407 protein-coding genes and 6 pseudogenes (2 of these 413 only partly in view) are annotated in these 457,463 nt (G+C 72.4%); 153 read left to right on the forward strand and 260 right to left on the reverse strand.

What is annotated here, in order from left to right:
* Both ACMCNO_RS26685 and ACMCNO_RS26690 read right to left on the reverse strand, forming a co-directional pair.
* Positions 1-426: the 5' portion of an AAA family ATPase gene (locus ACMCNO_RS26685; RefSeq protein WP_412752192.1), read on the reverse strand. Its footprint begins 318 nt before the window's first position; 426 of the gene's 744 nt are visible here — the first part of the coding sequence; it begins with the start codon at positions 424-426; the stop codon falls past the left edge of the window.
* Between the two features lie 300 nt (positions 427-726).
* On the reverse strand, positions 727-1,095 hold the full coding sequence (locus ACMCNO_RS26690; RefSeq protein WP_412752193.1) for a hypothetical protein: 369 nt from the start codon (positions 1,093-1,095) through the stop codon (positions 727-729).
* Positions 1,096-1,236: 141 nt separating this feature from the next.
* On the opposite strand from ACMCNO_RS26690, the gene ACMCNO_RS26695 reads away from it, so the two are divergent.
* The gene (locus ACMCNO_RS26695; RefSeq protein ID WP_412752194.1) at positions 1,237-2,451 is read left to right on the forward strand and encodes a helix-turn-helix transcriptional regulator; all 1,215 of its coding nucleotides are present in this window, start codon (positions 1,237-1,239) and stop codon (positions 2,449-2,451) included.
* Positions 2,452-2,455: 4 nt separating this feature from the next.
* On the opposite strand, the gene cutA is transcribed toward ACMCNO_RS26695, so the two are convergent.
* The 10 genes from cutA to ACMCNO_RS26745 all read right to left on the reverse strand — a co-directional run bounded on the left by cutA (position 2,456) and on the right by ACMCNO_RS26745 (position 12,954).
* Positions 2,456-2,776, reverse strand: a complete 321-nt coding sequence (cutA, locus tag ACMCNO_RS26700; protein ID WP_412752195.1) for a divalent-cation tolerance protein CutA — start codon at positions 2,774-2,776, stop codon at positions 2,456-2,458.
* A 78-nt stretch (positions 2,777-2,854) separates the two neighbouring features.
* Positions 2,855-3,970, reverse strand: a complete 1,116-nt coding sequence (locus ACMCNO_RS26705; protein ID WP_412752196.1) for a hypothetical protein — start codon at positions 3,968-3,970, stop codon at positions 2,855-2,857.
* Positions 3,967-4,317, reverse strand: a complete 351-nt coding sequence (locus ACMCNO_RS26710) for a PadR family transcriptional regulator (RefSeq protein ID WP_412752197.1) — start codon at positions 4,315-4,317, stop codon at positions 3,967-3,969. The genes ACMCNO_RS26705 and ACMCNO_RS26710 overlap by 4 nt, the downstream gene beginning before the upstream one ends.
* Before the next feature lie 23 nt (positions 4,318-4,340).
* Complete coding sequence (locus tag ACMCNO_RS26715; RefSeq protein ID WP_412752198.1) at positions 4,341-5,309, reverse strand: YihY/virulence factor BrkB family protein; 969 nt, start codon at positions 5,307-5,309, stop codon at positions 4,341-4,343.
* A gap of 28 nt (positions 5,310-5,337) precedes the next feature.
* A complete protein-coding gene (locus ACMCNO_RS26720; RefSeq protein WP_412752199.1) occupies positions 5,338-6,810 on the reverse strand; it encodes an alpha-amylase family glycosyl hydrolase in 1,473 nt (490 codons plus the stop codon).
* Positions 6,807-9,563 (reverse strand): MGH1-like glycoside hydrolase domain-containing protein, encoded by a 2,757-nt coding sequence (locus ACMCNO_RS26725; RefSeq protein ID WP_412752200.1) that lies wholly within the window; start codon positions 9,561-9,563, stop codon positions 6,807-6,809. Before ACMCNO_RS26725 ends, ACMCNO_RS26720 begins: the two co-directional genes overlap by 4 nt.
* A gap of 58 nt (positions 9,564-9,621) precedes the next feature.
* On the reverse strand, positions 9,622-11,352 hold the full coding sequence (locus ACMCNO_RS26730) for a SulP family inorganic anion transporter (protein WP_412752201.1): 1,731 nt from the start codon (positions 11,350-11,352) through the stop codon (positions 9,622-9,624).
* Between the two features lie 12 nt (positions 11,353-11,364).
* A complete protein-coding gene (locus tag ACMCNO_RS26735) occupies positions 11,365-11,847 on the reverse strand; it encodes a hypothetical protein (RefSeq protein WP_412752202.1) in 483 nt (160 codons plus the stop codon).
* Entirely contained in the window at positions 11,847-12,245 is a 399-nt protein-coding gene (locus ACMCNO_RS26740; protein WP_412752203.1) for a hypothetical protein, read from the reverse strand. Before ACMCNO_RS26740 ends, ACMCNO_RS26735 begins: the two co-directional genes overlap by 1 nt.
* 163 nt (positions 12,246-12,408) lie before the next feature.
* Complete coding sequence (locus ACMCNO_RS26745) at positions 12,409-12,954, reverse strand: DUF1269 domain-containing protein (RefSeq protein ID WP_412752204.1); 546 nt, start codon at positions 12,952-12,954, stop codon at positions 12,409-12,411.
* Positions 12,955-13,276: 322 nt separating this feature from the next.
* Here ACMCNO_RS26745 and ACMCNO_RS26750 point away from each other — a divergent pair, with 322 nt between their 5' ends.
* Genes ACMCNO_RS26750 through ACMCNO_RS26765 form a run of 4 tightly spaced genes read left to right on the forward strand, consistent with a single transcriptional unit; the run spans position 13,277 to position 16,220 of the window.
* Entirely contained in the window at positions 13,277-13,765 is a 489-nt protein-coding gene (locus ACMCNO_RS26750; protein WP_412752205.1) for a DUF6069 family protein, read from the forward strand.
* A gap of 18 nt (positions 13,766-13,783) precedes the next feature.
* A complete protein-coding gene (locus ACMCNO_RS26755; protein ID WP_412752206.1) occupies positions 13,784-14,233 on the forward strand; it encodes a hypothetical protein in 450 nt (149 codons plus the stop codon).
* Positions 14,230-15,693 (forward strand): hypothetical protein, encoded by a 1,464-nt coding sequence (locus tag ACMCNO_RS26760; RefSeq protein WP_412752207.1) that lies wholly within the window; start codon positions 14,230-14,232, stop codon positions 15,691-15,693. Before ACMCNO_RS26755 ends, ACMCNO_RS26760 begins: the two co-directional genes overlap by 4 nt.
* 14 nt (positions 15,694-15,707) lie before the next feature.
* Positions 15,708-16,220, forward strand: a complete 513-nt coding sequence (locus tag ACMCNO_RS26765; protein WP_412752208.1) for a hypothetical protein — start codon at positions 15,708-15,710, stop codon at positions 16,218-16,220.
* Positions 16,221-16,226: 6 nt separating this feature from the next.
* On the opposite strand, the gene ACMCNO_RS26770 is transcribed toward ACMCNO_RS26765, so the two are convergent.
* A complete protein-coding gene (locus ACMCNO_RS26770) occupies positions 16,227-18,959 on the reverse strand; it encodes a LuxR C-terminal-related transcriptional regulator (RefSeq protein WP_412752209.1) in 2,733 nt (910 codons plus the stop codon).
* 387 nt (positions 18,960-19,346) lie between these two features.
* Between ACMCNO_RS26770 and ACMCNO_RS26775 the strand changes: the two genes are divergently transcribed.
* The 4 genes from ACMCNO_RS26775 (at position 19,347) to ACMCNO_RS26790 (ending at position 21,600) form a co-directional block, all read left to right on the forward strand.
* Entirely contained in the window at positions 19,347-19,622 is a 276-nt protein-coding gene (locus tag ACMCNO_RS26775) for a hypothetical protein (protein WP_412752210.1), read from the forward strand.
* A gap of 95 nt (positions 19,623-19,717) precedes the next feature.
* The gene (locus tag ACMCNO_RS26780) at positions 19,718-20,266 is read left to right on the forward strand and encodes a hypothetical protein (RefSeq protein ID WP_412752211.1); all 549 of its coding nucleotides are present in this window, start codon (positions 19,718-19,720) and stop codon (positions 20,264-20,266) included.
* A gap of 210 nt (positions 20,267-20,476) precedes the next feature.
* Positions 20,477-21,145 (forward strand): hypothetical protein, encoded by a 669-nt coding sequence (locus tag ACMCNO_RS26785; protein WP_412752212.1) that lies wholly within the window; start codon positions 20,477-20,479, stop codon positions 21,143-21,145.
* On the forward strand, positions 21,142-21,600 hold the full coding sequence (locus ACMCNO_RS26790; RefSeq protein ID WP_412752213.1) for an RDD family protein: 459 nt from the start codon (positions 21,142-21,144) through the stop codon (positions 21,598-21,600). The genes ACMCNO_RS26785 and ACMCNO_RS26790 overlap by 4 nt, the downstream gene beginning before the upstream one ends.
* A 5-nt stretch (positions 21,601-21,605) precedes the next feature.
* Here ACMCNO_RS26790 and ACMCNO_RS26795 read toward each other — a convergent pair whose 3' ends face one another.
* Both ACMCNO_RS26795 and ACMCNO_RS26800 read right to left on the reverse strand, forming a co-directional pair.
* Positions 21,606-22,388, reverse strand: coding sequence for a metallophosphoesterase family protein (locus tag ACMCNO_RS26795; protein ID WP_412752214.1), 783 nt, complete (start codon positions 22,386-22,388; stop codon positions 21,606-21,608).
* A complete protein-coding gene (locus ACMCNO_RS26800; protein WP_412752215.1) occupies positions 22,385-23,728 on the reverse strand; it encodes a diacylglycerol/lipid kinase family protein in 1,344 nt (447 codons plus the stop codon). Before ACMCNO_RS26800 ends, ACMCNO_RS26795 begins: the two co-directional genes overlap by 4 nt.
* Positions 23,729-23,949: 221 nt before the next feature.
* Here ACMCNO_RS26800 and ACMCNO_RS26805 point away from each other — a divergent pair, with 221 nt between their 5' ends.
* On the forward strand, positions 23,950-24,807 hold the full coding sequence (locus ACMCNO_RS26805) for a M48 family metallopeptidase (RefSeq protein ID WP_412752216.1): 858 nt from the start codon (positions 23,950-23,952) through the stop codon (positions 24,805-24,807).
* A gap of 69 nt (positions 24,808-24,876) precedes the next feature.
* Here ACMCNO_RS26805 and ACMCNO_RS26810 read toward each other — a convergent pair whose 3' ends face one another.
* On the reverse strand, positions 24,877-25,713 hold the full coding sequence (locus ACMCNO_RS26810) for a class II glutamine amidotransferase (protein WP_412752217.1): 837 nt from the start codon (positions 25,711-25,713) through the stop codon (positions 24,877-24,879).
* Positions 25,714-25,807: 94 nt separating this feature from the next.
* Positions 25,808-27,226 carry a DUF2252 domain-containing protein gene (locus ACMCNO_RS26815; protein ID WP_412752218.1) on the reverse strand — a complete coding sequence of 473 codons (1,419 nt, stop codon included), beginning with the start codon at positions 27,224-27,226 and terminating at the stop codon, positions 25,808-25,810.
* A gap of 204 nt (positions 27,227-27,430) precedes the next feature.
* Between ACMCNO_RS26815 and ACMCNO_RS26820 the strand changes: the two genes are divergently transcribed.
* The 4 genes from ACMCNO_RS26820 to ACMCNO_RS26835 all read left to right on the forward strand — a co-directional run bounded on the left by ACMCNO_RS26820 (position 27,431) and on the right by ACMCNO_RS26835 (position 32,165).
* Positions 27,431-30,115, forward strand: coding sequence for a LuxR C-terminal-related transcriptional regulator (locus ACMCNO_RS26820; protein ID WP_412752219.1), 2,685 nt, complete (start codon positions 27,431-27,433; stop codon positions 30,113-30,115).
* A gap of 90 nt (positions 30,116-30,205) precedes the next feature.
* Entirely contained in the window at positions 30,206-31,081 is an 876-nt protein-coding gene (ppk2, locus tag ACMCNO_RS26825) for a polyphosphate kinase 2 (RefSeq protein WP_412752220.1), read from the forward strand.
* A gap of 31 nt (positions 31,082-31,112) precedes the next feature.
* Positions 31,113-31,355: a hypothetical protein gene (locus tag ACMCNO_RS26830; protein WP_412752221.1), complete on the forward strand. Its 243-nt coding sequence runs from the start codon at positions 31,113-31,115 to the stop codon at positions 31,353-31,355.
* Positions 31,356-31,373: 18 nt separating this feature from the next.
* Complete coding sequence (locus ACMCNO_RS26835) at positions 31,374-32,165, forward strand: potassium channel family protein (RefSeq protein WP_412752222.1); 792 nt, start codon at positions 31,374-31,376, stop codon at positions 32,163-32,165.
* On the opposite strand, the gene ACMCNO_RS26840 is transcribed toward ACMCNO_RS26835, so the two are convergent.
* Positions 32,093-34,258: a phage holin family protein gene (locus tag ACMCNO_RS26840; protein WP_412752223.1), complete on the reverse strand. Its 2,166-nt coding sequence runs from the start codon at positions 34,256-34,258 to the stop codon at positions 32,093-32,095. The genes ACMCNO_RS26835 and ACMCNO_RS26840 overlap by 73 nt on opposite strands.
* Positions 34,255-35,598, reverse strand: coding sequence for a cation:proton antiporter (locus tag ACMCNO_RS26845; RefSeq protein WP_412752224.1), 1,344 nt, complete (start codon positions 35,596-35,598; stop codon positions 34,255-34,257). The genes ACMCNO_RS26840 and ACMCNO_RS26845 overlap by 4 nt, the downstream gene beginning before the upstream one ends.
* A gap of 241 nt (positions 35,599-35,839) precedes the next feature.
* Here ACMCNO_RS26845 and ACMCNO_RS26850 point away from each other — a divergent pair, with 241 nt between their 5' ends.
* The 6 genes from ACMCNO_RS26850 (at position 35,840) to ppk2 (ACMCNO_RS26875) (ending at position 43,044) form a co-directional block, all read left to right on the forward strand.
* Positions 35,840-36,289: a hypothetical protein gene (locus ACMCNO_RS26850; RefSeq protein WP_412752225.1), complete on the forward strand. Its 450-nt coding sequence runs from the start codon at positions 35,840-35,842 to the stop codon at positions 36,287-36,289.
* A gap of 41 nt (positions 36,290-36,330) precedes the next feature.
* A complete protein-coding gene (locus ACMCNO_RS26855) occupies positions 36,331-37,530 on the forward strand; it encodes an AI-2E family transporter (RefSeq protein ID WP_412752226.1) in 1,200 nt (399 codons plus the stop codon).
* A 2-nt stretch (positions 37,531-37,532) separates the two neighbouring features.
* Positions 37,533-38,510, forward strand: coding sequence for a YhjD/YihY/BrkB family envelope integrity protein (locus ACMCNO_RS26860; RefSeq protein WP_412752227.1), 978 nt, complete (start codon positions 37,533-37,535; stop codon positions 38,508-38,510).
* Between the two features lie 135 nt (positions 38,511-38,645).
* Positions 38,646-39,218, forward strand: a complete 573-nt coding sequence (locus ACMCNO_RS26865; RefSeq protein WP_412752228.1) for an HdeD family acid-resistance protein — start codon at positions 38,646-38,648, stop codon at positions 39,216-39,218.
* Positions 39,219-39,330: 112 nt separating this feature from the next.
* Positions 39,331-42,147 (forward strand): cation-translocating P-type ATPase, encoded by a 2,817-nt coding sequence (locus ACMCNO_RS26870; protein ID WP_412752229.1) that lies wholly within the window; start codon positions 39,331-39,333, stop codon positions 42,145-42,147.
* A gap of 15 nt (positions 42,148-42,162) precedes the next feature.
* Positions 42,163-43,044: a polyphosphate kinase 2 gene (gene ppk2 / locus ACMCNO_RS26875; protein WP_412752230.1), complete on the forward strand. Its 882-nt coding sequence runs from the start codon at positions 42,163-42,165 to the stop codon at positions 43,042-43,044.
* Between the two features lie 3 nt (positions 43,045-43,047).
* Here ppk2 (ACMCNO_RS26875) and ACMCNO_RS26880 read toward each other — a convergent pair whose 3' ends face one another.
* Positions 43,048-43,536 (reverse strand): DUF1269 domain-containing protein, encoded by a 489-nt coding sequence (locus ACMCNO_RS26880; protein WP_412752231.1) that lies wholly within the window; start codon positions 43,534-43,536, stop codon positions 43,048-43,050.
* A gap of 212 nt (positions 43,537-43,748) precedes the next feature.
* Here ACMCNO_RS26880 and ACMCNO_RS26885 point away from each other — a divergent pair, with 212 nt between their 5' ends.
* Entirely contained in the window at positions 43,749-44,993 is a 1,245-nt protein-coding gene (locus tag ACMCNO_RS26885) for a threonine/serine ThrE exporter family protein (protein WP_412752232.1), read from the forward strand.
* Here the strand turns inward: ACMCNO_RS26885 and ACMCNO_RS26890 are convergent.
* From ACMCNO_RS26890 to ACMCNO_RS26900, 3 genes are all read right to left on the reverse strand, one after another.
* Positions 44,986-46,116: a M24 family metallopeptidase gene (locus tag ACMCNO_RS26890; RefSeq protein WP_412752233.1), complete on the reverse strand. Its 1,131-nt coding sequence runs from the start codon at positions 46,114-46,116 to the stop codon at positions 44,986-44,988. The genes ACMCNO_RS26885 and ACMCNO_RS26890 overlap by 8 nt on opposite strands.
* 91 nt (positions 46,117-46,207) lie before the next feature.
* The gene (locus tag ACMCNO_RS26895; RefSeq protein WP_412752234.1) at positions 46,208-46,453 is read right to left on the reverse strand and encodes a hypothetical protein; all 246 of its coding nucleotides are present in this window, start codon (positions 46,451-46,453) and stop codon (positions 46,208-46,210) included.
* A complete protein-coding gene (locus ACMCNO_RS26900) occupies positions 46,450-46,596 on the reverse strand; it encodes a hypothetical protein (RefSeq protein WP_412752235.1) in 147 nt (48 codons plus the stop codon). The genes ACMCNO_RS26895 and ACMCNO_RS26900 overlap by 4 nt, the downstream gene beginning before the upstream one ends.
* Before the next feature lie 124 nt (positions 46,597-46,720).
* Here ACMCNO_RS26900 and ACMCNO_RS26905 point away from each other — a divergent pair, with 124 nt between their 5' ends.
* From ACMCNO_RS26905 to ACMCNO_RS26920, 4 genes are all read left to right on the forward strand, one after another.
* Positions 46,721-47,011, forward strand: coding sequence for a hypothetical protein (locus ACMCNO_RS26905; RefSeq protein ID WP_412752236.1), 291 nt, complete (start codon positions 46,721-46,723; stop codon positions 47,009-47,011).
* Between the two features lie 12 nt (positions 47,012-47,023).
* Positions 47,024-47,542 (forward strand): DUF6879 family protein, encoded by a 519-nt coding sequence (locus ACMCNO_RS26910; RefSeq protein WP_412752237.1) that lies wholly within the window; start codon positions 47,024-47,026, stop codon positions 47,540-47,542.
* Complete coding sequence (locus tag ACMCNO_RS26915; protein ID WP_412752238.1) at positions 47,539-48,396, forward strand: helix-turn-helix domain-containing protein; 858 nt, start codon at positions 47,539-47,541, stop codon at positions 48,394-48,396. Before ACMCNO_RS26910 ends, ACMCNO_RS26915 begins: the two co-directional genes overlap by 4 nt.
* 97 nt (positions 48,397-48,493) lie before the next feature.
* Positions 48,494-48,700, forward strand: coding sequence for an Imm1 family immunity protein (locus tag ACMCNO_RS26920; RefSeq protein ID WP_412752239.1), 207 nt, complete (start codon positions 48,494-48,496; stop codon positions 48,698-48,700).
* An 87-nt stretch (positions 48,701-48,787) separates the two neighbouring features.
* On the opposite strand, the gene ACMCNO_RS26925 is transcribed toward ACMCNO_RS26920, so the two are convergent.
* The gene (locus tag ACMCNO_RS26925; RefSeq protein WP_412752240.1) at positions 48,788-49,633 is read right to left on the reverse strand and encodes an HAD family acid phosphatase; all 846 of its coding nucleotides are present in this window, start codon (positions 49,631-49,633) and stop codon (positions 48,788-48,790) included.
* A gap of 601 nt (positions 49,634-50,234) precedes the next feature.
* Between ACMCNO_RS26925 and ACMCNO_RS26930 the strand changes: the two genes are divergently transcribed.
* On the forward strand, positions 50,235-51,818 hold the full coding sequence (locus ACMCNO_RS26930) for a TROVE domain-containing protein (protein ID WP_412752241.1): 1,584 nt from the start codon (positions 50,235-50,237) through the stop codon (positions 51,816-51,818).
* Between the two features lie 71 nt (positions 51,819-51,889).
* Here ACMCNO_RS26930 and ACMCNO_RS26935 read toward each other — a convergent pair whose 3' ends face one another.
* Together ACMCNO_RS26935 and ACMCNO_RS26940 are read right to left on the reverse strand one after the other, a co-directional pair.
* Positions 51,890-52,672, reverse strand: coding sequence for an alpha/beta hydrolase family protein (locus tag ACMCNO_RS26935; protein WP_412752242.1), 783 nt, complete (start codon positions 52,670-52,672; stop codon positions 51,890-51,892).
* A gap of 29 nt (positions 52,673-52,701) precedes the next feature.
* Positions 52,702-53,067, reverse strand: a complete 366-nt coding sequence (locus ACMCNO_RS26940; protein ID WP_412752243.1) for an ArsC/Spx/MgsR family protein — start codon at positions 53,065-53,067, stop codon at positions 52,702-52,704.
* Positions 53,068-53,215: 148 nt separating this feature from the next.
* On the opposite strand from ACMCNO_RS26940, the gene ACMCNO_RS26945 reads away from it, so the two are divergent.
* The 4 genes from ACMCNO_RS26945 (at position 53,216) to ACMCNO_RS26960 (ending at position 60,271) form a co-directional block, all read left to right on the forward strand.
* Positions 53,216-54,172: a matrixin family metalloprotease gene (locus ACMCNO_RS26945; protein WP_412752244.1), complete on the forward strand. Its 957-nt coding sequence runs from the start codon at positions 53,216-53,218 to the stop codon at positions 54,170-54,172.
* 128 nt (positions 54,173-54,300) lie between these two features.
* Positions 54,301-58,635: a DUF4157 domain-containing protein gene (locus ACMCNO_RS26950; RefSeq protein WP_412752245.1), complete on the forward strand. Its 4,335-nt coding sequence runs from the start codon at positions 54,301-54,303 to the stop codon at positions 58,633-58,635.
* The gene (locus tag ACMCNO_RS26955; protein ID WP_412752246.1) at positions 58,632-59,144 is read left to right on the forward strand and encodes a hypothetical protein; all 513 of its coding nucleotides are present in this window, start codon (positions 58,632-58,634) and stop codon (positions 59,142-59,144) included. The genes ACMCNO_RS26950 and ACMCNO_RS26955 overlap by 4 nt, the downstream gene beginning before the upstream one ends.
* Before the next feature lie 122 nt (positions 59,145-59,266).
* Positions 59,267-60,271 (forward strand): SMP-30/gluconolactonase/LRE family protein, encoded by a 1,005-nt coding sequence (locus tag ACMCNO_RS26960; protein WP_412752247.1) that lies wholly within the window; start codon positions 59,267-59,269, stop codon positions 60,269-60,271.
* On the opposite strand, the gene ACMCNO_RS26965 is transcribed toward ACMCNO_RS26960, so the two are convergent.
* From ACMCNO_RS26965 to ACMCNO_RS26980, 4 genes are all read right to left on the reverse strand, one after another.
* The gene (locus tag ACMCNO_RS26965; RefSeq protein WP_412752248.1) at positions 60,158-61,522 is read right to left on the reverse strand and encodes an MFS transporter; all 1,365 of its coding nucleotides are present in this window, start codon (positions 61,520-61,522) and stop codon (positions 60,158-60,160) included. The two genes, ACMCNO_RS26960 and ACMCNO_RS26965, sit on opposite strands and share 114 nt — an antisense overlap.
* Positions 61,515-62,123, reverse strand: a complete 609-nt coding sequence (locus ACMCNO_RS26970; RefSeq protein WP_412752249.1) for a winged helix-turn-helix domain-containing protein — start codon at positions 62,121-62,123, stop codon at positions 61,515-61,517. The genes ACMCNO_RS26965 and ACMCNO_RS26970 overlap by 8 nt, the downstream gene beginning before the upstream one ends.
* A 148-nt stretch (positions 62,124-62,271) precedes the next feature.
* A complete protein-coding gene (locus ACMCNO_RS26975) occupies positions 62,272-63,573 on the reverse strand; it encodes a hypothetical protein (RefSeq protein WP_412752250.1) in 1,302 nt (433 codons plus the stop codon).
* Positions 63,570-64,673, reverse strand: coding sequence for a HesA/MoeB/ThiF family protein (locus tag ACMCNO_RS26980; protein WP_412752251.1), 1,104 nt, complete (start codon positions 64,671-64,673; stop codon positions 63,570-63,572). The genes ACMCNO_RS26975 and ACMCNO_RS26980 overlap by 4 nt, the downstream gene beginning before the upstream one ends.
* A gap of 466 nt (positions 64,674-65,139) precedes the next feature.
* Between ACMCNO_RS26980 and ACMCNO_RS26985 the strand changes: the two genes are divergently transcribed.
* The 4 genes from ACMCNO_RS26985 to ACMCNO_RS27000 all read left to right on the forward strand — a co-directional run bounded on the left by ACMCNO_RS26985 (position 65,140) and on the right by ACMCNO_RS27000 (position 69,002).
* Entirely contained in the window at positions 65,140-65,874 is a 735-nt protein-coding gene (locus ACMCNO_RS26985; protein WP_412752252.1) for a response regulator transcription factor, read from the forward strand.
* Entirely contained in the window at positions 65,871-67,346 is a 1,476-nt protein-coding gene (locus ACMCNO_RS26990) for an ATP-binding protein (protein ID WP_412752253.1), read from the forward strand. Before ACMCNO_RS26985 ends, ACMCNO_RS26990 begins: the two co-directional genes overlap by 4 nt.
* A gap of 60 nt (positions 67,347-67,406) precedes the next feature.
* Positions 67,407-68,300 carry a polyphosphate kinase 2 gene (gene ppk2, locus ACMCNO_RS26995; RefSeq protein WP_412753817.1) on the forward strand — a complete coding sequence of 298 codons (894 nt, stop codon included), beginning with the start codon at positions 67,407-67,409 and terminating at the stop codon, positions 68,298-68,300.
* Between the two features lie 144 nt (positions 68,301-68,444).
* Entirely contained in the window at positions 68,445-69,002 is a 558-nt protein-coding gene (locus tag ACMCNO_RS27000) for a hypothetical protein (RefSeq protein WP_412752254.1), read from the forward strand.
* Positions 69,003-69,048: 46 nt separating this feature from the next.
* Here ACMCNO_RS27000 and ACMCNO_RS27005 read toward each other — a convergent pair whose 3' ends face one another.
* The 3 genes from ACMCNO_RS27005 to ACMCNO_RS27015 all read right to left on the reverse strand — a co-directional run bounded on the left by ACMCNO_RS27005 (position 69,049) and on the right by ACMCNO_RS27015 (position 71,402).
* The gene (locus tag ACMCNO_RS27005) at positions 69,049-70,209 is read right to left on the reverse strand and encodes a hypothetical protein (RefSeq protein ID WP_412752255.1); all 1,161 of its coding nucleotides are present in this window, start codon (positions 70,207-70,209) and stop codon (positions 69,049-69,051) included.
* Positions 70,210-70,344: 135 nt separating this feature from the next.
* The gene (locus ACMCNO_RS27010; RefSeq protein ID WP_412752256.1) at positions 70,345-70,554 is read right to left on the reverse strand and encodes a DUF397 domain-containing protein; all 210 of its coding nucleotides are present in this window, start codon (positions 70,552-70,554) and stop codon (positions 70,345-70,347) included.
* Positions 70,551-71,402 carry a helix-turn-helix domain-containing protein gene (locus ACMCNO_RS27015; protein WP_412752257.1) on the reverse strand — a complete coding sequence of 284 codons (852 nt, stop codon included), beginning with the start codon at positions 71,400-71,402 and terminating at the stop codon, positions 70,551-70,553. The genes ACMCNO_RS27010 and ACMCNO_RS27015 overlap by 4 nt, the downstream gene beginning before the upstream one ends.
* A 202-nt stretch (positions 71,403-71,604) precedes the next feature.
* Between ACMCNO_RS27015 and ACMCNO_RS27020 the strand changes: the two genes are divergently transcribed.
* From ACMCNO_RS27020 to ACMCNO_RS27030, 3 genes are all read left to right on the forward strand, one after another.
* Positions 71,605-71,727: a hypothetical protein gene (locus ACMCNO_RS27020; RefSeq protein ID WP_412752258.1), complete on the forward strand. Its 123-nt coding sequence runs from the start codon at positions 71,605-71,607 to the stop codon at positions 71,725-71,727.
* Between the two features lie 37 nt (positions 71,728-71,764).
* Positions 71,765-72,013 carry a hypothetical protein gene (locus ACMCNO_RS27025; RefSeq protein WP_412752259.1) on the forward strand — a complete coding sequence of 83 codons (249 nt, stop codon included), beginning with the start codon at positions 71,765-71,767 and terminating at the stop codon, positions 72,011-72,013.
* 386 nt (positions 72,014-72,399) lie between these two features.
* Complete coding sequence (locus tag ACMCNO_RS27030) at positions 72,400-75,351, forward strand: glycosyl hydrolase (protein WP_412752260.1); 2,952 nt, start codon at positions 72,400-72,402, stop codon at positions 75,349-75,351.
* Between the two features lie 44 nt (positions 75,352-75,395).
* On the opposite strand, the gene ACMCNO_RS27035 is transcribed toward ACMCNO_RS27030, so the two are convergent.
* Together ACMCNO_RS27035 and ACMCNO_RS27040 are read right to left on the reverse strand one after the other, a co-directional pair.
* On the reverse strand, positions 75,396-75,824 hold the full coding sequence (locus tag ACMCNO_RS27035) for a DUF2992 family protein (RefSeq protein WP_412752261.1): 429 nt from the start codon (positions 75,822-75,824) through the stop codon (positions 75,396-75,398).
* 139 nt (positions 75,825-75,963) lie between these two features.
* Entirely contained in the window at positions 75,964-78,501 is a 2,538-nt protein-coding gene (locus ACMCNO_RS27040) for a S8 family serine peptidase (protein ID WP_412752262.1), read from the reverse strand.
* A 361-nt stretch (positions 78,502-78,862) separates the two neighbouring features.
* Here ACMCNO_RS27040 and ACMCNO_RS27045 point away from each other — a divergent pair, with 361 nt between their 5' ends.
* Positions 78,863-79,282, forward strand: a complete 420-nt coding sequence (locus ACMCNO_RS27045; protein WP_412752263.1) for a glycosyltransferase — start codon at positions 78,863-78,865, stop codon at positions 79,280-79,282.
* A 66-nt stretch (positions 79,283-79,348) separates the two neighbouring features.
* Here ACMCNO_RS27045 and ACMCNO_RS27050 read toward each other — a convergent pair whose 3' ends face one another.
* Entirely contained in the window at positions 79,349-79,858 is a 510-nt protein-coding gene (locus ACMCNO_RS27050) for a hypothetical protein (protein WP_412752264.1), read from the reverse strand.
* Between the two features lie 161 nt (positions 79,859-80,019).
* Here ACMCNO_RS27050 and ACMCNO_RS27055 point away from each other — a divergent pair, with 161 nt between their 5' ends.
* Positions 80,020-81,102, forward strand: a complete 1,083-nt coding sequence (locus tag ACMCNO_RS27055; RefSeq protein ID WP_412752265.1) for a DUF3616 domain-containing protein — start codon at positions 80,020-80,022, stop codon at positions 81,100-81,102.
* Between the two features lie 26 nt (positions 81,103-81,128).
* On the opposite strand, the gene ACMCNO_RS27060 is transcribed toward ACMCNO_RS27055, so the two are convergent.
* The 5 genes from ACMCNO_RS27060 to ACMCNO_RS27080 form a co-directional block, all read right to left on the reverse strand.
* Positions 81,129-82,103 (reverse strand): PHB depolymerase family esterase, encoded by a 975-nt coding sequence (locus tag ACMCNO_RS27060; protein ID WP_412752266.1) that lies wholly within the window; start codon positions 82,101-82,103, stop codon positions 81,129-81,131.
* Between the two features lie 104 nt (positions 82,104-82,207).
* On the reverse strand, positions 82,208-84,268 hold the full coding sequence (locus ACMCNO_RS27065) for a diguanylate cyclase (RefSeq protein ID WP_412752267.1): 2,061 nt from the start codon (positions 84,266-84,268) through the stop codon (positions 82,208-82,210).
* Positions 84,269-84,454: 186 nt separating this feature from the next.
* Positions 84,455-85,798 (reverse strand): L-serine ammonia-lyase, encoded by a 1,344-nt coding sequence (locus tag ACMCNO_RS27070; RefSeq protein ID WP_412752268.1) that lies wholly within the window; start codon positions 85,796-85,798, stop codon positions 84,455-84,457.
* A gap of 183 nt (positions 85,799-85,981) precedes the next feature.
* A complete protein-coding gene (locus tag ACMCNO_RS27075) occupies positions 85,982-86,875 on the reverse strand; it encodes a diacylglycerol/lipid kinase family protein (RefSeq protein ID WP_412752269.1) in 894 nt (297 codons plus the stop codon).
* Complete coding sequence (locus tag ACMCNO_RS27080; protein ID WP_412752270.1) at positions 86,872-88,440, reverse strand: FAD-binding oxidoreductase; 1,569 nt, start codon at positions 88,438-88,440, stop codon at positions 86,872-86,874. Before ACMCNO_RS27080 ends, ACMCNO_RS27075 begins: the two co-directional genes overlap by 4 nt.
* A gap of 17 nt (positions 88,441-88,457) precedes the next feature.
* Between ACMCNO_RS27080 and ACMCNO_RS27085 the strand changes: the two genes are divergently transcribed.
* Together ACMCNO_RS27085 and ACMCNO_RS27090 are read left to right on the forward strand one after the other, a co-directional pair.
* The gene (locus ACMCNO_RS27085) at positions 88,458-89,105 is read left to right on the forward strand and encodes a TetR/AcrR family transcriptional regulator (protein WP_412752271.1); all 648 of its coding nucleotides are present in this window, start codon (positions 88,458-88,460) and stop codon (positions 89,103-89,105) included.
* A 41-nt stretch (positions 89,106-89,146) separates the two neighbouring features.
* The gene (locus ACMCNO_RS27090) at positions 89,147-90,697 is read left to right on the forward strand and encodes a glycerol-3-phosphate dehydrogenase/oxidase (RefSeq protein WP_412753818.1); all 1,551 of its coding nucleotides are present in this window, start codon (positions 89,147-89,149) and stop codon (positions 90,695-90,697) included.
* 106 nt (positions 90,698-90,803) lie between these two features.
* Here the strand turns inward: ACMCNO_RS27090 and ACMCNO_RS27095 are convergent, their stop codons facing one another.
* The 11 genes and pseudogenes from ACMCNO_RS27095 to ACMCNO_RS27145 all read right to left on the reverse strand — a co-directional run bounded on the left by ACMCNO_RS27095 (position 90,804) and on the right by ACMCNO_RS27145 (position 102,575).
* Positions 90,804-91,982, reverse strand: coding sequence for a glycosyltransferase family 4 protein (locus ACMCNO_RS27095; protein WP_412753819.1), 1,179 nt, complete (start codon positions 91,980-91,982; stop codon positions 90,804-90,806).
* A 295-nt stretch (positions 91,983-92,277) separates the two neighbouring features.
* Positions 92,278-93,666 carry a tannase/feruloyl esterase family alpha/beta hydrolase gene (locus ACMCNO_RS27100; RefSeq protein WP_412752272.1) on the reverse strand — a complete coding sequence of 463 codons (1,389 nt, stop codon included), beginning with the start codon at positions 93,664-93,666 and terminating at the stop codon, positions 92,278-92,280.
* Between the two features lie 268 nt (positions 93,667-93,934).
* A complete protein-coding gene (locus ACMCNO_RS27105) occupies positions 93,935-95,863 on the reverse strand; it encodes a helix-turn-helix domain-containing protein (protein WP_412752273.1) in 1,929 nt (642 codons plus the stop codon).
* A complete protein-coding gene (locus ACMCNO_RS27110; protein WP_412752274.1) occupies positions 95,848-96,636 on the reverse strand; it encodes a 3-hydroxybutyrate dehydrogenase in 789 nt (262 codons plus the stop codon). Before ACMCNO_RS27110 ends, ACMCNO_RS27105 begins: the two co-directional genes overlap by 16 nt.
* Before the next feature lie 139 nt (positions 96,637-96,775).
* Positions 96,776-97,735, reverse strand: a pseudogene (locus tag ACMCNO_RS27115) (branched-chain amino acid ABC transporter permease); the annotation flags it as partial.
* A 5-nt stretch (positions 97,736-97,740) separates the two neighbouring features.
* Entirely contained in the window at positions 97,741-98,604 is an 864-nt protein-coding gene (locus ACMCNO_RS27120) for a branched-chain amino acid ABC transporter permease (RefSeq protein WP_412752275.1), read from the reverse strand.
* Between the two features lie 16 nt (positions 98,605-98,620).
* The gene (locus tag ACMCNO_RS27125) at positions 98,621-99,874 is read right to left on the reverse strand and encodes an ABC transporter substrate-binding protein (protein WP_412752276.1); all 1,254 of its coding nucleotides are present in this window, start codon (positions 99,872-99,874) and stop codon (positions 98,621-98,623) included.
* Between the two features lie 25 nt (positions 99,875-99,899).
* Entirely contained in the window at positions 99,900-100,595 is a 696-nt protein-coding gene (locus tag ACMCNO_RS27130; protein ID WP_412752277.1) for an ABC transporter ATP-binding protein, read from the reverse strand.
* Positions 100,582-101,358, reverse strand: coding sequence for an ABC transporter ATP-binding protein (locus ACMCNO_RS27135; protein ID WP_412752278.1), 777 nt, complete (start codon positions 101,356-101,358; stop codon positions 100,582-100,584). Before ACMCNO_RS27135 ends, ACMCNO_RS27130 begins: the two co-directional genes overlap by 14 nt.
* Positions 101,359-101,493: 135 nt before the next feature.
* Entirely contained in the window at positions 101,494-102,246 is a 753-nt protein-coding gene (lepB, locus tag ACMCNO_RS27140; RefSeq protein ID WP_412752279.1) for a signal peptidase I, read from the reverse strand.
* Positions 102,243-102,575: a PadR family transcriptional regulator gene (locus ACMCNO_RS27145; protein WP_412752280.1), complete on the reverse strand. Its 333-nt coding sequence runs from the start codon at positions 102,573-102,575 to the stop codon at positions 102,243-102,245. The genes lepB (ACMCNO_RS27140) and ACMCNO_RS27145 overlap by 4 nt, the downstream gene beginning before the upstream one ends.
* 168 nt (positions 102,576-102,743) lie before the next feature.
* On the opposite strand from ACMCNO_RS27145, the gene ACMCNO_RS27150 reads away from it, so the two are divergent.
* From ACMCNO_RS27150 to ACMCNO_RS27160, 3 genes are all read left to right on the forward strand, one after another.
* On the forward strand, positions 102,744-104,681 hold the full coding sequence (locus ACMCNO_RS27150) for a glycoside hydrolase family 15 protein (protein ID WP_412752281.1): 1,938 nt from the start codon (positions 102,744-102,746) through the stop codon (positions 104,679-104,681).
* Complete coding sequence (locus tag ACMCNO_RS27155; RefSeq protein WP_412752282.1) at positions 104,681-105,763, forward strand: Acg family FMN-binding oxidoreductase; 1,083 nt, start codon at positions 104,681-104,683, stop codon at positions 105,761-105,763. Before ACMCNO_RS27150 ends, ACMCNO_RS27155 begins: the two co-directional genes overlap by 1 nt.
* Positions 105,764-105,826: 63 nt before the next feature.
* Complete coding sequence (locus ACMCNO_RS27160) at positions 105,827-106,618, forward strand: hypothetical protein (RefSeq protein ID WP_412752283.1); 792 nt, start codon at positions 105,827-105,829, stop codon at positions 106,616-106,618.
* 5 nt (positions 106,619-106,623) lie between these two features.
* Here ACMCNO_RS27160 and ACMCNO_RS27165 read toward each other — a convergent pair whose 3' ends face one another.
* The 3 genes from ACMCNO_RS27165 to ACMCNO_RS27175 all read right to left on the reverse strand — a co-directional run bounded on the left by ACMCNO_RS27165 (position 106,624) and on the right by ACMCNO_RS27175 (position 108,850).
* Entirely contained in the window at positions 106,624-107,577 is a 954-nt protein-coding gene (locus ACMCNO_RS27165; protein WP_412752284.1) for an NAD(P)-dependent alcohol dehydrogenase, read from the reverse strand.
* Between the two features lie 165 nt (positions 107,578-107,742).
* Positions 107,743-107,952, reverse strand: coding sequence for a DUF397 domain-containing protein (locus tag ACMCNO_RS27170; protein ID WP_412752285.1), 210 nt, complete (start codon positions 107,950-107,952; stop codon positions 107,743-107,745).
* Positions 107,945-108,850 (reverse strand): helix-turn-helix domain-containing protein, encoded by a 906-nt coding sequence (locus ACMCNO_RS27175; RefSeq protein WP_412752286.1) that lies wholly within the window; start codon positions 108,848-108,850, stop codon positions 107,945-107,947. The genes ACMCNO_RS27170 and ACMCNO_RS27175 overlap by 8 nt, the downstream gene beginning before the upstream one ends.
* Positions 108,851-109,595: 745 nt before the next feature.
* Here ACMCNO_RS27175 and tgmA point away from each other — a divergent pair.
* From tgmA to tgmC, 3 genes are read left to right on the forward strand one after another with little or no spacing between them, the layout of a single operon-like run.
* Positions 109,596-109,817: a putative ATP-grasp-modified RiPP gene (tgmA, locus tag ACMCNO_RS27180; RefSeq protein WP_412752287.1), complete on the forward strand. Its 222-nt coding sequence runs from the start codon at positions 109,596-109,598 to the stop codon at positions 109,815-109,817.
* Positions 109,818-109,824: 7 nt separating this feature from the next.
* Positions 109,825-110,760 carry an ATP-grasp ribosomal peptide maturase gene (tgmB, locus tag ACMCNO_RS27185; RefSeq protein WP_412752288.1) on the forward strand — a complete coding sequence of 312 codons (936 nt, stop codon included), beginning with the start codon at positions 109,825-109,827 and terminating at the stop codon, positions 110,758-110,760.
* Positions 110,757-111,905 (forward strand): ATP-grasp peptide maturase system methyltransferase, encoded by a 1,149-nt coding sequence (gene tgmC / locus ACMCNO_RS27190; RefSeq protein ID WP_412752289.1) that lies wholly within the window; start codon positions 110,757-110,759, stop codon positions 111,903-111,905. Before tgmB ends, tgmC begins: the two co-directional genes overlap by 4 nt.
* A gap of 15 nt (positions 111,906-111,920) precedes the next feature.
* Here the strand turns inward: tgmC and ACMCNO_RS27195 are convergent, their stop codons facing one another.
* Positions 111,921-112,784, reverse strand: coding sequence for a P1 family peptidase (locus ACMCNO_RS27195; protein WP_412752290.1), 864 nt, complete (start codon positions 112,782-112,784; stop codon positions 111,921-111,923).
* 266 nt (positions 112,785-113,050) lie between these two features.
* Between ACMCNO_RS27195 and ACMCNO_RS27200 the strand changes: the two genes are divergently transcribed.
* On the forward strand, positions 113,051-115,294 hold the full coding sequence (locus tag ACMCNO_RS27200; protein ID WP_412752291.1) for an MMPL family transporter: 2,244 nt from the start codon (positions 113,051-113,053) through the stop codon (positions 115,292-115,294).
* A 96-nt stretch (positions 115,295-115,390) separates the two neighbouring features.
* On the opposite strand, the gene ACMCNO_RS27205 is transcribed toward ACMCNO_RS27200, so the two are convergent.
* The gene (locus ACMCNO_RS27205) at positions 115,391-116,644 is read right to left on the reverse strand and encodes a methyl-accepting chemotaxis protein (RefSeq protein ID WP_412752292.1); all 1,254 of its coding nucleotides are present in this window, start codon (positions 116,642-116,644) and stop codon (positions 115,391-115,393) included.
* 56 nt (positions 116,645-116,700) lie between these two features.
* Positions 116,701-118,605, reverse strand: coding sequence for a 4-alpha-glucanotransferase (malQ, locus tag ACMCNO_RS27210; RefSeq protein ID WP_412752293.1), 1,905 nt, complete (start codon positions 118,603-118,605; stop codon positions 116,701-116,703).
* 204 nt (positions 118,606-118,809) lie between these two features.
* On the opposite strand from malQ, the gene ACMCNO_RS27215 reads away from it, so the two are divergent.
* Genes ACMCNO_RS27215 through ACMCNO_RS27230 form a run of 4 tightly spaced genes read left to right on the forward strand, consistent with a single transcriptional unit; the run spans position 118,810 to position 124,466 of the window.
* On the forward strand, positions 118,810-120,144 hold the full coding sequence (locus ACMCNO_RS27215; protein WP_412752294.1) for a hypothetical protein: 1,335 nt from the start codon (positions 118,810-118,812) through the stop codon (positions 120,142-120,144).
* Between the two features lie 4 nt (positions 120,145-120,148).
* Positions 120,149-121,654, forward strand: coding sequence for a hypothetical protein (locus ACMCNO_RS27220; RefSeq protein WP_412752295.1), 1,506 nt, complete (start codon positions 120,149-120,151; stop codon positions 121,652-121,654).
* Entirely contained in the window at positions 121,651-123,057 is a 1,407-nt protein-coding gene (locus ACMCNO_RS27225; protein ID WP_412752296.1) for a CHAT domain-containing protein, read from the forward strand. Before ACMCNO_RS27220 ends, ACMCNO_RS27225 begins: the two co-directional genes overlap by 4 nt.
* Entirely contained in the window at positions 123,054-124,466 is a 1,413-nt protein-coding gene (locus tag ACMCNO_RS27230) for a hypothetical protein (RefSeq protein ID WP_412752297.1), read from the forward strand. Before ACMCNO_RS27225 ends, ACMCNO_RS27230 begins: the two co-directional genes overlap by 4 nt.
* A gap of 9 nt (positions 124,467-124,475) precedes the next feature.
* Here ACMCNO_RS27230 and ACMCNO_RS27235 read toward each other — a convergent pair whose 3' ends face one another.
* Entirely contained in the window at positions 124,476-125,078 is a 603-nt protein-coding gene (locus ACMCNO_RS27235) for a hypothetical protein (RefSeq protein ID WP_412752298.1), read from the reverse strand.
* Between the two features lie 61 nt (positions 125,079-125,139).
* On the opposite strand from ACMCNO_RS27235, the gene ACMCNO_RS27240 reads away from it, so the two are divergent.
* The 4 genes from ACMCNO_RS27240 (at position 125,140) to ACMCNO_RS27255 (ending at position 130,246) form a co-directional block, all read left to right on the forward strand.
* Positions 125,140-125,658 (forward strand): 2'-5' RNA ligase family protein, encoded by a 519-nt coding sequence (locus ACMCNO_RS27240; RefSeq protein WP_412752299.1) that lies wholly within the window; start codon positions 125,140-125,142, stop codon positions 125,656-125,658.
* Between the two features lie 173 nt (positions 125,659-125,831).
* Positions 125,832-127,754 (forward strand): M4 family metallopeptidase, encoded by a 1,923-nt coding sequence (locus tag ACMCNO_RS27245; RefSeq protein ID WP_412752300.1) that lies wholly within the window; start codon positions 125,832-125,834, stop codon positions 127,752-127,754.
* Between the two features lie 200 nt (positions 127,755-127,954).
* Complete coding sequence (locus tag ACMCNO_RS27250; RefSeq protein ID WP_412752301.1) at positions 127,955-129,880, forward strand: hypothetical protein; 1,926 nt, start codon at positions 127,955-127,957, stop codon at positions 129,878-129,880.
* 63 nt (positions 129,881-129,943) lie between these two features.
* Entirely contained in the window at positions 129,944-130,246 is a 303-nt protein-coding gene (locus ACMCNO_RS27255; RefSeq protein ID WP_412752302.1) for a DUF1905 domain-containing protein, read from the forward strand.
* 4 nt (positions 130,247-130,250) lie between these two features.
* Here ACMCNO_RS27255 and ACMCNO_RS27260 read toward each other — a convergent pair whose 3' ends face one another.
* From ACMCNO_RS27260 to ACMCNO_RS27275, 4 genes are all read right to left on the reverse strand, one after another.
* Positions 130,251-131,573 carry a TIGR04013 family B12-binding domain/radical SAM domain-containing protein gene (locus tag ACMCNO_RS27260; RefSeq protein ID WP_412752303.1) on the reverse strand — a complete coding sequence of 441 codons (1,323 nt, stop codon included), beginning with the start codon at positions 131,571-131,573 and terminating at the stop codon, positions 130,251-130,253.
* Positions 131,574-131,630: 57 nt separating this feature from the next.
* Positions 131,631-131,993 (reverse strand): hypothetical protein, encoded by a 363-nt coding sequence (locus ACMCNO_RS27265; RefSeq protein ID WP_412752304.1) that lies wholly within the window; start codon positions 131,991-131,993, stop codon positions 131,631-131,633.
* Positions 131,994-132,172: 179 nt separating this feature from the next.
* Positions 132,173-132,505 carry a hypothetical protein gene (locus ACMCNO_RS27270; protein WP_412752305.1) on the reverse strand — a complete coding sequence of 111 codons (333 nt, stop codon included), beginning with the start codon at positions 132,503-132,505 and terminating at the stop codon, positions 132,173-132,175.
* A gap of 112 nt (positions 132,506-132,617) precedes the next feature.
* The gene (locus tag ACMCNO_RS27275) at positions 132,618-134,276 is read right to left on the reverse strand and encodes a methyl-accepting chemotaxis protein (RefSeq protein WP_412752306.1); all 1,659 of its coding nucleotides are present in this window, start codon (positions 134,274-134,276) and stop codon (positions 132,618-132,620) included.
* Positions 134,277-134,323: 47 nt separating this feature from the next.
* On the opposite strand from ACMCNO_RS27275, the gene ACMCNO_RS27280 reads away from it, so the two are divergent.
* Positions 134,324-135,577, forward strand: a complete 1,254-nt coding sequence (locus ACMCNO_RS27280) for a saccharopine dehydrogenase family protein (protein WP_412752307.1) — start codon at positions 134,324-134,326, stop codon at positions 135,575-135,577.
* Between the two features lie 9 nt (positions 135,578-135,586).
* Here the strand turns inward: ACMCNO_RS27280 and ACMCNO_RS27285 are convergent, their stop codons facing one another.
* The 4 genes from ACMCNO_RS27285 to ACMCNO_RS27300 all read right to left on the reverse strand — a co-directional run bounded on the left by ACMCNO_RS27285 (position 135,587) and on the right by ACMCNO_RS27300 (position 140,511).
* Positions 135,587-136,024 (reverse strand): CBS domain-containing protein, encoded by a 438-nt coding sequence (locus ACMCNO_RS27285; protein ID WP_412752308.1) that lies wholly within the window; start codon positions 136,022-136,024, stop codon positions 135,587-135,589.
* Positions 136,025-136,280: 256 nt separating this feature from the next.
* Entirely contained in the window at positions 136,281-138,200 is a 1,920-nt protein-coding gene (locus ACMCNO_RS27290; RefSeq protein WP_412752309.1) for a hypothetical protein, read from the reverse strand.
* Positions 138,201-138,708: 508 nt separating this feature from the next.
* Positions 138,709-139,176: a hypothetical protein gene (locus ACMCNO_RS27295; RefSeq protein WP_412752310.1), complete on the reverse strand. Its 468-nt coding sequence runs from the start codon at positions 139,174-139,176 to the stop codon at positions 138,709-138,711.
* Positions 139,177-139,275: 99 nt separating this feature from the next.
* Positions 139,276-140,511: a hypothetical protein gene (locus ACMCNO_RS27300; RefSeq protein WP_412752311.1), complete on the reverse strand. Its 1,236-nt coding sequence runs from the start codon at positions 140,509-140,511 to the stop codon at positions 139,276-139,278.
* Positions 140,512-140,638: 127 nt separating this feature from the next.
* On the opposite strand from ACMCNO_RS27300, the gene ACMCNO_RS27305 reads away from it, so the two are divergent.
* The 3 genes from ACMCNO_RS27305 (at position 140,639) to ACMCNO_RS27315 (ending at position 143,679) form a co-directional block, all read left to right on the forward strand.
* Complete coding sequence (locus tag ACMCNO_RS27305) at positions 140,639-140,902, forward strand: hypothetical protein (RefSeq protein ID WP_412752312.1); 264 nt, start codon at positions 140,639-140,641, stop codon at positions 140,900-140,902.
* A 58-nt stretch (positions 140,903-140,960) separates the two neighbouring features.
* Positions 140,961-142,448, forward strand: coding sequence for a GGDEF domain-containing protein (locus ACMCNO_RS27310; RefSeq protein ID WP_412752313.1), 1,488 nt, complete (start codon positions 140,961-140,963; stop codon positions 142,446-142,448).
* A 70-nt stretch (positions 142,449-142,518) separates the two neighbouring features.
* Positions 142,519-143,679, forward strand: coding sequence for a hypothetical protein (locus ACMCNO_RS27315; protein ID WP_412753820.1), 1,161 nt, complete (start codon positions 142,519-142,521; stop codon positions 143,677-143,679).
* A gap of 93 nt (positions 143,680-143,772) precedes the next feature.
* Here the strand turns inward: ACMCNO_RS27315 and ACMCNO_RS27320 are convergent, their stop codons facing one another.
* The 5 genes from ACMCNO_RS27320 to ACMCNO_RS27340 form a co-directional block, all read right to left on the reverse strand.
* Positions 143,773-144,480 (reverse strand): SemiSWEET transporter, encoded by a 708-nt coding sequence (locus ACMCNO_RS27320; RefSeq protein WP_412752314.1) that lies wholly within the window; start codon positions 144,478-144,480, stop codon positions 143,773-143,775.
* A 159-nt stretch (positions 144,481-144,639) separates the two neighbouring features.
* A complete protein-coding gene (gene ligD / locus ACMCNO_RS27325) occupies positions 144,640-145,602 on the reverse strand; it encodes a non-homologous end-joining DNA ligase (protein ID WP_412752315.1) in 963 nt (320 codons plus the stop codon).
* A 27-nt stretch (positions 145,603-145,629) separates the two neighbouring features.
* The gene (locus tag ACMCNO_RS27330) at positions 145,630-147,747 is read right to left on the reverse strand and encodes an MMPL family transporter (protein WP_412752316.1); all 2,118 of its coding nucleotides are present in this window, start codon (positions 147,745-147,747) and stop codon (positions 145,630-145,632) included.
* 107 nt (positions 147,748-147,854) lie between these two features.
* On the reverse strand, positions 147,855-149,660 hold the full coding sequence (locus tag ACMCNO_RS27335) for a diguanylate cyclase domain-containing protein (protein ID WP_412752317.1): 1,806 nt from the start codon (positions 149,658-149,660) through the stop codon (positions 147,855-147,857).
* Positions 149,661-149,812: 152 nt separating this feature from the next.
* Positions 149,813-150,409, reverse strand: coding sequence for an antibiotic biosynthesis monooxygenase (locus ACMCNO_RS27340; RefSeq protein WP_412752318.1), 597 nt, complete (start codon positions 150,407-150,409; stop codon positions 149,813-149,815).
* 321 nt (positions 150,410-150,730) lie between these two features.
* Between ACMCNO_RS27340 and ACMCNO_RS27345 the strand changes: the two genes are divergently transcribed.
* The 4 genes from ACMCNO_RS27345 (at position 150,731) to ACMCNO_RS27360 (ending at position 154,749) form a co-directional block, all read left to right on the forward strand.
* Positions 150,731-151,690 carry a CDP-alcohol phosphatidyltransferase family protein gene (locus ACMCNO_RS27345; protein WP_412752319.1) on the forward strand — a complete coding sequence of 320 codons (960 nt, stop codon included), beginning with the start codon at positions 150,731-150,733 and terminating at the stop codon, positions 151,688-151,690.
* 93 nt (positions 151,691-151,783) lie between these two features.
* Complete coding sequence (locus ACMCNO_RS27350) at positions 151,784-153,487, forward strand: GMC oxidoreductase (protein WP_412752320.1); 1,704 nt, start codon at positions 151,784-151,786, stop codon at positions 153,485-153,487.
* A 297-nt stretch (positions 153,488-153,784) separates the two neighbouring features.
* On the forward strand, positions 153,785-154,234 hold the full coding sequence (locus ACMCNO_RS27355) for a helix-turn-helix domain-containing protein (protein ID WP_412752321.1): 450 nt from the start codon (positions 153,785-153,787) through the stop codon (positions 154,232-154,234).
* On the forward strand, positions 154,231-154,749 hold the full coding sequence (locus tag ACMCNO_RS27360) for a hypothetical protein (protein WP_412752322.1): 519 nt from the start codon (positions 154,231-154,233) through the stop codon (positions 154,747-154,749). Before ACMCNO_RS27355 ends, ACMCNO_RS27360 begins: the two co-directional genes overlap by 4 nt.
* A gap of 12 nt (positions 154,750-154,761) precedes the next feature.
* Here ACMCNO_RS27360 and ACMCNO_RS27365 read toward each other — a convergent pair whose 3' ends face one another.
* From ACMCNO_RS27365 to ACMCNO_RS27380, 4 genes are read right to left on the reverse strand one after another with little or no spacing between them, the layout of a single operon-like run.
* Positions 154,762-158,229 carry an aminotransferase class I/II-fold pyridoxal phosphate-dependent enzyme gene (locus ACMCNO_RS27365; protein ID WP_412752323.1) on the reverse strand — a complete coding sequence of 1,156 codons (3,468 nt, stop codon included), beginning with the start codon at positions 158,227-158,229 and terminating at the stop codon, positions 154,762-154,764.
* A 36-nt stretch (positions 158,230-158,265) separates the two neighbouring features.
* A complete protein-coding gene (locus tag ACMCNO_RS27370; protein ID WP_412752324.1) occupies positions 158,266-159,198 on the reverse strand; it encodes an NAD-dependent epimerase/dehydratase family protein in 933 nt (310 codons plus the stop codon).
* Positions 159,195-160,373 carry an MAB_1171c family putative transporter gene (locus ACMCNO_RS27375; RefSeq protein ID WP_412752325.1) on the reverse strand — a complete coding sequence of 393 codons (1,179 nt, stop codon included), beginning with the start codon at positions 160,371-160,373 and terminating at the stop codon, positions 159,195-159,197. The genes ACMCNO_RS27370 and ACMCNO_RS27375 overlap by 4 nt, the downstream gene beginning before the upstream one ends.
* Before the next feature lie 25 nt (positions 160,374-160,398).
* Positions 160,399-161,088, reverse strand: a complete 690-nt coding sequence (locus ACMCNO_RS27380) for a TetR/AcrR family transcriptional regulator (protein ID WP_412752326.1) — start codon at positions 161,086-161,088, stop codon at positions 160,399-160,401.
* A 550-nt stretch (positions 161,089-161,638) separates the two neighbouring features.
* Between ACMCNO_RS27380 and ACMCNO_RS27385 the strand changes: the two genes are divergently transcribed.
* Positions 161,639-161,989, forward strand: a complete 351-nt coding sequence (locus tag ACMCNO_RS27385) for a histone-like nucleoid-structuring protein Lsr2 (protein WP_412752327.1) — start codon at positions 161,639-161,641, stop codon at positions 161,987-161,989.
* Between the two features lie 70 nt (positions 161,990-162,059).
* A complete protein-coding gene (locus ACMCNO_RS27390; protein ID WP_412752328.1) occupies positions 162,060-162,812 on the forward strand; it encodes an SDR family NAD(P)-dependent oxidoreductase in 753 nt (250 codons plus the stop codon).
* 28 nt (positions 162,813-162,840) lie between these two features.
* On the opposite strand, the gene ACMCNO_RS27395 is transcribed toward ACMCNO_RS27390, so the two are convergent.
* Positions 162,841-165,909 carry an EAL domain-containing protein gene (locus ACMCNO_RS27395; RefSeq protein WP_412752329.1) on the reverse strand — a complete coding sequence of 1,023 codons (3,069 nt, stop codon included), beginning with the start codon at positions 165,907-165,909 and terminating at the stop codon, positions 162,841-162,843.
* An 85-nt stretch (positions 165,910-165,994) separates the two neighbouring features.
* On the opposite strand from ACMCNO_RS27395, the gene ACMCNO_RS27400 reads away from it, so the two are divergent.
* Positions 165,995-166,639 (forward strand): class I SAM-dependent methyltransferase, encoded by a 645-nt coding sequence (locus ACMCNO_RS27400; protein ID WP_412752330.1) that lies wholly within the window; start codon positions 165,995-165,997, stop codon positions 166,637-166,639.
* 6 nt (positions 166,640-166,645) lie between these two features.
* Here the strand turns inward: ACMCNO_RS27400 and ACMCNO_RS27405 are convergent, their stop codons facing one another.
* The 3 genes from ACMCNO_RS27405 to ACMCNO_RS27415 form a co-directional block, all read right to left on the reverse strand.
* On the reverse strand, positions 166,646-167,398 hold the full coding sequence (locus ACMCNO_RS27405) for an ROK family protein (RefSeq protein ID WP_412752331.1): 753 nt from the start codon (positions 167,396-167,398) through the stop codon (positions 166,646-166,648).
* A 40-nt stretch (positions 167,399-167,438) separates the two neighbouring features.
* Complete coding sequence (gene bioD, locus ACMCNO_RS27410; protein WP_412752332.1) at positions 167,439-168,227, reverse strand: dethiobiotin synthase; 789 nt, start codon at positions 168,225-168,227, stop codon at positions 167,439-167,441.
* Positions 168,228-168,430: 203 nt separating this feature from the next.
* A complete protein-coding gene (locus ACMCNO_RS27415; RefSeq protein WP_412752333.1) occupies positions 168,431-169,567 on the reverse strand; it encodes an 8-amino-7-oxononanoate synthase in 1,137 nt (378 codons plus the stop codon).
* A gap of 79 nt (positions 169,568-169,646) precedes the next feature.
* On the opposite strand from ACMCNO_RS27415, the gene bioB reads away from it, so the two are divergent.
* Entirely contained in the window at positions 169,647-170,642 is a 996-nt protein-coding gene (gene bioB / locus ACMCNO_RS27420; protein WP_412752334.1) for a biotin synthase BioB, read from the forward strand.
* Positions 170,639-170,836, forward strand: coding sequence for a hypothetical protein (locus tag ACMCNO_RS27425; protein ID WP_412752335.1), 198 nt, complete (start codon positions 170,639-170,641; stop codon positions 170,834-170,836). Before bioB ends, ACMCNO_RS27425 begins: the two co-directional genes overlap by 4 nt.
* Before the next feature lie 10 nt (positions 170,837-170,846).
* Here ACMCNO_RS27425 and ACMCNO_RS27430 read toward each other — a convergent pair whose 3' ends face one another.
* Positions 170,847-171,872 (reverse strand): GNAT family N-acetyltransferase, encoded by a 1,026-nt coding sequence (locus ACMCNO_RS27430; RefSeq protein ID WP_412752336.1) that lies wholly within the window; start codon positions 171,870-171,872, stop codon positions 170,847-170,849.
* Positions 171,873-171,963: 91 nt separating this feature from the next.
* On the reverse strand, positions 171,964-172,674 hold the full coding sequence (locus tag ACMCNO_RS27435; protein ID WP_412752337.1) for an amino acid-binding protein: 711 nt from the start codon (positions 172,672-172,674) through the stop codon (positions 171,964-171,966).
* A 358-nt stretch (positions 172,675-173,032) separates the two neighbouring features.
* Here ACMCNO_RS27435 and ACMCNO_RS27440 point away from each other — a divergent pair, with 358 nt between their 5' ends.
* Positions 173,033-173,782, forward strand: coding sequence for a pyrimidine reductase family protein (locus ACMCNO_RS27440; protein ID WP_412752338.1), 750 nt, complete (start codon positions 173,033-173,035; stop codon positions 173,780-173,782).
* Positions 173,783-174,234: 452 nt separating this feature from the next.
* On the opposite strand, the gene ACMCNO_RS27445 is transcribed toward ACMCNO_RS27440, so the two are convergent.
* The 10 genes and pseudogenes from ACMCNO_RS27445 to ACMCNO_RS27490 form a co-directional block, all read right to left on the reverse strand.
* The gene (locus ACMCNO_RS27445) at positions 174,235-175,677 is read right to left on the reverse strand and encodes a Pecanex-like protein 1 (protein WP_412752339.1); all 1,443 of its coding nucleotides are present in this window, start codon (positions 175,675-175,677) and stop codon (positions 174,235-174,237) included.
* 96 nt (positions 175,678-175,773) lie between these two features.
* A complete protein-coding gene (locus tag ACMCNO_RS27450) occupies positions 175,774-176,514 on the reverse strand; it encodes a DUF4142 domain-containing protein (RefSeq protein WP_412752340.1) in 741 nt (246 codons plus the stop codon).
* A gap of 288 nt (positions 176,515-176,802) precedes the next feature.
* Positions 176,803-177,564 carry a hypothetical protein gene (locus tag ACMCNO_RS27455; protein ID WP_412752341.1) on the reverse strand — a complete coding sequence of 254 codons (762 nt, stop codon included), beginning with the start codon at positions 177,562-177,564 and terminating at the stop codon, positions 176,803-176,805.
* A 179-nt stretch (positions 177,565-177,743) separates the two neighbouring features.
* Entirely contained in the window at positions 177,744-178,520 is a 777-nt protein-coding gene (locus ACMCNO_RS27460; RefSeq protein WP_412752342.1) for a zf-HC2 domain-containing protein, read from the reverse strand.
* Positions 178,517-179,197 carry a sigma-70 family RNA polymerase sigma factor gene (locus ACMCNO_RS27465; RefSeq protein WP_412752343.1) on the reverse strand — a complete coding sequence of 227 codons (681 nt, stop codon included), beginning with the start codon at positions 179,195-179,197 and terminating at the stop codon, positions 178,517-178,519. The genes ACMCNO_RS27460 and ACMCNO_RS27465 overlap by 4 nt, the downstream gene beginning before the upstream one ends.
* Before the next feature lie 384 nt (positions 179,198-179,581).
* A complete protein-coding gene (locus ACMCNO_RS27470) occupies positions 179,582-180,553 on the reverse strand; it encodes a hypothetical protein (RefSeq protein WP_412752344.1) in 972 nt (323 codons plus the stop codon).
* A pseudogene (locus ACMCNO_RS27475) lies at positions 180,550-181,381 on the reverse strand (SbcC/MukB-like Walker B domain-containing protein); the annotation flags it as partial. The pseudogene ACMCNO_RS27475 and the gene ACMCNO_RS27470, both read right to left, overlap by 4 nt.
* 1,211 nt (positions 181,382-182,592) lie before the next feature.
* Positions 182,593-183,222 (reverse strand): annotated as a pseudogene (locus ACMCNO_RS27480) (AAA family ATPase); the annotation flags it as partial.
* Positions 183,219-184,370, reverse strand: a complete 1,152-nt coding sequence (locus ACMCNO_RS27485) for an exonuclease SbcCD subunit D (RefSeq protein WP_412752345.1) — start codon at positions 184,368-184,370, stop codon at positions 183,219-183,221. The pseudogene ACMCNO_RS27480 and the gene ACMCNO_RS27485, both read right to left, overlap by 4 nt.
* Positions 184,371-184,379: 9 nt before the next feature.
* On the reverse strand, positions 184,380-186,137 hold the full coding sequence (locus ACMCNO_RS27490; protein ID WP_412752346.1) for an ATP-binding protein: 1,758 nt from the start codon (positions 186,135-186,137) through the stop codon (positions 184,380-184,382).
* Between the two features lie 133 nt (positions 186,138-186,270).
* On the opposite strand from ACMCNO_RS27490, the gene ACMCNO_RS27495 reads away from it, so the two are divergent.
* The 5 genes from ACMCNO_RS27495 (at position 186,271) to ACMCNO_RS27515 (ending at position 190,685) form a co-directional block, all read left to right on the forward strand.
* Positions 186,271-187,167: a DNA-3-methyladenine glycosylase family protein gene (locus ACMCNO_RS27495; protein ID WP_412753821.1), complete on the forward strand. Its 897-nt coding sequence runs from the start codon at positions 186,271-186,273 to the stop codon at positions 187,165-187,167.
* 120 nt (positions 187,168-187,287) lie between these two features.
* Positions 187,288-188,574, forward strand: a complete 1,287-nt coding sequence (locus tag ACMCNO_RS27500; RefSeq protein WP_412752347.1) for a hemolysin family protein — start codon at positions 187,288-187,290, stop codon at positions 188,572-188,574.
* 206 nt (positions 188,575-188,780) lie between these two features.
* Positions 188,781-189,359: a GAF domain-containing protein gene (locus tag ACMCNO_RS27505; RefSeq protein WP_412752348.1), complete on the forward strand. Its 579-nt coding sequence runs from the start codon at positions 188,781-188,783 to the stop codon at positions 189,357-189,359.
* A 571-nt stretch (positions 189,360-189,930) separates the two neighbouring features.
* Positions 189,931-190,212 (forward strand): hypothetical protein, encoded by a 282-nt coding sequence (locus ACMCNO_RS27510; RefSeq protein WP_412752349.1) that lies wholly within the window; start codon positions 189,931-189,933, stop codon positions 190,210-190,212.
* Positions 190,213-190,472: 260 nt separating this feature from the next.
* Positions 190,473-190,685: a hypothetical protein gene (locus ACMCNO_RS27515; RefSeq protein ID WP_412752350.1), complete on the forward strand. Its 213-nt coding sequence runs from the start codon at positions 190,473-190,475 to the stop codon at positions 190,683-190,685.
* A gap of 82 nt (positions 190,686-190,767) precedes the next feature.
* On the opposite strand, the gene ACMCNO_RS27520 is transcribed toward ACMCNO_RS27515, so the two are convergent.
* On the reverse strand, positions 190,768-191,886 hold the full coding sequence (locus ACMCNO_RS27520) for an MBL fold metallo-hydrolase (protein ID WP_412752351.1): 1,119 nt from the start codon (positions 191,884-191,886) through the stop codon (positions 190,768-190,770).
* Positions 191,887-192,023: 137 nt separating this feature from the next.
* Between ACMCNO_RS27520 and ACMCNO_RS27525 the strand changes: the two genes are divergently transcribed.
* The 6 genes from ACMCNO_RS27525 (at position 192,024) to ACMCNO_RS27550 (ending at position 198,087) form a co-directional block, all read left to right on the forward strand.
* On the forward strand, positions 192,024-193,514 hold the full coding sequence (locus ACMCNO_RS27525) for a deoxyguanosinetriphosphate triphosphohydrolase family protein (protein ID WP_412752352.1): 1,491 nt from the start codon (positions 192,024-192,026) through the stop codon (positions 193,512-193,514).
* A gap of 94 nt (positions 193,515-193,608) precedes the next feature.
* Positions 193,609-194,163, forward strand: coding sequence for a hypothetical protein (locus tag ACMCNO_RS27530; protein WP_412752353.1), 555 nt, complete (start codon positions 193,609-193,611; stop codon positions 194,161-194,163).
* Positions 194,164-194,204: 41 nt separating this feature from the next.
* Complete coding sequence (locus tag ACMCNO_RS27535; RefSeq protein WP_412753822.1) at positions 194,205-194,963, forward strand: HipA family kinase; 759 nt, start codon at positions 194,205-194,207, stop codon at positions 194,961-194,963.
* Positions 194,960-195,328 carry a DUF3037 domain-containing protein gene (locus ACMCNO_RS27540; protein ID WP_412752354.1) on the forward strand — a complete coding sequence of 123 codons (369 nt, stop codon included), beginning with the start codon at positions 194,960-194,962 and terminating at the stop codon, positions 195,326-195,328. Before ACMCNO_RS27535 ends, ACMCNO_RS27540 begins: the two co-directional genes overlap by 4 nt.
* Before the next feature lie 58 nt (positions 195,329-195,386).
* Positions 195,387-196,454, forward strand: a complete 1,068-nt coding sequence (locus ACMCNO_RS27545; RefSeq protein WP_412752355.1) for an ATP-dependent DNA ligase — start codon at positions 195,387-195,389, stop codon at positions 196,452-196,454.
* Positions 196,455-196,524: 70 nt separating this feature from the next.
* A complete protein-coding gene (locus ACMCNO_RS27550) occupies positions 196,525-198,087 on the forward strand; it encodes an alpha/beta hydrolase (protein ID WP_412752356.1) in 1,563 nt (520 codons plus the stop codon).
* On the opposite strand, the gene ACMCNO_RS27555 is transcribed toward ACMCNO_RS27550, so the two are convergent.
* Positions 198,038-198,514 (reverse strand): potassium channel family protein, encoded by a 477-nt coding sequence (locus tag ACMCNO_RS27555; protein WP_412752357.1) that lies wholly within the window; start codon positions 198,512-198,514, stop codon positions 198,038-198,040. The genes ACMCNO_RS27550 and ACMCNO_RS27555 overlap by 50 nt on opposite strands.
* Positions 198,515-198,588: 74 nt before the next feature.
* Here ACMCNO_RS27555 and ACMCNO_RS27560 point away from each other — a divergent pair, with 74 nt between their 5' ends.
* Positions 198,589-199,041, forward strand: coding sequence for an N-acetyltransferase family protein (locus tag ACMCNO_RS27560; RefSeq protein WP_412753823.1), 453 nt, complete (start codon positions 198,589-198,591; stop codon positions 199,039-199,041).
* A gap of 4 nt (positions 199,042-199,045) precedes the next feature.
* On the opposite strand, the gene ligD (ACMCNO_RS27565) is transcribed toward ACMCNO_RS27560, so the two are convergent.
* The 3 genes from ligD (ACMCNO_RS27565) to ACMCNO_RS27575 all read right to left on the reverse strand — a co-directional run bounded on the left by ligD (ACMCNO_RS27565) (position 199,046) and on the right by ACMCNO_RS27575 (position 201,241).
* Positions 199,046-200,077, reverse strand: a complete 1,032-nt coding sequence (ligD, locus tag ACMCNO_RS27565; RefSeq protein ID WP_412752358.1) for a non-homologous end-joining DNA ligase — start codon at positions 200,075-200,077, stop codon at positions 199,046-199,048.
* A 121-nt stretch (positions 200,078-200,198) separates the two neighbouring features.
* On the reverse strand, positions 200,199-200,636 hold the full coding sequence (locus ACMCNO_RS27570) for an LPXTG cell wall anchor domain-containing protein (protein WP_412752359.1): 438 nt from the start codon (positions 200,634-200,636) through the stop codon (positions 200,199-200,201).
* A 98-nt stretch (positions 200,637-200,734) separates the two neighbouring features.
* The gene (locus ACMCNO_RS27575) at positions 200,735-201,241 is read right to left on the reverse strand and encodes a PH domain-containing protein (protein WP_412752360.1); all 507 of its coding nucleotides are present in this window, start codon (positions 201,239-201,241) and stop codon (positions 200,735-200,737) included.
* A gap of 76 nt (positions 201,242-201,317) precedes the next feature.
* On the opposite strand from ACMCNO_RS27575, the gene msrB reads away from it, so the two are divergent.
* The gene (gene msrB / locus ACMCNO_RS27580) at positions 201,318-201,734 is read left to right on the forward strand and encodes a peptide-methionine (R)-S-oxide reductase MsrB (protein WP_412752361.1); all 417 of its coding nucleotides are present in this window, start codon (positions 201,318-201,320) and stop codon (positions 201,732-201,734) included.
* Between the two features lie 51 nt (positions 201,735-201,785).
* Here msrB and ACMCNO_RS27585 read toward each other — a convergent pair whose 3' ends face one another.
* The 4 genes from ACMCNO_RS27585 to ACMCNO_RS27600 all read right to left on the reverse strand — a co-directional run bounded on the left by ACMCNO_RS27585 (position 201,786) and on the right by ACMCNO_RS27600 (position 204,411).
* Positions 201,786-202,859, reverse strand: a complete 1,074-nt coding sequence (locus tag ACMCNO_RS27585) for a hypothetical protein (protein ID WP_412752362.1) — start codon at positions 202,857-202,859, stop codon at positions 201,786-201,788.
* 184 nt (positions 202,860-203,043) lie between these two features.
* Positions 203,044-203,352, reverse strand: coding sequence for a hypothetical protein (locus ACMCNO_RS27590; RefSeq protein ID WP_412752363.1), 309 nt, complete (start codon positions 203,350-203,352; stop codon positions 203,044-203,046).
* A gap of 105 nt (positions 203,353-203,457) precedes the next feature.
* Positions 203,458-204,063: an NAD(P)H:quinone oxidoreductase gene (wrbA, locus tag ACMCNO_RS27595; RefSeq protein ID WP_412752364.1), complete on the reverse strand. Its 606-nt coding sequence runs from the start codon at positions 204,061-204,063 to the stop codon at positions 203,458-203,460.
* A gap of 72 nt (positions 204,064-204,135) precedes the next feature.
* Positions 204,136-204,411, reverse strand: coding sequence for an isoamylase early set domain-containing protein (locus tag ACMCNO_RS27600; RefSeq protein ID WP_412752365.1), 276 nt, complete (start codon positions 204,409-204,411; stop codon positions 204,136-204,138).
* Between the two features lie 89 nt (positions 204,412-204,500).
* Between ACMCNO_RS27600 and ACMCNO_RS27605 the strand changes: the two genes are divergently transcribed.
* On the forward strand, positions 204,501-204,935 hold the full coding sequence (locus ACMCNO_RS27605; protein WP_412752366.1) for a GNAT family N-acetyltransferase: 435 nt from the start codon (positions 204,501-204,503) through the stop codon (positions 204,933-204,935).
* Positions 204,936-204,948: 13 nt separating this feature from the next.
* Here ACMCNO_RS27605 and hemQ read toward each other — a convergent pair whose 3' ends face one another.
* The 3 genes from hemQ to hemE all read right to left on the reverse strand — a co-directional run bounded on the left by hemQ (position 204,949) and on the right by hemE (position 208,199).
* Positions 204,949-205,650, reverse strand: coding sequence for a hydrogen peroxide-dependent heme synthase (gene hemQ, locus ACMCNO_RS27610; protein ID WP_412752367.1), 702 nt, complete (start codon positions 205,648-205,650; stop codon positions 204,949-204,951).
* A complete protein-coding gene (gene hemG / locus ACMCNO_RS27615; RefSeq protein WP_412752368.1) occupies positions 205,647-207,038 on the reverse strand; it encodes a protoporphyrinogen oxidase in 1,392 nt (463 codons plus the stop codon). The genes hemQ and hemG overlap by 4 nt, the downstream gene beginning before the upstream one ends.
* 105 nt (positions 207,039-207,143) lie before the next feature.
* Positions 207,144-208,199, reverse strand: a complete 1,056-nt coding sequence (gene hemE, locus ACMCNO_RS27620) for a uroporphyrinogen decarboxylase (protein ID WP_412753824.1) — start codon at positions 208,197-208,199, stop codon at positions 207,144-207,146.
* Positions 208,200-208,328: 129 nt separating this feature from the next.
* Between hemE and ACMCNO_RS27625 the strand changes: the two genes are divergently transcribed.
* Complete coding sequence (locus ACMCNO_RS27625) at positions 208,329-208,901, forward strand: DUF3000 domain-containing protein (protein ID WP_412752369.1); 573 nt, start codon at positions 208,329-208,331, stop codon at positions 208,899-208,901.
* Here ACMCNO_RS27625 and ACMCNO_RS27630 read toward each other — a convergent pair whose 3' ends face one another.
* Positions 208,902-210,038 (reverse strand): trypsin-like peptidase domain-containing protein, encoded by a 1,137-nt coding sequence (locus ACMCNO_RS27630; RefSeq protein WP_412752370.1) that lies wholly within the window; start codon positions 210,036-210,038, stop codon positions 208,902-208,904.
* A gap of 161 nt (positions 210,039-210,199) precedes the next feature.
* On the opposite strand from ACMCNO_RS27630, the gene ACMCNO_RS27635 reads away from it, so the two are divergent.
* The 6 genes from ACMCNO_RS27635 to ACMCNO_RS27660 all read left to right on the forward strand — a co-directional run bounded on the left by ACMCNO_RS27635 (position 210,200) and on the right by ACMCNO_RS27660 (position 218,360).
* The gene (locus ACMCNO_RS27635) at positions 210,200-211,540 is read left to right on the forward strand and encodes an HRDC domain-containing protein (protein WP_412752371.1); all 1,341 of its coding nucleotides are present in this window, start codon (positions 210,200-210,202) and stop codon (positions 211,538-211,540) included.
* 99 nt (positions 211,541-211,639) lie between these two features.
* The gene (locus tag ACMCNO_RS27640; protein WP_412752372.1) at positions 211,640-212,836 is read left to right on the forward strand and encodes a thiolase family protein; all 1,197 of its coding nucleotides are present in this window, start codon (positions 211,640-211,642) and stop codon (positions 212,834-212,836) included.
* 5 nt (positions 212,837-212,841) lie between these two features.
* Entirely contained in the window at positions 212,842-214,902 is a 2,061-nt protein-coding gene (locus ACMCNO_RS27645; RefSeq protein ID WP_412753825.1) for a 3-hydroxyacyl-CoA dehydrogenase NAD-binding domain-containing protein, read from the forward strand.
* A 112-nt stretch (positions 214,903-215,014) separates the two neighbouring features.
* A complete protein-coding gene (locus tag ACMCNO_RS27650) occupies positions 215,015-215,962 on the forward strand; it encodes a hypothetical protein (protein WP_412752373.1) in 948 nt (315 codons plus the stop codon).
* A 155-nt stretch (positions 215,963-216,117) separates the two neighbouring features.
* Complete coding sequence (locus ACMCNO_RS27655; protein WP_412752374.1) at positions 216,118-217,083, forward strand: hypothetical protein; 966 nt, start codon at positions 216,118-216,120, stop codon at positions 217,081-217,083.
* 155 nt (positions 217,084-217,238) lie between these two features.
* Entirely contained in the window at positions 217,239-218,360 is a 1,122-nt protein-coding gene (locus tag ACMCNO_RS27660) for a DUF2637 domain-containing protein (protein ID WP_412752375.1), read from the forward strand.
* A gap of 37 nt (positions 218,361-218,397) precedes the next feature.
* Here ACMCNO_RS27660 and ACMCNO_RS27665 read toward each other — a convergent pair whose 3' ends face one another.
* The 5 genes from ACMCNO_RS27665 to dxs form a co-directional block, all read right to left on the reverse strand.
* The gene (locus ACMCNO_RS27665; RefSeq protein ID WP_412753826.1) at positions 218,398-219,612 is read right to left on the reverse strand and encodes a sensor histidine kinase; all 1,215 of its coding nucleotides are present in this window, start codon (positions 219,610-219,612) and stop codon (positions 218,398-218,400) included.
* A gap of 29 nt (positions 219,613-219,641) precedes the next feature.
* Positions 219,642-220,334, reverse strand: a complete 693-nt coding sequence (locus ACMCNO_RS27670; protein ID WP_412745228.1) for a response regulator transcription factor — start codon at positions 220,332-220,334, stop codon at positions 219,642-219,644.
* Positions 220,335-220,464: 130 nt separating this feature from the next.
* Positions 220,465-221,805: a PQQ-binding-like beta-propeller repeat protein gene (locus tag ACMCNO_RS27675; RefSeq protein WP_412752376.1), complete on the reverse strand. Its 1,341-nt coding sequence runs from the start codon at positions 221,803-221,805 to the stop codon at positions 220,465-220,467.
* Positions 221,806-221,807: 2 nt separating this feature from the next.
* Positions 221,808-223,133 (reverse strand): PQQ-binding-like beta-propeller repeat protein, encoded by a 1,326-nt coding sequence (locus tag ACMCNO_RS27680; protein ID WP_412752377.1) that lies wholly within the window; start codon positions 223,131-223,133, stop codon positions 221,808-221,810.
* A 90-nt stretch (positions 223,134-223,223) separates the two neighbouring features.
* Positions 223,224-225,158, reverse strand: coding sequence for a 1-deoxy-D-xylulose-5-phosphate synthase (gene dxs, locus ACMCNO_RS27685; protein ID WP_412752378.1), 1,935 nt, complete (start codon positions 225,156-225,158; stop codon positions 223,224-223,226).
* A gap of 177 nt (positions 225,159-225,335) precedes the next feature.
* Between dxs and ACMCNO_RS27690 the strand changes: the two genes are divergently transcribed.
* Complete coding sequence (locus ACMCNO_RS27690; protein ID WP_412752379.1) at positions 225,336-226,754, forward strand: cation:dicarboxylate symporter family transporter; 1,419 nt, start codon at positions 225,336-225,338, stop codon at positions 226,752-226,754.
* Between the two features lie 33 nt (positions 226,755-226,787).
* Here the strand turns inward: ACMCNO_RS27690 and ACMCNO_RS27695 are convergent, their stop codons facing one another.
* On the reverse strand, positions 226,788-228,086 hold the full coding sequence (locus ACMCNO_RS27695; RefSeq protein ID WP_412753827.1) for a class I SAM-dependent RNA methyltransferase: 1,299 nt from the start codon (positions 228,084-228,086) through the stop codon (positions 226,788-226,790).
* Between the two features lie 107 nt (positions 228,087-228,193).
* Entirely contained in the window at positions 228,194-230,266 is a 2,073-nt protein-coding gene (locus ACMCNO_RS27700) for an APC family permease (protein WP_412752380.1), read from the reverse strand.
* A gap of 112 nt (positions 230,267-230,378) precedes the next feature.
* On the opposite strand from ACMCNO_RS27700, the gene ACMCNO_RS27705 reads away from it, so the two are divergent.
* Positions 230,379-231,044, forward strand: coding sequence for a potassium channel family protein (locus ACMCNO_RS27705; protein ID WP_412752381.1), 666 nt, complete (start codon positions 230,379-230,381; stop codon positions 231,042-231,044).
* Entirely contained in the window at positions 231,044-231,724 is a 681-nt protein-coding gene (locus ACMCNO_RS27710) for a potassium channel family protein (RefSeq protein ID WP_412752382.1), read from the forward strand. The genes ACMCNO_RS27705 and ACMCNO_RS27710 overlap by 1 nt, the downstream gene beginning before the upstream one ends.
* 4 nt (positions 231,725-231,728) lie before the next feature.
* Here the strand turns inward: ACMCNO_RS27710 and ACMCNO_RS27715 are convergent, their stop codons facing one another.
* The 4 genes from ACMCNO_RS27715 to dut form a co-directional block, all read right to left on the reverse strand.
* Positions 231,729-232,379, reverse strand: a complete 651-nt coding sequence (locus tag ACMCNO_RS27715) for a DUF3159 domain-containing protein (protein ID WP_412753828.1) — start codon at positions 232,377-232,379, stop codon at positions 231,729-231,731.
* Between the two features lie 227 nt (positions 232,380-232,606).
* On the reverse strand, positions 232,607-232,987 hold the full coding sequence (locus tag ACMCNO_RS27720; protein ID WP_412752383.1) for an OB-fold nucleic acid binding domain-containing protein: 381 nt from the start codon (positions 232,985-232,987) through the stop codon (positions 232,607-232,609).
* A 131-nt stretch (positions 232,988-233,118) separates the two neighbouring features.
* Positions 233,119-233,805, reverse strand: coding sequence for a DUF3710 domain-containing protein (locus ACMCNO_RS27725; protein WP_412752384.1), 687 nt, complete (start codon positions 233,803-233,805; stop codon positions 233,119-233,121).
* Positions 233,806-233,873: 68 nt separating this feature from the next.
* Positions 233,874-234,356, reverse strand: coding sequence for a dUTP diphosphatase (gene dut, locus ACMCNO_RS27730; RefSeq protein WP_412752385.1), 483 nt, complete (start codon positions 234,354-234,356; stop codon positions 233,874-233,876).
* A gap of 109 nt (positions 234,357-234,465) precedes the next feature.
* Here dut and ACMCNO_RS27735 point away from each other — a divergent pair, with 109 nt between their 5' ends.
* The gene (locus ACMCNO_RS27735; protein ID WP_412752386.1) at positions 234,466-234,960 is read left to right on the forward strand and encodes a DUF3093 domain-containing protein; all 495 of its coding nucleotides are present in this window, start codon (positions 234,466-234,468) and stop codon (positions 234,958-234,960) included.
* 12 nt (positions 234,961-234,972) lie between these two features.
* Here ACMCNO_RS27735 and ACMCNO_RS27740 read toward each other — a convergent pair whose 3' ends face one another.
* Complete coding sequence (locus ACMCNO_RS27740; protein WP_412752387.1) at positions 234,973-235,755, reverse strand: hypothetical protein; 783 nt, start codon at positions 235,753-235,755, stop codon at positions 234,973-234,975.
* Positions 235,756-235,825: 70 nt separating this feature from the next.
* The gene (locus tag ACMCNO_RS27745) at positions 235,826-236,122 is read right to left on the reverse strand and encodes a DUF4193 domain-containing protein (RefSeq protein WP_023561654.1); all 297 of its coding nucleotides are present in this window, start codon (positions 236,120-236,122) and stop codon (positions 235,826-235,828) included.
* Between the two features lie 395 nt (positions 236,123-236,517).
* Here ACMCNO_RS27745 and ACMCNO_RS27750 point away from each other — a divergent pair, with 395 nt between their 5' ends.
* Entirely contained in the window at positions 236,518-237,057 is a 540-nt protein-coding gene (locus tag ACMCNO_RS27750) for a LytR C-terminal domain-containing protein (protein WP_412752388.1), read from the forward strand.
* A 15-nt stretch (positions 237,058-237,072) separates the two neighbouring features.
* On the opposite strand, the gene ACMCNO_RS27755 is transcribed toward ACMCNO_RS27750, so the two are convergent.
* Positions 237,073-237,894, reverse strand: coding sequence for an inositol monophosphatase family protein (locus ACMCNO_RS27755; RefSeq protein WP_412752389.1), 822 nt, complete (start codon positions 237,892-237,894; stop codon positions 237,073-237,075).
* A 265-nt stretch (positions 237,895-238,159) separates the two neighbouring features.
* Between ACMCNO_RS27755 and ACMCNO_RS27760 the strand changes: the two genes are divergently transcribed.
* Positions 238,160-239,788 carry an RNA polymerase sigma factor gene (locus ACMCNO_RS27760; protein WP_412752390.1) on the forward strand — a complete coding sequence of 543 codons (1,629 nt, stop codon included), beginning with the start codon at positions 238,160-238,162 and terminating at the stop codon, positions 239,786-239,788.
* 242 nt (positions 239,789-240,030) lie between these two features.
* Complete coding sequence (locus ACMCNO_RS27765) at positions 240,031-240,270, forward strand: hypothetical protein (RefSeq protein ID WP_412752391.1); 240 nt, start codon at positions 240,031-240,033, stop codon at positions 240,268-240,270.
* 109 nt (positions 240,271-240,379) lie between these two features.
* Here ACMCNO_RS27765 and ACMCNO_RS27770 read toward each other — a convergent pair whose 3' ends face one another.
* The 3 genes from ACMCNO_RS27770 to ACMCNO_RS27780 all read right to left on the reverse strand — a co-directional run bounded on the left by ACMCNO_RS27770 (position 240,380) and on the right by ACMCNO_RS27780 (position 243,123).
* Positions 240,380-242,098 carry a DEAD/DEAH box helicase gene (locus ACMCNO_RS27770; RefSeq protein WP_412752392.1) on the reverse strand — a complete coding sequence of 573 codons (1,719 nt, stop codon included), beginning with the start codon at positions 242,096-242,098 and terminating at the stop codon, positions 240,380-240,382.
* A 154-nt stretch (positions 242,099-242,252) separates the two neighbouring features.
* Complete coding sequence (locus ACMCNO_RS27775; RefSeq protein ID WP_412752393.1) at positions 242,253-242,879, reverse strand: trimeric intracellular cation channel family protein; 627 nt, start codon at positions 242,877-242,879, stop codon at positions 242,253-242,255.
* 25 nt (positions 242,880-242,904) lie between these two features.
* Entirely contained in the window at positions 242,905-243,123 is a 219-nt protein-coding gene (locus ACMCNO_RS27780) for a DUF3039 domain-containing protein (protein WP_412752394.1), read from the reverse strand.
* A 152-nt stretch (positions 243,124-243,275) separates the two neighbouring features.
* Between ACMCNO_RS27780 and ACMCNO_RS27785 the strand changes: the two genes are divergently transcribed.
* Positions 243,276-244,223 carry a pseudouridine-5'-phosphate glycosidase gene (locus tag ACMCNO_RS27785; RefSeq protein ID WP_412752395.1) on the forward strand — a complete coding sequence of 316 codons (948 nt, stop codon included), beginning with the start codon at positions 243,276-243,278 and terminating at the stop codon, positions 244,221-244,223.
* Positions 244,220-245,143 (forward strand): carbohydrate kinase family protein, encoded by a 924-nt coding sequence (locus ACMCNO_RS27790; RefSeq protein WP_412752396.1) that lies wholly within the window; start codon positions 244,220-244,222, stop codon positions 245,141-245,143. Before ACMCNO_RS27785 ends, ACMCNO_RS27790 begins: the two co-directional genes overlap by 4 nt.
* Positions 245,144-245,259: 116 nt before the next feature.
* On the opposite strand, the gene ACMCNO_RS27795 is transcribed toward ACMCNO_RS27790, so the two are convergent.
* Both ACMCNO_RS27795 and ACMCNO_RS27800 read right to left on the reverse strand, forming a co-directional pair.
* Complete coding sequence (locus ACMCNO_RS27795) at positions 245,260-245,613, reverse strand: DUF3099 domain-containing protein (protein WP_412752397.1); 354 nt, start codon at positions 245,611-245,613, stop codon at positions 245,260-245,262.
* 67 nt (positions 245,614-245,680) lie between these two features.
* Positions 245,681-246,253, reverse strand: a complete 573-nt coding sequence (locus ACMCNO_RS27800) for an HhH-GPD-type base excision DNA repair protein (protein WP_412752398.1) — start codon at positions 246,251-246,253, stop codon at positions 245,681-245,683.
* Positions 246,254-246,491: 238 nt separating this feature from the next.
* Here ACMCNO_RS27800 and dtd point away from each other — a divergent pair, with 238 nt between their 5' ends.
* Entirely contained in the window at positions 246,492-246,914 is a 423-nt protein-coding gene (gene dtd, locus ACMCNO_RS27805) for a D-aminoacyl-tRNA deacylase (RefSeq protein WP_412752399.1), read from the forward strand.
* Positions 246,915-246,941: 27 nt separating this feature from the next.
* Here the strand turns inward: dtd and ACMCNO_RS27810 are convergent, their stop codons facing one another.
* Positions 246,942-247,730: a sporulation protein gene (locus ACMCNO_RS27810; protein WP_412752400.1), complete on the reverse strand. Its 789-nt coding sequence runs from the start codon at positions 247,728-247,730 to the stop codon at positions 246,942-246,944.
* Between the two features lie 299 nt (positions 247,731-248,029).
* Here ACMCNO_RS27810 and sigB point away from each other — a divergent pair, with 299 nt between their 5' ends.
* The gene (gene sigB / locus ACMCNO_RS27815; protein ID WP_412753829.1) at positions 248,030-248,986 is read left to right on the forward strand and encodes an RNA polymerase sigma factor SigB; all 957 of its coding nucleotides are present in this window, start codon (positions 248,030-248,032) and stop codon (positions 248,984-248,986) included.
* A gap of 10 nt (positions 248,987-248,996) precedes the next feature.
* Here the strand turns inward: sigB and ACMCNO_RS27820 are convergent, their stop codons facing one another.
* Both ACMCNO_RS27820 and ACMCNO_RS27825 read right to left on the reverse strand, forming a co-directional pair.
* Positions 248,997-251,540 (reverse strand): GNAT family N-acetyltransferase, encoded by a 2,544-nt coding sequence (locus ACMCNO_RS27820; protein WP_412752401.1) that lies wholly within the window; start codon positions 251,538-251,540, stop codon positions 248,997-248,999.
* Positions 251,541-251,545: 5 nt separating this feature from the next.
* Positions 251,546-252,733 carry an acetoin utilization protein AcuC gene (locus ACMCNO_RS27825; protein ID WP_412752402.1) on the reverse strand — a complete coding sequence of 396 codons (1,188 nt, stop codon included), beginning with the start codon at positions 252,731-252,733 and terminating at the stop codon, positions 251,546-251,548.
* A gap of 186 nt (positions 252,734-252,919) precedes the next feature.
* On the opposite strand from ACMCNO_RS27825, the gene ACMCNO_RS27830 reads away from it, so the two are divergent.
* Positions 252,920-253,612: a metal-dependent transcriptional regulator gene (locus ACMCNO_RS27830; RefSeq protein ID WP_412752403.1), complete on the forward strand. Its 693-nt coding sequence runs from the start codon at positions 252,920-252,922 to the stop codon at positions 253,610-253,612.
* A gap of 93 nt (positions 253,613-253,705) precedes the next feature.
* Here ACMCNO_RS27830 and ACMCNO_RS27835 read toward each other — a convergent pair whose 3' ends face one another.
* Together ACMCNO_RS27835 and ACMCNO_RS27840 are read right to left on the reverse strand one after the other, a co-directional pair.
* The gene (locus ACMCNO_RS27835) at positions 253,706-254,257 is read right to left on the reverse strand and encodes a hypothetical protein (RefSeq protein ID WP_412752404.1); all 552 of its coding nucleotides are present in this window, start codon (positions 254,255-254,257) and stop codon (positions 253,706-253,708) included.
* 66 nt (positions 254,258-254,323) lie between these two features.
* On the reverse strand, positions 254,324-254,569 hold the full coding sequence (locus ACMCNO_RS27840; RefSeq protein WP_412752405.1) for a DUF5522 domain-containing protein: 246 nt from the start codon (positions 254,567-254,569) through the stop codon (positions 254,324-254,326).
* 113 nt (positions 254,570-254,682) lie between these two features.
* Between ACMCNO_RS27840 and ACMCNO_RS27845 the strand changes: the two genes are divergently transcribed.
* Together ACMCNO_RS27845 and ACMCNO_RS27850 are read left to right on the forward strand one after the other, a co-directional pair.
* Positions 254,683-255,168 carry a hypothetical protein gene (locus ACMCNO_RS27845; protein ID WP_412752406.1) on the forward strand — a complete coding sequence of 162 codons (486 nt, stop codon included), beginning with the start codon at positions 254,683-254,685 and terminating at the stop codon, positions 255,166-255,168.
* On the forward strand, positions 255,158-256,072 hold the full coding sequence (locus ACMCNO_RS27850; RefSeq protein WP_412752407.1) for an alpha/beta fold hydrolase: 915 nt from the start codon (positions 255,158-255,160) through the stop codon (positions 256,070-256,072). Before ACMCNO_RS27845 ends, ACMCNO_RS27850 begins: the two co-directional genes overlap by 11 nt.
* A gap of 45 nt (positions 256,073-256,117) precedes the next feature.
* Here ACMCNO_RS27850 and ACMCNO_RS27855 read toward each other — a convergent pair whose 3' ends face one another.
* From ACMCNO_RS27855 to ACMCNO_RS27870, 4 genes are all read right to left on the reverse strand, one after another.
* A complete protein-coding gene (locus ACMCNO_RS27855; protein ID WP_412752408.1) occupies positions 256,118-257,317 on the reverse strand; it encodes an MFS transporter in 1,200 nt (399 codons plus the stop codon).
* A 209-nt stretch (positions 257,318-257,526) separates the two neighbouring features.
* The gene (locus ACMCNO_RS27860; RefSeq protein WP_412752409.1) at positions 257,527-260,403 is read right to left on the reverse strand and encodes a vitamin B12-dependent ribonucleotide reductase; all 2,877 of its coding nucleotides are present in this window, start codon (positions 260,401-260,403) and stop codon (positions 257,527-257,529) included.
* A gap of 103 nt (positions 260,404-260,506) precedes the next feature.
* Complete coding sequence (gene nrdR / locus ACMCNO_RS27865) at positions 260,507-261,046, reverse strand: transcriptional regulator NrdR (protein WP_412752410.1); 540 nt, start codon at positions 261,044-261,046, stop codon at positions 260,507-260,509.
* A gap of 295 nt (positions 261,047-261,341) precedes the next feature.
* Positions 261,342-261,659: a hypothetical protein gene (locus tag ACMCNO_RS27870; RefSeq protein WP_412752411.1), complete on the reverse strand. Its 318-nt coding sequence runs from the start codon at positions 261,657-261,659 to the stop codon at positions 261,342-261,344.
* A gap of 256 nt (positions 261,660-261,915) precedes the next feature.
* Between ACMCNO_RS27870 and lexA the strand changes: the two genes are divergently transcribed.
* Complete coding sequence (gene lexA, locus ACMCNO_RS27875; protein WP_412752412.1) at positions 261,916-262,707, forward strand: transcriptional repressor LexA; 792 nt, start codon at positions 261,916-261,918, stop codon at positions 262,705-262,707.
* Positions 262,708-262,737: 30 nt separating this feature from the next.
* On the opposite strand, the gene ACMCNO_RS27880 is transcribed toward lexA, so the two are convergent.
* Together ACMCNO_RS27880 and hflX are read right to left on the reverse strand one after the other, a co-directional pair.
* Positions 262,738-264,450 (reverse strand): hypothetical protein, encoded by a 1,713-nt coding sequence (locus ACMCNO_RS27880; protein ID WP_412752413.1) that lies wholly within the window; start codon positions 264,448-264,450, stop codon positions 262,738-262,740.
* A 91-nt stretch (positions 264,451-264,541) separates the two neighbouring features.
* A complete protein-coding gene (gene hflX, locus ACMCNO_RS27885) occupies positions 264,542-265,942 on the reverse strand; it encodes a GTPase HflX (protein WP_412752414.1) in 1,401 nt (466 codons plus the stop codon).
* A 173-nt stretch (positions 265,943-266,115) separates the two neighbouring features.
* Between hflX and ACMCNO_RS27890 the strand changes: the two genes are divergently transcribed.
* Together ACMCNO_RS27890 and ACMCNO_RS27895 are read left to right on the forward strand one after the other, a co-directional pair.
* Positions 266,116-267,576 (forward strand): NAD-dependent malic enzyme, encoded by a 1,461-nt coding sequence (locus ACMCNO_RS27890; RefSeq protein WP_412752415.1) that lies wholly within the window; start codon positions 266,116-266,118, stop codon positions 267,574-267,576.
* A 175-nt stretch (positions 267,577-267,751) separates the two neighbouring features.
* Positions 267,752-269,017, forward strand: coding sequence for an ATP-binding protein (locus tag ACMCNO_RS27895; RefSeq protein WP_412752416.1), 1,266 nt, complete (start codon positions 267,752-267,754; stop codon positions 269,015-269,017).
* A gap of 24 nt (positions 269,018-269,041) precedes the next feature.
* Here ACMCNO_RS27895 and ACMCNO_RS27900 read toward each other — a convergent pair whose 3' ends face one another.
* The 3 genes from ACMCNO_RS27900 to miaA are packed head-to-tail and all read right to left on the reverse strand — an operon-like array spanning position 269,042 to position 271,682.
* On the reverse strand, positions 269,042-269,815 hold the full coding sequence (locus tag ACMCNO_RS27900; protein WP_412752417.1) for a glycerophosphodiester phosphodiesterase: 774 nt from the start codon (positions 269,813-269,815) through the stop codon (positions 269,042-269,044).
* On the reverse strand, positions 269,815-270,729 hold the full coding sequence (gene dapF / locus ACMCNO_RS27905; RefSeq protein WP_412752418.1) for a diaminopimelate epimerase: 915 nt from the start codon (positions 270,727-270,729) through the stop codon (positions 269,815-269,817). The genes ACMCNO_RS27900 and dapF overlap by 1 nt, the downstream gene beginning before the upstream one ends.
* 8 nt (positions 270,730-270,737) lie before the next feature.
* Positions 270,738-271,682 (reverse strand): tRNA (adenosine(37)-N6)-dimethylallyltransferase MiaA, encoded by a 945-nt coding sequence (gene miaA, locus ACMCNO_RS27910; RefSeq protein WP_412752419.1) that lies wholly within the window; start codon positions 271,680-271,682, stop codon positions 270,738-270,740.
* Positions 271,683-271,840: 158 nt separating this feature from the next.
* Here miaA and ACMCNO_RS27915 point away from each other — a divergent pair, with 158 nt between their 5' ends.
* On the forward strand, positions 271,841-273,049 hold the full coding sequence (locus ACMCNO_RS27915) for a DUF349 domain-containing protein (RefSeq protein ID WP_412752420.1): 1,209 nt from the start codon (positions 271,841-271,843) through the stop codon (positions 273,047-273,049).
* A 24-nt stretch (positions 273,050-273,073) separates the two neighbouring features.
* Here ACMCNO_RS27915 and ACMCNO_RS27920 read toward each other — a convergent pair whose 3' ends face one another.
* From ACMCNO_RS27920 to ACMCNO_RS27930, 3 genes are read right to left on the reverse strand one after another with little or no spacing between them, the layout of a single operon-like run.
* Positions 273,074-274,522 carry a diguanylate cyclase domain-containing protein gene (locus tag ACMCNO_RS27920; protein WP_412752421.1) on the reverse strand — a complete coding sequence of 483 codons (1,449 nt, stop codon included), beginning with the start codon at positions 274,520-274,522 and terminating at the stop codon, positions 273,074-273,076.
* Between the two features lie 51 nt (positions 274,523-274,573).
* A complete protein-coding gene (gene miaB, locus ACMCNO_RS27925) occupies positions 274,574-276,070 on the reverse strand; it encodes a tRNA (N6-isopentenyl adenosine(37)-C2)-methylthiotransferase MiaB (RefSeq protein WP_412752422.1) in 1,497 nt (498 codons plus the stop codon).
* 50 nt (positions 276,071-276,120) lie between these two features.
* Entirely contained in the window at positions 276,121-276,609 is a 489-nt protein-coding gene (locus ACMCNO_RS27930) for a hypothetical protein (RefSeq protein WP_412752423.1), read from the reverse strand.
* 132 nt (positions 276,610-276,741) lie between these two features.
* On the opposite strand from ACMCNO_RS27930, the gene ACMCNO_RS27935 reads away from it, so the two are divergent.
* The 4 genes from ACMCNO_RS27935 to ACMCNO_RS27950 all read left to right on the forward strand — a co-directional run bounded on the left by ACMCNO_RS27935 (position 276,742) and on the right by ACMCNO_RS27950 (position 280,037).
* Positions 276,742-277,485, forward strand: coding sequence for an amino acid ABC transporter ATP-binding protein (locus tag ACMCNO_RS27935; protein ID WP_412752424.1), 744 nt, complete (start codon positions 276,742-276,744; stop codon positions 277,483-277,485).
* Between the two features lie 63 nt (positions 277,486-277,548).
* The gene (locus ACMCNO_RS27940; protein WP_412752425.1) at positions 277,549-278,397 is read left to right on the forward strand and encodes a glutamate ABC transporter substrate-binding protein; all 849 of its coding nucleotides are present in this window, start codon (positions 277,549-277,551) and stop codon (positions 278,395-278,397) included.
* 69 nt (positions 278,398-278,466) lie between these two features.
* Entirely contained in the window at positions 278,467-279,141 is a 675-nt protein-coding gene (locus ACMCNO_RS27945; RefSeq protein ID WP_412752426.1) for an amino acid ABC transporter permease, read from the forward strand.
* Positions 279,138-280,037 carry an amino acid ABC transporter permease gene (locus ACMCNO_RS27950; protein ID WP_412752427.1) on the forward strand — a complete coding sequence of 300 codons (900 nt, stop codon included), beginning with the start codon at positions 279,138-279,140 and terminating at the stop codon, positions 280,035-280,037. The genes ACMCNO_RS27945 and ACMCNO_RS27950 overlap by 4 nt, the downstream gene beginning before the upstream one ends.
* Positions 280,038-280,097: 60 nt before the next feature.
* On the opposite strand, the gene rny is transcribed toward ACMCNO_RS27950, so the two are convergent.
* The 8 genes from rny to ACMCNO_RS27990 form a co-directional block, all read right to left on the reverse strand.
* A complete protein-coding gene (gene rny, locus ACMCNO_RS27955; protein ID WP_412752428.1) occupies positions 280,098-281,858 on the reverse strand; it encodes a ribonuclease Y in 1,761 nt (586 codons plus the stop codon).
* 539 nt (positions 281,859-282,397) lie between these two features.
* The gene (locus tag ACMCNO_RS27960; protein WP_412752429.1) at positions 282,398-283,033 is read right to left on the reverse strand and encodes a hypothetical protein; all 636 of its coding nucleotides are present in this window, start codon (positions 283,031-283,033) and stop codon (positions 282,398-282,400) included.
* A 1,633-nt stretch (positions 283,034-284,666) separates the two neighbouring features.
* A complete protein-coding gene (locus tag ACMCNO_RS27965; RefSeq protein WP_412752430.1) occupies positions 284,667-285,419 on the reverse strand; it encodes a hypothetical protein in 753 nt (250 codons plus the stop codon).
* 366 nt (positions 285,420-285,785) lie between these two features.
* A complete protein-coding gene (locus ACMCNO_RS27970; protein ID WP_412752431.1) occupies positions 285,786-286,451 on the reverse strand; it encodes a regulatory protein RecX in 666 nt (221 codons plus the stop codon).
* Between the two features lie 48 nt (positions 286,452-286,499).
* The gene (recA, locus tag ACMCNO_RS27975) at positions 286,500-287,552 is read right to left on the reverse strand and encodes a recombinase RecA (RefSeq protein ID WP_412752432.1); all 1,053 of its coding nucleotides are present in this window, start codon (positions 287,550-287,552) and stop codon (positions 286,500-286,502) included.
* A gap of 242 nt (positions 287,553-287,794) precedes the next feature.
* The gene (locus tag ACMCNO_RS27980) at positions 287,795-287,995 is read right to left on the reverse strand and encodes a DUF3046 domain-containing protein (RefSeq protein WP_412752433.1); all 201 of its coding nucleotides are present in this window, start codon (positions 287,993-287,995) and stop codon (positions 287,795-287,797) included.
* 55 nt (positions 287,996-288,050) lie between these two features.
* Positions 288,051-288,731, reverse strand: coding sequence for a UdgX family uracil-DNA binding protein (locus ACMCNO_RS27985; protein WP_412752434.1), 681 nt, complete (start codon positions 288,729-288,731; stop codon positions 288,051-288,053).
* A 42-nt stretch (positions 288,732-288,773) separates the two neighbouring features.
* Positions 288,774-290,120, reverse strand: a complete 1,347-nt coding sequence (locus ACMCNO_RS27990) for an aminotransferase class I/II-fold pyridoxal phosphate-dependent enzyme (protein ID WP_412752435.1) — start codon at positions 290,118-290,120, stop codon at positions 288,774-288,776.
* A 52-nt stretch (positions 290,121-290,172) separates the two neighbouring features.
* On the opposite strand from ACMCNO_RS27990, the gene ACMCNO_RS27995 reads away from it, so the two are divergent.
* Entirely contained in the window at positions 290,173-291,414 is a 1,242-nt protein-coding gene (locus tag ACMCNO_RS27995; RefSeq protein ID WP_412752436.1) for a bifunctional pyridoxamine 5'-phosphate oxidase family protein/GNAT family N-acetyltransferase, read from the forward strand.
* Positions 291,415-291,470: 56 nt separating this feature from the next.
* Here ACMCNO_RS27995 and ACMCNO_RS28000 read toward each other — a convergent pair whose 3' ends face one another.
* Together ACMCNO_RS28000 and ACMCNO_RS28005 are read right to left on the reverse strand one after the other, a co-directional pair.
* Positions 291,471-292,982, reverse strand: a complete 1,512-nt coding sequence (locus ACMCNO_RS28000) for a M28 family peptidase (protein WP_412752437.1) — start codon at positions 292,980-292,982, stop codon at positions 291,471-291,473.
* Positions 292,983-293,097: 115 nt separating this feature from the next.
* Positions 293,098-295,410: a protein kinase domain-containing protein gene (locus ACMCNO_RS28005; RefSeq protein ID WP_412752438.1), complete on the reverse strand. Its 2,313-nt coding sequence runs from the start codon at positions 295,408-295,410 to the stop codon at positions 293,098-293,100.
* A 201-nt stretch (positions 295,411-295,611) separates the two neighbouring features.
* Between ACMCNO_RS28005 and ACMCNO_RS28010 the strand changes: the two genes are divergently transcribed.
* Positions 295,612-300,186, forward strand: coding sequence for an ATP-dependent helicase (locus ACMCNO_RS28010; protein WP_412752439.1), 4,575 nt, complete (start codon positions 295,612-295,614; stop codon positions 300,184-300,186).
* 66 nt (positions 300,187-300,252) lie between these two features.
* Here ACMCNO_RS28010 and ACMCNO_RS28015 read toward each other — a convergent pair whose 3' ends face one another.
* Entirely contained in the window at positions 300,253-300,465 is a 213-nt protein-coding gene (locus ACMCNO_RS28015; RefSeq protein WP_412752440.1) for a hypothetical protein, read from the reverse strand.
* Positions 300,466-300,749: 284 nt separating this feature from the next.
* On the opposite strand from ACMCNO_RS28015, the gene ACMCNO_RS28020 reads away from it, so the two are divergent.
* The gene (locus ACMCNO_RS28020; protein ID WP_412752441.1) at positions 300,750-301,535 is read left to right on the forward strand and encodes an S-adenosyl-l-methionine hydroxide adenosyltransferase family protein; all 786 of its coding nucleotides are present in this window, start codon (positions 300,750-300,752) and stop codon (positions 301,533-301,535) included.
* 123 nt (positions 301,536-301,658) lie between these two features.
* Positions 301,659-302,468 (forward strand): DNA-formamidopyrimidine glycosylase family protein, encoded by an 810-nt coding sequence (locus ACMCNO_RS28025; protein WP_412752442.1) that lies wholly within the window; start codon positions 301,659-301,661, stop codon positions 302,466-302,468.
* A gap of 59 nt (positions 302,469-302,527) precedes the next feature.
* On the opposite strand, the gene pspM is transcribed toward ACMCNO_RS28025, so the two are convergent.
* The 6 genes from pspM to rimO form a co-directional block, all read right to left on the reverse strand.
* The gene (pspM, locus tag ACMCNO_RS28030; RefSeq protein ID WP_412752443.1) at positions 302,528-303,289 is read right to left on the reverse strand and encodes a phage shock envelope stress response protein PspM; all 762 of its coding nucleotides are present in this window, start codon (positions 303,287-303,289) and stop codon (positions 302,528-302,530) included.
* A gap of 54 nt (positions 303,290-303,343) precedes the next feature.
* Positions 303,344-304,201: a PspA/IM30 family protein gene (locus tag ACMCNO_RS28035; protein WP_412752444.1), complete on the reverse strand. Its 858-nt coding sequence runs from the start codon at positions 304,199-304,201 to the stop codon at positions 303,344-303,346.
* A gap of 332 nt (positions 304,202-304,533) precedes the next feature.
* On the reverse strand, positions 304,534-304,968 hold the full coding sequence (locus ACMCNO_RS28040) for a helix-turn-helix domain-containing protein (RefSeq protein WP_412752445.1): 435 nt from the start codon (positions 304,966-304,968) through the stop codon (positions 304,534-304,536).
* A gap of 157 nt (positions 304,969-305,125) precedes the next feature.
* Positions 305,126-305,587 (reverse strand): CinA family protein, encoded by a 462-nt coding sequence (locus tag ACMCNO_RS28045; RefSeq protein ID WP_412753830.1) that lies wholly within the window; start codon positions 305,585-305,587, stop codon positions 305,126-305,128.
* 46 nt (positions 305,588-305,633) lie between these two features.
* The gene (pgsA, locus tag ACMCNO_RS28050; protein WP_412752446.1) at positions 305,634-306,248 is read right to left on the reverse strand and encodes a CDP-diacylglycerol--glycerol-3-phosphate 3-phosphatidyltransferase; all 615 of its coding nucleotides are present in this window, start codon (positions 306,246-306,248) and stop codon (positions 305,634-305,636) included.
* Positions 306,245-307,711, reverse strand: a complete 1,467-nt coding sequence (rimO, locus tag ACMCNO_RS28055) for a 30S ribosomal protein S12 methylthiotransferase RimO (RefSeq protein WP_412752447.1) — start codon at positions 307,709-307,711, stop codon at positions 306,245-306,247. Before rimO ends, pgsA begins: the two co-directional genes overlap by 4 nt.
* A gap of 166 nt (positions 307,712-307,877) precedes the next feature.
* Here rimO and ACMCNO_RS28060 point away from each other — a divergent pair, with 166 nt between their 5' ends.
* Positions 307,878-309,095 carry a hypothetical protein gene (locus ACMCNO_RS28060; RefSeq protein WP_412752448.1) on the forward strand — a complete coding sequence of 406 codons (1,218 nt, stop codon included), beginning with the start codon at positions 307,878-307,880 and terminating at the stop codon, positions 309,093-309,095.
* On the opposite strand, the gene ACMCNO_RS28065 is transcribed toward ACMCNO_RS28060, so the two are convergent.
* From ACMCNO_RS28065 to ACMCNO_RS28100, 8 genes are all read right to left on the reverse strand, one after another.
* Positions 309,081-311,633, reverse strand: a complete 2,553-nt coding sequence (locus tag ACMCNO_RS28065) for a DNA translocase FtsK 4TM domain-containing protein (RefSeq protein WP_412752449.1) — start codon at positions 311,631-311,633, stop codon at positions 309,081-309,083. The two genes, ACMCNO_RS28060 and ACMCNO_RS28065, sit on opposite strands and share 15 nt — an antisense overlap.
* Positions 311,634-311,675: 42 nt before the next feature.
* On the reverse strand, positions 311,676-312,092 hold the full coding sequence (locus ACMCNO_RS28070; RefSeq protein WP_412752450.1) for a DUF2784 domain-containing protein: 417 nt from the start codon (positions 312,090-312,092) through the stop codon (positions 311,676-311,678).
* A 169-nt stretch (positions 312,093-312,261) separates the two neighbouring features.
* A complete protein-coding gene (locus ACMCNO_RS28075; RefSeq protein WP_412752451.1) occupies positions 312,262-313,725 on the reverse strand; it encodes a S1 family peptidase in 1,464 nt (487 codons plus the stop codon).
* Positions 313,726-313,838: 113 nt separating this feature from the next.
* Positions 313,839-315,527 (reverse strand): ribonuclease J, encoded by a 1,689-nt coding sequence (locus ACMCNO_RS28080; protein ID WP_412752452.1) that lies wholly within the window; start codon positions 315,525-315,527, stop codon positions 313,839-313,841.
* Positions 315,524-316,447 (reverse strand): 4-hydroxy-tetrahydrodipicolinate synthase, encoded by a 924-nt coding sequence (dapA, locus tag ACMCNO_RS28085; RefSeq protein WP_412752453.1) that lies wholly within the window; start codon positions 316,445-316,447, stop codon positions 315,524-315,526. The genes ACMCNO_RS28080 and dapA overlap by 4 nt, the downstream gene beginning before the upstream one ends.
* A 149-nt stretch (positions 316,448-316,596) precedes the next feature.
* Complete coding sequence (gene thyX / locus ACMCNO_RS28090; protein ID WP_412753831.1) at positions 316,597-317,340, reverse strand: FAD-dependent thymidylate synthase; 744 nt, start codon at positions 317,338-317,340, stop codon at positions 316,597-316,599.
* Positions 317,341-317,527: 187 nt separating this feature from the next.
* Positions 317,528-318,067 (reverse strand): DUF2752 domain-containing protein, encoded by a 540-nt coding sequence (locus ACMCNO_RS28095; protein WP_412752454.1) that lies wholly within the window; start codon positions 318,065-318,067, stop codon positions 317,528-317,530.
* Positions 318,064-319,287 (reverse strand): winged helix-turn-helix domain-containing protein, encoded by a 1,224-nt coding sequence (locus tag ACMCNO_RS28100; protein ID WP_412752455.1) that lies wholly within the window; start codon positions 319,285-319,287, stop codon positions 318,064-318,066. Before ACMCNO_RS28100 ends, ACMCNO_RS28095 begins: the two co-directional genes overlap by 4 nt.
* Positions 319,288-319,360: 73 nt before the next feature.
* Here ACMCNO_RS28100 and ACMCNO_RS28105 point away from each other — a divergent pair, with 73 nt between their 5' ends.
* Entirely contained in the window at positions 319,361-319,882 is a 522-nt protein-coding gene (locus ACMCNO_RS28105; RefSeq protein ID WP_412752456.1) for an N-acetyltransferase family protein, read from the forward strand.
* A 17-nt stretch (positions 319,883-319,899) separates the two neighbouring features.
* Positions 319,900-320,457: an N-acetyltransferase family protein gene (locus ACMCNO_RS28110; protein WP_412752457.1), complete on the forward strand. Its 558-nt coding sequence runs from the start codon at positions 319,900-319,902 to the stop codon at positions 320,455-320,457.
* Between the two features lie 12 nt (positions 320,458-320,469).
* On the opposite strand, the gene dapB is transcribed toward ACMCNO_RS28110, so the two are convergent.
* The 16 genes from dapB to rimP form a co-directional block, all read right to left on the reverse strand.
* Complete coding sequence (gene dapB, locus ACMCNO_RS28115; protein WP_412752458.1) at positions 320,470-321,237, reverse strand: 4-hydroxy-tetrahydrodipicolinate reductase; 768 nt, start codon at positions 321,235-321,237, stop codon at positions 320,470-320,472.
* A gap of 15 nt (positions 321,238-321,252) precedes the next feature.
* Complete coding sequence (locus ACMCNO_RS28120) at positions 321,253-322,215, reverse strand: phosphatase PAP2 family protein (RefSeq protein ID WP_412752459.1); 963 nt, start codon at positions 322,213-322,215, stop codon at positions 321,253-321,255.
* Between the two features lie 11 nt (positions 322,216-322,226).
* Positions 322,227-323,564: a M16 family metallopeptidase gene (locus ACMCNO_RS28125; RefSeq protein ID WP_412752460.1), complete on the reverse strand. Its 1,338-nt coding sequence runs from the start codon at positions 323,562-323,564 to the stop codon at positions 322,227-322,229.
* Between the two features lie 7 nt (positions 323,565-323,571).
* The gene (locus tag ACMCNO_RS28130) at positions 323,572-325,911 is read right to left on the reverse strand and encodes a polyribonucleotide nucleotidyltransferase (protein WP_412752461.1); all 2,340 of its coding nucleotides are present in this window, start codon (positions 325,909-325,911) and stop codon (positions 323,572-323,574) included.
* Between the two features lie 213 nt (positions 325,912-326,124).
* Positions 326,125-326,394, reverse strand: a complete 270-nt coding sequence (gene rpsO, locus ACMCNO_RS28135) for a 30S ribosomal protein S15 (RefSeq protein ID WP_412752462.1) — start codon at positions 326,392-326,394, stop codon at positions 326,125-326,127.
* 134 nt (positions 326,395-326,528) lie between these two features.
* Positions 326,529-327,500, reverse strand: coding sequence for a bifunctional riboflavin kinase/FAD synthetase (locus tag ACMCNO_RS28140; protein ID WP_412752463.1), 972 nt, complete (start codon positions 327,498-327,500; stop codon positions 326,529-326,531).
* A 250-nt stretch (positions 327,501-327,750) separates the two neighbouring features.
* Entirely contained in the window at positions 327,751-328,638 is an 888-nt protein-coding gene (gene truB / locus ACMCNO_RS28145) for a tRNA pseudouridine(55) synthase TruB (RefSeq protein WP_412752464.1), read from the reverse strand.
* Positions 328,639-328,690: 52 nt separating this feature from the next.
* Positions 328,691-329,974, reverse strand: a complete 1,284-nt coding sequence (locus ACMCNO_RS28150) for an MATE family efflux transporter (protein WP_412753832.1) — start codon at positions 329,972-329,974, stop codon at positions 328,691-328,693.
* A 633-nt stretch (positions 329,975-330,607) separates the two neighbouring features.
* Positions 330,608-331,624 (reverse strand): DHH family phosphoesterase, encoded by a 1,017-nt coding sequence (locus ACMCNO_RS28155; protein ID WP_412753833.1) that lies wholly within the window; start codon positions 331,622-331,624, stop codon positions 330,608-330,610.
* A gap of 29 nt (positions 331,625-331,653) precedes the next feature.
* Entirely contained in the window at positions 331,654-332,106 is a 453-nt protein-coding gene (gene rbfA / locus ACMCNO_RS28160; protein ID WP_412752465.1) for a 30S ribosome-binding factor RbfA, read from the reverse strand.
* A gap of 247 nt (positions 332,107-332,353) precedes the next feature.
* Positions 332,354-332,647, reverse strand: coding sequence for a DUF503 domain-containing protein (locus ACMCNO_RS28165; protein ID WP_412752466.1), 294 nt, complete (start codon positions 332,645-332,647; stop codon positions 332,354-332,356).
* Positions 332,648-332,759: 112 nt separating this feature from the next.
* Positions 332,760-333,785, reverse strand: a complete 1,026-nt coding sequence (locus ACMCNO_RS28170) for a TRM11 family SAM-dependent methyltransferase (protein ID WP_412752467.1) — start codon at positions 333,783-333,785, stop codon at positions 332,760-332,762.
* A gap of 66 nt (positions 333,786-333,851) precedes the next feature.
* On the reverse strand, positions 333,852-336,899 hold the full coding sequence (gene infB / locus ACMCNO_RS28175; RefSeq protein ID WP_412752468.1) for a translation initiation factor IF-2: 3,048 nt from the start codon (positions 336,897-336,899) through the stop codon (positions 333,852-333,854).
* Positions 336,900-336,983: 84 nt separating this feature from the next.
* On the reverse strand, positions 336,984-337,424 hold the full coding sequence (locus ACMCNO_RS28180) for a YlxR family protein (protein ID WP_412752469.1): 441 nt from the start codon (positions 337,422-337,424) through the stop codon (positions 336,984-336,986).
* Entirely contained in the window at positions 337,402-338,418 is a 1,017-nt protein-coding gene (gene nusA / locus ACMCNO_RS28185) for a transcription termination factor NusA (protein WP_412752470.1), read from the reverse strand. Before nusA ends, ACMCNO_RS28180 begins: the two co-directional genes overlap by 23 nt.
* Entirely contained in the window at positions 338,415-339,062 is a 648-nt protein-coding gene (gene rimP / locus ACMCNO_RS28190; RefSeq protein WP_412752471.1) for a ribosome maturation factor RimP, read from the reverse strand. The genes nusA and rimP overlap by 4 nt, the downstream gene beginning before the upstream one ends.
* Before the next feature lie 230 nt (positions 339,063-339,292).
* Here rimP and ACMCNO_RS28195 point away from each other — a divergent pair, with 230 nt between their 5' ends.
* The 3 genes from ACMCNO_RS28195 to ACMCNO_RS28205 all read left to right on the forward strand — a co-directional run bounded on the left by ACMCNO_RS28195 (position 339,293) and on the right by ACMCNO_RS28205 (position 341,086).
* On the forward strand, positions 339,293-339,775 hold the full coding sequence (locus ACMCNO_RS28195) for a hypothetical protein (RefSeq protein WP_412752472.1): 483 nt from the start codon (positions 339,293-339,295) through the stop codon (positions 339,773-339,775).
* 19 nt (positions 339,776-339,794) lie between these two features.
* Complete coding sequence (locus ACMCNO_RS28200) at positions 339,795-340,223, forward strand: ferritin-like domain-containing protein (RefSeq protein WP_412752473.1); 429 nt, start codon at positions 339,795-339,797, stop codon at positions 340,221-340,223.
* A 152-nt stretch (positions 340,224-340,375) separates the two neighbouring features.
* Positions 340,376-341,086, forward strand: coding sequence for a nucleotidyltransferase domain-containing protein (locus ACMCNO_RS28205; protein WP_412752474.1), 711 nt, complete (start codon positions 340,376-340,378; stop codon positions 341,084-341,086).
* Between the two features lie 11 nt (positions 341,087-341,097).
* Here the strand turns inward: ACMCNO_RS28205 and ACMCNO_RS28210 are convergent, their stop codons facing one another.
* The 8 genes from ACMCNO_RS28210 to ACMCNO_RS28245 form a co-directional block, all read right to left on the reverse strand.
* Entirely contained in the window at positions 341,098-341,808 is a 711-nt protein-coding gene (locus tag ACMCNO_RS28210) for a VIT1/CCC1 transporter family protein (RefSeq protein ID WP_412752475.1), read from the reverse strand.
* A complete protein-coding gene (gene map / locus ACMCNO_RS28215; protein WP_412752476.1) occupies positions 341,805-342,662 on the reverse strand; it encodes a type I methionyl aminopeptidase in 858 nt (285 codons plus the stop codon). Before map ends, ACMCNO_RS28210 begins: the two co-directional genes overlap by 4 nt.
* 47 nt (positions 342,663-342,709) lie before the next feature.
* On the reverse strand, positions 342,710-343,465 hold the full coding sequence (locus ACMCNO_RS28220; protein ID WP_412752477.1) for a gamma-glutamyl-gamma-aminobutyrate hydrolase family protein: 756 nt from the start codon (positions 343,463-343,465) through the stop codon (positions 342,710-342,712).
* 58 nt (positions 343,466-343,523) lie between these two features.
* Positions 343,524-344,210, reverse strand: coding sequence for a gamma-glutamyl-gamma-aminobutyrate hydrolase family protein (locus tag ACMCNO_RS28225; RefSeq protein WP_412752478.1), 687 nt, complete (start codon positions 344,208-344,210; stop codon positions 343,524-343,526).
* Positions 344,211-344,283: 73 nt separating this feature from the next.
* Complete coding sequence (locus ACMCNO_RS28230; protein ID WP_412752479.1) at positions 344,284-345,048, reverse strand: 3-oxoacyl-ACP reductase; 765 nt, start codon at positions 345,046-345,048, stop codon at positions 344,284-344,286.
* Positions 345,049-345,080: 32 nt separating this feature from the next.
* Positions 345,081-346,433, reverse strand: a complete 1,353-nt coding sequence (locus ACMCNO_RS28235; RefSeq protein ID WP_412752480.1) for an aldehyde dehydrogenase family protein — start codon at positions 346,431-346,433, stop codon at positions 345,081-345,083.
* A 51-nt stretch (positions 346,434-346,484) separates the two neighbouring features.
* Positions 346,485-347,831: a glutamine synthetase family protein gene (locus ACMCNO_RS28240; protein WP_412752481.1), complete on the reverse strand. Its 1,347-nt coding sequence runs from the start codon at positions 347,829-347,831 to the stop codon at positions 346,485-346,487.
* 67 nt (positions 347,832-347,898) lie between these two features.
* Positions 347,899-349,422 carry an amino acid permease gene (locus ACMCNO_RS28245; protein ID WP_412752482.1) on the reverse strand — a complete coding sequence of 508 codons (1,524 nt, stop codon included), beginning with the start codon at positions 349,420-349,422 and terminating at the stop codon, positions 347,899-347,901.
* Positions 349,423-350,063: 641 nt separating this feature from the next.
* Here ACMCNO_RS28245 and ACMCNO_RS28250 point away from each other — a divergent pair.
* Positions 350,064-350,438 carry a MerR family transcriptional regulator gene (locus tag ACMCNO_RS28250; RefSeq protein WP_412752483.1) on the forward strand — a complete coding sequence of 125 codons (375 nt, stop codon included), beginning with the start codon at positions 350,064-350,066 and terminating at the stop codon, positions 350,436-350,438.
* Positions 350,439-350,444: 6 nt separating this feature from the next.
* Here the strand turns inward: ACMCNO_RS28250 and ACMCNO_RS28255 are convergent, their stop codons facing one another.
* The 3 genes from ACMCNO_RS28255 to ACMCNO_RS28265 are packed head-to-tail and all read right to left on the reverse strand — an operon-like array spanning position 350,445 to position 354,079.
* Positions 350,445-351,047, reverse strand: a complete 603-nt coding sequence (locus ACMCNO_RS28255) for a TetR/AcrR family transcriptional regulator (protein ID WP_412752484.1) — start codon at positions 351,045-351,047, stop codon at positions 350,445-350,447.
* Between the two features lie 6 nt (positions 351,048-351,053).
* Entirely contained in the window at positions 351,054-353,198 is a 2,145-nt protein-coding gene (locus ACMCNO_RS28260) for a YhgE/Pip family protein (protein WP_412752485.1), read from the reverse strand.
* Positions 353,195-354,079, reverse strand: a complete 885-nt coding sequence (locus tag ACMCNO_RS28265; RefSeq protein WP_412752486.1) for an ATP-binding cassette domain-containing protein — start codon at positions 354,077-354,079, stop codon at positions 353,195-353,197. The genes ACMCNO_RS28260 and ACMCNO_RS28265 overlap by 4 nt, the downstream gene beginning before the upstream one ends.
* 322 nt (positions 354,080-354,401) lie before the next feature.
* Here ACMCNO_RS28265 and ACMCNO_RS28270 point away from each other — a divergent pair, with 322 nt between their 5' ends.
* Positions 354,402-355,361 (forward strand): LLM class F420-dependent oxidoreductase, encoded by a 960-nt coding sequence (locus ACMCNO_RS28270; RefSeq protein ID WP_412753834.1) that lies wholly within the window; start codon positions 354,402-354,404, stop codon positions 355,359-355,361.
* 125 nt (positions 355,362-355,486) lie between these two features.
* On the opposite strand, the gene ACMCNO_RS28275 is transcribed toward ACMCNO_RS28270, so the two are convergent.
* Complete coding sequence (locus ACMCNO_RS28275) at positions 355,487-356,326, reverse strand: GNAT family N-acetyltransferase (protein WP_412752487.1); 840 nt, start codon at positions 356,324-356,326, stop codon at positions 355,487-355,489.
* A gap of 123 nt (positions 356,327-356,449) precedes the next feature.
* On the opposite strand from ACMCNO_RS28275, the gene ACMCNO_RS28280 reads away from it, so the two are divergent.
* The gene (locus ACMCNO_RS28280) at positions 356,450-357,016 is read left to right on the forward strand and encodes a PadR family transcriptional regulator (protein WP_412752488.1); all 567 of its coding nucleotides are present in this window, start codon (positions 356,450-356,452) and stop codon (positions 357,014-357,016) included.
* 57 nt (positions 357,017-357,073) lie between these two features.
* Here ACMCNO_RS28280 and ispG read toward each other — a convergent pair whose 3' ends face one another.
* From ispG to ACMCNO_RS28305, 5 genes are read right to left on the reverse strand one after another with little or no spacing between them, the layout of a single operon-like run.
* Positions 357,074-358,246 carry a flavodoxin-dependent (E)-4-hydroxy-3-methylbut-2-enyl-diphosphate synthase gene (ispG, locus tag ACMCNO_RS28285; RefSeq protein WP_412752489.1) on the reverse strand — a complete coding sequence of 391 codons (1,173 nt, stop codon included), beginning with the start codon at positions 358,244-358,246 and terminating at the stop codon, positions 357,074-357,076.
* An 8-nt stretch (positions 358,247-358,254) separates the two neighbouring features.
* A complete protein-coding gene (locus tag ACMCNO_RS28290; RefSeq protein ID WP_412752490.1) occupies positions 358,255-359,514 on the reverse strand; it encodes a M50 family metallopeptidase in 1,260 nt (419 codons plus the stop codon).
* A complete protein-coding gene (gene dxr / locus ACMCNO_RS28295; RefSeq protein ID WP_412752491.1) occupies positions 359,514-360,716 on the reverse strand; it encodes a 1-deoxy-D-xylulose-5-phosphate reductoisomerase in 1,203 nt (400 codons plus the stop codon). The genes ACMCNO_RS28290 and dxr overlap by 1 nt, the downstream gene beginning before the upstream one ends.
* A 37-nt stretch (positions 360,717-360,753) precedes the next feature.
* Positions 360,754-361,356, reverse strand: a complete 603-nt coding sequence (locus tag ACMCNO_RS28300) for a Uma2 family endonuclease (RefSeq protein WP_412752492.1) — start codon at positions 361,354-361,356, stop codon at positions 360,754-360,756.
* A gap of 32 nt (positions 361,357-361,388) precedes the next feature.
* The gene (locus ACMCNO_RS28305) at positions 361,389-363,614 is read right to left on the reverse strand and encodes an MMPL family transporter (RefSeq protein ID WP_412752493.1); all 2,226 of its coding nucleotides are present in this window, start codon (positions 363,612-363,614) and stop codon (positions 361,389-361,391) included.
* A gap of 104 nt (positions 363,615-363,718) precedes the next feature.
* Here ACMCNO_RS28305 and ACMCNO_RS28310 point away from each other — a divergent pair, with 104 nt between their 5' ends.
* Entirely contained in the window at positions 363,719-364,426 is a 708-nt protein-coding gene (locus ACMCNO_RS28310; RefSeq protein WP_412752494.1) for a TetR/AcrR family transcriptional regulator, read from the forward strand.
* Between the two features lie 11 nt (positions 364,427-364,437).
* Positions 364,438-366,048, forward strand: a complete 1,611-nt coding sequence (locus tag ACMCNO_RS28315) for a phytoene desaturase family protein (RefSeq protein WP_412752495.1) — start codon at positions 364,438-364,440, stop codon at positions 366,046-366,048.
* A gap of 102 nt (positions 366,049-366,150) precedes the next feature.
* Here the strand turns inward: ACMCNO_RS28315 and ACMCNO_RS28320 are convergent, their stop codons facing one another.
* Complete coding sequence (locus ACMCNO_RS28320; RefSeq protein ID WP_412753835.1) at positions 366,151-367,692, reverse strand: Rieske 2Fe-2S domain-containing protein; 1,542 nt, start codon at positions 367,690-367,692, stop codon at positions 366,151-366,153.
* A gap of 183 nt (positions 367,693-367,875) precedes the next feature.
* Here ACMCNO_RS28320 and ACMCNO_RS28325 point away from each other — a divergent pair, with 183 nt between their 5' ends.
* Positions 367,876-368,103, forward strand: coding sequence for a DUF2631 domain-containing protein (locus tag ACMCNO_RS28325; protein WP_412752496.1), 228 nt, complete (start codon positions 367,876-367,878; stop codon positions 368,101-368,103).
* A 55-nt stretch (positions 368,104-368,158) separates the two neighbouring features.
* Here the strand turns inward: ACMCNO_RS28325 and ACMCNO_RS28330 are convergent, their stop codons facing one another.
* From ACMCNO_RS28330 to ACMCNO_RS28365, 8 genes are all read right to left on the reverse strand, one after another.
* On the reverse strand, positions 368,159-369,193 hold the full coding sequence (locus ACMCNO_RS28330) for a DivIVA domain-containing protein (protein ID WP_412752497.1): 1,035 nt from the start codon (positions 369,191-369,193) through the stop codon (positions 368,159-368,161).
* 37 nt (positions 369,194-369,230) lie between these two features.
* Entirely contained in the window at positions 369,231-370,409 is a 1,179-nt protein-coding gene (rlmN, locus tag ACMCNO_RS28335) for a 23S rRNA (adenine(2503)-C(2))-methyltransferase RlmN (RefSeq protein ID WP_412752498.1), read from the reverse strand.
* Between the two features lie 44 nt (positions 370,410-370,453).
* Entirely contained in the window at positions 370,454-371,653 is a 1,200-nt protein-coding gene (locus ACMCNO_RS28340) for a phosphatidate cytidylyltransferase (RefSeq protein WP_412752499.1), read from the reverse strand.
* Positions 371,653-372,210 (reverse strand): ribosome recycling factor, encoded by a 558-nt coding sequence (frr, locus tag ACMCNO_RS28345; RefSeq protein WP_412752500.1) that lies wholly within the window; start codon positions 372,208-372,210, stop codon positions 371,653-371,655. The genes ACMCNO_RS28340 and frr overlap by 1 nt, the downstream gene beginning before the upstream one ends.
* 61 nt (positions 372,211-372,271) lie before the next feature.
* Positions 372,272-373,036, reverse strand: a complete 765-nt coding sequence (gene pyrH / locus ACMCNO_RS28350) for a UMP kinase (protein ID WP_412752501.1) — start codon at positions 373,034-373,036, stop codon at positions 372,272-372,274.
* Between the two features lie 103 nt (positions 373,037-373,139).
* On the reverse strand, positions 373,140-373,970 hold the full coding sequence (gene tsf / locus ACMCNO_RS28355) for a translation elongation factor Ts (protein WP_412752502.1): 831 nt from the start codon (positions 373,968-373,970) through the stop codon (positions 373,140-373,142).
* A gap of 66 nt (positions 373,971-374,036) precedes the next feature.
* Positions 374,037-374,960: a 30S ribosomal protein S2 gene (gene rpsB, locus ACMCNO_RS28360; RefSeq protein WP_412752503.1), complete on the reverse strand. Its 924-nt coding sequence runs from the start codon at positions 374,958-374,960 to the stop codon at positions 374,037-374,039.
* A gap of 449 nt (positions 374,961-375,409) precedes the next feature.
* Positions 375,410-376,426: a hypothetical protein gene (locus ACMCNO_RS28365; RefSeq protein WP_412752504.1), complete on the reverse strand. Its 1,017-nt coding sequence runs from the start codon at positions 376,424-376,426 to the stop codon at positions 375,410-375,412.
* 146 nt (positions 376,427-376,572) lie between these two features.
* Between ACMCNO_RS28365 and ACMCNO_RS28370 the strand changes: the two genes are divergently transcribed.
* From ACMCNO_RS28370 to ACMCNO_RS28380, 3 genes are all read left to right on the forward strand, one after another.
* The gene (locus tag ACMCNO_RS28370) at positions 376,573-376,932 is read left to right on the forward strand and encodes a YraN family protein (RefSeq protein ID WP_412752505.1); all 360 of its coding nucleotides are present in this window, start codon (positions 376,573-376,575) and stop codon (positions 376,930-376,932) included.
* An 8-nt stretch (positions 376,933-376,940) separates the two neighbouring features.
* Positions 376,941-378,524: a YifB family Mg chelatase-like AAA ATPase gene (locus tag ACMCNO_RS28375; RefSeq protein ID WP_412752506.1), complete on the forward strand. Its 1,584-nt coding sequence runs from the start codon at positions 376,941-376,943 to the stop codon at positions 378,522-378,524.
* A gap of 193 nt (positions 378,525-378,717) precedes the next feature.
* Positions 378,718-379,872, forward strand: a complete 1,155-nt coding sequence (locus ACMCNO_RS28380) for a DNA-processing protein DprA (protein ID WP_412752507.1) — start codon at positions 378,718-378,720, stop codon at positions 379,870-379,872.
* Between the two features lie 21 nt (positions 379,873-379,893).
* Here ACMCNO_RS28380 and ACMCNO_RS28385 read toward each other — a convergent pair whose 3' ends face one another.
* The gene (locus ACMCNO_RS28385) at positions 379,894-380,079 is read right to left on the reverse strand and encodes a DNA-binding protein (RefSeq protein ID WP_412747068.1); all 186 of its coding nucleotides are present in this window, start codon (positions 380,077-380,079) and stop codon (positions 379,894-379,896) included.
* Positions 380,080-380,659: 580 nt separating this feature from the next.
* Between ACMCNO_RS28385 and ACMCNO_RS28390 the strand changes: the two genes are divergently transcribed.
* Positions 380,660-380,932, forward strand: a complete 273-nt coding sequence (locus ACMCNO_RS28390; protein ID WP_412752508.1) for a hypothetical protein — start codon at positions 380,660-380,662, stop codon at positions 380,930-380,932.
* Positions 380,933-381,270: 338 nt separating this feature from the next.
* Complete coding sequence (locus tag ACMCNO_RS28395; protein WP_412752509.1) at positions 381,271-381,675, forward strand: winged helix-turn-helix domain-containing protein; 405 nt, start codon at positions 381,271-381,273, stop codon at positions 381,673-381,675.
* Between the two features lie 220 nt (positions 381,676-381,895).
* Here ACMCNO_RS28395 and ACMCNO_RS28400 read toward each other — a convergent pair whose 3' ends face one another.
* The gene (locus ACMCNO_RS28400; protein WP_412752510.1) at positions 381,896-382,255 is read right to left on the reverse strand and encodes a DUF6636 domain-containing protein; all 360 of its coding nucleotides are present in this window, start codon (positions 382,253-382,255) and stop codon (positions 381,896-381,898) included.
* A 403-nt stretch (positions 382,256-382,658) separates the two neighbouring features.
* On the opposite strand from ACMCNO_RS28400, the gene ACMCNO_RS28405 reads away from it, so the two are divergent.
* Together ACMCNO_RS28405 and ACMCNO_RS28410 are read left to right on the forward strand one after the other, a co-directional pair.
* Entirely contained in the window at positions 382,659-383,618 is a 960-nt protein-coding gene (locus ACMCNO_RS28405; protein ID WP_412752511.1) for a tyrosine recombinase XerC, read from the forward strand.
* A gap of 52 nt (positions 383,619-383,670) precedes the next feature.
* Positions 383,671-384,858, forward strand: a complete 1,188-nt coding sequence (locus tag ACMCNO_RS28410) for an aminotransferase class V-fold PLP-dependent enzyme (RefSeq protein ID WP_412752512.1) — start codon at positions 383,671-383,673, stop codon at positions 384,856-384,858.
* Here the strand turns inward: ACMCNO_RS28410 and ACMCNO_RS28415 are convergent.
* The 17 genes and pseudogenes from ACMCNO_RS28415 to ACMCNO_RS28495 form a co-directional block, all read right to left on the reverse strand.
* Positions 384,847-385,494, reverse strand: a pseudogene (locus tag ACMCNO_RS28415) (M23 family metallopeptidase); the annotation flags it as partial. The gene ACMCNO_RS28410 and the pseudogene ACMCNO_RS28415 overlap by 12 nt on opposite strands.
* Before the next feature lie 70 nt (positions 385,495-385,564).
* A complete protein-coding gene (locus tag ACMCNO_RS28420) occupies positions 385,565-385,888 on the reverse strand; it encodes a DUF2469 domain-containing protein (RefSeq protein WP_130508772.1) in 324 nt (107 codons plus the stop codon).
* The gene (locus ACMCNO_RS28425; RefSeq protein WP_412752513.1) at positions 385,885-386,715 is read right to left on the reverse strand and encodes a ribonuclease HII; all 831 of its coding nucleotides are present in this window, start codon (positions 386,713-386,715) and stop codon (positions 385,885-385,887) included. Before ACMCNO_RS28425 ends, ACMCNO_RS28420 begins: the two co-directional genes overlap by 4 nt.
* Entirely contained in the window at positions 386,715-387,203 is a 489-nt protein-coding gene (locus tag ACMCNO_RS28430; protein WP_412753836.1) for an NUDIX hydrolase, read from the reverse strand. Before ACMCNO_RS28430 ends, ACMCNO_RS28425 begins: the two co-directional genes overlap by 1 nt.
* A 46-nt stretch (positions 387,204-387,249) precedes the next feature.
* A complete protein-coding gene (gene lepB / locus ACMCNO_RS28435) occupies positions 387,250-387,903 on the reverse strand; it encodes a signal peptidase I (protein WP_412753837.1) in 654 nt (217 codons plus the stop codon).
* Entirely contained in the window at positions 387,903-388,778 is an 876-nt protein-coding gene (gene lepB, locus ACMCNO_RS28440) for a signal peptidase I (protein ID WP_412752514.1), read from the reverse strand. Before lepB (ACMCNO_RS28440) ends, lepB (ACMCNO_RS28435) begins: the two co-directional genes overlap by 1 nt.
* A gap of 228 nt (positions 388,779-389,006) precedes the next feature.
* Complete coding sequence (rplS, locus tag ACMCNO_RS28445; RefSeq protein ID WP_412737021.1) at positions 389,007-389,366, reverse strand: 50S ribosomal protein L19; 360 nt, start codon at positions 389,364-389,366, stop codon at positions 389,007-389,009.
* Between the two features lie 130 nt (positions 389,367-389,496).
* Positions 389,497-390,261, reverse strand: a complete 765-nt coding sequence (trmD, locus tag ACMCNO_RS28450; protein WP_412752515.1) for a tRNA (guanosine(37)-N1)-methyltransferase TrmD — start codon at positions 390,259-390,261, stop codon at positions 389,497-389,499.
* 70 nt (positions 390,262-390,331) lie between these two features.
* Positions 390,332-390,904 carry a ribosome maturation factor RimM gene (gene rimM / locus ACMCNO_RS28455; protein ID WP_412753838.1) on the reverse strand — a complete coding sequence of 191 codons (573 nt, stop codon included), beginning with the start codon at positions 390,902-390,904 and terminating at the stop codon, positions 390,332-390,334.
* A gap of 14 nt (positions 390,905-390,918) precedes the next feature.
* Positions 390,919-391,179: an RNA-binding protein gene (locus ACMCNO_RS28460; protein ID WP_130508779.1), complete on the reverse strand. Its 261-nt coding sequence runs from the start codon at positions 391,177-391,179 to the stop codon at positions 390,919-390,921.
* The gene (rpsP, locus tag ACMCNO_RS28465) at positions 391,154-391,669 is read right to left on the reverse strand and encodes a 30S ribosomal protein S16 (RefSeq protein WP_412752516.1); all 516 of its coding nucleotides are present in this window, start codon (positions 391,667-391,669) and stop codon (positions 391,154-391,156) included. The genes ACMCNO_RS28460 and rpsP overlap by 26 nt, the downstream gene beginning before the upstream one ends.
* A gap of 218 nt (positions 391,670-391,887) precedes the next feature.
* Positions 391,888-392,553, reverse strand: a complete 666-nt coding sequence (locus ACMCNO_RS28470; RefSeq protein WP_412752517.1) for a DUF402 domain-containing protein — start codon at positions 392,551-392,553, stop codon at positions 391,888-391,890.
* Positions 392,553-393,959, reverse strand: a complete 1,407-nt coding sequence (proS, locus tag ACMCNO_RS28475; protein WP_412752518.1) for a proline--tRNA ligase — start codon at positions 393,957-393,959, stop codon at positions 392,553-392,555. The genes ACMCNO_RS28470 and proS overlap by 1 nt, the downstream gene beginning before the upstream one ends.
* Before the next feature lie 94 nt (positions 393,960-394,053).
* A complete protein-coding gene (locus ACMCNO_RS28480) occupies positions 394,054-395,130 on the reverse strand; it encodes an amidohydrolase family protein (RefSeq protein ID WP_412752519.1) in 1,077 nt (358 codons plus the stop codon).
* A gap of 26 nt (positions 395,131-395,156) precedes the next feature.
* A complete protein-coding gene (locus tag ACMCNO_RS28485; protein WP_412752520.1) occupies positions 395,157-395,744 on the reverse strand; it encodes a Uma2 family endonuclease in 588 nt (195 codons plus the stop codon).
* Between the two features lie 121 nt (positions 395,745-395,865).
* A complete protein-coding gene (ffh, locus tag ACMCNO_RS28490) occupies positions 395,866-397,428 on the reverse strand; it encodes a signal recognition particle protein (RefSeq protein WP_412752521.1) in 1,563 nt (520 codons plus the stop codon).
* 64 nt (positions 397,429-397,492) lie between these two features.
* Entirely contained in the window at positions 397,493-397,732 is a 240-nt protein-coding gene (locus tag ACMCNO_RS28495; protein WP_412752522.1) for a hypothetical protein, read from the reverse strand.
* 321 nt (positions 397,733-398,053) lie between these two features.
* Between ACMCNO_RS28495 and ACMCNO_RS28500 the strand changes: the two genes are divergently transcribed.
* From ACMCNO_RS28500 to ACMCNO_RS28510, 3 genes are read left to right on the forward strand one after another with little or no spacing between them, the layout of a single operon-like run.
* Positions 398,054-399,883, forward strand: coding sequence for a stealth family protein (locus ACMCNO_RS28500; protein ID WP_412752523.1), 1,830 nt, complete (start codon positions 398,054-398,056; stop codon positions 399,881-399,883).
* Between the two features lie 37 nt (positions 399,884-399,920).
* Positions 399,921-401,183, forward strand: a complete 1,263-nt coding sequence (locus tag ACMCNO_RS28505; protein ID WP_412752524.1) for a nucleotide sugar dehydrogenase — start codon at positions 399,921-399,923, stop codon at positions 401,181-401,183.
* Complete coding sequence (locus ACMCNO_RS28510) at positions 401,180-403,279, forward strand: acyltransferase family protein (protein WP_412752525.1); 2,100 nt, start codon at positions 401,180-401,182, stop codon at positions 403,277-403,279. Before ACMCNO_RS28505 ends, ACMCNO_RS28510 begins: the two co-directional genes overlap by 4 nt.
* On the opposite strand, the gene ACMCNO_RS28515 is transcribed toward ACMCNO_RS28510, so the two are convergent.
* Positions 403,231-404,289: a glycosyltransferase family 2 protein gene (locus ACMCNO_RS28515; protein ID WP_412752526.1), complete on the reverse strand. Its 1,059-nt coding sequence runs from the start codon at positions 404,287-404,289 to the stop codon at positions 403,231-403,233. The two genes, ACMCNO_RS28510 and ACMCNO_RS28515, sit on opposite strands and share 49 nt — an antisense overlap.
* 37 nt (positions 404,290-404,326) lie before the next feature.
* Complete coding sequence (locus ACMCNO_RS28520) at positions 404,327-405,919, reverse strand: hypothetical protein (protein ID WP_412752527.1); 1,593 nt, start codon at positions 405,917-405,919, stop codon at positions 404,327-404,329.
* A 143-nt stretch (positions 405,920-406,062) separates the two neighbouring features.
* Between ACMCNO_RS28520 and ACMCNO_RS28525 the strand changes: the two genes are divergently transcribed.
* From ACMCNO_RS28525 to ACMCNO_RS28540, 4 genes are read left to right on the forward strand one after another with little or no spacing between them, the layout of a single operon-like run.
* The gene (locus tag ACMCNO_RS28525; RefSeq protein ID WP_412752528.1) at positions 406,063-407,148 is read left to right on the forward strand and encodes a class I SAM-dependent methyltransferase; all 1,086 of its coding nucleotides are present in this window, start codon (positions 406,063-406,065) and stop codon (positions 407,146-407,148) included.
* Positions 407,149-407,171: 23 nt separating this feature from the next.
* A complete protein-coding gene (gene wecB / locus ACMCNO_RS28530; RefSeq protein WP_412752529.1) occupies positions 407,172-408,281 on the forward strand; it encodes a non-hydrolyzing UDP-N-acetylglucosamine 2-epimerase in 1,110 nt (369 codons plus the stop codon).
* Between the two features lie 40 nt (positions 408,282-408,321).
* Positions 408,322-409,818 (forward strand): glycosyltransferase, encoded by a 1,497-nt coding sequence (locus ACMCNO_RS28535; RefSeq protein WP_412752530.1) that lies wholly within the window; start codon positions 408,322-408,324, stop codon positions 409,816-409,818.
* Between the two features lie 4 nt (positions 409,819-409,822).
* A complete protein-coding gene (locus ACMCNO_RS28540) occupies positions 409,823-411,946 on the forward strand; it encodes a glycosyltransferase family 1 protein (protein ID WP_412752531.1) in 2,124 nt (707 codons plus the stop codon).
* A gap of 20 nt (positions 411,947-411,966) precedes the next feature.
* Here ACMCNO_RS28540 and ACMCNO_RS28545 read toward each other — a convergent pair whose 3' ends face one another.
* Entirely contained in the window at positions 411,967-413,538 is a 1,572-nt protein-coding gene (locus tag ACMCNO_RS28545; protein WP_412752532.1) for a glycosyltransferase family 4 protein, read from the reverse strand.
* Positions 413,539-413,612: 74 nt separating this feature from the next.
* Positions 413,613-415,022 (reverse strand): D-glucuronyl C5-epimerase family protein, encoded by a 1,410-nt coding sequence (locus tag ACMCNO_RS28550; protein WP_412752533.1) that lies wholly within the window; start codon positions 415,020-415,022, stop codon positions 413,613-413,615.
* A 301-nt stretch (positions 415,023-415,323) separates the two neighbouring features.
* On the opposite strand from ACMCNO_RS28550, the gene ACMCNO_RS28555 reads away from it, so the two are divergent.
* Positions 415,324-415,884 (forward strand): acyltransferase, encoded by a 561-nt coding sequence (locus ACMCNO_RS28555; RefSeq protein WP_412752534.1) that lies wholly within the window; start codon positions 415,324-415,326, stop codon positions 415,882-415,884.
* An 84-nt stretch (positions 415,885-415,968) separates the two neighbouring features.
* Here ACMCNO_RS28555 and ACMCNO_RS28560 read toward each other — a convergent pair whose 3' ends face one another.
* From ACMCNO_RS28560 to ftsY, 9 genes are all read right to left on the reverse strand, one after another.
* On the reverse strand, positions 415,969-417,252 hold the full coding sequence (locus ACMCNO_RS28560) for a nucleotide sugar dehydrogenase (protein ID WP_412752535.1): 1,284 nt from the start codon (positions 417,250-417,252) through the stop codon (positions 415,969-415,971).
* Positions 417,249-418,325, reverse strand: coding sequence for a Gfo/Idh/MocA family protein (locus tag ACMCNO_RS28565; RefSeq protein ID WP_412752536.1), 1,077 nt, complete (start codon positions 418,323-418,325; stop codon positions 417,249-417,251). Before ACMCNO_RS28565 ends, ACMCNO_RS28560 begins: the two co-directional genes overlap by 4 nt.
* Positions 418,322-419,428, reverse strand: a complete 1,107-nt coding sequence (locus tag ACMCNO_RS28570) for a DegT/DnrJ/EryC1/StrS family aminotransferase (RefSeq protein ID WP_412752537.1) — start codon at positions 419,426-419,428, stop codon at positions 418,322-418,324. Before ACMCNO_RS28570 ends, ACMCNO_RS28565 begins: the two co-directional genes overlap by 4 nt.
* A 90-nt stretch (positions 419,429-419,518) precedes the next feature.
* Positions 419,519-422,044: a glycosyltransferase gene (locus ACMCNO_RS28575; RefSeq protein ID WP_412752538.1), complete on the reverse strand. Its 2,526-nt coding sequence runs from the start codon at positions 422,042-422,044 to the stop codon at positions 419,519-419,521.
* Between the two features lie 96 nt (positions 422,045-422,140).
* On the reverse strand, positions 422,141-424,450 hold the full coding sequence (locus ACMCNO_RS28580) for a [protein-PII] uridylyltransferase (protein ID WP_412752539.1): 2,310 nt from the start codon (positions 424,448-424,450) through the stop codon (positions 422,141-422,143).
* The gene (locus tag ACMCNO_RS28585; RefSeq protein WP_165449693.1) at positions 424,450-424,788 is read right to left on the reverse strand and encodes a P-II family nitrogen regulator; all 339 of its coding nucleotides are present in this window, start codon (positions 424,786-424,788) and stop codon (positions 424,450-424,452) included. Before ACMCNO_RS28585 ends, ACMCNO_RS28580 begins: the two co-directional genes overlap by 1 nt.
* A gap of 36 nt (positions 424,789-424,824) precedes the next feature.
* Positions 424,825-426,213: an ammonium transporter gene (locus ACMCNO_RS28590; protein ID WP_412752540.1), complete on the reverse strand. Its 1,389-nt coding sequence runs from the start codon at positions 426,211-426,213 to the stop codon at positions 424,825-424,827.
* A gap of 222 nt (positions 426,214-426,435) precedes the next feature.
* Positions 426,436-427,233 (reverse strand): phosphotransferase, encoded by a 798-nt coding sequence (locus ACMCNO_RS28595; protein WP_412752541.1) that lies wholly within the window; start codon positions 427,231-427,233, stop codon positions 426,436-426,438.
* A gap of 51 nt (positions 427,234-427,284) precedes the next feature.
* Positions 427,285-428,463, reverse strand: a complete 1,179-nt coding sequence (gene ftsY / locus ACMCNO_RS28600; protein ID WP_412752542.1) for a signal recognition particle-docking protein FtsY — start codon at positions 428,461-428,463, stop codon at positions 427,285-427,287.
* Positions 428,464-428,636: 173 nt separating this feature from the next.
* Here ftsY and ACMCNO_RS28605 point away from each other — a divergent pair, with 173 nt between their 5' ends.
* From ACMCNO_RS28605 to ACMCNO_RS28620, 4 genes are all read left to right on the forward strand, one after another.
* On the forward strand, positions 428,637-430,364 hold the full coding sequence (locus ACMCNO_RS28605) for an alkaline phosphatase D family protein (protein WP_412752543.1): 1,728 nt from the start codon (positions 428,637-428,639) through the stop codon (positions 430,362-430,364).
* A 117-nt stretch (positions 430,365-430,481) separates the two neighbouring features.
* A complete protein-coding gene (locus tag ACMCNO_RS28610; RefSeq protein WP_412752544.1) occupies positions 430,482-430,754 on the forward strand; it encodes a hypothetical protein in 273 nt (90 codons plus the stop codon).
* Entirely contained in the window at positions 430,754-431,185 is a 432-nt protein-coding gene (locus tag ACMCNO_RS28615) for a hypothetical protein (protein ID WP_412752545.1), read from the forward strand. The genes ACMCNO_RS28610 and ACMCNO_RS28615 overlap by 1 nt, the downstream gene beginning before the upstream one ends.
* A gap of 40 nt (positions 431,186-431,225) precedes the next feature.
* Complete coding sequence (locus ACMCNO_RS28620) at positions 431,226-431,747, forward strand: DinB family protein (protein ID WP_412752546.1); 522 nt, start codon at positions 431,226-431,228, stop codon at positions 431,745-431,747.
* A 28-nt stretch (positions 431,748-431,775) separates the two neighbouring features.
* Here the strand turns inward: ACMCNO_RS28620 and ACMCNO_RS28625 are convergent, their stop codons facing one another.
* The 7 genes from ACMCNO_RS28625 to ACMCNO_RS28655 form a co-directional block, all read right to left on the reverse strand.
* Positions 431,776-432,468, reverse strand: a complete 693-nt coding sequence (locus ACMCNO_RS28625; protein ID WP_412752547.1) for an adenosylcobinamide amidohydrolase — start codon at positions 432,466-432,468, stop codon at positions 431,776-431,778.
* 65 nt (positions 432,469-432,533) lie between these two features.
* The gene (locus tag ACMCNO_RS28630) at positions 432,534-433,295 is read right to left on the reverse strand and encodes a hypothetical protein (RefSeq protein WP_412752548.1); all 762 of its coding nucleotides are present in this window, start codon (positions 433,293-433,295) and stop codon (positions 432,534-432,536) included.
* Between the two features lie 37 nt (positions 433,296-433,332).
* Entirely contained in the window at positions 433,333-434,154 is an 822-nt protein-coding gene (locus ACMCNO_RS28635) for a hypothetical protein (protein ID WP_412752549.1), read from the reverse strand.
* A complete protein-coding gene (locus ACMCNO_RS28640) occupies positions 434,147-434,659 on the reverse strand; it encodes a sigma-70 family RNA polymerase sigma factor (RefSeq protein WP_412752550.1) in 513 nt (170 codons plus the stop codon). The genes ACMCNO_RS28635 and ACMCNO_RS28640 overlap by 8 nt, the downstream gene beginning before the upstream one ends.
* Before the next feature lie 152 nt (positions 434,660-434,811).
* Complete coding sequence (locus ACMCNO_RS28645) at positions 434,812-435,426, reverse strand: HAD family hydrolase (protein WP_412752551.1); 615 nt, start codon at positions 435,424-435,426, stop codon at positions 434,812-434,814.
* A 24-nt stretch (positions 435,427-435,450) separates the two neighbouring features.
* Positions 435,451-439,032 carry a chromosome segregation protein SMC gene (gene smc, locus ACMCNO_RS28650; RefSeq protein WP_412752552.1) on the reverse strand — a complete coding sequence of 1,194 codons (3,582 nt, stop codon included), beginning with the start codon at positions 439,030-439,032 and terminating at the stop codon, positions 435,451-435,453.
* A 301-nt stretch (positions 439,033-439,333) separates the two neighbouring features.
* A complete protein-coding gene (locus ACMCNO_RS28655; protein ID WP_412752553.1) occupies positions 439,334-439,528 on the reverse strand; it encodes a hypothetical protein in 195 nt (64 codons plus the stop codon).
* A 661-nt stretch (positions 439,529-440,189) separates the two neighbouring features.
* On the opposite strand from ACMCNO_RS28655, the gene ACMCNO_RS28660 reads away from it, so the two are divergent.
* Positions 440,190-441,686, forward strand: a complete 1,497-nt coding sequence (locus ACMCNO_RS28660) for a DUF3492 domain-containing protein (protein WP_412752554.1) — start codon at positions 440,190-440,192, stop codon at positions 441,684-441,686.
* A gap of 61 nt (positions 441,687-441,747) precedes the next feature.
* The gene (locus ACMCNO_RS28665) at positions 441,748-442,335 is read left to right on the forward strand and encodes a Spherulin-4 (RefSeq protein WP_412752555.1); all 588 of its coding nucleotides are present in this window, start codon (positions 441,748-441,750) and stop codon (positions 442,333-442,335) included.
* Here the strand turns inward: ACMCNO_RS28665 and mutM are convergent.
* The 9 genes and pseudogenes from mutM to rsmD form a co-directional block, all read right to left on the reverse strand.
* The gene (mutM, locus tag ACMCNO_RS28670) at positions 442,271-443,125 is read right to left on the reverse strand and encodes a bifunctional DNA-formamidopyrimidine glycosylase/DNA-(apurinic or apyrimidinic site) lyase (RefSeq protein WP_412752556.1); all 855 of its coding nucleotides are present in this window, start codon (positions 443,123-443,125) and stop codon (positions 442,271-442,273) included. The genes ACMCNO_RS28665 and mutM overlap by 65 nt on opposite strands.
* 16 nt (positions 443,126-443,141) lie before the next feature.
* Positions 443,142-444,350: a hypothetical protein gene (locus tag ACMCNO_RS28675; RefSeq protein ID WP_412752557.1), complete on the reverse strand. Its 1,209-nt coding sequence runs from the start codon at positions 444,348-444,350 to the stop codon at positions 443,142-443,144.
* Positions 444,351-444,574: 224 nt separating this feature from the next.
* Positions 444,575-445,318 (reverse strand): annotated as a pseudogene (gene rnc / locus ACMCNO_RS28680) (ribonuclease III); the annotation flags it as partial.
* Positions 445,308-446,336, reverse strand: a complete 1,029-nt coding sequence (locus ACMCNO_RS28685; RefSeq protein ID WP_412753839.1) for a phosphate acyltransferase PlsX — start codon at positions 446,334-446,336, stop codon at positions 445,308-445,310. The pseudogene rnc and the gene ACMCNO_RS28685, both read right to left, overlap by 11 nt.
* 133 nt (positions 446,337-446,469) lie before the next feature.
* Positions 446,470-446,643 (reverse strand): 50S ribosomal protein L32, encoded by a 174-nt coding sequence (gene rpmF, locus ACMCNO_RS28690; RefSeq protein WP_067685631.1) that lies wholly within the window; start codon positions 446,641-446,643, stop codon positions 446,470-446,472.
* 140 nt (positions 446,644-446,783) lie between these two features.
* A pseudogene (locus ACMCNO_RS28695) lies at positions 446,784-447,332 on the reverse strand (YceD family protein); the annotation flags it as partial.
* Positions 447,333-447,447: 115 nt separating this feature from the next.
* Positions 447,448-447,945: a hypothetical protein gene (locus ACMCNO_RS28700; RefSeq protein WP_412752558.1), complete on the reverse strand. Its 498-nt coding sequence runs from the start codon at positions 447,943-447,945 to the stop codon at positions 447,448-447,450.
* Between the two features lie 120 nt (positions 447,946-448,065).
* Positions 448,066-448,545, reverse strand: coding sequence for a pantetheine-phosphate adenylyltransferase (gene coaD, locus ACMCNO_RS28705; RefSeq protein ID WP_412752559.1), 480 nt, complete (start codon positions 448,543-448,545; stop codon positions 448,066-448,068).
* The gene (gene rsmD, locus ACMCNO_RS28710; protein ID WP_412752560.1) at positions 448,542-449,117 is read right to left on the reverse strand and encodes a 16S rRNA (guanine(966)-N(2))-methyltransferase RsmD; all 576 of its coding nucleotides are present in this window, start codon (positions 449,115-449,117) and stop codon (positions 448,542-448,544) included. Before rsmD ends, coaD begins: the two co-directional genes overlap by 4 nt.
* 651 nt (positions 449,118-449,768) lie before the next feature.
* On the opposite strand from rsmD, the gene ACMCNO_RS28715 reads away from it, so the two are divergent.
* On the forward strand, positions 449,769-450,668 hold the full coding sequence (locus tag ACMCNO_RS28715) for an LPXTG cell wall anchor domain-containing protein (RefSeq protein ID WP_412752561.1): 900 nt from the start codon (positions 449,769-449,771) through the stop codon (positions 450,666-450,668).
* Positions 450,669-450,991: 323 nt separating this feature from the next.
* The gene (locus tag ACMCNO_RS28720; protein ID WP_412752562.1) at positions 450,992-452,470 is read left to right on the forward strand and encodes an LPXTG cell wall anchor domain-containing protein; all 1,479 of its coding nucleotides are present in this window, start codon (positions 450,992-450,994) and stop codon (positions 452,468-452,470) included.
* Between the two features lie 206 nt (positions 452,471-452,676).
* Here the strand turns inward: ACMCNO_RS28720 and ACMCNO_RS28725 are convergent, their stop codons facing one another.
* From ACMCNO_RS28725 to ACMCNO_RS28735, 3 genes are read right to left on the reverse strand one after another with little or no spacing between them, the layout of a single operon-like run.
* Positions 452,677-453,021 (reverse strand): DUF952 domain-containing protein, encoded by a 345-nt coding sequence (locus ACMCNO_RS28725; protein ID WP_412752563.1) that lies wholly within the window; start codon positions 453,019-453,021, stop codon positions 452,677-452,679.
* A 2-nt stretch (positions 453,022-453,023) separates the two neighbouring features.
* Positions 453,024-455,228, reverse strand: coding sequence for an ATP-dependent DNA helicase RecG (gene recG, locus ACMCNO_RS28730; protein ID WP_412752564.1), 2,205 nt, complete (start codon positions 455,226-455,228; stop codon positions 453,024-453,026).
* On the reverse strand, positions 455,225-456,916 hold the full coding sequence (locus ACMCNO_RS28735) for a DAK2 domain-containing protein (protein ID WP_412752565.1): 1,692 nt from the start codon (positions 456,914-456,916) through the stop codon (positions 455,225-455,227). Before ACMCNO_RS28735 ends, recG begins: the two co-directional genes overlap by 4 nt.
* 194 nt (positions 456,917-457,110) lie before the next feature.
* Here ACMCNO_RS28735 and rpmB point away from each other — a divergent pair, with 194 nt between their 5' ends.
* Positions 457,111-457,302 carry a 50S ribosomal protein L28 gene (rpmB, locus tag ACMCNO_RS28740; protein ID WP_026207002.1) on the forward strand — a complete coding sequence of 64 codons (192 nt, stop codon included), beginning with the start codon at positions 457,111-457,113 and terminating at the stop codon, positions 457,300-457,302.
* A gap of 78 nt (positions 457,303-457,380) precedes the next feature.
* On the opposite strand, the gene ACMCNO_RS28745 is transcribed toward rpmB, so the two are convergent.
* Positions 457,381-457,463: the end of a GNAT family N-acetyltransferase gene (locus tag ACMCNO_RS28745; protein WP_412752566.1), read on the reverse strand. Its footprint extends 376 nt past the window's final position; 83 of the gene's 459 nt are visible here — the last part of the coding sequence; its start codon lies off the right edge, out of view; the stop codon is at positions 457,381-457,383.

Here is a 457,463-nt window from a genome sequence, read left to right on the forward strand (position 1 = left end):
TCGCTGGCGTTCGCTGTCGCTGCGCTTGGCCAGCTGGTGCCGGGCCTCCTCGACGCTGCGGTAGTTCTCGACCGGGTCGCCGGTCCGGCCGAGCACCCGCCGGGCCGCCACGACCGGGTCCGTGATGAGGTGCACCTTCAGCGCGTCGGCGAAGAAGTGCCAGGCCAGCCTGCTGTCGACCACGAGGCGCTCGCCGGAGACCGCGATGTCGTGCTGCAACTGGTCGATGTCATGGTCGATCTTGTCGTCCAGCTCCGAATGCAGGTTGAACTGCAACGCGCTCATGCCGTGGTCCGCAGCCATCCCCCGGTAGAGATCGCCGATGCTGACCCTGCGCACCCCCAGCCGTTGCGCCAGCATCATCGACACGGTCGACTTGCCACTGCCGAGATCGCCGTTGAAGACGACCGTCGCGGGTCGCATCATCGACCCACCATAGTATCTGTACGCCGTTGCTGCAGTCCCAGCTCAATCGGAGACGGCGCTGTTGCGACACGGACCTCACCGTTTCACCGCGGATGTGCCCAGCCTGCGCCATGTAGCCGTGTGGCTGAGGGGCACGTCACCCGGAGCAAGTGAGGTCCAGCGGTTCTGGGCCGAGACCGCCTGGGTGCCGATCGCCGAAACCGATTGGTTCGCGGACCTGGCGATCCACGGCGAGTTCAGCGGTTACCGCTGACCCGGGCGATCGCGCAAAGCCATACTCCGACGATGCGGCACCCGGTCCTACTGATCCTGGCGGGACGACCCTGGGCTCGCCGAATCCGGCTCGCCGGAGCGTGCTGAGTCCGCCTTTGCCACCTGCTGGGCTTTCAGCCTTCCTTGGATGACGTCACGCCAGTGGGTAGCGTCGACGACCAGGTCGTTGGCTCGGTCCAGGTCATCCCGACGAACCTCGCCGAGCTCAAACCAACCATGTGGGAAGAGCAGCAAATGCACCCCGTTGCCCTGGATGCTGAGGCAAGGCGCTTCGTCGTCCCGATTTCCCACGTCGAGCAGAATCGATGCTTGATCGCCAATCATGAGGACGATCTCCGCGCGCGTCTCCTCCGGACGGACAACACGGACTCGACAAGCCCCGCTGGTGGTCACCATATCCCTACCCCTCTACGCTGATTGGGCACGAGCGGGGAAGGATTCGGGTCGCCGCCCGCCCGTGCGTGTTGGCAGCATCGCAACATCGACCGCACAACTGAACGGTTCCCGCGTCTACGGCCGTCTACAGAAAGCGTCCACGTGGATAGCGAATTCGGCGACATCCTCCGAGCCCTACGGCTGCAGGCAGGACTGAGCCTGCAAGCGGTATCTAGAAAGATCCATTGGAGCAAGGCTGCCATCGGACACGCCGAGACCGGTGCGCGACCACCCTCGCCCGACCTGGCTGCAGCGCTCGACCGCGAACTCGGCGCCAATGGCCTTTTGATCGTTCTGGCTGCGGCAGAGCGAGGCTGCCGCCGTACCGTGAACGACATGGACCGTCGAGGACTGATCAAGGCGTTGGTTGCCGGTGGCTTGTCCTCGCTCACGCCTCCCATCCTCGAGCCGAGCCTTGAGGGCCGACGGATCGGTTCGACCGACATCGTGGCGCTTGTCGGCAGGATCGCCCAGCTTAGACATCTGGACAATTCGCTCGGCGGCGCGGACACGTTCACCCTCTACATGGCTGAAGTGGAGAGCACTGAGGCCCTACTCGCGACGTCCACATACAGCGGAGGTACTCGAAGAGCATTGCTTTCCGTACTGTCAGAGCAGACGCAGCTTGCTGGCTGGGCCGCCTTCGACGCTGGCTGGATCAATCGGTCGACAGGGCTGTACCGGAAGAGCTACGCGGCGGCAGTCGAGGCCGACGATCCCGCGCTCTTGGCAAATGCCCTTGCGCTCAAGGCTTATCAGAAGGCGTTCACAGGACGTCCGGACGCCGACCTGGCGCACGCATCCATCGAGGCGCTCGATGATCGCGTTCCAGTCCGAGTCCATGCGCTCATCCACGACCGCGCCTCTTGGTCCTTCGCACTCGCAGGTCGACCGACACAGGCGGAATTTTCCCTAGACGCAGCCACCCGCGCGTTGAGCGTCGCCGATGCCGCTGAACCGCCGCACTGGGCATCCTGGGTCGACACACAAGAACTCGAAATCATGACCGGGCGATGTTGGGCCGCACTTCGGCGTCCTCTGCGCGCCGTGCCCCCGCTTGAGAGTGCACTCCGCGCCTTCCCGAACGCCTACGCCCGCGACAAGGCGATCTATCTCCTGGCTCTGGCCGCGGCCTATCTGCACGGGCACGAGTTGGAACTCGCAGCCGCCTCAATCAAACAGGCACATCGATTGACGAAGGACGTCGCCTCAACGCGGCCGACCATACGGTTGCGGCAAACGCTGAGCCTCATGTCCGAAACCACGACAACCGGAGCGGCCCGCGACCTTCAGGCGGAACTCGACGCCAGCCGATAGAGGTCTACCGGGACACCGCCTGCCGTACCCACGCGACATAATCCGCCGATGCGACCACGACCGCGATGGCCGTGATCTGGGGGTTGTTCCACGGATGATTGGCGCGCAGGAATGCCTCCAGTTCCGGATAGCCCTCCCGGGTCGTCATCAACGTGGCGGTCCACTCGAGTCCTGTTCCGAACTCCCCGAGATGCCAGAATGCGGACTTCACCGGACCGCCGACCTGGGCCGAGGCGGCGAGTCGACGACGGACCGCCGCCTCGGCCAGTGCGGACGCGGCTTCCTCGTTCCCGGCCGCCGCTGTCACCTGAACGATGCCTGTCACGCGTCGAAGCCTAGCGATCGGTGCCGTCAGCGTGGGCTACGACGTGCGGCGACGTGATCGGTCCAGCGACGGTCGGGGTCACGCCACGGTCGGCGGGCCGTCCGGGGCTCGATACGGTCGGCGGGATCGCGTGCGGGACCCGCCAGACAGCGACAGGACCGCCGAGGCCAGGGAGACCACCGCGAGCACGGTGCCCGCCGGGACCAGATACTCCGGAAGCTGGTCGCTGAGGGTGTACATGACATACGGCTGAGTTGTGCTGTCGTACACCCAGACCTTGTAGAGGTCGCAGTAGAGATCGAGGGTGGGGGCGACCGCGGCCAGGACGGCCGTCACGCCGAGCACGGCCACTGCTGCCCGGTGGGCCCGGCCGGCCTGCCGGACCCGGGCGGTGAGCGCGGCCACGAACAGCCATCCGGCGAGCGCGCCCAGCAGCAGCCCGGCGACCGTCAAGGGCCGCACGGCGGGGGGCGCGAGAGCCCACACGTCGACGCGTGCGTCCGTGGTGTCGTTGGCCATGTACCGGTTTCCGTCGACGACGGTGGTGATGGTGCCGTCCAGAGTCAGCCCGTCCTTCGCGCCGGTGAAGTGGAGTTCCGTCTGCCCCACCGAGATCGCTCTGGCGTCGTCGAAGAAACCCGTGAACGAATCCCAGTCCTGCTCGCCGACGATTTGCCGCGTCGGTCGTGCGGTGAACGAGGTGAGCCGCCAGCCGTCGGCGGCGATTGCGGCTCGGACGCGGTCGGGCGAGTAGGGCGACATCACCGTCAAGACCCTGGCGACGGTGACCGGTCCGTGCATCTCCGTCTTTTCGGCCTGGACCGGCACCTGCCTCGGGTCACTGCCCAGCACGGCGCCCGTCAGGGCACGGACCTGGCCGTCGGAGGGAAAGGGGGCGGCCGTCTGCCAGCCCAGCCACGTACCGCCGAGGCCGGCGGCGCCGCCCAGCACGATCGCGGCCAGCACGGCGGCGAGAACGGCGAAGGGACGCCGCAGCGGCAGCCGGAACCGTTGCCGGATGCCGCAGGCCACCAGATGCAGCGTCTCGGCCGCGGTGGGTCCGCCGTACCCGGCCTCGGCCATGTCCAGCAGCGTCGTGATGATCTCGGCACCGTGCTGACGACGGTAGGGGCCCGGGTAGGCCCAGAGCAGCCGGCGGTAGCGGCGCTCGTGCCGCGTCAGGGATGCGGTCATCCGGTCATCCCGAACTGCGCGCCGCCGAGGGCGGGCCGTCCGGCGGGTCGCCGCAGCCGGGCCTCCGCCGCGTCGGCGTTGCGGCGCAGCCGGGCCGCCTGCGCGGCGAGGGCGGCGGCACCGCTGTCGGTGAGCCGGTAGTACCGGCGCAGCCGCCCGTCGATGGCCTCCTCCCGGTCGACCTCGATGAGACCCTGCTCGGCGAGGCGGTCCAGGGCGCCGTAGAGCGTGCCGGGACGCAGGACGACGTCACCGCCGGACAGCGTGTCGACGGCGCGGATCACGCCGTAGCCGTGCGTCGGCTCGGCCGCCAGGGCGGTGAGGATCAAGAACGTGGGTTCTTGCATGGGCCGGTACGCTACTGCCGCCGCTATATAACGTCAAACGGAGCATCGGAGTCGGCGCCGTCCCGGACCTGGATCCGGTCGGCGGGGTCGCGTTCCTGCTCGCGGGCCATCAGGGCCAGGGCGCGGGCGTCGGCCGCCGTGGGGTGGTCGCGGTCGAGAGCGCGCGGCCACAACCGTCCCTCCCGCACCGCCGCGACCTCGGCCGAGAACACCAGGGCCAGGCTCAGCACATAGAGCAGGGAGAACATGCCGGCGACCGCGGCGAAGCTGCCGTAGACCGCGCCCGCCCGGCGGACCAGCCCGGGCAGGACCGCGGCGCCCACGGTCAACACCAGGGTCAGCGCGGTCGCCCCGAGCGCGGCCCCCGGCCACAGCGCCCGCACCGGCGCCGGACGCGACAGCAGCACGCGGGCGGCCAGCAGCAGCACCCCGTACCCGATGAGCCAGGAGCCGACCACGCCGGCGGCCTGCGGCACCGCGCTGAGGCCGGGCACGACCGTGACCGCCACGGTGAGCGCGCCCACCGCCACCACCCCGGCCAGCACCACCACCAGCACCACCAGGACCCGCAGCAACCACGACACGATGCCGTGCCGCAGCCGGTGCGGGACCGCGGCGACATGGTTGAGCGTGTGGTACGCCGAGAAGACCACACCGGTGCCGGAGAACAGCAGACCGATGATGCCGATCGTCAGCGGCACAGCGGACGTCGGCATGGCCGCCGCCGCACTCTCCACACTGGACTGCAACGACGACGGCACGAACGCCGAGATCAGCCGATGCCGCAGGTCCGGGCGTGCGACCAGCACCCGCGACACGACGGTGACCCCGAGCAGCAGCACCGGAAAGATGCTCAGGAAGCCGTAGTACGTGATCAGCGCGGCTTCCCGGCCCCCGCCGTCGTCGAGGTACTTGCGCACCACGGCGTACCCGAACCCCAGCACCCCGTTGCGCTGTTGCAGGCGGTCCACCCGGCCGAGGACACCGCTCACGGCGCCGGCAGAGCCCGCCGGGCTCGGGTCATCCGGGCTCCACCGCGAGGACGTGACGACCCCAGGCGGGCAGGTCGACGAAGAGGCCGTCGGTGGCGAGTTCGTCGCCGTCGCGGTCGAAGACCCGCCCGTCCAGCAGATCCGTGAGCCGCCACGACCGAGCGCGCAGCTCCGGCCACGGCATCGCCACCCGGCCCTGGGCGGGTTGGCCGGACAGGTTCACCGCCACGACGTGGTGCGGCGTCCCGCGATGCCACGCCCAGGCCAGCACGTCGCGGTGGGTGGGGTTGTCCGGCCAGCCGCGCACGTCCAGCAGCGTCCAGTCCCCCTGCCGCAGCTCGGCGGCCGCCGCGACCAGCCGGTGGTAGAAGCGCTGTAGATCGTCGTCGGCCGGCTCGTCGGGGCGGCGGCCGAGGAACACCGGCAGGTCTACCCGGCGCCCCTCGAACTGGCCCTCGTGCCACAGCGTCGCGCCGGGCAGGGTGGCCACCGCGACCGCGGCGGCGCGGTCGCGCCCCGTGGGCAGTTCCGCCGCGGCGCGGGGCTCGTCGTGGTTCTCGATGAAGCGCATCAGCCGCCGCTGGTAGTCGTACCCGGCGGCCAGGTGGGTGCGCACCGCGGCGGCATCGTCGTGCACGAGCCGGTCGTAGAGGCGCTTGTCGTAGCAGAAGTCGAAGCCCTGCTGCTGCAGATCCCACTCCATGTCCCAGTACGCCTCGGCGATCAGCACCGCGTTGGGGTGGCGCAGCCGCAACGGGCCGAGCACGGCGGGCCAGAACTCCTCGGCGGGGGACGCACCCACGTGAGCGCCCCACGTCTTGCCGAACACGTCGTTGGTCACCAGCATCGCCATGTCGCACCGCACCCCGTCGCACTGCGCCAGGATCCGGTCGAGCACGTCGGTGGTGGCCTCCCGCAGCTCGGGGCGGAACGCGTTGAGCTGCACCACGTCCGGCCACGCCGGAAAGAACGGGTCCCGGCCGCGCGCCACGATGTGCCCGTTGATGTCGAGCCAGTCGTCGGGGGCGGTCGCCCGGTCGCGTGCCGTGCCGCGCACGAACCAGTCCGGGTGCTCCAGCAGCGCGGGGTGGTCGGGGGCGACGTGGTTCGGCACGAAGTCCAGGATCAGGCGCAGGCCGCGGCGGGCCAGTTCGGCGCGGGCCGCGGCCAGCCCGGCGGGGCCGCCCAGACGGTCGTCCACCACGTACTTGCGGACACAGTACGGCGAGCCGACGACGTCCTCGGGGGTCAGGTCGGACAGGGCGGCGCGGAACGCGTCCCGCAGGCCCGCGTTCTGCCGGGCCACGGCGAGCCCGGCCGGGCTGCGCTGCCACACCCCCATCAGCCACACCGCGTCCGTGCCGGGCAGCGCCAGCGCGTCCCAGGCGTCCGCGGGCACCTGCGCGAGGGTAACCGGGGCGCCGGTACGACGGCCCAGCTCGGCCAGCCAGGGCCAGGTGTCGACCTCATACACGACCGGGTGGGACGGCCAGCCGCTCATCGCCTCTCCTGTCGCGTTTGCCGGACGCTGATCATCCCACGCGTCAGCAGGTCGTGGCCCGTGAGGCCGGCGAACAGGTTGGGGAACACGGCGACCAGGCCGGTCCACCCGGTCTGGTGGCTGGCACCGAGACCCGCCCCGTTGTCCCCGTGGAAGTACTCGGCGAACGTCACGAGGTCCCGCCAGTGCTCGTCGGTAGCGAAGATCGTCTGGCCGCCGTAGCAGGGACGGCGGCCCTGCGCGTCCGGCAGGAAGATCCGGGTGAGCCGGTCGGAGATCTCCCGCGCCACCTCGAACAGGGTCAGCTGCTGCCCCGAGCCGGTGGGGCATTCCACGGTGAACTCGTCGCCGTAGCAGACGTACAGGTTGAGCAGGGCGCGGATCATCAGCGCGTTCATCGGGAACCAGATCGGGCCGCGCCAGTTGGAGTTGCCGCCGAACATCCCGGAGTCGGACTCGGCGGGCAGGTACGACACCTCGTGCCGGTGGCCGTCCACGTCCAGGCCGTACGGATGCTCGGCGTGGTGGCGCGACAGCGAGCGGATGCCGTACTCGCTGAGGAACTCCTCCTCATCCAGCAGCCGGGCCAGCACCCGGCGCAGCCGGTGCTGGTCGAACAGCGCCAGCATGTAGTGGCCGTGTTCGCCACGGAAGCGCCCGGGGGTGAGCACCGAGGCGACGCTGGGGTGGTGGGCCACGAAGTCCTGGGCTCCCGCCAGCAGCTCGGGGTGCCGGCCGGCCAGCTCGGGGCTGAGCACCGTGGCCGCGGCCAGCGGCAGCAACCCCACCATGGAACGGACCCGCATCCGGGTGGCGCTGCCGTCCGGCAGGCGCAGCAGGTCGTAGAAGAAGCCGTCCTGCTCGTCCCACATGCTCTCGGCCTTGCCGCCCGAACGGTTGACCGCCACCGCGATCAGCATGAAGTGCTGCAGGAACGTCTGCGCCTGCTCCAGGTAGACCGGCTCCTCGTCGGCCAGCTCCAGCGCGATCTGCAGCATGTTCTGGCAGTACAGGGCCATCCAGGCGGTGCCGTCGGCCTGATCCAGGTGACCGCCGGTGGGCAGCGGTGCGCTGCGGTCGAAGACGCCGATGTTGTCCAGGCCGAGGAACCCGCCCTGGAACACGTTGCGGCCGTCCACGTCCTTGCGGTTGATCCACCAGGTGAAGTTCTTGGCCAGTTTCAGGAACGCGTTCTTCAGCCAGGCGCGGTCGCCCCGGCCGGTGTTCGCCTTCTCCAGCTCGTACAGCAGGTAGGTGGCCCAGGCGTGCACGGGCGGGTTGACGTCGCCGAAGTTCCACTCGTACGCCGGGATCTGGCCGTTGGGGTGCTGGTAGCGCAGGCTCAGCAGCAGGTCGAGCTGGTGCTTGGCGAAGGTGACGTCGACCAGGCCGAGGGTGATCGCGTGGAAGGCGAGGTCCCACGCCGCGAACCACGGGTACTCCCACGTGTCCGGCATCGAGATGACGTCGTGGGCGACCAGGTGGAACCAGTCACCGTTGCGGACGCCGTCCGCGTCCAGCGGGTCGAGGCCGTGCTCGGTGAGCCACTGCTCGACGCCGTAGCCGAAGTACTGCTTGCTCCACAGCATCCCGGCCAGCGCCTGGCGGACCACGGGCCGTTCCGCCTCGGCCAGCTCGGGGTCGAGGATGTCGTCGTAGAACTCGTCGGCCTCGGCGCGGCGCCGCTCGACGACGTCGTCGAAGCCGGGCGCGGACAGGCGGGGGTCGTCGGGGACCGGCGGCGTGTCCGTGAGCCGCAGCCGCACCGTGGCGCTGCCGCCCGGCGGGAGCGTCAACGGCACGTCCACGGCGGCCTTGGTGCCGGTCAGGTCCGGGTTCACCGCGGCCTCGTCGCCGTGCACGACGTACCGATCGACGGCGTCCTTGACGTACGGGGTTTCGTTCGGGGTGCCGAACAGCCGTTCCGTGTTGGTGGCGTTCTCGGTGAACAGCAGGCGGCCGCCGTCCAGGGACAGCAGCCAGCGGTCGCCGAGGTGCGGGTGGGATATCGCGATCACGGACGCACCGGGCTCCGCGCGCAACTGCGGCCGGGGCGCGTCCGGCGCGGCGGACCAGATGTCGCGGAACCACACGGTCGGCAGCAGGCGCAGCTGCGCCTGCTCCGGACCCCGGTTGTGCACGGTGATCCGTAGCAGGACGTCCTCCGGGCCTTCCTTGGCGTACTCGACGGCCACGTCGAAGTAGCGGCTCTCGCCGAAGATGCCGGTGTCGAGCAGCTCGTATTCGAACTCCTCCCGGCCCCGGGAGCCGTTGGTGGCCACCAGATCCGTGTACGGGAACTCCGTCTGCGGGTACTTGTACAGCATCCGCTGATACGAGTGGGTGGGAGTGCAGTCCAGGTAAAACCAGTACTCCTTGACGTCCTCACCGTGGTTGCCCTCGGCGTTGGTCAGGCCGAACATGCGTTCCTTGAGGATGGGGTCGCGGCCGTTCCACATCGCCACCGCGAGGCAGAGGAACTGCTGATCGTCGCAGAACCCGGCGATGCCGTCCTCACCCCACCGGTACGCGCGCGAGCGCGCCTGGTCGTGGGTGAGGTACGCCCAGGCGTCGCCGTTCGCGCTGTAGTCCTCGCGGACCGTGCCCCATTGCCGCTCGCTCAGGTAGGGACCCCAGCGGCGCCATCCGACGCCGGCGGTGTCGGCTTCATCGAGGCGCCGCTGTTCGGCGCCGGTCTCGTGCGGGCGCTGCTGGTCAGCGCCGAAGGATCCGGGGGAGGGTGCGCTGCTCATGCCCGCCATGCTCCGGCGCAGGCCGCTGCGGCCGCGTCATCCGGGACGAATGACGGGCTCAGCCGCGCGGCTGACGGTCGCTGTCCGGGGCCGTCCACTGCGCACCGGTCAGCGCCTGGTACGCGGAGACCGCGTCCTCCAGCGTCGGGAAGAAGTGTTCCGGTTCGATCGCACGGGTCAGGTGGTACCGGTCGATCTTACGGCGGACCGGGTCCTTCACCTCGGCGAACACCAGGGAAATCCCGCGGGCGTTCAGCTCCTCGTCGAGGTCCTCCAGCATGTCCGAGGCGGTGGTGTCGACGTCCGTGATCGGCTCGGCCGCGATGACGATCCACCGTGGTGCCGGCTCGGCGGCGGCCAGCTCGCGGATCTGCTCCCGGAACACCCGCGCGTTCGCGAAGATCAGCGGCGCGTCGAAGCGGAACAGCACCATCCCGGGCATCCGCTCGGCCCGCGGGTACGAGGTCACGTCGTGGTAACCGGCCACGTCCGGGGTGCGGCCGAGTACCGCCTGGTAGGGCCACCACAGGCGGCGGAACACGTTCAGCACGGACAGCGCCACGGCCACCCCGATGCCGGGCAGCACGCCGAGCAGCGCGACGCCGAGGAACGCGGCCATCGCCACGGCGAACTCCGTGCGGCGGTGCCGCCACAGCCGGGCCGTACCCGGGATGTCCGCCAGCGACAGCGAGGCGGCGATGACCACCGCGCCCAGGGCGGGCTGGGGCAGGTCCTTCAGCAGCGCGGGAAAGAACACCAGCATCAGCAGGATCAGGCCCGCGCCGACCACCCCGGTCAGCTGCGAGCGGGCTCCGGACTGTTCCGCCACCGCGGTGCGCGAACCGCTCGTGCTGACCGGGAAACCCTGGAAGAACGACGCCGCGATGTTCGCCGCCCCGATACCGATCATCTCCTGGTTACCGCGCACCTCCTGGCCGGTGCGGGCCGCGAACGCCGAGGCGGTCGAGATCGTGTCGGTCAGCGACACCAGGGTGATGCCGAACGCTCCCGCCAGCAGCAGCCCCAGCTCCGACCAGGAGGCGTGCGGCAGGGTGAGCGGCGGGAAACCCTGCGGCAGGGCACCCACCAGCTTCACCCCGCGCTCCCCCAGGTCCAGCACCCAGGTCGCGGTGATCGCGGCGACCACCCCGACGAGTACGGCGGGAATCTTCGGCAGGAGGCGTTGCAGTCCCAGGATCACGGCCAGGGTGAACACGCCCACCCCGACGGCCGCCCCCACGGCCGCACCGTCGGCCACGCCGTGCACGAAGCCGACCGCCTCCCCGATCATCCCCTCGGCGTCCACGGAGAACCCGCACAGCTTCGGCAGCTGGCTGACCAGGATGGTCACGGCGAGACCGTTCATGTAGCCGATCTGGGTCGGCTTGGACAGCAGGTCGGCGATGAAGCCGAGCTTCATGATGCCGAGCACGGCCATGGTCACGCCGACCATCAGCGCCAGCATCGAGGCCAGGGCGATCGCCCTGGCCGGGTCGCCACCCGAGCCGACGATCGGAACGAGCACCGCGGCGATCATCGGGCCGAGCGAGGAGTCCGGCCCGAGCACCAGGATCCGCGACGGGCCGAACAGCGCATAGCCGAGCAGGCACAGGATCGAGGTGTACAGGCCGGTGATCGGTGGCAGGCCCGCCAGTTCCGCGTACGCCATGCCCTGCGGCACCAGCAGCGTCGACAGGACCAGCCCGGCCACCAGGTCCTTGACCAGCCATTCCCGGCGGTACGTCGGGACGGCCCGCAGACCCGGGACCCACTGGCCGATCGACGTCATCCCGCCCTCCCGTCACGCGTCGCCGTACGCGGAAGCCACCTCGCCCCCGTGCACCACCACCGCGTAGATCACCACGGTCGCCAATATCATCGCCGTGACCGACCACACCGGATAGACCCCGATGAAGGCGAAGTCCACCAGCACCGACAGACCGGCCAGCACGACCGCGCCGACGCGGGCCCATGTCAGGCCACGCATCAGTCCCACGCCGACCACCACCGCGGCGGCGCCCAGCAGCACCTGCGTCCAGGCGAGCGCGGTCAGGCCGATCGGCAGCAGCATGTCCGCCCGGCTGCCGTGCAGGATCTCCGGGCGCCACAACGCCACCAGCCCGGACCCGAGGTGGATCGCACCGAACAGCACCAGCAGGATCCCGCCGAACAGGACCCAGCCGACCCAGTCGGTCGCCTCGCTGTACTGCACCCTGCCGTACGGCGGGTCCGGGCCCGGCCAGGGCCGGCTCGGGCCGTAGGAAGCCGGCGTCACCATGCCCATCAGCAGGTCCCCGACATGCTGTCGCCGAGCTGCTGGAGGCTGGTGCCCAGACCCGCCACGGCCGTACGCACGTTGCCCAGGGTCGCGGCGCTCGGCGTGGTCTTCGCCGACGCGACGGTGGACCTGAGCTGGTCGGCGGCGGCCTGCACCGCGGTCACCTGGGCCGTGAACTGTGTCTTGGCGTCGGCCTTCAGCTGCTGCAGATCCGTCTGGAGCGCCTGCAGGTCCGTCTTGAGCTGCGTGAGCCCGTTCTCGGACACGTTCGCGTTCTTGACCTGATTGATCGAGTTCTGCACCTCGTCGAGGCTGTTGCAGACCGCGGGCGAGTCACTGCCACACGCGCCGGCGCCCAGCAGCACCAGTGCCGCACCGGCCGATACCCATGTCATCCGTCTCATGGCGGAAGGATGGCCACCACAGGGGTGTCCGCACGTCATCTCCGCGGGATGAACGGCGGCGGGCAGACGCGCGGATGCCGGCCCGCGGGGCGCGGGCCGGCATCCGGTGTCCGATCGGGCAAGGTGGCGCTCGTCGCCCGGACCGCGCCCGCCGGACCGCAGGTCACGGGGTGGACGCCGCCGGGGCCTCTTCCTCGGACGACTTGATGATCTCCTCGGTGTCCGTGCCGCTGTGCAGGGCCTCCTGCAGCTTGGCCTCGGTGTCCTTGGGCAGCGACGACTTCAGGACCGTGCCGCCGAACTTCGCCAGGGCCTCGACCGCCTTGTCCGGGGTGACCTTCTCGACGACCAGGAACAGCGCGGACGTCCCGGGCTGCACCAGATCGCGCACCTGGTCCTGGAACTCCTTGTTGATCGCGCCCTTGGTCATCTTGCCCATCAGCGCGCCGAGCCCGGCGCCGACCGCCATGCCCAGGAACGGGATGAAGAACAGCAGACCGAACAGCAGGCCCCAGAACATGCCCCAGGTCGCGCCGCCGCCCACCGCGTGGTGGTTCGTCGTGACGTGGAACTTGCCTTCGCGGTCCCGGATGATCACCGCGATCGCGTCGGGCTGGATGATCAGATCCTTGCTGAGCCGCTGAGCCTCCAGCGACGCAGCCGTCGCGGTCGTCTCGTCGGGGTAACCGATGGCGACGAGTGTTGCCATGATCCGTACACATCCCTTCTGTACTGAACCGGTCCGCCGCCGCGCGGCGGCGGGCCCCGCCCGCCCGGCGGTCTGCGCCGCTGGGTTGCGGTCGCTGGCGTCAAGGTCAGTCAGCCACGGCCGTGCACCCGGGACCTCATTCCGCGCGAATGAAGCTGCCGGGCGCCCGGCGCGCTCCCCGCCTGCCCCCGGGCAGGGTCACGGGGGCGGTGGCCTGGCCCGGAAACCGTTCATCCCCACCGGATGAGGCAGCCCTGCCCGGCCGTCGATGAGGCTCGGCGGGACATGGCCGCACGCGCCGAAACCGCCCGAGGAGGACGCCATGACCGCGATGTACGGTTCGGCCGGCGCATCGTCGCACCCGGCGGTGAACGCTTCGAAGCTGTGGGCCGGTGGCGTGGCCACCGCGCTGGTGGCCGCGCTGCTCGCGATCGTGGGCATCCTGGTCGGGCGGGGCCTGTTCGGGGTGGAGATCCTCGCCCCCAAGGGCGCCGGGGTCTGGGGCGACGCCGACACCGGCTGGTACGCGGTCGGCGCCGCCCTGAGCGCCCTCGCGGCGACCGGCGTCCTGCATCTGCTGCTGCTCTACACGCCGAAACCGCTGCGGTTCTTCGGCTGGGTGATGACACTGGCGACTGTGGTGGCCATGCTGGCGCCGTTCGTCACGGAAACGGGACTCGGCAGCCGGATGTTCACCGCGGGGCTCAACTTCATCCTCGGCGTCGCGATCGGCTCACTGCTGGCCGGCACGGCGCACACCGCCGTCCAACCCACCGTGCCGGCCCGGCCCGCGCCGCGCCCTTACCGGTGACCGGAGAACGGACTCGCCATGGCTCACGTACAGCAGACGCCCACGCACCTGCGCAGCTATTCGGACCCGATGACCGCCTGGTTCGGCTGGGTGCTCTTCGTCGGCATCGTGCTGGTCGGCGCGGGCTTGATCAACGTCATGCAGGGCCTGATCGCGCTGCTCGACGAGGACTTCTACCTCGCACCGGCGTCGAAGCTGGTCATCGACCTCAGCTACGCCGTGTGGGGCTGGACCCTGCTGCTGATGGGCGCCGCGCTGGTGGCCTCCGGGATCGGTGTGCTGCGCGGCAGGACCTGGGCCCGGACGCTCGGTGTCGTCGCGGCCTCGGTCAACGCGTTCGTGAACCTCGGGTTCGTGACCGCCTACCCGGCGTGGACGATCTTCGCGGTCACCTTCGACCTGATCGCCATCTACACGCTGCTGGTGCACGGCGGTGAGGCCAGGGCGCCGCGGGAGCAGCGGCGATGAGCATCCAGCCGCCGGCCTCGGCGGACGCCACCCCCGGGGCGGACACCACCCAGGAGATCGGCCCGCCCGGGCGTACCGGTGAGCCCGCGTGGGCCGCCGACGTCGAAGAGCTCGCCCGGCTGCGCGCCGAGGTCGCCGACCTGAACAGCCGGCTCGACACCCGGCACCGCCGCGCCGCCGCACTCACCACGATCCGGCGCATCGCGGCCGCGGTGCTCATCGCGATCACCGCGTTCGCGCTCGTGGCCAGCGTCGTCGGGGTGTGGTCGGCGCGGACCGCGTTCAACACCGACAAGTGGGTGGCGACCATCGCCCCGCTGCCCCAGGACCCCGCGGTCGCCGCGGCGGTCGCGGACTACGCGACGAACCAGGTGTTCGCCGCGATCAACGTGGAGCAGCGGGTCCAGACGGTGCTGCCCGCGCAGGCCGCGTTCATCGCCGGGCCGGTCACCGGCCAGCTGCGCGACGCGGTCGAGAAGACCGTCTACAACGTGCTGCAGAGCGACCAGTTCCAGCGGATCTGGGTCGAGCTGAACCGGCGCGCCCACGACCGGGCCGTGGCCATCCTCAACGGCACCAGCAACGTCGTGCTGGCCCGCAACGACCGGGTCCAGATCGATCTGCTGCCGCTGATCAACCAGGTGCTGCGGGCACTCAGCACGCAGCTGCCCACGATGTTCGGCAAGCAGATCACGCTGCCCGACCTGAGCAGCGGCGAGATCCCGGAGAACCTGCGGGTCCGGGTGGAGGACGCCCTCGGGGTGACTCTGCCCGCGAACTTCGCCCAGTTCACCGTGTACGACTCGGGCCAGCTGGCGGCCGTCCAGCAGATGGTCAAGACCGCTAAACGGGACCTGGTGTTCTTCGTGGTCGCCACGTTCCTGCTGCTCGGACTCGCGTTGCTGATCTCGCCCGGCCGACGCCGTACGCTGCTGCAACTCGGCCTGTGGCTGGTCGTGGCGGCGGTGGCCGTCGGCGCGGTGATCCGCGCCGTGCGCGACCAGATCCTCAACGAAATCCCGGCGGGCCTGTATCGCGACGGCGCCGCGGCGACCGTCACGACGGTCTTCAGTCAGCTGCGCACCCGCGGCGACCAGATCATCTGGATCGGCGCCATCCTCGCCGTGGTGATGTACCTGATCGGGCCGGGCCGTGGCCCCACCTGGCTGCGCCACCAGACCGCCGTCGGCGCACGGGCCGTGGGCCGGTGGGCCCGCACCGGCGGGCGTGCGATGGCCGCGCGCGGGCCCGGCTTCACCGCCCGGTACCTCGACGTGTTGCGCGTCGGCGGGCTCGTGGTCGCCGCCGTGCTGGCGCTGATCCTGTCGTCGTGGATGTCCCTGCTGGTGATCGTCGTGGCCCTGGCGGCCTACGAGGTGGCGGTCACCCTGGTCGGCCGCTCGGCTGCCGCGCACGAGTCGGAGCCGCCCCCGGGCGTCGCCGCCGGTGGTCCCGCGTGAGCGGAGAGCCAACCGTGAACGAACCCGAGACCGACCCCGCCGAGACCCACATGGTGGTGATCAGCGAGGCGCAGGAAGCCACCACGGCGGGCATCTACGGCGTCATCATCAGCGCCGCGGTGATGGCCGCCGCGCACCAGCCCACCGTGCCGCTCACGGTGGTGGCCGTCCTCGTCACCCTGGTCATCTACTGGGCGGCCGAACGGTACGCGCGGATCGTGGCCGAACGCATCCACGTCGGCCACCGGCCCCGGTGGCACAGCCTCCGGGAGCAGCTGACCAGCGGCTGGGAGATGGTCACGGCCTCACTGATCCCCTTGCTCGTGCTCATGACGGCGTACTGGCTCGGCGCCAACCAGCGGACCTCCATCATGTGGGCGCTGGCCACCAGCACCGTGCTGTTGTGCATCGCCGGGTATCGGGTCGGCCGCAAGGGGCGACTGACCCGGATGGAACGGCTGGTCTCCTCCGCGATCGCCGCGGTCTTCGGCCTCACGATGATCGCGCTCAAGTCCTTCCTGCACTGAACCCGATCAGAGCAGCCCGTACTCGCGGGCGCGGGTCACCACGGCGCTGCGGCGGGGGGCCTCCAGCTTGCGGTAGATCGAACGCATGTGCGCCTTGATGGTGTTGATCGAGACACCCAGCTCGCCCGCGATCTCCCCGGCCGTCAGCATGGTCGGCAGGTAGCGCAGCACCTCCGTCTCCCGCTCGCTGAGCGGACCGGCGGCCAGCTCCGGGCGGCGCACCGGGACGCTGGCCCGCATCGCGGCCAGGATCTGGGTGACGAAGGCCCCGTTGCGGTGAGTCAGCAGGTCCTGCCGGGCCACCAGGGCGTCCAGGCGGGCGTCCCGCAGCGCCAGGAACGGCCAGCGGATGCCCTCGGAGTCCGCCAGGGCGAACGCCTCGGCGAGGCGGTCGGCGGCCTGCAGCCCGTACCCGGCGGCGTCGGCGATCTGGGCGCCGACGATCCGCGCCGCCACGGTCGCGGCCGTCTCGGACAGCGGCGCGCGCATCCCGGCCAGCAGCTCCGCCGCGTGTCGCAGGTCGTGGGTCGCGTACCCGGCCCGGGCCGCGCAGACCCGCTCGGAGCTGGTCAGCCGGTCGGTGCGCGACAGCAGGGCGTACCGCTGCGCGACCGTGTCGGCGGCGCCCGTGGCGAGATCCACCTCCGACTCGGCCAGCAGCAGCCAGCGTTGCAGGGTGGGAGCCCGCAGCCGCGGGTCGGCACCCCGGCGGGCCTCGTCGAGAAACGCCCGGGCCGCTCCGGGATCGCCGTGCGCCAGGGCCAGCCTCGCCTGCACACCCAGCCGGACCAGCCATTGCGCCTCGGTGGGCTCCCCGCGGTGGGCCCGTATCGCCTGCTGCACGGCACGCTGGGCCGCCGCGAGGTCGGCGCCCTCGAGGTGCACCAGGGCCAGGGCGAGGTGCGCGGCCCCGGTCTGCACCGCGGAGAGCAGCCCGCGGCGTTCGGCGAGGTCGCGGGCGCCGTCGGCCAGCCGGGCCGCCTCCTGCACCGAGCCGGACATCACCTCCACCAGGGCGAGGTGGCCGAGCGCGCTGATCTCCACCAGCTCCACCCCGGCCGCCCGGGCCGCGGTCGAGGCGGCCCACAGGTAGCGCTGGGCCCGCTCGGGGCGGTCGGTCCACAACAGGCCGAAACCCTTGTTGTTCAGGGCGATGGCGCGGTACTGCACGGCCGAGGGGACCTCGGCGAAACGCACTTTGGCCAGCATCGCCAGCAGCCGCGTCGTCTCCGCGACCACCGTGGGCAGGTCCCCGCCCGCCCGCTGCACCGCCACCCGCAACGAGCGCAACGTGATCTCCACGGGTAGCCGCTGCGCCTCGGTGCGGCCCTCCAGCAGTTCGGCCGTGCCGTCCAGCTGCGCCTCGATCGCGTCGTAGTCGCCCGCGTGGAACAGCATCAGGGCCACGCACACCATCAGCTCCGGCGTCGCCGCAAACTCCCCCGGGGGGACCTGTGCGAGCACCCGGACCAGGGCCGCCCGGTGCGCCGAGGCGATCAGTGGCGCGGCCTGGGTCACCACCAGACGACCCACGTACGGCCAGTCCCCGGCGGCCACGGCGTGTTCGATGGCCTCGAAGACCGAGTTGTGCGCGGCATGCCACCCCGCCGCGCGCCGGTGCAGCTCCGGCAGCGCCGTGGGACTCTCCAGCAGCAGCCGGTGCCGCAGCATGTCGCGCAGCAGGTGGTGATACCGGAACCAGTGGGGCTTGGCGCCGAGCCGGATCACGAAGTCGTTGACCCGTTCCAGCTCCTCCAAGGTCCGCTGCCCGTCGGAACCGAGGGTGATCGCGTCGGCCAGGTCGCCGCAGACGTGCTCGCAGATGCTGGTCTGCAACAGGAACCGGTAGAGGTGCGGGGACTGCCCGGCCAGCACCTCGTCGGCCAGGTAGTCGTCGACGGCCCGGACGTCCCCGGCGAACTCGGCCACCGTGCGCGGGCCGTCCGGCCCGGCCAGGAACGTCGCCGCCAGCTGCAGACCCGCGGCCCACCCCTCGGTGTGTTCCACCAGCGCGGCCACGTCGTCGGCGGGCAGCATCAGGCCGTGCCGCGACAGCAGGTCGGTCGCCTCCGGCACGGTGAAGGCGAGTTCCCCGGCCCGGATCTCGGCCATCTCCCCGGTGGCGCGCAGGCGGTGCACCGGCATTGTCACCTGGGTACGGGTGAGCAGCACCAGGCGCAGCCCCGGCGGCGGGTGGCGCAGCAGCCCGGACAGCTCCCGCAGCAGGTCGGCGTCGGCGATCTCGTGGAAGTCGTCGAGCACCAGCACGGTCGGGGCGGCCAGCCGGCCCAGGCCGCGAGCCACATGCCGCAGGCGTTCCACATGATCGGTGGGTACGGCGCCCAGCTCGGCCAGCGGACTGTCCGGCGGCACCGCGCCCGCCGCGCGCAGCGCGGCGGCCACACTCGACCAGAACAACTGGACGTCGTTGTCGTGGGCGTCCAGCGTGAGCCAGGCGACCGGGGTGCGCCGGGTGTCGGCCCACGCGGACACCAGCACGGTCTTGCCCCAGCCCGCCCCGGCGCAGACCACGGTCAGCGGGCACCGCACCGCGGCGTCCAGCGCGTCGTACAGGCGCTGGCGCCGGATCCGGGCCCGCAGCATCTGCGGGCGGGCGGTCTTGGCGGCGATGAACGGCCCCATCGTGGGCGGCGCCCGCCGCCGCCCTTTCGCGCGCTTGCCGCGCGCGGTCCGCAACTGTCGATTCGTCAGGTCGTCAACAACGTTGTCACCCTCCACGCCGCCCCCTTTGGCAGCCATCCGCGCCCTTCGCCGGCCCGAGGCGCCAGAAGGTGCCCGCTTCGCGTGACGGGCGGGATGGGGTCTACGGCACCGGCCGGCCGCACCCGGTGACATCCTCGGCACCAGCACGGCAGTCCACCGCCGTTGCCCGTGGTGCCGGATGGGCGGAGGGCCACTGCCGTCCTCAGCCAAACATGTCGATCACTTAAGTGGCAACATCCGCTTTACGGGGCCGATCATCCGATTTGCGAACCGTCCGGACGCGCCGCGGGACAGTTGCTGCCGCACCTATCACCCCTTGTGGAGGAACAGGAGACGGCGCAATGGGTAGACCGTGAAGAACATCCGATTTCACGTCACCACGCGCCGGAGGCTGTGTGCGCCATGGAGGAGAGATACGAGATCCGCGTGCAGGGATTTGTCGGACCGGCGTTGCGTGCGGCCTTCGCCGGCCTGCGCTGCGAGTCCGTGGCCCGGGAGTGGACCATCCGCGGCCGGCTGTCCGCGGACGAGCTCGGGGCCCTGCTGGTCCGGCTGGACCGGTGCGGGGTCGAGCTGATCCGGGTGCACTACCAGCACGACCGGCCCGACGAACCCGCCCGGGACACGACCGCGCCCGAGCCGGACAGGTCGGAGCCGGTGGTCACCCCGGCCGGATGAGGTGCCGCCGGGCCGCCACCGCGAGGATCGATATCGGACGATCCCTCGACGCGCCGGATCGCCTCCTGTCGGATCGAGCGAAGGAGCAGCAGCAGATGGCCATCGGTCCGGTCCAGCTGATCGTGCTGGGCTTCGAACATCCCAACTTCCAGGGCGAGGTCGTCGCCGAGCTGGAGAAGCTGCGCAAGAGCGACACCGTACGCGTGATCGACGCCCTCGCGGTCTACAAGGACGCCGAGGGCGACATCGAGGTCGAGCACCTGAGCAACCTGTCCACCGACGAGGCGATCGAGCTGGGCAGCAAGATCGGCGCACTGGTGGGCCTGGGCATCGAGGGCGAGGCGGGCTTCGAGGCCGGCGCCCTGGCCGGTGCCGAGGCGGCAGCCGAGCAGGGCGGTGTCCGGGTCTTCAGCGACGCCGACGCCTGGGACGTCATCGCGGAGATCCCCAACGACAGCGCGGCCGCGCTGCTGCTGGTCGAGCACCACTGGGCCGTGCCGGTGCGCGACGCGATCGCCCGGGCAGGCGGTTTCCGCCTCGGCGACGGCTTCATCAACCCGCTCGACCTGGTCGGTATCGGGCTGCTGACAGCCGAGGAGGCCAAGGAACTCCACGACCTGGAAACCGCGGGCGCCGCTCGCTGACCCACACGGCAATCACGGGGACTCCGGAGGTGCAGCCACATGTTTGGAACTCGCCGGGTGGCCCGGCGTACCTCGCGGCGCACGGCGCGGCGGGTGACGCGCCGCCGCCGCTGAACGCACATCCTTTCGATGCGGCCGGGAAATTCCCGGCCGCATCCCTCATCCGTGGCGGGTGGTCCCCGAGCCGCCCCTGCGGCGCACCGTCGGTAGATGACGACCAGCGATCCGGAGCAGCCGATGGAGATCACAGCGGTGGTCCCGCCGATCCTCCCCGAACCCACCCCGGCGCCCGACGGGCTGACCGACGCCCGGTACGCCGCCAACGGCGTACCCGTGGCCGCCGCGGCCCTGGACGGCCTCACCCCGGAGGCGGACGTCGCCGCGCAGGGCACCGGGCCGGGCCTGCTGGCCGAGGTCCGCCGGTGGCGCGACGCCGCCGTGGGCGCGGCGTTCGAGGCCGAAGAGGCCGCCGCCGGGATGCTCGATGGCCTGCGCCGCGCCGCGTCCCGCCGCGGCGAGATCGTCACGGAACTGGCCGAACGCGGGGCCCGCGAACGGCTCCGCGGCCGCCAGCGGGCGAGCACGGCGGTCCACTCCGCGGTCACCGCGTTCGCCACCTCCTCGGTGGTCGACCGGGTCGTGGACGCCCAGCTGGAACGCGTGCTGCGCCCCGTCGTGCTGGCGGTCCTGGACGACGTGCTGCGCCTGCTCGAACGCGAGCCCGACCGGATCCAGGCACTGATCCGCGGGCAGCGCGAAAGCATGGTGGACGAGCTCGTCACCCGGATCCGGACCGGCGCGGAAGCCGGTGACACCGCGGTCGACCGGCTCACCTACCGGGTCTTCCACCGCGGACCCCGCCCCGCCGACGCACCATGACCCACCCCGACGGTGGGGAGTTCGCCGGTCCGGTCAGCCGAACCATCGCGTACGTGCTGGACATTCTGCTGGTGGCGACCGTGTTCAGCGGCGGCGTGCTGATCACGATCCTGATCGGCGCGGTCGTCGTCCCGTCCGATCCCGATCTGCTGCGCCTCACCGCCTCGGCGTACCTGCTGCTGTTGCCGCCGACGCTGGCGCTGTACAACGCGGTCTTCTGGGCGCTGGCGGGCCGGACACCGGGGATGGCCCTGCTGGGCCTGCGGGTGGTCGCGATCAGCGGGCGGCGGCTGTCCTGGTTCGCGGCGCTGATCCGGGGTGCCGTGCTGGCCTACTTCCCGATCGGGGCCGTGTGGGTCCCGGTGGACAGCCGCCACCAGGGCATCCACGACAAGCTGGCGCGCACCGCGGTGGTCCGGGTCCGCGCGCCCGCCACGGCGGCAGCGACGCACTGAGCCGCTCAGTCGAGCCGGGGGTACCGGGTGGTGCCGAGGGTGTGCCATCCGGACCCGGACTGATGCCGTTCCTCGACCACGATCTCCGCGGTGTCCACGGTGATCACCGACCAGGACCGGCCCACCCCGCGCGTGCGTACGCTCGTGGCCGTACCGGCCACCACCTCGACCACCCGGTGCGCTGAGCGGTCGAGTTCGAAGCTGCTGGCCGCCGGCAGATGGGTGTGCCCCGCGAGCAACAGATCGACCCGGGCGGCGGCCAGCGCCCGCAGGAGGCGGTCCCGTCCGACCACCCGGGCCAGCCCGGTGGCCCGCGGCGGGTGGTGCAGCGCGAGCACCCGGACCGCCCCGGGCGCGGCGGCCCCCAGCACGGTACGCACGGCGTCGGCCTGCCGCCGCGAGACCCGGCCGCTCTTCCACCGCCACCTCGGGGTGCTCTCCAGGCCCAGCACGGTCACCCCGTCGAGGCGCAGCACCGGGTCCAGGTCGTCTTCCAGCCAGTGCCGGAACCGGGAGTACGGCGAGATCAGCCGGGCCGGGCTGTCCAGCGGCACGTCGTGGTTGCCGGTGACCACCAGCAGCGGGACCGGCAGCTCGTCGAGCAGTTCCCGGGCCTGCCGGAACTGCCCGGTACGGGCCCGCATCGTGCAGTCCCCCGTGACCACTGTGACCGTCGGGTGCACGGCCGCGACGTCCGCGGCCAGGGTCCGCGCCGCCACCGGGTCGTGGGCGCCCAGATGCAGGTCGGAGATGTGCGCGATGACAACCGGGGGGTCCGCCGTGGTCATCCGCCGCCCGCGGACAGCGCCAGCCGGCGCAGCCGCGCCCAGTCCAGTTCGGGGCGGGGCGGGGGAACACCCGGCCGGTGCCGTGGCACACGCACGCGCAGCGCGCCCGGCCGGATCGAGCACCGCACCGGGGTCGGCATGGTGATCGCTTCGCCGTCGATGCCGACGGGCACGGCGGGCTCGTCGGCGTCGACGATCGCCTCGGTGGCGGTGAGGACGGTCAGCGCCTTCGCCCGGCGCAGCCCCTGCGCGAAGCCCGCAGCCTCGATCGCGCCGTGCACCGTGACCGCGAGCACGCCGAGCACCCCGCCGTCGACGCGGGGACGGCGACCGAGCCCCGCCAGATCGTCCGACCCGTACGGATTGTTGCTGACCAGCACCGCCTGCGGGCCGGACAGCTCGACGTCGCCCGCGCGCACCCGCAGCCGGGGGCCCTGCTGCCCCGCCAGCAGGTCGGGCAGCAGGTCCAACGTGGTGCGGGTCTTGTCGTCGCGGTAGGCGGGGCTCTGCACCACCGCCGCGTACGCCCCGAACGAGGCGTTGTTGACGAAGGTACGGTCGCCGATCAGGCCCAGGTCCACCCGCACCTCCACCCCGTCGGTCAGTGCGTCCAGGCAGGTGGCGGGGTTCTGCCGGTCCAGGCCGAGGTCGAGGGCGAAGTGGTTGCGGGTGCCCGCGGAGATCACCATGAAGGGCAGGCCGTGCTCCGCGGCGATGCCCGCCACGAGGGCCTGGGTGCCGTCGCCGCCGGCCACCCCGAGCAGGTCCGCGCCGTCGCGGACGGCCTGCCGGGCCAGTTCGACGACGTCCACGTCGCCTTCCAGCAGAGCGACCTCGGCACCCATCCCGCGGGCCCGTTCGACGAGCTGGAACCGTTCCACCTTGCCGCCGCCGGAGCGCGGATTCATGATCAGGTACGGCCGTTGCGGCGGCGGGGTCTCCCGCTCGGCCGGGCCGTCGGCGATCTCGGGCGCCGTCAGCGCGCGCCGCCCGGCGGCCAGCGCCGCCGTCCACAGCAGCGCGAACGCGACCACCACCCAGATCAGATTGGCCCGCCCGAACAGGATCGCCACGACCAGCGGCGACACGATCACGAGGGAACCGGCCAGCCAGCGCAGCGCCCCGCGGTGGCTGAGGAACCACCAGGCACCGGCCAGCGCGAGCGCCATCCCCGCCGCACCGATCACCAGCAGGTTGATGCTGCCGCGGATGCCCGCGACGGACAGCACGAGAAGGACGGCCGCCGCCGCCGTGCCGAACGCCAGCCGCGCCAGCCACCGCTGGGCGGGCCGCGAGGATGCCGCGAGCGTCGGCGCGTCGGTGGCGGTGACCTCGACCATGGTTGCCTCCCGTCGGTACGCGCGCCGCCCGTCCCCCGTGCCGGCCCGATCCCCCTGTCGGCCCGGCCACCAGTGTCGGCCCGGCCCGGGGCCGGAGCCTCATTCCGGCGGGGTGAACCGGGGGGCGCCGCGCTCACGCAGACTGCATTCCTCGGGACGGGGGTCGTGGCCCGGGGCCCGTCGAGCGTCCGCGCGGCAACGCGCCGAACAGGAGGACCGCTGTGGCGACGAAAAAGCGACCGGGGGTGGCGCCCCGCAGTCGGCTGCGACACCCCGCTGAACTTCCCTTCTTCACGTTCATGGTCATCCTCAACGTCCTCATCATCGTCCTGATCGTGCAGGCCGCCCTGGTCCTGCCGTACCTGCCGGAGCGGCTGCACGACTCCGGGTGGGCGACCGCGATCCGCACCGCGCTGATCGGCCTGCTGATGTTGATCCCCGGACTGGTCGTGGTCCGCGAGACCCAGCGCGCGTCCGTCCGTGGCACTGCGGTGCTGCTCTCCCCCCGCCAGTACGCCGACCTGTACAAGACCGCGGACGACTTCGCCCAGCGGCTGGGGCTGCGCCGGCGCCCGCAGATCTACCTGGCCAACGGCAACGGCACCCTGAACGCCTTCGCCGCACAGGCGACCGGGCACGACTACGTGGTGCTGGCCAACGAGCTGTTCGTGAACCTGCACAAGAACAACCGGGACGGGCTGCGGTTCATCCTGGGCCACGAGCTGGGCCACATCCGGCTGCACCACGTCTCGCTGTGGTATCAGATCGCGGTCGCGTACTCGCAGATGATCCCGCTGCTCGGCCCACTGCTGTCGCGGCTGCGGGAGTACTCGTGCGACCGGCACGGGGCGCACCTGTCGCCGCTGGGGGCGACCGGCCTGGTGCTGCTGGCCTCGGGACGGCACACCGAGGACGTGGTCGACGTGGACGAGCTCGTCCGGCAGGGTCAGGCGCTGAAGGGTTTCTGGGTCGCGCTGTCGCAGCTGCCGCGCTCACATCCGTTCACGGTGCGGCGCCTGGAACGCCTGTACCGCATCGGGCTGTTCCACGCCCGGCTGCGCGAGTCCGGCGCCGCGTGAGCGAGTGCACCGAGCGAAGCGAGGGCCGCGAGCGCACGCCCGGCCAGCTCAGCGCGGGCCGGCTGAGCGTCAGGGCAGCCGGGGATGGAAGTCGCCCAGGACGTCCGGGCCCGCCTGGACCACCCCGTAGCTGGACTCCGGAACCGGCTGCCACGCACCGACCAGCTCACCGAGCGGCTCCGACACGATGATCCGGGTCTCGTCGGAAAGCTTCTGGAATTCGTCGTTCTCCGGGTACAGCTCGCGCAGCGCGGTCACCGCGGTGCTGAAGTACAGGGTGCGGCTGGCGCCCTCGCTGGAATACCGGAACGCCCACAGCCGCTCCCCGTCCGTGGTCGCCACGGTCATCTGGATCGGGTCGTGCACCCCGTGGGCCCGCCCGACGGACTCCACGAACCCGACCATCCGCTCGACCGCGGCGACCGGATCCTCGCGCAGCCCGAACGTCAGCGCCAGGTGGAACATCACCTCGGAGTCGGTCGAGCCCACCATCGTCCGGTACAGCTCCGGATCCACCGCGAACACCAGGTCCCGTTTGACGGTCTGGAAGTCGCGGATCGAACCGTTGTGGATCCACAGCCAGGACCCGTACCGGAACGGGTGGCAGTTGGTCGTCTGCACCGGCGTGCCGGTGCTGGCCCGGATGTGCGCGAGGAACAGCGGCGAGGACACCGAGGCCGCCAGCTCCCGCAGATTGACGTCACCCCACGCGGGGCCGATGCCCCGGAACAACGTCGGATTGGTCGCGCCGTCGACGCCGTACCAGCCGACGCCGAACCCGTCGCCGTTGGTGGTCTCCACGCCCATGCGCGCGTGCAGGCTCTGGTCGATCAGCGAGTACCGCGGTCTGTACAGCAGCTCCTCCAGCAGGATCGGCGTTCCCGAGTAGGCCAGCCACCGGCACATGGTCGTGCTCCTTCCGCGCGGGTCTTCCGCCATCGTGGGCACGGCGGCGGATCCGGCCCTCACCCTGCTGGGATGAGGCTCGGTACGGCACTGCTCAGACCCCGCTGTGCACCGCGATCCGGCCCGTGCTGCCCGCCGCCACGAGGGCCTTGTAGTCCTGTTCATTGAGATCCGCGTAGCGTTCCGCGAACTCGACCAGCGCCTGGTCGAAACCGGCGCCCCCGTCGAGGTATCCGGCGATCGCGATCCGGTCCCCGGTACGGGCGTGTGCCCGGGCCAGGGTCCATCCGCACAGCCCCGCGTACGCCTGCATCCCCTCCGGATCCATCGCCTCGACCACCGCCGAACCCTTCCAGTCCCGCAGCTGCCGGACGTAGAAGTCGCGGACCTGCCCGTCCAGCCCCTCGACGGTCTGCCAGCCGAGGAAGATGTCGCTGACCGCCTGCATCAGCCGCTGCCCGGTCACCACCCGCTGCCCCTCGCTGAGGGCTTCCGCCTCCTTGCTGGGTGCGTGCGCGGCCAGCACGGACGGGGGCGCCTCCTTGACCTGCAGCAGCAGGGGGTCGTCCGCGTCGCGCCCGCTGAGCAGCACCATCCAGCACCGGGTGCCGACGCTGCCGACCCCGACCACCTTGCGCGCCAGGTCCACGAACCGGAACGCGCCGAGCAGGTGCCGCCGGTCCGGGGACAGGGTGTCGGCGTACCCGTCGAGCACCTGGCGGATCCACTGCTCCAACTCGGCCCGGTCCTTGTCCGGCAGCAGGTCCTCGATCGGCACGATCAGGGGTGGGTCGGCCACGATGCGACGACGCCCGTCCACCACGGCGGTCATCTTGCGGAACGCCTGCATGCTGTCGCGGGTACGCGCCTTCGCCTGCGCCTGCGCGAACTTCTTGCGCTTGGCCTTACTGACCTGGTCGCCCACCAGCACGTCGATCTCGTCGAGGTCGGCCCGCGCGTACCAGACCTCCAGCTCGCGCTGCTCGGCGAACCGGCTCATCGCCTGCCGGTAGCGGCTCACCGCGCCCGCCACCACGGCGGCGCGCTCCTTGCGGCGGAAGCCGTTGCCCCGCGCCGCCACGGCCAGGCTGGCCGCCAGGCGCTTGACGTCCCACTCCCACGGCCCCGGATACGTCTCGTCGAAGTCGTTGATGTCGAAGACGAGCCGCCGTTCCGGCGACGCGAACGCCCCGAAGTTGCTCAGGTGCGCGTCACCGCACAGCTGGCAGTTCAGTCCCGAGACCGGCGTGCGGGCCAGGTCGGCGGCCATGACGGCCGCGGCGCCCCGGAAGAACGTGAACGGCGAGACCAGCATCCGGCCGTATCTGATGGGCACCAGCTCGGGGACCCGGGTGGCCGCCTGGGCGGTGAGCAGCTCGACCGGGTCGGGCCGGTCGGCGGCGGCGGGCAGCTCCGCGTGGGCCTCGAAGGGTACGGCGCGGCGCGCGGCCCGCCCGGCCTTCGACCGCGCCGCCGGGTCCGGAAACGGGACATCCGCCTTGCGACCGGTCATCGCGCACCTCCCGAGGGTGGGTCGATCGGAGACTCCGATCCTGTACGCGACAGAACACCCACCGGGGGTCACGGCACACCATCCGCCGGGGACGAGCACACGCTCCGCAAGCGTGGGATTACCCGATCCGAACGATGTGGCTCCGCGATCAACGGGCAAAGATAGCATGGAGTCCGGTCGTCTTCGACAGCGGAGGGAGGGCCCGTGCGCGCTGATCTCGCCGTTTCCATGCCGGTGACAGACCCCGCCACCGCGGAAGATCCACTGCTTCGGTCCAAGTTCGAGATCCCCGATCGCCCCCGGTTCATGGTGGCCCGTCAGCGTCTGCGCGACCTGCTGTCGAACCGGCCGGACGTCCCGGTCCGGCTCGTCGTCGGCCCGGCGGGCAGCGGCAAGACCCAGCTCGTGGCGTCCTGGGTGAACGGCGGTGCCGCGGGCACCGCGGTCGCCTGGGTGACGCTGGAGGACGACGACGACCAGACCTGCGGCTTCTGGACCTACATCGTGGAGGCGCTGCGCCGCGCCGGGGTGCCCATCTCCCCCACGCTCAGCCCGGTCGCGTCCAATTCGGCCGTGGACCGCTCCTTCCTGGTCCGCCTGTCCGCGGAGCTGTCCGAGCAGCAGATGCCGGTGCTGCTCGTCCTCGACGGCGTCTCCGCGCTGACCGGGGACCAGTGGGCCACCGACCTGGAGTTCGTGCTGCGGCACACCAGCCCGCTGCTGCGCCTCGTGCTGGTCGGCCGCTGGGACCCGCCCCTGCCGCTGCACCGGTACCGGCTCGACGGCCGGCTGACCGAGGTGCGCAGCGAGGACCTCGCGTTCACCGCGGAGGAAGCCGGTGAGCTGCTCACGCTGCACGGCGTCGACCTGAGCGCGGCCGGGCTGTCGTCGCTGCTGGAACACACCGAGGGGTGGGCGGCCGGGCTGCGGCTGTTCGCCATCGCGCTACAGGACCGCCGCGACGCGGACCGGCTGGTCGACACGATCACCGGCAACGAGGCGACGATCGCCGAATACTTCGTGGACGAGGTGCTGCGCGTCCAGCCTCCGCACGTCCGGGCCTTCCTGCTGGAGACCAGCATCCTGGACACCTTCACGCCGGAGCTGGCGGAGGCGGTCACCGGGCGCACCGACGCCCTGCGACTGCTGGTGGAGCTGGCCCGGCGCAACGCGTTCGTGCAACCCGCGGCCGAATACTCCGCGGCGTACCGGTTCCACCGGCTCTTCGCCGAACTGCTGCGCGCCCAGCTCATGTACGAGGCCCCGGAGCGCACCCCGCAGCTGCACCGTCGCGCCGCGGCGTGGTTCGCGGCCCAGGGCCAGACCGCCGAGGCGGTCAGCCACGCGGTCCGCGCCGGGGACTGGGCCACGGCCAGCACGGTGATCGTCGACCACCACGCGATCGGCCGGATCGTGCTCGACGGCCGTGCCGGGCGGCTCGGCACCCTGCTGCGGCATCTCCCCGAGGATTCCGAGGACGCCGAGGTGGCGATCGTGTCCGCCGCACTGGCCCTGGCCGACTCCTCCGCCGAGCGGTGCGCCCACCAGCTGAGCCGGGCGCAGGAGCTGGTGATGCGCCGCGGCTGGGAGTACAGCCAGGCACTGGCACTGGCCGACCTGCTGCTCGGGGTGCTGCTGGCCGCCGCGAGCGCCGACCACGCGCAGGTGCTGCAGCTCAGCGCCGCCGCGGAACACGCGCTGGCCCAGGCTCCCCGCGACGACCTGGCCCGCCATCCCGAGCTGCGAGTGCTGCTGCTGGCCGCCAAGGGTTTCGCCCAGAGCGGGCGGGGCGCCATCGACGCCGCCGCGGTGACCCTGACCGAGGCGGTGACCGGGGCGGTCGCCGGATGCGAGTACCCGCGCGTGGAATGCCTACAGCACCTGGCGCTGATCGAGGCGTACCGGGGGCGGCTCGGGCACGCCGAGAAGCTGGCGAACGAGGCGATCGACCTCGCCGACCGGTGCGGGCTGGAGCCCGCCCGGCGCCCGGCCGACGGGCATCTCGCGCTGGCGTGGGTGGCCATGGAACGCTACGACGTCGACGCCGCCGGGCGGCACCTGCGCATCGCCGACCCCAAGCGGCGCCCCCGCCACGGCGGGCTCACCGCGGGCGCCTTCGCGCTCGTGAAGTCACGGCGGTTGCAGGCCCGCGGAGAACTGCGCGGGGCGGTGAGCCTGCTCGACGAGGCCGCCGCGGCGCACGACGGCACCCGGCCGCCGGAGTGGCTGGCCCGCGAGATCACCCTGTCCCGGGCCCGGCTGATGATCGCTACGGGCCACCCCGACCAGGCGCTGGCGACGGTGGGCGGATTCGCCGAACCGTACTCGCCGGACGTGGTGGTGGTGCAGGCGGCGGCGCTGACCGCGACGGGCGAGCCGGAGCAGGCCCGCGAGGCGATCCGTCCGGTGGCCGGCACGGCCGGGCTCGCCCCGCCGGTCGCGGTGGAGGCATGGCTCGTCGTGGCGACCTTGGCCGCGCAGGCCGGTGACGGCGAAGGTGCCCGTACGGCCCTGCGGCACGCGTTGCGGCTGGCCGCCCCCGAGTCCCAGCGCCGCGCGGTCCAGCAGGTCTGGGCGCAGCTGCGGCGGGTGCTGCGCGACGACGACGGGCTGGCGGAGCAGTACCGGGCGTTGCTGGGTAACCAGCCCGGGCCGCAACGCACCGCCGAACCTGACCCGGACACCCTGGTCATCGTGGAGCCGCTGAGCCGCCGCGAGATGGAGGTGCTGCAGGGCATGGCGGGCATGCTGCCCACCGAGGAGATCGCCGCCACCCTGTACGTCTCGGTCAACACCGTGAAGACCCACGTGCGCAGCATCCTGCGCAAGCTGTCCGCCTCGCGGCGCAACGAGGCGGTCCGCCGCGCCCGCGCGCTCGGCCTCATCTGAACCTCCGCCCGCCCGTCACCCGCCGGGGATGACGTGCCCGACCTGCCCGTCACGCACGCTGGAGGCGAGCAGGTCGGAGGAGGAGCGACGATGGCCGCGACGGAACCGCCCGCGGATCTCGGCGCGGCGTACCAGGAAGCGGTGCGCCAGCTGGAGACGCTGCGACACGAGCGCACCGCGTTGGCCCGCAAGCTGAAGTCCGAGCGCAACCTGCGGCCCTGGCAGATCGAGCTGTTGAAGCTGCAACGCCACCTGGAGGACGAGAACCTGCGCATGATCGTGCTCTTCGAGGGGCGCGACGCCGCGGGCAAGGGCGGGGCGATCCGGCGGGTCACCCGGTACATGAACGAGAAGCACTACCGGGTCGTCGCGCTCGGCAGGCCGACCGAGGAGCAGCGCTCCCAGTGGTACTTCCAGCGGTACGTGGCCCAGTTCCCGGCGGGCGGGGAGATGGTCCTGTTCGACCGCAGCTGGTACAACCGCGCGATGGTCGAGCGGGTCTTCGGCTTCTGCACGCCGAAGGAGTACCAGGACTTCCTGCGCGGGGTCACCGGCTTCGAGAAGGACCTCGTACGTCAGGGCACCATCCTGGTGAAGTTGTACTTCAGCGTGACCCGGGAGGCGCAGGCCCGCCGCTTCGAACGGCGCCGCACCGACCCGCTGCGCCGGTGGAAGCTCAGCGAGATCGATCTGCAGGCCCAGGATCGCTGGGACGACTTCACCACACGCAAGTACGAGATGCTGGCGCGCACCGACACCCGGACGGCCCCGTGGGTCATCGTGCGCGCCAACGACAAGCAACGGGCCCGGCTGAACACGATCAAGGTTCTGCTCAACGCGGTCGACTACAAGGAGCGCGACCCGGATCTGGACTTCGCGGTCGACCCGGACATCGTCGTACCCGGCACCGAGGAGATCGCGTTGATGCGGGCCGAACGCAGGCGCAGCGGCAGATTCACGGGATGACGGATTCGCGTACCGCGACGGAGGGAAGGCCATGCCCGACGCGACCTATCAGGTCAGGGTGTCCGGGGTGATCCCGGCGGAACTGCTCAGGGAGCTACAGGACCTGACCGTGAGCGTGGAGCCGCCGGAGACCGTGCTGCACGGGTCGCTTCCCGACCAGTCCGCCGTCGTCGGCCTCATCTCCCGCATCCACGGCCTGGGCCTGCGCCTCATCGAGGTGCGTCGGCTGCCACCCGAAGAGGGCGGCGACCCGGTCCGGGATCCCGCCCGCTGAGCCCCGCCGGAGCCACGGATGGCAATGGCGACCGGCCAGGACGCAGCCCGGGTGCCGCTGCGGGCGCCGCGCCACGGGTACGGGTTCGTGCTGCTGCTCATCGTGGCCACGTACGTGCTGGCGCTGCAGGCCGACCGGCCGTGGATCGTGGCGGTGGTGCTGTTCGTGCAGACCGGGACGGTCTGGGTGGCGCTGCGGGTGTCCCAGGCGCGGCCGGGTCTGCGGATCGCCGCCACGGTGGTGTTCGCCGTCGCCCTGATCCTGGCCGTGGTCGGCCTGTTCACCGACGTCGGCACGCTGTCCGGCCTGACGTTCCTGGCCGGCAGCCTCCTCTACCTGGTCGCTCCGATATCGATCGTGCGCGACATCGGCTTTCGTCGCGGGGTGGATCAGCAGACGATGTACGGCGCGCTGGCCGCGTACCTGTTGATCGGCATGGCGTTCGGCTTCGCGTACGCATGCCTGGGTGCGCTGCAACCCGGCCCGCTGTTCGGCGCCGACGGCGACCCGACCATGTCGCAGGCCCTGTTCTTCAGCTTCGTCACGATGACCACCACGGGGTACGGCGACCTGGTGCCCGCGGGCAATCCGGCGCAGAGCACCGCGGTCCTGGAGGCGCTGCTCGGCCAGCTGTTCCTGGTGACCGCGGTGGCGAAGGTGGTCGAGAACTGGCGCCCGCGCGGCTGGCACCGCAACGGGCACACCGCCGACGATCCGGCGTCGGACGACGGCCCCGGTCAGCCGCCGGACGACCCCGATCGGGCGGCGGGCCGGGCCGCCCCGCCGGGTGATCCGGGACCGGCACTCTGATCCGGGGCCGGGGCGGGTTGATCCGGGGCCGGGGCGGGCTGATCCGGGGCCGGGGCGCTCTGATCGAGGCGACCGGCGCGCTGGCCGAGCTGTTCCAGCCATTGCACGAGTTGCCGGTGCACGGCGTCAGCGCCGATCAGCTCAGTGTCGACGGGCCACGCGGCCGGGTGGATCAGCACCGGCCGGTTCTGCCAGCCGCCGAGACCGCCGTGGCAGCCGATCAGCTCCTCGAACGCCGCCACCTCCTGAGTCTGCGGGTCGACCACGCTGTTGATCAACAGATCGCCGACATGCGGTAGGGCGTCGTGGCGGCACAGGTCGGCGGCGGCCAGCGGGCCGCACCCGGTCAGCGGGTCGTCGCCCTCCACCCGGTCGTCGGTGAGGACGCGCCGCCCCGCGCGGCCCAGCACCACCGGACCGAGCCCGCGCGAGCGGACCATCACCCAACCGATGCCGGGATGCTCGATCAGGCCCGCCAGCAGCGCGGGATGCTGCTGTCCGATCTCCTCCAGCGTCATCCGGCCGGGATGCCGGGCCAGATAGACCATGGCCAGGTTGCCCGAGGCGGCGACCACCAGCTCCGGCCGCCCGTCACCGGAGGCCGCAGCCGCCACGCCGGTGCCTTCGCCAGGCTGGTTCGGGCTCGCCCCCGCCGACGTGCCCGCCGGGGCGGCGCCAGCCGGGTCGTCCCGCTTGGGCAGCAGGCCCGCCCGCAGCGTACGGGCGCGCCCGGCCTGCTCGTCCTCGGGTGCCACCACGACCCCGCGGCCGGGCGCCGCGCTGAGCTGCCGCACCAGATCCTCCAGCGCGACACCGTAGCGCTGAAGGAACGTCGCGCCCTGGCTCTGCCCGTGATCGGAGAGCACCACGAGGTGGTACGGGCGCGGCGCCGCGGGGGCCAGCTCCTCCAGTGTGGCCAGCACGCTGTCGATGCCTTCCAGCGAGGCCAGCGCCTCGGGCCGGGCCGGACCGGCGTGGTGGGCGATCTCGTCGTAGTCGACGAAGTCGCAGTAGATCGACGGCGCCCCGCGCATCATGTGCTCGGCGATCAGCGACAGGTTGAGGTGCCGCAACAGCACGTTGGTCAGGCCGCGCAACAGCACGTACGAGGCGGTGCGCGGGATGCGCGGCTCCACCCGCCGCAGCCGCTGCCGCCGGGCCTGGTACAGCTCCTTGACGATCTCCCCCATGGTGAGGAACAGCGACCGGGTGAGTCCGAACGGATCGATCAGGTACGCGCCGAGAAACCGCGCCGGGCGGCCGGGCGCCCGCGGGGTGCCCACCGTGCTCATGGTGAGCAGGCTGGTCGGGGCGTCGCCGGAGAAGACGTTGCTGACGCTGACCCCGCCGTCGGCCAGCAGGCCCCGCCCGTCGGTGAGGCGCGACTCGACCAGCGCACTGTCGCGCGGGTGGTTGGTCACGATGAGGCGGCCGGACTCCTTCTCGTACCACCGGAACGCCGGGACCTGCGCGCTCGCGCCGTGCAGCAGCCCGGCCTGGCTGGCCGGGGTGGTGGCGGGCAGCTCGGCGTACCACTCGGCGAGGGTGTGGCTGCCGGTGCGCAGCCACCGGTTCAGGGTCGGCAGGGCGCCGGTGGACATCGCCATCCGGGCCAGCGGCGCGGACAGCCCGTCGATCTGGATCATCACGACGCCGGGCACGTCGCTGGCGGCGGCGGCCCGCCGGTGGCGGCGGTTCACCCGCAGCAGATGCCGGGTCACCATTTCCGGCTGACCGGCGGTCACCACCCACAGGCCGCCGCTGACCAGCGCGCCGTACACCCACGACGCCCAGAAGGCGGGCCAGAAGCCGGTGACGTGCAGGCCCGGCGTGACCGACAGGGCCAGGTAGACCAGTACCGCCTGACTCAGCAGCCAGCCGAGGAACACGCCCGCCCAGCCGATCCGGGTGACCAGCACCGCGGCGACCGGGCGCAGGGCGGCGCCGAGCGCTCCCAGGACGACCGCGGCCAGCAGGACCGCCCAGCCGGAGCTGGCCGAGATCCCCGGCAGCAGCCCGATGGTCAGCCCCAGCGCTGCCCAGTCCAGCAGCACGACCGCGACCAGGGTGGACACCCGCATCGGCGGTGTCACGGGGTCCCCCGCTCGCCGGACGCGCCGTCCGGCCGGGAACGTTCGGCCGCGGCGGGGATCGGGTCAGGCACGGATGGGACCGGGTCCGGCGGCGCGGCGGCCGCGGATCTCAGCCGGGCGGCGGGGGCGATGTGCCCTCCGGGCGCCTCGGGCGCCGTCTCCCGGCTGCCGTACCGGGCGGCCAGCGGACCCGCGGTGACGCCGTGCGCCACCACGCTCAGCAGCACGGTCGCGACGATGACCGCGACCGCGGGGGCGGCCTCGTCGCCGAGCTCCTCCACCGCCAGCAGGGCGAAGACGACGGAGGCGAGCCCGCGCGGGCCGAACCACCCGATGAACGCGACCGTGCGGGGTCCGAGGCGGGTGCCGATCAGGCTCAGGGCCACCGGGGCCATCCGGATGACCGTGAGGCTGAGCACCGCGTACAGCACGATCTGCCAGCTGAGCTGCCCGGCCAGCACCGGCACCCCGATCGCGCCGAACAGCATCCACACCAGCATGGAGACCAGACCCGCGGTCTGCTCCACGTAGAAGACCTCCCGGGGCCCGCCCCGCCCGGCGACCCGCCCGAACGCGAGCCCGGCCACGAACGCGGCGACGAAGCCGTTGCCGTGCGCGGCCACCGACCCCGCGTACGCCAGCAGCGCCAGCGCCAGCACGGCCGGGCCCGCCAGGTTCTCCCCGGCCCAGCCGCGCCGCTCGGTGGTCCGCAGCAGCCAGCCGCCGCCACCGCCCACCGCGATGCCGATGAGCGCACCGCCCGCGAGTTGCAGCGCCGCGGCCAGCATGGTGCCCGGGCCGCCGGTCCCGTGCTCGGTGGCGGCGGCACCCGCGAGCGCCAATACCACGATCGGGGTGACGAACCCGTCGTTCAGGCCGCTCTCCACATTGATGATCCGCCGGATGCGGGCCGGGACCGCCGGGTGGCTGATGACGACCGCGCCGAGGGCCGCGTCGGTCGGCGCCAGCGCGGAACCGACGAACAGCGCCACCCAGAATCCCGGCGCCCCGAGCAGCCACCAGGCGCACAGGGCACCCACCACCACGGTCACGGGCAGCGCCAGGCCGAGCAGGCGCCCGTAGATCCCCGCGTCGCTGCGCAGTTCGCGCAGCCCGACCCGGGCGGCATCGGAGAACAGCACCCAGGTCAAGGTCGCCTCGGTCAGCGCCGCCACGGCGGCGGTCTCCGCCTGGCCACCGAAGTCGACCAGGCTCGCCAGCAGCACGCCGACGCCCACGAAGGCCATGGGCGCGGTCAGGTCGGCCCGTTCCAGCCGCGCCGCGAACGCTCCCCAGGCGAACAGCACCGCCATGGTCAACACGAGGGCGGCTGAGGTCACACCTCATGGCACCGGGTACGGGCGGCCCGCGGATCGTCCCCCGCGAATGAGCACCGAACCCACCCTCCGCCACCTCCCTGACGAGGGCGGACATCCGGCCCGGCGGGTGATGTTCTCACTCGCGGCGGATGGCGCGCGGGGCGCATGCGGGTGGCCAGCATGGAATCGGTCCCCCGGCGTCAGACCAGACGTCCGGCCCGTGCGCCGGGACGCGGAGAAGCAACCGAGGAAAGGTGACACCATGTCGGAGACTCAGCAGAGACCGACCTATTCCGCCAACGCGCCGTACGCGGGGGCGGGTCGCGAACCCACGGCGTGGGTGGGTTTCGTCCTGTTCGCCGGCATCATGATGCTGATGCTGGGCGGCTTCCAGGTCATGGAGGGCCTGGTCGCCATCTTCCGGGACGAGTACTACCTGGTGACCCGCAACGGCCTGGTCCTGACGATGGACTACACCGCATGGGGCTGGACCCACCTGATCATCGGCCTGGTCGCCATCGCGGCCGGTCTCGGTGTGCTCATGGGCCAGATGTGGGCCCGCGTGGCGGGCATCGTGATCGCCGTGGTCAGCGCCCTGGCGAATCTCGCGTTCCTGCCCGCGTACCCGGTCTGGAGTTCCATCGTCATCGCGGTGGACGTGCTGGTGATCTACGCGCTGGCCGTGCACGGCCGGGAGTTGAAGAACAGCTGACCGCACCCCGGCCCGGCCGGGCTCGATGAGGGGGTGCACCGGTGACCCGGAGGCCAGGGCGCTACCGTCCTGCCGTCGTACGGCTTCGTGGACGTGTCGACGGCGCCGTCCCCGGACATCATCTGTCCTGGGACGCGAACGGCGGCGGATACGCCCTGCCTCGCGGGGTCATCGTGCTGCTCGGCCTGGCCGGCACGGTGGTCACGGTGGCCGGTATGCGGGAAGTGGCGGGCCTCATCGCCCCCGTGTTCCTGGCCCTGATGCTGACCGTCACCGCCAGCCCGCTCAGCACGTGGTTGCGCCGGCACGGCGCGCCCGGCTGGGCCGCCGGGCTGGCGCTGGTCGCCACCGTCTACGCGGTGCTGCTCGGCCTGGGCGGCGCCCTGGTGCTGTCCGTCGCCCGGCTGGTCGACCTGCTGCCGCACTACCAGGACAAGTTCGCCCAGCTCCGGGTGGACACCGCGCAGGCGCTCAGCGACCTGGGCATCGACACTCAGCACGTGCAGGACGTCGCCGGGCTGATCCAGCCCAGCAGCATCACGGACCTGCTCCAGGCCGTACTCGGCGGGGTCGTGGGGGTCCTGTCCAACGGCATCTACCTGTTGGCGGTGCTGCTGTTCCTCTGCCTGGACGCGGTGCACTTCCCGGCCCGGCTCGGCACCGCCGCCCGGCAGCGCCCCGAGGTGGTCGGGGCGCTTCGTTCATTCGCCCAGGGCACCCGGCGCTACCTGCTGGTGTCGACCGTCTTCGGGCTGATCGTCGCGGTGATCGACACGGGTGTGCTGTGGGCGCTGGGCATCCCGCTGCCATTGCTGTGGGGGCTGCTGTCGTTCATCACGAACTACATCCCCAACATCGGCTTCGTCATCGGCCTGATACCCCCGGCCCTGCTGGGCCTGCTGGAGGGCGGGCCGCAACTGCTGACCATGGTCATCGTCCTGTACTGCCTGGTCAACTTCGTGATCCAGTCGGTGATCCAGCCGAAGATCGTCGGTGACGCGGTCGGCCTGTCCGCCACGATGTCCTTCCTGTCCCTGATCTTCTGGAGCTGGGTGCTCGGGCCGCTCGGCGCGCTGCTGGCGATTCCGCTGAGCCTGCTGGCCAAGGGCCTGCTCGTGGACATCGACCCGGGGACCCGGTGGATGAACTCGATCATCTCCAGTGACGGCTCGGCCGCCGTACCCGCCGAGCGCAACGGCCGGGACCGGGTCCGGCGCCCCGCCGTGGCACCCCCGGGGTAACCGTGCCGCACGTCCCCGACCACCCCGGATCCGCGGCCGCACCCGGCCCGGACGACCCCGGACCCCCACCGGCTGCCGAATCCGCGGTGGACGGCGACTGGGAGGCGCGGGTGGCGCGGGTGCTGCGCGGCCTGCCCCGGCGATGGCGCCCGCCGGTGGCCTGGCTCGCCCGCCAGTGGGTCGGCAGGATGCTGGCCCGGATCACGGCCGGGCTCGTCCGGGTGCAGATCTTCGACCGGTCGATGACCCTGGCCGCGCAGGCGTTCACCTCGATCATCCCGGTGCTGATCCTGATGGGCGCCCTGGTCGGGCCCGGGGAGAGCAGCAAGCTGGTGAACGCCGCCGGTCTGCCCGACGCCGCCCGGAGCCTGTTCGTCGACGCGGTACGCGAGGGCGGCCTCGGCGCGTTCGGCGTCGTGGGCAGCCTGCTCGTGCTGGTCAGCTCGACCGGGCTGGCCCGGGCGCTGGCCCGCGCGTACACCGCGGTGTGGGGGGTACGCCAGCCCCCGTCCAATGCCCGCGCGGCGTGGCGGTGGTTCGCGACCGTGTTGACCCTGGCCGTGTTCATGGTCGGCACGCGGTTGCTGGGCTGGGTCACCGACCGGTTGCCCCTGCCGGATCTCTCCCTGGTGCTGCTGCTGTTCGCCGCGGACTGCGCGATGGCCGTCCTGATGCCCTGGCTGGTGCTCGGCAGCGCGGTACGGCCGCGCCTGCTGGCCGCCGGCGGCGTGATCTTCGGGCTGGCGATGCTGTTCCTGCGCCCGGCCGGGTCGATCTTCCTGCCCATCGCGCTGCGCAGCAGCGCCGACCGCTACGGCACCATCGGGGTCGCCTTCACCTACATCGGCTGGCTCTACGTGGTGGCCTTCTGCCTGCTCCTGACCTCGGTGATCGGTCAGGTGGTGGCGCAGGACGAGGGTGCGCTGGGCCGCCTGGCCCGCGGAGGCGATCCGCCCGCGACGGACGGCACGGCGCGCTGAGCGCGGCGGGCGGGACGGCTTTCATGCGGCGGGGGTGATGACCGGGCCGTGCCCGACAGGCAGCATCCGCGCCAGGGCATCTGTCCCGCACCGGCCGCCGGCCCCCGGACGGCCACGAAAGCAAGGGAGACGACGATGACCGTCCACCAAGACCCGGCCGTGCTGGGCTACCCGGCGATCGGAGAGCACCGGGACTGGCTGCGCCTGACTGTCGGGGTGTTCGCGCTCATGGTCGGCGTGGCGGCCTTCGCCTGGCCCGACGCCACTGTCCGGGTGATCGGCTTCCTGTTCGGCCTCAACCTGGTGCTGACCGGATCCATCCACGCCGTACTGCTGCTGTTCGCGCCGGGCTACCCGGTGCTCTTCCGGGTGCTGGGCATCACGTTCGGCGTGCTGACCGCACTCGTCGGCATCCTGTGCCTGCGCAACATCACGGCCTCGCTGGCCCTGCTGGTGCTGATCGTCGCGATCGGCTGGCTGCTGGACGGCCTGGTGCAGGTCTTCATGGGCATCGGCCGCTCCGCCGAGGGTGGCCGGGGCTGGCGGATCGCCGCCGGGTTGATCATGGTGCTCGGGGCGATCGCGGTGCTCGTCTGGCCGCACATCGGGCTCGCCACGTTCGTCTTCGTCGGCGCGACCATCCTGGTCTTCGTCGGCATCGCCCAGGTGGTCACCGCGATCGCCGGAATGCGCGCGGCCCACGCGTAGCCGGGCGAAGGGCAAAACCATCCCCGACGGGTGAGGGGGGCGGGGCCGGGACCCGCGAGCGTGGGGCGCAAGACCGGGCGGGAACCGCCTGCCCGACTGCAGGGGGCGTGCGATGAGCGACGGAACGGGCACCATCGAGCAGACGCGCTCAGGCGCCGCGGCCACGTCACCCCCACCGTGGTACGCCCGCCCCGCGGACGCCGTGGTGGCCGCGTTCGACAGCAACGCCGAGCGCGGCCTGACCCGCTCCGACGCGGCGCAGCGCCTGGTCCGGTACGGCCCGAACAAGATCGCCCAGGAGAAGCCCCCGTCGGCGTGGATGGTGGCGCTGCAGCAGTTCCGCGACCCGATGAACCTCATGCTGGTGGCGGTGGTCCTGGTCAGCGTGGCGATCGGCGAGGTCTCCACCTCGATCATCGTGGCGCTGCTGATCACGCTCAACGTCGTCCTCGGCTCCCGGCAGGAGCTGAAGGCCCGGGCCAGCGTGGACGCCCTGGCGAAGATGCAGGTGCCCGAGGCGCGGGTGGTCCGCGAGGGTGACCTGCTCTCCCGCCCCGCCGCCGAGCTGGTACCGGGCGACATCGTGCGCCTGGAAGCCGGTGATCTCGTCCCGGCCGACGGGCGCGTTCTGCGTTCGGCCACGCTGGAGGTCCAGGAGGCCGCACTGACCGGGGAGAGCGCCCCGGTCGCGAAGGACGCCAGGACGCTGCCGGCCGGGGACGTCGCGGTCGGCGACCGCTCCGACATGCTGTACCAGAACACCTCGGTGACCCGGGGCACGGCCACGATGGTGGTCACGGCGACCGGCATGCTGACCGAGATGGGGCAGATCGCGACGATGCTGACCCAGGTCAAGCGGACCCGTTCGCCGTTGCAGCGGGAGCTGGACGCGCTGACCAAGGTGCTCGGCATCATCGCCTGGACCGCGGTCGCGTTCATCGTGGTGGTCGGCCTGCTGCGGGGCATGACCTTCGAGGAGGTGATGCTGCTGGGCACGGCGATGGCCATCTCGGCGATCCCGACCGGCCTGCCCGCGTTCGTCTCCGGCCTGCTGGCGTACGGGGCGCGCAGCCTCGCCGCGGCCAAGGCCGTGGTCAAGAACCTCACCGACGTCGAGACGCTCGGCGCGACCAGCGCGATCAACTCCGACAAGACCGGCACCCTGACGATGAACCAGATGATGGTCTCGAAGCTGTTCATCGACGGTGCCTGGTTCACCGTGGAGGGCGAGGGCTACCGCAAGGTCGGGGCGCTGCGTTCGGCCGCGGGCGCCGCGGTGCCCGACTTCACCCGCCTGGCGCTGGGCCTGGTGCTGGCCAGCGACGCGACCGTCGGCGACGACGGCGCGGTGATCGGCGACCCCACGGAGGCGGCCCTGGTGGTGCTGGCCGCCAAGCTCGGGGTGGACGCCGAGGAGACCCGGCGCACCTATCCGCGCCTGGCGGAGGTGCCGTTCGACTCCGAGTACAAGTTCATGGCCACGTTCCACCGGTACGCCACACCCGACGGTGAGCGCGTGATCGAGCTGGTCAAGGGCGCCCCGGACGTGGTGCTGGCGCGGTGTGCGACCGCGGGCCGGCCGCTGCGCGACGACCAGGTGCCGATCGAGCAGGTCCGCGCGGACATCAACGCCGCGAACCGCCGGATGGGCGAGAAGGGCCTGCGGGTACTCGCGTTCGCGGCCCGGATCGTGACGCCCGACGAGAGCCGGGCGATGGCCGAAGCGCCCATGACGCTCACCCGTGACCTGGGCTTCGTCGGCATGGTGGGCATCATCGACCCGCTGCGCGCGGAGGCCACCGACGCGGTGCACACCGCGCTGCGCGCGGGCATCGACGTACGGATGATCACCGGCGACCACGCGGTCACCGCGCAGGCCATCGGCGCGAACCTCGGGCTGGGCCCGGGTGCGATCAGCGGCCGGGAGCTGCGGGCGCTGTCCGACGAGGAACTGGCCCGGCGCCTGCCCGAGCTGCACGTCTTCGGCCGGGTGTCGCCGGAGGACAAGCTGCGCCTGGCCCGGATCATGCAGGACCAGGGGCTGATCGTGGCGATGACCGGCGACGCGGTCAACGACGCCGCCGCGCTCAAGCAGGCCGACATCGGGGTGGCGATGGGCAGCGGCAGCGAGGTCACCAAGCAGGCCGCCCGGATGATCCTCACGGACGACAACTTCGGCACCCTGGTGCGCGCGATCGAGATCGGCCGCCGGGTGTACGAGAAGATCGTCGCGTACATCCGCTACCAGATGACCCAGCTGCTGTCGCTGGTGATGCTGTTCGTGGCGGCCACCGCGTTCAACATCAACCAGGGGGTCGCGATGACCCCGTCGATGATCCTGTATCTGTTCTTCTTCGCCACCGCGGTCGGGGTCATCGTCATCGCCACCGATCCGGGCGATCCCGAGGTGATGCGACGGCCACCGCGCGACCCCAGCCTGCCGATCATCAACCGGACGGCCGTGTCGTTCTGGCTGCTCTACGCGGGGGTGTTGTTCGCGGCCGCGCTCGTACCCCTGATCGCAGGCCCGGACGAGCCGCGCACCGACGCGCCCAGCGCCGCGCTCACCATGACCTTCGTGGTGATGGGCCTGGGCACCGTGGGCAACGCGCTGGTCAACCGCCGCGACCCGGCCAGCGGGCTGCTGCCCCCCATCCTCAAGGCCGCCGGGGTCGGGCTGATCACCGTGACCCTGGTCGTCCTGGCCACCACGGTCGACTTCCTGCGCAGCAGCCTGATGACCCAGCCGCTCACCGGCCCGCAATGGCTGGCCTGCTTCGGCCTCGCGCTGGTGCTGCCGGTGGTCGCCGAGATCGGCAAGTGGATCCGCCGCAACCGCGCGCCGCAGCCCGCGATCGACCCGGTGCGGGCGGTCACTCCGGCGCGGGCACGAACCGGCACGGCATCGGCCGGCACGGCATCGGCCTGACTCAGGGAGGACGCCATGGGCAAGCACAAGCACGCGAAGGAGTCGAACGGGCGGGTGCTGCTGGCGGAGCGCGACGGCGCCGCGCCGCGTCCCCGGCGCGACCAGCCCGACCTCGCCGAGCGGCCCCGGATGAAGGAGAAGGAGTATCAGCGGGAGCTGCGTGGCCTGCACGGCGAGCTGGTCGCTCTGCAGGAGTGGGTGAAGGACACCGGCGCGAAGGTGTGTGTGCTCTTCGAGGGCCGCGACACCGCCGGCAAGGGCGGCACGATCAAGGCGATCACGGAACGGGTGAGCCCGCGCGTCTTCCGGGTCGTCGCGCTGCCCGCCCCCACCGAGCGGGAACGCTCGCAGATGTTCCTGCAGCGGTACGTGCCGCACCTGCCCGGCGCGGGCGACGTGGTCATCTTCGACCGCAGCTGGTACAACCGCGCCGGGGTGGAACGGGTCATGGGTTTCTGCACCGAACGGCAGGCCCAGCAGTTCCTGCAGGCCGCCCCGGACGTGGAGCGGGCCATCGTGGACTCCGGCATCATCCTGCTCAAGTACTGGCTGGAGGTCAGCCCCGACGAGCAGACCCGGCGGCTGGAGAGCCGGATCAACGACCCGCGCAAGGTGTGGAAACTGTCCGACCTGGACCTGATGTCGTACGGCCGGTGGTACGACTACTCGCGGGCCCGCGACGAGATGTTCGAGGCCACGGACACGACCTGGGCGCCGTGGTATGTGGCCTACACCGACGACAAGAAGCGGGGGCGGCTCAACATCATCTCGCACCTGCTGGCCAACGTGCCGTACCGGCCGCTGCCGCATCACGAGGTGATCCTCCCGAAGCGGCAGAAGCCGGGCGGCTACTCCGAACCCGACCTGCGGGTCCGGCACATCCCGACACCGTACTGACGCTCACGCGCCGCCGAACGTCTCCAGCAGGGTCTCGCGTTCGGCGTCGGTGAGGTTCGTGGCGATCAGGGTGCTGTGCCAGCCGCGCATGCGCTCCCCGAGGCGGTCGAGGTCCCCCTGCTCGGTGACCGCGAACAGCGCCGAGGTGCCCTCGGTCACCTCGGTACGGATCCGCTCCAGCTGTTCCTTGGTGATCCCCGCGTCCTCGGTGGCCTTGGCGAGGGCGCCCAGCGCGGCGCCCGCCAGCCCGCCCATGACCGGGATGAAGAACAGGGTGCCGATCAGCAGCCCCCACACCGCGCCCCAGCCGACCCCTTTCCAGGTCTCCTCGTGGCCGTGTCTGGTGTCGGGGTGCGGCTGCCCCGCCGGCCACCGCACGACGGCGTGGTCGTCGAGTTTGACCAGCCCGTCCGCCTCGGCGTCGCGCAGCAGCCGCAGCGCCCGTTCGGCGCCGTCCGGATCGTCGAACTTCCACACGGTGAAGGCCGTCATCGTCTACTCCCGGTGTGAGGGAACGGGTGGTTCCGGCCATCGTGTCCGGGCCGGGGCCCGGCCTCCCTCATCCCTGCCGGGCTATTTCGCAGCCCAGCGGCAATCTCGTCCGGCAGGGATGATCCACAGCGCGGGACGCGGTCGCATCCTCGGGGTACGGCGGCGCAGCGCGTCCGGGAGCACGGACGGGGACCGGAGGAGGTGCCGGTCTCGTGATCCCACCCGACGACGTGTCCCGTACCGACGGCGCCCCCGATGCGCCCGAGCTGCTGAAGTTCCTGCTGTACCTGGGCAGCGGGCTCACCGCCGCCGGTGAGGCCGTCAACCGGATCGAGGACCGGCTGCGCCGGGTCGCGACCGCGTACGGCGCGCCCCGGCTGCGGGTCAGCGCGCTGCCCACGTACCTGGTGGTGGCGCTCGAGCCGGGACAGCCCGCCACCCTGGAGCTGACCCCCCAGACGCTGCGTCTGCACCAGACCGCGGCACTGTACGACCTGCTCAAGGCCGCCGAGCACGGCGAGGTGGTCCCGGCCGAGGGGGCCCGGCGGGTCGCGGAGATCCTGGTCATGGCGCCGCGCTTCGGCCGTCCGGTGACGATCCTCGGGCATATGACCCTGACCGCGGGCATCTGCATGCTGCTGCGCCCGACCGTGAGCGACCTGCTGCTGGCCGCGGCGTTCGGGGCCCTGATCGGCGCGCTCAAGGTGTTCGCCGGGCGCTGGACGAGTGCGCAGATCCTCATGCCGGTGGTCGCCTCCTTCGTCGTCGCCGCGCTCACCCTGGTGCTGGCCGGTTCGGGCTGGGCCGACACGGAAGCCCGCGCGCTGGTCGCCCCACTGGTGACCTTCCTGCCCGGCGCGGTGCTCACCATGGGGGTCGTCGAGATGTCCGCGGCCCAGCTCGTCACGGGAGCCAGCCGACTCGTGGCCGGAACCCTGCAACTGGTCCTGCTGGCATTCGGGCTGCTCGGCGCGGTCCAGGTCGTGGGCCTGCCCCGGCCGGACGTCGTGGTCGCCACCAGCGAGTACCGCCTCGGCGCGTGGGCGCCCTGGATGGGGGTGTTCCTGGTCGGCGTCGGCAACTACCTGTTCCGGTCGGCGCCGCCGCGCTCCCTCGGCTGGCTCTGCCTGGTCCTGTACGCCGCATGGGTCGGCCGGTACCTCGGCGAGCAGGTGTTCTCCGGCTACCTGAGCGGCTTCACCGGCGCCCTGCTGATGACCATGGTGGCGTTCCTGGTGGAACGGAGGCCGTCGGGCCCGCCCGCGCTCGTCTCCTTCCTGCCGGCCTTCTGGCTGCTGGTGCCCGGTGGGGTGAGCCTCATCGGGGTCACCGAGGTCCTGACCAGCGGCGCCGTGGCGGCCACACCGGACCTGGTCGGCGCCACCGGCACGATCATGGCGATCGCCCTCGGCGTGCTGTGCGGGTACCCGATGCACCGGCGGCTCGGGGCTAGCTGACCAGGCCCAGGTCGTGGCTGGTGGTGTTGAGCCGGCGCCCGCCCTCGGCGGTCACGGTGACGATGTCCTCGATCCGTACGCCGAATCGGCCCGGCAGGTAGATCCCCGGCTCGATGGAGAAACACATGCCGGGCACGAGCGGCGCCGGCTCGCCCTCGACCAGGTACGGCGGCTCGTGGGTGGTGACACCGATCCCGTGGCCGGTGCGGTGGATGAAGAACTCCCCGTACCCGGCGTCGGTGATCACCCGGCGGGCCACCCGGTCGATCTCCTGGCACGGCACACCGGGACGCACCGCCTCGAACGCGGCCTGCTGCGCCTCGCGCACGATGCCGTGCACCTTGCGCACCTCGGGGTCCGGCTCGCCGACCGTCACGGTGCGCGTGGTGTCCGAGCCGTACCCGGACAGCAGGCCGCCGAAGTCCAGCACGACGGCGTCGCCCGCCTCGATCACCCGCTCCCCCGCCTCGTGGTGCGGGTTGGCGCCGTTGGGCCCCGAGCCGACCACGGTGAAGTCCACCTGCTCGTGCCCGAAACGGCGCAGCAGCCCGGCCAGGTCGGCCGCGACGTCGGTCTCGCGGCGCCCGGCGAAGCGGACCTTCAGGATCTCCTCGTACGCGGCGTCGGCGGCGGCGCCCGCGGCGGCCAGCCGCTCCAGCTCGTCGGCGTCCTTGACCGCCCGCAACATCGGCAGGCAGTCCGTCAACGACAGGTACGCCGTGCCCGGCCGGTTTCGTTGCAGCCCGAGCAGGTGCATCGCCCAGGTGGAGTCGGAGATGCCGTACCGGCCGTCGGCCCGCAGCAACGCCCCGGCCGCCGCGTACGGGTCGCTGCCGTCGGTCCAGTCCCGGATCGTCACCGCGCCCGCCCCGGCAGCGGCCTCCGCATCGGGGCGTTCCAGGGTCGGCACGATCAGGGTGGGCGGTCCGTCGGGGCTCAGCACGAGCAGCGTGAGCCGCTCCGTGACCGCGGTCGGCTGGTACCCGGTCAGCCAGGCCAGGTCAGGACCGAGGGCCACCAGCACCCCGGCCAGGCCGGCCTCGGCGGCGGCGGTTGCCGCGCGCGCCATCCGGGCGGCGTAGTCGTCCACGGTGAACGGAGCGGGCTTCGCTGTCGTGGGCATGCCGCCTCCGATGATCATTGCCGTCGGGCGCGACACCGGACGTCGATGTCGCTCACGAATCTACTTCCCGGCGCCCGGGTGCGCGGCTGCTTCACGGCTTCCACCCGTCCGGCTGGGCGACGACGCGTACGGCGCCCAGGCACACCAGGGCGAAACGCTCTGGGCCTTCGCCGCCACTGTCGAACTGCTCGTGGCCACGTAGGTGGAGCCAACAGCCGTCGCTGTGCTGTTCGATCGAGCCGATCCCGGTCACCCGCAGAGTGAGCACGCCGAGGCCGTAGCAGTAGTGCGCCTCGTCCACCGAGACGATCGCGCCCAACCGGATGCGCGCGGTCAATTCGAGCGCCGCGGCGGATCGGGCCGCTCGGTGGATGCGCCGCACGACGGGCACCACTGACGAGACTGACGGTAGAGCAATCCGCCGGTGACGAATCCGAGTATCAGACCGAGCACCACCGCGCCCAACGCACCGAAGATCACGGAACCTCCTGCGAACCGGAAGACATTCCGGGATGACGCTAGGCAGAACCGAACTGGACAGTCCACGATGTTGCCGCGAATTTCGCGCGATTGTGGCTGGGGAACGCATTCATGATGAATGTCGGTGTCGACCCTCCAGAAACGCTTGACTGGATCGCGGCAGGACGCAACGATTATCGCGCCGAGCAACACCAAGCAACGCATCTTGGGAGACGTCATGCGCTTGAGGTTCCTGGGCACCAATAGTGAGCAGGGCACGTGCCCTGCGCTCTACGAGACGGATCACGGCACCCTTGCGATACAGGGGACACTGATCATGGATCCAGAGGCTTTGGCCGACTGCGTCAACCGCGCACCGGGTGAGGTGATCGTGGAGGTTCCCAAGGAGCTGATGCGGTTCCTTCGAGCGGAGTAAGGGACGACGTTGTTGACCGAGCAGGAGTTGGGCGGTTATCTCACTGGTTTCCGCAGCTCTGCGTTTCGTTTCGAGGTTCGTGACCGCTACAACAGTGATGTGGGGCGCGAGTCTTTTCGGCGGTACCTCGCGGGCGAGCCCGACGACTTCGCGTGGCATCGGAGCTGGATGCGGATGCTGCGCAACGATCGGGAGCAGGGCAAGTTGTGGCAGCGAGTGCGCATCGTGTCTGTTCCGCTGTCGGATTGGAGTCGCTACGCATTGCACGTGGCACGCCTCAGTGTGCAAGCCGGTGAAGACATCCGCTACCTGCCCCGCGACCAAGCCAACCGGTTGGGACTCGCGCCCTACGATGCGTGGATCTTGGACGATCACACGCTCATACATCTGCATTTCAACCATGAGGACGACACGTTCGTCGGAGCCGAGGTGATCGAGGACCGCGAGGTCCTGGCGCGACACCGAGATTGGCGGCGCCTAGCCTTGGATCAAGCGATGTCGCTCGATGACTTCGCAACGACGATGACGTGAGCAGGCCGGCCTCGATCAAGCCCGCGGTAGAGGCGATTGGAATTCGTTTGCGCGACCTTCGCCTGGACGCTGCCATGACCGGCCGACAGCTTGCCGGAACGTGCGGCTGGCAGCCGTCCAAAGTCAGCAAGATCGAGTACGGCAAACAGGCCGCTTCTGAGAGCGACATTCGGGACTGGTGCCTGGCTTGCGACTTCCCTGGCGAGATCCCCGACCTGATCGCCGCCGTGCGGGCGATCGATGCGCAGATTCTTGACTGGCGACGTACTCTGCGCACCGGCACACGTAGGCGACAACAGATGAACATCACCGCCTACGCGCGGACGACACTGTTCCGCGTGTGGGAACCGGCTGTCATCCCCGGTCTGTTGCAGACGCCGGATTACGCCCGCGGCATTCTCAAGACCGTCGTGGAGTTCCATGGCATCCCAGACGATGTCGAGGACGGCGTCGCCGCGCGCATCGAGGCGCAACGCGTCCTGCGCCATGGAGATCGGCGCTTTCTGTTCCTGCTGGCAGAAGCCGCGCTGCACACCCGGGTCGGTGATGTTGATGTCATGCGCGAGCAGTTGCAGGTACTAGTTGAGGCCGCGCGCCGTCCTCGGATCAGCGTGGGGATCGTGCCGCAGGCGGCGCCGTACACGGTCCCCCGCAACAACGGCTTCACCATCTACGACAACCGGGCAGTCACGGTGTCCACCTACACGGCCGAGTTGACACTGACCCAGCGTCACGAGCTAACCGCATACGAGCGCGCCTTCGATCGCCTGCAGGCGTTGGCGGTCCGAGGCAAACCGGCGGAGACCTTGTTCGAGACGGCGACAAAGTCACTACGACCACGAGCGTCGACGTGACGCGACCAAAAGGCTCCGCGCTGCCTTGAACGTGGACGGGGTTCCGCGCGGCCTTCACATGACCGTCGGCCACCCAGTTCGCAACAGAGTCTTCTGGATGGGACCAGGAGACGGGGTCGGCTACGAGCCTGAGCTAGAACCGTGGCTGGGCTACCCGATCGAGTTCGACTACGGGCACCTTCCTACCGAGGAGACGCCAGAAACGTTGCGCGTCAGTAAGTCGAAAGCGCGCGAAGCCGCCCGGGAGTTCATCCGTACCAACGAGCGACCGACGTGCCTTGCGTGGCAGAGCGTGCTCACGTGAGGTGACCGGCGTGCCGGGCCGCCGCCATCCCACGGTGGCCCGGCATCTCGATTCAGCGGCGCGTCTGGGGACCCGTACTGAATCGTGTTATGGCAGGTAGTAGCTGGGGTTGGGCAGCTTGAAGGTCTGGCCGGTGTGCCCGCCCTTGAGATCGCTGAACTGGTCGCCGAAGTCCGCGACGATGTCGTAGCCCAGTGACTCGATGTGGGCACGCGTGGCCGACTTGTAGTGGATCGTGGTGCAGGCGCCGTTCGGGTCCCCCGCACAGGCCTGCTTGAGGTAGCCCGGGTAGTCGGCGAGCGCGGGCTTGGTGAACAGGCCGTCCTCACCGTTGGAGAGCGCGGTCGGCTTCGGGTAGCCCGCATCCACGCCGACCCCGTCGGCGGTCAGGTTGCCCAGCGTGGCCTGCTCCTGGGCCGCACCGCGCCCAGTCAGGAAGAAGATCGCATAGCCCTCACGCTGCGCGGCGGCAGCCATGCTGACCATGCCCGGCACCGCGGGGAACCGCTGCTCGGTGACGAACGTGGCGTTGGTCGCCGGGTTGTACGCCCAGTTGCTGGCGATTTCGTAGTTGTAGGTGGCCAGCGTGGTGTCATCGACGTCGAGCACGATGGCCGGGGTGCGGTAGCCGCGGTGCCCGCGGGCCAGGTAACGCCTGCCCGCGGCGGCCACCCCGCGAGCTTCCTTCGCGTAGTAGCTGTCGTCGGCGAACACCCCGGTGCTCAGCGGGTCGCCGTAGTAGTTGCGGATCTGCTGACGCAGCACGTCGATGTTCGTGATGTCGTCCGCCGAATGCGGCGTCGACGTCTTGATCGCGGGCTGCTGCGGGGCGCCGCTCGTCGCCGCGTATCCGATACCGGCGCCGCCGAGCGCGGCGACCGTGAACGCCACCGCCGCGGTGGCCGCGAGCCGGCGCGAGAAGTGCAGGGTCACGGGGTTACCTCCCAGAGACTGAACGTTGCCTCAGCAACCTAGACCCCGCGGCGGCCATCGTGCAGCCGACCCCGGCCACGATCATCCGTAATTGCGTTGCCCGGCGGATCATCGGACCCGTACGGTTCTTCCTGTCAAACGCGACACCAACACTTCTTCCCGGTGCGCAGGCGCGCGGCTACTTCCTGGCAACGGCTCCTCTGTGAGCCCGGGGGTTCAAGTCCCCCAACAACGCCGACGCCGACCAGAACTCGGGAAGCTTGAGCACAACGGAATACGCACCTCCCCGGTGCGCAGGCGTACGGATACTTCGTGGTTCGACTCCCCGCGCCCGACTCGACGGGCGACGCCCCGGACGGTGGGGCACCGGACGCCAACCAGAACTCGGGGAGCTGCACGCCAGCGAATGCCCGGTGCGAAGGCGACGGTTACTTCCACTTGTAATGGGGGGGTTGCGGGTTCGAGTCCCGCCGGCGGCCCTGGGTCGCCGTAGCTCAATTGGCAGAGCACCACACGTCACCGTGGCCGACCTTGATCTCGGGCATCTCGCTGGCGGGCGGCTCCCCGCCCTCTTTGTCCCACGACGGCGAAAGGAGACGCCATGTCCAAGTTCAACCTCAAGGGAATGCTGCCCAAGCGCGGCCGCGGTCCGCTCACGGCCGAGGCGACTCCCTCCGGCGTCACGTACGAGGGCGGCGCGGGTTACGCCCACGACGCGAAGAGCGAGCTGTTCCTGCTGGCCGTTTCGAACCTCGTCGGCGAGGACACGTTCTACGAGAAGGCCGGCGACCGCGACCGGCGCTACGCCGACCTGGTAACCCGGGTCGCCGTGGACGATCCGGAGTGGACCGCCCGGTTCCTGCGCTGGCTGCGCGGCGGCGCGCACCTGCGTTCGGCGTCGCTGGTCGGCGCGCTGGAGGCGGCGAAGGCGCTGCGTGACGCGGGCGTGCCCGGCGGCCGGGCGATCGTCGACTCCGTGCTGCAGCGTCCGGACGAGCCGGGTGAGGCGCTGGCGTACTGGATGACCACGCACGGCCGCGCGGTGCCCAAGCCGGTCAAGCGCGGCATCGCCGACGCGGCGGCCCGGCTGTACTCGGAGCGGGCGCTGCTGAAGTACGACACGGCCTCGCACGCCTTCCGGTTCGGCGACGTCCTGGACCTGACGCACCCGTCGCCTGCCGCGGACAAGCCGTGGCAGGGCGAGCTGTTCGGGTACGCGCTCCAGCGCCGTCACGGCCGGGACACCGCGCCGTCCGCGCGACTGGCGACCCTGGTCGCCAACGCGGAGCTGCGTGCGGCGGCGACCGCCGACCCGGAGGTTCTCCTGGCCGACGGTGCGCTCGCCCGGGCGGGCATGACCTGGGAGGACGTGCTGTCGCTGGCGGGTTCGACCGTGGCCAAGGACCGGCTGTGGAGCGCACTGATCCCGGGCATGGGTTACATGGCGCTGCTGCGTAACCTGCGCAACTTCGACGAGGCCGGGGTCGGTGACGACGTGGCCGAGCGGGTCTGCGCGCGGCTGGCCGACCCGGCGGAGGTGGCCCGGTCCCGGCAGTTCCCGTTCCGGTTCCTCGCCGCGTACGAGCAGGCTCCGTCGCTGCGCTGGGGTCACGCACTGGACCGGGCGCTGCAGCTGTCGCTGGCCAACCTGCCCGCGCTGCCGGGCCGGTCGCTGATCCTGGTCGACACGTCGGCGTCGATGTCGTCGGGCGGCTTCTCGAAGCGGTCCACGATGAGCCCGGTCAAGGCGGCCGCGGTGTTCGGCGTCGCGCTGGCCGCCCGCGGCGCGCGGGTCGACCTGCACGGCTTCGCCGACGGCGTGTTCCGGCACGACGTGCCCGCGGGCGCCTCGGTGATCCGCGAGGTGGACCGGTTCGTGCGCCGGGTCGGCGAGGTGGGTCACGGCACCCGCATCGCCGATTCGGTACGGGCGACGCTGCGCGGCCACGACCGCGTGTTCGTCATCTCGGACATGCAGACGTTCGCACCGGGCTACGGCACGGGCGACGTGACCGAGGTGGTGCCGCGCGGCACGCCGCTGTACGGCTTCACGCTCGGCGGGTACCGGCGTACCGCGTTCGACGCGGGCACACCGAACCGGATCGAGTTCGGCGGGCTGACGGACGCGACGTTCCGGATGGTCCCGCTGATCGAGGCGGGCCGTAACGCCGACTGGCCGTTCTGACGGCGGCGCGTCCGCCGCGGGGTCTGTACCCCGCGGCGGACGCGCCGTTTGCCCCAGGTTCCGGCACCCGGTCAGCCACGCCGCAGGTGGGTGGCGAACCAGTCGGTCATCGCGGCGTCGACCTCCTTGGCGACCGGCAGCTGCGGGGCCGGCTGCTCGCCCGGGCGTTCCGCCAGCGGATGGGCCAGGCCCGGCACCGTGACCAGACGGCCCTGCGGCAGGGCCGCCGCCAGGTCGGCGGCGTCGGCCCGGAACGACGGGTAGTCGTCCGCGCCGCTGACGACCAGCGTCGCGGACGGTAGTTCGGCCGCTCGGGCCACGAAGTCGAGCCGGGCCGCGGCAGCCCGGGACACGTCGTCCCATCCGTACGGTTCACCCGTCATCGACTCGATGAGCGACACCACCGACGTGGCGCGGATCGCGGCGTTGACCACCGCGACCGCGGCCACCGGCACCGTGCCGGACGCCGCGACCGAGAGCGCCACCGCACCACCGAGCGAGCCACCGACGATGCCGACCGGGCGATCCGCGAACGGGAACCGCGACGCGAGCTCGGCCCACGCCCCGGGAAACTCCTCGGCGGCCTGCCGCACGACCGGGTCGGCGTAGCCCATCATCGGGTCGCGCCGGGACAGTTCGTACCCCTGCGGGTAGGCGCGCCGGCCGGTCCAGGGCATGCCCAGATAGAGCCGCCAGGCGTCCACACCGGCCAGCGGGAGGGCTGCCGCGAACGCCGCGTCGGTGCAGGGCGCGTCCATCAGGTGCCAGGCCACCACCACCGGCGCCGGACCGGCCCCCGACGCGGGCGGCAGCAGCGTGAACGGGACCTCACCGGCCGTACCGTCGATCGTCACGTCCGACAGCCTAGGCGGGTCCCGCCCGGTCAGTCCTGCGGCTCGAGCGTCGAGCGGACCGCCTCGGGGGTGCGGGCGACGACGGCCGTACCGTCGTCGGCCGTGATGATCGGCCGCTGGATCAGGATCGGATGCGCGGCCAGCGCCTCGATCCACCGCGACCGGGTCTCGGCGTCGCGCGGCCAGTCCGCCAGGCCCAGCTCCGCCGCCTTCGGCTCACCCAGCCGGACGACATGCCAGGGCGCCAGCTCCAGCCGGGCCAGGACCGCGGTCAGCTCCGCCACGCCCGGCGGGTCCTCGAGGTAGTACCGGACGGTGTATTGCGCCTGTTCGGCGTCGAGGATCGAGAGCGCCGACTGGCACTTCGAGCACTCCGGGTTGATCCAGATCTCCATCGGCCCACACTCTCACGCCGCCGGTGGCTCCCGGGCCGGCCCGGGTCCGCCAGCCGCCCTGGATCCGGCCCGCACCGCCGATGCCCCGCACCCGAACCGCACCCGGCACCAACCTCATGACCATCACCCATGCGGCGATGGATTCTCCATGGCACGACAGGACCCGGCCCTCCGACCCACGACCGCGGGCCGCGCCCCTTCCCGGTGGCGCCGCCGGCTCGCACTCGTGGCGCTGCCGCTGGCCCTCGCCGCCGTGCCGGGCGCCGCCGCCGCCAACGCCGCGGCGCCGACCCAGCATGTCACCGGCCTGACGGGCAACCCGGCCGCGACCGGCCCCGACCGGGCGGTGAAGCCGCGGGGCAACCCGCGGGCGTACAAGTTCCTCAGCCGCTCGAAGCCGACGGATCTGATCGCCCGCTGGAACCCGTGCCGGCCCGTCAGCTACCGGGTCAACCTCGCCCGGTCGGGCAAGGGAGCCCTGAAGGACGTCAAGGCCGCCCTGCAGCGCGTGCACCAGGCCACCGGGCTGCGGTTCGCGTACCGGGGCACCACCGATGCCGTGCCGTTCGCCATGCCCGGCTACTCGGACGACTACCCGGCTGACACGCAGCTGGTCATCGCGTGGGCGACCCCGGGCAAGCAGAGCACCCAGATTCCCGTCGACGCCGGTGGCCTGGCCGGCATGGGCGGCTCGTGGTGGACGGCTGCGTACACCCGCACCGGCCGCGCCGCCAGCCGGATCACCGGTGGGTTCGTCGTGCTGAACGCCTCGATGCACCTGCCCGCCGGGTTCGGCCTCGGTGACCGGACCGGGTGGCAGGGCACCCGCGGCCAGCTGCTCATGCACGAGATCGGTCACGCTGTCGGCCTCGACCACCCGACGGTGGCCGACAAGCAGGAGATCATGTCCCCGACCATGAGCCGGAAGAAGGCGGTGTGGGGAGCGGGGGACGTCAACGGGCTGCGCGGCGTCGGCAGGTCCGGCGGATGCCTGTACGACCAGGACCCCACCACCGAGCCCGCCGAGCCGACCGCGGCCGGCGTGTCCAGCCTGCCGCACCAGGTCCCCGCGGACGACCGGCACGAGGTGCGCGCCCTGCCCTGACCGTCCCCCGTCCGGGTCGCGGCGACCACGGTTGCCCGGATCGCTGCCCCGCTGGCCCTGGCGACCCTCCCGCACCGGGGCCACGATGCAACCGGCTGTCGGTCGGCCCGAGCGCGGCAGGGGGCGGGATGTTCGACCGCGATCACCAGGCGGACGCGGCACCCGCATCCAAGGATCCGCAGGTCGCGCCGCACCCCTCGGCGCCCGCTGACGCGCTGCGGGCGCTGCGCGCGGGCGGCAACCGGGCCGTGGCCCGCCTGATGAAGCAGGGACCGGACACGCCGGACGGGACCGCCGTGGCAGCCCGGATCGCGGCGCACCGCGGCGGCGGCCGGCCGCTGGCCGACGGCGTCCGGTCGGAGTTCGAGAACGGATACGGCGCCGACCTCGGCGACGTGCGGATCCACGACGACGCCGAATCCACCGCGCTGGCGGACGCGCTGCACGCCCGCGCGTTCACCACCGGGCGCGACGTGTTCTTCGGCGCGGACGGGTACGACCCGCACTCGTCCACGGGTGCCCACGTGCTCGCCCACGAGCTGGCCCACACGCTGCAGGACGGCACGGGAACCCACGCCTACGCGACGGTGACCGACCCGGGCGACCCGGCCGAACGGGAGGCCGAGCAGGCCGCCCGTACGGTGCTGGCGGGTGGGGTGGCGCACCTGCCCGGCACGGACGCCGCCGGTGCCGGGCGGCTGGTGCTGCGGCGCGCCCCGGGCGGCGGCGACCTCAGCGAACGCGACCTGCTGCTCACCGTGATGTTCGGTGGGGACTCGGTGAGCTGGGACTTCCCGATCGCCGAGCTGGACCCCGGCCTGGTCGCGAACCTGCGCGCCGACCCGGCCCGCGTCCCCGCGATCGAGGCGCAGATCGGTGCGGCGCTGCGCGACGACGCGGGGCCGGTGCACGAGAGCCAGACCTACCTGCAGAGCCCGCCGGTCGCCGACGACCTGCGCCGCGACCTGGCGGGCTGGCCCGCCACCCGGGCGCTGCCGCTGTTCAGCGGACGGATCGCGGCGCGCGCCGCCGCGGTCCGGGCGACCCGGCTGCGCTGGCCCCTCGAGCAGAGCCTGGCGGCCTCCGGCACGCTCTGGCCGGGCGACATCGACTGGGCGCAGGAGGTCGCCGTGCTGCGCGGGCACTCCCCCGGCCCGGACCGTACGGTGATCGATGCCGCCCGCAACGACCGCTTCGCGCTCGCGCTGGCCGTGCTGGACGCGGAGGCCCGGACCGGTCCGCCGCCCGCGCCCGGGTTGAGCCCGCACCCGGACCTGCTCGGCCCGATCATCTTCGCCAGGTACGCGGCCACCGACCCGGCCCCGTCGGAGCTGCAGACCACCGAGATGACGCGGACCCACAGCGAGGCGTTCCTGGCCCAGTGGCTGCCGACGATCCGCGACGCGCGGCTGATCCCGGACGGCTTCGACCTGGCCGCGTTCGAGCCGACCGACGAGCTGGACCAGCTGCGGCGGGAGCTGGTGAACCGCTACATCGACGTGGCCGCACCGCGCACGATGGAGAAATACCTGCTCGACCGGTGGGCCAGCGGCTCCGGCAGCCCGGAGCAGTTCATCCGCACCGCGGACATCAACGCGCTGCGGCACGACCTGATCGAGCATCTGGGCAAGGACTTCATGCGGTGGGCGGTCACCCAGCCCGGCTTCCGCGGTGCCTTCTGGTCCGATGTGGGCCAGCGCGCCGCGTACTCCGCGCTGAAGACGCTCGTGCTGGCCGGGCGGGCGCTACAGGCGTTCCACGGCTCGCTGGCCGACCGGTTCTCTTCCGTCGGCGCCGACGAGCTGAGCGTGGAGGAGTTCGCGATCGCCCAGGATCCGTACGGATACAGCCAGAAGATCGCCGCGGTGGCGGCCGCGACCACCGCGCTGACGCAGCACCTCAAGCCCGGGGAGCTGCTCGAACACGGCCTGCTCGGCTGGTACCAGGCGATCGCCGCGACCTGGTCGGCGGGCGGCGAGGACGCGCGCGGGGTCGCCGGGCTGCTGGCGGTGTTCCAGGGCCTGGGCGGGCTGAAGTCCGCGATCGAGGCGCAGCAGACGGCCAGCCGTACGCATATCGCCCTGCGGTTGGATACGAGCTTCGAGGCGATCGCCGCGGTCATCCGCAACGAGGCCCGGGCCGCGGACGAGTTCATCCAGACCAAGTGGATCCCGATGCTCAAGGTGGTCGCCCTGGAGCAGATCACCCGCAACCGCGACGAGATGAAGGAGCACATCGCCAACTGGCCGAAGTACCGGGCGGAGGCGGTGGCGAAGTTCAAGATCTGCGGCCACTTCCTGGACGACCTGATCACCCGGCTCCAGTCCGGGGACGTCGAGTCGGCCACCATGGGCACCCAGGTGCTCACCCCGGCCGAGCTGCCCGCGCTGATCCAGGCCCGCGACTTCATGAAGGGCGAGGCCGCGAAGCTGGAGAGCGACGAGGAGGCGGAGGCCAAGAAGGACGACATGAAGGAGGCCGTCGCGGGCTTCGAGAAGGTCCGCAAGCGCATCCTCAGCGGCGACTACAAGCCGGTCGACTACTCCAAGGCGGTGTACGACGAGGCCCGCGCCCGGCTCGGCATCGCCGGGTACGACGACTGGGTCACCATGGGCCAGGCCCTGGACCGGTGGGCGATCGTGCCGCAGAACCCGTTCCTGGGGTACGCGATCGCCCGCTGGCAGTGGGAGGAGCACGTCAAGCAGCTCGACGACGAGTTCCTCCTCTTCATCGGGCTGGGCCTGCTCACCCTGGCGTCGCTGGTGGTGCCGGGCGCCGCCGGGGTGGTGCTGACCGCGATCGACGTGGCCGCGGGCATCGCGCAGGGCGTGAAGGGCGTCTCCGACGCGTACGCCCTGGTGGACCTGGCCGAACTGGACCCGACCGGCGCGATCGGCGGGGTCACCATCGAGCAGGCGCGGGCGGCCCTGCACACCGCGTGGATCGGGCTCGGCATCAACATCGTGCTGGTCGGCGGGCTGGGCGCGGTGTGGGCCGCGATGAAGCTGGCGGGCCGCGGCGCGGGCAAGATCCCGATGGAGCTGGAACGCCTCGCCGCGCTCGCGAAGGTCAACCCGGTCGCGGCCGAGAAGATGATGGCCCAGGTCAAGGACCTGGTGAAGCTGGAGGAGCTGCTGGCCGCCACGGGCGACTCGATGCTGCTGGAGCGGATGCTGGCCAAGACCGGCGACGTGTGGCACCTGGAGTACGCGCTGATGTTCGGCGAGCCGCGCAAGATCGCCGAGCTGATGGAGCTGGCCGGGGACGCGGGCAAGCTGAGCAAGGTGCTCGACCACGTCCCGGACGCGATCACCGCCGAGCGGCTGCTGCGGATGACCGACGACGCGGAAGGTCTGTCCCTGCTGCTACGCAGCGCCGACAACGCCGGGATCGCCGAGGCGCTGCTGAAGTGGACGAACCCCCGGATGGCCGACCGGCTGCTCGGACTGGCGGGTGGCGAGCAGGGTGGGCTGCTCACGTTGAGCACGTCCGGGCTGTCCCCGGAGACCGCCGCCGCCCTGCTGCCCAGGTGCGACAGCGCGGCCGAGCTGGCCGCCCTGGTCAAGCGGATGGACAAGGGGCCGGAGCAGATCGCGGGACTGCTGGACAAGCATCCGCCGGGCGAGCTGAAGGGCCTGCTGGACCGTGGCATCCGGCCGTCCGAGGTGGAGATGGGGGTCGGCACCCCGGCGCTCGGGGCCCAGCCCACGTTTCCCGCCAACACCATCCCGATGCCGGACGCGTCCCGGGAGATCCTGCGGCAGTACGGCCTCGCCGACCACCCGCTGCTGCAGACGATCCAGCCACACGAGCTGGGCCGGATCCGGACCCTCGCGGACGGCGGCGGACTGTCCAAGAAGGTGCCCGCCGAGGTACGGCAGAAGGCGGCCGAGTGGGCGGCCAACGGCGCCACCAGCCCGGGCAACTTCGTGGACCGGTGGGAGTTCTTCAAGACCCGGGTCGACGACGTGGCGCTGACCCTGGATCCGGCGCTGTATCGCAACCAGAACCTGAAGGTGGTGGCCGCCCGGCAGCTGACCGACGACGTCACGCTGCTGAACACGGTCTTCACCTCGCGGGCCCAGTCGATGCGGGAACTGGGCGGGATCGGCTGGGCCGACCTGGGCGCCCCGGCCGGTGCGGACCTGGTCAAAGGCAACGCCACGAGGCTCAGCTTCGGCAGCGAGGCGAACGCGGCGTACCACCCCGTGAAGCACCGGGCCGAGCTGCCGCTGTCCGAGCGGGCCGCCCCGGACGCCGCCTTCGACGCGCAGGCCTCGGCGTACCTGGCCAGCGCCCGGCGCACGGTGGCGGAGGGGGCGCTGGCCTCCGCGGAGACCTCCGAAGGAGCGACCAGAATGGTGTTCAAACGGACCACCGAGGGGGTCGAGATGACGGCGATGGTCATCACCCGCGACCAGTACGCACTGATCGCCAGCCTGACCGGCAAGGCGATCCGGTGACCGATCGATCCGCCGGAGGCGATCCGGTGAGCGCGGTCGGGCAGCAGGTCGACGCCGCGTTGCGGGAGCTGGAGTTCGCGGCGGCGCACGACGACGCGGCCAGCGCGATCAACGCGCTGACCCGGATCGGGCTGGCCGAGGCCGCGCTGGGATCGCACTCGCTGGCCGGGCCGCGCCGCCCCGAGGACGCCGCCGAGCGGGAGGCCGCCGACACGCTGCGGAAGGCAGCGGCGGCGCAGGGGCCGCTGATCGCCCGGGCCGCCGCCAACGTCGACGTGGCGATGCGGCGCGGCGACGACGGGCTGACCGACGCCCTGCTGGCCCGCTCCGGCTACCAGGTGCTGCTGGACCTGGGGACATGGCCGCAACCGCCGCTGGACGATTTCCACCTCGGCGAGGCCGACGAGGAGCTGGCCGACGCGGTGGCGGCGAATCCGCCGCAGGTCCCGGACGGCATCCCGCGCACCCACCGCTGGTGGTGGCCCGCCGGGGAGGCGGCCGGCGGGTAGGCGGCCGGCGGGTAGGCGGCGCTGATCACGGTTGCGGGCAGCGCACTCGGCCCCGGACGTCGGATGTGGTCCACTGGTCGCCCGGGCTCACCTTCCGCGCGGGCCGACCTGAGGAGCACACCGTGACCGAACCCTCGATGAAGCCGCGCCGACTCATCCACCCGCGCCGCTGGACACCCCCGGCGGCTGCCAAGGACGCGGGCCGGACCGCCCCGCTGGTGGTCGAGCAGCGGCTGGCCACGGGCGCGCCCGGCCCCGAGGATGTGGCGTTCGACGCGACCGGCGGGATCGTCACCGGCACGGCCGACGGCAGCATCGAGCGCATCGACCCGGCCACGGGCGACCGTACGGTCCTGGGGAACACCGGCGGGCGCCCGCTCGGGCTCGAACCGCGCCCGGACGGGTCCGTGCTGGTCTGCGACTACGACCGGGGCCTGCTGCGGCTCGCGGACGGGCGGGTCGAGACGCTGGCCGACGCGGTGGACGGGCAGCGGATCACGTTCGCCAGCAACGTCGCCGAGGCGCCGGACGGCTCGATCTGGTTCACCACGTCGACCAGCGAGTGGCACGTCGAGCACTACCTCGGCGACATGCTGGAGCATTCCAACACCGGGCGGCTGCTGTGCCGCACACCGGACGGCGTGGTCCGTACGGTGGAGTCCGGGCTGAAGTTCGCCAACGGGGTGGTGGTCGCGCCGGACGGCTCGCACCTGTTGTTCGCGGAGACGTCCGGCTACCGGATTCGGCGGCACTGGCTGACCGGCCCGCAGGCGGGCACCACGGACACCCTGGTGGAGAATCTGCCCGGCTTCCCGGACAACATGAGCCTGGGCAGCGACGGCCTGCTCTGGGTGGCCATCGCCGCGCCCCGCAACCCGCTGCTCGACCGCCTGCTGCCGCTGCCCGGATTCCTGCGGACCCTGCTGTGGAACCTGCCCGAGGCGATCCGTCCCGAGGCGACCCCGATCGCCTGGGTGATGGCGTTCGACCTGGCCGGGCAGCTGGTGCACGACCTACGCGGCACGGACTGCGGGTACGGCTTCGTCACCTCCGTCGCCGAACGCGACGGCACCCTGGTCGTCGGCAGCCTCTCCGAGGACGCCGTGGCGGTGATCCGGCTCGGGTAGCCGCTGCATGGTGCGCAGCGGGGAGAACAGCACCCAGACCACCCCGAGCAGGGCGCCGACGCTGGCGATCCACAGCGTGGGGCGGAGCCCCAGCGCGGCACCCAGGGTGCCGCCGATCACGGCACCGAGGGGCCGGACGCCGTAGTTGACGGTGCGTTTGAACCCCGCGACGACGGCGAGCATCGAGGGTGGTGTGGCCGCGGTCTGCACCGAGCCGGAGGTGATGTCGAGCAGCATGACGCCGAGCGCGGAGACGAACTCGGCGGCGAACAGCAGCGTGAGCACCTGCCGGGGTGACCCGCCGGCCAGCGGGACGAGGATCAGCGGGGCCGGGAACGCGACGAGGCCGAGCAGCAGCGCGGGCCCGATGCCGATGCGGCGGCTGATCGGGCCGGTGACCGCGGCGCCGAGCAGCCCGCCGACCGCGCCCGCCCCGATGATCAGACCCAGGGTGCCGGGGGTGAGTCGCAACTCGGTGGTGGCGTACAGCACGAACAGCGCGGCGAAGATGTAGTTGAACAGGTTGAGTGTCGTGCTGGCCAGCAGCATCGCCCGCAGGAGCGGGGAGCGTGCCACGAACCGCATGCCGGCGGCCATCCCCAGGCCCCGGGCGTGCTGCACGGGTTGCTCGGTGACCGGGGTCCGGGACAGCCACGCGGCCGAGGCCAGGTAGCTGAGGACGTCGGCGACCAGGGCGAACGGGGCGGAGATCAGCTGCACGAGCAGGCCGCCGAGGCTCGGTCCGGCCACATAGGACAGTGCCCGGCTGCCGTTGATCAGGCTGTTGGCCCGCACGTAGTCGGGACGGGCGACCAGGGCGGCGAACAGGCTGCTGTGCGCCACCTCGAACACCACCGCGAGGGTGCCGGTCGCGAAGGCGACGGCGTAGAGCAGCGGCAGCGTCAGGGCGTTCGCCCACCACAGCAACGGTACGGCCAGCAGCAGCCCGGCCCGCCCCAGGTCGGCGACGATCATCAGGTGCCGCTTGCGGGGGTGCCGGTCCGCCCAGGCGCCTGCGGGCAGCGAGAAGAACAGGTTCGGCAGCAGTGCGGCGGCGGTCAGGTAGCCCATCTCGGTGGGTCCGGCGCCGATCGACAGCGCGGCGAGCAGCGGCAGCGCGAGCATCGTGACCTGGTCGCCGAAGAGCGAGACGGTCTGCGCGGACCAGTAGCGGCGGAACGCGGTCTGCCGCAGCAGCGCCGGTACCCGCGGCCCGCGAGCCGCAACGGCCAGGGCGACGGGCTCAGCCATGCGCTGTCTCCGCGCCCCGGTCATGCGGACCACGCGGCACCGCCAGCTGGATGAGCTGGACGGCGCGGGAGCCGGGCGGTCGTGTCGCGGGGTCGGTGAGCCGTTGGTCGTAGCGCGCCAGCAGCGCCTCGATCTCCTCGGTCAGCTGGCGCAACTCGGCGGCGGTGACGTGCAGCAGCGCGTCGCTGAAGCCGGCGGCGGCCCGCCACTCGGCCGGTTCGTCACCACGGACCGCGAGGTAGTCCTGCGCGCGCTGCATGAAGCCGCCCAGCAGCACGCTGTTGAGTTCGTCCGCCGCCGACCGCATGGCCGGGTCGTCGGAGTCGTCGTCCCAGGAGGTGGTCTGGGCGGTGGCCCGCCAGGGTCGCTCCCGGCCGTCGGCGCCCGGAGCGCGTTCGGCGAGCCCGTACTTGGCGAGCTGGCGCAGGTGGAACGAGCAGTTCGGCACGTTGTCGTCGAGCTGGGCCGCGGCCTGGGTCGCGGTCATGGGGCCTTCGGTGCGCAGCAGCCCGATCAGGCGCATCCGCAGCGGGTGCGCATAGGCCCGCAGCGTGCGCGGGTCGGTGAGCTTGACCGTGCGCTCGGTCTCGTCGTCGGACATACCCTAGAGCTTGCTTTAGAAAGACTTCTTTAGCAACCCCTCGGGCGCGGCCCGCGACCGGATCCTGCTGCTGGCCGTCCTGGCCGACGCGTTTCCCGCTCCCCGGGCGCCCCGCGCGGAGCCCCCATCTCCCGCGCCGCCCCGCCCTTCAGCTGCCCGGAGCGGCTGCCTCCGGGACCGTCCGGCCGGGTCGGCGGCGCGCGGCCGCCGTGGCGACGACCCGGACCCCGCTGCGGATCGCGCCCGCAAGGGCCCACAGCGTCGGCACCACCGCGATCGCGAGCGCGGCGGCCCCCTGCCAGGCGGCGAGCGTGGTGAGTCCGTCCGCCCGGATCGGGGCCACGCACAGCTCGATCAGGTGGGGCAGGCTCGGCAGCATGAACCACACGAGGTAGCCCAGCGCCACCGCGATGCCGGGCACGTACAGCCACAGGTAGCGGCGGGCCCACCGGACCTCGCCCGGGTCGGCGTCGGCGAGCTGCCGGACGTCGGCCGCGGTGGCGCGGCGCAGGTAGCGGCGCAGCAGCGCACCCTTGGTGGCCCACAGGGTCTTCGCGCCGGTCGCGTTGACCAGCAGGGCATACACATCGGTACGCATGAACACCATGATCTGGGCGATCAGCGCGGTGAACTGCAGCAGCACCAGGGCCCGCAGCAGCCGTACGACGACCGGGCCGAGCTGGTCCGCGAGGGTGGCCTGCAGCAGCAGCGCGACCGTCATGATGACGGCGTCCCAGACCATCCCGGCCGCCAGCGGGCCGTAGCGGGCCCGCCGGGGCATGCTCCACAGCCGGGTCAGGTCGGCCTGGAACGTGAGGAAGTACAGCCGCCGGCTCACCGACAGCCTGCTGCGCATCCCGTACGCGGCGGTGGCCAGCACGTGCGCCCCCTCGTGCGCGGCCACGGCGGCCATGCCGAGCACGCTGATCGCCAGGATGTTGAGCAGCTGGGTCTGGAACGGGAAGCCGTCGCGATAGGACGGTCGCAACTCCGGCACCGCGATCAGCAGCACCGGGCCCGCGACGGCGAGCACCGCGTACGCGATCCAGGCGGCCCGCCCGAACATCAGCGTTCCGGCCCGCCGCGCCACCGGACCGGCGAGCCGGTCGTGGTCCTGCTCCCCGGCGAACAGGCCCTCCTCGGCCAGGACGTTCAGGAAGTCCACGACGTCGACCGGCTCACCCGCGAGGTCGGCCGCGCGGCGCTCACACTCGGCCAGGTCCACGCCGTCCTGCAACCACCGGACGATCTCCGCGCCCAGCTCGGGCACCTCGACGTACTCGGCGGTGTGCGGGCTGCCCACGACGAAGCCGTCACCGTCGCGGACCAGGGTGAGCGTCGCGATCTGGGCCGCAGTGGGCAACGGCCGCGGCTCGGCCGCCGCCTCGCTGGTCGGCGCCTCGCTGGTCGGCGCCTCGCCGGCCGGCGCCTCGGTGGTGTCGACGGTCATCGGGCCCCCTCCGCGCCGGTGCACAACGGACAGCGCGGGTTGCGCGCCCACTCGGCCCGGGTGGTGCGCATCCCGTCGGCCAGTTCGACCGTGTGGTAGACCCCGGCTGCGACCGGCGGATCGGTACGGGTCAGATAGCGCCCGGCCTCCAGGGAGACGAAACCGGCCAGCAGCTGCGCGATCGGCCCGGTGGCGCGGTTGACCCGCCCGGCGGGCAGCACGACGGACCGGTCGAGCAGCTCCGGCATGGTCGCGCCCTCGTCCTCGCGGTCGAGTTCCAGGCACAGCCGGCACGCGCTGACCCCGGGCTCGACGGACCAGTAGAACATCGTCGAGTACTGCAGGCCGGCGGCCACGTACGGCACGCCGAGCCGGAAGCATGCCTCGTTGACCAGCAGGTGCACGTCGTTCGGGGAGTCGATGGCGCAGATGACAAGCGACGCCCCGGCCCCGAGGCGGCACAGGTCCGCCACGCCGGTGATCCGCTCGTCGACCGCCTCGACGACCGTGGTGCCCGGCGAGTACCGAGCCACCCAATCCGCGGCGGCCTCCACTTTGGTGCGCCCGACGTCGTCCCGCCCGTACGCGAACTGGCGGGCCAGGTTTTTCTCCTCGACGACGTCGAAGTCGACCAGGCGGATCCGGCCCACGCCGAGGCCGACCAGGGACTGCAGCACGCCGCTGCCCATGCCGCCCGCGCCCAGCAGCAGCACGTCGGCGGCGGCCATGTCGCGGTGGTAGTCGACCGCGGTCCGGTCCAGCCCGGCGAACAGGTCGTAGAAGTGCAGGTTGCTCTCGTGGCGGCGGCGGCTGGCCGGGTCGAGTGCCGTGGTGGCGTCCGCCTGTAGCAGCACTCCGACCTCGTCCAGGGCGTCGACCGCGTCGGCCATCTCCGCCTCGGTGACCTCGAAGCCGTGGCCGCGCATGGCCTCGGGCAGCTCGGCGACGGTGTGTTCGCCGCGGGACAGCACCTGCAGCAGCGCGGTGACGCTGCCGTCGGCGTCGTCGAGGTAGGTCGCCTCCAGCGCGCGCCCCACGAGGATCACCTCAGCGGGCCGCCGCACGACCGAAATGGGCTTGAGTCGGGGCCGGACCGGCATCGCCGTTCTCCTGTTCGCGTCTGATCGGGAAACGTCACCGGGGGAAGGTCAGGCATGAAGGGGCCGGCCCGGCGATCGCCGGGCCGGCCAAGACTTCAACGCTTACGCGGCACCCTGCGGCGGGTCCGGGTCCACGTGCGGACGGGTGGCTTCGATGCGCTCAACCTTCTTGACCTTGATCTTCACGCGATTCCCCTCGTGTTTTCCGGATCCGGCGGGCGACTTGCCCGACCGACTCATCGAAGGTAGGTGGCGGACGGCGGCGCCTCATTCGCCGATGCGACACAAATCAGTCATGGATTGGACAAGACGGATGTATCTGATCTACGGCTTACATCCGTTTCATCACTATTGGCACCCTCGAGGTGCGGACCGTACTGTTCGCACGAGGGCTCTTATCGAATGCTTAGCGAAGTCCCAGCTGGCGTCTTAGCCGCCCGGGCGATCCTGGTGGCGCGGAGGGGCGATGCGGATCCTGGTGGTGGACGACGACGCGGCGGTGCGCGACTCGCTGGCCCGTACGCTGCGCTTCGAGGGCTACCAGGTTGACACCGCCCGCGACGGCCAGGAGGCGCTCGACGCTGTCCACGCCGGTGAACCCGACGCCATGATCCTCGACGTCAGCATGCCGAAGCTCGACGGGCTACAGGCTTGCCACCAGCTGCGGGGCTCCGGGGTGCTGCTGCCGATCCTCATGCTCACCGCGCGCGACAGCGTCGGGGACCGGGTGGCCGGACTCGACGCGGGCGCGGACGACTACCTCGTCAAACCGTTCGCCCTACAGGAACTGCTGGCCCGGCTGCGGGCGCTGCTGCGCCGCTCGGTGCTGGCCGCAGCGGGCCCGCCTGCTGAGCCGGATGCCGCCACGCCCGCGGGCTCCGCACCAGCCCGCGACGGCTGGCTGACCTTCGCCGATCTGCGGCTGAACCCGCAGACCCGGGAGGTGTGCCGCGGCGCGCGCCCGCTGCGGCTGACCCGCACGGAGTTCTCCATCCTGGAGGTCTTCCTGCACCATCCCCGCCAGGTGCTGACCCGGACCGTGCTGTTCGAGCACGTCTGGGGCTACGACTTCGGTGAAGCCTCCAACAGCATCCACGTCTACCTCGGCTACCTGCGCCGCAAGCTGGAGGCCGACGGTGAGGCCCGGCTGCTGCACACCGTGCGCGGGGTGGGGTTCGTGCTGCGCGAGGAGCCGCTGTGACGGCCCGCCGCCGGCGGCAACCGCTGGCCCCGCTGGCCGGATGGTGGCACCGGCGCACGCTGCACGCCCGGCTGTCGCTGCTGGTCACCGGCGCGGTCGCGGTCGCCGTCCTGACCCTCGCGGGGCTGGCGTGGGCGGCGGTCACCGAGATCCAGGAGCAACGGCTGCGGGCCGACCTGAGCGCGGACGCCCAGGCCATCGCCGCCCGCCCGGACCAGTGGCGCGGCGCCCCCGGACAGTTCGGCCCGTGGCCGGCCGGACCCCGACCGCCCGAACCCCCGGGACCCCGGGCCGGGCAGCCGCACCGGATGCGCGATCTCGGGCCACGCTGGCAGATCCTCGGCACGGACGCCACGGTGGTCGGCACGTCCACCGGGCCGCTGCCGGTGACCCCCGGGGCGCGACGGGTCGCGGCGGGCGGCCACCGGGCGGTGCAGGAGCAGGTCATCGTCGGCGACGACACGTACGTGATGCTGACCGTGCCCGCCGCCGGGGGCGGCGCGGTGCAGGTGGCGATCGACCACGGCCCGGAGGAACGCACCCGGGTAGCCTTCGGCCTGCTCCTGGCCGTGGGTTGCGTCGCGGTCATCGCCGGGGCCGCCGTGGCGGGGCGGGCCGTCGCCCGGACCGGGCTGCTCCCGGTGCAGCGGCTCACCGAGGCCGTCGAGGACGTCGCGGTCACCATGGACCTGACCAGGCCCATCGCGGTGAGCGGCGTCGACGAGATCGCCCGCCTGGGCCGTTCGGTCAACACCATGCTGGCCGCCATCGACACGGCCCGGCGGGCGCAGCGCACCCTGGTCGAGGACGCGGGCCACGAACTGCGTACGCCGCTGACCAGCATCCGGACCAACATCGAACTGCTGCTGGCGGTCGAACGCCAGCCGGATCTGGCGCACCGCCTGCCGCCCGAGGAACGCGCCAAGCTGCTCTCGGACCTCGACGCCCAGGTCCGCGAGCTGGCCACGCTGACCACCGAACTGGTCGAGCTGTCCCGGGAGGAGACCACCCGGGAGGCCACCGAGCCGGTGGGGCTGACCGACGTGGTCGCCGCCGCGATCGGGCGGGTCCGCACCCGCGCGCCCGGCCTGGAGTTCACCACGGAGCTGGTGCCGGTCACGGTGCAGGGCCGGGCGGGTGAGCTGGAACGCATGGTGCTCAACGTGCTGGACAACGCCGCCAAGTGGAGCCCGCCAGGTGCCGCGGTGCACACCGTCCTGCGTGCCGACGGCCCGGACTCCTGCGAGCTGACCATCACGGACAACGGGCCGGGCATCGACGAGGCGGACCGGCCGCACGTCTTCGACCGTTTCTACCGGGCGACGGCCGCCCGCGCCATGCCCGGCTCCGGGCTGGGGCTGGCCATCGTCGCCCAGACCGCCACCCAGCACGGCGGCACGGTCACCACCCTGGCGCACGAGCCGCACGGCACCACGGTCGTCATCCGGCTGCCGCGCCTGCCGGAGGCGTGATTCGTCCATTCATCCTGTCGACACCCGCAGCCGTCGGCGGGGATCGATACTCAAGGGGTGATGGTCGAGAACTTCCGCGAGTATCTGGAGCAGCTGCTGCGCGACGGCTACAGCGTGCGGCACGACGAGCACCTCTCCGATCCGGACCTGATCGACCCGGGCGGCAACCCGGTGGAGACCTGGCGCGAGGACTACCCCTACGACGAGCGGCTCGACCGCGACGTCTACGAGACGGAGAAATACCAGCTCCAGATCGAGCTGCTGAAGTTCCAGAACTGGGCGCAGGACACCGCCACCAAGCACGTCATCCTGTTCGAGGGCCGCGACGCCGCCGGCAAAGGGGGCACCATCAAGCGGTTCCTGGAACACCTCAACCCGCGCGCCGCCCGGGTCGTCGCCCTGACCAAACCCACCGAGACCGAACTCGGCCAGTGGTACTTCCACCGGTACGTCACCCAGTTGCCGACCGCCGGGGAGATCGTGCTGTTCGACCGGTCCTGGTACAACCGGGCCGGGGTCGAGCGGGTGATGGGCTTCTGCACCGACCGGGAGTACGAGATCTTCCTGCGCCAGGCCCCGCGGTTCGAGCAGATGCTGGTGGAGAGCGGCTTCTCGCTGACCAAGCTGTGGTTCTCGGTCACCCACTCCGAACAACGCACCCGATTCGCGATCCGGCAGATCGACCCGGTACGCCGATGGAAGCTCTCGCCCATGGACATCGAGTCCCTGGACCGCTGGGACGCGTACACCACCGCCAAGGAGGCGATGATCGAGCACACGGACACCGATCACGCTCGGTGGACCTCCATCAAGAGCAACGACAAGAAGCGGGCCCGGATCAACGCGATGCGGTTCTTCCTCGATCAGTTCGACTACGAGGGAAGGGACCCCTCGGTGGTCTATGCCGCGGACCCGCAGATCGTGCAGCGCGGCCGGGACTCGATCAAAGACTGACGGCGACCGGCCGCGTCGGGAGGTTATTAAGGAGTTCTTAGCGACAGCCCCTCGCCGCGCTTATCCTGCCCGCGCAGGATGACCATCACCGCCCCTGCGCACCAGGACCGGCGGCACCACGCAGGCGAGCGACCAGGAGGCATCATGAGCGACGACACCACCCCGGCGGGTTCGACACCCCCGCCACCGCAGAGCCGGCCTGCCGCCGCGGCGGACGAACCCACCGCGGCCGAGAGCGCGCCCTTCCCGCCGGAAGCCCCACCCGCCCCGCCCCAGGCCACGCCCGCCCCGCCGTACGCGGCAGCGGTCGGCGCGCCGCCCCCGCGCGAGGGTGGCTGGCGGCGGATCACCCGGACCCGCGTGCCGCTGCTGCTCGCGGGAGGCCTCCTGCTGGTCGGCTGCGTGCTCGGGGCGGGCGTGACGGCGGTCGGCGCCCTGGTCGTCGACCACCACGGCGACCACATGCGCGTCGACCGGTACGACCGCTGGGACGGGCCCCGGCACGTCCGGCCCGGTTGGGACGGCCCGGGTTGGGAAGGCCCGGACGGCCCGGGTTGGGGCGAGCAGGACGGCCGCCAGCAGCGTCCGCGCTTCGACCGCCAGCCCGTCCCGAACGCGCCGGGCGCACCCGCGGTCCCGAACGCGCCGGGCGCACCCGCACCTGCCGCCCCGTCGGCCGCTCCGGCGCCTTCCGCCTCCTGACCGGGTAGGCGGACAGCCCCACCGGGCGGCCGTTGTGCCGTGTGCGTCAGGCGCGCGGGAAGCCCACTGTCGGGTGGGGCGGGCCGCCCACCTTCGTGGAGAGCACGTCGACGAGCCGCCAGAGTTCGGGATCGTTACGCGCCGAAGCCCACTCCGCCATCGCCCCGATCACCGTCTCCCAGTCCCAGCCCCGCAGCGACACCGGAACCTCGCCCGCCGACACTCGCGCGCCGGCCTCCTGGATCAACCAGAAATACGGCATGTCGCCGTGCGGCCAGCCCGGTCCGAGCGCTCCGGCGATGTCCCGCCACTTCGACGGCGGCAGGCTGGCCGCGAGGAGACGCTCCTCGTCGAGGTTGAGGGAGTCGAGGGGGGTCGCGGAGATCGTGAACTCGCACCAGGGGGACCAGTCGTCCGTCGCCCTACCGCGAACCCGCCAGCGATACGACACACCCGGCCGCAGCCGCCAGGCCCCACGGAGGTACAGCGTCACATAGCTGCCCTCGGTCGTCAGGTCGCCGCCGTCGTAGGAGACGATTCTGTCGGGGTTCTCCTGCCAGAGCTCCAGGTCGGCCGGCGTGGACGCCGTCGTCTGGGCGGTGAGGACCGGGCGCACCGTGTTGAGGACGGGAGGCGCCGTAGCGGACGCGCAGGCCACTCCGCCGGAGGCCAGGCTGTCCCCCCACACCGCGGCGGGCGGCTCCGGTGCTGCGGTGCTGACCGGCGCCGCGGTGGAGGACGACGGATCGACGAGCCGGTCGGTCGGCGAGTCCGACTGCCACCGCTTGTCCGGCAGTGCGGTTCGGTCCGCATCCGGCGGCCGCGTCGCCACTGCGGCGACCACCGCCAGTACCACGATCATCGCGGCGGCGACGGCCAGCCGGACCAGCGGCCGGGACACGCCCGGCCTGGCCGGTGCGGCGCGGAACGCCTCGGCGGTGATCATGAAGCCGGGCGGCACCGACAGGCCGCGACGGCCCGGTTCCGCGGCTGCCGTTTCGTCGCCGCGCTGTGGGCGGGGCGGCTCCGCGGCTGCCGGTCCGTCGCCGCGCTGTGGGCGGGGCGGCTCCGCGGCCGCTGGTCCGTCGCCGTGCTGTGGGCGGGGCAGCTCCGTCGTGGTGCTGGACGGGTCGACCCGCTTGAGCCGTCTGTGCCGGGTGGCGAACGCTGCGCCCGAGACGATCCCGGTCGCAGCAAGCAGAGCCACCCAGCCGAACCGGCGGGAGGACGGGCGCGGGTTCCTCACGGCTCGTGAGGTCGGCAGCCCGGACACCGACCTGAGAACTTCCGTCCCGCGCCGGCCTGAGGTGATCGACTTCTTGCTTCGAAACGGAGATGCCGCCTACTTGTCGAACTCGCCATCCTTGACGCCCTCGACGAACGAGCGCCACTCGATCGCCGTGAAGAACAGCACCGGCCCGCCGCGGTCCTTGGAGTCGCGCACGGCCCTTCCGCCGTCCGGCAGGTCGGCAACCTCCACGCACGCACCACCGTTGCTGTCGGAGCGGCTGGACTTCCGCCACACCGCAAGGGTCAGGTCTGGGGTATTCATGACCCACTCTCTTCTCTGAACTGGCTGGTCGCCTTGGCCATGAGGTGCCGAGACTCTACCGGCCCGAGCGCGGCAGCGCTCAGGTTCTCCCACAGCCGAGTGTAGGACCGGACCACCTCGGGACGGTCGTGGTAGGAGGCGTCCGTGTAGTCCTCGAGGTAGATCACGTCCGACGTGGAGTCGTGTTCGAACCGCAGGATGATGAATGGATACGAGGCCGTGGTGTAAGTCTGGGCGCTGAATGGCAGCACCTGGATCGTGACCCCGGGCCGCCTGCTGACTTCCGCCAGGAACTCCAACTGCGCGCGCATCGTGGCCGCGCTGCCGACCGTTCGACGGATCGCGGACTCGCTGAGAATGAAGGACAGCTCGGAACCGTCGGCGCCGTCCAGTGCGCTCTGCCGCTCCAGCCGGACCTGGACCTGACGATCGATCTCCTCGTCCGGCCCGGCGTCCAGGATGGCCCGGATGTAGGGCTCGGTCTGGAGGATGCCGGGCACCACCTCGGACTGGTACCACCGGATTTCCGAGGCGTCCGACTCCAGGTCGACGTATTGCCGGAACCAGCCGGGGAGCGCGTCCCGGTAGGTGCTCCACCGGCCGCGCTGACGACCGGCCTTCGCGAGGTCCCGCATGGACTCGGCTTCCTCGCCGGTCACGCCGTAGAAGTCGAGCAGGTGCGCGAGATCGGTGAGCCGGACACCGCTCTGGCCCAGTTCGAAGCGGCTGATCTTGGAGGCGGCGGCGTCGATGACCGCGGCGGCCTCGTCCTGCGTCCGGCCCGCCGCTTCGCGGGCCCGCTTGAGGGCGTTGCCGAGCCTGCGTCGCTGCACGGTCGGGTTGGTCACCGATCAAACCTCCGCTCGGAACGTGCTGACAAGTATGGAGCGCACCGTGACCGTCGGGTCACCCGGGCCCATCGGCCGTCTTTCCAAAGTGGAAGTCCAGCTGTAGCGTGAGCACCCAGGTGGAACCCAAGCTAGAAGTCCACTTTCGATCTTGCAACTTGCGTTTCTCCCCGGAGGCAACGGAGGTGCTCGGGTGGTCGTGGTGACATCGACGGCCCTGATGGTCGGCTTCCTCGGCGGGTTGCTCAGCTTCAAGGTCAAGCAGCGATGGTGTCCGCGCTGCGGATCGCTGACCACGGGTGACACTCCGGAGCGCCACCGATGACCGGCGACAGCCAGAAGCCGCCCGAGGAAGTGATGGCATGGTGATGCCGGAGATCGGCGCCACCTACGACATCACCGAGAAGGACTACCGGTACGGCCGTGGACCGCTGGTCGTGCGGATCACCGAGGTCATCGGCGAGGTCGAGTACGACGGCGAGGCGTGGTGGGACGTGGAAGCCGTCGCGAGGCCACCCGGCTCCGTCGGCCCGGACGGCGCACGGCGGCTGTACATCCGGGCGGCGAGCCTGCCGAACGCCCGACGGAACGGACCACCTGCCGCGCATTGACCGTCGCGCACTCGGCAACCAGCCAGTTTCGGAACCGGTTCCGGTCGGAACCGGTTCCGACCATTTCGGGGGCCGGCATTCCGGCTGCTGGAACCGTTTCCGGAGCGGACGGACGCTCGACGGACACTGGCGCATTCATCATCCACTGCGGACGATGCAACATTGTCGAAACATTGACGTCACTTATGGCGATCAGTTAGCTTCGTGAGAGAGCGCTCTCACGGCATCCCCCACCGCCGCCTCCCTCCCCCTCCCCTTCCCTGCAAGCGGGTCAGAGCCACTGGTCCGTCGCCTGACCTCGCCCACAACAGCACCTCCCTTCATCACATCCGGACCGCCGGCCGCCCCAGGGCGGCCGGGGGTCCTTGTATTTCCTGGAGAATTCGATGACACCTCAGGGAATTCGTGCCGGGCTGGCAGGGGCGACCGCCGCGCTGGTCCTCACCGGCGTCGGACTCGTCGCCGCCACGCTCCCCGCCAACGCTGCACCCACCGCCGGGTACACCACCGACCGAATCGGGCCGCTGCCCTCCGGCTGCGGCGACCTGTCCACCCACCCCCGGCAGTTCCTCACCGCCCGCGCTCCGGCCGGGGCCATCCCGACCAACGACTGGTGGTCCTCGCTCATCTACAAGCGCACGGAATGCGCGTTCAGCGAGCCGTTGCACGCGCATCCGATCTCCTTCGACACGTACCGCGACGGGCTCGGCTTCTCCGGGAACGACACCCCGTCGATCACCGGCACCGCCACCGGGGTCGGCGAGTTCCACTATCCGTACGCACAGGACATCCGCGTCGGGGTGGCCGGGCTCGCCGCGCCCGTGGTCGCCGTGGACGACTGGAGCGACTGGACGGTCACCCCGTACTGGAGCGACGGGACCCGGACGCTGCGCGCGACCATCGGCAAGGGCCTGCCGTTCGCGTACTTCCAGGCCAGTGGCGGAAACGCGGTCGTCACCGCCACCGGCACCCCGGTCGTGTGGCTGAACGACGGGGCCACGGTCGGCTTCACCGCCAACGGGCACGACTACGTCGCATACGCCCCGACCGGCGCCACCTGGACCGTCTCCGGCGGCACCCTCACCTCGGGGCTGGCCGGGCACGACTACTTCTCCGTGGCCCTGCTGCCCCGCACGACCGACACGGCGGCGCGCACCGCGCTGGCGCGGCAGTTCGGCCAGTACGCCCACAACCACGTCACCGGCACCCGCGTCGACTACCAGTACGCACCGGCCACCGGCGCGGTCACCACCACGTACTCGTTCACCACCAAGGCCCGGGAAGGCAACACCACCGGCACGGTCGTCGGGCTGTACCCGCACCAGTGGAAGCACCTCACCGGCGCCACCCCGCTCAGCCCGACCTACCGCACCGCCCGGGGCACGATGAAGCTCCTGGCCGGGACGAGCGCGTTCCGCACCACGATGACGTTCCAGGGCGTGCTGCCGGAACTGCCCGCGATCGGTGACAGCGCGGGCGCGGACCTCGCCACGCTGACCGGATACCTGGCGGCCGACCGCGCCAACCCGCAGGCCCGGCAGGGCGAGGACACGTACTGGACCGGCAAGGGCCTGGGCCGGGCGGCCCGGATCGCCGAGATCGCCGACCTGGTCAACGACACCGCGTCACGCGACAGCGCGCTCGCGGCCATCAAGACGACGCTGACCGACTGGTTCACCGCCCCGGCCGGAAAGACCCAGCACGTCTTCGCCTACAACGCCGACTGGGGCACGCTGATCGGCTACCCGGCCTCGTACGGGTCGGACTCCGAACTCAACGACCACAGCTTCCACTACGGCTACTACGTGACCGCGGCGGCGACCCTGGCCCGCTTCGACCCGGCCTGGGCGCACACCGCCCCGTACGCGGACATGGTCGACATGCTGATCCGCGACGCGAACAACTACGACCGCACCGACACCCGCTTCCCGTTCCTGCGCGACTTCGACATCTACGAGGGCCACGACTGGGCGTCCGGGCACGGGTCGTTCGGCGCGGGCAACGACCAGGAGTCGTCCTCGGAGGGAATGAACTTCGCGGCCTCGCTGATCCTGTGGGGGCAGGCGACCGGGAACACCGCGATCCGCGACGCGGGAGTCTTCCTCTACACCACCCAGGCCGCCGCGGTCGACGAGTACTGGTTCGATGTGGACGGTGACAACTTCCCGGCCGCGTTCGGCCACGGCGGGGTCGGCATGGTGTGGGGCGACGGGGGCGCGTACTCCACGTGGTTCAGCGCGGAGCCCGAGATGATCCACGGCATCAACCGGCTGCCGATCACCGCGGGCCACCTCTACCTGGGCACCACCCCGGGGTACGTGCGGTCCGCATACGCCGAGATGGTGCGCAACAACGGCGGTGAGCCGTCGGTGTGGCAGGACGTGCTCTGGTCGTACCAGGCACTCGGCGACGGCGCGACGGCGCTCGCGAACCTGCGCGCCAATCCCGGGTACCGCGTCGAGGAGGGCGAGAGCCGCGGGCACACGTTCCACTGGATCCGGAACCTCGCTGCGCTGGGCACCGTGGACGCCCCCGTGCACGCGGACCACCCACTGGCGGCGGTGTTCACGACCGGCGGCGACCGCACGTACGTCGCCACGAACACCGGCAGCAACGCGATCATGGTGACGTTCTCGGACGGCAAGACCCTGAGCGTCCCGGCGGGGCGGACGGTCGCCGCCGGAGCGCACTCGTGGAGCGGCGGCAACGGCTCCGCCCAGCCGTCCACCGGGCCGGACCCGACGCCGAGTTCGAGCGACCCGTCGCCGACCCCGACCGGCACCGGGTCACCCACGCCCACCGATCCCACACCCACCGATCCCACACCCACCGATCCCACGCCGACGCCGCCCGCGTCGCCGACGCTGTACCTGGTCTCCGGTGGGCTGTCCGGGACCTCCGGGGTGCTGTCCGGAGTCGCCGGTGAGCGCGGCACCGCCACCGTGGCTGCGGCGGTGGGCAACCACGACGGCACCCCGTCCGGCGCCCTGGTCTACCGGGCCACCGGTGTCGACCTGACCTACCGCGGTGGCTCGCCCGCCTTCGACCTGTTCCTCGACGCGGGCACGGCCGTCGGCAACGGGGTGCAGGCGCGGATCTCGTACGACCTGACCGGGGACGGGACCGTGGACCGCGCCGAGACCTACCGGTACTTCGCGACCGATCCGCTGCCCGGGTACGAGCACTACACCCAGGACGCGGGCCTGCTCAGCGCGACCGGCACGGCGGGAGACCTGCGCCACGGCACCGTGACCGTCGAGGTCTGGAGCGCCATCGGCAGTCAGACCACCACCCTCGGGCTGGGCGACCAGTCCCGGGTCCGGCTGCCGTACGAGTAAGTCGCCGCCGGGGGTCCGGCCGAAGGGTCCGGACCCCCGCCCGGTCAACGACCGCGGTGGCGGGCCTTGGCTTTGGCGACGGCCGCCGCTCGCCGGTGCGCCGCACGCGCCCCCCGGCGCTGTTTCGCCGTTGCCATGCGTTCGGCCTTCCGCTGCTCGAACGCGGCGGCAAGCGCCGCTTGAGCCTTGGTGGACACCGGTGGGCGGCCGGCTTCGCGAGCCGCTTCGCGGGCGGCTCGGCGTGCGTGGCGCCGGCCCGGCTCGGGCGCCGCCGCGACCGGAACCGGGGGCGCCGCGAGCACCTGCTGAACCAGGCGGCCGAAGTCCCCTCCCGCCGCGAACGCCGCGAGTTCCGGGCCGGTCGGCTCGTCGCCGAAGATGACCCGCGCGGCGCGCAGCTGGTCGCCGTCCTCGATCTCGAGTAGCCCGACCCAGTACGAGCCGTCATGAAACACAGTGAACCGTGACCCCATCAGTCCTCCAGGTACGCGAAAGCGACCTGGCCGCACCGGTTCCCTGTCAGTGCAGGGCGACGAGCCGCTGTCCGCGGCCGCCCGGACTACCAACCGGGCCGTGGGGTTCGTGTGCCAGGCGGCCAGCGTACGCCATTGCCTACCGCCGGCGCGGCGGGCTGATCGCCACCCCGACGTCGTCGGCCACCACACCGGCCGTGTCCACCGAGTACACCAGCGCATCCGTGCCGGTGGCGTTCTCCAGCCCGATCGTCGCGTACCGGCCGGTGGCCCAGATGCCCTGCAGGTTGCGGTAGCGGTAGGTGACCTCGCCGTCGCGGTGCAGGATCGCGCTGATCGACACCCGCTGCTGTGGGTCGCCGAAGAAGCGCACGTTGCGCCACTCCACCACGAACGTGTCGGCGTCGGCCGCGGTCCACACCCCGGCGTCGGCGTCGACGAACAGGTCGTCCCAGAACGGGTACAGCGCGTTGTTGGGCTGAGCGGTGCTGGGCAGGACGGTGTTGGCGAACGCGGTGGCGGGTCCGTCGAAGGCGATCACGCCGTTGCTGCCGACCCACGCCACGGTGTGCTCGACGCCGTACAGCGGGACCGGGAACGGGAGGGTGACCTGGGCGGCGACGTCGTCCCCGGTCAGCTCGACCCGGGTGTCACCGGCCCGGTACCCCTCGAGGGCCGGGCCGCACGTGTGGCCGTACTGATCGGTGGTCCGCTCCAGCGGGATCTCCAGGGTGGCGTCCTCGGCCAGGGTCAGGGCGCGGGTGGCGGAGGCGACGCACCCGCCGACCGGGCGGACCGTGAGCTGGTACGTACCCAGCGGCGCGGCGATCCGGTAGTGCCCGTCGGGGTCGGTGCTGACGGACACCGGTGTCCCGGCCAGGGCGATCGTCGCGCCCGGCACCGGGGCTCCGGCCGCCGTGACCGTGCCGGTCAGCACCGCCGAGGCGCTCGCGGTCAGTGCCGCGTCGAGCCGGTCCGCGGCGCCGTTGTTCACCTGGACGTCCGCGTCGGAGGCGTCGTACCCGAACGCGACGATCCGCACGTGGTACGCCCCCGCGACGAGCCGGGCGAAGCGGTAGCCGCCGTCCGCGCCGGTCGTGACGCTGCGCTCGGCCGGGCCGGTCACCTGCACGATGGCCCCGGCCAGCGGGGTGCCACCCGCGGTGACCGTGCCGGTGAGGCTGCCGGACGGGCTGAGCGCCAGGGTCACCGCGGCTGACGCGTCGAGGCGCCCCTGCCCGAAGACGTTGTTGTCGCCGGGGGCGCCGCCACACGACAGGTCCTCGGTGTCGAGCGCCGCGGTGTCCAGCACCTCGCGGGTCGCGGCGATGTCGCGGCGCAGGGCCGGGGCCGCCGACCAGAGCAGCGCGACCGTCGCGGCGGTGTGCGGGGAGGCCATCGAGGTGCCGCTGTAGACCGCGTACCCGCCGCCGGCGACGCTGGAGCGCACGTCGACCCCGGGGGCGGCGATGTTCGGCTTGACCACGCCGTCCTGGCCGGTGCCGCGGCTGGAGAACGGCGCGATGGCGTTGTCGGCGTCGTAGGCGCCCGAGGCGTAGGTCGCGGTGTATGAGCCGGGGGTGTTGGCGGTGCCGCAGGTCGGGCCCGAGTTGCCCGCGGAGAACGCGGGGAAGATGCCCGCGGCGACCCAGGCGCGCACGACGTCGGAGTACCAGGGATCGAAACCGGAGGAGCCGCCCCACGAGTTGTTCACCACGTCCGGGGCGAGGTCCGGGCGGGGGTTGTTGCCCGCGCGGTCGGTGGGCGCCACGATCCACTGCCCGGCGGCCAGCAGCGAGGCGATCGAGCAGGAGCTGGTCTCGCAACCCTTGGCGGCGACCCAGGTCGCGCCGGGGGCGACGCCGATCGCGGTGTCGCCGTCACTGCCCACCATCGTGCCCATGGTGTGCGTGCCGTGCCCGACGTTGTCGCACGGGGTCGTGTCGGCGCACACGTGCGCCGGGTCGAACCAGTTGTAGTCGTGGTCGTACCCGCCCTCGGCGCGGCGGCCCCGGTATCCGGCCGCCAGCGCCGGGTGGTCGTACTGGACGCCGGTGTCGACGTTGGCGACGACGATGCCCTCGCCGCGGTCGTGGTTGTCGTTCCAGACGCGGGGCGCGCCGATCCGGTCGATGTTCCACTCCGTGCCCTGCACGGCGGCGCGCGCGGTGCCGGTGACCGGGGCGGGCAGCCGGACCGGCTCGTCCGGGAGCACCGCCTTGACCTCCGGCCGGGCGGCCACGTCGCGCAGCAGGGCGGCGCCGCCGGTGACCCGGATCGTGTCCGAGATCCAGTACGTGGTGAACCGCGCCCCGCGCCGGGTCAGCAGCGCGCGCAGCCCGGCCTGGTGGCGGGCGGTGGCCGTGGTGCCGGCCCGGTAGACCGCGCCGGCCTTGGCCTTCCCGGCGGCCCGGCTGGCGGCGCTCAGGTCGGGTGCGTCACGCAGCACGACCCAGAAGGTGGTGTCGCCGCGCGCCACCTCGGCACGCACCTGGGCCGAGACCGTGGCGGGGGCCTCGTCGAGGGTGACCGCGCGGGCCGCTGTGGCACCGGTCGGGCGGGCAGCGCGGGAATCTGTCGCGCGAGCCGCCGTGGCGTCGGTCGCCAGGGCGGTCACGGCGGCCGCGGCGGCGAGGGCGGCAGTCCAGCGGCGCCGGGTCGGCCTGTCGTTCGTCACCTGGGTCGTCCCTTCCCCGGGGTCGGCTCCGCGAAGAGGGAGCCGGTGGGGACGCTATCGACGTACGTGAATGGGCTGCAAGCTCTTGCGGTTGTTGCCGGGCCCTTGCGGCGGCGTGACGGGGCGGTTGCCGGGCGGCACCCGCCGCAGGCCACCGCGCCCGGGCGGGACGACAGATGTTCTCCGGCAAGGGCGCGGCCCGCAGATGGCGCACAAACCTGGCGCCGGACCGAACGCCAACCGCGCGTGCCACCACAGTGGAGGAGCTGGGAGGGCTCCCATTCTGTGACGGTGACAACATTTGCGGACGGCTTGAATCCCGAATGAGGTGGCGTTGAGGTTGCCCTCCGACCGTGGGGGCATGACCGTTGCGAACCTGATCGCCGCCCCGCCCGTCGTCGTTCCCGCCTTCGCCGGAACGCGCCCCACCACCGTCGACTTCTCCGTCGTGATCCCGTTCCACAAGCCCGGCGCCCGGCTGCTCAGCACGGTGCAGCGGCTGGCCGAGGTCCTGCACGCGCAGAACATCAGCTTCGAGGTGATCGCCGTCTCCGCGGGCTGCATCGACGGCTCCGGCGCCACCCTCGCCGACGTGGCGCACACCCGGGTCATCGCGAGCCGCGAGATCCAGGACAAGGGCGCCGCCCTGGACGCGGGCTTCGCGGCCGCCGCCGGTATCTGGATCGGCATCCTCGACATCGACGGTGACGGCGAGGTCGACCCGTACGAGGTCGTGGAGAACCTGCACCGGGCCCGCGACGGCTACTCCGCCGAGGTCTGATCGCCCACCTGGCGCCGGTCCCGAGCGCCACGGCGACCCGCACCGGCCGGACCGGCCGGGCGGCGATCAGGAGGCCGTCACGGGCTCGCGGACCTGCAGCGCCGTCGCGACCGCGTCGAGGTCGGCGAACATCCCGGCCTGCGCGGCCCGGGCCCGGTTCAGCAGCCCGGCCCGCTCCCGCAGCCCCACCGGCACCACCAGCCCCACCGGTTCTCCCCGCCCCACCGGTTCTCCCTGCCCCACCGGTTCTCCCTGCCCCACCGCGTGCGGCACGATCAGCCGGTGGGTGTGATGGCCGGCCGGGGCGACGCCGCGGCGTACCCGGCTGCGCCCGTACGCCAGCGCCCCGTCCAGCGCCGCCCACCCGGCTCCCAGGGCGCAGGCCGCGGTCACCACCCGCGCCGCGGCGGTGTCGGCGCGGCCGGTCTCCCGCAGGAACGCCAGCACGGCCGGATGAACGCCGCCCGCCCGGGCCCGCACCTCGACGACCCGGCACGCATGGAACGCGCCGCCATCGTCCACTGCGGACGGTGCCGCCTCCACCGCGCCGGAGTCCGGTCCACCAACGGCATCCATGAGCAGCACCCTCCCGCAAGGACACCGCCGAGCGTATGGAGTTCTCTCGATCGATGGCAGCCGCGACCGGCCCCCGCACCTGGGACCTTCGGCCCGCCCTACCGCCGGTAATCGCGCCGGCGGGTCCCGGGGAGGTGCGCGGGGATGCCAGGATCTCGGGCATGACTCTGGAACACACCGTCCGGCTGCGCTTCGGGGACCGCTCGCGGGCCGCCGCCACGCACACCAACCTGTCCGCGGTCCGCGCCGACGGTGCCGTGCTGTGGGTCGCCGGTGACGAGACCGCGACGGTGGAGCGCCTGGTGGCCGACGACCCGCACCGGCCCACCGAGTTCGGGGACGAGACCACGTTCCGGCTGGCCGACCTGGTCGAGCTGCCCGGCGCCGACGGCGAGGAGGAAGCCGACCTCGAGGGTCTCGCCCGGACGGGACACTTCCTGTGGGCGGTCGGCTCACACAGCCTGCGCCGACGCCAGATCAAGGCGCGCCACGACGACGCCAAGGCGCTGAAGCGGCTGGGCCGGGTGGAGGGGCAGGACAACCGGCAGATCCTGGTCCGGCTGCCGATCACCGAGGTGGGCGGGCTGCCCACCCCGGTCCGGAAGATCGTCGTCGACGGCCGGACCGAGCGCGCGGCGATCCTCGCCGGGCGCGGCAACCTGCGGGCCCTGCTGGCTGACGACGATCACCTGGCCCCGTTCCTGGCCATCCCGGGCAAGGACAACGGGCTGGACATCGAGGGCATCGCGGTGCACGGCGAACGGGTCTACCTGGGGCTGCGCGGGCCCGTGCTACGCGGCTGGGCGTTCGTGCTGGAGGTGCGCCCGTACCCGGATCCGGCGGACCCGGGACGCCTGCTGCTGCGGCCGTTCGACGACGGGCGGCCGTACCGCAAGCACGTGCTGGACCTCGACGGGCTGGGCGTACGCGACCTGTGCCCGGACGGTGACGACCTGCTCGTGCTGGCCGGACCCACCATGAACCTGGACGGACCGGTACGGATCTATCGCTGGCGCGGCGCCTGCCAGGTGAAGATGCCCGCGGTCGTCCGCGGCGAGGTCCTGAGCCGGGAGCTGGAGCTGCCGTACGGCGAGGGCGACGACCACGCCGAGGGCATCGGGCTGCTGGCACCACGCGAGCAGGGCCGGGTGCTGGTGGTGTACGACAGCCCCGCGGCGGCCCGCCTCACCGACGACGGCGCGGTCGTCGCCGACGTGGTCCGCCTCCCGCCCGGGAACGCCTGACCGCCCCCGGGCGGGACGACCCGCGCTCAGCGGTCGAGGCCGAAGAACACCGCGTCCTGGTACGCCGAACAGATCGTGTCCAGGAAGTACGCCGCGGCGGCCCCGCACTGCTGCGGCTCGGCACCCGGGTCCACCGGCAGGCCGTGACCCATGCCCGCGATCCGGTACAGCCGGACCTGGTCGGCGCCGTACACCTCCAGCGTGGTGCCCGCGGGCAGCGCCCGGGTCGCGGTCGGCTGCGCCGCGATGCCCAGCACGCCGGTGAACTGGTCGCGCAGCTCCACCCCGTTGGCCGGGACGACCGTCCAGTCGGCCTGGCCGTGCCAGATCGCCACCCGGGGCCACGGCCCGGAGTATCCGGGGACGGCCGCGCGCACGAGGCCGCCCCACTGCGCAGCGGTCCGGTCGGGCGGCGCGTACTGGCAGGTCATGGCGGTGGCCACGGAGGTGGCGCAGCGGTAGGGCAGGCCCGCCGCGATCGACCCGGCCGCGAACACCTCCGGATAGGTGGCCAGCATGACGGCGCTCATCGCCCCGCCCGCGGACAATCCGGAGACGAAGATCCGGGCCGGGTCGGTCCCGTATGTGGCCACGGCGTACCCGGCCATCTGGCGGATGGACAGCGCCTCGCCCTGGCCGCGGCTGGTGTCCGCGGGCAGGAACCAGTTGAAGCAGGCGGCGGAGTTGTTCGCGGTCTGCTGTTGTGCCAGCACCAGCGCGAAACGCCACCGGTCGGCGAAGGCACGCCACCCGGAGTTCGCGAAGTAGCCGGCGGCGTCCTGGGTGCAGCCGTGCAGCAGCACGACCGCGGGTGCGCCCGGCGGCAGGCCCGCGGGCCGGTAGGCGTACATGACGAGGTTGCCGGGGTTGGTGCCGAAGCCGGTCACCTGTTCCAGGCCCGCGGCGTGCGCCCGGCCGGGGACGGCCAGGGCGGCGCCGAGGACGACGGTGAGGACGACGGCGACGAGGTGACGGACACGGCGGATGGGGGAACGGCCCATGGCGGCCTCCGCGTGGGGGATTCGGGGATCCACCGACCGTACGTGCCGCCACCGGGTGGCGACATGGGTCGCGGCCCCACAATCGCGGGTGCCGGGATGTCGCCTTACGCGACGAGCGCGTTGCGGTCGGCCGGGGCGGCCGGGCGGCGGCTGCGGCCCCGGCCGCGGGCCAGCTTCCGCTGGTACAGCTCCGCGTCGGCGTGCGCGTACAGCGCCTCCAGGTCGGTGCCGTGCCGTCCGAGGACGCCGGCGCCGACGCTGACCCCGATGCGTTCCGACAGCGCGTTCTCCAGCTCCCCGGCCACGTCGTGGGTCTCACCGGCGCTGTGGGAGGAGAGCAGGACGACGAACTCGTCACCGCCGAGGCGGCCCACCACGTCGTGCGGGTGCAGCCGCTCCCGCAGCGTGGCGCCCACCCAGCACAGCAGTTCGTCGCCGGCGGCGTGACCCTCCGCGTCGTTGATCTCCTTGAACCGGTCGAGATCGAGGATGAGCAGCGACAGGCCCCGGTCGTGGCGCTGCGCGTGGGCGAGTTCGGCGGTGAAGCGTTCCCGGAAGCCCCGCCGGTTGAGGCACTGGGTCAGCGCGTCCACCCGGGACAGCTCGCGCAGTTTGCGACGCTGGGCGGCGGCTATGCGGCCCCGGCCGGCGCAGACCACGGACACGACCAGCGCGCCGCCGAGGTGGGCGATCGCGTACCACGCGCTCGAGACGCCCACGAAGACGGCCATGGCCACGTAGCCCGCCGCCGCGAGCGGCACGAGACCGGCCCGCGGGCTGATCAGGGCGATCAACGGCATCGTGGTGAGCATTCCGAGCGCGAGGGTGGAACTCGCGCCGCCGTCGAGACAGATCGCGACCGCAGACGTGCTGAACTGGATCAGCCCCGCGACCGGCATGATCAGCACGACGGCGGAGTGCCGACACAACCAGCCCGCGGACGCGACGGTGGCCACCCCGAGCGCGCAGGCGATCGCCAGCAGCGTGGCCATGAGCCAGCGGTGCGAGTGGCCGGCAGCGAACAGCAGGACGTAGAACAGCCCGATCGCGGGGGTGGAGGTGCCGAGCCAACCCGTCTCGGTGATCGCGCGACGGCGCCGCTCGTGCCGGGACACCTTGGCCGACTGCCGGCGCGTGCCGTCGCCGCGGGCATTGGCGACCGCGGCCTCCGCCGGCACCTGCCGGTCGTGGTCCGCCTTGTCGCGGTAGACGCGCCGGTCGGCGATCTCCTTGAGGGCCTCGGGGGTGGTCGCCTCGGTCGGGTAGCACGCATAGCCGATGCCCGCCGAAGCCACCCCGTCCAGGGCGGCGTGCAGCCGTTCGAGCACCACGGGAACCCCGTCGGCCTCGATGCCGCTGAGCACCGCGGCGAACTCGTCGCCGCCGACGCGGCCCACGGCGTCGTGGGTGCGCAACTGCTCGTCGATGGTGCGGCCGGTCCACACCAGCAGGTCGTCACCGGCCTGGTGGCCGTACCGGTCGTTGATCTCCTTGAAGCCGTCCAGGTCCACCAGCAGCAGGACGGCGCTGTCGCCGGTGCGCTCGGCCTCGGCGAGCTCGGTCGCCAGGCGTTCCTCGAAGCCGCGCCGGTTGAGGCAGCCGGTGAGCGGGTCGATCCGGGACAGGTCGCTGAGGCGGCGCTGCAGCGACACCATGGCCGCGGAGTACCGCAGGCACAGCGTCGCGATGATGCCGGTGTGGATGGTGTAGACCAGCGCATAGCTGAGCTGCTCGGTATCCCCGGCCAGGGCGACACCCCAGTATCCGGCCGCGGCGAGGCCCGCCACGGCGAGGAACGGCCGCAGCGGCATCCCGACCGCAAGCAGGATGACCAGGAGCGGCAGGAACCCGCCCAGCGGGTTGTTCAGCCCGCCGTCGAGCAGGGCCAGCGCGGTGAATCCGGCGACGTTGACGACGAGCCCGGCCAACTGCACGGTGGCGCGGCGCCCGGCCCGCTCGATGGCCCCGGCGCCCGCCACGGTCACGGCGGCCAGCAGCAGCATCGCCAGGCAGATCACCGTCATGGCCGGGCGGTTCCCGGCCGACCAGGTGGTCGCGAGGTACACCTGGGTGCACGCCGGCGTCAGCAGGGTGAGCGCGGCCCCGGCCCGCACGCTGCGCAGGCGGCGGCGCGGCAGGTCGTTGACCGACGACGTCGTCGTCATTCCCCGCCTCACCTCCCCCGCCCAGAGACCGACCTCTTAATGACCTGCGATCGGCACGGTGGGGTGCGACTGAATGCCCGCGCAGGAGCAGAGCGGGAGCATGCCGCGCCGCAATGAACCGATTCAGTCGACCGGCGGACTTAACGGACGATCCAGCGGCTGAAACGGCTCAGCGGTGGGCGGAGTTCAGCACTCGATGACATTGACCGCGAGACCACCCCGGGCGGTCTCCTTGTATTTGATCTTCATGTCGGCACCGGTCTCCCGCATGGTCTTGATGACCTTGTCCAGGGAGACGCTGTGCACGCCGTCGCCGCGCAGCGCCAGTCGCGCCGCGGTGATCGCCTTGATGCTGGCCACCGCGTTGCGCTCGATGCACGGGATCTGCACCAGCCCGCCGACCGGGTCGCAGGTGAGCCCCAGGTTGTGCTCCATGGCGATCTCGGCGGCGTTCTCCACCTGCTCAGGGGTGCCGCCGAGCACCTCGGCCAGCCCGGCCGCGGCCATCGAGCAGGCCGAGCCGACCTCACCCTGGCAGCCCACCTCGGCGCCGGAGATGCTCGCGTTCTCCTTGAACAGCATCCCGATGGCGCCCGCGGTGAGCAGGAACCGCACCACCCCGTCGTCGGTGGCGCCGGGCACGAAGCGGGCGTAGTAGTGCAGCACCGCGGGGACGATCCCGGCCGCCCCGTTGGTGGGCGCGGTGACGACCCGGCCGCCCGCCGCGTTCTCCTCGTTGACCGCCAGGGCGAACAGCGTCACCCAGTCCATCACCCGCAGCGGGTCGACGCTGTACGCCTCCTCGCGCAGCCGGCGGTGCAGCTCGGCGGCCCGGCGGCGCACCCGAAGGCTGCCCGGCAGGGTGCCCTCCTGGGTGCAGCCCTTGGTGACGCACTCCTGCATGACCTGCCAGATGTGCAGCAGGCCCGCATGGGTATCGGCGTCGGAGCGCCAGGCCCGCTCGTTGGCCAGCACCACGTCGCTGATCCGCTGCCCGGTGGCCTTGGTCAGCTCCAGCAGATCCGCGCCGGTCCGGAACGGGTGCGCCACGCTCACCTGCTCCGCGACCACGGTCCCGGCTTCCCCGTCCACGACGAAGCCGCCGCCCACGGAGTAGTACGTGCGCGCACGCACCGGCTCACCGGCCGCGTCGTACGCGGTGAAGATCATCCCGTTCGGGTGCAGCGGCAGGGCGCGGCGCCGGTGCAGCACCACCGTGATGTCGACGTCGTGCTTGCCGAGCAGCGGCACCCGCGCCTGCATCGCGGCGGCCCGTTCGTCGGCCGTGTCCGTGTCCACCGTCTCGGGCGCCTCGCCGGCCAGGCCCAGCAGCACCGCCTTGTCGCTGCCGTGGCCGTGCCCGGTCGCACCCAGCGAGCCGAACAGTTCCGCGCTGACCCGGGCGGTACGCGCCAGCTCGGCGTCGGAGGCCAGCCCTTCGGCGAAGATCCGGGCCGCGCGCATCGGCCCCACGGTGTGTGAACTCGACGGCCCGATACCCACCTTGAACAGCTCGAACACACTGATCATCGCGCACTCCTGTCACCGCGAGACGTCGTCGGCTCCGGCGCAGCAGAGACTACCCGTGGCATCGGCCGGCCAACCGCCGCCCGGAGGCTCCGGATCAGCTCCGGCACGGAGCCGGGTGGCTCCGGATCAGCCGCGGCCCGGCGCCCGGGACGACGATCGGCCGCCGGGCGCCGGGCCGCCCGATCAGGCGCCCGCAGGATCCGGGGCGCCGATCAGCCGCAGGGCGCCCGGGCGGACCCGGACGGTGACCGGGCAGTGGCCGAGGGGTTCACCGTCGGCGTACACGGGCAGGGCGCGGTCGGCCGCGATGGTGACCTCCCGGGCCCGGCTGGCGGCGATGCCGGACAGCCCGAGGTGGGTGCCGTGGCGCAGGGCGGCCAGCACGGGCAGCATCCGGCGGCGCGGCAGCGCCCCGACCGTGACCAGGTCCAGCAGGCCGTCGTCGAGGCTCGCCGCGGGCGCGACCCGCAGGCCGCCGCCGTACCAGGGTGCGTTGGCGACCACCACGGTGTGGCCGGTCAGCGGCACCGGCTCGCCGTCCACGGTGAGGGTGTAGCCGACCGGGCGCCAGCGGGCCATCACCGCCAGCGCCGCCAGCTGGTAGGCGATCGGCCGACGGGGCAGCCGCCGCCGGTTGGCCAGGTCGTTGGCGGCCGCGTCGATGCCGGTGTAGACGCCGCCGACCACCACCCGGCCCGCGGCCTCGGCCACATCGACCGCCCGCGCCGGCAGGGTACGCAGGGCCTCCGCGGCCCAGCCGGGGTCGGCGGGCAGCGGGACCGCCCGGGCCAGGTCGTTGCCCCGCCCGGCCGGGACGACCGCCAGCTCGGCCCCCGTTCCGACCAGCCCGGCGGCGACCGCCCCGACCAGTCCGTCGCCACCCACGGCCAGCACCGTGTGGCGCCGGGCAGCCGCCGTGGCGGCCAGCTCGGTGGCATGCCCGAGGGACCGGCTGAACGTCACGGTCACCGCGGCGCCGCCCTCGCGCAGGGCCCGGGCCAGGCGGATGATCCGGTCCGAGGAGCTGCCCGCGCCCGCGGCGGGGTTGACCACCGCGGTGAAGACCTCGCGGCTCACGGCAGCAGGATCCCGGGGTTGAGGATTCCGTACGGGTCCAGCGCCTCCTTGACTCCGCGCAGTGCCGCCGCCCCGACGGGGCCGATCTCCCGGCCGTACCAGGGGCGGTGGTCGCGGCCGACGCCGTGGTGGTGGGTGATGGTGGCGCCGCTGGCCGCGATGGCCTCCCCGGCCGCGGTCTTGGCCGCCCGCCACTGCGCCACCGGGTCGTCGGCCTGCGCCGCCACGACGGTGAAATACAGCGAGGCGCCGGTGTCGTACACGTGCGAGATGTGGCAGAGCACCAGCGGCGGTGTCCCGGCGTCGGCCAGCGTGGCGACCAGCGCCTCGCGGACCGCGGCGTACGTCTGCGGCAGCCGGTCCCAGAACGTCGCGGTCTCCAGCGTCTCCGCCAGCGCCCCCGCGTCGAGCAGCGCGTCGCGCAGGTACGGCGCCCGGTATCGGCCCGCGCGCCACTGCTCGCCCGCGGTCTCGCCGAGCGGCGTGCCGCCGAGCGCGGTCAGGCGCGCGTGCAGGGCCTCGGAGCGGGCCGCCACCTCCGCCTTGGTGCCCTCGACGCCGACCACGGCCAGGCAGCCGCCGTCGCCGCCCGGGCCCGAGCCGGTGGCCGCGTTGATCGCGGTCTCCGCCTCGTCGGAGAGCCGCAGCACCGTGGGCAGCGGTCCGTCCTGGGCGAGGGAGCGCACCGCGTCGCCGCCGGTCGCGAAGTCGGGGAAGACCCAGCCGGTGTAGTGCCGCTCGGCCGGGGTGGGCCGGACCCGCATCGTCAGTTCCGTGATGACCCCGAAGACGCCTTCGGAGCCGAGCAGGAGCTGGCGCAGGTCGGGACCGGCCGCGGATTCGGGCGCGCGCCCGAGGTCCACGGTGCCGACCGGGGTGGCCGCCTTGAGCCCGACGACCATCCGGTCGAAGCGCCCGTACCCGGCGGAGGCCTGGCCGCTGGAGCGGGTGGCGGCGAAGCCGCCGAGGCTGGCGTACTCAAAGGACTGCGGGAAGTGGCCGAGCGTGTAGCCCTGCGCGTTGAGCAGCCGCTCGGCCCGCGGGGCGCGCAGCCCGGCCTGGGCCGTCGCGGTGCGTGACACCGGGTCGACGCGGATCAGCCGGTCCAGCCCGGCGAGGTCCAGCGCCAGCAGCCCGGCGAAGCCGTCGCGGCGGGCGGCCAGCCCGCCCACCACTGAGGTGCCGCCGCCGAACGGGACCACCGCGACGTGCTGGCGGGCGCAGGCGGCCAGCAGCGCCGCCACCTCGTCGTGTGAGCCGGGCCGGGCCACCGCGTCCGGGGCGTCGTGGACCTGGCCCGCGCGCAGCCGCAGCAGGTCCTCGGTGGACTTGCCCGCGGCGTGGGCCAGCCGCGCCGCGTCGTCGGTGTGCACCCGCGGGCACGCCGTGACCAGGTCGGCGAGGGCCGCGGGCGGCAGCGACGACGGGTGCAGGTCGGCGGTCTCGGCGGCGGGGCGGGGCCCGCGCACCCCCAGGGCGGAGCCGAGCAGGTCCCGCACGCCGGGGGACAGGGTCACGGCGTCGGCGGGGTCGCCCCAGCGGGCCACGTGGCGCAGCTCATTCATGGGTTACACTGTGACACATGACGTCCAGTTGTAACACCCCCAGCCTGGGATCGGACGCCCCGGAGCGGGTCCGGACCGCCGACGACGCGTTGCTGGACGCCGCCCGCGACTGCGTCCTCGCGGTCGGCCTGCGCCGCACCACCCTCACCGACGTCGCCCGCCGCGCCGGGGTCTCCCGGATGACGATGTACCGCCGCTGGCCCGACATGGCCTCGCTGGTCGCCGACCTGATGACCCGCGAGTGGAGCGGGCTGGCGCTCCGCGCCCAGGCCGCGGCGCGCGGGGATCACACCCGGGCCCGCATCGTCGACAGCCTCGCCACCGGCGCCCGCCAGCTGCGCACCCACCCGGTGTTCCGCCGCATCGTCGAGCTGGATCCGGAGATCCTGCTGCCCTATCTGGTGGACCGCCGCGGCACCAGCCAGGACCTGATCCTCGCCGCGCTGACGACGACGCTCGCCGAGGGCCACAGCGACGGCTCGGTGCGCGCCGGGTCCCCCGCCGTGCTCGGCCGCGCGGTGCTCCTGGCCCTGCACGGCTTCGTCATCTCGGCGGGCACGATGACCGACGAGTCCCCGCCGGCAGACACGACCGGCACACCGGTCACCGACGCCGACCTCGACGCCGAACTGCGGCTGCTCCTCGACCGTTACCTCGCGCCATGACCGGCAGCGCGAACACCGGCAGCGCGAACACCGGCAGCGCCATGACCGGCACCGCGCTCACCGCGGCCCGCCGCCGTCGGGAGCTGGCCGAGCTCGCTGCGGGCACGACCGTCGACCTGCTCGTGGTCGGCCTCGGCGTCACCGGGGCCGGCGTCGCCCTGGACGCCGCGTCGCGCGGGCTCACGGTCGCCGCCCTGGACGCCCACGACCTCGCGTTCGGCACCTCACGGTGGAGTTCCAAGCTGGTCCACGGTGGCCTGCGCTACCTGGCCGGCGGTCACCTCGGCCTCGCATACGAGAGCGCGGTCGAGCGCGGCATCCTGCTGGGCACGGTCGCACCGCACCTGATCACCGCGCTGCCGTCCGTGCTGCCGCAGACCCCGCTGGTCTCCGGCGGCCGGGCCGCCCTGGCCCGCGCCGGGTTCGCGGCCGGGGACGCCCTGCGCGCCGCGGCGGGCACCCCGGCCGCCCGGCTGCCGCGTTCGCGCCGGATCAGCCCCGCCGAGGTGAGCCGCCTGGTGCCGGCGGTGCGCCGGGCCGGGCTGCGCGGCGGCGTGCTCGGCTGGGACGGTCAGCTCGTCGACGACGCCCGCCTGGTGGTGTCGCTGGCCCGCACCGCCGCCGGGCACGGCGCCCGCATCCTCACCCGCTGCCGCGTGACCGAGCTGCACGGCCGCGGCGCCACCGTGGAAGACACGCTGACCGGCCAGCACCACCGGATCCGCGCCCGGATGGTGGTCAACGCCACCGGGGTGTGGGCCGACCAGCTCGATCCGGCCGTACGGCTGCGCCCGTCCCGCGGCACCCACCTGGTGCTGCGCCCCGGCGCCCTCGGCGCCCAGGTCGCCGGGCTCACCATCGGGGTCCCGGGCGAGACGAACCGGTTCGTGTTCGCCCTGCCCCAGCCCGACGGCCACGTCTACCTGGGACTGACCGACGAGCCGGTGGACGGCCCCGTGCCCGACGTCCCGGAGCCGAGCCCGGCGGAACGCGGCTTCCTGCTCGACGTGCTGGCCACCGCGGTGGACCCGGCACCGACCGAAGAGGACGTGGTGGGCGCGTTCGCCGGGCTGCGCCCGCTGCTGGCCGGTGGCGCCGACCGCACCGCCGACCTGTCGCGCAGGCACGCGGTACTCACGTCGCCCGGCGGGGTCACCACGGTCGTGGGCGGCAAGCTCACCACGTACCGGCGGATGGCGCGCGACGCCGTGGACGCGGCGTTGCGGGCGGCCGGGCGCTCCCCCGGGCGCTGCCGTACGGCCCGGCTCCCGCTGGTCGGCGCGGCCCCGCCGGAGGTCCTGGCCCGGGTGCCCGCCCCGGCCCGGCTCGTGGCCCGGTACGGCACGGAGGCCCCAGCGGTGCTGGCGTGCGCGGCCGAGGACCCGGCGCTGGCCCGGCCGCTCGCCGACGGCATCGCGGTGACCGGCGCGGAACTGCTGTGGGCGGTACGCCGCGAGGGCGCCCTGGACGCGGACGACGTGCTCGACCGGCGTACCCGGATCGGGCTGGTCCCGGCCGACCGGGCGCGCGCCCTGCCGGCCGCCCGGGCCGCTTTCGCCCAGGCGTGGCGGACCACCGCCGACCCGGACTGACCGCCGCTGCGGCACCGGTGAGGCGGTCGGCCCGGCGGTCCGGAGATTTCTGGACCGCCGGGCCGTGACTCCCCAGGCCCCCGAGTGCCCGGCTACGGGCCTGCGGCTACGCCGCGCCCGCGGGTTTCGACGGGCCGGCCTTGGCGTCGAGCGGGTGGGCCGCCCGGACCGCCCGCCGGGTGCGGTGCTGCGCGCGCTCGAACCGGCGCTGCAGCAGCCCGAGCGAACTGGGCCGCACGTGCGACACCGTGGCGGCGTGGCGGGCGAGAACCTCGCGGTAGACCGCCTCGTAGCCCGCGCCGAGCCCGTCGATGTCGAACAGCTCGGCGACCCGCTGCCGGCAGGGGGCCGGATCGAGGTCGTCCAACCGGCGCAGCGCCGCGGGCAGCTCCTCCGGGTGGTCGCGCACGTAACCCGTGACCCCGTCGACGACCACCTCGCTCACGGCTCCGCCGCGCAACGCCACCACGGGCGTGCCGCAGGCCATCGCCTCGATCATCACCATGCCGAACGGCTCCTCCCACTGGATCGGGAAGAGCAGGCACCGGGCGTCGGCCAGCAACCGCCGTTTGGACACGGCGTCGGCCACGCCGAAGACCCGGTCCTCGGCGCTCAGGCGCGGCTCCACCTCCTCGGCGAAGTAGACCTTCTCCAGCGGCTCGGAGCACTTTCCGGCCAGGATGAGCGGCATGCCCGCGGCGTGCGCGGCCTCCAGCGCCAGGTGCGGCGCCTTCTGTGGATGGAACCGTCCGAGGAACAGGGCGTAGTCGCCCTTGTCCCGCCGGTACGGGAAGGAGTCGACTCGGATGGCGTTGTGTACCCGGCCCGCCCACCGCAGCTCCGGGCCGAGCGACCGCTGCCGGTCGCTGATGGCCACGAGCTCGATGTCGTCGTTGACCGCGGTGTACAGGTCGTGCAGGTCCGACTGCACCGGACCGTGCATGGTCACCACCGTGGGCAGGCCGAGCAGGGCGAACGACAGCGCGTTCAGCGGGCCGGCCAGGGTGTGGTCGTGGACGAGGTCCACGCCGCGCTCGGCGACCAGGCGCTGCACTGCCGGGCGGACCAGCCCGGCGTGGACCAGCTCGGGGAACGGCTCACCGAGCCGTTGCGGGATCGGCGCCGGCCACACCGAGACCATGTCGGCCGATGTGCCGGTGCGCCCCGCGCCGATCAGTGTCACCTGGTGCCCCCGCAGGACCAGGGCGTCGGTCAGGTCGGCGACCACCGACTCGACTCCCCCGTAGCCCTGCGGTGGCACTTCGAAGTACGGCGGGACCACCATCGCGATCCGCAGCGGGCGAGCGTCCGCGTCGCCCTTTCCGGCCTGTGTTGCCGGTGCCGACGGCGCCTCGCGGTCGGCGTGTTTGGGACCCTCCATCAGAACGTTCACGGCTCCTCCAGCCGCGGGCGGTGTCCGATCTGTGATTAGCACCTCCCGCATACGACTGCTAACACGCCGTCGATCATGCGGGAGGGTCTTCCGGGAAAGACGCCGCCTCGAACGTCACATTCCGGTAACATTGATTGTTTGCCATGAAACGGACTTTTGCCACACCTTGCACACGCCGGTGCCGCGCTCAGCCGTCGAGCGCGCAGACGTTCGCCAGGTCGCCCGATGGGGGCCGGGGAAGGGTCCGGCTGGCGGGCGGGACCACCCGCCGGTCCACCCACCGTGTCAGGGCCCCGAACGCGCTGCGGAAGCACGGCAGGATCGGCCGCAGTCGATCCGGATGCGCGTCGTACAGCCCGTCGACGTGGTTGCCGCCCTCGACCCGGTAGTAACGGAAGATCCGGTCGGCGTGCCGGGCGCGGACCAGGCCGGCGTAGACGTCGGAGTCCCGCGAGATCGGCAGCAGCGCGTCCAGCGTGCCGTGCAGCGTGATCAGGGGCCGCTGGATGCGGCCGGTCAGCGCGATCCGGGACACCGCGGCCCGCACCGCGGCGGGGCGCCGCGGGTACACGTAGTCCGCGTCGCAGGCGGGGGTGCCGGGCGCGCAGAACGGGGTGCCCGCCTCGGTCGCCCCGTCGTAGCGCGGGTCGAGTTCCTCGCGGTAGATGCGCTGGGTGAGATCCCAGTAGACCCGGTAGTGGTAGTCCCACAGGAACGCCGAATCCGGCGCAAAACCCGCGGCCAGCAGGTCGGCGTACGCGGCCGGGTCCCCGGTGGCCGCGTACCGCGGGTACGAGCGCAGCGTCGCGGGCAGGAACGTGAACAGGTTCGGCCCGCCCGAGCGCCACAACGTGCCCTCCCAGTCCACCCCGCCGTCGAACAGCTCCGGGTGATGTTCCAGCTGCCAGCGCACCAGATAGCCGCCGTTGGAGATGCCCGCCGCGTAGGTGCGGCGCGGTGCGGTGCCGTACCGCTGGCGCAGCACCGCGCGGGCAGCGCGGGTGAGCTGGGTGACGCGGTCGTTCCACTCCACGATCGCGTCGCCGGGCAGCCGCCCGTCGCGGTAGAAGGCGGTGCCGACGTTGCCCTTGTCCGTGGCGGCGAACGCGTACCCCTGCGCGAGGACCCAGTCGCTGATGGCGACGTCGTTGGCGTACTGCTCCCGTACCCCCGGCGAGCCGGAGACCACCAGGCCGCCGGTCCACCGGTCGGGCAGCCGGATCACGAACTGGGCGTCGTGCTGCCACCCATGCGTGGCGTTGCCGGCCGAGGTGTCCGGGAAGTACCCGTCGATCTGCAGGCCGGGCACCCCGGACGGGTTGCGGGCCCCGGCGGGGGTCAGGCCCGCCCAGTCGGCCGGGTCGGTGTGGCCGTCCGCCACGGTCCCGGCGGTGGTGAGATCGCCGAGGCACGCGGACACCTGGCGCTCGGCCCCCGGCACGACCGGGGCCGGTGCGGCGGCACACGCCGTGCCCGCGGCGGCCGGGCCGGGCGCGACGGCGACGGCGGGCGGCAGCAGGAGCAGGCTCAGGCCCGCACCCAGCAGGGCGCGGACGGTTCGCGAAAGGACGGGCACGACAAACCCCTTTCCGGTACGGCGGGAGCACCCGGCCACGCCAGACGGGGACGGATCCGGGTGGCCGGGTGCTGCGTGCAAGTCATGCTGCGGCGTGTCCGCGCTCCCGGCCATGGCGGCAGCGCACACTGCCGCGCCCTCGGCTATGGGCGGGCCCAGGCCAGGGGGTGCGCTCCCGCCATGGGCGTGCCTCCGGCCACGGGCGTGCGTCCCGCCACGGGCGGGCGTCCCGCCATGGGCGTGCGTCCCGCCGCGGGCGTGCGTCCGGCTACGGGTGTGTGTCGCGCAGGCGGTGCAGGCGCAGGGCGAGCTGGAGCTCCAGGGCTCGTTCCGGCTGCTGCCAGTCCGCGCCGAGCAGCTGGCCGATCCGGGCCAGCCGCTGGGCCACGGTGTTCACGTGCACGTGCAGGGCGTCGGCCGCCCGGGCCGCGCTGCCACCGGCGGCGAAGTACACCTCCAGCGTGCGCACCAGGGCGGTGCCGCGGCGCCGGTCGTACTCCAGCAGCGCCCCGAGGGCGCCCGTGACATAGCCGCCCACGTCCCGCTCCGTGCCCACGAGCAGGCCGACGAAGCCCAGTTCGGCGGCGCTGGCCCCGTCCCCGGCGCGGCCGAGGGCATGCAGCGCCGCGGCGCAGCGCTGGGCCTCCGCGTACGCGGCGGGCACCGGCTGTGGCCCGGCCACCGGGCCCGCGCCGCCCGCGGTGACCGGCGTACCCAGGTATGCGCCCAGCTCGCGGGCCATCCGCCGGGCCGCGTCGCCGGGGTGGTCCCCGCCGACGAGCAGGATCACGTTGCCGTCGCGCTGCGCCGCGAGCCCGCCCCGGGCGGCGGCCTGGGCGGCACCCCACTGCGCCGCGCGTTCCCGCAGCCGGGCCGGGCCGGACAGCACCACCAGCACGTGCGCGTCGTCGAGGTCGACGCCGAGGCGCCGGGCCCGCTGCCGGACCGTGACCGGGTCGTCGACCCGCCGGGTCAGCAGGTCCTCCAGCAGCTCGCCGCGGACCCGGCTCTCGGCCTGGGCGAGGCTGCGCCGGAACAGCAGCAGCAGGGCGGTCACCACCCCGGCGCGTTCCAGGATCCGGGTGTCGGTCTCGCTCAGCTCCCCCGGCGTACGCAACACCAGCGTGCACAGCGCCTCGCTGCCCGCGCCCGCGGCCAGCACCCAGTGCTCGCCGTGCCGGGTGGCCCGGCCCAGACCGCGCCCGGCCGCCGCGGCCGCGGCGGGTGGGCCGACATCGCCGACCTCACCCACCTCGGCGAGACAGTGCCCGTCCGCGTCCAGGATGGCGAGTCCGCCGCCGAGCACCTCGGCGACCACGGCCGCGAGATCGTCGAGGCCACCGCCGCGCAGGATCAGCTCGGCCATCCGGTCATGCGCCTCGGCGGCGCGCTCCAGCGACTCGCTGTGCCGGCGCACCACGGTGTTGACCGCGCCCAGCTCCTCCAGCGCGGCCCGGGTCTCGCCGAGCAGCCGGGTGTTGTCGAGGGCCACGGTGGCGTGCGCGGCCAGCGAGCCGAGCAGAGTCACCTCCTCGCGGGTGAACGGGCGCGCGCTGCGGTTCGCGGCGAACAGCACCCCGAGCACCCGCGTGCCGAGCAGCATCGGCACCCCGAGGATCGCGACGAGGCCCTCCTCCGCCACCGCGGCGTTGATGTCGTTCAGGTGCTGGAACCGGTCGTCCTCGGCGTAGTTCGCGGTCACGTACGGCGCCGCGCTCTGCGCGACCAGCCCGCCCAGCCCCGCCCCGAGCGGCAGCCGCACCTGCTGGAACCGCGCCGACACCGAGCCGTACGTGACCCGCATGTACGTGTCGCCGCGCTCCTCGTCGTTGAGCGTCATGTACGCCACATCCGTGTCCAGCAGCTCCCGGGCCCGGCGCACGATCGCGGCCAGCACCGCGTCGAGGTCGCGCAGGGTGGCCAGGTCGCCCACCGTGTCGACCAGCGCGCTCAGCTCGGCCTCGCGCCGGCGCCGCCGCTCCAGCAGCGCCCGGACCTGCAGGGCGAGCCCCTTGAGCCGGTCCAGCTCGGCGAGTTCGTCGCCTGCCCGGCCGTCGGCACGGGCCTGTAGCAGGGGCCGCTCGAACTCGACCGGCGCGGCCTCGCGCAGCAGCAGTTCGAGGTACGCGGCGGCAGGCCCCGGCTCGGCCACGGTGCACCTCCTCGGCACGGCGGTGCCGGTCAGTGTGCCGTCCATCCGCCGTCCATGACCAGAGAGGTGCCGGTGACGAAGGAGGCATGCGGGGAGCACAGGTACGCCACGGCCTCGGCCACCTCGGCGGGTTCGACGAGTCGTTTGATCGCCGCGGGGGCCAGCATCACCCGCTCGACGACCTCGTCCTCGGGCAGTCCGTGCCGGGCGGCCTGCGCCGCGACCTGCGCCCGCACCAGCGGGGTACGCACGTACGCGGGGTTGACGCAGTTGGAGGTGACCCCGTGTGCCGCGCCCTCCAGCGCGATCACCTTCGACAACCCCTCCAGCCCGTGCTTGGCCGCCACATACGCCGACTTGTACGGCGAGGCGCGCAGCCCGTGCACCGACGACACGTTGACGACCCGGCCCCAGCCGCGCGCGTACATGTGCGGCAGGCAGCGCCGCACCAGCCGGAACGGGGCTTCCACCATCAGCCGCAGGATCAGCGAGAACATCTCCGGGTCGAACTCGTGCAGCGGGGCGACGTGCTGAAGCCCGGCGTTGTTGACGACGATGTCGGCGGCGGGGTCGAGCGCGTCGACCGCAGCGAGGTCGGTCAGGTCGAGCGTGTGTGCCGTCCCGCCGATGTCGGCGGCGACCCGGCGGGCGGCGGGGCCGTCGCGGTCGAGCACCACGACGCGGGCCCCGGCGCGGGCCAGCCGTTCGGCGCAGGCGCGGCCGATCCCGCCGGCGCCGCCGGTGACCACCGCGGTGCGCCCGGCGAGCGCGCCGTCGGCCAGGGCCATGGCGTCGGGACGGGGAACAAGGGTCTCCATGGAGTTCCTCCTGAGCGGGGGGTCAGTGCGGCAAGGACGAGGGCGCGGCCATCGGCGACGCGGCCGGTCCGTGTGCGCCTCCGTCCTCATCGGACGCCGCCTCCGGTTCGGCGGTGGCCGCGGGTGCATCCGGTGGCGGGCGGCGGGCGGCCAGGCGCGCGGCGAGGTTGCGGGCGGCGCCCCAGAGCCCCTGCCGGAAAAGCAGCACGACCAGGACGAACACGGTGCCGGTGACAATGCCGATCCCGTCGAATCCGGCGGTGGACAGGTAGTCCTCCAGCTGCACCACGAGCGCGGCCCCGAGAACACTGCCCCACAGCGTGCCGATCCCGCCGAGGACGACCATCATCACGGCCTTGCCGGAGGTCGTCCAGTAGACCTCCTGCAGCGACACGAAGCCGTGGCTGATCGCGAACAGGCCGCCCGCCAGCCCGGACAGCGCCGCCGACAGCACGAACGCCAGCAGCTTGTACCGCTCGACGGGGTAGCCGAGGGCCCGCGCCCGGGCCGGGTTGTCGCGGATCGCCACGAGCACGTGCCCGAACGGCGAGTGCACCACGCGCCACAGGCAGAACAGTCCACACACGACGATCGGCAGACCGGCGTAGTAGAAGACGAACGGGTCGCTCAGGTCCAGACCGAACAGCTCGCGCGGGATGCCCTGCAACCCGTTCTCGCCGCCGGTCAGGGAACGCCACTGGTTCGCCACGAAGTAGACCATCTGGGCGAAGGCGAGCGTCACCATCGCGAAGTAGATGCCCCGGCTGCGCACGCTCAGCGCGCCGATCGGGACCGCCAGCGCCGCGGCGACCGCGGCCCCACCGACCACGGCCACCGGGAACGGCAGCCCGGAGTGCACGGCGATCAGACCGGAGGCGTACGCCGCGCTGCCCCAGAACGCGGCGTGGCCGAACGACAGCAGCCCGGTGTAGCCGAGCAGCAGGTCCACGGCGGCGGCGAACAGCGCCCAGGTGGCGATGTCCATGGCCACGGGCGGGTAGACCAGCCAGGGCAGCGCCAGGGCGGTCAGCAGTCCGGCCGCCAGCAGCAGGTGGCGGCGGGCCCCCGAGGAGTGCAGCAGGCGCCGGGACAGCAGCATGCGGATCACGCGCGGGCCTCCTCGCGGCCGAACAGACCGGCCGGGCGCCATAGCAGCACCGCGGCCATCACGATGAAGATCAGGGTCTGGGACAGCGCCGGGACGTACAGGTTGCCCAGCGCCTGGAGCAGGCCGATGGCGAAGCCCGCCAGCACGGACCCGAACACCGAGCCGAGCCCGCCGATCACCACGACCGCGAAGACCGCGATGACCAGGTCCGCGCCCATCAGCGGATGGACGGCCCGCATCGGCGCGGCCAGCACCCCGGCCAGCCCGGCCAGCGCCACCCCGAACCCGAAGACCGGGGTGACCCACCGCCCGACGTCGATCCCGAACGCCCGGGTCAGCTCCGGACGTTCGGTGGCGGCCCGCACCACCAGGCCCACCCGGGTACGGGTCAGCACGAGCCACACGCCGGTACACAACACCACCGAGGTGGCGAGCACGAACACCTGGTACGCCGGGTAATCGAACAGGCCCAGGTGCACCGGGCCGGTCAGTTCCGCGGGGCGCGGGTACGGCTGGGACTGCACCCCGTACCCGCGTTTGACGAGGTCCTGCAGCACGAGAGTGAGCCCGAAGGTGAGCAGGAAGTTGTACAGCGGGTCGAGCGGGGCGAGTCGGCGGATCAGGGTGCGTTCCAGCACCGCGCCCAGCACGAACAGCACCGCGGGCACCAGCAGCAGGGCCGCCCAGAACGGCACCCCGAACTGTGCGAGGGCGACGTACGCCCCGAACGCGCCGAGCATGTAGCAGGCGCCGTGGGCGAAGTTGACCACGCCCAGCATCCCGAAGATGACGGCCAGGCCGAGCGCCAGCAGCGCGTAGAAGCTGCCGCCGACCAGTCCGTTGAAGCACTGTTGCAGCACGTCCGCCTCCGAGGTGTCAGGACATCGCGCAGCCACCGGCGGCCGGGGCGCGGAACGCCTGGTCGGCCGGGATGGTGCGCAGGATCTTCTCGTAGTCCCAGTCCGTGGTGACCTGGCTCCTGGGCTTGACCTCCGCGAGGTACACGTCGTGGATCACCCGGTGGTCCTGCGCCCGGATGCTCGCGTGGCGGGCGAACACGTCGTCGTACTGATAGCCCTCCAGCTTGGCCACGACGTCGTCGGACGCGTCCGTCCCGGCCCGCTGCACCGCCTCCAGGTATTGCAGGGCGGCCGAGTAGTTCGCGGCTTGGGCGAACGACGGCCGGGTCCCGGTCTTGGCCGTGAAGCGGTCGGCCCACTGCCGGTTGCGCTGGTCGAAGTTCCAGTACCAGGCGTCGGTGAACGTGGTGCCCGCGAACGCGTCCGGCCCGAGCGAGTGGATGTCGGTGATGAACATCAGCCCGACGGACAGCTTGATGCCCTCCTCGCGCAGCTTGAACTCGTTGTACTGCTTCACCAGGTTGACCAGGTCGCCCCCGGCCTGCATGGTGCCGAGCACGTCCGGCTTGGGTTTGAGGGTGGGCGCCTTCAACAGGTACGTGGAGAAGTTGTCGTTCGGGAACGGGGTGGGATCCGCGGCGACCACGGTGCCCCCGGCCGCCCCGATCGCGGTGCGGAACGACTTCTGCATGTCCTGCCCGAACGCGTAGTCCGGATACACCAGGTACCAGTTCTTGCCGCCCTGCTTGGTCACCGCGGTCCCGGTGCCGTTGGCCAGCATGTACGTGTCGTACGCGTAGTGGAACGTGTATCTGTTGCACTGCTTGCCGGTCAGTTCCGTGGTGGCCGCGCCGATGTTGAAGTACAGCTTGCGTTTCGCCTTCGCGACGTTCGCCACGGCGAGGGCGGCCGACGAGGTGGGGACGTCGAGGATCACGTCGGCCTGCTGCCGGTCGTACAGTTCCTGGGCTTTGGAGTTGGCGATGTCGGGCTTGTTCTGGTGGTCGGCGGAGATCACCTCGATGTTCTTCGTGACCGCCTGATCGCCGTATCTGGCCTGGAAGTCGGCGACGGCCATCCGGACCGCCTCGACGCTGTTCCTGCCGGACAGGTCGGCGTACACACCGGACTGGTCGTTGAGCACGGCCAGCACGATCTTTCCGCCGCTGATCTTCTCGTCGCCGCCGCCGGGGCCGCCGCGGCCGCATCCGGCGACCAGCAGGACACCGGCCGCCGACGCGGCGCACAGCGCCCGCGTTGCCTTGCGCATGGGGATCTCCTCGGGGGTGGGTTTCTCAGATGCCGAGGTACGCGAGCAGCTCGTGTTCGCGCTCGCGTACCTGGTCGTTGTCGAGCGCCTCGACCACCCGGCCCTGCGCCAGCAGGTGGTGGCGGTCGGCGACGCTCGTCGCGAAGTGCAGGTTCTGTTCGATGAGCAGCACCGTGACCCCGGCGGCCTTGATCTGCCGCAGGATGTCGCCGATCTGTTGCACCAGCAGGGGGGACAGCCCTTCGGTGGGTTCGTCGCAGAGCAGCAGCCGGGCGCCGCTGCGCAGCACCCGGGCCAGCGCCAGCATCTGCTGCTCCCCGCCGGACAGGTGGGTACCGGCGGCGCGGCGGCGCTGTTTCAGCACCGGGAAGGTGGCGTAGATCCGGTCCATGGGCCACGGGTCCGGCCCGACGACCGGCGGCAGCAGCAGGTTCTCCTCGACGCTGAGGGTGGCGTAGATGCCGCGGTCGTCGGGCACGTACCCGAGCCCGGCCCGGGCACGCCGGTGCGCGGGTCGGGTGTGGAAGCGGGTGTCGCCGAGGAACGTGACGCTTCCGGCGGTCGGGGTGTGCAGGCCCATGAGGCAGCGCAGCAACGTGGTCTTCCCGGCGCCGTTGCGGCCGACCAGGGTGACGATCTCCCCCGCGGCCACGCTCAGGCTGACGTCGCGCAACACCTGCGCCTCGCCGTACCCGGCGCGCAGCGAGTCAACGGTCAACATGGGACTCCCCCAGGTACGCGGTGATCACCCGGGGGTCGGCGCGTACCTCGGCGTAGCCGCCCTCGACGAGGACGTCGCCGTGCTGCAGCACCGTGACCCGGTCGGCCAGGCTCCGGACCACTGTCATGTTGTGCTCGACCAGCACCACGGTCCGGCCCGCGCGGACCCGGGAGATCAGCGCGACGGTACGGTCCACATCCTCGGCGCCCATGCCCGCGGTGGGCTCGTCGAGCAGCAGCACCCGCGGGTCCAGGGCCAGCGCGACGGCCAGTTCGAGGGCGCGTTTACGGCCGTACGCGAGCTCGCCGGCCGGGGTCTCCGCGGCGTCGGCGAGGCCCACCTCGTCCAGCAGGTGCAAGGCCCGGTCGCGGAAGCGGCCGAGGCGCCGTTCCGAGCGCCAGAACCGCCAGCCCTGCCCGGTGGTCGCCTGCACCGCCAGCTCGACGTGCTCGCGGGCGGAGACCTTGGGGAACAGCGTGGTGATCTGGAACGAGCGGGCCACCCCGAGCCGGGCGACCCGCTCCGGGGCCAGCCCGGTGACGTCGCGCCCGTCGAGGGTGATCCGCCCCGCCGACGGGCGCAGGAAGCCGGTCAGCAGGTTGAACAGGGTGGTCTTGCCGGCACCGTTCGGGCCCACGAGCGCGTGCACGCTGCCGTGCGCCACGTCGAGGTCCACCCGGCCCACGGCCGGGAAGCCGCGGAACCGCTTGCCGAGGCCACGCGCCTGCAGGATCGGCCGCTCCACGTTGGTCCCCTCCCACATGTCGCGGGCGCCCCTCCAGCGGGGGCGCCTGTGTCGCGAAACGCTATGGGAAAGTGACCGGCGTCACTATGTGCGCCGGACACACGGGATCACGGGGTTTCGTGGGGTGGCGCCCCACGAGGGGGCGCCACCCGCTCAGGACCGGGAAACCTCCATGGACTGGGGCGCCGAGAGGACTGGCCACCACCGCGGCAGATGACCCAGCATCCTGCCCGCCACCTGATCCGTACGGACCGGTGGGACCTCGACCGCCACCCCCCGATTGTCACCGAGCAGGTAGACCCTGCCCGCGGTGACGGTCGTCGTCGGACAATCCGTCTGCGCACCGGCATTCAGGTACGGCTCGTCCAGCGCCGTACCGTTGCGCAGGACCCGCCCGCCGCGGCAGGTGATCGTGTCTCCGGGCAGCCCGATCACGCGTTGCGCCAGGATCACCGAGCCGTCCTGGAACGCGACCACGTCGCCGTACCGCAGGCCGGTCGCCCGGAACGAGACGCGGTCCATCAGCCAGCGGTCGCCCACCTGCAGGCTCGGCTCCATCGCCCCCGACGGCACGTACATCGGGGTGAGGACCCAGTGGTGCACCGCGGCGGCCAGCGGCAGCAGCACGAGCGCCGCGACGATGATCCGGCGGCGCACACGGACCCGGGTGGGCAGGTCGGCGCGCCGGGCGCGCCGCTCCCGCAGTGCGGTCCGGATGCCGCCGAACGACCAGCGCAGCGCCTCCCAGGGGCCCCGCGTCTGGGCGAACTCCGCCAGGACGGCCTCGCCCCACGGGCCACCCTCGCTGCCGCGGCCGCGCACGGCCAGGGCCAGCGCCTGGTAGGCGACGCGGCGGAGCAGGCCGTCGGTCTGCACCGGGCGGTCCAGCCCGGTCACGGCGCTCACCGGAACACCCCGAACGCGAGGCGCGGCCCGCCGCGCCGGGCGAGCGCGGCAGGGGCGGCGGATCGGTCGAGGCGTTCGCGGGCGAGCGCTGCCCCGTCCGCCGTGAGCCGGTAGGTGTGCCGGGGCGGGCGGCCGGGCTCCTCGGACGGCTCCCACCCGGTGTCGAGCAGGCCCTGTTTGGCGAGCCGCATGAGGATCGGGTACAGGGTGCCGGAGGCGAGGCCGGTCTCCTTGCTGAGGTCGTAGCCGTAGCGCCAGCGCTCCGGGGCGGCCATCAGCGCCTGGAACACGAGCAGGGTCTGGGGTGAGGTATGCGGTATCCGGGGCACGGCGAAACTCTACATAACTAGACTACGCTTGACCAGGGATTTCCCCCGGGAAAGTGGCAACGCATGACCCGGCATCGACGAGAATTCACACCACGTTCGCGCCCCGGCACCACCGTTCGAGTGTCAAACGATGGCGCGCGCCGCACTGCTGGGGCGACCATCGGCGGTATGGAGAACGCGCGATCAGACTCCGCGGTCCCGACGCTGCCGCCGCAGCCGTGGGGCCGCAGCGCATTCCCGCCCATCGCCGACTACGCGTTCCTCTCCGACTGCGAGGTGAACTGCCTGGTCGCGCCGAACGGCGCGGTCGAGTGGATGTGCCTGCCCCGGCCGGACTCGCCGAGCGTGTTCAGCACCATGCTCGACCGCAGCGCGGGCGCATTCCGGCTCGGCCCGTACGACGAGATGGTGCCCGCCGCGCGGCGCTACCTGCCGGGCAGCCTGATGCTCGAGACGACGTGGCAGACCCGTACCGGGTGGCTGATCGTGCGCGACGCGTTGTGCATGGGGCCGTGGCACAACATCGACGAGCGCTCCCGCACCCACCGCCGCTCCCCCACCGACTTCGACGCCGAGCACTGCCTGCTGCGTACGGTGCGCTGCGTCAGCGGGTCGGTGGACCTGTCGATGACCTGCGAGCCGGTGTTCGACTACGGCCGCCGCGAGCCCACCTGGCGCTACGAGGGTCCCGGCTACGGCCAGGTCGTCGCGGACTGCCCGGACGCCGAGATGACCCTGCGCCTCACCACGGACCTGCGTCCCGGCATCGAGGGCCGCGGCCTCAACGCACGGACCCGGATGGTCGAGGGCGACTCCCACTTCGTGGCGCTGAGCTGGTCGGCCCTGCCACCGCCGCTCACCCTGGACGATGCGATGTGCCGGATGGGCCGCACCTCCGAGTACTGGCGGCAGTGGATCACCCTGGGCGACTTCCCCGACCACCCGTGGCGCAGCTATCTGCAGCGCAGCGCGCTGACCCTCAAGGGCCTCACGTACGCCCCGAGCGGCGCGCTGCTGGCCGCGGCCACCATGGCGCTGCCCGAGACCCCGAGGGGCGAACGCAACTGGGACTACCGGTACGCGTGGGTCCGCGACTCCACGTTCGCGCTGTGGGGTCTGTACACATTGGGCTTCGACCGGGAGGCCAACGACTTCTTCTACTTCATCCACGACGCCTGCAAGGACGGGCACGACCTCCAGGTGATGTACCGGGTCGGCGGCGAACGGGAGATCGAGGAGGAGGCGCTGCCGCACCTGTCCGGGTACGAGGGCGCCTTCCCGGTGCGGCTGGGCAACGCCGCGTACAAGCAGAAGCAGCACGACGTGTGGGGTGCCGTGCTGGACTCGGTGTATCTGCACGCCCGCTCCCGCGAGCAGCTGCCCGAGTCGCTGTGGCCCGTACTCAAACGCCAGGTCGAGCAGGCCGCCGCGCACTGGGAGGAACCGGACCGCGGCATCTGGGAGGTCCGCGGCGAGCCGCAGCACTTCGTCTCCAGCAAGGCGATGTGCTGGGTGGCCCTAGACCGCGGCGCCCGCCTGGCCCGCATGTACGACGAGCCCGAGTACGCCGAGAAGTGGCAGACCCTGGCCGACCAGATCCACGAAGAGGTGTGCGCCAAAGGCGTCGACGCCCGCGGCGTCTTCGTGCAGAGGTACGGCACGACCGCCCTGGACGCCTCCGTGCTGCTGCTGCCGCTGCTGCGGTTCCTGCCCGCCGACGACCCCCGGATCCGGGCCACGGTGCAGGCGGTCGCGGACGAACTGACCGTGGACGGGCTGGTGCTGCGCTACCGGGTGGAGGAGACCGACGACGGGCTCGCGGGCGAGGAGGGCGCGTTCACGATCTGCTCGTTCTGGCTGGTCGCCGCGCTGGTGGAGATCGGCGAGGTGGAACAGGCCCGCAAGCTGTGCGAGCGGCTGCTGGCCTACGCCAGCCCCCTGGAGCTGTACGCCGAGGAGATCGACACGAACAGCGGTCGGCACCTGGGCAACTTCCCGCAGGCCTTCACCCACCTGGCCCTGATCAACGCGGTGATGCACGTGATCCGGGCCGAGCAGAGCGTGGCCCCGGGCCAGTTCAGCCCGGCGAACCCGGCCAGCGCCTGATGCCGCCCGCCCGGCACACCGACCTGGAACGGGCACTCGCCGAGGCGGCCCGGGTGGCGCAGCGCGCGCCGTCGGTGTTCAACACCCAGCCGTGGCGCTGGCGCGTCGGCCCGCGCAGCCTGGAGCTCCTGCGCGACCCGGGACGGCAGCTCACGCCCGCCGACCCCGACGGTCATCAGCTGCTGCTCAGTTGTGGCGCCGCGCTGCACCACGCCCGCCTCGCGCTGGCCGCCGCGGGGCGCCTCGTGGACGTGTCCCGGCTGCCCGACGAGGCCGACCCTGACCTGCTGGCGCGCCTCGACGTGCACGGCCACGCCGAACCGGACCCGTGGGTGCGCCGGCTCCGTGGAGCGATCCCGACGCGGCACACCGACCGGCGCCCGTTCGGCCCCACCCGGGCGGAGCCCGCCACCCTGGCCCGGCTGGAGGCGGCGGCCCGCGCCGAGGACACCGGTCTGTACCCCGTTCCGGACGGCCGGGTGCCCACCCTGGCGCGGGCGGCAGCGGTGGCAGCGGCGGCTGAGCTGGCCGACCCGGCGTACCGTGCCATGGCGGCGCGGTGGACCGGGCGCCCTCCCGGCAGCGACGACGGCGTCGCGCCCGGGTCGGCCGTCCGTCCCGGGCCGCACCGCGTGCCGGTCCGCGACTACACCCCGGCCGCTGACGCCGGGCGCACACCGCAGACGACGACGGCTACACCGGTCACGCCGGGCGCGGACGCGGCGTCCGGACTCCCACGGGTCGGCGATCCGGCGCAGGCCGGGATCCTCGCGGCCGGCAGCGGTGACGACCGCGGCACCACCTACGCGATCCTGCACGGTCCGGGCGACGGCCCGCGCGACTGGCTGCGCGCCGGGGAGGCGCTGTCGGCGGTGCTGCTGACCACCGTGGTGGAGGGCCTGGCGAACTCTCCGATGACCGATGTGCTGGAGGTGCCGGAGGCGGCCGGTCTCGTGCGCGGCTTGCTGCCCGGCGGCGACGTGCCGTATCTCGTGCTGCGGATCGGCGTCGCGGTGGAATCGGACGCTCCGCCACCCACTGCGCGCCGCCGCCCCGGCTCAGACCGCGGCTTCGGCGGCTGACCGTACCGTTCTCGTCGCCCCGGGGCCGATCCACCGGTGGCTTCGTATCCGTACGCTGTCGCCGTGTCCGCTAGTGTCGCCCGCCTGATCGCCGTTCCGTTCGCCCTGCTGGCCTTCGCCCTGCGCGTCGTGACCGAATTCTGGGTGTCCCCGCTGGCCCTGCCGCTGAGGCCCTGGCCGGTCAGCCTCGCAGCCACGGTGGCTGCGGCGCTGGCCGCCGTTCTGATCCCGCTCGGCGGGTTCTGGCTGTGCACGCGTCCGGCCTGGCGGCGACCGGCGGCGTGGGGCGTGGACGCCGGACGGCGCCGCTTCGTGGCCGACCTGACCCCGCGTTGGGCCGGTCCGCAGGCCGTGCTCGTCGGCTGGTTGGGCGGCGGCATGGTGCCCCACGAGCGCGTTCCCGGCACGGACCGGGTACGGATCGCCGACCTGGGAGTGGCCACCGACATCTGGATCGTGCTCGCCGTCGTCACGCTGGTCGCGGGCGTCGCGCTGGTTCTGGCCGGTCGACCGCGGCTGATTCTCGACCCGCACGGCGTCACCCTCCGGGCGCTGTGGACCCGGCGGCGGTTCGGCTGGGACGAACTGGTGCCCGGCGGCCCGCCGCCCCAGGCCAAGCCGAACCCCCGGGTGATCACCCTGTATCGGTGCCCGCCCGCCGGGTCGCCCGGCCCGTTGCTCCCCTGGCATCTCTCGGCGGACCGCCTGCACGTGGATCCGGCGTTTCTCGCCCTGAGCCTGCGCCGCTATCTCGACCACCCGGAGCACCGGTCAGCAATCGGCACCGCCGGGGAGCTCGTCGCGTTGCACGACAGCTCCACGTCCCCGATGCCGGCCGCGCCTCCCCGCGGCTGATCGAGTCAATTCACGCTCACCACCACCTTGCCGAGGGCGCGCCCCTCGCCGACATCGGCCAGTGCCGAGGGCACGTCGTCGAGGCCGACCGTGTGGCTGATGTGGATGGTGAGGTCGCCCGCCACGCAGAGGTCGGCGACCGGCTCGAAATACGCCGGCCCCTCCTTGACCGCGAGGACGCCGAGGCGGCGGTGCGTGAGCCGACCGGCCACCGTGCCGACCGTCAGGATGCGCAGCAGAGCCGAGACCGACCCGCCGACGCACCGGTACCGACCACCGCGGGCCAGGGCCCGGCGGTAGGCGAACACCGACCGGTGCGCGACCAGATCGAGGATGAGATCGTACGGGCCACCGCGGGTGAAGTCCTCGCTTCGATAGTCGATCACCTTGTCCGCACCGGCCGACCGCATGAAGTCGAGCTTGCCCGCGTTGTCGACGCCGGTCACGTGGGCGCCGAGTCGCTTGGCGAGCTGAATGGCGAACGAACCCGAACCTCCGCCAGCGCCGTTGATCAGGACCCGGTGTCCGGGCGCGACGCCGCCGGTCCCCTGCCACGCGATCACGCCCGCCTGCGGAATCGTCGACGCCTCGGCGAACGTCAGGGCCGGGGGTTTGCGGGCCAGCGCCGCCTCGGGGGCGATCGCGTACTCGGCGAAGCCGCCCTTGAGCCCGAGATTGTCGCCGTAGACCTCGTCACCGGGCCGGAAGCTGGTCACGGCCGGGCCGACCGCCTCGACCCGTCCGGCGATGTCCGAGCCGAGGATCCGGCGTGCCGGGGTGCGCAGCCCACCGATGCGTGAGTACAGCGGCGAGCCGCGCAGGGTCTCCCAGTCGCTCAGGTTCACGGAGGTCGCCGCGACCTGCACCAGCACCTGGCTGGCAGCCGGAGACGGCCGGGGGACGTTCTCGATCCGCAACACGTCCGGGGGGCCGTACCGGTCGTACACGACCGCTCTCATCCGTCCATCCTCATTCCTCGGTCAAGCAGAGCAGCCTCGGTCCGTGATCCACGTCTGCACCACACGGCCAGCTTCCCTGCTGCTGAACCGCCGAGAAACTCGCCGCGTTACGGGCCGCATCCCGCACGGTCGGCCACGGCTCGTGCTCGGAGTCGCAGTGCCCTTCTACAGGTCGAATTCGCCGTCCTTGGCGCCTGTGAGGAACGCCTCCCATTCGTCCGGCGTAAAGGTCAGGATTGGGCCGCTCCGGTCCTTTGAGTCACGGACCGCGATGATGTCGGGTAGATTGTCAGCAACTTCTACACAATCGCCCCCGTTACTGCCACTCCGAGTGCTCTTGCGCCAGACGGCACCGGCGAAATCGTGATTACCCACGGCTTTTCATCTCCCCTGTCGTCATGATCTTCTTGATCATGTCGTCTGAATCCTCATCACTCAAGGCAAGGGTTGCCAAGGCAGTCCATGCCTGCTCGTAAACGTCCAGCTCCTTCGGTCGATCTAGGTAGAGAGCCCCGGTGAGGCTTTCTGAGTAGACCGTGGGGGGCTCCCCTCTATCCCCGTTAGTTGTCGGAAATTCAAGAATCGTGAACGCACCGGATATGGATGCCCTGTGTGGTCCAGCAGAGGTTGGCAGGACCCGCACTGAGATATGCCCTTGCTCATTCGCCTTCAACAGGTACCACAATTGCTGATGCATCGCGCCTGAGGTTTCCAGCACCGCCAATAACGCTGACTCAGCAATGATGACTTCCAATTGCGGGGGCGAGGGGAAGTGTCGCGACAGCAACCCCTGACGCTCTTGTCTGATCTTTATACGTCGATCCAGCTCCGCATCCGCGAGGTCCGGTCCGTCAGCACGGAGGACGGCCTCCATATATGCGGGCGACTGGAGCAGTCCAGGAACGATTGCTGGCTCAAACTTGCGGAGCCGCGACGCGGCAGCTTCAAGGCCCACATACAACTCGAACCACCCCGGAACAGCGTCCCCGTAGGACTGCCACCAGCCTTTGGCCTTGGTCTCTTTGGCCAGACCGATGAGGGCCTCGGTGAGGTCCGGCGATGCGCCATACAGCTCGCAGAGCGCCTTGACGTCAATCCCACGCACCGGCGATTCGCCCTTTTCGATGCGCCAGATCTTCTGCGTGGAGCACTCCATGTGCTCTGCCGCCACCTCGATCGTGATCTTCTTCGGCTTGACCCCCTCTCGCAAGCCCCGCAGGTATCGGCCGAGTTCGCGGCGCGGCACTGTCGATCCGGCGCTCTCGCTGTCCACCGATGCTTCCTTCCATCCCGTGACCTGTAGGGCCGTTCATGGAAGGCATGGACCCTCCTTCATGGAAGGTTTACAGCCTGATCATGAAAATCTCCAGACCCCATCATGCCTTTTCTGCTGTGGAATGTTGCATCACGCCATCCTCAGAGCCAGCATCGAACGCGGCGGGGTGGTCACGAGCGCATCTTCCCTGGTGGCCGCCCCGCCCCAAACCGCCACCCGACATTGGGGGGATCATGGTATTCCTGGCACTAGCCTTCCTCGGGTCTGGTTTTCTAGCCGGGCTACTGTCGTTCAAGGTCAAGAACCGGTGGTGTCCGCTGTGCGGCCGGGTTCTCCGCTGTTCAGAAAGTCATGATCAACGCCACGCGAGGGCTGGGGTCCGATGACCACATCCAAGGCCGCAATCCCGGCGCCTCCCCTGCCCCGGCGGGTCCGTGGCGCATCACTCCACCCGAAGCTTCGCGCGGTCGGCCGAGCCGCGGTGGCGCATCCGCCTGACCCCGCCACCCTGGAATGTCTGCTCACGGCTCTACGCGCGTGGGAGCCGCCACCGCCCAAGCGGCGGTGACTCATGAACACTCGGACTGTCCGCATTGCGATTTCGGCGCTCGTGAGCCCACGCTCGGGCAAGCACCGCACGTTGATCATTCGCCACAGTCGCATCTGACGGAACTCTTCGCACGCCCGTTCGGCGACGTGGTGCGTAGCCTCGTAATGACCCTCGGAGAAGGAGGCGCGAGAAATGACCATGGCATTTGGCCTACGCCATGCCGTCCCAGTCGTACCAGCGCTGGTTGACCTGTCCACTGTCCACTACGACCCGGTACAGCAGATCAGCATTGTTGAGGGCGGCGGTATTACGCTCCCTGCGCTGCGGCACACCACCGGAACGACGTCGACCAATACGGCTCGGCAGGACAACCAGGGTGGTGCCGATCGCGACCAGGACCAGAGAGAGGACTGATCAACCCGTGGGCGGCCGGACCGTAGCGATCTTCACAGCTCACTTCGATGTCACAGCAGACGCAGTGATAGTCGAATTGAATCGGCGCGCAGTGCCCGTGTTTCGCTGCGATCCGGCCGACTATCCGGCGGTGGTCTCGCTCGCCGCCCATTTCGGCGTCGGCTGGACAGGCTTGCTCCGCGCCGGGGAGCGCACTCTTGACCTGGCGGACGTGGCGTGTGCGTGGTGGCGCCGTCCCGGGCGATCCACCGTCGCGCCCGACGTCCGCGAGTTCGAGTGGCTCGAACGAGAGGCCAGCGCAGGCCTTCGCGGCGTACTCTCCACCCTCCCATGGCTGAACCACCCGGAGACGATACGGGCGGCCGAGCACAAGCCATGCCAGATCGCCACGGCCGCTCAGGTGGGTTTACGCGTCCCACCGACGTTGGTCACCAACGATCCAGATGCAGCGCGGGTCTTCGCGAAGGCCCACGGTGCCTTGATCTACAAGCCGCTGACCGGCGGAATTCTGTCCGATGGCACAGTCATCTACGCCTCACCGGTCGACATGGACACAATCGACGACGGCGTTCGAGCCACGACGCACATGTTCCAACCGCGCATTACGAAAGCGTATGAGCTACGCATCACTGTGGTCGGCGAAAGATTGTTTGTCGCCCGGATTGACGCAAACAGTGAGATCGGCCGACAGGACTGGCGCGCCGACTATCAGAACTTGACATACCGTTCCTACTCGGTGCCCGATCATGTAGCTGACAAGATTCACCGTTTCATGCGGGAGATGCGGCTGAGGTTCGCGGCCATCGACATGATCGTTACGCCCGACGGCGGCCATGTCTTTCTGGAAGCAAACCCGAACGGGCAATGGGCCTGGATCGAAGATGAAACCGGCATGCCCATAGCAAGTGCAATTGCGGACGTATTGGAGGGCGCGACACCGTGAACGACGAATCGACAACCATGAGAGAGCTGTTCGTGTCGCGGCTCGCGGACCAGGGCTCGTTGAAGGACCCTTTCCTGCGTACCGCGTTCCGGGAGGTGCCGCGTCACACCTTCCTGCCCAGGTTCTTCATCCAGGAAACAGACGGCCGGTGGCGCGCCATCGACTCAAGCCACCCGCAGTACCTTCCGCTGGTCTACGCCGACACGACGCTCACGACACAGGTCAACGGCGACACGGATCCGGACCCGGCGGCGGAGCCGATCGCAGGCGACGGCACATCCAGTTCCACCCAGCCCAGCCTGATGGCGTACATGTTGGACGCGCTGGGGCTCGCCGGTTCGGATCAGGTCCTGGAGATCGGCACGGGGACCGGGTATAACGCCGCGCTGCTGTCGCATCGGCTGGATGAGGAACTGGTGACCACCATCGAGGTCGACCCGCACGTAGCCGAGCTTGCGCGCGACCGGTTGAAAGCGTGCGGATACGCACCGACGGTTGAGGTTGCTGATGGCGCTACAGGCTGGCAGGGCGGCGCACCGTACGACCACGTTATCGCGACCGTGTCGTTCCCGTTCGTTCCTCGCGCCTGGATAGACCAGACCCGCAACGGCGGCGCCATCGTCACCAGCCTGTGGCGCGACCTCGGTGGCGGCCCACTCGTGCGGCTGACCGTGAACGACGGAGTTGCCGAGGGCCGCTTCCTCACCATGGCCGGAGGATTCATGCCTACCCGCGGCGTCGCCCGCACCGAGGAATCGCTCGCCACTGCCCTACGGCAGACAGGACAGAGCAGGGATGCCCGCGTCGGCAGCACGGTGCTACATGAGGCGTCCGCCGGATTGTGGATCGCGCTGTTGGTGCCGAATGCGACGTGGATCGGTTTCACGCCCGAAGGCGAGGCGGATCAATTGTGGTTGTTCTCCTCTGACGGATCCTGGTCATGTCTGGAAGACGACGCGATGAAGGTCGAGCAGTACGGCACCCGTCGCGTGTGGGACGAGATTGAGGCCGCGCATCAATCCTGGCTCGACGCTGGGTCACCGAGCCGCGAACGTGTGGGGCTCACCGTCACCCGCGAGGGGATGCACCGTTTCTGGCTAGACGATCCGGATCACGTGTTGTGGACCAGCAGAGCGCCGCACTGACGAGCGACTCTGGCATCACGGGTGAACGCTGACCGCGCCGCGGACCGCCGCGACCATCGAGTCGACCGCGACCGCCCGCACCAATTCCAGGCTGACGTCGGCGCTCACCTCGCCCGTCGCCAGCCCCACCACCGCGTCGCCGTCGAATCGGGAGTGCGCCGGGTGGATCGCGCGCGCAAAGCCGGTGTGGCCGCTCTGTGCCAGCAGGAAACAGTCTGTCTTGGACAGTCGGGCGGTGGTCAGCACCACCCCGATCGTCGTGTTCTGCCGCCCGAACCCGGTCCCGCTCGGCAGCGGGTCCTCGGCGCCCCCGAACAGCGGCCGGCCCGTGTCGTCGAGGACGTCGCCCCACGCGTTCACGACGACCAGCGCGGCCACCTCGGCCGCACCCGCGGTCCGGGTCGCCCAGCCGACGCCCCCGGGATCGCGCCGCCCCCGCCAGGCGCCGGTACCGGCACCCGCACCGGCGCCGAGTCGGCCGACGCCGAACGGCTCACCGGCCCAGGCGGCCAGCGCCGCTGAAAGGCCGTCGTCGGCAACGGGCGGCCCAGACCGTACAGAATCGTCGAAGACGGACATGCCGACCACGATCGGGACCGGCCCTGCGGGGGTCGGGAAGCCCTGACCACGCTCCCGCAGCAGCCCCATCACCCCGTCCGCAGCCGCCAGGCCGAACGCGGAACCGCCGGACAGCACCACCGCGTCGATCCGGTCCACCAGGCGGGTCGGGTCGAGCAGGGCGAACTCGCGGGTCGCCGGGGCGCCGCCGCGCACCTCCCCGGAACCGACCGTGCCGGGCGGCGGCAGCACCACCGTGACGCCCGTTCCCGATCCCGTCCAGTGCCCGGCCCACGCCGACAACAGCTGCGGTCCCTTCATGACCGCGAGCTTGGCACAGGGGACGACATCGGGGATGCAGCGGGGCAACCCTGAGGGCGATCTCAGGGTCGATCGTGCGCTGTCTCCTCCCCCAGGTGGAGCAACAGGCCGGATGCAGAGGATTTCGGGCCTTCGGTGTCGCGCACCCGACCGTGACGCGGCCCGCGGGCGATCGGGGATCAACGCGGGTCCAACCCGGATGTCGCGACCGCGCCGCCTACCTAGGTTCATTTCGACACAACGTCGAACGGCAGGGGGAAGCGGAGATGGGACGGCGACCGGTGACGGTACGCATGGCGCGGTGGAGCGCCGAACATCCGTGGCGGGCGCTCGCCATGTGGGTCGTCTTCGTGGCGGTGTGCTTCGTCGGCGGCAACGCCGCCGGGCTCACCGAGGCCACCGCGAAGGACATGGCGATCGGCGAGTCCGGCCGGGCCGGTGTGATCGTCGAGCAGGGCAAGTTCGACACCGAACCGGCCATGGAGAACGTGCTGATCACCGCTCAGTCCGGCACGCTGGACAAGGCGGCGGCGCAGAAGGCGGCCAAGGACGCCGCCACGGCGCTGCGCACCGTTCCCGGGGTGGCCAAGGTCGGCGAGCCGGTCCCGTCGCGTGACGGGTCCGCTCTGCTCGTGCCGGTCACCATGAGCGGTGACCCGGAGACCGCGTCCGACCGGGTGGAGCCGCTGCGCGCGGCCACCGCGACCGTGCAGCAGGCACACCCGCAGCTGCGCGTCGAGGAGGTCGGCGGGCCCTCCATCAGCAAGGCTCTCGACGACACTCTCGGCAAGGACTTCCACCGCGCCGAGCTGCTCAGCCTGCCGGTGACCCTGGCCATCCTGATCATCGCGTTCGGTGCGCTGATCGCCGCGGGCGTACCCGTGCTGCTGGCCATGTCCTCGGTGGCCGCCGCGATGGGTCTGTCCACTCTGGTCTCGCACCTCATCCCGGCCAGCGACTCCACCAGCAGCGTCATCCTGCTGATCGGCATGGCGGTCGGCATTGACTACTCGCTGTTCTACGTGCGCCGGGAACGCGAGGAACGGGCCAAGGGGCGCGGCCACGTCGACGCGGTGGAGATCGCCGCGGAGACCTCCGGCCACGCGGTGGTGGTCTCCGGTACGGCGGTGATCATCGCGATGGCCGGTCTGTTCCTCGCCGGTGACGCGATCTTCTCCTCGCTGGCGGTCGGCTCGATCCTCGTCGTGGCGGTCGCGGTGCTCGGCTCGCTGACCGTGCTGCCCGCCCTGCTGGCCAAGCTGGGCCGCTGGGTGGACCGGCCGCGGGTGCCGTTCCTGTGGCGCCTCACCGCGCGCCGTATCGGGCCGGACGGGCAGCCCATGGCGGGCCGGTTCTGGCCGATCGTGTTGCGCCCGGCGCTGCGCCGGCCACTGGCCACCCTGGTCGTCAGCGTGCTCGCGCTGCTGGCCCTGGCCGCACCCGCGCTGGGGATGAAGCTGAAGTTCCCGGGTACGGAGGACCTGCCGCGCACCACGGCCGCCATGCAGGCGTACGACCGGCTGACCGCCGCGTACCCGAGCAACGGCACCAGCCACACCGTCGCCGTGCAGGCGCCGGCGGAGCAGGCGGACGCGGTGAAGGCGGCGCTGACCCGGCTGGCGAACAGCGCCCAGAGCGATCCGCTGTTCGCGAAGCTGGAGACGACCGGCCCGGAGATCAAGGTGTCGCCGGACCACACCGTCAGCGTGCTGTCCGTGGCCACCCCGTACTCGACGCGCAGCGCCGAGGCGGAGCAGTCGCTGCACCGGCTGCGGAACGATCTGGTCCCGGCCGCCCTGGACAGCGTCCCGGGCGCGGAGTACGCGGTGGGCGGCGGCGTCGCCGAGAGCGACGACTACGCGTCCCACATCTGGCACAAGCTGCCGGTCGTGGTCGGCTTCGTGCTGGCGCTGACGTTCCTCGTGATGGCGTGGACGTTCCGCTCGGTGGTGGTGGCGCTGACCTCGATCATCCTCAACCTGCTCTCGGCGGCCGCCGCGTACGGGCTGCTGGTGCTGGTCTTCCAGAACACCTGGGCGGAGGGGCTGCTCGGGTTCACCTCGATGGGTGCGATCGTCACCTGGCTGCCGCTGTTCCTGTTCGTGGTCCTGTTCGGACTGTCGATGGACTACCACGTCTTCGTGGTCAGCCGGATCCGCGAGGCGGTGCAGCGCGGGGTGCCCAACCGGGAGGCGGTCGCCGAGGGCATCGCCGGGTCGGCGGGCGTGGTGAGCAGCGCCGCGATCGTCATGGTCGCCGTCTTCGCGATCTTCGCGACGCTGAGCACGATCGACATGAAGCAGCTCGGGGTCGGCCTGGCCGCGGCCATCCTGCTCGACGCCACGATCATCCGGGCGGTGGTGCTGCCGTCCGTGATGACGCTGCTGGGCAACGCGAACTGGTGGGCGCCGCGGTTCCTGCGCGGTGGCGGCAAGCACGCCGCCCCGACCGGCCGCGACTCCGCGCCCGAGGGTGAGGAGCCGACCCGGGAGCTGGTGGGCGCGGCCTGACGGCCCCCCTGCCGGGCGGTCCGCCGCCCACCGATCCGCCGCCTCCCGATCCGCCGCCTCCCGGCACAGGGTCGGGAGGCGGCGGCCGTTCGGAACTCAGCCGTCCGTACGGGCGAGCTGGAAGCGGCCGACGATCGTCCGCAGCTGGGTGGCGGTGTCGTGCAGCGCCGTGGTGAGCTGCTGGGTCTCCACCGCCCCCGCGGCCGTGCCGCGGGCGGCCTCGGCGACCGTGTCGATGCCGCCGGTGATGTCGTCCGTGCTGGCCGCCGCGTCGTGCACAGCCGCGCTGACCTCGGTGGCCGAGCCGGTCTGCTCCTCGACCGAGAACGCGATCGTCTGCTGCAGGCCGCTGACCTTGGTGATCACCTCGGCGATCCGGCCGATCGCGGTGACCGCGTCCGCACTCTCCTCCTGGATCGCGGCGATCCGGCGGCGGATGTCCTCGGTGGCGGTGGCGGTCTGCTGTGCCAGGTCCTTGACCTCCCCGGCCACCACGGCGAAACCCTTGCCGGACTCGCCCGCCCGGGCCGCCTCGATCGTGGCGTTGAGTGCCAGCAGGTTCGTCTGCTCCGCGATCGCGGTGATCGTCTTCACCACGTCCTCGATCGCGGCGGTGCTGGCGGCCAGGCCCGCCACCACCTGGTTGGTCTGGGCCGCGGCCTGGGCACCGGCGTCGGCCACCTCGGCGGCCTGGCCCGCGTTCTGGGCGATCTCCGACATCGAGCGGGACATGTCCGCCATGCCGTCCGCGGCGCGGCGCACACTGCCGCTGACTCCACCCGAGGCCCGCGCCAGCGACTCCGCCTGGCCGGAGGCATGCGTGGCGCTGCCGTCGAGGCGGGTGCTCACGTCGGCCAGCCGGGCGGCGGAGCGGCCGAGCTCCTCGGCGCTGTCGCCCATCCCGGCCAGGGCGGCGGACATCTCCGCGACGACCTCGTTGAGCCCGGCCGCGATCTGGCCGACCTCGTCGCGGCCGTCCACCCGGATCCGGCCGGTGAGGTCGCGGGCCACGATCCGCTTGAGGAACGCCAGGGTGGCCCGCAGCGGCTGGGTGATGCTGGCCGCGACCCACCAGACGATCAGCACGATGACCACGGTCGCGACCACGCTCAGGGTGCCCATGGTCCGGACCATCCCGTCGCGGACCTCGTCGGGCACCTTCCCCTTCAGGTACGAGACGGCGACCCAGTCGTGCAGCAGGGAGTTGCCGCCCGCCAGCGTCGCGGCGAGGAAGACGAGCAGCGCGCGCATGCTGGGGAACAACCGCCACACGCGCGACAGGCCGCCGACCTTCCGTTCCGCGGCAGGGGCGGCGGGGTCGTCAGCGCCATGGTCAGATGTTTTGCTCACGGTTTTCCTTGTCGGTCGTTCCGGGTCCGTCTTGAGCGGTTGCCCAGTGCCCCTGCTCAGGCGGCCCACTGCTCGTCGTCGCACTCCGGCCGGGGCGGCCGGTCGGCCGCCAGCGTCGCCAGGACCCGCCGGGCCAGCACCCGCTCGAACAGATCATGGATCGGCAGGGGCAGCGGGATACGCCAGTTCGGGTGCTCGTCGATCGTGCCGGGGATGTTCGGGCGCACCCGGACCCCGGCCAGGTCGTCCAGGGTGGCCATGGCCAGCCGGGAACGGGAGGCGGACAGTTCGGCGTACATCGCGGTGACCGCCTGCTCGACCTCCAGACGGCCCGACCCGTCCAGCCCGTCCGGGTCCAGCCCGGCGACCGCGGCGATCCGGCGGCGCAGCACGGCCTGGGCGTCCGGGTCGACCCGCTTGCCGATGAGCTGGCAGGTGCGCAGGTCGGAACCGTCCAGCAGGCCGCCGATGGTGGGCTGGTCGTGGGTTTCGCAGGCCACCATGGCCCGCTCCGGGAACTCGTCGGGATGGGTACGGGTGGACACCCGGTACGACAGGGTGCCGGCGTCGGCCATCACCTGCAGGGCCCGCTCCTCCAGCGTGCCCATGTCCTCGCCGACCACCCAGGCGCCCGCCCGGTGCGCCTCCAGCCGCAGGATGCCCAGCAGCGCGTCGCCGTGGTAGCGCACGTACACGCCGTCGTCGGCGCCGCCGCCCAGCGGCACCCAGAACAGCCGCCACAGCCCCATCACGTGGTCGATGCGCAGGGCACCGGCATGCCGCAGCCCGGCCCGGACCATCGCCACGAACGGGGCGTACTCGGCCGCGGCCAGCCGCGCCGGGTCGAACGGGGCGACGCCCCACCGCTGCCCGCCGGGGTTGCCGTGGTCGGACGGGCAGCCGATCTCGAACCCGGACGCCACCAGATCCTGGTACACCCAGCCGTCCGCGCCACCGGCGTCGAAGCCGACCGCGAGGTCCAGCACCACGTCGGCGCCCTGCGCGCAGGCCCGGGCGAGCTGCCGGTCGGCGACCCACTGGCACCAGGCCCAGAACCGGACCCGGTCGGCATGTGCGGCCGCGAACCGGGCCACCTCGGCGGTGTCCGGCCGTCGATAACCCTCCGGCCAGTCCCACCAGGCGCCCTCGTGGTGCTCCGACAGCGCCGACCAGACCGCGAACCGGTGCAGGGCGGCCCCCTGCTCGGCCACGAACGCCTCGAACTCGGGGCCGGGCTCGCCGCCGACGGCGGCCCAGATCCGTTCCAGTGCCGCGATCTTCAGCGCGAACGCGGCGTCCCGGTTGATGCGGTCGCACTCGTTGAGGGCCTCGCCTTCGTCGGCCAGGTCGGACAGGTCGGCCAGCCCGGCGTCGGGGATCTCGGCCACGGCGATGTGCAGCAGATTGAGGAACTGCCGCGACGCGGGGGCGTACGGCGACGGGTTCTGGTGCCGCGACGGACGGGCGGCGTGCATCGGGGAGACCAGGACGGCCCGGCCACCGGCCGCCGCGGTACGCCGGGCCAGCCAGGCCAGGTCGGCGAAGTCGCCGATACCCCACGAGGTGTGCGACCGGGCGGCGTACAGCTGCGCGGCGATCCCGAAGCCGCGCTCCGGCTCGCCGAACGTGCGGGGTGCGACCACGATCAGCCGGTTCGCGGCCAGCGGCCCGGTCAGCCGGTGGTAGCCGTACGGGACCTCGGGCGGCAGCCACCCGTCGAGCTGCCACACCTCGCCGTTCTCGCAGACCAGTTCGCCGACCAGTTCCGAGTGTCCCCAGTCGGGCCAGCCGACGAGCGGGACCGTGGCCGGAGCCGGGCGGGGTGCGTCGCCGAGCTGGTCGCGCAGCCGGGCCAGGGTGGCGTCGGACACGGAGCGCTCGTTGCCGAACGCGTCGACGAAGGTCGCCTGCAGGCCGAGCGGCGCCAGCTCCCCGATCACCTGATCCCGCCATGTGGTCATGCCCGAAGAGTCGGTCCCGCCGGTTGCCGGGTCCCCGACGAATCGGGTACCGGGCAGTTGCGGCGATACCCCGTGACCTGCGGACTGCCTGTTTTGCGGCAGTCCTGTCAGATGAGTGACCGACCTTGTCGGTCGCGTGACGGCGGGATCACCATGGAGAGACCCACATCACAGGCCTGGCCTGCGAACCCGGGAGGTGCCGACGTGACCGATCAGCTGCCGGTGGGCCCGTACCGGATGGTGCGGACCGCGGAGGGCACGGCCGTGCCGTGGTATGTGGTCCCGTTCGATGCGGACGGCGCCTGCACCGGTCCGCGCACCCGCGACGATCTGGTGGCCCGGGCGCGCGGCGGCGGGTTCACCGACATCGTGATCTTCTGCCACGGGTGGAACAACGACTGGCGCCAGGCCACCGGCCGCTACGACGACTTCTTCAACGGGTACGTCCGGCTGCGTACTGAACGGGCCCTGCCCGTCGCGCCCGACTACGCGCCGCTGCTGGTCGCGATCTTCTGGCCGAGCAAACTGCTCGTGGCGGACGCGGACCAGCCACCCGACTTCGCGGGCGACGAACCCGACGACGCGCGGGTCGGCGACGAGCGCGCCGACCTGGCCGAGCTGGCCGCGGTGGTGGACCCGGACGACCGCTCCCGGCTGTTCGAGCTGGCGCAGCAGCGCAGCCTCGACGAGGCGGACGCGCTAGAGCTGGCCGGGATCCTCGCCCCGCTGTACGCCACGGACCGCGAGGAGACCGCGGAGCAGGCACCCCCGACCCCGGCGGAGATCGCCGCGTCCTGGCAGGCGCCGCGACAGCGCCGCTCGGCCGACCCCGCCGACTTCGACACCGCCCCCACCACTGTGGACGGAGCCCCGCACGCGGCGGGCTGGCCGGACTTCCTGCGGCCGCGCGAGATCCTGCGCGGCGCGTCGGTGTGGCTGATGAAGGACCGGGCCGGGCGGGTGGGTGCCCGCGGCGTCGGCCCGCTGCTGGTGCAGCTGCTCGGCACCGGCGCCCGGGTGCACGTCGTCGGCCACTCGTTCGGGGCGAAAGTGCTGCTGTCCGCGATCGCCGCCCCGGCCGCGCTGCCGGCGCCGGTCCACTCGGCGCTGCTGCTGGAGCCCGCGGTGTCGCACCTGTGCTTCGCCGCGGACGCCGACGGCCACGGCCACCCGGGCGGCTACCGGGCCGTACTCGACCGGGTCGGCCAGCCGATCCTGTCCACCTACAGCGCCCACGACGAGCCGCTGACGAAGTTCTTCCACCTCGCGCTGCGCCGCGCCGGTGACCTCGGCGAGGCGGACATCGCCGCCGACGAGCCGCCGAGCCGCTACGCGGCGCTCGGCGGCTTCGGCCCGCGCCCGCTCGGCGCGCAGGCGGCGCTCACCCCGATCCTCGACCCCACCACCCGGTACGCGCTGACCGCACCGGGCCTGCAAGTGGTCGGTGTGGACGGCACCCGCGCGATCCCGTCGCACGGCGAAATCAGCAACCCGAGCACGTGGTGGATGTTGTACGACCTCATGACCCGGGCGGGGTGACGCGATGGCCGAGATGCTCAAGCGCCGGTACGACCTGAGCGCGCTCAAGATCCGGCTGCTGGCGGACGCCGACCCGCCGTCGGTGCGCTGCGAGCTGGAACTGACCCGCGAACACGTACCCGAGCCGGTGGCGAACTGGCAGTTGCCCGCCACCGAGCTGGGGCTGCCGCCCGTGCTGGACTGCGCCCAGAGCCACGGCTCCGGGTACGAGTTCCGGCTGCCCGCGGCGATCGCCGCCGAGCTGGCCGACGCGGTGCGGGAGGCGGCCGCGCCGGAACGGCCACTGTGGCTGCACCTGGTCCGCCCGTTCGGGCATCTCGGGCTGGTGCCGTGGGAGCAGTTGCTGGCCCCGGTGCTGCCGGTGCCGGTGTTGCGGCTGCCCGATTTCGTGGTCGAGCCGGTCCGGTCCCGGCGGGCGGTGACGGTCGCGTTGTGCGCCGACGACGGCCCCGGGGACCTGCGGGAGCAGGCGGACCTGGTCGGCCGCCTGGCCGCTGCGATCGTCGGTGCGGTCCCGCTGCCGACCACCCTGCACATCTTCCCCACCGCCGCGCTGTACGAGCTGCTGCGGCACGCCAAGTCGCCGGTGGACCGGGCGGACCGGGTGTTGCTGCACGATCCGGCGGGTGCGGCCGCGGCCGCGCAGGCGATCGGCGGCACCCAGTCGGACGAGCGGTACCTGGGCGCCAACCGCGCGCCGTTGTATGCGGCCTCCACGGATTCGTCGGTGGGGCAGCACCGCAACGCCTGGCTGACCTGGATGCGCGACGCCCTGTGCGGCCAGGGCGTCGACGTGGTGCATTTCCTCGCCGGGGCGGTGCTGCGCCTGGACCAGGGTGCGCTGACGTTGTCGGAGAACCCGGCGGATCCCGCGGACACCGGCCTGTCCGTGGTGTCCACGGCGGCGCTGACCCGGTTCCTGCTGCAGGTCGGGGCGTGGGGCTGCGGGTTCACCTCCCCGCCGGGCAACCCGTCGGAGATGGGCCTGCGGCTGGTCGCCACGACGATCGCGGACCTGCGGCCCACCACCCTGCTGCACCACGAGGCGCGCCTGGACCCGCAGTTGCGGGCGCTGGCCGACGGCTACCGGCTGATGACCAGCCCCGAACCGACCCTGCCCCCGGACGGCGGCGGCGCGGTGTTCGTGTACTGCCAGCCGTTCCAGGTGGCCACGGAGCCGGGCCGCGACGAGCGGGCCGGCGCGGCCGCTGCGGCACCGGGGACGGCCCCCTCCGATAAGGTGCGCGAGCTGCTCACCGACGCCCCGGCCACACCGACCTGGGTGTCGGCGTCGCAGCGTTTCGTCGAACAGTACGAGTGGCGCCTGCACCAGTGGCGCGACGACCAGCCGGTCCCGCCGGAGCTGAGCGATGGGGTGGCGAAGGCACTGGAGCTGATCCAGGGGGTGGTCGACCGGTACGCCGAGGCCCCCGCCGTGGAGCACGAGAGCGCACCGACACCGGTGGTGGACCTCAGCGACGCCCCACCGGATCCGGAGGTGCCGCGATGAGCCGGGTGATCATCCAGGTGGGGCCGGACCGCGACGACGCCCTGTGTTTCCGGCTGGAGCGGGGCCCCATCCCGCCGACCGATCCGAAGCCGCGCAAGCTGGTGTGCTCGGCCGCGCAACTGCCCACCGGCAAACCCGCGCCGCCGCCGAACGGCTGGGTGCGCGAGTACGGCCGGCGGCTGTGGCAGGAGCTGACCCAGCACCCGGACGTGCGGCGCGCGCTGAGCAACGCCGCGGGCGCCCCGGCCGGGCAGTCCCAGTCCATCATGTTCAACCTGCTGGATCAGCGGGCCGAGCTGTACAACTGGGAGATGCTCTGCGACGAGGGCGACCATTTCCTCGCGCTGGAGCGGGCCCCGATCGGCCGGATCGCCGAGCAGGGCATCGACCTGGCCGGGGCGGTGCCCACGTTCACCGGGCACCTGCGGATCACCGCGGTGCTCTCCGCCCTGGGCGTGCCCGCCGAGCAGGAGTGGTCCGGCCTGTACGCGGCCGTGCAGGCGGCCCGGGCGACCGGCATCCGGGTCAGCGTGACCGTCCTGGTCGGCGAGGAGGACCTGCTCGACAAGATCAGCGACGTGGCCGCCCAGGACCGGGACCTGCACGCGGTCGCCGTGCCCGACCGGGGCACCGACGTGCTGCGAGCGATCACCGACAGCCGCCCGCACGTGCTGCACTTCTTCTGCCACGGCGCGGCGGATCAGGGCCAGCCCCGGCTGCTGCTGGCCACCGGGCAGGACGTCGAACGCCAGGCCGTGGGCCCGGCCACGCCGAGCGTACGGCTGCACATCGAGCAGATGCGTACGCTGCTGGCGCCGCTCGGGGTCTGGCTGGTGGTGCTGAACTGCTGCCAGGGCGGGATGGCCGCGCAGGAGGTGCATTCGCTGGCGCATTCGCTGGCGGCGGCCGGGGTGCCCGCCGCGCTGGGCATGCGCGAGACCGTGCAGGCGCTGGCCGCGTACGAGTTCTCCCGGGTGTTCTACCGGGAGCTGCTGACCGAGCTGGGCACCCGGCTGGCCCGGCCCGCGGCCGGGGTGGTGGACCGCGACATCGACTGGCCGCACATCCTGAACGCGCCGCGGGCGGCACTGGTGGAGAGCTACAGCGACGACGCCACCACGTTCGGGGAGTGGACGCTGCCGGTGCTGTACACCCGGCTCGACCCGTTCCAGGTGCGGCTCGCGGCGCAGGTCTGGGACACCGGGCCGGAGGAGCCGGCCCCACCGGTGGCCGGGCCGCCGGGGCTCACCTCGGACGGTGTCACGATGGCCATCGTGGCGGCGCTGCTGAACCGGCTGCCCGCGGACACCCCGCCGGACGCCGTGGCCGAACTGCGCCGCCTCGCCGGTGCCCCACCACCCGGCCCCGGCGGCCCGGCCGACGCACCGGCGGGTGCGACGTGAGCGACGGCTGGCCGCGGACGCTGGCCATCAACGCGTGGCCGGACGCGCCCGCGGACGCCGAGCTCGGACCCGCCGCAGCCGCCTGGATCCTCGGTCAGGAGGTGGACGACCGCGCCCGGGAGGCGGGTCTGGTCCTCGCCGCGGACGAGCCACCGGACCCGCGCGACTGGCGGCGGGCGGACGTGGGCTGGGGGGTGGTCCTGCCGTGGACCGGCGCGCCGGTCGCCGACCAGGCGGGCCTCGTGGACGCCCCGGCGGCGATCCAGCGCCTCGCGCAGGCCCGGGCGGGCCCGGACGGCCCGGCGGTCTTCCGGTACGCCGCCGAGGACGGCCTGGGCCTGCTGCGCCGGGTGTACCCGGCCGGGGACCACCAGCGGGTCGCGATCACGGGCGGGCCGACCGGCACCGGCCGCGGGCAGCTGCCGGCGTACCTGCTGCTGGCCGGCGGGCCCGCGCAGCTGCCGTGGGAGTTGCAGTGCCGCCTGAACCTGTCCTGCGCGGTCGGCCGCCTGGACCTGCCCGCCCCGGCCCTGGACCGGTACGTCGAATGCCTGCTCACCGAGTGGGCGGACTCGGCGGTGTGCGCCGCCAAGCCGGTCGTCTGGGCCACCGACTCCGACGACATCACCGAGCTGATGCGGGTGGCGGTGGCCGAGCAGCTCGCGGCGAAGTTCGCCGCCGACCCGGACACCGGGGCGGGTGCCCGGTATCTGCGCGGCCCGCAGGCCACCGCCGGGGCGCTGGTGGACGCGCTCGCCGCGAACCGGCCGTCCGTGGTGGTCACCACCAGCCACGGCCGTACGGGCCCGCTGTCCGACCCGGACGCCATGGCCCGTGACCTGGGCCTGCCGGTGGACGCCGAGCGGCAGCCACTGGATCCGGCCGCGCTGCTGGCGGCCTGGCAGCCGGACGGCGCCATCTGGTACGCGCACGCGTGCTGCTCCGCGGGCAGCGACGCCACCAGCCGGTTCACCGCGCTGGTGCCCGCCGGGTCACAGGTGGCGACCGTGCTGGACGCCGTCGCCGCGCTCGGGCACCGGGTGGCCCCGCTGCCCACCGCGCTGCTGTCCGCGCCGAAACCCGCCCGGGCGTTCATCGGCCACGTGGAGCCCACGTTCGACTGGACGCTGGAGCGCCCGGAGACCGGGCAGCTGATCAGCGCGGCCACTCTGCGGGCCTTGTGGACGGGCTGCTTCCAGCGTCGTCCGGAGCCGATCGGGCTGGCGTTCCGGCAGCAGTTCACGCACGCGGCGCAGCTGTTCGGTGAGGCGGCGCAGACCAACCGCAACAGCCGCGCGGACTCCCCGCAGCGGCGGGCCGCGTCGGTGGCGCTGCTGACCGCGTACGACCGGCAGAGCATGGTGATCTTCGGCGACCCCACGGTGTGCGCCGCCGCCCTGGGCGGCTGAGCGGCGCGGTCAGCCGCTCGGGGTGCTGTGGCGGCGCGCCTCGGTCACGTCCGCCATCAGCTGGTCCCACAGCGGGTCGGGCCGGAACGCCGCCAGCGGCAGGCCCTTTCCGACCCGGGCGAACGTGTACTCCCACCAGGCCGCGACCCGTACCGGCCAGAGGCCGACCCGCACCGCCCCGGCGAGGAAGCACCGGTGCACCAGCACGGTGGCCGCCAGCATGCCCGGGTCCAGTTCCAGCTCCGGGTCGTCGACGGCCCGGCCGAGGGCCCGCACGTCACGGTGCATCTCGGAGTACGCCACCAGGTGGGGCACGGCGGGCACCAGCAGGTCGGCGTCCGGCTCGAGCAGGTCCGCCGCGTACGCGGGAATGAACGCCACGTCATCGACGGTGACGATGAGCGGCAGCTGCTCATGGCCGCGCCGCACCCCCAGCTCGACCGCGGGGGCACCGGTCGGCGCGGTGATCTGCTCGGCGCCGAGCACGTCGCCCGGATCCAGCCGCACGGTGTCCCCGATGGCCGGCACGTGCGCCGTGACGACCCCGGACTCGGCCGACACCTCCGTGCCCGGCACCCCACTCAGGAGACGGACGAGTTCCTCACTGTGCATGCGCCGGTTATACCTACCGGGCGCACCCCACCGTGCGGCGCCATGCCATTACGGTGGGCTGGTGGTCGCGGCGCTCGAACTGTATCTGGACGTCCACGCGACGCGACGGCTCCGTACGCTGTGGCACGCGCTGGAGGCCGAGGGTGTCCCGACCCTGGCGTCGCTGCACTCGGAGAAGCACCGCCCGCACGTGTCGCTGGCCGCGGCGGCCCGGCTCGACCCGGAGCCGGTGGCGGACGCGCTGGCCGGTCTCGGCCTCGGCGTGGGACTGACGCTGGATCTTGATTTCGTCGGGCAGTTCGTGGGCCGGGTGCTGTGGCTGGGGGTCGCTCCCACCGCGGAGCTGCTGGCGGCGCACCGGGCCGTGCACGAGCGCCTTGCCGCGGCCGGGATCGAGGTGTGGGACCACTACCGGCCGGGCCGGTGGGTGCCCCACTGCACGGTCTCGCTGCGGGTGCCCAATCCTCAGCTGGCTCCGGCGCTGCGCCGCTGTCTGGAGATCCTGCCGGTGCGCGCGACGGTGACCGCGGCGTCCGTGACGGACCACGCAAACGACATTGCCCACTCACTCGCGGGGTGAGCAGGGCCGCTTAACAAGTGTGAACGCGCTTTCCCGGCGCACGCAAGGGTTTTCCCCGATTCGGTGAACCTCATCGATGCCTAGCGTCTCACCTCAAGTCATCCAGGTGAGCCGCACAGGTCACCGGACGTCGAGCCCGCCCGCCAACCCCCGGGTGGGAAAGGAGTACCCGCGTGAAATCTCGAACCCCCCTCATCGTCGCCCTGGCGGCCGGCACCGCAGCCGCTGCCAGCATGGTGGCGATAGCCGGTCAGGCAAACGCCCAACCCAGTGGCCCGTCGGGCGCCCCGGCGGCCGCGAAGGCCGCGTCGGAGCTGGTCGCCGGCCGCCCCCAGCTGTTGCACGCCACCTCGGACGACGCGTTCGTGCAGCGGCCGGTCATCTCCTCGGGCGGGCTGCAGTTCGTCCCGTACGACCGCACCTACAAGGGACTGCCGGTGATCGGCGGTGACTTCGTCGTGGTCACGGACAACGCCGGCAAGACGAAGTACACCTCGGTCGCCCAGTCCGGGTCGATCGGCGATCTGGCCGTCACGCCGAAGCTGAAGGAGGCCGCCGCGCTGGCGGTCGCCAAGCGCGAGCTGAAGACGGTCAGCAGCGTCGAGGGCACCAAGCTGGTCGTGCTGACCACCGAGGGGGCGCCCGCCCTGGCCTGGGAGAGCACCCTGCGCGGGACGAGCGCCGAGGGCCCGAGCCGGCTCACGGTGGACGTCGACGCCGTCACCGGCAAGGTGCTGACCACGCGGGAGCACGTCACCGACGTCACCGGTACGGGCACCGGCTGGATCAACGGCTCGGTGAGCCTGAACACGACCCAGTCCGGCAGCACGTACAGCCTGAAGGACCCGACCCAGACGACGCTGGTCTGTCAGGACGCCGCGAACAACACGACGTTCAGCGGCTCGGACAACGACTGGGGCAACGGCACCGGCACCAGCAAGGAGACCGGTTGCGTCGACGCGTTCTACGTCGCCCAGAAGCAGACCGGGATGCTGTCGTCGTGGCTGGGCCGCAACGGTCAGAACGGCAACGGCGGCGCCTGGCCGATCCGGGTCGGCCTGAACGACCAGAACGCGTACTACGACGGCACCCAGGTGCAGATCGGCAAGAACACCGCCAACCAGTGGATCTCCTCCGCGGACGTGGTCGGCCACGAGCTGGGCCACGGCATCGACGACAACACGCCGGGCGGCATCTCGCGGGGCAACACCCAGGAGTTCGTGGCGGACACGTTCGGCGCGGCGACCGAGGCGTTCGCCAACAACCCGAACGACCCGCCGGACTACCAGGTCGGCGAGGAGGTCAACCTGGTCGGCAGCGGCCCGATCCGGTACATGTACAACCCGTCGCTGGCCGGTGACGACAACTGCTACTCGAGCAGCACGCCGGGCCAGGAGGTGCACGCCGCGGCCGGTCCGGGCAACCACTGGTTCTACCTGCTGGCGGAGGGCACGAACCCGAGCAACGGCCAGCCGGCCAGCACCCGGTGCAGCGGTTCGGGCGCCATCACGGGCCTGGGCATCCAGAAGGCCATCAAGATCATGTACAACGCGATGCTGATGAAGACGTCCAGCTCGTCGTACCTGAAGTACCGGACCTGGACGCTGACCGCCGCGAAGAACCTCTTCTCCGGCAGCTGCACCGAGTTCAACGCGGTCAAGGCGGCCTGGGACGCGGTCAGCGTGCCCGCGCAGTCCGGCGACCCGACCTGTGACGGCGGCACCACCCCGCCGACCACTCCGCCCACGGGCTGCACCGGCACCAACAACACCGACGTGACCATCCCGGACGCCGGTGCCGCGGTGTACAGCGACATCGCGATCAGCGGCTGTGCCCGCAACGCCTCGTCGTCCTCGACGGTCGCGGTGAACATCGTGCACACCTACCGGGGTGACCTGAGGGTCGACCTGGTGGCGCCGGACGGCACCGTCTACAACCTGAAGGCGACCAGCGGCTCGGACAGCGCGGACAACGTGAACACCACGTACACCAAGGACCTGTCCGGCAAGGCCGCCGACGGCACCTGGCGGCTGAAGGTCCAGGATGTCTACTCCGCGGACACCGGCCACATCAACAGCTGGTCGCTGACCATCTGACCGAACCACCTTCCCCAACGGCGGGGGCCGGCGCACTGCGCCGGCCCCCGTTGGCGTGCGCCTGGCCATTCGGGTACGACGTCCGTACAGTGCAGATTGCACCATTTGTCGGCGCGCCTTCCTCCGTTCTGCCACCCGGGCGCCAGACTGACCGCAAGGGACGGCTGTCCCGCAGGACGCTGCACGCCACGGAGGGAACCATGCTCAGCAGGCACCGTGCCGGATCCGCCGCCGCGGTTCTCCTCATCACCCTCGGATCGGTCGTCCCGGGTGCCGGCGCCTCCGCCGTGCCCAGCGCGCCCGGCGGCCAGGTCCGGCACATCCACCAGCGCGGCACCGCCGAATACCAGCCGACCGGCACGGGAACGGGCGTGCCCGCAGCACTGTCCACCGAGATCCCGCACCGGCACGGGGACGACGCGCGCGTATCGGCCGCGGCCGGCGCGGACCGCACCCTCGCGCCCGCCGGGGCGACCCGCGCCGCGCTGACGCGATCGGCGACCACACCCGCGCCGCCACCACCGCCCGGGGTGATCCGCACCCCCCGCCTGCTCACCAGCTTCGACGGCATCAACCACCGCCAGCAGCGGACCGCGAACAACGGCAACCAGTTCAGCCTCGAACCGCCCGACCAGGCGCTGTGCGTCGGCAACGGGCACGTCGTCGAGGCGGTCAACGACGCGTTCCGGGTGTACGCCGCGAACGGCACCGGCCAGACCGGCGTGGTCGACCTCAACACGTTCTTCGGCTACCCGCCCGCGATCAACCGCAGCACCGGGGTGTTCGGCCCCGAGATCACCGACCCGGTCTGCCTCTACGACCCCACCACCCGCCGCTTCTTCCTGGTCGTGCTGACCCTGGGCACCACGCGCGACGGCGACTTCACCGGGCAGAACCAGCTCGACATCGCGGTCACCGGCGACCCCACCGGGGTGTGGAAGACGTACTCCGTGGACGCCACCGACGACGGGCGCAACGGCACCCCGGTGCACCCGAACTGCCCGTGCATCGGCGACTACCCGCACATCGGCGTGGACGCGTACGGCTTCTACCTCACCACGAACGAGTACGCGTTCTTCGGCGACGAATACAACAGCGCCCAGGTGTACGCGTTCTCCAAGCGGGCGCTCGCCCGCGGCGACGCCGACGTGCTGGTGACCCAGTTCGACACCACCGCGGCCGACGCCGGGCGCAACGGCTTCACCCTCTGGCCCGCCCAGTCGCCGAGCACCGGCGACTACGACCGCAGCCAGAAGGGCACGGCGTACTTCCTCTCCTCGAACGCGGCCGAGGAAGCCACCGGCACCGACGACTACGTCTCGGACAGCATCGTCACGTGGAGCCTCACCAACACCCGATCGCTGGACTCGGCCCGCCCCGCCGTCCGGCTGCACGACACCCGGGTCGGCGTGCACAGGTACTCCCTGCCGCCGCTGGCCGACCAGAAGGCCGGGCCCGCGCCGCTGGCCGAGTGTCTCAACACGCCCGCGTGCGCCACCGTGCTGCTCGGCGCGCCCGACCCGCTGGCCCCGGAAACGCTGTCGCGGCTGGACAGCAACGACACCCGGATGCAGCAGGTCACGTACACCGGCGGGCGGCTCTACGGGGCGCTCGACACCGCGGTACCCGCCGGTGGGGCCACCAAGGCGGGCATCGGCTGGTACATCGTGCAGCCCCGCTCGTCGTCCTCGTCGGTCCACGCGAGCCTGCTCCGGCAGGGCCAGCTCGGGCTCGCCGGTAGCCACCTCATCTACCCGGCGATCGGGGTTACCGCGGAAGGCCACGGCGTCATGGCGTTCACGCTGACCGGTGGCGGGTACTACCCCTCCGCGGCGTACGCCGCGTTCGACGGCCACGCCGGCGCCGGGGCGATCTACCTCGCCAAGGCCGGGGTGGGACCGCAGGACGGGTTCAGCGGCTACCGGGCCTTCAACGACCCGCCCCGGCCGCGCTGGGGTGACTACGGCGCCACCGCGGTCGACGGGCACCGGATCTGGATCGCCAGCGAGTACATCGGCCAGCGGTGCACACTCTCGCAGTACGTCGCCGACCCGTTCGGCAGCTGCGGCGGCACCCGCACCGCGCTGGCCAACTGGGGCACCCGGATCAGCCTGATCAAGCCGTGAGCCCACGACGGTCCGCGGACCGGTGACCGCCCGCGGACCGTCGTCACCCCTAGGGTGGGGCCCATGGTCGTCGTCTTCGATGCTGAGCTGTGGATCTGGGACGCCCGGCGCGGCGACAGCTGGACCTTCGTCAGCGTGCCGGCCGAAGAGTCCGAGGAGATCCGTGAGCTGAGCGCCGGACCACGCCGCGGCTTCGGGTCCGTACGGGTGCTGGTCACGCTCGGCGGCAGCACGTGGCGGACCTCGATCTTTCCGGACAGCGCGCGGGGCTGCTTCGTGCTGCCGATCAAGCGCGCGGTGCGCAAGGCCGAGACTCTCGACGTGGGCGACGTCGCCACGGTGCGGCTCGAACTCGTCGACCTGTGACCCGTCAGCCGTCGGTCACCGGCACGGTGGGCAGAATCGTGCGGCTGCGGCCGGGCCGCGGGTACTCCTGAGCGGCGGCCGCCAGCCGGGCCGCGTGGTCGCGCTGCTTCTGCCAGTGCCCGTACAGCGCGCCGCGCTGGGACAGCCGGTCCACCTCCCGGATCGTCTCCGGGTCGACGTCACCGGGCGGCGCGTCCCGCCACGGCGTGCCCGGCAGCGGCATGAACGTGTGCGCGTGAATGCGCGCGCCCAGCTCGGCCAGCTCGCGGGCCAGGGCCAGGGAGGCATCGACATCCCCCGGGGCCTCCCCCGGCATGCCGAAGATCATGTCCACATTGATCCGGAAGCCCTCCGCGATGCCGAGACGCACCGCGCGCCTGACCTCGTCCACCCCGTGCCCGCGCTTCGCGGCGTCCAGCACCCGATCGGAGCCGGACTGCGCACCCACGATGATGTTGGTGTTGGCGCAGTACTTCCGGACCAGCCGCAGCGCCTCGCGGGACACGTGCTCGGGCCGGATCTCGCTGGGGAACGAACCGAAGAACACCCGCCCGCCCGGGCCGATACCCTCCCGGCAGCTCGCCAGCAGCTCCTCCACCGCCGCGAGATCCGGCTCCTCGGTCTGGCTGCCGTACGACAGCGCGGTCGGCGTGATGAACCGGACGTCGCGCAGGCCCCGCTCGCGCATCCGGTCGACGTGCCAGCGCACGTTGCCCACACTGCGATGCCGGAACCTCGCCGAGAACATGAACGGGGTCTGGCAGAAGCGGCACGCGTACACGCAGCCGCGGGTGATCTCCAGGGCGTTGAACCGGTCCCAGCGCAGGGAGAACCCACGGAAGTCATCGAGCGGGCGGCGCTCCGGGCGCCCGGTACGCACGACGGCGCCGGTCTCGTCCCGGTAGACCAGGCCCGGCACCCCGGCGTACGCCCCGGCCGCGTCGACCAGGCGCAGCAGCGTGGTCTCGCCCTCGCCCACCGCGGCCACGTCCCAGCCCGCGTCCAGGGTCTGCACCGGCTCCGCGGTCGCGTGGACCCCGCCCGCGACATGCGTCACCCGCGGCGCGTCGGCGAGGCTCCGGATCTGCGCCAGCTCGGCTGCGAGCGCCGCCGCATCGGGCGAGTAGAACGACCAGAGGACGAGCACCCTGGCGCCCTCGGCCAGCGCGGTCTCGATGTGCCGCGCAGTGGACTCGGCGGTGTCACCGAACCGGACGTCGTACCGGGTGGTGGTCTCGTGCTCCTCCAGGGCACCCAGCAGCACGTGGAAGCCGTACGTCACCGCCTTGCGATACCGCAACACCAGGACCAGCTCAGGACCGCCCATGTCGCGATTCTGCCAGCCCTCAGCCTTCGCACCGTCGATCGTCGGCCATGAGCCGCCTCAATCCGGATCGAGGTACCTGCTCCACTCGTCGTCTGGAGGACCCGCTGGGCCGGTCTCCCCTGCCGCTAGGCGGCCACGAATGTCCGACTCCCAGTCCACGGCCCACCGTCTGAGCCGATCAACGTCCGACGCTGTCAGCCCGTACGAATGAAATGTCCCGTCATCCAGATCGCCGACGGCGCCAAGGCGATCAGCGAGCTCCTCGATCGAGAACCCAGCAGCATGGTGGGCACCCAAAGTTTCCAGGTCGTGCCAGCTGATCCGACTATGGGCCGCTTGTACGTCGATGAAGTCCCGGTGCGCCGCGCGATCGTGCAAGGCCCGCACCTTGAGCCCGACAGCATCCTCGAACGCGAGCACCGGACCAACACTGAGCTGGGCCGGAGGGGCCGATGGCCTCCTTGAGGAGGTCTACCTCGCAGTCGCCTGAGGGAGTGGAAACCAGCAGGCGCGCCATTCGGGGCGTCGCTTCGATCACCTTCGCGGTGTAGCCGGCTTCGCGGTAGGCAGACACGAGACGGTCCACGATGAGAGGCTAGTCAGTCGATCGCAGCCAGCTCAGGGAGGTGTGACTCCCACAGGGCCACCAGGCGCCGAGCGGTCAACCGGCGAATCCGCGGCCAGTCCTGTCGGAGAAGGTCAGCATGGACATAGGTGATGATGTCCTCGCGTTGGCCGCAGTCCAGCAGGGTCCGGTAGAGGGTCAGCCGCTGCCGGGAGTCGCTTACGTCGAACTCGGCCCGACCCGACCATGCCAGGCGCACCGGAAGGTGCACCGACCCACAGTCGGGGCCCCGCAGGTGCTCCATCGCATCGGGGATGCGCTTCGCGGCTCCGCTCAGCCGGGACGGGAGCGGCACGGTCGATGTCATGTCGCCATTGTTCCGCATCAGGACGTCACCCCGCACACCCATCACCCTGCACACCCATCGGATGCGCAGCAAGGGCCGGACCCGAAGGTCCGGCCCTTAAGCCTTGCTCAGGTCAGGCCAGCTGGAAGCGGGAGACGATGGCCCGCAGCTCCGCGCCCATGCGGGCGAGGTCCGCCGCCGACTGCTGGGAGTGGCTCACCCCCGTCGTCGTGATCTCCGCGGCCTGCGCCACGGAGGCGATCGTGGTGGCGATCTCACGGCTGCTCTCGGCGGCCTCGGTGACGTTGCGGCCCATCTCGCCCGTGGTCGCGGTCTGCTCCTCGACCGCGGCGGCGATCAGCGTCTGGTACTCGCTGATCCGGTCGATGATCCCGGCGATCTGCTCGATGGCCTTCACCGCGCTGGCCGTGTCGGCCTGGATGGCCTCCACCCGCTGCGAGATGTCCTCGGTCGCCTTGGCGGTCTCCTGGGCGAGGTCCTTGACCTCGCTGGCGACGACCGCGAAGCCCTTGCCCGCCTCGCCCGCGCGGGCGGCCTCGATGGTGGCGTTGAGCGCCAGCAGGTTGGTCTGTTCCGCGATCGCGGTGATCAGCTTGACGACGTTGCCGACCTCCGCCGAGGAGGTGCCGAGCTTGCCGACGGTCTCGTTGGTCGCCTGGGCGACGCTGACGGCCTCCGCGGCCACTGCGGCGGCCTCACCGGCGTTCTGCGCGATCTCCCGGATCGACGCGCCCATCTCGTCACTGCCGATCGCCACGGTGTCGACGTTCGCCGACACCTGCGCGGCCGCCCGGGTCACTTCCCGGGCCTGCGCGCTCGTCTCGTCGGCGGACGAGGCGATCTGCTCGGAGACCTGGGACAGGTCGTCGGAGGCGACGGCGAGCGAGTCGGCGTGGCCGGAGAGCTGGCCGACCGTGCCGCGCAGCGATTCGACCGTCTCGTTCAGCGCGTCACCGAGCTGGCCTAGCTGGTCCTTGCGCTTGATGTCGACGGTGGCGGTGAGGTCGCCCTTGGCGAGCTTGCCGAGCGCGCCGACGACGATCGACAGCGGCCGGACGACCGACCGGGTGACCAGGATGCTCAGCACGGCCGCCAGGGCCAGCGCGATGAGCAGGGCGCCACCGAGGGTGTACTGGCCCACGCGCTGGGCCTTCTGGCTCTCCGCACGGGCCGCGTCCATGCGCTGGTCGACGGACTTCTTCAGAGCCGACACCGTGTCATAGATGACGCCGAGAGAGTCGGCCGCGGGGCCGTCGTTGATGGCGTCCATCGCCTTGATCTTGCCAGCCTGGCTGTCGTCACTCAGCCACTTCATCACCTTCTCGTCCCAGACGAAGAAGTCATCCCAGGCGGCCGAGAGCTGCGCGTACAGCTTCTTCTCCTGGGGCGTCATGCAGGAGGCGTGCACCTCCTTGAAGCTCTCGTACACCTCGTCCTTGGCAGCGAGTTCTTCCGTACGGTTGAAGCTGTCCTTGCTGAGGGCCTTCTTCGCGCCATACGCCGCGACGTCGGCGACGACCAGCCCCTGCCACCCGGAGATGTCCGCCATCTGGTAAAGGGCGTACTGCACGTCGCGGCGGACCTGCTCGAGACAGGTGAGCTGCTCCTGGGCCTTCTGCTGGCGGGACATTCCCCACGAGCCGGCGCCAGCGGCGACGATCATCAGCACCACGAGCACAGAGAATGCACCGCCGAGCCGCTTGCCTACACTCGATCGACCGAACCGCACGGCGAACCCTCCCGGCACCCTGGATGTGATTACCCCCCTCATCGGCCGGGCTTCAGCGAGACCTAAGACATGAGGGAGAATCGACGACCGTGAGCGATGACACCCCCACTCGCGTCCGAGACCTCGACATCGTCGTGTACGGCGCCACCGGCTTCGTCGGAGCGCTGACCGCGGAACACCTGGCCGCATACGCCCCGGCCGGGACCCGGATCGCGCTGGCCGGGCGCTCGGAGCGGCGCCTGGCGGCGCTCCGGGACCGGCTCGGCGTGGACTGGCCGCTGCTGGTCGCGGACGCGGACGACACCGCCGCCTTGGAACAGCTCGCCGCGGCCGCCCATGTGGTGCTCACCACAGCAGGCCCCTACGCCAAGTACGGCCGCAAGCTCGCCCGCGCCTGCGCGGCCGCCGGGACCGACTACGTCGACCTCACCGGCGAGGTGCTGTTCGTCCGGGACAGCATCGACGAGAACCACGAGCTGGCGAGGACGACCGGGGCCCGGATCGTGCACTCGTGTGGTTTCGACTCGATCCCGTCCGATCTCGGCGTGCACATCCTGCACGAGCGGGTGCGCGCCGACGGCGCCGGGGAGCTGACGGACACCACGCTCGTGGTCACCCGCTTCCGCGGCGGGGTCAGCGGCGGCACCATCGACTCGCTGCGCCACCAGATCGACCAGGTGCGCCGGGACCGCGGGCTGCGCCGCCTGGCGTCCAGCCCGTACTCGCTGAGCCCGGACCGGGACCGCGAGCCCGACCTGGGGCGCCAGCACGACCTGGTCAGCCTGCGCGGCCCGGAGGTGGCCCCGGGCCTGCGGGGCAGCCTGGCGCCGTTCGTCATGGCGCCGTACAACACCCGGGTGGTGCGGCGCAGCAACGCCCTGCGCGACTGGGCGTACGGCCGCCGGCTGCGCTACCGCGAGGTGATGAGCGTCGGCACCTCGCGGCTGGCGCCGGTGCTCGCGGCGGGCACGAAGGTGGGGCTGGCCGCGCTCGTGGTCGGGCTGTCCGTGCCCCCGACCCGCTTCGTCCTGGACCGGGTGCTGCCCAAGCCCGGGGAAGGACCGGACGAGCAGACCCGGCGTACGGGCCATTTCACGATCGACCTGTTCACCACGACGACCAGCGGCGCCCGCTACACCGCCCGGGTCAAGGCTCAGGGCGACCCCGGGTACGCGGCCACCGCCCTCATGATCGCCGAGTCCGCGCTGGCGTTGGCGCTGGACCGCCACGACCTGCCCGCGACACCGGGCGGGGTGCTGACCCCGGCAACCGGCATCGGGGACGCGCTCGTGCGGCGGCTGCGGGCGGCGGGCATGGAGCTGTCGGCCCAGCCCGCCACCTGAGCCGTACGGTCAGCGGCGCTCGCCGGTGATGTAGCCGGTCAGTTCGGATCGCTCCGTCTCCAGCTCGTCGATCCGCTTCTTCACCACGTCGCCGATGCTGACGATGCCGCGCAGCGAGCCGTCGACCACGACCGGCACGTGCCGGAAGCGGCGCTCCGTCATCATGCGTTCCACCTCGTCGAGCTGGGCGTCCGGCGCGATCGTGTGCACCTCGGCGGTCAGGATCGCCGTGACCGGCTCCGCCAGCACCGCGGAGCCTCGCGCGGCGAGGGCCCGGACGATGTCGCGCTCACTGACGATTCCCTCGACCGTGGAACCCTCGCGGGACACGACGACGGCGCCGATCCTGTTCTCGGCGAGCACCGCCAGCAGCCGGGCCACGTGTGTTTCCGGGGGGACGGTGACAACCTTGTCGCCCTTGGCCCGAAGTACGTCGCTGATGCGCATGTTCCCTCCAAAGATCCCGCGCTGGACCCGCCGAAGTGGACGCTCACCAGCCTAGGGCTCTTGGGCCCCGCTGGTCACAGTTTCCCGCACAGCCTCTGGAACGTGTCCGCCGCCGCGCCTGGCTGCCCGCCGCCGGATCGGCAATCCGAATATAGGCACAAGTAGGCATATAACGGACGGACGGTACCTTGTGCGGAAAACAGAGCAGCCGACCCGGCACGTCCGGGTCGGCTGCTCACTGCATCCGTTCCTTGCCCTATTTCCAGCCGGACTCCGCGGCCCGGCGGCGGCGCACCGAACCCGCGATGGCGAAGCCGGCCAGCAGCAGCACCACCCCGACGCCTACGACGGCCATCGTGTTCGCGCCGGTGAGCGCGAGCTTGTTGCCGGCGGTCGGCGCGGGCACCTGCTGGTCGGCCTGCGCCACGGGCTGAGCGTCGGGCGCGGCCTCCTGGTCCAGGGCCGGGTCGATTTCGACATCGGCGGGCGCAGTGGCCTTGTCGCCACTCGGCTCGTCCGCCTTCTGCGTGTCCGTGGTCGCGGTCCGCTTCTTCGTCACCGTCGGCTCAGGGGCCGCCTTCTCCTCGTCGCCCTGATCCCGTGTGCTGTCGGAGTCGGCCTTCGCGGCGTCATCGGACTCGGTGCTGCCGGTCACGGTCGGCTTGCGGGTCGGCGGGTTGGTGCTGACGATGACGCTCTTGGTGCTTACGCCACCGTTGTTGCCCTGCTGCTGGCCGCCGGTGTTGTTGCCAGCCTGCTGGCCACCGTTCTGCTGGCCGCCCTGCTGCTGGCCGCCGTTGTTGTTGCCAGCCTGCTGGCCGCCGTTCTGCTGGCCGCCCTGCTGCTGGCCGCCGTTGTTGTTACCAGCCTGCTGGCCACCGTTCTGCTGGCCGCCGTTGTTGTTGCCACCCTGCTGGCCACCGTTGTTGTTACCGCCCTGCTGGCCGCCGTTGTTGTTGCCTTCGACGCGGATGCGGACGGCGTCGAGGGCAGGGGTCTGGTTGGCGCGCTCCATCATCGGGATCCGGTGCGAACCGTCACCCGCCCACGACGCACATTGCGCGATGCCCTCCTGCGGCAGGCCCGGCACGTTGATCGTCACCTCGTCAGCGCCGCGGCCACCCTTCTTGTCCTCCGTCGCCACGAAGAACGCGGGCACCGGGTCCGGTGCGGGAGCAGCATCGGTGGTCTGCAGCATCCGGCAGGCGGTGTGGAAGTGACCCCGCACGATGCCGCCCTGCAGGACCGAACTCTCCACGTAGTACCCACCCTGACCAGCCGCCAGGAACCGGTCACGAATCAGGTTCCGGGTGCTCACCTTCAGACTGAACGCCTGACCCGCCGCCACCTGCTGCGGCGCGTCAACGATCAACAACGACGGGTTGTTCGCCGCCGAACCAACCTCACCGAACTCGGTCGACACACAACGGTCACCCTTCTGGAAACCGTCATGCGGCGGCAACTGGCTCGTCTTACAGCTGTTCGTCAACACACCCAGACCCGCACCCGGAGGCGGAGCCTGACCATTGTTGTTGTTCCCACCGTTGTTGTTGCCCTGCTGGTTGTTGCCACCCTGCTGGTTGTTGTTGCCACCCTGCTGCTGGCCGTTCTGACCCTGCTGCTGGTTGTTGTTACCGCCCTGCTGCTGGCCGTTCTGACCCTGCTGCTGGTTGTTGTTGCCACCCTGCTGCTGGCCGTTCTGGCCCTGCTGCTGACCGTTCTGGTTCTGCTGGTCACCCTGCTGCTGGCCGTTCTGGTCCTGCTTGTCGCCCTGCTGCTGGTCCTGCTTGTCGCCCTGCTGCTGACCGTTCTGGTCCTGCTGACCGCCCTGCTGGCCGTTCTGCTGCTGACCGCCCTGCTGCTGACCGCCCTGCTGCTGGTCGTCCTGCTGCTGGTCGTCGTCGTTGTCGGCGGCGTTGCGCATCACCCAGTCGCGGCACCTGTCCCGCATCTCGTCCGCGGACGGCACATCGCCGGCGCCGTCGTCGGCGTGCTGGGTCACCTGCCCCTTGTTCGTCGTCCAGGTGCCCCGCCTGGTCTCCGTGGACAGCTTCGTGGACCTCGGCGCCTGGATGTTGTCGCAGGCGGCCAAGGCGCGCTGGGTCGAACGCTTCGTGCTCGCGTCGGAGACCTGGGTGACGGTGACGATGCCGCCGAAGGCCACGAGCGTGGCCACCGCGGCGACGATGCGACGCCGTCCGCTGAACCACTTCGACCACGACGATTCGCGCCTGTAACGCCTTCGCATGGGTGAACCTCTTCTGTCGCTGCACGCCGTCGTGGCGACGAATACGAAAAGTCGCCGGTCGGTGGCTGTCAGGTGGGGGGCGACGAGAAGCGGGCGGAAGCGGCGACCGGTCCATGGACGACATTCCGTAGTCGTTTCCGCGCTCTCATCACCGGCCAAGGAGCCCTGATCGGGGCTGCGCGAGGCCGGCAACCAGACGGTAAGAGGCGCGCCGACGGAAGGCAATCGGCGCCAGGGAATTGAGGAAGTCTTATGCCGGAATTAAAGAAAACATAGGCGATGAACCGCTAACCGCGGGCATCATCCGAACGGATGATGTCGATGGTTCGGCACGGTCTGCTGATTTTTTTCGCGCGCTGCAGTCCAGGTGAAACGACGAAGCCCGGCCCCGATGCGTCGGGGCCGGGCTTCCGGCGTAGCGAGGTGACCGCAGTGCTCAGTCGGTCTCCGTCTCGGTGTGCTCCGGGGTCGGCGCCGGCTTGGGCGTGCGCTTGGCCTGAGCCTGGATCCGGCTCACGGTGTACACCTCACCGGCCCGGGTGCCCTTCATCTCGATGCGGTCACCCACCGCCAGCGACGCGAGGGACGCCTTGGCGCCGTTCCGCTTGATCCGCGCGGTCGGCGAGACGCTGACGGTGACCGTACGGTGCCTGACGTTCTTGGTACCGCCCTTGACCACGACCGTGACCGTCGCCGCGTCGACGTCGATCGCGCTGATCGAGCCGCGGCCCTCGAAGACGGCCTTCTTCGGCTTCTTCGGCTTGGAGGGCTTGGGGGACGCCTGCACGGTGGCGAGCTGCTTCACCCCGGCCTGGTGGGCGGTGGCGGCAGCCGCACCCGTGGCGGGACCGAGGATGCCGACAGCCACGGCCACAGCCGCCACGACGGAACGACGCATGCGCATGGGCGCTCTCCTTGCTCGAGGGACCCGTACAGAATTCGAACGTTCGGGAGCAGACCGGTGTGCGCTCGGGTTGCGGGACGGTTGCGGGGCCGCGCGGATTCAGTCCGGCAGCCCGCAACCGGCGGGTCCCTGCGCCGCCAGGACGGCGAGTACGCAGACCGCGCCGCGCGGGTAGTAGTCGCCCATCGCGGCCGCCGCCGGACGTGCCCGGCCGTTCGGCGGCGCGTCCAGCACCGAGTACGGGAAGCTGTCCACCGGCAGCATGTTGCGCAGCACCACGAGATGGCGGGCGCGGGGGTGCTCCAGCGAGAACGGCACGAACGTGACCCCGGGCAGCGCCTGCACCGCGGACCGTTGCGCCTCGGTGCCGAGCACGAAGGTGTAGTAGCCACGGGGGTCCAGGGCGGCCACGTCGTCGTGCCGGCAGCCCGGATCCACCGTGCCGTCGGGCAGCTCGTTGACCACGACCGGGTAGTACGGCCGCCGCAGATTGGTGCAGAGAGACCAGTACCGCATGTCGTCGCCCGGTGCGGGCCACGGGCTGGGATGCGGGGTGTCCGGGCTGGCTGCCGCCCGGCCCCGGATCACCACCACCCGATCGCCATGCGGCGGGTGGATCCACGCGCTCAGGTAGCCGCTGTCCGGGTTGGGGAACAGTTCGTCGTTGCCGCGGCCGCGGGCGAAGGCGAGGTCCGGGGCCGTGCGCGGCGGGGGGAGGACGGGGCGGCGTGGCCCCGGCGGCGCCACCGCTGCCGGGCAGGGCCTCAGCGTCCGGGGTATGCCGCGGTCGATCACGGTCAGCGTGGGCAGGCGCGCGGGGACCGTTGGCCGGTCGGCGGGCAGATACGTCCGGTAGACGAGGAAGCCGACATCACCGTCGCTGGCGTGGGCCGGGGCGATCGGAACCGTGTTGGCCTGGCCGGGATCGACCTGGTGCCGCAGGTAAAGGGTGTAGGACCCGCCGGGCCGGGCCCGCTGCTGCCACGGGTTGACGCTGCCGGGATCCGGGGCGATCTGGTAATCGGTACGGGCGGAGGACACGCCGTTGCGGGTGAAGGTGCCGCGCAGGCCGTTGTAGACGGTCAGCGAGGCGTACCGGGCGTCGGGGAAGGTGCCGGTCACGGTGATCTCGCGGTCCGCGCGCACCCGGAACGGAGTCACCCAGTAATGCGCGTTGGTGTCCGGCAGCGCGACGTTGTGGGCGTCCGCACCCACCTCCTCCGGCCAGGCGCAGGCCGGGCCGCCCGGGGCGGCCGCCACGGGCGTCGGGCCTGCCCCGGCGGGGGGCAACAGCAGTACGGCGGCCAGGGTCACCGTCGTCCACGATCGAGTCATGGCAGCAGTCCACCACGGTCATGTGACGACCACGGCCGGTGATGACCGTCAATATCCGCGGATCTGCTCCGCCGCGGCTTTTCGACCATCCTGCGCGGTCACCGACCGGCTGGGCATAATCGGCTCCGTGACCAAGTGGGAGTATGCGCGCCTCGAATACCGGGCCGCGGGCACGTTCGGCACCGACCGGTACATGGACTGGACCGCGACCTTTCACCACCCGGGGGGCGTACTCCGCTGGGGCACCGACGAACGCTTCGACGACCTGCGCCACCTCAACCGGGCCGGTGCGGCCGGCTGGCAGGTGTACGACCGGGCCGCCGTCACCGTGATCAACGAGCCTCACCGGCTGCACGGGGTGACGTACTCCATGCGCCGTCCCGTGTCCTGACCCCACCCCGCCGCCCGCCTTTGCTCAGGTCGTTCGCCGGGATGCCGATCGCGCGGACGTGAATCCACGGGTGTTCCGGAGCTTCCTGGTCTTCGGCGTGACTGTTGCGGTGGTCCATGCGACCGGCAACGACGTCGTCGCGGCAACCACGTACGGGGTGGCGGGCGCCGCCGCCGCCGTCGCGATCATGCTCGGGTACGCCCGGCACCGCCCGCGGCCCCGGCGCGCGTGGCCGCTGGTCGGGGCGGCCGTGCTGGCCGGCTCGGCGGGGCACCTCATCGCCGCCGCGCCGGCGCCCGTACCCGTCCGGTACGCCGTCGGCGTCATCCCGTGCCTGTTGCTGGTGGCCGGGCTGGCGGCGCTGACCCGCGGTGCCCGCTCCGGCACCCGGATCGACGCCGCGATCGTCGCCGGCAGCCTGGGGCTGCTGGCCTGGATGCTGGCGGTGGTGCCCGCGCTGGCCCGCGACTATGTGTCCCCCCGGTGGTTCGCGCTGGGCGTGGCCACCGCGCTGGCCGAGCTCGTCGCGCTGGTGCTGCTGGGCCGATTGCTGACCACCGGGGACCGGCGCGCGCCGATGCGGTACCTGCTGGGCGCCGGGGTGCTCTGCGGGTTCGCGGGTGACTGGTGGTTCAAGGGCGAGGCGCTGCTGCACGGTCCCGCGCTGCCGAACGCCCGGGGCGGTGCCCTCGTCTGTCTCGGCTTCGCGCTCATCGGTGCGGCGGCGCTGCACCCGGCGACCGCCGTGGCGGTGTCCGGGGGTGGGAAAGCCGCGGCAGCCACCGGCGACGGGGCGGCGGACGAGGGAGCGCTGGTCGATGACACGGCCACCAAGCCGGCCAACGGGGAGGCGCTCGCCGCGCTGACGGTGCGCAGGCTGACGCTGCTGGCCGGGGCGGCGCTGCTGCCGCCCGTGGTGCTGCTGGCCGAGGCTCCCGCGGGCGTCGGCGGGCTCGACGCGGTCGCGATCGGGGTGGCCTGCATCGGGGTGTTCCTGCTCGTGGTGGTACGGATGGCGGGGCTGGTCCGGCGGGTCGAGGAGCAGGCCCGTACGCTCTCGCGCGTCGCCACGAGCGATGAGCTGACCGGGGCCGGGGACTGGCGTTCGTGGGAGGCGGCCCTGCCGGCGGCGGTCGAGCAGGCCGGGCGCACCGGCCGCCCGCTGTCCGTGGCGGTGCTGGAGATCGACCACTTCCCGCGGTTCGCCGACACGCACGGCGCCCGGGCGGGCGACCAGCTGCTCAAGTCGGCGGCGGCGGGCTGGCTCGGCATGCTGCGCCGCAGCGACACGCTGTACCGGCATTCCGGGCCGGAGTTCGGGCTGATCCTGACGGACTCCACCGCGGCGCACGCCACCGAGGTGGTCGCCCGGATGCGCCAGGGTATGCCGGGCGGGCAGACGTTCTCGGCCGGTGTGGCCCATTGGACCGGCACGGAGTCCGCGGCGCAGCTCGTCGCGCGCGCCGACACCGCGCTGTACCGGGCGAAGGCCGAGGGCCGCGACCGCACGGTGGCGGCGGGCGAGACCGCCCCCGCGCTCGGATAGCGGCCGGGTGGAGACGGGCCGTTCGGCTGTGGAACGGTGCTGCCCGGCCACCTAGCATCGTCCGGTGCGAATGCAGCGGGCCGCCGCGGCCACCCTCGGGCTTCTGAGCGTCGTCACGGTCGCGGCGGGCTGTTCGCCGGATCCGGGGCCGCCCGCGGCCGTCGGTGCGTCGTCGGCACCGCCCGCGACCCGGCCGGTCCCGGCCGCCACCACGGCGGCTCCCACCACCACGGCGTCGGCGACCGTACGCCGGACGGGTCCGGCGCCGGGCAACCCGGCCGGTACCGCCACGATTCCCGCAGCAGGCCGCGCCGTGGACACGAGCCGGCCGGACCGGGTCGTGGGCACCGGCACCCCGGGCAGCTGCACCTCCGCGGCGGTGGTGCGGGCGGTCGCGGCGGGCGGGGTGATCACATTCGACTGCGGACCGGACCCGGTGACGATCACGATGCGGGCCACCGCGAAGGTACGCAACGCCGCGTCGCGGGTCGTCCTCGACGGCGGCGGCAAGGTCACGCTCAGCGGGGCGGGGCAGCGCAGGATCCTGTACCTGAACACCTGCGACCAGGCGCAGGGCATCATCACGTCGCATTGCCAGGATCAGGACAGTCCTCGGCTGACCGTGCAGAACCTGGCGTTCGCCGACGGCGACAGCACCGGGGAACGGGCCGAGGGCGGCGGCGGGGGCGCCGTCTTCGTCCGCGGCGGACGGCTGACCGTGATCGGCTCCCGCTTCACCGGCAACCGGTGCGACCGGACCGGGCCGGACCTGGGCGGCGCGGCGATCCGGGTCCTGAGCCAGTATCACGGCCTGCCCGTCCACGTCGTGCGCAGCACGTTCACGGGTGGGTCGTGCGCGAACGGCGGAGCGCTGAGCAGCATCGGGGTGTCGTGGGTGATCCTCAACAGCGTGCTGACCGGCAACGCCGCGGTCGGCCACGGCGCGAATCCGGCCCGGGCGGGCACCCCGGGCGGCGGCAGCGGTGGCGCGATCTACGCCGACGGCAACACCTTCACCGTACGGCTGGCCGGCACGGTCGTCGCGGACAACCGGGCCGCGGAGGGCGGCGGCGCGGTGTTCTTCGTCAGTAACGACCGCTCCGGCACGATGCGGATCGAGGATTCGACGCTGCGCCACAACCCGAGCCGTGGCTTCGAGACCGCCGGGCTGCCCGGGATCTTCTTCCTCGGCGCCCGCCGTCCCGCCATCGAGAACTCACGGCTGCGCTGACCCTGCCTGGACCGGGCGGCGCGGGACCGGCTGTGGTCTACCGCCGGTCGCCGCCGCGGTGCGCTGCGGCGACGACCTGCTCCATGGATCGGGTCAGACGCCTGCCATCGCCAGGTTGCGGGTGGTGACGGTCGCGCGCCAGTTCACGGGATCGCCCGTGGGCAGCGCGGACAGCGACGTCGCCGGGCGCGTCGCCAGCACGAAGCACACCACGAGTGCGCCGGCCAGGCCCGCCGAGGCCGACAGCCACACCGCGGGCTGGCCGGTGAGCGCGCCGTACGCCAGCCACGCGCTGGCCGCGCCGGCGGTCAGGCGCCACCGCAGCGGCGACAGCCCGCTGAGGTCCTGGGTACGGTCGCGCAGCAGCGCCAGTGGCTGCGGCACCGCGGACATGATGGACGCCGCCACCAGGACCGTCCCCAGGAAGTCGGCGATCACGCGCCCCGAGCCCGGCAGCAGGGCCGCCGCGGCACCACAGCCGAGAGCCGTGGCCAACATGACCACCGCCGCGCCTGCACTGCCCGCCAGCATCCGCCCGGTGCGCAGCTCGCGCCGCGCCCCCAGCAGGGCGACCAGGACGGCGAGACTCGCGGTGCCTGTGATCGTGTTCGTGACCACCTGGACCCGTTCGCCGCTGAGCAGCCCGTAGGTGATCCAGCCGATCGGCAGGGCGAAGGTCAGCCAGGAGGCGGTCGCGGACAGTCCGGTCGTGTGGCGCTGAACGCAGGAGCGCCAGACCTGGGGCCAGGGAAGGGCGATGGACAGGGCGGCACCGAGCCAGCCGAGGACAGAGGCGTGCATGATCCATTCCGGGTCGTGGGGAGTTGCCGGTGATCCGGCTTCGGATGTCCCCATCGGCGACCCGGGACGACGACTGAACAAGATCACCCGTGACGGGGCCCACCCGTCCGGAATGTGAGAAGCCGCCGCTTCGGTCCTGGCTTCGGTGATAAGGCCGGATCAGGTGGGTTCGGCGGGGGTGGCCAGGCCCGCGTGCTCGTCGCGGTCGGCCCACTCCAGCAGCGGGGCGAGGTCGTGGGCGACGGCGTCGATGCCCGCATGCAGGTCGCCCAGCCGGGCGAAACGTTCCGGCACCGTGGCCATGGTGCAGTCGCGCGGGTCGACCACGTCGATCTCGTCCCACTCGATCGGCGTCGAGACGGTCGCCTCCGGCACCCCGCGCACCGAGTACGCGCTGGCGATGGTGTGGTCGCGGGCGTTCTGGTTGTAGTCGATGAACAGCGACTCCGGGTCGCGGTCCTTGCGCCACCACGTCGTCGTGACGTCCTCGGGGGCCCGCCGTTCCACCTCGCGGGCGAACGCCAGCGCGGCCCGGCGGACGTCGCCGAACCCCCAGTCCGGCCGGATGCGGACGTACACGTGCAGGCCCTTGCCGCCCGAGGTCTTGGGGTATCCGGTGATGCCCAGCTCGTCGAGCACCTCGTGGGCGACGTGCGCGACCCGCCGCACCGTGCCGAACGGGCACTGCGGCATCGGGTCGAGGTCGATGCGCCACTCGTCCGGCTTCTCGGTGTCGGCGCGCCGCGAGTTCCACGGGTGGAACTCGACCGTCGACATCTGCACCGCCCAGATGACCTCGGCCAGCTGGGTGACGCACAGCTCGTCGGCGTGCCGGCCGTACCGGGGGAAGTGCACCCGGACGGTCTGCAGCCAGGGCGGCGCGCCGTTCGGGACCCGCTTCTGGTGCACCTTCTCCCCCGCCAGGCCGTCGGGGAAGCGGTGCAGCATGCACGGCCGCTCGCGCAGCGCGCGGACGATCCCGTCGCCCACGCTGAGGTAGTACTTCGCCAGGTCCAGCTTGGTGCGCCCCGAGCTGGGGAAATACACCCGGTCGGGGTTGGAGATCCGTACGGTGTGCGGCCCGACCTCGAGCTCCACCGCCGGTGACCTGGAGGCCGGCATGGATCTCAACCTAGCGGTGGTGGCCGGTCAGGACACCGTTTCGAGATCCCGGTCAGTCTCCGGCTCCTCCTCGGCCGGCCGGTCGGTGACCGCGGTGAGCTTGCTCGGCCACCACATCCACCGCCCGAGATCCAGGGTGATCGCGGTGACCAGGACCGACCGGACGATGAGCGTGTCGAGCAGGACCCCGAACGCGACCGCGAAGCCGATCTCCGCGAACGCCACCAGCGGCAGGCTGGCCAGCGCCGCGAACGTGCCCGCCAGCACGATGCCCGCCGAGGTGATCACCCCGCCGGTCGCGGCGAGCCCGATCAGCGCCCCGCGCCGCGTGCCGTGGTGGTGGGCTTCCTCGCGGACCCGGGTCATCAGGAAGATGTTGTAGTCGATCCCGAGCGCCACCAGGAACACGAAGACGTACAGCGGGAACGACGAGTCCTCGCCCGCGAAGCCGAACACGTGCCGGAAGATCAGCGCGCTGACCCCCAGGGCCGCCGCGAACGACAGCACGACCGTGGCCATGAGGATCACCGGGGCGATCACCGCGCGCAGCAGGATGCCCAGGATGACCAGGACGACCACCAGGACCAGCGGGATGATCAGCCGGTTGTCGTGGTCGTTGGCCCGGTTCATGTCCAGGGTCATCGCGGTGATGCCGCCGACCTTCGCGTCCGCCCCGGGTACGGCGTGCACCGCGGCGCGGATCCGGTCGATCGTGGCGCGGGCCCGGCCGCTGTCCGGCGCGTCGCGCAGCGTCCCCTCGATGGCGGCCAGGTCGCCCTTGACCACCGGCTCGGCCGCGTCGGCGACCCCCTCGGTCCCGGCCAGCGCCTGACGCAGCTGCGCGGCGGTCGTGGCCTTGCCGATCACCACGACGGGCTGGCCCTGCCCGGCCGGGAAGTGCCGGGCCAGCGCCTCTTCGCCGGTGACCGACGGCGGCTTGCTGACGAACGTGTCGGCGGTGGCCAGCCCCTTGGCGTCGAGCTGGAACAGGCCGAGCGCCATGGCGCCGAGCGCGGCGGCCGTGACGATCCAGACCAGGCGGGGGCGCAGCGCGATGCGGGTGCCCAGCCGGGCCCACAGTCCGGTGGCGGTCGGCTCGGCGGTGCCGTACGAGGGGCGGGCGGGCCAGAACAGCCAGCGCCCGAAGATCACCAGCACCGCGGGCAACAGGGTGATCATCACGAGCAGGCCGACCGTGATGCCGATGGCCGCGACCGGGCCGAGGCCGCTGGTCGCGTTCATCTGCGCCAGCGTCAGGCAGGACATGCCGATCGCCACGGTGGCCGCGCTGGCGATGATCGCCGGTCCGGCCCGGTGCAGGGCCAGTGCCATGGCCTCGTGCCGGTCGGTGTGCCGGCGCAGTTCCTCCCGGTAGCGCGCGACCAGCAGCAGTGCGTAGTCCGTGCCCGCGCCGAAGACGAGCACGGTCAGGATGCCCGCGCTCTGTGCGTTGACCACCAGCCCGGTGTGCTTGGCCAGCAGGTAGATGACGGCCTGCGCGGTGGTCAGCGCGACGCCCGCCGAGATGATCGGCAGCAGCCACAGCACCGGACTTCGGTACGTGATGAGCAGGATGATCGCGACGATCGCGAGCGTGGTGTAGAGCAGGGTGCTGTCGATGCCCTCGAACGCCTTGCCGGAGTCGGCCGCGTTGCCCGCCGGGCCGGTGAGGTACACGGCGAGCCCGTTCGGGTCGGCCTCGGTGATCGCCTTGACCTCGGCCACCACGTCGACGATCTTCTGCCACCCCTCGGCGTCGACCTTGATGGGGACGATGATCTGCAACGCCTTGCCGTCCTGGGCGGGCACCGGGCCGATCACCTTGCCGGTGACCCCGCTGACCTTCGCCAGCGCCTGGGCGTCGCGGGCGGCCTTGGCCTGGTCGGCGGCGACGATGCCGGCCGGGCGTTCGTAGACGATGACCGCCGGGGCGATGTCGTCCGGCTGGAACCGCTTCTGCAGGTCGGCGGCCTGGGTCGACTCGGCGTTACCCGGCAGCCACGCGGAGTTGTCGTTCTTCTGGACGCCGGTGAGCTTGCCGGCCAGCGGGCCGGCGACCGCCAGCACCACGATCCACAGCGCGAGGACCAGCCATTTCGTCCAGCGCCCGCAGACCAGCCGCGCGACGCCCCCCGTGCCCGACATCCGAATCCCCCCAGACCACTCCCGGTACGACCGACCGGAGCGTAGTCGCCCGGACCGGCAATGCCGAAGCGGTTCACCCCCAAGCTCAGGGTCTTCTCAGGGTGAGGCTAGTCCGAGGCGCGGTGTCGCCCGACCCGAACGGGTTCCGGCTCCACGCGGGCCCGCCGCCCGCCGCCGGCCTTCTTGACCGCGTACATGGCGTGGTCGGCGGCGCGCAGCACCACGTCCGAGTCCTCCCGGGGGGCGGCGAGGTGGACCCCGACGCTGGCGCCGATGGTCACCTCACTGCCGTGGACCAGGAACGGCGTCTCGATGGCGGCACACACCCGGGCGGTCATCGCGTCGGCGTCGGCCTGGTCGTAGATCCCGGGCATGAGCACGACGAACTCGTCGCCGCCGACGCGGGCCAGCACGTCCTCGGCGCGTACGCAGGAGCTGAGCCGCCCCGCGACCTGCCGCAACAGCTCGTCGCCCGCCTCGTGGCCGTGCATGTCGTTGACCGGCTTGAAGCCGTCCAGGTCGACGAAGAGCACCGCGACCGCGTCCTTGCTCAGCGTCGAGTCGAGCGCGTCCTGCATGCGGCGGCGGTTCGGCAGCCCGGTGAGCGCGTCGTGCAGCGCCTCGTGGGTGAGTCGCTCCTGGAACGCCCGGTTCTCGCTGACGTCCCGGGCGTTGATGACGATGCCGGCCAGCGCCCGGTTGTGCAGCTTGTTCGACGCGGTGATCTCGAACCACCGGAAGGTGCCGTCGGCGTTGAAGACCCGCGACTGCATCCGCTTGACCCCGTCGCGCTCGCCGAGCAGCCCGGCGAACGCGGCCTGGATCCGTTCCCGGTCCTCGGGGTGCAGGATGTCGAAGACGCTGGTGCCCTGCATGGAGCCGCTCGGCACGTTGAGCAGCGAGGCGGCGCTGGGGCTGGCGAACGCGATCCGGCCGGTCGGGTCGAGCACCGACACCAGGTCCGGGGCGTGCTGGAACAGCGCCTGGAACCGTTCGTCGGAGCGCCGCCGCTGGATCTGCGTGCGGTAGCCGAGCATGGTGATGCCGATGACGCCGATGAGCAGCATGGCCAGCAGCGTGACGTTCAGCGTCTGACTCTTGCTGTACACCGCGCCCGAGAACGAGGCCACCGACTGACTGCGCACGTACGACCAGCCGCCCGGCATGCCCGGCACCACCATCGCGATCATCGCGGTCTTGTCGGCGGAGGTGAAATTCACGAACGTGGGTTCGGTGGCGTGCCCCGCGACCGCGGCGACGGCCGGGTTGATCGTGGTGCCGATCTTCCTGCCGTCGCTGGAGAAGCCGATCCGGCCATCGCTGTCGATGAGCTCGGTGAGGTGGGTGTTGTCGCTGAGCTTCTCGACGTACCCCTGCAGCGGCGTCTTCGCGAACTCCATGAAGCCGACGAGCATCGCCACCGGTTTGCCGGCGCGGGCCAGGGGGATTGCGACGGCCTCGATCGCCACCCCTTCGACGTCTATCACCTTGGAAAAGCCGGGCTCGCCCTTCGCCACCAGGCTGCGCATCAGGTCGAAGCCCTCGTCCTTCAGCAGCGGCAGGCCGGTGGTCCGGGTGGCGTTGAGTACGGTGCCGTCCAGTTCGCTGAGCGCGGCGCCGTACTTGAGGACGTTGGTCTTGGTGACGAACTGGCCCAGGGCGCTACGGTCGGCCGCGTTGCCCCTGGTCAGGCGGAACGGGGTGGCTTTGGCGAGCACCATCAGTTCGGCGGCCGTCATCAGCTGCATCTGCCCGGAGAGGGTGGTGTTGTTGACCGCCAGCGCCTGGGTGTCGGCGCGGTGCACCGTGTCGATCGCATGCAGCGCCGAACGGTTCACCAGTACACCGACAGCGCCGGCGGCGATCAGCAGTACGACGCTGACCACCACGGCGATCCAGTTGCGCAAGCGCATGGGGCACCCTCCTCGCGGAAGAGGATCGGCAGCCCGGGACCCGCACTCAACCAAACTGAGCCGGATTTGAGCCGGTCCGCGCTCACCCGGCGGACCGAATCTCGGCGCTTTCGACGCGGCGCGTCAATGCCGCCGGGGTAGCGTTGCGCCCGTCAGCGCCGCCAGGGCGCCGGCCGTCCGTGCAGCCACCACTGCAGCGCACCGGTGACCCGCGGCAGCACCAGGTAGGTCATGATCGGGGTCAGGCACAGGGTGGTCACCACGGTCCGCAGCACGACGTGCTGGGCGGCGAGCAGCGGCCCGAGGGTCACCGCGGCCAGCAGGCTGAGCGGGAAGAAGCCCAGCCAGATGGCCACGGCCTGCTTCCATCGCGGCGGCGCGGCCGGTACGGCCGCCTCACCCACCGCCGGCACCTCACTCTCGCGCGGCGGGTCGAACCAGCCCTCGATCCCGGTACGGCGCTCCTCCCGGGTGTGCTCGACCATGCCCTGCGCCGAGGACAGCCACCAGCGCCGTTGCGCAGAGTCCTCCCAGGCGGACAGAGCGTCGCCGTCCGCGAAGCGGTACAGCATGTGCCACTCGCTCGAGCCGAGTTCGGGGCGGACCCAGCCCACCCCGAGGAAGCCGGGGAAGTCCTCGGCGAGCGTGGCGCCCGCGCGTACCCATGCCTGCATCTCGGCGGCGCGCGAAGGGTCGGCCCGGCGGGTGATCGCGACCGTGACGGCCGTGCGGGTCATGGTGTCGGGCATGGGAACAATCCTGCCCGGCCCCGCCGGCCGTGTGCCACGGCCCGGGAAAACTGTCAGCGGCGCCACTGTCCGGGCGGGCGTGCGGCGGGGCGGCCAGATCCGGAACGTCGTCGTCTTCCTCGCTCGCCGCGGGCAGGCTAATGTGTCGGCTTCACGGACATGGTGACCCCCGGCGGCACGGCAGGGCCACGGCAAGGGTCACCCAAAGTAACAATACGGTCACGCATTTCGGGGATTGGGGTACCCCGGGTCGGGGCATGCCTGCTTGTTCCACCAAAATCGAAGCAGGGGCCGGGTCGGCCGACACGGATGGGATGAGGCATGACGCAACGGTTACCGCTGCGGGAGATCCGCGAACGCACGTACAAGACGCGTGACGCGTGGTGGACCGTCCTGCTCGTGGACCCGTTGGCCGTCCGCCTGGTGCGGCTGATCGCCCCCTATCGGCGGATCACCCCGAACGTCCTGACCGGCATCGCCACCCTGATCGGGCTGGCCTCGGCCGCGTGCTTCGCGATGCAGGACCGGCCGTGGCTGGTGGCGGGCGCCCTGCTGTTCCACCTCAGCTTCGTGATCGACTGCATGGACGGCAAGATCGCCCGGCTCAACGGCACCGGCTCGCTCTTCGGCGCCTGGTACGACTTCGTCTTCGACCGGCTGCGCATGTTCGCCTGCACGGTCGCCCTGATGGGCGGCCAGTACGCGCGGACCGGCAAGCCGGTGTACCTCTGGATCCTGGTGGCGGTCACGTTCCTCGACCTGTTCCGCTACCTCAACGGCTCGCAGATGGCCAAGGTCCGCCGCGCGATGCGGGTCCAGCTGGACGAGGCCCGCGGCCTACCCCAGGCGGTCGACGCGCCCGGGCAGCCGGACCAGTGGCCGGACAACTGGCGCGCCCGGCTGCGCGCCATGCTGCGCCGGTACCGCATCCGCCCGCACCTGGTGAGCGGCATCGAGTTCGAGATGGCCGTGTGCATCATCGCGCCGCTGACCGGCTGGATCGTCGGCGTCCCGATCGTCGCCGGGGTCCTCCTGATGGGCTTCGAGTTCCTGCTGGTGGCCAAGCTGTGGCGGGCCACCCGGAAGTTCCCGCGCCAGCTCGCCGCCGCTCAGAGGGCGCGCGGCATCCGCACCACCGCCCCGGACGTGCCGGTGCCCCCGGCGGCCCGGGAGGGGGCGGCCCGGGAGGGGCACGTCCCGACCGCGGACGAGGCCCTGCAGGCCGTGGACGAGACCGCCGCGGACGAGAACGACGACCTGGAGTTCACCGCCCGAAGCTGATCCGGAACTCGCCGGTTGACTAACAAGACCCCCGAGGGGTGCACTTTCGACGGACCTAACGTCCGTTCATCCCGGGTGGTTGAGGAGGTTTCCGTGCCGGATTACGACGTCGTGGTCGTGGGCAGCGGTTTCGGGGGCAGCGTCGCGGCGCTGCGGCTGACCGAGAAGGGCTACCGGGTCGGCGTCCTGGAGGCGGGCCGCCGGTACACCCCGGCCACGCTGCCCAAGACGTCCTGGGACCTGCGCAACTTCCTCTGGGCGCCCCGGCTGGGCCTGCGCGGCATCCAGCGGATCACCCTGCTCAAGGACATCGTCGTGCTGTCCGCGGCAGGCGTCGGCGGCGGATCCCTGGTGTACGCGAACACCCTGTACCGGCCGCCGCGCACGTTCTTCGACGACGCGCAGTGGGCCGCCATCACGGACTGGGCGGGCGAACTGGACCCGCACTACGACCAGGCGTCGCGGATGCTGGGCGTCACCGAGCAGCCCTCGACCACCCCCTCCGATGTGGTGATACGGCAGGTCGCCGAGGAGATGGGGGTCGGTGACACGTACCGGCGTACCCCGGTGGGGGTGTTCTTCGGCGAGCCGGGCAGGACCGTGCCGGACCCGTTCTTCGGCGGGGCCGGGCCCGACCGTACGGGCTGCCTGGAATGCGGCGAATGCATGATCGGCTGTCGCCACGGCGCCAAGAACCGGCTGGACCTCAACTACCTGCACCTGGCGGAGCGGGGCGGGGCGACCATCCACCCGGACACCACCGTCACCGCGCTGCGGCCGGTCGCCGACGGATGGGTGGTGCAGGCGGGCAGGCAGACGTTCCGCTGCGGCCAGGTGGTGCTGGCGGCCGGGGCGCTGGGCACCCAGCGGCTGCTGCACGCGATGCGCGACAGCGGAGTGCTGCCGGAGGTCTCGCCGAGGCTGGGTGCGCTGACCCGGACCAACTCGGAGGCGCTGCTCGGGGCGATGACGAGCGCCGTACCCGAGGAGCCGTTCTCCCGGGGCGTCGCGATCACGTCGAGCTTCCACCCGGATGCCGACACCCACATCGAGCCGGTCCGCTACGGCGCCGGCAGCAACGCCATGGGCCTGCTCAGCACGCTGCTGGTGGACGGCGGCGGCCGGATGCCACGCCCGCTGCGCTTCCTGGGCCAGGCCCTGCGCCATCCGGGGCAGCTGCTGCGCTCGCTGTCGGTGCGGCGCTGGAGCGAGCGGACCATCATCGCCCTGGTCATGCAGACTGTGGACAATTCGCTGACGGTACGGCGGACCCGCCGTGGCCGCCTGACCACGGTCCCCGGTCACGGCCCGGCGAACCCGACGTGGATCCCGGTGGGCCACGAGGCGGTCCGGCGGATGGCGGCCCGGATCGGCGGTTACCCCGGCGGCACGGTCGGTGACATCTTCGACGTCCCGATGACCGCGCACATCCTGGGCGGCGCGACCATCGGGGCGTCACCGCGGACCGGGGTGATCGACCCCTACCACCGGGTGTACGGATACCCGGGCCTGCACGTGGTGGACGGTGCCGCGGTCCCGGCGAATCTCGGGGTGAACCCGTCGCTGACCATCACCGCGCTGGCGGAACGGGCACTGTCGCTGTGGCCGAACGCGGGTGAGGCGGATCCGCGCCCGGCGCCGGGCGAGCCGTACGCCCGCCTGGACCCGGTCGAGCCGCACCGTCCCGCGGTGCCGGCGCACGCCCCGGGAGCGCTGCGGCTGCCCTGGCCCCGCCGGGCCGGGGAGGCGTCGCCGGATGGGACGGACGGTCCGCTGCCGGCGATCCCCGGCGCCTGATCCTGGAAGATCGCGCGTGCGGCAAGGCTGACGAGGCCTTGCCGCACGTCGCCCCGACCTGCCCACGCGAAGGCAGACACGTCGCCCCCCGTTGGACGAAGGACGTCAGGTTTTCCTCGCACCAGCGACGTGTGCCGTCAGTTAATCAGATGACCGCCAGATTAGCCAACAGCTAATGCAAACCCGGTGAATCGCCCAGGAGTCGCCTTCCACCAAGCCATCGGCTAGGATCGGGGCTTCAGAGTTAACTGGCAGCAAACTGAGCTGCAGCAATTCCACGGGATCTGGAGGTCAGCCGTGTCCGAGCCGCCACGGCCCAGCCTGGCCCGCCGCCTCGACAACCTCTTCACGTCCGCCCGCCCGCAGGGCAAGCAGTGGACGAACGTCGAGGTAGCCAACGAACTCAAACGCGCCTCGCCCGACCTCAAGGTCGGTGCGGTCTATCTCTCCCAGCTGCGCAACGGCAAGCGGAGCAACCCGTCACCGGAGCTGCTGGCCGCGCTCGCCCGCTTCTTCGGCGTCTCGGTGGCCTACTTCTTCGACGACGAGGTGGCCGATTCCGTCCAGGATGAGCTCGCCGCGCTGCAGGCGATGCGCAACGCGGGCGTCCGGGCGGTGGCGATGCGCGCGGCCGGGATGCGCGCGGACAACCTCCAGGCGATCACCGCCATCATGGATCAGTACCGGCAGATGCAGGGCCTGCCCGCCATTCCCGACGAGCCCGCCGCTCCCCGGGAGCAGGGGTGAGCACCGCCGGGCGGCACGAGCAACTGATGCGGCTGCGTGCGGCCGGCGCGCGGCGCATCGTCGACCTCGGCCTCACCACCTACCCCGATATCGACGCGCTCTGCCGGCACGTGAGCGAGCTGCGGGAGCGTCCGATCGTTCTGGTGCCGGTGAAGCTGCGCGCCTCCGACCCGTGCGGCATGTGGGTCGTCGGCCGCAACGAAGACCTCGTGTTCTACGACATGGACACCACCGGGGCGCACCAGGAGCACATCATCATGCACGAGCTCGGCCACATCATCAGCTGCCACCGTGGATCGGGTCTGTTGGACGACGCGAGCGCCCGCCTGCTCTTCCCCAACCTCGACCCGGCCCTCGTGCGCGACATGCTGATGCGGGCCACGTACGACGACGTGCAGGAGCAGGAGGCCGAGGTGATCGCGTACCTGCTCTCCCAGCGGATCCTGCCGCACCACGGCCCGGCCGAACGCGCCCCGGACAGCGCGCTCGACCGGATCGCCCGGATCCTGGGCTAACCGGATCCTGGGCTAATGGGCGAGCGCCGCGACGGCGGAGCCCAGCTCGGCGGCGAGGATCGCCACCGTCGTACGGATCTGCTGCTCCGTGTGGTCGCTGGTGACGAAGAAGCGCAGCCGCGTCTCGCTCTCGGCCACCCCCGGGTGCAGGATCGGATCGACCACGATCCCCCGCTCGAAGAGCCGGGTCGCCAGTTCCAGGGTGCGGTTCGAGTCACCGACGATGCACGGCACGATCGGGCTGTCGTGACTCGGTCCGGTGTGCACCCCGGCCGCACGGGCCAGCTCGAGCAGGAGCGCGGAGTTGCGCCGCAGCGCCGCGAGCCGCTCCGGTTCGGCGGCCGCGATCCGCACCGCCGCGAGCGCGGCCGCCGCGTTGGCGGGCGTCAGGCCGACACTGTAGACGAACCCCGGCAGCGTGTAGCGCAGCCACCGGATCGTCCGCGCCGACCCGGCCAGGTAGCCGCCACAGCTGGCGAACGACTTGGACAGCGTGCCCATCCACAGATCCACGCCGCTGCGGTCGACGTCGAAATGCTCGCCGACGCCGCCACCCCGCGGACCGATCGTGCCGATGCTGTGCGCCTCGTCCACCATCAGCAGCGCCCCGAAGCGCCGCTTCAGGTCGATCAGTGCGGGCAGATTCGCCAGGTCACCGTCCATGCTGTAGAGGCCCTCGACCACGACGAGCACCCGGCGGAACCGCGAGCGGGTACGCCGCAGCAGGTGCTCCAGCTCGTCCACGTCGTTGTGCGCGAACGGCCGCCGGGTCGCCCCGGACAGCATGCATCCCTGCAGGATGCTGTCGTGCGCGAGCGCGTCGTGCAGGATCAGGTCCCCCGGGCCGACCAGGTGGCCGATCGCGCTGACGTTCGTGGCATGGCCACTGACCAGGGTCAGGCAGTCCTCGGTCCGCAGCAGGTCCGCCAGGGCCCGCTCCAGCTCGATGGTGAGCGGGCGCTCGCCGGACAGCAGCCGGCTGCCCGACACCGACGTCCCGTAGCGGTCGACCGCCTCGGCTACCGCCGCGTTGACCCGCGGATGCCCGGACAGGCCGAGATAGTTGTAGCTGCTGAACGAGACCAGCTCACGGCCCGCGACCGTGGTGACGTTGCGCATGACCCCCTGATGCACCCGGAAGTACGGGTTCGGCAGGCCGAGCTGCTCCAGCTGCCGCAGGCGCTGCTCCATGGCGTGGACCTCCGGCAGGACCTCCACGCTGGCGGTGCCCGCGGGCCACTGCCCCACGCCCCGGGAGTCCACCGGGACCGGCTCGTCTCCGGTACGCGGCGCGGGCACGGCCGCCGGGCGGCCCGGGGCGCCGGTCAGCTCCAGCAGCTCGGCGACCGTCAGGTCGCGGGTGAGCAGGTCGATCCGCGCCGCCGCACCGGGCAGATCGGCGCGCAGCGCGGCCTCCAGGTCCGTGAGCATCAGCGAATCCAGCCCGAGATCCGCGCTCAGGTGCAGGTGCCGGTGCAGGTCGTCCGGTGGCAGGGCGCTGATGCGCGAGATCCGTTCCAGGACGGCCGGCACGCCGACCGCCGCGTCCGGACCGCTGTCGGGCGCCGCCGCGATGTCCACGGCGGAGACGTCGCGGGGTGCCTGCCGTCGGCTGTCGTTCACGAGCCAGTGCCGCTGGGGGCGCAGCGGGCTGGCCGGCAGCGTGCACAGCTCGGTGTCCGCGGGCAGCAGCCGCAGGCCCGGCGTCTCGGCGATCCGCTTCAGCAGCGGCTCCTCGCCGGTGGCGAGGGACAGGGCGGCCAGGTCGAGCGTTTCGTCCGGGCCGTCGGCCGTGTCGGGCACGCTGCCGCTGTAGACACCCGCGGCGAGCCGGCCGTCGTGCCCGGCCGCGAGCGCGGCCGCGGCGGCGGTCAGCCGTTCGACCGCCTCGGCGGACGTGGCGGCCAGGACGACGAGCCGCTCGCCGAGCAGGTGCCGATGGGCCAGCGTGTTCGCGACGGTGGCCGGGTCGAGCCCGTCAGCGCCGATCGCCGCGGCCACCGCACCCGCGTGCCGGGCCAGGCCCGCCCGGTCCCGGCCGGTCAACACCAGCAGCGACGCGGCCGGCACCGCAGCACCGGCGACGGCCGGCGGGCGGGAGGCCGACCGGCGTGTGCGGGCCGGTGCTTCTTCGAGGACGAGGTGCGTGTTCGTGCCGCCGAATCCGAAGGCGCTCACGCCGGCCCGGCGCGGTCCCGACGGTGGCCGGTCCCACGCGACGAGTTCCGTCGGCACCGTCAGCCCGGCCGACGCCAGGTCGAGCCGGGACGCGGGCTGGAAGTCCGGCTGCGGCACGATGACGCCGTACCGCAGCATCAGCGTCGTCTTGATCAGCCCCGCGATGCCCGCCGCGGCCAGCGAATGGCCCACCACGGCCTTGACCGCACCGAGCCACGCCTGCCCGGCACGGCCGTGCCGCAGCTCGCGCAGCGCCGCCAGCTCCACCTGATCGCCGATGCCGGTGGCCGTGCCGTGCGCCTCCAGATAGCCGACGTCGCCGTCCGGCACACCGGCGTCCGAGTACGCGCGGCGCAGCGCCAGCAGCTGCCCGGCGGCCTGCGGGGTCAGCCCGCCGGGGACCCAGCCGTCGTTGCCGAGGCCCATCCCGCGGATCACCGCGTAGACACGGTCGCCGTCGGCCGTCGCGTCCTCGAGGCGTTTCAGGATGACCACCCCGGCGGCCTCGGCGGGCACGAAGCCGTCGGCCCGTTCGTCGAAGGCGCGGCAGGTGCCGGTGGGGGACACCCCGCCGATCCGGGACAGCCCGATGTAGAGATCCGGGGTGAGCAGCAGCTGCGCGCCCCCGGCCACCACCATCCGGGAACGCCCGGACCGCAGTGCCTGCACGCCGTTGGACACGGCGGTCAGGACGCTGGAGCACGCCGCGTCCAGGGCGTAGCTCTCGCCGTGCAGGTCGAAGATCGAGCTGATCGAGCCCGGTCCGAAACTGAGCAGCGAGCCGGACACCGAGGTGCCGCGCAGCCGTTCGACCGCCGCGCCCGCCGCGGCCCAGTCCGGATCGGAGGGAGCGATCCCGAACTCCCCGCCGACCAGCTGGCGCAGGCGCAGGTTGGTCGCGGTGATGTCACGGAAGCCGTTCTCGGCCATCCCCATGATCACCGAGACGTCGGTGCGGTCGAATCCGCGGCTCTCCAGGCCGGCGTCCTGCAGCGCCGCGCGGGTCAGGTCGATGAGCAGGCGGTGCTGCGGATCCATGGCCCGGGCCCGGAACGGCGGGACCCGGTAGTGACCCGCGTCGAACTGCTCGATGTCGGCGAGGGTCGCGATCCGGTCCGCGTACGCGCCGTGCGGGTCACGCGGGTCCTCGGTGAGGAACGCCTCGTGCCGCCACCGGCTGGCGGGCACCGGCGTGAACTGCGGACTCGGCGCCCGCAACAGGCGCCAGTACTCGTTGAGATCGGCGGCCCCGGGAAACCGGCAGGCCATCCCCACAATGGCCACGCGTGTGTCTGACGGCATGGTCGACTAGCCCTCCCCCGTACGTAGCAACCCGTTCTACTTCGCGCGCTCCCGCCACCACCGCACCGTGGCCTCCACCTGGTCGGGAAGCGGTGTGGGGGTCAGCTCGAACCGTGTGGTGCAGGCGGTCGAGTCGACGATGAACGGGCGCTCGAACTGATACCCGACCTCGCCCAGCTCCCGGATGAACGGGGAGAACGCTCCGAGGACCCGCACCAGCGCGGGCGGCATCCGGCGTACCTCGACGGCCGGGGTCCCGGCGGCCTCGGACAGCTTGGTCACCATGGCCCGGATGGTCTGTGGTGGCACGTTCGGCACGTGCCACGGCCGTCCCCAGGCGCTCTCGGCGCCACCGAGCCGGATCAGGGTGCGGGCCACGTCGGGCAGGTAGGTCCAGCTGTGCGGCATCGCGGGGTCGCCGAGCACCCGGACGGTGCGGCCCCGCAGCAGCGCGGGCACCGCCCGGCCGGCGAGGTGGCCGCCGTCGGTCACCCCGGGACCGAAGAAGTCCGACGCCCGCACCTCGACCACCCGGATGCGGCCCTGCTGGTGCAGGCCCAGGGCGTCCTGCCACAGCTGTGCCCGGGTGCGCCCCTTGCGCCCGGTGGCGGCCAACGGCAGGTCCTCGGTCATCGGACGCTCGACCGGACCGTACCCGTAGAGGTTGCTGAGCAGGACCAGCACCGCGCCGCTCGCCTCGGCCGCGGCGGTCACCCCGGCGGCCAGCGCCGGGAAGTCCTGCGCCCACCGCGGGTACGGCGGCGCGGCGCACTGGTAGAGCACACTGGCGCCCTTGGCCGCCTCGGTGAGCCGGCCCGCGTCGGCGGCGTCCACCTGGACGAACTCGATGCCCGGCTCGGCCGGCCGCGCCGTGCGACTCGCCACCCGGACCTGATGGCCCTCGTCAGCGAGCGCGCGGGCGGTGGCCGCCCCCGCCGGTCCGTAGCCGATGACCAGATGCAGACTCATGTCCCCTTCTCCCCGTCCGGGCGGCCGGCACCGAGCCGGACGAACGTGCGTGAAACCTGGCGCAGCCAGCGCACCTCGGCATCCAAGGTGCCCGCCTGCTGCCCGGGCGGCCCGGCCGCGACGACCTCGAGCTCGGGTGCCCGCCCGGACTGCTTGGCCAGCAACGCGCGGCGCAGGCGCGCCGCCTCGATGTCCGGCAGCCGGCCGTCGAGCGCGTCGGCCTCCGGCGAGCGCGGGCCGGACAGACCGTCCGGCTCATCCATGTACGGTCGCAGCGCCCGCCACCCGTCCCGGATCTCGATGACCCGGCGGTGCAGCCGGTACGGCAGGTCGGACAACGACCGGCCGGGCGGTTCCAGAGAGATTCCCGGCGAGGCCAGATAGAGCGCGTGCCACAGCGGATACAACGCGCGATAGGCCGCGTAATCGCGCAGCCAGCGCCGCAGGTCGTCGATTCGGGGCCCCCAGGACTGCATGGTCAGCCCGACGTTGAGCGTGACGATGCCGAATGCGCTGAGCACGGCGGGCGCCACGGCCCACGCCCCGACGTCGACGCCGCCGGTGCTGAGCAGGATGTTCGCCACCCGGGCCAGGCAGTAGCCGAGCAGCAGCAGGGCGGCCGCCGCCAGCACGCGCAGCGCCCGTCGCAGCCAGCCCGCTTCGGCCAGCCGGGAGAACGGCACGCACTGCCGCACGATGGTGAAGCAGGGCAGCGCCTGGGACAGCATGAAGGTCAACAGGTAGGCGACGATCAGCGGGCGGCCGCTGCCGGTGTTCAGCTCGGTGGCCGCCGCCTGGTCGATCCGGGCGACCACGAACAGGGCCACCAGGATGACCTCCACGGCGACTCCGTACGCCGCCCACCTGGCCACCCGGCGCCGCGCATCAGCGAGCGAGGAGGTCCACAGCAGCATCAGCACCTCCGCGCTGACGCAGTACGCCACGGCGAACAGATGCATCAGCAGGATCGCCAGGTTGCCGACGCCGAACAGCCGGTCGGTGCTCAGCGCGACGACACCCATGGTGAACGTCAGGCACTGCAACGCCAGCACCAGGATCAGGCTGCGGTAGGCGAGGTCCGCGCGGGACCGGCGGAACTGCCCGATCTTGAAGCCGAACGCCACATAGGACGACAGCGCGGAGATCGCGAAGCCGAGCGTACGGATGAGATTCATCAGCGCGCCTGGACGAGCACCGGGGTCAGCCCGGCAGCGGAACGTCGAGGCCGACGGCCTCGGCCGCCACCGCCACCCCGAAGTCGAAGAACGCCGCCTGGTCCCGCACGCTGTCGTGGGTGCGGCTGAGCACGTTGAAGCTCAGCAGCCCGATCAGGCCGCTCCACAGGACGATGCCGCGTTCGAGCAGTTCCGAGTACGGCGCCGGGGGCAGCTGGCCGAAGACGGCGACCGCCTCGTCGCGGATCAGGGGCGCGGCCAGCAGCGTGCGCGACGGGGGCCGCAGGGCACCGGCCACCAGGGCGTCGTGCACGATCCGGGCCAGGACCGCGGGGGTACGCGAGGCCGGCGGCACGGTCTCCGGCGGGGCGTCGTAGCCGGGCACCGGGGAGCCGTAGATCAACGAGAACTCGGTCAGGTTGGCCGCCGCCCAGCCGCGCAGTGCACGGGCCACGGCAAGCAGACGCGCCCCGGGCTCCAGGCCCGCTTTTCCGGCGGCCGTGTCCGCCTCCTCCATCGCCGCCCCGGACGCGTTGTACGCGTCGACAATCAGCGCGGTCAACAGGTCGTCCCTCGTCCGGAAATGCTCACGCACCTCGCTGGCCGTCAGCGACAGCTCGTCGGCCAGGGCGTCGGGCGAGAGTCCCGGGGCGCCATCGCTCGCCAGGCGTCCGCGAGCCCTGCGGAGAATGCATTGGCGGATGTCATCAGACATGCGGGCGAGAGTACACGGGAGTGTCATTAGTAAATACACCCGGGATGTTTGACGAAGATGAACGACAGATGTCGCGCCACCATGGACCCACGTCGGCGCTGGAGAGACCTCGCGGCCCGTCCGACCACAGGGGATGACCAGCCTCAGGCCGATCGGATGACCCTGTCCGCCACCGCGTCAGACGGCAGGACCGGAGCCACATTCCGGGGTTGCCGGCCGCCGGTCACGGCCTCCCCCGGATGGCGTGGGCGCTGATCCTCCGGAGTGAGTGCCCGGCGGGCACCGCGACGTGAACAGGCCCTTTGCCATCCTTCCCCACCTGCCGATCCGCACCCGCCCCGGGTCCACCGAAGTAAGAAACAAGACATGCGGAAGCGACAATTTGCATTGTCGCGAACGGGCGGACAGAATGGCACGAGCACAAATTCGTGGGAGGCGGTCCGCGGCCCGGCATGGTCCGGGTTTTCCCGGCACGTCGCGGGTTTCTCCGTGGCGGTGCGGGGCGCGGATTGCGGTTACCCAATGACACCGGTTCGGGAGCGACCACATCATGGCCAAGCAGGTAATCACCCTTCTCACGGACGATCTCGACGGCGGCGAAGCGGACCGGACGGTCGAATTCGGGCTGGACGGTGTCAACTACACCATCGACCTGTCGGAAAAGAACGCGGGGAAGCTGCGCAAGGCGCTGGACCCGTTCCTGGGTGCCGCCACCCGCGTGGGGCGCAGCGGTAACGAGTCGCGGGCCGCCGGTCGGCGTGGTGCCGCCACCACCACCGGCCGGGCGAGCCGCGACCAGAATCAGGCGATCCGTGAGTGGGCCGCCGGCAACGGGTACGAGGTCTCCGATCGCGGGCGCATCCCGGGCAGCGTCGTGGAGGCGTACCGCAACCGGCGATAGATTGGTGCAAACGCCGGAATAGCGGCGCCGCCGGGACCGGGGGCGCCGCTATTCACGAAAGGGGTCGGGCATGCCGGTCGTAATCGTCACGGGGGCGTCGAGCGGCATCGGCCGCGCCACCGCGATCCGATTCGGAAAGGACGGCTGGACCGTCGTGCTGGCCGCCCGCCGCGCGACGGAATTGTCCGAGACGGCCGCCGCGGTGGAGGCCGCGGGTGGCACCGCGGTCGTCGTGCCCACGGACGTCCGCCAGCCGGAGGCTCTCGACGCCCTGGCCGAGCAGGCGGCCGCGATCACCGGCCGGATCGACGCGGTGGTCAACAACGCGGGCCTGGGCGGGGGCGCGTCGATCCTCACCGACGACCCGACCGTCACCGCCATGGTCGAGGTCAATCTGCTCGGCCCGCTCCGGCTGATGCGGGCGGTCGTGCCGCGCATGCGGGCCCAGGGCGGCGGCGCCATCGTCAACATCGGATCGGTCGCGGGCGAGATCGGGCTCAGCGGCACGTACTCGGCGACCAAGTTCGCCCTGCGCGGCCTGACCGATTCCGTGCGCCGCGAACTGGCCGGCACGGGGATCGGCGTGACCCTGGTCGAACCGGGCTACATCGCCACCCCGCTCAACGAGGGCCGCAAGGGACTGCCGGGTCCGGAGGTGGTGGCGGACGCGGTGGCCGGTGCGGTACGCCGCCCCCGGCGCCGCATCGTCGTACCCGCCCGCTACCGCGCGGCCATCGTGCTGGCGAACGTGCTGCCCATGGTGGCCGACCGTGCCCTCGCGGGCCGGGTCGCGCCGAAGGACTCCCCGGCGGCGCCGCGCTGATCCATCCGTCGCTGGCTGGGATGTCCGGTCAGGCGGCGACGGCGCGGCTGTCGGTGAGCCAGCTCAGCGCCTCGGTGGGGCCGACCGGGCTGGAGAAGTAGTAGCCCTGGCCCAGCGGGCAGCCCAGCCGCTGCAGGATGTCCCGGTGGCTGGCGTCCTCGATGCCCTCGGCCACCACGGTCAGGTTCAGCGTCTGCGCCAGGCTGACGATGCCGGAGACCAGGGCCAGCTGCTGCTCGCTGCCGACCATGTCGTCGATGAACGTCTTGTCGATCTTGAGTACGTCGATCGGCCGCTGACGCAGGTAACCCAGTGAGGAGTAGCCCGTACCGAAATCGTCGATGGCAATGCGCACCCCGAGGTCCTGCAGCACCGCCAGATCGGCCCAGATCTCCTCGTCGTCGCGCATCAACAGGGTCTCGGTGATCTCCAGCATGAGCGCCTGCGGCGGCACCCCCGCGTAGTCCAGCGACGCCCGCACCTGGTCCACGAAGCCCTTCTGGCGGAACTGACGCACGGAGACGTTGACGCTGACGTACGGCTGGCGGGCCCGCGGCAGCACCCGCCGCCACTGGGCGACCGTGTGCAACGCCTCGTCGAGAACCCACCGGCCCATCGGGATGATCAGCCCGCTCTCCTCGGCGACCTCGATGAACTGGTCCGGGGCGATGACACCGCGGGCCGGGTGGTGCCAGCGCACCAGTGCCTCGAAGCCGGCCGCCTCATCGGTGTTCAGGTCCACGATGGGCTGGTACTGCAACAGGAAATGCCCCTCGTTGACCGCGTGGTCCAACGCGGACCGCAGCTCCAGGCGCTCCACCATCGCGCCGTGCAGGTGGGTCTGGTAGCGCCGCCACCGGTTCTTGCCGGCGCCCTTCGCCACGTAGAGCGCGAGATCCGCCTGGCGCAGCAGCTCGTCGGCGTTGTCCGCCTCGGGGGTGGTGGTGATGCCGATGCTGGCCACGGCCTGCAACGGCTCACCGTCCACCAGGATCGGTTCGGCCAGGGCCGCGAGGATCCGTTCGGCGGCCTCCTCGACCGCGGCCGGGTCCTGCACGTTCTCGATGAGCGCGGCGAACTCGTCACCGCCGAGGCGGGCCGCGGTGTCGTCGGCGCGCAACGCCCCGCCGATCCGCTGGGCCACCGCAACAAGCAACTGGTCGCCGACCGCATGCCCCAGCGTGTCGTTGACGACCTTGAAGTCGTCCAGGTCGATGAAGAGCACACCGACCAGCGTGCCGTCCCGGGTGCCCCGGGCCAGCGCGTGCTCCAGCCGGTCCGCGAACAGCACCCGGTTCGCCAACCCGGTCAGCGAGTCGTGGAACGCCTGATGGGTCAGGTCGCGCTCGAGCCGGCGACGCTCCGTGACGTCGCGCAACGTGATGACCAGACCGGACACGGTCTGATCCGCGCGCAGGTCGCGGACGTGCATTTCCAGCATCAGTTCGCTGTCGTGGCGCCCCAGCGCCCGGAAGTCGATCCCCTGCGCCGGACCGCGCCCGAACCGGACCCCGGCCAGCACCTCGTGCAGCCGGTCCCGGTCCGCCGGGTTGATGATGTCCGGCAGCCGCACCCCCACCGGGTCACCGCCGAGCACCGGCCGGGCGGACGGGCTGGCGTACCGGACCCGGTCCTCCTCGTCGACGATCAAGATCACGTCGGAGGTGTTCTGCACCAGCGTCCGGAAGTACGTCTCGCTGTTGCGCCGGATGACCTCCTCGCTGAGCGCGATCCGCTCCATGGCGAGCGCCACCTGGGTGGCCAGCACCTCCAGGGAACGTTGCAGGCCCACCAGCGCCCACGCGGGTCCCCCCACGTGCAGCACCCCCACCAGGGGGTCCCCGGTCGGGCGGTCCTGCAGCACCAGCGGGCAGCGCAGCACCATCTTGTACTGGTTGAGCCGGACCGCCGCGGCCCAGTCCACGTCGCGGGTCGGCAGCAGCCGGGCCGACGTACCGGAGGCCCGGTCCTCCGCGGCCTGCGCCGCCGCCTCCGCGCTCAGTGACTCCCCCGGCTCGGCGACCGCCATCGCCAGCACCACCCGGTGCGGCACGTCCGGCAGCAGCTGGGCGACCGCCCGGCGGGTCGCGTCGGCCACCTCGTCGGCGTCGGTCGCGGACACCAGGTCGGCGGACGCCTCCCGCAGCCCCCGCTCCCGGGCGGTGGCCAGTCGCTGACTACCCATGATCCCGGCGGTACGCGCCAGCACCAGCAGGAACGTCAGCCCGCACAGCACCGCCACCACGGACAGGTCGAGCGGACGGCCCTTCAGCCCGACCTGCACCAGCAGCACCGCGGGACCCACCAGCGACGCCACGCCCAGCAGCAGCAGCCGCTTGCGGTCCAGGTCGGCCGGGGGCGTCGCGGCCGGCTGGGTCAGCGCGTGCATCGAGCCGTGCAGCGCCGCCAGGCCGATCGCCGCGTACAACGGCAGACGGCCGAACGTGGAGAGCGCGGCCAGCACGTGCTCCAGCCCTGGCACGCTGTGCGCGAGATCCACCACCAGCATGGCGAACACGCCGGCGACCAGCACGAACCCGGCCGGCACGCGACGGTTGGACACCGTCCAGAGCCGGGTCAGCGCGGCCAGCAGCAGCAGATCACCGATCGGGTAGCCGATCGCAAGCAGGTCGGCGGTCGAGGTCAGGTCGGCATCGCGCAGTTGCGGGCTCAGGACGAAGGTCCACGAGAGCAACGCGGCGCCCGCGGTCACGGTCAGCGCGTCGATCAGGCCGCCACGGTCCCGGCTGCCGCCGGTGCGGTAGCGCACGAACATCACCAGCGCGCCCGCCAGCGTGGGGTAGACCGCCAGCAGCGCCAACGTCACGGCCGGGGCGAGAAGCGGCACCGACTGCACGGCCAAGGGCACGTCGTGCACGGTCTTGCCGACCGCGGACAGCGCCACCGCGAGGGCGAGCAGCTGCCAGGGCCCGGTCCGGGCGGGACGGCGCCGCCGCATCCCGAACAGGACCGCGACCACGGTCGCGAAGCCGGCGGCCAGCCGGATCGGATCCTGCCATGCCGGTAGCAGCCAGAAGGCCGCGCCCTGCGCCGCCATCCACACGCCGAAGAGGGCGGCCGCCACACGCGTCGGCATGCTCCTCCTCCTGTCGGCTGTGAGAACCGCTGTCACCTGATCGGCCCCCCGGCCGGTCAGCTGAGGAAAGGGGGACAATCGTGGCGTGCTGTCATCCCCCGATTTCGTCCGTACCCACACCCGGCTGGCGCCCGTGCCGTTCGTGCCGGAGCTGGTCCTGCACCAGGCCGACGAGCCGATCGAGCTGTGGGAACGGACGGAGGAGGGCGGCGTCCAGCAGCCGCCCCCGTTCTGGGCGTTCGCCTGGGCGGGCGGGCAGGCGCTGGCCCGGCACGTGCTGGACCGTCCCGCGCTGGTCGGCGGCCGCAGCGTGCTGGACCTGGCCACCGGCTCCGGGCTGGTCGCGATCGCCGCCGCCCGGGCCGGGGCCGGGCCGGTGGCCGCGAACGACATCGACCCGCTGTCGGTGGCCGCCGCCGCGGTCAACGCCGCCGCGAACGGGGTCGCGGTGGACCCGGTCGAAGCAGACCTGCTGGACACCGAGGACGGGTACGCGCTGGCGGACGTGATCCTGGCCGGGGACGTGTTCTACAGCCGCACCATGGCGGCCCGGTTCCTGCCGTTCCTGCGGCGGGCCGCCGCCCGAGGCGCCCTGGTGCTGGTGGGTGACCCGGGGCGGGCCTACCTGCCGACCGAGGCGCTGACCCGCTGCGCCACGTACGACGTGCCGGTGCCCGCCGAGCTGGAGACCGTCACGGTCCGGCACACCACGGTGTGGCAGCTGCGCTGAGGCCGGTCAGCCCGTGCCGAGCGTCCAGGCGCGGACCCCGCCGAGGATGCCGGCCGTGTTCGGCACCACCACCACGTCGTCGCCCATCCGGGCGAGCTGGGTCGGCGTGATCAGCCGGGAGTTTCCGCCGCCCAGATACAGGCGGTCCCACCGGAACACCGGCCGCAGCCCGTCGACCACGTTGCGGACCCGCCGGGACCACAACGCGTCGCCCAACCGCCGCCGTTCGTGCTCCCCGATGTACGTGTCGTAGCTCATCCCCCACCGCACCGGGGCCTGCGACATCTCCAGGTGCGGGGCCAGCGCGCCGCCGTCGAACAGCGCGCAACCCAGCCCCGTGCCCAGCGTCAGCACCAGCTCGCATCCGGTGCCCGCCACGACCCCCGCGCCGTGCACCTCCGCGTCGTTGAGCACCAACGTCGGCAGCCCGAACGCTTCGGCCAGCGCGGTCCGCGCGTCGAAGCCCTGCCACGCGTCGGCCAGCTCCGGATCCACCTTCGTCCGGGGGCCGCTGCGCGTGATGTAGTGCGGTGTCGCCACCACCACGCCGTGGCGCAGCATGCCCGGCATGCCGACGGTCACCCGGTCGGCCGTGGGCAGCCCACCGGCGAGCCCCACGAGCGTCTTGACGAACAGGTCCGGCGGCAGCGGGTACGGCGTGGGCACCCGCACCGGGTGGGCGCGCATCGTGCCCGCCTCGTCCAGCACGGAGCCCTTGATGCCACCGCCGCCGCAGTCGATCGTCAGCGTGAAGGCCACCCCTGGAGTCTGCCTCACCGCCCAGCGCCCCGCGCGTGCGTCAGCGGACCTCGTCGGCCCAGACCCGCCAGTCGTCCAGCACGCCGTACAGGGCCGGGGTGAGCCAGCCCGGCGCGGAACGGCGGAACACTCCGGGGTCCATCCCGCCCGCCCCGTCGGGCAGCGCACCCACCAGGTGCGGCAGCAGTTCGCTGAGATTCGCCCAGTGCACCAGCTCCGGCTCGGCGGGCCAGGCGCCCAGCACCACGGCGGCGGGGATGCCGCGACGTTCCAGTGCCTCCAGGGTCAGCGCGGTGTGGTTCAGGGTGCCCAGGCCCGCGCGGGCCACCACGATGGTGCTGACCCCGAGCGCGGTGGCCAGGTCCGCCACCGTCCAGGGGGCCCCGGACGGGCGCACCCCCATCGGCACGAGCAGGCCCCCGGCGCCTTCGACGAGGACCAGGTCGTGCCGCTTCGCCTCGGCCCGGACCGCGTCGACGACCTCGTACAGCTCCAGCGGGGGCTGCGCCGCCACCCGGGCCGCGGCCAGCGGGGCGAGGGGCTCCGGGTACGACGCCAGGGTGCGTGTGGTGTGCGGGGCGGCGAGCCGGTTGACCACGTCGATGTCGGTGGGCGCGCCGGTCGCCGTACCGGTCTGGCCGGGTTTGATGACGGCCACCCGCAGGCCGGCGGCCTGGGCTGCGGCGGCGACCGCGGAGGTGACCACGGTCTTGCCCACGTCGGTGTCCGTGCCGGTGACGAGCACGATCCCGCGCCACTCCCCCGCCTCGGCGGGTCGCGCCGCGGGTGCGCCGGCCGTCGCGGGCGCGGGCGATACCGGCGCCGCCATCGACGTTTCCGCTCTCTCGGGCACGGCCGGGTCGACAGGCACAACCGGGTCGACAGGCACGGCCGGGGAGACCGGCACAACCGGGTCGACAGGCACAACCGGGTCGACAGGCACGGCCGGGGACACCGGCACCGCTGGAGAGACAGGAACGACCGGGGACTCGGGCATGGTGAAGGAGGCGGGCTCGGCTGGCTGCTCGACCGTCACGGGGCGCACTCCACGATCACGTCCAGGGCGCGGGCGAAGTCCATATCGGACACCCCGGCACTGAGGGTCAGTCGTAGCCGGGAGGAACCGTCCGGAGTGGACGGTGGCCGGAAGCAGCCTACCGCGATCCCCCGGTCGCGACAGTCCGCGGCCCAGGCGAGCGCCGCCTCGGGGCCCGGCGCCGTCACGGACAGCACCGCCCCGGCGGGTCGGCGCACCGCGAACCCGGCCGCGCCGAGCCGCCGCACGGTCCGCTCGGCGCGGGCCGCCAGCAGCGCCCGCCGATCGTCCGCGGCACGCGCGATCCGCAGCGCCGCGTGCGCCCCGGCGGCGACCGCGGGCGGCACGGCGGTGTCATAGATGAACGTACGGCCGGTGTCGACGAGGTGGCGCACGAGCTGCCGGGGGCCCGCGATCACCCCGCCCGCGCCACCGAGCGACTTGGACAGGGTGGCGGTGACCACCACGTCCGGCGCACCGGCCAGACCCGCGGCGGCGACCCCGCCCGCGCCCTGCGGCCCCAGCACCCCGAGCGCGTGCGCGTCGTCCACCAGCAGCAGCGCGCCCCGCGCGGCGGTCACCTCGTGCAGTGCCGCCAGCGGGCCCAGGTCACCGTCCACCGAGAACACCGACTCGGTGACCACGACGGCGGGGCGCCCGGGCGCGGCGTCGAGCACCGCCGCGACCGCGGCCGGATCCCCGTGCGGCGCCACCACGGTCTCGGCGCCGGACATCTTGCAGCCGTCGATGAGCGACGCGTGGTTGTACGCGTCGGACACCACCAGTGTCTGCCTGTCGGCGACCGCCCGGACCGCGCCGAGGTTGGCGAGGTAACCCGACGAGTACACGAGGGCCTGCTCCGCCCCGAGCCAACCGGCCAGGTCCTGCTCCAGCGCGGCATGCGCCTCGGTGGAGCCGCGCACCAGCCGCGACCCGGTGGCCCCCAGCCCGTACGCGGACAGTGCCTCGGCCGCCGCCGCGACGACCTCGGGGTGGCGGGCGAGGCCCAGGTAGTCGTTGCCGGCCAGGTCGACGACGTCGTCGTCGGCCGCGCGGGGGCGCAGCTCGCGGGTGAGTCCGGCCTTGGCCCGGCTGCGGGCCAGGCGCTCCAACGCCGTCAACCAGGCCGCCACAACCAACCCCACATTCCGCCGGCCACACCACCGACGACGGCGAAACTATCAGGAGCTCGTGGCCTTGTAGGGTACGGGCATGGCAGAGATCCTTGATCGGGCACGCGCCCAGGTGCTGGCGGACGGCGTCGGGTTGAACCCCGCCGATGTGCTGGAGGTCCTGCGTCTGCCCGACGGGGATCTGCCCGCGCTGCTCCAGCTCGCGCACGAGGTGCGGATGCGCTGGTGCGGGCCCGAGGTCGAGGTCGAGGGCATCGTGTCGCTCAAGACCGGCGGCTGCCCGGAGGACTGCCACTTCTGCTCCCAGTCCGGCCTGTTCACCTCCCCGGTGCGCGCGGTGTGGCTGGACATCCCGGCGCTGGTCGAGGCGGCGAAGCAGACGGCCGCCACGGGCGCCACCGAGTTCTGCATCGTGGCCGCGGTGCGCGGGCCGGACAAGCGGTTGATGACGCAGCTGCGCGAGGGTGTGGCGGCCATCAAGGCCGAGGTGGACATCCAGGTCGCGGCGAGTGTCGGCATGCTCACCCAGGAGCAGGTCGACGAACTGGTCGAGATGGGTGTACACCGGTACAACCACAACCTGGAGACCTGCAAGTCGTACTTCCCCAACGTGGTCACCACGCACACGTGGGAGGAGCGCTGGGACACGCTGCGGATGGTGCGCGACTCCGGCATGGAGGTGTGCTGCGGCGGCATCCTCGGCCTCGGCGAGACCGTCGAGCAGCGCGCCGAGTTCGCGGGCCAGCTGGCCGAGCTGGACCCGCACGAGGTCCCGCTGAACTTCCTCAACCCCCGCCCCGGCACCCCTTTGGGGGACCAGCCGGTGGTCGAGGGCAAGGACGCGCTGCGGGCGATAGCCGCGTTCCGGCTGGCGATGCCGCGCACGATCCTGCGGTACGCGGGCGGGCGCGAGATCACCCTCGGCGACCTCGGCACCCGCGAGGGCCTGCTGGGCGGCATCAACGCGGTGATCGTCGGCAACTACCTGACCACGCTGGGGCGCCCGGCGACCGAGGATCTGGCCCTGCTGGAGGACCTCAAGATGCCGGTCAAGGCCCTGTCCTCGACGCTGTGAGCGCCGCCGTGACCGCGGTGTGGTGCGACCGGTGCGGCGAGGCCGCCGATTCCGGCGGCCACGCCACGTGCCGGCTGGCACGGGAGCTGGAACCGCCGCGCTTCTGCCCCCAGTGCCGCCGCCGGATGAAGGTGCAGATCCTCCCGGCCGGCTGGACGGCAACCTGCGTCGAGCACGGGGTCCGGCGCTCCTGACGGGCCCGCGCTACGCGATGGCCCGCACCCGGCCCGAGACCGGCAGCGTCACGCTGGTCATGGGCCCGTCGCGGTCGGTGCGTCCCGGCCCGATCCGGCGCAGCGTACGCAACATCGCCGCGTTGTCGGCGCCCGTGTGCGCCACGACCGCCGCGAACCCGGACCGCTGCGCGTACGCCAGCAGGCGGCGCAACAGCGCCGTGCCGATGCCACGCCGCTGCCAGCCGTCCTCCACCAGCAGGGCCACCTCCCCGAGCTCCCCCTCGGCCAGCAGGCTGGCCATGGCGATCACCCGAGCGGTGTGCAGATCCACGGCCAGCAGGGTGATCCCCCCGGCCGGTTCGAGCAGTCGGTGCAGCCGCGGGTCGGCGGGGGCACCACCCAGGTACCGGCGCTGCAGGGAGGCCGCCGAGGCCCGCTGGTGCAGGTCACGCACGGCGTCGGCGTCGTCGTTCCCGGCCGGGCGGACCAGCAGCTCGGCGCCGTCGGGCAACAGCAGCGTGGTGTGCTCGGCGTGCTGGCGCAGCGCGGCGCCGGACACCTCGACCAGCGCCTGAGCCCGGGCGTACTCGGCCGGGGTGAACTCCGGCGCGCGCCGCCGCAGCTCGTACGCCCCGCCGATCGGGTCGAGCAGGGTCATCCGGCTGCAGTCGAAGCCCGGTCCGGTCTCCGGCTCGGGCCGCCACCGCACCTCGTCCGCGTCGAGCAGGGCGACCAGCCCCTCGCCCAGGGAATCCGGGTCGTGCACCAGCCGCCCGGCCAGCGCCAGCGCCCGGGTCGGCTGGTCCGCGAGGCCCTGGGCCTCGGCCCGCGCCACGAACACGTCCCGGCCACGCCCGCGCTCGACCGCGGCCAGCATGTCTGATTCCGACAGATTGTCGGGGGCGTCGACGAGGAAGTCGTCGACCGCTCCCGCCTCGGTCGTGTGCACGTGGACGGCGAGGATGTTGACCGACCGCAGCGCGAGGCTCGCGGTCAGGACCGACAGGTAGCCCGGGCGGTCGTCAACCGTCGCGCGGATCCGCCACAGCGCCATGTGGGGCACTCCCCTTCCGGATCGAGTCGCTTGAACCGAAACCTAAGCGTCTCGTGCCGGTGTTACCCAGATATTGCCTGAGCTGGGCGAATTATGAGGGGTCAGTCACAGCGTGGGCGACCGGCGACGCCTCGGCCCGGTCCAGGTGATCACCCAGGATGACCGCGGCGGCGCGGACGAGCTGGGCCACCCGGTCCACCTCGATGACGTGGAACGCGGGGGTCGGCAGCTCCTCGTCGTCCGTCCGGGCGACCACGAGGACGAGCCCCGCGCGGCCGAACGGGGCGACCGCGTACCGGGTGCCGTCGGGGCCGATGAGCGGGCGGGCCCGCAGCGGGGTGACCTCGGGCAGATGCAGCGGTGCCGGGGCGCGCCAGCTCGCGTACGTGACCGTCGGCTCCCCGCCGGAGCGGGCGGCCCAGTCGGCCGGGACCACCGCGGCGGCGGCCCAGTCGGCGGCCAGCAGCCCGGGCACGGCGTCGACCAGCGTGGCCAGGCCGTCGGCCGGGTTCGCGGCCACCTGGGCCAGCAACTCGGCGTCGTGCCCGCCCGATACCGGCGCGCCGATCGCCCGCCAGACCCCGTCGACCTGCACTCCCGGGATCGCGGCGAGGCCGACCAGCAGGCGCTCGACCCGGGAGGCGCCGGGCCAGACCACGGTGAAGTCGTCGACCGCGCGGCCGCCGAGTCGTTCCAGCACCACCACCTGGACGATGTCGGCCCCGGCGACACCGAGTGTCCGCGCGACCTGCCCGAGGGCGCCGGGACGGTCCGGCAGGGTGACCCGTACGCGCAGCAACATGAAGCTCCCTCCCGTCTGGTCGGCACGGCGGAGCCGTCCCGTGGCGAACAGACTGCCGACCCGGCGTTTCACGCCGGTTGCACGAGCGTTGCCCGATCGTCAAGGACGGTGAATTGACCCACCCTGGAGCCTAGACATGTTCCGCCCGCCGCACGACGGACCGGACGGCCGTCCAGCAGAACGTGCGAAGCCCGCCGGGGACACCGCTGACGGGCGGTGAACGTACGCATAGAGTCAGGGGCATGATCTGCCGCGCCTGCCGCGAGCGCCGCCACGACGAGTGCCGGGGCCACTCCTGGTGCGACTGCCAGCACCGGCCGGCGGAGCCCACCCCGCCGGTGACCGGTCCGGCCGGCCCGTGACCCAGCCGTCCGTACGGGCCTGGCCAGGCCCGGATCCGGCCCCGCTGGACGTGGCCGCGCTGACCGAGCTGTACCCCCGCAACCCCGAGCCGACCCTTCGGGTCAACTTCGTCGCGAGCCTCGACGGTGCGGTGGCCGTGGACGGCTTCTCGGCGGGCCTGTCCGGCCCCGCCGACAAGCTGATCTTCGGCACCCTGCGGATGCTCTGCGACGCGCTCGTCGTGGCCGCCGGCACGGTCCGCACGGAGAAGTACGACGCGCTGCGGCTCAGCGCGCCGCGCCGGGACTGGCGCCGCGCCCATGGCCTGCCGGAGTTCCCGCTCATGGTCGTCGTCTCCCGCTTGCTCGACCTCGATCCCGCCCAGGAGGTCTTCTCCGACGCCCCGGTGCGGCCGATCATCCTCACCTGCGCGGCCGCGCCCGCGGACCGGCGGGCCGCCCTGGGCCGGGTCGCGGAGCTGATCACCGTCGGACAGCGGGAGGTCGACCTGGCCGCCGGTCTGGCCGCGCTGCATGCGCGCGGTGCGACACAGCTGCTCTGCGAGGGCGGCCCGGTCCTGTTCGGGGCGCTGACCGCGGCGGATCTGGTCGACGAACTCTGCCTGACGGTGTCACCGCAGCTGGTGGGCGGCACGGTCGGCCGCATCGCGGCCGGGCCGCCGACTCCGCCGCGGGCGATGTCGTTGCGCGGCATCCTGTCCGCCGACGACATGCTCTTTCTCAGGTACGCCCGCAGCGGCCGCTGACCGGCATCGTGCGAGCCCGCCAACGGCGCTGACCGGACCGCGCGGGCACGTCGATGGCCCGGACCGGGCCGTGCGGGCGGATGGCCTCCGGCCGCGCGGACAGATGACCGACCGCGCGGGCTGGCGATGGCCCTGATCCGGCGCGAACCGCGGACGTGCCGATGGCCCTGACCGCGCTCCCGGTCAGGGCCATCGGTGGGGCGATCGGATGTCGGTCCGCGTCGCCCGGCGCCGGAGCTGGTGTTGCCGGTCCGGTTCGGTCCCGCGCCTCCTTTCGTCAGCCGTTTCCGTGTGCCGGTCCGGAGGGCCGCGATGCCGTTCGTCAGGGGGGTGAACGGTCGGCCGGGTCACCGATGGGGGGTCCCCCGGTGGGGGCGTCATCGGCAGGGGATGACGCCCCTCGTGAGGTTCGGTTCCCAGCCGTTGCGGCCGAGGCTCCGGGCTCGTACTGCTTAGTTGCGGCGGTTCTGCTGGTTCTGGTCGTTCTGCTGCTGGCCGTTCTGCTGCTGGCCGCCGTTGTTGTTGCCGCCCTGCTGCTGGCCACCGTTGTTGTTGCCGCCCTGCTGCTGGCCACCGTTGTTGTTGCCGTCGTTGTTGTTGTTGCCACCACCGGCGACCTGAATGCGAACGGCGTCGAACGCCGGGGTCTGGTTGGCGCGCTCCATCATCGGGATCCGGTGCGAACCGTCACCCGCCCACGACGCACACTGCGCGACGCCCTGCTGCGGCAGGCCCGGCACGTTGATCGTCACCTCGTCAGCGCCGCGGCCACCCTTCTTGTCCTCCGTCGCCACGAAGAACGCCGGCACGGGATCGGGCTGGGGAGCCGCGTTCGTGTTGTCCAGCATCCGGCAGGCGGTGTGGAAGTGACCCCGCACGATGCCGCCCTGCAGGACCGAACTCTCCACGTAGTACCCACCCTGACCAGCCGCCAGGAACCGGTCACGAATCAGGTTCCGGGTGCTCACCTTCAGACTGAACGCCTGACCCGCCGCCACCTGCTGCGGCGCGTCAACGATCAACAACGACGGGTTGTTCGCCGCCGAACCAACCTCACCGAACTCGGTCGACACACAACGGTCACCCTTCTGGAAACCGTCATGCGGCTGCAACTGGCTCGTCTTACAGCTGTTCGTCAACACACCCAGACCCGCACCCGGAGGCGGAGCCTGACCATTGTTGTTGTTCCCACCGTTGTTGTTGCCCTGCTGGTTGTTGCCACCCTGCTGGTTGTTGTTGCCACCCTGCTGCTGGCCGTTCTGACCCTGCTGCTGGTTGTTGTTACCGCCCTGCTGCTGGCCGTTCTGACCCTGCTGCTGGTTGTTGTTGCCACCTTGCTGCTGGCCGTTCTGACCGTTCTGCTGCTGGCCGTTCTGACCTTGCTGCTGGCCGTTCTGACCCTGCTGCTGGTTGTTGTTGCCACCCTGCTGCTGGCCATTCTGACCCTGCTGCTGGCCGCCGTTCTGCTGCTGGCCGTTCTGGCCCTGCTGCTGGCCGCCGTTCTGCTGCTGGCCGTTCTGGCCCTGCTGCTGGCCGCCGTTCTGCTGCTGGTTGCCCGCGTTCTGCATCACCCACTGGCGACAGCGGGCCCGCAGCGTCTCCACGCTCGGGACGTCACCCGCGCCGTCGTCGGCGTGCTGGGTCACCTGGCCCTTGTTCGTGGTGTAGGTCCCGCGCCTGGTCTCCGTGGACAGCTTGGTGGACCTCGGGGCCTGAATGTTGTTGCAGGCGGACATGGCGCGCTGGGTCGTGCGGTTCGTGCTCGCGTTGGAGATCTGCGTGACGGTGACGATGCCACCGAAGGCCACAAGCGTGGCCGCCGCGGCGACGATGCGACGCCGTCCGCTGAACCACTTCGACCATTGAGATTCGCGCCGGTACTGCGACCTTCGCATGGTGACACCTTTCTGGGACAAGTGGCGGGCGGTGGAGCCAGCCGGGGGTAGTGCCGTACGGCCTGGTCGGCTGGCCAGGTCGAACCGCTCGCGGACTTAGCGCGCTCGGAAGATGCGCATGGTGGTGATGACGCCGGCGACCAGAGCCGCGGCGAGCACGAGGAGGATCACGGAGGTGTTGATGCCGGGGGCGCTGCTGGTGGCCGCGTTGATCATCCCCGGGTCGACCGGCACCGGGCCCTTGCCGGCCGCGGCGGGCGCCGGGGCGGTGGGCAGCGCGCCGTAGTCGACGATGCCGCTGCTCTCGAGCAGCGTCATGTGCGTCATGACGAACTGGTTGGCCTGCTGCGCCAGCTTGCGCACCGTGTCGTTGCGGGTGCTGGCACGGATCGTCGCGATCGCCGGGAAGATCTTGCCGTGCGCGGCCCGCAACCGGTCGACGTAGATCTGGTCGAACGTCGTGCTGTTGGCGTTCTTCATCTCGTTCAGCCAGAGCTGCTGGTCGTCGTTCGGCTTGTTCGGCAGCGCGATGCCCAGCTTCTTGGCCGCATCGCGGTCGAGCTGGTCGAGCAGCACATGCTGCGCCGAGATGTTCTTGCCGATGTTCTGGACGCGGGGATCCTCGGACTTCTCCTGGGCCATGTTGCCGGCCGGGATCTCCCAGAGCCCGGCGAGCCGGACCTTGACCACGAAGTCCCGGTCAGCGGCGCTGAGGGCGCCGACACCGCGGTCAGTGAGGCCGGTGTTCGGCGGCACGGGCACGTCGCCGGCCCCGGCTGCCCGGGCCACTCCAGCCGGGGCCAGCAGGCCCACCAGCACGGTGGCAAGAGTGCCCACAAGCCAGCGCTGAAGCCGGCGAGAGGGGCGGGCGGCAATCATGTCTCTGTACCTCCGACGATGATCGGTTTATCGGCAGTTCCGGCGGTCGTTTCGACCAGTGCCGGAAACCGTAGGAGCGTCGCTCACCTAATGGCAATGCCGCGAGCGGGAAATTAAGGGAGCGCTTAATGTGGATTTGCAAACTCGCGACCATCCCCGGAATGCTGTCCGAACAGACAACACCCCTGGGTGAAGGCCATTATGGAATTGTTTCCGGGGCCACTGTAGGCGGCCCCGGAACGACACTCAGTAGCTGTAGTCGGCGCCCGCGCCGCCGGACTCGTCGTTCTGCTCCTCATCGTCCGCGGGCGGCGCGACGGGCTTGGAGATCTTGGGCAGGCAGGTCAGGTTCTTGGTGCCGTCCGGCTTCACCACGAACCACTTGCCACCGACGTTCTGGCCCTTCCAGGTACCGGCCTTCTTGTCGCCGATGTAGCGGTACACCGGCCAGTCGCCGATGGTGATCTGCTTGCTGCCGTCGGCCCGGGTGACCGTGCCGACCTCCTTCGGGTCGACTCCGTTGAGCTTGGGCTTGCCATCGGTGGTGAGGGCCGGGGGCCACACCTTGGCGCAGTCACCGTTGCAGTTGGACACGACCTCGGGCTTGATCTTGTCGTCGTCGAAGCGGTACAGCGTGAAGCCGTTCTGATCCTCGACGACCTCCCCCATGCGGGGCACCTTGGTCGCGTTCAGCTCGGTGGTGAGCTTGTCCTCGGGGACGTCGGGCGCATCCTTCTGCGCGGTGTCGTCCTTCTGGGCCTTGTCGTCTTCGCCGGCGACGGCGTCATCGGCCGGAGCGTCCGCGTCGGCGGACGGGTCCAGGTCGTTCGCGGCGGGCTGCGCGCCACCGCTGCCGTAGTCGCCTGCGCTGTAACCGGCGGGCGCGCAACCGGCGAGAGCGAATGCTGCCGCCAGTGCGGCGCCGACGACCATCAACTTCCGCTTCTCCGGTACCACGTCGTCCTCCAGCTGGATCGTCTGTCCGTGTCCGGGCTGTAGTACGCGCACCGTCGCTGCACGGTTGAAGAATCGGCGTAATCAATCCGAGGATTTTTGCCACGCCGACAAGGCACTCGCAGCCCGTGCGCGCGGCCATGCACTCGGTGATGGAATCGCCGGCACCAATGCCGAACGCCCGGCCGGATTGCCCGGCCGGGCGTTCGTTGGTGTTGCTGTGGCGATCGGCGTCAGGGCACGGTGACGAGAGTCTCGGGGACACCCTTGTCGTCGACGGACTGCACCTGGATGTGCGCGATGTCGTCGCGCGGCAGCGCCGTCACCGCCTGCAGCAGCAGGGGTTTCGGGTTGGCCGTCGTGCCCCAGCCCTTCTCCGGCACGGTCCACGTGGTCAGCACCTCGGAGCCGCCGTCGGTCCGGACCGCCAGCAGACGGCAGGTCCGCGGGCCTTTGATGTTGGAGACCGCGAACGACACCTGGGTGCCCCAGTCCTTGCGCTCCAGCGCGACGTCCGCCCGCACCCCGCTCCGGGTGTCCGAGCCGCCGAAACGCTCACCGGTCAACTCCGGGCCGCCGAAGCCCGAGCCACCTTCGGGGAGCGGCAGCGGGTCGAGCTGGCTGGGCCCGCGCGCGGCAGTGGTGGGCTGCTTCGACTGCCCGGGGGCGAACCAGTTGGCGCCCGCGAACAGCGCACCGATCGACAGCATCGCGAAAACCACGACCGCGGCGGCCAGGGAGTACAGCCGGCGGCTGTTCGCCCGGCGCCGCTCGCGGCGCACCTCGCCGATCATCTGCTTGAGTACGACGCCGTCGCGTCGCGATTGTTCCGTGGCGACCAGGGCGTCCGCGTCGACCTCGGACAGAACGTCCACGACCGGCAGGAACGACTCCAGCTCGACCGCGCAGGTCGGGCAGTCGATGAGGTGATCCTCGAAGCGGGCCGCGTCGCGCTCGTCGAGCACCCCCAGTGCGTACGCCGCAACGTCGAAGTGCTGGTCCTGCATCATTCCGTCACCCCCCGTTGCTGCAGGGCCGTACGCAGGGCCCGCAGCGCGTAGTACACGCGCGATTTGGCGGTGCCCAGCGGCAGGCCGAGCACCTCCGCCGCCTCCGGAACGGTCCGGCCGCGGAAATACGTCTCGACGAGGATCTCCCGGTGCGACTGGCTGAGCGTCTTCAGCGCATCGGTGACCGTCATCAGCTGGAGCACCCGGTCCGTGTCGTCCGCCGTACTCGGAAAGCTCTCCAGCTCACGATCGTACGTCTCCGGTGGCCGAGCGCTCACGCTGCGGTGATCGTCGATGGCGATCCGCCGCGCCACCGTCACCAGCCACGGCCGCAGGGACTGCTGCCCCTGGGCGCCGAGCCGGTGGGCGTTGCGCCACGCCCGCAGCAGCGTCTCCTGCACGATGTCCTCGGCGCGCTGCCGGTCGCCACCGGTCAGTCGCAGCACGAACATCAGCAACGGGCCCGCGTGCTCCTCGTAGAGCATCCGGACCAGGGTGTCTTCGTGGTTCGCGGGAGTCGACGCCGCCTCGTGCCGAGGCGCCTGTCGTGGAATCACGCCACCATCCTTGTCCGCCCCGCGGGCTCCCTCGAGAGCCGACCACCGGCCACCGGATCGCTGCTGCGTCATCCCGCACGCCCCGTCCGCCTGGGGCCGGTCGACAACCAGCGCATGCATCGATTCCTCCTGCCGGTGCTTACCCCGTCGCCCTTAGTACGGGCGGGGGCACCTGCCGGGATCAACGCGGACGGGAAAATTTCCCGGAGTCCTGCTGGGCCGCGGGGGCCTGTGGGGATCAAGATTCCTCCGAGTTCCGGGGGCAGAACCGACGCAGGTGAGCGATCACCTTCCATCCATCTGCACCGATATGTGCAGTCGGGCAGGCGAATCATACTCAGCTCGACCGGGCCGTGGAGAATTGCTTCTCAGCGTGCTCGCACACCTACATAGCGCACGAAAATGGCCACGGTGTGGCACCGCTCACACACCGACCGCAAGGATGTGACACGCATGCGAATGACCGGCCTTGCGGGGCTTCGCGCTGGTTCGATGGCGCCGGTGTCAGCGGGCGCGGGAGGTGGCCAGCGTCAGCGCCCGGTGCAACACCCGGGCGTCGCCGAGCAGCCCGCGCAACCGACGTTCCAGCCCGGCGATCGGGACCAGGTTCTGCGGGGCCCGCGGATCCTTGTACGCCGCCGAGGCGAACCGCGGCAACGTCACCCCGGACAGTTCGGCCAGCTCGACGGCCTGCTCCGGGCTCAGCTCCGGCGAGCACTCGACCCGCACCACCCCCGCCCACGGCGCACCGGAGGCGCCCGGCAGCCGCAGATACCACGACCAGCCGCCCCACACCGTGCCGAGCTGGAACACCGGGGTGCGCTGCCCCGCCCGTAGCCCGGTCACCACCGGCGTCAGGGCGGCGGGAAGGTACTGCCGCTGCTGGGTCTTGACGTAGCCGATCGTGCGGGGCAACTGGCGGCGGTTGCGCAGCGGACCGTCGACCACGAGCAGGTCGGTGCCGTCGCTGCCGGAGTCGCGGGCGGCCGCGGACACGTCGATCTCGAGCGCGGTCAGCGGGCCCTGCACCGCAGCGGGCAACTTGCTGGCCTCGCCCGTGCCGCCGACCCGGTGGATCTCATACCGCACCGAGCCGGCCACCACGTCCCCGGCGGTGGGGCTAGCCGTGAACAGGCCCCGGCCCACCCGGGCCCCGGCCAGCTCAGCCACGCCCCGGCGCAGATCACACCGGACCACCCCAGCCGCGTACGAGGCGGCCAGTCCCGCGTACGACTGGCCGTCGTCCTCGGCGGTCCACAGGCCCGCGTCGTTGCGCCGGACGCCGTCCACCAGCAGCACCACGTCCGGGCAGCGCCGCCCGGCGGGCGGGTCGATCGGGGCCCACCGCGCGGCCGGCACCTCCACGTCCGTGTCGACCTGGGCGCTGCTCGGCGCGGCGGGTCCGTCGCCGCTCCCACCGCCCTCGAACGAGGCCCCGTACGCCGGGTCCCACGCGTCGACGAACATCCGGGTCACAGCCCCACCCGGTCCACGTGGGCGGTGCGGGCGTCCTTGTGCACCTCGAAGCGCACCGGCACCCGCTCGGCCAGCGCATTGACGTGGGTGACCACACCGACCATCCGGTCGCCACGGGCGGCCAGATTCTCCAAGGTGGCGGCCACGACGTCGAGGGTCGCCGCGTCCAGGGTGCCGAAGCCCTCGTCCAGCACGATGGACTCCAGGCTGGCCGCGGTGGTCGACATCCCGGCGAGCTGCTCCGAGAGGGCGAGCGCGAGGGCCAGCGACGCCTGGAACGTCTCGCCACCCGACAGCGTGCGCACCCCACGGCGCAGCCCGGCGTCGTGGTGGTCGACGACGAAGAACTCCCCCTTGTCGTGTACGAGGTCGTACTGACCGCCGGTGAGTTCGCGCAGGATCCGGGAGGCGCCGTCGACCAGCAGGTCCAGCGCCTCCTCCAGCAGCCAGCGTTCGAAGTTGTTGGCTCGCAGATGACCGGCCAGCGCCTTGGCGACCCGGCCGTCGCGCAGCAGGGCGGCGCGTTGCCCGGACAGCTCGCGGGCCTGCTCCCGGCGGTCCACCAGCCGTTGCCAGGCCGCCTGCGCCCGCTCGGCCGCAACCGCCGCCGCCCGGATCAGTTCGGCATCGCCCGCTGCCCCGGCCACTGCACGACCAGGCCCCAGAACCGACTGGCCCGCACCGGCGCCACCCGCCCCAGCGCCGCGCGAAGCGAGCCCGCCCGCACCGGACCCGCCCGAAGGGGACCCGCCGGAACCCGACCGTCCGGAACCCGACCGTCCGGAACCGGGACCACCCGCCCGCGGTGTCGGCACGCCCACGCGCGGGAAGGGCACCTCGGCCTCGGTGAACAGATCCCGCACCGCCTCGTATGCCTGCAAGGTCGCCTGATGCGCGGCCATGACGGTCGCATCCGCCTCGCTGCGGGCCCGTTCCCGCCGCCCGCGCTGCTCCGCTGCCCAGCCGACCAGCGCGGCCCAGGCGCCCGCCAGGTCGTCGCGGTCCGCGGGCGGCGGACTGAACCGGGCGACCGCGTCCCGGGCGGCGTCGAACGCCCGCCACGCGCGGCGCTGCTGATCCTCGGCGGCCTCGGCCGCCGCCTGGGCGCGGCGCTGCTGCTCGCGGGCCGCGCGGACGGCACCACCGGCGTCTTCCAACCGCCGCTGTAGCCGGGTCAGCTCCGTCAGCCGGGAGCGCAGCGCCTCGGCCCCGGGGGAGTCCGCGAGCCCGTCGCGGACCTCGGCGAGCCGGGCGAGGTGGTGCTCGTACTGGGCACGCTTGCGTTCCAGGCCGCTCTCCAGCTTGCGCGCCACCGCGTCCCGCTCCCGGAACGCCGTGGAGGCGACCTCGGCGGCGGCCCGCGCCGCCCGGCCGGTGGCCTCGGCCGCCTGCACCGCCGAGCCCTCCGGTACGGGCGGGACGTGCTCGACGGGGCGCAGGCAGACCGGGCAGTCGTCGCCCGCGGACAGGTGGGCGCGCAGGGCGACCGCACGGTCCAGCCGCTGCGCCTCGGCGTATTCCACCCGGGCCTGCTCCAGCAACTGCTCGGCGCCCGTCGCCGCGGCCCGGGCCAGCTCCGCCGCCGCGGCGGCATCGCGGAACTCCACCTCGGCGACGCCGACCTCGCCCGCGAACCAGTCCGCCTGCTCGGTCAGCCGATCGAACTCCGCGTGCCGGTCCATCAGCAACCGGAGCGCCGCCGGATCCCCAGCGGCGGCCAGCTCGCCGCGTACCTTCTCCTCGTGCTCCTCGGCGGCGCGCACCGACGCCGCGGAGTCGGCGGCGGCGCTGCGGGCCGCGGCGCTCGCCTCGGCTGCCGCGGCACTCGCGGGCGGCGTGCGCACCTCGCCGAGGTCGGACAGTTCGGCGTCCAGGCCGTCGCGAGCCCCCGCGGCTGCCTCCTCGGCCTCACGGGCGGCGCGCAACCCCGGCACCGCGGCCTCGACCGCCGCCGTCAGTTCCGTCATGGCGTCGCGCCGGGACTGGGCCGTGTCCACCGCGGCGTCGTCCGCGTCGGCCAGCCCGGCCAGCACCTGGTCGAGCGTCGTCAGCTGGGCCTCGGACCTGGTGGCCCGGGCCGTCGCGCGGGCCTGAATCTCCTCGTAGACGTGCAGGCCGAGCAGGTTGACCAGGATCTGCTGGCGGGTGGCGGGCTTGGCATGCAGGAAGTCGGCGAACTGGCCCTGCGGCAACACCACACAGCTGGTGAACTGCTCGTACGGCAGCCCGACCGCGTCGACGATCGCCCGGTCCATCTCCGCCGGTGTCCCGGCCAGCACCTCGCCCAGATCCTCGAGGCTCATCCCGGTGTCGAGCCGGGTCGCGTCGAAGCCCGGTGGCATCAGCTGCAGGCCCGCGCTGACGGTCTTCGCATTGCCGCGGGCGTCGCGACGCACCACCCGGGTCGCCACATACCGGGCGCCGGCCGACTCGAAGACCAGCCGGACCCGCGCCTCGGTGGCCGACGGCGCGAGGGCGTTGCCGATCCCCCGGGTGCCGCCCCACCGGGGCACCGTGCCGTACAGGGCGAAGCAGATGCCGTCGAGCACCGTGGACTTGCCCGAGCCGGTGGGACCGACCAGCGCGAAATAGTCCGCGTCGGTGAAGTCGACCGTGGTCGGGTCGCGGAACACCGTGAACCCGGCCAGGTCCAGCCGCAGGGGTCTCATGAGCTCTGACTCACCTCGTCGTACAGCTCGTCGAACAGCTCGCGGACACCGTCGTCGGCGCCGCCGCGGCTGTCCAGGTAGTCGCCGAACAACTCGCGCGGCGAGCGCCCGGCCCGCTGGGCCATCCGCTGACCAGCCAGGTCCGGGATCATGTCGGGGTCGATGCGCACTTCCAGTGCGTTGGGCAGCAGCTCCTGCACGTCCTCACGCAGACCCACCCGGGGCGCCTCCCGGACGTAGACACGCAGCCACGCGTCCGGCTGCTGCACCGTACCGAGCTGCTCCAGGGTGCCACGAACCGTACGCAGCGAGCGCGCCGACGTCACCGGCACGTGCCGGACCCGGGCCGCACGATCGGCCGCCACGTCGATGACGGCCACCGAGCAAACGTTCTCTTCCTCGCCGAAGTCGATCGCCAGTGGGCTGCCGCAGTAGTGCACCGGGCACGCGGCGTTCACCTGCTGCGCACGGTGCAGGTGACCCAGTGCCACGTAGTGCGTGTTCGCCGGGAACACCGTGGCGGGCACGGCGTACCCCATGACGCAGTGGGCTTCCCGTTCGCCGCCGCCCGCGGCCGCCCCGACGATGGTGAGGTGCGCGGTCAGCAGGTTGACCACGCCGGGGGCGTCGAAGCCCTCGCTGAGCCGGGTGATCAGGCGGGCGATGTGGTCGGCGTAGGTCTGGCTGGCTTCGGCGGCGGTCAGTTCATACATCTCGGCGGCCCGGATCGCGTACCGCTGGGAGAGGAACGGGAGGGTGACCAGCTGCCACGGCTCGCCTCCGGCGGTGCGGCCGGTGACCACCAGCTCGGCGGGGTCGTCGCGGACCGTACCGCGCAGCACGATCCCGGCCGCCTCCGCCCACGGCCGCAGCGCGTCCAGCGCCTGGCCGTTGTCGTGGTTGCCACCGATCGCCACGACCTGCGCCCCGGTGCGGCGCAGGGCGCTCAGCGCCCGGGTCACCACCCGGGTGGCGTCCGGGGAGGGAGCCGCCGTGTCGTACAGGTCGCCCGCGACGACGATCAGATCCGGCTGCTCCTCCCGCGCGATGTCCACGACCTGGGCGAGCACGCGGATGTGCTCGTCGTGGCGGGACCGGCCCTTGAGGACCTTCCCCACGTGCCAGTCGGAGGTGTGCAGGATGCGCATCGCGAAACCTTAGAACGGAATCTCGTCGTCCGACGAACCGTTGCGGCCGCCGACGACTGCGAACGGGTCGGCACCCTGCACGATCGAGCGCATGGTGCCCGACGGCGGCGCCCCGGCCTCCGAGGCCCGGGTCGCCCACGCCGGGAACGGGAACTCGACGCACAGCGGCACCGGAATGTCGGGCTGGTTGACGAACATCGTGCCGGGCCGCGCCAGCAGGGCCCGCTGCCGCTGGGCGGGCGGGAGGAAGCCGTACTCCGGGCGGGACGCCTCGGCCGGGTCGAGGCGGCCCACCACCCGGATCGCCGAGTTGGTCACGATGCGGCGTTCCACCTCGCTGGCGGTCTGCTGGGCGCCGATCAGGATGACCCCCAGGGACCGGCCGCGCTCGGCGATGTCGAGCAGCACCTCCTTGATCGGGGAGGTGCCCTCGCGTGGGGCGTACTTGTTCAGCTCGTCGAGCACCACGAACAGCAGGGGCTTGGCCGTGCCCGCCTTCTCCTTGCGCTCGAACTCGGTCTTGAGTGTCACGCCGACCACGAAACGTTGCGCCCGGTCCGGCAGATTGTGCAGGTCGACGACCGTGACCTGGGCGCTGTCGGCGGTCGAGACGGCATGCGGGCGGCGGGTCGCCAGGTCGCCGCGGATCAGCCGGGCCAGGTCCTTCTTGCTGCCGATCAGGCGGCGGGCGAACGCGTTGACCGTACCCATGTTGATGGCGCTGCCCGCCCAGGTGGCCCGGGTCTCATCGTCCGTGAGCTGATCGACCACATGGTCGACCAGGTCGCCGTACGTGCCGAGACGGACCCCGTCGATGCTGACCCCGCCCTCGGCGGGCACCGCGTGCCGGGCCAGATGCGCGGCGACCGAGTGCACCACCATCGTGTACTGCTGCCGCTCGTCGTCGGCGTCCGCGAAGACGTACGGCAGCAGGCGGTTGGCGCAGAACTCCTCGAGCGTCCAGTAGAAGCTGTCCACCCCGGTCAGGCGGCTCTGCACGTCCGGCGCGCCGGAGGAGTCGCCGGCCCGCGGCGGGGCGTAGACCCGGATGTCCGGGAAGGCGGTGGCGGGCAGCCCGAGCTGTGCATAGGCCGCGACGGTGGACTCGTCCAGCTTGGTGTTGGGGTGGTCGAGGAAGAGCAGATCCTCCCCCTTGACGTTGAAGATCAGCGCCTTGGCGTTGACCGCGTCGCCGCCCAGCGTGCCGGAACGGAACACCGAATAGAGCAGGAAGGTGGCGAAGCTGGTCTTCGTCGCCACGCCCGAGATGCCGGAGATCGACACGTGTGCGCCGCGGGTGCCGTCGAGGAAGTCCGCGTTGAGGAAGACCGGCACCCCGTCCCGCCCGGTGCCCATCGGCACGCGGCGCTCCATCCGGTCGAAGTGCAGCGCCGCGTCGCGGGCCTGCCCGGTCGCCCGGTGCACCAGCGCGCCGGGGGCGGGTGGCACGTACAGCTCCGGGTCGACCCGGGTGGTGGTGATCTCGGCCGCCTCCTGGGTGAGGGCGGGCAGGGTGCCCTCGGCGATGGCGAAGACGTCGGAGTCGAACTGGGCGCCCTCGTGCCGGGCCCGGACCTGGGTGACCACCCCCGCGATGGTGACCGGCTCGCGGTCGGGCAGCTCGCGGCGGGTCACCACGACGTCGTCGAGCTGCAGGTAGCTGCCGGGGGTGACGGCAGTCCAGAACTGCAGCGGGGTGGCGTCGGCGGTGCCGAGCACCCGGCCGACCGGGGTGGACGCGGGGGTTTCGTCTGACACGCCGACCATGGTGCACCAGCCGTACGACAGGAGCGGAACGGCATGGCCGTTGCGGGGTGTCGCCCCGCGCTCCCAGGTCCGCTCAGGTGGTGCGGTGCGGCACGTTTGTGCGGTGCGGCGTGGCAGAGTGGCGCGGGTGAGCGTGACCCGTCGCCTGCGACTGCCCGAACGGTACCGGTTCGCCGGATCCGTCGGTTCGCTGACCCTGGGCCACCACGACCCGTGCGGCCACTTCGTGGGCGCCGACTTCTGGCTCGCGGCCCGGACCCCCGACGGCCCGGGCACGTTGCACCTGGCGCCGACAGGCGGTGAGCTGGCCACGGAGGCGTACGGGCCCGGGGCGGCCTGGCTGGCCGAGCGGGCGGACGCCATCGCGGGGCTGCGCGACGACGTGACCGGCTTCGCCGCGCTGGCGACCGCGCACCCGGCGGTGGCCCGCCTGGCGGTCACGTTCCACGGGCTGCGGATGCCCGCCACCGGGCTGGTCTTCCCCCGGCTGCTGCGGGCGATCCTGGAGCAGAAGGTGACCGGCCGGGAGGCACACCGGGCGTACCGGGCGATCTGTCGTCATTTCGGCGAGCCGGCGCCGGGCCCCGTGCCGTTACTGCTGCCACCCGATCCGGCGGCGGTGGCCGGCACCCCGTACTGGACGTTTCACCCGTTCGGGGTGGAGCAGCGACGGACCCAGGCGCTGCTGCGCGCGGCGCAGGCGGCGGCGCGGCTGGAGCGGTGCGCGGACAGCGCCGAGGCGACCCGCCGGATGACCGCGATCCCCGGGATCGGCCCATGGACGGCCGCCGAGGTCGTCCGGACCGCGTACGGGGATCCCGACGCCGTGAGCGTGGGCGACTTCCACATCCCGAACACGGTGGCCTGGGCGCTGGCCGGTGAGGCGCGCGGCACGGACGCCCGGATGCTGGAGCTGCTGGAACCGTTCCGGGGCCACCGCGGCCGGGTGTGCGACCTGCTGGCGGCCGGCGGGATCGGGGCACCCCGGTTCGGCCCGCGCATGCCGATCCGCTCGTTCGCCCGGTTCTGATCGATCGGAGCCCGCTTTTCGAATCCGCGCGGCTGTGACCCGCCTGCCGAGAGGTGGGTGGCGCGCATGGTCGCTACCGTGTGCGACTGAGATCGATTCGCCGAGGGGCGTGGTTCTGTCGTGAGTGGCATAGGCGGGCAGCTCGTGCTCGTTCTCGTACTGGTGCTGGTCAACGCGGTCTTTTCGGGCAGCGAGATGGCGCTGGTGTCGTTGCGTGACAGCCAGGTCCAGCGGCTGGAACGGTCGTCGCGGCGCGGCCGGGTGCTGGCGCGGCTGGCCCGCGACCCGAACCGTTTTCTGGCCACGATCCAGATCGGCATCACCCTGGCGGGGTTCCTGGCCTCGGCGTTCGCCGCGGTGTCGCTGGCCGAGCCGCTCATCGAGCCGCTGAGTTTCCTCGGCGCGGCGGCGCGGCCGACAGCGATCGTGCTGGTCACGGTCGTGTTGACGTTCGTCACGCTGGTGTTCGGGGAGCTGGCACCGAAGCGGATCGCGATGCAGCGTACGGAAGGCTGGTCGCTGCTGGTGGCGCGCCCGCTGGACGTCCTGTCCACGATCAGCCGCCCGGTGGTGTGGCTGCTCAGCATCGCCACGGACCTCACGGTACGGCTGGCCGGCGCGGACCCGAAGGCGCAGCGCGAGGAGGTGACGACGGAGGAGATCCGGGACATGGTCGCCGCCCGCCAGGAATTCTCGGCGGAGCAGCGCACGATCATCAGCGGGGCGTTCGAGATCGCCGACCGCATCCTGCGGGAGATCCTGGTGCCCCGGCGGGACGTGCAGACCCTGCCGACGGGCATCGCGGCGGACCAGGCGCTCCGGATGCTCATGGACACGGGCCATTCCCGCGCGCCGGTGGTGGGCCCGGCCGGTCTGGACGACGTGCTGGGCGTGGTGCACCTGCGCGACCTCATCGACGCGCGGGGCACGGCGGACGCGGTGGCCCGGCCGGGGCTGTTCCTGCCCGAGACGCTGCGGGTCTCCGACGCGCTGCGCCAGCTGCGGGCCGAGCGCCAGCAACTGGCCATGGTGGTGGACGAGCGCGGCGCGATCGACGGGATCATCACGATGGAGGACCTGGTCGAGGAGATCGTCGGCGAGATCTACGACGAGACGGACCGGGACGTGCAGGCGGTGGTGCGCGAAGCGGACGGGGCGTTGCTGCTGCCGGGGTCGTTCCCGATCCACGACCTGCCCGACATCGGCTTCGACGCCTCCACCCCGGACGAGGGCGACTACACCACGATCGCGGGCATGGTGCTGGCCGCGCTCGGCCACATTCCGACCGAGCCCGGGGAGGTGGTGACGTTGCCGCAGTTCACCGCGGAGGTGGTCGAGGTGACCGGCCGCGCGATCACCCGCGTCCGCCTGCGCGCGCTGCCCCGCGACGAGGAGCCGGACGCCTGACGCGCGGCCCCCGCGTGGGTGAGCGGCGACGGGCAGGCCCACACGGCCGCGCCGGGCCGTCCATCCCACGCCGCGACTCACCGGGGCGTTCACCCGTGCGGGGGATGATCGGGCGATTGTGGCCTTCACGGGGCATTGGGGGCGTGCCCGGACGGTCATTAGGCTCGCGGTGACCGTGAGCGACCACTGTGTGAGGTGGATCCGACGTGACCAACAGCAACCCCGTCTCGCCGGAGGCGTACGAGTATCTCGACGGCGTCGCCCCGGGTGAGCGCGAGCGGCTGACGGCGGTGCGCCGGTATCAGCTGGTGGATCAGCCGGCCGAGGAGGCGTACGTACGGATCGCGTTCGTCGCGGGCGCGGTGTTCGACACTCCGGTCGCCACGGTGTCCCTGGTGGAGCAGGACCGGGTCTGGCTGGCCGGGTGCGTGGGCCTGACCGGAGTCCGGGAGGTCGGCAAGGAGCCGGGCCTGTGCGCGTCGGTCATCCAGCAGGACGACGTCTATGTGATCAACAATGCGGCGGTGGACCCGCGTACGCTCGCTCACCCGCTGGTCCGCGGCGAGCTGGGTCTCCGCTTCTACGCCGCCGCGCCGATCCACACCTACGACGGACACCGCCTCGGCACGGTGAACGTCATCGACAACCGCCCGCGCGAGGCGAGCCCCCGTCAGCTGGCGGCGCTGGAGCATCTGGCCGCGATGGTGACCGACGAGCTGGAGCTGCGACTCATGGTGGTGCGCAGCGCGGCGGCGGAGCAGCGGATGCGCGACAACGTGCACTGACCGCCCCGGCCGGGCACCCGGTGCACGGTGCTGAGGCGAAAGGACGGACGTCGGGCGCCTCGAGGGCGGTCGGTACCGGTTCCGCAACCCCGGCGGGCCGCCACGTTCACTTGCCGCGTGTTTATCCAAATGCGGCGAACCGGACGACATGTGGGGGGATCACCAGGGCGGCAGCGCGCTCGGCGCCGCATCCGGGCGCGGCGGACGGCCGGGAACCGCGGGGCGCCGGGGACCCCGACCCTCGCCGGGTGCCAGCGTCGAAGCTACTCCCTCGAGTTCCCTCGCTCTGTTTCGTCCCGGAATGTCCTGATAGTCGAGCGCATCGAAGCCGGTCAGCCGCGGGCACCGTCGGCCCACACGACCCCGACATCTGATCGACGAACCTCGAACTGTGCAGCTCAAGCGGGCCCTCCGGCTCCCCACACGACCGCGGACAGCCGTCACGCTCGAACCATCCACCTCGCTTGTTGCTACCTAGCAGGTTTTCGTGGACCATGGAGTGCAAAGCGGTCACTCGGTGACGAAACCCCGACCACCGTCCCCGGGCCGCTTCATCCCCAAGGAGGGCGCAATGGTCACCACCAACCAGCGCCACATGATTCGGACCCAGGTCCGGCTCGTCGACCCCGAGGGCACCTCGCGGGTCACGACGTGCCGGGACGTGTCCCCGGCCCGGCGGCGTCGGCGGCACGCGCAGTGCCGGACCCGGCCGGTTCGCCGGATCGTCCGTGTGGCGATCGCATCGCGGGCCGCAGCTCCGCGGTGGCTCGTCTACCTGCAGGTCGTGCTCGGGGTGGGCGCCTCCGTGGTGACCATCGCCCGGACTCTGATCGAGCTGTTCCACCGCGGCTGATCGCCGTCGTCCACGTCGGAACGGGTTCGTTGAGGACAGCGGACAGGCGCGGCAGAGTACGAACTGGACCGCAAGATACACGAGCGTCGGATAGCCGACAGAAAACTATGCCGGCGTCCGTACCTCGAACCCGGTTTTATGGGTTTTCATGCCGCTAAATCCCCTAGCTTCGGGCGATCTCGGCACCCCACACTGATGTGCGTCCGGCACCGCCCCGCCTCTCCTTGGGGGTTCGCATGACGAACGACCCGAGTTCCGCCGTGAGTGTCGCAACCATCGTGACGGCCGCCACCGTCGTCGCCATCGGCTACCGCATCGGCCGCGCACACGCGGCCTGGCGCGATGTCCGCGCCGCCAAGCGGGACGTCCCGGCAAAGCGCCGCGTCGCCTGGGGACACACCCGGGGGATCCTGCTGACGGCGTTCGCCATCGTGGCCATCCTGCTGGCCAGCGCCTACGACGCCGCGCACTGAAGCGGCCCGGGATTCTCCCGCCGAGCCACACCACGGCCTCGACCGACATGCCGTGTACGGTCGGCCGCCGGTGCCGGGCCGGTCAGCCGATCTGCTGCCACCAGCCGTCCACCGCGGGCGGGTCGTCCACGTCGACCCGCTCACCGGGGCGCGGCACGGCGAGCCGCACGTCGCGCGCCTTCGCCTCGGCCCAGGTGCGGTCGGCGGGCTCCGCCCAGTCGTGCAGCGCCAGGTTGAACGTCGCCCAGTGGACCGGGATCATCAGGCCGCCGCGCACGTCCACATGAGTGGCGACCCCGTCCTCGGGGAACATGTGGATGTCCGGCCAGGCGTCGCCGTACGCGCCGACCTGCACCAGCGTCACGTCGAACGGCCCGTGCTGCGCACCGATCTCGGCGAAACCCGGGAAGTAGCCCGTGTCGCCACTGTAGAACGCCTTGCGGGTCGGCCCGGCGATCACCCAGGAGGCCCACAACGTCTCGTCGCGGGCGAAGCCGCGCCCGGAGAAGTGCCGGGCCGCCGTGGCGACGAACTCGACCCCGGCGACGGTCACCCGCTCGTTCCAGTCCAGCTCGACGATCCGGGCGGCGGGCACCCCCCACCGCTCCAGGTGGGCGCCCACCCCCAGCGGCACCAGGAACGGGGCGGCCTGCAAGTCGACGAGGTTGCGGATCGTCGGCATGTCCAGGTGGTCGTAATGGTCGTGCGAGATCAGCACCGCGTCGATCGGGGGCAGGTCGCGCAGCGGGACGGGCGGCTCGTGCAGGCGCTTGGGGCCGAGCAGCCGCGACGGCGAGCACCGGTCGCTCCACACGGGGTCGAGCAGCACCCGGCGGCCCTCGATCTCCACGAGCGCGGACGAGTGGCCGTACCAGGTGACGAAGAGGCCGTCCGAGGCGCCGCCGGTGTCCGGGCGCAGCACGGGGATCGGTCCCGAGGGGCGCCGTCGCTCGCGGTCGCTCATCGCGGCGGCGGCCACCCGCGGCATCGACGCGGCCGTCAGCTCCGTAGCCGGGACGGTGTTGCGGAACCTGCCGCCGGAGAACTGCGGCGAACGGTGGACCCGGTCCCGGCGCTCCCCGCTGGCCCGGGCCCCCAGCTGGGCCGGAACGTCCCGGGCGGCCCACACCGCCGCAGCGCCCAACGCCAGCGCCACCCACATCCCGGTACGCCCCCGGCGTCCGCCTGCCTGTTCCGCCATCCGCACGGCCCCCTTCTGATGCCCCGGGTCACAAGTCTGACGGTCGGCAGCCACCGGGCGCCACCGACGTATTGGGATCTCCGTCACCGTCGGTGGATGCCGCCGGGACGCACCGGCGCCGGCGTACCCTCGCGCCCATGGATGATCCGCGCGCCCGGCGCCTGTTCGGCGAGAGCCTCGTCGCCCCGGGCGACCTGGCGGCCAGCCCCTTCCGGGTGGACCGTGACCGGATCGTCAGTTCCCCGTTCTTCGCCCGCCTGGCCGGGGTCACCCAGGTGATCAGCCCGGGCGGCGCGGGCCTGCTGGTGCACAACCGGCTCACCCACAGCCTGAAGGTCGCGCAGGTCGCCCGGGCCGTCGCCGAGCGCCTCGCCGCCGACCCCCGGTACGCCGACCTGCTGGAGAAGCTGGGCGGATGCGAGCCGGACGTGGTCGAGGCGGCGGCCCTGGCCCACGATCTCGGCCACCCGCCGTTCGGTCATCTGGGCGAGCGGGTGCTGGATCAGCTCGCCCGGCAGCGGCTGCGGCTGCGCGACGGGTTCGAGGGCAACGCGCAGTCGTACCGCATCGTGACCAGCACCGAGATCCGCGGCCAGGCCACGATCGGGCTCAACCTCACGGCAGCGGTGCGCGCCGCCATCCTGAAGTACCCGTGGACCCGGCGCACCCACCCGGAACCGCACCCGCGCTTCATGGACCCGGCGCCGCGCGGGGCGGCCCCGCCGCCGGACGATCCCGAGGGCGGGTCGCTGAAGTTCGGGGCGTACTCGACGGAGATCTCCGACGTGGTGCAGGCGAGGCTGCCGTTCGCGGGGCGGGTGGCCGACTGGCAGCAGACCCCCGAGGCATCCGTGATGGACACCGCCGACGACATCGCGTACGCCATCCACGATCTCGAGGATGTCCACCGGGTCGGCGTGTTGCAGCAGGGCGCGGTGGCGGCCGAGCTGATGGCCTGGCAGCGCGCGCCGCGGTGGGCACTGGACGAGGAAGCGCAGGACGAGCGCCGGCCCGGCAGCGCGATCGAGTCGTTGCGCCGCCAGCTGCACCGCAAGGACGGCTGGATGGCCGACGACGACGCGTTCGCGGCCGCGGTCGAGCATGTCCGCGCCGAGTTGGTGGACGGGCTGCTGGCGGCGCCGTTCGACGGGTCGCTGGAGGCCGAGGCCCAGGTGGCCGCGTTCTCCGCGTCGTGGACCCGGCGGCTGGTCGAGTCGATCGAGGTGGTCGCGCAGCCCGCCGTCCGATCCGGGCATGTGGCGCTCGCCCCGGCCCAGTGGCACGAGGTGCAGGTCCTCAAGTTCGTGCAGAACCGGTTCGTGCTGGCCCGCCCGGATCTCGCGCTGCATCAGCGCGGCCAGGCCCGGCTGCTGGCGTCGCTGGTCGAGGCGCTGCTGGCCTGGCTCACCGACCCGGACGAGGCGGAACGGCTGCCGCGCCGGATCCGCGACCTGGTGGAGCTGGGTGAGGCGGAGCTGCCGGAGGGCACCCCGGACCGGATCGGCCGGGCCCGCGGCCGCGCGGTGATCGACTTCGTGGCGGCTCTCACGGACGGGCAGGCGGTGGGGCTGATGGAGGCCCTGTCCGGCCGGACCCGCCAGCTCTGGACCGACGCCTTCGTGCTCTGACTCCATGCTTCCCAGGCGTTCGCCGTGGGTGAACACTGTCGTGCAACGGCTGCAACGGTGTAATCATGTAATCATCACCGTTCAGGAGGTCGAGATGCGCTACCGAGCCGCCCCTCCCGGGGCCCGCAGCGAACCACCGCCCGCCGACGACGCCGCCGGATGGATCACCGGCGCAGTGCCCGACGGCTGGTTCACCGAACCGCCACAGGTCGTCATCGACCGCGACGAGATCATCATCTGGGGCCGGCTGCCCGTACCCGAACTGGCCGCCGACGCCACCGACGCCGACCGGGCCGCCGCCCAGACCGGCCGCATCCACCAGTTCCGCGAGGACACCCGCGAGGCCCGCATCCGCGTCGCCCAGCAGGTCGAGCACCGGTACCAGCGCAAGGTGGCCTGGGGCGCCCGGTGCGGCGACGCCGAGCAGCTGTACACCCACCTCGCCGCGCCGGTGATGACGCGGCTGCGCCAGCCCGAGCGGCAGGTGCTGGACACCCTTGTGGACGCGGGCGTCGCCCGGTCCCGCTCCGAGGCGCTTGCCTGGTGCGTCCGGCTGACCGGCCAGCACACCGAGGAATGGCTGGCGGGTTTGCGGGACGCGATGACCCGGGTGGACGAACTACGCCGCCAGGGCCCGGACACCGTCTGACAAACCGGTGGGCCCGCACGAAGCGGATCAATAGAGTGGCTGTGTTTCGTCAGGTGAACGCCGTCCGCTATGTGACCCCGCTCCGTGAGGGCGGGTCCCTGCCCGGCATCGTGGAGGCCGACGACCTCGGCACGTACGTGCTGAAGTTCCGCGGTGCCGGGCAGGGCCCCAAGGCACTGGTCGCCGAGGTGGTCGCGGGCGAGCTGGCCCGCCGCCTCGGCCTGCCGGTCCCCGAGCTGGTCGTCGCCGGGCTGGACCCGGTGGTCGCCCGCGCCGAGCCCGACGAAGAGGTGCAGGAGCTGCTCAAGGCCAGCGCCGGCGACAACCTCGGCATGGACTACCTGCCCGGCTCGCTCGGTTACGACCCGATGGCACATCCGGTCGAAGCCGGGCTCGCATCGCGCGTGCTGTGTTTCGATGCGTTCGTGGAGAATGTGGACCGCAGCTGGCGCAACCCGAACCTGCTGCAGTGGCACGGCGCGCTCTGGCTCATCGACCACGGCGCGACGCTGTACTTCCACCACAACTGGGCGCGGGCCGCGGCGGTGGTGCACCGGGCGTACCCGTGGGAGGACCATGTGCTGCGCCCGTACGCCACCGCGCTGGAATCTGCCGGTGCCGAGCTCGCCGAACGGCTCACCCCGGCGCTGCTGGCGGAGGTCCTCGCGCTGGTGCCCGACGAGTGGCTGGCGGAGTTCGACTTCGCCGAGCCCGCCGACGCGCGCAGCGCGTACCTGGAGCACCTGAGTGCCCGCGCCGCCGCGCCCGCCGCCTGGCTGCCCGCGGGAACGGCCCGGTGAAGGTCCCCTACGAGTACGCGATCATCCGCGCCGTCCCCCGGGTCGAGCGCGGTGAGCTGATCAACGTCGGGGTGCTGCTCTACTGCCAGCGGCGTGACTTCCTGGCCGCCCGCACCCACCTGCACGACGAACGGCTGCTGGCGCTCGATCCGGACGCCGACGCCACCGGTGTCCGCGCGGCGCTGACCGGCTGGGAGGCGACGTGCGCGGGACGCGGGGCGGCCACCGCCATGTCCCAGGGTGAGCGGTTCCGCTGGCTGGCCGCGCCGCGCAGCACGATCCTGCAGGCCGGCCCGGTGCACATGGGCCTGGCCGAGGATCCGGCCGCCGAGCTCGACCGGCTGGTCGACCTGCTCGTCCGGTAGGCGCAGCCGCGGGCGCGGAATGCCCCGCCGGGCACGTCCAGGCAGGCAGACTGGGCCGATGGACCTGCCGATCAACCCGCCGGTCAGCCCGATGCTGGCCAAACCCGTCGCCGACATCCCGCCGGGTCAGATCTACGAACCCAAGTGGGACGGCTTCCGCTCGATCATCTTTCGCGACGGCGCCGAGGTGGAGATCGGCAGCCGCAACGAGAAACCGATGACCCGGTACTTCCCCGAGGTCGTCGAGGCCGTCCTGGCCAACTTCCCGGAACGGGCGGTGATCGACGGCGAGGTGATCGTGGCCGACACGGCCCGCAACACGCTGGACTTCGAGGCCCTGCAGCAGCGCATCCACCCCGCCGCGAGCCGGGTGAAGCTGCTGTCCGAGCAGACCCCGGCCAGCTTCGTCGCGTTCGACCTGCTGGCGCTCGGCGACGAGGACCTGACCGGGCTGCCGTTCGCGCAGCGCCGGGACCGGCTGCGCGAGGTGCTGGCCGGGGCCGAGCCGCCGGTGTACGTCACCCCGGCGACCGACGACCTGGACACGGCCCGGCGCTGGTTCGCCGAGTTCGAGGGCGCGGGGCTGGACGGGCTCATCGCCAAGGCACGGGACCTGGTCTACCAGCCGGACAAGCGGGTCATGACCAAGATCAAACATAAGCGTACGGCCGACTGCGTGGTCGCCGGGTACCGGCTGCACAAGTCGGGCGACGACCGGATCGGCTCCCTGCTGCTCGGCCTGTACGACGAACGCGACGTCCTGGCCAGCGTCGGCGTGATCGGCGCGTTCCCGATGGCGGTACGCCAGGAGCTGTTCGTCCAGTTGCAGCCGCTGGTCACCACGTTCGAGGGTCATCCGTGGGACTGGGCCGCGCACCAGCAGGGCGAGCGGACCCCGCGCCGCAACGAGGCCAGCCGGTGGAACGCGGGAAAGGACCTGTCGTTCGTGCCGCTTCGTCCGGAACGCGTCGTCGAGGTGCGGTACGACTACATGGAGGGCATCCGCTTCCGGCACACCGCCCAGTTCGAGCGGTGGCGGCCGGACCGGGACCCGCGCACGTGCACGTACGAGCAGCTGGAGCGGCCGGTGAAATTCGATCTCGCGGAGGTGCTGACCAGCCGCTGAGGGCGCTGTTTCTGGCTCGCACCGCGTAGCCTTCTGCGCGGACGACCGACGCGACCGAAAGGCCACGCCCGTGCACCGCCGTTCCCGCCTGGTGACAGGACTGCTCGCCGCCGCCACCATCGCCGTGACCGCCGGGTGCACCGTGCCCGTTTTCGCCCCGAACGACTCCGGCTCCCCCATGGGTGGCGCCCAGGGTTCCACCCTCGCGGGCGACCGGGCGACCTGGCGGCCGTGCGACGACGTGCCGCGCAAACTGGTGGGGCGCGGGGCGGAGGGGATGACCTACGAGTGCGCGTCGGTCGCGGTCCCCCGGGACTGGGCGGCGCCGCAGGGCGGGCAGACGTACGACATCGCGCTGATCCGGATCCGGTCGCGCAGCCAGCACCAGCGGATCGGCTCGCTGCTGGTCAACCCGGGCGGGCCGGGCGGTTCGGGCGTCGACACCGCGGTGTACCTCTCGTTCGGCGAGACGCTGGGCGGCCTGCCGAGCGCGGTCACGGACCGCTTCGACCTCGTGGGCTTCGACCCGCGGGGGGTGAGCCGTTCGGTGCCCGTGAAGTGCATCAGCAACACCGACCAGGACGCCTCGTTCGGCGCCGACCCCGACCCGGTCAGCGAGGGTGAGTTCGCCGAGGTGGTGGCGCTCAACCAGCGGGTGGCCCAGCGGTGCGGCAGCAAGCTCGGTGACCAGCTGGCGCTGTTCTCCACCAAGCAGGCGGCCCGGGACATGGACGCGATCCGCTCCGCGGTCGGCGACGAGAAGCTGACCTATCTCGGCTTCTCGTACGGCACGCTGCTCGGGGCGACCTACGCGCAGCTGTTCCCGAACAATGTCCGGGCGCTGGTGCTCGACGGTGCGATCGACCCCGAGCAGGACTTCGTGACCGGCTCGGAGTCGCAGGCCAAGGGCTTCGAGCGGGCGTTCACCAACTTCGCGAACTGGTGCCGGGCGACCCGGGACAAGTGCCCGATCGGGCCGGACGCGCGGGGCGCGGTGACCGACGCCATGGCCAAGGCGGAGCGTTCCCCGGTCAAGGACGACGACGGCCGGGAAGCCACGGCCGGCTGGATCTTCGTGGCGGTGATCTCGTCGCTGTACACCGAGGAGGGCTGGCAGAAGCTGGCCGAGGCGGTCGACGACCTGCAGGGCGGCGACCCGCAGGGCGTCTTCGAGCTGGCCGACCAGTACGCCGACCGCAAGCCGGACGGCACGTACTCGAACCTGTTCGATGCGAACCTGGCGGTGAACTGCGCCGATGCGGGCGACGTCCCCTCGGTGGCGAAGATTCGCGAGCTGCAGGCTCAGTGGCGTACGAAGTATCCGCTGTTCGGGGCGCCGCTGGCGATCGGGATGCTGCCGTGCGCGTTCTGGCCGGGCAAGCGCGACCCGTACCCGGCGGGCGAGGCCAAGGGCGCCCCGCCGATCGTGGTGGTCGGCACCACCGGCGACCCCGCGACGCCGTACGAGAACACCGCGGCGCTGGCCAAGATGCTGGGCACGGGACACGTGCTGACCTGGGAGGGCGAGGGGCACACCGCGTACCCGAGCACGAAGTGCATCGTCGGCGCGGTGGACTCCTACCTCATCGATCTGACGGTGCCCCGGGAGGGTCTGCGCTGTCCGGCGAAGTGACCGCCGTCTCCGGCACCTGCACTCCCTCGCGGGCGGCCAGCTCCTCCAGCAGCACCCGCACCCGGCGCAGGTTGTTCTTCAGCTCCTCCTGCTCCTCGTGCCGGAACGCGTCTGTGTCCACGATGAGCCTGCTGGCGAAGTGCGCCGTGATGAGCGGAATGACGACCAGCACCATGACGGAGATGAGCAGGACCGCGATCGCCCGGCCCGGCAGGTGCTCCGGGGAGATGTCGCCGTAGCCGACCGTGGTCGCCGTGACGATCGCCCACCACACCGCGTCGCCGAACGTCTTGTGCTCGACCTGGCCGTAGGCGATACCGCACACGAGGATGAGCAGCAGGTACGCCAGGATCAGTTTGCCCGGCGAGTTGGCCAGCCAGACCAGCCCCCGGTAGGCCAGTCGCAGCGGCATCAGCAGCAGTCGCATGGCGACATGGTGCACGCTGCGGGTTGCCGCGGGCCTCAGCCCGTCGGGCGTGTCAGGATAGCCGGGTGGCCCAGATGATCTTCCGCAGCGCGACCCGTGCCGACGTCCCGGCGATCCTGGCGTTGCTGGACGACGACGAGATCAGCCGGTCACGGCAGCAGGTCGTGTCGGAGGGCGACGACGCGGCGTGCTGGGCGGCGTTCGAGGCGATCGACGCCGACCCGCGCAACGAGCTGATCGTCGCGGACGACGCCGGTGCGGTGGTCGGCACCTGCCAGCTGACCTTCATCCCGTCGCTGAGCCGCCGGGGTGCCGAGCGGATGACCATCGAGGCGGTCCGGGTCCGCACCGACCTGCGGGGCCACGGGGTCGGCCGGGCCATGATGCTCTGGGCGTTGGACCGGGCGCGCGAGCGCGGCTGCGGCCTGGCCCAGCTCACCACGGACAAGCGGCGTACGGACGCGCACCGGTTCTACGCCGGGCTCGGCTTCACGGCCTCGCACGAGGGCATGAAGCTCGCGCTGTAGCGCGTCACTCCCAGTTCGCGGCGTTCTTGCGGCTGGGCTGGACCCGGGGCGGCTCGCCCGGCATCTTCGGGTGGTCCGGCGGGTACGGCATGTCACCCTGCCCGGCCCGCTCGTCGCGCTGCACCCATTCCAGCAGCGGGGTGATGTCGTGCGCGACCTCGTCGATACCCGCGTGCGGGTCGCCGACCTCGGCGAACCGCTTCGGCACCGTACGCAGATCGAAGTCGTCCGGCTCCACCTCGGTCAGCTCCTCCCAGGTGACGGGCGTGGAGACCGTGGCCCGGGCGTTGGCCCGCAGCGAGTACGCGCAGGCGATCGTGCGGTCACGCGCCATCTGGTTGAAGTCGAGGAAGACCCGGCTGCCGCGTTCCTCCTTCCACCAGGCGGTGGTGATGCGGTCCGGGGCGCGCCGCTCCACCTCCCGGGCCAGCGCGATCGCCGCCCGGCGCACCTCGATGAACGACCACTGTGGAGCGATCCGTACGTAGACGTGGACGCCGCGGCCGCCGGAGGTCTTGGGGTAGCCGGTCCAGCCGAGGTCGGCCAGCACCCCCCGGACCTCCCCGGCCGTGCGGACGACGTCGCCGAAGTCGGTGCCGGGCTGCGGGTCGAGGTCGATGCGCAGCTCGTCGGGGTGTTCCGTGGCGCCGGACCGCACCGGCCACGGGTGGAACACGATCGTGCCCATCTGGGCGGCCCAGGCCACGTGGGCGAGGTCGGCGGGGCAGAGTTCGTCGGCGGTCCGGCCACTCGGGAAGGTGATCGTCGCGGTCTGCACCCAGGGCGGTACTCCGCGGGTGGGGATCCGCTTCTGGAAGAACATCTCCCCCTCGATGCCGTCCGGGAAGCGCTGCAGCGTGGTGGGGCGTTCGCGCAGGGCGCGCAGGATGCCGTCGCCCACCGCCAGGTAGTACTCGAAGACGTCGCGCTTGGTGTATCCGCGCAGCGGGAAGCAGACCTTGTCCGGGCTGGTCAGCCGCACCTGCCGACCGGCCACCTCGACCTCGACGGCGGGCGCCTTCGCTTTCTGGGCCATGGGCCGACCCTATGCCTGTCCTCGCCCGCGCCGCCCCGATCCATCGAGGCGTGTCGGGCGTGCACACGGCGACGGCCGCCCCGCAATCGCGGGACGGCCGTCGCCGTGCACTGCCGGTCGCTCAGGCGCTGCGGCGCCGACGAGTGAGCCACAGAGCGGCACCGCCTGCGCCGAGGAGCAGCCCGCCGAGCGCGGCGGTCGCGCCCATCGGGGCACCGGTCACCGGCAGGTGGCCGGCGCTGACCCCACCCGGAGGCGGCGGCGCGTGCGTCGGGCTGACCCCACCCGGCGGACTGGTGACAGTCGCGCTCGGCGTGGGGCTCGGAGTGCCGTAGCCGCCGTTGCCCCGGGTGGGACCGCTGGCGCTGGGGCTGGCACTGGCGCCGTACCCGTACGAGCAGTCCGTGCGGGGGTCATCGACGCACGGCGAGGCCGAGGAGTCGGTGGCCCTGACCGCAACGTCCGGTGCGGCTGTGGCGGGCGCCGCGAAGGCGAAGGCGGCGAGGACGGTCACGCCGGCCGCGGGGATTCCGGCGGCCAACCGGCGGGTCACACTCATGAGGAGTATCCGTTCTGTTGCTGGATGGTCCGTTTCTTCGTTCCGGGGGGAGTTTAGCCAGACCTGCCAAATTTTGCGCCATTCGCCCCGGAAAGTCGTCAGCATGGGACCCCACCGAACCGGTGACTACGCCACAGGTGGGACAGCGCACCCACTTTCAGCTCGAACTGAGGGTCCGCCGCGAACATCCCGCCGCTGTACGGCGCGCACAACTGCACGCTCGTGCCCGTGTCGAGGTAGACCGAGACCACGGTCCGGCCGCCCCGCCGTTCCGCGCGCAGGTCCACCACGCGGCTCCACGGCTCCACCGCCCGCGTGAACGGCGCGACCGTGCGGATGCCGTCGGCGTCCACCACGACCGCCTGCCGCCGCCCCACCAGCAGGCCGACCGGCGCGGCGACCAGCGCCGGGCCGACCGCCAGCAGCAGCCACACCCAGCTCGGCGGGGCGGGTACGGCCGCCCAGTGCAGGCCGGCGACGGCGGCGACGAGACCACCTCCGACGCCGACGACGGACATCAACCCGCCGACGTACAGGCCGTGGCCGAGGGCCTGCTGCCGGGTGGGACGGAATCGGGCCGGCGCACCGGCGAACGCAGCGTCCATGGCCCGTCCAACGACGCGCTGACCAGCGGAGCCGCACCGCCGGTGCGTCGTTCGCGCATCGACGTACGGTGGGTGCATGGCATCCGACGAGACCACCCTGCCCACCACCGAGGACGAGTGGCGGGTCCGCCTCTCCCCCGCCGAGTTCCGGGTGTTGCGCGAGGCCGGCACCGAGCCGGCGTTCTCCGGCGAGTACGTCGACACCAAGGACGCGGGCATGTACCGATGCCGCGCCTGCGGCGCCCAGCTCTACCCGAGCGACACGAAGTTCGAGTCGCACTGCGGCTGGCCGTCGTTCGACGATGCGATCCCGGGCGCCGTGCGGGAGATCGAGGACCGCAGCCACGGCATGGCCCGTACGGAGATCCGGTGTGCCCGGTGCGACTCACACCTGGGCCACGTGTTCCGGGGCGAGGGCTTCACGCCGAAGAACACCCGGCACTGCGTCAACAGCCTGTCGATCCGCCTGGACCCGGAACAGCACGACGCCTGACAGCCCCCGGGCGCGGGCGCGCTGCCGGGGGCTGTCAGGCGTGCGGGGTGACTACTTGCCGGTGAGCAGGCCGTTCAGCCAGCCGGGCGGCAGGTCCACCGTCAGGGGACGCGCGGTTCCGGCCGGGACGGCGCTCGCCGCGGCGGCCTTGACGCGGGTGACGACGACCTTGCGCCCGGACGCCTTGACCGTGTACGAGACCGTCTTGTGGGTCCACGGGTTCGTCGCGTACACCTTGACGCCGCGGCTGACGTTCTTCACCTTGACGATCTTCGCCAGCAGCTTCGCGTTGAAGACCTTCGCCTCATGCTTGATGGTCTTGCGCAGCGACGCCACCTTCACGGTGTGGCCGTGGGCCTTCCCGCGCACCACCTCGGCGCCGCCCTTGGCGACCCCCTTGACGGCACCCGGCATCTCCAGGTAGGCCACGCCCCTCGCGAGGGTCGTCGAGCTGACCGTGACCGACGCCGCGGGCAGGGTCACGGTCTGCGGCCCGTACGCGAAGGTGATCGTCGCCGAGAGGTTGTCGTCCGTGACGTGCGCGCTGGTCAGCGACCCGGCCGCGGCGACCTGGAAGGTGAACGCCTCGCCGTCCTTGCCGGTGAAGGCGTAGTTGATCGATCCGTCGTCGTGCACGGTCTTCGTGCCCGCATGGGTGGTGTCACTTTCGAGCACCTCGGCCGGGCTCGTCCCGTGATCCCTGATGTACGTGTCGAAGTTCAGCGTGGGCTGGGAAAAGAAGGTGTACGTGACCTCGGGACGGCCCATCATCTTCAGGGCCGCGCGCGAGTAGGAGTCGGTGATCTTGTGGTAGATGCCCCGGCCACCGACGACGTAGGTGGCGCCCACGAACGGTTCCCGGGTGTACGCGATCTTGTGCGGGGTGTCGACGACGTACGAGGCGGTCATCGTGATCTCGCTGGCCACCACCGAGAGGTCGGCCTTCAGTCCGTTCGCGGCGGCCGTGGTCGACGTGCTGGCCACCGCCTTCAGCTCGGCGGCCATCTGGGTGGCCCCGAGGCTGGTGGTGGTGTCGGCGGCGTACGCGGCCGACGGCATCGCGAACACGCTGGCGGCCAGCGAAAGGGTGGTCGCCGCAAGGGCGGTCCGGGACGGACGGAACATCGGCACTCCGAGCGGTAGGGGGGTTCGTGGGAGCAGAAGGGCGAACCTACCCACACCGGGCGTGCGGCGACTCGGCTCGGCGGACAGTGTTGACCACCAATGTCAGAACTAATGCCACCGATCCGTCATTTCGGACCAACCACCCGCCACGCATGCGGCACCCGACCGGAGGACGGCCGCGCCGTCAACCGGCCCAGGACTCGCTCATCTCGGGCATCCGCTCGGGCGGCTGGGCCAGCGTGGGCGGCTGGGTCATCGTGGGCGGTTCCGGCATCGTGGGCGGCTGCGTCATCGTGGGCGGCTGCCCGAGGGACGGACCGGACTGCGGGGCGCCGGTGGCACCGAGGGACTCGCCGAGCTGCCGCAGGTGCTCCATCAGCAACCGCTCGGACAGGATGCCCCGCACCGCCTCCTGCGCGGCACGCAGCTCCAGGAACGCCACCTCGTACCGTTCGACCAGCTTGTGCAGCTCCGCGCCCTGGTAGTCGCTCATATGGTCAGACTAGCGAGAAATGAGCATTATTCGGCTTGATATGCCCGAAGCCGCCCCCTGTAGTCCCACCGCGACCCGGACGCCCGATGCCGCCACCCCGGCGGCTCAGTCCTTGATCTTGCCGGCGATCGTCACGATCCGCTGGGCCAGGTGATCCAGCGCCGCGTAGTCCGTCTCCACCAGCGGGGCGTCGTTGCTGCCGCCTGTGACATGTGACACGCCGTACGGGTTGCCGTCGGCGAACTTGAGGGGATCGGTGTAGCCGGGGGCCACCACGATGCCGCCGAAGTGGTAGATCGTGTGGTACAGCGCCAGCAGCGTCGACTCCTGGCCGCCGTGCGCGGTCATCGACGCGACAAAACCCGCGTACGCCTTGTTGGCCAGCAGGCCCTGTGCCCACTGCGGCCCCAGGGTGTCCAGGTACTGCTTGAGCTGGCTGGCCACGTTGCCGTACCGGGTCGGCGTACCGAACAGCACGGCGTCGGCCCAGACGATGTCGTCCGCGGTCGCGCGCGGCTCGTCCTTGGTCTGCTCGACGTGCCGGCTCCAGGCCGGGTTGGAGGCGATCGCCTGCGGCGGTGCCAGCTCCGTCACCTGGCGCAGCCGGACCTCGGCGCCCGCCTTCTCCCCGGCCTGGGCGAGCCGCTCCGCCATGCCGTGGATCGTGCCCGTGGCCGAGTAGTAGATGACCGCCAGCTTCACGTTCGCCATGGGACCCCCTCGTGGTGATTGCCTCGTCAACGAATCAACGAGGGGATGCCCACGGGGGACCCGCGCATAACGTCAGAGTTTGAGCTCGCTGCCGTGCGGGCCGACCACGTCCGCGTGGTCGTCGTCCAGCCAGACGCCGTCCGTGGCCAGGTAGCGGAACCGGTAGTGGCCGGGGTCCAGCCGCAGGCTGATCGTGCGGGTGCCGTCGCGGCGGATCTTGAGCTCGTGCGCGCCCGGCTCCCAGTCGTTGAACGTGCCGACGACGCTGACCGTACCGGCAGGCTCGTCCGCGGGCAGGCAGAAGGTGACCCGGGTCTTGTTCCCGAACAGTTTGCTCCGCTTGATCATGAGAACCTCCCACGCCGATTGGGGTTCACCCCATGGGTACAACGTGCGCGGGGGCAATGGTGTGACGACGCGCCGCCTAGGATCGCGGAATGCGCAGCCAGGCCCGCGTCGCGGTCTTCCGCGACCTCGACGTCACCACCCTGTACGCGATCCTGCGGCTGCGTACGGACGTGTTCGTGGTCGAGCAGAAGTGCGCGTATGGCGACCTGGACGGCCGGGACACCGAGCCCGCGACCCGCCACGTGTGGTTCGCCGACGGCGACGACATCCGCGCCTACCTGCGGATTCTCGACGACGCCGGACTGGCGCGGATCGGCCGCGTGGTGGTCGCGCCCGGGGCGCGCGGCACCGGCGTCGCGAGTGAACTCATGACGCATGCGCTGACGGTCATCGGTGACCGGCCGAGCGTCCTGGAGGCACAGGCGCACCTGGTCGGTTTCTACGCCAAGTTCGGCTACCAGCAGACCGGGCCGGAATACCTGGAGGACGGCATACCGCACATTCCGATGCGGCGCGACGTCTGACGACCCCCCGCGCCTACGGCAGGGCCGCGACGATCTCGGCCACGCTGCGCCGCCGTCCGGTGTAGAACGGCACCTCCTCGCGCACGTGCCGGCGGGCACCGGAGGCCCGCAGGTCCCGCATGAGATCCACGATCCGGTGCAGCTCGTCCGCCTCGAACGCCAGCATCCACTCGTAGTCGCCCAGCGCGAACGAGGCCACCGTGTTCGCCCGCACGTCCGGGTAGCCACGCGCCATCCGGCCGTGCTCGGCCAGCATCGCCCGCCGCTCCTCGTCGGGCAGCAGATACCACTCGTACGAGCGCACGAACGGGTAGACGCACACGTACGCGCGCGGCTCCTCCCCCGCCAGGAACGCCGGCAGGTGGCTCTTGTTGAACTCGGCCGGACGGTGCAGCGCCATCTGCGACCACACCGGCTGCAGGTGCCGGCCCAGCGCGGTGCGGCGCAGCAGCCCGTACGCCTCCTGCAGCGCGTCGGACGAGCCGGAATGCCACCACACCAGGATGTCCGCGTCGGCGCGCAGCCCGGCCACGTCGTACGTCCCGCGGACCGTCACGTCCTTGCCTGCCAGCTGCTCGAACAGGCCCTGCACCTCGGCGGCCAGGTCGTCACGCATGGCCGGCAGCGGGGACGCGGCCCGGAACACCGACCACATCGTGTACCGGATCGTGTCATTCAGCTCGCGCACCCGCGCGGCGTTGGTCTGCTCGGTCATCTGTCCTCCAGGGATTTCAGGACGTCCTCGGCGGCGGTCTCGCCGCCCGCCACGCACACCGGAATGCCGACACCGTCGAACGCGGCACCGGCCAGCGCGATGCCGGGCGGCAGCGCGGCGCGCGCGGCGGCGACCCGGCCGAGATGCCCGGGAGCGTACTGCGGCAGCGCGCCGCCCCAGCGCTGCAGCCACGACGCGACCGGCTGCGGCAGCGCCGCGCCGAGCAGCTCGCCCAGCTCGGCCCGGGCGATCGAGATCAGGTGCTCGTCGTCGCGCTGCAGCCGGTCCGCCTCGCCCGCGCGCCCGAGCGAGGCCCGCACGACCACCGGTCCGCCCTCGCGGTCCAGATGCGACCACTTGCGAGTGACGAACGTCGCGGCCTTCACCAGCGTGCACTCCGTCGGCGGGACGAGGAATCCGGACAGCTCCGGCAGCGGCGTGCCGGGCGGCAGCGCCAGCGCGACCAGCGCCACGCTCGCGTAGTCGAGGACCCCCACCGCGTCGGACGCGGCCGGGGCGACCGTCGCCAGCAGCCGGGCGGCGGGCCGGGCGGGGACCGCCAGCACCACCGCGTCCACCTCGTCGATCTGCGGCGCGGGCACCGGGCCGGACACCAGCCGCCAGCCGCGCCCGCCCCGGCGCAGCTCGCGCACCGGCGTGCCCAGGCTGAACTCAGCGGCACTGGCCCCCGCCGCCGCGGCGACCAGGCGGCTCATACCCCCCGCGACCGTGGCGAACACCGGCCTGCCGGGCACCCGCACCGCGGCGGCCTGAGCGGCGCGGACCGCTCCAGCCAGCGTGTGCTCGGTGCGTGCGGCACGGGCCAGGGCGGGCATCGTGACCGCCAGCGACAGTTCATCGGCGCGGCCCGCGTACACCCCGCCGAGCATCGGGTCGACCAGGTGGTCGGCGACCTCGTCGCCGTACCGGCCGCGCACCAGGGCACCCACCGCGACATCCGCGGCCGGGCCGAGCAGCGGGCGGCCTTCGTCCGGGTCGGCGTCCGTGGCCGGGCGCGCGACCGCGCCCAGCACACTCAGATTTCCCGGTACGCCCATCAGCGTGCCGCCGGGCACCGGCTCCAGCCGCCCGCGCAGGGCCAGGGCCGCCGGGACGCCGCTGGGGTGCACCAGCTCCGCACCCAGCCCCACACGGCGGGCCAGCCGCATCACCGCCGACTCGGTGCCGTCGGGGGCGCTGGTCAGAAAGGACTCGGCACCCCGCTCGACGGTGGCACCGGCCAGCTCGCCGGTCCGTAGCTTGCCGCCGAGCGTGCCGGACGACTCGTACACGATGATCTCGGTGTCCGAGGGCGCCCGGTCCCGCAGCCGGACGGCCGCGGCGAGCCCGGCGATGCCGCCGCCGATGACCGCAACCCGCTTCCGCACGCCGTCAACACTGTCAGGTCGCGCCGCCCCGCGCCCAGCGGGGTCGGCCGATGTGAGCGGCCAGTCACCCCGGCCCCGGCCCCAGCGGCGACCGAGGCGGGCCGGTCAGCGGGCCGAGGCGGTGTGCACGAGGTCGACCAGGCGGGTCAGGACGTCCGGGTCGGTGTCCGGCAGCACCCCGTGGCCCAGGTTGAACACGTGGCCGGGCGCGGCCCGGCCCTGCGCCAGCACCCGGCGGGCCTGCTCCTCGACCACCGGCCACGGCGCGAACAACGTGGCCGGGTCCAGATTGCCCTGTACCGCGCGGCCCCCCACGGTCGCGGCGGCCCGGTCCAGCGGGGTGCGCCAGTCCACGCCGACCACGTCCGCACCGGCCTCACCCATGGCACCCAGCAGCAGCGTCGTGCCGACCCCGAAGTGGATCCGCGGCACGCCTGAGCCGGCGAGCCCGCCCAGCACCGCGGCCGAGTGCGGCAGGACGTAGCGGCGGTAGTCGGCCTCCGACAAGGCACCCGCCCACGAGTCGAACAGCTGGACCGCGCTCACCCCGGCGCCGATCTGGACCCGCAGGAACGCCAGCGTGATCTCGGCCAGCCGGGCGCACAGGTCGTGCCAGAGCTGCGGGGCGCCGTACATCATCGCCTTGGTCCTGGTGTACGTACGCGACGGCCCGCCCTCGACGAGGTAGCTGGCCAGGGTGAACGGCGCCCCCGCGAAGCCGATCAGCGGGGTGGCGCCCAGCTCCGTGACCAGCAGCCGGACCGCCTCGTCCACGAAATCCACGTCGGCGACGGTGATCGGCCGCAGCCGGTCCACGTCCGCCCGGGAACGGATCGGGTCGGCGATCACCGGGCCGGTGCCCGCCACGATGTCCAGCTCGATTCCGGCCGCCGCCAGCGGGACCACGATGTCGCTGAACAGGATCGCGGCGTCGACGCCGTGCCGCCGTACCGGCTGCAGCGTGATCTCCGTGACCAGCTCCGGGCGGCGGCAGGACTCCAGCATCCCCACCCCCTCGCGGATCTTGCGGTACTCCGGCAGCGAGCGCCCGGCCTGCCGCATGAACCAGACGGGGGTGTGCGGCACGTCCAGGCCGCGGCAGGCGCGCACGAACGCGGACCCGGCCGGGCCCTGCGGGGATGTAGTGGTCACCCGCGCCATGGTGCCATGCGGCCCGGGCACCACCGGACCGCGTGTGGCGGCGCACACCACGGCGATGGCGAATGAGTGAACCCGCTCGGCGGCGTGCCGAACGGCGTCGCACGGCGGTGATCGGCATAGGCTCCCTCCATGGCGCCCACCCCCACCGCACCCGAGGCGTTCACCCGCGCCGTCGACGGGTTGCGGGCCGCCGCCCCCCGCGCGGAGATCCTGCTGGAGGAGATCGCCCCGCCACAGCGCCTCGCGCCGTTCGGGTTCGCGCTGAGCGCGACCGTGCTGCGCGACGGCGACGAGGTGGCCAGCGGGCGGCTGATCCTGCTGCACGACCCGGCGGGGCACGACGCGTGGCGCGGAAACCTGCGGCTGGTCACCCTGGTCACGGCGGAGCTGGAGGCCGACCTGGCCGGCGACCCGCTGCTGCCCGCGGTGGCCTGGACCTGGCTCACGGACGGGCTGGATCAGCACGGGGCCGCGTACACCGCGATCGGCGGAACGATCACGCAGACCGCCTCCACCCGGTTCGGCGAGCTGGCCGGGCCGCCGCCCACGGCCGACCTGGAGATCCGCGCGTCGTGGACGCCGACCTCGGACGACCTGGGCGCACACCTGCACGGCTGGTGCGGGATGCTGGCCTCCACCGCGGGCCTGCCCCCGCCCGGGGTCACCGCCCTGGCGGACCGGCACCGCGCCAACGCGGGCTGACTAGCAGACGTCGAACGTGTCGCAGGCCGTCTTGATCGGGACGGCCAGCCCGATGCCCTCGGCGTCGCGCGCCTTCGCGGTGGCCAGTCCGACCACCCGGTCGGCCGAGTCCACCACCGGGCCGCCGGAGTTGCCCGGGTTGATCGGGGCGTCGAACTGGATCACCGGCCCGTCCTTGTCGTCCGGCCGGAACGCGCTGACCACGCCGGTGGTCACGGTGTCCTCCAGCCCGAGCGGCGCACCGGCGACCAGGATCTGCTGGCCGGGCCGGACCTCGTCCGTAGCGGCGGCCAGCCCGGTGATCTTGCGGTCGGCGCGCAACAGGGCCAGATCCTTGCCGCGGTCGACCTTGACGATGGTCGCCTCCAGCTCGGTGCGGCCCCGCTCCAGCAACACCTTGCGCCCGCCGTCGGTGAAGGTCGCCTCCACCACATGGAAGTTCGTCAGCAGGTTCGCCTTGCCCGATCCGGCCTTGTCGCCGATCGCGAACGCCGTACCGGTGAACTGACCGGCCCGGACCCGGAACACGCTGGGCAGCACGTCCGCCGAGATGCCCTCGGGGTTGAACACCCCCGCCATCTGCTTCTCCAGCCGGTCGGCGCGTTCGGTCTCGTGCTGCAACGCGGCGGTCAGCTGGTCGTTGCTGCCGCCGAGCCGCTTGTCGAGCCGGTCCAGGCGCCACGCCTGCCAGCCGGACACCCCGACGAGCACCACGACGAGCGCCAGCGCCATCACACGGCCGCGGCCACGACCGTTGTCGGCGGCGAATCCGGCCGCCGAGTCGGCGGATCCCCGGGACGCCCGGCGTCCGGCCGGAGCGGGCGATGCCGAGGGCGGCATGGTCGCCGAGGCCGGGAACAGCGGCTCCTCCGGAGCGGAGCGGGCGGGCCGCGGGTGCCCGATGCGCGGCGCGGGCCGGGTGGCGCCCTCGCCGAAGTCGCCCGGCCGCGGCTGGGCCTCGCCGGCGCCGCCCTCGGGCCACGAATCGAAGAAGGCGGACTCGGGCCACCCGTCGTCCGCGCCGGGCCCGGGCCGGGGCATCACCCACTCACCGGACGGGTGGTCCGGCAGGCTGAGCAGCGGATCCACCGGGCCGCGCCGCCGGCTGGGCACGCCGGACTGGTCGTAGCTGGTCATGGCGGCCTCCCGGGCGTTCGACGGTCCAGCCGGTAGTACGGACGCGAGGGCCCCTGCGGACGGGCGCGCGGGCCACGGATTCCACCCGGATGTCGATCGACCGGCGGCGCGCCGGGACCCGGCTGCACATGCCGAGGGGGGCACACCCGTACGGTTACGGAGTGACCGACGAAACATTCCGTCGGGACGCGCCGGACCAAGCAGTTGACGGACCGCACGATGTGCCGCCCGACCCTTCGTACGGCGGTCCCGCCCCCACGGACACCGCCCCCGTGGACGCCGCCCCCACGGCGCCCACCGCTGTTCCGCTGATCGCACCCCGCGAGGGCACCCCCCGCCCCGTGGCCACCGCCGAGGAGCTGGCCGAGGTGGTGGCGCGGATGAGCGCGGGCACCGGGCCGGTGGCGATCGACGCCGAACGCGCCTCGGGTTACCGCTACACGCAGCGGGCGTACCTCGTGCAACTGCGCCGGGCCGGTGCGGGCACGGTGTTGCTGGACCCGCTGCCGCTGGAGGACCTGAGCACCCTGGACGCCGCGCTGGCCGGCACCGAGTGGGTGCTGCACGCCGCCAGCCAGGATCTGGCCTGTCTGTCCGAGATCGGCCTGAAGCCGCGGCAGCTGTTCGACACGGAGCTGGCCGCGCGGCTGGCCGGGTTCGAGCGGGTGGGGCTGGCCGCGCTGACCGAGTCGCTGCTGGGCTACTCGCTGGAGAAGCACCACTCCGCGGCGGACTGGTCGACCCGGCCGCTGCCGGAGTCGTGGCTGACGTACGCGGCGCTCGACGTCGAACTGCTCACCGACCTGCGCGACCTGCTGGCCGCAGAGCTGGAGCGCCAGGGCAAGGCCGCGTGGGCGGCGGAGGAGTTCGCGGCGCTGGTGGCCGGTGCGGACCGCCCGCCCCGGGTGCGGCCCGACCCGTGGCGGCGCACCTCCGGCATCCACCGGGTACGCGGCGCCCGCGCCCAGTCCCGGGTCCGCGCCCTGTGGTACGCCCGGGACGCGGTGGCCGCCCGCAAGGACTCCGCACCGGGCCGGGTGCTGCCGGACTCCGCGATCATCGCCGCCGCCGAGCTGGACCCGAAGGACGAGCGCACCCTGCTGACCCTGGCCGGTTTCGGCGGCCGTTCGGTGCGGCGGCTGGCCCGGGTGTGGCTGGACGCCCTGGACGCGGCCCGCGCGCTGCCGGACGACGAGCTGCCGGTGAATCAGCCGGTGGAGGGCCCGCCGCCGCCGCACCGCTGGGCGGAGCGGGATCCGGTCGCGGCGGCCCGGCTGGCCCGCTGCCGGCAGGTCGTGATCGGCACCGCGGAGGCACACACCCTGCCCCCGGAGAACCTGATCAGTCCCGACTTCATCCGCCGGCTGGCCTGGTCCCCGCCGTCGGAAATCACTCCCGATACGGTGGCGGAGACGCTGCGTGGTTTCGGCGCCCGACCGTGGCAGATCGCCTTGATCGTGGACGGCATCGCGGCGGTCCTGCCGGACTCCGCCGCGGCATGATCATCGACTCCTTCCGGCGGGACAGTAGGCAGTCCTAGTTACCGGCGAGTAGCATCACGGACGACACCCCCAGGGTTCACGCCCGCAAGGAGGCTTGCTGTGCCCCGTGAAGTACGCGAGGTCGTCTTCGTCGACGGCGTCCGCACCCCGTTCGGCAAGGCGGGCGGCATGTACGCCGAGACCCGCGCCGACGACCTGGTCATCCGCTGCATCCGAGAGCTGATGAAGCGCAACCCCCAGCTCCCGCCGGAGCGGGTCGACGAGGTGGCCATCGCGGCCACCACGCAGACCGGCGACCAGGGCCTGACCATCGGCCGGACCGCCGCGCTGCTGTCCGGCCTGCCCAAGACCGTGCCCGGCTACGCCATCGACCGGATGTGCGCCGGCGCCATGACCGCCGTGACCAACGTCGCGGGCGGCATCGCCATGGGGGCGTACGACGTCGCCATCGCGGGCGGTGTCGAGCACATGGGCCGCCACCCGATGGGCGAGGGCGTCGACCCGAACCCGCGGATCCTGGCCGAAAAGCTGGTCGACCCGTCGGCGCTGGTCATGGGCGCCACCGCGGAGAACCTGCACGACCGCCTGCCGAACATCACCAAGGAGCGGGTCGACGCGTACGGCCTGGCCTCGCAGGAGAAGACCGCCAAGGCGTACGCCAACGGCAAGCTCCAGCCCGACCTCGTGCCGGTGGCGCTGCGCAGCTCCGAAGAGGGCTGGGGCCTGGCCACGGTCGACGAGGCGCCGCGCGCGACCTCCCTGGAGAAGCTGGCCACGCTCAAGACCCCGTTCCGCCCGCACGGCCGGGTCACCGCGGGTAACGCGGCCGGCCTGAACGACGGCGCCACCGCCGCGCTGCTGGCCAGCGAGGACACCGCCCGCGAGCTGGGCCTGCCGGTCGCCATGCGGCTGGTCTCCTACGGCTTCGTCGGCGTCGAGCCCGAGATCATGGGGTACGGCCCGATCCCGTCGACCGAGAAGGCCCTGCGCATCGCCGGGCTGACCATCGACGACATCGGCCTGTTCGAGCTGAACGAGGCGTTCGCGGTGCAGGTGCTCGCGTTCCTCGACCACTACGGCATCGCCGACGACGACCCCCGGGTCAACCCGTGGGGCGGCGCCATCGCCATCGGTCACCCGCTCGCCTCCTCCGGCGTACGGCTGATGACCCAGCTGGCGCGGCACTTCGCCGAGCACCCGGAGGTCCGCTACGGCCTGACCGCGATGTGCATCGGCATCGGCATGGGCGGCACCGTGATCTGGGAGAACCCGAACTGGGAGGGCAAGGACAAGTGACCGCGCTGCCGGAATACCCCAACGAGGTCGTCACCAAGGCCCTCGTCCGCCTGGTCCCCGTACCCGGGCTGGACAAGCCCGCCGCCGTGATCACGCTGGACAACGGGTTCGACTACAAGAAGCCGAACAGCTTCGGCCCGGGTGGTCTCGCGTCGCTGGACGAGGCGATCACCAAGGCCACCGAGGCGGACCCGGCGTTCATCGCGCTGACCGGCAAGCCGTACATCTTCTGTGTGGGTGCGGACATCACCGGGATGCCGTTCATCACCCAGCGGGAGCAGGCCAAGGCCCTGGGCGAGCTGGGCCACCGGGTGTTCGCCCGGCTGAAGGACTCGACGATCCCGACGTTCGCGTTCATCAACGGCGCGGCGCTCGGCGGCGGCCTGGAGGTGGCGCTGCACTGCCACTACCGGACCGTGTCCGGCGGGGCCGCGGCGCTGGGCCTGCCCGAGGTCGCGATCGGCCTCGTCCCCGGCTGGGGTGGCAGCCAGCTGCTGCCCAACCTGATCGGCGTGCCCGGTGCGGCGCAGGTCATCCTGCAGAACCCGCTCACCCAGAAGGTGCTCAAGCCGAAGCAGGCCGCCGAGATGGGCGTCGCCGACGCGCTGTTCGAGCCGGCCGACTTCCTGGAGAGCTCCCTCGCCTGGGCGGCCGGCGTGGTCAAGGGTGAGGTCACCGTGACCCGCCCCGAGGTCGACCGCGACATGTGGGACGGCGTGCTGTTCTTCGCCAAGCAGCAGCTCGACGAGAAGCTGCACGGCGCGGTCCCGTCCGCCAACAAGGCCCTGGAGCTGCTCGGCCTGGCCAAGGAGGCGTCGTTTGCCGACGGCACCGCGGCCGAGACCGAGATCCTCGCCGACCTGATCATGGGCGACGAGGCCCGCGCCAGCCTGTACGCGTTCGACCTGGTCCAGCGCCGGGCCAAGCGCCCGGTGGGCGTGCCGGACAAGGAGCTGGCCCGCAAGGTCACCAAGGTCGGCGTCGTGGGCGCGGGCCTGATGGCCTCCCAGCTCGCCCTGCTGTTCGCCCGCCGCCTGCAGGTGCCGGTCGTGCTGACCGACCTCGACCAGGCGCGGGTCGACAAGGGCGTGGCGTACGTCCACGGCCAGATCGACAAGCTGGTCGGCAAGCGCCGGATGGACGAGGGCACCGCGGCGAAGCTGCGCGGCCTGGTCAGCGGCTCGGTCGACAAGAGCGTCTTCGCCGACGCCGACTTCGTGATCGAGGCCGTCTTCGAGAACCTCGAGCTCAAGAAGCAGATCTGGGCCGAGATCGAGAAGATCGTGACCCCGGAGGCGGTGCTCGCCACGAACACCTCCTCGCTGTCGGTGTCCGCGATGGCGGCCGACCTGGAGCACCCCGAGCGGGTCGTCGGCTTCCACTTCTTCAACCCGGTCGCGGTGCTGCCCCTGCTGGAGATCATCAAGGGCGAGCGGACCGACGACGCCACGCTGTCCACCGCGTTCGCGGTCGGCAAGGAGCTGCGCAAGAGCTGCGTGCTGGTCAAGGACGCCCCGGCGTTCGTGGTCAATCGGCTGCTCACCCGCTTCACCAGCGAGGTCTTCTCGGCGATCGACGCGGGCACCCCGCTGGACGTGGTCAACACCGCGATGGACCCGCTGGGCCTGCCCATGCGGCCGATCGCGCTGCTGCAGCTCGTCGGCCCCGCCGTAGCCCACCACGTGGGCGAGACGCTGCACGGCGCGTTCCCGGACCGGTTCGTGGACAGCCCCAACCTGCGGCGCATCGCCGAGGCGGGCATCCCGCTGATGGTCGACGACGAGATCAACCCCGAGGTGGTCAAGCTTCTCGAGGTCGGTTCCGCGCCGTCCACCGCCGAGGAGGTACGCCGCAACGCGCTCGACGCGCTCGCCCAGGAGATCCGTCTCATGCTGGACGAGGGTGTCGTGGCCGAGGCGCAGGACATCGACCTGTGCATGGTCCTGGGCGCCGGGTGGCCGTTCCACCTGGGCGGCGTCACGCCGTACCTGGACCGCAGCGGCACCTCGGAGCGGGTGACCGGCAAGCGGTTCCTGCCCCAGGGCGTGGCCAACGTGCCCGCCTGATCCAGCAGGCTGTCGGATGGCAGACGCCCCCGTGATTTAGTCGCGGGGGCGTCATGCTGTCTCAGTTCTGGTCGATAGGCTCCGTGCGCCCCGCATCGACTCTGGAGTTCACATGACGCAGCCGCCCTACCCCGGCCAGCCTGGGCCCGACCCGACCGGCGGGTACCAGCCTCCGGCCGCCCCGGGCCAGCCCGCATACCCGCAGCCGACCTCCGGCGCGGGCTACCCGCCGCCCGGCCAGAGCGGCTTCCCGCAGCCCGACCAGGGCGGCTACGCATCCCCCGGCTACTCGCAGCCCGACCAGGGCGGCTACGCGCCCCCCGGCTACTCGCAGCCCGAGCAGGGCGGCTACGCGCCCCCCGGCCAGGCCTCCTACCCGCCGCCGGGCCAGGCCGCCTACCCGCCGCCCGGACAGCCTGGCTTCCCGCCGCCCGGACAGCCGGGTGTCGCGCCGCAGTTCGGCGCTCCCGCGCCGAAGAAGAAGTCCTCCGCGCTCAAGATCGTTCTGATCTCAGCCGTGGTGATCCTGGTGTTGTGCGTCGGCGGCATCGCCGCGGCGTTCTTCGCGGGCAAGGACAAGGTCAACGACCTCGTCGAGGCGTCGAAGATCACCGTGACCGAGCCGCAGACCCTGGCCGGCCGGGAGAAGGTGACCGACCCGTCGCTGGCCGGCAGCGTCGACTCGCTCGACAGCGAGATGAGCAAGATCGCCGGTACCACCAGCTCGGTCGGCGCCATGTACGGCGACCCCACCAAGCAGGACCTCGTCATGATCGCCGCGGCCTCGACGCTGCAGGGCTCGGAGCAGGGCCGCTTCGACGAGTTCACCAAGGGCATGGGCCAGGGCGGCTTCTCCGTCGAGGGGCTGAAGGACACCAACCCCGGCCCGCTCGGCGGCATCGCCAAGTGCGGTGACACGTCCGTGTCCGGCGTGTCCACGGCCGTCTGCGTCTGGTCGGACAAGGGCAGCGTCGGCATGGTCGCGATGCTGTTCAAGAAGAGGGCCGACCTGGAGAAGGAGTTCATCACCATCCGCGGCCAGGTCGAGCAGAAGTCCTGATCGCATACCGCAGGTGCGGGTGCCGGCCGGGCACCCGCACCTGCGCGCATCGAGCGACGTGATGCGGCTCCCAGCAAAGGGACGGGAAAGAGGACAGCGCCCCAGGCGCTGGCCCGATAGGCTCCCCGACTTGTAGCCCGATCGATGGAGCCCTGATGTCGCAGCCTCCCACGCCGCCCTTCTCGGGCCAGCCGTACCCTGAGCAGCCGTACCAGGGCCAGCAGCCATACCCGGGCCAGCCGTACCCCGTGCAACCGACGCCGGGCCAACCGCCGCCGGGCCAGCCGCCGTACGCGGGGCAGCCGTACCCGGGTCCCGGTTACCCGGGCCAGCCGAATCCGGACGTGCCGACCTCCGTGCCGCCGCAGCCCGGCTTCCCCTCCTCGGCTCCCCCGTACGTGGGTCAACCCGGGTTCACCGCGCCGGAATTCACCCAGCCGGGGTATCCGGCGCCGCAGCCGCCGACGAAGTCGCGGGCGCTGCCCATCGTGCTCGTCTCGCTGGCGGTCATTCTCGTGCTGTGCGTCGGCGGCGGCACCGCGGTCTTCCTCGCCGCCCGCAACAACGCGGACAAGTTCACCGAGGACAAGACGTCGAGCACCGCCGGGCCCACGACCGAGCCCACCACGGACACGGTGCCGACCGACGAGCCCAGCTCGCAGGCGCCGCAGGTCACAATCTCGATCATCGAGCCGAAACGGGTCGGCGGTCGTCCGAAGCTGACGGACGCGCAGTTCGCCGGGGTGGTCAAGGATCTGAAGAAGGCGCTGGCCAAGCTGCCCGGCGCGACGGCCACGGTCGGCGCGCTCTACGGCACCCCGGCCAAGCGGGACGTGATCATGGTCATGGGCGCCGCGGCGCCGGTCGAAGAGCCGCAGAAGGAGCTGGACAGCTCGTTCCTCAGTGCCGGGGTCAACGGGCTGAAGATCTCCGGCCTCGCCAAGGTCGATCCGGGTCCGCTCGGCGGCGTGGCCAAGTGCGGCCGGACCGAGGACTCCGCCATCTGCGGCTGGGCGGACAGCGGCAGTGTGGGCTGGATCATCTGGTACTTCAAGTCGGTCAGCAAGGCGAAGGCCGAATTCCCCAAGCTACGGGCTGAAGTCGAGAAGAAGTCAAGCTGACACGCCGCAATGCGGCATCACATTGACGTATCGCTCCCGACACGAACGAGACGCTGACCTGGGAGCGTTTTGCGTCAGGAAACATCGAGCGGTCAGGATGGTCGCCGGGCCCGGCCAGGGTCCGGCGACCATTCCGACTGGCAGAGGAGCGTCCGGTGCCACTCCCGCAACTTCGCCGTGTCCGCTGGGCCGTGCGAGCCACCCTTCTCCTGGGCGTCGCGGCCTCCGTGGTCGCGAACATCCTGCACGCCCTGGAGAACCCGATCAGCCAGGCCATCGCCGCCTGGCCGCCGCTCGCGCTGCTGCTGACGGTGGAGCTGATCTCGCGGGTTCCGGTGCACCGGCGGTCGCTGGCCTTCACCCGGCTGGTCGCGACGGCCACCATCGCCGGCATCGCCGCGTGGGTGTCCTACTGGCACATGGCCGGCGTCGCCGCCCGGTACGGCGAGACGGGCGCGTCTCCCTACCTGCTGCCGCTCTCCGTGGACGGACTGATCGTGGTGGCCAGCATCTGCCTGGTCGAGCTGGGGGGCCGGATCGCCGCGCTGCAAGCCGACCGGGATCGCCCGCTGGCCGCCCTGAGCGGCGGGGACGCCACGCCAGCCGCGAGCCCCACCTCCGGCCCGCTGACCAGTCCGGTCACCATGCCCGCGCCGGACACCGCCCCGGCCGCCCGGCCCACCCCCACCGCCGCGTCGGTTGCTGTGCGCTCCGCCACCGAGGCCGCGCCGGTTGCCGCCCGGTCCGCCGCCGGCGATGCCGACGACCCCACCGACGGCACCTCGCCATCGGCGGGTACGGCCGCGGTCGCGGTCGCCTTCTCGCATGCCGCCCCGGCCCGGCCCGCGCCCGGCGGGCAGCAGACCGCCCGCGCCGACACCAAACCACGCCACAGCACCGCGGACGCCTTCGCCGAGGTGGCCGCCGCCCTGCCACGCGCCACGGATGCGGGATTCACCCCCACGGTGACCCGCGGGTCCGGGCGTCCGGGCACCTCGTCCGGCCCGAACGCCAAGGGAACCGCCAAGGGCCCCGCGACCCGGACGAAGAAGGACAGCGCCGCGTCGACCCGCCCGGGCGCCCGGCAACGCCGCAGCCCTCAGGAGAACGCCGCCATCGCCGCCCGGCTGCGCGCGGAACGACCCGAGCTGACCGACGCCGAGCTCGCCGCCGAACTGGGCATCAGCGTCGAGCGCTGGCGCCGGATCCAGCGCGAGACCGCGAAGGACCTCGAGACCGCCAAGGACGACGCCCGACGCCTCGGCCTGGCCGCCTGACCGGCCCGGCACGGACCGGCGCTAAGCGGACCCGGCACTAAGCGGACCCGGCGCTAAGCGGAGGGATGCCGAGGTTGCCGGTCCGGGGGACGGCCGCCGAGGCCGCCACGACCGGCGTCGAGTCGGCGCCCGGCAGGCTGACCGTGACCTCGAGGCCGCCACCGGGATTCGCCACCGCGGACACCGTGCCGCCGTGTGCGTCGCAGACCGCGCGCACGATCGACAGGCCCAGCCCCGAGCCACGGGAGCCGGTGCGTTCCCAGCCGCCCCGGCGGAACGGCTCGAACAGTCCCGGCACGTCCCCTGGCTCCACCTCGTAGCCGGTGTTCCCCACGATGAGACGCGCCTGGCCGTCCACGGTCTCGGTGCGCAGCCACAGCCTGCCGAGCAGGTGGTTGTAGCGGATCGCGTTCTCGATGAGGTTCCCGGCGAGGCGGTCCAGCAGGCTCGGATCGCCGACCACGGCCGCGGGCTTGAGGTCCGTGGTGACCTCCAGCTTCAGCCGTTCCGCCTCCGCCCGTACGGCGGACAGCGCGTTGCAGACGCTGGTGGCGAGGTCGGCGGGCACCTTCCGGACCAGCCGCCGCCCCGACTGCGCCTCGCTGCGGGCCAGCACGAGCAGCGCATCGACCAGGCCGTTGGCGCGCTCGGAGGCGTTGCGGACCACCTTGGCCATGCGCCGGTACTCCGCGACATCGGCCTCGTCGTCGCTGAGCGTCACGTCGATCTCGGTACGCATCACCGCCAGCGGCGTACGCAACTCGTGCGAGGCGTTGGCCACGAACCGTTTCTGCGCCTCGAACGCCCCGCCGAGCCGGTCCAGCATCGCGTCGAAGGTCCGCGCGAGCTCGGCCACCTCGTCGTCTGCGCCCTCGTACCCGATGCGCTGGTCGAGGGTCTCCTCGCCGAGACGGCGGGCGGTGGCGGTGACGTTGTGCAGGGGGCGCAGCGCCCGCCCGGCGACGGCGTACGCGCCCGCGACCCCGATCAGGCCGATCGCGAACAGGGCGACCAGGCCCTTCGCCAGCAGTTCCGCGGACGCGCTCTCGACCAGCTCGGTCTGCCAGGCGCGGGCGTCGCGGGTGGTGCCGTCCGACATCACCACCTGGGTGCCCTCGCGCAGTTCGTCCGCGGGGTGCAGGGCGTCGCCCACGAGGAGCCAGGCCAGCAGCACGAGCACGGCGCCCGCGCCGACGAGCAGGATGCCGTTGAGCAGCGTGAGCCGCAGCCGCAGGGTGGGGCGTAGCCGCATCCGGTCGCGGTTGCGGCCGAGGTAGACCGTCACGGCGTGCCGCCGGCGGGAGCCACGGTGACGGGGTCGGGCACCCGGTATCCGGCGCCGACCACGGTCTCGATCAGCGGCGGCTCACCGACCTTCTTTCGCAGCGTCATCATGGTCACCCGTACGGTGGTCGTGAACGGGTCGGTGTTCGCGTCCCAGACGCGTTCCAGCAGCTGTTCGCTGGACACCACCCCGCCGCGTGCCTTGAGCAGCTCCTCCAGGACGCCGAACTCCTTGTTGGTGAGGTCCAGGGTGGCGCCGCCGCGGGTGACCACCCGGCGGGCCGGGTCGAGCACCAGGTCACCCACGGTCAGCACCGGCGGTGCGGCGGGAGTGGCCCGGCGCCCGAGTGCCTGCACCCGGGCGACCAGCTCGTCGAACGCGAACGGCTTGGAGAGGTAGTCGTCCGCACCCAGCTGCAGACCCTCGACCCGGTCCGCGACCGTGCCGCTGGCGGTCAGCATCAGCACCCGGGTCAGTGCGCCCGACGCGACCAGTGCGGCGCAGATCTCGTCGCCGTGCATGCCGGGCAGGTCCCGGTCGAGCACGACCACGTCGTAGCGGGTCACGTACGCCATCTCGTGGCCGGACAGCCCGTCGTAGGCGACGTCCACCGCCATGCCTTTGCGGCGCAACCCCCGCACGATCGCGTCGGCGAGGTTCCGCTCGTCTTCCACCACCAGTACGCGCACCCGGCGTCCTCCGTACTTCGTTCACGACCGCGCCCAGCCTGGTGGCCGACGCGTGAAACAGCCGTAAGGGAAGGCTACTGCCGCACAGGCCCGGGGCCGCGGGCCAGCTCACCGCCCGCCCGGCAGACCCTCACGCCGAGTACGCCCACACTTCGACGCCCGCCGACGCCCGGCAGGCGACGAACCGCGAGTCGGCGGAGCAGTCGGTGAGCGCCGTCCCGGAGTCGCCGAGCCGCTGCACCACCCGCCGCCCCGGCAGCAGCACCCCGAACGCGGTGCCCCGCCCGGCCTCGCGGCGGGCCAGCACCAGCGGGGCGGCCGACGGCCCCGCGGCGAACGTCTGCCAGGCGCTCAGGTCCACCACCGGCGCCCCGGACGCCGGGTCGACCGCGCGCAGCGGACGACTCTGCCCACTCTGGACCTCCACCGCGTACCCCGCGCCGGCCTGCAGGTCGACGTCACCGCTGGTGCGCCAGCGCGGCCGGCCCGTACCCGGGTCGAGCACCACCAGGTGGGAGTGGGCCTTCTCGCAGGCCAGCCCGGTGCAGGTAGCGGAGTTCCCGGCGTCGGCGGGCTCGGTGCGTCGCCAGCGCGGCGCCAGGGTGTCCATCGCGTACGCGGTGACCACGGTGGCGTCGTCGGCCGCGGCCTGCCGCACCAGCAGCAGGTCCCCCACCACGTCACCCCAGGACAGGGCGCCGGGGATCCGCGGCAGGGGCTGTTCCCGCAGCACCGCGCCGGTCTCCGCGGCGCGCAACCAGAGCCGCCCCGAGGCCATGACCACCGCACCGGCGACCCGGCCCCGCGCCCGGGTGGGGTAGATCGAGCCGGAGAACCGCGCCGACCAGCGGGTGCGTCCGGTCGTCAGGTCGACGCCGCGCAGTTCGGTGACCTCGGGTGGCTCGGTGTGCGGCTGCCCGGACGAGGAGAAGTACAGGGCGCCGGGCGCCCCGGAGGACTCGTCGTACTCGGTGCCGGGCCGGAACTGCTCGGCCTGCACCAGCCCGACGTCGTCGGTCAGCGGCAGGATCGGCGCGGGCGAGGTCCACCGCAGCGCGCCGGTGCGGGCGTCCAGGACGGTGGTGGCCTGGCCGGCACGCAGCAGGACGTGGCCGCCGGCGGCCTGCACCGAGCTGCCGCCCTGCAGCGTCCCGCCCGGCATGTCGTCGGCCGTGGTGGCCGCCCGCCACAGCCGGCGCAGTGGCCGCATCGTCCAGGCCGAGGTGATCCTGCGTCCGTCGGCCACGTCGAAGGTGTACAACCGGCCACCGACCACCTGGAAGTCGGCGGCCGACGGCAGGGGCACCACACCGGCGCGCCGCCAGCAGACCGCGGCGGCGGGCACCGCACCGGCCAGGGCCAGCACCAGCACGGCGGCGAGGGCGAGACCGAGGCGGCGGTGGCGGCGCAGGGACGGGCGGGTGGGGGCGGGCGGAGCGGCCGGATCGGTGTTCAGCTCGATCAGCGCCACGCCTACCCCTTCTGCCGGTACGCCCACACGATGAGCTCGCCCGCCGTGGAGCGGCAGACCAGCCGGGCGGGGGCCGCCTGGCAGTCGCCGGTGCCGGCCGGCAGTGCCGCGAGCAGACGCGGTCGTGCGTCGCCGGGGGTGGCGACGGCGACCATGGTACGGGCTCCGGCCTGCTCAGCATGGGTGACGAGGACCCGCTCCCCGCCGCCGGTGCCGGTCAACGGACGCCAGCCGCGCAGGTCCACCAGGACCCGGCCGGTCCCCGGGTCGATCAGGCCCACGGTCTCGATGGTGCCCTCCGGTGCCGAGTACGCGAGCATCGCCCCGCCGCGCTGCTCCACGCCCCGCCAGTCCGGCCGGTGCCAGCGTTGCGCCCCGGTCGCGGGGTCGACGGCGCGCACCCCGTCCGGCCCGACGAGGCAGGTCAGCGGGCCGCAGGCACGGATCTCGTACGCGTCGCCGGCCGGGCGGGTCCACCGCCGCTGTAGCGTCACCGCGTCGTACGCGGACAGCTCGGTCCCCGCGCCGCCCGGGTGGCGCAGCAGCACCAGCCCGGCCATGACGGCCGGGTTGTCGGGCCCGTAGTCGGCGGGCGGCAGTTCGGCCGTCGCGAGCCGGTCCCCCGTCGTCAGGTCGTGCACCGCGGCGGTGCGGTCGTCGTGGACGAGCAGCATCCGCGGCGGCACGTAGCCGGTGGCGGGAACGCCGAGCAGCACCGCGGTGGACGGGACCCGCACCCGCCAGCGGGTCGCGCCCGTGACCACGTCGAGCGCGTCGACGGAGCCCTCGACCCGGCGGCCGGGCCCGGACAGGCTGCGCACCCCGGCGACCGCCAGCAGCGCGCCGGACCCGGCCAGGGTGACCACGTTTCCGGTACGGCGCCACCGGGCGGCACCGGTGGCCAGCGAGACGGCGGTGGTGCCGGGATCCCCGACGCCGGTGAGCCCGGCGCTCCAGGGGCGCAGCAGGACGAGCCCGCTGGCCATGCGCAGCCGGTACGTGGGTGCCTCGGGCTCGGTGTGCCAGCGCTGCCGCCCGGAGGACAGGTCGTACATGCTGAGGCCGCCGAGGCTCTGGGCCAGCAGCTGACCGGCGTCCGTGACCACGTACGAGTCGGCGGGGCCGACGCGCAGGCTCAGCAGGGGCGAGAGAACCGGCGGCGGCGGTGCGGCGGACGCGGTGGCGCACCACAGCACGAGCAGTGCCGCGACGAGCGGCCCGAACCAGATCGGTACGGTCGGGCGCGTCGGCGCCGCGTACGTTTCCGGTTCACCCCGCGCCAGGCCGAGGTCGATGACGACCGCACCGCCGAAGGTCTCCGCCTCCATACCCCAAAGATAACGACCAGATAACGGCCGACCCGCGTTCCCGGCCCACCTGGCACATATCGCGCAAACCCCGGCGGGCGAGATCGCGCCTCAGGAGGTCGGCTGGATCTCCGTCGCGTGCTCCTGCAGGCCCGAGATGTGGCCGGTGACGTCGCGCGCGATGTCCTGCGCGGTGAGCCCCAGCGCCGTGAGGATCTCGGCGCGGGTGCCGTGCGGGTGGAAGCCCGGCGGCACCCCGAAGTCGCGCAGCGGCACGTCCACGCCCGCGTCGCGCAGCAGGCTCGCCACCGCGTCGCCGACCCCACCGGTGCGCACGCCGTCCTCGAGCGTCACCACGAGGCGGTGCTCGGCGGCCAGCCCGGCCACCTCGATCGGCACGGGACGCACCCAGCGCGGGTCCACGACCGTGACCGCGTACCCCTGGCCCGCCACCCGCTCGGCCACCTCCATGCCCAGCGGGGCGAACGCGCCGATCGCGACCAGCAGCACGTCACCGCGGGCGCCGTGGCGCGGGTCTTCGCGGAGCACGTCGACCTGGCCGACGCGGCGCACCGCGGGCAGATCGGGGGCCACCGAGCCGGTCGGGAAGCGCACGATCGTCGGGCCGTCGTCGACCGCGACCGCCTCGCGCAGCTCCTCACGCAGGGTGGCGGCGTCGCGGGGCGCGGCGATGCGCAGCCCGGGCACGACCCCGAACACGCTCATGTCCCAGATGCCGTAGTGGCTGGGGCCGTCCGGGCCGGTGATCCCGGCCCGGTCGAGCACGAACGTCACCGGCAGCCGGTGCATCGCCACATCCAGCAGGACCTGGTCGAACGCGCGGTTGAGGAACGTGGCGTACACCGCGACGACAGGATGCAGGCCGCCCATCGCGAGCCCGGCAGCCGAGGTGGCGGCGTGCTGCTCGGCGATGCCGACGTCGTACACCCGCTCCGGGTACTTCTTGGCCAGCGTGGCGATGCCGGTGGGCTCGGCCATCGCCGCGGTGATGCCGACGATCTCCGGGCGCTCGTCGGCGATCGCGACGAGTTCCTCCGCGAAGACGTGGGTCCACTTCACCGACGGGGCGGCGGTCAGCGCGCCGGTCTGCGGGTCGAACGCGCCCGGGCCGTGCAGGCAGTCGGCCTCGTCCTCCTCGGCCGGGCGGTAGCCGTACCCCTTGCGGGTCACGGCGTGCACGATCACCGGGGCGTTGAAGCCCTTCGCCTTGCGCAGCGCCGACTCCATGGCGTGGATGTCGTGGCCGTCGACCGGGCCGACGTACTTGAGGCCGAGGTCCTCGAACATCGGCTGCGGGCTGACCGCGTCCTTGATGCCGCGCTTGACCGCGTGCAGCACCTCGTACATCGGCTTGCCCACCATCGGGGTCGAGCCGAGGGCGTCCTTGACCAGGTCGAGCACGCGCTCGTAGCCGGGGTTGAGCCGCAGCGTGGACAGATGCTCGGCCAGGCCGCCGATCGTGGGGGCGTACGAGCGGCCGTTGTCGTTGACGACGATGACCAGGCGGTTCCCGCTGGCGGCGATGTTGTTGATCGCCTCCCAGCACATGCCGCCGGTGAGTGCCCCGTCGCCGACCACGGCCACCACGTGCCGTTCCTCGCCGCGCAGCGCATACGCCTTGGCGAGCCCGTCGGCGTAGGACAGGGCCGTGGAGGCGTGCGAGTTCTCGATGAGGTCGTGCTCGCTCTCCGCCTGGCTGGGGTAGCCGGACAGCCCGCCGCGCTGGCGCAGCAGATCGAATCCGCCCTGCCGGCCGGTAACGATCTTGTGCACGTACGCCTGGTGGCCCGTATCGAACAGGATCTTGTCGCGGGGCGAGTCGAAGACGCGGTGCATCGCGAGGGTCATCTCGACGACGCCCAGGTTCGGCCCGAGATGCCCGCCGGTGCGGGACACCTTCGCCACCAGGAAGTCACGGATCTCGGCCGCGAGCAGGGCCGACTGCTCGATGCTGAGCCGCCGCAGGTCCCCGGGGCCGGTGATGCCCCCGATGAGTCCGGCGTTCGGCGGAAGTGTCTCGCTCATGAGGGGTCATGATATCCACGGGCGGCGGCCGCGCCTGCATCTTGCACGGACCGCTAACCGAACCCTCACCAAACCTCCACAGCGCAGCAGGGCCCGCGCCGCGCTGGGTGCAGTCGCTCATCTCGGGCGACGTTCGGCCGGGGGTGAAGCCGGTCACAAGAACCGGTAGAAATAACCATGACCATCGATGCCGTACCGGCTCAGTCCGTGCCCGCCCCACGCCGACGCGACCGCAGCCACCTGTTGTACGTATCCGTGGTGGTCGCGATGGGCCTGGGCGTCGCGGTGGGCCTGCTCTGGCCCGACCTCGGCGTCGCGCTGCGCCCGCTGGGCACCGGATTCGTCAACCTGATCAAGATGATGATCGCTCCGGTGATCTTCTGCACGATCGTGCTGGGGATCGGCTCGATCCGCAGGGCGGCCCAGGTCGGCAAGGTGGGCGGGCTCGCCCTGCTGTACTTCATGATCATGTCGACGGTCGCCCTGGCGATCGGGCTGGTCGTCGGCAACCTCCTGCACCCCGGCACGGGGCTGCACCTCAGCGAGAAACTGGCCGCCGCGGGCGAGGCGCAGGCCGCCGACCATGCCGCGTCCGGGGTGGATTTCGTGCTCGGCATGATTCCGACCACGCTCTTCTCCGCCCTGACCGGCTCGCAGGTGCTGCAGACGCTGCTGGTGTCGCTGCTGGTCGGCTTCGCGGTGCAGTCCCTCGGGCCGGGTGGCGAGCCCGTCGTACGCGCCATCGCGGTGCTGCAACGGCTGGTCTTCCGGATCCTCGCGATGATCATGTGGCTGGCGCCGGTCGGCGCGTTCGGCGCGATGGCCGCCGTGGTCGGGGCGACCGGGCTCACCGCACTCAAGAGCCTGGCCGGGCTCATGGCCGCCTTCTACGTGACCTGCCTGCTGTTCGTGTTCGTCGTGCTCGGTGCGCTGCTGTGGCTGATCTCGCGGGTGTCGATCTTCCGCCTGCTGCGCTATCTGGCCCGCGAGTTCCTGCTCATCCTCGCCACCTCGTCGTCGGAGTCCGCGCTGCCACGGCTCATCGCGAAGATGGGGCACCTGGGGGTGAGCCGCCCGGTCGTCGGGATCGTGGTGCCGACCGGCTACTCGTTCAACCTCGACGGCACCGCGATCTATCTCACGATGGCGTCGCTGTTCATCGCGGACGCCCTGGACAAGCCGCTCAGCGTGGGCCAGCAGATCGGGCTGCTGCTCTTCATGATCATCGCCTCCAAGGGCGCGGCCGGGGTCACCGGCGCGGGCCTGGCGACCCTCGCGGGCGGCCTGCAGAGCCACCGCCCCGACCTGGTGCCGGGGGTCGGGCTCATCGTCGGGATCGACCGGCTCATGTCCGAGGCCCGGGCGCTGACCAACTTCGCGGGCAACGCGGTCGCCACGGTGCTCGTCGGCACCTGGACGCACGAGATCGACCGGGCCCAGGTGCGGGCCGTGCTGGCCGGAGAGCGCCCGTTCGACGAGCAGAACTACACCGATGACGCGGACGACCCCGCCCAGCCGGCGGCCCCGGCACCGCAGGCAGCCGCGGACGGCGGCGGCGAGGACCCCACCCGACCACCCGCGACGGTACGCGGATAGCCCGGCGGCTCCCCGACTTCCCGGGCTGAACGGCTAGCCCGGCAGCAGCAGCGCCACGCACTCGACATGGTGGGTCATCGGGAAACAGTCGAACGCCCGCAGTTGTGCCAGCCGCCACCCGGCGTCGGCGAACGTCGCCACGTCCCGGGCCAGCGCCACGGGGTCGCAGGCGACATAGGCGACCGCACGCGGGCGGGCCGCCGCCACCGCACGCACCACCCGGGCCCCCGCCCCGGTCCGCGGCGGGTCCAACACCACCAGGTCCACCGGACCGGTCACCCGGCGCCGGGCCAGGGCCACCTCCACCTTCGCGGCGACCACCTCCACGCCGCTCAGGTCGGCCAGGTTCGCCCGGGCCGCCGCCACCCCGGTCGGCGACGACTCGACCACGGTCGTCCGCGCCCCGGTGCGCTCGGCCAGCGCCGCAGCGAACAGGCCCGCGCCGCCGTACAGATCCCAGGCGATCTCGCCCGGTGCCGGGCGCAGCGCCTCCAGCACCGCCGCGACCAGGGTCTGAGGCGCGGCCGGGTGGACCTGCCAGAAACCGTCGGCAGGCACCTGCCAGTCCCGGCCCGCCGCGACCTCACGCACCCGGGCCGGGCCGGTGAGCTGCGTACGCGCGCCGCCCGAAGCGACGCCGCCCGGGTCGTCCCCGCGCAGATCGTCGGTGGGCGCCGGGACGCTCGCCGCCCCGCGCACCGCCACGCTCACATCGCCTCCGGTGGAGGCGACCACCTCCACCGCGTCGGCGTCGGGCCAGCGGCGGGTGGTGACGTCGAGGTCCTGGAGTGCGGGGTGCGCGATGCGGCAGCGGTCGATCGGCACCACCTGGTGCGAGCGGTGCTGCAGCAGCCCCGCCCGCCCGGCGGCGTCGACCGCATACCGGACCCGGGTGCGCCAGCCGAGCGGCCCGCCCGGCAGCGGTTCCACCAGGACGCCGAGCGCGTCGATTCGGTCCGCGGGCAGCCGGCCGACCCGGGCGAGGGCCTCGCGCACGACGGCCGCCTTCCAGTCCCGCTGCGCCTGCTCCGCGACGTGCTGCAGATCACATCCACCGCAGGCCCCGGGGCCGGCCCACGGGCACGGGGCGGCGACCCGGTCGGGCGACGGCTCGTGCACGAGCACGGCGTCGGCCCGCAGGTAGCCGCGGTGCAGCTCGGTCACCTCGGCCGTGACCAGCTCACCAGGTAGTGCGTGCCGCACGAACACCACCCGGCCGTGCGGGCCGCCGAGCCGGGCGACGCAGTGCCCGCCGTGCGCGGGCGCGCCCACCCGCAACTCCACCCGGTCGCCCTCGACCAGGTCGTCACCGGGCCGGTCGTCACCCGGCAAGCTGTCACCGGGCAAGCTGTCATCGGGCCGGTCGCCGCCCGGCGGGCTGTCACCGGGCCGGTCGCCGCCCGGCGGGCCGTCGCCGGGCGAGCCGTCGCCGGGCGGGGTCACCGCTGCTCTTCGGTGGCCGGGTCGCCGACTGCGGCGATCGGGCGGGCGGCCGGCACCGTGGGCGGCGTCGGCGCGTCGGGGCTGCCGAAGCGGGGGCCCCGCGCCGGGGCCCGGGTCAGGTCGCGGTCCAGGCGCTCCAGGTCCTTGTCCTGGCTGGAGCGCAGCTGCCACGGCACGCTGGTCACCATCACGCCCGGCTCGAACAGCAGGCGGCCCTTGATCCGCAGTGCGCTCTGGTTGTGCAGCAGGTGCTCCCACCAGCGGCCCACGACGTACTCGGGGACGAAGACCGTGACCACGTCGCGGGGCGAGCCGCGCCGGATGCTCTTGACGAAGTCGATGATCGGCCGGGTGATCTCCCGGTACGGCGAGTCCACCACGGTCAGCTGCACCGGCAGCTGGCGCCGCTCCCACTCGTCCTGGATCACCCGGGTGTCCTTGTCGTCCACGTTGACCGTCACGGCCGTCAACGTGTCCGGACGGGTGGCCTGCGCGTACGCCAGCGCCCGCAGCGTCGGCATGTGCACCTTGCTGACCAGCACGACCGCGTGGTTACGCGAGGGCAGCACCGGCCGCTCCTCGGTGGGCAGCAGCTCCCGCGACACCCGGGTGTAGTGCTTGTGGATGCCCAGCATGATCACGTAGATCACCAGCATCGCGGCGATGGCGATCCAGGCACCCAGCAGGAACTTGGTGATCAGGACGATGATCAGCACCGCGCCGGTCATCACCATGCCGAAACCGTTGATGGCCCGGGAGCGGTGCATCCGGCGGCGCACGTTCGGGTCCCGCTGGGTGCGCAGCAGCCGGTTCCAGTGCCGGATCATGCCGGCCTGCGACAGCGTGAACGACACGAACACGCCGACGATGTACAGCTGGATCAGCCTGGTCACCTCGGCCTGGAACGCCACGACCAGGGTGGCGGCCGCGATGGCCAGGAAGATGATGCCGTTGGAGAACGCCAGCCGGTCGCCCCGGGTGTGCAGCTGGCGGGGCAGGTAGCGGTCCTGGGCGAGGATCGAGCCGAGCACCGGGAAGCCGTTGAACGCCGTGTTCGCGGCCAGGAACAGGATCAGCGCGGTCACCGCGCCGACCAGGTAGAGCATGATCGAGCCGTTGCCGAAGACGGCCTCGCCGAGCTGGGTGGTGACGGTCTTCTGCACGTAGTTCGGCGGGCCGGACAGGATCTGCGACACGTCCTCGACGTACTGCAGGCCGGTGGCCTTGGCCAGCATGACGATGCCGACCAGCATGACGATCGCGACGGACCCGAGCAGCAGGAGCGTGGTGGCCGCGTTGCGGCTCTTCGGCGGCTTGAACGCGGGCACGCCGTTGGAGATCGCCTCGACACCGGTCAGCGCGGCGCAGCCCGACGAGAACGTCCGCAGCAGCAGGAACACGAATGCGAAGCTGTCCAGGTGGCTCTCCTCGGCCGAGATGACCAGTGTCGCGCTGGGCGCGCGCAGGTCCTGACCCAGCACGAAGATCCGGACCACCCCGGTGAGGATCATCCCGACGATGATGACGATGAACGCGTACGTCGGAATGGCGAAGGCCGTGCCCGACTCCCGCAGCCCGCGCAGGTTCATGGCGGTGAGCAGGGCGATCGCCAGCAGCGCGATGGCGACCTTGTTCTCGGCCACGAACGGCACGACCGAGCCGAGGTTGCTGACCCCGGCGGCCGTGGACACCGCCACGGTGAGGATGTAGTCGACCAGCAACGCGCTGGCCACGGCGACGCCATACCTCGGGCCGAGGTTGACCGTGGCCACCTCGTAGTCGCCACCGCCGGACGGGTACGCGTGCACGTTCTGCCGGTAGCTGGCGACCACGGTGACCATCACCACCGCCACGGCCAGGGTCACCCACGGCGCGAATACGTACGCGCTCGCCCCCGCGATGGACAGCGTCAGCAGGATCTCGTCGGGCGCGTACGCCACGCTGGAGAGCGCGTCGGAGGCGAACACCGGCAGCGCGATCCGCTTGGGCAGCAGCGTGTGCTGCAACCGGTCGGAGCGGAACGGCCGGCCTACCAGCAGCCGCTTGACGAGAGAAGTCGGTCTTGCCACAAGCGCCAAGCGTACGGCCGCCATGTGTGCGCCGTATGCCGCCCCGTCGACCGTGCGGCAACGCCGCATGGCACGCTCTGGTCTGTACGAACCCAGCGGGAAGGTGCCAACAGTGCACGTGGTGATCATGGGATGCGGCCGGCTCGGCTCCACCCTCGCCCACAAGCTCGACGCGCGCGGACACTCCGTGGCCATCATCGACCAGAACGCCGATGCGTTCCGGCGGCTCAGCGGTGACTTCAAGGGCATCACGGTCACTGGCATCGGTTTCGACCGTGATGTGCTGACGGCGGCGGGCATCGAGCGTGCCGACGCTTTCGCGGCCGTGTCCAGCGGCGACAACTCCAACATCATCTCGGCCCGCCTGGCCCGCGAGACGTACGGCGTGCCCCGGGTGGTGGCCCGCATCTACGACGCCCGCCGCGCCCAGGTCTACGAGCGGCTGGGCATCCCGACGGTCGCGACGATCCGGTGGGCCGCCGACCGGATGGTGCGCCACCTGGTGCCCGAGGGCACCGTGGAGGTGTTCCGGGACCCGACCAGCGCGGTGTCGATCGTCGAGGCGCCGCTGCACCGCGACTGGATCGGCAAGTCGGTCAAGGCGCTGGAGGAGGCGACCGGGGCCCGGGTGGCGTACCTGATGCGCTTCGGCATCGGCTCGCTGGCCAGCCCGTCGATGGTGCTGCAGGACGGTGACCAGGTGTTCGTACTGGTCACCGACGATACGGTCGGCGACGTGCTGAAGATCGCGTCGGGCGCCGGAGTGGGAGGGCACTGATGCGCATCGCCATCGCCGGGGCGGGCAACGTGGGCCGGTCCATCGCGCAGGAGCTGATCGGCAACGGCCACCAGGTCATGCTGATCGAGCGCCAGCCCCGCCAGCTGCGCCCGGAACGCGTGCCCGAGGCGGAGTGGGTGCTCGCCGACGCGTGCGAGCTGACCAGCATGGAGGAGGCCGAGGTCGCCAACTGCGACGTGGTCGTCGCGGCCACCGGCGACGACAAGGCCAACCTGGTCGTGTCGCTGCTGGCCAAGACCGAGTTCGCGGTCAACCGGGTGGTGGCCCGGGTGAACCGCGCCGAGAACGAGTGGCTGTTCACGGAGCAGTGGGGCGTGGACGTGGCCGTGAGCAAGCCGCGCCTGATGGCCGCGCTGGTCGAGGAGGCGGTCACGGTCGGCGACCTGGTCCGGCTCATGACGTTCCGGCAGGGCGAGGCCAACCTGGTGGAGATCACCCTGCCGGCGCACGCCCCGTACGTGGGGCAGCCGGTGCGTTCCGTGCCCATGCCGCGCGACTCCGCGCTGGTGGCGATCCTGCGCGGCAAGCGGGTGCTGGTGCCCACGCCGGACGACCCGCTGGAGGCGGGCGACGAGCTGATCTTCGTGTGTACGAGCGAGGTCGAGGACGCGGTCCGCGCAGTGGTGCTGGGCACCGACGACACACCCAAGGGTCGGTAGCGGATCAGGTGGTGGCCTGCGCCGCGCGCTCCGCCCGGGTCGCCCGGCGCACGGCCCACACCGTCAGCGCCAGCATGCCGGCGTAGATGGGCCAGCTCAGGAAGATCCGGGCCACGCCGAGCAGGTCGGGGCGGTCCAGCCAGTAGAGCAACGCCTGCACGCCGCCGCGCACGATCAGCGAGACCGCCCAGGCGATCGTGAGCCACTGGAACGTGCCGAGCAGCCGCTTGTTCTCCAGCCAGTCGTGCTTGCCCTTGTTCGCCATCACGGCCCACACGTACCCGATGATCGGACGCCGGAAGGCGGTCGAGAGCAGCAGCAGCGCGGCCTGGCCCAGGGTGATCAGGATGCCGGGCAGGTAGAAGTCCTTGGCGTGCCCCGAGCGCGCCGCCAGGTACGCGCCCAGCGCGATGCCGACCAGCCCGTTGATCGCGTGCCGGATCGGTTCGCGGCGGGCCAGCCGGTAGATCGCGATGGCCACCGCGGTGCCGACCGCCCCGCCGATCGCGATGTACAGGCCCGTGCGGGAGTCCTCGGGCAGGCCGATCGCGTCCAGCCCGACGATGAAGTTGAGCAGCACGAAGGCCAGCACCGGCACGCTGGACTCGATCAGGCCGCGCATGCCGCCGAGCTGGTCGGCGATCTGCTCGGACATGGTCGGCAGCGGCTCTTCGCCGTCTCCGGGCGGCTCCGTGGTGGCTTCCGCGGCGGGCTCGGCGGCTTCCGCGACGTGCTCGGTGGCTTCCGCGGCGGGGAGCAGGCTCAGCTCCTCGGCGACTTCCTCGGTGACGGGGTGCAGGTTGAGCGCCTCCACGACCTCCTCGGCAACGCGATCTTCCACCCCTTCGCGCGGCGCGGCGTGACGGGGTTCGCTGCCGGGTGTCACCGGGGCGCCTCCAGCTCGTAGAACGGGTTGTAGATCACCTTGCGCTCGTCACGGAGGGCGATCCGGCCGCGCGCGGTCAACTGCCGGCCCGGCTCGATCCCGGCGATGGCGCGCCGCCCCAGGAAGACCAGCGTGACCACGTCACTGCCGTCGTACAGGTCGGCCTCCAGCGTCGGGAGGTTGGTGCGCGGAGTGTACGCCACGGTGCGCAGCCGTCCCGACACGGACACGACCTGCCCTCGGCGGCACTGGTCGGCCAGCACGGCCCCGCACTTGGCGGAGTCGCGCTGCAGCTCCTGCGCGTCGAGCTCCGCCTCGGAGGCGGTCAGCCGCTCGAAAAACCGGCGCAGACCGGTCGTGCGTTCGTTGGTCGCCATGGCCCGACGCGTCACCTCTCCTCGACGACCCGGTGGGACGGCACAGTGTGGGCCCGTGGCCCGCGTCCACCGTACGCCGGAACCGCCAGGGGTGACTTCCGTCACCGCTGGCGGCACGTCAGGGGGTGCGCTCAGTGCAGCGCCGGGTCGGGCGCGGCCGGATCCTCACCGTCCGCGAGGTGCTGCTGGGCATGTTCGGCCATCTCCTGGGGCAGGCGCAGCGGCAGCGCCTCGCGGACCGGCCGGGCCTCCTGGTCTCGGACCACCACCAGGCCCTCCAGGCACTGCCCGAGCGCGCCCTCCAGGCTCCGGTCGGTGGCGACCGGGCCCTGGTACAGGCCGCGCACCATCCAGCGCGGCCCGTCCACGCCCACGAAACGGACCTCCGCCGGGCCCTGCGGGGTCTCGACCCGGGCCAGCAGTTCCGTTCCGTACGGTCCGTCGACCTCCTGCGGGTTGACCCCGTCGGCGCTCATCGCCTCCGCGATCTCGGCGCGCACCTCGTCCCAGATGCCCTCGGTACGCGGCGCCGCGAACACCCCGAGCTGCAGCGCGCTCTCGCCCACCACGAGGACGACCTGCTCGATACCGCCGTCGGGGTTCGCCTGGACCCGCACCTCGACCCCGTCGACCGCCGGGATCTGCAGACTGCCCAGGTCGAGCCGCTGCACCCCCTCAGGGGCGTACGCGGCGTCCCACGGGCCGTGCTCGGGCGCCTCCGCCTGCGCGTCGGCCGACATGCTCTGGGCGAGCGCCGCCGAGCGCGGCGCGTCCGCGCTGCGCACATGCTTCGGGCCCCCCTTGCTGCGGGAGAACATCTGCCTTGCCACCTTCCCGTTACAAGCCTGCCGGACCCTGTCCGGTCCGGTTCACCGACGCTGCTGCTTCACCGACGCTGCTGGGCGGGCAGGGCCGAATGCCCGCCGGTCGAGCCGTGCCCGCCCGCGCCGCGCGCGGTCTCGGGCAGCTCCTCGACGGCACGGAACACGGCGCGTTCCACCCGCTGGACGATCAGTTGGGCGATCCGGTCCCCGCGCGAGATCCGCACCGTCCGGGCCCGGTCGTGGTTGACGAGATTCACCATGATCTCGCCGCGGTAGCCGGCGTCGACCGTACCGGGCGCGTTGAGCACGGTCACACCGAGGCGGGCCGCCAGCCCCGACCGCGGATGCACCAGCCCCACGTGCCCGTCCGGCAGCGCCAGCGCCACCCCGGTACGCACCAGGGCCCACTCGCCCGGGGCCAGCGTGACGTCGGCGGCGGCGCAGAGATCCGCGCCCGCGTCGCCGGGATGGGAGTACGCCGGCATCGGCAGGTCGGGGTCGAGCCGGAGGACCGGCACGTCCACAGCTTCGGTCACGTCGTTCATCCTGTCTCGTACGGCCCGGCCCGTGCGGCCGGGTGCCCGCGCCACGGCGGCACTACCCTGCCCCATCCTGCCGTGCCGGGCCGGGCAGGCGCGCCGTACCCTCACCAGCGTGACACCCGAGCCTGCCGCAAGCACGGCGACGTCGCGAGTCCGCTACGCCGAGCGGCTCACCGTGCCGTGGTGGGCGTGGCCGCCCGCCCTGGGGGTGGCGGCGATCCTGGCGGCCGAGATCTGGCTCGGCGGCCCCGGCCTGCGGGCCTGGGTGCCGTTCGTGGTGCTGCTGCCGGTGACCGCGGCGCTGCTGGTCTGGATGGGGCGGCTGCGGGTCGCGGTGACCGAGCGCGAGTTCCAGGTCGACGACGCCCGGCTGCCGCTGGAGGTGATCGCCGACGTGGTCGCGCTGGACGCGGACGGCAAGCGCGAGGCCCTCGGCGTCGGGGCGCATCCGCTGGCGTTCGTGGTGCAGCGTCCATGGGTCGGCGGAGCCGTGCAGGTGCTGCTGGCCGATCCGGCCGATCCGACGCCGTTCTGGGTGGTCAGCACCCGCCGCCCGGTCGAGCTGGCGAGCGCCCTGCTGGCCGCCGCCGCCGACGCGAGGCCCTGACCGCCGCCCGGGCTAGGGCCGGGGCGGCTCGGCGCCGCGCAGATCGCGCTGCACCTTCTCGCCCAGGGCACGGGTGGCGCGGCGGTTCAGGTACGCGCCGACGGCCGCGCCGGTGAGCATCGGGCCGAACGTGGTGAGGTTGCGCCCGAACCGGCGCAGCAGGTTGGTCTGCAGGTCCCTGCGGGCGGCGGTGCTGAGTACGGTCCCGGCCCCGGCGCCGGTGGTGAGCGGGTTCAGGCCGCGCTGCTGGGCCCATGCCTGCAGGAGCCCGGTGGCCCGCTCGGCGGGACCGCCGGTGATCGGGCGGCCGTACACCTCGTGCAGTTCGCCGACGAGCTTCAGTTCGATGGCGACGACCGCGACGGTCTCGGTGGCCAGCAGGACCGGCGCGGACAGCAGCGCCGGGGTGGCCACCCATTCGATCGACGCGAGTCCGCCGCCGGTGGCGCCGACGCCGGCGGTGGCCCGGGCGGCGTTGCGGATGAGGCGGTCGGCCAGGGCCTCGTCGTCCAGGTCGGGCAGGTGGCGGCGCAGGGTGGCCAGGTCCCGTACGGGGACATGCGGGGCGACGTCGGCGACCGCGTCGGTCACCCAACGCAGTACAGCGCGGGGGTGCCACAGGCGGACCGGCCCGCGCCGGACGTCGCGCACGAGCCGGCCGATCAACCGGCGCCGGTGGCCCGGTTCGAGGTCACCTTCGGCGATCGCGGCCACGGCGTCGCCGATCTCGGGGGCGGCCTGCGTGGGGGCATGCGGCTCGGAACCGGCGGCCGCCGGGTCCTCGGGCTCGGTCATCGTCGTCCTCAGGGGTCGGTACGACGCCCGACCGCCTGCCGGGCGGCCGGGTGGGGTGTGCGGGTGGCCGTCAGGCGCACTCGCGGCAGATCAGTTCCCCGTTTCGCTCCACCGCCAGCTGGCTGCGGTGGTGTACGAGGAAGCAGCGAGCGCAGCGGAACTCGTCGGTCTGCATCGGCAGCACCTTGACGGTGAGCTCCTCGTCGGCGAGGTCGGCGCCGGGCAGCTCGAAGCTCTCCGCCACCTCCACCTCGTCGACGTCCACTGCGCCGGACTGAGAGTCGGCGCGGCGGGCCTTGAGTTCCTCGAGGCTGTCCTCGCCGAGGTCGACCTCATCGCGACGCGGAGCGTCGTAGTCGGTGGCCATCGGTCTTCACTCTCCTGTATCGATGTGTCACTTGGCGTTAGTAACGCCCGCGACGTCGTTCTGGTTCCCGGTTCCCGTGGTCGAATTTGCGCTGCTCTCGCGAACAGCGGGAGCGACCGCCGCCGAGGCGCCCCCGCCCCTCGGGAAACTGCCCCGGCGAGCGCGGTACGTTACCGCCCTTGCGAGGGGCTTGTACGCGCATGGACGGACAATTGTTCCCGATGTGACTGAGGCGACATCAAGGTAGGGGTATGCGGCCGTGGATCATCGTCGGCGCGCCGGAACTATTCCCTGTTTCCCGCACCTGGAAGTCAGACGCTAACCTCACCGCAGAGCTGTCCGCCGCCGGACGGCGATAGAACCACGTGTCGTTCCACCAACCGGGAGCCTGCCCCATGAGCTTTGCGCGCGTCCGAGCGCTCGTCGTGATCGGCGCCCTCGCCGCCGCGGCGATCGTCTTCGTCATCGTCGCGCTCGTGCGCGATACCCAGGGCGGTGCGGTGGCCGGTGACAAGTGTCCGCCGGGATCCGTGATGGCGAACCTGACATTGCCGAACGATCCCAGCGAAGTAACCATAAAGGTACTCAACGGGACATCAACGGCGGGTCTGGCCGAGAATGTCACGAACGACTTCAAGAACCGGCGGTTCAAGGTCCTGAAGCCGGACGAGGACAAGAAGCGGGTCACCGACGTCGCAGTCATCCGGTACGGACCGGACGCGGTGGGCGCGGTACAGCTACTCCGGGCGTTCTTCCTCGACCAGGCCGAGCTGGAGTACAACGCGAAGCGCAAGGGTGCCGTGATCGACATCGTCGTCGGCAGCGGGTACCGGCAGCTGGCCACCTCCACCGAGGTCAACCAGTCGCTGATCGAGGTGGGACAGCCCGAGGCCCCGCCGGGGTCCTGCCCCGCGCCGGTCAAGAAGAACAAGTGACCCCGCCGGCCCCGCTCAGGGGCCGCCGGCCGCATCCAGCTTGACCAGCGCGTCGTGCAGCGGGCCGAACAGCGCGGGCGGCGCCGCGACGACCATCCGTCCGCCCGCCGGCGCGCCGTGCAGCCCGGCCACCCGCAACCCCGCCTCGGTCGCCACCAGCCCCCCGGCCGCGTGGTCCCACAGATTCAGGCCCTTCTCGAAGTACGCGTCCACGGCGCCCTCCGCGGCCAGACACAGGTCGAGCGCGGCCGCTCCTAAACGCCGGATGTCACGCACCTGGGTGATCAGCCCGGCCAGCACCGCACCCTGATGGGCCCGGCGGCCCGCGTCGTACCCGAAGCCGGTGGCCACCAGCGCCTGCTCCAGCGCGGTCCGCGCCGACCCGGTCAGCCGCCGCCCGTCCCGCCAGGCACCGCCGCCCCGGGTGGCGGTCCACTCGTCGCCCGTGGCGGCGTTGCGGACCACCCCGGCCAGCACCACGCCGTCCACCTCGGCTGCCAGCGAGACCGCGTACTGCGGGATGCCGTACAGGTAGTTCACCGTGCCGTCGATCGGGTCGAGGATCCAGCGGACCGCGCCGAGTGCCGGGGCGGCGGAGTCGCCGTACTCCTCGCCGAGCACGCCGTCGCCCGGCCGCTCGCGCCGCAGTGCGTCGACGACCTGCCGTTCCACCGCCCGGTCCGCGGCCGTCACGACGTCCGTGTCGGTGCTCTTGGTCTGCACGTCCGTGATCGCCTCGGCCCGCATGCGGCGGGCGGTCGCCGCGGCGTCGCGCGCCACGCGGACGGCGATCGCGAGGAGGTCGTCGGCGATCGATGTCGCCGGTTGCTGTGCCACGTCTGCCCGCCCTTTCCGCCGTCACCATTCTCTGGCACCAGCCCGCCGGCGGCCGACCGACCCCCGCCGCAGGGTCCCTGGCGTGCTGCGGCGGTAAGTTCTCGGACAGCGGCGCTACAATTCACCCCTGCCCACGCTTTCACGGACAGTCGCCCGCCGGCCGGTCTGCGTCACGGGGGTCCCCACACCACACTGGCCAGCCCCGTTGCCGTGCTGCGTCGGGCATACGGCCGCGCTCAACCTCATCGCCTCCGGAAGGTCATTCGTGACAGAAGCCCACCAGACCGGTGCCGACGTTCGCTCCCTCACCGAGGCTCTCATCGCGCACGCGCAGGGCGCGGGCGGGCAGATCACGTCGGCCGAGGTCGTGCAGACGGTCGAGTCCGCCGAGGTGACACCGGCCCAGGCCAAGAAGATCCTGCGTGCCCTCGTGGACGCCGGCGTCACGGTCGTGGTCGACGGCTCCGCCAGCACCAAGCGCCGCGTCGCCGCCGCCCGCGCCGCCACACCCGCGTCGAAGGCGACCACCGCCAAGGCCACCAGAGCCCCGGCCAAGAAGGCCGCCGCGGCCGCGCCGAAGCAGGCCGCCACCGAGGAAGGCGCCGACGCGCCGGCCCCGGCCAAGAAGGCCCCCGCGCGCAAGGCCGCCGCCGAGGGCACCGCCCCGGCGCGCAAGACCGCCGCGCGCAAGGCGGCCGACGCCCCCAAGACCGGCCCGGCCGCCGCGAAGGCGACCAAGGCCACCAAGGCCACCAAGGCGGCCGCCCCCGGCGAGGAAGGCCCGGGCGAGGGCGAGGAGATCGACCCCGAGGAGCTGGCCGCCGAGATCGAGGACGTCGTGGTCGAGGAGCCGCCCGCCATGGTGCAGGCCGCCGCCTCCGACGCGGCGAGTTCCGCCACCGACGGCGACTTCGAGTGGGACGACGAGGAGTCCGAGGCGCTCAAGCAGGCCCGCCGCGACGCCGAACTGACCGCCTCCGCCGACTCCGTCCGGGCGTACCTCAAGCAGATCGGCAAGGTCCCCCTGCTGAACGCGGAGCAGGAGGTCGAGCTGGCCAAGCGGATCGAGGCCGGCCTGTACGCCGCCGAGCGGCTGCGGGCGTACGAGGAGGGCGAGGAGAAGCTCGACCGCAACTTCGAGCGCGACCTGCGCTGGATCGGGCGCGACGGGGAGCGGGCCAAGAATCACCTCCTCGAGGCGAACCTGCGGCTCGTGGTCTCGCTGGCCAAGCGGTACACCGGGCGCGGCATGGCCTTCCTCGACCTGATCCAGGAGGGCAACCTCGGCCTGATCCGCGCGGTCGAGAAGTTCGACTACACCAAGGGTTACAAGTTCTCCACGTACGCCACCTGGTGGATCCGCCAGGCCATCACCCGCGCCATGGCCGACCAGGCCCGCACCATCCGCATCCCGGTGCACATGGTCGAGGTGATCAACAAGCTCGGCCGCATACAGCGTGAGCTGCTCCAGGACCTGGGCCGCGAGCCCACCCCGGAGGAACTGGCCAAGGAAATGGACATCACGCCGGAAAAGGTGCTGGAGATCCAGCAGTACGCGCGTGAGCCCATCTCCCTGGATCAGACGATCGGTGACGAGGGCGACAGCCAGCTCGGTGACTTCATCGAGGACTCCGAGGCCGTGGTGGCGGTCGACGCGGTGTCGTTCTCGCTGCTGCAGGACCAGCTCCAGCAGGTGCTGCAGACCCTGTCCGAGCGGGAAGCGGGAGTGGTTCGGCTACGTTTCGGCCTGACGGACGGTCAGCCGCGTACGCTGGATGAGATCGGCCAGGTGTACGGCGTCACCCGCGAGCGGATCCGGCAGATCGAGTCGAAGACGATGTCGAAATTGCGACACCCGTCGCGTTCGCAGGTCCTGCGGGACTACCTGGACTAGATCCTTTTCAACTGTGCGTGCCCCATTGGTTACCGCTGGTACATCGTCGGGTAGTGACCAGACCGTTGTGCAGAAGTGATCGTTGACGTGGCACCCTTGGGGCACGGCACACTGTCCGGACAACCTGTGACCTGGGTCCCCCCGGGGCACGGCGGGAAGGCCGCAACGCACGAGGATGTTGCACGATGTGTGACCTGTAGCCGAGGAACATGTTCATCGGTGACGACCAGAGGAGGAAGGCGATGACCCCGACTCTCACGCCTCCGTCGGAAACGATGGCAGGACCAGCAGCCGATGAACGCTGCGACCGGTGCAACGCTGCCGGAAAACTTCGCCTGACCTTGGCCGGTGGCGGTGAGCTGGTCTTCTGCGGCCACCACGCCAACCGGTACGCCAAGGATCTGGTGAAGATCGCGGTGCAGTACGCCGCCGAGCCGGAATTCGAGTGGCGCGGCGCGGACATGATGTCCAGCTCCAACTGACCTATCCCCCAGATAGCGACACAGGGCGCCCACGGTGTGGGGCGCCCTTTCGCTGTCCTGAGCTTCGCTGTCCTGAGCTTCCCTGTCCTGGGGCTGCTGCCGTCCGGCCTCAGAGGGTTTGGATCGTGGCGATCCGCTCCTCCAGCTGCTCGATGGTCGCCTGAGCGCTGGGCGGGCCGCCGCAGATCCGGCGCAGCTCCGCATGGATCTTGCCGTGGGGCAGCCCCGTGCGGTGGTGGTGCGCCGCGACAAGGGTGTTGAGCTGGCGGCGCAGACCGACCCGGCGTTCCCCCGCGCTGAGCACCACCGGCTCGCGCGGCTGCGGCACCGGCGCGTCCTTCGCCCGCCGCTTCTGCTCGGCCAGCTGCTCGGACTGGCGGCGGTTCAGCAGGAGCGCCACCTGGTCGGGACTCAGCAGGCCGGGCAGGCCGAGGTACTCCTCCTCCTCCGGGGTGCCCGCCCGGGCGCCCGTGCCGAACGACGCCCCGTCGAAGATCACCTGATCCAGCTCGGCGGTGGCGGACAGCGCCTCGAACCGCTTCTCCAGCTCCCCCGCCGCGTCCTCCGCGCGCTGCGCGCGTTCCAGCAGGGCGTCGTCGAGCCCGTCCGGGTCCTTGGGAGCGCCGAGGATGTGGTCGCGCTCTGCCTCCATCTCGCTGGCCAGCCCGAGCAGGTGCGGGACGCTGGGCAGGAACACCGTGGCGGTCTCCCCCTCGCGCCGGGCCCGGACGAAACGGCCGATCGCCTGCGCGAAGTACAGCGGAGTGGAGGCGCTGGTGGCGTACACGCCGACGGCCAGGCGCGGGATGTCGACGCCCTCGGACACCATCCGCACCGCCACCAGCCAGCGCTGCTCCGACACCGCGAACGTGGCGATCCGCGCCGAGGCGCCCTGGTCGTCGGAGAGCACCACGGCGGGCTTCTCCCCGGCGATGGTCTCCAGCAGCTTCGCGTACGCCCGAGCGGTCTGCTGGTCGCTCGCGATGACCAGGCCACCCGCGTCGGGCATGCCGTGCTCGCGCAGCCGCGACAGCCGGGCGTCGGCCGCCCGCAGCACCTGGGGCATCCAGTCCCCGCGGTGATCCAGCGCGGTACGCCACGCCTGCGCGACCAGATCCTTGGTCATCGGCTCGCCGAGGCGGGCGGCCAGCTCGTCACCGGCGCTGGTACGCCACCGGGTCTCCCCCGAGTACGCGAGGAAGATCACCGGCCGGACGACGCCGTCGCGCAGCGCGTCGGAGTACCCGTAGGTCGAGTCGGAGCGGGAGCGTTGCAGGCCGTCGTCGCCCCGCTCGTAGCTCACGAACGGGATCGGGTTGTCGTCGGAGCGGAACGGCGTACCCGTGAGCATGAGCCGCCGCTCAGCGGGCTCGAACGCGTCCTTGACCCCGTCACCCCAGGTCCGGGAGTCGCCGGCGTGGTGGATCTCATCGAGGATGACCATCGTGCGGCGGGTCATGGTGCGCCGCCGGTGCACCGCGGGCGCCATGCCGACCTGCGCGTACGTGAGAACGGCTCCGTGAAAGTCGCGGGCGGAGTGCACGTCCGCGTTGCGGAACGCCGCGTCGAGCTGGATGCCGACCCGGGCCGCGGCGACCGCCCACTGCGTCTTCAGGTGCTCCGTGGGGCAGACCACGGTGACCGCCTCGACCGTACCGTCGTTCAACAGCTCGGCGGCGATCCGCAACGCGAAGGTGGTCTTGCCCGCGCCCGGGGTGGCGACCGCGGTGAAGTCCGGCGTCCGGCGCCGCAGGTACTCCACCAGGGCCTTGCGCTGCCATGCCCGCAGCGGCGGGAACGTCTCCAGGTCCGGCAGGGGCGGGCTCAAGCTGCGGTGGTCCTCTCCACTCATGAAAACGCCCCCGGGCGGCACGGCGGCGGAGGCGGCTTCAGCATAGCGGCGGCCCCCGACAGGCACGGCCACGGCTCCGGGAGCGCACGGGCAGCACCGGCGGCGCAACCGGCCGTTACCGGACCGGCTGCTACGGACGTGGGGGCGGCGCGGCGACCGGGGCGGACCAGCGGCGGTACAGCGCGAGCAGGCGCGCACCCGTCATGCCGACCGCTGCCGCGGACAGGGTGACCAGGTTCGCGCCGTCGAAGCGGACCAGCAGGGTCACCGCGACCGCGCCGCCCAGCGCGACGATGGCGTAGATCTCCCGTTGAAGCACCACGGGGATCTCGGCGGTGAGCAGATCCCGGGCGAGGCCGCCACCGATCGCCGAGAGCATGCCGACCAGGCACGCACCGACCGCCGGGACGTTCGCGTCGAGCGCCTTGAGCGTGCCGGTGACCGTGAAAAGTCCCAGCCCGGCCGCATCGAGCACCAGGACGGTGCGGCGCACCCGGTAGAGCTGCGGATGCAGCCAGAACACGGCCACGGAGACGACCACCGCGGTGACGACGTACCGCCAGTCCGCGAAGGCCAGCGGCGGCACGGAGCCGATCACCAGGTCGCGGAGGATCCCGCCGCCGAGTGCGGCGGTGAAGCCGACGAAGGCGACGCCGAACAGGTCGAGGCGCTTGCCGACCGCGGCGGAGCCGCCCGAGGCGGCGAAGACAGCCACGCCGATGAGATCCGCCACGAGCGGGCCGTAGCTACCCGTCACGGAGTGGCGCCCGTACCCAGAGCGTTCAGCTCTTCATCGACTCGTAGATCTCCTTGCACTGCGGGCACACCGGCGAACCGGGCTTCGGCGACTTGGTCACCGGGAACGTCTCGCCGCACAGCGCAATCACGAACGTGCCCATGACCGCGCTCTCGGCGATCTTCTCTTTGCGCACGTAGTGGAACATTTCCGGCCCGGTGTCGGCATCCTTGGTTTCCGGGCGCTCCAAGATCTGCGTGCTCACGGCATCTGCCCTTCCAGAGTTCTGCCAAACGACTATCTGCCACCGCGTGCCCCCCGGTCACCGCGGAAGGTGCTCCAACCCGCAAGTCTGACACCCGTACCCGGGGTCGGTCCAACGACAACGCAGCAGCGTGGCACCGTACCGTAACGATCGTGACCGACTTCTCGATTCAGTACGGGGACCACGTCAGCCGGGCCCGCCGCGACGGCCGCCCGGTGGTGGCCCTGGAGAGCACGATCGTCTCGCACGGCCTGCCACGCCCGGACAACCTGCGGGTGGCCCGCGAGATCGAACAGACCGTACGGGACAACGGCGCGGTGCCGGCGACCATCGGCATGATCGGCGGCCGGTTGATCGTCGGCCTCGACGACGCCCAGATCGAGCATCTGGCGGGGGCGGACGACGTCGCCAAGCTGTCCGTTCGCGATCTGGCCCTAGCCGCCGCGACCGGGGTCGACGGCGCCACCACGGTCGCCGCGACCAGCGCGGTCGCCGCGGCGGCCGAGATCGGCGTGTTCGCCACGGGCGGCCTGGGCGGGGTGCATCGGGAGGCGAATGTCACGTTCGACGAGTCGGCCGACCTCACCGCCCTGGCGCACACCCCGATCGTGGTGGTCTGCGCCGGGGTGAAGTCGATCCTGGACGTCGGCGCGACGCTCGAGCGCCTGGAGACCCTGGGTGTGGCCGTCGCCGGGTACGGCACGCACCGATTCCCGGGCTTCTTCGTCACCGACGGGGGCTTCGACGTCGACTGGCGGCTGGACACCCCGGAGCAGGTCGCCGCCGCCGTGGCCGCCCGTGCGGGCCAGGGCGTCAGCTCCGGCGCGCTGGTGCTGGGCCACCCGTTGCCCGCCGACGAGCAGCTCGACCCGGAGCTGCACGACCGCACCCTGGCCGCCGGCCTGGCGCTGCTGGCGGGCGAGGGGATCACCGGCAAGGCCGTCACCCCGTTTCTGCTGGCCCATTTCCACGAGAGCACCGACGGCCGCAGCCTGGCGGTCAACGTCCGCATCATCCTGCGCAACGCGGCGCTCGCCGCCCGGATCGCGGCCGCCGCGGCACCGACCCCGGCCCCGCTCGGCTTCAGCATCCCCACGTGAGCGAGCGCACCGAGCGCAGCGAGGGCCGCAAGCGCACGCCCGGTGTGATCGTGGTCGGGGACCTGGTCACCGACGTGCTCGTCGTGCACGGGAGCCCGATCGAGACCGGGACGGACACCGACGCGGCCATCACGCTGACCGGTGGCGGTCAGGCCGCCAACACGGCCGCCTGGCTGGCCCACGCCGGCTGCCCGGTCACCCTGGTCGCGGCCGTTGGCCAGGACCCGGCCGGGCGGGAGCGGGTGGCCGAGCTGACCGCCTGCGGGGTGCGCTGCGCGGTACGCGCCCACGAGGGCGCCACGACCGGCAGCGTGGTGGTGCTCGCCACGCCCGACGAGCGGACCATGCTGGCCGACCGCGCCGCGGGGCTGCTCCTGGATCCGCAGGACGTCGCCGCGGCCGTCGCCGCCGCACCCGCCGCGACCCACCTGCACCTGTCCGGATATCCGCTGCTCGATGCCCGGTCACGCCCGGGCGGGCTGGCCGCCCTGGCCGCGGCACGCACACGCGGGCTCACCACGAGTGTCGACGCGGCCTCCGCGGGCCCGCTGCGGCGGGCCGGGGCGACGGCCTTCCTCGATTGGGTACGCGGGACCGACCTGCTGCTGTGCAACGCCGACGAAGCGGCCGTACTGGCCGGTCCCGGTGCGGCGGCGGAGCAGGCCCGTGCCCTGACCGGCGCGGCCCGCAACGTGGTGGTCAAGCGCGGCGGTGCGGGCGCGGTGTGGGTGCCACGGGACGGGGCGCCGGAGACGGCGGAGGCGGGCCGCGTACCGGTGGTCGACCCGACCGGGGCCGGTGACGCGTTCGCGGCGGGGCTGCTGGCCGCATGGTGTGCCGGTGCGCAGCCGCGCGCCGCTCTCGCGGCCGGGGCCGCGCTCGGCGCCGAGGCCGTCAGCCGGGTCGGGGCCCGCCCCTGAGCGGTGTTGCGGGCCGTTCAACGGCGGGCGACGGACGACACTCGCGGACCGGCTGAACGGCTGGCCGTGGAGCGAGCGGACCCCGCCCATCGCCGCAGGTCGCGCGGGCCTTCGGCTCAGTCGTCGGCGTCGATCGTGCGTTCTTCGTTCTGCTCTGCCGAGTGGCGGTCGAGGGCGTGTCGCTGACGTTCCCGGTTGCGCGCCTCGTAGCGCTCCGCCTTGGTCTTGGGCGGGCGGTCGTTGGCGATGAGGACGGCGGCCCAGGGCAGGAAGACCATCCCGGCCGCGCACAGGATGAGCCACAGCGGGAGCAGCGGCGCCTTGGCGCTGATCAGGACGGCGCCCAGAATGAGGCAACCCGCCCGGATACCCATCATGGTCACGTAGCGGATCTGGCGGCTGCGGAGCTGGTCACTCTGGCTGAGGGCCGCATCGGTGATCAACACCGGGCGGTCCGGCTGCTTCTTCACGGGTGACTCCGATCGACTCTTCATCCTCGCACCGGAGGCACCCGGCTGCCCAGCATCGACGGGATGCTCAGCCCGGCCGCTTCGCGGCGGCCTTCATCTCCTTCTTGTAGGCGCGCACCCGTGCCAGCGAGTCGTCGTCCACGATGTCCGCCACCGACCGGTAGGAACCCTGCTCGCCGTACCCTCCGGCGGCCTCGCGCCAGCCGGTGGGCTGCACGCCGTACTGCTTGCCGAGCAGGGCCGTGAAGATCTGTGCCTTCTGCTTGCCGAAGCCGGGCAGCGAGCCCACCCGTCGGAGCAATTCCGCGCCGTCGCGCACTTCCGCCCACAGATTCGCGGCGTCGCCGTCGTACTCGGCCACCAGCATGCGGCACACGTCCTGCACCCGGGTCGCCATCGCCTTGGGGAAGCGGTGCAGCGCCGGTGGCTTCGCGAAGATCTCGATGAGCGCGTCGGTGTCGAAGTCCGCCAGTTCCTGGGCGGTGGGCGCGTGGCCGAGCCGCTGCGCGAGGACGTACGGCGAGCTGAACGCCTTCTCCAGCGGGACCTGCTGATCCAGCACCATGCCGACGAGCAGCGCCAGCGGATCGGTGGACAGCAGCTTGTTGGCCTCGGCGTCGATCGGCAGCGAGATCGTCATGTCGTCCATCGTCGCAGGTCCGGCGTTTCCCGCCGCGGCCACCTCACCGGGCGGCGGGCAACCGGCGCAGCGAGGGGGCGGTTGGCCGGCAGCGCCTTCCGGGCCGGACCGTCGGGACCGAGACTCGCGGCACGCCGCCGATCGGGCCCAGCCCTGGGCGGGATCCACCTCTCCGCGACAATGACCGACGGGCTTGTGCCGCGACGATCCCGGCGGCGCGGGCGGAGAGGAGCCGTTGATGCGGGCGCTGGTGCAGACCGTGAGCCGGGCGAGTGTCACCGTGGACGGTGAGGTCGTCGGCGAGATCACGGACGGGCTTCTGGTGCTGCTGGGCGTCACCCACGACGACACGCCGACGACCGCACAGACCATGGCCCGCAAGGTGTACGAGCTGCGCCTGCTCGACGACGAGGCGTCGGCCGCCGACTCGTCCGCCCCGCTCCTGGTGGTCAGCCAGTTCACCCTGTACGGCGACGCCCGCAAGGGCCGCCGCCCGACCTGGGCGGCCGCCGCCCCGGCCGAGGTGGCGGAACCGCTGGTGACCACGTTCGTGGAGGCGTTGCGCGCCCGGGGTGCGAGCGTGGCCACCGGCCGGTTCCGGGCCCACATGCTCGTGGAGAGCGTGAACGTGGGCCCGCGTACCGTCCTGCTGGAGCTGTAAAGCTCAGAAGAACTGGAGCTGTAAAGCTCAGAAGAAGAGGCCACGGCGCTGGGCGGACTGGCGCAGCCAGCCGTCCAGCTGCCCGGCCCAGTCGACCTGGTCGACGGTGTGGTAGTCGACGTCGAAGCGGCCGAACGCGTCGTGACCCTCGGTGAATATTCCGCCACGCTTGTCGATTTCGAGGATCACCTGCAGCACCTGCGGGGTCGCGATGAAGGTGACCTCCAGCTGGTTGATGCCGCCGGCGTACGCGGGCGGCGGGTAGAACTCGATCTCCTGGTAGAACGGCAGCGTCTGGTGCGTGCCGTACACCGAGCCGCGCTCGACGTCGGCCTTGCTGAACCGGAAGCCGAGCCGCTGCAGCGCTTCGAGGATCCGCTCCTGCGCCGGTAGCGGGTGCACCGCGACCGCGTCGAGGTCGCCCTTGTCGACCGCCCGGGCCACCTCAAGCTCCGTGGCCAGACCCATGGTCATGCCGTGCAGGTGCTGGCCGTACACCTCGGTGATCGGGGTCTCCCACGGCACGTCGAACCGGAACGGGATGTCGTGGCGCTGGCCCGGGTCCAGCTTGAAGGCACCGGTCAGCCGCTGCCGGTGGAACTCCTGGTTGGTGTTGTACTCGCTGTCGCCGCTCTCGACCTCGACCCGGGTGACGAGGCCCAGCGCCACGTACTCGATGTCGACCGCGTGTTCCCCGCCGATCACCTGAACGTGACCTTCGAGGTAACCCCCGGGCCGGCAGTTGGGGTTGGTGAGCACCGTTTCCACGGACGGGCCGCCGACGCCGAGTGCCCGCATCATCCGTTTGAAGACCACGGACCTTCCCTTCGTGTGTCGTTCCGGAACACATTATCGGGCTCTTACCAATCGATCCGCGTTCCCCATATGTCCCGCCAATTCGGGCAGGCTGTCGGGTTCACGACCTCAGGGTTCTCCCCGATTCATGCCACCTGGAGCCTTGCCTCACCTCGGCTTAACGCCTGCCGCGCCAAGCTTTGGATCACCGGCACGAATGCGGGCTGGGAATGCACCGAGTTCACGCGGGGAGGGGACTGAAAGTGGTCCTGCAGACGAAGGCGATGGAGTCCATGGCGGAAGAAGCCGCTGACGGCATCATGACAGACAGTGTCGAGGCCCTGGCCGACCTTGACGCCACCGACGAGCGCGGCGTCTCCGCCGACCTCGTCCGGGCGTACCTCAACGGCATCGGACGGACCCGCCTGCTCACCGCGGTCGAGGAGGTGACCCTCTCCAAGCGGATCGAGGCCGGCCTCTACGCCGAGGAGAAGCTCCCCACGGCCGACGCCCACCTCGCCGGGCTGCTGGAGATCGTCGCCGCCGAGGGCAAGGCCGCGAAGAACCACCTGCTCGAGGCGAACCTGCGGCTCGTCGTCAGCATCGCGAAGCGCTACACCGGGCGCGGCATGGCCTTCCTCGACCTGATCCAGGAGGGCAACCTCGGCCTGATCCGCGCGGTCGAGAAGTTCGACTACACCAAGGGTTACAAGTTCTCCACGTACGCCACCTGGTGGATCCGCCAGGCCATCACCCGCGCCATGGCCGACCAGGCCCGCACCATCCGCATCCCCGTACACATGGTTGAGCAGGTCAACCGCATGGTCCGCGCGCGCCGCGACCTCGCGACGCAGCTGGGCCGCGAGCCCAGCATCGCGGAGATCGCCCAGGCCATGGGCGTCCCCGAGTTCCAGGTCATCGAGCTGATCTCGTACGACCGGGAGCCGGTCAGCCTGGACCAGGCGGTCGGCGAGGACGGCGAGAGCGCCCTCGGCGACTTCGTCGCGGCGGTCGACCCGCGCGGCGAGCCGGGTGACGGCCTGGCCCGCGGCGAGCTGCGCAACGAGGTCGAGATCGTGCTCTCCACCCTCTCGGAGCGGGAGTCGGCGGTGATCCGGCTGCGCTTCGGCCTCGACGACGGCCGCCAGCGCACGCTCGACGAGGTGGGCCGCGAGTTCGGCCTGAGCCGCGAGCGCATCCGCCAGATCGAGAAGGTGACGATGCTCAAGCTGCGCTCCCCGGAGCGCGCCGGCCGCCTCGAGGCGTACGCGAGCTGACCGCGAGCGGTCAGAGGTGGCGTGGGCCGGTGTCCGGGCGGGCCCCGCCCGCGCCCACCTCGACCGTGATGTGCAGCACATCGAAGCCGTCGGGGCGGGCCAGGACCGGGTTGAGCGACAGCGCGCGGATCCGCGGATGTTCGTCCGCGAGGCGCCCGACCCGGAGCAGCAGGTCGGTGAGGGCATCCCGGTCGACCGGGGCCGAGCCCCGGTAGCCGTGCAGCAGCGGCGCCGCCCGCGGCTCGTCGACCAGCGCCGCCGCGGCCGAGTCGGTCAGCGGCGCGGCCCGCCACGCCAGGTCCCCGAGCAGTTCACTGGCCACCCCGCCGAGCCCGAAGCCGACCACCGGGCCGAAGGCGGAGTCCTCCGCCACCTCCACCCTGCACGCCACCCCGGGCGCAACCATCGACTGCACCAGCACCACCGGGCCGAACGCCGCCGCCAGCTCGCCGTAGGCGGCGCGGACGGCCGCCGCGTCGGCCAGGTTGAGGCGTACCGCGCCGAGGTCGATGCGGTGGCGCAGGGAACCGCGGGCCGCCTTCAGCGCCACGGGATAGCCGCACTGCTCCGCGGCGGCCAGCGCGGCCTGCAGCGACCCGGCCGCCGTGGACGGGACGAGCCGGATGCCGTACGCGGCCAGCAGCTCCGTGGGCGATCCCTGCACCTGCGCCGCGGCAGGATCCACTCCGGACAGCTCCGGATAGCGGCCGGGCGGGCGGCGCAGCCAGTCCGCGTACGAGGCGACCCGCCCCAGCGCCCGCACCGCCTCCTCGATCGACGGGTACGACGGCACCCGCGACGGCAACTGTCCGAGCAGGAACGTCGCCACGGTCGGCTTCTCCCCCGCCAGTGCGACCGCGGACAGCGCCACCGCGAAGTCCGCGTCGGAGTCGGGCAGCTGGCCCGGCAGCGGCGGGGCGAACACCACGACCAGCGCGTCCACCACCGGATCCGCCTCGGCCTCGGCCAGCGCGGCGGCGAACTCGTGGGCGCCGGACTGCGGGCCGAGGTCGCGCGGATACCCGTCGGCGACCACGAGGCCGTTGGGGCGGCAGGCGGCGACCGCGAGCCCGGACAGGGCGGACGAGTTGCCGACCACGGCCACGCGCCGGCCCGCGGGCAGCGGCTGGTGCGCCAGCAGCACCCCGACGTCGAACAGTTCCTGGACGGTGTCGACGCGGATCATCCCGGAGCGGGCGAACAGCGCCGTGACCGCGTTCGCGTCCGGGCCGGGCAGGTCCTCGGCCAGCCCGGGCGGCCGGGTCGCCGACGCCACCGCCACGATCGGCTTGATCCGGCTCATCCGGCGTGCCAGCCGGGCGAACTTGCGCGGGTTGCCGAACGTCTCCAGGTAGAGCAGCACGACATCGGTGCGCGGGTCGTCCTGCCAGTACTGCAGCAGGTCGTTGCCGGAGACGTCCACGCGGTTGCCCGCCGACACGAAACTGGACAGCCCGAGCCCACGCCGGTCCGCCTCGGCCAGCAGGGCCACCCCGAGCGCGCCGGACTGACTGAAGAAGCCGACCCGGCCGGCGGCCGGCAGGGTCGGGGCGAGCGTGGCGTTGAGCCGTACCGCGGGGTCGGTGTTGGCGATGCCCAGGCAGTTCGGGCCCACCACCCGCATCCCGGCCGCCCGGGCCTGTTCGACCAGCGCACGCTGCGCCTCCGCCCCGTCCGGGCCGGTCTCGGCGAAGCCCGCGGACACCACCACCAGGGCACCGGCGCCGGCCGCGGCCGCGTCCGCCACGGCTTCGGAAACCCTTTCCGGGGGTACGGCGATGAGCCCCACGTCGATCGTCTGGCCCGCCTCGGCCGCCGACCGGTACGCCCGCCGCCCCGCCACCCGCTCGGCGCTCGGGTGCACCGGCACGACCGCACCGGTGAAGCCGCCGTCGCGCAGGTCCGCCAGCAGCGCCGCGCCGACCCCGAGGCCGCTGGTGCTGGCCCCGTACACGGCGACCCCGCGCGGGCTGAGCAGCCGGGCGATCGACCTGGCCTCGGTGCGCTGTTCCCGGCTCTCCTGCACCTCGCGCGAGCGTTCCGTGGGGGCGATCGGGAATTCGAGGTGCACCACGCCGTCGGCGTAGCGGCGCTGGATCTGGTAGCCGAAGTCGCTGAAGACGCGCAGCATGCCGCCGTTCTGCGGCAGCACCTCGGCGACGAACCGCCGGATGCCGTGGGTCCGCGCGGCCTCGGCGAGGTACTCCAGCAGCACCGACCCGATGCCGCGACCCTGGTACGCGTCCTCCACCACGAACGCCACCTCGGCGTCGGGCGAGTCCGGGCCCATCCGCTCGTAGCGCCCGACCGCCAGGATGCGCGGGCCACTGACCGCGACGTACGCCTCACGGTCGTGGTGGTCCACGGTGACGAAGCGCTCCAGGTCCCGCTCCGGAATCCGCGGATACGGCGAGAAGTAGCGCAGGTACCGGGTGCGGTCGCTCATCCGGGAGTGCAATTCGACGATCGCTTCGGCGTCCGCCGGGTTGATCGGGCGCAAGTGGACGGCGCTGCCGTCGGAGAGCAGCACATCGGCGCCGGTGTCGAGGACCATGGCGGTCAATCCCTCGGGTCGTGCGGGTCGAGGCCGTGCAGCGGGAACACCGCCGTGCGGGTCGCCAGGATCGCCCGGTCCACCGCGTCGGTGGTGGTGCCCGGCTGCCAGCGTTCCTGCGGCGGCTCCACGCCGTCGGTGAAGGTGACCGGGATGTCGGCCTGCGGGCGGCGCTGCGCGGCGAGTTTTCGCCAGTCGGGCGGCGTGGGGGTGCCGGGGGCCAGCGGCTCCCCGGTGGCCACGGCCAGCAGGTGGGTCCAGGCCCGGGGGACCACTTCGACGAGCGCGTACCCGCCGCCGCCGGTCGCCACCCAGCGCCCGCCACAGACCTCGTCGGCGAGCGCCCGCAACGCCAGGTAGGTGGCGCGCTGGCCGTCCACGGACAGGCGCAGGTCGGCCAGCGGGTCCAGCCGGTGCGCGTCCGCGCCGCACTGGGTGAACAGCACCTGCGGCTTGAACGCGCGGACGACGGACGGAACGACCGCGTGGAACGCGCGCAGCCAGCCGCCGTCGCCCGTGCCCGGGGGCAGGGCCACGTTCACCGAGGTGCCCTCCGCGCCCGCACCACCGGACTCGTCGGGGAAACCCGTACCGGGGAACAATGCCAGCGGGGTCTCGTGCAGGCTGACCGTGAGCACGCGCGGATCGTTGTAGAAGACGGCCTGGACGCCATCGCCGTGATGCACGTCGACGTCGACGTACGCGATCCGCTGCGCGCCGAGATCGAGCAGGCGCGCGATCGCCACCGCGGGGTCGTTGTAGACACAGAAGCCCGCGGCGCGCGCGGGCATGGCGTGGTGCAGACCACCGGACACGTTGACCGCGCGGGTGCTGGAGCCGTACCAGACGGCCTCGGCCGCGGCGACGGTGGCGCCGCAGATCCGCGCGCTGGCCTCGTGCATCCCGTCGAAGACGGGGTTGTCCGGGGTGTTGAGACCCCATCCGGCGAAGAACGGATCGCGGGGTGCCTGCCGGACCGCGTCCACGTAGTCCGGGCGGTGCACGCGGGTGAGCAGGGCCTCGCTGGCGGGTTCCGCGGGCACCACCCGCACCCCGGGCCGGTCGAGGATGCCCAGCTCACGGGCGAGCGCGATGGTCAACTCGACCCGGACCGGGTTCATCGGATGCTCGCCCATGTCGTACGCGAGCAGCGCCGGGTCCCAGACCACCGTCGTGGGCACGCCGTCCGCCATGGCGTCATCGTCGCACGCCGTGGTGATCCGCAAGCGGGGCCGGGCCGAGGACCGTCTGCGCCGCTGCCGGTCAGCAGCGCGGGCGACGACCCGGCCGCGGACCCGTCACACGCCTGCTCGGCGCCCGGCTCGCCGTGGGGGCCGCTCCCGACCGGGGGGTAATATCGCGGCTGGGAGGACTCCACCGTGAATGATCTGGTCGACACCACCGAGATGTACCTGCGGACCATCCTGGAACTCGAGGAGGAAGGAGTTCCCCCGCTGCGAGCCCGCATCGCCGAGCGGCTGCACCAGAGCGGGCCGACGGTCAGCCAGACGGTCGCGCGGATGGAACGCGATGGCCTGCTCACGGTGGAGGGCGACCGGCACCTGCAGCTCACCGAGCTGGGCCGGTCCCATGCGGTCTCGGTCATGCGCAAGCATCGCCTCGCCGAACTGCTGCTCGTCAACGTCATCGGCATGCCCTACGAGGAGGCCCACGAGGAGGCCTGCCGCTGGGAGCACGTGATGAGCGACGCGGTGGAGAAGAAGGTCTACGAGCTGCTCAACAAGCCGACCCGCTCGCCGTACGGCAACCCGATCCCGGGCCTGGATGCGTTCGGCACGCCCGCCGCCGCGGAGCGGGCCGAGGCCGCGACCCTGGGCGCGGAGCGCAATCTCGCGTTCCCCGGCCTCACCGGCGATGTGGTGGTGCGGCGCATCTGCGAGAGCGTGCAGACCAACGCGGGGGTGCTGCGGCAGTTGCACGCGGCCGGGATCGACCCGGGTGCGACCGTGACCGTGGCCCAGGAGCGTGACGCGGTCACGATCGACCGCTCGGGCGACAAGATCCGGCTGCCGCGCGAGGTGGCGTCCCGCGTTTTCGTCGCGGCCCACTGAGCCGTCACGGCCCACTGAGCCGTCACGGCTCACTGATTCGTGACGGCTCGATGAATCCGTCGCGGCCTGTTTCTGGCCCGCTGGCCGCGCGGATCAGCCTTTCGTGGTGTTCATCGCCTTGGCCAGCGACGCCAGCTTGGTCGACATCTGATCCGCCTGAGCCTGTTTCGCACCCTTGGGAAAGGTGAACTTCAGGGTCTGCAACTGCGCGGCCTCGCTGAGCCAGGTGATCTCGATGCTGGGCCCGTGATCGCCGGAAGCCCCGCTCTGCAGCCGGTATCCGGCCCGGCCGAGCCCCTTGACCCGGGTGGCCTTGGCGGGCATGAGGTCCTGCAGGAACAGGTTCGCGTCCGCCCTCGTGCTCTCGACCACGGACAGCGCGAGGTTGGGGTAGTCGCCGTTCTCGGTCTGCACCACGCAGGTGGAGGTGTCGTCGACCTGGTCGGAGCCCGCCACGGTGAAGGTGACGCCGATCGTGTCCCGGATGAACGCGTAGTCCCACAGGATGCATGCACCCCCCGCGGAGGCCGCCGGCTGTTCGAGGACCTGCACCGGGGGCAGGCCCGCGTCCGCCCTGCTGCCGGAGCACCCCGTGAGGGCGAGCAGGGTGGCGGCGGCGCCGAGCGCGACCAAACGCGAACGCACGTGGGTCCTCCCGAATGGAATCGGGGCACACCGTACTTGGCGCCGCGCGGGGAGGGGAATACCGGGTCAGGCACCATCGACGTACGGACAGTGACGGCAGCCGCGGCCGCAGCACGTGCCGCGGTCGGCGAGAAACCCCGCGGTGAGCACGAACAGGCCGGAATCCGGGTCGAGGTAACCGGGGCGGCCGTCGGCGAGGGCGGCGGCGTGCGCGGCCAGGATCTCGGCACGGTGTGGGTGGTCGGGCGCGAGCCGGGAGGGATGCGGCTCGGTGAGCGGCCGCGGCGCCAGGGGCCGACTCTCGTGCGCCACTCGGGAAGTCTAGGCGAGGGTAACGGCTGACGATCGCTCCGGTCGCCCGCTGTCTCGCAGGCGACGGGCGGGTCCGCTTGACATCGCCTGTCAAGCTGGTCGACGATGGGGCCGTGCCCACTCGCGGGGAGCTGGTCGAGCAGATCGTGCGTCTGCTCGACGTACGACTGCTCGACCCCCTCGACATCCTGCTCGACGGCGACGACACGGTCGCCGCGCTGCGCCACGTCGTCCGGATCCGCGCCGGCGCCTGGGCGGACGCGATGTGCGGGCGCGACGACGAGGCGGCCGTGCGCGCCGCCGTACGCCTCGTCGCGACCCTCTATCCCGGCGATCGCGCGTTCGACCCGCCGCTCGACTGGTGGCGTACCCCTCTGGGCCGGACCGTGGCCCGCAGGGTCGGCCACCCGGCCGCCGAGCGGGTCTCGTATGCGACGGCCGGGGCGATGCTGGGCATCAGCCGCCAGGGCGTGCACGACCTGATCAAGCGGGGCCGGCTGCCCCGCCATCCGGACGGCGGGGTGCCCGCCGCGGCCGTCCGCGACCGCCTGCGCGCGCGGGACGCCGGGAGCAACGAAGGGGAAGTAGATGATCAATGACCGTCTCGTCGACGCCGGTGAGCTGCCCATCGCCGTACGCGACTTCGGTGGCGACCAGCCGCCGCTGGTGCTCCTGCACGGCGCCGGAGGCAACCTCGCGACGCTGACCACACTGGCTCGGACGCTGCGGCCCCGGCACCGGGTGGTGACCATGGATCTGCGCGGCCACGGCCGCTCGGGAGACGGCCCGTGGTCGTGGGAGGCGGCGCTCGGAGACATCGCGGCGGTGGCCGTACATCTCGGCTTGGAGCGCCCGTCGGTGGTCGGCCATTCCCTCGGCGGCATGCTGGCCGCGCTGTGGGGCCAGCGGCATCCCGAGTCGCCCGGGGTGGTGAGCCTGGACGGCTGCCCGCCGCCCAGCCGCGCCGACTGGCTGCCCGGCCTCGACCCGGAGAAGGCCACCGCGGAGCTGGCCCGGTTGACGCAGGCATTCGACGCGATGCACGCCGGGATGGGCCGGACGATTCCCGCCGAGGAGCTCCCCGACCTGGTGGAGCGCGAACAGATGGCGGCCCGCGACATGGGCGCCAACGAGAAGGTGTGGATCGAGGGGTTCCGGCGCAACCTCGCGCACGTCGACGGCGAGACGACCACGCGGCCCTCCGCCGCGACCGCCGGGCAGTTGCGGGACCTGATGGCCGGGCTCGACCTCGCCCCGGTGTACACCGCGATGGCCTGCCCGCTCCTGGTCGTGCTGCCGACACGGAGCCTGCCCGAGGAGGAACCCTTCGCCGACCTGTACGCCGCGCACCGCCGCTTCCTCACCGACCAGGTCGCGGCGGCCGCCCAGGCCAACCCCCGGGTGCAGTACCTGCAGCTGCACGACGCCTCGCACGCGATGGTGATCGAGCAGCCCGAGCCGCTGGCCCGGCTGATCGGGGACTTCCTGGCCTCGGCCGGATAGCCCGCTCGCCCAGCTGGCTCGGGTGGTCGCGACGAGCAGGCCGCGTCAGACCTCGGCGCGTTCCGGCTCGACCGCCAGCGGACGCGCGGCACGGGACGCGTACAGGCCGAGGGCGAGGGCGGCCAGCACCACCAGCAGCGCGTGCAGCACGCCGACGTGCTGGGCCAGGAAGCCGATGAGCGGCGGGCCGGAGAGGAACGCGGCGTAGCCGATGGAGCCCGCCACGGAGACCCGGATCGCCGCGCGGGCGGGGTCGTCCGCGGCGGCGCTCATGCCGACCGGGAAGCCCAGTGAGGCCCCGACCCCCCAGAACAGCGCGCCGACCAGAGCCAGCGGTACCGCGATGCCGGACACCACCAGCAGCAGGCCGATCGCTGCGGACACGGCGGTGGCCCGCAGCACCGGGACCCGGCCCCAGCGGTGCAGGGCGTGGACGCCGAACATCCGGCCCAGGGTCATCGCCGCCACGAACATGCCGAAGCCGATGGCGCCGAGGGTCTCGCTCGTGCCGTACCCGTCGACGAGGCTGATGGCCAGCCAGTCGTTCGCGGAACCCTCGGTGAAGCCGAAGCCCAGCATGATCAGGCCGATGAGCAGGGTGCGCGGCTCCCGCCAGGTCTGCCGGACCCCGGCCGGGCGGCGCTGCTCCGCGGGCACGGAGACGTGCGGCAGGAAACGACGGACGATGATCAACTGCGCCGCGGTGGCCAGGAGCGCGGTGACCCACAGCTGGCTCGACACCGGCACCCCGGCCGTCGCGGCCAGGGCGCCCACCCCGGCACCCGCCACGGTGCCGAGGCTGAATCCGGCATGGAAGCGGGGCATGATCGTACGGCCCAGGCGTCGCTCGACGTCGGCTCCCTCGACGTTCATGGCGACGTCCCAGGTGCTGTTTCCCACCCCGGCGAAGACCAGGCCCAGGCCGGCCAACGGCACCCAGCCCAGCGCGGCGCCCGCCCCGAGCAGGACCAGCCCGAGCACCACGGACAGGCTGCCGATCAGCACCGCGCGGGCCGGACCGATGCGGTGCACGAGCGGACCGGCCAGCGGGATCGAGGCGATCGCGGCGGCGGAGAGGCAGAGCAGCAGCAGGCCGAAGCCGGCCGGGCTGAGCTGCAGGTCGTTGCGGACCGCGGGGGCCCGGGCCAGCCAGCCCGCGTACGCGAGTCCGTTGACCGCGAAGGTGGCGGCGACCGCGACCTTCGCGGTCTCGAGACGGGTCCGGTCCCGCATGTCTGGACTCACCCACCCAACTTACTCGTTAAAGTGGTGCCCGGCCAGGCCAGACGCCGACACATCATCGTGCAGCCGATCCGCTGCCCGTGTCTGCGAGAGTGCCCTAGTTCGGCCGAGGTGGTCCGACCTCCGGTCGTATCGCCGCAGCCCACGCAAACGCCGGGGGCGGTCGCGCAGTTACGCGACCGCCCCCGGCGCCAGGCAATGCACTACGGGCGTCAGCTGCAGCCCGAGGTGGAGCCGCAGCCCTCGCAGACGTAGCAGCTGCCCGCCGGGCGCATCTTGGTGCCGCAGGTGAAGCAGAGCGGCGCGTCCGCGGACGTGCCGAGCACGACCTCCAGCAGTTCGGTCGACGAGCCGACCGACGCCGGCGCCACCTGCTCGGGAGCGGCCGGGGCGGGCGCCGACGGGGTGGCGGCCGCGCCGACCGGGGCGGACACCGGGGCGGAGGCGGCCATGCCGGCCAGGTCCATGTCAGCGGCGGCCGCGGCCTCCGCCTGGATCTGGGCAGCCCGCTCCTTGGCGGTGAAGATGCCCAGCTCGGCGCGGGTGTCGTACGGCAGGAAGTCGAGCGCCAGCCGCCGGAAGATGTAGTCCATCACGGACGCCGCCATCCGGATGTCCGGGTCGTCGGTCATACCCGCCGGCTCGAACCGCATGTTGGTGAACTTGCTGACGAACGTCTCCAGCGGGACGCCGTACTGCAGGCCGATCGAGATGGCCACCGAGAAGGCGTCCATCACCCCGGCCAGCGTCGAGCCCTGCTTCGACATCTTGAGGAAGACCTCGCCCAGGCCGTCGTCCGGGTACGAGGACGCGGTGAGGTAGCCCTCCGCGCCACCCACCGAGAAGGACACCGTCTCGGACGGGCGCTTCTTGGGCAGGCGCTTGCGGACGGGGCGGTACTCGATGACCTTCTCGACCGCCTTCTCCACCACGGCGGGCACCTCGGCCACGGCGGCCTTCGGCTTGGCCGCCGACAGCGGCTGGCCCACCTTGCAGTTGTCGCGGTAGATGGCCAGCGCCTTGAGGCCCAGCTTCCAGCCCTGGAAGTGGATGTGCTCGATGTCCTCGACGGTCGCCGACTCCGGCATGTTGACCGTCTTGGAGATCGCGCCGGAGATGAACGGCTGCACGGCCGCCATCATCCGCACGTGACCCATCGGAGCGATGGACCGCTCCCCCATCGCGCAGTCGAACACCGGGTAGTGCTCCGGCTTGAGGCCGGGGGCGTCGACCACGTTGCCGTGGTCGGCGATGTGCTCGACGATCGCCTCCACCTGCTCCTCGGGGTAACCGATGCTGCGCAACGCGCGCGGCACGGTCTGGTTGACGATCTGCATCGAGCCGCCGCCGACGAGCTTCTTGAACTTGACCAGGGCCAGGTCGGGCTCGATGCCGGTGGTGTCGCAGTCCATCATCAGGCCGATGGTGCCGGTCGGCGCCAGCACGGAGGCCTGGGCGTTGCGCCAGCCGTTCTTCTCGCCGATCTTGTTGCCGTTCTGCCACTGCTTGGTCGCCTCGCGGACGATGTCGGTGGCCACGGCGCCCTGCGGGCGGATGGCATCGTTCGCGGCGGCGTGCTTGCGCATGACCCGCTTGTGGGCGTCGGCGTTGCGGGCGTACCCGTCGTACGCGCCGACCACCCCGGCCAGCTCGGCGGAGCGACGGTACGCCGTGCCGGTCATCAGCGACGTGATGGCGGCGGCCAGGCCCCGGCCCCCCTCCGAGTCGTACGGCAGGCCGGACGCCATGAGCAGCGCGCCGAGGTTCGCGTACCCGATGCCGAGCTGGCGGTACGCCCGGGTGGTCTCGCCGATCTTCACGGTCGGGAAGTCGGCGAAGCAGATCGAGATGTCCATCGCGGTGATGACGAACTCAACACTCTGGACGAACTTCTCCACCTCGAAGCCGCCCTCGGCGGTCAGGAACTTCATGAGGTTGAGCGACGCCAGGTTGCACGACGAGTCGTCCAGCGACATGTACTCCGAGCACGGGTTGGACGCGGTGATCCGCCCGGTCTCCGGGTTGGTGTGCCAGTCGTTGATCGTGTCGTCGTACTGCAGGCCGGGGTCGGCGCACTCCCAGGCGGCCTGGGCGATGTCCCGGAACAGCTTGCGCGCGTCGATGGTCTCGATGACCTCGCCGTTGAGCCGGCCGCGCAGCTCGAACTCGCCGCCCGCGTCCACGGCCTGCATGAACTCGTCGCTGACCCGTACGGAATTGTTGGCGTTCTGGTACTGGACGCTGACGATGTCGGAGCCGCCCAGGTCCATGTCGAAGCCCGCGTCCCGCAGCGCGCGGATCTTGTTCTCCTCGCGCGCCTTGGTCAGCACGAACTCCTCGATGTCGGGGTGGTCGACGTCGAGGATGACCATCTTCGCGGCCCGCCGGGTCGCCCCGCCGGACTTGATCGTGCCGGCGCTGGCGTCCGCCCCGCGCATGAAGCTGACCGGACCGCTGGCGGTGCCGCCGGAGGTCAGCAGCTCCTTGCTGGAGCGGATCCGGGACAGGTTGACCCCGGAGCCGGAGCCGCCCTTGAAGATCAGCCCCTCCTCCTTGTACCAGTCCAGGATGGAGTCCATCGAGTCGTCCACCGACAGGATGAAGCAGGCACTGACCTGCTGCGGCGACGAGGTGCCGACGTTGAACCAGACCGGCGAGTTGAAGCTGAACACCTGGTGCAGCAGCATCCACGTCAGCTCGTGGTCGAAGATCTCGGCGTCGCCGGGGGTGGCGAAGTAGCCGTGCTCCTCACCCGCCTTGCGGTAGGTCCGCACGACCCGGTCGATGAGCTGCTTGAGGGACCACTCACGCTCCGGGGTGCCGACCGCGCCCCGGAAGTACTTGGTCGTGACGATGTTCGCGGCGTTGACGCTCCAGAAGCCGGGGTATTCCACCCCGCGCTGCTCGAAGTTGATCGAGCCGTCGCGCCAGTTCGTCATGACGACGTCGCGGCGCTCCCACTCCACCTCGTCGTACGGGTGGACGCCCTCGGTCGTCCATACCCGCCGGAGCCGCAACCCGCTGACCGCAGCCCCCCCGCTGCTCGCGCGCGTGCGCTGCTTTCCCGCTGCCATGCCGTCACCGGCCATGTGGTGTTCCCCCTCGTCGTGCCCCGCGGCTTGCCCGCCGCGACGCGCTGTGCGTTTCGTTCTTCAGGTCTTCCGTGCGGCCGGGCGACGGCCGCGTCACTGCTCAGTGCGGCGGGGCGACGGCCGCATCGCTGATCTTGGGCGGCCGACCGGCGGGCCGGGCCGCGACGGCGTGCCGGACGGCGGACTCGCGCGCCGTGGCGGCCTCGCGCAGGGCCACGATCTCCTTCTCGAACTCGTCGAGCGAGTCGAACGCCTTGTACACGCTGGCGAAACGCAGATAGGCGACCTGGTCCAGTTCCCGGAGCGGGCCGAGGATGGCCAGGCCGACATCGTGGCTGGGCACCTCGGCCGCGCCCTTGGCCCGGATCGTCTCCTCGACCTTCTGGGCCAGCAGCGCGATGGCGTCCTCGTCCACGGGACGACCCTGGCACGCCTTGCGCACCCCGCTCATGATTTTCGTACGGCTGAAGGGCTCTGTGACGCCGCTGCGCTTGACCACCGCCAGCACCGCCTCCTCAACCGTGGTGAACCGCTTGCCGCATTCGGGGCAGGACCGGCGACGGCGGATCAGCTGGCCGTCCTCGGCCTCGCGCGAGTCGACCACGCGGGAGTCCGCGTGCCGGCAGTACGGGCACCGCACCGCTGTCCTCCTGTCGCCGGGTATGGTCACCTGTCCCCAGACACGCCGAACAGCAGCACGGCCATGATCGAACTGGGCCCGCGCTGTGTTGAGCGTGCGGAGATGCCGGGGCCTCAAACCCCAACTTGTGGATGACTTACACCCTTGTAACTACTAGATGTTGGGGTCGACGTTAGGCCGATGCCGATGCCGACGCAAGTTCAACGGCGCGTCGACGCGCCAATATTTCCCGCACCATACGACCGGTGCGCCGTCGATTACGGGCCGCATCACCGGCGTCCGGTTTTCATCCCGTTCAGGCCGGTTTGCGGGGCTCACCGTGATCTACGACATAGGCCGGGGCAGCCGGTCGGACCGCCGGCGCGGCGTGCGACGCCGTGGAGAACAGCACCACGCTGGCGAGCGACGCCAGCGCCAGGAAGAACAGGAACACGACCACTTCGCCGCGGCGGGTCAGCCGCAACGGCGGCCGGTGCGGACCACCCGGCACCGCCACCGCTTGCCGCCTACGGCCGCCGACCATCGCCCCGCCGGTGACGACGCCTCCCGACATCACGCCTGACACCGCGCCGCGCGTCGCCACGCTGCCCGTCGCCACCCCGCTCAGCGCCATGTCACCGCCCCTTTCTCGTACGGGCGTTCGATCGAACGCCCGTACGATGGTGTACCAGACAGGTGTACGGAAGTCACGCCCGGATGGGCGACACGCCGCAATCGACGTCGTACAGATGTTTGAATATGACGGACCGCGCCGATACGGTTCTGCGACAAGAGGGGTCAGCCGGACGAACGCCCATCCCCACGGGCGTTCCCGGCTCCGCGACGCACCACGTGCCGACAGGCACTGGCCGACAGGAGGGCGGACGGACGTGTCGACCGACGACCGGACCAGCCGGCAGCACCAACCGGGCAGGAAGCCCGAGCCCACCAACACGGCGGCGGCCATCCGCCGTCGCACGCCGAGCCGGGCGCGTGGCGGCGAGCCGCAGCTTCGTGCCGTGACGCCGGTCAGCCAGTTCCCGGAGCAGGTCACCACCGAGCTGACCGCACGCCAGCGACGCATCCTCGAATTCATCCGCGACTGGGTGGAGCGGTACGGCTACCCGCCGAGCGTGCGCGAGATCGGCGAGGCGGTCGGGCTGGTGTCGCCGTCCAGCGTGGCGTATCAGCTGAAGGCCCTGGAGAACAAGGGTTTCCTCCGGCGCGACCCCAACCGTCCGCGCGCGGTCGACGTACGCACCCCCAGCGAGTTGACCGACGACGAGGCCCTGCGCTCGGCCCGCCCCGCCCCCGCCTACGTGCCGCTGGTCGGGCGGATCGCGGCCGGTGGCCCGATCCTGGCCGAGCAGGCGGTCGAGGACTTCTTCCCGCTGCCACGCGAGCTGGTCGGCGAGGGTGACGTCTTCATGCTGGAGGTCAAGGGCGACTCGATGATCGACGCCGCCATCTGCAACGGGGACTGGGTCGTCGTGCGCCAGCAGCCCACCGCCAACGCGGGCGACATCGTGGCCGCGATGATCGACGGCGAGGCGACCGTCAAGAGCTACCGCCAGCGGGACGGCCACGTCTGGCTGATGCCGGCGAATCCGGCGTTCGACCCGATTCCCGGCGACGACGCGACCATCATGGGGCGCGTCGTCGCGGTGCTGCGCCGGGTCTGAGGGTCGCGGTGCCGGGTGGGCGGGCGGCGGTCAGCGTCCGTAACCGGGCGGGTCGTACTGAGGGCCCCCGCCCCGCCGGTCGTCGTCCGGCCCGTCGCCGCCGAACCAGCCGTTCGGCAGCGGGTTGTCGCCGGGGCGGCCGCCCGGTGGCGGCGACGCCGGAGGCGCACCGTACACGCCGCCGCCAGGGCGGCCAGGCTGGCCGGCACCCGGCCCGGGGCGACCGGGGGGTGACGTCGGCCGGCCCGTTGGCGGCATCGGGCGTCCACCGGGCGGCACAGGCCGCCCGCCCGCGGGGGGGCGAGCGGGAGGCTGTCCGGGACGGCCCTGGGCCGGGCCGGGATGGCCACCCGGCGGATGGCCACCCGGCGCTCCCCCGCCCCGGGGGCCGCCGGAGGGTCCGTTCGACGGTGGCCCGCTCGTCGGGCCACCGGTGTAGACGCCGCCGCGCGGCGGCGCCGAGGGACGGGACTGGGCACCGTACACCCCGCCGGGTGGTGGGCCGCCCCGGTTGGCGCCGTACACGGGTCCGGCGCCGGGCGGCCGGGCGCCCATCGGTGTCGCCGCCGGGCCGCCGACCGACAGCAGCTCCGTCTCCGCGTCGGTGGGCTTGGGAGCGGCGGTCGCGGTGGCCGGCGAGACCGGTTCGAGCGCCGACTTCTTGCGCGAACGCATGATGCCGGTGACCCCCAGGCCAACGAGCAGGGCACCGAGCACCCCGACGCCGCCCACCAGGTACGTGAGGTCCTGCAGGCTGATGTCGGAGTACCAGGCCGGGCTCGCGCCGTCCGGGGCGGCCTTCGCCTTCTCGGCCGCGGTGGCGACCTCGGTGGCCGGGGTGTAGCGCAGCAGGTAGTTGGCCGTGTCCGCGGTCGTGACCTGGCCCATGTCGGACACGGTGACGTACGACTTGCCGTCCGGGGCGTATGTGATCGACTCACCGAACGGCTCGTTCGGCAGCGGCGTCTGGCGTGGGGTGCCCTTCATCGCGGACACCACGTCGCCGCCCTTGACGTCCCATTCGAAGGCGTCCGCGTACGTGCGGATGACGACCTTGGTGCCGTCGGGCGAAACCGCGGCACCGGTGACGACCAACCGTCCGACCGGACCCAGCGGGTTGGCCGTGGTGGACGACGGGAGGGTGACCTCACCCACCCGGCGCAGCGGCACCCCGTCGGCGGAGTCGGCCTTGAGCGCGGCGGCGGGCTTGTAGAGCCCGGCCTTGCCGGGGTCCTTGGTCACCACGACCGGGATTCCGTCGCCGTCGACGAACAACCCCTCCGCGTCGTGCGCGCCGTCGGGGTACTTCAGGCGGTACAGCGTGGGGCTCTTCGCTCCGGTCGCGGGCATCTTCCAGAGCGCGATGGTGGGGCGCTTCCTGCCGTTGTCGCCGATGTCGCCGATCCACAGCGTCTTGCGGTCCCCGGAGAGCGCCATGTCCTCGGTGTCGAGGGGGCCTTTGCCCGAGTACGGAACGGCATTGGTGACCTTGCACGTCTGGTCGAGGTAGAAGACCTTCTTCTGGTCGTCGCGGTCCGTGCTGTCGTTGACCGTGATGAAGCCGTTCGTCGTCGCCACCAGGCCGGACAGCTCGGTCAGCCGCGTGTCCTCGATCTTGCATTGCTTCTTTCCGGGCACCGCCTTCACGTCGGCGGCCACCGGGGCCGGCACGGCGTGGGCGCTGCCCGCACCGACCATGACCAGGCCACCAGCCACCATGATCGAGAACACGAGACGCCGCATCGGACCAGTGTCGCATGCGGCGCCCCGTGCTGGCGTTTCGTGTGGATCAGCCCAGGTGCCCACGCCTGTCGTGTCCGTTATGCCCGAATGATCAGGCCCGGTATTGTGCCAGTTCGGCCGCCAGCTGCTCGTCGACCCGGACCCGCAGCTCCGTGCCCGCCTCGGTGTGCCGCGTGCCCAGTACCTGCCCGTTGCGGTGGATCCGGGCCGCCAGGTCCCCCCGGTCGTACGGCAGCACGACCCGCAGGTCCACCGCGGGCCGCGGCAACCGGTGCGCGATCGCCGCCCGCAGGTCCTCGATCCCGACCCCGGTACGCGCCGAGACGAAGACCGCGTCGGGCCAGATCCGCTTGAGGCGCAACAGCGCCTCCTCGTCCGCCGCGTCGACCTTGTTGACCACGAGCAGCTCGGGGATCCGGTCGGCACCCACCTCGCTCAGCACCTCACGGACCGCCACCACCTGACCCTCCGGATCCGGGTCGGCGCCGTCGACGACGTGCACCACCAGGTCGGCGTACGCCACCTCCTCCAGCGTCGAGCGGAACGCCTCGACGATCTGGTGCGGCAGGTGCCGGACGAAGCCCACCGTGTCGGACAGGGTGTAGACCCGCCCGTCCTCGGCGGCCGCCCGGCGGGTGGTCGGGTCCAGCGTGGCGAACAGCGCGTTCTCCACCAGCACACCGGCCTGAGTCAGCCGGTTCAGCAGGCTCGACTTGCCCGCGTTCGTGTAGCCCGCGATCGCCACGGCGGGCACCCCCGCCTGGGAACGGCGCGAGCGCTTGGTCTGCCGTACGGTGCGCATGCTCTTGATCTCGCGCCGCAGCTTGGCGATGCGGTGGTTGATCCGGCGCCGGTCGGTCTCCAGCTTCGTCTCACCGGGACCGCGCAGGCCCACGCCACCGCCCGCGCCGCCGCCCCGGCCGGAGCCGCCGGACTGCCGGGACAGGGTCTCGCCCCAGCCGCGCAGGCGCGGCAGCAGGTACTGCAGCTGGGCCAGCTCGACCTGGGCCTTACCCTCGCGACTCTTGGCGTGCTGGGCGAAGATGTCCAGAATCAGCGCGGTCCGGTCGACCACCTTGACCTTGGTCTGCTGCTCCAGGTTGCGCAGTTGCGACGGAGACAGCTCGCCGTCGCAGATCACGGTGTCGGCGCCGGTCGACACGACGATGTCGCGCAGCTCGTCGACCTTGCCGCGACCGATGAAGGTGGCCGCGTCGGGGCGGCTGCGCCGCTGGATGAGGCCCTCGAGTACCTGCGAACCGGCGGTCTCGGCCAGCGCGGCGAGCTCGGTCAGCGAGTTGTCCGCGTCGGCGGCGCTGCCCTCGGTCCAGACCCCCACCAGGACGACCCGCTCCAGACGCAGCTGCCGGTACTCGACCTCGGTGATGTCGGTGAGCTCGGTGGAAAGGCCGGCTACCCGCCGCAGCGAGTGCCGTTCCTCCAGTTCCAGCTCGCCCGTGGTGACCTCGGGTTCGAAAAGCTCGGTTCGCAAAAGGGTGACCTCCTCGGCCCGATGGTGTCACGCCGTGCGTCGAGGCGCATCCACATATCGGGGCCGAGCGTTGTCGATGGGTGTCTGACTCCTCGGTAACTACCGAATTGGCCGGCAGTTTTCCGCAAGCGCAACAATGCCAGGATGTACCCGCCAACGCCGGAGGGAAAACCGTGCTGACCACCCGCCTGCCCAGCGCAGGATTCTCGATCACGATCCGCATCGCCGTGACCGCCGACGCGTCCTCGATCGGCCGGCTCACCACCTGCGTCGGCGAGGCCGGCGCGATCGTGACCGCGCTGGACGTGGTGGACTCCGACCCCACCCGGGTGCTCGTCGACCTCACCTGCGACACGGCCGACTCCGGTCACGCCGACCAGGTCGTCAAGACGCTGGAGGATCTCGACGGCGTCGACGTCCGCAAGGTCTCCGACCGGACGTTCCTGCTGCACCTCGGCGGCAAGATCGAAGTGTCCTCGAAGGTCGCGCTGCGCAACCGCGACGAGCTGTCCCGGGCGTACACCCCGGGCGTGGCGCGGGTGTGCATGGCCATCGCGGAGAACCCGGCCGACGCGCGTCGGCTCACCATCAAGCGCAACACGGTCGCCGTGGTCAGCGACGGCTCCGCCGTACTCGGGCTGGGCAACATCGGACCGGCCGCCGCGATGCCGGTGATGGAGGGCAAGGCGGCGCTGTTCAAGCGGTTCGGCGGGGTGGACGCGTGGCCGGTGGTGCTGGACACCCAGGACACCGACGAGATCGTGCAGATCGTCAAGGCGATCGCCCCGGCGTACGGGGGGATCAATCTGGAGGACATCGCGGCGCCGCGGTGCTTCGAGATCGAGATGCGGCTGCGCGAGGCGCTGGACATCCCGGTCTTCCACGACGACCAGCACGGCACCGCCATCTGCGTGCTGGCCGCGCTGACCAACGCGCTGCGCGTCGTGGGCAAGCGGCTCGCGGACGTCAAGGTGGTCGTCTCCGGGGCCGGGGCAGCGGGTACGGCGATCATGAAGCTGCTGCTGCGCCAGGGCGTCGGCGACATCATCGCGTACGACCGGCTGGGTGCCCTGCACCGCGGCATGCCCGACCTGACGCCGACCTGGCAATGGCTGGCCGAGCACACCAACCGGGACGGCTACGCGGGCGACCTGCCCGGGGCGATCGCGGGCGCGGACGTGTTCATCGGGGTCAGCGCGCCGAACCTGCTCACCGGCGACGACATCGCCAAGATGGCCGACCGGTCGATCGTGTTCGCGCTGGCCAACCCCGACCCGGAGGTGGACCCGCGGGCCGCCCGGCGGCACGCGGCCGTGGTGGCGACCGGCCGCTCCGACCAGCCCAACCAGATCAACAACGTGCTGGCGTTTCCGGGCGTCTTCCGGGGCATGCTCGACGTCAGCGCCGAGGAGTTCACCGAGGAGATGGCGTTGGCCGCCGCCCGGGCGATCGCCGACGTGGTGGGCGAGGACAAGCTCAACCCCACCGTGATCATCCCGAGCGTCTTCGACGCGCGGGTCACCCCGGCGGTGGCGGCGGCGATCCGGGCCACCGTCAAGGGACACCCGATCCCCACCGGACCCGGGGCTCTGCCGACCGAAGACCTCGACGGCGCCCCCGCGGAGGCGTTCTGACCCCGGCGCGCGTGCCGTTCGGCCGCTCCGCCGCCGCGTCGGGTGCCGCCGCATTCCTGGCGCGAGTCGAACGCGGTGGCGCCGCAGATCGAACACGCACCTGACGCGAATCGAACATGACGTCGCCGCAAATCGAACGCGCCGCCGTCGCAGATCGAAAGCCACCGTGGCTAGGATGACTCACGTGCCTCAGCCCGGGTTGCTTCCTCGACGCGCCGCCGCGCAGGTGGGCGCCGCGCTGTCCGACACCCGGGTGGTGCTGATCAGCGGTCCGCGTCAGGCCGGCAAGAGCACCCTCGTCCGGATGGTGGCCGGAGACCGTCTCGGCGAGCGCCGGGATCTCGACCGGCCACAGGATCGGGCAGCTGCACTCAGCGATCCGGTGGGCTTCGTCGAGTCCCCGGGGCTGCTGGTGATCGACGAGATTCAGCGCGCTCCGGAGCTGCTGCTGGCCATCAAGTCCTCCGTCGATGACGATCCCCGCCCCGGCCGCTATCTGCTGACCGGCTCGTCGCGGTTGTTCGGGATGATTGCCGCACCGGACGCCCTCCCCGGCCGGATGGAAACCGTCGAGCTGTGGCCGTTCTCCCAAGGGGAGATCGACGGGGAGTCCGACGGATTCATCGACGCTGTGTTCCGCACCGGCCCGGGCCTGCGGCACGAGTCGGCCGTGTCGCGCGGCGACTATGCCGCCAGGATCGTGCGGGGCGGCCTGCCGGAGGCGGTGTCCCGGACGGACGGCCGCCGCCGTGGGCGGTTCTTCGACAGCTATGTCCAGGCGCTCATCGACCGCGACGTCCGGCAGCTCTCGGACATTCAACACAAAGGCCAGCTCCGTACGTTGATCCGCCTGCTGGCCGCCCGATCCGGGACCATCATCGCGGCGGGGGCTCTCGAATCCGCCCTCGGTCTGAGCCGGCCCACGATCGCGCGATACCTGCAGGCACTCGACGAGATCTTCCTCGTCAAGCGGATCCCGGGGTGGTCTCGCAACTTGGGCACCCGTGCCACGGCGACACCGAAGCTGATCTTCGTCGACTCTGGCATCGCCGCACACGAACTCTCGCTCGACGCCAGAGCGCTGCTACGACCCGGCGCGCCGTTCGGCCCGCTGCTGGAGTCCTTCGTCCTGTCCGAGCTGGCCCGGCAGCTGAGCTGGTCGAACCAACTCGCGAATCTCTACCACTATCGCGATCACAGCAAGTTCGAAGTCGACGCCGTCCTGGAGAACCGACACGGGCACGTGGTCGGCATCGAGGTGAAGGCTGCGTCGACGGTGGGACCAGACGACTTCCGGGGCCTGCGGCGGCTGGCCGACCGGCTCGGCGACGACTTCATCGCCGGCATCGTGCTCTACACCGGCGCATCCACTCTCCCCTTCGGCACGAGGTTGCGGGCGATGCCGGTCAGCGCGCTCTGGGAGGTGGCGGCGTCCCGGTGACCGGATCGCAGCGCGGACCGGTACTCAGCCCGCAGTCAGATCCGGCCCGGCGCGGGCCGCGGACCAGCCGGTCAGCTCGCCCACCCGGTCGGTGATCAGGCCGGCGACCCCGGCCGCGACCAGGTCGGGCCAGCCTGAGAGGTCGTTGGCCGTCCACGGCATGACCGCGATCCCCACATCGGCCAGACCGGCCACCGTTTCGGGCTCGGCGAGAACGGCGGCCACGGACGGGTTGCAGAACACCACGCCCAGCTCCTTGGCGACCGTAACCTGATCGGCGTCGAACGGCTCACGCAGCAGCCCGCGGCGCACGTCGGGCGCGGCCTCACCGGCGCGGCGCACGACCTCCTTGTCGAAGCTCTGCACGACCGTACGGGCCAGCAGGCCCCGCTCGGCGACAAGGTCGAGGATGGCGCGGACCTGGTCCAGGGACGCGGGCGGCTTGATCTCCAGGAGCAGCTCCACGCCACCACCGGTCTCCGCCGCGTGCGGGCGCAGCAGGTCGAGGGCCTGCGCCAGGGTCGGCACGGGGGTGCCCGCGTACGCCGGGGAGAACCAGGAGCCCGCGTCCAGGGCGGTGAGCTCGGCGGCGGTCAGCTCCCAGACGAAACCGGTGCCGGTCGTGGTGCGCTCGAGCGTGCGGTCGTGGATCACCACGGGCACGCCGTCCGCGCTGGTGCGGACGTCGAACTCGATGAACGTGGCCCCGGCCAGCACCCCGGCGGCGAGCGCGGGCAGGGTGTTCTCGGGGGCGACGGCGGAATACCCCCGGTGCGCCACCCGGTGCGGCGCCGCCATCAGCGCTGGGCCGCCGGGCCGCCCACGGCCGGGGAGACGGGCGCGTCCGCCAGGCCGGCGTCGTAGCGGATGCCCAGGGCCGCCGGGTCCACCTCGCCCGAGGCGACCAGCACGGCCGGACCGGTCAGCCACCAGCGGCCCTGCTCGTCGGCGGTTACGGTCAGCCGCCCGCCGGGCAGTTCCACGGCCACCACGCCGGTGTCCCGGCCCGCGTCCCGCAACGCCATCGCGCCCACGGCCAGCGCCCCGGACCCGCAGGACTGGGTCTCGCCGGAACCGCGCTCGTACACCCGCATGCGCACGTGCAGGTCGGCGCCGGCCAGGGGCTCGGCCGCCGCGACGAACTCGACGTTGGTGCCGCCGGGGAAAACGCCCGCGTCGAAGGCCGGGGCCACGGTCAGGTCCAAGCCGTCCAGTGGAACCCCGTCGTGCAGCGCGCAGACCAGGTGCGGGTTGCCGCAGTCCACGGCCACCCCGGGCACGGTCAGCGCGCCCACGGACGCGGTGCTCGCCGCGTACACCCGGGGGGTGGTCATGTGGACGCTGATCTCGTCCGGGCCGACCTGCGCGCGCACGACGCCGGCCCGGGTGGCCACCGGCAGGCCGTCCGGGCCCGGCGTGGCCAGGCCGCTGGCCACCAGGTAGCGGGTGAAGACGCGAACCCCGTTGCCGCACATCTCGGCGAACGAGCCGTCGGCGTTCCAGTAGTCCATGAACCAGTCGGCGTCGGCGGCCATCCCGGCGGCCTCGGGGTGCTTGGCGGTGCGCACGACGCGCAGCACGCCGTCCGCGCCGATCCCGCGGTGCCGGTCGCACAGCGCGGCGACCAGCTCGGGCGTCAGGTCCTGCGCCCCGTCGGGGTCGGGCAGGATCACGAAGTCGTTGCCGGTGCCGTGGCCTTTGGTGAACAACACGCGGTCCATCATCGCGCAGGCGCGGCGAGGGCGGCCATCGCGGTCTCGCCGAGGGTGTCCGACGCCGCGTCGAGCCAGTGCACGCGCGGATCCCGGCGGAACCAGGACCGCTGGCGGCGCACGAAGCGGCGGGTCGCCTGGATCGTCTCCAGTTGGGCCTGCTCCTCGGTGAACGCCCCGTCGAGCTGGGCCAGCGCCTGCTGATAGCCGAGCGCCCGGCCGGCCGTACGGCCCTCGCGCAGGCCCTGGCCGGCCAGGTCGCGGACCTCGTCGAGCAGGCCCGACGCCCACATCAGCCGAACCCGCTCGGCGATGCGGGCGTCCAGCTCGGCGGTGTCGCGGTCGACGCCGAGCTGAACGCAGTCGTAGTACGGCACCGGGTCCGGCAGCGCCGCGGTGAACGGGGCGCCGGTCAGCTCGATCACCTCCAGCGCCCGGACGATGCGCCGCCCGTTGCTGGGCAGGATCCGCTCGGCGGCGGCCGCGTCGAGCGCGGCCAGCCGCCGGTGCAGCTCGCCGGGACCGGTGTCGGCGAGCTCGGCCTCCAGCCGGGCCCGGATCGCCGGGTCGGTACCGGGGAAGGTGAACTCTTCGAGAACGGCGCGGACGTACAGGCCGGAGCCGCCGACCAGCAGGGGCACCCGGCCGCGGGCGAGGATGTCGTCGACCGCCGCCCGGGCCAGCCGCTGGTACTCGGCGACGCTGGCCGGCTCGGTCACGTCCCAGATGTCCAGCAGGTGGTGCGGCACGCCGGCGCGCTCGGCGGCGCTCAGTTTGGCCGTACCGATGTCCATGCCGCGGTAGAGCTGCATGGAGTCGGCGTTGACCACCTCGCCGTCCAGCTCGCGGGCCAGGGCGATGCTCAGCGCCGACTTGCCGGCGGCGGTGGGTCCGACGACGGCGACGACCCGCGGAATGGGAAACAACGGCACGCCGCCACCGTAGGACACCATATGGTCACGGTCATCCGAGGGCGCTTCCCCGGAACCGGGTTGGACCTGTGACAATGCGCGAGAAAGAATGCCGATGGAAGGTTTGGCGTTCAACTGCGCTATGGCGGTGGTTGTCCGGCATGCGGGCCGGGCGGCGCCGGGAGAATGAGGTTGAGCTCATGAACGACTGGACGGCTTTCGGGCGCGTGGATGCCGACGGCACCGTGTACGTGAAGACCGCCGAGGGCGACCGGGTGGTCGGCTCGTGGCAGGCGGGCACCCCGGAGGAGGGGCTGGCCCACTTCGCCCGCCGCTTCGCCGACCTGGTCACCGAGGTCGACCTCATCGAGGCCCGGCTCAATTCGGGCGCGGCCGACGCGGCCCACTCGCTGAGCAGCGTCAAGCGCCTGCGCGCCACCCTGGACGAGGCCCACGTGGTCGGCGACGTCGAAGGGCTCGCCGCCCGGCTGGACCGGCTCGCCGCCCTCGCCGAGGAGAAGGCCGGGGAGGCCCGGGCGGCCCGGGAGGTCGCCCGTACCGAGGCGCTGGCCCGCAAGACCGCCCTGGTCGAGGAGGCGGAGACGATCGCGGCCGAGTCCACCGGCTGGAAGTCCGCCGGTGACCGGCTCAAGGAGATCCTCGACGAGTGGAAGACCATCCGCGGGGTCGACAAGAAGACCGACGGCGAGCTGTGGAAGCGCTTCGCCGCGGCCCGCGACGGCTTCACCCGCCGCCGGGGTGCCCACTTCGCGACGCTGGACGGCCAGCGCAAGCAGGCCCAGGGCGCCAAGGAGGAGCTGGTCAAGGAGGCGGAAAGCCTCGCCGACTCGTCCGACTGGGGGCCCACCGCGGCCCGGCTCAAGGATCTGATGGCCGAGTGGAAGGCCGCCCCGCGCGCCGCGAAGGAAGCGGAGCAGCGCCTGTGGGAACGGTTCCGGGCGGCTCAGGACGCGTTCTTCACCCGCCGCAGTGAGGTCTTCTCCGCCCGCGACGCGGAGTACAAGGGCAACCTGGAGCGCAAGCAGGCCATCCTCGCCGAGCTCGAAGCGGTCGACGTGGACGCCGACCCGCGCGCCGCACAGAACAAGCTGCGTGACGCCCAGGCCGCGTGGCACGACGCGGGCCGGGTGCCGCGGGAGTCCTCCGCGAGCCTGGACCGCCGGTGGCGGGCCGCGGAGGAGAAGATCCGGGTCGCCATGGACTCGGCGTGGCGCAAGACGTCGCCGCAGGACAACCCGCTGCTGCAGCAGATGCGCGAGCAGGTCGCGGAGGCGGAGCAGCGGCTGGCCCGGGCCCAGGCCGCGGGCGACAACCGGCGCATCAAGGAGGCCGAGCAGGCCCTGGCGTCCAAGCGGCAGTTCCTGGCCCTGGCGGAGCAGGCCAGCTGATCCCGGGCGCGGTCAGCGAGGGCGTCAGGCGGCCGCGAGGCTGAGTTCGCCGAGCGCCTTCGACTGCTTGGCTTCATACATGGCCAGGTCGGCGCGCCCGATCAGGTCGTCGGTGGTGCTGCTGCGTTCGGCGAAGGCCACCCCGACGCTGATGCCGATCTGTACGGTCTGCCCCGCCACGGTGATCGGCCGCCGCAGCATCGTGCGGATCCGTTCGCACACCGCGTTGACGGCGGCCTGCGAGTCGGCGGCCTCGCACACGATCACGAACTCGTCGCCGCCGAACCGGCTCACCAGGTCGGTGTCGCGGACGCAACCGCGCAGCCGCTCGGCCACCGCCACCAGCAGTTGATCGCCGGCGGCGTGGCCGAGCCGGTCGTTGACGGGCTTGAAGCCGTCGAGGTCGCAGAAGAGCACCGCCAGCCTCGGGGTGGCGTCCGGGCAACTGGGCAGGGGCGCGGCCAGCGCCGCGGTGATCCGTTCGAGGCAGGCGGTGCGGTTCGGCAGCCCGGTGAGGCTGTCGTGCACCGCCGCCCGGCGCAACGCCTGCTCCGCGTGTCTGCGCTGGGCCGACAGCGCCGCGATGCGCACCATGACCAGCGGGACGACCAGCGCGGAGCCGATCGCCAGCAGTACACCGTCGGTGGGCAGGCCGAACAGTGCCCGGCCGCCGCCGACCATCGGGATGAGGGCCATCATCGCGCCGAGGAACGTGAGCCGCCCCGGCGTCAGGTCGTCCTCTGGGGCCGGGGTGAGCCGGGTGGCCAGCGCGGCCGAGGGGTGCACCGCGGCTGCGGTCAGCGCCGAGTACGCGACGAGGAACGGCAGGTTGGTCCAGTCCGGGCGGACCCCGGCCGCGTCGGAGACCAGGGCGCTCGTCACGTTCGCGATCAGGGTGGCCCCGGACGCGACGCCGAACAGCCAGACGGTGACGAGACGCTCCGGGGCGGCCCGGGCGACCCGCAGCAATGCGCCGAACGTGCCCAGGGTGATGAAGATGTTGACGAACACGGCCATCTGCCGCGGCTGGGACATGCCCATGTCGTTGAAGTGCGGCAGCAGTACCACGTCCCACAGCAGGCCGCCGACCGCCAGCGAGGTGAGTGCCGCGTCGGCCATACCGCCGACATCGCGCCGTCCCCGCCGCACGATGATCGTCAGGGCGGCGGCGAACACGAGCACGTTCGCCACGCTGAACAGCAGGTCCGCGAGCGTCCCGTCGGCCGTCGCCCGGTGCTGGAAGTAGACGTACCAGACGTACAGGACATTCCCGACGTTGTACACCAGCAGCGCGGCCAGCAGCACAAACCACGGCGCCCGGCCGCTGCCCGAACTACGCCGGAGTCCGATGATCGTGGCCGGGACCGCCGCCAGCGTGATCAGCAGGAACGGAACCCACCGCAGATCAGCCGGGAACGCGAGGTACGCCGCAGTCAGGCCGAACGAGGCCGCGGCGTACCACCGGAACGTCATGCCTGCCCGGTCGGTGTGCCGCGGCGGGAATTGAGGATTTCGGTCCTGTGATCAACGCCCGCAGGCGCTGTCGGCGGGCGCGGCCGACGGCTCCGGCACGCCGATGGTCGGCAACCCGAGAACCACCCCCGGGGTACGCGGGGTCCGCCCGACCTCGAACGCGTCCCCGGCCCGGGTACGGCGGTGCGCCACCGGGGCGCCGTCCGCGTTGAGGTGGTGCGGGGCCGCGTACGTGATCTCGGTGTGCACGATGTCGCCCGGCCGGATGCCGGTCATCCCGCCCGTGGCGAAGTGCACCAGCCGCCCGTCGCGGGCCCGGCCGGACATCCGGCCCGTACGCTCGTCCTTGCGCCCCTCACCGACCGCGACCAGCACCTCGACCGTGCGCCCGACCTGCCGCTTGTTCTCCGCCCAGGTGATGTCCTCGAGCGTGGCGATGAGCCGCTCGTAGCGTTCCTGCACGACCTGCTTGGGCAGCTGGTCGGCCATGGTGGCGGCCGGGGTGCCGGGCCGCTTGCTGTACTGGAACGTGAACGCGCTGGCGAAGCGGGCCGCCCGGACCACCTCGAGGGTCTGCTCGAAATCCGCGTCGGTCTCGCCGGGGAAGCCGACGATGATGTCCGTGGTGATCGCGGCGTCCGGCATCGCAGCGCGCACCTTCTCGATGATGCCCAGGTACTTCTCCGCCCGGTAGCTGCGGCGCATCGCCTTGAGCAGCTGGTCGGAGCCGGACTGCAGCGGCATGTGCAGCGAGTGGCAGACGTTCGGGGTCTCGGCCATCGCGGCGATCACGTCGTCGGTGAAGTCCTTCGGGTGCGGGCTGGTGAACCGGACCCGCTCCAGGCCGTCGACCTCGCCGCAGGCGCGCAGCAGCTTGCCGAAGGCCAGCCGGTCGCCGAACTCCACGCCGTACGAGTTGACGTTCTGGCCGAGCAGGGTGACCTCGAGCACCCCCTCGGCGACCAGCGCGCGGACCTCGGCGAGCACGTCGCCCGGGCGGCGGTCCTTCTCCTTGCCGCGCAGCGCCGGCACGATGCAGAACGTGCAGGTGTTGTTGCAGCCCACGGAGATCGACACCCAGCCGGCGTAGCTCGACTCGCGCCGGGTCGGCAGCGTGGAGGGGAACACCTCCAGCGACTCGAGGATCTCCACCTCGGCCGCGGCGTTGTGCCGGGCGCGCTCCAACAGCGCGGGCAGCGACCCGATGTTGTGCGTACCGAACACGACGTCGACCCACGGGGCGCGTTTGACGATGTCGCCGCGGTCCTTCTGGGCCAGGCAACCGCCGACCGCGATCTGCATGTCCGGTTTTGCGAGCTTCGTGGGGCGCAGGTGGCCCAGGTTGCCGTACAGGCGGTTGTCCGCGTTCTCGCGTACCGCGCAGGTGTTGAAGACGACCACGTCGGCGGCGTCGGCGTCGGCGGCGCGCACGTAGCCCGCCTCCTCCAGCAGACCGGCGATCCGCTCGGAGTCGTGCACGTTCATCTGGCACCCGTACGTGCGCACGTCGTACGTCCGGGCCTGCGGGGTCTGGGCTGCGATAGTCATGGCAGTCAACCAGGGTAGTCCCTGCCGCGCCGCTCCGGCCGGGCGGCAGGTTACGCCGCCGCAGGGTGCCCCGGGGTGGGTTTCGGGGCGAAGTGGGAGGTGTCGCAGCCCGGCGCCGGTCCGCACGCCGGGTCGGTGCCGGTGCACGGGCGGGCGTGGCGGCGCTCCGTGCCGTCATCCGTCTCGATCTCGTCGAGGTGCACCGGGGTCAGCGCGCCGTTCGGTTCGGCCCGGACGTACCGGGTGGGGTTGAGCGTGTCGTCGGGCAGCAGGATGTCGGCGCCGAGCCGGACCGCGACCGCGCTGGCGGCCGCCGCCTCGTCGACGTCGCCCGGGGCGCAGAAGCAGTCGATCAGGGTCGGGAAGTCGCCGCCGACGTACCAGACGTCGCAGAGCACCGCTCCGTCCGCGGGCGCGTCGAGCGTGGTGACCGGCCGCCGCAGCACCCCGGCCAGCGCCGCCCGGACCGAGGCCGCCGGGAGGCGCCCGGCGGCGCACCAGTTCCACAACCCGCCAGCCAGCTCGGCCAGTTCGCCCATTCTCCGACGCTCCCTTCCGGGTGTGGCAACCCTGGAGTTACCGCTCCGTGACTATTCTCGGTCGGATCCGAGATCGCTGCGCCCATACAGTGGACCAGTCGACAGAACCAACGACGGGATGGTGGTCCGACCGTGACTGACGAGCCGCTCATCGTGCTCGAGAAGGTCAACAAGTGGTTCGGCCCGCTGCACGTGCTGCAGGATGTGGATCTTTCTGTGCACCGCGGCGAGGTCGTGGTCGTGATCGGACCGTCCGGTTCGGGCAAGTCCACGCTGTGCCGCGCGATCAACCGCTTGGAGCCGATCAACTCGGGGACGATCACCTTCGACGGCCAGCAACTGCCCGCGGAGGGCCGCGCCCTCGCCCGGCTGCGCAGCGAGGTCGGCATGGTGTTCCAGTCGTTCAACCTCTTCGCCCACAAGACCATCCTGCAGAACGTGATGCTGGGACCGGTCAAGGTCCGCAAAGAAAACCCCGCAGCGGTACGCGACCGCGCGCTCGCCCTGCTCGAACGGGTGGGCATCGCCAGTCAAGCCGAAAAGTACCCCGCCCAGCTCTCCGGCGGCCAGCAGCAGCGGGTGGCGATCGCCCGCGCGCTGGCCATGCAGCCCAAGGCCCTGCTCTTCGACGAGCCGACCAGCGCGCTCGACCCGGAGATGGTCGGCGAGGTGCTCGACGTCATGACCGCACTGGCGCGCGAGGGCATGACCATGGTCGTGGTCACCCACGAGATGGGCTTCGCCCGGCACGCGGCGAAGCGGGTCGTCTTCATGGCCGACGGTCAGATCGTCGAACAGGCCGAACCCGCCGAATTCTTCGCCCACCCGCGCAGCGACCGGGCCAAGGACTTCCTGTCCAAGATCTTGACGCACTGAGCGTCTACTCAGGAGCCGCTCCGCGGCTCTGTTGGTGCAGTACCTGATTCGAGGAGCGTAACGATGCGCATCACGCGACTGGCAGCAGCGGCGGGGGCCGTTGCGATGGCATTGGCGATGGCGGCGTGCGGCGGGGACGACAGCGGTTCCAGCTCGTCCGGCGTCGTGGACAAGGCGTCCAAGGACAAGAAGCTGGTCATCGGCGTCAAGGCGGACCAGCCCGGCCTGGGCCTGCAGTCCGGCACGACCTACACGGGCTTCGACATCGAGATCGCCAAGATCCTGGCGAAGGGCCTCGGCGTGCCGGAGTCCGGCATCGAGTGGAAGACCACGGTGTCGGCCAACCGCGAGCCGTTCATCCAGCAGGGCCAGGTGGACCTGGTCGTGGCGACGTACACGATCAACGACGAGCGCAAGAAGGTCGTCAACTTCGGCGGACCGTACTACATCGCGGGCCAGGACCTGCTGGTGGCGGCCGATTCCACCATCACCGGCCCGGAGTCGCTGGACGGCAAGAACGTCTGCTCGGTGACCGGCTCGACGCCGGCCAAGCGGATCCAGACCGACTACCCGAAGGCGCACCTGCAGCAGTTCGACTCGTACTCCAAGTGCGTCTCCGCGCTGGCCCAGAAGTCGATCGACGCGGTGACCACCGACGACATCATCCTCGCCGGCTACGCCGCCCAGCCGCAGTACGCGGGCAAGTTCAAGGTCGTCGGCAAGCCGTTCAGCACCGAGCCGTACGGCATCGGGTTGAAGAAGACCGACACCGCGGGCTGCAACAAGATCAATGAGATCCTGAAGGCGTCCGTGACCGACGGGTCGTACAAGGCGGCGTGGGACTCGACGCTCGGCAAGAGCGGCAAGGCCGCGCCGACGCTGGACGTCACGAAGCTGACCAACTGCAGCTGAACCGCCTGATCGCGGGCGGGACCGGCGTGCCGGTTCCGCCCGCGACCGCGTTTCGAGGAAGCGAGGACGATGAACGTCTTCTCCGACCCCGCCAACGTCGACGTGTACGTGACCGGGTTCCTCTGGATCCTGAAGCTCACGATCGGCGGCACCGTGGGCGCGCTCGTCATGGGCGTGCTGCTGGCCGCGATGCGGGTCTCCCCCGTGCCGGTGCTGCGCGGCTTCGGCACGGCGTGGGTGAACACCTTCCGCAACACGCCGCTGACGCTGATCATCTTCTTCTGCTACTTCGGCCTGTACTCCGCGCTCGGCTTCACGGTCTCCGATGACCTCGAGCGCAACAACTACTGGCTCGGCGTGATCGGCCTGTCGGTCTACACCGCCGCGTTCGTCTGCGAGGCCATCCGCTCCGGCATCAACACCGTGCCGGCGGGGCAGGCCGAGGCCGCCAGGGCGATCGGGATGTCCTTCCGGCAGACCCTGACGATGATCATCCTGCCGCAGGCCGGGCGCACCGTGGTCGCGCCGCTGGGCAGCATCTTCATCGCGCTGGCCAAGAACGCCACCATCGTCGGGACCATCGGGCTCGCCGAGTCGTCCAACGCGATGAAGGAACTCATCAACGCCAACGGCGACGCGGTCATCCCGATCTTCCTGGTCTTCGCGGGCACGTTCGCGGCGGTCCTCATTCCCTCCGGCTACGCCTTCGGCTGGCTGGCGAACCGGCTGGCGGTGAAGCGGTGAGCACGGACGCGGTCCTCTACGACCACCCCGGCCCCCGCGCCCGGGTACGCAACCGGATCCTCACGGTCGTCTTCGGGGTGGCGCTGCTGGCGCTGCTGTACTGGGTCTACCTGCGTTTCGACACGAAGGGGCAGTGGGCGGCCGCCCTGTGGAAGCCGTTCACGATGGCGAGCACGTGGACGGACTACATCGTCCCCGGGCTGATCAACACGCTGAAGGCGGCCGCGGTCGCCATGGTGCTCTCGCTCGTGTTCGGGCTCGTCTTCGCGGTCGGGCGGCTCTCCGAGCACCGGTGGGTCCGCATCCCGGCCGGTGCGGTCGTCGAGTTCTTCCGCGCCGTACCGTTGCTGCTGTTGATGTTCTTCATCTTCTACGGCGTGCCGTTCCTGACGCAGTCGCCGATGCCGGTCTTCTGGGCGGTCGTCGCGGGCCTCACCCTCTACAACGGCTCCGTGCTGGCGGAGGCGTTCCGCGCCGGAATCCGGTCGGTGCCGTCGGGGCAGAGCGAGGCCGGTTACGCGATCGGCCTGCGCAAGGGCCAGGTCATGCACGCGATCCTGCTGCCCCAGGCAGCCCGCGCGATGCTTCCCGTGATCGTCAGCCAGCTCGTCGTGCTGGTGAAGGACACCGCGCTCGGCTACATCATCGCGTACCCGGAGCTGCTGCAGCTCGGCGTCAACAACCTGTCCGCCAACTACGGCAACGTGGTCCAGGCGGCCATCGTCGTCGCGATCATCTTCATCGTGGTGAACACGGCCCTGACCTGGGTGGCGGGCTGGCTCGGCCGACGCACCCGGCGCACTGGGCGGCACACCGGGCCGACGCCGGTCGCCACCGGCGAGCAGCCCGACATGGGCTTCGGCGAGGGCATCGGGGTGACCGAACCGCAGGGCTGACGCGGCCCGCCGCGGAACGTCAGGGCTGACCTGGGCCCGCCGTTCCGGCAGGTGGATCGGCTACCGGGCCAGCTCCGTGACACGGGACTCACGGACGACCGTGACGCGGATCTGGCCCGGGTAGGTCAGCTCCTCCTCGATCTGCTTCGCCACGTCGCGGGCCAGCACGGCCGCGCCGATGTCGTCGATCTCCTCCGGGCGCACCATCACCCGAATCTCGCGGCCGGCCTGCATCGCGAAGACCTTGTCCACCCCGAGCTTGCCCGCGGCGATCTCCTCGATCCGCTCCAGCCGCTTCACGTACGCCTCCAGGCTCTCCCTGCGGGCGCCCGGCCGGCCGCCGGAGCACGCGTCGGACGCCTGGGTCAGCACGGCCTCGATGGTCTGCGGGGCCACCTCGTTGTGGTGCGCCTCGATGGCGTGCACGACGTCTTCGCTCTCGCCGTACTTGCGGGCCAGGTCCGCGCCGATGAGGGCGTGGCTGCCCTCCACCTCGTGGGTGAGCGCCTTGCCGATGTCGTGCAGGAACGCACACCGCTTGATCGTCGGCACGTCCAGGCGCAGCTCGGCGGCCATGATGCCGGCGATGTGCGCGGTCTCCACGAGGTGCTTGAGGACGTTCTGGCCATAGCTGGTGCGGTAGCGCAGGCGGCCCAGCAGGGTCGCCAGCTCGGGGTGGATGTCCGTGATGCCCACGTCGACCAGGGCCTCCTCGGCGGCCCGGTCGCAGAGGCGCTCCACCTCGCTCTTGGCCGACTCGAAGACCTCCTCGATCCGGTGCGGGTGAATGCGCCCGTCCAGCACCAGCTTCTCCAGGGTCAGGCGGCCGACCTCCCGGCGTACCGGGTCGAAGCAGGACAGCAACACCGCCTCGGGGGTGTCGTCGATGATCAGGTTGACCCCGGTGGTCGACTCGAAGGCCCGGATGTTGCGGCCCTCGCGGCCGATGATCCGGCCCTTCATCTCGTCACTGGGCAGGTGCAGGACGCTGACCACGCTCTCCGCGGTCTGCTCACTGGCGACCCGCTGGATGGCGTCCACGACGATGTGCCGGGCCCGGGTCTCGGCGGTGCTGCGGGCGTCGTTCTCGATGTCGCGGACCAGGAGAGCGGCCTCCCGCTTCGCCTGTCCCTCGATGCTGTCGACCAGCTCCGCGCGAGCGGCCTCGGCGGTCAGCCCGGCGATGCGCTCCAGCTCCCGGCGGTGCTCCTCCTCGGCCGCGGCCAGCGAGCCCTCACGACGGGTCAGGGCCGCCTCGCGGGCGGTCAGGTCGGTGTCCATCGCGGCAAGGCGGCGTTCCCGATCGGTGAGCCGCTCGACCTCGTCGGCGTGCAACCGTTCCCGCTCGTCGATCCGGCTGGCGCGGCGCTCCACCTCGGCCGCCTGCTCCTTGGCCGTAGCGTTGAGCAGCGCCACCTCACGCTCGCCGCTGCGCCGGGCCGCCGCACGGACCTGCTCGGCGTCGGACTCGGCCTGCCGGTGGGCGTGGTCCAGGATGGTGTCGGCCTCCGCGTGCGCGGCCTCCAACACCCGGCGCGCCTCGGCGCGGGCCGCGGTCGCCTCGGCCTTCGCCGCGGCCGCCTCGGCGCGCACCGACGCGGCCTTGGCCTTGGCGTCATCCACCGCGGTGGAGGCCTCGTCGGCGGCGGTACGCAGCGCGGCGAGAGACTGCTCGTGCTGATCCTTGGCTTGCAGGAATCCGTCGTCGGCCCGGCCGCTCTGCAACTGGCGCACGACCCGGGCGCCGATCACGAGACCGAAGACCACCAGTGCGGCGAGGACCGCGATCGCCACCACGAGCACCCAGTACGGGGCGGTCATCTCGCCGCTGCTCCCTTCACCTCGCACATCCGTTCCCACCAGCCTGTCACGGCGGGTCCGGCACCCGCCGCGGCGGGGTCCGGGCCGCGGCACCGACCGCGGGAGCCCGGAATGCTCGACCACGGCGCGGATCGGCCACAGACGGCAACAGCCGACCGGCGGAGCGGTTTCCGCCACGCGGGGCGCCGTCGTGCCACCCCGGTCCGCCTGTGCCCGCGTCGCCATTGCCGGCGAACCGCCGGACCTGACCGCCGCGCACGCCGCGTTGCGTGCACGACCTGAACGCCGTACCGGTGTGCGCCCGTGTCGCCGCCCACCCGGAGCGTGCGGACCCGGGAATCGGCGCCGCAGAGCACCGAAGTGATGCCGTACTGTAATGCGATCTATGTTGTGCGCTTTGCATGCGGTGGTCGAGCAAACCTTGTGTAACGCGAGGCTAGGTCGCGGAAGCCGGTTCGGTCAAGGACTCATGATTCGGCAGCGGACGGGACGTATGGCACAGACATGCCCACGCCCTGCTCAACCCGGCCGGGGGCAATTCAGGCGTAGCGGGACCAGAGATCTCGCATCGGCTCCCACTTCTCGCCGACGCCTTCCTTCCAGTACGCCAGCAGGTACACGGCAACCGGCGTCTGCGCGTCGTCCCACCAAATGCCACTGACGACCCTGTCGCTGCCACCCTCGGTCACCTTGTACGCAAACTCCACGTAGTTGCCGTTGAGCTGACCCGACGGGGCGGGGCGCTTCGTCGCCTCTGCGACGCCCGGAGCGAGCTGACGGGCGTCCACGTTCTGCCCGAGCGTCCGGGCGTGGCCCTTGTCCCGGTCGGTCGCCGAGTCGAACTCGACGAAGACGATCGTCATCGCGTCCAGCTCGCAACGGACCCGGGCCTTCTCACCACGGCTCAGGCTGGGACCGTTCCGCTCGCCGCTGCGGGCGCAGCCCGACAGGTACGGCAGCCAGTTGCGCGCCACCGGCTCCAGAGCACCGGTCAGCTTCGGCTGGTTGATCGCGATCTGGTTCTGCTCGTACACCCCCGCCGTCGGCTCCGTGGACGGGGCGGCGCTGGGTGCCGGGGAGGGAGCCGCCGCGGGGGCGGTTGCCCGGCCCGCGAACCAGCCGCCCGTACCGAACAGCAACAGGCCCACGACCAGACCGACGATCAGGCCCCGCACCAGGCGACGGCGATCCGGCGGCGGGGACGGTTCGATCCGCGGGCCTCGCGACATCGGGGTGTCGAAGCCGAAACGGTCGTCGTCCCAGCTGGACGGTCCTGCTCCGGACGTGGGCGTAAAAGGGGGGTACGGGGACGCCGGATCCCGGGGGTCCGGCGAAGGCGCGGCCGGGTGACCCGGCGCGGCCGAAGGGTCCGGCACGGTGGGCGGGTGGCCCGGCGCGGCCATCTGACCCGGCACGGTGGCCGGGTGGCCCGGTGCGACCGCCTGACCCGGCACCGCGGCCGGGTGGCCCGGCGTGGCCGCCTGGCCCGAGGCGGTGGCCGGGTGGTCCGGCGTGGTGGGCGCCGGGTGGAAGGGGCCGTAGGACGGGTACGCCTGGGTTTGGGCGCCGGGGGGTGGGGGCTGATTGACCGGGCGCTCCTGGATCTCGGCGGAGCCGCGCTGGGCACCCTGATCGGCCGGCTGCGGATTCGGCGGAGCGTGCGCTCCGGCCGGACCGGGCGTCGGGTGGTGGCCCGCTGGATATGGCGCCGGACCGGCGTCGTGAGATGCCGGGACCGACGGCCGCATGCCCGCCGGGGGCTGCCCGACCATCGGGGGTTGGCCCGCCGGGGGCTCCCCTGCCGGAGCGTGCCCTGCCGGAGCCTGCCCTGCCGGAACGTGCCCTGCCGGAGGTTGCCCTGCTGGTGATTGCCCTGCTGGTGATTGCCCTGCTGGTGATTGCCCTGCTGGTGGTTGGACGGCCGCCGGGGTCGCTTCGGGCGTTACCGCGGGAGCGGTTGCAGTGGCCGCCGAGGCCGCGGGAGGCATTTCCCGGGCTGTGTCGCGCCCGGGCGGCAGCGGTTGGGGACTCGGGCCGGTCGCGGGCTCGGCAGGTGTCGCCGGGCCGCTGGAAGACTCTCGCACGGCGGCGAGGTGCACGGTGGGTTCGGCACCCTCCGGGAAGGGAGCGGACCCGCCCTGAGCACCGTGGGAGTCGTCTGTCACGGCGGAGCAGATTACCAGTCAGGCGCGATCGGCGAGGCCCCCGCGAAGATCCACTTTGGCTCCCAGTGCGGCGACGCACCAGCCACTGCGCTACTCGACCGGTTGCCGTCGCCAGCCCCGGTTTCCCGGCACGGCATTGGCACATCCGGGGCGTTGGCGGCGATATGCGAGCCTGTCGCCCACCTAGCGTGCTTGGTCTGCGCCACATCGTGTCGGCGTACCGCTTGACGGTCCCTGGGTGCGGGCGCGGAGATTCGCCCGAACGCCGGGTTCGCTCTTCCGCGCGGGGCCTGTGTGGTGAGACAGCTCATTGCGTGCGGCAATTCATGCTGTGAGGCAATTCATGGCGTGGTGAGCAATGGCTCGCGGTTGCGTGACATCGTTCTCACACTCGCGCCGCAGACAACTCACGCCGCACGACAACCCACCCCGCACGGCCACTCTCCCGCCGCACGGCAACTCCCGCCGCACGGCAACTCCCGCCGCACGGCAACTCCCGCCGCACGGCAACTCCCGCCGCAGGGGCGCGTGGCGGCCGAGGACGGAAAAGCGAGACTCCCGCCCGGAGCGCGCCGATGCACGCCCGGGCGGGAGTCTCGTTGCGGCGCAGGAAGCCTTCGCCGCTAGGCCGCTGTCCGCGTCCTCATGCCTCCGCCGACTCGCGGCGGCGGCGCGTCACCAGTACCAGACCGACACCGCCTGCCGCGACGGCAGCGCCGACACCGGCGATACCCACGACGTTGACGCCGGTGACCGGCAATCCGGAACTCGCTGAGGCCGAACCACCACCACCGCCGGTGCCGCCGCCAGTACCGACGCCGTTACCGCCGCCCCCGTTGTTGCCGCCTCCGTTGTTGCCACCCTTGGCGTTGCCGCCCTTGGCGTTGCCACCGCCGGCCTTGGTGCCACCGCCGTTGGCCGCGCCACCGCTGCCCGCACCGCCGCCCGTACCGGCGCCGGAGGCGGGCGGAACGTCACCCGGGTTGGCGCCGCCACCACCGGGAGCCTCACCGCCGCCGGGGTTGTCGCCACCGCCGGCGCTTCCGCCGCCACCCGGGTTGTCGCCACCGCCGGTGCTTCCGCCGCCACCCGGGTTGTCGCCACCGCCGGTGCTTCCGCCACCGCCCGGGTTGTCGCCACCGCCAGTGCTGCCACCGCCAGTGCTGCCACCGGTGCCCGGGTCGGTGCTGCCGCCGGTGTCACCGGGGTTGGTGTCGCCGCCCGTGGCGGGCTCGTTGGCCTTCTCGGCCGTTGTGGTGCCCGTCGCGTCGGGCTCGGCCAGGGCGATCGCGGCTCGCCCCAGCGCCGGCGTCGATGCGTTCGCCGCTGCGGCGCCCGTAAGAGCGGCCACGCCGACAGCGCCGGCGATCACGCCGAGCCGAGCGGTCACACGCACGCCGCGATGGCGTGCGAGCTGATTGATTCGCATGTTCCTCCCACCGTCGCTGCGCGCGTGTACTCCCCCGTCGAGGCACCCTCCCCATCCGAGGGACGGTGATCCGCGCAGTCAGAGGTGGAACTTACCCGCTGTCAGCGATTGCCGCCATCCACCGTAGACAATACGGACGTTTACGGAGGTAAATCATTCGTGCGGTTACTGACAGTCCCGTCGCGATCCCCCCGCGAACCGGCGCGGCCCGAACTCCGGCCCGCTCCGCCTCCCTGGACGGCGTCCACGGGCGATCAAGACGGCGCGATCCAGGTGACCTCCGCACCCCCGCTGTGCGGCCGGCCGTCGCGGGAACGGCCGATGGGTCCGGGTCTAGGTGATGTCGGTCGAACCGTCCGCATCGCCGTACGCGTCGGTGTCGATGCTGGATACGAATTGCGCCGCCTCGGTGTCGCGTTCTGCCATGGCGTCCTTGACGACACGAAATGCCAGGCCCGCGGGGTATCCCTTTCGCGCGAGCATTCCGACGAGTCGGCGGAACACAGCTTCCGGGGCACCTGCCGCGGTGCGCAGCTTGCGATCGACCAGCGCACGGGCGGCGGTCGCCTCGGAATCCTCGTCGAGGGACGCGAGTGCCTCGCTGGCCACCTCGGCGGCGATTCCGCGCCGACGCAACTCGCCCGCAAGGGCTCGCCGCGCAAGCCCGCGTCCGTGATGCCTGCTGGACACCCACGCACGGGCAAACGCCGCGTCGTCGATGATGCCGACCTCGTCGTACCGGTCGAGCACCTCGGCGATCACCTCGGTGGAGATCTGCCGACGGGCCAGCGCCTGCGCAAGCTCGGCCCGCGAGCGGGGACGGGCAGCCAACTGCTTGAGGCAGATTTCGCGGGCCACTTCGGACTCGTCGCGCGACGGCCCGGCCAGGGAGCCCTGCGCGGGGGACCTCGGCTCGGGAGGAACTCGTGGCTGGCGGTCAGGCCGTGGCGGGATAGCGTCCCATCCTCGGCCCGACCGCGCGCCACGTCGCGCGGTCATCGGGGATCACCGCCCCGGTGACCCGATGACCGCGGGGAAGCTCGCACGTCAGAAGTCGACCGGGGGCAGTTCAGGGCCACCGGCGGCGTCGCTGCCCGCCCCCGCTTGGCCCACACCGAGCTTCTCCAGGATCTTCTTCTCGATCTCGGCCGCCACGTCCGGATTCTCCCGGAGGAACTCCCGGGCCTTCTCCTTGCCCTGGCCCAGCTGGTCACCCTCGTACGTGTACCAGGCGCCGGACTTGCGGATGATGCTCTGCTCGACGCCGACGTCGATGAGCGACCCCTCGCGGGAGATGCCCTTGCCGTACATGATGTCGAACTCGGCCTGCTTGAACGGCGCGGCGACCTTGTTCTTGACGACCTTGACGCGAGTCCGGTTGCCGACGACGTCCGTGCCGTCCTTGAGGCTTTCGATGCGGCGCACGTCGAGACGCACCGAGGCGTAGAACTTCAGGGCCCGGCCACCGGTCGTCGTCTCGGGGGAGCCGAACATGACGCCGATCTTCTCGCGGAGCTGGTTGATGAAGATGGCGGTGGTGCCGGAATTGTTGAGAATGCCGGTGATCTTCCGCAGCGCCTGGCTCATCAGGCGGGCCTGGAGACCGACGTGGCTGTCGCCCATCTCGCCCTCGATCTCGGCGCGCGGCACGAGGGCGGCCACCGAGTCGATGACGATGATGTCGAGGGCGCCGGAGCGGATCAGCATGTCGGCGATCTCCAGCGCCTGCTCACCGGTGTCCGGCTGGGACACCAGGAGGGCGTCGGTGTCGACGCCGAGGGCCCGCGCATACTCCGGGTCGAGGGCGTGCTCGGCGTCGATGAACGCCGCGATGCCCCCGGAGCGCTGGGCGCTGGCGACCGCGTGCAGGGCCACCGTCGTCTTACCGCTGGACTCCGGACCGTAGATCTCGATGACGCGGCCGCGCGGCAGCCCACCGACGCCGAGCGCCACGTCCAACGCGATGGAGCCGGTCGGGATGATGGCCGTCTGCACGACTGGCCGCTCCCCCAGCCGCATCACGGAACCCTTGCCGAACTGCTTGTCGATCTGCGCCAGCGCCAGATCGAGAGCCTTCTCCCGGTCGGGTCCTGCCACCATGTCAGCCACCCCTGTAGTCGACTTCCCAGCCTTCGCCGATGAGCTTCTATTCACCACGCGCGTCACGGTAGGCGGTGGGTCCGACAGAAATACAGCCGGTCGGCCGTGACCTGTGGATGACCGCGCCGCCTGTGGACAATAGCCGAACACGTGTACGACGATCGAGCGACACGCCAGAACACGCGTACGAAAGTTCGCCCCGAGCGGGAGCGGGTCGTGCCCCGGGCAAGCGCGGGTGCGGGTCAGTGCAGACGCGCCGGGACCCGGTCGGGGTACGCGGCCACCACGGCGCGCCACACCGTCGCCGTGTCCACCCCCTGCGCGATCGCCTCGTCGATGGTCCGGCCACCGAGATCGGCGAAGGCGTGATCGGTGGCCAGACTCCTGGCATAGGCCACGCCGAACGCCTGCTCGAGCCGCGCCCAGAAGTCCGTCAACCGCACCCGGCCACCCTAGCGCCGAGGTCCTCCCGGCCGACCCACCGGCCGCGCCCGCCGGTCAGCGACTGGTGGATCCGGAGCCGACCGCCCCCGCAGCAACCCGGAGATCATCCACCAGGCCGCGGTACGCGGTGTCGCGGTCGTCGGCGCGCAGCACCGCCGACGGGTGGATCGTGGCGAGCGCCTGGGTCTGTGCCACCGGGAAGTCCTCCGGGTGGCGGGCCGAGGCCGGCCACGGCATGAGCTGGCCACGGGAGCGGGTGACCCGAAAATCCGGTCCGAGCAGGGCCTTGGCCGCCGTGGCCCCGAGGATGATCACCAGCTCGGGCCGGAGCAGCGCGAACTCGGACACCAGCCAGGGCCGGCAGGCGGTGATGTGCGCGGGGCCGGGATTCTGGTGGATGCGCCGCTTGCCGCGCAGCTCGAACCGGAAATGCTTGACCGCGTTGGTGATGTAGACGTCCGCCGGATCGAGGCCGGCGTCGTCCACCGCCTCGCGCAGCAGGCGGCCCGCCGGTCCGACGAACGGCAGGCCTTGCTGATCCTCGACGTCGCCCGGCTGCTCACCGACGAAGACGACCCGGGCGTGTGCGGCGCCGCGGCCGAAGACCGTCTGGGTGGCGTGCTGATACAGCTCACAGCCCCGGCAACCCGCAGCGGCGGCCTTGAGCTCGTCGAGCGTCCGAGCTCCCGGCGGGATGAACTCCTGGGCGCCGACTGGCGGCTCGCTCCTCACCATTCCACCGTTCTACCGGTCCCGCGCGCCCGGCGCGACTCGGTGTCACCGGGACGGGGGCCCGGCCGCCACGGGGTGAGCGGCCGCGGCCACCGCATCGGCGACCCGGTCCACGTCGTGCATGTCGAGCGGGCTCACGGTCAGCCGGATACCGGGCGGGGCGTTCAGGCGGAACAGCGATCCCGGCGCCGCGGCATACCCGGCGTCGCGCAGCGCACCGATGGTGCGGGTCTCGTCGGGCACGCGTACCCAGAGGTTGAGACCTGTGGCGCCGTGGCCAGGCAGGCCCCGTGCGGACAAGGCGTGGCGCAGGCCGAGGCGGCGGCGGTCGTAGCTGTCGGCCGCGGCGGCGACGACCGCGGTCACGGCCGCCTCGCGCCACAGCAGTAGGAGCAGGCGTTGCAGCAGGGTGGAGACCCAGCCGGTGCCGATGCGCATCCGCCCGGCGACCCGGGCGATCGTGGCCTCGTCACCGGCGAGGACGGCGATGCGGAGATCCGGACCGTAGGGCTTGGACGCTGAGCGGGTGAAGGCCCAGGCCGCGGTGGCACCGGCGAGGCTGTGCAGCGGCACACCGGCCAGCTCGGCGGCGTGATCGTCCTCGATGAGCAGCACCTCGGGGTGGCCCGCGAGGATCGGCTTCAGCTCGGCGGCCCGGGCGGCGGTGACCGTGGCGCCGGTCGGATTCTGCGCCCGGGCGGTGACGACGACCGCGCGGGCGCCCGCTGCCAGCGCGGCGGCCAGCCCGGCGGGCTGCGGGCCCTCGTCGTCGACGGCCACGGGGATCGCGGTGAGGCCGAGGGTGGCGACGAGGTCGAGCAGGTTGGCCCAGCCCGGGTCCTCGACCGCGACGGAGTCACCCGGGCGCAGATGCGTGGTGAGCAGCCGTTCGATCGCGTCGAGCGTCCCCGAGGTGACCGTCACCGCGGCGTCGACGGCGGGCACGCCGTCCGCAGCCAGCCGGGCTCGGGCCTCCTCCACCAGCTCGGGCAGCGCGCCGGCGGCGGCGTAGCCGAGCGGCCCACCCGTCTCCCGGGCCACCTCGTGCAGCAGCGGACCAAGCCGCGGGAGCAGGCGCAGGTCCGGCTCGCCGGCCGAGAGGTCGAGCACCCCCGCGGGGACGGGCAGGCGCAACGCCGATCGCGGCGTCTGCACGGCGGGCCGGGCCCGCACGCGGGTGCCGCGGCGGCCGGCGGTCTCGACGACCCCGCGCTGGCGCAGGTCCTGGTACGCCTTCGCGACCGTGCCCGGACTGACGTGCAGCGCGTCGGCGAGGATCCGGACCGCAGGCAGCGCCTGCCCCCAGACCAGATCTCCCGTGCGCACCCCTGCCTCGATGCTGGCGGAAATCGAGGCGGCACTGGAGCCGGTGACCTGATACTGTTCTGACACAGACGTGATTCTGTACTAGTACAGGCGATTTGGCAAGCTCCAGGGAGGCCCGATGACCGGCGTCTACGCGCCCACCCCCCGCACCACCCCGACCCGCTACCGGGATCGCATGCGCTACGAGCACACCGAGGCGCACGCCATCCTGGACGAGGCGTATGACTGTGCGGTCGCGTTCGTCGTCGACGGCGAGCCCCGCGTGCTGCCCACACTGCACGTTCGCGTGGGCGAAACCGTCTACCTGCACGGCTCCACCGGCGGCCGGCTGGGCCTGGCGGCCCGCGACGGCGGCGGCGTGCCGGTGTGCCTGTCGGCCACCCTGCTGGACGGTCTGGTGCTCGCCCGCTCGCACTTCCACCACAGTGCGAACTACCGCTCGGTCGTGGTGATCGGGACGGCCCGCCTGGTCGAGGATCCGGCGGAGCAGGCAGCGGCGATGACCGCGCTGGTGGACAAGATCCGGCCCGGCCGGGCCGCCGACAGCCGTCCACCCAACCGGCGGGAGCTGGCGCAGACGGCCGTGCTGGCCCTGCCCCTGCACGAGGTGTCGGTCCGGGTCCGCAGTGGCGGGGTGATGGAGGATCCGGACGATCTGGATCTGCCGCACTGGGCCGGGGTGCTGCCGCTGCGCCAGGTCACCGACGTGCCACAGCCGGACACCGGGGTGGGCACGGCGCCGCCGGACTACCTCGCCCCCGGCCGCTCACCGTGGCATACCGCGGTGACCCTGCGCGGCACCCACGTGGTCCTGGAGCCCCTGCGCCCGGCGCATGTGGACGGTCTGCTGGCGGCCCTGGGTGACGACGAGGTGTGGCAGTTCCTGCCGAGTGTGCGGCCCCGCGATCACGCCGAGATGGCCGCGCATGTCGAGACGGCGGCCCGCCAGCAGTGGCTCGGCGAGCGGGTGACCTGGGCCCAGATCCACCCGGAGACCGGCGAGGTCATGGGCATGACCAGCTATCACGACATCGACTCCGAGCGGGGTGCCCTGGGCATCGGCCACACCATCCTCGGCAAGCGGTGGTGGCGGACCGGGGTGAACACCGAGGCGAAGCTGCTACTGCTGGAGCGCGCGTTCGACGTGCTCGGCGCGGAGCGGGTGTTCTGGTACACCGACGTGCGCAACGAGCGCTCGCAGCGGGCGATCGCGCGGCTCGGCGCCAGCCGGGACGGGGTGGTGCGCCGGCACCGGCTGCGCCCGGACGGCACGTGGCGGGACTCGGTGCTGTTCGCGATGACCGCCGACGAGTGGCCCCAGGCGGCGACGCGGCTGCGCGCGATGCTGGCGGAATCCTGACCGACCGGAACGGGGGCGGGGGGTGTGGCCCGCGGCCACACCCCCCGCCGCAAAGCTCAGCCTTGGGTGATCGAGATGTCGTCCACGGCCGCCTCCACCAGGCTGGCGGTGCCCGCGTCCGCGGCCTCGATCTGCAGCCGGATCGCCTGTCCGGCGTAAGCGGACAGGTTCACGGTCGAGGTCTGCCACGCCGCCGCGCGGTCGCTGGCGGCGCCGGACTGGCTGAAGACCGTCGTGGTGCCCGTACCGGTGACGACGCCGATCCGCAGGTAGTCGGCGGTGCTGGCATTGTCCAGATGGGCCAGATACCAGGCGAAGGACAGTGTCAGGGTGCCCGACGGCAAGGTGATCACGGGCGAGCGCACTGTGGTGGTGCCGCCGTCCACGTCGTTGGCGCCCGCGCTGGACCCGGCGGTCGCCCCGGTCACGAGGTCGAACGTGCCGCTCCTGGTCGTGCCGAGCTGGGTGCTGACGCCGGAACTGGTCGCGGCCGGGTCGCCGCGCTCCCAACGGCCCGCGGTCGCGGTGTCCGTACCGGTCGGATCGGTCGTCCAGCCGGTGGTGGTCTCGAACGTGTCCGACCACACCTGGGTGCCACCGGGCGGGTCGCCGCCCCGCTCGGCGAGGGCCCACACCGTGGACGCGATGGCGTCGGAGTTGCGGTCCAGCGCGGTGTCGTTGATGTTGGAGGCGGTGTCGCAGGAGCGGTGGTAGCACGGATCGAACGCTCCGGACGTACCGCCCCACAGTTCGACCTGGGCCGCGGTCTTGCGGCCCTCCGCACCGGTGAAGATCCCGCCCGCGGGGATGCCGTTGGCGATGAACGGCCCGTAGTCGCTGCGCCCGTCGAAGTCCGTGCCCCGGGTCGGCACCCCGATCGAGGTGAAGTACGACGCCAGGGTCTGCTCGATCTCCGCCGACCCGGCCGGGCCGGGACCGGAGCCGGTGTGATCCGAGTCGTCGCCGTCGTACAGGAAGTATCCCGGGTTGGGCGACGCCACCATGTCGAAGTTGAGATAGCCGGTGATCGCGGCCTTCTGCCCGGAGCTGAGCGAATTCACGTACGCGGTCGAGCCGCGCAGCCCCTGCTCCTCGGCGCCCCACCAGCCGAACCGCAGGTGCCTGGCCGGATGGAAGCCGCTGCGCGCCACGGTGAGGGCGACCTCCAGGTTGGCTGCCGAACCCGAGCCGTTGTCGTTGATCCCCGGGCCCGCGGTGACGCTGTCCAGATGCGAGCCGATCATCAACGTGTCCGCGGTGTCCCCGCCGGGCCAGTCCGCGATGAGGTTGTAGCCGGTGGCCCCGCCGTACGTGAACGACTGTTGCTGGGTGGTGAAGCCCGCGGCGTCGAGCAGGTTCTTGACATAGGTGACGGAGGCGAGGAAGCCCGGGCGGCCGTGCGCCCGGTTGCCGCCGTTGGCGGTGGCGATCGACTGCAGCTGATTGAGGTGCGCCTTGACGTTGGCGACGGCGATGTCGGGCGCGGCGGTGGCGACGGCGGCCTGCGCCGGCACCGCTGCGAGGGCGGCCAGCAGCGTCGCCGCGCCGACGAGCGGGACTGCTCTCACGGGGTCCTCCGCGGGGGGTGGGGAGACCGGCGCCGGGGTACGGCGGCGGCACGCCGAGCATTCCAGAATGGACGTCTGATGCGCTCATACCGGTTGGTACATAGCGCCGGGGGGCTCAGCGGCGGGCTGAGCCGCCCGGCGATCCGTCGAGGGAGAACGTGCCCCGGATCGTCGCGTACGTGTCCCAGCTGTCCGTCCAGTCGGGCTCCGGGGTGGCCCAGCCCAGCGCGTACGCCCGGCCGGCCACCGCCAGCCAGCGGGTCATCACGTGCACCGGTTGGTCCGCCGCTCCCTCGTACCGGAACTCCCAGTCGGCCGCGCGCGCCGACAGCGGCACCGGCTCGATGCCGAGCTGCTGGTAGCCGGGCACCACGCCGGTGTCCGCCAGCCGCTGCGCCTCGGCGCGGCATGCCTGCACCGGGTCGGCGGCCGGATCACGGTCCGGGTCGATGCTCAGATACCGGTCGCCGCCGGGGTCGCGGAAGCAGACCGTGGTCCCGACCCGCTCGTACGTCCAGCCGTCCGGGACGGCGAGGCGGAATCCCGGGGTGTCCGTGAAGTAGGTCCAGCCGGGCGGCACGCTCCAGTCGTCCATGCCCCGGCCCGCGCCCCGCTGCGGTGTCCGCGGCAGGTCGGTGCCTGGCGGGTTGGCGCAGGTCGTCGGGCTGAACCCGTCGGCGCCGCCCTGCCCGCCCGAGGATCCGGGCACCTGGCCTGCCAGCCAGCCGGAACCCAGGAGCCGGATGGATCCGGGCATCCGTTCGGCGCTCGCGACCGGCACCGCGGCGGTGTTCTGGTCGCCGTGCCGGGTGTGCCGGACGGGGCTGCTCGCCGCGGCGAGCACGGCGAGCACCGCCAGTCCCGCTGCGACGAGCCGGGAGCGGGTTTGGCCGCCGGTCCGTGGCGGCCTTCGGTGGGCTCGCCGCTCCGGCGGGCCGGGCGGGGACAACGACCTGGTGGGCGATGGCCCGAAGTCCGGCACAGTCGATGGACCAGATAAGGACACCAGACCCGGCAAATGCGGTAGATCCGATAACGATGATGTATCCGGCAGAGGCGATGGGTCCGGTGAGGACGAACGGCCACGTGAAGGGGTTGGACCCGGCGCGGATGGTCGTGGCCGTGGTGACGCTCCGGCCAGACCAGACCACTGTTGCGGTCTTGGGTACGGCCAGGCGGCGTCGCGTCCGCCCCGGCCGATCTGGACAGCGCGCCGAGCGGCGGGTGACGCCGGTAGGTGCCCCGGAGCGGCGCGAGCGGGGGCGGGTGGGCCCTCGCCCGGACCGGGCAGGATCCTCGTTCCGCCCGTGCGCTGCGCCGGAGGGCCGGTGATCGTCGGTGGCACCGCCGACCGCAGCCGCCCGGCCGCCCGGGGCGGATGATTGCCCGGTCGCTGCCGCGGCGGGGCGGCCGCGGCGGGCGACGCGTTGCGCACCGCCGGATCCGGCAGCCGCCCGACCGGCCCCTGCTCCGCACCGGCCGCGGACGCCGGACCGGGAGGGGAAGGCGGGAACACCGCGGCGGTCCGGCCGCGGCCCGCGATCCAGCGCCGGACCGCCCCGTCGTCGCTCGGCGCCGGTTCGGGGACCGGGACGCGGCCGGGGCGGCGCGGTGCGGGCACCGTCATCAGGCCGAGCATCGCCCGACGCCGGGCCGGGCCGGGCCCTCGTCCTTCCGCAACGGCGACGATGGCGGCCAACCCCTCGGCCACCTCGGCTGCGGTGAGCCGGTCCGCCGGGTCGCGGCGCAGCAGCCCGAGCAGCACCGGCCTCAGCGGACCGGCCCGCACGGGCGGGTCCGGCTCCTCCGACGCCAGCGCGAGCAGCGTCGCCATCACGCTCGCCCGCGCGTACGGCGACCGGGCCTCGACGGCCGCGTACAGCGTGGCGCCCAGTGACCACAGGTCCGACTCCACCGTGGACGCGCCGTCGCGGGCGCGTTCCGGTGACACGTAGTGCGGCGAGCCGACGATCATCCCCGGTCCGGTCACGGAACCCTCGTCGACGAACGTGGCCAGGCCGAAGTCCGTGAGCACCACACGCCCGTCATGGCCGATCAGCACGTTGTGCGGCTTGACGTCGCGGTGCAGCACCCCGGCGCGGTGGGCCGCGGTGAGCGCGTCCAGCACGGCCAGCCCGATGCGGGCGGCGGCCGCCGGGGAGAACGGCCCGTCCTCGCGGACCACCTGGAACAGGGACCGGGATTCGATGTACTCCATCACGATCCACGGCAGACCGTCGGCATGCACCACGTCGTAGATCCGGACCACGTGCGGATGGTTGAGGCGGGCGGCGCTGCGGGCCTCCCGCAACGTACGGGTGCGCAGGCGGCCCTTCTCGTCGTCGTTCATCCAGGCCGGGGGGACGAACTCCTTGACCGCCACGTCGCGGTCGAGCATCTCGTCGCGGGCCAACCACACGCGCCCCATGCCACCGGATCCGACCGGATCGAGAAGACGATACCGACCGGCCACGAGCGTCCGCCTGACCGCCATGAGCCCCCACCGTCCCGTCGCCCTCAGGATAGGTGCGTGCGACGGGCGCGCGGAACGTCGATCACCCGGGCGCCGCACGGAGCACATTCGTCCGGCCCGCAGATTCCTGTCGTACCCCGGAGGCAGGATGAAGGCGTGCGGGAGCAGTTGGAGGTGTTCGGGCCGGCCACGCGGGAGTGGTTCCGGGCCGCGTTCGCTGCGCCCACGGCCGCCCAGACGGGTGCCTGGCGCGCGATCGGTGCGGGGCACAATGCGCTGGTCGTGGCCCCGACCGGCTCCGGGAAGACGCTCGCCGCGTTCCTCTGGTCGCTCGACCGGCTGGCCCGAGAGCCGGTGCCCGAGGATCCCCGGCGCCGCTGCCGGGTGCTCTACGTGAGCCCGCTCAAGGCCCTCGCCGTGGACGTGGAGCGCAACCTGCGGGCACCCCTGACGGGTATCCGACAGGCCGCGGGGCGCCTCGGCCTGCCACCCCCGGAGATCACCGTCGGGATGCGTACGGGCGACACCCCCGCCGACGAGCGCCGCCTGTTCGCGCGGACCCCGCCGGACATCCTCATCACCACCCCGGAGTCGCTGTTCCTCCTGCTCACCTCCGCTGCCCGGGATTCGTTGCGCGGGGTGGAGACGGTGATCGTCGACGAGGTGCACGCGGTCGCGGCCACCAAGCGCGGCGCGCATCTTGCCCTGTCGATGGAGCGTCTGGATGCCCTGCTGGCCAGGCCCGCGCAACGGGTCGGCCTGTCCGCCACGGTCCGGCCGATCGAGGAAACGGCCCGGTTCCTCGGCGGGGCACGCGACGTGCAGGTGGTCCAGCCGCCCAGCGCCAAGACGATCGAGGTCGGGGTCGAGGTGCCGGTGGAGGACATGACCCGGCTCGACGAGCTGCCCGAGCCCGAGGCGGAGCTGCCCGGCGGGCAACGGCACACCCCGTCCATCTGGCCGGCGGTGGAGGAACGCGTCCTCGATCTCATCGAGGCGCACCGCTCCACGATCGTGTTCACGAACTCCCGTCGCGGCGCGGAGCGGCTGTGCGCGCGGATCAACGAGCTGGCTTATGAACGGGCCGACCCGGCGGCCGCCGCGGCGGCGAGCCTGCCCGCGCCGCCCGGTGCCCCGCCGCCCCGCATGCCCGCGCAGGTCATGGCGCAGTCCGGGGAGGCCGGGGGTGCGCCGCCCGTGGTGGCCCGCGCCCACCACGGCAGCGTCTCGCGCGAGGAGCGCAAGCAGATCGAGGAAGCGCTCAAGTCCGGGCGGCTGCCCGCGGTGGTGGCGACCTCCAGCCTGGAGCTGGGCATCGACATGGGCGCGGTCGACCTGGTCGTCCAGATCGAGGCGCCGCCGTCGGTCTCGGCCGGGCTGCAGCGCATCGGCCGGGCGGGCCATCAGGTCGGCGCGGTGTCGCGTGGCGTGGTGTTCCCGAAGCATCGCGGGGATCTGCTGTCCTGCGCCGTGGTCGCGGAACGGATGGGCACGGGCGCGATCGAGGAGCTGCGCTACCCCCGCAACCCGCTGGACGTGCTGGCCCAGCAGATCGTCGCGATGGTCGCGCTCGACACCTGGGCCGTCGGCGAGCTGGCCGCGCTGGTGCGCCGGGCCGCGCCGTTCGCGGAGTTGCCCGACTCGGCCCTGCACGCGGTGCTCGACATGCTGTCGGGGCGATACCCGTCGACCGCCTTCGCGGAGCTGCGCCCCCGGCTGGTCTGGGATCGCGGCACGGACGAGCTGACCGGCCGTCCGGGCGCCCAGCGCCTCGCGGTGACCAGCGGCGGCACCATCCCGGACCGGGGCATGTTCGGCGTGTTCCTGGCCGGTGCCGAGCGCGCCTCCCGGGTGGGCGAGCTCGACGAGGAGATGGTCTACGAGTCGCGCGTCGGCGACGTCTTCCTGCTCGGCTCGACGTCGTGGCGCATCGAGGACATCACCCCGGACCGGGTGCTGGTCTCCCCTGCCCCCGGCGCACCGGCCCGGATGCCGTTCTGGAAGGGCGACACGCTCGGGCGCCCGGTCGAGCTGGGCCGGGCGATCGGTGCCCGGCTGCGGACTTTGGCCCGGGGCGGCGACGAGGCGGCCACCGGGTCGCTGCGCGCCGCCGGGCTGGACGAGTGGGCGGCCGGCAACCTGCTGGCGTACGTGCGGGAGCAACGCGAGGCCACCCGGCATCTGCCGGACGACCGCACGGTCGTCGTCGAACGCTTCCGCGACGAGCTGGGCGACTGGCGGATGACCGTGCACTGCGTGCTCGGCGCCCGCGTCAACGCCCCCTGGGCGCTGGCCATCGCCCACCGGCTCAGTGAGCGGTACGGCGTGGACGGTCAGGTCATGCCGTCCGACGACGGGATCGTCGTGCGCCTGCCGGACACCGCCGACCAGCCGCCCGGCGCCGAGCTGGTCGCGTTCGACCCGGAGGAGATCGCCCAGCTCGTCGAGGAGTCGGTGGGCACCTCAGCGCTGTTCGCGTCCCGGTTCCGGGAGTGCGCCGCCCGGTCCCTGCTGCTGCCGCGCCGCGACCCGCGCCGCCGCCAGCCGCTGTGGCAGCAGCGGCAGCGCTCCGCGCAACTGCTCGACGTGGCCCGGGAGTTCGCGGACTTCCCGGTGACGCTGGAGGCGGCCCGCGAATGCCTGCAGGACGTCTTCGACGTGCCCGGCCTGGTCGCCCTGATGCGCGAGGTCGCGGGCCGCAAGGTTCGCCTGGTCGAGGTGGAGACGCCCCGGCCGTCGCCGTTCGCCCGCTCCCTGCTGTTCGGCTACGTGGGCGCCTTCCTGTACGAGGGCGACGCCCCGCTGGCCGAGCGCCGCGCCGCGGCTCTGGCGCTGGACTCCACGCTGCTCGGCGAGCTGCTGGGCCGGGTGGACCTGCGCGAGTTGCTCGACCCGGCCGTGGTGGCCGAGAGTGAGGCGCAGCTGCAGTGGCTGACCGACCGGCGCCGCGCCCGCGACGCCGAGGACACCGCGGAGCTGCTGCGCCTGCTCGGCGACCTGTCCGAGGCGGAACTGGCCACCCGCGGGGTCGACCCGCAGTGGCTGTCCACCCTGGAGGGAGCCCGGCGCGCCATCCGGATCCGGGTCGCGGGCGAGGACCGCTGGATCGGCGTGGACGACGCCGGACGCTACCGCGACGCGCTGGGCACGGCGCTGCCCGTGGGAGTCGCCGAGGCGTACCTGGAGCCGGTGGCCGATCCGCTCGGCGACCTGGTCGCCCGGTACGCCCGCACCCACGGCCCGTTCGCGGCCGCCACCTGTGCCGCCCGGTTCGGCCTCGGCGCCTTCGTCGTGGAGCAGGCGCTCAAGCGGCTCAGCGCCACCGGCCGGGTGGTCACGGGCGAGTTCTCCCCCGGTGGGGCGGGCACCGAGTGGTGCGACGCCGAGGTGCTGCGCCTGCTGCGGCGGCGTTCCCTGGCCGCGTTGCGGCGCGAGATCGAGCCGGTGCCGCCGCACGTGCTGGCCGGGTTCCTGCCCCGCTGGCATCAGATCGGCGGCAACGCCCGCGGGGTCGACGCGGTCGCCGCCGCGGTCGAGCAGTTGCAGGGCGTCGCCGTACCAGCGTCGGCGTGGGAGCGGCTGGTGCTGCCGGCCCGGGTCTCGGACTACTCACCGGCGTTCCTGGACGAGCTGACCGGGGGCGGCGAGGTGCTCTGGGCCGGCGCGGGGTCCATCCCGGGCGGGGACGGCTGGGTCACGCTCGCGTACGCGGACTCCGCCCCGCTGCTGCTGCCGCCGCCCGACGACGAGCTGGCCCTGTCCCCGCCGCACCGGGCGATCCTGGATGCCCTGGACGGCGGGCAGGCCCTGTTCTTCCGGGCGCTCAGCGACCGGGCCGGCGCCGACGATGACCAGCAGTTCGCGGCGCTCGTGTGGGATCTCGTCTGGGGCGGGCACCTGACCAACGACACGTTCGCGCCGCTACGGTCCCTGCTCGGCGGCAGCGGCGCTCACCGGGCCCGTCCCGCGCCCGCCCGCGGCCGGTACCGCCGCCCGGGGCGTCCGCACCTGCCCAGCCGGGCTGGCCCGCCCGCCATGGCCGGACGCTGGTCCCGCCTGCCGGACCGTGACCTCGATCCGACCCGGCGGGCGACGGCCGTCGCGGATCTCCTGCTGGAGCGGCACGGCGTGGTCACTCGCGGCGCGGTCGCCGCTGAAGGGGTCCCGGGTGGTTTCGCCGCGGTGTATCCCGTGCTGGGCGCCCTGGAGGAGCGCGGCGCGGCCCGCCGCGGCTACTTCGTCGAAGGGCTCGGCGCGGCACAGTTCGCGGTGCCCGGGGCGGTGGACCGGCTGCGCGCCCTCGCCGAGCCAGCCGAGCCGGTGCGACGCACCGAGTCGGCCGCGGTCGTGATGGCCGCGACTGACCCCGCCAACCCGTACGGCGCCGCCCTGCCCTGGCCCGGCCGGGTGGTCGACAGCGGGGACGGCACACCGACGGCCGCGACCGGCCACCGCGCGGGCCGCAAGGCGGGTGCCCTGGTCGTCCTCGTCGCGGGCGAGCTGGTGCTGTATGTCGAGCGGGGCGGCCGTACCCTGCTGTCCTTCGCCGACGACCCGGAAGCGCTGCTGGCGGCAGGCCAGGCGCTGGCGGCGGCCGTACGCTCCGGGGCCCTCGGGGTGCTGAGCGTCGAGCGGGCCGATGGCGAATCCGTGCACGCGTCACCGCTGCGCGACGCGCTGACCGCCGCGGGTTTCCGGCCCACCCCACGGGGGCTTCGCCTGCGCGGCTGACCCCACCGGGTTGCGCCTTCGCGGCTGACCCACATCGCCGAAAGGCTCACACCCCGTGCGTCAGGCTCACACCCCGTGCGTCGCGCGCTTGCGCTCCCGCTGCTCGCGGCTCCACTTCTTGCGCGCCTCGAGATCCCGGTGCCATGCGTCGCGTGCTTCCTGGGTGTCGCCCTCGATCGCGTCGTCGACGGTCGCCGGGCCGGCCATGAACTTGTAGAAGGCGTTCCAGATCGGGCCACCCTCACTCGGGTCACGCGGTTCTTTCCTGTGCCATGTCATGACGAACCTCCACCGCCCTCGGCGGGCTGCCGCAGCTCGCCGAGGCCATCGGCATTCCTGGCGGCAAACGCGATCAGCCGGTCGCGATCGCCGGACTCGCGGGAACGGCGAGCCGCGCGATCCGGTGGCGCGCGATCAGGTGGTCGCTTCCGTGCACCAGAGACTGGTGCCACTGACCAGAAGCCTACCGCGATGGCCGGACACCAGACACGGATCGCAGGAACGGGGCGACGCGCCCGGGCGCCTGCTCCGCACGCACCGTGTCCCCCGACTAACGTTGGGCCATGGGCGGCTATGGATGGATCAGTCTCACGACGGACTACGGGACGTTCGACGGTTTCGTGGCCGCATGCCACGGCTCGATCGCCCGCATCGCCCCGAAGGTCCGCGTCATCGACGTGACCCATCACGTGCCGCCCGCCGACGTGCCGCGCGGCGCCGCCGTCCTGGCCCAGACCGCGCCGTACCTGCCGCCGTCGGTGCACGTGGCCGTGGTCGATCCGGGTGTGGGCACCGCCCGGCGCGGCATCGCGATCGGCACCGCGAACGGCGTACTCGTCGGCCCGGACAACGGCCTGCTGGTCGCGGCGGCCGAGGCGCTCGGCGGCATCGGCGAGGTGGTGAGCCTCCGGAACGACGACTGGTTCCTCGGCGACGTCTCCCGCACCTTCCACGGCCGGGACATCTTCGCCCCGGCGGCGGCGCACCTCGCGGCCGGGGCGACGCTGGCCGACGCCGGACCGGCCATCGACCCGGCCTCGCTGGTACGGCTGCCGGATCCCGTGGTCGCGATCGGTGACGGCTGGCTCGAGGCGGAGGTCGTGACGGTCGACCGGTTCGGCAATGTCCAGCTCGCGGCCAGCGGGGCGATGCTGGCCGGTCTGCCCCCGAATTTGACCGTCTGCGGCGTCCGCGCCCGATTGGGCGCCACCTTCGCCGATGTGCAGCCCGGTGACCTCGTCGTCTTCGAGGACTCCGCGGGCCAGGTCGCGATCGCGGTCAACGGGGGCCGGGCCGTCGTGGTGCTGTCGGTGCGCCCGGGCGACGTGATCCGCATCGCGGAACGCTGATCGGCCCCCACCCGTCCGCGCGCCGCAGCCCCGGCTGGGGTGACGCGCTCGCCACGGCCACCGGCGGCAGCGCGACCGCGCCTCGAGGCACCGGCGCGCGAACCCACCGGGCAGGATGGGGTGATGCCCGAGGGCGACACCGTCTGGAACACGGCCCGCGTACTGGAACGCGGGCTGGTCGGGGACGTGCTCACCGGCTCAGAGCTGCGGGTGCCGCAGCTGGCGACCACCGACCTGACCGGCTGGCGCGTCGCCGAGTCCGCCAGCCGGGGCAAGCACCTGCTGCTGCGGCTCGAACACGGCGGCGAGCGCCGTACGTTGCACTCGCACCTGCGCATGGACGGCTCCTGGCGGGTCTTCGCTCCGCAGGCGCGCTGGAGCGGTCCGCCGGCGCACCAGATCCGGGTGGTGCTGCGCACGGCACGGTCGGTGGCGATCGGCTACCACCTGCACGAGGTCGCGCTGTTCCCGAGCGCGGACGAGCCGGCCCGGCTCGGGCATCTCGGCCCGGACCTGCTGGGCGACGACTGGGATCCGGACGAGGCGGTGCGCCGGATCGCGGCCAGTCCCGAGATCACGATCGCCGAGGCGTTGCTGGATCAGCGCAACCTGGCGGGCGTGGGGAATCTCTACAAGTCGGAGACCCTGTTTCTGCGCGGCCTGTGGCCGTGGACGCCGGTGGCAGCGGTGTCCGACCCGGCCGCCACGGTCCGGCTGGCCCAGCGTCTGGTGGCCGCGAACCGTGGGCGCTGGACGCAGACGACCACCGGCTCGCTGCGCCGCGGCGAGACCACCTACGTGTACGGCCGACGCGCCCACCCATGCCGACGCTGCGGCGCCCCGATCCAGAAGGCGGAACAGGGCGAGCGGGTCACATACTGGTGCCCGCGCTGCCAGCCCGCTCCCCCGGCCCCGCAGCAGCCGGCCCATTAACGGTCCCGGCGGTGGCCGAACCGGGCCCCGCTCTGGCCGAGCCGCTTCCGGGCCCGGGCTCAGACCGCGGGGCGGCGGCGCAGTTCCGACAACCCTTCGGCGACGCCGCGCATGCGGTCCGTCGCCTCGATCAGCCTGGTCAGGGTCGGGTGCCGCTCGTCGATGACGGGCTGACCGTCCTCGGCCACGTATCCGGCCGCGGCGGCGACCAGCCGTTCATACGCGGTGACCCCCTCGGTGAACTGCCCCGCCAGGCTCTCGTGGGAGGCGGCCAGCGCGGGCCGCTGGTCCACCGGGCTCAGCGGGATGGCGCGTTCCACGCTGGCGACGCGCTGCCCGAGGTCGCGCAGCCAGCGCTCGGCCACCGCCGCCTCGAGGACCGCCGCCTCGCCGGGGCCGGTGAGCCGACCGGCCAGGCCGGTGAGGGTGCCCGCCGCCCGGTCGAGGCGGTCCCACGCCTGGGCCACCGCGGAGCCGCGCAGCGCGTACCGGGTGCGCTGACGGCGAAGCTCGTGCACGACCGTGCGGCCCGCGGGGAAGCGTTCGACCGCGGCCACCAGCCGCTGCCCGGTGAGCGCGGGGTCGGGCGGGGGCGGGGCGGGCAGGGCGGCGAGCGCCTTGTGGTCGCGCCAGCGCCAGCCGGCCAACGCGACCGATGAGCCCGCGGCGGCCGCCCAGAACGCGTCCGGCAGGCCGATCCCGGCGTACGGGGTGAGCACGACCGCGGCGGCCGCGAGCCCGCCACCGATCACGCTCCACCGTCGCGCCGAGTTGCGCAGCCGCCGCAGGCGACGGAAGTACCGGGTCCGCTCGTCCGCCATCGTCCCCTCACTCCCGATCCGACATCACCGATCTCCGGGCAGCCTGCGCGGCGTTCAGCCGGCCGCGCTGGCGTCCCCCCGCTTCGCGTTCATGCTGGCGCGGATCTCGTCGAGGCGGGCGACGCTGGCCGGGTCGGCAGCCGGCGCGGCCTGCTCGACCGCGGGCTGGGGCTGGGCCCCGCCCAGCTTGTCGCCGGACATGCTGGCCCGGATCTGTTCGAGCCGGGAGGCACCCGCCAGGTCGAGACTCGACTTCTGCACCTCGAGCATCCGGCCCTCGACCGAGTTGGCCGCCAGTTCGGCGCGCCCCATGGCGTTCGCGTACCGCTGCTCGATCTTGTCGCGCACCTCGTCCAGGGACGGGGTGTTGCCGGGGGCGGCCAGCGAGGACATCGACTCCAGGGACCGGGCGACGGTCTCCTGCATCTTGGCCTGTTCGAGCTGGCTGAGCAGGCGGGAGCGCTCGGCGATGCGCTGCTGCAGCACCATCGCGTTGTTCTCCACCGCCTTGCGGGCCTGCCCGGCGGCCGACAGCGCCTGGTCGTGCAGGGTCTTCAGGTCCTCCATGGCCTGCTCGCCGGAGACCAGCTGAGTGGCCAGGGTCGTCGCGGTGGCCTCGTACTTCTGCGCCTCCGCCTCGTCACCGCCGGCCCGCGCCCGGTCGGCGAGCACGAGGGCCTGCCGGGCCATGCCCTGCAGCTTCTCGACTTCGCTCATCTGCCGGGACAGCTTCATCTCCAGCTGCCGCTGGTTACCGATGACCGCGGCGGCCTGCTGCACCAGCGCCTGGTGCTGCCGTTGCGCGTCCTCGATCGCCTGCTGGATCTGGACCTTCGGGTCGGCGTACTCGTCGATCTTGGCGCCGAAGAGCGCCATCATGTAACGCCAGCCCTTGACGAACGGGTTCGCCATCTCGCGGTATCCCCTCAATGTCACCTGGTCGGACACGCCATCGACGCCGGTCTGATCCGCTGCGTGGCGCGAGCTCCATGGTGTCAGCTCGGTGCCACCGGCGTCACGTGACCTACGGGGGATCTCAGGGCCATCCCTTAGCGCTGGGGTCCCCGCTACGAGGCTACGCGCCGCGGACCCCGCTGGCGAAGGCCAGGCTCGCACCGCCGCGCGGCGCGGCCGGAACCGCCGTGGCCGTCGCGCGGCGCGACGGCACGCTGGCACATCGTGCCGACGGCGGGCGGTGAGCCCGGGCCCGCGGCGCGGTCGACTCCGGCGGGGGTGGGCGGTCGTCAGGCGGCGTAGATGACGTCGCGGTCGCGTTTGCGGGTGGCGCGCAGCGTGGCCTTGAGCGGGGTCTCCTGGTGCACGGAGACCGACACCGCCCCGTCGGTCGCCACCTGGCGCACCGCCGCGTCCGCGGGCGCGGCCTGGGCCGGCGCGACCGAGGTCGCCTCGCCACCCTCGACCGGCACGAGCACACCCTGCATGCCTTCGGCCAGCTCCAGGGTGCTGCTCACCTCGCGCAGCAGCTCGGACAGACGGGCACCCAGGGCGTCACAGATCGCGGCCAGCAGCTCGCTGGACGCTTCCTTCTGACCGCGCTCGATCTCCGACAGATAGCCCAGGCTGACGTTGGCGGCGGTCGACACCTCACGCAGCGTGCGGTGCTGCCCCTGCCGGCGCGCCCGAAGTGCGTCACCGATCACCCGGCGTAGCAGGACCATGACACCTCCTCCTGCGGCGGGGCCGCCGGCACACGCCGGAGGCTTCCCGCAACCGTACCCGCTGCCGGCCACGCCGACATCCCGCCCCGCCGAAAACCGGGGTACCCCCTGTCACGCGGTCCGTGCCACGTTTCCGCCCGGGCAGACATTCCGCAGGTCAGGCCCGGGCCGGGTCGGAAACCGCGCGCAACGAATCGACGAGCATGTTCAGTACCACGGTCACGGTTTCGGTGCGGACCCGCTCGCGCGGCCCGGTCAGACGCAACTCCCGGACAGTCGCGCCGCGCGGACCGGCGACCGCGACATAGACCAGGCCCACCGGCTTGCCGTCCTGCGGCTCAGGGCCCGCCACCCCGGTCGTGGCCACGCCCCAGTCGGCGCCGCACCGCTGCCGGACACCGTCGGCGAGAGCGCGGGCGACATCCGGATCGACCGGCCCCCGCGCGTCCAGCAACTCCTGCGGCACGCCCGCCAGGCTGTGCTTGAGGTCCGTGGCATACACCACCAGCCCACCGCGGAACACCGCGCTGACGCCGGGGATCTCCACCACGGTCGCGGCCACGAGCCCACCGGTCAGCGACTCGGCCGAGGCCAGCGTCTCACCCCGGTCGACCAGCATGTGCACGGCCGCGGCAGCGGCGACCCGGAGATCCACGGGGCTGAGTCTAGTCGCCGCCGGTGACCGCGCCGGCACCCGCCGCGCGGCGCAGGCGCACCGCCTGCACGACGTAGTCGACCCCGGTCACGAGCGTGACCGCCACGGCCGCACCCATCAGCCACGGGCCGACGGCCACCAGCGACGGCGGCATCGGCCACAGGTACCAGGCGATCGCGGCGATCTGCAGGGCCGTCTTGACCTTGCCGCCCCGGCTGGCGGGGATCACGCCGTATTGGATGGCCCACAGGCGCAGGGCGGTGATGCCCCACTCGCGCACCAGGATCAGTACGGTCACCCACCAGCTCAGCTGGTCGTACGCGGACAGCAGGACCAGCGCGGTGCCGGTCAGCGCCTTGTCCGCGATCGGATCCGCCACCTTGCCGAACGAGGTCACCAGGTGGAACCGGCGGGCGATCCACCCGTCCACGAAGTCCGTCGCGGAGGCGAGGCAGAACACCAGGCAGGCCGCCATCCGCCAGCCCGGCTCGGTCATCTCGGACGCGACGACCAGCACGAGGAAGACCGGCACGAGCACGAGCCGGATCGCGGTGAGCAGGTTCGCCGCGTTGTACAGGCTGACCCGCCGCGGCGCGGCGGTGACCGGCACGGGCTCGTTCGTCACCGCGCGGCCGTCGAGGCCGTCGGGGCCGCGGAGATCATTTCGACCGGTACGGCCACCAGGTCGACGCCCTCGGTGCCGGTGACCCGGGCCCGGACGAGGTCGCCGGGGCGCAGCGCGGCCAGGTCCACCCCCGCGTCACCGGCCACCAGCGTGGTGGAGCCGTCCACCTCTGGGGCCTGGTGCTCGGCGCGGCCCTCGACCTCGCCGTCCGCGATCGAGTCGACCAGCACCTCGACCAGCGAGTCCAGCCGCTCCTCGGCCCGCTGGGTGCACAGCTCGTCGGCGAGGGCGCTGATCCGGTCGTACCGTCGCTTGACCGTGTCCGTGCGGACCTTGCCGGGCAGGCCGGCCGCCTCCGTGCCGTCCTCGTCGCTGTAGTCGAAGACCCCGATCGCGTCGAGCCGGGCGTCGGTCAGGAAGCGGACCAGCTCCTCGACGTCGCCGCGCGTCTCGCCGGGGAAGCCGACGATGAAGTTGCTCCGCGCGCCCGCCGCGGGGGCCAGCGCCCGGGCGGTGTCGAGCAGCTCCAGGAAACGCTGCGTCGAGCCGAAGCGGCGCATCCGGCGCAGCACCGGCTCGCTGGAATGCTGGAAGGACAGGTCGAAGTACGCCGCGACCCCGGGGGTGGTGGCGATCGCCTCGACCAGGCCGGGCCGGGTCTCGGCGGGCTGCAGGTAGCTGGCCCGCACCCGGACGATGCCCTCGATCGCGGCCAGCTGCGGCAGCAGCTTCTCCAGCAGGCGGGGGTCCCCCAGGTCCTTGCCGTACGACGTGCTGTTCTCGCTGACCAGCACCAGTTCGCGGACGCCGGTCTTGGCCAGCCACTCCGCCTCGGCCAGCAGCTCCTGCGGGTCGCGGGAGACGAACGCGCCCCGGAACGCCGGGATGGCGCAGAACGCGCACCGCCGGTCGCATCCGCTGGCCAGTTTCAGGCTGGCCACGGGGCCGGAGTCGAGGCGACGGCGCAGCACCTGCCGCAGGTGGGCGGGGGTGTGCTCGTCGACGGTCGCATGCCCGGGCACGACCACCGGGGCGGCCTGCCGGTGCACCGGCGTAAGCGGGAGCAGCTGGCGGCGGTCCCGGGGGGTGTGCGCGTCGAAGCTCTCCCCCGCCAGCACCCCGTCGAGGCGGGCCGCGATGTCCGGATAGTCGTCGAAGCCGAGGACCGCCTGCGCCTCCGGCAGGCTGTCGGCCAGCTCCCGGCCGTACCGTTCCGCCATGCAGCCGGCCGCGACCACCTTGGCCCCGGTGTCGGCGGCTGCCAGCAGGGTGTCGATGGAGTCCTGCTTCGCCTTCTCCACGAAGCCGCAGGTGTTGACGAGCACCACGTCGGCGCCGTCGGCGTCGGTGCTGACCTGCCATCCGCCCGCATCGAGGCGGGCGGCGAGTTCCTCGGAGTCGACCTCGTTGCGGGCACAGCCCAGGGTCAGCAGGGCTACGCGGCGGGCGGGAGTGGCGGACACCCCGCCAAGGTTACCGGTCGGTGGTGACCAGCCGGTCCACCGCACGGGCCGTGCGACCGCACTGCCCCGGGTGGCCGTGCCGACATCGTCCGGTAACGCCGTCGACGACCGGTGTTCAGCGCGGCCGGTTACCGTCGCCGCCGGCAATGGGCGACGAGGGAGATCGATGCTGCGCGAACGGGTACGGCGGCTGCGGGCCGTGCCACCGGCGGAGTTGCTGCTCATCGCGGTCCTCGCGGGGTTGGCACTTGCCGTGCGGGCGGTGGGCCGCCACGAGTACACGCCGGACATGCGGATCTTCGCGGTCTGGTACGCCAAACTCCAGGCGGCCGGGGGCCTGCGCGGGCTGGGCGAGCCGATCGGTAACTACAACGCGCCGGTGCTGTACCTGCTGGCGCTGCTGACGTACGTGCCCGGCCCGCTGGTGATCAAGGCCAAGGCGATGTGGCTGGTGTTCGACGCGCTGCTGGTCTTGTTCACGTACCGGATCGTGGCCCTGCGCCACCCCGGCTGGCGGGTCCCGCTGCTGGCCGCGTTCGTGATGGCGTTCCTGCCCACCGTGGTGATCAACAGCTCGTTCTACGGGCAGTGTGACGCGATCTGGGGCGCTTTCGGCCTCGGTGGGGTGTACTACCTGTTGCGCGGGCGGCCGTGGTGGGGCGTGTCGCTGTGCGCGGTGGCGCTGGCCTGCAAACCGCAGGCGATCTTCCTGTTCCCGCTGCTCGGACTGCTGGCCCTGGCGGGGCGGCTGCCGTGGCGGACCCTGCTGGCCGTACCCGCGGTGCTGGTGGTCCTGGACCTGCCCGCGATGCTGCTGGGTCGCGATCCGGTCGACCTGCTGACCCTGTACAGCCCGGCCCGGCAGGCCCCGTGGGTGTCCGCGCTGACCTCCAGCGCCGCGTCCGTGTACGCGTTCCTGCCGGTGACCACCCGCCTTCCCGCGGTACGGGCACTCGGCGACGTGTTCGCGGCCGCCGTGGTCACCGGCGTCTGCTGGATCCTGGTGGCCACCCGGGCCCGGCTGGATGCCGCGCGGATCGTCACGGCGGCGGCGTTCTTCGCGATGGTGGTGCCGTGGCTGCTGCCCGGCATGCACGAGCGTTACTTCTACCTGGCGGACGTGCTGACCGTGGTGCTGGCGTTCCTCCGGCCGCGGCTGTGGTTCGTGCCGCTGCTGGTGCAGGTGGCCTCGTTGCCGTCGTACCTGCCGTTCCTGTTCTTCGACACCCGGCACGGCCCGTTCGTGGATCTCAAGGTCCTCGCCGCCTTCATGTTCGCGGCGCTGCTGATCACCGGGCACGCGCTGCTGGCTGATGTGCGGGCCGCCCCGCCGCTCACCATTCCGGCGCAACGGCGCAACACCGAGGAGCTAGTCGACGCGTAGCGCGGCGAGGGTCTCCTCCAGCTCGTCCGGCTTCACCAGCACGTCGCGGGCCTTCGAACCCTCGGAGGGCCCGACGATGCCCCGGGTCTCCATGAGATCCATCAACCGGCCCGCCTTGGCGAAGCCGACCCGCAGTTTGCGCTGCAGCATCGAGGTGGAGCCGAACTGCGACGTGACGACCAGCTCGATCGCCTGGATCAGCACCTCCAGGTCGTCGCCGATCTCCTCGTCGATCTCCTTTTTCTTGTCCGGCGGCGCGGCGGTCACGTCCGGCCGGAACTCCGGCTCCCGCTGGTCCTTGCAGAACTTGACGACGGAGGCGATCTCCTTCTCGTCCACCCACGCGCCCTGGATGCGGATCGGCTTGGACGCGCCCATCGGCAGGAACAGGCCGTCGCCGCGGCCGAGCAGCTTCTCCGCGCCGGGCTGGTCCAGGATGACCCGGGAGTCCGCCAGAGAGCTGGTCGCGAACGCCAGCCGGGACGGCACGTTCGCCTTGATCAGGCCGGTGACCACGTCGACCGAGGGCCGCTGGGTCGCGAGCACCAGGTGGATGCCGGCGGCCCGGGCCAGCTGGGTGATGCGCACCACCGAGTCCTCGACGTCGCGCGGGGCGACCATCATGAGGTCGGCCAGCTCATCCACGATCACCAGCAGATACGGGTACGGCTTCATGACCCGTTCGCTGCCCGGCGGTGCGGTGATCTCGCCGGTGCGTACCTTGCGGTTGAAGTCGTCGATGTGCCGGACCCCGTTGGCGGCGAGGTCGTCGTAGCGCATGTCCATCTCGCGCACGACCCAGTCGAGGGCGTCGGCCGCCTTCTTCGGGTTGGTCACGATCGGGGTGACCAGGTGCGGGATGCCCTCGTACGCGGTCATCTCGACCCGCTTGGGGTCGACCAGCAGCAGCCGCACCTCGTCCGGCGTGGCCCGGGTCAGCAGCGACACGAGCAGAGAGTTCAGGCAGGAGGACTTGCCCGCCCCGGTGGCACCCGCGATGAGGATGTGCGGCATCTTGGCGAGGTTCGCGACCACGAAGCCGCCCTCGATGTCCTTGCCGAGTGCGACCAGCATCGGGTGGTGGTCCGCGGTGGCGGCGCGCGAACGCAGCACGTCACCGAGCGCGACATTCTCCGGGTCGGTGTTGGGGATCTCCACGCCGACCGCGCTCTTCCCCGGGATCGGGCTGAGGATCCGCACATCCGGGGACTTCACCGCGTACGCGATGTTGCGCGACAGCTGGGTGATCCGCTCGACCTTGACGCCCGGGCCGACCTCGACCTCGTACCGGGTGACCGTCGGGCCCCGGGTGAACCCGGTGACCGCCGCGTCGATGTTGAACTGGTCGAACACCCCGGTCAGCGCAGCCATGATCTCGTCGTTGGCGCGGCTGCGCGTCTTCGCCGCCGGACCCGTGCCGAGCAGCTTCGGCGGCGGCAGCCGGTAGTCGCCCTCCACCGCGGAGATGTCGAGCTGCTCGGCCCGCGTCGGCGGTACCGGCGAGTGCTCCGGCGGCTCCGGGGCCTTGCGGCTGGCGGGCAGCTTCCCGCCGCGCGGCAGCGCGACCGTGTCGTGCACGATCGGATCGTCGTCGCCGTCCGTCTCCTCCGGACCGAGACCCAGGTCGGCCAGGGAACCCTGGCGGCGCCGCGCGGGGCGCCTCGGTTTCACCGGCGCACCGCCGTCCTCGTCGGACTCCAGGCCGGGCTCGGCGTCCTCCGGTCGCAGCTCCGGGGCGGGAGAGCGGCCCAGGATCATGTCGGCCAGCAGCATCAGGCGTTCGGGAATGCGGCTGATCGGCGTCGCGGTGATCACCAGCAGGCCGAACAGGAAGAGCAGGATCAGCAACGGTACGGCGACCCACGCGGTCACCGCGCGTTCCAGCAGGGCGCCGACGCCGTACCCGAGCAGGCCGCCCGCCTTGGTGATGCCGACGTCGTCGACGGGCTCCCGGGCGATGTGCAGCAGGCTCGCGGTCGCCATGAGCAGCGCGCCCCATCCGACCAGGGAACGGCCCCGGTGTTCGGGGTCGGCGGGCTGGCGCATCAACCGGACCGCGCCGTACAGCAGCAGCAGGGGCAGCAGGGCGGCGAGGCCGCCGAAGAACAGGCGTACCGCGTCGGCGAGGCGGGCACCGACCGGACCGGCGCTGTCCGCCCACACCGCGACGCCGACCAGGATCGCGAGGCCCAGCAGCAGCAGGCCCGCGCCGTCGCGGCGGTGCTCGGGGTCGATGTCGCGGGCGGTGGCGGCCTGGCGGCCGACGCCCCGGGCCGCCCAGCCGACCCCGTGCGCCACTCCCATCCACAGGGCGGCGAAGCCCTTCCCGACCCCGGTGGCGAGCGCCGCGCCGACGCTGGGGCGGCGGGCCGTGCTGCGGGAGCGGGACGCGGTCCGGCCCTTGCCGGCGGCCGCGGTCTTGCGGGCCGGGGTCTTACGGGCGGCGGTCTTGCGGGCGGCCGGTTGGCGCGCGCCAGCGGCACCGCGTGGGGTGGACGCGGCGCGGCCCCGGCTCGCCGGAGGAGTACGGCCCGCCATGTCAGCCACCGTAACGGCAGCGCGCAGGTGTGCCCAGCAGGCTCACCGTGACCGGCATTCACTTTCGTCACGCACGGCCGGGGCATCGACGGCGGACTGCGCGGCCCGGCGGCGGGCCAGCCGCACGCCCAGGCCGACCCACGAGGTGAGCACGATCAGCGCCACGACGAGCCGGGCGGCGGCCTCGTGGCCGTGCGGGTAGAAGACGCCCGCGACGTGGTTGTCCAGGAATCCGCCCACTCTGGGCGGCTCGCCCAGTGCCTCCCGGCCGCGATCCTCCAGCCAGGTCAGCGGGCACAGGCCGTCGAACACCACGATGGCCAGCAGCCACAGCGCGCAGGCGGCATGCAGCCAGATGGTGCGGGGCCGGCGCCAGGCGAGGAAGCCACCGAACACCCCGTACGCGAGGAACGCGAAATGCACGCCCACCGCAGCGACGACGAGGATCCGATAGCCCACGAACCAACGGTAGCCGCCGGCTCGCACCCGGCCCGGCCTGCGCGGACGCTGCGGGACCGCACATCACCCGGGCTGACCTGGCCGGCGACAGCGGCCACGAGCCGGGACATGGAGCTGCCCGCGTCGGACGGAGGAAGACCGACGCGGGCAGCTGTCCCGAGAGGCGGCGTCAGCCGTTCTGGCGGTGGTGGCGGCGGTGCCGGCCGGTGGCGTTGGCCTGCTGCTGGCCGTCGCCGGCCTGCTGCCCACCGGCCTGCTGACCGTTGTCGCCGGCCTGCTGACCGTCGCCCTGCTGGTCGCCTTGCTGGGCACCGCCCTGCTGGTCACCGCCCTGCTGGTCACCGCCCTGCTGGTCACCGCCCTGCTGGTCACCGCCCTGCTGGGCGCCACCCTGTTCAGCGCCGCCGTTGGCCGGCGGGTTGTCGGCGCCCTGGGCGGGCGGGGCTGCTGCTCCACCCGCGCCGCCGGTCGTCACCAGCGTGACGCCGTTGCGCTGGAGGATCTCGTTGACCGGCTGGAAGAAGGTCTCGCCGCCGACCGTGCAGTCACCGGACCCGCCGGACGTCACGCCCTGGGCCTGGTCTCCGGTGAGCCACGGTCCGCCCGAGTCGCCCCCCTCGGCGCAGGCGTCCGTGCGGGTCAGGCCGGTGACCGCGCCCTCCGGGTAGTTGACCGTCTGGTTCTTGGCCAGGATCGTGCCGCAGTGCAGCCCGGTGGTGGAGCCGGAACGGCAGACCGCGGCGCCGACGGGCGCCTCGGAACTGCCCGCGACCGGCAGCGCGTTGCCGTTGAAGTCGTCGATGAACGGCTGGAACGTGTCGGCGTTGTCGACCCGCACCACACCCATGTCGGCGTTGCCCGGGAAGACGGACGCCACGGTCACGCCCGACTCCTGCTGGTTCAGGTCCGCGGTGGCGTCGCCGCGCTTGCCACAGTGCCCGGCGGTGACGAAGCCGCCCTCGACCGCGAATCCGATCGAGCACCGGGCGGTGCCCCCGGCGACGCTGATGAAGTACGGCTGGGCGCCGATGACGTCGGCCAGCGGCTTCGGCCGCGACCGGGTCGTGACGACCTTCACCGCGTCGGCGGGCAGGCCGGCGTCCGCCGCCAGGTCGCGGGCCTGGGCTGCCCCGCCCGGCAGCGCCTGTACGGCGATCTTGTTCGAGGCCACGTCCACGTACCAGCCGGGCAGGGCCCTGTCCGCGCGGGTGGCCGCGGCGTCCAGCGCCTTCTTCGCGGCGTCGAGCTGGGCCGCGCTGCGGTCGACGACCTTCGCGGAGGCGCCCGCGGCGCGGGCCCGGGCCGCCATCTGCGCGTCGGTCACGGCGACGTTGAGGGTCATGCCACCGTCGGTGAGCCACGAACCCGCCCACGTCGACCCGGCCTCGGTACGCAGCTGGGCGGTCACCCCGCTGGCCCACTTCGCCCGCTGGACCATCGCGGTGGCGCGGTTGGCGTCGACGCCGAGGTCACGCTTCATTGCGGCCAGTAGCTGCGGGGCCACGCGGCTCGTCGTGCGCGGCGCGGCACCGGGCGACGCGGTCGTGTCCGCCATCGACGGCAACGTGAACGCCACCGCCGCTCCCGCTGCCGTCAACGTCGCCGCGATCGCGACGACCGTTCTCCGCTGCATCCGTAACTCCCCTCGCCTCGCGCGCCGTTGGAACGACGCCGTGCACCGAGATACGGAAGGGAGCTCGAAACGGTTGAAGAAATCAGATATTCATCGGAAACAATGCCGGTGCGTCACACCTCGACCACGGTGGGCACGATCATGGGGCGGCGACGGTACGCGTCGTTCACCCAGCGACCGACCGTGCGGCGGACCACCTGCTGCAGCTGGTGGGTGTCCGTGATGCCGTCCTCCGCGGCCCGGTCCAGGGCGGCCGTGAGCAGCGGAAGCACCGCGTTGAACGCCTGCGGGTCCTCGGAGAAGCCCTTGGCCGCCACGGTCGGCTCGCCCACCACCTTGCCGGTGACCGAGTCGATCACGACGGTGGCCGAGATGAACCCGCCGTCGCCGAGGATCCGGCGCTCCGTGAGCAGGGATTCGCTGACGTCACCCACGGCCAGGCCGTCCACGTACACGTAGCGGTTCTTGAGGCGGCCGACGTGGCGGGCATGGCCCTCCACGAGGTCGACGACGTCGCCGTCCTCGCACAGCACCACCCGGTCGGGCGCCACCCCGGACTCGATGCCGAGCTGGGCGTGGGCGCGCAGGTGCCGCCACTCGCCGTGCACCGGCATGAGGTTGCTCGGGCGGACCACGTTGAGCAGGTACAGCAGCTCACCGGCCGGAGCGTGACCGGAGACGTGCACCTTGGCGGTGTCCTTGTGCACCACGGTGGCGCCCGCGCGGGCCAGCTGGTTGATCACCCGGTAGACCGAGGTCTCGTTGCCGGGCACCAGCGAACTGGCCAGCACGACCGTGTCGCCGGGCTCGATGGTGATGTGCCGGTGGTCGCCGGTGGACATGCGGCCCAGGGCGCTCATCGGCTCGCCCTGCGAGCCCGTCGACATGAAGACGATCTCGTCGGGGGGCAGGGTGGTGGCCTCGTCCAGGCTGACCATCAGGCCGTCGGGGATGTGCAGCAGGCCCAGCTCGCGGGCGATGCCCATGTTGCGCACCATGGAGCGGCCGATCAGGGCGACCTTGCGGTCGTATTCGTACGCGGCGTCCAGCACCTGCTGCACCCGGTGCACGTGGGAGGCGAAACTGGCCACGATGATGCGGCCGCGCGCCTTGCCGAAGATCGCGCCGATCACCGGCCCGATGTCGCGTTCCGGGGTCACGAAACCGGGGATCTCGGCGTTGGTCGAGTCCGAGAGCAGCAGGTCGACACCCTCGGCGCCGAGCCGGGCGAAGCCGGCCAGGTCGGTGATCCGGCCGTCCAGCGGCACCTGGTCCATCTTGAAGTCGCCGGTGTGCAGGATCAGGCCCGCCGGGGTGCGCACGGCCACCGCGAGGGCGTCCGGGATGGAGTGGTTGACCGCGAAGAACTCGCACTCGAACGGTCCGAGGCGTTCGCGGCGCCCCTCCTTCACGGTCAACGTGTACGGGTCCAGCCGCCGCTCGGCCAGCTTCGCCTCGACCAGCGCCAGCGTGAACTCCGAGCCGACCAACGGAATGTCCGGCTTGTGGGCCAGCAGGTACGGCACCGCCCCGATGTGATCTTCGTGACCGTGCGTGAGCACGATCGCCTGGACGTCGTCGAGCCGGTCCAGGATCGGGGTGAAGTCCGGCAGGATCAGGTCGACGCCGGGCTGCTCCACGTCGGGGAAGAGCACCCCGCAGTCGACGATGAGCAGCTTGCCGTCGTACTCGAAGACCGTCATGTTGCGGCCGATGGCGCCGAGGCCGCCCAGCGGGATCACCCGCAGCGCGCCCTCGGGCAGCGGCGGGGGTGGTTCGAGTTCCTGGTGCGCGTGGCTCACGCAGTTTCCTCAGTGGTGTCGGGGGCGAGGGGTAGTCCGGCCGCCGCGGCGTCGGAGATCAGCTGGTCGGTTTCGGCCCGGCTGGCGTCGACCAGCGGCGAGCGGACCGGTCCGGCGGGCAGCCCGCGCACCGTCAGCCCGGCCTTCACCAGGATGGTGCCCGGGGACCGGAAGATTCCGGTGAACATCGGCAGCATCCGCTGGTGCACCGCCAGCGCGGTGGCGACGTCACCGCGCTCGTAGGCCCGGATCATCTCCTGGGCCTGCGCGCCGGTGAAGTGCGTCGACGTGCCGACCAGGCCGATCCCGCCGACCGCGAGCAGCGGCAGGGTGGTGGCGTCGTCGCCGGAGTAGTAGGCCAGGTCGGTGCGGGCGAGGACCCACGAGCTCGCGGCGAGGTCGCCCTTGGCGTCCTTGACCGCGACGATCCGCTCGTGCTCCGCGATGCGGCACATCGTCTCGGTGGCGATGGCGATACCCGCACGGTGCGGGATGTCGTAGACCATCACGGGCAGCCCGGCCGCGTCGGCCACCGCCAGCAGGTGCCGGGCGACGCCCGCCTGCGGCGGCTTGTTGTAGTACGGCGCCACGACCAGCAGTCCGTGCGCCCCGGCCTTCTCGGCGGCGCGGGCCAGCTCGATCGTGTGGGCGGTGTTGTTCGTGCCCACGCCCGCGACGACCTGGGCCCGGTCGCCGACCGCCTCCACGACCGCCCTCAGCAGGGTGTCCTTCTCGGCGTCCGTGGTGGTCGGCGACTCGCCCGTCGTCCCGCTGATCACCAGAGCGTCGTTGCGCTGCTCGTCCACCAGGTACGCCGCCAGCTTCGCCGCACCGTCCACGTCGAGGGAGCCGTCCGCGGCGAACGGGGTGACCATGGCCGTCAACAGCCGCCCGAAGGGGCGCGCGGGGTCGTGCGTCATACCCCCAACCTATCGGACGGCCCGGCAGGCGTGCCGGGACCTCGACCCTTGCGGGGACCCACCCGGGCAGGAGATCGCCTTCGGGGCGGCAACGCCGCAGGACCGCCCCGGGCGTCGGCCCGGCCGACGGCGCGCCCGCGGGCGCCGGGTCAGCCCTGGGCCGCGTACGGGCTCGCGGCGACCTCCGAGCCGTCGGGCAGGGTGGAGATCACAAAGTCGGCGAACACGTTCGGTGCGACCTGCTGGAGCTGGCGCAGGCACTCGATCGCCAGCTCACGGATCTCCACGTCCGCGTGCTCGGTGGCCCGCATCGCGACGAAGTGCCGCCAGGCGCGGTAGTTGCCGGAGACGACGATGCGGGTCTCGGTCGCGTTGGGCAGGATCGCCCGGGCGGCCTGGCGGGCCTGCTTGCGCCGCAGGGTCGGGTTGGGCTCGTCGGCGAAGCGCTGCTCCAGCCCCTCCAGCAGCTCGTTGTACGCCTGCAGGCTGGCGTCGGCGGCGGCCACGAACTTCTTGTGCAGCTCCGGGTCGTCCGCGATCACCGCGGGCTCGACCATGGCGGCCTCCCGCTCGGGCACGTACCGCTGCGAGAGCTGCGAGTACGAGAAGTGCCGGTGGCGGATCAGCTCGTGGGTGAAGGAGCGGGACACCCCGGAGAAGTAGAAGGACACCGTGCCGTGCTCGAGAACCGACAGGTGCCCGACCTCGAGGATGTGCGCCAGGTAGCCCGCGTTGGTGGCGGTCGCCGGGTTCGGCTTGCGCCAGGACTGGTAGCAGGCCCGGCCGGCGAACTCGGCGAGCGCCTGCCCGCCGTCGGCGTCCGTGCTCCAGGCGACATCCTCCGGGGCCTCGAAGTGGGTCCAGGCGATGAGCTTGACCTGCGGCGAGACGATTTCCGGCACGGGGGGCGCTCCAATCAGCGACGGGTTCCGTCAGACTCTAAACGGCGGCGATCCAAGATCCGACTCGGGTCAACCTTCAGCGCGCCACGCCTCAGCCGGGCCCGGCGGGGTGCCTCGGCACGGGCACCGCGAGCCCGGCCCCGCCGAGGAGGCCGCGGCTCGGACATATCCCCACGGCTCAGACGTACAGCGAGGTGAAGGGCGCCCAGGGCAGGTTGCGCAGCACGGAGAAGACTCCCCAGACCGCGATGAAGACGCCGAGCACCGTGGGGCTGAGCCGCAGCTGGGGCAGGCGCCAGCCGAACAGTCGCCGCCCGGCCCACGCGACGTACATGTACAGCAGGAAGGGCACCGCGAAGACGAACAGCGCGTGGTGGCGGGCCGCCGCCGGCAGGTCGCCGTGCAGCAGATACCACGCCGCGCGGGTGCCACCGCAGCCCGGGCAGAGGAAGCCCGTGGTGTATTTGAGCAGGCAGGTGGGCACGGCACCGGCATCCACCTCGGTGGGGTGGACCGCCAGCGTGTAACCGACCGCCCCACCCATGCAGGCCAGCACCGCGACCGGCGCGGCCCAGACCGGTGACTCGCGCCACCGGCGCTGCAGGAAGCGGGTGAACCTGTCCTGCTGCGGCGCGGGAGGCCCGGCGGGGGCCGACGCCCAGGCGGGGGGTTCGCCTGTGGCGACTCCGGGCTCGGTCACGCTGCTCATGGCGGTCACGGTACACCCGGGGCACCGCCGAGCAGCACCGCCGACAGGGCGTCCGCCAGGTCGCCGCGCTCCGGCTTGGCGATGGACTCCAACCCCAGCCAGGCCGCGAGGCGGCGTAACTCCCCGGCCAGGGCGACGGCGGTCTCGGCGGGGTCCCCGCCCGGCTCCAGCCACGCGGCCGGGATCTGCAGCACACCCGCCTTGCGGTCCGCCTTCAGGTCCACCCGCGCGGCGAAGCGGTCCCCGAGCAGGAACGGCAGCACGTAATACCCGTGTTGCCGCTGGGCGGCCGGGACGTAGATCTCGATCCGGTAGTTCAGGTCGAACAACCGCTGCGTGCGCCCGCGCTCCCAGATCAGTGGATCGAACGGGCTGACCAGCGTCGCGGCGTGCACCCGCCGGGGCAGCCGGGCATCGCGGTGCAGATATGCCACCGGCTTCCAGCCGTGCACCCGGACCGGCTGCAGCACCCCCGCCTCGACGAGCTCGGCCAGCGCCGGTTTGAACCCCGCCACCGGCAGCCGGAAGTAATCGCGCAGCTCCGTCTCGGCGGCCACGCCCAGGGCCCGCGCGGACAGCTCCACCAGCGCCCGGAACGCCTCGGCAGGAGCGGGGGTGGGCGCGTCCAGCACGGCGCGGGGCAGCACCCGCTCGGGCAGGTCGTAACGGCGGGCGAACGAACTCGTCCGGTCGGCCGCGGTGACCGCACCGGTGTAGAACAGCCACTCCAGCGCCTGCTTGACCACGGACCAGTTCCACCCCCAGTGGCTCTTGTCACGGGGGGTGTCGTGCTCGATCTCGGCGGCGGTGAGCGGGCCACGGTCGCGCACCTCGTCGAGCACCCACGCCACGAGGTCGGGCTGCTCGCGCACCACCCGGGTCATGCTGCCCCACGCATACGCCTGGGCGTCGGCCATCCGCCACCGGAACAGCGGCTGCAGGTCGACCGTGATCAACGACGCCTCATGGCCCCAGAACTCGAACAGCTCGCGGGGGCGCCGATACGCCGCCCGCTCCAGCAGGGTTGTCGGATAGGGGCCCAGCCGGCTGTAAAGCGGCAGGTAGTGCGCGCGTTGCAGGACGTTGACCGAGTCCATCTGGAGCAGATGCAGACGGCGCAGCACCCGGCGCAGGTGTCGCATGTCCGGCACCCCGCCGGGGGTGCGGTCGGTGAAGCCCTGTGCCGCCAGCGCGATCCGCCGGGCCTCGGCGGCCGTGATCGTGTCCATCGATGCGGACGCTAGCCGCCACCTCCGACAATTTCGGTCGCCCCGGCCACCCCGGACGGGCTACAACGGGGACATGCTGGTCCTGCGGGAGCTCACCGACGCCGACATCGACCCGGTCGCCGCCCTGCACGTACGCGCCTGGCAGGCCGGATACGCCGGGATCGTGCCCGCCGACGTCCTGGACGCGCTCGATCCGGCCGACTTCGCGCAGCGGCGGCGGACCATGGCGGCCCCGCCCGGAGCCCGGACCGTGGTCGCCGACGACGGGGAGATCGCCGGATTCGTCTCGTTCGGCCCGTACCGGTCGCACGAGACCCAGGAGTACGACGCCGCGATCGGCGAGATCTACGCGATCTACGTGGAGCCCGGACGGTGGCGCGCAGGTGCGGGCCGGGAACTGATCGGAGCGGCCCGGGCCGGGCTGACCGCGGCCGGAGCCCGTGAGATGCGGCTCTGGGTGCTGGCGGACAACGAGCGCGCCCGCCGCTTCTACGAACACGCGGGCCTGACCTGCGACGGCGCCCAGGACTTCTACACCCCGCGGGACAGCGCAACGCCACTGGCCGAGGTCCGGTACGCGGCCCCGCTGCCCTGAGAACTAGGCTGCCCCGCATGGCACTCGGCTTCGTCCGTCCCGCGCGTCCCGAGGACGCCAACGAGATCGCCCGGATCCAGCTCGCCACGTGGCGCACGGCGTACCGGCGGATGGTGCCCGCGCACGTGCTGGCCGCGCTGACCGAGGAGGATCTGGCGGCGGGCTGGCAGGAGGCGATCACCACGGCCCCGTCACCGCGGCACCGCGTCCTGGTGGCGATGGAGCAGAGCGACTCCGCCACCTGCCTGGTCGGGTTCACCGCGTCGGGTCCCGCCGACGAGCAGGCGCTGGCGCCGGAGGAGCCGCCGCTGGCCGAGGGCGTCGCGGCGGTCACCGAGCTGCTCGTGGAGCCGCGCTGGGGGCGGCGCGGGCACGGCAGCCGGCTGCTGGCGGCCAGCGTCGACACCTGGCGCACGGACGGCTTCTCGGCTGCCGTGGCCTGGGCCTACGACAGTGACCAGGCGACCCGCAAGTTCCTCGGCGGCGCGGGCTGGGAGCCGGACGGCGCCGCCCGCGCGCTCGACGTGGAGGACATGCTGGTGCCGCAGCTACGGCTGCACGTCGCCCTCGACTGAGGGGCCGAAAGATCAGTCCAGCAGGTCGTCGATGCCCACGGTCAGGCCGGGGCGGCTCAGCACCGCGCGCACTGCCAGCAGCACCCCGGGCATGAACGAGGAGCGGTCCAGGGAGTCGTGCCGGATGGTGAGCGTCTCCCCCTGCGTACCGAAGAGAACCTCCTGGTGGGCGATCAGGCCCGCGGACCGCACGGCGTGCACGCGCACCCCGTCGATGTCCGCGCCCCGCGCACCGGGCAGCTCCTCGGAGGTCGCGTCCGGCATCGGGCCCAGCCCGGCCTCGGCGCGCGCCGCGGCGATCCGCCGCGCGGTGTGCCCGGCAGTGCCGCTGGGCGCGTCCAGCTTGCGCGGGTGGTGCAGCTCGATGATCTCGGCGGACTCGAAGTACCGGGCCGCGCGCGCCGCGAACTGCATCATGAGGATCGCGCCGATGCCGAAGTTCGGCGCGACGATCACCCCCACGCCGGGCTTGTGGGACAGCCAGCCGCGCACCCGCTCGAGCCGCTTCTCGGTGAAGCCGGTCGTGCCCACGACCATGTTGATGCCCTGGTCGACCGCCCAGTGCACGTTGTCCATGACGACGTCGGGCTTGGTGAAGTCGACAAGCACCTGGGCGCCCGCGTCCGCGGCGTTGGACAGCCAGTCGCCCCCGCCGACCATGGCCACGAGCTCCATGTCGTCGGCCGCGTCGACGGCCTTGCACACCTCGAGCCCCATGCGGCCGCGGGCCCCGAGGACGCCGACCCGGATCGGTTCACGCGCGTCAGTCACGCCGGACAACTTACCCACCTGAATTCAGGCGTCGGCTGACGGTACCCGCCTGCGGGCACGCCACCAGCGCTCCGCGAGGCCGACCCCGAGGAACGTCGCCCCCACGTACGCCCAGCCCACCAGCACATCGATCACGTAGTGCTCCCCCGAATACACCAGCGTGAACGTCATGGCCAGCGGGTACGCCAGCAGCAGCGGCCACCACCGGCGGCGCACCACCGGCAGGAAGAACGCGACCGCCATCAGCGCGTACGCGGTGTGCAGCGACGGCATCGCGGCGACCGGATTCGACGCCTCCACCTGCAACGCGTTGAGGGTGTTGCCCGCGCTGTGCAGCCCGACCGCGTTCCACCCGTTCGTGGAGACGCGCGCCACCGGTTCGGCGATGAAGCCGAACTTCGCGGCCCACCACGGTGGGGCGGCGGGATACAGGAAGTACGTGATCAGCCCCGCGAGGCTGAGGGTGAACCAGCGACGCATGTAGCGGGCCCACTGCGGGCGCGAGCGTACCCACAGCACGACCGCCACGGTCGGCACGGTCAGGAAGTGCGAGACGTAGACCAGCGAGACCAGCACCTCCCACCACTGCACCGCGCCGGGCTGGTAGAGGTGTTGCTGGAGCCACACCGTCGGCAGGACCCCGAACATCGTCGTGTCCGCGTGGATCAGCTCGGTGACGTGCGGGGCGAACAGCTTGTCGGCGTACCCGCGGGAGATGTTGTAGCCGACCAGCAGCAACGCGATCGGCAGCCAGTCGCGCAGGAACAGCAGGTGCTGCCGCCAGGGCAGCTCGTTGCGCCAGGCGATCGTGGCCAGCCACAGCCAGCCGAACGCGATCAGCGGGTCGCTGGTGGGCACCCCGATGAACCAGGTCCCGACCGCGAACGCGGCGGCCCAGATCAACATGCCGACGACCCGCCGCCGGTGCCGGTCAGATCGGGCGGGCGGCGGGGCGGGGGGCTGCTCGGGTGCCAGGGTGGAGGTCATCGCCGACCAGGCTAGCGGCCCGCGCCCGGGAACGCCGACTCGTCGAACGGCCCGACCACGGCCAGCGACATGGGCCGGTTGAGCAGCTCATCGGCCAGTTCGTTGATCTCGTCGAGGGTCACGGCATCGACGCGGGCCAGCAGTTCGGAGACCGTGAGCAGGTCGCCGTAGAGCAGCTCGGACTTCGCGATCCGGCTCATCCGGGACCCGGTGTCCTCCAGGCCCAGCACGTACGAGCCCTTGACCATGCCCTTGCCGCGCGAGACCTCCTCGGGGGTGATCCCCTTCGCGGCGACCTCCGCCAGCTCGGCGCGGACCAGGTCCAGCACCTCCTCGGCCTTGCCGGGGGCGCAGCCGGCGTAGACCCCGAACACTCCGGCGTCGGCGTACTGGCTGCCGTAGGAGAAGACCGAGTACGCGAGGCCGCGCTTCTCCCGGATCTCCTGGAACAGTCGGCTGGACATGCCGCCGCCGAGCACGTTGTTGAGGATCCCCAGGGCGAACCGGCGCTCGTCTCGCCGCCCGATCCCGGGACAGCCCAGCACCATGTGGGCCTGCTCGGTGTCCCGGTTGCGGACCACGGTGTGCGCCCGCTGGGTGCGCACCCGGTGCTCGGCGGGACGGCACAGGGCGGGCGGGGCCGGCGGGGTGTCCAGCGGGGTCCCGGCCAGGGCCTTGCGGACCAGCCGGACCACGGCCGCGTGGTCGAGGTTGCCCGCAGCGGCGATCACGATCTGCGGCGGGGTGTACCGGCGCCGGTAGAAGCCGTTGATCGTGGACCGGGTCATCGGCGAGATGGAGTCGACCGTGCCCGAGATGGGGCGGCCGAGCGGGTGGTTGCCGTAGATCGCCTCGGTGAAGACGTCGTGCACCTCGTCGCCGGGCTCGTCGTCGTGCATGGCGATCTCTTCGAGGATCACCGCGCGTTCGGTCTCCACGTCGGCCGGGTGCAGCACCGAGTCGGCGACCGCGTCACAGAGCACATCCACCGCCAGCGGCAGGTCGGCGTCGAGCACCCGCGCGTAGTAGCAGGTGTACTCCTTCGTGGTGAAGGCGTTCGTCTCGCCACCGACCGCCTCGATCTGGGCCGAGATGTCCAGCGCGGTGCGCTTGTGGGTGCCCTTGAACAGCAGGTGTTCGAGGAAATGGGAGGCGCCGGACATCGCCGGAGCCTCGTCGCGCGAGCCGATGCCGACCCACACCCCGAGCGCGACGCTGTGCGCGGTGGGGATGTGCTCGGTGAGGATGCGCAGACCGCTGGGCAGGACGGTACGGCGTACCCCGTCCTTGATGGTCCTGGTCACGACGCGGGCCGGCCTCTCGGCCGGCCCGCGGGAACTCGCTGTCATGCCGTGATCAGCTGCGGTCGCCGCCGGGGCGGTCGCCGCCGCCGGTGCGCCGCCGGCGGCGCGGCTCGCCGCCGCCCTCGCCACGATCCTCGCCGCGGCCCTCGCCGCGCGGGCGGTCACCGCGCGGGCGGCCCTCGCCGCCGGACGCCTCGGCCGGAGCCTCCGCGCCCTCGGGGCGGACCTTGTCGAGGTAGATCTTGCCGCGGTTGTCGATGTCCGCGATCGAGACCTCGACCTTGTCACCGACGTTGAGGAAGTCCTCGACCTTGTCGACCCGCTTGCCGTCGCCCACCTTGGAGATGTGCAGCAGGCCGTCGCGGCCGGGCAGCAGCGAGATGAACGCGCCGAACGCGGCCGTCTTCACCACCGTGCCGAGGAACTTGTCGCCCACCTTCGGCAGGGTCGGGTTGGCGATCGCGTTGATCCGCTCGACCGCGGCCTCGGCGGACGGGCCGTTGGTCGCGCCGACGTAGATGGTGCCGTCGTCCTCGATGGAGATGTCGGCGCCGGTCTCGTCCTGGATGGCGTTGATGGTCTGGCCCTTGGGGCCGATCACCATGCCGATCTTGTCGACCGGGATCTTGACCGTGGTGACCCGCGGCGCGTGGTCGCTCATCTCGGCCGGGCCGTGGATCGCGGCGTCCATCACCCCGAGGATGGTGGCGCGGGCCTCGTGGGCCTGCTGCAGCGCGCCCGCCAGCACATCGGACGGGATGCCGTCCAGCTTGGTGTCGAGCTGCAGCGCGGTGACGAACTCCGAGGTGCCGGCGACCTTGAAGTCCATGTCGCCGAACGCGTCCTCGGCGCCCAGGATGTCGGTCAGCGCGACGTACTGCGTCTTGCCGTCGACCTCGTCGGAGATCAGGCCCATCGCGATGCCCGCGACCGGCGCCTTCAGCGGCACACCGGCCGCCAGCAGGGCCAGCGTGGAGGCGCAGACCGAGCCCATCGAGGTGGAGCCGTTCGAGCTCAGGGCCTCGGAGACCTGCCGGATCGCGTACGGGAACTCCTCGCGCGGCGGCAGCACCGGCACCAGCGCCCGCTCGGCCAGCGCGCCGTGGCCGATCTCGCGCCGCTTCGGCGAGCCGACCCGGCCGGTCTCACCGGTCGAGTACGGCGGGAAGTTGTAGTTGTGCATGTAGCGCTTGGACTTCTCCGGCGCGAGGGTGTCCAGCGACTGCTCCATGCGCAGCATGTTCAACGTGGTGACGCCCAGGATCTGGGTCTCGCCGCGCTCGAACAGCGCCGAGCCGTGCACCCGGGGCAGGACCCCGACCTCGGCGCTCAGCGGCCGGATGTCGCGCGGGCCACGGCCGTCGATGCGGACCTGCTCCCGCAGCACCCGGTTGCGGACCTCGGACTTGGTCAGCGACCGGAACGCGGCGCTGATCTCCTTCTCCCGGCCCTCGAACTGGCCCGCGAGCTGCTCCTGCGCCTTGGCCTTGATGAGGTCCAGGGCCTCCTCGCGCTCCGCCTTGGCGGAGATCTTCAGCGCGTCCGCGGTCTCGCCGCGCACGGCGTCGGACACCGCGGCGTACACGTCCTCCTGGTAGTCCAGGAACACCGGGAACTCGGCGACCGGCTTCGCCGCCACCTCGGCCAGCTCGGCCTGCGCGCGGCACAGCTCACGGATCGCGGGCTTGGCGGCCTCCAGGCCACCGGCCACGATCTCCTCGGTCGGGGCGGTGGCGCCGTCCGCGATCAGCTTGACCGCGTGCGGGGTGGCCTCAGCCTCGACCATCATGATCGCGACGTCGCCGTCCGGCAGGGTCCGGCCCGCGACCACCATGTCGAAGGTGGCGCGCTCCAGCTCCTCCAGGGTCGGGAACGCCACCCACTGGCCGTCGATGTGCGCGACCCGGGTCGAGCCGATCGGGCCGCTGAACGGCAGGCCGGACAGCTTGGTGGACATCGAGGCGGCGTTCATCGCCACCACGTCGTACGGGTGCGCGGGGTCGAGCGCGAGGATGGTCTCCACGACCTGGACCTCGTTGCGCAGGCCCTTGGTGAACGACGGGCGCAGCGGCCGGTCGATCAGGCGGCAGGTGAGGACGGCGTCCTCGCTGGGGCGGCCCTCGCGGCGGAAGAACGAGCCGGGGATCCGGCCCGCGGCGTACATCCGCTCCTCGACGTCGACGGTCAGCGGGAAGAAGTCGAAATGCTCCTTCGGCTGCTTGCTGGCCGTGGTCGCGGACAGCACGACCGTGTCGCCGAGCCGGGCGATCACCGAGCCGGCGGCCTGGCGGGCCAGCCGTCCGGTGGAGAACGTGATTTCGCGGGTGCCGAACGATCCGTTGTCGATGACGGCGGTGCGGGATTCGGTGCCGAGAGCGTTCTGCTCTGTCATGTGGTGCGGTACTCCTTCGTCGAGGACCCGGCGGTCTCTGCAGCGCGGTTCAGGCTGCCGGTCTTCGATCGAAGTGCCCAGGTTGAGCGCCCGCGGAAGGCGGGGGAGCCTGGGAACCACTACCGAGGACCGGTGCGCTGACGGCCTGCGGCCGCGCGGGTCCGTGGGTGGAAAGCCACGGGGGAGTGCCCGGATGAGCACTCCCCCGTCATGTCAGCGGCGCAGGCCGAGACGCTCGATCAGCGTCCGGTAGCGCCGGATGTCCTTCTTCTGGACGTAGTTGAGGAGCCGACGGCGGCGGCCGACCAGCAGAAGCAGGCCGCGACGGCTGTGGTGGTCGTGCTTGTGCACCTTCAGGTGCTCGGTCAGGTCGGCGATCCGCTTGGTCAGCATCGCGACCTGGACCTCGGGCGAGCCGGTGTCGCCATCCTTGGCCTGGTACTCCGACATGATCCGGGTCTTGGTTTCTGCGTCGAGCGCCATGTTCTCCGTGCTTCTGTGTTGCCGGTGGTTTCGGATTTCTCGCGGCCCGCGGCGTCGGGCAGGCAGGCGAGACCGGTCGTCGGAAGAGCCGACGTCGGAGCCAAGCCTATCAGCCGGGCTCCGACCGGGTTGGCTCAGCCGACATCGGGGCCGACATCGGGGCCGACATGAAGCACCGCCCGGGTCTGATCGACATCCTCGGTGATCTGCGTGATCAGGGGTTCGATGCTGTCGTAGGTGCGCTGTTCGCGCAGCCGGGCGACGAAGTCGAGGCTCACCCGCTCGCCGTACAGATCACCGGAGAAGTCCAGGGCGAAGGCCTCCACCCGGCGCTCGCGGCCCGAGAACGTGGGGTTGGTGCCGATGGACACCGCGGCGGGCAGCCGAGCGGGCTGGTCGCCGCCGTCGCCGCCGCGGATCAGCCAGGCGGCGTACACGCCGTCGGCCGGGACGGCCGCGTAGCGGTGGCACATCAGGTTCGCCGTGGGGAAGCCGATCTCCCGGCCCCGGCGGTCGCCGCGGACCACCACCCCGGCCAGGCGGTGCGGGCGGCCCAGCGCGGCGGCCGCGGCCCGCACGTCCCCGGCATCGACACAACTACGGATGTACGTGGAGGAGTAGACCACCCCGTCCGCCGAGACCAGCGGCGCCTCCTCCACGGTGAAGCCGAACGACCGGCCCAGGGTCTCCAGCAGGTGCACGTCACCGGCCGCCCGGTGCCCGAACCGGAAGTTGTCCCCCACCACGACGACCGCCGCGTGCAGCGCGTCGACCAGCACGTCGTGGACGAAAGCCTCGGGGGTGAGCTGGGAGAACGCGGGAGTGAACGGCACCACGCAGAGCGCGTCCACGCCGAGCTGCTCGACCAGTTCGGCCTTGCGGACCGGCTCGGTGAGCACCGCCGGATGCGAGCCCGGGCGCACCACCTCGGCCGGGTGCGGGTCGAACGTCATCACCACGGACTGCAGACCGAGGTCGTGGGCGCGCTTCACGGCGTGGCCGATGATCGCCTGGTGTCCGCGGTGCACGCCGTCGAAGACGCCGATCGTCACGACCGAGCGCCCCCACCCGCCGGGCACCCCCTCGTAGCCGCGCCAGCGCTGCATGCCGCCCGCCTCTCCATGGCCTTGCGGCCGCGTCGAACTCCCCGTCCGGCCGTCACCGCGGGACCGTACGGCCGTAAGCGTATCGGTCGTCCTCCCCGCCGGAAGCGGGCTGTTTCGCCGGTCACGTCCGGATGGCCTCGTGGCCGGCCAGCGCCGGACCGGCGGGCGCCGTCCGGGCCCCCGCACGACCCCGGGCCCAGGCCGGGCCCCGCACGATCCGGCACAGGCCGGGCCCCGCAGGATCGGCGACTCAGGCCGGGGCCAGGACGATCTCGGGCTTGGCCCGCCCGCCGCGCTCGCTGACGATCGCCAGTACGGCACCGGCCGGATCGAAGACCGCGTACGGGCCGGTGATGCCGACCGCGGCCAGCGGCCCGCCGTGGCTGAGCACCTTCGCCTCTTCCTCGGACGCGGTGCGCTGCGGGAAGGCCCGCCGTGCCGCCTCCGCCATGGGCAGCCCGACGACGTCCGGGGCACGCTGCTCCAGTTGCTCCAGCGTGGCCGACTCGGCCAGCGTGAGCCCACCCACCGCGGTGCGCCGCAGGGCGGTCAGATGCCCGCCGACCCCCAGCGCCGCGCCCAGATCCCGGGCGATGGCCCGGATGTACGTGCCCGAGGAGCAGGTGACGTCCACGTCCACGTCGATCGCCCCGGTGCCTTCGGGGCGCCGGATGTCCAGGACGTCGAGGCGGTGCACCGTCACCCGGCGGGCGGGCAGCTCCACCTGCTCGCCGTCGCGTACCCGTTTGTAGGCCCGCTCTCCATTGATCTTGATGGCGCTGACCGCGCTGGGCACCTGGTCGATCTCGCCGGTCTGCGCGGCCAGCCCGGCCCGGATCGCGGTGTCCTGCACCGCGCCCGTCGCCGCCCGGGCGGTGACCTCACCCTCCGCGTCGTCGGTCACCGTGCTCTCGCCCAGCCGGATCGTCGCCGAATACCGCTTCTCGGACCCGATCACGTACGTGAGCAGCCGGGTCGCGCGGTTCACCCCGATCACCAGCACCCCGGTCGCCATCGGGTCGAGCGTGCCCCCGTGGCCGACCCGGCGGGTCCGCGCGAGGCGCCGGATCCGCGCGACCACGTCATGCGAGGTCATCCCGCCCGGCTTGTCGACCACGATCAGCCCGTCCGTGTGCACCCGCCCACCCTGCCAGACCTCCGTCGGCCACCCCCGTGCACCCCTCGGGCCGTCACCGGGTGGCGCCGAGTACCGCCCAGCGGGCGCCCCGCCAGCGGTGCACGATGAGGCCGAGGCGCACCACCATGAACAGCGCGAGCCCGGCCCAGACCCCACCCAGGCCCAGGTCGAGAACGTACGCCAGCCAGATCGCCGGCAGGAATCCGCAGGCGGCGGCGATCAGGGTCATCGTCCGCATGAACGCCACGTCGCCCGCGCCGATGAGCACTCCGTCGAGGGCGAACACGATGCCCGCGCACGGCAACAGCCCCACGAACCACGGCCAGACGATCGCCGCCTGGGCGTGGACGGCCGGGTCGTCCGTGAACAAGCCGGGCACCACGTCCGCCCCCGCCGCCGCGACGACGGCGAAGGCCGTCCCGGCCACCGTGCCGACCAGGGTGACCCGGCGGGCCACGTCCCGGGCGGCCGCCGCGTCGCCCCCGCCCAGCGCGGCGCCGACCAGCGACTGCGCGGCGATGGCCACCGCGTCCAGCGCCAGCGCGGCAAAGAACCACAGTTGCAGGGCGATCTGGTGCGCGCCCACGGCCGCCACCCCGAACCGGGCGGCCACCGCGGTCGCCGACAGCCAGCACGCCTGGAACGCGGCGCCACGGATCAGCAGGTCCCGGCCCGCGACCAGTTGCTCTGCGATGATCCGGAGGCGGGGTCGCAGGGCCGTCCGCTCGCGGATCACGGCCCACAGGAACAGCGCGCCCGACAGGCTCTGCGCGACCACGTTCGCGATCGCCGAGCCGGTCAGCCCGAGCCCGGCCGGATACACCAGCAGGGGACACAGCACGGCGGAGAGCAGGTTCGCGCCCAGCACGTACAACAGCGGGCGCCGGGTGTCCTGGACGCCGCGCATCCAGCCGTTGCCCGCGGCGGCCAGCAGGAGGCCGGGTGCGCCCAGGACGGCGATGCGCAGCCAGCCCGCGGCGGCCTCGGCGGTCGTCGGGTCGGCGGCCAGCGCCCGGGTCAGCGGGGCGGCGATCACCTGGATCAGCAGCGCCAGCAGCACGCCGGTCACCAGCGCCAACCAGGACGCCTGCACACCCTCGGCGATCGCGGCGGGCCGGTCACCGGCACCGAACCGGCGGGCTGCCCGCCCGGTCGTGCCGTACGCCATCAGGGTGCCGAACCAGACGCCGACGGACATGATCGTGCCACCGACGGCGACGGCGGCCAGCGGGACCGGTCCCAGGTGGCCGACGACGGCCGTGTCGACCAGGACGTACAGCGGCTCGGCGGCGAGGACGACCAGCGCCGGCAGGGCCAGCGCGGCGATGCGCGCCATCCCGGCCCGCTCCGCCCCCGGCGCGGCGTCGGCCGTGTCAGCGGGCGGGGTGGGCTTGGCGGGCGGGCTCATGGTGACCCATGATGCCCGCCGAACCGTAAGGAGAGCAAACCTCGGCGGTGCTTACCTACTGCCGCGTGTCCATCGACGTCTGCAGCGCACGGCGTGCGGCTTCACGGGCTTCTTCGGCAGCTTCGGTCTTCGGCTTGGCAGCCATGGCGTGGTCCTTCCACAGGTCGGGCGCCCCTGCGCCCACGGGCAAATCGAGCGGGGCGTCACCCGACCGGTCCGGGGTCACCGGACGTCTGGCGAGTGGCGCGACCCGGGCCGGTGGACCCGGGTGGCTCGAGGCTTTGCGGCGGGCGGTGGTCCCGGACGACACAAAACCAAATCACCGTTAACTCAAACTATCGTTCAATCCCACTCTTCGCTCGTGCCGTCCTGCATCTCGGGACATGCATGCCCGGACGGAACTCGCACCTGATGAAGTCGGCCGCTGTAGCGCCACACTGAAGCCCAGTCCCGACTGGTGGAATCACCTGGTCGTGGCGAATGACCTCGAGTCCGGTGCACGGCCCGGTCCCGCGCTCACCGACGGCGCGCGGGCCGGGCAGACGACCCGGATCGCGGCGGTCAGATGACGTGCTGGTCGAGGCGTTCGCGGACGGCGACGACCACGTCGCCCGGCGCCCCGTGCCCGGTGAAACCGGCAGCCATCCGGTGTCCGCCGCCACCGAAGGCCACCGCGACCGCGCAGACGTCGACCGCGCCCTTGCTGCGCAGCGACACCGCCCACTCGCGGTCACCGACCTGCTTGATCAGGACCGCCACGTCGGCCTCGGCCACACACCGCACCGGATCGATGAGGGCATCCATCACGTACGGGCGCTGCCCGTGCCGCCGCAGATCGTCCAGCGTGGCGTACGTCCACACCATGCCGTGGCCCGCAGCCGCCGCCGGATCCAGCTCCGCCCGGCCCAGCACCTCGGCGAAGAGTTTCGTGGCACCGAACGGGCGGGTGTCGAAGATGCGGCGGGAGATCTCGCCGGGACGGATGCCGGTGGCGATCAGCCGGGCCGCCATCTCGTGCACCCGCGGCGTCGTCATGTCGAACCGGAACGAACCGGTGTCCGTGGCCAGCGCGACGTACAGGCACTCGGCGATCTCCGCGTCGAGCGGCACGTCGAGCCGGGCCAGCAGCTGCTCGGCGACGACCGAGGTGGCGGCGGCGCCCGCGTCGACGAGGTTGACGCCCCCGAAACCGGTGTTCGACGCGTGATGGTCAAGCACGATGGTGGCGCGGGCGCGGGGCAGCCGGTCCGCGAGCGCGCCGAGCCGGGACACCGCGGCCACGTCGAAAACGATCAGCAGGTCGGGCTCGGGGTACGCCTGCTCCTCGGGCACCAGCAGATCCAGCCCGGGCAGGGCCGTGAACGGCTCCGGCACCTCGAAGGCACCCGGAAACGTGGCCTGCAGGGCTGGTACGCCGAGCCGCCTCAGCCCGAGCCCGAAGCCCAGCATGCTGCCGAGGGCGTCACCGTCGGGGTTGACGTGGCACACCAGTAGCACCCGGCCCCCGGGCGCGTACCGGTGGATCGCCGCGACGGCCGCGGTGAACTCGGCGTCGGCGGGTCCGTGGGGGGTGCGCATGTGGGGCGGTGCGGGGGCGACGTCGACCACTACGTGTCCTCGCGGGCGCCGACCCGCTCCTCGTCGTCGGCGTCGGTCTTGTACGGGTCCGGGTCGCCCGCATATTTCTTGCCCGCGGCCAGCCGCTGCACCTCGGCGTCCTGGTGCCGGGCCGCGGCCAGCAGATCGTCGATCTCCTTGGCGTGGTCCAGCACGTTGTCCTGCACGAACGTGAGGCTGGGCGAGTGACGCAGGCCGAGGGCGTGACCGACCCGGCTGCGCAACATGCCCTTGGCGCTCTCCAGGGCGGCGGCGGTGCCCGCCTCGGCGGCCGAGTCTCCGAGGACGGTGTAGTAGACCGTGGCGTCGCGCAGGTCACCCGTGATGCGGGCGTCCGTGATCGTGACCATGCCGATCCGGGGGTCCTTGATCTCGCGCACCAACGATGCCACCAGCTCCCGCACGCGCTCCGCGTGCCGACGCGTCTTGGCCGGGTCCGACATGACACCCACCTCCGACATCCGTTGCCCCGCGGGAGGCCCCCCAGGCGTCGCATGCCTCCCGCTCCAACGCGTGAAGCCTACCCATGCGTCGCACCGCTCGAACGCCCTCCCGGTCCGACTCTTCAACCACCCCCGCCGGGCCGGTGCCCGGCACCTCGGATCGTCGTCGCCGGGCGCCCGCCCGGCCCGCGGTGAACGCCGTCGCCAGGCGTCCCGGAGCGCCGTCTCCGGGCCACGGGTCGCGTCGTCAGTCGTCGTCGCCGTGCAGGCGGCGGCGCACCGACAGCAGCTCGATCTCCGGACGGCCGGCGAGCTGGTTCTCACAGGTGTCGATGACCTCACGGGCATGCGCGGGTTCGGCGGCCACCACGGCCACCCCGATCTCGGCCCGCCCGGTCAGGTCGAGGGAACCGACCTCGGCGACGCTCACCTCGAACCGGCGCAGCATCGCGATGATCGGGCGGACGTAGGAGCGCTTCTGCTTCAGCGACCGCGAGTCGCCGGGCAGCAGCAGATCGAAGAGCGCGGTCTCGGTATACACGACCGACGAGGGTACGGCCCGGCAGCGCCCCCGTCAGCCGGGTTTACGCGCGCGGCGACGGAACCGCTCGGGCCGGTCAGCCGGTCGCGCGGCGACCCGGTACTCCCGGCGGTCAGCCGGGGCGCCGGGCGACGACGACGTCGCGCTCGATGCCCTGGTCGACCCGGTGCGCCAGGTCACCGTGCTCGACGATCTCCAGCCCGTTGGCGACGAGGATGTCCTCGGCGAGTTCCCGCTTGGCGACCTTGGTGTTCCACGACAGCCCGAGCGCACCGCCGGGACGCAGCAGCGGCAGCCACTGCGGCACGGCCCGCTCCAGCAGGTCCAGGGGGCGCCGGGACAGCCCGCCCTCCTCGGACCAGCTGCCGTGCGCGATCCCGTACGGCAGGTCGCCCACGATCACGTCCGCGCACCCGGCCCGCAGCAGCCCGGCCAGCTCGGTGGTGTCGGCGTGCAGCACGGTCACCTTCTGCACCGCCCCGGCGCGGTGGTCGTCCTTGCTTGCGGCCAGCGTCACCTCCAGCCGTCGGGCGGCGCGGCGACCCTGCCGCCGTACCGGCACCAGCTCGGCGGTGTGCTTGAGCCGCTTGTGCTTGAGCCAGGTCTGCAGGAACGCCTTGTACGCCTCGACGTCCTTGCCGTCCAGCTCGACGCCGATCGCGTCGTAGCCGTACATGAGGGCCTGGTTGAGGGTGGTGCCGCGACCGCAGAGCGGGTCGCAGACGGTGAGCCTGCCGTCCAGCATCCTGGTGGCCGCGGCGGAGGCCAGCAGGGTCAGGTTGAGCAGCAGCTTGGTGAACTGCTCGTTGGTCTTGCCGGCGTACTTCGGAATCGTGATCAGGTCGCTGTCGTACCGGTCGAGCGGGGTCAGCTCGACCGGCCGCAGCAGGTCGTCCGGGGTCCGCTCGAACAGGGCGTAGGCGGCGGACAGGTTGGACAGGTACGCGACGTCGGGCGCGGAGAGTTCGGCCGTGAAGGTGAGGTACTCCACGCCACCGAGCCGGGTCTGCGCCAGCTCGCCGAGCGGACCGGACAGCACCGGGGCGAACGCCCGCAGCTCCGCCTGGGACAGGCGTCCGGCCTGGGCGGCGTAGACGCGGTTGGCGGACGGGGCGAGCAGCATGGCGTACCGGGACATGCAGGTAGTAAAGACGGCGGCCCCCGGCGCCGCAGCGCCGGGGGCCGTCTCGTCCTACCGGGGCAGTTACGCCCGCGGCTTCTCGCGCATCTCGAAGGTCTCGATCACGTCACCGATCTGCGGGGTGCCGAAGCCGGACAGGGTCAGACCACACTCGAAGCCCTCGCGGACCTCGGTGGCGTCGTCCTTGAACCGCTTGAGCGAGCTGATCGTGACGGTGTCCGCCACCACGACACCGTCGCGCAGGATGCGCGCCTTGGCGTTGCGGCGGATGAGACCGGACCGGACCATACAACCGGCGATGAGACCGATCTTGGACGAGCGGAAGACCTCGCGGATCTCCGCGGTGCCCAGCTCGACCTCCTCGTACTCCGGCTTGAGCAGGCCCTTGAGCGCCGCCTCGATCTCCTCGATGGCCTGGTAGATCACGCTGTAGTAGCGGATCTCCACGCCGGCGCGGTCGGCCATCTCCTTGACCTTGTTGGAGGCCCGGACGTTGAAGCCGATGATCGTGGCGGTCTGGTCGGACGAGGCACTCGCCAGGTTGACGTCGCTCTCGGTGATCGCACCGACGCCGCGGTGGATGACCTTGAGCTGAATCTCGTCCGGGATCTCGATCTTGAACAGCGCGTCTTCCAGGGCCTCGACCGAACCCGAGCTGTCGCCCTTGATGACCAGGGTGAGCGAGGTCTTCTCGCCCTCCTTGAGCTGCTCCATGAGCGTCTCGAGGGTGGCCCGGCCGCGCGAGTTGGCGAAGCTCGCCGCGCGGCGGCGAGCCTGCCGCTGCTCGGCGATCTGCCGCACCGTGCGGTCGTCCTCCGCCGCGAGGAACGTGTCCCCCGCGCCGGGCACCGAGGTCAGACCCAGCACCAGCACCGGCCGGGCCGGGGCCGCCATCGCGACCTGCTTGCCGTTCTCGTCGAGCATGGCGCGGACGCGGCCGTGCGCGCCGCCCGCCACGATCGAGTCGCCGGCCCGCAGCGTGCCCTTCTGCACCAGCACGGTGGCCACCGCGCCGCGGCCCTTGTCGAGGTGCGACTCCACCACGACACCCTGGGCGGGCCCGTCGATCGGAGCGGTCAGCTCCAGCGACGCGTCCGCGGTCAGCAGGACGGCCTCGAGCAGGTCGTCGATGCCGATGCCCGGCTTGGCGGCCACGTTGACGAACATCGTGTCGCCGCCGTACTCCTCGGCCAGCACGCCGTAGTCGGTCAGCTGCTGACGCACCTTCTCCGGGTTGGCGTCCGGCTTGTCGACCTTGTTCACCGCGACCACGATCGGCACCTCGGCGGCCTTGGCGTGGTTCAACGCCTCCACCGTCTGGGGCATGACGCCGTCGTCCGCCGCGACCACCAGGATCACGATGTCGGTCACCTGGGCACCACGGGCACGCATGGCGGTGAACGCCTCGTGACCCGGGGTGTCGATGAAGGTGATCGCCCGCGGTTCCTCGTTGTGTTCGACGACGACCTGGTACGCGCCGATCTGCTGGGTGATGCCACCCGCCTCGCCCGCGACCACGTTGGTCTTACGGATCGCGTCGAGCAGCTTGGTCTTACCGTGGTCGACGTGACCCATGACGGTCACGACCGGCGGCCGGGTGACCAGGCGGTCCTCGGCGATCTCGGCGTCGAGGTCGATGTTGAACTGCGCCAGCAGCTCGCGGTCCTCGTCCTCGGGGCTGACGATCTGCACGTCGAAGCCGAGATGCTCGCCGAGCAGCAGCAGCGTGTCGTCGGAGCAGGACTGCGTCGCCGTGACCATCTCGCCGAGGTTGAACATCTCCTGGACGAGCGAGCCCGGGTTGGCGTTGATCTTGTCGGCGAAGTCGGAGAGCGACGCGCCGCGCGACAGCCGGACGACCTGGCCGTTGCCCCGGGGCGCGCCCGAGGACATGGCTGGAGCCGACAGGTTGTCGAACTCTTGACGCCGCTGCTTCTTCGACTTGCGACCACGGGTCGGCCGACCGCCGGGACGCCCGAAGGCACCCGCCGCGCCGCCACCACGACCGCGACCGCCACCACCGGGACGGCCGGGCGCACCGGCACCCGCCGGGGCACCGCCGCCGCCACCGGGGCCGCCACGGTAGCCACCGCCACCGCCGCCACCACCGGGACCACCGCGGAAGCCACCACCGCCACCGCCGCCGCCACCGGGGCCGCCACGGTAGCCACCGCCACCGCCGCCACCACCGGGACCACCGCGGAAGCCACCACCGCCACCGCCGCCGGGACCACCACGACCGGCCCCGGGACCGCCGGGACGGCCCGGAGCACCGCCGCCGGGACGACCGGGGCGCTGCGCGGGCATGGACGCGGGGCTGGGCCGCGGCGGCATCGACGCCGGGCTCGGCCGCGGCGGCATGCCCGGCTGGTTGGGCCGCGGCATGGCCGCGGGGGTGGGCCGGGCGGCGCCACCGCCCGAGACGCCGAACGGGTTGTTACCCGGACCGCGCGCCGGCGGGCGCGGGCTGCCGCCCGGGCCGGGACGGCCCGGGGTCGGCGTGCCCGGAGTGGCCGGGCGGCCGGCCGCCGGCGAGCCGGGACGCGGCGGAACCGTGCCGGGGCCCGGAGGCCGCGGACGGCCGGTGCCCTCGGCCGGGGGCTGCTGCGCCCGGCGCTCGGCGTCCCGGGTACGGGCGGCCTGAGCCGCGCGGACCGCGGCCTCCTGCTCCGCCTTGAGGGCCGACGCGCGGGCTTCCGCCGCCGCCACCTCGATGTCGTGGGCGCTGGCGGGCTTGGCCGCCGGGCCCGGAGTCGGTCCCGGCCGCCCAGCGGGCGGCTTGGGACGTGCGATCGAGCCGGGGGTCGGCGCGGGCGACGTAGGCGCACCGGGCGCCGCCGGAGCGGCGGGCCGGCGCGGCGGCGTCGGCCGCGCGGTCGTCGGGGTCCGAGCCTCGGCCGGGGCGCTGGACGCCGCCGCGGGGGCCGCCGGAGCGCCGTTGCCGCCTTGCGAGGCGACGAGGGCACCACGGAGCCGCCGGGCCACGGGGGCCTCGACCGTGCTGGACGCGGACTTGACGAACTCGCCCATCTCTTTGAGCTTGGCGAGAACGGTCTTGCTGTCGACCCCGAGCTCCTTCGCGAGCTCGTGTACGCGGGCCTTACCTGCCACTGCACTCCTCAACTCTTGAGGTCGTGCGGGCAGCACCCGCAGCGACCTCACTCGTGCACTAGAAGCCTGGTCATTTCAGGGACTTCATCGTGTGCTCATGTCGGTCGTCCTACCTTGCGAAATCCGGGTGGGACCCAACGCCCCACCATCGGTGGTTCCGGGCGGCGCCGAAGCCGCTCGGACGTGCTCCGCGAGCGGACCGGTGTCCGCGACACCCGTCAGTCGCAGCGCCCGCCCGAAGGCGCGACGCCGCTCCGCCAGTGCGAAGCAGGCCGGGTCAGGATGCACATGTGCTCCCCGACCCGGCAGTCTGCGCGCCGGATCGGGGAGAAGCCGAAGCTCGGCTCCCGTCCCGACCGCGACGAACCGCAGTAGTTGGGAGGCCGGCGCGCGTTTGCGACATCCGATGCAGGTACGCACCGGTGAAGCGCCCTTGTGAACCGGGGCAGCACGTCGAACCACGGAAAAGTCTACCCCCCGCGCCGCCGGTGCGGTTATCCGGTCAGCCACCCGTCTCCGCGGCATCGCGCTCCGAGACGGTTGCGGCCTCGTTGTCCGGCCGGATGTCGATGCGCCATCCGGTCAACCGGGCCGCGAGCCGGGCATTCTGCCCTTCGCGCCCGATCGCGAGCGAAAGCTGGAAGTCCGGGACGGTGACCCGCGCCGTCCGCGTCGCCGCGTCCACCACCTCGACCCGCAGAGCCTTGGCCGGTGAGAGCGCGTTGCCCACGAACTGCGCCGGATCCTCTGACCAGTCGATGATGTCGATCTTCTCGCCGTGCAGCTCGCTCATCACGGCCCGGACCCGCTGGCCCATCGGCCCGATACAGGCGCCCTTCGCGTTCACCCCGGTCACGGTCGAGCGCACCGCGATCTTCGTACGGTGACCTGCCTCACGGGCGATCGCCGCGATCTCCACGGTGCCGTCGCCGATCTCCGGCACCTCCAGCCCGAACAGCTTCTTCACCAGCGCCGGATGCGACCGCGAGAGGGTGATCTGCGGCCCGCGGAAGCCCTTCGCCACGTGCACCACCACGCAGCGGATCCGCGCGCCGTGCTCGTACCGCTCGCCGGGCACCTGCTCGGACTGGGGCAGCACCGCCTCCAGCTTGCCCAGGTCGACGATGACGATGCCCTTCTCGGCGCGCGCCGCGTCGGCCTGCACCACGCCGGTGACCAGGTCGCCGTCGCGGCCCGCGTACTCACCGAAGTGCTGCTCGTCGGTCGCCTCCCGCAGCCGCTGCAGGATGACCTGCTTGGCGGTCATGGCCGCGATCCGGCCGAAGTCGTGCGGGGTGTCGTCCCACTCGCGCACGATGTTGCCGTCCGCGTCCAGCTCCTGGGCCAGCACGGACGCCACCCCGGACTTGCGGTCGATCTCCACCCGGGCGTGGCCCTCAGCCCCGTCCGTGTGCCGGTACGCAGTCAGCAGCGCGGTCTCGATCGCCGCGAGGATCGTGTCGAACGGGATCTCCCGCTCGCGCTCCAGAGCGCGCAGCGCCGCGAGGTCGATGTTCACCTCTGATCGCTCTCCCCATCCTCGTCATCGTCATCCGGGTCGAGGACGCCGTCGTCCTCGTCCTCGAACTCGGCCTCGGCCATCCGCTTGAACTCGATCTGTACCCGCCCCGGACCGAGCTGGTCGTACGCCACCTCGCGGGGCGCACCGTCGACGTCCAGCACGACACCGGAGTCGTCCGCCGCGCTGACCCGGCCGGTCACCGCGCGACCCGCCACCGTGACCGTCACCAACCGCCCCACGTTGCGCCGCCAGTGCCGGGGCGCGGTGAGCGGCCGGTCCACGCCGGGCGAGCTCACCTCGAGCTGGTACTCCCCCGCCAGCAGCTCGCCCTCGGACTCGTCGGCCGCGTCGAGCGCCGCGGAGATCGCCCGCGAGACCACGGCGACGTCGTCCAGGGCGATCCCGCCGTCCGCGTCGACCAGCACCCGCACCACGTGTCGCCGCCCCGCCCGCGACAGGCTCACGTCCTCCAGGTCGTAGCCGGCCGCGGCGACCACCGGCTCGATCACTGCGCGGACCCGGGCCCGGGCGGCTGCCAGGTCGATGCGCGGGGCGGCGGGACCGGGCTCGGCCGTGTCGCGCCCACGTGCGCCGGAGCGACGGGTGCCGGGCCGGGCACCGGCACGGCCACGCTGGGTCATCGGACCCACCTCTCTGCTCGACCTGCGGGGTACCGGGCGGCTGTCCGCCGCGAACACCGCCATCCGCAAACACCGCTATCCGCCGGGCCGATTCCCGGCGGCTGCGCAGAGCGTAACGCGCCGACCGTGCCGGCCACCCGGCGCCGCACCGAATCGACATCATGCGCAGGTCCCCGGCCCGCACCCGGCCCGCACCGGGACACATGGACCCGATGGTGTTCACTTGCCCGGTGGACAGGACGGCGACGCATGCGGGACCGGGATACACCCGGCGCCGCCTGCTGGGCGTGACCGCCGGTGCCGCCCTGGCCGCGAGCGTGCCGGCCGGCTGCGGCCTGTTCGACGGCGACCCCGAGCCCGCCCCGCCCGACCCGCTGCAGCCCGTGCTGGACGAGGCTCTGCGACTGGCGGCCACGTACGAGCGGGCCGCGCTCGCCCAGCCGGAGCTCGCGAAGCGCCTCACCCCGCTGGCCGCGGACCACCGGGCCCACGCGGCGGCGCTGGCCGGCCTGATCGGAGCCACCCTGCCCTCCACCGCGCCGTCAGCATCGGCGGACACCGGCGCGGCCCCCACGCTCGACGTGCTCCGCAAGGCCGAACAGCAGGCCCAGCGCACCGCGGCGGCGGCCTGCCGCCAGACGAGCGCCGACCGGGCCGCACTGCTCGGGTCGATCGCGGCGTGCCGGGCCGCGCACGCCGAGGCCCTGCGCTGACCGGGCTAGGGTGCGACGCGTGAATGAGCAACTGGCCGGTGCGCTGGCCGCCGAGGAGGCGGCGATCTATGCGTACGGGACGATCGGGGTGCACCTCACCGACGACCGCGAGCTGGCCGACGCCCGGGCGGCCGAGGCGGTGCACCGGGACCGCCGGGACGCCCTGGTGAGCCTGCTGGCCTCGGCCCAGGCCAGCACCGCCCCCGCGCCCGCCGGGTACGCGCTGCCCTTCCCCGTGACCGACCGGGACAGCGCCCTCAAGCTGGCCATCCACGTCGAGGACGGCGTCGCGCAGGCATGGCGTCCCGTGCTCGGGGTGACCACCGACGACCAGCGGTCCACGGCACTGGGCGCGCTGACCGACGCCGCGGTGCGCGCCACCCGCTGGCGCCGCCACGCCGAGGTCACACCGCTCACGCTGCCCTTCCCCGGCCGCCCTGAGCAGTGACCGACCACCCGCCCCTGGGCATCGGCCGGCCGCCGGTCCCTCGCTGGCGGGCCCGCAGCACCCGGCAGGGCCGCTGAGCATCCCGGCCGAAGGCCGGAACCCGGCGTGCCGAGGACCTTCCCCGGGCGAGCCCGGACGGCGAGAATGGCGCCGTGCCGCAGGACGAGTGGGATGCCGCGAACCCGCGCGGACACCTGGCCACCCGCCTGCGGGACGTGATCGCGCGACGCTGGTCCGCCGAGGTGCGGGCGATCGGAGTACACGGCTCGCTGGCGCACGGCGACGACACCGACGCCAGCGACGTCAACCTGGTCGTCGTCACGTACCGGTCCGGTGCGGGGCCGCGGCCCGCGCTGCGCCGCGTGGACGGCATCCTGGTCGACCTCACCGTGATCACGGCCGACGACGGCCTGCGCCAGGCCCGGGAACTGACCGCGGACTGGCCCCTGATCGCCGACCGGTACGTCACCACCCGCGCGCTGCACGACCCGCACGGCTGGTTCGCGGCGCAGCGCGACGCGCACCTGAGCCGGCTGGCCGAGACCCGCCCGGCGGAGTTCAGCGGCCTGGCCCGGCGCAACTGGTGCCGCGCGTCGGCGGCGCACGCCCGCGCGGTCCACCTCGCCCAGTGGTACGAGACCGACGCCGCCCTGCTGCTGATAGCCGAGGCCCGGCTGCACGCCGCCCTCACGGCGGGGCTGCTCAGCCGCACGTACTTCCGCAACCGCGCCGACGCGGTACGCCGGACCGGGCTGGCAGGCGCGGACATGACCGAGCTGAGCGCGACGCTCAAATCGCAGGCCGAAGAGCTCACCGCCCGGGGCCGCCCGGTGGACGGCAGCCTCGCCGCCCTGTTCGAGTGAAGCCGCGCTGATCAGGTGACGCCGACGCCGATCAGAGCGCCGATCACGTACGTCGCGCCGGCCGCCGCCGCACCCAGCAGCAGCTGCCGCAGCCCGCCGCGCCACCACGGGGTGGTGGTGAACCGGGACACCACCGCGCCCGCCGCGAACAACCCCGCGCCACCCACGGTCAGCGCCAACGCCAGGCTGTCGAAGCCGAGCAGGTACGTCAGCAGCGGCACCACCGCGCCCAAGCAGAAGCACAGGAACGAGGAGACCGCCGCGGTCCACGGGCTGGGCAGCTCGTCCGGGACCACGCCCAGTTCCTCCTGGGCGTGCACCCGCAGCGCCTGCTCCGGGTGGGCCTTGAGGACGTCGGCGACCTGGCGGGCCAGCGGCTCCGGCAGGCCCCGCGCGGTCCACGTACGGATCAGCTCCTGGGCCTCGCCCTCCGGGTTGACCCGCAGCTCGTGCAGCTCCTTGCGCAGCTCCGCGGCGACCTGGTCGTTCTGGGTCCGGACGCTGGTGTACTCGCCGAGGCCCATCGAGATCGCGCCCGCGACCAGGCCTGCGACGCCGGTGAGGATCAGGGTGTGCCGGTCCACCCCGCCGCCGCCCACGCCCGCGATCAGCGCGATGTTGGTGACCAGGCCGTCCATCGCGCCGAACGTGGCCGCACGCAGCCAGCCGCCGGAGACGTCGGCGTGGTGGTGCTCCCGGATCGCGGCCGGTGAATCCGTCACGGCAGGGTGAGGATCTCGTGGCCGTCCTCGGTCACCACCAGGGTGTGCTCGAACTGGGCGGTCCACTTGCGATCCTTCGTGACGACGGTCCAGCCGTCGCGCCACATCTCGTAGTCGTGGGTGCCGAGGGTGATCATCGGCTCGATGGTGAAGGTCATGCCCGGTTCCATCACGGTGTCCAGGCTGGGGTTGTCGTAGTGCGGCACGTACAGCCCCGAGTGGAACGCCTCGCCGATGCCGTGGCCGGTGAAGTCGCGCACCACCCCGTAGCCGAAGCGGCGGGCGTACGCCTCGATGACCCGGCCGATGGCGTTGATCGGGCGGCCCGGGGCGACCGCCCGGATGCCACGCATCATGGCCTCGTGGGTGCGCTCGACCAGCAGCCGCGCCTCTTCGCTCACCTCGCCGACGCAGAACGTCGCGTCGGTGTCGCCGTGCACCCCGTTCAGGAATGCGGTGACGTCGACGTTGACGATGTCGCCGTCCTCCAGCACGGTGGTGTCCGGGATGCCGTGGCAGATCACCTCGTTCAGTGAGGTGCAGCACGACTTGGGGAAGCCCTTGTAGCCCAGCGTCGACGGGTAGGCGCCGTGGTCGCAGAGGAACTCGTGCACCACCTTGTCGATCTCGTCGGTGGTGACGCCGGGCTTGCAGTGCTCGCCCGCGAGCTGGGTGGCCTGGGCGGCCAGCCGCCCGGCGACCCGCATCTTCTCGATCGTCTCCGGGGTCTGCACGTGGGAGCCGCGCCACGGCTCCGGGCGCTTCTTGCCCACGTACTCGGGGCGCGCGATGGACGGCGGCACGGCCCGCCAGGGCGACAGCTTTCCCGGTTGCAGAGGAGCCCGAACGGTCATGCCGACAGCCTATCGCCGTGCTCCGACACCGCAGGACGGCCCGGGTGTCAGGCCGCGAGGCGGCGGGGCGGCGCGGCGAGGCCGGAGCGCTCGGCGGCCGCGGCCACGAGGGCCGCGAACACCCGCAGGTCGGTGGTGCGCTCGGGATGCCACTGCACGCCGAGAGCGAAGGCCAGCTCCGGGTTCTCGATGATCTCGACAACCCGGTCGTCGGGGCACCAGCCGACCGCGGTGAACGAGCCCGGGTCGTCGACGGCCTGGTGGTGGAAGGAGTTCACGGTGAGGCGCCCGCCCAGCTCGGCGTGCGCCCGCGAGCCGGGCTGGACGACCACGTCGTGGCGGCCGAACGCGGCCGAGTCCGCCGCCAACGGGTCCGTGCCGCTGGCGGCCCGGTGCCGGTCGTCGCCGATCAGGTCGGGCAGGTGCTGGTGCAGGCTGCCGCCCCCGGCGACCGCCATCACCTGCATGCCCCGGCAGACGCCGAGGATCGGCAGATCCTGCTCCAGCGCGGCCTTGGTGAGCAGTAGTTCGCTGCGGTCGCGCACCGAGTCGATCTCCGTCGCGGGGTGCCGTTTCGCACCCCAGTGCGCGGGGTCGACGTCGCCGCCGCCGCACAGGACGAGGCCGTCGAGGGACTCCAGCACATCGGCGCCGGGGTCATCGGGCGTGATCAGGACAGCCCGGCCGCCGGAGGCATGCACCGCTCGGACGTAGGTCATCGGTAGCATCCCGGCCAGCAGATCGTTGTCGCCGTACTGGACCTGCTGCGCGTACGCGGTCAGTCCGATCAGTGGCCTGCGCATCCGGTGAATGCCTCCCTCTATCCCTCAAGTGTGCGTATCGTCCGCGAGTTGCCCAGTCTTAGCCGCCGGCGGCATTGATCAACGCCCCGAACAGGCGCTTGTCGCGGGTCACCTCGGGGTGCCACTGCACCCCGAGCACGAACCGGCGGGCCGGGTCCTCCACGGTCTCGGGCAGCCCGTCCGCGGCCCGGCCGGTCACCGTCAGCGTTCCGGGGTCGGCCACGCCCTGATGGTGGTAGCAATGGACCTCGGCGTCGTCGCCGAGCAGCCCGCCGATCCGGCTGCCGGGGGTGAAGGCGGCGGTGTGGGTGCCGTACACCCCCGGGGCGGGGCGGTGCCGCTCGTGGCCCAGGACGTCCGGCAGGTGCTGGTGCAGGGTGCCGCCCGCGGCGACCGTGAGCAGCTGCATGCCCCGGCACACGCCGAGGACCGGGAGGTCCCGCTCCAGCGCCGCGCGGGCCAGCAGCAGCTCGGCGCCGTCGCGATCGGGTCGGGTTTCGGTCAGTGGCTGCGGCTCGGCGCCGTACAGCTGCGGGCCGAGGTCGGCGCCGCCGCTGAGGACGAGACCGTGCAGCGCCCGCAGGACGTCGGCGTCCAGGTCGTCCGGGGGCAGCAGGACCGCCCGGCCACCGGCCAGGGTCACCGCCTCGACGTACGCATGCGGGACGAGCGCGGTGGGCAGATCATGCCAGACACCCCACGATGCCGGTTCCACATAGGTCGTCACGCCGATCAGCGGGCGCATCGTTCCACCCTACCGACCCCAAGGTTCGACCCGGCAACGGTTTCACCCGGTGGGAGGGTGAACCGGGCGGCCCTCATAGCGGGGTGACGTACGCGCCCGTGATCCCGCCGTCGACGACGAACTGGGCGGCAGTCATGAACGACGCGTCGTCACTGGCCAGGAATGCCACCGCGGCGGCGATCTCGTCCGGCTCGGCGAACCGGCCCATGGGCACGTGCACGAGCCGCCGCGCGGCCCGTTCCGGATCCTTGGCGAACAGCTCCAGCAGCAGCGGGGTGGCGACCGGGCCGGGGCACAACGCGTTGACCCGGATGCCCTCACGGGCGAACTGGACCCCCAGTTCGCGGGTCATCGCCAGCACCCCGCCCTTGCTGGCGGTGTAGGCGATCTGCGAGGTGGCAGCTCCCATCAACGCGACGAACGACGCCGTGTTGATGATCGAGCCCCTGCCCTGGCGCTGCATGTGCGGAATCGCGTACTTGCAGCACAGGTAGACGCTGGTGGTGTTGACCCGCAGCACGCGCTCCCACGCGTCCAGGCCGGTGACCAGGATCGAGTCGTCGTCGGGCGGGGAGATCCCGGCGTTGTTGAACGCGATGTCGACCCGCCCGTGCCGCTGCACCACCCCGTCGAACAGCTCCCGCACGGAGTCCTCGTGACTGACGTCGCACGCGACGAACTCGCCGCCGACCTCCTTTGCCGCGGCCGTGCCCCCCTCCTCGGAGACGTCGGCGCAGATCACCTTGGCGCCCTCGGCGGCGAAGCGCCGCGCGGTGGCCAGTCCGATGCCGCTGCCTGCCCCGGTGATCACCGCAACCCTGTCCTGCAACCTCTGCACGCGCGCTTCCCTTCGGTGAGCAAAATGGACGATCAACTGTCGGCGAGGAAGACGTTCTTGGTGTCGGTGAAGGAGAGCAGCGCGTCGGGGCCGAGTTCGCGGCCCAGCCCGGACTCCTTCATCCCGCCGAACGGGGTCCAGTACCGCACCGACGAGTGACTGTTGACGCTGAGGTTGCCGGACTCCACCGCACAGCTCATCCGCAGCGCCCGGCCCAGGTCACGGGTCCAGATCGAGCCGGACAGCCCGTAGGCGGTGTCGTTGGCCAGCCGGACCGCATCCTGCTCGTCGCGGAACGGCAGCACGGACAGCACCGGGCCGAACACCTCCTCGCGCCAGTGCCGGTCCGCGGTCGAGCGGGCCAGCAGCACGGTCGGCGGGAACCACCACCCGTCGCCGTCCGGTGCGCTGCCGGTGAACGCCACGTCCGCGCCCTCGACGTAGCCCGCCACACTGGAGCGCTGCCCGGCGGAGATCAGCGGGCCCATCTCGGCGTCCGGCGACACCGGGTCCAGCACCCGGAACGCCTTGACCGCGGGCTCCAGCAGGGCGAGGAAGCGGTCGTACACGGAATCCTGGACGAGCAGCCGCGACCGCGCGCAGCAGTCCTGGCCCGCGTTGTCGAAGACCGAGGCCGGGGCGGACGCCGCGGCCCGCTCCAGGTCGGCGTCCGCGAAGACGATGTTGGCGCTCTTGCCACCCAGCTCCAAAGTCACCCGTTTCACCTGGTCCGCGCAGCCCGCCATGATGGACTTACCGACCTGGGTGGAGCCGGTGAAGCACACCTTGCGGACCGCCGGGTGGGTGACGAACCGCTGCCCGACCACGCTGCCCTTGCCGGGCAGCACGGTGAAGACGCCGTCCGGCAGGCCCGCCTCCCGGCCCAGTTCGCCGAGGCGGATCGCGGTCAGCGGGGTCAGTTCGGCCGGTTTGAGCACCACGGTGTTGCCCGCGGCGAGGGCGGGCGCGAAGCCCCAGCCCGCGATCGGCATGGGGAAGTTCCACGGCACGATGATCCCGACCACCCCGAGCGGCTCGTGGAACGTCACGTCCAGCCCGCCCGCGACCGGGATCTGCCGCCCGGTCAGCCGTTCCGGCGCGCCCGCGTAGTAGTCGAGCACGTCGCGGACGTTGCCGGCCTCCCACCGCGCGTTGCCGACCGTGTGCCCCGCGTTGCGCACCTCCAGCCCGGCGAGCTCGTCGAGATGCGCGTCGACCAGCGCGGCGAAGCGGCGCAGCAGCCGCGCCCGGTCCCCGGGCGCAACCTGCCGCCACCCGGCGAAGGCGCGCTGGGCACTCTCGATCGCGGCGTCGGTCTCGGCCAGACCCAGCGACGGTACGGACGTGAGCACCGTCCCGTCAGCCGGATTGATCACGTCGGTCACGGGGTCTCCTCCACGCCGGTTGCGGGACAGCCGATCCTGACATGCCGCGCGTCACATGCGTTCAAAGCCACGGCGCAGCTCCCAGTCCGTCACGGCCGCGTCGTACGCCGCCAACTCCACCCGCGCCATGTTGGCGTAGTGCTCGACGACGTCGTCGCCGAACGCGGCGCGCGCCGCCCCGCCGGTCGTCCACAGCTCCATCGCGTCGCGCAGGGTGCCCGGCACCCGGGGTGCCGTCGCGTCGTCGTATGCGTTACCCACGAACTCCGGCTCCAACTCCAGCTCGTGCTCGAGTCCGTGCAGCGCCCCGGCGATCAGCGCCGCGATCGCCAGGTACGGGTTGACGTCGCCGCCCGGCACCCGGTTCTCCACCCGCATACCCTGGCCGTGCCCGGCCATGCGCAGCGCGCAGGTCCGGTTGTCCACCCCCCAGCGCAGCGCGGTCGGGGCGAACGAGCCGGGCTGGTACCGCTTGTACGAGTTGATGTTCGGCGCGAACAGCAGGCTGAACTCACGCATCGTGGCCAGCAGCCCGGCCAGCACCCGCTGCCCGGTGCCGCTGAGATGACCCGGGCCGTCGCCGAGCATGGCGGAGCGCCCGTCCGTGCCGCGCAGCGAGAAGTGGATGTGGCACGAGTTGCCCTCGCGGGCGTTCGGCTTGGCCATGAACGTCAGCGCCATGCCCTCCTGGGCGGCGATCTCCTTGGCCCCGTTCTTGTAGATCGCGTGGTGGTCGGCGCAGCGCAGCGCGTCGGCGTACCGGAAGGCGATCTCGTGCTGGCCGAGGTTGCACTCGCCCTTGGCGCTCTCGGGGGTGAGGCCCGCGCCGTACATGTCGTTGCGGATGCGGCGCAGCAGCGGCTCGACCCGGGCGGTGCCGAGCAGCGAATAGTCCACGTTGTACTGGTTGGCCGGGGTGAGGTCGCGATACCCCTTCGCGAACGCCGCCTCGTACGTGTCGCGGTAGAGGATGAACTCCAGCTCCGTGCCCGCGTACGCGCTCAGCCCGTGCCCGGCCAGCCGGTCGAGCTGGCGGCGCAGGATCTGCCGGGGGGAGGCGGTCACGGGCTCACCGCCGGTGGTCTCCAGGTCCGCCAGGACCAGCGCCGTGCCGGGGTGCCACGGCACCCGGCGCAGCGTGGCGAGGTCGGGCCGCAGCACGAAGTCGCCGTAGCCGGTGTCCCACGACGACATGGCGTACCCGTCGACGGTGTTCATGTCGACGTCCACGGCCAGCAGGTAGTTGCAGCCCTCGCTGCCCCCGGCCAGCACCTCGTCCAGGAAGTACCGCGCGTGCAGCCGCTTGCCCTGCAACCGCCCCTGCATGTCGGCGAGAGCCAGCAGCACGGTGTCGACGCTGCCGTTGTCGACGCCGACGCGGAGTTCTTCCAGGTCCATCTGACTCTCCTTGCGCACGGGGGGCGGGAGGGACCGGGCGGGCGGTCCGGCCCCTCCCTCGATCAGATCACTCGACGGGGGTGGTCTGCTCGCCGTGCGCCGCCTTTTCCAGAAGGTTCGAGCGGGGACCGGTGAACCAGTTGCGCGCACTCGCGAACCACCACACCGTCGCCAGCCCCAGCACGACGGCCACGGCCACGATCGTGTAGTTGAAGTTGGCCAGGGTGATCGGATACCAGGCGGGCAGCACGAACAGCACGCAGATCACGCCGACCCAGACGATCGCGATCCAGCCCACGAGCGCACTCCACCGGCCGAGGTTCCACGGCCCCGGCACGAACTCCGGGTTGCGCCGCCGCAGGAACACCGGCCCGACGTACGCGATGTACAGCCCGATCACCGCGATCGACGTGGCGGCGGCGTACGCGGCGTTGTTCCACAGCGACGGCAGCACCAGCAGGGTCGAGCACGCCACGCACAGCCAGATGGAGTTGGTCGGCGTGCCGGTGCGCGGGTTGACCCGCTTCCAGAGGCGCGACCCGGGCAGCGCGCCGTCGCGGGCGAACGCGTACGCCATCCGGGAGTTCGCGGTCACCGACGCCATGCCGCAGAAGAACTGCGCCACCACGCAGATGAACAGCAGGAACGTGCCCATGTTGTGGCCCACCGCGTCGATGAAGATCTGCGCGGGTGGCAGCTTCAGGGGCGTATTGAGTTGAGCGTCGTAGTCCTGGATCGACCAGGTGATCGCGAACAGCAGCACGAAACCGGCGATCACCGAGACCACGACCGACATCACGATGCCGCGCGGCGCGGCCCGGGCCGCGTCGTGGGTCTCCTCGGCGACGTGCGCGCTGGCGTCGTACCCGGTGTAGGTGTACTGGGCCATGAGCAGGCCGATCAGCACGGCGTAGACGCTCGCCCCGGCGAACGAGAACCCGGTGGCATTCCTGACCTCGAAGAAGACCTCCGAGATCGGCTTGTGGCTGTCCGGCAGCACGGTCAGCGCCCCGACGATGACGGCCACGCCGATCAGGTGCCACCAGGCGCTGACGTCCGACAGCACCCGGACCAGGCTCACCCCGAACGTGTTGAGCAACCCGTGCGCCATGATCAGCACCAGGAAGATCACGAAGGTGCGGCCCGCGGTGACCTTCATGTCGAGTGTGAGGCTCAGGAACGCGGCGGTGGTGATCGCGGCACCGAAGTCGATCGCCGCGGTGACCGCCACCTCGCCGAGGAAGTTGAACCAGCCGATGAACCAGGCCCACGCGGCCTTGTTCCGTTTGGCCAGCGCGGCGGCCCACCAGTAGAGCGCACCCGCGGTCGGGTACGCCGAGCAGACCTCCGCCATCGCGAGGGCGACGAAGGTGACCATGCCGCCGACGACGAGCCAGCCGAGCGTGATGGCCATCGGCCCGCCCGCGGTCATCGCGATCACGTACGAGGTGATCGCACCGGCCAGGATGGAGATGATCGAGAAGGAGACGGCGAAGTTCGAGAAGCCGGACAGTCGGCGGTGCAGTTCCTGCTGGTAGCCGAGTTGCGCGAGGCGTTCTTCGTCGGTGCTGGGGACGGGTTCAGTGCTCATGGGACTCCCTCAGCCGGGGGTGACTGTGACCCGGGTCACGGTCTGCCGGTGATGATCGCGCCGCCGCGTCACGCACGTCAATGAGCCGGGCTAATTGCGTTGCTCCGACCTGCGCAACGCCCGCACACTCGACATCGACGCGCGAGCCCTCGGCAGGTCTCGCGAACCCCCGGTGGGCCGGCACGGGCCCACCGACTCCGCGGCGGCGCGGGGCGCGGTCACCTCTCTCTCGACACAGCGTCGATGCTGTGCATCTGCGCCCGTCCCGCGCCGCCGCCCCATCCCCGATCCACCCGGCCAGCCCGGCGCGCCCGAAAATCTACAGCGGCGAGACTAGAAATCACTCCGGAACGGTCATAAAATCGCAGGGTCGGCGACGCACCGCCGGCACGCAACTGGCACAGATCTGCAGTTGGAGAAGGAGGACGAGATACCGCAGCGACGCGAAATCGAACCGTCCCCGACCCGACAAGAGGTGATCGCAGCCGATGCCCATCACGCAGGCCGTCCGCTAGCGGCACGCAGGCGGATGACCGACTCTGCCGACGACGGTCGGCAACAGAATTGAACAGCCAGGGCCCCGGTTACCCGCCGGGGCCCTGGATTGTGCGCCGCACGGTTCCCGGCGCCGGAAAGGAAGCATGCCGACCACCGCGTTCGACGACGCCGACGTCCCCGCGTACACGATGGGGCGGGCCGCCGCGATGATCGGAGTGACGCCCGCGTTCCTGCGCAGCCTCGGCGCGGCCGGGCTGATCGAGCCGCAGCGCTCGATCGGCGGGCATCGCCGCTACTCCCGCCACCAGTTGCAGCTCGCCGGGCGGGTCCGCCAGCTGCTCGACGAGGGCATCCTGCTGGCCGCCGCCTGCCGGATCGTCACGCTGGAGGACCGGCTGGCCGCGGCGCACCGGCACATCGTCGAGCTGGGCGGCACCCTGACCGACGACGACAACGCCGAGCTGCCCACCCAGACCCACCCGGACATCGCCGTCACGACCTACTACCGCGCGACCTGAGCGGGCTCAGGTCGCCCGCTGCACGATCGCCAGCAGCCCCTGCTCGACCTCCTCGACGGGACGCTCCGGCGAGAACACCAGCCAGTCCACCGCCACCACCAGCCCCACCCCGAACAGCGCCGAGGACGCCACCCGGACGTCCAGCTCGGCACGCAGGTCACCGGAGTCCACCCCCGCCTGCAGCGTCTCGGCTATCACGCTGATGGCCTGCTCGCGCAGCAGCAACAACGTCTGCTGCCACTCCCGGTTGCTGCGCCACATCTCGGAGAGCAGCAACTGGGCGAACGACTGGTACCGGCGGATGAACTCCAGCTGTGCCCGGACCAGTGCCGCCACGGCCTCGCGCGGCGGCAGCCCGGCCACCGCCGCGCGGAAGTCGGCGGTCAACTGCCCGATGCCGTGCCGCAACAGCTCCTCGAACAGCGCCGTCTTGGAGGCGAAGTTGTAGTACACCGTGCCCTTGGCCACCTTCGCGCGCAGCGCGATGTCGTCCACGGTGGTGGCGGAGAAGCCCTGTTCGGCGATCAACTCCACGGCCGCCTCGAACAGGCGCTGCCTGGTGTCCTCCCGGCGCCTGGTCCGCCCGTCCGCGACATGTGCCTCGGTCATGTCTCCCTAGATCACCAGCTCCGGGTGCAACACCGACGGAGTGAGCCGCCGGGAACGGTGGGCCACCCCCACGGTGAGTGCGAACGACCCGATGCCAAAGGCGAGCAGCGCGAGCACGCCCACCGTCACCGTACCCGTGGGGCCGCCGTCGATGGTGTGCCGGAGGGCCTGCACGACATAGGTCATCGGCAGCAGGGGGTGCATCGCCTGGAAGAAGCCCGGCGTCGTCTGCACCGGGTACGTCCCACCGGACGAGGTGAGCTGCACCATCAGCAGCGCCAGCGCCATGATCCGGCCCGCCGCGCGCAGCGCCGCACCGAGCAACTGCATGATCGCGGCGAACGCGACCGCGGTGAGCATCAGCACGCCCAGGGTGGTCGCCGGGTGCACGGACGACAGCCCCAGCCCGGCCGTGACCACGGCGAACAGGATGGTCGCCTGAGCCAGCCCGATGGCCACGGCCGGGAGCAACCCGGCCAGCGCCACCCGGTACGCGGGCGCCCCGGACATCACGTACCGCCGGTTCAGCGGCTTCATCACCATGTAGCTGATCATCGCGCCCACCCACAGCGCGAGGGTCAGGAAGTACGGCGCGAAACCGACCCCGTACGTGCTGGCGGCGTGCCGTACGGTCCGGTTCAGCGCCACCGGGTCGCCCAGCATGTCGGCGCGGTCCGCGGTGTTCTTGCCGAACCCGGGGATCTCCTCGGCCCCGTCGGCGAGACCGTTGGCGAGCTTCGCGGCACCGCCCTGGATCTGGCCCAGGCCCGTGGTGAGCTGCCACTGCCCCGAGCTCAGCGTGCCCAGACCCGAATCCAGGTGGCGGGCGCCGGTGGCGAGCTGGAAGATGCCGCCCCGCAGGTCGCTCGCGCCCGAGGCGGCGCTCGCGGTGCCGTCACGCTGCTTCTTCATCCCGGCCTCGATCTGGTTGAGGGCGGTGGCGAACCGGTCTAGCTGATCCCGGGCGTTGGCGGCGTCGTCGGCCAGGTTCGGCGCGACGGCGGCCAGCTTGCGGGCATCCGCCGAGACCACGTGCAAGCGCTTGGCCAGCCCGTCCAGGTCGAGTGAGTCGACGACCTGCTGCACCTGCTTGGCGGCCGCCACGAGCTTGGCTGCCGCGGCCCGCGCGTCACCGATGCCCGGCGTTTCGTCCGGCAGCCCGTTCAGGAACCGCTGGATCTCCTCCGCGCGGTTCACCGCGTCCGCGGCGGCCGTGTCGATCTTGTGCACGTTGGCGGCCAGCAGGTCGGCCCCCTTGCCGACCTGGGTGGCGGCCTCCTGGATGAGGTCGGCGTTGTCGCGCAGCACCGGCTCGATCTTGTTCACAGCGGCATCCGCGATCGCGGAGAGCTTCCGTCCCACCGCGGCCGTCTGCCGCGTGGCGTCGGCCAGTTGGTTGGCGCCCGCGCGGAGCTGGACGAGTCCGTCGGCGAGGGCGTCGGCTCCGTTCGCCGCGGAGCCGAGTCCCCCGGCGATCTTTCCCGCCCCGCCGTGGGCGCTGGTGATCCCACCGGCGATCTTGGAGGCACCGGACTTGGCGTCGCCGACCTTGTCCTCCAGGGTCGCCGCGCCGTCGGCCGCCTTCCGTGTCTCCTCCTTGAGGTCGGTGAAGCCGATCAGCATCTTGTCGAAGTAGCCGCTGGCGGACTTCTTCGCGGCCGCGGTGCGCACCTCCTCGAACGCGGTCCGCGAGAAGACCCCGGAGAGGTAGTTCGTGGCGTCGTCGCTGACCACCCGCAGCTCGGCGGCGCGCGGCGCCTGCTTCGGCTCGGGGTTGACGACGAGGTTCGCCGAGAAGTCGCGCGGGATGCGCAGCATCATGTGGTACTCGCCGCTGCGCAGGCCGTCCTCGGCGCCCTTCTCGTCGGTGACGTGCCAGTCGAAGACCTCCCGCTCGATCAGCTCGTCGGCCAGGTCCTTTCCGGCGTGGACCTTCGTGCCGTCGCTGGCGGTCGCGGTCTGGTCCTCCATCACCATGGCGGCGGGCACGTGGTTCAGCCGGCCGTACGGGTCCCAGAAGGCGTACAGGTAGAGGGCGCCGTACAGCAGCGGAATCACCGCCATCACGACCACCGCCACGGCGGTCAGCCGCCCGCGTAGCAGTTTGAGCAGTTCGAAGCCGGCCAGCTTCGCGGCGGATACGCCCCTCATCGCTTCACTCCGTCCTCGAACCGTTCGGTCTGCTCGTCGTCGGTTGCCTCATCGTGTGCGGCGTGTGCCGCCGCAGCGGTCGTCACCAGCACCTCCGTCGCGTCCGGTGCGTCGTCGACCTCGGTCGTCGCGGGCCGCGCGATGTCACCGGAGCGCTGCCCCGGCGCCTGCGCGACCGCGGGGCCGCTCCGTCTCGCCTGCGCCGGTGCGACCTGTACCGGTGCGACCTGCTCGACGGGCTCCGCTGCCGCCTGGCCGACAGGTCCGGGAGCGGACGCCGCCTGGCCGGCGGCCTCGGGCGGGCCGCTCAGCCGCAGGACCGTCGTCACCCGGGCCGGGTCCATCTCGCGGGCGGTCACCAGGATCGCGACGCCGCCGGTCGCGATCCGGGCGAGGATCCGCCACAGATCGTCCTGCTCGTTCGGGTCCAGCCCCTCGTCGATGCCGTCGAGCGCGATCACCGCCGGGTCGGCCAGCCGGGCGAGCACCACACCCAGGACCTGCTTCTGGTACGGGGTCAGCTCCCAGCCCTGCAGGTTCGGGTCCAGCCCGTACAGGCCGCCGGAGATCACCGCGTCGGCGCTGCGGGTCGAGCGGCCGAGCAGCGCCAGCCGCTCCCGGACGTGGTCCGCGACCGTGAGCAGGTTCTCCGGCTGCTCCACATTGGCCACGTGACCCAGCGTCGCCTTGCCGACGAGCCGCACCTTGCCCGCGGAGAGCTTGAAGCGTTCGGTCAGGGCGAGCAGGGCGGTCGTGCGCCCGCTGCCGGCGTGCCCCACGATGGCGACAAGGTCGCCGGGATCGACCGTGAGGTCCACGTCACGGACGATCCAGCGGCGGCGATGGCGTACACCCACCCCGGTCGCGACGAGCAACGGCATGACGACTCCCTGTTTGCACTGACTGGTCAGTTCAAAAAGATACCGACAACCGGCGTGAATGCCAGCTACCGTGTGGCAGCTCACCGGGCATCGACGAACTGCTACCCGTCCGCAGTGGAGTGCACACTGTGGGTCCATGCCGCTGTCGCCAAAGCTGTTACGCAGGTCGCATTTCCGCTGGTGGCACCGCGTTGCCGCAGGCCCGAAGGTCGCGGTTCCGCGCACGGGCGCTGTTACCAAGATCGCGGTTCCAGCCCCGCCGGATGCGCTTGTCGCAGGCCCGGGCGACCGGCAGGATCGGGACATGTCGACTCGCTGGGGCATGACCGTTCCACTGGCCGGGGTGCCCCTGGCCGACCACGCGGCCGTCTACGCGGCCCTCACCGACGCCGGTTTCACCGACCTCTGGTCGTCCGAGGTCGCGGGCGCCGACGCGTTCACCCCGCTCACCCTGGCCTCGGCCTGGCAGCCCCGGGCCCGGCTGGGCACCGCCATCGCCCCCGTGTTCACCCGCGGCCCCGGCCTGCTGGCGATGACCGCCGCCGCCCTGGCGGAGGCGGCGCCGGGCCGGTTCCAGCTCGGCATCGGCGCGTCCTCACCGGTCGTGGTGGGCGACTGGAACGCCGCCGACTTCGCCCGCCCGTACGCCCGCAGCCGGGACATGCTGCGCTTCCTGCGCGCCGCCCTGGCCGGCGAACCGGTCGACCAGGAGTACGAGACGTTCGCGGTGCGCCGGTTCCGCCTGGAACGACCGCCCGCCACCCCGCCGCCGGTCCTGCTGGCCGCGCTGCGGCCCCAGATGTTGCGCCTGGCCGCCGCGGAGGCGGACGGCGTGATCCTCAACTGGCTGGCCGCGACCGACGTGCCGCGCGCCCTGACCGAGGTACGCCCGGCCCGCCCCGATTTCGACGTGGTCGCCCGGATCTTCGTCTGCCCCACGGCCGACGCCGGGTACGCCCGCACCGTCGGCCGCCGGATGATCGCGGCCTACCTCACGGTGCCCGCGTACGCGGAGTTCCACCGCTGGCTGGGCCGCGAGTCCGACCTCGCGGGAATGTGGACGGCCTGGGCCGCGGGCGACCGGCGCGGGGCGCTGGCCGCGATCCCCGACGAGGTCGTCGACGCGCTCATCGTGCACGGTGAGCCGGAACAGTGCCGCGAGCACGTCGCGGCATACGCGAAGGCCGGCGTGACCGTCCCGGTGATGGCCCTGCTGCCCACCCCCGAGCTGGAGAAGGACCCCGCCGCGCTGACGAAGCTCCTCCCCCGCCTCGGACGCTGACCCCAGCCGCCCGCTGACCCCGGCCGCCCGCTGACCCCAGCCGCCCGCTGACCCCTGGCGCCACCAGCAGCCACGGCACCGTCGACGTCCGCGCTGCGCGGCATCGTCAGAACAGGGCGGCGTCGTCAGAACAGGACGGTGGCGAAGGTCCCGGCGGGCTGGAAGCCGCAGCGGGCGTACACCCGGCGCGCGGGGTGGTTGTAGTCGTTGACGTACAGGCTGACCGTGGGGGCGACCCGGCGCAGGGCGTCGCGGACCACCGCCGCCACGGCCGGCACCGCCAGCCCATGCCCGCGGAACTCCGGGTCCACCCACACGCCCTGGACCTGCGCGGTACGGCGGGTCACGATCGCCAGCTCCGCTTTGAAGATCACTCGCCCGCCCACGAACCGGGCGTACGCGCGGCCCGCACGGACCAGCTCCGCGATCCGCCGCCGGTAGCCGCGCCCGCCGTCGTCGAGCAGCGGCGAGACGCCGACCTCCTCGGTGTACATGGCGACCGCGGCCGGGAAGAGCGCGTCGACCTCGTCGGGCCGGACGAGGCGGACCTCGGGGTCTGCCGGGGCCGGGGGCGCGGCCGCCGCGACCAGCAACGGCTGGTTGGGTCGCACGTCGCGGGCCTGGCCCCAGTGGGCGGCGAGGCGCTCCCACAGGCCCAGCACGGCGTCCGCCCGGCCGATGATCGACGAGCAGGCACGCGGCTCGGCACCGAGCAGTTCCGCGAACGCGGCGACCGCCGCGGGCGAGACGCACACCGGCACGAGGTGGGCGCCGGACCAGCACAGCGACTCGACGTCACGGCCGGGCCCGTACCCGTAGATGCGCCCGTCGGCGCGCCACCAGCTCAGGCCGTGCGCGGCCACGCGCTCGGCGATCTGGGCACCGGCGTAGGGGTCGCGGTCGAGAATCCGCTCGACCGTCGACCGCTCGGAGTCACCGAGTTGGCGGATCGGCACCGTCAGCACGGATATCAGACTGCCAGATGACGCTCCGGATACGCGCGCCCTCCCGGGCCAAGAATGAAAACCCTTGCCGCCGATCGGTTGCCGATATATCGTCTACGTATCGCCAACTGATCGGAGATAGTCATGAGACAGCACTTCCACCAGCAGTTCCACGAAGCTCGGATGCGCGGCTTCGGCTTCGGCCCCGGATTTCCGTTCGGCGGATTCGGGGGGCCCGGCGGCCCGCACGGACACGGCCGGGGCGGGCGGCGCGGCAGTCGCCCCAACGTCAGACCCGCCGTCCTCGCGCTGCTCCTCGAGCGCCCCATGCACGGCTACGAGATGATCCAGGAGCTGGAGAGCCGCACCAACGGCATCTGGCGGCCGAGCCCCGGCTCGGTCTATCCCACCCTGCAGCTACTGGAGGACGAGGGCCTCATCGAGGCCGAGGCCACCGGCGGCCGCAAGGCCTACACGCTCACCGAGGCGGGCCGCCCCGAGGCCGAGGCCGCCGCGCAGAACCCGCCGTGGGCCCAGTTCGGCGCGGACACCATGTCCCAGGCGCAGGACTTCCGCGACGCGGCGTTCGGCATCATGGACGCCCTGCGCCAGGTCGGCTTCAACGGCACCCCGGAGCAGCGTGAGCGCGCCCTCGAGGTGCTCAGCGAGACCAAGCGCAAGCTGTACGCGATCCTCGCCGACGGCGAGTGAGCACCGACGAGAAAGGGGGCGCACCGATCGGTGCGCCCCCTTTCGTACGTATGAAAGTCAGCTGACCGTGACCGTCGGGCCGGGCAGCAGCTCACGCAGCTCGTCGGGCAGCTCGGCGCCCATCTCGTCGGCCAGCCGCAGCGCCTCCTCGACCAGCGTCTCGACGATGATCGACTCCGGTACGGTCTTGATGACCTGGCCCTTGACGAAAATCTGGCCCTTGCCGTTGCCGGACGCCACGCCGAGGTCCGCCTCGCGCGCCTCGCCGGGCCCGTTGACCACGCAGCCCATGACGGCCACCCGCAGCGGCACCGGCAGGCCCTCCAGCGCGGCGGTGACCTGCTCGGCCAGGGTGTACACGTCGACCTGGGCGCGACCGCACGACGGGCAGGAGACGATCTCCAGGCCGCGCTCGCGCAGGCCCAGCGACTCCAGGATCGCGTTGCCGACCTTGATCTCCTCGACCGGCGGGGCGGACAGCGACACCCGGATCGTGTCCCCGATCCCCTCGGCCAGCAGCGCCCCGAACGCGACCGCCGACTTCACCGTGCCCTGGAACGCCGGGCCCGCCTCGGTCACCCCGAGGTGCAGCGGGTAGTCGCACTGCTCCGCCAGCTGGCGGTACGCCCGGATCATGACCACCGGGTCGTTGTGCTTCACCGAGATCTTGATGTCCCGGAAGCCGTGCTCCTCGAACAGCGAGCACTCCCACAGCGCCGATTCGACCAGCGCCTCCGCGGTCGGCTTGCCGTACTTCTCCAGCAGCCGCTTGTCCAGCGAGCCGGCGTTGACCCCGATCCGGATCGGCACGCCCGCGCCGGACGCGGCCTTCGCGATCTCCTTGACCTTGTCGTCGAACTGCCGGATGTTGCCCGGGTTGACCCGCACCGCGGCGCAGCCCGCGTCGATCGCGGCGAAGACGTACTTCGGCTGGAAGTGGATGTCGGCGATCACCGGGATCTGCGACTTCTTGGCGATGGCGGGCAGCGCCTCGACGTCGTCCTGCGACGGCACGGCGACCCGGACGATCTGGCAGCCCGACGCGGTCAGCTCCGCGATCTGCTGCAGGGTGGCGTTGACGTCCGCGGTGAGCGTGGTGGTCATCGACTGCACGCTCACCGGCGCGCCGCCACCCACGGGCACCGAGCCGACCATGATCTGGCGGCTCTGGCGGCGCGGGGCCAGCGGCGGCGGGGGCACGGCAGGCATGCCGAGACTGACTGCGGTCATATGGGTGCTCACCTGAAGATCGAGATCGGGTTGATGATGTCGGCGGTGACGGTCAGCAGCGTGAACGCCCCACCGATCAGGATGACCGCGTACGTCACGGGCATGAGCTTGTAGTAGTCCACCCGGCCCGGGTCGGGCTTGCGCAGCTTGGCGAACAGCCAGGAGCGGGCCCGCTCGTACCAGGCGATGGCGATGTGGCCGCCGTCGAGCGGCAGCAGCGGCAGCAGGTTGAAGATGCCGATGAAGACGTTCAGCGAAATGAAGATCATCAGGAAGTACTGCGGCACGCCCGCGGCGATCGCCTCACCGCCCAGCCGGCTCGCCCCGACGACGCTGATCGGGGTCTCCGGGTCGCGCTCGGAGCCGGTGATGGAGTGCCACAGCGCGGGCACCTTCTCCGGGATCTTCTTGAACGCCGTGAACGTGCCCTCGACCAGCTGCCAGCCGAAGTCGCCGGTGGCCTTCACGCCCTCGACCGGCCCGTACGTGACCAGCGCGGGCTGGTCCGTCGTCCAGCTGACGCCCGCCACGGCGACCTGGGTCACCGGGCCCTGCGGGTTGTCCAGCGGCGGCCGCTGCGCCTGGGCCAGCTGCACCGTGGCGGTGCCCGCAACCCCGTCGCGCGTGTACGCGAACACCGTCGGCCCGGCCTTCGACGCCCGGATCACGTCCGTGAGCTGGCCGTAGTTGGCGATCGTGGTGTCACCCACCTTGGTGATCACGTCGCCGTTCTTCAGCCCCGCCGCGGCGGCCGGACCGGGGAGTGCCCCGTTGCGACCCACCACGCACGTCTGGTCGGAGAGGTTCACCTGGATGCAGTCGCCGACCTGGATCCGAGCGACCTCGGCGCGCTGCGCGGCGGCGGTCTCGGGCAGCTTCAGGTCGGGGTTGGGCAGGCCGACGAAGACGGCCGCGAACCACAGCGCCACGATGGCCAGCAGGAAGTGGGTGATCGACCCGGCGGACATGACGATCGTGCGCTTCCACACCGGGAACCGCCACATGGCGCGCGGCTGGTCCTCGGGGGCGACGTCGTCGTCCTGCGGGGTCATCCCGACGATCTTGCAGAAGCCGCCGAGCGGGATGGCCTTGAGGCCGTACTCCGTCTCGCCGCGCTGGAACGAGAAGATCGTCGGGCCGAAGCCCACGAAGTACTTCGTGACCTTCATCCCGAAGCGCTTCGCGGTGATCATGTGCCCGAGCTCGTGCAGACTCACCGAGATCAGGATGGCCAGCGCGAACGCCGCCACTCCCAGCCAGTACAGCATCAGGCTCCTTCTGCCCCAGTCGCGATCATCCGCCGAGCCTGGGCGCGCGCCCATGCCTCCGCCTCAAGCACATCATCGACGGTACCCGGCTGCGCATAAGCGGGCGCCGCCGTGAGAACCGCCTCGAGTGTCTCGACGATGCCCAGGAACGGTAGCCGACCGGCCACGAACGCGGCCACACACTCTTCGTTCGCGGCGTTGTAGATCGCCGGACGGCAGCAGCCCGCCCGGCCCGCCTCCTTGGCCAGCCGCACCGCCGGGAACGCCTCGTCGTCCAGCGGCCGCAGCTCCCAGTTGTGGGCCAGCGTCCAGTCCACCGCGGGCGCCGCCTCCGGCACCCGGTCCGGCCAGGCCAGGGCGAGCGCGATCGGCAGCCGCATGTCCGGCGGGCTGGCCTGGGCCAGGGTCGAGCCGTCCGCGAACTCCACCAGCGAGTGCAGCACCGACTGCGGGTGCACCACGACCTCGATGTCGTCGTAGGGCACGGCGAACAGCTCGTGCGCCTCGATCACCTCCAGGCCCTTGTTGACCATGGTGGCCGAATTGATCGTCACGACCGGCCCCATGTCCCAGGTCGGGTGCTTGAGCGCCTCCTCCGGGGTGACGTTCTCCAGCTCGGCGCGCTGCCGGTCCCGGAACGCTCCCCCGCTGGCGGTCAGCACCAGCCGCCGCACCTCGCCGCGCTGGCCACCACGCAGGCACTGCGCCAGCGCCGAGTGCTCCGAGTCGACCGGCACGATCTGCCCCGGCCGCGTCAGCGCGGCCTTGACCAGGGGGCCGCCGGCCACCAGCGACTCCTTGTTGGCCAGCGCGAGGGCACGGCCGCAGCGCAGCGCCGCCAGCGTCGGCGCGAGCCCGAGGCTGCCGACCACCCCGTTGAGTACGACGTCGCACGGCCACTGGGCGAGCTCGGTCATCGCGTCCGGCCCCGCCACGATCTTCGGGATGCGGAAGTCGCCGGTCGCGTACCCGTGCTGCTGCGCCTGGGCGTAGAAGGCGAGCTGAAGGTCCTGGACGGCGCTGGCCCGCGCCACCCCGACCACCTCCACACCCAGCTCCAGCGCCTGGGCGGCCAGCAGCTCGACGTTGCCGCCGGCCGCGCCGATCCCCACCACCCGGAACCGGTCGGGGTTACGCCGGACGATGTCGATCGCCTGAGTGCCGATCGACCCGGTGGAGCCGAGCAGAACGAGGTCGCGCATGGCTCCATCTTCGCCGACGCCCGCACTGGCGCGCCGCTCAGGCCAGCTCCGGCTCCTCGTCGTCGAGCAGCCCGGCCGGATCGATAGAGAAGTCGAACGGCTCCCGCATCGTGAAGGTCCCACCCGCGGCGGCAGCCACGACCGGGCGATACTCCCCGTCGGCCAGCTCGTGCAGCACCAGCGACGGCACCCGGTTACGGAAGTCCACCCGCATGAAGTAGGGCACGCCGGCAGCCGCGTACTCCCGGGGGCGGTCGATGACGTCCTTACGCCGGTTGCCGCTGGAGACGATCTCGCCCATCAGCACCGCGTCGGTGATCGGCATCGTGATCCGGCCGCCGCCCGATCGCCGCAGGACCACGAAATCCGGGATGAACAGGTCGTCACCGGCGACGATGTTCACCTCCGGGTACGCCCACATGCCGGCCCGGCGAGCGGCCTGATGGAGCAGGAACGACAGTTGCCGCTCGGCCGCCTGGTGGTCGAACCCGGCATGCGGTGTCACGATCACGCTCCCCCGGAAGACCTCGACCTTCGGGCCGTGGTGTTCCGGCAGCAGGTCGAGCGCGCGTTGGGCGGTCCACGGCGTGTCGAGCGTGCCGAGAATGTCGAACGACGGTTCCCGGGCGGGCGCGGCCATCGGACTCACCTCCTCACGGCATCCTGCCGGGGTCAGCGTACCGCCGCGACCCCACCCGACCGGGCTGTGGACGAGCCGGTATCGGATGGGTCGCTGTCGTCGGTCGTGGGCTCGGCGCGGGGCGTCTCGTGGATGCCGTACCGGGCGTACAGGCGGCCCAGTGGGCCCGGGGCCCACCAGTTCCAGCGGCCCAGCAGCCGCATCGTCGCCGGGACCAGCAACGCACGGACCAGGGTCGCGTCCACGATGATCGCCACGATCATGCCCACGCCGATGGTCTTGATGACGGTCACCCCGCCCGTGGCGAAGCCCGCCACCACGACGATGAGCAGCAGCGCGGCCGCGGTGATGATCCGGCCGGTGTGCTGCAGGCCGGTGGCGACCGCGGTGGTGTTGTTCCCGGTGGCGTCCCATTCCTCGCGAACCCGGGAGAGCAGGAACACCTCGTAGTCCGTGGCCAGCCCGAACAGCACGGCCAGCACCAGGATGAGGTTGCTGGGCTCGATGTAGCCCGTGGACTGGAAGTGCAGCAGATCCTCGAAGTGGCCGTCCTGGAAGATGAACACCACCACGCCGAACGAGGCACCGATGGACACCACGTTCATCAGTACGGCCTTGACCGGCAGCAGCACCGACCCGAACGCGAAGAACAGCAGCACCATCGTGGCCACCGCCATGATCAGCGCCATCCACGGCAGCCGGGCGCCGAGGCTGTTCAGCAGGTCGAGGTCGATCGCGGGTCGCCCGCCGACGAGCACGGTGGCCCCGGCCGGGGGCGGCAGGTCACGGATGGCCGCGGCGACGTCGCGCGCCGCCGCGGTGGTCGGCTCCGCGGAGTACCCGACCGTGATCAGCGAGGCGTCGCCGCTGGTCGCGGTGACCTGGGCGCCGGTGACCCCGGGCAGCCCGGCGATCGTGGTGGCGAAGGACCCGGCCGGAGCACCCGTGACGAGCACGTCGATCGGGTTCTGCCCGGCGGCGGGGAAGTCCGTGCGGAGCGTCTCGGTGACCACCCGCGCCGGGGTGTCGGCGGGCAGCACCCGCTCGTCGAAGCCGCCGAACTGGACCCGGGCGAACGGCAGCGCGAACGCCACCAGCACCGCCAGCACCCCGCCCGCGTAGAACACCGGGCGGCGCATCACGCTGTGCGCGACCTTGGCCCAGGCGGTGCTGCCGCCCGCGACCGAACCCGCGGCGCGCTGGCGCGGCACGGCCCGGGCGCGGCGCAGTCGCGGCAGCGGCACCCGCAGCATGTCGATGCGGTGCCCGAGCAGCGACAACGTGGCCGGGAGCACGGTCAGCGAGGCCACCATCGCGATGAGCACGGCGGCCATGCCGCCGATGGCCATGCCGCCGAGGAACGGCTGCGGGAAGATCAGCAGGCTGGAGAGGGCCAGGACGATCGTGAGGCCCGAGACCACGACGGTACGCCCGGCGGTGGCGACCGTTGCCCGGATGGCGCCCGGGACGTCGCGCCCGTTGGCCAGTTCCTCCCGGAACCGGCTGACCACGAACAGCGAGTAGTCCACGGCCATGCCGAGACCGAGCAGGGTGATCACGTTGATCGCGAAGACCGAGATCTCGGTGAAGTAGGTCAGCGTCCGCACCGCCACGAACGCGCCGAGGATCGCGATTCCGCCGATCACCAGCGGCGACAGCGCGGCGATCAGCCCGCGGAAGACCAGGATCAGCAACACCAGGAGTACGGGCAGGGAGAACAGCTCGGCCCGGGTGAGGTCCTCCTTGGTCTGGGCGTTGGCCTGGGCCCCGAACGCCGCGAGCCCGCCCGCCTTGGTCTGCAGCCCGGGCGCGTTCAGCTCGGGTTCGATGGCCTGGTACGCCGCGAGCTTCTCGTCCTCGCTCCCGTCGGCCAGCTGCACCGCCGCGTACGTGGCATGGCGGTCCTTGCTGACCAGGCCCGGGGCCTTGCCGTCCAGGTAGCTGGTGACGCCGGCCACCTCGGGCCGGGCCCGCAGCGCGGCGACCCGGGCGGCCACCGCCGACCGGAACGCCGGGTCGTCCACGGTTTGGGTGTCACTGGACCAGAGGACGAGCACTCCGGGGTCCTGGCGGCCCAGCTCGGCGGCGATAGTCTTGGCCGCGCGGTTGCTCTCGCTGTTCGGGTCGGCGTAACCGCCGCCGGTCAGCGCACCGAAGACTCCGGCACCCCAGGTGGCCCCGGTCACCACGAGCGCCAGACCGGCAGCGATCACCCACCACCGCACCCGGACGACAACGCGTCCCCACCAGCCGAACATGGTCGTCCTCCCCGGGCCGCGTTGCCGTCGCGGCGGTATTAGCCAAAACTGTGAACGCTGTTTACTCTGGCAAACACTGTTCACCCACGTCAATGGAGCGCACTATGACGACGACCACGCCCGGCCGCCGGGAGCGGCTGCGCGCGGAGACCGTCGCCGAGATCAAGCAGGTCGCCCGACGCCGCCTCGTCGCGGGCGGGGCCGCCAGCATCTCCCTGCGGGCCATCGCCCGGGACATGGGCCTGACCGCACCCGCCATCTACCGCTACTTCGCCAACCTCGACGCCCTCGTGCTGGACATCGTCACCGATCTCTTCGAGGAGCTGCGCACCGCGGTCGAACAGGTCGCCGTCGCGTACGCCGAGGCCGACCCGGTCACCCGGCTCGGGCACATGGCCCGTGGCTTCCGTCGTTGGTCACTCGCACATCCCGCCGAGTTCACGCTCATGTTCGGCAGCCCCGTCCCCGGCATCACCCAGATCGGCGAGGCATGCAGCCCGGTCAACGATGCCGGGGCCCGGTTCGGCGAGACGTTCTTCACCGTCCTGGCCGAGATCTGGGAGCACCAGCCCGCCGAACAGCCGCCGCCCGGGCTGCCCGAGTCCGCGCTGCAGGAGGTCTTCCAGCCGTACCTGGAGTTGTTCGGTGACCGGTTTCCGCTACCTCTGGTCTACCTGTTCATGGCCGCCTGGACGCGTCTGTACGGAATCGTCGCCATGGAGGTGTTCGGGCAACTGCAGTGGGCGATGACCGACGTCGAGCCGCTGTTCGAGGCGGAATTGACCCGTACGCTGCAGCGCATCACGCGCTAGGCTCGGCCCCCATGACCCCTCAGAAGCCCGCCGCGCTGCCCGACCGGGCCGATGTAGTGATCATCGGAGCCGGCCACAACGGACTGGTCTCCGCGGTCCTGCTGGCCCGGGCCGGCCTCGACGTGGTCGTCCTGGAGGCGGACCAGACGCTCGGCGGCGCGACGCGCACGGAGCACCCGTTCCCCCGGGTACCCGGGCTCGGCCAGTCCACCGGCTCGTACCTGCTCGGCCTCATGCCGCCCGAGCTGTTGCGCACGCTCGACATCGACATCCCGGTGCTGCGCCGCGACCCGCACTACTTCCTGCCGACCCCCGGTGGGCCCGGATCGCCGTACCTGCTGTTCGGCTCGGACCGCGAGGCCACCCGCGCGCAGATGCAGAAGTTCTTCTCCCCGCGCGACATCGCCGCCGACGAGGCGCTCCAGGTCGAGATCGCCGCGCTGCGCGCCGACCTGGCCCCCGCCTGGCTCGAGGAGCCGGAGTCGGTCGAGCAGGTCGCCGACCGGCACATCCGGCCGCAGTTGCAGTCGACGTTCATCGACCTGGTCCGCGGCTCGGTCGCCGACTACCTGTCCCGGTTCGGCTTCAAGAGCGAACTGCTGGTCAGCATGTACGCGGTCACCGACGGCCTCTCCGGCCTCAACGCGGGCCCCGACGACCCCGGCACGGGCCACAACTTCCTGGTGCACAACATGTGCCGCCTGCCCGGCGCGGACGGGACCTGGATGATCGCCCAGGGCGGCATGGGTACGGTGTCGCGCGCATTCGCCGACGCGGCCCGCGCCGCCGGGGCCCGGATCCTCACCGGCACCCCGGTCTCCGCGGTGACCGTCGACGGCGGCGCGGCCAGCGGTGTGGTGCTGGCCGACGGGCGTCAGCTCGCGGCGCGCGTCGTGCTCGGTTCCTGCGACCCGTACCGGCTGATGTCGCTGGTGCCCGCCGGCGCCCTGCCGAAGGACCTGACCACCCGGATGAACGCGGTCAAGCGGACCGGCACCACGCTCAAGCTCAACCTGGCGCTCACCGACCTGCCCCGCTTCTCGTGCCTGCCCGAGGGTGCCCCGTCGCCGTTCGGTTCCACGATCCACCTGCTGCCCGGCTCCGCCGGGCTGGCGGGCCTGGCCGAGACGGACTCCCCGATGGCCGCGCTGCGCGCCATGTGGGCCGACGTGCAGGCCGGACGGCTCCCGGAGGAGCCGACCATCGAGTGGTACCTGCACACCACGGTCGACGAGTCCCTGCGCGACGACGCCGGGCACCACTCGTCGGCGCTGTTCGTGCAGTCCGTGCCGTACTCGCTGGACGGCACCACCTGGGACGAGGCGCTGCCGGGCTTCGTCGACAAGCTGCTGGCGATCTGCGACCGCTACGCCCCGGGCACGTCCGCGCTGGTAGCGGACATGATGCCGCTCACGCCGCGAGACATCGAGCAGCACTTCGGCATCACCGGCGGGCACATCCACCACGTCGACAACACGGTCGCCTTCGACGCCCGCATGCCCTACGCCACCGGCCTCGACGGCCTGTACGCCGGCTCCGCGGGCGCCCACCCCGCAGGCAGCGTGATCGGCGCCGCCGGCCACAACGTGGCCAAGCGCATCCTCACCGACCTGGGCATCTGAAGCCACGCACGAACCTGGCAGGGACGGGCGCCCCAGCGCCCGTCCCGGTCTCGGCGGGAGCGACGGTCCGGACCACCCACCCAGCTACGACATGTGCCTTTCTCAGGAAGTCTTCTTCGCCGCCCGGATCTTGTGGCCCACGCTCGTGAGGCACCGCCCGCTGGGCAGGTCGAACTTCCAGCCGTGCAGCTGGCAGGTGAGCACGTCGCCCTCGACGATGCCGAAGCGGCTCAGGTCCGCCTTCAGGTGCGGGCACCGGCGCTGCACGGTCCAGTCCCCGAACACGGTGTCCTCGGCCTCGACGGTCTTCTCGTGCTCGTCGTACCAGCCCTCCGCGTACTGCAGGCGCTCCTCGGACAGGCACTTGAAGAACGCGTACACGAACTCGTTGTACTGGCCGATCCGGGCGGCCGAGAAACGGCACGACAGGAACAGCGAGTTCACCCAGTCGCCCTCATCGATGAAGATCAGGTGTTCGATCAGCTCCCGCTGGGTCCGGAAGCGGTAGCGCACCTTCTCGTCCGCGTACGCCCGGACCTGCTTGCCCGGGAAGTCCACCACGATCGACTCGACCGACTCGCCGTCGTAGCTGACCAGGTCGAAACGGACCGGGCCGCCGACCCCCTTGGCCAAGTAGATCGACTCCTCCAGCAGCGGCTCGATCCGCTTCTTCAGCTCGCCCAGCACGTCGATCTCCGGGTGCCGCCAGGACGCCTTCTCCGCGGCGATGACCGGCGCCTTGCGGACCCGCATCTCCTCCAGGTGGACCTGCTTGTTCGCGAAGAACTCGTCCACGTCGGTCGGGTGCGACGTCTGCGCGCTGTCCGCGGTCAGCTCGGTCACGCTGCCGGGCAGCAGCACGATGCCGTTGGTGCCGCCGACCTTCGCGTACTCGCGCTGGAAGACCGCCTGGTCGGGGAAGATGTTGCCCTCGTCGCCGAAGATGTCGTTGAACTGCCACAGCTCGTCGTCGAGGAAGCACGGCGGCCCCGCGATCGGGAACACGTGCGACGCCTTGAGGTCGTCGATGTAGCGCCAGGTCCGGTCGAACTGACGGTCCCGTTTCTGCTTGCCGAACGCCCGCTTCGCGGACTCGGGCAGCTCGTACACCATCGGATACCAGATCGCGCCGGAGAACTGCAGCATGTGCGCGTGCACGTGGCCCAGCTCGGCGAACGTGGACAGATCCGTGGGGCGGGCGTCGTTCTGGTTCAGCACGCGGATGCCGTCGTGCTCCACCCACAGCGAGGAGTCGCCGATCGGGCCGTCCGTGGGGCTGATCAGGGCCTGGATCATCACCTTGAGACCGCCGTCGAGCTCGTGCACCTCGTTCGACTTCGTCTTCAGGAAACTGGTGAAACCGAGGTCACGCAGCTCGTCCTCGAGCTGGCTGGTCGGGTACTCCGGCAGCAGGACGGTCGCCTTCTTACTGACGAAACGCCTCAGGTGCTCCGCGTCGAAGTGGTCGCGGTGCAGGTGCGAGACATACAGGTAGTCGACCTGGCCCAGCGTCTCCCAGTCGAGCTGCGAGTTGTCCGGGAACGGGAACCACGACGCGAAGTAGGCGGGGTTGACCCACGGGTCGCACAGAATGCTGCCCGCGGCCGTGTCGATCCGCATGCTCGCGTGTCCGGTGCCCGTGATCCGCACGTCCTGCTCCCTTGCCCGTGAATCCGACCGTCCGTGAATCCGACCGGATCGACGGTACCGGGTCCGGGCTGCCAGGTCGCGCCCGGAGGCTCCGGCTCCGGGCTGCCGACTCACACCCCGAAGCGCCGTGCGAGACTGGCGCGAGACGTGATCGCCGGAAAGCAGGAGGACCGAACGGTGGCAGAAGAGCCGGTTTACGCGCCCGACCAGCTCAAGCCGGGCAACCGCAAGTGGGCCCGGATCGGCGCCCTGGGCTCCGCCGCGGTGATGCTGATGTTCTTCTGGGGCAACCACGAGGGCAACACGGAGAACCTGTGGCTCGCCGTCATCGCCCTGCTGCTGGTGGGCGCGGTGGTGGCCGACGCGGTGCTGCGCCGCAACGGCCTCAAGCCCAACGACCAGTAAGCCCGTACGCGGCAAAGGGCCCGTTCGCCGCGGCGAGCGGGCCCTTCTCGTGCGTTCAGCGGCGGCGCAGCAGGATGTCCTTGACCTCGCGCAGCGCCGCGTCGACCTCGGCCTCGAAATACCCGCCCGGGACCAGACCGAACTGCAGGGTGTCGAGCTCGTTCTCGGGCACCGGCATGGGGCCGCGGCCGGACATCGCCTGCAGGATGCTCTCGAACAGGCGGTCAACCTGCATCGGGTCGTAGCCGCTGCCGAAGCGGCGCGGCTGGAACGTGCGGCGCAGCTGATCCACCCGGTACAGCTCTCCGCCGGGGCCGCCTGGGCCGCCACCCATCGGGGGGCCACCCACGGGCGGGCCGCTCATCGGGGCGCTGGACATCGGCGGCGCGCTCATCGGCGCGGGGCCGCCGTAGCCGCCGCGCTCACGCTCCGGCATCCGGATCTCGGCGGTCATGTCGGCCTTGCCGTGCCGACCCGGCTCGTACGCGTCGTAGGCGCCGGTGTCGTAGCCGGCCGGACCGGGGTAACGCTGCTGCTGCTGGCCGTATCCCGGCTCGTCGTACCGGCCGTACTGGTCGGGTCCCGGGCCGGACGGCATCTGCTGGCGCTGCGGCATCTGCGGGGGCGCCATCCGGTCGTCGTAGCCGCGGTCGTCGCGCATCCGGTCGTCCTGCATCCGGTCGTCCTGCATCCGGTCGTCACGCGTCGGAGCGGGCAGCCGCTCGGTGGGCGGGGCGGAGCGGCCCATGCCGGAGCCCATCCGGTCCACCGGAGCCATCGTCCCGGTGTTGCTCATCCGGTCGCGCATCGAGTCCTGGGCCATGCGTGGATCCGCGCCGCGCCCGCCGCGCTCCTCGAACTCCGCCAGCTGCCGCTCGACGCGGTCCAGGTGCAGGTCGACCTGCCATTCGTCGTACCCGCCGAAACGCACGCGGAAGACGACGTCGTGCACCTCCTGGGCGCCGACCGGCGCCCCGATCGCCTCCCCCGCCAGGGTGGCCTCGACGCGGTCGAGGAAGCTGTCGACCTCGTCGACCTTGTATCCGCGCCGCAGCGCGCGCCGCCGGAAACGCTGTCCCTGACTCGTCACAACGTCTCCCACTTCGTCTGCTGGGAACTCGCCCCAGTCACTGTGCCACCTCCGCCTCGGCGGCGGCGCCCCCTGCGTCCACCACCGTCAGCTCGCTCGCGGCCAGCTGGCCGCAGGCGCCATCGATCTCCCTGCCCCGGGTGTCGCGGACCGTGGTCGGCACCCCGGCCGCGCGCAGGCGCCGGACGAACTCCCGCTCGACCGGCTTGGGGCTGGCATCCCACCGACTACCCGGAGTCGGGTTCAGCGGGATGAGGTTCACATGCGCCAGCTTGCTGTGTAGCAACCTGCCCAGCAGGTCGGCGCGCCAGGGCTGATCGTTTACGTCCCTGATCAGGGCGTACTCGATGGAGACCCGGCGAGAAGTCTGCGCCGCGTAGTCGAAGGCGGCTCCGAGCACCTCGGCCACCTTCCAGCGCTGGTTGACGGGCACAAGCTCATCGCGCAGATCATCATCGGGGGCGTGCAGGGACAACGCAAGGGTCACAGCCAGCCCTTCGGCGATCAACCGGCGCATCGCGGGCACGAGGCCGACCGTGGACACCGTGATGTGGCGCTGCGAGAGCCCCAGCCCCTCGGGCGCGGGCGTGGTCAGGCGGCGGACCGCCTCGATCACCCGCGGATAGTTGGCCATCGGCTCGCCCATACCCATGAACACGACCCGTGACAGCCGCGGCGGTGAACCGGTGACCGCGCCGGACGCCGCCACCCCCGCCAGGTAGACGACCTGGTCGACGATCTCGGCGACGGACAGGTTGCGGGTCAGCCCGGCCTGGCCGGTCGCACAGAACGGGCACGCCATGCCACACCCCGCCTGGCTCGACACGCAGGCGGTCACGCGGTCGGGGTAGCCCATCAGCACGCTCTCCACCAGCGCGCCGTCGTGCAGCCGCCACAGGGTCTTACGTGTCGCCCCAGCGTCGCAGGCCTGCTCGCGGACCGGGGTGAGCAGCGTGGGCAGCAGGTCGCCGGTGAGCCGGTCGCGCTCGCCGGCGGGTAGGTCGGTCATCGCCGCAGGGTCCCGCACCAGGCGGCCGAAGTAGTGGGTGGAAAGCTGCTTGGCCCGGAACGCAGGCTGCCCGAGGGCGGCGACGGCCTCCCGCCGACCGGCAAGGTCAAGGTCAGCGAGGTGGCGGGGCGGCATGCTCGGGCGCCGCCGGGTGGTCACCGCGTCGGGCGTATCGGGGCTGGTCGGGATGACCGGAAGCATTGTCATGGCCAGTCCAGTCTCCCACGGCGGGGCACACGTCCGGGCACCGCTCACCCCGGCGGCGCGATGAGCGAGAGCAGCACATATGCCGTGGGCACCGCGAACAGGATGGAGTCCAGCCGGTCCATCAGGCCGCCGTGGCCGGGCAGCAGATTACTCATGTCCTTGACGCCGAGGTCGCGCTTGAGCATGGATTCGGCCAGGTCACCGGTGATCGCCACCACCGAGATCACCGCACCGAACAGCGCCCCCCAGCCCAGCGGCACGCCCATCAACAGCGCGAACCAGATGGCGCTGCCGATCGCTGCCGCCACGACGGATCCGGCGGAACCCTCCCAGGTCTTGCCCGGGCTGATGCTGGGGGCCATCTTGTGCCGCCCGAGGAACACCCCGGACGCGTAGCCACCCGTGTCGGAGAGCACGACCGCGATCAGCGCGCCGAGCACCCGCCAGGGACCGTCATCCGGCTGACGCAGCAGGACGCCGAAGCCCAGCAGGAACGGCACGTACACCGCAATGAGCACGATCGCGGTCAGGTCGCGCCGGAAACCGCCGGTGCCCTCGCCGAGCCGCCACACCAGCGCGGCGGCCACGGTCACGAGCAGTCCGAGCGTGAGCCCGTCCGGGCCGGCGAAGTGGGCCAGCCCGGCCATGAGAAGGGTGCCGCCGAGCAGCGGCAGCAGCGGCGGGTGGGCCTGCGCCGCACGGACCGCGCGGACCATCTCCCACACCCCGACCGCCGCGGCCGCCGCGACCACCGCGAGAAAGGCCAGGGGCCAGAACAGGGAGGCCAGGACGATCGCCCCGAGCGTGACGCCCACGCCGATCGCGGCGGGCAGGTTCCGGCCCGCCCGACCACCCGGCTTCGCCGCGGGCGGCGCCCCGGCGTCGGTGGCGGTCTCCCGGGGCCGCACGGGCGCGCCCGAGCGGCGGGCACGGCGGCGGCCAGGGCCGCGCCGTCGGGGCGGCTCCGGCTCGTCGCCACCGGGCGCATCGTTCCAACCCGGATTCACGTACGCGGACCCGCCGCTGCCCGCTCCGCCAGCACCCGAGCCGAGACCGCCGGCTCCGGCGGCGGGCGCCTCCGGCCAGCCGTCTCCGGAGGATCCGGATTCGGCCGGCCCGTGGTAGCGCGCGTACGGGTCCGGCGCCGCGGCAGGCTCATCGAAGGCGCGGGGCGTCGCCACGTCGGGCTCGGGCGACCGGCCGCCGAAGGGGAAATGCCCACCGCGGGGCTCGAGGTACGACATCAGACCTCGAGCAACTCTGCTTCCTTGTGCTTGACCAGCTCATCGACGACCGAGACGTAGCGATGAGTCACGTCGTCGAGTTCCTTCTCGGCGCGGCGGCCCTCGTCCTCGCCGGCCTCCCCGTCCTTGACGAGCCGGTCCAGCTGCTCCTTGGCCTTGCGCCGCACGTTGCGGATGGCGACCCGGCCCTCTTCCGCCTTGTGCCGCGCCACCTTGATCATGTCGCGGCGCCGCTCCTCGGTCATCTGCGGCAGGTGGATTCGCAGCTGGGTGCCCTCGTTGTTCGGGTTGACCCCCAGGTCGGAGTCGCGGATCGCACGCTCGATCGCGCCGAGCTGCGACATGTCGTACGGCTTGACGATCACCATCCGCGGCTCGGGGATGCCGATCGAGGCCATCTGCGGCACGGGGGTGGGCGCGCCGTAGTAGTCGACGACGATCTTCGCGAACATCGCCGGGGTGGCGCGGCCCGTACGGATCGCGCCGAACTCCTCTTTGGCGTGCTCGACCGCGCTTTCCATCTTCTCTTCGGCCTCGAAGAGGATCTCGTCGATCACCTGCTCCGTCGCCTCCTTGCTTGTCCTGGTGTAGCTGACCGGTGGTGGATGTGGCGCGGGATCACGTGGTGATCAACGTACCGATCTTCTCGCCGCTCACGGCCCGGATGATGGTGTCGTCGCCCTGGGCTCCGAAGACGAGCATCGGCAGGTCGTTTTCCTGGCACAGACTGAACGCGGCCTGGTCGGCCACCCGCAGCCCCTGCTTGAGCACTCCGTCGAAGGTGATGTGATCCAGCTTGCGGGCGCTCGGGTCGGTACGCGGGTCGGCGGTGTAGACGCCGTCGACACCGTTCTTGCTCATCAGCACCAGATCGGCGTGGATCTCCAGGGCGCGCTGCGCGGTGACCGTGTCGGTGGAGAAGTACGGCATCCCGGCGCCTGCGCCGAAGATCACCACACGGCCCTTCTCCAGGTGCCGGATCGCGCGCAGGGGGATGTACGGCTCCGCCACCTGGGCCATCGTGATCGCGGTCTGCACCCGCGTCTCGATGCCTTCCTTCTCCAGGAAGTCCTGCAAGGCCAGGCAGTTCATGACCGTGCCCAGCATGCCCATGTAGTCCGCGCGGGACCGGTCCATGCCGCGTTTCTGCAATTCGGCGCCGCGGAAGAAGTTGCCACCGCCGACGACCACCGCCACCTGGACCCCGGAATGGCTGACCGTGGCGATCTGCCGCGCGATGCCCTGCACGACGTCGGGGTCGACCCCGACGGCACCTCCGCCGAAGACCTCACCGGACAGTTTGAGGATGACCCGCCGGGTACGCCCCGGCGGCGGGGCCGGCGAGTCGTCGATGCCAACTGCCTGCTCGGTCACCATCGTCATGCGACCCGCCTTCCCTTCGCTTCGCCAGAGACCCTATGTGACGGGAAGGCCGGGCGCAGAACGCGGACCCGGCCTCCCCTGTTTCGACTGCGTCGGTCGCGCGTTACTCCTGGCCGACTTCGAACCGGACGAACCGGGTGATCTCGATCCCGGCCTCGGTGGCGATCTGCTTGACGGTCTTCTTGTTGTCGACGACCGACGGCTGCTCGAGGAGCGCGAAGTCCTTGAAGAAGGAATTCACCCGACCCTCGATGATCTTGGGCAGCGCCTGCTCGGGCTTGCCCTCCTCGCGCGCGGTCTGCTCGGCGATGCGCCGCTCCGACTCGACGACCTCGGCGGGCACCTCGTCGCGGGTCAGGTACTTCGGCCGCATCGCGGCGATCTGCATGCCGATGCCGCGGGCGTCGGCGTCGGCGGCCTCGTCGGTCTTACCGCTGTACCCGACGAGCACACCGACCTGCGGCGGCAGGTCCTGCGCCTTGCGGTGCAGGTAGACCGCGACCGTGCCTTCGACGGTCGCAAAGCGGTTCAGGACGATCTTCTCGCCGATCTTGGCGGAGTACTCCTGGATCGCGTCCGCGACACCCTTGCCGTCGGCCAGCGTCGCGGCCTGCAGCGCGGCGGCGTCGGCCACCTTGTTCTGGTCGCCGTACTCGACCAGCTGCTGCGCCAGGGCGACGAAGTCGGGGGTCTTGGCGACGAAGTCGGTCTCGCAGTTGAGCTCGAGCAGCGAGGCGCCGGAGTGCGCGACGATGCCGTTGGCGGCGGTCCGGCCGGCGCGCTTGCCGACGTCCTTGGCGCCCTTGACGCGCAGGAACTCGACGGCCTTGTCGAAGTCACCGTCCGACTCTTCGAGCGCCTTCTTGCAGTCCATCATGCCGGCGCCGGTGAGGTCGCGGAGCTTCTTGACGTCCGCGGCGGTGTAGTTGGCCATGACTCTCTCTTCGAATGTCCGGTCTCGGTGGGACGCCGGGCCCCGGCGGGGCCCGGCGTTCTCGGATTACTCCGCGGCGGTCGCGACGGGCTCGGCGGGGGCCGCAGGCTCGGCGGGGGCAGGCTCGGCGGCGGCAGGCTCGGCGGCGGCAGCAGGCTCGGCGGGGGCCGCCGGGGCGGTGTCGTCCGCGGCCTTCTTCTCCGCGCCCTCGTAGAGGTCGCGCTCCCACTCGGGCAGCGGCTCGCCGGCGGCGACCGCGTTGGCCTCGGGCTTGGCGTCGGCGTCGCCCCGGTTACGGCCGGAGCGGGCGATCAGGCCGTCGGCGACGGCGCTGGCGACGACCTTGGTCAGCAGCTCGGCGGAGCGGATCGCGTCGTCGTTGCCCGGGATCGGGAAGTCGACCTCGTCCGGGTCGCAGTTCGTGTCGAGCACCGCGATGACCGGGATGCCCAGCTTGCGGGCCTCGTCGACGGCGATGTGCTCCTTCTTGGTGTCGACCACCCAGATCGCCGACGGCACCCGGGTCATGTCGCGCAGGCCGCCCAGGGTCTTGGTCAGCTTGATCTTCTCGCGCGAGAGCTGCAGCGTCTCCTTCTTGGTGTACCCGGCGGCGGTGCCGCTCAGGTCACCGAGGGCCTCCAGCTCCTTCATCCGCTGCAGCCGCTTGTACACGGTCTGGAAGTTGGTCAGCATGCCGCCCAGCCAGCGGTGGTTCACGTACGGCTGGCCGACGCGCGTGGCCTGCTCGGCGATCGCCTCCTGCGCCTGCTTCTTCGTGCCGACGAACAGCACCGTGCCGCCGTCGGCGACCGTGCTACGCACGAAGCTGTACGCCTTCTCGATGAACTCGAGCGTCTGGCGCAGGTCGATGATGTAGATGCCGTTACGCTCGGTGAAGATGAATCGCTTCATCTTCGGGTTCCAGCGCCGGGTCTGGTGGCCGAAGTGGACACCGCTCTCCAGCAGCTGACGCATGGTCACGACGGCCATGGTGGGTTGCTCCCTAGTGATCCCTGGTTGTCACGCCCACCGGCGGTGGGCGTCCTGGTGCCCGGTCGTCGGCCGTGGGTGGGCCCGAAGGGATCGGGACCAGGGAGGGCCGCCGCCGCCCGGAGGCCGGTCGGGTGAGGGTGGTCACCAGAGCCGGTGCGGGCAGAGGGCACGCGAGGTCGACCGCGCGGGGCGGTCGCCGCCGTCCAGCATACGCCGGGCGGTACCTGGCGCGCCGCCCGGCCGGGGGTGCGCCGATTGGTCCGTTTTCGCAGGATGCCTGGTGCGTTCCGCTAGACGCCCGCGGGCGCCTGGCATCCGGGCTCTGCGGAGCCGCGAATCGCGCGGAGTCCGGAGTATGAGTAGCCGCCCAGAGCACACCAGGCCCGGAGCGCGCCACGCCCGAGAATGGGAGGTCAATACCGCAGGACGTCGCGATCTGCGGGGTGTCAGCCGACGGCGACGGCCGCGGCGAACACGAGCAGCAGGCCGACCGGCAGGTAGACCACCGGGGGCCGCAACCAGGCATGACGGCTCTCCGGCCGACCGCCGCCGGCCAGCGCGAACAATCCCACGCCGGTCAGCGGGAGACCCAGTGTCAGCAGCACCGCGGGCACGACCGAACCGGCGGCCAGGCGGTCGGCGAAGGTCGCCTGCGCCAGCAACCGCACCACCGGCACCATCAGCACCAAAGTGGCCAGGGCCACCACCACGGCCGAGACCGGTCGGCGAGTGCGGTACACCCGGTCGGCACCCGACTGACCGCCGACGGCGGCGCCCAGGGACGGAATGACACCGGTCGGCTCGGCCGTTCCGGGAGCCGGCGTCGCGCCGAAGCTCGGGGCGGGGCTCGCCGGCTCATTCGCCGCGGCCGGGCTGCCGGTCGGCCGCACCGCCGGGAACTCCGGACCGCGGACCGGCTGGCGCGGCGCCTCAAGCGGTGGTTCCGCCGACCGCGGGTGCCCGCCGGTTGAGGGCAGCGGATCCGCGGTGGAGGTCCCGTATCGATCGTCGGGTGAGCGCTGCTCGGGGAGCCGGAACCCGCCCCCCTCGTCCGGGCTTCCCGGCCGACCGTACGCACCGGGACCGTCTGCGCCGCCCGGTCGGCTGTATCCGCCTGGACCGTCGGCGCCGCCAGAAAGGCCGTACCCGGCGGGACCCTCGGCGCCGCCGTACCCGCCCGGACCGTCGGCGCTGCCGGGGCTGCCGTACCCGCCCGGACCAGCGGCGCCGCCAGGAAGGCCGTACCCGCCCGGACCGTCGGGCCGGCTGAATCCACCGGGGCCTTCGGCGCCGCCCGGGAGGCCGTACGCACCGGGACCGTCGATGCCGTCCGACCGGGTGTAGCCGGTGGGGGCGTCCGCGCCGCCCGACCGGCCGTACCCGCCGGATCCGCTGGTGGCGCGCGGGCCGGTGTACCAGCTCGGCGGCTCGGGGTCGTCGGCGTAGCGGCGTTGTCCATTCACGGTGTTGCACCGTAGGTGAGGATCCGCCTCGGATGCCACCGACGGGCGCATATCACAGTCCCGGCCGCATGATGACGCTGTCCACAACCACGCCCCGTCCACAGGCCCGCACGCATGGCGACGCCGGATCCGACAGGGTGGCCGCCATGACGAGACAGCGACGGGCGGTCGGCGCGTACGGCGAGCGGCTCGCCGAGCGTTACCTCACCGCCCAGGGCCTGGTGGTGCTGGCGCGCAACTGGCGGAGCCCCGACGGCGAGGTCGACCTGATCCTGCGCGACGGCGAGGATGTGGTCTTCTGCGAGGTGAAGACCCGCCGCGGCGACAGCTACGGCACGCCGTCCGAGGCGGTCGGCCCGGCGAAGGTCCGCCGCCTCCGCCGGCTGGCCGCACAATGGCTGGCCCAGGGCGCCCTGCGCCCCCGCGAGGTGCGCTTCGACGTGGTCGCGGTCGCGCCCCAGCCGCGCGGCGCATCCCGGATCGAGCACATCCGGGCGGCGTTCTAGGTGGCCGGGTGAGCTACGCCCGGGTGCTTTGTGTCGGCCTCACGGGCATGACCGGCCACGTGGTCGAGGTGGAGGCGGACCTGTCCACCGGGCTGCCCGCCCTCGTGCTCACCGGCCTGCCCGACGCCACCCTGCACGAGGCCCGCGACCGGGTCCGTGCCGCGGTGGTCAACTCGGGTCAGCACTGGCCCAACCGGCGGATCACGGTCAACCTCCTGCCCGCGACCCTGCCCAAGCACGGCAGCGCGTTCGACATCGCGATCGCGGCGGCGCTGCTGGCGGCCGCGGGGGAGTTGCCCCTCGCCGCGCTCGACGGCGTGGTGTTGCTGGGTGAGCTGGGCCTCGACGGTGCGGTGCGCCCGGTTCGCGGGGTACTGCCGATGGTCGCCGCCGCCGCCCGCGCCGGTGTCGACCGGGTACTGGTGCCGGTGGAGAACGCCCGCGAAGCAACCGTCGTGCCCGGCGTGACCGTACGAGCGGTGGACTCGCTGCACCGGCTCGTCGCGTACGTCCGGGACGCCGCTCCCCTGCTCGACCCGCCCGACGTCGCCTCTGCTGCGCCCCGGCCCGGTCCCGATCTGGCCGACGTCGTGGGGCAGGGCATGGGCCGATACGGCATCGAAGTCGCCGCGGCCGGCGGGCATCACATCGCCCTGTTCGGCCCACCCGGCGCCGGCAAGACCCTGTTGGCGGAGCGCCTTCCATCGGTCCTTCCCGAGCTGGACGACGCGGCCGCTCTGGAGGTGACCGCGCTGCAGTCGATCGCCGGTGTGCTGCCGCCGGACGGCCGCCTGGTACGCCGGCCCCCGTTCCAGGCGCCGCATCACAGCGCCAGCCTGGCCGCACTGGTCGGCGGCGGCAGCGGGTTGGCCCGGCCCGGCGCCCTGTCGCTGGCCCACCGGGGAGTGCTGTTTCTGGACGAGGCCCCCGAATTCAAGACCGCGACGCTGCAGGCGCTCCGGCAGCCTTTGGAGAGCGGCCGGGTGGTGCTGGCGCGGGCCCGCGGCAGCACCGAGTACCCGGCCCGCGTCCAGGTCGTCCTCGCCGCGAATCCGTGCCCGTGCGCCAGCCCCGCCGGTGACCAGCATTGCGAATGCGCCCCGGCGACCCGGCGCCGGTATCTCGGACGCCTGTCCGGCCCACTGCTCGACCGCATCGACATCCAGATCAGGTTGCGTCAACTGAGCGCCGCGCAACTGATGAGTGCGGGAGGTCTTGCCGAGGACTCGAGCACCGTCGCTGGACGCGTCGCGGGCGCCAGAGCCGCCGCAGCGGCCCGCTGGTCGGACGACGGCTGGCGGGTCAACGCCGAGGTACCCGGTGCGCAGTTGCGCCGCCCACCGTGGCGGCTGCCGCCCCGGGACACGCTGGCTCTGCGCACCAGCCTCGACCGCGGCGCGCTGTCCGCGCGCGGGTTCGACCGTGTGCTGCGACTCGCCTGGACCATTGCCGACCTCGACGGCCGCGACCGGCCGAACGGCACAGACGTGCACGAGGCGGCCCAGCTGAGGATGGGAGAGATCGACATCTCCCGATCCCGGAAGGGGGAGGACTCCGCGGAGTCGCCTCGGGCCTTCCCGCCTCACCGCTGAACACCCGTCCCGAAAACGGTTCCCGTTCGTCGCCCCTCGACGAGACGGCGTCCAGAGAAGGAGCTTGATGAACGACAGCCCGACTGCCGATCCCGGTATCAGCCAGGCCGACCGGCCGCCGCCGCATCCGGGCGGGGCTCCAGCCGGCACCCGGCCTGAGGCAACGCACGCTGCGGGGTCCGACGAGGACAGGATGGCGCGGATCGCCCTCAACTGGCTCGCCGAGCCGGGGAACCGCACGGTGTGGACGATGACCCGCAGCGAGGGAGCACCGGCAGCCCTCGACCGGCTGTTGTCCGGCGACATCCCCGACCCGGGCCTGCGCGCCGCGGTGCTCGCCCGGACCGCCGGCAGCGACCCGCGCCGGCTCGCGGAGGCAGCGATGCGCCGCGCCAAGCGCCTGGGAGCTCGGGTCGTGGTCCCCGCCGATCCGGAGTGGCCCCGGCGGGTGGAGGAACTGAGCACTTTGGAACTCGACGGCGGGGGCCGCATCGGCCACGACGTACGCCCACCGCTGTGTCTCTGGGTTCGCGGTGCCTGGCCGCTGGACGAGACGTTCCACCGGTCCGTGGCCGTGGTGGGCGCCCGCGCCGCAACCGGCTACGGAGTCGGTGTGACCACGGACATCGCGTACGGGCTGGCCGAGCATGGGTGGACGGTCGTGTCGGGCGGCGCGTTCGGGATCGACGCGGCGGCACACCGGGCGGCGTTGGCGGCGGGCGGGCTCACCGTCGCCGTGCTGGCGTGCGGCGTGGACCGGCCGTATCCGGTGGGTAACACCGCCCTCTTCGAGCGGATAGCCGACGCCGGGCTGCTGATCAGCGAATGGCCTCCGGGGAGCGATCCGTTGCGCCATCGCTTCCTGATCCGTAACCGCGTCATCGCGGCCGCCACGATCGGCACCGTGGTGGTGGAGGCTGCGGCCCGCAGCGGCGCGGTACAGACCATGGGCCGGGTGTTGGCACTGCGGCACAGGGCGATGGTGGTGCCCGGCCCGGTCACCTCCGCCTTGTCGGCCGGCTGTCACCGGCTGTTGCGGGCCGACCCGGCGACGCGGCTGGTCACCGACCTCCAGCAGGTTCTCGAGGAGGTCGGGTCGATCGGGGAGTACTACTCGGATCCACCACGCGGGCGGGTGCACGACCGGGACACATTGGACGAGGAGTCGGCGCTGGTACTGGAGGCGGTGCCGCGGCGTGGTTCGGCGAGCCCGGACCAGCTGGCCTCGACGGCCGGCCTCAGCCTGCGTACGGTGCTGCGCCGGTTGTCCCTGCTCGAGATGGCCGGCCTGGTGGTACGCCGCGACGACGGCATAGCACTGCCGCCCCGGTCAAGGCCGCCGGCGTGACGACGATGGGCGGGGACGTGCTCACTCCTCCGCGTCGTCCAGATCCCGCCGGTGCACTTTCATCCACGCTTCCACGTCTTCGGTGAGCCAGACCTTGCCCTGGGCCAGGTCGGCGACCGGAGTCGGAAAGTCGGCACGGCTGGTGATCTGGTAGGCGCGCTGCCGGCTCACGCCACCCAGGCGGACGCGGATCTCGTGCGCGCCCATCAGTCGAATCGGCTTCACTCCCACGCCATCGACCGTAGGCGCAAGACTATTAGTCGTTTATCAAGTTGATATACGACAGGTAGTCTCTGAGCAACTAGTCTGGCTGCATGTTTCGACAACACCGGGTTCCTTCCCCGGTCCCATACCAACCCCGACATCGCCGAGACTGGCGTACGTTGTGGCGCCGGTGCATCTGCGGGCTTCCCGCCCCGTGCATCGACCGCTCACGCTCGTCCGCCGGCCCCCTCCCGCACCGGCCCGATCCCGACACATCGGATCGCGGACGGTCCAGCCGGACATCGGATCGCGGACGGTCCAGCCGTGCCGCGATCGGCGTGGCCCGGCCCACGCTGAGCCCGATGCGAGTGTCACCACAGTGGTCGGACGGCACCGCCTTCGCGGCGGTTCCGTTGCCGGACAACAGGCCGTCCGCGGGGCGTCGCGACTCTTCGGGTCGCCCGCCACAGGGTCGGCGAGGGGTCCCGGCGGCAGCACTCTGCGCGGGCCGCGCCGGCATGCTCACTCCGGCACAGGAGTACCGCGCGAACGGCGGTCGCGACGGCCTCCGCCGTGAGCGCCGATGACCCCCTCGAGCCGGGACGAACACGTCGGGCAGCGGCCGACGTGGCTGTGCCGCGCGTGCACACAGCCGTGGCCGTGCCCGGAGGCGCGGCGGGGACTGCTCCAGGAGTTCCACGGGTTCACGTCGGTGCTGACCATCTACATGTCCGCGCAGATGTGCGAGGCGATCGAGGACTTCGCGTTCCACCACGACGCCCCACCACCCGATCTCTACCAGCGCTTCCTCGGATGGGTGCGGTCTCCCAGGCCGGACGAGGAGCCGTCCCCGTGACACCCATCGCCACAAACCGGAGCGGGACATCGCAATCCTCACGGGATTCGGGTGGAGACCGGATCTCTCGAACACCTTCGCAGTGCCCACCTTCGCAGTGCCCACCTTCGCAGTGCCCGATCGACGGACGCCGCTGAGGCAACTCTGCGAGCGTCCGTGAAGAACGGCGGCAGCCGGCGCACCTGAACCTCGTGCCTGGTCCTGACGGACTCGCCGACCGCCGCCGCCCACGCCGCGCGATCAAGCTCGGCCTTCTCAGCGCGGTGCGGTAGTACTATACCAACATGGGTCTGTATGTACAGCCTGACGGAGCATTGTGGCCTCGTACCGTGGCCGACATGATCGATCCCTCCGCGGACCGGGCGGTGTTCCGCCAGCTTGCGGACCTGCTGCGTGACCGCATCATGTCGGGTGAGCTGGGCCCGGGCGAGCCGCTGCCGAGTGAACTGCGCCTCGCCCAGGAGTACGGCCTCAGCCGCACCACCGTCCGTCAGGCGATCGGCCAGCTCCGCACCGAGGGACTGGTCACCGTGGACCGGCCCCGTGGGACGTTCGTCCGCGTCCCCGAGCCCACCCAGACGATCCCACTGGCCCGCGGCGAACGCGTCAGCGCCCGCATGCCCACGGATGCCGAGCGTCGCAGTCACCGCCTCGGTGAGGGCGTGCCCGTCCTCGTCGTGACCGCCCCCGACGGGACGGCCACGGTTCATCCCGCGGACCGGATTCAACTCACCCGCCCCTGACGCAGTCTCGGGCAGCGGCCCGGACTGGCACTGGCCGCCGCGCGGCACCCTGCACGATCCGGCGCACCACCACGCCCCGCCACGGCGGCGGCTCAGCGACGGAAATGGCTCACGTCGTGGATCCTCAGAACAGGTCCGGGAGCCCCGGAACAGAACCGTCAGTGGCCTCAGAACCCGCCGGGAGCCTCAGCCAGACGGGACGACTCGCCGTCATGGAACCTCAGAACAGCTCGTACTTCTGCACGGAGAGCGCGAATCCGTGCCCGGTGGTCAGGTTGGCGCAGTGCACGCCCGTACTGCGACTGTCGCAGACCATGTCCCCCGCACGCAGCGATCGGCCGTAGGCCAGCTCGTCGCGGCCACCCAGCACCGTGTCTCCGGCGCAGGTGAGGCTCGCCTTCCGGCTTCCCTCGACCGTTGCCCCGTTCGCCCAGTCGAGTTCGCAGTTGGCGGGCTTCGGTGGGGGCGTCCACGACCGCTTCGCGATGTCGCATCGCGCCAGTTCCGCCGACAGGTAGCAGCCGATGTTCTTCGACGGCAGCTGAAACTGGGCTTCGGTGACCTTGCTGGTGGCATTCACCGAGGCCGAGGCCGAGCCGGGGGCTGAGGCCGGGCCGGGGGCTGAGGCCGGGCCTGGGGCCGGGCCTGAGGCCAGCGACGGCGCGGGCGGCCCGGGGGTCGCGGACGCCGAGGGAGCTCCCCCAAGGCCCGCGTTCGCGGCCGCCGGCGGTGCGGACGACCCGCCCGGCGACCCCCCGGGCGAATCCGAGCACGCCGTCATCCCGAGGGCCACCAGCACGGCCAAACCGAGGCGGGCACATCCGCTTGCCATGTTCATGGAGCCTCCCTGGTCAGAGCGGCAGCATAGGCTCCGCCGGCAAGCGGCACCGGGAGGCGGAGCCGCCGGGAACCCGCGGCCACGAGACGTGCAGCGCCGCGGGCGCACTTGACGTCGGCCGCCGCAAGGATCACGGTCGAGGGCGATGAGCACGCAAGGAATCCACGAATCGCTGCCCACGGCGATGCGGGACGCGGTGGACGAGTTCGGAGTGCACCTGGCCCGGGTCGACAACCGGTCCGCGCACACGGTGCGGGCCTATGTGGGCGACGTCGTCTCGCTGCTCGGGTACGCGGCACGGCACGGCTGCGCGACGCCCGCCGACCTCGACGTCGCGGTGCTGCGCGGCTGGCTGGCCGAGTTGCTGACCGCCGGTGCCGCCCGCAGCTCCCAGGCTCGCCGGGCGGCCGCCGCCCGCACGTTCACCGCGTGGGCGCACCGGGCGGGACTGTGCCCGGCGGACACCGGCGCCCGGCTCGCGAGCCCTCGAGGGCACCGCGGCCTGCCCACCGTGCTACGCGCCGACCAGGCTGCGGACCTCGTCGGCGCATCCGCCCCGGGCCACCCAGGCCCGGCGCCACGGGCGCAGGCAGACGCGCAGGCGGTCGCCGCGCGCGACCGGGCCGTCCTGGAACTGCTCTACGCCACCGGGGTACGGGTGAGCGAGCTGTGCGGACTGGACCGCGCCGACGTGGACGCCGGTCGCCGGGTCGTGCGGGTGCTCGGCAAGGGTGCGAAGGAGCGCGCGGTGCCGTACGGCGTACCGGCGCAGCGGGCCCTCGACGACTGGCTACGCGACGGGCGACCGCGGCTGGCGAGCCCGGACGGCGGGGACGCGCTGTTCGTCGGCACCCGTGGGGGGCGCCTGCACCAGACCGTGGTGCGCCGCATCGTGGCGGACGCCGCGCGCGCCGCCGGCCTGCCGCACACCAGCCCGCACGACCTGCGCCACTCGGCCGCCACGCATCTGCTCGACGGCGGTGCCGACCTGCGGGCGGTGCAGGATCTGCTCGGGCATTCCTCGCTGTCGAGCACGCAGATCTACACCCACGTTTCCACGGAGCGGCTCCGGTCGGCCTTCGACCAGGCGCACCCCCGGGCGTGAGGGCGATTCGCAATTTTCAGCATCTGGCGCACCGGCACCGTACGATCGAGGCGTGCCCGCCGGAGATCCACCCCCGCCCATCCCGGGAGCCCGGCTCCTGTTCTCGCTGGACCCGGCGGTGTCCTATCTCAACCACGGGTCGTTCGGCGCCGTTCCGCTCAGCGTGCAGCGGGTCCAGCAGCGGCTGCGCGACGAGGTCGAGTCCAATCCGCTGCGCTTCTACGCCCAAGGGCTGCTCGACCGCATCATCCACACCCGACGCCACCTGGCAACGTTCCTGGGCGCCGACCCGGACGGCAGCGCCCTGGTGCCGAACACCACGGCCGGGGTGTCGGTGGCGCTGCAGTCCGTACGGCTCGCGGCGGGCGACGAAGTCCTGCTGACCGACCACACGTACGGCGCGGTGACGCTGGCCGCGCGGCGGCAGTGCCGTCGGGCCGGTGCCACGGCACGCACGGTCGCGTTGCCGCTGGGCGCCCCGGACACCGAGGTGGTGTCCCGGATCCGTGACGCGCTGCGCCCGGGACGGACCAAGCTGCTGATCGTCGACCAGATCACCTCGGGGACCGCGCAGGTCCTGCCGGTACGGCAGATCGTGGCGGCCGCCCGCGAACACGACATCCCGGTGCTCGTGGACGGGGCGCACGTGCCCGGCATGCTGCCCGTGGACGTGGGTGAGATCGGGGCGGACTTCTGGGTGGGCAACCTGCACAAGTGGGCGTTCGCGCCGCGCGGCACCGCGCTGCTGTCCGTGGCGCCGCCCTGGCGGCGGCGGATCGAGCCGCTGGCGGTGTCCTGGGAGCAGGACGCCGGATTCCCGCTGGCCGTCGAGTTCCAGGGCACGGTGGACTACACCGGCTGGCTGGCCGCGCCCGCGGGGCTGTACGCGCTGCGTACCCTCGGGGTCGAGACGGTGCAGGAGCACAACGCGGCGCTCGCCGCGTACGGGCAGCGGGTGGTCGGGGAGGCCCTCCGGCTGGCCCCCGCCGACCTGCCGGACCCCGGCGGGCCGGGGTCGATGCGGATCCTGCCGCTGCCGATCGGGATGGCCACCACCCAGGCGGAGGCGCAGGCGCTGCGCCTGCACATCGCCGAGAAGCTGTGCGCCGAGACCGCGGTCAACGCGTGGGGCGGCCGCGGCTGGCTGCGGCTGTCCGCTCAGGTCTACAACCGGCCGCAGGAGTACGAGCGGCTGGCCGAGCGGCTCCCGGCGCTGCTCAGCGCGTTTCAGCGGCAGTAGCCGCACCCGGCGCAGGCCCAACAGCGCGAGCGGGTCCAGGTAGGTCTCACCGCGGCGCACGCCCCAGTGCAGGCAGGAAGGGGTGGGGCAGCCGGGGTGCCCGGCCCGTAGGGAGCCGATCCGCTGCCCGGCCTCGACCGCCGCCCCGGCGCGCACCACCGGGTCGACCGGCTCGTACGTGGTACGCAGGCCGCCGGAGTGCGCCACACTGACCACCCCGCGGCCGGCCAGCACGGCGGCGAAGACCACGATGCCCGCCCCGGACGCGCGCACCGGCGTGGCCGGGGGTGCGGCGAGGTCGACGCCGCGGTGGCCCGGCAGCCACGGGTGCGGCGGCGGGGCGAAGCCGCGCGCCACGTGCGGCGCGTCGAGCGGCCACCGGAACCGGGCGCCCATCCCGCGTGCCGCCCGGGGAATCCAGCGGACGGACGCTTGGGACCCAGGGTCGACAGACCCCGGCGAGATGGGACGGACGGCCGGTCGGCCTGGCCGCGCGGGAAGGTCAGAGCCCGGGCCGGTGAGCAACCACGGCGTGGCGGCGGCGGCCGGCAACGGTGGCGCAGGAGCGAGCGAGGGTGGCGCGGCGGAACATCCGGGGCACACGAGCAACAGCAGGCACAACAGCAGCAGGGCCATGGGTGCACCCTGCCGGACCTGCCGCCGGGGCGGGAGCGGCCTGTGGACGGGGCCGCGTTGTGGACGGCCGTCAGCCGCCGAAGTTGGCGTCGTCCGGTAACGAGATGTCGGGCTTCTCCAGCTCCTCGACGTTCACGTCCTTGAACGTCATCACCCGTACGTTCTTCACGAACCTGGCCGGGCGGTACATGTCCCAGACCCAGGCATCATGCATCTCGACCTCGAAATAGACCTCGCCGTCGGCGTTACGCACGTGCAGATCGACCTGGTTGGCCAGGTAGAACCGGCGCTCGGTCTCCACCACGTACGAGAACTGGCGGACGATGTCGCGGTACTCCCGGTAGAGCTGCAGCTCCATCTCGGTCTCGTACTTCTCGAGATCCTCTGCGCTCATCGCTTTTCGCCCTCCATGGCCTCATCTTCCCCCACCGGCACGGGCGGCCGAGGCTGGTCGCCCGACGCCACGCCGACGGTACCCTCCGCCACCGGCCAGAGCATCATCGGCTCGGCCGCGTCCGGCGCGGGTCGCGGGGCGGCGTCGCGCGGGCGGCGGGCCCTCGGGGGCCGGTTGCCCCGGCCGGAGGCCGCGGCCACGTTGACGTACGAAAACCGGTGCTCGGCGCACGGCCCGAGCTGGGTGAGGGCCGCGCTGTGCTCATCGGTGATGTACCCCTTGTGCACCGCGAAGCCGTACCCGGGGAAGCGGGTGTCCAGCTCGACCATCAGCCGGTCCCGGGTGACCTTGGCCAGGACGCTGGCCGCGGCCACGCACGCCGCGACCCGGTCGCCCTTCCACACCGCGAGGCCGGGGGCGTCCAGCCCGTCGACCGGGAAACCGTCCGTCAGGACGTACTCGGGGCGCTCGGCCAGCGAGGCCAGGGCCCGGCGCATCGCGGCCAGGTTGCAGACGTGCAGGCCGCGGGCGTCCACCTCGGTCGCCGGGACGACCACAACGGACCAGGTCAGGGCGCGGGCCACCACCTCGTCGTACACGCGTTCGCGGGCGGCCGGGGTGAGCAGCTTGGAGTCGGCCAGTTCCTCGATCTCGCCGCGACGGCCCTCGGGCAGGATCGCGGCGGCGGCGACCAGGGGACCGGCGCAGGCGCCGCGGCCCGCCTCGTCGGCGCCGGCGACCAGCCGGAAGCCGCGCCGTTGCAGGGCCCGCTCCAGCGCGTACAGGCCGCCCTCGCGGCGCACCACGGTACGGGGCGGGGCCAGCATCACAGACCCCCTTGCGGTGCGGCGTCGACCTGTGCCGCCGCAGCGTCGGCCAGGAGCCGCCGCACCAGGTCGGCCAGGCCCTCCGGATACACGTCCTCGTCGGTGGCGTCCAGGTCGGCGAGCGACCACCAGTGGTGCCCTTCGATGCTCTGCCGCTCGGCTTCCTCGAAGCCGCGCGTGTCGACCTGCCAGCCCTCGACCCGCAGCAGGAAGAACTCCTGGTCCTGTCGATACCACCGGTGGTCGTAGCTGAATTCGATCACCTGATGCCACACCGGCTCGCCCAGCTCGGCGGGGTCGACGCGCAGGCCGGTCTCCTCGAACAGCTCCCGGGCGGCGCCCTGCGCGGGCGTCTCCCCCGCGTCCAGGCCGCCACCGGGGGTGAACCACCAGCTCACACCCGGAACGGCCGGATCGCAGCCGCGGAATAGCAGGATCCGGCCCGCCGCGTCGACCAGGAGCACCCGCGCCGCCGGGCGGTTCGTCATCACGCCACCCAGCCTAGGGCGCGGGCGCTGCGGCGGTCAGCCCCGGTCAGCCCGTGTGGGACGGAGCCGGGACGGGGTCGAACCCCTCCGGCACGGACAGCCAGCCCGCACGGCTCACCGGCCAGAAGATCATGAATGCCCGGCCCACCACCGCGTCCTTCTTGACCGTGGCCTCGTTGACGTCCTGGGTCTGCTGATAATGCTCCAGCGAGTCGCCCGAGGCGGACCGGTGGTCGCCCATCACCCAGAGCCGTCCGGGCGGCACGGTGATGTCGAAGTCCTCGTCGGCGGCCGGGTCCTGGGTCCCGTCCGCGTCGCGGTAGATGTACGGCTCGTCCAGCGACTGGCCGTTGACCATCAGCCGCTTCTGCGCGTCGCAGCAGACCACGTGGTCGCCACCGACGGCGATGATGCGCTTGATGAAGTCCTCGCCCTCGGTGCCGCTCTGCCAGTCGCTCGGCGCCTTGAACACGACGATCTCGCCCCGGTGCGGGTCGCGGAAGTCGTACACGAGCTTGTTGACGAGCACGCGGTCGAGCACGTTGAGGGTGTGTTCCATCGAGGGGGACGGGATGTAGAAGGTCTGCAGGACGAACGCGCGGACGAGGACCGCGACGAGGATGGCGACGCCCAGCAGAATCGGTAGTTCACGCCAGAACGAACCGCGGCGCTTGTTGGTTTGCTCGTTTTGCTCGTCAATCACGAACGGAGCCTACGTCGCCGCGTCATAGTCGGCGGACCGGAACGCGCGGATAGTCCTGCCGTGAATATGAAGGGGACGACAAGGGCTTCCGTGGTCCCATCCGGGCCGGACGGGGGCACCCCGCGCGACGGACCCACGGCGACGGGATGGCTGGCGGCGAAGTTCTTCCAGTTGTCGGGCACCGGCAGGCCGGTGAACCGGCTACTGGGCCAGACCACCACGAAGGCCCGGCCGATGATGTTGCGGATGGGCACCGGCCCCTGGCAGCGCGCGTCCTGCGACACCAGCCGATGGTCGCCCATGACGAACATCTCACCCTCGGGCACGGGCACCTCGGCGAACCGGCGACTGGTGCACTGCTTCGGGTTCGGCGGGGCGTCCAGCGACGAGTTCTCCTCCACGTACGGTTCGTCGATCGACTCGCCGTTGACCGTGATCCGGCCCTTCGCATCGCAGCAGGCGACCTTGTCGCCGGGCAGGCCGATGACCCGCTTGATGAAGTCCTTCTCCCCCGGACGGCTCACCCCGACCAGGTCACCGATGGTCCGGCCGAGCTTGGCGGCGAACGTGTTGCTGACCGGGGTGGCCGGCTGCTCGGGCGCCCAGTTGTCGGTGCCGCGAAAGACCACGATCTCGCCGCGCACCGGATCGCGCATGTCGTAGACGACCTTGTTGACCAGCACCCGGTCGCCGACGAGCAGCGTGTTCTCCATCGAGCCCGACGGGATGAAGAACGCCTGAACCAGGAATGTACGGATGAGCACGGCCAGGCAGAACGCCACGACGAGCAGCAGCGGCAGCTCCTGCCACAGGGGCATCTCCTTGCGCCGGATCATGCCCCGGCGCCGCCGGGAGGCTCGATAGCCTTCCATCGGTTCCACGCTACGCATCTCCTGCCGCCGTCCCGGCCGACCGCTCCGGATACAGCACTACCGCCCGAGGCCCCAGTGCAGGGGCGGGTCGGGCGGTAGTGCGAATGGTCCGCCGCAGCGGCGGTTACCGCAGTGGCGCTGGTGCCCATCCGTCACTCGCGCAAGCGTAGTTCGCCCGCGCGGCAAACGTCAGTCCGAGTGAACGTACGGCCCGGACCGCGATGGGGTTCAGCTGACGGTCTGCTTCTCGCGCAGCTCCTTGATCTTGGCCTTCTTGCCGCGCAGCTCACGCAGGTAGTACAGCTTGGCGCGGCGCACGTCGCCGCGGGTGACGACCTCGATCCGGTCGATCTGCGGGCTGTTGAGGGGGTACGTGCGCTCCACGCCCACCCCGAAGCTGATCTTGCGAATCTTGAAGGTCTCGCGCAGGCCACCGCCCTGGCGGCTGATCACGACGCCCTGGAAGACCTGGACACGGGAGCGGTTACCCTCGACGACCCGGGCGTGGACCTTGAGCGTGTCACCCGCCCGGAAGTCGGGAATGTCGGTGCGCTGCGACTGGGCGTCGAGAGCGTCCAGCGTGTTCATCGCTGCATCCTCGTCGTACTCAAAGCACACCGGGAGTTCGGTGTGCAGGTGGGTGATTCTGAACCCCGGCTCGATGCTGCCCCGGAGCCCCTCGCCCGCCCCCACGGCGTGAAGGCGAACGGCAACCTCCCTACTTTGCCACACCCTGGTCAGGGATCTGAAATCCGGCCCCGTCCAGGGCGGCCCGGTCGTGCTTGTCCAGCCGCTCCGGCGGATATCCGGCCAACAGGTCCGGCCGCCGGGCCGCCGTGCGCAGCAGGGACTGCTCGCGGCGCCAGCGGGCGATCCGGCCGTGGTCGCCGGAACGCAGCACCGCCGGGACGTCGTGCCCGCGCCACTGCGCGGGCTTGGTGTAGACCGGGGCCTCCAGCAGGCCCGCCGCGTGCGACTCCTCGGTCAGTGAGTCGGCGTTGCCCAGCACCCCGGGCAGCAGGCGGGTCACCGCCTCCATGATCACGATGACCGCGACCTCGCCTCCGAACAGCACATAGTCGCCCAGGGACACCTCCCGGACCGGCATCCGGGTCGCCGCGTCGTCCAGCACCCGCTGGTCGATGCCCTCGTACCGGCCGCAGGCGAAGACGAGGTGCGGCGCCGCGGCCAGCTCGTGCGCGGCCGCCTGGGTGAACGGCGTCCCGACCGGGGACGGCACCACCAGCAGCGAATCCGGGCCGGTCACCGCGTCCAGGGCACCCGCCCACGGCTCCGGGCGCATCACCATGCCGGGACCGCCGCCGTACGGGGTGTCGTCGACCGTGCGGTGCACGTCGGACGTCCACGTCCGCAGGTCGTGCACCGCGATGTCGAGCAGGCCGGACGACCGGGCCTTGCCGATCAGCGACAGGTCCAGCGGGGCGAAGTACTCGGGAAAGATCGAGACGATGTCGACGCGCACGGCAGCTCTCTCACGGGTCGAGCCCCGACGGGCTCCGACGGGTCAGGCTCGACAGGCCCCGGCCGGACGCTCAGAGATCGAGCAGGCCGTCGGGCAGGTCGACGATCACCCGCCCGCCGGCGAGGTCCACCGACGGGACGATCCGGCTCACGAACGGGATCAGGGCGGTGCCACCGGCGGCCTTGCGCACGACGATGAGGTCCGACGCCGGGGCGTGCTCGATGCGCTCCACCTCGCCGTACACAGTGCCGTCGGCGGCGGCCACGGTCAGCCCCACCAGCTGGTGGTCGTGGAACTCGTCCGGGTCGTCCGGCGCGGCGATGTCGGCGCTGTCGACACAGAGCAGCACCCCGCGCAGCGCCTCGGCGACGTTGCGGTCGGGCACGCCCGCGAACAGGGCGATCACCCGCCCCTGGTGCCAGCGCAGCGACTCCAGGGTCAGCTTGTCCGGCACCTGGTAGCGCACGCCGCCCGACGGGGACGGCTGCGCGGCCGGGCCGGTGCTCACCCGACGGTCCCGCGGGACCTCGGTCGTGAACACCTGCCCGGCCACGAATCGCGCCTCGGGCTCGTCCGTACGCACTGTCACCAGCACTTCCCCACGGATGCCGTGGGGCTTGCCGATCTGGCCGACGACGAGCAGCATCGCGTGACGGGTCAGTACGCGTCGACGATGTCGACGCGGATGCCACGCCCACCGATCGAGCCGATGACCTGGCGCAGCGCCTTGGCCGTACGCCCGCCGCGCCCGATGACCGTACCCAGGTCCTCGGGGTGCACGCGGACCTCGAGCCGCTTGCCGCGGCGCGAGTCGACGAGCCGGACCCGGACGTCGTCCGGGTTGTCGACGATGCCCTTGACGAGGTGCTCCAGCGCGGGCCGGAGCGCCCCGTCAGCTCGCGGAGTCGGCGCCGGCACCGGCGGCGTCCTCTGCCTTCGCAGCGGCCTCCTCGCGGGTCTCCGCCGGGGCCTCCTCGGCAGCCTTGGCCTCGGCCTTGTCGGCCTTGGCGGGGGCCTTCTCCGACTTGGCGGGGGCCTTCTTGGCGGCCGGCTTGGTCTCGGCGACCCCGGCGGCGGCCTTGGCCTCGGCCTCGTACGCGGCCTGACGGTCGGCCTTGGGAGCCGCCACCAGCAGCGGCGGCGGGGCCGGCAGGCCCTTGAACTGCTGCCAGTCGCCGGTCTTCTCCAGCAGGCGCTGCACGGCCTCGCTCGGCTGGGCGCCGACGGAGAGCCAGTACTGCACGCGCTCCGACTTCACCTGGATGACCGACGGGTCTTCCTTGGGGTGGTAGATGCCCACGTACTCGATGGCACGACCGTCGCGCTTGGTGCGCGAGTCGGCGACGACGATGCGGTACTGCGGGTTGCGGATCTTGCCCATCCGCAGGAGCCGGATCTTTACGGCCACGGTGTTTTTACTCCTGAATGCGACGTGGTCGAGTCGAGGGCACCACGTGGGGTTGTGGGCCGTTGCCTCGCGGACTGGCAGCGCGTCAGGAGTTAGAGGGCAGCCTCACGCACGCCGAACCAGCCACCCATTCTGCCAGACCATCCACGGCCGGTCCCAGCGCCCTCCCCTACCGCCCACCAATTCGGTGATCATGGGGAGGAAACGGGACGAACCGCTCAGCGGCAGGCCGGGCGGTCCCAGCCGGGAGGCAGCACGTGCGGTGCCGGCCAGTCCGGGTCGGGGTGGAAGTCCGTCCAGGTGCCGTCGAAGGGGAACTTGCCTGCCTCGATCAGCTCGATCACCCGGTGGCCCTCGGCCCACACCGCCGCCTCGTCGGACACCCAGTAGTGCTCCGGCAGGGCCAGCCGCTCGGCGAACTCGTCCTCGTCCTTCCACCGCCAGCTGCGGTCCGGGGCGACCACGATGTCCAGGTCCTGGTCGATCACGTCGACCCCGGCCACCGGGCCGTCGTCCCAGCGCGCCAGGGGCTCCTCCAGGTTGACGTACCAGGCCGTGAACCGGTCCTGGTCGTCGCGGAAGAACCAGATCGAGTAACGGCCGTCGCGGGGCAGGAACTTCAGGATCGCGGGACCCTGCCACGTCGTCTCCACCAGGCGGCGCCGCAGGGTCACCCACTCGGTGAACGGCATGTCCCGGACCCCGCGCCCGTCCACCGCCACCTCGGTCGCCACGGCCGAGCCGCGGGGCAGCCACAGCAGCAGCCCCCGGTCGTCGTCGCCGACCACCCGGCACGGGCGCACCGAGACGACCCGGTCACCCGCGATGTGGCGATACAACACCGGCTTCGGCCACGGCACCGCGGCCGGCTTCGGCCGGGGCATCAGTACGCGCGGGCCAGGATCGCGACCAGGTCCGGCTCGTCGTCGGTGTCCGGCACGGTGCCGTCGGGACGGATCAGGCAGCGTACGGTGACCGCCTTGCCGTTGGCCTCGGCCTCGCCCGCCACGCCGACCGCCGACCACGGCACCCGCGCCCACCCGGTCTGTGCCGCCTCGAGCGCGTCGCCCAGCGTCGGCACGTCCACGGTGCGCGCCTCGCGCAGCGCCAGCGCGTCGTCGAACAGCTGCTGCTGGTCGGCCTTGAGCGCCGCCGTGACCGCGGTGGCGACCTCGCCCAGCGCCACGGGCGCCTTCGCTCCGGTGATCCGCCGGACCAGCACCGCGTTGCCCGCGGCCAGGTCGCGCGGACCAACCTCGATACGGACCGGGATGCCCTTGAGCTCGGCGTCCACCGCCCGGCGGCCGAACGGCACGTCGGCGCGGTCGTCCAGGGTCACCCGTACGCCCGCGGCGGCCAGCTCGTCGCGCAGCTTCGCGGCGGCCTCGGCCACCCCCTCGCCCGCCTTGACCACCATGACGTTGGCCTGGACCGGAGCAAGCCGCGGCGGGACGCGCAGCCCGCTGTCGTCGCCGTGCACCATGATCAGGCCGCCGATCATCCGGGTGGTGCTGCCCCACGAGGTGGTCCAGCAGTGCTCCAGGCCCCCGGCCGCCGACGAGTACGTGATGTCGAACGCCTTGGCGAAGTTCTGCCCCAGCTCGTGCGAGGTGCCCATCTGCAGCGCCTTGCCGTCGCCCATCATGGCCTCGAGCGTCATGGTGTTGGTGGCGCCCGCGAACCGCTCCCCGACGGTCTTGCGCCCCGGCACGACCGGGATCGCCAGCAGGTTGACCATGAAGTCCTCGTACACGTCGTGCAGGATGCGGCGCGCGTAGGTCGCCGCGTCCGCCTCGGTGGCGTGCGCGGTGTGGCCCTCCTGCCAGAGGAACTCGGTGGTCCGCAGGAAGGTGCGCGGACGCAGCTCCCAGCGCACCACGTTGGCCCACTGGTTCAGCAGCAGCGGCAGGTCGCGGTAGGAGTCGACCCACTTGGCCATGAACTCGCCGAAGATCGTCTCACTGGTGGGACGCACCACGATCGGCTCGGCCAGCTCCTTGCCGCCCGCGTGGGTGACCACGGCCAGCTCGGGCGAGAAGCCCTCCACGTGCTGCGCCTCGCGGCGCAGGTAGCTCTCCGGGATGAACAGCGGGAAGTACGCGTTCTCCGCGCCCGCCGCCTTGATCCGGGCGTCCATCTCGCCCTGCATGCGCTCCCACAGCGCGTAGCCGGTCGGCCGGATCACCATCGTGCCGCGCACCGGCCCGTTGTCGGCGAGCTGCGCCTTGGCGATGAGGTCCTGGTACCAGCGGGGGAAGTCCTCCGCACGGGGAGTGAGCACGCGAGCCATGAGGCAGCATCCTAGCGAGGCCCCGCGGATCGCCCGCCCCCGGAGCCCGGCGGACAGCCGTGGCCGGCGGGCCCGGGGCACCGCCCCCCGAGGCTCAGCGGATCACGCGTCCCCGCAGGACGATCCGCTGCGGCGCGCGCACCACGGTCAGGTCGCGGCGCGGGTCCTCGGGGTAGACGACCAGGTCGGCGCGACCGCCCTCGACCAGGCCGGGGAACCCCAACCAGGCCCGGGCGCGCCAGGACGCCGCGGCCAGCACGTCGAGCGCCGGGATGCCCGCGGAGTGCAGCAGCAGCATCTCCTCGGCGGCCTGCCCGTGCCGGATGCCGCCGCCCGCGTCCGTGCCCACGTAGATCGGCACCCCGGCCTCGTGGGCGGCGCGGACCACGGACGGGAAGCGGTCCCGCAGGGCGATCATGTGGTCGGCGTACCCGGCGAACTTGTCCCGGGCCCGGTCCGCGATGCCCCCGAAGGTCTTGATGTTGATCATCGTGGGCACGAGTGCGGTGCCCCGCCGGGCCATCTCGTCGATCAGGTCGAGCGACAGCCCGGTGCCGTGCTCGACCGAGTCCACCCCGGCCCGGACCATCTGCGCCACCCCCTCCTCCGAGAAGGTGTGCACCGCCGCCCGGGCGCCCGCCGCGTGGGCGGCCGCCACCGCGGCGGCCATGGTCTGCGGATCCCACGACGGGGCGAGATCGCCGACGGAGCGGTCGATCCAGTCCCCGACCAGCTTCACCCAGCCCGTCCCGGCCCGGGCCTGCTCCGTCACGGCCGCGGCGACGTCGGCGCCGTCGACCTCCACCCCGATGTCACGCAGATACCGCTTGGGGGCCGCGACGTGCCGCCCGGCGCGGGCCAGGCGCGGCATGCCGGGCTCGTCGTCCAGCTCCGGATACGGGTACGGCGAACCCGCGTCCCGGATGGCCAGCACCCCGGCGTCGCGATCCGTGGTGGCCAGGTCCCGGGCCTGGTCCAGGTGCTCGATGGGGCGCCCGCCGTACTGGATGCCGAGGTGGCAGTGGGCGTCCACGAGGCCGGGTAGCACGTACCCGGAGTCGCTGATCGTCTCGGCGTCCGGGACCGGCTCGAACGTGACCCGGTCGCCGACCAGCCACAGGTCGCGTACCTCGTCGTCGGGGAGCAGGACACCGCGCACATGCAAGGCCATGCCCACAGTCCTACCTGATCATCCGTTCAGTCCTGCGGCCGGGCGCGCTCCAGCAGGGCGCGGCGGCGCTCGGTCAGCGCGGGCAGGTCGATGCTCACTCCGAACGGCACGTCCGTCGTGAACACCTTGTTGGTGCTGGCGACGATCTCGTACTCGCCGGTGTCGCCGGGCTGGAACGCGGTGAGCACGATGCCGTCCTCGAAGAGCGGGTCGATGACCCAGTAGTGCGCGACCCGGGCGGCGGCGTAGACCTTCGCCTTGGCGTACATGTCCCGGAAGTGGGAACCGGGCGAGATGACTTCCACGGCCAGCACGGCGTCGTCCACCGGCACCGGGCTGATGTTGGCATGGTCGGGACGGATGACGACAACGTCGGGCCGTGGCTCGTTGCGGCAATTCACCGCGAGCGACAAATCGACGACGGGCATGAGGTCTGGCGGACATCCGACGCGCAACGCGAGCAGGATCTCGACGCCGATGTCCTGGTGGATGGCGGTGGGGGACGGCAAGATCAGCCTTCCGTCGATCAACTCGTAGCGAAGATCCTTCGGAAGGCTCGCCAGGTCGTCGACGGTCCAGTCCTGCTTGTCGGGCAGGTTCAGCGCGGCGGTCAATGGGCCTCCTCGGGCAAGGACACCGTCACCCTAGAGACGTCAGGCTACCGGGCGTCGCCCGTGATCTGAGGCTGTGGACAACCCGGAAACGCGGCGGCAGTCCGTGTCCACAACCCGGCGGTCAGCGCTTGTCGTCGTCCTTCGGGGGCTTGGTCAGCTTGTTGAAGTCGAGCTTGGGCAGCTTGAAGCCGGGGGGCAGGCCCGGACCGCCGCCGCCGAGCGCGTTCGGGTCCAGGCCCGGCGGGAGCTGGGGCATGCCGCCGGGGAAACCGGCCGGCATCCCGGCGCCGCCGACGCGGGGCCGGCTGCTGCCGCCCTTGGTGCCCTTGCGCTTGTTCTTCGGGCTCTTGGTGGCCTTGCGGCGGGCGCCGGGCAGGCCCATCATGCCGCCCATCTGCTTCATCATCTTCTGCGCGTCGGCGAAGCGATTGAGCAGCTGGTTGACGTCCATGACGGTGACCCCGGAGCCGTTGGCGATGCGGACCCGGCGGGAGCCGTTGAGGATCTTCGGGTTGGCCCGCTCCTGCGGGGTCATCGAGCGGATGATCGCGGTGACCCGGTCGAAGTGGCTGTCGTCCAGCTCGGCCAGCTGGTCCTTCATCTGGCCCATGCCGGGCATCATGGACAGCACGTTCGCGATCGGGCCCATCCGCCGTACGGCGATGAGCTGGTCGAGGAAGTCCTCCAGGGTGAACTGCTCGCCGCCGAGCAGTTTGGAGGTCATCTTCTCCTTCTGGTCCTCGTCGAAGGCCTGCTCGGCCTGTTCGATGAGGGTGAGCACGTCGCCCATGCCGAGGATCCGGCTGGCCATCCGGTCGGGGTGGAAGACGTCGAAGTCCTCCAGCTTCTCGCCGGTGGAGGCGAACAGGATCGGCTCGCCGGTGACGTGCCGGACCGACAGGGCCGCACCGCCGCGAGCGTCACCGTCGAGCTTGGACAGCACCACGCCGGTGATCCCGACGCCGTCGCGGAACGCCTCGGCGGTCTGCACCGCGTCCTGGCCGACCATGGCGTCGATGACGAAGATGACCTCGTCGGGGTTGACCGCGTCGCGGATGTCCGCGGCCTGCTGCATCATCTCGGCGTCGATGCCGAGGCGGCCCGCGGTGTCGACGATGACGATGTCCTTGGCGGCCCGCTGCGCGTGCTCGATGGAGTCCTTGGCGACCTGGACCGGGTTGCCGACGCCGTTGCCCGGCTGCGGGGCGTACACGTCGACCCCGGCGCGGCCGCCGAGGACCTGGAGCTGGTTGACCGCGTTGGGGCGCTGCAGGTCACAGGCGACCAGCAGCGGCTGGTGGCCCTGGCCCTTGAGCCAGCGGGCCAGCTTGCCCGCGAGGGTAGTCTTACCGGAGCCCTGCAGACCGGCCAGCATGATCACCGTGGGGGGCTGCTTCGCGAACCGCAGCCGCCGCCCCTCGCCGCCGAGGACGTTGATGAGCTCCTCGTGGACGATCTTGATGATCTGCTGGGCGGGGTTGAGCGCCTGCGACACCTCGGCGCCGAGCGCCCGCTCCTTCAGGCTGGCGATGAACGACCGCACCACAGGGAGCGCCACGTCCGCCTCGAGCAGGGCGAGGCGGATCTCGCGCGCGGTGGCGTCGATGTCGGCGTCGGTGAGCCGGCCCTTGCCCCGGAGCTTGGTGAAGATCCCGGAGAGGCGGTCGCTCAAGGTGTCAAACACGGCGCAACTTCCCGTTGGTCAGCGATGAGGGAACGCCCGCAAGCCTAGCCGCCCCGCCCCCGGCTCAGCGCTGCCGCATCCGGTACGTCTTGGTGGCGGCCTCGATCCGGCGCTGGGTCCGGGTGCCCGGGGCCAGCGAGCGCTTGGCCTTGCCGTACAGGTAGAGACCGCCGCCGACCACCACGGCGCCGACGATCAGGTACGCCAGCGCGCCCACCAGCACGTGCAGCAGGTTCACGGCGATCCAGCCCACCACGATCACCCCGGCGATCATGGCCACCAGGTACGCGATTGCCTTGCCCATCTCCGCCTCCCCTTGGCCGCCGACCGGCCGACCTCCACCATGCGCCTGCTTCGCAAGTCGCGCATCGGCGGGATCCCCGGATCGCACCCGTAGGGGTTGCGCGGCCGCATTCACGCCCGCCCCCAGGGCAAATCGAATATACCGGTGATAACGGGTGCAACATCGGTAACTTCAACCCCACCTGTGACGACATGGCACAGATGTCCGATAAGCCGATATCGACCGCAACCTTCCGCGGAATCCCGCCGTTGAGGCTCAGGAACCGTGCGGCGAAAGCGCTCGCTCATCGGTACGACGGATACCCGGCGGAAGGAACGAGCCGTGCCCCTGCGGCGCATCCTGCGCCTGGCCCCCTGGCGGGTCCGGAAGCGCATCTTCACCTCAGTGCAGGACCGGCTGCTGCCACGAGTCGCTCCACACCGGCGGCTGCACGTGGCGCGGCGGATCGTGCCACTGTCGGCGCCACCACGGCTGCCCACCATGCGGGTCACCCCGGACACCCCGTCCATGCGGGTGCGTACCGGCCAGGGCTGGATCACCGCCCGGCGCGAGCGGGCGGCCAGCCCGGCCACCGTCCGGCAGGACAACCTCGACCGGGTCACCGCCGCCCTGACCGGCGCGGACATCGACTGGTTCCGGATACCGACCCGCGACGTGCGGCGCACCGCCGTGGCCGTACCCGCGGCCGACCGGGCCCGGGTCGTGGCCCTGCTGGAACGTCTCACCGCGACCGGGGACGGCCTGCTGGAGGTCGTCGCGCCCAAGGGCCCCGGCGCCGGAGGCCGCGCTCGGCACACCGCCGCCGTGCTGCGGGCCTGCTGGCCGGTCACCGACCCGACCGGCAGCCTGCTGCTCGGTACGGACCTCGGCTGCGAGGTCGAGTTCTGGCGCGAGCACGACGGGCAGCTGATCGGCCCGCGCGGCAATCCCATCGCCGACATGATCAAGGTCGACGAGCCGGTGACGGCCGCACCCGAGTCCGCCTTCGGCCCGTTCAGCGCCGCGCCCGAGCACACCCGGTACCGCACCCGGGAGGTGTTCACCCTCGCCGACCCCGACCGGATCAGCTTCCCGATCGACGCGGTCTACACCTGGGTGGACGGCGACGACCCCGCGTGGCTGGCGCGCAAGGCCGAGGCGCTGCGCGACAACCCCTGGGTGACCGACGTCAACGAGCAGACCGCCAACGACTCCCGGTACGCCTGCCGCGACGAGCTGCGCTACTCGCTGCGCGCCCTGCACTGCTTCGCCCCCTGGGTACGGCACATCTTCATCGTCACGGACGACCAGGTGCCCGCCTGGCTGGACACCGACCACCCGGGAATCACCGTGGTCGACCACCGGGAGATCTTCGACGACACCGGGCGGCTGCCGACCTTCAACTCCCAGGCCATCGAGTCGCGGCTGCACCGCATCCCCGGGCTGTCGGAGCACTTCCTGTACCTCAACGACGACGTGTTCCTCGGCCGCCCCGTCACCCCGGACCTGTTCTTCACCCCGGGCGGGCTGACCCGCTTCTTCCCGTCGAGCGCCCGGGTCGACTCCGCCCCGCCGAGCCCCGACGACCCGCCGGTCAACTCGGCCGGCAAGAACAACCGGCGGCTCATCCGGGAGGCGTTCGGGCGGGTGCTGACCCGCAAGATGCTGCACACCCCGCACCCGTCCCGGCGCAGCGTGATCACCGAGATCGAGCAGCGGTTCGCCGAGCACGTGGCGGCGACCGCCGAGCACCAGTTCCGGCACCCCGACGACATCGCGCTGCTCTCCTCGCTGCAGCAGTACTACGCCTACCTGACCGGGCGGGCGGCGCCGGGGGCGATCCGCTACAAGTACGCGGACCTCGCCGACCCGGCCACGCCGTTCAAGCTGGCCTCGCTGCTGCGGCACCGCCACCTCGACGCGTTCTGCCTCAACGACACCGAGTCCGACGCCGACGTCGCGGCGGAACAGGCCGGGCTGATCGCGGACTTCCTGCCCGCGTACCTGCCGTTCGTCTCGCCGTACGAGCTGACCGAGCCGCGGCCCGCGACGGTCGCGCTCAGCCGGTTGCATCCGGCGCCGCCCGTGGTGGGGCGGCAGGTCACCCGCGCGGTGGCCGGGACCGGCGACCCGCGCCCGGCCGGTGACCTCTCCCTGCCGTCGTCCCCGTGAGGGCCCACCCGGCCGCCTTCCCCGTGAGGAGTGAATCGTGAGCTACGACGTCGTGATCCTCGGCCTGGGCTACGTCGGCCTTCCGCTGGCGCACCAGGCCACCCGGGTCGGCATGCGCGTGCTGGGCTTCGACATCGACGCGCGGGTGGTGTCCGCGCTGGCCGCCGGGCGCTCGCACGTCGACGACCTCAGCGACACCGACGTGGCGCAGATGGTCGCGGACGGGTTCCAGCCGACCACGGACGAGTCGCTGATCGCGACCGCGGCCACCGCGGTCATCTGCGTACCCACCCCGCTGGCCGAAGGGGACGGTCCGGACCTGTCCGCGGTGATCGGGGCGACCGAGGCGGTGGGCCGCAACCTCAAACCCGGCATGCTGGTCGTGCTGGAATCCACCACCTACCCGGGCACCACGGACGACGTGGTCCGCCCGCTGCTGGAACGGCTGTCCGGGCTCACCGCCGGGCTGGACTTCCACCTCGCGTTCTCCCCGGAACGCATCGACCCGGGCAACCCGCAGTACGGCGCGCACAACACCCCGAAGGTCGTCGGCGGCCACACCCCGGCCTGCACGGACGCCGTGGCCGCGTTCTACGGGCGGCTGGTGGAGACGGTCGTGCGTACCCGGGGGACGCGGGAGGCGGAGACCGCGAAGCTGCTGGAGAACACGTACCGGCATGTGAACATCGCGCTGGTCAACGAGATGGCCCGGTTCTGCCACGAACTCGACATCGACCTGTGGGACGTCATCCACGCCGCGTCGACCAAGCCGTTCGGGTTCCAGGCGTTCTATCCCGGCCCCGGGGTCGGCGGGCACTGCATCCCGATCGACCCGAACTACCTGAGCCACAACGTGCGCACCAAGCTCGGCTACCCGTTCCGGTTCGTGGAGTTGGCGCAGGAGATCAACGCGACCATGCCCGCGTACGTGGCGCGGCGGGCGCAGAACCTGCTCAACGCGGACGGGCAGGCGGTGCACGGGGCCACGGTGCTGCTGCTGGGGGTCACGTACAAGGCGAACATCGCCGACCAGCGCGAGTCACCGGCCACGCCGCTGGCCCGGCAGCTGCTGTCGCTGGGCGCGAAGGTGGCGTACCACGACCCGTACGTGCCGTCGTGGCGGGTGGGTGACGACCTGGTGCCGCGTACCGAAGACCTCGAGGGCGCGGCGGCGGCGGCCGACCTGACCATCCTCGTGCAGCACCACCGCGGGTACGACGCGGACCACCTCGCGGGCGTCGCGAAGCGCTTCTTCGACACCCGCGGGGTCAGCACGACCGCGGAGGCCCACCGCCTGTGACCCTGCCCGTGTCCCGGCCCGGGACCGCGCCGGTCACCGCCCCGGCGCCGCGCAGCCACGTCACGATCAAGGCCGGGCCGCCCGGCCCCCGGGCGGCCGCACCGCCCCGGCACCGCAGGGACATCCAGGGTCTGCGCGCCGTCGCGGTGCTGCTCGTGGTGGCCTACCACTGCGGCGCGCCGCTGATCGGGGGCGGCTACGTCGGAGTCGACGTCTTCTTCGTCATCTCCGGATTCCTCATCACCGGACTGCTGCTGCGCGAGGTCCGCGAGACGGGCCGGATCTGCGTGCCCGCGTTCTACGCGCGCCGGGCCCTGCGGTTGCTGCCCGCCGCGACCGTGGTCATCGTGGCCACGGTCGCGATGTCCGTCCTGTGGCTGCCGCCGTTGCGGCTGCCGGACATCCTCGCCGACGCCTGGCACACCGCCGGGTACACGATGAACTACCGGCTGGCGGTGACCGGCACCGACTACCTGAGCGCGGAGACCGACCCGTCGCCGCTGCAACACTTCTGGTCGCTGGCCGTGGAGGAGCAGTTCTATCTGCTGTGGCCGCCGCTGCTCCTGGCGGTCGTGCGGGTGCGGCGCGTCCCGGTCGCCGCCGTCCTGGGCGGGCTGACGGCCGCCTCGTTCCTGTTCAGCGTCTGGCAGACCCCGCACGACACGGTCTGGGCGTACTTCGGGACGCACACCAGGGCGTGGGAACTCGGCGCCGGTGCCCTGCTCGCCCTCGGCGCGGGCGCGGCCGTCCGGCTCGGGCCGCGGGCGGCTCGCGCGCTGACCACCGCGGGACTGGCCGCCATCGCGGCCGCCGCGGTGATGTTCACCGAAGCCACCCCGTTCCCCGGGTACGCGGCCCTGGTGCCGGTGCTCGGCGCCGCGGCGGTCATCGCTGGCGGGTGCGCCCGGCAGGCCCCGCTGCTCGCCCGGCCGGCGCTACAGGCGGTCGGGCGTCTGTCGTACTCGTGGTATCTGTGGCACTGGCCGGTGCTCGCCGTCCTGCCGTTCGCGCTCGGCCATCCGGCGGCCCGGTGGCAGAACGCGCTCGCAGCGCTCACCGCGCTCGTCCTCGCCGCCCTGACGTACGGGCTGGTGGAGAACCCGGTGCGGCGGCTGCCGCTGCTGCGCCGCCGCCCGTGGTACGGCATCGGCGCGGGACTGGCGATGTCCGCGCTGTGCGTGACGCTCTGCGCCGTGTTGACCAGCGCCGCCGCGGTGGGTGGCGGCGGGTACCGCGCCGAGCCGCTGCCGCTGGCCGAATCCGACGCCGAGGCGCTGCACCAGGCGATCGCCGCGGCCGTGGACCTGCCGGCCGTACCGGCCAACCTGGCACCGTCGCTGGCTCAGGCCGCCCGCGACGAGCCCCGGTTCTATGCCGACGGCTGCGGAAGCTCGTTGCGCGAGGACATGGTCAAGACCCCCTGCGAGTACGGTGACGTCACCTCCGCCACGACCGTCGTACTCTTCGGCGACTCCCACGCGGGGCACTGGTTCCCGGCTCTGGAGGCGGTCGCCCGGCAGCGGCACTGGAAGCTCGTGGTTGTCGTCAAGAGCGCGTGCTCGGCCGCCGACATCGCCATCTACGAACCCCGCCTGAAGCGGCGCTTCGACGAATGCCTGCGCTGGCGCAAGGCCGCCTACCAGAGGGTCCACGAGCTGCATCCCGCGTTGATCATCCTGGGTTCGGTGGGGCCGAGCGGGCATCTGCTGGGGGTCCCGGATCAGGGCACGGGCTGGGTCGACGCCTGGCGCCACACCGTCCGGCAGGTGTCGGCGCCGGGAACGAAGGTGTACTTCATCAACGACACGCCCTGGCAGGTCAACGTCCCGGAGTGCCTGTCCCAGCACCAGGACGACCCGGGTGCGTGCGTTCACGCCCGTTCCCAAGTGATCCGGCAACCGGCCACGCGGGCCCGGGTCACGGCCGCGGTCCGCGCCCTGGGTGCCTCGATCATCGACCCGTTGCCGTGGTTCTGCACCGCAACCCGGTGCCCGGGGGTGGTCGGCAACATCCTGGTCTACAAGGACCAGCACCACATCTCCACCGTCTACAGCCGCCTGCTGGCCCCGCTGCTCTCGGCCGAGCTGGCGCCCTGAGGGCCGTCCGGCCGGCTGACGACGGCCCGCTGGCCGGGCATCGCGGCGGTCTGCTCCCGCTCGGCGCGTTCCTGCACCAGGTAGCGGGGGCGGCCGCGAACCTCCTCGTGGATCCGGGCCAGATACTCACCGATCACACCGAGGCCGAGCAGGATGAACGTGCCCATCACGAGCAGCAGGAGGATGACCGTCGGGAAACCGGCGACCGAGCCGCCGCGCAGCCAGCGCACCAGCGTCTGCACGCCGAGCACGACAGCGAAACCGGCGAACCCGATCCCGACCACCGTGACCAGGTGCAGCGGGGCCGAGGTGAACGACGTGAGCCCGTTGACCGCGAGCCGGCACAGTGCGCCCACGGTCCAGCGTGAGGCACCGCCCTGCCGGTGGTCGATGTCCACCGGCACGGTGTCCCGCCGGAACCCGATCCAGCTGCTCGTGCCGCGGAAGAACGACGAGTGCTCGGGCAGCCGCAGCAGTGCGTCCACCGCCGGGCGGCCCAGCAGCCGGAAGTCCGTGGCGTTGACCAGCTCCACGGTGGTCAGCCGGGTGAAGCCCGCGTTGAACAGCCGGGCGGCCAGCCGGCCCGGCGCGGACTGGCCGGGCCGGTTGCGCTTGACCGCCTCGACCACGTCCGCGCCCGCACGCCAGCGCCGCAGCAGTTCCGGGATCGCGGCGGGCGGGTGCTGCAGGTCGGCGTCGATGATGATGACCGCGTCGCCGCGGGCGTGTTCGAGACCGGCCAGCATCGCCGCCTCCTTGCCGAAGTTGCGGGACAGCCGCACCCCACGTACCCGTGGGTCGAGCCCCGCGTGGGCGGCCACCCGCAGCCACGAGTCGTCGGTGGACCCGTCGTCGACCAGGACCAGCTCGTGGCGCAGGCCCGTGGCGGAGAGCACCTCGGTGAGGCGGTCCACGAAGCGGTCCACCCCTTCGCCCTCGTTGTAGACCGGCGTCACCACGGAGATCAGCGGGTCGGCGGGGGCGTCCTGCGAAACCTTCTGGACGGTCACACCGGGCCAAACGACCCCGGCCGGGCCGAAGTTCCGGTCACCGGCCGGGCACCGCGCAGAACGGACGGCCGTACATCTGCGCGGTCGCCTGGTTCACCGCGGCGTCGAAGCGGGCCACCCCGCGCGGGTCCGTACCCGCGAACTCGGCCCGCAGCGCGCACCGTCGCGCGTCCCCCGCGGCCGACCGGTCGAAGTCGGCGACCTCGTGCGCGACGGCGTTGTTCACGATGGCGGCCCGGCTGCTCACCCGGTCCGTCAGGTAACGCCGGTTGGCCGCGGCGGAGCCGGCACCGGCCAGCACGCACACCACGAGGACGGCGCCGAGCGCCCGTGCACCGGAGCGGGTCAGCAACACCGCACCGGCCAGCAGCGCGAGCATTCCCCCGGCCGCGGTCAGTCCGCTGTCGCGCCAGCCGACGCCCCACCGCCCGGCCGCCGCGATCGCCTGCATCTCCCCGCCCAGTGCGGCCAGCGCGGCACCGAGCACCAGCACCGCCACCGCGACCAGGCCCACCCCGAGCGCCTGACGCCGGTCCACGGGTGCGCACCGCGGCAGGTCGGCCGCGGTACGCCAGGCCAGCAGCGTGAGCACGAGCAGCGCCACGACGGTGACCGGCCCGGCCAGCCAGGACCAGCGGATGCCGTCCGCCGCCGCCTGCCACTGCAGCGGCGGCAACCAGGACAGCAGCCGGTTGGGCAGGGCGCGTACGGCCCCCGCGCCGAGCGCCACGTCCGATCCGGTGTAGCAGCCGCCCTCGGCGCAGATCCGGGCGATGCTGAGCCGTACGGGCACGAAGACCGGCAGGAAACCCAGCCACAACAGGCCGACCAGCCGCGCGGCCGGCCCGGTCAGCGAGGCGCGCCCGCTGAGGCCGAGCACCACCCGCGCCCGGACGTAGACCGCGATGCTCGCCAGCGGCAGGGCCAGGTAGGCGATCTCGTTGAACGCCGCGAGGAACGCGCCCGCGGCCGGTGCCAGCAGCACCACCGCACGGGTCAGCGGGCGCGGCTGCGGGGCGGCGGCCCGGCAAGCCACCGCGGCGACCGTCAGCACCAGCGCCGTCGACAGCAGGTACAGGCCGCTGAACAGCAGCGTCGTGCTGGTCCGCCCGGCCACGAAGGCGGCGCCGATCGCGAACGGCACGAGCGCGGCAAGCCGGGTCGGTCCCGTTCGGAACACCGGCCCGCGCGCGGTGACCGCCTGCACGAGCAGCACCGCGGCGGCCGTCACCACCGCTGCCGCCAGCATGGAGACGGTCCGCAGCGCGATGTTGGCGGGCAGATTCACCAGCGCCATCAGCAGGTACGCGGCGAAGTCGACCAGGTCCTCCAGCATGCGCCCGAACGGCCGGAAGTTGCCCAGGCCCAGGTAGTACGGAATCTTGCGGATGTTCTCCGTCACCAGGCTCAGCGGATGCTGCCGCAGCTCGGCGCCGTGCAGGTAGACGTTGAACCGGTGGTCCGCGGTCAACGCGGTCGTGACCAGCGGCGTCAGCACCGTCATCGGCACCAGGGCCGCACACCACCAGGTACGCCGCCACAGCCGTGCCGGCTCCCCCGGCGCGGGTGCGGGCGGCGGCCCGGCGTCCGGCGCCACCGCGGCACCGGGCTGCGCCGGAACCGTGATCATCTCCGCTGTCACGCTTGGGCCAACGAGCCCCGGACGAGCCGGGTGACGCAGCCGCCGCGCCCGGCCGGACCGGCACGTAACGCGCCCCCGACCGCTCGCGTTACCGATGCGGGCACGATCCGACCACCATCAGGGGGACGAAGATGAGCAGGCTGGTGCGGTTCTGCCGCGGGCAGGTCACACGGCTGCACAGCCTCACGTCGCGGCAGGGGCTCGCGCTGATCGCGATCGCCCTGCTCTGCGTCGGCACGGCGGCGGTGTCCGTGACCGGGCAGCAGGCCGCCGCGACCACGCTGCTGGCCGGGCTGCTCGGCATCGCCCTGCTCGGCCTGCTGTTGGTGGCCCGCCGTCTCGGCGCGCTGCGCCGGGGGCACCACGCGCACCTGGCCGCGCTGCGGGACATGCGGGTCCTGGTCGAGGAGACGCAGCGCCGGGTGGTGGCCGCGGTGGAGCGGGAACGCATCGCCGCGGCCGACCGGCACCGCGACATGATGGCCCGGCTGATCCGCGACGACCGCGACACCCAGGAGGTGACCCGGCTGCTGCTGCGCGAGCAGAGTCGCGAGGCGGAGGCGGCATTGCAGGTGTTCCGGCAGGTGACACCGCGCGCTCCGATGCCGTTCGCGGCCGGGGACGACCGCGGCGCCGCCGACCTGCTCGGCCTGCTGCACGTGGTCCGCGGCCGCCGGCCCGCGCTGACCGTCACGCTGGGGGCGGACTCGGCCGCGGTGTGGCTGGCGTACGCGGTGGAGGCGACCGGCGGACGCGTCATCGCGGTGGAGCACGACCGGGACCGGGTCGGGCGGCTGCGCGCGCTGCTGGCCGCGCACGGGCTGGCCCGGGTGGCGGAGGTCGTGCACGCGCCGCTCTCGGACGCCCGGCGCGGCAGCGACGCCGCCGACTGGTACGAGTGGACGGCCCTGGAGGAGCTGCGCGAGATCGACCTGCTCGTGGTGGACGGCCCGGCCGACCTGACCACGCGGCAACGCGTCACGGCCGCGGTGCGCGCCCTCGGCCCCCGGCTGGCCGCCGACGCCGTACTCGTCGTGGAGAACGACCCGGCCGCGCACGCGGGGTTGCGCGCCTCGCCTCTCGACGTCGCGCTGACCGGCCGGTACACCGCACTCGCGTACGGGTCGGCGGCCACCGCAGGCGCCGAAGGCTCCGGCGGGGCGCCGCCGGTCATGTCCGGCCGGTCGCCCGGCTCGTTGACCGAGGAGTCCGTCTAGTACGCGCGCGCAAGGGGCACTGCATGAAGGTCGTCAGCATCGTCGGGGCCCGTCCCCAACTGGTCAAGCTCGCCCCCATGTCGGCCGCCTTCGGGGTCACCGGGCACCGCCACGTCATCGTGCACACCGGCCAGCACTACGACGCCGCGCTGTCCGACGTCTTCTTCTCCGGGCTGGACATCCCCGCCCCGGACGTCCACCTCGGGATCGGCTCGGGCAGCCACGGCGCCCAGACCGGCGCCTGCCTGAGCGCCCTCGACCCGGTACTGGCGGCCGAGCGCCCCGACTGGGTGCTGGTGTACGGCGACACCAACTCCACCCTCGCCGGGGCGCTGTCCGCGGTGAAGCAGCACCTGCCGGTGGCGCACCTCGAGGCCGGGCTGCGCTCGTTCAACCGGCGGATGCCCGAGGAACACAACCGCGTCCTCACCGACCACGCCGCGGACCTGCTGCTGGCGCCCACCCAGGAGGCGGTCCGGCACCTGGCCGCCGAGGGGCTGAGTGAGCGCACGATCCTGGCGGGAGACGTGATGGTCGACGTCTGCCTGCGGATGCGCGACGACGTGCTGGCGGGGCGGGTCGCGGTCCCCCCGCTGCCGGGCGTCCCGACGGCGGGCGAGCCGTACCTGCTGGCCACGCTGCACCGGGCCGAGAACACCGACGACCCCAAGCGGCTGGCGCTGCTGGTCGACGCGCTGGCCGACCTGCCACTGCCGGTGGTGCTGGCGGTCCACCCGCGGCTGGCGACGCGCGCCGACGAGCACGGCGTCAAGCTGGAACGCGGGGCGATCCGGGTCAGCCCGCCGTTGCCGTATGCGGGACTGGTGGCGGCGGTCCTGGGTGGCACGGCAGTCGTGACCGACTCGGGCGGGCTGCAGAAGGAGGCGTACCTGCTCGGCCGCCCGTGCACCACGCTGCGGACCGAGACGGAATGGCCGGAGACGCTCGCCAGCGGCTGGAACGTGCTGGTCGGCGACCCGGGTGAGCTGGGCGCGGCCGGATGGGCGGCCACCGCGACACGGCCCGCTCCGGCCGGTGACCGCGCCCAGCCGTACGGCGACGGGCAGGCCGCGCGGCGGGTCGTCGAGGCGCTGGAGCAGCGCGCCGCCGGACGTGTCCCGGTCTCGGCCTGATCAGTTGAACCAGCGGTGCCATCGAGCCGGAAGGAACAGCATGGGCGGGCGGAGGCGGCTGGGTTCGGTTGCCGGCAAGGGCTGTCGGGTCGTCGGGCCGGTCCGTCGCAGGGCGGGCCGGCCCCACGCGTACTACCTGGCGATCGGCTTCCCACCGGCCGCCAAGAGCTGCGCCTACCGCATGCGCGAGACCGCCAACCAGCTGTACGCCGCGGGGTGGGACGTCACGGTGATCACCATCCGCCGGGAGTCCTGGGAACAGGAGTTCGGGCTCGACCACACGCTCTCCGACGCGGTCCACCCGGACGTCCGGATCGTCGAGCTGCCGCTGGAACGCGTCGAGCTGGAAACGAACATCCGCCGGTACTCCCGCTACCGCTCGGTGCATCCGGTCGGCTGGAACCGGCGGTCGATGGCGCGCAGCGAGGCGCTGTTCCCGGAGCCCGCGTTCGGCGGCTGGCGGCCGGTGCTGGAGGAGGCGCTGCTCCGGCTGCACGACCGTGACCCCGCGGATCTGCTGGTCACCACGTGCGCCCCGTACGTGAACCTGGCGGCCACGGTGCGCCTGTGGGAGCACGCCCGCGTGCCGTACATCGTGGACTTCCGCGACGGCTGGTCGATCGACGTGGTGCGCGGTGGGACGAAGTTCCCGGCGGACTCGGTGGAGGGACGGTGGGAGTCGCGGGCTCTCGCGCACGCGGTCGCCGTCTGGTGCGTCAACGAGCCCATCGCGCAGCACTACCGCGACCGGTACCCCGAGCTGGCCGACCGCGTCGAGGTGGTACGCAACGGATACGACACGGACAGCGTGCCCGCGCGGCTGCGCCTGCCGGACGCCGAGGCGGGGCTGACCTTCGGCTACCTCGGGTCGGTCAACTTCACCCCGGAGTTTCTCGGCACCGTGCTGGACGCCTGGCGGGCGGCCCGCCGCGAGGATCCGGTGCTGGCCCGTTCCCGTCTGGAGGTGCGCGGGCACATCGGCGCCGGCCTGAAGCGGGAGGACACCCCACACACCGAACTGCTGCGGGCGGCGGCGCCGGACGGGGTCGCCTTCGGCGGGCCGGTGGCGAAGGCGCGGGTGGCCGAGACGTACGCCGGCTGGGACGTGGTCGTGCTGATGCTCGTCGGTGGGCGCTACGTCACCTCCGGCAAGGTGTACGAGGTGATGGCCAGCGGCCTGCCGGTGCTCTCCGTGCACGAGGTCGACCACGACGCCAGCAGCGTGCTCGACGGACATCCGCTGTGGACACCCCCGGTCGGCCAGGACCCGGAACGGCTGGCCGATTCCTTCCGGCATGCGGCCAACCTGGCGCTCACGGCGACCGCCCAGGACCGCGCCGCGGCCCGCGCGCTCGCCGCCCGCTATGCCCGGCCGGCCCAGCTGCAACCCGCCGTGCAGCGCCTCACCGCCGCGGTTCGCGGCGACGCTCCCGCTGGCCGGGACCGGCGGCCCGCAGGCGGCGGCCGCACGGGCGCGGTGCACCCGCCCGCCGCTCGCCGCCCGGACGACGCCGACCCGGCCCCGGTGGAAAGGTGACCGAATGATCCGCGTACTACTCATCGCCGACGGGCCGCCGAGGAGCCCGCACACCCTGGCGGAGAAGGTGCGGCAATGGTCGGCGGCGGGCGCGGAGGTCGCCCTGGCCAGCGGCGTGGTGTCGCGCGCCATGCCGGAGCTGCCCGCGGAACTGGCCCAGGTGCTCGCCGTGCCGCCGCTGCCGCAGAAGCAGCGCCTGGCGGCGTTCGAGCTGCCCGGCGGGGAGAAGCTCTGGCGGCGGTTCCACCGGGTGCCCGCCGCCCGGCGGCTGGGCGCCCGGGCCGACGTCGTCGTCGCACTCGACTCGCTGGCCGTACACACCGCGTGGCAACTGGCCCGCCGGCACCGCGGCGCCGACGTGGTGTTCGGCCTGGCACCGGCCGAACGGGCCATCGCCGCCCGAGCCGCGCGCCCGGTGCGGCACGCCGCCCGGCGGGTGTTCGGCCGCGGCCCGGTCCCGAGGGTCGCCGCGGCGGCGCTGGGACGGCGGGCCCGCCGGTACAGCCGGTGGCCCGCGCGTGCCGCGACCGGTACCCGGGTCCATCGCACCGCCGCCGGCCGCGCGTTCTGGCAGACGGTGGTCTGCATGCGGCGGCTGCCCTCCGGTGTCCGGCTGCCGCTGACCCGGCGCGTCTGCGACAGCCTGCAGCGCGCCGGGATGCCCGAGCGCAGCGACCGCACGTTGCTGGCCGCCGCCCACGAGGAGCGGCACCTGGGGAGGCGGGCCGAGCTGCTCGGCGGCCAGGCGGCACGGGCGATGGCCGAGGGCACGATGCCGTCGTACCTGACGACCGCGGTGCAGACCGGTTTCGCCGCCGCCGATCAGGCGTACTCCGACGGCGACCTGCCGACGGCGGCCCGGCAGTTCTGCGCGGCCACCCGGGTGCTGTTCCACCGCGGCGTACACCTGGATTCGCTCACCTCACCGGCGGTCGCGGACCCGTACGCGTTCGCCGCACCGCTGCGGGACAGCGCCGTCGGGCGGGAACTGGCCGTGCCCCGGGGCCGGTCCGGCCATCCGCGGCAGGTCACCGGGCGGCCGCATCGGATCCTGTTCCTGTACCGCAAGAACGACACGTTCCTCAGCCGGATCCGCGAACGGTACGCCGAGCATCCCGACGCCGAGGTCCGCTCCGTCGACCTGGTGCGCAGCCCCGGTGACCCCACCAGCCTGGCCCGGCTACGACCGCGGTTCGTCGAGCACCAGCTCCGCGGCACCTCACCGTACGGCGACATGTTCGCCCGGCTGCTCCAGCCACACCTGGAGTGGGCGGACACCGTTTTCGTCGAGTGGTGCACCGGCGCCGCCGCGGCCGTGACGCTGGTGGATCCCGGGTCGACCCGCATCATCGTGCGGCTGCACAGTTTCGAGGCGTTCACCGAAGTGCCGCACCTCATCGACTATTCACGGGTCGACGACATGATCTACGTGTCGGACCACCTGCGCGACTTCGTGCAGGCCGCGGTTCCGCGCCTGAGGGCACCGGCCGCACCACGCGCACATGTGCTGCCCAACGCCATGGACCTGCGCCCGTACGCCCGCCCCAAGGCTCCGGACGCCCGGTTCACCGTGGGCCTGGTGGGCATCCACTCGATGGCCAAGGATCCGCGCTGGGCCATCCAGGTCGCGCGCCGCCTGCGGGAGCACGACGAGCGGTACCGGCTGCTGGTGATCGGCGGCCAGCCCGGCCACCACGCCAGCCGCGCGGCGCGCAACTACTACTTCGCGTACACCCGGGAGCGGCGGGAGCTGGAGCGGGACGGTGCGCTGCAGCGCTACGGGCAGACGGACGACGTGGCGCAGGCGCTGACCGAGGTCGGGGTCATTCTGAGCAGCTCCGTCCGCGAGTCCTGGCACTGCGGGCTGGTCGAGGGCGCGGCCAGCGGTGCCGTGCCGGTCGTGCGGGACTGGCCGTTCTTCGCCGGGCGGGCGCATGGCGCCCGGTCCCTGTTCCCGTCGGACTGGGTGGTGCCGGACGTGGGCGAGGCCGTGGACCGGATCCTCGCCGTCACGTCGTCGGAGGAGGTGTGGCGGGCGACCGGTGCGGCCGCCGCCGAACACACCTGCGCCACCTGGGACTGGCCGGTGGTGGGGCCACAGTTCGACCGCGTGCTGCTCGGCGGCTGACCGGTCAGGACACCAGCCGGTCAGGACACCAGCTTGGCGTACACGTCGTCGAGCCGGGCGGCCTGCCGTTTCCAGGTCCATTCCTCGAGGAGACCGGGCTGGTCGTAGGCCGCCCGGTACTTCGTGGGATCGGCGAGCACCTGCTGGACCGCGCGGACGTAGTCCTCGACGTCGTCGGCCCGGTACACCTCGCCCTGCCCCGTGGTTCGCACCATGTCGGCCATCGCCCGGACGTCGCTGACCACCAGCGGCAGCCGCGCCTGCGAGTACTCGAAGAACTTGTTGCTCAACGCGATCTCGTGGTTCGGCAGGTGCCGCAGCGGGCTGACCGCGGCGTCCGCCGCGGCGACGGCCGGCACGACCTGCGTGTACGGCAGATACGGCAGCAGATGCACCCGATCCGCCACCCCCAGCTCCTGCGCGAGCTCCTCGATCGGCTTCGCGGGTTCGCGGTTGCCGTTCGGATGCAGCGAGATCAGGGCCAGGTGCACGCCCGGCAGGCGATCCATGGCGGACACGATGAGGTCGACGCCGCGGACCTCGTTGATGCCGCCGAGATACACCAGCAGCGGTGTGGCCGCCGCGATCCCGCAGAGCGCCCGCAGATCCGGCACGGCCTCCCCGGTCGCCGACACCTCCGGGGCGTTCAGGACGACGACCGGCGGGTCGCTCAGGCGGTGTCGCGCGCGCAGCAGGTCCGCCAGCATCGGTGAGACCGTGACCACGGCGTCGGCGTCGCGGGTGTACTCCCGTTCGTGGGCGACCTGTCCGGGCAGCCAGCGGGGGCTGCCCGGCCGATCGGTCATGCCGGAGACCAGCTCGTGGGCGTCCCACACCAGCTTGACGGTGCGGCCGCGGCTCGCCGCACGAAGCTTGGCGCGCGCACCAATGCCGATCATGCGGAAGTCGTTGGCGTGGATGATGTCCGGCTTGAGGCGGTCCACGACCGGGCCCAGGGACATCTCCCAGTCCCACAAGGCCGGATCCAGCCGGCGCCAGCTCCGGGGCCCCAGCAGAAGCTGCCAGAACCTGATGCCGAGCCGGGTGAGCGGCGCGTCCGGGTTCTGCCGGGCCGCCTCCAGCCGGTCCAGCTCGGCGCGCCGGAACCGCACCCAGTGGCGCTTCACCTTGAGTGCGAGACGGGCGGGCAGCAGACCCGCCCGTCCGACCGCGGCACGCCAGCGGGGCGCACCTGCCCTTCTGGCCAGCGCCAGCCGTCCGAAGCGGACCCGCAGGTCGGCCTCCCGGGCCCGCACCTCCTGCGCCCGGTGGGCCCCGAGCCGTCCGGGCGGATACGCGAACGGCCGGCGCATGCTGCGGCGGAACCCGCACAGCGGCACACGCATCGCCGCCTGGATCCGTACCAGCCGGACCTGGGCGTCGCCGATCGACCATGCGGTGTCGGTGCTGTGGCTGGTCCTGATGCCGAGCAACGTCACCGTCCACCCCGCGGCGGCAGCCGACATCGCCTGCTTCTGTACGCGCGAGTCGCCCACCACGCCGTTGTCGACCAGCATCACCACCCGGCCGCGCGAGACGGTCCCGGACGCCGGCGCGGCCTGGGTCGGGGCGGACGTTTCGATCAGCGTCACAGGCTCTCCATTCACGTTCAACGGTGCACGTTCTTCAACTGCCCCGAGGAGAGCGAGGATGCGCGGACGCCGGCTCAGGCCAGCATCGTGGCCCGGGAGAGCGGCAGCCAGTACCCGCGCAGCAGACCGGCGCTCACCAGGACCGCGCGCCGCCCGAAGATCCACCCGACGGCCACGACCGGGGCGCTGGAGGTTCGGCTCAGCCGGATGGTCCGGCTGCCCGTGGCCGTGTACGCGCTGAAGCTGCCCGCGCCCAGGACCACCGTGCGCGACCCGAAGTACGGGACCGCCGAGACCGGCTTGGTCGCGACGCGCACCGGTACCGCCTCCTGCACCCAGTAGTCCCGCAACGGACCCGCGGTGAGGTGGTACCAGTACCCGGGCTGGCCCGCGATCCGCCGGCGCTGGTCGGCCGGAACGACTGCGGACCGGCTGACCCGGACGATGTGTTTGCCCACGACCCGCCCGTCGCCGACGCTGCGGAAGAGGACGCCGGGATGGCGCCCCGCCCGGAACCGGACACTCGTCGCCTGCCGCGGCGCGGGGAAGTCGGCCAGCAACAGCTCGGCCATCCTGGCGAAGGCCGGGTTGCTGGTGAGCGCGTGCAGGTGCGTCAGCTGACTGATGTGGACGGCGTGGTAGTGCTCCGAGGTGTCGGGAGCGCTGAGGCTGTACTGGGACGCCGTCCCGGGGTTGCGGAACCCGGTGAGCACGTACCGGGCGACGGTGGTCGTCGCCTGGTCGAAGAGGGCCGCCGCCACCGGTGAGCGCGTGCTGCGCCAGTAGTCCCACAGGCCGTAGACCGCGAAGAGGTGCCCGTTCAGCACCCGGGCGGAGCCGCGGGCGGTGCGGCCCGGGTACTCCTCGAGCCACAGCATCGAGTTCGCGTCGCGCCAGACCCCCCAGGGCGCCGACGGGCTGTATCCGAGCGTCAGCGAGGCGAACGTCGCGTCCGCCGCGGTCCGCCAGCGTGGCTGACCCGTGACCTCCGCCAGCCGGGTGAACAGCGAGAGGGCCTGCCCTTGGGCCATTCCCGAATACCACGGCGCCGGCATGGTCCGGTGCATACCGGCGCCGAGCGCGAAGTCGAAACGGTACGGATACCACCACGCGCCGCGCGACTCGACCCGCGTGTCGATCAGTCGTTGTCCCTGCCGCGCCGCCAGATTCAGGAACCAGGCGTCGCCGGTGAGCCGGTACGTGTTGAGCAGGTAGAGCCCGTACTGCGCCTGGGCGACGGGGTGATTCATCGGACGGCCGCCGGTGAGCCGGGCACGGGCGAACATCCGCACCCCGGTGGCGTCGACCAGCCCTACCGTCCGGCGCGGCTGCAGCCGCGAATCGTTGTACGGACGGGCTGCGGGCGCGACGTCCAGGGGTGGGAACCGTAGCGTGGCGTGCTGCGCCGTCAGCTGCGGCACCGCCGGGCGCCGTGGCGCGGCGGGCGGGAGGACGAGACCCGCCAGGACGGCTACGACCGACACCGATCTCATGATCCGCACCCGCCGATGATCAGGCCGGCGGACCGCGCGCGCCCGGCGAATGCGTCATCGTCATGCGAACGGGCTATTCGAGCGGCCGTCCGCCGCGATACGAATCGCGTATGGTGTGGACGGACGATGTCGACCTGTCACGAGAATCCCTCGTGATATCGCAGTCGCATTTCTCCGCCCCCGACAAATCCCCGGCATTTCCGTTGACCGACCGGTCGCTTCTCCGCCGGGCCGCAACGATGCTCAAGCCCCCCGCCCCCCACCTGCCGGTGCGGCATCTGAAAGGAAACCGATGACAGACACCGACTCGCCGGTCTTCGTCCATCCGACGGCAGAGGTGGAGGACGGCGCGCAGATCGGCGCCGGTACGAAGGTGTGGCATCTGGCCCACGTACGGGGCAGCGCGAAGGTGGGTGCGGGATGCGTCCTCGGCCGCAATGTCTACGTGGACGCGAATGTGTTCGTCGGTGATCTGGTGAAGATTCAGAACAACGTCTCGGTGTATCAGGGAGTCACGCTCGAGGACGAGGTCTTCGTCGGCCCGTGCGCGGTCTTCACCAACGATCGCCGACCCAGGGCGCAGAACCCCGGCTGGGTCATCACCCCCACGGTGGTGCACCGCGGCGCGTCGATCGGCGCCAACGCGACCCTGGTGTGCGGCATCGAGGTGGGCCCGTACGCGATGATCGCCGCCGGTTCCGTGGTCACCCGGGACGTCGCGGCGCACCAGCTGGTCGCCGGCAATCCGGCGCGCCCGCTGGGCTGGGTCGACGAGCGCGGCGACGTGATCTCCCGCGAGGCCGAGCCGCCGCCGTCGATCGCCGACCGGGTCCGGACGTCGCGCCGCCCGTAGGTGGCAGGGGCGGGTCCATCTCCCGGCCGGTGCACCGCCCCCGGCCCGGCGTCCAGGCCGGGGGCTTGTTGGCGCAAAACCCGCTCAGCCGCCGATCAGGATCCGCCGGACACCCACCCACGCGGCGGGGTCCGTGATGCGGCGCCCGTCGACCAGGACCCGGACCAGCGGCAGCTCGGCGGTGCCCAGCGTCCGGTACTCGGCATGGTCGGCTTGCACCACGGCCGCAGTCACCGGCTCACCCCGGTGCGCGGGCAGCCCGAGCGCCTCGAGTTCCCCGGCCGTGTACATCGGATCGCTGACGAACGGCCGTGCACCGCGGCGCCGCAGCGCCTCGACGGTCGCGAAGACCCCGGAGAACGCGGTCTCCTTGACCCCACCGCGGTACGCGGCCCCCAGCACCACCACGGGCTCCCCCGTGAGGTCACCGGCCGCCGCGGCCAGCAGGTCCACCGCGTACTCCGGCATCGCCGCGTTCGCCTCGCGGGCCGCGCGGACCACCGTCGCGGCGGGATCGTTCCACAGGTAGAGCCGGGGATAGACCGGGATGCAGTGCCCGCCCACCGCGATGCCGGGCGCGTGGATGTGGCTGTACGGCTGGGTGTTGCACGCCTCGATGACCTTCGCGACGTCCACCCCGACCGTGTCGGCGAAGCGGGCGAACTGGTTGGCCAGCCCGATGTTGACATCGCGGTACGTGGTCTCGGCCAGCTTCGCCAGCTCCGCCGCCTCGGCGCAGCCGAGGTCCCACACACCGTTTCGCCGCGCCAGATCCGCCCGATCGTCGAAGTCGAGGACGGCCTCGTAGAACGCCACCCCGCGGCGGGCGGACTCCTCGTCGACCCCGCCCACCAGCTTCGGATAGCGGCGCAGGTCGGCGAAGACCCGTCCGGTGAGGACCCGCTCCGGGCTGAACACCAGCGCGAAATCCTGTCCGGCCGTCAGTCCCGACCCCTGTTGCAGCATCGGCGCCCAGCGCCCGCGCGTGGTGCCGACCGGCAGCGTGGTCTCGTAGCTGACCAGGGTGCCGGGGCGCAGTCCGGCAGCCACGTCCCGGGTCGCGGCGTCCATCCAGCCGAAATCGGGAGCCCCGCCGTCGTCGACGAACAGCGGCACCACGATCACCACCACCTCGGCCGCCGCCACCGCCGCCGAGGTGTCGGTGGTGGCACTCAACCGCCCCGCCGCCACCGCCTCCTTCAGGCGCACGTCCAGGTCGGCCTCACCGGGGAACGGCACCACACCGTCGTTGACCTGCTGCACGACCCGCGGCGCGATGTCCGCGCCGCACACCACATGCCCCTTGCCCGCGAACTGCACGGCCAGCGGCAGACCGATCTTGCCGAGGCCGACCACACAGATTCTCATGAGCTCTGCTTGCTCCTCTCCGACGAGGGCTCGACGCGTTCCGGCGTCCGCTGCCGCGGATGGGTGGCGGTCGCCTCGGCGGACGGGATCGTCACCGTGGCGCCGTCGCGCGCCGAGGCCAGCACCGCGGTGGCCACCTCGACCGTGCGCAGCCCCTCCCGCAACGAGACGATGCCGCTCTGCTTCCCGTCGACCGCGTCACGGAACAGTTCGTGCTCGATCAGCAGCGGCTCCCGCTTGGGCAGGGCGTAGCGCACCATGTCGCCCTGCGAGACCCCGACGAACGTCCGCAGCGCCTCCCACTCGGTGTCGATGGCGGCGTTGGCGTAGAACGTCAGGTCGGCGGTGAGCGTGTCCGCGACGTAGCAGCCCCGGTCACCGGTGACGACGGTGGCCCGCTCCTTGAGCGGACTGAGCCAGTTGACGAGGTGGTTCACCATCGCGCCGCCGGTCAACTGACCCACGGCGGCCACCATGTCCTCGTGCGGGCGGCCGCTGCGCGACACGGTACGAGCCGAGATCGACACGTACTCCTGGCCGGTGACCCAGGCGGTCAGGTCGATGTCATGGGTGGCCAGGTCCAGCACCACACCCACGTCCGCGATCCGGTGCGGGAACGGGCCCTGCCGCAGCGTGACCACCTGGAACACGTCGCCCAGTTCGCTGGCCTCCAGCCGGGTCCGCAGGCTCCGCAGCGCCGGGTTGTACCGCTCGATGTGCCCCACCCCGGCGACCAGCCCGCGCGACTCGAACGCCTCGACCAGCCGGCGGGCCGCCTCCACCGACAGCGCGAGTGGCTTCTCGATCAGCGCACACACGCCGGCCGCGGCCAGCTCCAGGCCGACCTCCTCGTGCAACGCGGTCGGACAGGCCACCACCGCGTAGTCCAGCCCGAGCGCCAGCAGATCGGCCAGCTCGGACACCACGGGCACCGACACCGCACCGGTCGGGTCGCCCACCGGGTCGAGCACCCCGGCGAATTCCACCCCGTCCAGGCCCGCGAGGACCCGCGCGTGGTTACGCCCCATCGCGCCCAGGCCGATCAGGCCGGCGCGCAGCCTGCGGGTGCTCACGACACCACCTGCAGGCCGCCCGCCGCCGCACCGATGCGGTCCAGCTCGGCGTCGGTCAGCGTCGGATACACCGGGAGCGACAACACCTCGCGGGACGCCCGTTCGGTCTCCGGCAGGTCCCACGGCCCGGGCCGTCCCCCGGCGTCCAGGTACGGCCGCAGCCGGTGCACCGGCGTCGGGTAGTAGACCGCGCTGCCGACCCCCCGCTCCCGCAGCCGCTGCTGAACCGCGTCGCGGTCCCCCCGTACCCGCACCGTGTACTGGTGATAGACGTGGTAGGCCCCGTCCGCCACGCTCGGGGTCTGCATCCCGGTGATCACCGAGTCGAGGAACTTCGCGTTGGCGCGGCGCCGCTCGGTCCACTCCGGCAACCGGCGCAGCTGCTCGCGGCCGATCGCCGCGGCGACATCGGTCAGCCGCATGTTGGCCCCGACGATCTCGTTGGCGTACCGCTGCTCCATGCCCTGGTTACGCAGCAGGCGCAGGGTGCGGGCCAGCTGGGCGTCGCCGGTGGTCACCATCCCGCCCTCGAGACAGTGCATGTTCTTCGTCGGGTAGAAGCTGAAACACCCCGCGGCGCCGAACGTGCCCACCGGCCGCCCGTGCAGCGACGCGGCGTGCGCCTGGGCGGCGTCCTCCACCACGGCGAGGCCGTGCCGCTCGGCGATCGCCATGATCCGGTCCATCGCGGCGGGATGCCCGTACAGATGCACCGGCATGATCGCCGCCGTCCGCGGGGTGATCGCCGCGGCGACCGCGGCCGGATCGAGGCAGAAACTGCCGGGCTCGATGTCGGCGAACACCGGGGTCGCGCCGACCAGCCGCACCGCGTTCGCGGTGGCCGCGAACGTGAACGACGGCACCACGACCTCGTCACCCGGGCCCAGGCCGAGCGCCAGCAGGCTCAGCTGCAACGCCGAGGTGCCCGAGTTCACCGCGACGCAGTGCCGTCCCGCCACCAGCTCGGCGAACTCCTGCTCGAACGCCGCCACCTCCGGCCCCTGCACCACCATGCCGCTGCGCAGCACCCGCACCGCTGCCTCGATCTCACCGTCGCCGATCACCGGCCGCGCAGGCGGGATCACGTCGTGGCTTCCAGCCATGGTCACCTTTCCCGACCGCCGTCGCCGCGACGACGGTCCACGTTGTGGATGCGCCACCGCACGGCGCTACAGGGTCAACGACTACGCGGGCTAGCGGGCACCGGCCGGTGCCACGCGCGGCGTGGGCAGCGCCGGGTCGGCCCGGGCGAGCAGGTCGGCGATCCGGGCCACGAAGCGCTCCGGCCGGTATGCCGAGGCCACCGCGCAGTACCCCTGGCGGCTGCGCCCGGCGTAGCGCTGCGGGTCCTGCACGTAGCCGGCCAGCAGCGCGGGCACCTCGGCGGGCTCGGCGTACGCCGCGGCGTCGCCGTACAGGGCGGCGAGGCGCCGCGGCAGCAGCACCACGCAGCCGGACGCCGCGGCCTCCAGCACCGGCTGCGACCACTGGCCCACCACGCGCGGGTGCGGATAGTGCAGGAAGAAGTCGAGCTGCTGGAGGAACGGTTGCGGCTCCAGGTCACCGGCTTCGAAGCAGAGCCAGGACGGCGGCATCTGCGGATCCGGCAGCAACCGGTCGGGCATCCGTACCCGGATGTCCGCGGCGCCGCCCAGCCCGCGCAGCACGGCGAGGATCTCCGCGCGCTCCGCCGGCAGGCCGCCCTGATCGCACAGGTCGACGCCGATCACCGGCAGGTGGCCCGCCAGACCGGAGCGCGGCCCCGCTCCTTCGGCGGCGGTGACGACGAACGGCAGCTCGTCCGGCAGCACCGCCAGCCCCGGCTCGGCGGCCAGCAACGCCTGCCGGACCGCGGGATCCTGCGGCCACCACACGGGGTCGGTGCCGAAGAGCTCGCGCGCCGCGGAAGCACACGCGGCCGTGGTGTACCGGTGATCCGCGCCGTCGTCCCGCATCGGTGCCCGGTCCGCCGCCACGACCACGCGGTGCGCCCGGAACCGGCCCGGTAGGCCCCGCGCGAACTGCAGGACGGCCGCGTGCCGGACCAGCACCAGCCCGGCCTCGACGTCCTGGCCCGCCTCGACCTGATCGACGGCCCCGTCGTTGACGAGCTGCTGGATGTCGCGGATCGGCGGCAGCCGCCGCTGGCGTACGTACCGGTAGGTCTCCAGGTGGGTGACCGCGACCCGATGGCCCGCCGCGATCAGGGCGCGCACCTCCGCGACCGCGGCCCGCTGCGGGCTCTGCCAGAAACGCCAGTCCGCCGCGACCAGGACGTCATACCGGCGGGGCGGGACGGTCGCGCCCGGGCGCCGGGTGAGATGTTCCGGGGCCTGGAACGGCCGGTCCACCGCATCCCGCGGCCGGTACGGATCGGCCTCCCCGGCCGCGATCTGCTCATGCCACCGCAGGTACGCCGAGCTGTACGCCACCCGGGCCGGGTGCATCCAGTACGCGCGAACCTCCGCACGCGACAGCGAGTGTTCCGACAACCGGATCAGCGCGAGCGGCTCCATCTCCAGGTGGTGCACGGCGCCCGCACCGAACGCGGCCTCGATCCGCCCGATGTACTCGGAGTCGCCGGCCTTGCGTACCCCGTCGAAGTAGCCGATGCGCCGCAGCACCGGGTCCCGCCGGAACAGCAGTGACGACGGGTTGAACCGGCCACTGCGTACCCCCGGGCGGTTGGTCAGCAGCTGGTCGGTGACCGACAGCCCGTCCGAGGTGCTGGCGACCAGCCGCGGCGCGGTCAGCAACGGCTGCACCTGCAGTTCCAGCCGGCGCGGGTGGGACCAGTCGTCGGCGTCCTGGAACGCGACGAACTCCCCGCCGCAGGCGGCGAGTCCCGCGTTGCGGGCCGCGTAGGTGCCCACATTGGCCGGCAGCTTGACGAGCCGGACCCGGGGGTCCATGGCGACCGCGGCGGCCAGCTCGGCGTCGAACTCCGCCGGGGAGCCGTCGTCGACCAGGACGACCTCGAGGTTGCGCCACGTCTGCGCCAGGATGGACCGGACCGCGGTCCGCAGGCTCCCGTCCGGCCGGTACGCGGGAACGACCACGGACACCTGGTACGGGCTCTGCACCGGCTCGACCGGCGCCGCGGAGAGCCGGTCGAACGGGGTGCGGGCGTCGTCGTCGAGCAACACCGGCGCGGGTTGCGGCAGCAGCGCCTGGAACGCGGCGAGCCACGGCTCCATCGGGCGCCCCGGGACCGTGAAGGGATTGGCGAGGTCGACCAGGATCGCGGCGCGGGTGGCCCGTTTCATCCGGCGGTACCCGGCCAGCAGCTCCGGCACCCGGGCAGGCCCCTCCTCGGCCAGCAGCAGCTGCGCGTGCAGGCCCTGGTGCAGCCCGTTCAGGGCGTTCGCCCCGAATCCCGCGCGCACCAGGTCGAAGAGGCCCAGGGCGTCGCGCCGGTCGTCCGGCTGCAGATCCTGGAACGCCAGCACGTGCGCGAGCGCGGCCAGCGCCTTGGGGTCGACCGTGTGCTGGATCGCGGTCAGCCAGGACAGGTCCTGGGTGCGGGCGGCCGCCAGCAGCTCCGGCAGCGTGCCGGCGCTGCCGAGGGCCGCGCGGGCCAGCAGCAGCCGGACGTCCAGCGACCGGTTGCGGATCGCGGTGTTCGGCAACGCCGACCGCAGGGCGCCACCGATGACCGCGATGTGGTCGTCCAGCAGGCTCGTGGGTTGGGTCGCCGACGCCGTCTGGGGTTCTGGCATGCTGCCCGCTGCACCTCTTCGATCCGGCGGCGCCGGCCCCCGACGCCCTCCTGGTGCCAACGGCCCCGCCGCGCCGAGGTGACGCGGGGTCCGGGCTCAGACCGCGGCGAGAACCGCGGCGCCGATCCGTTCCCGCTGCTGCGGGTCGGCCAGCGCACCGACGAGGTAGAACGCGTCGACGACGTCGCCGCCGAGGGTGGAGATCCGGGCGGCGCGCACCTCGGCACCGGCCTCGTCGAGCGCCGAGGCGACCCGGTACAGCAGACCGGGCGAGTCGGCCGCGCGCAGTTCGAGGATGACCGCGTCGGTCGCCGCCCCGCCCTGCCACACGACCCGGGGCGCGGCGCCGCCGCGGGCGCTCATGGCCCGGGCCCGGACCCGCTGGGTGACCGAGACGTCGCCCGCGGCCACCCGGCGCAGGTCGGCGGCGAGGGCGACCGGGTCGGCGGGTGAGCCGTACCGGGGCTGGGTCCAGAATTCGACGATGGCGCGGCCGTCCACGGTGGAGGCGTCGGCCGAGAGCACGTCCAGGCGGTGCAGGGCGAGGCACGCGGTGACCTGGGCCAGCAGGCCGCGCCGGTCGGCCGCGGCGACCGCGACCCGGTCGCCGTCGAGGTGCACCGCGGGCAGGTCGCCGCGCAGCAGCGCCGGGTCGGCGGCGGGCGGGTCGGGCAGTTCCCCGGTGTGCAACGCGGTGTGCACGCGGCGGACCAGGTCGGCCAGCAGCCGGCCCTTCCAGTCGGACCACGCGGCGGGCCCGGTGGCGTGCGAGTCGGCCCGGGCCAGCGCGTGCAGCAGGTCCAGCGTGGCGGGGTCGCCGACGGCCTCGGCGACGGTGGAGATGGTGACCGGGTCGGAGAGGTCGCGCCGGGTGGCGGCGTCGGGCAGCAGCAGATGCAGCCGGACCAGCTTCTCGATCGTGGCGACGTCGGCGGGCGGCAGCCCGATCCGGGCGGCGATGTGGGCGGCCACGGGCGCGCCCGCTTCACTGTGGTCGCCGGGCAGGCCCTTGCCGACGTCGTGCAGGAACGCGCCGAGCAGCAGCAGGTCGGGCCGGTCCACCTCGCGGGTGTACGCGCTGGCCTCGTACGCGGCCTGGACGAGGTGCCGGTCCAGGGTGAACCGGTGCACCGGGTGGTGCTGCGGCAGGCTGCGCATGCGGGCCCACTCGGGCAGCCACGCGTCGATCAGGCCGTACCGGTCGCAGGTCTCCCAGGCGGGCAGCAGGCCGGGGCCGGAGCCGAGCAGGGAGACCAGGGCGGCGCGGGCGGCGCCGGGCCACGGGGTGGGCAGCGGCGGGCAGAACGCGGCCAGCCACTCGCAGGTGGCCCGGGCGATGGGCAGCCGGTGCGCGGCGGCCGCGGCGGCCACCCGCAGCGACAGGGTCGGGTCGGGCACGGGCCCGATCGCGGTACGGGCCAGCACCAGCTCGCCGTCCTGCTCGACGACGTCGCGGGCCACCGGGCGGCGTCCCGGCCCCCGGGCGGGGATGCCGCGGCGGCGCCCGTTGCGCAGCCGGTCCGCGGCCCGCCAGGCGTCGTCGAGGGCGTGTGCGACCGCACGGGCGTCGCCCGCGACCCGGCGCAGCAGGGCATCGCCGTGGCTGACCGACTCCGTGGGCCCGTGCGCCGCGTCCGGGGTGGGCAAGGGCAGGTCGAGCAGGTCGGCGACCGTGCCGCGTTCCTGGGCGACGAGCCGGTCGACGCGCCGCCCGACCGCGAGGTGCAGCGCGTCGCGGGTGTCGAGCAGCCGTACGTGGGCGGCGCGGACCGCGGGCCGCATGGTGTCGGCGACGCCGGTGCGGCCGATGGCGCGCAGCAGGGTGACGTCGCGCAGCCCGCCCGCGGCTTCCTTCAGGTCACCTTCGAGCAGGAACGCCAGCTCGCCGTGGGTGGCCCAGCGGGCCAGGGTGATCTCCTTGAGCTGCGGCATGAGCCGCACGGCGGTGCGCCGCCACTGGTCGGCGACCGCGCTGACGAGTTCCGCGGAGAGCCGCTCGTCGCCCGCGACGTGCCGCGCGTCGAGCAGCCCGAGCGCGACCTTGACGTCGTCGTGCGCCACGGACAGCGCCTCCGGCACGGTACGCACGGAGTGGTCGAGGCCGAGCTTGGCGTCCCAGATCGGATACCACAACGCGGACGCGATCCGGTCGATCCCGGCGGTGCCCCGGTGCAGCAGCACCAGGTCGAGGTCGCTGTACGGGGCGCACTCGCGCCGCCCGAGCCCGCCGACCGCCAGCAGGCTGACCCCCGGCACGTGGGCCGGGAACAGGGTGACCAGAAAGGAGTCGAGCGCCGCCGCCCGCGCGGCGCGGGCGGCGGCACCGAGATGTTCGCGCAAGGTGTGCAGCGAGTCGCCGGACGCCCGGGCGGGCGGCACCGGCGACTCACTGACCACATGTGACATCAGAGCGCGTCGAGCCCGCGCTCGCCGGTACGGACCCGGACGACGTCCTCCACGGCCGTCACCCACACCTTCCCGTCGCCGATCTTTCCGGTACGCGCGGCCGTGACCACCGCGTCCACGACCTTCTCGACGTCGATCTCGTCGGTCAGCACCTCGACCTTGATCTTCGGCAGGAACTCCACGGTGTACTCGGCGCCGCGGTACACCTCCGTGTGGCCCTTCTGCCGTCCGTAGCCCTGTACTTCGCTGACGGTCAGGCCCGCGACGCCGAGTGCGTGCAGCGCCTCCTTGACCCCGTCCAGCTGGTAGGGCTTGATGACCGCGGTCACCAGCTTCATGCTCAGTCCCTCCATCGGTGCAGTCATCAGGAAAAGCTAACCGGCGACCTTCTCGCTGACCGCGGTCTTGCCGTCAGCGTCGGGCGTGGTGGACGGGCCGAGCCCGGCCATGGCGAACGCGCCTCCGCCGCCGGAGCCCGCGGCCGGGGTGAACTCGTACGCGCTCTCGCCGTGGTCGGCGATGTCGATGCCACCGCGCTCGGCGTCCGCGCTGATCCGCAGGCCGCCGAAGGCCTTGATGGCCAGCGCGATGACCGCCGCGACGGCGAACGAGTACACCGTGACGGACAGGCTGCCCGCGAACTGGCGGCCCAGCTGGGTGAGGCCGCCGCCGTAGAACAGGCCCTCGCTGGCGCCCAGGCCGGGGTCGCTGTTGATGGCCGCGTTGACCTGCGTGGTGGCGAAGAAGCCGATCGCGAGCGAGCCGATCCAGCCGCCGACGAAGTGGACGCCGACCACGTCGAGCGAGTCGTCGAAGCCGAGCCGGTACTTCAGGCCGACGGCCAGCGCGCAGACCGCACCGGCCACCAGGCCCAGGATGATCGCCGGAACCGGGGCGATGAAGCCGCAGGCCGGGGTGATGGCGACCAGACCGGCGACCGCGCCGGAGGAGGCACCGACCATGGTCGGCTTGCCGTCGCGCAGCCACTCGACGACGATCCAGCCGACCAGCGCGGCGGCCGTGGCGACCTGGGTGTTGATGAACGCGAAGACGGTGGTGCCGTCGACGGTCAGCTCGGAGCCGGCGTTGAAGCCGAACCAGCCGAACCACAGCAGGCCCGCGCCGAGCGCGACGAACGGCACGTTGTGCGGGCGCATGTTCTCCCGCGGCCAGCCGACCCGCTTGCCGAGGACCAGGCAGAGTGCCAGCGCGGCCGCACCGGCGTTGATGTGCACCGCGGTGCCACCCGCGAAGTCCAGCGCGTGGATCTTGGCGCCGATGAAGCCGCCGCCCCAGACCCAGTGCGCGACCGGGACGTAGACCAGGGTGAACCAGGCGAGGGCGAAGATGACCCAGCCGCCGAACTTCATCCGGTCGGAGACCGCGCCGCTGATCAGCGCGACCGTGATGACGGCGAACATCATCTGGAAGACCATCACCGCGTACGTCGGGATGCCGGTCTTGGCGCCGAGGAACAGCCATTCCTCGGTGATCGTGCCGGGGCCGGTGCCGAAGTACTGGGTGAAGTTGCCGATGACGTTGTTCAGGCCCGCGTTGCCGTTGGTGCCGAAGGCCAGCGTGAAGCCGTAGACGGTCCACAGGATGCTGACGAGCCCGATGCACGAGAAGCTCATCATCATCATGTTCAGAACGCCCTTGGACCGGTTGAGGCCACCGTAGAACAGCGCCAGGCCGGGGGTCATGAGCAAAACGAGCGCAGACGACAGGAGCAACCAGGCGGTATTGCCGGTATTGATCTCCACGCTGCCTCCTCTCGGATTAGGTGTCCTCCCACACGACCCACTTCAGCAGCGTCGCCAGTCGGCCGGTTTCGTGGCGGAAGCCTCTCCGGCCGCTGTTTCACGCACGGTCTACGCGCGATTTCTGGCGCGTGACGGGTTGTTTCGTACGTGTGAAGAAACTCTCACAGGCGGCAGCACCGAGAGCGTGAACCGCCGCATTGCGCCCATCCGGCGCCGCAGTGATCAGCGGAGCGCGTACTCGAGGGTGTGCCGCTCGTAGTCCAGCAGCCGCAGGTCGCGCATCGGGCGGCGCAGATGCCCCTTGTGCACGATCCGGACGAACGCCGGATCCCCGGCCGCCGCCATCCGCCGGATCCCCTCGACATGGTCCACGATCCGCTTGCGGATCGTGCGGACGAGGCGGTGCCGGTCCCGCGGGATCAGCCCGTACGCGTCCGCGAACAGCCGCAGCCGCCGCGGCCGGTTCGGCCGCTTCCAGCCCAGCGTGTACGAGTCCCGGTCGCTGAACAGCGGCACCCACGTCCACGCCGCGTACGCGACGTCGTAGATCCGGGCACCGGGCGAGGCCAGGTCGAAGTCGATCAGCGCGAGGGTGCCGTCCGGCCGCCAGACCACGTTGTGCGGGGCGGCGTCGTGGTGGCAGATCACCTCGGCGTCCGGCGGCGGCGGCCCGAACGAGCGCCACACCGCACCCGGCGGGTTCACGAAGCCGTACTGCGCGTCGTGGAACATCCGCAGCATCGTGGCGACCGTGACCAGCGCCTCCTCGGTCACCCAGTGCGGGGCCAGCGGGTACTCCCCGCACTCGCCGTCGAGATACGACAGGACCTCACGGCCCTTCTCGTCCATCCCCAGCGCGTGCGGCGAGCCGGTGAACCCGACCCGTTGCAGGTGGTTGAGCAGGGCGTGCACCGACGGAGTCCACGGGCCGGCGTTGCGCCGGACCGTGTCGCCGATCCGCGAGACCGTGCTGACGTTGCCCCCGTGCAGCGGGATCTCCCGGACGGGTTCCTGCGTCACCCACGACCTCCCGTACCCGAACCGCGCAGCAGAGGCTGCGCGGTCCCGAGCCTAACCGTCGCTGCCAAGCAGCGCCTCGACGAAGGCCGCCGGCTCGAACGGGGCGAGGTCGTCCGGTCCCTCCCCGAGGCCGACCAGCTTCACGGGAATTCCCAGCTTGCGCTGCACCGCGATGACGATGCCGCCCTTCGCGGTGCCGTCCAGCTTCGTCAGGACCACGCCGGTAACGTCCACCACTTCGGTGAACACCCGCGCCTGCTCCAGGCCGTTCTGCCCGGTGGTGGCGTCGAGGATCAGCAGCGCCTCGTCGACCGGGCCGTGCTTCTCCACGACCCGCTTGACCTTGCCCAGCTCGTCCATGAGCCCGACCTTGTTCTGCAGCCGCCCGGCCGTGTCGATCAGCACCGTGTGCACGCCGGTGTCGATGCCCCGCTTGACCGCGTCGAACGCCACACTGGCCGGGTCACCGCCCTCGGGCCCGCGCACGGTCTCCGCACCGACCCGCTCACCCCAGGTGGCGAGCTGCTCGCTGGCCGCGGCCCGGAACGTGTCCGCCGCGCCCAGCACCACGCTGTGACCGTCGGCCACCAGCACCCGCGCGATCTTGCCGCAGGTGGTGGTCTTGCCCGCACCGTTCACGCCGACCACCAGCACCACCGCGGGCCGCCCCTCGAACGGCCCCGCCTTCAGGCTGCGGTCCAGGTCCGGCTCCAGCGCGGCGATCAGCTCCTCGGCGAGCTGCTGGCGTACCTCCTTGACGGTCCGGGTGCCCAGCACCCGGACCCGCTCCCGCAGCCGCTGCACGATCACCTGGGTGGCCTCGACCCCGACGTCCGCCGTGATCAGGCTGTCCTCGATCTCCTCCCACGCCTCCTCGTCGAGGTGGTCGCGGGACAGCACCGCCAGCAGGCCCTTGCCCAGCACGCTCTGGGAGCGGGCCAGCCGGGCCCGCAGCCGGACCAGCCGCCCCGCGGTGGGTTCCGGCTGCTCGATGAGGTGCGGCGCCTCCTCGACCGGCGCGGGCGCCACCTCGGGCTCGGCGACCGGCGGGGCGGCGACCTCGGTGGGCGGCGCCGTCGGCGCCTCGGCCGCCGGGGGCCGTTCCAGGGTGGTGGTCCCCCCGCCGGGCGGCGGTGGCAGCTCACGGCGACGCATCCGGGGCACGACCAGCACGGCGGCCCCGACCAGCAGCGCGATCAGCAGAATGACGGAGACGACCACGTATTCCATGCCGAAATCCTGACAGATGCGCCCGCCGGGTGCGGTGTCGCCCGGCCATGTCCGGCGTCACCGCCCGGTCACCGCGGGGCACCCGTCCGGATGTGGCGGGCGGCGACCCGGATGTGGAGGATGGAGAACCCTCGTCCAGACGGAGGCACCATGCCGCACCACCCGAACCGCCGGTGACCGCGCAGCTGCGCATCGGGCCACTGCTGCGCCGCGTCGTCGGCGAGCGCGCGACGGTCTGGGTGGAAACGTCCGGCCCCGCGCTCGTGCGGGTCGAGGCCGACGGCGACGCCGCCGGCTGCGCGCCCACCTTCTCCGCGTACGGGCACCATTACGCGCTCGTGGTCGTCGAGGGACTTGCCCCGGACACCGCGACCACGTACCGGGTGCTGCTGGACGACCGGCAGGTCTGGCCCGAGGCGGATTCGCCGTACCCGCCGCCGGTGATCCGCACCCGGGCCGCCGACGACCGCGCCCAGCCCGTGCAGCTGGTCTTCGGCTCGTGCCGCGAGGCCACCCCGAAGGCCACCCGCCGGGCACTGCCACCGGACGCGCTGGACGCGTACGCGCGCCGGCTGATGGCCGATCCGGAGTCGCGCCCGGACCTGCTGGTGCTGCTCGGCGACCAGGTCTACGCCGACGAGACCTCGGCAGGGGTGCGCCGGGTTCTGCGCCGCCGCCGGGCGGCCGGTCACGAGGGCCCGCCCGACCAGGTGGTCGCGTACGAGGAGTACACGGCGCTCTACCTGGAGTCCTGGCGGGATCCGGAAGTGCGCTGGCTGCTGGCCACCGTGCCCAGCGTCATGATCTTCGACGACCACGAGGTCATCGACGACTGGAACACGTCGGCGGCCTGGCGGCGGGACATGTCCGCGCAGCCGTGGTGGCACGAGCGGATCACCGCGGGCCTCGCGTCGTACTGGGTCTATCAGCACCTCGGCAACCTCGGCCCGGACGAGCTGGCCACCGACTCGCTGTACGCGCGCGTGACCGCCGCCGAGGACGCCACGGAGCTGCTGCGCGATTTCGGCCGCACGGTCGATGATCCCGGCGCCGCCTCGCCCCCCGGCCCCGCCGGGCCGGGCGGCGTGCCGGACACCGGCGACGAGGTGCCGCGGGCGTACCGGTGGAGTTTCGCGCTGGACCTCGGCCGTACCCGGCTGGTGGTGCTGGACAACCGGTGCAGCCGGGTGCTCACACCGGGACGGCGGGCCATGCTGCCCGCGCAGGAGTGGAGCTGGTTCGTCGACCAGGCCCACGGCGACTACGACCACCTCGTCGTCGGGTCGTCGCTGCCGTGGCTCATGCCGCCCGCGATCCACCACGCCGAGGCGTGGAGCGAGAAGGTGGCGGACTCCCGGGGCCGGCGCCGGGCGGCGGTCGGTGAACGGGTCCGCCGGGTGTTCGACCTGGAGCACTGGGCGGCGTTCGGCCGCTCGTTCGACGCGCTCGCCGAGCTGTTCCGCCGCCTCGGCGAGGGCGGACCGCAGGCACCCGGCCACCGCAGGGGCGCGGGCGGTGCGTACGCCGCCCCCGACTCGATCAGCGTGCTCTCCGGCGACGTGCACCATTCGTACGTCGCCCGGGCTGAGCTGGGCCCGGCGATGCGCACGCCGGTGCACCAGCTGACCTGCTCTCCGATCCACAACGAGGTGCCCGCCCCGCTGCGCCCGCTGATGCGGGTCAGCTGGTCACGGGCGGCGGCGCGGCTGGCGCGTGGGCTGGCGAAGGCGGCCGGGGTGCCCCGTCCGGCGCTGCGGTGGGCGCGGGTGAGCGGGCCGTACTTCGGCAACGCGGTCGCCACCCTGCGGCACGAGGGCGAGCGGGCGACCGTGGTCATCGAGGGTACGACCAAGGGCGGCGAGCTCGTCGACGTGGCGCAAGTCAGCTTGACTAGCGACTAGACGTCGTCAGTCCGTTCGTAGTATTGTCCCTACAGAACGACAGGGGCCCCATCGTTCACTCGTTGGTGTAACCATGCATTGGTACACCTGTGCCAATCCCACCGGTATGATTCGAGCATGACGAGGCGGATCACTGTGAGTCTTCCCGACGACGTAGCCGAATACCTCGACAGTCACCCCCACGCGACCGACATCGTGACCAACGCGGTACGCGCCCGGATGGAGCGTGCCGAGGAGACCCGGAAGGCGCTGGAGGCCGTCGGCTTCCGGTCCACACCGGAGGGCCGAGCCTGGGCCCGCTCCGTACTTCGCCCCCTCACCGAGGAGCAACGCGCCGAGGTCCGGCGTCGAAGCGCCTTGATCCAGGCCGGGCGCTCGGAGGAAATCTGATGAAGCGCCCGGACCGTCCCCGAGCGATCGGAGCCATCCTGGATCGCTCCGCGCTGGAGTCCTACGCCCGCGGGCATGTCCACGTCGGCGAGCTCATTCAGCAGGTGACCGATGAGAATGACGGCTCGGCGGTTGGCATTCCCTCGGCCGCCCTGGTCGAAGCTCTCGCCCGCGTGGCACACGACAAGACAGCCAAGGACCTGTTGAAGTACGTGACGACCCTGGGCGCCACGGTCGTGCTGCCACTGGACCAGACACACGCCGCTGGAGTGGCGGCAAACGTGCCGCTCGTCCGTGGTGATCTCGCGCGGGCGCACGCCATCTGGGCCGCACAGCATCACGAGACGTTGTGCTTCACGGCTGAGCCGGAGGCCGTGCCCGAGGCCATTCTCACCGACCAGATCATCACCATCCCTCGCGACGACGCGTAATCCGGCTGTACATGATCGAGGCGCGGTCCAGGATGTCTGAATGACCTCCTGGACCGCGCCGCAAGCGCAGCGCAACTCCGAACCCTTCACCGGCGACGAGCGCCCCATGCTCGAAGGCTGGCTCGACTGGCACCGCCAGACCCTGCTCTCCAAGGCCGCCGGGCTCACCGCCGACCAGCTCAAGACCGCCGCCGTCGAACCGTCCAACCTGACCCTGCTCGGGCTGATCCGGCACATGACCGAGGTGGAACGCATCTGGTTCCGCCGCCGCGCCGCCGGGCAGAACGTCCAGGCCGCCTACTGCGCCCCGGACAACGTCGACGGCGACTTCGACGACGTCGCCAACGCGGACGCCGCAGCGGACCACGCCGCCTTCCTCGCCGAGATCACGCTGGCACGCGCGGCCGTGTCCGAGCTTCCCCTGGATCACGAATTCGCCACGCCCCGCCAGCCCGCCGTCAGCCTGCGCTGGGTCTACCTGCACATGATCGAGGAGTACGCCCGGCACAACGGCCACGCCGACCTGCTCCGCGAGCGCATCGACGGCGCGACCGGCGACTGAGCCGAGGCGCCGCGTGGGCGGAGCTGCTTCATCCGTTGCCGGGTCGCCCCGTCCGGCGATCCTGCCGGTCGGACCACGACGGAGGCCCGGCCAGGTTGGCCGCGCCACCGTCGAGGACCGCCCGGAACGCCGCATCTGCCAGCCGTCGGCCCCACGGCGCGCGGGGGCCCGCGTAGCTCGCCGCCGGACCGGTCGGCGGGCAGAGGACGGCGACCGCGTCGGTCGCCGTCCCGGTGGCGGCCAGGCCCAGCTCGCGGATCGCCTGCGTCTTGGCCTCCGTGATGGTGGCGACCGCGTTGACCAGGGCACCACCGGTGAGCTGCTGCGGCACCCACGCCACGAGGTTGACCGTCCCGGCGTGCGGCTCCGGCTCGGCCGTAGTGGCCGCGGCCTGGACGGGGGCGCTGAGGCCGACCGTTGCCCACAGTCGTACCTCACCGTCGTCCACGGCCACCACGTCGGCGACGTCGACGCCGGTCAGCAGCCCCACACCGGGTCCGGTCAGGCCCAGCCCCGCAGCGATCTCGCGCAGGTGCACGTCCGGGTCGTCCCGGTCGTACGACATCGGCACGGTCGCGTTGACGACCCACCGGCACGGTCCGATCCCGCCACCCACCACCGCCGAGGAGACCGCGAGCGCGGGCTCCGGCAAACGCCACACCAGCAGCGGAATGTCGCAACCCTGCTCGGTTCGGGAGCTCGGGACCGGTTCGGCGATCATGGCTGGACCCTAACGCCTGCCGCCCGTCGACAACGCGACCGGCGACCGGAGCACCCGAGCCGGCCTCAGTCCAGTGCGGGCAGGCTCGCGGGACCACGGTCGGGGAGCAGAAACGGCGTGTCGATGTCCGGCGTACCCTCGCCGATCCGTACGGCGGCCACGCCGGTGCCGCCCGGCAGCAGCTCGCCCTGCTCGTCGCGGACCAGGAAGGTGTTCGCGCCGGTGTAGACGGTGTACGCGGGCTTGCCGTCCGCATCGCCGGTGCGCCGGAACCGGAACTGCTGCCCGGGCGCGGACGCGTCACAGGCGGCGGTCACCACCGGCGCCGGACCGTCACCGTTGCCGCGCACCGCGACGCACGACGCCTCCCCGCCGACTCGGATCTTCGCCGTCTGGATCAGGTACCGGTCCGCGCCGATGGGGGTGGGCACGAACAACGCCCGGTCGCCGGAACCATCGGTCAACCCGATCCGGCCGGAGGCGTCCACGACCACGATCCCCTCGCTGCCCACCGGCACGAGGTACACCTGCCGGCGCCCGGAGAAGACCCCGGCGCCCGCCGGGGCCGTGGACCTGGCCGGTGCGGACGAACGTGCCGTGGTGGCGGGTGGCGACGCCGCGGTGGAGGTGACGGGCCCGGGAGAGACCGGGGTGCTGGCAGCCGGGGAACCCCCGGCGGGGGTGCTGGCGGTTCCGGGGCCACCGGCCGGGGAGCCGAGTCCGCCGGCCGCCGCCGGTCCGCCCCGGTTCGCGGCGCAGGCCGCCGAACCGAGCATCAGGGTCGCGGCCATCGCGCCGAGGGCGGCGGCCCGAAGATACGCACGCATGAGGAACTCTCCTTCGTCGAGAGGTGTGGAGGGGATTTCAGAACGGGAGGGTGGCGGCGCCCCGGTCGATGAGGACGAACGTGGTGTCGAGGGGCCCATCGCCGAGTTCCTCGGCGATCAGCCCGGACGTGCCGGTCGGGTTCCATTGCAGGTACGCGTCGCCGTTGCGGACCCCGTACGTCATCCGCTGCTGGTTGTCCCGGCCGCGCTCGTCGAAGACGAAGCGCTGGGCGGCGTCGCGGACGTCGCATGCGGCCGTGACCACGGTGAGCGGATTGCTGCCGTTGTTGCGCACCCGCAGGCAGTACGGCTCGCCACCGGCGGTGAGCTTCCCGGTCTTGATCAGGTGGTCGGAGCTGCCGGGGGCGATGGGCACGGGAACGAAAAGGGCGCGGTCTCCGTAGTCGGCGGTGATCCCGACGCGCCCGGACGCGGTCACGGCGACCACAGACTCGGGCACCTCTTCCCCCTTGTGCAGCACGAACAGGAACACCTGCCGCTTGCCCGACAGAACCGCGGGGTCCTGCTTGGACGGCTGGCGCGAGGTCGGCGGCGTGGAGGTGGGCGAGGTAGGGGACGTCGCACCCGAGGGGGCCGGGGACGCCCCGCGCGAGACGGGCGGGGAGGCCGAGCCAGCGGGCGGGGCCGGGGCGGGGCCCGCACCGTCGGGCTGGGCGGCGGCGATGCCGACCCCGAGCGCCACCGCGGCGACGGCGCCGAGGGCTCCGGTGGCGGCGTACCGGCGCTTGCGGCGGCGGTCGGCCCGGGCTCGCAGGTCGGCGGCCGGGGACAGCCGCCCGGTGTGCCCGGCGTGCCGGGCGAGCGCGGCGAGGCCGCGGTCGAGGTCGTGCTCAGGCATCGTGGCTCACCCTTCCCGTGTCGGGGCCGTCGGTGTCGCTCAGGTGTTCGGCCATGGCGCGGCGGCCGCGGGCGAGCCGGGCCTTGACCGTGCCGGTGGGCGCGCCGACCTCCTGCGCGATCTCGGCGACGTTCAGCCCGACGAGGTGGTGCAGGACGATGACCCGGCGCTGGTCGGCGGGGATCTGGCGCAGCGCGTGCACCAGGGCGACGTGGTCGGGGCTGAGCCCGTCGATCTCCTCGCCGACCGCGTCGCGGTGGTGGGCGCGCAGCCGGTTCACGGCCTTGCGCCACGCGCTGACCGCGTTGCGGGAGGCGACGCGGCGCACCCAGGCCTCGGGGCTGTCGCAGTCGCGGACCGTGGCCCACCGGTCCCACGCCTTCAGGTACGCCTCCGCCACGGCGTCCTCGGCCTCGGCCCGGTTGCCGGTCATGGCGTACACCTGACCCAGTACCCGCCGGGACGACGCCGCGTAGAAGGCGTCGAACTCTTCGGCATCCCGCATCGATCGCTTCTCCTGAGCTGACCCGTCCGCCCGGCGATCTTCACCGGGCGTCGAGTACGTGACGCCCGGGCCCGGGGCCCGGTTGCATCAGAAACGATCTTCTCTCCCGCCATGCCCTCTTGACGCCTGAGCGGGCATGCCGGTTGCGTGCGCTACGGAAGTCCGAGGGCCCCGCGCAGGTACGGCAGCCCGTCCGGCCCGGACCACCGGTATGCCAGCAGCTTCGCCGCCCGGGCGCCCCGCACGACCCGGTCGTCGTCGTCGACGAACAGGATCCACTGCGGTTCGAGGCCGAGCGCGGCGGCCGCGTGGGCGAAGAACTCCGGGGCAGGTTTGTGGATGCGCAGCTCCCACGAGCTGACGACCAGGTCCACCTCGCCGGTGAGGCCGAGCGCGGCCAGGTCCCCGGGGAGCCGGTCGGTGGCGTTGGTGGCGATGCCCACCGGCCGCCCGGCGGCGCGGGCTTCACGGACGAACGCGAGCACCTCGGCGTCGACCTCGCCCCGGTGCGTCTGCCATTCGGTGACCGCGGCGCTGGCGTCCCCGGCGGGCAGCGGCAGCCGGTCGGCCACCGCGCTCATCCACTGCGCGTCGGTCAGCTCCCCGGCCACCGCGGGGCGCAGCAGGTCCCAGGTGAACGCCGTCTCCATCAGCGCGCCGGTGGCCAGGCCGTACTTCTGCTCCACCGCGGCCGGCACGGCCGGGTCCCAGCGGCGCAGCACGCCGTCGAGGTCGATGAGCAGGGCCTTGGCGGGTTGGCGGCGCATGATCGTCAGCCTACCGAGAGCGGGTCAGTCCTCCACCGGGTGGTTGAGCCGCTGGCTGATCACCTGGGTCACCCCGGCGCGCATGGTGACGCCGTACAGTGCGTCGGCGACCTCCATGGTGCGCTTCTGGTGGGTGATGATGAGCAGCTGGCTCTTCTCCCGCAGCTGGTGGAAAAGGGTGATGAGGCGGCCCAGGTTGACGTCGTCGAGCGCGGCCTCGACCTCGTCCATGATGTAGAACGGGCTGGGCCGGGCGCGGAAGATGGCGCAGAGCATGGCCACTGCGGTCAGCGAGCGCTCGCCGCCGGACAGCAGCGACAGCCGCTTGATCTTCTTGCCGGGCGGGCGGGCCTCGACCTCGACGCCGGTGGCGAGCATGTCCTCCGGGTCGGTGAGCACGAGGCGCCCCTCGCCGCCGGGGAACAGCACCTGGAACACCGTCTGGAACTCCCGGGCGGTGTCCTCGAACGCCGAGGTGAACACCTCCAGGATCCGGTCGTCGACGTCCTTGACGACCGTGAGCAGGTCCTTGCGGGTCTCCTTGAGGTCTTCGAGCTGGTCGGAGAGGAACTTGAAGCGTTCCTCCAGTGCCGCGAACTCCTCCAGGGCCAGCGGGTTCACCTTGCCGAGCAGGGCCAGATCGCGTTCGGCCTTGTTGGCGCGCTTCTCCTGGGTGGGCCGGTGGTACGGCACCGGGGCGGGCTCCGGCTCCCCGGCCACCTCGGCGGCGGTCACCTCGGCCTGGGTGGGCGGCACCCACTGGTCGGGGCCGTACTCGCCGATCAGGGTGTCGACGTCGAGGGAGAAGTCCTCGGCGGCCTTCGCCTCCAGCTGCTCGATGCGCAGCCGCTGCTCGGCGCGGGCGACCTCGTCGCGGTGCACCTCGTTGGTGAGCCGTTCCAGCTCGGCCAGCAGGCGCTTCGCGGTGGCGCGTACCTCCTGCAACTCGGCCTCGCGGGCGGTGCGGGCGCGGGCCAGCTCGTCGCGGGTCTCCACCGCGGCGGCCAGCGAGACCGCTACGCGGTGCAGGGCCTGGGCGGCGCCGAGGGCGACCGCGTGGGCGATCTGCGCGCCGCGGGCGCGGGCGGCGCGGCGGGCGGCGGCGCGTTCCCGGGCCTGGCGTTCGGCGTTGGCCTGGCGCAGCAGCGAGTCGGCGCGGCCCGCGATGGAGGCGACCCGCTCCTCGGCGGTACGCACGGCCAGGCGTACCTCCATCTCGTTCTGCCGGGCCTGGGGCACCAGCGCGGCGAGCTGGTCGCGTTCCTCCGTGGAGGGTTCCTCGTCGATCGGGGTGGCCTCGGCCAGGTGCAGGCGCTCCTCCAGCTCCGCGAGGCGGGTCAGGTCGACGTCGCGGGCGGCCTCGGCCTTGCTCCGGGCGGCGCCGAGCCGTTCCGTCTCGGCCTGCGCGGAGCGGGCGGCGGCGCCCAACTCGGCGAGGCGGCGGGCGGCGGCGTTGCGTTCCCCCTCGGCGGCGCGTTTGGCGGCGGCCGCGACATCGACCGCCTGCTTGTGCTCCGCGACTTCGGCGCGCGCCTCGGCGAGGCGTTCGCGCAGCTCCCCGATGGCCTGCTCGGCGGTCTCCCGGCTGGCCTTGGCCTCGTCGACCGCGGCCTGCACCTCCAGATAGCTGGTCTGCTTGCCGGAGCCACCGGCTGCGGCGTACGCGCCGAGCACGTCGCCGTCGGGGGTGACCGCGCGGAACTCGGCGTTCGCGGCGACCAGCGCCGTGGCGGCCGCGAGGTCGGGCACGAGGACGACGTCGCGCAGCGCCCGGTGCAGTGCGGGACGGATGGCGTCGGGGCAGCCGATCACGTCGGGGGCCCACACGGCGCCGTCCGGCAGCGCGGGCCGCAGCGCGTCCAGGGACCCCTGCATGCCGGGCGCGGCGGGCCCGGCGACCACGAGCGCGGCGCGGCCCGCGTCGGCGATCTTGAGCGTACGCATGGCCTCGACGGCCTCGTCGATCCCGGTGAGGGCGACCGCGTCCGCGAGCCCGCCCAGCGCGGCCGCCAGCGCCGCCTCGTGTCCGGGGGCGACCGTCAGCATGGACGCCAGGCTGCCGAGCAGGCCGGGCACCTCGGCGGCCTTGCCGAGCAGTGCCCCGGCGCCGTCCTTGCGCTGCAGGCCGAGGGCGAGCGCCTCCTCCCGTGCCTTCCAGCTGGCGGCGTCCTTCTCGGCGGCGCGCTCGGCGTCGGACAGCTCCTTGGCGACCGCGGCGGCCCGGTCGTGCGCCGCGACCGCCTCGGCGTGCCGGGCGTCGAGGTCGGCGTTGTCCCGGTCCGCCTCGGTGGACTCGGCCGCGACCGCGTCGACCTCCGCCTGGGCGGCCTGCGCCCGGCCGAAGGCGTCGGTGTGCGCGGCGGCGAGGCGTTCGATCTCCTCGGCCGCGCCCTCGGTCCGGGCCCGGGCCGCGTTGACCTGGCCGGTGAGCTTGGCCAGCCCCTCGCGCCGGTCCGCGATGGCCTTGGCCGCGGTTCGCAGGGCGCCCTCGGCGGCGTGCAGCTGCCGCTCCAGCTCCTGGCGGTGCTCGATCGCCTCGGCCAGCCGCATCTGGTCCTCGGTCAGCGCGTCGCGCAGCTCCTGCTCCTGCTCGCGGACCCGCTCCGACTCGGCGACCAGCTGCTCCGGGTCACGCCCGGGCCGTTCCTCGTCGGCGGTGGCGCTCAGGTGGCGCATCCGCTCGGTGGCCAGCTGCTCGGTGGAACGGAACCGCTCCTGCAGGGCGGACAACTTGTACCAGGTGTCCTGGGCGGCGGCCAGCAGCGGGGCGTCCTCCGCGTGCGCGGCCTCCAGGTCGGCCAGCCAGCGCTGCACCTCGTGGTTCTCGTCCTCGACCTGCTGGCGGCGATCGCGCATCGCCGACTCGTCCGCGATCTCCTTGTCCAGGGTGGTCCGCAGCGTGTGCAGGTCGTCGGCCAGCAGCCGCAGCCGGGCGTCGCGCAGGTCGGACTGGATGCCGGCCGCGCGCCGGGCCACCTCGGCCTGCCGGCCCAGCGGCTTGAGCTGGCGGCGCAGCTCGGCGGTGAGGTCGGTGAGCCGGTTCAGGTTCGTCTGCATCGCGTCGAGCTTGCGCAGGGCCTTCTCTTTGCGCTTGCGATGCTTGAGGACCCCGGCGGCCTCCTCGATGAAGGCGCGGCGGTCCTCCGGCTTGGCGTGCAGCATCGCGTCGAGGCGCCCCTGGCCGACGATGATGTGCATCTCCCGGCCGATGCCGGAGTCGCTGAGCAGCTCCTGAATGTCGAGCAGGCGGCACTGGCTGCCGTTGATCTCGTACTCGCTCTCGCCGGAGCGGAACATCCGGCGGGTGATCGACACCTCGGTGTAGTCGATGGGCAGGGCACCGTCGCCGTTGTCGATCGTGAGGGTCACCTCGGCCCGGCCGAGCGGGGCGCGGCCCGCCGTACCGGCGAAGATGACGTCCTCCATCTTGCCGCCGCGCAGCGCCTTGGCGCCCTGCTCGCCGAGGACCCAGGCGATGGCGTCGACGACGTTGGACTTGCCGGAGCCGTTGGGGCCCACCACGCAGGTGATGCCCGGCTCCAGCCGCAACGTCGTCGCGGAGGCGAAGGACTTGAAGCCCTTCACCGTCAGGCTCTTGAGGTGCACGGGTCTCCGAGGGTCGGCGGTGCAGGCTGCTCCGCTGCAGGGTACCCGCCGTCCCAGGTGGGTACGCATTCGCCGCGCTCAGCGCCCGAAGGCCGGGCGGGAAACCGCAGGGATCGCAGGCATGAACTGTGACGGGCCGGGCATCACACCGAACGGACGCCGCGTGAGCGGGTGACCGTATGCGGTGGGCGGACGCCAGAAAAAGAATGCGCGCCGCCACGGGGTGGAGGCGCGCTGCTGCGATATGCGTTTGTCGTGCGAGGGGATGTGAAGCGCCGGATCACGGCGCCCGGGATGAAGCTCAGGTCAGCGCCGGCTCCGTCAGCCGCAGAATGTCGTCCGCCTCGGCAGCTGCCGCGGCGAGCCGGTCATTCTCCGCCCGCAGGCGGGTGATCTCGAACTCCAGAGCCTGCACCCTGGAACGCAGTCGGGTGACCTCGTCGAGCAGGCGCCGGTCGGGCGCCGCACCTACGTGGCCGTAGAGGGCCTTCGCCATGTTGGACTCCTAGTGAGACGCTGCGTCTCTATTCAATGCGCTGCCGGAAAGCCGGCCATACGCGCGCCCAGCGATAAACGCACCTACACCCACGGGCACGCGTGAGCGCAGTATCCTGCACCTCATTGGAACTTGCTGTAAGGTGCAGATCCCTCACGCCCAGTACGCAACTGGGCACAAGCGGGCGCGACTGGCGACAGGTCCTATAGTCCGCCGATCCCCACGCTGCGTCAAGCCATGGCCTGCGTGGCACCGCACACGAACAGAGTGAATCACGCCACCCCCGCCACCCATTAGCGGGACTTAAAACCTTTCTTAGGCGGTTTGCTGCCCGCCGCCCCGATTGCATACCGTCACCGGGGTCGATCGATTTCGATCTTCGCACTTTCGCGGCGACGAGCCCCGACGGCCGGACATGATCCGGCGCCCCCGCCGTCGCCACCCCTGGCGCCGGGTGCCAGTGGCGGGGCACCCGGCAAGAGGGGTCGGCGGGCGAAAAAGTACCGGACAGGGCGGTCATTCCTAGGATGAATCCCCCCAAAAACGCACAAACAGTCCGCAATCTGGTCGTCTTAGCGACAAACTCCCGTTACTTTTCGGCGCTGTGTCGTTCTGTCCTTCGTGATATCGCCCCCGTCGCGCCCACGGTGCTGAGCCGGGCATGCGCATCTGTCTGCTCACCGGGGGCGGGTACCCGTACCGGCGCGACGCGCTCGGCGGATGGTGCCGTGGCCTCGTCGAGGGCCTGAGTCGGCGCACGTTCGACCTGCTGACGATCACCGACCGGGAGCCACCCGGAGCACCCGCATACCCGCTGCCCGGCAACGTGGTCTCCGCCCGCGCCGTGGTCCTCGGCCGGGGAGAGCCCCGCCGCGGCGATGGCGACGGCGTCGCCGCCGTGCTGCTCTGCCGCGGCCTGATGGGGGAACCCGGCCACGCCGACGCCCTGTTCGCCGACGGGCTGCGCCGCCTCGTGCGCCACGTCGACGCCGACCCCGAGGGCCCCGCCGACGACCCGCTCGGCGGGGTGGCCCTGGCCGAGGCACTACTCGACGCGTGGCGCGCCGAACGTTCCGGACCGCCCGGCACGGACCGGCTCCCGCTGCCCCGCCTCGGGCTGCGCGACGCCCGTACCGCCGCGACACTGCTGCGGCACGCCGCCCGCCCGCTCGGCGTGGTCGCACCCGCGGTCGACCTCGTGCACTGCGTCGGCGGCACCACCCCGCTGCTGGCCGCGCTCGCCGCGCGCTGGCGCACCGGCACCCCGCTGCTGCTCACCGAGGCGCGCGCGGTGATGGGACGGCTGCGGCCCACCGAGGAACGCTTCTCCCCCACGGTCCGCACCGTGCTGCGCCGGTTCCGCGAGGCCGTCGCCCGCACCGGGTACGCCGAGGCCGGGCTGATCGCGCCGCTGAGCGCGTACCACCACGGGTGGGCGTTGCGGCACGGGGCCACCCCCACCCGGCTCGTGCCCGTCCCGGCGGGGGTGGACCCCACCGACTTCCCGGCCGCCCCAGAGCCGGACACCGAACCGGCGCTGGTCTGGGCCGGGACCGGCGGGCCGGACAGCGGGATCGGCCCGCTGCTCGACGGGTACGCCGCGGTGGTGGCCGCGGTGCCCGGCACGGTGCTGCACCTGGTCGGGGTGACCGGCGCACACGAGGACCACTGCGCCGAACGGATCGAACGCAGCGGGCTCGGCCGCGCCGTACGCCTGCATCCCCTGCCCGCCGACCACCGCGACCGGTACGCGGCCGGACACGTCGTCGTGCACCTGCCCGGCCCGGCCGACCCGCCGTCCCACCTGATCGAGGCCATGATGTCCGGCCGCGCCGTGGTCGGTGTCGACCTCGGACCGGTCGCCGAGACGCTCGGCGACGCGGGCGTCCTCGTGCCCGCGGACGACCCGGCGGCACTGGCCGACGCGTGTGTCGCGCTGCTGCGCGACCCGGCGCGGCGCCGCGCGCTGGGGGACGCCGCCCGGCGCCGCGCGCTGGCCTGCTTCACCACCGACCGGGTGGTCCGCGCCTACGACGCGCTCTACACCGACCTCGCCGCGCCGCCACCCGCCCCCGTCTACGAACTGGCCCTCGCGGTGCCAGCCCCGCGCACCGCCCGGCCCGCCACCCTGCGCTGGCTGGCCCGGGAACAGCGGTAACCAGCACCAACCCCAGCCCCCGGACCGCCATCCGGACCGCCGCCGAGAACCGGAGAATGCCGTGAAGACCCTCTTTCCCGCGTACGCGCACCCGTCGCCCGAGCTGGAACTGGACGCCGACACCTGGGTGGTGCAGGAACGACCGGGCGAACGTGGCTCCTTCCACCAGGTGCTGGGTCGCATCGACCTGGACTGGGGCAGCCGTTCGCTGGCCGACGTGCTGGCCGCGGTGGACGCCTGGCGCGGCGACGGGGTCGAGGGGCTGTTCCTGGACCGGGCCCCGGCCGGGCCGGGCGGGGTCGGCCCGGTCGCGCTGACCATCCGGCTGGCCGCCCGGCGCGGCCTGCACCGGGTCGTGCTCAACCCGGGCGTGCCCACCCACCCGCTCTATCGTGACCTGGGCGTACGCATCTGCACCTTCGACGGGTCGTGGACGGCGTACCAGGGGTGGGCCGGGGACGGGGCCCGGCAGGGCGACGGCCACCTCGTGCACGGGGTGCCGCCGCAGCTGCTCACCGCGGCGCGGCGGCTCATGGGTCGCCGGGGGGCCGGGTTCGGGCTGGCCACGGACGCCAGCCCGCCGGTCAGCGCGGAGTCTGCCGAGGACGAGGCTGACAGCGCGGACAGCTGTACGACGAGCGGTTCATGAACTGCTCCCGGCGGATCGCCGTGCCGCAGCGGTGGCACGGCAAACCCTCCCGCCCGTACGCGTCGAGCGAGCGGTCGAAGTAGCCGCTCTCGCCGTTGACGTTGACGTACAGCGCGTCGAAGCTGGTGCCGCCCGCCACGATCGCCTCACGCAGCACGTCCCGGACGTGGCCGAGCAGCCGGCGGGCGGCCGGGCGGGTCAGCGCGTCCGTGGCCCGGGCGCCGTGCAACCGGGCGCGCCACAACGCCTCGTCGGCGTAGATGTTGCCCACCCCCGAGATCAGGGTCTGGTCCAGCAGCGCACGTTTGACCTCGGTGCGCTTGCGCCGCAGTGCCGCCACGAAGTCCTCATCGGAGAACGCCGGGTCCAGCGGGTCGCGGGCGATGTGCGCGATCTCGGCGGGCAGCACCGCACCGCCCTCGGACACCGACAGCCCGCCGAACGTGCGCTGGTCGACGAAGCGCAGCTGCGGGCCGCCGTCGGTGAACGTGAACCGGACCCGCAGGTGGGTCTCGTCCGGAGCGTCGGCGGGCTGCAGCAGCAGCTGGCCGCTCATGCCCAGGTGGCCGACGATCGCGTCACCGGAGTCCAGCGGCAGCCACAGGTACTTGCCGCGCCGCGCCACCCCGGTGACCGTCCGGCCGGTCAGCACCGCGGCGAAGTGGGCGTCCCCGGGCAGGTGGCGGCGGATCGCGCGGGGATGGTGCACCTCGACGGCGGCGATGGTCCGGCCGGTCACCCAGGTGTCGAGTCCCTGCCGGACGGTCTCGACCTCGGGCAGCTCCGGCACGTGCGCCCCTTCCGGGCTAGAGGGTGTAGGGCCAGACGACGACCAGGTAGGCGCCGTACCACAGCCCGAAGGCGGCCCAGGCGGTGATCGCCAGCACCGCGACCCGGGGCCGGGCGCGGGCCGCCGCGATCACCGCGGGCAGCAGCGTCAAGAGTACGGGCAGCAGCAGCCGCGGTTTGGAGTGGTAGAACCCCGCCTGGCCGTAGACGAGAACCATCGCCACGAACCCGTACACGGCCAGCGGCAGCCAGGGGCGACCGGCCAGCGAGATCCCGGCCGCAGCCAGCGCCACCAGCAGCAGCAGCGCCACGCTCACCGGGACCCAGCCGTCGCCGCTGCTCAATGTCCGGCCGACGAACGCAACCGTGCTCTCGCCATAGTCGAACGAGGTGCCCCAGCCGGCGGTCTGGATCCGGAACCACGCGGTGGCGTCGCCCACCCGCAGACCCACCCAGCCGAGATACGCGGGCACCCCGGCCAGGGCCACCACGGCAGCCGTCACCGGCATCCACCGCCGCCGCGCGTCCGGGCGGCGCACCTCCAGCAGTGCCGCCACCGCGAGCGCCAGGGCCGCCGCGACGCCGGTCGGCCGGGTCAGCGCGGCGCCGAGCCCCAGCAGGCCGGCCACCCACCACACCCGGCGGTGCGCGGCCACCAGCATCCCCGCCACCAGCGCCAGGAACAGACTTTCGGAGTACGCCATGGACAACACGACGGACACCGGGGCGGAGCAGCAGATCGCGACCAGTGCCCAGCCCGCGCGGCGGCCGTACAGGCTGGTGCCGAGCAGGTGCAGCGCGATCGCCGCGCCGACCGACGCGGCCCAGCTCACCGCGATGGCCGCGGTGGGTGGTTCGAGCCCGAGTGCGGACAGGCCCCGGATGAGCATCGGGTACAGCGGGAAGAAGGCCAGCTCGTTGCCCTCGAGCTGGCCGGCGTCGCCGTACGTGTAGCCGTGCGGGTAGCCGCGCACCGCGACCCGCAGGAACCAGCCGGCGTCCCAGACCAGCAGGCGACCGCGCAGGCCGACCCGGTCGTCGGCGAACGCGCCGAGCCACAACAACATGACCAGCTGGCCGAGCCGGGTCAGCGCGAGGATGCCGACCGCGACACCGACGCCGCGCCACCGGCCCGCCTGCGCCCACAGGCCCGTGGCCGGTTCCGGGGCGGTGGTGCCGCTGGGCGCCACGGTCCCGCCGGTCGTCTCGTCGGCCGCGAGGCTCACGGTTGCGTGCCGTCCCCGGCCGCGGCCCGCTTCGGGTGACCGTCCGTGGCGGCCTGAGCCGCATCGGCCCGGGCAGCCGTCTGGGCACCGTCCCCACCGCCCCGGGCGGCGGTCTGGACACCATCGGCCCGAGCTGTCGTCGCGGCATTGGTCGCCTCGAGGCGGGCGGCCTTGGCGTCACCGTTCCCGTCGGCCTCCGCGCGGGCCGGGTCCACGTGGCCGCCGCCCGCCACCGCGGGCGGTGGGGTCTGCGCCTCGGCCCGCTCGGTCAGCGTGCGCCACGCTGCGGCGGCCGCCCGCTGCTCGGCCTGCTTCTTGCTGCGCCCGTCGGAGCCGCCGTAGCGCTCCCCCGCCACCACGACCCAGGCGGTGAACGTCTTGGCGTGGTCCGGGCCGGAGTCGTCGATGAGGTAGTCCGGCACACCCAGCCCGAGGGCGGCCGTCAGCTCCTGCAGGCTGGTCTTCCAATCCAGCGCCGCGCCCCGCCCGGCCGACTCCGCCATCAGCGGGTCGAACAGCCGGTGGATCACCTCCGCGGCGGCGTCCAGCCCGTGCTCCAGGTAGATCGCGCCGAGCAGCGCCTCGAGCGTGTCGGCCAGGATGCTGGCCTTGTCCCGGCCGCCGGTGGTCTCCTCGCCCTTGCCGAGCAGCAGGTGCGGGCCGAGGCCCTGCGGGCCCAGCGAACGGGCGACGTCGGCGAGCGCGTGCATGTTGACCACGCTGGCGCGCAGCTTGGCGAGCTGCCCCTCGGGCAGGTCGGGGTGGTTGTGGAACAGCGCCGAGGTGATCACCACGCCGAGCACGGAGTCGCCCAGGAACTCCAGGCGCTCGTTGGTGGGCAGGCCGCCGTTCTCGTACGCGTACGAGCGGTGGGTCAGGGCACGTCCCAGCAGGTCAGGGTCGAGGGTCACCCCGAACGCCTCCTCCAGGGGCGCGGTCGACGGCCGGCGACGCTTCTCATTTGTCATGTGCCACCTCGCTGAGCGGGATCATTCCGGCGATGGCCGCCACGGCGGCCCGGCGGTGCAGGGTGGCCGCGAGGGCGATGCCCGCGGCCAGATCGTCGGGGTCGGCGGCGCCGTGGCACACCACGACCGTGCCCGCGACTCCGAGCAGGACCGCCGCCCGAGGCGGCGGGTCGGTGGCGACCGACGCGGTGGGGGGCGGGCCGGCCAGCGCGTATGCGGTTTCCAGCCCCTTGAGCAGGATGTTTCCGGTGAAGCCGTCCGTCACCACGACGTCGGCGCCCGCGCCGTGCACCACGTCGTTGCCCTCGAGCAGCCCGACGTAGTGGGCCCCGGCGGGCAGGCTCAGCCCGGCCAGCACGGCGGGGGCCTCGCGGCGCAGCCGGTCACCCTTGCCGCGTTCGGTGCCGATGGTGAGCAGCCCGACCCGGGGCCGCTCCGCGCCGTGCACCGTGGCCGCGTACGCGGCGCCGAGCTGGGCATGCATGCCGAGGGTCTGCTCGTCCGGGTCGACCGAGGCGCCCACGTCGAGCAGCACCAGCCGCCCCGCGACCGTGGGCAGGACGGCGGCCAGGGCGGGTCGGCGTACCCCCGGCCAGCGGCCCAGGCCGAGGGCCGCGGAGGTGACCGTGGCGCCGGTGTTGCCTGCCGAGACGATCGCGTCGGCCTGGCCCTGCGCGACCGCCAGCACTGCGGCGCGCACGCCGGACTCGACCCAGCTCTCGGTGGGTGCGCTGGGACCCGGTCGGCCGTGTTCCGCTCCGGTGTCCCCACCGCCGGGCTCGGTGGCACCTGGAGCGGTGCCGGAGCCGCGCAGGCGGGCCAGGTCGGGGCGGTCGCCCGGGATGAGGGTGCGCACCCGGGCGCGATCGGCCGGTGGCAGGGCAGCCGTCACCGCATCGGCCGCGTCTGGAGGGCCGACGAGGAGGAGCTGAAGGGCCGAGTCGGCCTGACAGGCGCGCAGAGCGCCGTCAACCACGACGGCGGGAGCATGGTCCCCGCCGAGGAGGTCGACGGCGATCCGCGCGGTGCCCGTGTCCGGGGCAGCGCCGGTGGGGGGTTCCCCGCCGGGCCGCCCGGGAGCCGGGGCACCGGGCGATCGCCGTCGCTCAGGCGCGACCCGCCCGGTGTCCGGGCGTGTCACTCCTGGCGACTCAGACCTCGAGGACCTGACGACCGTTGTAGGTGCCGCAGACCGAGCAGGCGGCGTGCGGCAGCTTCGGCGACTTGCACTGGGGGCAGGCCACGGTCGAGACCGCGGTCGCCTTCCAGTTCGCCCGGCGCGAACGGGTGTTGCTGCGCGACATCTTGCGCTTGGGGACGGCCACGGTACCTACTCCTCGATCCGGTGTTGCTGGTGTTGCGGCGAAGCCGCCTCTGACAGCTCAATGCTCTTTGGCTGGTGTTGCGGCGGAGCCGCCTCGGACAGCTCATTGCTCTTCGGCTGGTGTTGCGGCGGAGCCGCCTCGGACAGCTTGTGCAAAGCGGCCCAGCGGGGATCCACGTCCTCGTGGCCGTGGTCGGCCGGGAGGTCGTCGAGATGCACCCCGCACTCGGGGCACAACCCTGGGCAGTCCGGACGGCAGACCGGGTTCGTCGGCAGGGTGAGCACCACCGCGTCCCGTACCGCCGGCTCGATGTCGATCAGATCGCCCTGCATCCGGCCCACCTCGTCGGAGTCCGTCGTCTCCTCCGTGGTGCTGTCCTCGTACGCGTACAGCTCCGCGATGGGCACGTCGAAGGTCTCGCTGATCGGGTTCAGGCAGCGCCCGCACTCACCGGCCACCGAGCCGCGGACCGCGCCGCTGACGTAGACCCCCTCGGAGACCGACGTCAGGGTGAGGTCGAGCTCGAGGTCGGAGCCCTCGGGCACCTGGATCAGCTCCAGCCCGAGATCCAGTGGAGCCGGCACCACCCGCTGAAGGGTACGCGTCGCACCAGGCTGGCGCGGGAGCTTCGTCGTGTCGACGACCAGCGGCTGCCTGGGATCGAGGTGATGCTGCGAATGCTTGGGCATGGTGGGGTGCTGGGCTACCTGAGACCTGGGGCTACTTCGGGCGTGCTGAAACTCCGGCCTGGTGCAGGCCGACACGAAAGATTACCTGAGCACGGAGCCGGACGTCGAACCGGGCTCAGAACGGCAGCGGGCGTTCCGCGTCCTCACCCTGGAACGTGCCGATCTCCCGCAGGGCATGCATCTTGTCGCGGCCGCGTTCGATCGAGGCGAGCGCGCGGGTGAGGAACTGCTCGAAGTTGGCCAGGGCGGTGTCGACGTAGTCGTCGACCTCCTCCCGCAGCCGCTGCGCCTCCGAGCGCGCCTCGGCGATGATCCGGGCCGCCTCGTGCTCGGCGGACACCGTGATCTCGTTGACGGAGACGAGCCGGGCGTGCTCGGTCTCCCCCTCGCTGATGATCCGGTCGGCCTCGCGCTTACCCGCATCGATGATCTTGTCGCGCTCGTCCAGCAGCGCCACCGCCCGGCGGATGTCCCCCGGCAGTTCGGCGCGCAGCTCGTCGAGCAGGGCGATCATCTCGGCGCGGTCGAACAGGAAGTTGGTCCGCGACATGGGCACGGAGCGCGCAGCCTCCACCATGGCGATGATCTCGTCGATGCGGTCCAGCGGATCCACCGGCGCCTCACTCCTGTCGTCTCGCACCCACGGTGCGTGGTGTGGACACGTTACTGCCGTTAATGATGAGGCGCAGTGGGGCTCGCCCACTCGATCACCGTCGGCGCGTCGGGTCGGCGCTCAGCCGTGGCGCAGCCGTGCCGCCAGCCGCTCGGCGACGAAGTCCGGCAGGTACGCCGACGCGTCGCCGCCCCACTTCACGACGTCCTTGACCAGGCTGGACGAGAGGAATGAATACAGCGGGTTGGTCGGCATGAACAACGTCTCGACGCCGGACAGGCCGATGTTCATCTGCGCCATCTGCAACTCGTAGTCGAAGTCGCTGACCGCGCGCAGCCCCTTGACCACGACCGCCGCGTGCTGGGCGCGGCAGAAGTCGACCAGCAGGCCGTGGAACGCCTCGACCCGGACGTTGCCGTACTTGGCGGTCACCTCGCGCAGCATGTCCAGCCGTTCCTCGACCGTGAACAGGCCGCTCTTCGACTGGTTGATGAGTACGCCGACGATGACCTCGTCGAAGAGCCGGCTCGCCCGGCCGATGATGTCCAGATGCCCGTTGGTCACCGGGTCGAAGGAGCCGGGACAGACCGCACGTCTCATGATCGGCGACCGTACCAAAGAGTGGTCTCGCCGTAGCGGCGGCTGCGCTCCCCGGCGATCCCGTCCACCCAGGCCAGTGGCGCGCCGCGCACCGCCGTACGGGTGGATCGCTCGATCGCGACCACCGCGCCCGGCGCCAGCCAGCCGTTCGTCACCAGCGCCCGTTGCATGTCCGTCACCTCGTCGTCGCTCAGCGCGTACGGCGGGTCCGCGAAGACCACGTCGTACGGCCCGCCCTCGGGTGGGGTGGCGAGCACCTGGGCGACCTTGCCCGTGACCAGGCGGGCGGCCGTGCCGACCCGAAGCGCGACGATGTTGTCGCGGATGATCCGGGCGGCCCGCGCTTCGGCCTCCACCAGCAGCGCGAAACTCGCCCCCCGGGACAGCGCCTCCAGACCGACCGCGCCGGATCCCGCGTACAGGTCGGCGAAGCGGGCCCCCTCGAGATCCGTCAGGGCCTCCACGGAGCTGAAGAACGCCTCCCGGACCCGGTCGGAGGTCGGCCGGGTCTGCGCACCGGCCGGCGCGGCCAGTCGGCGGCCGCCGTGGGCACCGGCGATGATCCTGGTCATGGCCCCTCTCGCGGGTGTGCGGCTACCTGTCTGACGCTACTGCACAGGCCCGCCGTGCCCACCGCGGCGCCGGTCAGGCCGCGCGCCCGGGGCCGTCCGGCGCAGGTGACAGCGCCGCGCCGACCCTGGGGCGACCGTCCGACCTCGTGCAGCGGGCGGCGGCGGGCCGGGTCCGACGAAGGTGACGGCGCTGCGCTGGTCCGGGGCCGCACGCGCAGGCACCCAGGGTCGACCGGATCGAGGCCGGGAGAGATCCCCAATGGAGGACGAGATCCATCTTCCGGGCACATCGGCGCAAGAAGAGGTTCGTCTCCGGAACCCACCCATAGCCGGACGAGGTCTGTCGACCTTATTTACGAAGCTTGACCAGATTCGCCGGATATGCACAGCAGCATATGGGGTGGTCATCGATACGTGGCGCATCGGCGCCACTGCACTCAGTGGAGCAAAGATCTCGGGCGCGCATCAACACCCTTAAGCGTCGCTGAGAGGTTCCACAGAGGCACGCCAATGGTTATCGTCATGCCCCTGTGACGCCGAAACGCCGGCGACACGACGACGTGGTGAGGCGTCGTCCGCGGGACCGTCCATCCGCGACCACCGCCGCCCTCCGCGACCCGTACCCCTTCTCCTCTTTCTCCAGGAGTACGCGTGAAGCTGTTCAAGTCGCCGCTGCGCCGCAGCACGGCCGCCCTGGCCGGCACGTTCCTCGGCCTCGCCGGCGTCGTGGCGTTCGCCGCCCCCGCAAGCGCCCACCACCCGATCGTCAACGGAACCGCGTCCTGCGTCCAGGAGGACGGCACGTGGACGGTGACCTGGAGCGTCACCAACAGCGAGAAGGACCTTCAGGGCGACATCACGTCCGTGACCCCGGGGCCGGAAGGCAGCACCTTCACCGGGATCGCCGCCAAGGACGTCCTGCCGAAGAACGGCGAGGGTGAGCTGAAGGGCGTGCAGACGCTGCCCGCCACCGCCGACTCCGCCACGCTGACCATCGGCGCGCACTGGATCCGCAACTACACCGACATCGACAAGACCGAGTCGGGCAGTGTCCCCCGGTCGAAGGAGAAGTGCGCTCCGCCGGAGAAGCCGTCGACCCCGCCGACCACGCCGACGGAGAAGCCGTCGACCCCGCCGTCCAAGCCCGCGCAGCCGGGCGAGCCGACCCCGGTCATCGAGGCGGACTGCACCACGGTCAGCATCGGCTTCGACAACCCGAAGAACGGGATGGAGTTCACGCTCCACCTCAAGACCAGCAAGGGCGAGAAGCGGGACATCGCGTTCAAGCCGGGCGACCGCAAGGTGGAGAAGTTCAGCGCCACCCCCGGTTTCCAGATCAAGCTCAGCATCAGCGTCAAGGGGTACACCTCCCCGGCCGAGACGATCACCTACCAGCTGCCCGAGGGCTGTGAGAGCAGCGGCAACGGCGGCGGTCTGCCGGTGACCGGTGCGGCCGCGGGCACGATCGCCGGTGGCGCGGCCGCGCTGCTCGCGATCGGTGGCGTGCTGTTCTTCCTGGCCCGCCGGCGCAAGGTGAAGTTCACCGCCTGACAGCTTTGATTCCCTAGAAAAGGGGCGTACCGGTCCGCCGGTACGCCCCTTTTCGTCCTATGCGGAGGCTCCGAGCGCACGCACGGAACGCGACGCGGAACTGCCGTTCGGTGAATCGAAAATCTCGGACATGCAACAAGATCTTTAAGGCTGCCTGAGCTGTTCCATAAGGGTTCCGCAGTGGCTATGGTCACAGCGCTGAGTCGCCGGTACGCCGACGACCCGACGACGTGGGGAGGCGTCGCCGCAGCCCAGCAGCCATGTACGTCACCGCCTTCCCGCATGCCGTATCCCCCTCGGTTCCCCCGTTTCAGGAGTTGGCGTTGAAGGTCAAAACCTCGCTCCACCGCACCGCGACCGTCCTCGCGGGTGCCCTCATCGGCCTGGCCGGCCTGGCGGTCACTGCCACCCCCGCCAGCGCCCACGCCAGCAGCGTCAAAGGCGATTCCGTCTGCAACGCGGCCACCGGCAAGCGCGACATCACCTGGACACTCACCAACGACTGGGGCGGCGACGCCACGGTCGGCGACCTCACCCTGACCCCGGGCGACACGGCACAGACCGCGGACCACGTCGAACTGAAGAACGGCGTCGTGATCCCCCGCCGCTCGCACCACGTCGACGGCCAGGTCACCTTCACGCAGAACGCGGCCGGTGACACCACCGACGCCTCGATCTCCTTCACCGCCCGGTGGAACGACAACTACACCGACCGGAACAACTCCTACAAGCTGCACTTCGGCGGCCCGTGCGCCCCGCCGCCGCCCACCTGTGTCAGCCCCGACAAGGCCACGTTCCACCACGAGTTCGGCGTGGCCGACGGCGAGTCCACCGCCACGGTGACGCTCGACGAGGGCATCAAGCTGTGCGAGGGCGAGCCGGTCACGCTCGTCTCGTACGTCGCGCCGCGTCCGGAGTTCTCCGTCCCGCAGTTCGTGTTCGACCACGCTTCCGCGGTGATCAGCACGGACAAGTCCCGCGCCGACCTCAAGGTCAAGGTGCCGGACTGCAACACCCAGGTCGACCTGTTCTTCGGTTCCGAGAAGGACATCATCGCCGAGATCACCGCCGACGGCCCCCGGTACGGCGACAAGAAGCTGGGCAGCCCGAACGGCCCGGGCCACCGCTCGGTCGGCAAGCCGGGCTGGTTCAACGGCGGCAGCAAGGCGTGCCAGCAGCCGGCGGTCGCGACCGTCCCGCAGTGCGACGGCTCCCTGACGGTGAACCTCAGCAACAACGGCGAGATCAGCCGGTACCCGATCGACTTCGTGGTCAAGGCGGGCGAGAACACCAAGACCGTCACGGTCGGCGCGGGCAAGGCCGAGAGCATCACCATCCCGGCCGGCGCGGGCGAGGTCACGGTGAGCGCGGACGGCTTCGATACCAAGACGTACAAGTGGGAGAACCCGGGCGACTGCGCCCTGCCCACGGTCGTGGTGGAGAACGACTGCGACAAGGTCGCGATCACGGTGCAGAACCCCAAGGGCGTCACTGTGGTGACCGCGAAGGTCACGTACGGGGAGGAGACCAAGACCGTGACCGTGGCGTCCGGCGCCGCGCAGAAGACCACCTTCACCCTCGGCAAGGACAAGCACGCCACCGTGGACTTCCCCGGCCTCGGCGTGGACTCCGTCAAAGCCACGCTCGGCAAGGTCGAGTGTGGCGGCGAGGGTGCCGGCGGCGGTCTGCCGGTGACGGGTGCGGCCGCGGGCACGATCGCGGGTGGCGCAGCGGCTCTGCTGGCCATCGGCGGGGTGCTGTTCTTCCTGGCCCGTCGGCGCAAGGTGACCTTCACCGCCTGAGTTCCCTGGTCAGCACCTGAGGACGGGGCGCGTCGGCCACCGGCTGACGCGCCCCGCGCGACTGCGGCCCTCGGCACGCGGCCCTGGGCGCGCCGGTCGGCGCGGGATCGACGGATCTTGGTCAGGGGGCGCCCCTAGGAGGGCGAAATCCGACCAAGATCCGGCAGGTCCGCCTGGACCGCCACGGCGGTCCAGCGCACCTGGGGTCAGGACGGCGGCAAGGGCGGGAACGTGCCGTCCGGGGCGGGCGGGAAGTCGGTCACCGCGACCACCGCGTCCACCGGGATCGGGCCGTACACGTGGGGGAACAGCATTCCGTCGGGATCCTCGGGCTGGCCCGGCTCCCACACGGGAGGCGACGGCAGGCGGGTTTCGTCCACGTGCAGCAGCACCAGGTCGGTGCGGCCGCGGGCGATCGCGTTCGCGGGGATGTGCACCTGCGCGGCCGTGGAGCAGTGGATGAAGCCCTCGGTGGCCAGGGTGTCCGCGGTGTAGGCACCGGCCGCGACGGCCGCCTCCCAGTCGGCGCGGCCACAGAAGTGCAGCAGCATGGTCAGCCCTTCTCTAGGAACTCGGCGCGTTCCTCGTCGACCAGGGCCGCCACGGACGCGGCCAGGGCCGGATGGCGCGACAGGTCCGGGTCGTCGCCGACGAGCTCGGCCGCCTCGGCGCGGGCCTCGGTGATGAGTTTGGCGTCGCGCAGCAGCGACAGCAGCCGTAGATGCGAGTGCCGCCCGGACTGCGACGCCCCCAGCACGTCCCCCTCGCGGCGCTGCTCCAGGTCGAGCTCGGCGAGCTTGAAACCGTCCGTCGTGGACGCGACCGCGTCGAGCCGCTCCCGGGCCGCCGAGCCCTCCACCGCCTCGGTGACGAGCAGGCAGATGCCGGGCGCCGAGCCCCGGCCCACCCGGCCACGGAGCTGGTGAAGCTGGGAGACACCGAACCGGTCCGCGTCCAGGATGATCATCACGGTGGAGTTCGGTACGTCCACCCCCACCTCGATGACCGTCGTGGCGACCAGCACGTCCAGCTCACCCGCCGCGAACCGGCGCATCACCGCGTCCTTCTCGTCGGCGGGCAGCCGACCGTGCAGCACGCCGAGCCGCAGGCCCCGCAGCGGACCCTCGGCCAGCAGCGGCGCCACCTCGGTCACCGCCAGCGGTGGGCGGCGCGCGGACTCGGCGTCGCTGGGCGGCTCCTCGTCCTCGTCGCCGGTGGCCTCCCCGATCCGCGGGCACACCACGTACGCCTGATGGCCCGCCTGGACCTCCTCGCGCAACCGCTGCCACGCCCGGTCCAGGTACGCGGGCTTCTCCGCCGCCGGGACCACGTGCGAGGCGATCGGCGAACGGCCCCGGGGCAGCTGGGACAGCGTGGACGTCTCCAGGTCGCCGTACACGGTCATGGCGACCGTGCGGGGGATCGGCGTCGCCGTCATCACCAGGACGTGCGGCGGCTGGGCGGCCTTGGCCCGCAACGCGTCACGCTGCTCGACCCCGAAGCGGTGCTGCTCGTCGACCACGATCAGGCCGAGGTCGTGGAAGTCGACCCCCTCGTACAGCAGCGCGTGGGTGCCCACCACGATGCCCGCGGTGCCGGCGGCCACCTCGGCCAGCGTGGCGCGCCGGGCCGCGGCCCCGAGCGAGCCGGTGACCAGGGCCAGCCGGGTGCCGCGCGAGTCGCCGTCCAGCTCACCGGCGCGGCCGAGCGCACCGAGCTGCGCCGCGATGCCGCGGTGATGCTGGGTGGCCAGCACCTCGGTCGGGGCCAGCAGGGCCGCCTGCCCGCCCGCGTCCACCACCTGCAGCATGGCCCGCACCGCGACCAGGGTCTTGCCGGAGCCGACCTCGCCCTGCAGCAACCGGTGCATCGGGTGCGACCCGTCCAGGTCGGCGGCGATCTCCTCACCGACCCGGCGCTGCCCCTCGGTCAGTTCATACGGCAGGGCCGCGTCGAACGCGGCCAGCAGCCCGGTGTCCGTGCGGGGCCGGGCCAGGGCCGGGGATTCGGCCGCGCGGGCCCGCCGCTGGGCGAGTGTCAGCTGTACGGCGAACGCCTCGTCCCACTTCAGCCGGTGCCGGGCCCGGTACAGCTCCTCCTTGGAGCTGGGCCGGTGGATCTCCCGCAGTGCCGTGCCGAGCCCGACCAGGCCGCGGTTGGCGCGTACCGCGGCGGGCAGCGGGTCGTCCGGCGGGCGCAGCGTGTCCAGCAGGGTGCGTACGCACCGGGCGATGACCCAGGTCGGCACGGCGGCCGCCGCCGGATACACCGGGATGAGCGCGCCCGCGAACTCCTCGATCTCCTCGGCGGCCTCATCCTGCGAGGCGTCGGCCCGCAACAGCTGGTAGGCGGGCCCGTTGAGCTGGCGTTTGCCGCGGAACTCGGTCACCTTGCCCGCGAACAGGCCCCACCGCCCCCGGCGCAGATCCCGCTCCCGCCACGCCTGGTTGAAGAACGTGCAGGTCAGCGTCGCGCCGGAGCCGTCGCCGATGGTGATCTCCAGCATGGTGCCCTTGCGGGCGCGCATCGGTCGTACCGTCGTGCTCTGCACCTGGGCCAGCAGGGTGACCTCTTCGCCGACCGTGAGCGCCCTGATGTCGGTGTGTTCGCCCCGCTCGTCGTAGCGGCGGGGGAAGTGGTAGATGAGGTCACCGGCGGTGTGCAGCTCGAGGTGCGCGGCCAGGGCCTTCGCGGTTTTCTCACCCACCACGGCGCGCAGCGGGGTGTCGGTCGTGACCACGGTGCCGGTGTCGGTCATTCCACTCCCACCAGCAGGTGGTAGCGCGGCTGCCCACCCGTGTAGAGGTTCACCTCGACGAAGGGCCAGGTGTGGCCCACGTGTGCCCGCAACGTGAGGTCCAGCTCGGGCGGGGCGTCGGCGCCCAGTACCAGGGTGACCAGCTCGCCGCCGCCGCCGAGCATCCGGTCGATCAGCTGCTTGGTCACGGTCTCCAGGTCGTCGCCGATGATGTGCACCTCCCCGTCGACCAGACCCAGCAGGTCGCCGGGACGGCAGCGGCCCGCCACGGTGAACGCCTCCCGGCCCGCGGTGCACACCTCGCCGTACCGGCAGGCACCGGCGGCCTCCGCCATCGCGATCACATCGTCCGCGAAGCGCCGCTGCGGGTCGCGGACCGCCAGCGCGGCCAGGGCCTGCACCGGGGAACGGGTCGGCACCACGCTGACGCGGACCCCGGCGGCGGCGGCCTCGCGCGCCGCCGCGTCCGCGACCGCCTGGGTGTTGGCGTCGTTGGGCAGCAGGACCACCCGCGGCGCCCCGGTCTCGTCGATGGCGGCCAGCATCTCGGCCGTGGACGGGTTGCGGCCCAGCACGACCGCTCCCTCGGCGGCCAGCAGCGCGGTCAGGCCCTGGCCCGCGGCCACCACGACCGCCCCGCGCGCCTCCGGGTCGGGCACGGCGGGCGGCAGCTCCGCGTGGACGGGCACCCGCTGCTCCAGCGCGGTGACCGTGATCCGGTGCGGGCGCCCGGCGACGATGCCCGCTTCGATCGCCGCGCCGATGTCGTCGACGTGGATGTGCACGTTCCAGGTGGGCGGGGTGCCGTCCCCGGTGCCGACCACGACGAGCGAGTCGCCCAGCTCGGCCAGGGTGGCGCGCAGCAGCGCCACGGCGGCGGGCTCCGCGTCCAGCAGATACTGCACCTCAAAACCGAACGCCGACTCACCCTCGTGCACCACACCGCCGTCATGCCCCGCAGCGCAGTCCGCAGTCCCAGGCGCCCCAGCCCCAGGCGCCGCAGCCCCGGGCGCCGCAGGCCCGCCGGACGGCGCGAGGCCCGCGCTCTCGGTGGCCGCGCCTGGCGCCGTGAGTCCGTCGAGCGCGTCGACCAGCGCTTCCAGCAGCAGCACCAGCCCCCGCCCGCCCGCGTCGACCACCCCCGCCCGGGCCAGCACCGGCAGCTGCTGCGGGGTACGGGCCAGGGCCTCGGCCGCCGCCCGCGCCGCCGCCCGGGCGGTCGCCACCAGGTCGTCCGAGGCGATCCGGCCCGCACCCTCGGCCGCCGCCGCCACGACCGACAGCACCGTGCCCTCCACGGGGCGGGCCACCGCCGCATACGCCGCGTCGGTGGCGGTGCGCAGCGCGCGGGCCAGCTCGGCCCCGCGCACCGTGACCACGGAGGCGAACGTGTCGGCCATGCCGCGCAGGATCTGGGAGACGATCACGCCGGAGTTGCCCCGGGCGCCCAGCAGCGCGCCCCGCGCCATCCGGCGCATCGTGTCGCCGACCGCAGCGCGCCCGCCCGGACCGGGCTCCTCGAGCGCCTGCTGCGCGGAGGTGAGGGTGAGCACGAGGTTGGTGCCGGTGTCGCCGTCGGGCACCGGGTAGACGTTCAGCTCGTCGATCTCGTGCTGGTGGGCGCGCAGGGCGGCCAACCCACCGCCGCACCAGCGGCGGACCGCGGCGTCGTCGAGGGTGTCCAGCACGCGAAAATCGTACTCACCCGCACTGACAAATCGCCGAGTCAGGCGGTCGCGGCGGGCCGGAGGCCCGGAGCCGGCCCGCGCGCCCGGGGGCGATTGGCTGCCCGGCGCGACCATCGGGTAACCTGACCAGGTTGCCCGCGCGCTGAGCGCCGGGCACCTCCGACGGCTCAGCGAATCAATCCCAGGAGTATCCCGTGGCTAGCGTGTGCGACGTCTGTGGCAAGGGACCGGGCTTCGGCCACAACGTGTCCCACTCGCACCGGCGGACCAACCGCCGCTGGAACCCCAACATCCAGTCGGTGCGCACCCCGGCCGGTGGCGGCACGACCAAGAAGCTGAAGGTCTGCACGTCCTGCATCAAGGCCGGCAAGGTCGTCCGCGCCTGACGCGGGCCACCACCCAGACTGCCGTTCTGCCGTAGCCGCCGGGTCGGTTGACCCGGCGGCTATCTGCGTTGTCCGGATTCACAACGTACGGGCGTACGACAGCACTCCCTCGTGGCCCTTGTAGTAGCCGAAGTCCTCGATCCGCTCGTACCCCGCGGAGG

This window comes from Krasilnikovia sp. M28-CT-15, from assembly GCF_047159595.1.
Lineage (GTDB): Bacteria > Actinomycetota > Actinomycetes > Mycobacteriales > Micromonosporaceae > Actinoplanes.

Coding starts and splice junctions, on each gene's coding strand:
- ACMCNO_RS26690 (WP_412752193.1), bottom strand. CDS start 1,095: ATGGTGACCACCAGCGGGGCTTGTCGAGTCCGTGTTGTCCGTCCGGAG.
- ACMCNO_RS26705 (WP_412752196.1), bottom strand. CDS start 3,970: ATGACCGCATCCCTGACGCGGCACGAGCGCCGCTACCGCCGGCTGCTC.
- ACMCNO_RS26710 (WP_412752197.1), bottom strand. CDS start 4,317: ATGCAAGAACCCACGTTCTTGATCCTCACCGCCCTGGCGGCCGAGCCG.
- ACMCNO_RS26720 (WP_412752199.1), bottom strand. CDS start 6,810: ATGAGCGGCTGGCCGTCCCACCCGGTCGTGTATGAGGTCGACACCTGG.
- ACMCNO_RS26725 (WP_412752200.1), bottom strand. CDS start 9,563: ATGAGCAGCGCACCCTCCCCCGGATCCTTCGGCGCTGACCAGCAGCGC.
- ACMCNO_RS26730 (WP_412752201.1), bottom strand. CDS start 11,352: ATGACGTCGATCGGCCAGTGGGTCCCGGGTCTGCGGGCCGTCCCGACG.
- ACMCNO_RS26735 (WP_412752202.1), bottom strand. CDS start 11,847: ATGGGCATGGTGACGCCGGCTTCCTACGGCCCGAGCCGGCCCTGGCCG.
- ACMCNO_RS26740 (WP_412752203.1), bottom strand. CDS start 12,245: ATGAGACGGATGACATGGGTATCGGCCGGTGCGGCACTGGTGCTGCTG.
- ACMCNO_RS26745 (WP_412752204.1), bottom strand. CDS start 12,954: ATGGCAACACTCGTCGCCATCGGTTACCCCGACGAGACGACCGCGACG.
- ACMCNO_RS26750 (WP_412752205.1), top strand. CDS start 13,277: ATGACCGCGATGTACGGTTCGGCCGGCGCATCGTCGCACCCGGCGGTG.
- ACMCNO_RS26755 (WP_412752206.1), top strand. CDS start 13,784: ATGGCTCACGTACAGCAGACGCCCACGCACCTGCGCAGCTATTCGGAC.
- ACMCNO_RS26760 (WP_412752207.1), top strand. CDS start 14,230: ATGAGCATCCAGCCGCCGGCCTCGGCGGACGCCACCCCCGGGGCGGAC.
- ACMCNO_RS26775 (WP_412752210.1), top strand. CDS start 19,347: ATGGAGGAGAGATACGAGATCCGCGTGCAGGGATTTGTCGGACCGGCG.
- ACMCNO_RS26780 (WP_412752211.1), top strand. CDS start 19,718: ATGGCCATCGGTCCGGTCCAGCTGATCGTGCTGGGCTTCGAACATCCC.
- ACMCNO_RS26785 (WP_412752212.1), top strand. CDS start 20,477: ATGACGACCAGCGATCCGGAGCAGCCGATGGAGATCACAGCGGTGGTC.
- ACMCNO_RS26790 (WP_412752213.1), top strand. CDS start 21,142: ATGACCCACCCCGACGGTGGGGAGTTCGCCGGTCCGGTCAGCCGAACC.
- ACMCNO_RS26795 (WP_412752214.1), bottom strand. CDS start 22,388: ATGACCACGGCGGACCCCCCGGTTGTCATCGCGCACATCTCCGACCTG.
- ACMCNO_RS26800 (WP_412752215.1), bottom strand. CDS start 23,728: ATGGTCGAGGTCACCGCCACCGACGCGCCGACGCTCGCGGCATCCTCG.
- ACMCNO_RS26810 (WP_412752217.1), bottom strand. CDS start 25,713: ATGTGCCGGTGGCTGGCCTACTCGGGAACGCCGATCCTGCTGGAGGAG.
- ACMCNO_RS26815 (WP_412752218.1), bottom strand. CDS start 27,226: ATGACCGGTCGCAAGGCGGATGTCCCGTTTCCGGACCCGGCGGCGCGG.
- ppk2 (WP_412752220.1), top strand. CDS start 30,206: ATGGCCGCGACGGAACCGCCCGCGGATCTCGGCGCGGCGTACCAGGAA.
- ACMCNO_RS26830 (WP_412752221.1), top strand. CDS start 31,113: ATGCCCGACGCGACCTATCAGGTCAGGGTGTCCGGGGTGATCCCGGCG.
- ACMCNO_RS26835 (WP_412752222.1), top strand. CDS start 31,374: ATGGCAATGGCGACCGGCCAGGACGCAGCCCGGGTGCCGCTGCGGGCG.
- ACMCNO_RS26850 (WP_412752225.1), top strand. CDS start 35,840: ATGTCGGAGACTCAGCAGAGACCGACCTATTCCGCCAACGCGCCGTAC.
- ACMCNO_RS26865 (WP_412752228.1), top strand. CDS start 38,646: ATGACCGTCCACCAAGACCCGGCCGTGCTGGGCTACCCGGCGATCGGA.
- ACMCNO_RS26870 (WP_412752229.1), top strand. CDS start 39,331: ATGAGCGACGGAACGGGCACCATCGAGCAGACGCGCTCAGGCGCCGCG.
- ppk2 (WP_412752230.1), top strand. CDS start 42,163: ATGGGCAAGCACAAGCACGCGAAGGAGTCGAACGGGCGGGTGCTGCTG.
- ACMCNO_RS26880 (WP_412752231.1), bottom strand. CDS start 43,536: ATGACGGCCTTCACCGTGTGGAAGTTCGACGATCCGGACGGCGCCGAA.
- ACMCNO_RS26890 (WP_412752233.1), bottom strand. CDS start 46,116: ATGCCCACGACAGCGAAGCCCGCTCCGTTCACCGTGGACGACTACGCC.
- ACMCNO_RS26920 (WP_412752239.1), top strand. CDS start 48,494: ATGGGACCAGGAGACGGGGTCGGCTACGAGCCTGAGCTAGAACCGTGG.
- ACMCNO_RS26930 (WP_412752241.1), top strand. CDS start 50,235: ATGTCCAAGTTCAACCTCAAGGGAATGCTGCCCAAGCGCGGCCGCGGT.
- ACMCNO_RS26940 (WP_412752243.1), bottom strand. CDS start 53,067: ATGGAGATCTGGATCAACCCGGAGTGCTCGAAGTGCCAGTCGGCGCTC.
- ACMCNO_RS26945 (WP_412752244.1), top strand. CDS start 53,216: ATGGCACGACAGGACCCGGCCCTCCGACCCACGACCGCGGGCCGCGCC.
- ACMCNO_RS26950 (WP_412752245.1), top strand. CDS start 54,301: ATGTTCGACCGCGATCACCAGGCGGACGCGGCACCCGCATCCAAGGAT.
- ACMCNO_RS26965 (WP_412752248.1), bottom strand. CDS start 61,522: ATGGCTGAGCCCGTCGCCCTGGCCGTTGCGGCTCGCGGGCCGCGGGTA.
- ACMCNO_RS26970 (WP_412752249.1), bottom strand. CDS start 62,123: ATGTCCGACGACGAGACCGAGCGCACGGTCAAGCTCACCGACCCGCGC.
- ACMCNO_RS26975 (WP_412752250.1), bottom strand. CDS start 63,573: ATGACCGTCGACACCACCGAGGCGCCGGCCGGCGAGGCGCCGACCAGC.
- ACMCNO_RS26980 (WP_412752251.1), bottom strand. CDS start 64,673: ATGCCGGTCCGGCCCCGACTCAAGCCCATTTCGGTCGTGCGGCGGCCC.
- ACMCNO_RS26985 (WP_412752252.1), top strand. CDS start 65,140: ATGCGGATCCTGGTGGTGGACGACGACGCGGCGGTGCGCGACTCGCTG.
- ppk2 (WP_412753817.1), top strand. CDS start 67,407: ATGGTCGAGAACTTCCGCGAGTATCTGGAGCAGCTGCTGCGCGACGGC.
- ACMCNO_RS27000 (WP_412752254.1), top strand. CDS start 68,445: ATGAGCGACGACACCACCCCGGCGGGTTCGACACCCCCGCCACCGCAG.
- ACMCNO_RS27010 (WP_412752256.1), bottom strand. CDS start 70,554: ATGAATACCCCAGACCTGACCCTTGCGGTGTGGCGGAAGTCCAGCCGC.
- ACMCNO_RS27025 (WP_412752259.1), top strand. CDS start 71,765: ATGGTGATGCCGGAGATCGGCGCCACCTACGACATCACCGAGAAGGAC.
- ACMCNO_RS27030 (WP_412752260.1), top strand. CDS start 72,400: ATGACACCTCAGGGAATTCGTGCCGGGCTGGCAGGGGCGACCGCCGCG.
- ACMCNO_RS27035 (WP_412752261.1), bottom strand. CDS start 75,824: ATGGGGTCACGGTTCACTGTGTTTCATGACGGCTCGTACTGGGTCGGG.
- ACMCNO_RS27045 (WP_412752263.1), top strand. CDS start 78,863: ATGACCGTTGCGAACCTGATCGCCGCCCCGCCCGTCGTCGTTCCCGCC.
- ACMCNO_RS27050 (WP_412752264.1), bottom strand. CDS start 79,858: ATGGATGCCGTTGGTGGACCGGACTCCGGCGCGGTGGAGGCGGCACCG.
- ACMCNO_RS27055 (WP_412752265.1), top strand. CDS start 80,020: ATGACTCTGGAACACACCGTCCGGCTGCGCTTCGGGGACCGCTCGCGG.
- ACMCNO_RS27060 (WP_412752266.1), bottom strand. CDS start 82,103: ATGGGCCGTTCCCCCATCCGCCGTGTCCGTCACCTCGTCGCCGTCGTC.
- ACMCNO_RS27065 (WP_412752267.1), bottom strand. CDS start 84,268: ATGACGACGACGTCGTCGGTCAACGACCTGCCGCGCCGCCGCCTGCGC.
- ACMCNO_RS27070 (WP_412752268.1), bottom strand. CDS start 85,798: ATGATCAGTGTGTTCGAGCTGTTCAAGGTGGGTATCGGGCCGTCGAGT.
- ACMCNO_RS27080 (WP_412752270.1), bottom strand. CDS start 88,440: ATGAATGAGCTGCGCCACGTGGCCCGCTGGGGCGACCCCGCCGACGCC.
- ACMCNO_RS27085 (WP_412752271.1), top strand. CDS start 88,458: ATGACGTCCAGTTGTAACACCCCCAGCCTGGGATCGGACGCCCCGGAG.
- ACMCNO_RS27090 (WP_412753818.1), top strand. CDS start 89,147: ATGACCGGCACCGCGCTCACCGCGGCCCGCCGCCGTCGGGAGCTGGCC.
- ACMCNO_RS27095 (WP_412753819.1), bottom strand. CDS start 91,982: ATGGTGGTCCCGCCGTACTTCGAAGTGCCACCGCAGGGCTACGGGGGA.
- ACMCNO_RS27105 (WP_412752273.1), bottom strand. CDS start 95,863: ATGGACGGCACACTGACCGGCACCGCCGTGCCGAGGAGGTGCACCGTG.
- ACMCNO_RS27110 (WP_412752274.1), bottom strand. CDS start 96,636: ATGGAGACCCTTGTTCCCCGTCCCGACGCCATGGCCCTGGCCGACGGC.
- ACMCNO_RS27125 (WP_412752276.1), bottom strand. CDS start 99,874: ATGCGCAAGGCAACGCGGGCGCTGTGCGCCGCGTCGGCGGCCGGTGTC.
- ACMCNO_RS27130 (WP_412752277.1), bottom strand. CDS start 100,595: ATGTTGACCGTTGACTCGCTGCGCGCCGGGTACGGCGAGGCGCAGGTG.
- ACMCNO_RS27135 (WP_412752278.1), bottom strand. CDS start 101,358: ATGTGGGAGGGGACCAACGTGGAGCGGCCGATCCTGCAGGCGCGTGGC.
- ACMCNO_RS27150 (WP_412752281.1), top strand. CDS start 102,744: ATGGAGAACGCGCGATCAGACTCCGCGGTCCCGACGCTGCCGCCGCAG.
- ACMCNO_RS27155 (WP_412752282.1), top strand. CDS start 104,681: ATGCCGCCCGCCCGGCACACCGACCTGGAACGGGCACTCGCCGAGGCG.
- ACMCNO_RS27165 (WP_412752284.1), bottom strand. CDS start 107,577: ATGAGAGCGGTCGTGTACGACCGGTACGGCCCCCCGGACGTGTTGCGG.
- tgmA (WP_412752287.1), top strand. CDS start 109,596: ATGACCATGGCATTTGGCCTACGCCATGCCGTCCCAGTCGTACCAGCG.
- ACMCNO_RS27195 (WP_412752290.1), bottom strand. CDS start 112,784: ATGAAGGGACCGCAGCTGTTGTCGGCGTGGGCCGGGCACTGGACGGGA.
- ACMCNO_RS27200 (WP_412752291.1), top strand. CDS start 113,051: ATGGGACGGCGACCGGTGACGGTACGCATGGCGCGGTGGAGCGCCGAA.
- malQ (WP_412752293.1), bottom strand. CDS start 118,605: ATGACCACATGGCGGGATCAGGTGATCGGGGAGCTGGCGCCGCTCGGC.
- ACMCNO_RS27220 (WP_412752295.1), top strand. CDS start 120,149: ATGGCCGAGATGCTCAAGCGCCGGTACGACCTGAGCGCGCTCAAGATC.
- ACMCNO_RS27225 (WP_412752296.1), top strand. CDS start 121,651: ATGAGCCGGGTGATCATCCAGGTGGGGCCGGACCGCGACGACGCCCTG.
- ACMCNO_RS27235 (WP_412752298.1), bottom strand. CDS start 125,078: ATGCACAGTGAGGAACTCGTCCGTCTCCTGAGTGGGGTGCCGGGCACG.
- ACMCNO_RS27250 (WP_412752301.1), top strand. CDS start 127,955: ATGCTCAGCAGGCACCGTGCCGGATCCGCCGCCGCGGTTCTCCTCATC.
- ACMCNO_RS27255 (WP_412752302.1), top strand. CDS start 129,944: ATGGTCGTCGTCTTCGATGCTGAGCTGTGGATCTGGGACGCCCGGCGC.
- ACMCNO_RS27260 (WP_412752303.1), bottom strand. CDS start 131,573: ATGGGCGGTCCTGAGCTGGTCCTGGTGTTGCGGTATCGCAAGGCGGTG.
- ACMCNO_RS27270 (WP_412752305.1), bottom strand. CDS start 132,505: ATGACATCGACCGTGCCGCTCCCGTCCCGGCTGAGCGGAGCCGCGAAG.
- ACMCNO_RS27275 (WP_412752306.1), bottom strand. CDS start 134,276: ATGAGGGGGGTAATCACATCCAGGGTGCCGGGAGGGTTCGCCGTGCGG.
- ACMCNO_RS27285 (WP_412752308.1), bottom strand. CDS start 136,024: ATGCGCATCAGCGACGTACTTCGGGCCAAGGGCGACAAGGTTGTCACC.
- ACMCNO_RS27295 (WP_412752310.1), bottom strand. CDS start 139,176: ATGCGCATGCGTCGTTCCGTCGTGGCGGCTGTGGCCGTGGCTGTCGGC.
- ACMCNO_RS27300 (WP_412752311.1), bottom strand. CDS start 140,511: ATGACTCGATCGTGGACGACGGTGACCCTGGCCGCCGTACTGCTGTTG.
- ACMCNO_RS27315 (WP_412753820.1), top strand. CDS start 142,519: ATGCAGCGGGCCGCCGCGGCCACCCTCGGGCTTCTGAGCGTCGTCACG.
- ACMCNO_RS27320 (WP_412752314.1), bottom strand. CDS start 144,480: ATGCACGCCTCTGTCCTCGGCTGGCTCGGTGCCGCCCTGTCCATCGCC.
- ligD (WP_412752315.1), bottom strand. CDS start 145,602: ATGCCGGCCTCCAGGTCACCGGCGGTGGAGCTCGAGGTCGGGCCGCAC.
- ACMCNO_RS27330 (WP_412752316.1), bottom strand. CDS start 147,747: ATGTCGGGCACGGGGGGCGTCGCGCGGCTGGTCTGCGGGCGCTGGACG.
- ACMCNO_RS27335 (WP_412752317.1), bottom strand. CDS start 149,660: ATGCGCTTGCGCAACTGGATCGCCGTGGTGGTCAGCGTCGTACTGCTG.
- ACMCNO_RS27340 (WP_412752318.1), bottom strand. CDS start 150,409: ATGCCCGACACCATGACCCGCACGGCCGTCACGGTCGCGATCACCCGC.
- ACMCNO_RS27345 (WP_412752319.1), top strand. CDS start 150,731: ATGACGCAACGGTTACCGCTGCGGGAGATCCGCGAACGCACGTACAAG.
- ACMCNO_RS27365 (WP_412752323.1), bottom strand. CDS start 158,229: ATGCCGTCAGACACACGCGTGGCCATTGTGGGGATGGCCTGCCGGTTT.
- ACMCNO_RS27370 (WP_412752324.1), bottom strand. CDS start 159,198: ATGAGTCTGCATCTGGTCATCGGCTACGGACCGGCGGGGGCGGCCACC.
- ACMCNO_RS27375 (WP_412752325.1), bottom strand. CDS start 160,373: ATGAATCTCATCCGTACGCTCGGCTTCGCGATCTCCGCGCTGTCGTCC.
- ACMCNO_RS27380 (WP_412752326.1), bottom strand. CDS start 161,088: ATGTCTGATGACATCCGCCAATGCATTCTCCGCAGGGCTCGCGGACGC.
- ACMCNO_RS27385 (WP_412752327.1), top strand. CDS start 161,639: ATGGCCAAGCAGGTAATCACCCTTCTCACGGACGATCTCGACGGCGGC.
- ACMCNO_RS27390 (WP_412752328.1), top strand. CDS start 162,060: ATGCCGGTCGTAATCGTCACGGGGGCGTCGAGCGGCATCGGCCGCGCC.
- ACMCNO_RS27395 (WP_412752329.1), bottom strand. CDS start 165,909: ATGCCGACGCGTGTGGCGGCCGCCCTCTTCGGCGTGTGGATGGCGGCG.
- bioD (WP_412752332.1), bottom strand. CDS start 168,227: ATGGCGGCGCCGGTATCGCCCGCGCCCGCGACGGCCGGCGCACCCGCG.
- bioB (WP_412752334.1), top strand. CDS start 169,647: ATGGCAGAGATCCTTGATCGGGCACGCGCCCAGGTGCTGGCGGACGGC.
- ACMCNO_RS27430 (WP_412752336.1), bottom strand. CDS start 171,872: ATGGCGCTGTGGCGGATCCGCGCGACGGTTGACGACCGCCCGGGCTAC.
- ACMCNO_RS27435 (WP_412752337.1), bottom strand. CDS start 172,674: ATGTTGCTGCGCGTACGGGTCACCCTGCCGGACCGTCCCGGCGCCCTC.
- ACMCNO_RS27445 (WP_412752339.1), bottom strand. CDS start 175,677: ATGCGAAGGTCGCAGTACCGGCGCGAATCTCAATGGTCGAAGTGGTTC.
- ACMCNO_RS27460 (WP_412752342.1), bottom strand. CDS start 178,520: ATGATGCAGGACCAGCACTTCGACGTTGCGGCGTACGCACTGGGGGTG.
- ACMCNO_RS27465 (WP_412752343.1), bottom strand. CDS start 179,197: ATGCATGCGCTGGTTGTCGACCGGCCCCAGGCGGACGGGGCGTGCGGG.
- ACMCNO_RS27485 (WP_412752345.1), bottom strand. CDS start 184,370: ATGCGCATCCTGCACACCTCCGACTGGCACGTGGGGAAGGTCCTCAAG.
- ACMCNO_RS27490 (WP_412752346.1), bottom strand. CDS start 186,137: ATGGTCGGCGTGTCAGACGAAACCCCCGCGTCCACCCCGGTCGGCCGG.
- ACMCNO_RS27510 (WP_412752349.1), top strand. CDS start 189,931: ATGGTCACCACCAACCAGCGCCACATGATTCGGACCCAGGTCCGGCTC.
- ACMCNO_RS27520 (WP_412752351.1), bottom strand. CDS start 191,886: ATGGCGGAACAGGCAGGCGGACGCCGGGGGCGTACCGGGATGTGGGTG.
- ACMCNO_RS27525 (WP_412752352.1), top strand. CDS start 192,024: ATGGATGATCCGCGCGCCCGGCGCCTGTTCGGCGAGAGCCTCGTCGCC.
- ACMCNO_RS27530 (WP_412752353.1), top strand. CDS start 193,609: ATGCGCTACCGAGCCGCCCCTCCCGGGGCCCGCAGCGAACCACCGCCC.
- ACMCNO_RS27545 (WP_412752355.1), top strand. CDS start 195,387: ATGGACCTGCCGATCAACCCGCCGGTCAGCCCGATGCTGGCCAAACCC.
- ACMCNO_RS27555 (WP_412752357.1), bottom strand. CDS start 198,514: ATGCGACTGCTGCTGATGCCGCTGCGACTGGCCTACCGGGGGCTGGTC.
- ACMCNO_RS27560 (WP_412753823.1), top strand. CDS start 198,589: ATGATCTTCCGCAGCGCGACCCGTGCCGACGTCCCGGCGATCCTGGCG.
- ligD (WP_412752358.1), bottom strand. CDS start 200,077: ATGGCCCAGAAAGCGAAGGCGCCCGCCGTCGAGGTCGAGGTGGCCGGT.
- ACMCNO_RS27570 (WP_412752359.1), bottom strand. CDS start 200,636: ATGAGTGTGACCCGCCGGTTGGCCGCCGGAATCCCCGCGGCCGGCGTG.
- ACMCNO_RS27575 (WP_412752360.1), bottom strand. CDS start 201,241: ATGGACGCTGCGTTCGCCGGTGCGCCGGCCCGATTCCGTCCCACCCGG.
- msrB (WP_412752361.1), top strand. CDS start 201,318: ATGGCATCCGACGAGACCACCCTGCCCACCACCGAGGACGAGTGGCGG.
- ACMCNO_RS27585 (WP_412752362.1), bottom strand. CDS start 202,859: ATGTTCCGTCCGTCCCGGACCGCCCTTGCGGCGACCACCCTTTCGCTG.
- ACMCNO_RS27590 (WP_412752363.1), bottom strand. CDS start 203,352: ATGAGCGACTACCAGGGCGCGGAGCTGCACAAGCTGGTCGAACGGTAC.
- wrbA (WP_412752364.1), bottom strand. CDS start 204,063: ATGGCGAACGTGAAGCTGGCGGTCATCTACTACTCGGCCACGGGCACG.
- ACMCNO_RS27600 (WP_412752365.1), bottom strand. CDS start 204,411: ATGATCAAGCGGAGCAAACTGTTCGGGAACAAGACCCGGGTCACCTTC.
- ACMCNO_RS27605 (WP_412752366.1), top strand. CDS start 204,501: ATGCGCAGCCAGGCCCGCGTCGCGGTCTTCCGCGACCTCGACGTCACC.
- hemQ (WP_412752367.1), bottom strand. CDS start 205,650: ATGACCGAGCAGACCAACGCCGCGCGGGTGCGCGAGCTGAATGACACG.
- hemE (WP_412753824.1), bottom strand. CDS start 208,199: ATGGCGCGGGTGACCACTACATCCCCGCAGGGCCCGGCCGGGTCCGCG.
- ACMCNO_RS27625 (WP_412752369.1), top strand. CDS start 208,329: ATGGCGCCCACCCCCACCGCACCCGAGGCGTTCACCCGCGCCGTCGAC.
- ACMCNO_RS27630 (WP_412752370.1), bottom strand. CDS start 210,038: ATGACCAGCTACGACCAGTCCGGCGTGCCCAGCCGGCGGCGCGGCCCG.
- ACMCNO_RS27650 (WP_412752373.1), top strand. CDS start 215,015: ATGACGCAGCCGCCCTACCCCGGCCAGCCTGGGCCCGACCCGACCGGC.
- ACMCNO_RS27655 (WP_412752374.1), top strand. CDS start 216,118: ATGTCGCAGCCTCCCACGCCGCCCTTCTCGGGCCAGCCGTACCCTGAG.
- ACMCNO_RS27665 (WP_412753826.1), bottom strand. CDS start 219,612: ATGCGGCTACGCCCCACCCTGCGGCTGCGGCTCACGCTGCTCAACGGC.
- ACMCNO_RS27680 (WP_412752377.1), bottom strand. CDS start 223,133: ATGGAGGCGGAGACCTTCGGCGGTGCGGTCGTCATCGACCTCGGCCTG.
- dxs (WP_412752378.1), bottom strand. CDS start 225,158: ATGAGCGAGACACTTCCGCCGAACGCCGGACTCATCGGGGGCATCACC.
- ACMCNO_RS27690 (WP_412752379.1), top strand. CDS start 225,336: ATGACCATCGATGCCGTACCGGCTCAGTCCGTGCCCGCCCCACGCCGA.
- ACMCNO_RS27710 (WP_412752382.1), top strand. CDS start 231,044: ATGCGCATCGCCATCGCCGGGGCGGGCAACGTGGGCCGGTCCATCGCG.
- ACMCNO_RS27715 (WP_412753828.1), bottom strand. CDS start 232,379: ATGTCCGAGCAGATCGCCGACCAGCTCGGCGGCATGCGCGGCCTGATC.
- ACMCNO_RS27720 (WP_412752383.1), bottom strand. CDS start 232,987: ATGGCGACCAACGAACGCACGACCGGTCTGCGCCGGTTTTTCGAGCGG.
- ACMCNO_RS27725 (WP_412752384.1), bottom strand. CDS start 233,805: ATGTTCTCCCGCAGCAAGGGGGGCCCGAAGCATGTGCGCAGCGCGGAC.
- dut (WP_412752385.1), bottom strand. CDS start 234,356: ATGAACGACGTGACCGAAGCTGTGGACGTGCCGGTCCTCCGGCTCGAC.
- ACMCNO_RS27740 (WP_412752387.1), bottom strand. CDS start 235,755: ATGACCGAGCCCGAGGACCCGGCGGCCGCCGGTTCCGAGCCGCATGCC.
- ACMCNO_RS27745 (WP_023561654.1), bottom strand. CDS start 236,122: ATGGCCACCGACTACGACGCTCCGCGTCGCGATGAGGTCGACCTCGGC.
- ACMCNO_RS27750 (WP_412752388.1), top strand. CDS start 236,518: ATGAGCTTTGCGCGCGTCCGAGCGCTCGTCGTGATCGGCGCCCTCGCC.
- ACMCNO_RS27765 (WP_412752391.1), top strand. CDS start 240,031: ATGACCCCGACTCTCACGCCTCCGTCGGAAACGATGGCAGGACCAGCA.
- ACMCNO_RS27800 (WP_412752398.1), bottom strand. CDS start 246,253: ATGACGATCTCGCTGCCGATCGACGCCGAGGCCAACAAGCTGCTGTCC.
- dtd (WP_412752399.1), top strand. CDS start 246,492: ATGCGGGCGCTGGTGCAGACCGTGAGCCGGGCGAGTGTCACCGTGGAC.
- sigB (WP_412753829.1), top strand. CDS start 248,030: ATGACAGACAGTGTCGAGGCCCTGGCCGACCTTGACGCCACCGACGAG.
- ACMCNO_RS27820 (WP_412752401.1), bottom strand. CDS start 251,540: ATGGTCCTCGACACCGGCGCCGATGTGCTGCTCTCCGACGGCAGCGCC.
- ACMCNO_RS27825 (WP_412752402.1), bottom strand. CDS start 252,733: ATGGCGGACGGCGTGCCCACGACGGTGGTCTGGGACCCGGCGCTGCTC.
- ACMCNO_RS27850 (WP_412752407.1), top strand. CDS start 255,158: ATGATCAATGACCGTCTCGTCGACGCCGGTGAGCTGCCCATCGCCGTA.
- ACMCNO_RS27860 (WP_412752409.1), bottom strand. CDS start 260,403: ATGGCCGGTGACGGCATGGCAGCGGGAAAGCAGCGCACGCGCGCGAGC.
- ACMCNO_RS27870 (WP_412752411.1), bottom strand. CDS start 261,659: ATGGCGCTGAGCGGGGTGGCGACGGGCAGCGTGGCGACGCGCGGCGCG.
- ACMCNO_RS27880 (WP_412752413.1), bottom strand. CDS start 264,450: ATGCGGCGTCTCGTGTTCTCGATCATGGTGGCTGGTGGCCTGGTCATG.
- ACMCNO_RS27895 (WP_412752416.1), top strand. CDS start 267,752: ATGACTCACGTGCCTCAGCCCGGGTTGCTTCCTCGACGCGCCGCCGCG.
- ACMCNO_RS27900 (WP_412752417.1), bottom strand. CDS start 269,815: ATGGCGGCGCCGCACCGGGTGGCGCACCGGGGGTATTCCGCCGTCGCC.
- miaA (WP_412752419.1), bottom strand. CDS start 271,682: ATGGTGTCCTACGGTGGCGGCGTGCCGTTGTTTCCCATTCCGCGGGTC.
- ACMCNO_RS27915 (WP_412752420.1), top strand. CDS start 271,841: ATGAACGACTGGACGGCTTTCGGGCGCGTGGATGCCGACGGCACCGTG.
- ACMCNO_RS27920 (WP_412752421.1), bottom strand. CDS start 274,522: ATGACGTTCCGGTGGTACGCCGCGGCCTCGTTCGGCCTGACTGCGGCG.
- miaB (WP_412752422.1), bottom strand. CDS start 276,070: ATGACTATCGCAGCCCAGACCCCGCAGGCCCGGACGTACGACGTGCGC.
- ACMCNO_RS27930 (WP_412752423.1), bottom strand. CDS start 276,609: ATGGGCGAACTGGCCGAGCTGGCTGGCGGGTTGTGGAACTGGTGCGCC.
- ACMCNO_RS27940 (WP_412752425.1), top strand. CDS start 277,549: ATGCGCATCACGCGACTGGCAGCAGCGGCGGGGGCCGTTGCGATGGCA.
- ACMCNO_RS27945 (WP_412752426.1), top strand. CDS start 278,467: ATGAACGTCTTCTCCGACCCCGCCAACGTCGACGTGTACGTGACCGGG.
- rny (WP_412752428.1), bottom strand. CDS start 281,858: ATGACCGCCCCGTACTGGGTGCTCGTGGTGGCGATCGCGGTCCTCGCC.
- ACMCNO_RS27970 (WP_412752431.1), bottom strand. CDS start 286,451: ATGACCGCGCGACGTGGCGCGCGGTCGGGCCGAGGATGGGACGCTATC.
- recA (WP_412752432.1), bottom strand. CDS start 287,552: ATGGTGGCAGGACCCGACCGGGAGAAGGCTCTCGATCTGGCGCTGGCG.
- ACMCNO_RS27985 (WP_412752434.1), bottom strand. CDS start 288,731: ATGGTGAGGAGCGAGCCGCCAGTCGGCGCCCAGGAGTTCATCCCGCCG.
- ACMCNO_RS27995 (WP_412752436.1), top strand. CDS start 290,173: ATGACCGGCGTCTACGCGCCCACCCCCCGCACCACCCCGACCCGCTAC.
- ACMCNO_RS28005 (WP_412752438.1), bottom strand. CDS start 295,410: ATGGGGCGCGTGTGGTTGGCCCGCGACGAGATGCTCGACCGCGACGTG.
- ACMCNO_RS28015 (WP_412752440.1), bottom strand. CDS start 300,465: ATGACATGGCACAGGAAAGAACCGCGTGACCCGAGTGAGGGTGGCCCG.
- ACMCNO_RS28020 (WP_412752441.1), top strand. CDS start 300,750: ATGGGCGGCTATGGATGGATCAGTCTCACGACGGACTACGGGACGTTC.
- ACMCNO_RS28025 (WP_412752442.1), top strand. CDS start 301,659: ATGCCCGAGGGCGACACCGTCTGGAACACGGCCCGCGTACTGGAACGC.
- pspM (WP_412752443.1), bottom strand. CDS start 303,289: ATGGCGGACGAGCGGACCCGGTACTTCCGTCGCCTGCGGCGGCTGCGC.
- ACMCNO_RS28035 (WP_412752444.1), bottom strand. CDS start 304,201: ATGGCGAACCCGTTCGTCAAGGGCTGGCGTTACATGATGGCGCTCTTC.
- ACMCNO_RS28040 (WP_412752445.1), bottom strand. CDS start 304,968: ATGGTCCTGCTACGCCGGGTGATCGGTGACGCACTTCGGGCGCGCCGG.
- ACMCNO_RS28045 (WP_412753830.1), bottom strand. CDS start 305,587: ATGCTGGTCGACCGGGGTGAGACGCTGGCCTCGGCCGAGTCGCTGACC.
- ACMCNO_RS28060 (WP_412752448.1), top strand. CDS start 307,878: ATGCTGCGCGAACGGGTACGGCGGCTGCGGGCCGTGCCACCGGCGGAG.
- ACMCNO_RS28065 (WP_412752449.1), bottom strand. CDS start 311,633: ATGGCGGGCCGTACTCCTCCGGCGAGCCGGGGCCGCGCCGCGTCCACC.
- ACMCNO_RS28075 (WP_412752451.1), bottom strand. CDS start 313,725: ATGCAGCGGAGAACGGTCGTCGCGATCGCGGCGACGTTGACGGCAGCG.
- dapA (WP_412752453.1), bottom strand. CDS start 316,447: ATGACGCACGACCCCGCGCGCCCCTTCGGGCGGCTGTTGACGGCCATG.
- ACMCNO_RS28100 (WP_412752455.1), bottom strand. CDS start 319,287: ATGGACACGATCACGGCCGCCGAGGCCCGGCGGATCGCGCTGGCGGCA.
- ACMCNO_RS28105 (WP_412752456.1), top strand. CDS start 319,361: ATGCTGGTCCTGCGGGAGCTCACCGACGCCGACATCGACCCGGTCGCC.
- ACMCNO_RS28110 (WP_412752457.1), top strand. CDS start 319,900: ATGGCACTCGGCTTCGTCCGTCCCGCGCGTCCCGAGGACGCCAACGAG.
- ACMCNO_RS28120 (WP_412752459.1), bottom strand. CDS start 322,215: ATGACCTCCACCCTGGCACCCGAGCAGCCCCCCGCCCCGCCGCCCGCC.
- ACMCNO_RS28125 (WP_412752460.1), bottom strand. CDS start 323,564: ATGACAGCGAGTTCCCGCGGGCCGGCCGAGAGGCCGGCCCGCGTCGTG.
- ACMCNO_RS28130 (WP_412752461.1), bottom strand. CDS start 325,911: ATGACAGAGCAGAACGCTCTCGGCACCGAATCCCGCACCGCCGTCATC.
- rpsO (WP_412752462.1), bottom strand. CDS start 326,394: ATGGCGCTCGACGCAGAAACCAAGACCCGGATCATGTCGGAGTACCAG.
- ACMCNO_RS28140 (WP_412752463.1), bottom strand. CDS start 327,500: ATGCAGCGCTGGCGCGGCTACGAGGGGGTGCCCGGCGGGTGGGGGCGC.
- ACMCNO_RS28150 (WP_412753832.1), bottom strand. CDS start 329,974: ATGGCGCGCATCGCCGCGCTGGCCCTGCCGGCGCTGGTCGTCCTCGCC.
- ACMCNO_RS28155 (WP_412753833.1), bottom strand. CDS start 331,624: ATGCGCACCCCCCACGGACCCGCCGACGCCGAGTTCACCGCGGCCGTC.
- rbfA (WP_412752465.1), bottom strand. CDS start 332,106: ATGTCGGACCCGGCCAAGACGCGTCGGCACGCGGAGCGCGTGCGGGAG.
- ACMCNO_RS28170 (WP_412752467.1), bottom strand. CDS start 333,785: ATGTCCCGGTACGCCATGCTGCTCGCCCCGTCCGCCAACCGCGTCTAC.
- ACMCNO_RS28180 (WP_412752469.1), bottom strand. CDS start 337,424: ATGCCGCGGAGACGGGTGGCTGACCGGATAACCGCACCGGCGGCGCGG.
- rimP (WP_412752471.1), bottom strand. CDS start 339,062: ATGACCCAGCGTGGCCGTGCCGGTGCCCGGCCCGGCACCCGTCGCTCC.
- map (WP_412752476.1), bottom strand. CDS start 342,662: ATGACCGTTCGGGCTCCTCTGCAACCGGGAAAGCTGTCGCCCTGGCGG.
- ACMCNO_RS28220 (WP_412752477.1), bottom strand. CDS start 343,465: ATGCGCAGGCCACTGATCGGACTGACCGCGTACGCGCAGCAGGTCCAG.
- ACMCNO_RS28225 (WP_412752478.1), bottom strand. CDS start 344,210: ATGCGCCCGCTGATCGGCGTGACGACCTATGTGGAACCGGCATCGTGG.
- ACMCNO_RS28240 (WP_412752481.1), bottom strand. CDS start 347,831: ATGGACCTGGAAGAACTCCGCGTCGGCGTCGACAACGGCAGCGTCGAC.
- ACMCNO_RS28245 (WP_412752482.1), bottom strand. CDS start 349,422: ATGAGCACTGAACCCGTCCCCAGCACCGACGAAGAACGCCTCGCGCAA.
- ACMCNO_RS28250 (WP_412752483.1), top strand. CDS start 350,064: ATGCCGACCACCGCGTTCGACGACGCCGACGTCCCCGCGTACACGATG.
- ACMCNO_RS28255 (WP_412752484.1), bottom strand. CDS start 351,047: ATGACCGAGGCACATGTCGCGGACGGGCGGACCAGGCGCCGGGAGGAC.
- ACMCNO_RS28260 (WP_412752485.1), bottom strand. CDS start 353,198: ATGAGGGGCGTATCCGCCGCGAAGCTGGCCGGCTTCGAACTGCTCAAA.
- ACMCNO_RS28265 (WP_412752486.1), bottom strand. CDS start 354,079: ATGCCGTTGCTCGTCGCGACCGGGGTGGGTGTACGCCATCGCCGCCGC.
- ACMCNO_RS28270 (WP_412753834.1), top strand. CDS start 354,402: ATGACCGTTCCACTGGCCGGGGTGCCCCTGGCCGACCACGCGGCCGTC.
- ACMCNO_RS28280 (WP_412752488.1), top strand. CDS start 356,450: ATGAGACAGCACTTCCACCAGCAGTTCCACGAAGCTCGGATGCGCGGC.
- ispG (WP_412752489.1), bottom strand. CDS start 358,246: ATGACCGCAGTCAGTCTCGGCATGCCTGCCGTGCCCCCGCCGCCGCTG.
- ACMCNO_RS28290 (WP_412752490.1), bottom strand. CDS start 359,514: ATGCTGTACTGGCTGGGAGTGGCGGCGTTCGCGCTGGCCATCCTGATC.
- dxr (WP_412752491.1), bottom strand. CDS start 360,716: ATGCGCGACCTCGTTCTGCTCGGCTCCACCGGGTCGATCGGCACTCAG.
- ACMCNO_RS28300 (WP_412752492.1), bottom strand. CDS start 361,356: ATGGCCGCGCCCGCCCGGGAACCGTCGTTCGACATTCTCGGCACGCTC.
- ACMCNO_RS28305 (WP_412752493.1), bottom strand. CDS start 363,614: ATGTTCGGCTGGTGGGGACGCGTTGTCGTCCGGGTGCGGTGGTGGGTG.
- ACMCNO_RS28310 (WP_412752494.1), top strand. CDS start 363,719: ATGACGACGACCACGCCCGGCCGCCGGGAGCGGCTGCGCGCGGAGACC.
- ACMCNO_RS28315 (WP_412752495.1), top strand. CDS start 364,438: ATGACCCCTCAGAAGCCCGCCGCGCTGCCCGACCGGGCCGATGTAGTG.
- rlmN (WP_412752498.1), bottom strand. CDS start 370,409: ATGACAATGCTTCCGGTCATCCCGACCAGCCCCGATACGCCCGACGCG.
- ACMCNO_RS28340 (WP_412752499.1), bottom strand. CDS start 371,653: ATGTCGTACCTCGAGCCCCGCGGTGGGCATTTCCCCTTCGGCGGCCGG.
- pyrH (WP_412752501.1), bottom strand. CDS start 373,036: ATGACGATGGTGACCGAGCAGGCAGTTGGCATCGACGACTCGCCGGCC.
- tsf (WP_412752502.1), bottom strand. CDS start 373,970: ATGGCCAACTACACCGCCGCGGACGTCAAGAAGCTCCGCGACCTCACC.
- rpsB (WP_412752503.1), bottom strand. CDS start 374,960: ATGGCCGTCGTGACCATGCGTCAGCTGCTGGAGAGCGGTGTCCACTTC.
- ACMCNO_RS28370 (WP_412752505.1), top strand. CDS start 376,573: ATGACGAGACAGCGACGGGCGGTCGGCGCGTACGGCGAGCGGCTCGCC.
- ACMCNO_RS28380 (WP_412752507.1), top strand. CDS start 378,718: ATGGCGCGGATCGCCCTCAACTGGCTCGCCGAGCCGGGGAACCGCACG.
- ACMCNO_RS28385 (WP_412747068.1), bottom strand. CDS start 380,079: ATGGGCGCGCACGAGATCCGCGTCCGCCTGGGTGGCGTGAGCCGGCAG.
- ACMCNO_RS28390 (WP_412752508.1), top strand. CDS start 380,660: ATGACCCCCTCGAGCCGGGACGAACACGTCGGGCAGCGGCCGACGTGG.
- ACMCNO_RS28395 (WP_412752509.1), top strand. CDS start 381,271: ATGATCGATCCCTCCGCGGACCGGGCGGTGTTCCGCCAGCTTGCGGAC.
- ACMCNO_RS28405 (WP_412752511.1), top strand. CDS start 382,659: ATGAGCACGCAAGGAATCCACGAATCGCTGCCCACGGCGATGCGGGAC.
- ACMCNO_RS28420 (WP_130508772.1), bottom strand. CDS start 385,888: ATGAGCGCAGAGGATCTCGAGAAGTACGAGACCGAGATGGAGCTGCAG.
- ACMCNO_RS28425 (WP_412752513.1), bottom strand. CDS start 386,715: ATGCTGGCCCCGCCCCGTACCGTGGTGCGCCGCGAGGGCGGCCTGTAC.
- ACMCNO_RS28430 (WP_412753836.1), bottom strand. CDS start 387,203: ATGACGAACCGCCCGGCGGCGCGGGTGCTCCTGGTCGACGCGGCGGGC.
- lepB (WP_412752514.1), bottom strand. CDS start 388,778: ATGGAAGGCTATCGAGCCTCCCGGCGGCGCCGGGGCATGATCCGGCGC.
- rplS (WP_412737021.1), bottom strand. CDS start 389,366: ATGAACACGCTGGACGCTCTCGACGCCCAGTCGCAGCGCACCGACATT.
- ACMCNO_RS28470 (WP_412752517.1), bottom strand. CDS start 392,553: ATGCCCCGGCCGAAGCCGGCCGCGGTGCCGTGGCCGAAGCCGGTGTTG.
- proS (WP_412752518.1), bottom strand. CDS start 393,959: ATGGCTCGCGTGCTCACTCCCCGTGCGGAGGACTTCCCCCGCTGGTAC.
- ACMCNO_RS28480 (WP_412752519.1), bottom strand. CDS start 395,130: ATGGCCTTGCATGTGCGCGGTGTCCTGCTCCCCGACGACGAGGTACGC.
- ACMCNO_RS28495 (WP_412752522.1), bottom strand. CDS start 397,732: ATGGGCAAGGCAATCGCGTACCTGGTGGCCATGATCGCCGGGGTGATC.
- ACMCNO_RS28520 (WP_412752527.1), bottom strand. CDS start 405,919: ATGATCACGGTTCCGGCGCAGCCCGGTGCCGCGGTGGCGCCGGACGCC.
- ACMCNO_RS28525 (WP_412752528.1), top strand. CDS start 406,063: ATGAGCAGGCTGGTGCGGTTCTGCCGCGGGCAGGTCACACGGCTGCAC.
- wecB (WP_412752529.1), top strand. CDS start 407,172: ATGAAGGTCGTCAGCATCGTCGGGGCCCGTCCCCAACTGGTCAAGCTC.
- ACMCNO_RS28535 (WP_412752530.1), top strand. CDS start 408,322: ATGGGCGGGCGGAGGCGGCTGGGTTCGGTTGCCGGCAAGGGCTGTCGG.
- ACMCNO_RS28540 (WP_412752531.1), top strand. CDS start 409,823: ATGATCCGCGTACTACTCATCGCCGACGGGCCGCCGAGGAGCCCGCAC.
- ACMCNO_RS28555 (WP_412752534.1), top strand. CDS start 415,324: ATGACAGACACCGACTCGCCGGTCTTCGTCCATCCGACGGCAGAGGTG.
- ACMCNO_RS28560 (WP_412752535.1), bottom strand. CDS start 417,252: ATGAGAATCTGTGTGGTCGGCCTCGGCAAGATCGGTCTGCCGCTGGCC.
- ACMCNO_RS28570 (WP_412752537.1), bottom strand. CDS start 419,428: ATGGCTGGAAGCCACGACGTGATCCCGCCTGCGCGGCCGGTGATCGGC.
- ACMCNO_RS28575 (WP_412752538.1), bottom strand. CDS start 422,044: ATGCCAGAACCCCAGACGGCGTCGGCGACCCAACCCACGAGCCTGCTG.
- ACMCNO_RS28580 (WP_412752539.1), bottom strand. CDS start 424,450: ATGTCACATGTGGTCAGTGAGTCGCCGGTGCCGCCCGCCCGGGCGTCC.
- ACMCNO_RS28585 (WP_165449693.1), bottom strand. CDS start 424,788: ATGAAGCTGGTGACCGCGGTCATCAAGCCCTACCAGCTGGACGGGGTC.
- ftsY (WP_412752542.1), bottom strand. CDS start 428,463: ATGGAATACGTGGTCGTCTCCGTCATTCTGCTGATCGCGCTGCTGGTC.
- ACMCNO_RS28610 (WP_412752544.1), top strand. CDS start 430,482: ATGACGAGGCGGATCACTGTGAGTCTTCCCGACGACGTAGCCGAATAC.
- ACMCNO_RS28615 (WP_412752545.1), top strand. CDS start 430,754: ATGAAGCGCCCGGACCGTCCCCGAGCGATCGGAGCCATCCTGGATCGC.
- ACMCNO_RS28620 (WP_412752546.1), top strand. CDS start 431,226: ATGACCTCCTGGACCGCGCCGCAAGCGCAGCGCAACTCCGAACCCTTC.
- ACMCNO_RS28625 (WP_412752547.1), bottom strand. CDS start 432,468: ATGATCGCCGAACCGGTCCCGAGCTCCCGAACCGAGCAGGGTTGCGAC.
- ACMCNO_RS28630 (WP_412752548.1), bottom strand. CDS start 433,295: ATGCGTGCGTATCTTCGGGCCGCCGCCCTCGGCGCGATGGCCGCGACC.
- ACMCNO_RS28635 (WP_412752549.1), bottom strand. CDS start 434,154: ATGCCTGAGCACGACCTCGACCGCGGCCTCGCCGCGCTCGCCCGGCAC.
- ACMCNO_RS28640 (WP_412752550.1), bottom strand. CDS start 434,659: ATGCGGGATGCCGAAGAGTTCGACGCCTTCTACGCGGCGTCGTCCCGG.
- ACMCNO_RS28645 (WP_412752551.1), bottom strand. CDS start 435,426: ATGCGCCGCCAACCCGCCAAGGCCCTGCTCATCGACCTCGACGGCGTG.
- ACMCNO_RS28655 (WP_412752553.1), bottom strand. CDS start 439,528: ATGGCGAAGGCCCTCTACGGCCACGTAGGTGCGGCGCCCGACCGGCGC.
- ACMCNO_RS28660 (WP_412752554.1), top strand. CDS start 440,190: ATGCGCATCTGTCTGCTCACCGGGGGCGGGTACCCGTACCGGCGCGAC.
- coaD (WP_412752559.1), bottom strand. CDS start 448,545: ATGAGACGTGCGGTCTGTCCCGGCTCCTTCGACCCGGTGACCAACGGG.
- rsmD (WP_412752560.1), bottom strand. CDS start 449,117: ATGACCAGGATCATCGCCGGTGCCCACGGCGGCCGCCGACTGGCCGCG.
- ACMCNO_RS28725 (WP_412752563.1), bottom strand. CDS start 453,021: ATGCTGCTGCACTTCTGTGGCCGCGCCGACTGGGAGGCGGCCGTCGCG.
- recG (WP_412752564.1), bottom strand. CDS start 455,228: ATGACCGACACCGGCACCGTGGTCACGACCGACACCCCGCTGCGCGCC.